Origin of the sequence: Hydrogenophaga aromaticivorans (assembly GCF_013387465.1) — a bacterium.
GTDB lineage: Bacteria > Pseudomonadota > Gammaproteobacteria > Burkholderiales > Burkholderiaceae_C > Hydrogenophaga > Hydrogenophaga aromaticivorans.
The window spans coordinates 1-337,500 of the sequence record NZ_VYGV01000028.1 but is presented as its reverse complement, the minus strand read 5'-3'; the positions used below and the strand labels follow the sequence as shown (position 1 = coordinate 337,500).

Annotated in this window: 303 protein-coding genes, 2 tRNA genes and 3 pseudogenes (1 of these 308 only partly in view); 147 read left to right on the top strand and 161 right to left on the bottom strand. The window is 67.0% G+C overall.

The window, feature by feature from the left end:
* Positions 1-1,492: the 5' portion of a SurA N-terminal domain-containing protein gene (locus tag F3K02_RS26835; protein ID WP_177139708.1), read on the bottom strand. 410 nt of this gene lie to the left of the window's left edge; 1,492 of the gene's 1,902 nt are visible here — the first part of the coding sequence; its start codon is at positions 1,490-1,492; its stop codon lies beyond the left edge, outside the window.
* Between the two features lie 721 nt (positions 1,493-2,213).
* On the opposite strand from F3K02_RS26835, the gene F3K02_RS26830 reads away from it, so the two are divergent.
* On the top strand, positions 2,214-2,615 hold the full coding sequence (locus F3K02_RS26830; RefSeq protein ID WP_177139706.1) for a GreA/GreB family elongation factor: 402 nt from the start codon (positions 2,214-2,216) through the stop codon (positions 2,613-2,615).
* A gap of 296 nt (positions 2,616-2,911) precedes the next feature.
* On the opposite strand, the gene F3K02_RS26825 is transcribed toward F3K02_RS26830, so the two are convergent.
* The 3 genes from F3K02_RS26825 to F3K02_RS26815 all read right to left on the bottom strand — a co-directional run bounded on the left by F3K02_RS26825 (position 2,912) and on the right by F3K02_RS26815 (position 5,522).
* Positions 2,912-4,348 (bottom strand): aminotransferase-like domain-containing protein, encoded by a 1,437-nt coding sequence (locus F3K02_RS26825; RefSeq protein WP_281362911.1) that lies wholly within the window; start codon positions 4,346-4,348, stop codon positions 2,912-2,914.
* 107 nt (positions 4,349-4,455) lie between these two features.
* Complete coding sequence (locus F3K02_RS26820; RefSeq protein WP_177139704.1) at positions 4,456-5,136, bottom strand: LrgB family protein; 681 nt, start codon at positions 5,134-5,136, stop codon at positions 4,456-4,458.
* On the bottom strand, positions 5,136-5,522 hold the full coding sequence (locus F3K02_RS26815; RefSeq protein WP_177139702.1) for a CidA/LrgA family protein: 387 nt from the start codon (positions 5,520-5,522) through the stop codon (positions 5,136-5,138). Before F3K02_RS26815 ends, F3K02_RS26820 begins: the two co-directional genes overlap by 1 nt.
* A 153-nt stretch (positions 5,523-5,675) precedes the next feature.
* Here F3K02_RS26815 and F3K02_RS26810 point away from each other — a divergent pair, with 153 nt between their 5' ends.
* Positions 5,676-6,335: an acyl-CoA dehydrogenase family protein gene (locus F3K02_RS26810; protein ID WP_177139700.1), complete on the top strand. Its 660-nt coding sequence runs from the start codon at positions 5,676-5,678 to the stop codon at positions 6,333-6,335.
* Positions 6,336-6,352: 17 nt separating this feature from the next.
* Positions 6,353-7,771 carry a cytochrome c oxidase accessory protein CcoG gene (gene ccoG / locus F3K02_RS26805; RefSeq protein WP_177139697.1) on the top strand — a complete coding sequence of 473 codons (1,419 nt, stop codon included), beginning with the start codon at positions 6,353-6,355 and terminating at the stop codon, positions 7,769-7,771.
* A 190-nt stretch (positions 7,772-7,961) separates the two neighbouring features.
* Here ccoG and F3K02_RS26800 read toward each other — a convergent pair whose 3' ends face one another.
* The 7 genes from F3K02_RS26800 to F3K02_RS26770 all read right to left on the bottom strand — a co-directional run bounded on the left by F3K02_RS26800 (position 7,962) and on the right by F3K02_RS26770 (position 16,315).
* Positions 7,962-9,992, bottom strand: coding sequence for a 4-oxalomesaconate tautomerase (locus tag F3K02_RS26800; RefSeq protein WP_177139695.1), 2,031 nt, complete (start codon positions 9,990-9,992; stop codon positions 7,962-7,964).
* 93 nt (positions 9,993-10,085) lie between these two features.
* Positions 10,086-11,006 (bottom strand): porin, encoded by a 921-nt coding sequence (locus F3K02_RS26795; RefSeq protein ID WP_177139694.1) that lies wholly within the window; start codon positions 11,004-11,006, stop codon positions 10,086-10,088.
* 75 nt (positions 11,007-11,081) lie between these two features.
* Positions 11,082-12,437, bottom strand: a complete 1,356-nt coding sequence (pcaB, locus tag F3K02_RS26790) for a 3-carboxy-cis,cis-muconate cycloisomerase (protein ID WP_177139692.1) — start codon at positions 12,435-12,437, stop codon at positions 11,082-11,084.
* Positions 12,438-12,463: 26 nt separating this feature from the next.
* The gene (locus tag F3K02_RS26785; RefSeq protein WP_177139690.1) at positions 12,464-13,282 is read right to left on the bottom strand and encodes an HpcH/HpaI aldolase/citrate lyase family protein; all 819 of its coding nucleotides are present in this window, start codon (positions 13,280-13,282) and stop codon (positions 12,464-12,466) included.
* Positions 13,282-14,463, bottom strand: coding sequence for a CaiB/BaiF CoA transferase family protein (locus tag F3K02_RS26780; RefSeq protein WP_177139688.1), 1,182 nt, complete (start codon positions 14,461-14,463; stop codon positions 13,282-13,284). The genes F3K02_RS26785 and F3K02_RS26780 overlap by 1 nt, the downstream gene beginning before the upstream one ends.
* 10 nt (positions 14,464-14,473) lie before the next feature.
* Positions 14,474-15,322, bottom strand: a complete 849-nt coding sequence (locus F3K02_RS26775; protein ID WP_177139686.1) for an HTD2 family dehydratase — start codon at positions 15,320-15,322, stop codon at positions 14,474-14,476.
* 33 nt (positions 15,323-15,355) lie between these two features.
* The gene (locus F3K02_RS26770; protein ID WP_177139683.1) at positions 15,356-16,315 is read right to left on the bottom strand and encodes a Bug family tripartite tricarboxylate transporter substrate binding protein; all 960 of its coding nucleotides are present in this window, start codon (positions 16,313-16,315) and stop codon (positions 15,356-15,358) included.
* Between the two features lie 164 nt (positions 16,316-16,479).
* Between F3K02_RS26770 and F3K02_RS26765 the strand changes: the two genes are divergently transcribed.
* Positions 16,480-17,397, top strand: a complete 918-nt coding sequence (locus tag F3K02_RS26765) for a LysR family transcriptional regulator (RefSeq protein ID WP_177139681.1) — start codon at positions 16,480-16,482, stop codon at positions 17,395-17,397.
* A 184-nt stretch (positions 17,398-17,581) separates the two neighbouring features.
* Here F3K02_RS26765 and F3K02_RS26760 read toward each other — a convergent pair whose 3' ends face one another.
* From F3K02_RS26760 to F3K02_RS26750, 3 genes are read right to left on the bottom strand one after another with little or no spacing between them, the layout of a single operon-like run.
* The gene (locus F3K02_RS26760) at positions 17,582-17,761 is read right to left on the bottom strand and encodes an SDR family NAD(P)-dependent oxidoreductase (protein ID WP_177139679.1); all 180 of its coding nucleotides are present in this window, start codon (positions 17,759-17,761) and stop codon (positions 17,582-17,584) included.
* Complete coding sequence (locus F3K02_RS26755) at positions 17,749-18,240, bottom strand: SDR family NAD(P)-dependent oxidoreductase (RefSeq protein ID WP_177139676.1); 492 nt, start codon at positions 18,238-18,240, stop codon at positions 17,749-17,751. Before F3K02_RS26755 ends, F3K02_RS26760 begins: the two co-directional genes overlap by 13 nt.
* 40 nt (positions 18,241-18,280) lie before the next feature.
* Positions 18,281-19,009 carry an enoyl-CoA hydratase/isomerase family protein gene (locus F3K02_RS26750; protein ID WP_425485647.1) on the bottom strand — a complete coding sequence of 243 codons (729 nt, stop codon included), beginning with the start codon at positions 19,007-19,009 and terminating at the stop codon, positions 18,281-18,283.
* Here F3K02_RS26750 and F3K02_RS26745 point away from each other — a divergent pair.
* Positions 18,978-19,670: pseudogene (locus F3K02_RS26745) on the top strand (aminotransferase class III-fold pyridoxal phosphate-dependent enzyme); the annotation flags it as partial. The gene F3K02_RS26750 and the pseudogene F3K02_RS26745 sit on opposite strands and share 32 nt — an antisense overlap.
* A 103-nt stretch (positions 19,671-19,773) precedes the next feature.
* Positions 19,774-20,268, top strand: a complete 495-nt coding sequence (locus tag F3K02_RS26740) for an Lrp/AsnC family transcriptional regulator (RefSeq protein WP_177139672.1) — start codon at positions 19,774-19,776, stop codon at positions 20,266-20,268.
* Positions 20,269-20,292: 24 nt separating this feature from the next.
* Here F3K02_RS26740 and F3K02_RS26735 read toward each other — a convergent pair whose 3' ends face one another.
* The 9 genes from F3K02_RS26735 to F3K02_RS26695 all read right to left on the bottom strand — a co-directional run bounded on the left by F3K02_RS26735 (position 20,293) and on the right by F3K02_RS26695 (position 30,977).
* Positions 20,293-21,345, bottom strand: coding sequence for an ABC transporter ATP-binding protein (locus tag F3K02_RS26735; RefSeq protein ID WP_177139669.1), 1,053 nt, complete (start codon positions 21,343-21,345; stop codon positions 20,293-20,295).
* A 35-nt stretch (positions 21,346-21,380) separates the two neighbouring features.
* The gene (locus F3K02_RS26730; protein WP_177139667.1) at positions 21,381-22,235 is read right to left on the bottom strand and encodes a carbohydrate ABC transporter permease; all 855 of its coding nucleotides are present in this window, start codon (positions 22,233-22,235) and stop codon (positions 21,381-21,383) included.
* Positions 22,228-23,163, bottom strand: coding sequence for a carbohydrate ABC transporter permease (locus tag F3K02_RS26725; RefSeq protein WP_177139665.1), 936 nt, complete (start codon positions 23,161-23,163; stop codon positions 22,228-22,230). The genes F3K02_RS26730 and F3K02_RS26725 overlap by 8 nt, the downstream gene beginning before the upstream one ends.
* Before the next feature lie 36 nt (positions 23,164-23,199).
* The gene (locus F3K02_RS26720; RefSeq protein ID WP_177139662.1) at positions 23,200-24,477 is read right to left on the bottom strand and encodes an ABC transporter substrate-binding protein; all 1,278 of its coding nucleotides are present in this window, start codon (positions 24,475-24,477) and stop codon (positions 23,200-23,202) included.
* 26 nt (positions 24,478-24,503) lie between these two features.
* Positions 24,504-25,499, bottom strand: coding sequence for a porin (locus F3K02_RS26715; RefSeq protein ID WP_177139659.1), 996 nt, complete (start codon positions 25,497-25,499; stop codon positions 24,504-24,506).
* A 148-nt stretch (positions 25,500-25,647) separates the two neighbouring features.
* Positions 25,648-27,933 carry a beta-glucosidase family protein gene (locus F3K02_RS26710; protein WP_177139657.1) on the bottom strand — a complete coding sequence of 762 codons (2,286 nt, stop codon included), beginning with the start codon at positions 27,931-27,933 and terminating at the stop codon, positions 25,648-25,650.
* A gap of 135 nt (positions 27,934-28,068) precedes the next feature.
* Positions 28,069-28,815 (bottom strand): helix-turn-helix transcriptional regulator, encoded by a 747-nt coding sequence (locus tag F3K02_RS26705; RefSeq protein WP_218179594.1) that lies wholly within the window; start codon positions 28,813-28,815, stop codon positions 28,069-28,071.
* Between the two features lie 9 nt (positions 28,816-28,824).
* Positions 28,825-29,655 carry a helix-turn-helix transcriptional regulator gene (locus F3K02_RS26700; protein WP_343067178.1) on the bottom strand — a complete coding sequence of 277 codons (831 nt, stop codon included), beginning with the start codon at positions 29,653-29,655 and terminating at the stop codon, positions 28,825-28,827.
* A 296-nt stretch (positions 29,656-29,951) separates the two neighbouring features.
* Positions 29,952-30,977, bottom strand: coding sequence for an AraC-like ligand-binding domain-containing protein (locus F3K02_RS26695; RefSeq protein ID WP_246309836.1), 1,026 nt, complete (start codon positions 30,975-30,977; stop codon positions 29,952-29,954).
* A 319-nt stretch (positions 30,978-31,296) separates the two neighbouring features.
* Here F3K02_RS26695 and F3K02_RS26690 point away from each other — a divergent pair, with 319 nt between their 5' ends.
* The 8 genes from F3K02_RS26690 to F3K02_RS26655 all read left to right on the top strand — a co-directional run bounded on the left by F3K02_RS26690 (position 31,297) and on the right by F3K02_RS26655 (position 39,011).
* Positions 31,297-32,583: an ABC transporter substrate-binding protein gene (locus tag F3K02_RS26690; RefSeq protein ID WP_177139655.1), complete on the top strand. Its 1,287-nt coding sequence runs from the start codon at positions 31,297-31,299 to the stop codon at positions 32,581-32,583.
* A 50-nt stretch (positions 32,584-32,633) separates the two neighbouring features.
* Positions 32,634-33,389: an ABC transporter ATP-binding protein gene (locus F3K02_RS26685; RefSeq protein WP_177139653.1), complete on the top strand. Its 756-nt coding sequence runs from the start codon at positions 32,634-32,636 to the stop codon at positions 33,387-33,389.
* Positions 33,376-34,077, top strand: a complete 702-nt coding sequence (locus tag F3K02_RS26680; protein WP_177139651.1) for an ABC transporter ATP-binding protein — start codon at positions 33,376-33,378, stop codon at positions 34,075-34,077. Before F3K02_RS26685 ends, F3K02_RS26680 begins: the two co-directional genes overlap by 14 nt.
* Complete coding sequence (locus tag F3K02_RS26675) at positions 34,074-34,946, top strand: branched-chain amino acid ABC transporter permease (protein WP_177139649.1); 873 nt, start codon at positions 34,074-34,076, stop codon at positions 34,944-34,946. Before F3K02_RS26680 ends, F3K02_RS26675 begins: the two co-directional genes overlap by 4 nt.
* A 13-nt stretch (positions 34,947-34,959) precedes the next feature.
* A complete protein-coding gene (locus tag F3K02_RS26670; protein ID WP_177139646.1) occupies positions 34,960-35,940 on the top strand; it encodes a branched-chain amino acid ABC transporter permease in 981 nt (326 codons plus the stop codon).
* 70 nt (positions 35,941-36,010) lie between these two features.
* Positions 36,011-36,901 (top strand): SphA family protein, encoded by an 891-nt coding sequence (locus tag F3K02_RS26665; RefSeq protein ID WP_246309834.1) that lies wholly within the window; start codon positions 36,011-36,013, stop codon positions 36,899-36,901.
* 20 nt (positions 36,902-36,921) lie between these two features.
* Complete coding sequence (locus F3K02_RS26660; RefSeq protein WP_177139645.1) at positions 36,922-37,932, top strand: carbon-nitrogen hydrolase family protein; 1,011 nt, start codon at positions 36,922-36,924, stop codon at positions 37,930-37,932.
* Positions 37,933-37,961: 29 nt separating this feature from the next.
* Positions 37,962-39,011, top strand: a complete 1,050-nt coding sequence (locus tag F3K02_RS26655) for a phenylacetaldoxime dehydratase family protein (protein ID WP_177139643.1) — start codon at positions 37,962-37,964, stop codon at positions 39,009-39,011.
* Here F3K02_RS26655 and F3K02_RS26650 read toward each other — a convergent pair.
* The 5 genes from F3K02_RS26650 to mdlC all read right to left on the bottom strand — a co-directional run bounded on the left by F3K02_RS26650 (position 38,971) and on the right by mdlC (position 45,305).
* Entirely contained in the window at positions 38,971-40,122 is a 1,152-nt protein-coding gene (locus tag F3K02_RS26650) for an alpha-hydroxy acid oxidase (RefSeq protein ID WP_177139641.1), read from the bottom strand. The genes F3K02_RS26655 and F3K02_RS26650 overlap by 41 nt on opposite strands.
* A gap of 20 nt (positions 40,123-40,142) precedes the next feature.
* A complete protein-coding gene (locus F3K02_RS26645) occupies positions 40,143-41,195 on the bottom strand; it encodes a TRAP transporter substrate-binding protein (RefSeq protein ID WP_246309832.1) in 1,053 nt (350 codons plus the stop codon).
* A gap of 70 nt (positions 41,196-41,265) precedes the next feature.
* Complete coding sequence (locus F3K02_RS26640; RefSeq protein ID WP_177139639.1) at positions 41,266-42,183, bottom strand: ketopantoate reductase family protein; 918 nt, start codon at positions 42,181-42,183, stop codon at positions 41,266-41,268.
* Between the two features lie 7 nt (positions 42,184-42,190).
* Positions 42,191-43,642, bottom strand: coding sequence for an aldehyde dehydrogenase (locus F3K02_RS26635; RefSeq protein WP_177139637.1), 1,452 nt, complete (start codon positions 43,640-43,642; stop codon positions 42,191-42,193).
* Positions 43,643-43,682: 40 nt separating this feature from the next.
* Positions 43,683-45,305, bottom strand: coding sequence for a benzoylformate decarboxylase (mdlC, locus tag F3K02_RS26630; protein WP_177139634.1), 1,623 nt, complete (start codon positions 45,303-45,305; stop codon positions 43,683-43,685).
* A gap of 77 nt (positions 45,306-45,382) precedes the next feature.
* Between mdlC and F3K02_RS26625 the strand changes: the two genes are divergently transcribed.
* Positions 45,383-46,291: a LysR family transcriptional regulator gene (locus F3K02_RS26625; protein ID WP_246309830.1), complete on the top strand. Its 909-nt coding sequence runs from the start codon at positions 45,383-45,385 to the stop codon at positions 46,289-46,291.
* A gap of 74 nt (positions 46,292-46,365) precedes the next feature.
* Here the strand turns inward: F3K02_RS26625 and F3K02_RS27830 are convergent, their stop codons facing one another.
* From F3K02_RS27830 to F3K02_RS26595, 6 genes and pseudogenes are all read right to left on the bottom strand, one after another.
* Positions 46,366-46,623, bottom strand: a complete 258-nt coding sequence (locus F3K02_RS27830; protein WP_177139630.1) for a LuxR C-terminal-related transcriptional regulator — start codon at positions 46,621-46,623, stop codon at positions 46,366-46,368.
* A 46-nt stretch (positions 46,624-46,669) separates the two neighbouring features.
* Positions 46,670-46,868: pseudogene (locus F3K02_RS26615) on the bottom strand (ATP-binding protein); the annotation flags it as partial.
* Between the two features lie 114 nt (positions 46,869-46,982).
* Positions 46,983-47,058 (bottom strand) — tRNA-Val (locus F3K02_RS26610).
* A 23-nt stretch (positions 47,059-47,081) separates the two neighbouring features.
* Positions 47,082-47,354, bottom strand: coding sequence for an HU family DNA-binding protein (locus F3K02_RS26605; RefSeq protein WP_177139628.1), 273 nt, complete (start codon positions 47,352-47,354; stop codon positions 47,082-47,084).
* 288 nt (positions 47,355-47,642) lie between these two features.
* Positions 47,643-48,737 carry a tartrate dehydrogenase gene (locus tag F3K02_RS26600; RefSeq protein WP_177139626.1) on the bottom strand — a complete coding sequence of 365 codons (1,095 nt, stop codon included), beginning with the start codon at positions 48,735-48,737 and terminating at the stop codon, positions 47,643-47,645.
* A gap of 16 nt (positions 48,738-48,753) precedes the next feature.
* Positions 48,754-49,632, bottom strand: coding sequence for an alpha/beta fold hydrolase (locus tag F3K02_RS26595; RefSeq protein ID WP_177139624.1), 879 nt, complete (start codon positions 49,630-49,632; stop codon positions 48,754-48,756).
* 65 nt (positions 49,633-49,697) lie between these two features.
* On the opposite strand from F3K02_RS26595, the gene F3K02_RS26590 reads away from it, so the two are divergent.
* Positions 49,698-50,666 (top strand): LysR family transcriptional regulator, encoded by a 969-nt coding sequence (locus tag F3K02_RS26590; protein ID WP_177139622.1) that lies wholly within the window; start codon positions 49,698-49,700, stop codon positions 50,664-50,666.
* Here F3K02_RS26590 and F3K02_RS26585 read toward each other — a convergent pair.
* On the bottom strand, positions 50,623-51,516 hold the full coding sequence (locus F3K02_RS26585) for a DMT family transporter (protein ID WP_177139620.1): 894 nt from the start codon (positions 51,514-51,516) through the stop codon (positions 50,623-50,625). The genes F3K02_RS26590 and F3K02_RS26585 overlap by 44 nt on opposite strands.
* On the bottom strand, positions 51,516-52,085 hold the full coding sequence (pgsA, locus tag F3K02_RS26580; protein WP_177139618.1) for a CDP-diacylglycerol--glycerol-3-phosphate 3-phosphatidyltransferase: 570 nt from the start codon (positions 52,083-52,085) through the stop codon (positions 51,516-51,518). Before pgsA ends, F3K02_RS26585 begins: the two co-directional genes overlap by 1 nt.
* 217 nt (positions 52,086-52,302) lie before the next feature.
* Here pgsA and F3K02_RS26575 point away from each other — a divergent pair, with 217 nt between their 5' ends.
* On the top strand, positions 52,303-54,003 hold the full coding sequence (locus tag F3K02_RS26575) for an adenylate/guanylate cyclase domain-containing protein (protein WP_177139615.1): 1,701 nt from the start codon (positions 52,303-52,305) through the stop codon (positions 54,001-54,003).
* A gap of 20 nt (positions 54,004-54,023) precedes the next feature.
* Here F3K02_RS26575 and uvrC read toward each other — a convergent pair whose 3' ends face one another.
* Positions 54,024-56,075, bottom strand: a complete 2,052-nt coding sequence (uvrC, locus tag F3K02_RS26570) for an excinuclease ABC subunit UvrC (protein ID WP_177139614.1) — start codon at positions 56,073-56,075, stop codon at positions 54,024-54,026.
* Positions 56,076-56,137: 62 nt separating this feature from the next.
* Between uvrC and earP the strand changes: the two genes are divergently transcribed.
* The 4 genes from earP (at position 56,138) to F3K02_RS26550 (ending at position 59,850) form a co-directional block, all read left to right on the top strand.
* Entirely contained in the window at positions 56,138-57,268 is a 1,131-nt protein-coding gene (gene earP / locus F3K02_RS26565; protein WP_177139612.1) for an elongation factor P maturation arginine rhamnosyltransferase EarP, read from the top strand.
* A 149-nt stretch (positions 57,269-57,417) separates the two neighbouring features.
* Complete coding sequence (gene efp / locus F3K02_RS26560; protein WP_077330302.1) at positions 57,418-57,972, top strand: elongation factor P; 555 nt, start codon at positions 57,418-57,420, stop codon at positions 57,970-57,972.
* 64 nt (positions 57,973-58,036) lie between these two features.
* Positions 58,037-58,915, top strand: coding sequence for an AEC family transporter (locus tag F3K02_RS26555; RefSeq protein WP_177139610.1), 879 nt, complete (start codon positions 58,037-58,039; stop codon positions 58,913-58,915).
* A 62-nt stretch (positions 58,916-58,977) separates the two neighbouring features.
* Positions 58,978-59,850, top strand: a complete 873-nt coding sequence (locus F3K02_RS26550; RefSeq protein ID WP_177139607.1) for an LOG family protein — start codon at positions 58,978-58,980, stop codon at positions 59,848-59,850.
* A 116-nt stretch (positions 59,851-59,966) separates the two neighbouring features.
* Here the strand turns inward: F3K02_RS26550 and F3K02_RS26545 are convergent, their stop codons facing one another.
* The 3 genes from F3K02_RS26545 to F3K02_RS26535 all read right to left on the bottom strand — a co-directional run bounded on the left by F3K02_RS26545 (position 59,967) and on the right by F3K02_RS26535 (position 65,945).
* Positions 59,967-61,355 carry an efflux transporter outer membrane subunit gene (locus F3K02_RS26545; RefSeq protein WP_281362909.1) on the bottom strand — a complete coding sequence of 463 codons (1,389 nt, stop codon included), beginning with the start codon at positions 61,353-61,355 and terminating at the stop codon, positions 59,967-59,969.
* A gap of 144 nt (positions 61,356-61,499) precedes the next feature.
* Positions 61,500-64,646, bottom strand: coding sequence for an efflux RND transporter permease subunit (locus tag F3K02_RS26540; RefSeq protein WP_177139605.1), 3,147 nt, complete (start codon positions 64,644-64,646; stop codon positions 61,500-61,502).
* A 12-nt stretch (positions 64,647-64,658) separates the two neighbouring features.
* Positions 64,659-65,945: an efflux RND transporter periplasmic adaptor subunit gene (locus F3K02_RS26535; protein ID WP_177139603.1), complete on the bottom strand. Its 1,287-nt coding sequence runs from the start codon at positions 65,943-65,945 to the stop codon at positions 64,659-64,661.
* A 179-nt stretch (positions 65,946-66,124) separates the two neighbouring features.
* On the opposite strand from F3K02_RS26535, the gene F3K02_RS26530 reads away from it, so the two are divergent.
* Positions 66,125-66,838: a TetR family transcriptional regulator gene (locus F3K02_RS26530; RefSeq protein WP_177139601.1), complete on the top strand. Its 714-nt coding sequence runs from the start codon at positions 66,125-66,127 to the stop codon at positions 66,836-66,838.
* Between the two features lie 13 nt (positions 66,839-66,851).
* On the opposite strand, the gene F3K02_RS26525 is transcribed toward F3K02_RS26530, so the two are convergent.
* Positions 66,852-68,012 (bottom strand): MFS transporter, encoded by a 1,161-nt coding sequence (locus F3K02_RS26525; RefSeq protein WP_177139903.1) that lies wholly within the window; start codon positions 68,010-68,012, stop codon positions 66,852-66,854.
* An 8-nt stretch (positions 68,013-68,020) separates the two neighbouring features.
* Positions 68,021-69,541 carry a DNA recombination protein RmuC gene (locus F3K02_RS26520; RefSeq protein WP_177139599.1) on the bottom strand — a complete coding sequence of 507 codons (1,521 nt, stop codon included), beginning with the start codon at positions 69,539-69,541 and terminating at the stop codon, positions 68,021-68,023.
* Between the two features lie 261 nt (positions 69,542-69,802).
* On the opposite strand from F3K02_RS26520, the gene F3K02_RS26515 reads away from it, so the two are divergent.
* The 11 genes from F3K02_RS26515 (at position 69,803) to F3K02_RS26465 (ending at position 77,680) form a co-directional block, all read left to right on the top strand.
* On the top strand, positions 69,803-70,279 hold the full coding sequence (locus F3K02_RS26515; protein ID WP_177139597.1) for a Na+/H+ antiporter subunit E: 477 nt from the start codon (positions 69,803-69,805) through the stop codon (positions 70,277-70,279).
* A complete protein-coding gene (locus tag F3K02_RS26510) occupies positions 70,279-70,563 on the top strand; it encodes an MrpF/PhaF family protein (RefSeq protein ID WP_177139595.1) in 285 nt (94 codons plus the stop codon). The genes F3K02_RS26515 and F3K02_RS26510 overlap by 1 nt, the downstream gene beginning before the upstream one ends.
* Positions 70,560-70,889, top strand: coding sequence for a monovalent cation/H(+) antiporter subunit G (mnhG, locus tag F3K02_RS26505; RefSeq protein ID WP_177139901.1), 330 nt, complete (start codon positions 70,560-70,562; stop codon positions 70,887-70,889). The genes F3K02_RS26510 and mnhG overlap by 4 nt, the downstream gene beginning before the upstream one ends.
* A gap of 8 nt (positions 70,890-70,897) precedes the next feature.
* Positions 70,898-71,422, top strand: a complete 525-nt coding sequence (locus tag F3K02_RS26500) for a DUF4040 domain-containing protein (RefSeq protein WP_210822186.1) — start codon at positions 70,898-70,900, stop codon at positions 71,420-71,422.
* On the top strand, positions 71,419-71,847 hold the full coding sequence (locus F3K02_RS26495) for a Na(+)/H(+) antiporter subunit B (RefSeq protein ID WP_177139593.1): 429 nt from the start codon (positions 71,419-71,421) through the stop codon (positions 71,845-71,847). Before F3K02_RS26500 ends, F3K02_RS26495 begins: the two co-directional genes overlap by 4 nt.
* Before the next feature lie 7 nt (positions 71,848-71,854).
* Positions 71,855-72,238, top strand: coding sequence for a cation:proton antiporter subunit C (locus F3K02_RS26490; protein WP_210822182.1), 384 nt, complete (start codon positions 71,855-71,857; stop codon positions 72,236-72,238).
* A complete protein-coding gene (locus F3K02_RS26485) occupies positions 72,235-73,719 on the top strand; it encodes a monovalent cation/H+ antiporter subunit D family protein (protein ID WP_210822180.1) in 1,485 nt (494 codons plus the stop codon). The genes F3K02_RS26490 and F3K02_RS26485 overlap by 4 nt, the downstream gene beginning before the upstream one ends.
* A complete protein-coding gene (locus F3K02_RS26480; RefSeq protein ID WP_177139590.1) occupies positions 73,719-75,191 on the top strand; it encodes a monovalent cation/H+ antiporter subunit D family protein in 1,473 nt (490 codons plus the stop codon). The genes F3K02_RS26485 and F3K02_RS26480 overlap by 1 nt, the downstream gene beginning before the upstream one ends.
* Positions 75,192-75,196: 5 nt before the next feature.
* Positions 75,197-75,466 carry a hypothetical protein gene (locus F3K02_RS26475; RefSeq protein WP_177139589.1) on the top strand — a complete coding sequence of 90 codons (270 nt, stop codon included), beginning with the start codon at positions 75,197-75,199 and terminating at the stop codon, positions 75,464-75,466.
* Entirely contained in the window at positions 75,459-77,144 is a 1,686-nt protein-coding gene (locus F3K02_RS26470; protein ID WP_177139587.1) for a Na(+)/H(+) antiporter subunit D, read from the top strand. The genes F3K02_RS26475 and F3K02_RS26470 overlap by 8 nt, the downstream gene beginning before the upstream one ends.
* Before the next feature lie 65 nt (positions 77,145-77,209).
* On the top strand, positions 77,210-77,680 hold the full coding sequence (locus F3K02_RS26465; protein WP_177139585.1) for a RidA family protein: 471 nt from the start codon (positions 77,210-77,212) through the stop codon (positions 77,678-77,680).
* 97 nt (positions 77,681-77,777) lie between these two features.
* On the opposite strand, the gene F3K02_RS26460 is transcribed toward F3K02_RS26465, so the two are convergent.
* From F3K02_RS26460 to F3K02_RS26435, 6 genes are all read right to left on the bottom strand, one after another.
* Positions 77,778-78,320, bottom strand: a complete 543-nt coding sequence (locus tag F3K02_RS26460) for a phasin family protein (protein ID WP_177139582.1) — start codon at positions 78,318-78,320, stop codon at positions 77,778-77,780.
* 182 nt (positions 78,321-78,502) lie between these two features.
* The gene (locus tag F3K02_RS26455) at positions 78,503-79,795 is read right to left on the bottom strand and encodes an amino acid deaminase (RefSeq protein WP_177139580.1); all 1,293 of its coding nucleotides are present in this window, start codon (positions 79,793-79,795) and stop codon (positions 78,503-78,505) included.
* Positions 79,796-79,821: 26 nt separating this feature from the next.
* Positions 79,822-80,001, bottom strand: a complete 180-nt coding sequence (locus F3K02_RS26450) for a hypothetical protein (protein ID WP_177139577.1) — start codon at positions 79,999-80,001, stop codon at positions 79,822-79,824.
* Positions 80,001-82,346, bottom strand: a complete 2,346-nt coding sequence (gene parC, locus F3K02_RS26445) for a DNA topoisomerase IV subunit A (protein WP_177139575.1) — start codon at positions 82,344-82,346, stop codon at positions 80,001-80,003. The genes F3K02_RS26450 and parC overlap by 1 nt, the downstream gene beginning before the upstream one ends.
* A gap of 18 nt (positions 82,347-82,364) precedes the next feature.
* Complete coding sequence (locus F3K02_RS26440; protein ID WP_177139573.1) at positions 82,365-83,120, bottom strand: transglycosylase SLT domain-containing protein; 756 nt, start codon at positions 83,118-83,120, stop codon at positions 82,365-82,367.
* Positions 83,117-85,087, bottom strand: coding sequence for a DNA topoisomerase IV subunit B (locus F3K02_RS26435; protein ID WP_177139571.1), 1,971 nt, complete (start codon positions 85,085-85,087; stop codon positions 83,117-83,119). The genes F3K02_RS26440 and F3K02_RS26435 overlap by 4 nt, the downstream gene beginning before the upstream one ends.
* Positions 85,088-85,253: 166 nt before the next feature.
* Here F3K02_RS26435 and F3K02_RS26430 point away from each other — a divergent pair, with 166 nt between their 5' ends.
* From F3K02_RS26430 to bamC, 5 genes are all read left to right on the top strand, one after another.
* A complete protein-coding gene (locus tag F3K02_RS26430; RefSeq protein ID WP_177139569.1) occupies positions 85,254-86,495 on the top strand; it encodes an MFS transporter in 1,242 nt (413 codons plus the stop codon).
* A complete protein-coding gene (locus F3K02_RS27825) occupies positions 86,492-86,620 on the top strand; it encodes a hypothetical protein (RefSeq protein ID WP_281362908.1) in 129 nt (42 codons plus the stop codon). The genes F3K02_RS26430 and F3K02_RS27825 overlap by 4 nt, the downstream gene beginning before the upstream one ends.
* A complete protein-coding gene (locus F3K02_RS26425; RefSeq protein WP_177139567.1) occupies positions 86,620-87,174 on the top strand; it encodes a class I SAM-dependent methyltransferase in 555 nt (184 codons plus the stop codon). The genes F3K02_RS27825 and F3K02_RS26425 overlap by 1 nt, the downstream gene beginning before the upstream one ends.
* 83 nt (positions 87,175-87,257) lie before the next feature.
* Positions 87,258-88,145 (top strand): 4-hydroxy-tetrahydrodipicolinate synthase, encoded by an 888-nt coding sequence (gene dapA, locus F3K02_RS26420; protein ID WP_177139565.1) that lies wholly within the window; start codon positions 87,258-87,260, stop codon positions 88,143-88,145.
* A gap of 140 nt (positions 88,146-88,285) precedes the next feature.
* Positions 88,286-89,332 (top strand): outer membrane protein assembly factor BamC, encoded by a 1,047-nt coding sequence (bamC, locus tag F3K02_RS26415; protein ID WP_425485648.1) that lies wholly within the window; start codon positions 88,286-88,288, stop codon positions 89,330-89,332.
* Between the two features lie 88 nt (positions 89,333-89,420).
* Here bamC and F3K02_RS26410 read toward each other — a convergent pair whose 3' ends face one another.
* From F3K02_RS26410 to F3K02_RS26400, 3 genes are all read right to left on the bottom strand, one after another.
* Complete coding sequence (locus F3K02_RS26410) at positions 89,421-89,717, bottom strand: hypothetical protein (protein ID WP_177139561.1); 297 nt, start codon at positions 89,715-89,717, stop codon at positions 89,421-89,423.
* A gap of 235 nt (positions 89,718-89,952) precedes the next feature.
* The gene (locus tag F3K02_RS26405; protein WP_177139559.1) at positions 89,953-90,474 is read right to left on the bottom strand and encodes a hypothetical protein; all 522 of its coding nucleotides are present in this window, start codon (positions 90,472-90,474) and stop codon (positions 89,953-89,955) included.
* A gap of 34 nt (positions 90,475-90,508) precedes the next feature.
* Positions 90,509-91,663, bottom strand: a complete 1,155-nt coding sequence (locus F3K02_RS26400) for a JmjC domain-containing protein (RefSeq protein WP_246309828.1) — start codon at positions 91,661-91,663, stop codon at positions 90,509-90,511.
* 26 nt (positions 91,664-91,689) lie between these two features.
* On the opposite strand from F3K02_RS26400, the gene F3K02_RS26395 reads away from it, so the two are divergent.
* A complete protein-coding gene (locus F3K02_RS26395) occupies positions 91,690-92,238 on the top strand; it encodes an FKBP-type peptidyl-prolyl cis-trans isomerase (protein WP_177139557.1) in 549 nt (182 codons plus the stop codon).
* Positions 92,239-92,323: 85 nt separating this feature from the next.
* Here the strand turns inward: F3K02_RS26395 and dut are convergent, their stop codons facing one another.
* From dut to xseB, 8 genes are all read right to left on the bottom strand, one after another.
* Positions 92,324-92,773: a dUTP diphosphatase gene (gene dut, locus F3K02_RS26390; protein WP_177139555.1), complete on the bottom strand. Its 450-nt coding sequence runs from the start codon at positions 92,771-92,773 to the stop codon at positions 92,324-92,326.
* Entirely contained in the window at positions 92,773-94,584 is a 1,812-nt protein-coding gene (locus F3K02_RS26385; RefSeq protein ID WP_177139553.1) for a TRAP transporter large permease, read from the bottom strand. The genes dut and F3K02_RS26385 overlap by 1 nt, the downstream gene beginning before the upstream one ends.
* Positions 94,581-95,183 (bottom strand): TRAP transporter small permease subunit, encoded by a 603-nt coding sequence (locus F3K02_RS26380; protein WP_177139550.1) that lies wholly within the window; start codon positions 95,181-95,183, stop codon positions 94,581-94,583. Before F3K02_RS26380 ends, F3K02_RS26385 begins: the two co-directional genes overlap by 4 nt.
* 179 nt (positions 95,184-95,362) lie before the next feature.
* Complete coding sequence (locus F3K02_RS26375) at positions 95,363-96,442, bottom strand: TRAP transporter substrate-binding protein (RefSeq protein WP_177139547.1); 1,080 nt, start codon at positions 96,440-96,442, stop codon at positions 95,363-95,365.
* Positions 96,443-96,681: 239 nt separating this feature from the next.
* Positions 96,682-97,503: a GTP cyclohydrolase FolE2 gene (folE2, locus tag F3K02_RS26370; protein WP_177139545.1), complete on the bottom strand. Its 822-nt coding sequence runs from the start codon at positions 97,501-97,503 to the stop codon at positions 96,682-96,684.
* Positions 97,503-99,398: a 1-deoxy-D-xylulose-5-phosphate synthase gene (gene dxs / locus F3K02_RS26365; protein ID WP_177139543.1), complete on the bottom strand. Its 1,896-nt coding sequence runs from the start codon at positions 99,396-99,398 to the stop codon at positions 97,503-97,505. The genes folE2 and dxs overlap by 1 nt, the downstream gene beginning before the upstream one ends.
* A gap of 36 nt (positions 99,399-99,434) precedes the next feature.
* Entirely contained in the window at positions 99,435-100,328 is an 894-nt protein-coding gene (locus F3K02_RS26360; protein ID WP_177139890.1) for a polyprenyl synthetase family protein, read from the bottom strand.
* Positions 100,329-100,336: 8 nt separating this feature from the next.
* Positions 100,337-100,606, bottom strand: coding sequence for an exodeoxyribonuclease VII small subunit (xseB, locus tag F3K02_RS26355; RefSeq protein WP_177139541.1), 270 nt, complete (start codon positions 100,604-100,606; stop codon positions 100,337-100,339).
* Between the two features lie 358 nt (positions 100,607-100,964).
* Between xseB and F3K02_RS26350 the strand changes: the two genes are divergently transcribed.
* The 5 genes from F3K02_RS26350 (at position 100,965) to F3K02_RS26330 (ending at position 109,327) form a co-directional block, all read left to right on the top strand.
* Positions 100,965-102,110 carry an aromatic ring-hydroxylating oxygenase subunit alpha gene (locus F3K02_RS26350; RefSeq protein WP_177139539.1) on the top strand — a complete coding sequence of 382 codons (1,146 nt, stop codon included), beginning with the start codon at positions 100,965-100,967 and terminating at the stop codon, positions 102,108-102,110.
* Positions 102,111-102,214: 104 nt separating this feature from the next.
* The gene (locus tag F3K02_RS26345) at positions 102,215-103,105 is read left to right on the top strand and encodes a DMT family transporter (RefSeq protein WP_177139537.1); all 891 of its coding nucleotides are present in this window, start codon (positions 102,215-102,217) and stop codon (positions 103,103-103,105) included.
* A 92-nt stretch (positions 103,106-103,197) separates the two neighbouring features.
* The gene (locus F3K02_RS26340) at positions 103,198-104,079 is read left to right on the top strand and encodes a sulfurtransferase (RefSeq protein ID WP_177139535.1); all 882 of its coding nucleotides are present in this window, start codon (positions 103,198-103,200) and stop codon (positions 104,077-104,079) included.
* A 78-nt stretch (positions 104,080-104,157) separates the two neighbouring features.
* Positions 104,158-106,743 carry a PAS domain S-box protein gene (locus F3K02_RS26335; protein WP_177139533.1) on the top strand — a complete coding sequence of 862 codons (2,586 nt, stop codon included), beginning with the start codon at positions 104,158-104,160 and terminating at the stop codon, positions 106,741-106,743.
* Positions 106,744-106,756: 13 nt separating this feature from the next.
* Entirely contained in the window at positions 106,757-109,327 is a 2,571-nt protein-coding gene (locus F3K02_RS26330) for a PAS domain-containing sensor histidine kinase (protein ID WP_177139531.1), read from the top strand.
* Positions 109,328-109,532: 205 nt separating this feature from the next.
* Here the strand turns inward: F3K02_RS26330 and F3K02_RS26325 are convergent, their stop codons facing one another.
* Positions 109,533-110,348, bottom strand: coding sequence for a ZIP family metal transporter (locus F3K02_RS26325; RefSeq protein WP_177139529.1), 816 nt, complete (start codon positions 110,346-110,348; stop codon positions 109,533-109,535).
* Positions 110,349-110,415: 67 nt separating this feature from the next.
* The gene (locus F3K02_RS26320) at positions 110,416-111,315 is read right to left on the bottom strand and encodes a dienelactone hydrolase family protein (protein WP_177139527.1); all 900 of its coding nucleotides are present in this window, start codon (positions 111,313-111,315) and stop codon (positions 110,416-110,418) included.
* A gap of 250 nt (positions 111,316-111,565) precedes the next feature.
* Between F3K02_RS26320 and F3K02_RS26315 the strand changes: the two genes are divergently transcribed.
* On the top strand, positions 111,566-113,059 hold the full coding sequence (locus F3K02_RS26315; protein WP_177139525.1) for an alkaline phosphatase D family protein: 1,494 nt from the start codon (positions 111,566-111,568) through the stop codon (positions 113,057-113,059).
* A 10-nt stretch (positions 113,060-113,069) separates the two neighbouring features.
* Here the strand turns inward: F3K02_RS26315 and polA are convergent, their stop codons facing one another.
* On the bottom strand, positions 113,070-115,901 hold the full coding sequence (gene polA / locus F3K02_RS26310; protein WP_177139523.1) for a DNA polymerase I: 2,832 nt from the start codon (positions 115,899-115,901) through the stop codon (positions 113,070-113,072).
* 70 nt (positions 115,902-115,971) lie between these two features.
* Here polA and F3K02_RS26305 point away from each other — a divergent pair, with 70 nt between their 5' ends.
* From F3K02_RS26305 to F3K02_RS26285, 5 genes are all read left to right on the top strand, one after another.
* Positions 115,972-116,325, top strand: a complete 354-nt coding sequence (locus F3K02_RS26305) for a hypothetical protein (RefSeq protein ID WP_177139521.1) — start codon at positions 115,972-115,974, stop codon at positions 116,323-116,325.
* 15 nt (positions 116,326-116,340) lie between these two features.
* Entirely contained in the window at positions 116,341-117,351 is a 1,011-nt protein-coding gene (locus F3K02_RS26300; RefSeq protein ID WP_177139519.1) for a homoserine kinase, read from the top strand.
* Between the two features lie 179 nt (positions 117,352-117,530).
* Positions 117,531-118,331 (top strand): BPSS1780 family membrane protein, encoded by an 801-nt coding sequence (locus F3K02_RS26295; RefSeq protein ID WP_177139517.1) that lies wholly within the window; start codon positions 117,531-117,533, stop codon positions 118,329-118,331.
* Positions 118,328-119,083 carry a FecR family protein gene (locus F3K02_RS26290; protein WP_177139515.1) on the top strand — a complete coding sequence of 252 codons (756 nt, stop codon included), beginning with the start codon at positions 118,328-118,330 and terminating at the stop codon, positions 119,081-119,083. The genes F3K02_RS26295 and F3K02_RS26290 overlap by 4 nt, the downstream gene beginning before the upstream one ends.
* Positions 119,084-119,185: 102 nt before the next feature.
* Positions 119,186-121,372: a PhoX family protein gene (locus tag F3K02_RS26285; protein WP_343067184.1), complete on the top strand. Its 2,187-nt coding sequence runs from the start codon at positions 119,186-119,188 to the stop codon at positions 121,370-121,372.
* A gap of 82 nt (positions 121,373-121,454) precedes the next feature.
* Here F3K02_RS26285 and F3K02_RS26280 read toward each other — a convergent pair whose 3' ends face one another.
* A complete protein-coding gene (locus F3K02_RS26280; protein ID WP_177139513.1) occupies positions 121,455-122,690 on the bottom strand; it encodes a glycosyltransferase family 4 protein in 1,236 nt (411 codons plus the stop codon).
* Positions 122,691-122,853: 163 nt separating this feature from the next.
* Here F3K02_RS26280 and F3K02_RS26275 point away from each other — a divergent pair, with 163 nt between their 5' ends.
* On the top strand, positions 122,854-123,462 hold the full coding sequence (locus F3K02_RS26275; protein ID WP_177139511.1) for a DUF962 domain-containing protein: 609 nt from the start codon (positions 122,854-122,856) through the stop codon (positions 123,460-123,462).
* A gap of 35 nt (positions 123,463-123,497) precedes the next feature.
* On the opposite strand, the gene F3K02_RS26270 is transcribed toward F3K02_RS26275, so the two are convergent.
* Positions 123,498-125,153, bottom strand: a complete 1,656-nt coding sequence (locus tag F3K02_RS26270; RefSeq protein WP_177139510.1) for an aminotransferase class III-fold pyridoxal phosphate-dependent enzyme — start codon at positions 125,151-125,153, stop codon at positions 123,498-123,500.
* Between the two features lie 59 nt (positions 125,154-125,212).
* On the opposite strand from F3K02_RS26270, the gene asd reads away from it, so the two are divergent.
* Positions 125,213-126,136 (top strand): archaetidylserine decarboxylase, encoded by a 924-nt coding sequence (gene asd / locus F3K02_RS26265; protein WP_177139509.1) that lies wholly within the window; start codon positions 125,213-125,215, stop codon positions 126,134-126,136.
* Positions 126,123-127,328 carry a glycosyltransferase gene (locus F3K02_RS26260; RefSeq protein ID WP_177139508.1) on the top strand — a complete coding sequence of 402 codons (1,206 nt, stop codon included), beginning with the start codon at positions 126,123-126,125 and terminating at the stop codon, positions 127,326-127,328. Before asd ends, F3K02_RS26260 begins: the two co-directional genes overlap by 14 nt.
* A gap of 40 nt (positions 127,329-127,368) precedes the next feature.
* Here the strand turns inward: F3K02_RS26260 and F3K02_RS26255 are convergent, their stop codons facing one another.
* Together F3K02_RS26255 and F3K02_RS26250 are read right to left on the bottom strand one after the other, a co-directional pair.
* Positions 127,369-128,631 (bottom strand): glycerophosphodiester phosphodiesterase family protein, encoded by a 1,263-nt coding sequence (locus F3K02_RS26255; RefSeq protein WP_177139507.1) that lies wholly within the window; start codon positions 128,629-128,631, stop codon positions 127,369-127,371.
* Between the two features lie 138 nt (positions 128,632-128,769).
* A complete protein-coding gene (locus F3K02_RS26250) occupies positions 128,770-128,937 on the bottom strand; it encodes a hypothetical protein (protein WP_177139506.1) in 168 nt (55 codons plus the stop codon).
* A 179-nt stretch (positions 128,938-129,116) separates the two neighbouring features.
* On the opposite strand from F3K02_RS26250, the gene F3K02_RS26245 reads away from it, so the two are divergent.
* Both F3K02_RS26245 and F3K02_RS26240 read left to right on the top strand, forming a co-directional pair.
* Positions 129,117-130,133 (top strand): M14 family zinc carboxypeptidase, encoded by a 1,017-nt coding sequence (locus F3K02_RS26245; RefSeq protein ID WP_343067175.1) that lies wholly within the window; start codon positions 129,117-129,119, stop codon positions 130,131-130,133.
* A 481-nt stretch (positions 130,134-130,614) separates the two neighbouring features.
* Complete coding sequence (locus tag F3K02_RS26240) at positions 130,615-131,376, top strand: alpha/beta fold hydrolase (RefSeq protein ID WP_177139505.1); 762 nt, start codon at positions 130,615-130,617, stop codon at positions 131,374-131,376.
* A 1-nt stretch (position 131,377) separates the two neighbouring features.
* Here F3K02_RS26240 and phnE (F3K02_RS26235) read toward each other — a convergent pair whose 3' ends face one another.
* The 3 genes from phnE (F3K02_RS26235) to F3K02_RS26225 are packed head-to-tail and all read right to left on the bottom strand — an operon-like array spanning position 131,378 to position 133,920.
* Positions 131,378-132,187, bottom strand: coding sequence for a phosphonate ABC transporter, permease protein PhnE (phnE, locus tag F3K02_RS26235; protein ID WP_177139504.1), 810 nt, complete (start codon positions 132,185-132,187; stop codon positions 131,378-131,380).
* Positions 132,180-133,004, bottom strand: coding sequence for a phosphonate ABC transporter ATP-binding protein (locus tag F3K02_RS26230; protein WP_218179592.1), 825 nt, complete (start codon positions 133,002-133,004; stop codon positions 132,180-132,182). The genes phnE (F3K02_RS26235) and F3K02_RS26230 overlap by 8 nt, the downstream gene beginning before the upstream one ends.
* Before the next feature lie 40 nt (positions 133,005-133,044).
* Entirely contained in the window at positions 133,045-133,920 is an 876-nt protein-coding gene (locus tag F3K02_RS26225; RefSeq protein WP_177139502.1) for a PhnD/SsuA/transferrin family substrate-binding protein, read from the bottom strand.
* A gap of 170 nt (positions 133,921-134,090) precedes the next feature.
* Here F3K02_RS26225 and F3K02_RS26220 point away from each other — a divergent pair, with 170 nt between their 5' ends.
* Complete coding sequence (locus F3K02_RS26220) at positions 134,091-135,293, top strand: alpha-D-ribose 1-methylphosphonate 5-triphosphate diphosphatase (RefSeq protein ID WP_177139500.1); 1,203 nt, start codon at positions 134,091-134,093, stop codon at positions 135,291-135,293.
* A 600-nt stretch (positions 135,294-135,893) separates the two neighbouring features.
* Here the strand turns inward: F3K02_RS26220 and F3K02_RS26215 are convergent.
* From F3K02_RS26215 to phnG, 12 genes are all read right to left on the bottom strand, one after another.
* On the bottom strand, positions 135,894-137,087 hold the full coding sequence (locus F3K02_RS26215; protein ID WP_177139498.1) for an MFS transporter: 1,194 nt from the start codon (positions 137,085-137,087) through the stop codon (positions 135,894-135,896).
* A 30-nt stretch (positions 137,088-137,117) separates the two neighbouring features.
* Positions 137,118-137,924: a phosphonate ABC transporter, permease protein PhnE gene (gene phnE / locus F3K02_RS26210; protein WP_177139496.1), complete on the bottom strand. Its 807-nt coding sequence runs from the start codon at positions 137,922-137,924 to the stop codon at positions 137,118-137,120.
* A gap of 116 nt (positions 137,925-138,040) precedes the next feature.
* The gene (gene phnD, locus F3K02_RS26205) at positions 138,041-138,985 is read right to left on the bottom strand and encodes a phosphonate ABC transporter substrate-binding protein (protein ID WP_177139494.1); all 945 of its coding nucleotides are present in this window, start codon (positions 138,983-138,985) and stop codon (positions 138,041-138,043) included.
* A gap of 69 nt (positions 138,986-139,054) precedes the next feature.
* A complete protein-coding gene (phnC, locus tag F3K02_RS26200) occupies positions 139,055-139,915 on the bottom strand; it encodes a phosphonate ABC transporter ATP-binding protein (RefSeq protein WP_177139491.1) in 861 nt (286 codons plus the stop codon).
* A gap of 277 nt (positions 139,916-140,192) precedes the next feature.
* A complete protein-coding gene (locus F3K02_RS26195) occupies positions 140,193-141,362 on the bottom strand; it encodes an alpha-D-ribose 1-methylphosphonate 5-triphosphate diphosphatase (protein ID WP_177139489.1) in 1,170 nt (389 codons plus the stop codon).
* Positions 141,359-142,075: a phosphonate C-P lyase system protein PhnL gene (gene phnL / locus F3K02_RS26190; RefSeq protein ID WP_177139487.1), complete on the bottom strand. Its 717-nt coding sequence runs from the start codon at positions 142,073-142,075 to the stop codon at positions 141,359-141,361. The genes F3K02_RS26195 and phnL overlap by 4 nt, the downstream gene beginning before the upstream one ends.
* The gene (phnK, locus tag F3K02_RS26185; protein ID WP_177139485.1) at positions 142,072-142,857 is read right to left on the bottom strand and encodes a phosphonate C-P lyase system protein PhnK; all 786 of its coding nucleotides are present in this window, start codon (positions 142,855-142,857) and stop codon (positions 142,072-142,074) included. Before phnK ends, phnL begins: the two co-directional genes overlap by 4 nt.
* 1 nt (position 142,858) lies before the next feature.
* The gene (locus F3K02_RS26180; RefSeq protein WP_177139483.1) at positions 142,859-143,311 is read right to left on the bottom strand and encodes a GNAT family N-acetyltransferase; all 453 of its coding nucleotides are present in this window, start codon (positions 143,309-143,311) and stop codon (positions 142,859-142,861) included.
* On the bottom strand, positions 143,308-144,210 hold the full coding sequence (locus F3K02_RS26175; protein ID WP_343067173.1) for an alpha-D-ribose 1-methylphosphonate 5-phosphate C-P-lyase PhnJ: 903 nt from the start codon (positions 144,208-144,210) through the stop codon (positions 143,308-143,310). The genes F3K02_RS26180 and F3K02_RS26175 overlap by 4 nt, the downstream gene beginning before the upstream one ends.
* The gene (locus tag F3K02_RS26170; protein WP_177139482.1) at positions 144,207-145,316 is read right to left on the bottom strand and encodes a carbon-phosphorus lyase complex subunit; all 1,110 of its coding nucleotides are present in this window, start codon (positions 145,314-145,316) and stop codon (positions 144,207-144,209) included. Before F3K02_RS26170 ends, F3K02_RS26175 begins: the two co-directional genes overlap by 4 nt.
* 2 nt (positions 145,317-145,318) lie before the next feature.
* A complete protein-coding gene (phnH, locus tag F3K02_RS26165) occupies positions 145,319-145,945 on the bottom strand; it encodes a phosphonate C-P lyase system protein PhnH (protein WP_425485646.1) in 627 nt (208 codons plus the stop codon).
* On the bottom strand, positions 145,945-146,463 hold the full coding sequence (phnG, locus tag F3K02_RS26160) for a phosphonate C-P lyase system protein PhnG (RefSeq protein WP_177139478.1): 519 nt from the start codon (positions 146,461-146,463) through the stop codon (positions 145,945-145,947). The genes phnH and phnG overlap by 1 nt, the downstream gene beginning before the upstream one ends.
* A 75-nt stretch (positions 146,464-146,538) precedes the next feature.
* Here phnG and phnF point away from each other — a divergent pair, with 75 nt between their 5' ends.
* From phnF to F3K02_RS26135, 5 genes are all read left to right on the top strand, one after another.
* Positions 146,539-147,300 (top strand): phosphonate metabolism transcriptional regulator PhnF, encoded by a 762-nt coding sequence (gene phnF / locus F3K02_RS26155; protein ID WP_177139476.1) that lies wholly within the window; start codon positions 146,539-146,541, stop codon positions 147,298-147,300.
* Positions 147,290-148,006 (top strand): DUF1045 domain-containing protein, encoded by a 717-nt coding sequence (locus F3K02_RS26150; RefSeq protein WP_177139474.1) that lies wholly within the window; start codon positions 147,290-147,292, stop codon positions 148,004-148,006. Before phnF ends, F3K02_RS26150 begins: the two co-directional genes overlap by 11 nt.
* A gap of 61 nt (positions 148,007-148,067) precedes the next feature.
* Entirely contained in the window at positions 148,068-148,622 is a 555-nt protein-coding gene (phnN, locus tag F3K02_RS26145) for a phosphonate metabolism protein/1,5-bisphosphokinase (PRPP-forming) PhnN (protein ID WP_177139472.1), read from the top strand.
* A gap of 62 nt (positions 148,623-148,684) precedes the next feature.
* Positions 148,685-149,332 carry a DapH/DapD/GlmU-related protein gene (locus F3K02_RS26140; RefSeq protein ID WP_177139470.1) on the top strand — a complete coding sequence of 216 codons (648 nt, stop codon included), beginning with the start codon at positions 148,685-148,687 and terminating at the stop codon, positions 149,330-149,332.
* A gap of 180 nt (positions 149,333-149,512) precedes the next feature.
* Positions 149,513-149,794, top strand: coding sequence for a hypothetical protein (locus F3K02_RS26135; RefSeq protein WP_177139468.1), 282 nt, complete (start codon positions 149,513-149,515; stop codon positions 149,792-149,794).
* Between the two features lie 90 nt (positions 149,795-149,884).
* Here the strand turns inward: F3K02_RS26135 and F3K02_RS26130 are convergent, their stop codons facing one another.
* Entirely contained in the window at positions 149,885-150,274 is a 390-nt protein-coding gene (locus tag F3K02_RS26130; protein WP_218179590.1) for a carboxymuconolactone decarboxylase family protein, read from the bottom strand.
* Complete coding sequence (locus F3K02_RS26125; protein ID WP_177139464.1) at positions 150,210-150,671, bottom strand: MerR family transcriptional regulator; 462 nt, start codon at positions 150,669-150,671, stop codon at positions 150,210-150,212. The genes F3K02_RS26130 and F3K02_RS26125 overlap by 65 nt, the downstream gene beginning before the upstream one ends.
* A 135-nt stretch (positions 150,672-150,806) precedes the next feature.
* Between F3K02_RS26125 and F3K02_RS26120 the strand changes: the two genes are divergently transcribed.
* Both F3K02_RS26120 and F3K02_RS26115 read left to right on the top strand, forming a co-directional pair.
* Positions 150,807-153,032 carry an esterase-like activity of phytase family protein gene (locus tag F3K02_RS26120; RefSeq protein WP_177139462.1) on the top strand — a complete coding sequence of 742 codons (2,226 nt, stop codon included), beginning with the start codon at positions 150,807-150,809 and terminating at the stop codon, positions 153,030-153,032.
* A gap of 167 nt (positions 153,033-153,199) precedes the next feature.
* Complete coding sequence (locus F3K02_RS26115) at positions 153,200-154,168, top strand: porin (protein ID WP_177139460.1); 969 nt, start codon at positions 153,200-153,202, stop codon at positions 154,166-154,168.
* A gap of 143 nt (positions 154,169-154,311) precedes the next feature.
* On the opposite strand, the gene F3K02_RS26110 is transcribed toward F3K02_RS26115, so the two are convergent.
* Complete coding sequence (locus tag F3K02_RS26110) at positions 154,312-156,747, bottom strand: UvrD-helicase domain-containing protein (RefSeq protein WP_177139458.1); 2,436 nt, start codon at positions 156,745-156,747, stop codon at positions 154,312-154,314.
* A 248-nt stretch (positions 156,748-156,995) separates the two neighbouring features.
* Between F3K02_RS26110 and F3K02_RS26105 the strand changes: the two genes are divergently transcribed.
* Positions 156,996-157,973, top strand: coding sequence for a GMP reductase (locus F3K02_RS26105; protein ID WP_177139456.1), 978 nt, complete (start codon positions 156,996-156,998; stop codon positions 157,971-157,973).
* A 32-nt stretch (positions 157,974-158,005) separates the two neighbouring features.
* Here F3K02_RS26105 and F3K02_RS26100 read toward each other — a convergent pair whose 3' ends face one another.
* Positions 158,006-158,890 (bottom strand): alpha/beta hydrolase, encoded by an 885-nt coding sequence (locus F3K02_RS26100; protein WP_177139454.1) that lies wholly within the window; start codon positions 158,888-158,890, stop codon positions 158,006-158,008.
* Positions 158,891-158,972: 82 nt separating this feature from the next.
* Between F3K02_RS26100 and F3K02_RS26095 the strand changes: the two genes are divergently transcribed.
* From F3K02_RS26095 to F3K02_RS26075, 5 genes are all read left to right on the top strand, one after another.
* Positions 158,973-159,677 (top strand): GntR family transcriptional regulator, encoded by a 705-nt coding sequence (locus F3K02_RS26095; RefSeq protein ID WP_177139452.1) that lies wholly within the window; start codon positions 158,973-158,975, stop codon positions 159,675-159,677.
* A 132-nt stretch (positions 159,678-159,809) separates the two neighbouring features.
* On the top strand, positions 159,810-160,718 hold the full coding sequence (locus F3K02_RS26090) for an NAD(P)-dependent oxidoreductase (RefSeq protein WP_177139450.1): 909 nt from the start codon (positions 159,810-159,812) through the stop codon (positions 160,716-160,718).
* Positions 160,719-160,826: 108 nt separating this feature from the next.
* Positions 160,827-161,651: a motility protein A gene (locus tag F3K02_RS26085; RefSeq protein ID WP_177139448.1), complete on the top strand. Its 825-nt coding sequence runs from the start codon at positions 160,827-160,829 to the stop codon at positions 161,649-161,651.
* Positions 161,638-162,474, top strand: a complete 837-nt coding sequence (locus F3K02_RS26080; RefSeq protein WP_177139447.1) for an OmpA/MotB family protein — start codon at positions 161,638-161,640, stop codon at positions 162,472-162,474. The genes F3K02_RS26085 and F3K02_RS26080 overlap by 14 nt, the downstream gene beginning before the upstream one ends.
* 49 nt (positions 162,475-162,523) lie before the next feature.
* Positions 162,524-162,599: transfer RNA gene (locus F3K02_RS26075), tRNA-Ala, on the top strand.
* 134 nt (positions 162,600-162,733) lie between these two features.
* On the opposite strand, the gene F3K02_RS26070 is transcribed toward F3K02_RS26075, so the two are convergent.
* The 9 genes from F3K02_RS26070 to F3K02_RS26030 all read right to left on the bottom strand — a co-directional run bounded on the left by F3K02_RS26070 (position 162,734) and on the right by F3K02_RS26030 (position 174,438).
* Positions 162,734-163,609, bottom strand: coding sequence for an alpha/beta fold hydrolase (locus tag F3K02_RS26070; RefSeq protein ID WP_177139445.1), 876 nt, complete (start codon positions 163,607-163,609; stop codon positions 162,734-162,736).
* A 7-nt stretch (positions 163,610-163,616) separates the two neighbouring features.
* The gene (locus tag F3K02_RS26065) at positions 163,617-164,810 is read right to left on the bottom strand and encodes a CaiB/BaiF CoA transferase family protein (RefSeq protein WP_177139443.1); all 1,194 of its coding nucleotides are present in this window, start codon (positions 164,808-164,810) and stop codon (positions 163,617-163,619) included.
* A 10-nt stretch (positions 164,811-164,820) separates the two neighbouring features.
* Complete coding sequence (locus F3K02_RS26060) at positions 164,821-165,807, bottom strand: tripartite tricarboxylate transporter substrate binding protein (protein WP_177139441.1); 987 nt, start codon at positions 165,805-165,807, stop codon at positions 164,821-164,823.
* Positions 165,808-165,907: 100 nt separating this feature from the next.
* Positions 165,908-167,110: a 3-oxoadipyl-CoA thiolase gene (gene pcaF / locus F3K02_RS26055; RefSeq protein ID WP_177139439.1), complete on the bottom strand. Its 1,203-nt coding sequence runs from the start codon at positions 167,108-167,110 to the stop codon at positions 165,908-165,910.
* Positions 167,111-167,121: 11 nt separating this feature from the next.
* On the bottom strand, positions 167,122-168,447 hold the full coding sequence (locus F3K02_RS26050) for an MmgE/PrpD family protein (protein WP_177139437.1): 1,326 nt from the start codon (positions 168,445-168,447) through the stop codon (positions 167,122-167,124).
* A gap of 2 nt (positions 168,448-168,449) precedes the next feature.
* Positions 168,450-170,504, bottom strand: a complete 2,055-nt coding sequence (locus F3K02_RS26045) for a 3-hydroxyacyl-CoA dehydrogenase NAD-binding domain-containing protein (RefSeq protein WP_177139435.1) — start codon at positions 170,502-170,504, stop codon at positions 168,450-168,452.
* 10 nt (positions 170,505-170,514) lie between these two features.
* Entirely contained in the window at positions 170,515-172,611 is a 2,097-nt protein-coding gene (locus F3K02_RS26040; protein ID WP_177139880.1) for an acetate--CoA ligase family protein, read from the bottom strand.
* A 29-nt stretch (positions 172,612-172,640) separates the two neighbouring features.
* Complete coding sequence (locus F3K02_RS26035; RefSeq protein WP_177139433.1) at positions 172,641-173,432, bottom strand: enoyl-CoA hydratase/isomerase family protein; 792 nt, start codon at positions 173,430-173,432, stop codon at positions 172,641-172,643.
* 31 nt (positions 173,433-173,463) lie between these two features.
* A complete protein-coding gene (locus F3K02_RS26030) occupies positions 173,464-174,438 on the bottom strand; it encodes a tripartite tricarboxylate transporter substrate binding protein (protein WP_177139431.1) in 975 nt (324 codons plus the stop codon).
* Between the two features lie 195 nt (positions 174,439-174,633).
* On the opposite strand from F3K02_RS26030, the gene F3K02_RS26025 reads away from it, so the two are divergent.
* The 3 genes from F3K02_RS26025 (at position 174,634) to F3K02_RS26015 (ending at position 177,190) form a co-directional block, all read left to right on the top strand.
* A complete protein-coding gene (locus F3K02_RS26025) occupies positions 174,634-175,416 on the top strand; it encodes an IclR family transcriptional regulator (RefSeq protein ID WP_177139429.1) in 783 nt (260 codons plus the stop codon).
* 250 nt (positions 175,417-175,666) lie between these two features.
* The gene (locus F3K02_RS26020) at positions 175,667-176,623 is read left to right on the top strand and encodes a hypothetical protein (protein ID WP_177139427.1); all 957 of its coding nucleotides are present in this window, start codon (positions 175,667-175,669) and stop codon (positions 176,621-176,623) included.
* 201 nt (positions 176,624-176,824) lie between these two features.
* The gene (locus tag F3K02_RS26015; protein WP_177139425.1) at positions 176,825-177,190 is read left to right on the top strand and encodes a hypothetical protein; all 366 of its coding nucleotides are present in this window, start codon (positions 176,825-176,827) and stop codon (positions 177,188-177,190) included.
* Here F3K02_RS26015 and F3K02_RS26010 read toward each other — a convergent pair.
* From F3K02_RS26010 to F3K02_RS26000, 3 genes are all read right to left on the bottom strand, one after another.
* On the bottom strand, positions 177,187-177,816 hold the full coding sequence (locus F3K02_RS26010) for a hypothetical protein (protein WP_343067172.1): 630 nt from the start codon (positions 177,814-177,816) through the stop codon (positions 177,187-177,189). The genes F3K02_RS26015 and F3K02_RS26010 overlap by 4 nt on opposite strands.
* 179 nt (positions 177,817-177,995) lie before the next feature.
* Positions 177,996-179,021, bottom strand: coding sequence for an MlaD family protein (locus tag F3K02_RS26005; protein WP_177139422.1), 1,026 nt, complete (start codon positions 179,019-179,021; stop codon positions 177,996-177,998).
* A 20-nt stretch (positions 179,022-179,041) separates the two neighbouring features.
* Complete coding sequence (locus tag F3K02_RS26000) at positions 179,042-179,848, bottom strand: MlaE family ABC transporter permease (RefSeq protein WP_226462484.1); 807 nt, start codon at positions 179,846-179,848, stop codon at positions 179,042-179,044.
* A 145-nt stretch (positions 179,849-179,993) separates the two neighbouring features.
* Here F3K02_RS26000 and F3K02_RS25995 point away from each other — a divergent pair, with 145 nt between their 5' ends.
* Positions 179,994-181,553, top strand: a complete 1,560-nt coding sequence (locus tag F3K02_RS25995; protein WP_343067171.1) for an acyl-CoA synthetase — start codon at positions 179,994-179,996, stop codon at positions 181,551-181,553.
* Positions 181,554-181,589: 36 nt separating this feature from the next.
* Here F3K02_RS25995 and F3K02_RS25990 read toward each other — a convergent pair whose 3' ends face one another.
* Both F3K02_RS25990 and queG read right to left on the bottom strand, forming a co-directional pair.
* Complete coding sequence (locus F3K02_RS25990) at positions 181,590-182,027, bottom strand: c-type cytochrome (protein WP_177139420.1); 438 nt, start codon at positions 182,025-182,027, stop codon at positions 181,590-181,592.
* A gap of 103 nt (positions 182,028-182,130) precedes the next feature.
* Entirely contained in the window at positions 182,131-183,255 is a 1,125-nt protein-coding gene (queG, locus tag F3K02_RS25985; protein WP_177139418.1) for a tRNA epoxyqueuosine(34) reductase QueG, read from the bottom strand.
* 66 nt (positions 183,256-183,321) lie between these two features.
* On the opposite strand from queG, the gene tsaE reads away from it, so the two are divergent.
* On the top strand, positions 183,322-183,843 hold the full coding sequence (gene tsaE / locus F3K02_RS25980) for a tRNA (adenosine(37)-N6)-threonylcarbamoyltransferase complex ATPase subunit type 1 TsaE (RefSeq protein WP_425485644.1): 522 nt from the start codon (positions 183,322-183,324) through the stop codon (positions 183,841-183,843).
* Entirely contained in the window at positions 183,840-185,261 is a 1,422-nt protein-coding gene (locus F3K02_RS25975) for an N-acetylmuramoyl-L-alanine amidase (RefSeq protein ID WP_177139416.1), read from the top strand. Before tsaE ends, F3K02_RS25975 begins: the two co-directional genes overlap by 4 nt.
* An 11-nt stretch (positions 185,262-185,272) precedes the next feature.
* On the opposite strand, the gene F3K02_RS25970 is transcribed toward F3K02_RS25975, so the two are convergent.
* On the bottom strand, positions 185,273-185,935 hold the full coding sequence (locus F3K02_RS25970) for a DedA family protein (RefSeq protein WP_177139414.1): 663 nt from the start codon (positions 185,933-185,935) through the stop codon (positions 185,273-185,275).
* 35 nt (positions 185,936-185,970) lie between these two features.
* On the opposite strand from F3K02_RS25970, the gene mutL reads away from it, so the two are divergent.
* Both mutL and F3K02_RS25960 read left to right on the top strand, forming a co-directional pair.
* On the top strand, positions 185,971-187,953 hold the full coding sequence (gene mutL / locus F3K02_RS25965; protein ID WP_177139412.1) for a DNA mismatch repair endonuclease MutL: 1,983 nt from the start codon (positions 185,971-185,973) through the stop codon (positions 187,951-187,953).
* A gap of 22 nt (positions 187,954-187,975) precedes the next feature.
* A complete protein-coding gene (locus tag F3K02_RS25960; RefSeq protein ID WP_343067169.1) occupies positions 187,976-188,650 on the top strand; it encodes a GNAT family N-acetyltransferase in 675 nt (224 codons plus the stop codon).
* A gap of 130 nt (positions 188,651-188,780) precedes the next feature.
* Here the strand turns inward: F3K02_RS25960 and F3K02_RS25955 are convergent, their stop codons facing one another.
* From F3K02_RS25955 to F3K02_RS27355, 3 genes are read right to left on the bottom strand one after another with little or no spacing between them, the layout of a single operon-like run.
* Positions 188,781-189,914, bottom strand: a complete 1,134-nt coding sequence (locus F3K02_RS25955) for an ABC transporter permease (protein WP_177139410.1) — start codon at positions 189,912-189,914, stop codon at positions 188,781-188,783.
* Complete coding sequence (locus F3K02_RS25950; RefSeq protein WP_343067168.1) at positions 189,911-190,855, bottom strand: ABC transporter ATP-binding protein; 945 nt, start codon at positions 190,853-190,855, stop codon at positions 189,911-189,913. Before F3K02_RS25950 ends, F3K02_RS25955 begins: the two co-directional genes overlap by 4 nt.
* Complete coding sequence (locus F3K02_RS27355) at positions 190,852-191,850, bottom strand: HlyD family secretion protein (protein WP_218179588.1); 999 nt, start codon at positions 191,848-191,850, stop codon at positions 190,852-190,854. Before F3K02_RS27355 ends, F3K02_RS25950 begins: the two co-directional genes overlap by 4 nt.
* A gap of 102 nt (positions 191,851-191,952) precedes the next feature.
* Here F3K02_RS27355 and F3K02_RS25945 point away from each other — a divergent pair, with 102 nt between their 5' ends.
* The 15 genes from F3K02_RS25945 (at position 191,953) to F3K02_RS25875 (ending at position 211,107) form a co-directional block, all read left to right on the top strand.
* The gene (locus F3K02_RS25945) at positions 191,953-192,795 is read left to right on the top strand and encodes an alpha/beta hydrolase (protein ID WP_177139405.1); all 843 of its coding nucleotides are present in this window, start codon (positions 191,953-191,955) and stop codon (positions 192,793-192,795) included.
* A 185-nt stretch (positions 192,796-192,980) separates the two neighbouring features.
* Positions 192,981-194,324, top strand: a complete 1,344-nt coding sequence (gene gdhA, locus F3K02_RS25940) for an NADP-specific glutamate dehydrogenase (protein ID WP_177139403.1) — start codon at positions 192,981-192,983, stop codon at positions 194,322-194,324.
* 107 nt (positions 194,325-194,431) lie between these two features.
* Positions 194,432-195,670 (top strand): Bcr/CflA family efflux MFS transporter, encoded by a 1,239-nt coding sequence (locus F3K02_RS25935; protein ID WP_343067167.1) that lies wholly within the window; start codon positions 194,432-194,434, stop codon positions 195,668-195,670.
* Complete coding sequence (gene miaA / locus F3K02_RS25930) at positions 195,667-196,734, top strand: tRNA (adenosine(37)-N6)-dimethylallyltransferase MiaA (protein WP_177139400.1); 1,068 nt, start codon at positions 195,667-195,669, stop codon at positions 196,732-196,734. The genes F3K02_RS25935 and miaA overlap by 4 nt, the downstream gene beginning before the upstream one ends.
* A 61-nt stretch (positions 196,735-196,795) precedes the next feature.
* A complete protein-coding gene (locus F3K02_RS25925) occupies positions 196,796-197,440 on the top strand; it encodes an ABC transporter ATP-binding protein (RefSeq protein ID WP_343067166.1) in 645 nt (214 codons plus the stop codon).
* 435 nt (positions 197,441-197,875) lie between these two features.
* Positions 197,876-198,793 carry a carbohydrate porin gene (locus tag F3K02_RS25920; protein WP_177139398.1) on the top strand — a complete coding sequence of 306 codons (918 nt, stop codon included), beginning with the start codon at positions 197,876-197,878 and terminating at the stop codon, positions 198,791-198,793.
* A 174-nt stretch (positions 198,794-198,967) separates the two neighbouring features.
* Positions 198,968-200,053, top strand: coding sequence for a LacI family DNA-binding transcriptional regulator (locus F3K02_RS25915; protein ID WP_246309823.1), 1,086 nt, complete (start codon positions 198,968-198,970; stop codon positions 200,051-200,053).
* Between the two features lie 540 nt (positions 200,054-200,593).
* On the top strand, positions 200,594-201,874 hold the full coding sequence (locus F3K02_RS25910) for an ABC transporter substrate-binding protein (protein WP_177139397.1): 1,281 nt from the start codon (positions 200,594-200,596) through the stop codon (positions 201,872-201,874).
* A 71-nt stretch (positions 201,875-201,945) separates the two neighbouring features.
* Positions 201,946-202,854, top strand: a complete 909-nt coding sequence (locus tag F3K02_RS25905; protein WP_177139396.1) for a carbohydrate ABC transporter permease — start codon at positions 201,946-201,948, stop codon at positions 202,852-202,854.
* Positions 202,855-202,939: 85 nt separating this feature from the next.
* On the top strand, positions 202,940-203,776 hold the full coding sequence (locus F3K02_RS25900; protein ID WP_177139395.1) for a carbohydrate ABC transporter permease: 837 nt from the start codon (positions 202,940-202,942) through the stop codon (positions 203,774-203,776).
* 33 nt (positions 203,777-203,809) lie between these two features.
* Positions 203,810-205,447: an alpha-glucosidase family protein gene (locus tag F3K02_RS25895; protein ID WP_177139393.1), complete on the top strand. Its 1,638-nt coding sequence runs from the start codon at positions 203,810-203,812 to the stop codon at positions 205,445-205,447.
* A gap of 58 nt (positions 205,448-205,505) precedes the next feature.
* Positions 205,506-206,645, top strand: coding sequence for an ABC transporter ATP-binding protein (locus F3K02_RS25890; RefSeq protein WP_177139391.1), 1,140 nt, complete (start codon positions 205,506-205,508; stop codon positions 206,643-206,645).
* Positions 206,646-206,762: 117 nt separating this feature from the next.
* Positions 206,763-208,406 (top strand): alpha-D-glucose phosphate-specific phosphoglucomutase, encoded by a 1,644-nt coding sequence (locus F3K02_RS25885; protein WP_177139390.1) that lies wholly within the window; start codon positions 206,763-206,765, stop codon positions 208,404-208,406.
* 591 nt (positions 208,407-208,997) lie between these two features.
* Complete coding sequence (locus F3K02_RS25880) at positions 208,998-210,275, top strand: AAA family ATPase (RefSeq protein WP_177139389.1); 1,278 nt, start codon at positions 208,998-209,000, stop codon at positions 210,273-210,275.
* Positions 210,268-211,107: a DUF4435 domain-containing protein gene (locus F3K02_RS25875; protein WP_177139388.1), complete on the top strand. Its 840-nt coding sequence runs from the start codon at positions 210,268-210,270 to the stop codon at positions 211,105-211,107. Before F3K02_RS25880 ends, F3K02_RS25875 begins: the two co-directional genes overlap by 8 nt.
* Before the next feature lie 449 nt (positions 211,108-211,556).
* On the opposite strand, the gene F3K02_RS25870 is transcribed toward F3K02_RS25875, so the two are convergent.
* The 8 genes from F3K02_RS25870 to F3K02_RS25835 all read right to left on the bottom strand — a co-directional run bounded on the left by F3K02_RS25870 (position 211,557) and on the right by F3K02_RS25835 (position 220,957).
* Positions 211,557-212,738 (bottom strand): IS91 family transposase, encoded by a 1,182-nt coding sequence (locus tag F3K02_RS25870; RefSeq protein ID WP_177134175.1) that lies wholly within the window; start codon positions 212,736-212,738, stop codon positions 211,557-211,559.
* Positions 212,739-212,750: 12 nt separating this feature from the next.
* Positions 212,751-213,686, bottom strand: a complete 936-nt coding sequence (locus tag F3K02_RS25865; protein ID WP_177134173.1) for a tyrosine-type recombinase/integrase — start codon at positions 213,684-213,686, stop codon at positions 212,751-212,753.
* 256 nt (positions 213,687-213,942) lie between these two features.
* Positions 213,943-216,003 (bottom strand): elongation factor G, encoded by a 2,061-nt coding sequence (gene fusA, locus F3K02_RS25860; RefSeq protein WP_177139387.1) that lies wholly within the window; start codon positions 216,001-216,003, stop codon positions 213,943-213,945.
* Positions 216,004-216,185: 182 nt separating this feature from the next.
* A complete protein-coding gene (locus F3K02_RS25855) occupies positions 216,186-217,343 on the bottom strand; it encodes an ROK family protein (RefSeq protein ID WP_177139865.1) in 1,158 nt (385 codons plus the stop codon).
* A gap of 128 nt (positions 217,344-217,471) precedes the next feature.
* On the bottom strand, positions 217,472-217,924 hold the full coding sequence (locus tag F3K02_RS25850) for an RbsD/FucU family protein (protein WP_177139386.1): 453 nt from the start codon (positions 217,922-217,924) through the stop codon (positions 217,472-217,474).
* A gap of 9 nt (positions 217,925-217,933) precedes the next feature.
* The gene (locus F3K02_RS25845) at positions 217,934-218,740 is read right to left on the bottom strand and encodes an ATP-binding cassette domain-containing protein (protein WP_177139385.1); all 807 of its coding nucleotides are present in this window, start codon (positions 218,738-218,740) and stop codon (positions 217,934-217,936) included.
* Positions 218,740-219,699: an ABC transporter permease gene (locus tag F3K02_RS25840; RefSeq protein WP_177139383.1), complete on the bottom strand. Its 960-nt coding sequence runs from the start codon at positions 219,697-219,699 to the stop codon at positions 218,740-218,742. Before F3K02_RS25840 ends, F3K02_RS25845 begins: the two co-directional genes overlap by 1 nt.
* Before the next feature lie 253 nt (positions 219,700-219,952).
* Positions 219,953-220,957: a sugar ABC transporter substrate-binding protein gene (locus F3K02_RS25835; RefSeq protein WP_177139381.1), complete on the bottom strand. Its 1,005-nt coding sequence runs from the start codon at positions 220,955-220,957 to the stop codon at positions 219,953-219,955.
* A 139-nt stretch (positions 220,958-221,096) separates the two neighbouring features.
* Between F3K02_RS25835 and F3K02_RS25830 the strand changes: the two genes are divergently transcribed.
* The 7 genes from F3K02_RS25830 (at position 221,097) to F3K02_RS25800 (ending at position 228,984) form a co-directional block, all read left to right on the top strand.
* Complete coding sequence (locus tag F3K02_RS25830) at positions 221,097-222,110, top strand: PfkB family carbohydrate kinase (RefSeq protein WP_177139379.1); 1,014 nt, start codon at positions 221,097-221,099, stop codon at positions 222,108-222,110.
* Positions 222,111-222,230: 120 nt separating this feature from the next.
* Positions 222,231-223,706 (top strand): glucose-6-phosphate dehydrogenase, encoded by a 1,476-nt coding sequence (gene zwf / locus F3K02_RS25825; RefSeq protein ID WP_177139377.1) that lies wholly within the window; start codon positions 222,231-222,233, stop codon positions 223,704-223,706.
* Positions 223,706-224,398: a 6-phosphogluconolactonase gene (gene pgl / locus F3K02_RS25820; RefSeq protein ID WP_177139375.1), complete on the top strand. Its 693-nt coding sequence runs from the start codon at positions 223,706-223,708 to the stop codon at positions 224,396-224,398. The genes zwf and pgl overlap by 1 nt, the downstream gene beginning before the upstream one ends.
* A gap of 13 nt (positions 224,399-224,411) precedes the next feature.
* Entirely contained in the window at positions 224,412-226,247 is a 1,836-nt protein-coding gene (gene edd, locus F3K02_RS25815) for a phosphogluconate dehydratase (RefSeq protein WP_177139373.1), read from the top strand.
* A 13-nt stretch (positions 226,248-226,260) separates the two neighbouring features.
* Positions 226,261-226,896 carry a bifunctional 4-hydroxy-2-oxoglutarate aldolase/2-dehydro-3-deoxy-phosphogluconate aldolase gene (locus tag F3K02_RS25810; protein WP_177139371.1) on the top strand — a complete coding sequence of 212 codons (636 nt, stop codon included), beginning with the start codon at positions 226,261-226,263 and terminating at the stop codon, positions 226,894-226,896.
* Between the two features lie 112 nt (positions 226,897-227,008).
* Positions 227,009-228,610 carry a glucose-6-phosphate isomerase gene (pgi, locus tag F3K02_RS25805; protein WP_177139369.1) on the top strand — a complete coding sequence of 534 codons (1,602 nt, stop codon included), beginning with the start codon at positions 227,009-227,011 and terminating at the stop codon, positions 228,608-228,610.
* Positions 228,607-228,984 (top strand): methylglyoxal synthase, encoded by a 378-nt coding sequence (locus F3K02_RS25800; protein WP_177139367.1) that lies wholly within the window; start codon positions 228,607-228,609, stop codon positions 228,982-228,984. Before pgi ends, F3K02_RS25800 begins: the two co-directional genes overlap by 4 nt.
* A gap of 48 nt (positions 228,985-229,032) precedes the next feature.
* Here the strand turns inward: F3K02_RS25800 and F3K02_RS25795 are convergent, their stop codons facing one another.
* The 6 genes and pseudogenes from F3K02_RS25795 to F3K02_RS25770 all read right to left on the bottom strand — a co-directional run.
* Complete coding sequence (locus tag F3K02_RS25795) at positions 229,033-229,461, bottom strand: ACT domain-containing protein (RefSeq protein ID WP_177139365.1); 429 nt, start codon at positions 229,459-229,461, stop codon at positions 229,033-229,035.
* Positions 229,462-229,482: 21 nt separating this feature from the next.
* Positions 229,483-229,770 (bottom strand): hypothetical protein, encoded by a 288-nt coding sequence (locus F3K02_RS25790; RefSeq protein WP_177139363.1) that lies wholly within the window; start codon positions 229,768-229,770, stop codon positions 229,483-229,485.
* Between the two features lie 22 nt (positions 229,771-229,792).
* On the bottom strand, positions 229,793-230,200 hold the full coding sequence (locus F3K02_RS25785) for a DUF1801 domain-containing protein (protein ID WP_177139361.1): 408 nt from the start codon (positions 230,198-230,200) through the stop codon (positions 229,793-229,795).
* 16 nt (positions 230,201-230,216) lie between these two features.
* Positions 230,217-230,768 (bottom strand): DUF4256 domain-containing protein, encoded by a 552-nt coding sequence (locus tag F3K02_RS25780; RefSeq protein WP_246309819.1) that lies wholly within the window; start codon positions 230,766-230,768, stop codon positions 230,217-230,219.
* Positions 230,769-230,979: 211 nt separating this feature from the next.
* Positions 230,980-232,077, bottom strand: coding sequence for an AI-2E family transporter (locus F3K02_RS25775; RefSeq protein ID WP_177139359.1), 1,098 nt, complete (start codon positions 232,075-232,077; stop codon positions 230,980-230,982).
* Positions 232,078-232,359: 282 nt separating this feature from the next.
* Positions 232,360-233,057, bottom strand: a pseudogene (locus tag F3K02_RS25770) (Crp/Fnr family transcriptional regulator); the annotation flags it as partial.
* A gap of 242 nt (positions 233,058-233,299) precedes the next feature.
* On the opposite strand from F3K02_RS25770, the gene F3K02_RS25765 reads away from it, so the two are divergent.
* A complete protein-coding gene (locus tag F3K02_RS25765; RefSeq protein WP_177139357.1) occupies positions 233,300-233,851 on the top strand; it encodes a hypothetical protein in 552 nt (183 codons plus the stop codon).
* A 67-nt stretch (positions 233,852-233,918) separates the two neighbouring features.
* Here the strand turns inward: F3K02_RS25765 and F3K02_RS25760 are convergent, their stop codons facing one another.
* A complete protein-coding gene (locus tag F3K02_RS25760; protein WP_177139861.1) occupies positions 233,919-234,731 on the bottom strand; it encodes a transglutaminase-like domain-containing protein in 813 nt (270 codons plus the stop codon).
* A gap of 193 nt (positions 234,732-234,924) precedes the next feature.
* Between F3K02_RS25760 and F3K02_RS25755 the strand changes: the two genes are divergently transcribed.
* Positions 234,925-235,647: a trypsin-like serine peptidase gene (locus F3K02_RS25755; RefSeq protein ID WP_177139355.1), complete on the top strand. Its 723-nt coding sequence runs from the start codon at positions 234,925-234,927 to the stop codon at positions 235,645-235,647.
* Positions 235,648-235,649: 2 nt separating this feature from the next.
* On the opposite strand, the gene F3K02_RS25750 is transcribed toward F3K02_RS25755, so the two are convergent.
* The 4 genes from F3K02_RS25750 to F3K02_RS25735 form a co-directional block, all read right to left on the bottom strand.
* On the bottom strand, positions 235,650-236,042 hold the full coding sequence (locus F3K02_RS25750; RefSeq protein WP_177139353.1) for a cupin domain-containing protein: 393 nt from the start codon (positions 236,040-236,042) through the stop codon (positions 235,650-235,652).
* Positions 236,043-236,309: 267 nt separating this feature from the next.
* The gene (locus F3K02_RS25745; RefSeq protein WP_177139352.1) at positions 236,310-237,668 is read right to left on the bottom strand and encodes an MATE family efflux transporter; all 1,359 of its coding nucleotides are present in this window, start codon (positions 237,666-237,668) and stop codon (positions 236,310-236,312) included.
* A 61-nt stretch (positions 237,669-237,729) separates the two neighbouring features.
* Positions 237,730-238,437 (bottom strand): SDR family oxidoreductase, encoded by a 708-nt coding sequence (locus F3K02_RS25740; protein ID WP_177139351.1) that lies wholly within the window; start codon positions 238,435-238,437, stop codon positions 237,730-237,732.
* A gap of 119 nt (positions 238,438-238,556) precedes the next feature.
* Positions 238,557-239,150 (bottom strand): TetR/AcrR family transcriptional regulator, encoded by a 594-nt coding sequence (locus F3K02_RS25735; RefSeq protein WP_177139350.1) that lies wholly within the window; start codon positions 239,148-239,150, stop codon positions 238,557-238,559.
* 158 nt (positions 239,151-239,308) lie between these two features.
* Here F3K02_RS25735 and F3K02_RS25730 point away from each other — a divergent pair, with 158 nt between their 5' ends.
* The 9 genes from F3K02_RS25730 (at position 239,309) to sufT (ending at position 248,493) form a co-directional block, all read left to right on the top strand.
* On the top strand, positions 239,309-239,971 hold the full coding sequence (locus tag F3K02_RS25730; RefSeq protein WP_177139349.1) for a TetR/AcrR family transcriptional regulator: 663 nt from the start codon (positions 239,309-239,311) through the stop codon (positions 239,969-239,971).
* Positions 239,968-240,945 carry a Bug family tripartite tricarboxylate transporter substrate binding protein gene (locus F3K02_RS25725; protein WP_177139348.1) on the top strand — a complete coding sequence of 326 codons (978 nt, stop codon included), beginning with the start codon at positions 239,968-239,970 and terminating at the stop codon, positions 240,943-240,945. Before F3K02_RS25730 ends, F3K02_RS25725 begins: the two co-directional genes overlap by 4 nt.
* A 4-nt stretch (positions 240,946-240,949) precedes the next feature.
* On the top strand, positions 240,950-242,464 hold the full coding sequence (locus F3K02_RS25720; RefSeq protein ID WP_177139347.1) for an amidase: 1,515 nt from the start codon (positions 240,950-240,952) through the stop codon (positions 242,462-242,464).
* A gap of 195 nt (positions 242,465-242,659) precedes the next feature.
* Positions 242,660-244,114 carry a Fe-S cluster assembly protein SufB gene (sufB, locus tag F3K02_RS25715; protein ID WP_177139346.1) on the top strand — a complete coding sequence of 485 codons (1,455 nt, stop codon included), beginning with the start codon at positions 242,660-242,662 and terminating at the stop codon, positions 244,112-244,114.
* A 34-nt stretch (positions 244,115-244,148) separates the two neighbouring features.
* Positions 244,149-244,919, top strand: coding sequence for a Fe-S cluster assembly ATPase SufC (sufC, locus tag F3K02_RS25710; RefSeq protein WP_177139345.1), 771 nt, complete (start codon positions 244,149-244,151; stop codon positions 244,917-244,919).
* 2 nt (positions 244,920-244,921) lie between these two features.
* Positions 244,922-246,232, top strand: coding sequence for a SufD family Fe-S cluster assembly protein (locus F3K02_RS25705; RefSeq protein ID WP_177139344.1), 1,311 nt, complete (start codon positions 244,922-244,924; stop codon positions 246,230-246,232).
* Positions 246,225-247,481 (top strand): aminotransferase class V-fold PLP-dependent enzyme, encoded by a 1,257-nt coding sequence (locus F3K02_RS25700; protein ID WP_177139342.1) that lies wholly within the window; start codon positions 246,225-246,227, stop codon positions 247,479-247,481. The genes F3K02_RS25705 and F3K02_RS25700 overlap by 8 nt, the downstream gene beginning before the upstream one ends.
* Positions 247,478-247,951 carry a Fe-S cluster assembly sulfur transfer protein SufU gene (gene sufU, locus F3K02_RS25695; protein WP_177139341.1) on the top strand — a complete coding sequence of 158 codons (474 nt, stop codon included), beginning with the start codon at positions 247,478-247,480 and terminating at the stop codon, positions 247,949-247,951. The genes F3K02_RS25700 and sufU overlap by 4 nt, the downstream gene beginning before the upstream one ends.
* Positions 247,948-248,493 carry a putative Fe-S cluster assembly protein SufT gene (sufT, locus tag F3K02_RS25690; protein WP_177139340.1) on the top strand — a complete coding sequence of 182 codons (546 nt, stop codon included), beginning with the start codon at positions 247,948-247,950 and terminating at the stop codon, positions 248,491-248,493. Before sufU ends, sufT begins: the two co-directional genes overlap by 4 nt.
* Before the next feature lie 43 nt (positions 248,494-248,536).
* Here sufT and fdxA read toward each other — a convergent pair whose 3' ends face one another.
* From fdxA to F3K02_RS25675, 3 genes are all read right to left on the bottom strand, one after another.
* The gene (gene fdxA, locus F3K02_RS25685; protein WP_177139339.1) at positions 248,537-248,860 is read right to left on the bottom strand and encodes a ferredoxin FdxA; all 324 of its coding nucleotides are present in this window, start codon (positions 248,858-248,860) and stop codon (positions 248,537-248,539) included.
* 15 nt (positions 248,861-248,875) lie between these two features.
* Positions 248,876-249,172, bottom strand: coding sequence for a DUF2249 domain-containing protein (locus F3K02_RS25680; RefSeq protein ID WP_177139338.1), 297 nt, complete (start codon positions 249,170-249,172; stop codon positions 248,876-248,878).
* A gap of 64 nt (positions 249,173-249,236) precedes the next feature.
* Entirely contained in the window at positions 249,237-250,454 is a 1,218-nt protein-coding gene (locus F3K02_RS25675) for an NnrS family protein (protein ID WP_177139337.1), read from the bottom strand.
* Positions 250,455-250,577: 123 nt separating this feature from the next.
* Between F3K02_RS25675 and F3K02_RS25670 the strand changes: the two genes are divergently transcribed.
* Positions 250,578-251,087 (top strand): Rrf2 family transcriptional regulator, encoded by a 510-nt coding sequence (locus F3K02_RS25670; protein ID WP_177139336.1) that lies wholly within the window; start codon positions 250,578-250,580, stop codon positions 251,085-251,087.
* A gap of 50 nt (positions 251,088-251,137) precedes the next feature.
* Complete coding sequence (locus F3K02_RS25665; RefSeq protein WP_177139334.1) at positions 251,138-251,395, top strand: DUF2249 domain-containing protein; 258 nt, start codon at positions 251,138-251,140, stop codon at positions 251,393-251,395.
* A gap of 321 nt (positions 251,396-251,716) precedes the next feature.
* On the opposite strand, the gene F3K02_RS25660 is transcribed toward F3K02_RS25665, so the two are convergent.
* A complete protein-coding gene (locus F3K02_RS25660; protein ID WP_177139332.1) occupies positions 251,717-252,355 on the bottom strand; it encodes a hypothetical protein in 639 nt (212 codons plus the stop codon).
* Positions 252,356-252,932: 577 nt separating this feature from the next.
* Between F3K02_RS25660 and F3K02_RS27350 the strand changes: the two genes are divergently transcribed.
* Complete coding sequence (locus F3K02_RS27350) at positions 252,933-253,757, top strand: DUF4145 domain-containing protein (protein WP_218179586.1); 825 nt, start codon at positions 252,933-252,935, stop codon at positions 253,755-253,757.
* A 284-nt stretch (positions 253,758-254,041) separates the two neighbouring features.
* Here the strand turns inward: F3K02_RS27350 and F3K02_RS25650 are convergent, their stop codons facing one another.
* From F3K02_RS25650 to F3K02_RS25585, 14 genes are all read right to left on the bottom strand, one after another.
* Positions 254,042-255,262: a cation:proton antiporter gene (locus F3K02_RS25650; protein WP_177139330.1), complete on the bottom strand. Its 1,221-nt coding sequence runs from the start codon at positions 255,260-255,262 to the stop codon at positions 254,042-254,044.
* Positions 255,263-255,436: 174 nt separating this feature from the next.
* Positions 255,437-256,360 (bottom strand): DUF3616 domain-containing protein, encoded by a 924-nt coding sequence (locus F3K02_RS25645; protein ID WP_177139329.1) that lies wholly within the window; start codon positions 256,358-256,360, stop codon positions 255,437-255,439.
* A gap of 55 nt (positions 256,361-256,415) precedes the next feature.
* Positions 256,416-257,195, bottom strand: a complete 780-nt coding sequence (locus F3K02_RS25640) for a hypothetical protein (RefSeq protein ID WP_177139328.1) — start codon at positions 257,193-257,195, stop codon at positions 256,416-256,418.
* Between the two features lie 72 nt (positions 257,196-257,267).
* The gene (locus tag F3K02_RS25635; RefSeq protein WP_177139326.1) at positions 257,268-258,587 is read right to left on the bottom strand and encodes an enoyl ACP reductase FabMG family protein; all 1,320 of its coding nucleotides are present in this window, start codon (positions 258,585-258,587) and stop codon (positions 257,268-257,270) included.
* A gap of 250 nt (positions 258,588-258,837) precedes the next feature.
* On the bottom strand, positions 258,838-260,217 hold the full coding sequence (gene creD, locus F3K02_RS25630; RefSeq protein ID WP_177139324.1) for a cell envelope integrity protein CreD: 1,380 nt from the start codon (positions 260,215-260,217) through the stop codon (positions 258,838-258,840).
* Between the two features lie 106 nt (positions 260,218-260,323).
* Positions 260,324-261,844, bottom strand: coding sequence for a peroxidase family protein (locus F3K02_RS25625; protein ID WP_177139322.1), 1,521 nt, complete (start codon positions 261,842-261,844; stop codon positions 260,324-260,326).
* A 388-nt stretch (positions 261,845-262,232) separates the two neighbouring features.
* Positions 262,233-263,672 carry a two-component system sensor histidine kinase CreC gene (gene creC, locus F3K02_RS25620; RefSeq protein ID WP_177139320.1) on the bottom strand — a complete coding sequence of 480 codons (1,440 nt, stop codon included), beginning with the start codon at positions 263,670-263,672 and terminating at the stop codon, positions 262,233-262,235.
* On the bottom strand, positions 263,673-264,350 hold the full coding sequence (creB, locus tag F3K02_RS25615) for a two-component system response regulator CreB (protein ID WP_177139318.1): 678 nt from the start codon (positions 264,348-264,350) through the stop codon (positions 263,673-263,675).
* A gap of 54 nt (positions 264,351-264,404) precedes the next feature.
* The gene (locus F3K02_RS25610) at positions 264,405-264,806 is read right to left on the bottom strand and encodes a hypothetical protein (protein ID WP_177139316.1); all 402 of its coding nucleotides are present in this window, start codon (positions 264,804-264,806) and stop codon (positions 264,405-264,407) included.
* Between the two features lie 9 nt (positions 264,807-264,815).
* Complete coding sequence (locus F3K02_RS25605) at positions 264,816-265,664, bottom strand: shikimate dehydrogenase family protein (protein WP_177139314.1); 849 nt, start codon at positions 265,662-265,664, stop codon at positions 264,816-264,818.
* An 86-nt stretch (positions 265,665-265,750) separates the two neighbouring features.
* Positions 265,751-266,770 carry a TRAP transporter substrate-binding protein gene (locus F3K02_RS25600; protein ID WP_177139312.1) on the bottom strand — a complete coding sequence of 340 codons (1,020 nt, stop codon included), beginning with the start codon at positions 266,768-266,770 and terminating at the stop codon, positions 265,751-265,753.
* Positions 266,771-266,814: 44 nt separating this feature from the next.
* The gene (locus tag F3K02_RS25595) at positions 266,815-268,107 is read right to left on the bottom strand and encodes a TRAP transporter large permease (protein ID WP_177139309.1); all 1,293 of its coding nucleotides are present in this window, start codon (positions 268,105-268,107) and stop codon (positions 266,815-266,817) included.
* Positions 268,108-268,111: 4 nt separating this feature from the next.
* On the bottom strand, positions 268,112-268,615 hold the full coding sequence (locus F3K02_RS25590) for a TRAP transporter small permease subunit (protein WP_177139307.1): 504 nt from the start codon (positions 268,613-268,615) through the stop codon (positions 268,112-268,114).
* Positions 268,612-269,145, bottom strand: coding sequence for a gluconokinase (locus F3K02_RS25585; protein WP_246309817.1), 534 nt, complete (start codon positions 269,143-269,145; stop codon positions 268,612-268,614). The genes F3K02_RS25590 and F3K02_RS25585 overlap by 4 nt, the downstream gene beginning before the upstream one ends.
* Positions 269,146-269,339: 194 nt before the next feature.
* Here F3K02_RS25585 and gntR point away from each other — a divergent pair, with 194 nt between their 5' ends.
* From gntR to xylB, 9 genes are all read left to right on the top strand, one after another.
* Positions 269,340-270,371: an HTH-type transcriptional regulator GntR gene (gene gntR, locus F3K02_RS25580; protein WP_177139306.1), complete on the top strand. Its 1,032-nt coding sequence runs from the start codon at positions 269,340-269,342 to the stop codon at positions 270,369-270,371.
* Positions 270,372-270,612: 241 nt separating this feature from the next.
* A complete protein-coding gene (locus tag F3K02_RS25575) occupies positions 270,613-271,869 on the top strand; it encodes an ABC transporter substrate-binding protein (protein ID WP_177139855.1) in 1,257 nt (418 codons plus the stop codon).
* A 184-nt stretch (positions 271,870-272,053) separates the two neighbouring features.
* A complete protein-coding gene (locus F3K02_RS25570; RefSeq protein ID WP_177139305.1) occupies positions 272,054-272,914 on the top strand; it encodes a carbohydrate ABC transporter permease in 861 nt (286 codons plus the stop codon).
* Between the two features lie 11 nt (positions 272,915-272,925).
* The gene (locus F3K02_RS25565) at positions 272,926-273,756 is read left to right on the top strand and encodes a carbohydrate ABC transporter permease (protein WP_177139304.1); all 831 of its coding nucleotides are present in this window, start codon (positions 272,926-272,928) and stop codon (positions 273,754-273,756) included.
* Positions 273,757-273,898: 142 nt separating this feature from the next.
* Entirely contained in the window at positions 273,899-274,942 is a 1,044-nt protein-coding gene (locus F3K02_RS25560) for an ABC transporter ATP-binding protein (RefSeq protein WP_177139303.1), read from the top strand.
* Between the two features lie 28 nt (positions 274,943-274,970).
* Positions 274,971-275,705 (top strand): SDR family oxidoreductase, encoded by a 735-nt coding sequence (locus F3K02_RS25555; RefSeq protein ID WP_177139302.1) that lies wholly within the window; start codon positions 274,971-274,973, stop codon positions 275,703-275,705.
* A 21-nt stretch (positions 275,706-275,726) separates the two neighbouring features.
* Complete coding sequence (dalD, locus tag F3K02_RS25550) at positions 275,727-277,145, top strand: D-arabinitol 4-dehydrogenase (protein WP_177139301.1); 1,419 nt, start codon at positions 275,727-275,729, stop codon at positions 277,143-277,145.
* Between the two features lie 21 nt (positions 277,146-277,166).
* A complete protein-coding gene (locus F3K02_RS25545) occupies positions 277,167-278,102 on the top strand; it encodes an AraC family transcriptional regulator (protein WP_177139299.1) in 936 nt (311 codons plus the stop codon).
* 183 nt (positions 278,103-278,285) lie between these two features.
* Positions 278,286-279,737, top strand: a complete 1,452-nt coding sequence (gene xylB, locus F3K02_RS25540) for a xylulokinase (protein WP_177139297.1) — start codon at positions 278,286-278,288, stop codon at positions 279,735-279,737.
* Between the two features lie 37 nt (positions 279,738-279,774).
* Here the strand turns inward: xylB and F3K02_RS25535 are convergent, their stop codons facing one another.
* Positions 279,775-280,653 (bottom strand): serine hydrolase domain-containing protein, encoded by an 879-nt coding sequence (locus tag F3K02_RS25535; protein ID WP_177139296.1) that lies wholly within the window; start codon positions 280,651-280,653, stop codon positions 279,775-279,777.
* Positions 280,654-280,835: 182 nt separating this feature from the next.
* Here F3K02_RS25535 and F3K02_RS25530 point away from each other — a divergent pair, with 182 nt between their 5' ends.
* Complete coding sequence (locus F3K02_RS25530; RefSeq protein WP_177139295.1) at positions 280,836-282,647, top strand: sensor domain-containing diguanylate cyclase; 1,812 nt, start codon at positions 280,836-280,838, stop codon at positions 282,645-282,647.
* On the opposite strand, the gene F3K02_RS25525 is transcribed toward F3K02_RS25530, so the two are convergent.
* Complete coding sequence (locus tag F3K02_RS25525; protein ID WP_177139294.1) at positions 282,596-285,658, bottom strand: transglycosylase domain-containing protein; 3,063 nt, start codon at positions 285,656-285,658, stop codon at positions 282,596-282,598. The genes F3K02_RS25530 and F3K02_RS25525 overlap by 52 nt on opposite strands.
* Positions 285,659-285,791: 133 nt before the next feature.
* Between F3K02_RS25525 and F3K02_RS25520 the strand changes: the two genes are divergently transcribed.
* Positions 285,792-288,101: a penicillin-binding protein 1A gene (locus F3K02_RS25520; RefSeq protein WP_177139293.1), complete on the top strand. Its 2,310-nt coding sequence runs from the start codon at positions 285,792-285,794 to the stop codon at positions 288,099-288,101.
* Between the two features lie 69 nt (positions 288,102-288,170).
* On the opposite strand, the gene F3K02_RS25515 is transcribed toward F3K02_RS25520, so the two are convergent.
* The 4 genes from F3K02_RS25515 to F3K02_RS25500 all read right to left on the bottom strand — a co-directional run bounded on the left by F3K02_RS25515 (position 288,171) and on the right by F3K02_RS25500 (position 292,832).
* Entirely contained in the window at positions 288,171-289,151 is a 981-nt protein-coding gene (locus F3K02_RS25515) for an NAD(P)H-dependent flavin oxidoreductase (RefSeq protein WP_177139292.1), read from the bottom strand.
* Positions 289,152-289,240: 89 nt separating this feature from the next.
* Positions 289,241-291,031 (bottom strand): acyl-CoA dehydrogenase, encoded by a 1,791-nt coding sequence (locus tag F3K02_RS25510; protein WP_177139291.1) that lies wholly within the window; start codon positions 291,029-291,031, stop codon positions 289,241-289,243.
* Between the two features lie 81 nt (positions 291,032-291,112).
* On the bottom strand, positions 291,113-292,045 hold the full coding sequence (locus tag F3K02_RS25505; protein WP_177139290.1) for an electron transfer flavoprotein subunit alpha/FixB family protein: 933 nt from the start codon (positions 292,043-292,045) through the stop codon (positions 291,113-291,115).
* A gap of 37 nt (positions 292,046-292,082) precedes the next feature.
* Positions 292,083-292,832, bottom strand: a complete 750-nt coding sequence (locus tag F3K02_RS25500; RefSeq protein ID WP_177139288.1) for an electron transfer flavoprotein subunit beta/FixA family protein — start codon at positions 292,830-292,832, stop codon at positions 292,083-292,085.
* 363 nt (positions 292,833-293,195) lie between these two features.
* On the opposite strand from F3K02_RS25500, the gene F3K02_RS25495 reads away from it, so the two are divergent.
* The 3 genes from F3K02_RS25495 (at position 293,196) to F3K02_RS25485 (ending at position 296,111) form a co-directional block, all read left to right on the top strand.
* Positions 293,196-294,212 (top strand): TRAP transporter substrate-binding protein, encoded by a 1,017-nt coding sequence (locus F3K02_RS25495; RefSeq protein WP_177139286.1) that lies wholly within the window; start codon positions 293,196-293,198, stop codon positions 294,210-294,212.
* 100 nt (positions 294,213-294,312) lie between these two features.
* Positions 294,313-294,822: a TRAP transporter small permease gene (locus tag F3K02_RS25490; protein WP_177139284.1), complete on the top strand. Its 510-nt coding sequence runs from the start codon at positions 294,313-294,315 to the stop codon at positions 294,820-294,822.
* Positions 294,819-296,111: a TRAP transporter large permease gene (locus tag F3K02_RS25485; protein WP_177139281.1), complete on the top strand. Its 1,293-nt coding sequence runs from the start codon at positions 294,819-294,821 to the stop codon at positions 296,109-296,111. The genes F3K02_RS25490 and F3K02_RS25485 overlap by 4 nt, the downstream gene beginning before the upstream one ends.
* A 19-nt stretch (positions 296,112-296,130) precedes the next feature.
* On the opposite strand, the gene F3K02_RS25480 is transcribed toward F3K02_RS25485, so the two are convergent.
* The 3 genes from F3K02_RS25480 to F3K02_RS25470 all read right to left on the bottom strand — a co-directional run bounded on the left by F3K02_RS25480 (position 296,131) and on the right by F3K02_RS25470 (position 299,313).
* Positions 296,131-297,432, bottom strand: coding sequence for a mechanosensitive ion channel family protein (locus F3K02_RS25480; protein ID WP_177139279.1), 1,302 nt, complete (start codon positions 297,430-297,432; stop codon positions 296,131-296,133).
* A gap of 149 nt (positions 297,433-297,581) precedes the next feature.
* On the bottom strand, positions 297,582-298,367 hold the full coding sequence (locus tag F3K02_RS25475) for an enoyl-CoA hydratase (protein ID WP_177139277.1): 786 nt from the start codon (positions 298,365-298,367) through the stop codon (positions 297,582-297,584).
* Positions 298,360-299,313 (bottom strand): histone deacetylase family protein, encoded by a 954-nt coding sequence (locus tag F3K02_RS25470; protein ID WP_177139275.1) that lies wholly within the window; start codon positions 299,311-299,313, stop codon positions 298,360-298,362. Before F3K02_RS25470 ends, F3K02_RS25475 begins: the two co-directional genes overlap by 8 nt.
* 26 nt (positions 299,314-299,339) lie before the next feature.
* Here F3K02_RS25470 and F3K02_RS25465 point away from each other — a divergent pair, with 26 nt between their 5' ends.
* The 5 genes from F3K02_RS25465 (at position 299,340) to F3K02_RS25445 (ending at position 305,388) form a co-directional block, all read left to right on the top strand.
* Positions 299,340-300,260: an AAA family ATPase gene (locus tag F3K02_RS25465; RefSeq protein ID WP_177139274.1), complete on the top strand. Its 921-nt coding sequence runs from the start codon at positions 299,340-299,342 to the stop codon at positions 300,258-300,260.
* 112 nt (positions 300,261-300,372) lie between these two features.
* Positions 300,373-301,422, top strand: a complete 1,050-nt coding sequence (locus F3K02_RS25460; RefSeq protein ID WP_177139273.1) for a DUF58 domain-containing protein — start codon at positions 300,373-300,375, stop codon at positions 301,420-301,422.
* A 126-nt stretch (positions 301,423-301,548) separates the two neighbouring features.
* On the top strand, positions 301,549-303,567 hold the full coding sequence (locus tag F3K02_RS25455; protein WP_177139272.1) for a transglutaminase TgpA family protein: 2,019 nt from the start codon (positions 301,549-301,551) through the stop codon (positions 303,565-303,567).
* A gap of 20 nt (positions 303,568-303,587) precedes the next feature.
* A complete protein-coding gene (mltB, locus tag F3K02_RS25450; RefSeq protein WP_177139271.1) occupies positions 303,588-304,694 on the top strand; it encodes a lytic murein transglycosylase B in 1,107 nt (368 codons plus the stop codon).
* A 100-nt stretch (positions 304,695-304,794) separates the two neighbouring features.
* Positions 304,795-305,388 carry a DUF2062 domain-containing protein gene (locus tag F3K02_RS25445; protein ID WP_177139270.1) on the top strand — a complete coding sequence of 198 codons (594 nt, stop codon included), beginning with the start codon at positions 304,795-304,797 and terminating at the stop codon, positions 305,386-305,388.
* On the opposite strand, the gene F3K02_RS25440 is transcribed toward F3K02_RS25445, so the two are convergent.
* The 4 genes from F3K02_RS25440 to F3K02_RS25425 all read right to left on the bottom strand — a co-directional run bounded on the left by F3K02_RS25440 (position 305,379) and on the right by F3K02_RS25425 (position 311,407).
* A complete protein-coding gene (locus tag F3K02_RS25440) occupies positions 305,379-306,245 on the bottom strand; it encodes a transglutaminase family protein (protein WP_177139269.1) in 867 nt (288 codons plus the stop codon). The genes F3K02_RS25445 and F3K02_RS25440 overlap by 10 nt on opposite strands.
* Before the next feature lie 181 nt (positions 306,246-306,426).
* The gene (locus F3K02_RS25435; protein WP_177139267.1) at positions 306,427-307,389 is read right to left on the bottom strand and encodes an alpha-E domain-containing protein; all 963 of its coding nucleotides are present in this window, start codon (positions 307,387-307,389) and stop codon (positions 306,427-306,429) included.
* 2 nt (positions 307,390-307,391) lie between these two features.
* Entirely contained in the window at positions 307,392-308,831 is a 1,440-nt protein-coding gene (locus F3K02_RS25430) for a circularly permuted type 2 ATP-grasp protein (RefSeq protein WP_177139265.1), read from the bottom strand.
* Between the two features lie 77 nt (positions 308,832-308,908).
* Positions 308,909-311,407, bottom strand: coding sequence for a DNA internalization-related competence protein ComEC/Rec2 (locus tag F3K02_RS25425; protein ID WP_177139263.1), 2,499 nt, complete (start codon positions 311,405-311,407; stop codon positions 308,909-308,911).
* Between the two features lie 144 nt (positions 311,408-311,551).
* On the opposite strand from F3K02_RS25425, the gene F3K02_RS25420 reads away from it, so the two are divergent.
* The 3 genes from F3K02_RS25420 to F3K02_RS25410 all read left to right on the top strand — a co-directional run bounded on the left by F3K02_RS25420 (position 311,552) and on the right by F3K02_RS25410 (position 318,927).
* On the top strand, positions 311,552-315,064 hold the full coding sequence (locus F3K02_RS25420; RefSeq protein WP_177139261.1) for a transglutaminase family protein: 3,513 nt from the start codon (positions 311,552-311,554) through the stop codon (positions 315,062-315,064).
* Between the two features lie 213 nt (positions 315,065-315,277).
* On the top strand, positions 315,278-317,920 hold the full coding sequence (locus F3K02_RS25415) for a circularly permuted type 2 ATP-grasp protein (protein ID WP_425485643.1): 2,643 nt from the start codon (positions 315,278-315,280) through the stop codon (positions 317,918-317,920).
* 2 nt (positions 317,921-317,922) lie between these two features.
* Complete coding sequence (locus F3K02_RS25410) at positions 317,923-318,927, top strand: transglutaminase N-terminal domain-containing protein (protein WP_177139259.1); 1,005 nt, start codon at positions 317,923-317,925, stop codon at positions 318,925-318,927.
* Between the two features lie 4 nt (positions 318,928-318,931).
* Here the strand turns inward: F3K02_RS25410 and F3K02_RS25405 are convergent, their stop codons facing one another.
* The 3 genes from F3K02_RS25405 to ylqF form a co-directional block, all read right to left on the bottom strand.
* Entirely contained in the window at positions 318,932-319,525 is a 594-nt protein-coding gene (locus F3K02_RS25405; RefSeq protein WP_177139258.1) for an NAD(P)H-dependent oxidoreductase, read from the bottom strand.
* An 85-nt stretch (positions 319,526-319,610) separates the two neighbouring features.
* Positions 319,611-320,012, bottom strand: a complete 402-nt coding sequence (locus tag F3K02_RS25400; RefSeq protein ID WP_177139257.1) for a carboxymuconolactone decarboxylase family protein — start codon at positions 320,010-320,012, stop codon at positions 319,611-319,613.
* A 31-nt stretch (positions 320,013-320,043) separates the two neighbouring features.
* Positions 320,044-321,018, bottom strand: coding sequence for a ribosome biogenesis GTPase YlqF (gene ylqF / locus F3K02_RS25395; protein ID WP_177139256.1), 975 nt, complete (start codon positions 321,016-321,018; stop codon positions 320,044-320,046).
* A 112-nt stretch (positions 321,019-321,130) separates the two neighbouring features.
* On the opposite strand from ylqF, the gene F3K02_RS25390 reads away from it, so the two are divergent.
* Positions 321,131-321,601 (top strand): SRPBCC family protein, encoded by a 471-nt coding sequence (locus F3K02_RS25390; RefSeq protein ID WP_177139255.1) that lies wholly within the window; start codon positions 321,131-321,133, stop codon positions 321,599-321,601.
* A gap of 336 nt (positions 321,602-321,937) precedes the next feature.
* Positions 321,938-322,234, top strand: coding sequence for a 2Fe-2S iron-sulfur cluster-binding protein (locus F3K02_RS25385; protein ID WP_177139253.1), 297 nt, complete (start codon positions 321,938-321,940; stop codon positions 322,232-322,234).
* A gap of 14 nt (positions 322,235-322,248) precedes the next feature.
* On the opposite strand, the gene F3K02_RS25380 is transcribed toward F3K02_RS25385, so the two are convergent.
* The 3 genes from F3K02_RS25380 to F3K02_RS25370 form a co-directional block, all read right to left on the bottom strand.
* Positions 322,249-323,142 carry a dienelactone hydrolase family protein gene (locus tag F3K02_RS25380; RefSeq protein WP_177139251.1) on the bottom strand — a complete coding sequence of 298 codons (894 nt, stop codon included), beginning with the start codon at positions 323,140-323,142 and terminating at the stop codon, positions 322,249-322,251.
* Between the two features lie 296 nt (positions 323,143-323,438).
* Positions 323,439-324,998 carry a glutamate--cysteine ligase gene (gene gshA / locus F3K02_RS25375; RefSeq protein ID WP_177139250.1) on the bottom strand — a complete coding sequence of 520 codons (1,560 nt, stop codon included), beginning with the start codon at positions 324,996-324,998 and terminating at the stop codon, positions 323,439-323,441.
* Between the two features lie 33 nt (positions 324,999-325,031).
* On the bottom strand, positions 325,032-326,072 hold the full coding sequence (locus F3K02_RS25370) for a tRNA dihydrouridine synthase (protein ID WP_177139248.1): 1,041 nt from the start codon (positions 326,070-326,072) through the stop codon (positions 325,032-325,034).
* A 158-nt stretch (positions 326,073-326,230) separates the two neighbouring features.
* Here F3K02_RS25370 and F3K02_RS25365 point away from each other — a divergent pair, with 158 nt between their 5' ends.
* The 10 genes from F3K02_RS25365 (at position 326,231) to F3K02_RS25320 (ending at position 335,141) form a co-directional block, all read left to right on the top strand.
* A complete protein-coding gene (locus F3K02_RS25365) occupies positions 326,231-326,758 on the top strand; it encodes a FecR family protein (RefSeq protein WP_177139247.1) in 528 nt (175 codons plus the stop codon).
* A 94-nt stretch (positions 326,759-326,852) separates the two neighbouring features.
* Positions 326,853-327,446, top strand: coding sequence for an OmpA family protein (locus F3K02_RS25360; RefSeq protein ID WP_177139246.1), 594 nt, complete (start codon positions 326,853-326,855; stop codon positions 327,444-327,446).
* A gap of 7 nt (positions 327,447-327,453) precedes the next feature.
* Positions 327,454-327,942 carry a HugZ family pyridoxamine 5'-phosphate oxidase gene (locus tag F3K02_RS25355; protein WP_177139245.1) on the top strand — a complete coding sequence of 163 codons (489 nt, stop codon included), beginning with the start codon at positions 327,454-327,456 and terminating at the stop codon, positions 327,940-327,942.
* Positions 327,939-328,640 (top strand): RluA family pseudouridine synthase, encoded by a 702-nt coding sequence (locus F3K02_RS25350; protein ID WP_425485642.1) that lies wholly within the window; start codon positions 327,939-327,941, stop codon positions 328,638-328,640. Before F3K02_RS25355 ends, F3K02_RS25350 begins: the two co-directional genes overlap by 4 nt.
* Positions 328,641-328,651: 11 nt before the next feature.
* On the top strand, positions 328,652-329,419 hold the full coding sequence (locus tag F3K02_RS25345) for an SDR family NAD(P)-dependent oxidoreductase (protein WP_177139244.1): 768 nt from the start codon (positions 328,652-328,654) through the stop codon (positions 329,417-329,419).
* A 32-nt stretch (positions 329,420-329,451) separates the two neighbouring features.
* On the top strand, positions 329,452-330,030 hold the full coding sequence (locus F3K02_RS25340) for a histidine phosphatase family protein (protein ID WP_246309815.1): 579 nt from the start codon (positions 329,452-329,454) through the stop codon (positions 330,028-330,030).
* A 311-nt stretch (positions 330,031-330,341) separates the two neighbouring features.
* On the top strand, positions 330,342-331,526 hold the full coding sequence (gene bktB / locus F3K02_RS25335) for a beta-ketothiolase BktB (protein ID WP_177139243.1): 1,185 nt from the start codon (positions 330,342-330,344) through the stop codon (positions 331,524-331,526).
* Positions 331,527-331,713: 187 nt separating this feature from the next.
* Complete coding sequence (locus F3K02_RS25330; protein ID WP_177139242.1) at positions 331,714-333,099, top strand: AAA family ATPase; 1,386 nt, start codon at positions 331,714-331,716, stop codon at positions 333,097-333,099.
* The gene (locus F3K02_RS25325) at positions 333,096-334,634 is read left to right on the top strand and encodes a VWA domain-containing protein (RefSeq protein ID WP_177139241.1); all 1,539 of its coding nucleotides are present in this window, start codon (positions 333,096-333,098) and stop codon (positions 334,632-334,634) included. The genes F3K02_RS25330 and F3K02_RS25325 overlap by 4 nt, the downstream gene beginning before the upstream one ends.
* Positions 334,635-334,826: 192 nt before the next feature.
* Entirely contained in the window at positions 334,827-335,141 is a 315-nt protein-coding gene (locus F3K02_RS25320) for a YkvA family protein (protein ID WP_177139239.1), read from the top strand.
* 30 nt (positions 335,142-335,171) lie between these two features.
* On the opposite strand, the gene F3K02_RS25315 is transcribed toward F3K02_RS25320, so the two are convergent.
* Together F3K02_RS25315 and F3K02_RS25310 are read right to left on the bottom strand one after the other, a co-directional pair.
* Complete coding sequence (locus F3K02_RS25315; RefSeq protein WP_177139237.1) at positions 335,172-336,635, bottom strand: NAD(P)/FAD-dependent oxidoreductase; 1,464 nt, start codon at positions 336,633-336,635, stop codon at positions 335,172-335,174.
* Positions 336,636-336,680: 45 nt separating this feature from the next.
* A partial coding sequence (locus tag F3K02_RS25310; protein ID WP_177139235.1) for a vanadium-dependent haloperoxidase occupies positions 336,681-337,500 on the bottom strand: 820 nt, incomplete at its 5' end.

Below are 337,500 nucleotides of genomic sequence, written 5' to 3'. Positions count from 1 at the left end.
CGCGCACTTCGGCCAGGGGTTTGGTGCGGGCGGGGGCGTGACTCACCACACGTGCTGCGACCAGCTGACCGGATCCGGTTTCCACCGCTTCGGTGTTGCGCTTGCTTTGCACCGCCTCGGGCGCGAAGATGGCATCGAGCAGCCGCGGATTCGCCAGCACGCCGGCGTCCGCACCGGGCTGACGCGTCAGCCCCTTGAAAGTCTTCACTTCAAGCTTCAGGCGCTCGGCCGCGGGCTGGAGGCTGTCTGCCTGCTCGTAGACCAGGTTGCCAAAGGTGTCTGCGGTTTCGGCGAACAGCTTTTGCGCCTGTTGCTGTTTCAGATCGGTTTCGATCTGCGCGCGCATTTCGTCAAAGCTGCGCGGTTTGGGCGCCTTGATATCGGTCAGCTGGATGATGTGAAAACCGAAGTCGGTCTCGACCACGTCGGAGATCGCGCCCTTTTCCAGCGCAAACACCGCGTCTTCAAAGGGCTTGACCATGGCGCCACGACCGAAATAATCCAGGTCGCCGCCATTAGCCGCAGAGCCCGGATCTTTCGACTCGGCCTTGGCCACGGCTGCGAAGGTTTGCGGGGCTTTGCGAACCTGTTCGAGCAGCGCCTGCGCACGCTGGCGCACGGCATCTTTTTCTGTCGCGGGCGCGCCCGCGGGCACGCTCAAGAGGATGTGGCTGGCACGGCGCTCTTCGTTGCCCGACAGACGGGACACGTTCTGCTCGTAGTACGAACGCACATCGGCTTCGTTGAGGGTCACAGACTGCTGCAGGGCCGCTGCGTCCAGCACCAGGTATTCCACGTCGGCCTGCTCGGGGGCCTGGAACAGAGCCGGGTTCTCCTGGTAGAAGCGCTCGATATCGGCATCGGCGGGCTGAACGCGGCTGGCCTGGTCGGCAGCGGCAAAGCGCTGCACGCGCACTTCGCGTCGTTCGAAGAAGGCATTGAGCGTCAGTTGGGCCAGATCGGCCGGTACGAAACCGGAACCCGTCACGCCCTGCCCCACCTGCTGTTTCGACAGGTCGGCCCGCACATTGGCCTCGTACATCTCGGGCGTCATGCCCTGGCGACCCACGAGCTGCTTGTAGGCCTCGACATCGAGCGTGCCGTCGGCGCGGCGCAGGGCGGCAATGGCCGGGTCTTGCTGCAGCGCACGGGCCAAGTGCTGGTCGCTGGTGTAGAGCTTGAATTTTTCGGCCGCTGTCACCAGCAGACGGTCACGCACCAGACGCTCCAGGGCAGCATAGCGAAACTCTTCACTGTCGAGCAGCTTGGCGTCGAGGGTCGGATTGGCATCGCGCAGGCGTTGCGACTCCACGCGATGAGCCTGGTCCCATTCGGCCTGGGTGATGTCCTTGCCGTCGACCGACGCCACCGCCTCACCGCCCGGGTTGGGATCAGAAAAGCCCTGGACACCGAACAGGACGAACCCGGGAACGATCAGGATCAGCAAAAAGCCCATGAGGTACTTCTTGTGATTGCGGATGGATTCGAACATGCCTTGAATTCCTGAAACAACAAACGGCAACAGACTCTGCTCTGTCTGCGCCGGCAACAAAAAAGGCGAACCCGGGTTCGCCTTTTCGATGATGGTGGGTGCTGACGGGTCAAACCGCCGACCTACGCCTTGTAAGGGGCTATAAAACCCTTAAAAATCAATAACTTACAAAAACAACCCGCTTGGCTTACCAACTCGCGAAAGGAAGTGGCCTTGAATTTTACTCGGATCACGCAAGCGAACGCTCTTCGGGCAGAAACAGCGTCCCGGACAACAGGATTCTGACGCCGTTATCTGCTCTTATCCCTGATCCCCACTCATGCAGGGGAGCACGCAATCCCGCCAGGAGCGCGGAGGTTCTGCGCAGTCTGTTCCGATCACGAAGGAGAACCCGTCAAGGACGTCGCACCCGCGCGCGGTTTGAAAGAGCACCCGGCTTCGGGATGCCATGTTGTATGACGCTGCGTCTTACAATGCCCGCATGGCTCTCCATCCAACCCACACTGCCCACCCGGCAGCTCGCCTGTGCCTCGCGGCAGGCGGCGCCGTGGCCGGTCGCAAGCTGATGGGCTCGGCGGGACTGCGCCAGCCGGCCGCACATTCTTAAGCCCGGCGATACCCCTTCCTCCTTTTTGCGCAATCCATCTATCGCCGGGCCCCAGCCCAGCGCGATAGCGGGCGTCGCCTTTTTGCGGCGCGCCTGCACCAGTTGGAGTGCAACATGCACAAGCCCCAGGATGGTGAGCGGCTGCTCACCGAGATCGATTTCGCACGCCTGAACAACCTGCACAGCGAACAACTTCCGCCCGAGCTGGTTGACACCCTCGATTCGCTCGACCTCGTCCCCTCGCGCGAGATCCCGCCCGACATCGTCACGATGTACTCGCAGGTCATTGTCGAAGACCTGGCGTCGAAGAAGCGGCAGAAGCTCACGCTGTGCTACCCGAACGACGCCGAACCGCACCAGGGTTTCATCTCCGTGCTCTCGCCGGTGGGCGCCAGCCTGCTTGGCCAGCGCGTGGGTGCCATCGCCCGCTGGCGAACCCCCAATGGGAACGGGTGCGCGGCCGAGATCGTCACGCTGCTGTTTCAGCCTGAAGCCAGCGGCGACTACACCACCTAGCGGTTCATCACCACCGATCCCACGCTCCGCGTGCCTTGTGCCGCGGGGCGGGCCTTCGTTCGTCCAGGAATTCCCATGCACTTCGACTCCATCCTCGCCGTCTCGATTTCACGGCGCTGTCCGCGCTCGCGCTGGAGCGCACAGCCCTGCTGACCAGACAACACCAGACCCCACTGCGGCTGGTCCATTTCGCCGACAGCCCGAAGACCTATCTGAACGCCCCCTCGCGCGCCTGGGTCAGCGTGCGCGCCAGCTGGCCAGGCGCCATGTGCCGAGCAGGTCCGCCGGCGGCACCATCACCGGCCCGCCTGCAGATCCACCGCCAGCCGCCCCAGCGTCCTGATCGCCCCGTCAAAACGCACATCGCCAGGATGCCCCACGTTCAACCGCAGGTGGTGGGTGAAGCGGTGATCGGCCGAGAACAGCACGCCTGGCGCGGTGCTGATGGAGCAGGCGCGCGCGCGGTGGTGCAGCGCCAGGGCGTCCACCTCGGGCGGCAGCTCCAGCCAGATGAAATACCCGCCTTCGGGACGGGTGACGCGAGTGCCGGCCGGAAAGTGCCGCTCCACCAGACGCAAGGCGTGCCGCTGCTGCGTGGCCAGGGCTTCGCGCAGCCGCCGCAGGTGCCGGTCGTAGCCGCCCAACGCCAGGTAATCGGCCACCGCGAGCTGCGGCGGGATGGCGGTGGCCAGCGAGGTCATCATCTTCAGCCGCTCGACCTGGGGTGCGTAGCGTCCTGCGGCGGCCCAGCCGACACGGTAGCCGGGCGCCAGGCATTTGGAGAACGATGAACAGTGCAACACCCCGCCCTCGCTGTCAAAGGCCTTGGCCGGGGGCGGGCGGCGCGTGCCCGCGTGCAGCTCGCCGTACACATCGTCCTCGATCAGCGGCACGCGGTGCTGCGCCAGCAGCGCCACCAGCGCCTGCCGTCGGGCCGTGGGCATGAGCGCGCCGAGCGGGTTCTGGAACGTGGGCATGAACCAGCAGGCCGCCACCTTCTGTCGGGCCAGCAGCTCGCCCAGCGCTTCGATGTCCACGCCCTCCTTCGGGTCGGTGGCCACCTCCACCGCCTTCAGGTGCAGGCGCTCCAGGGCCTGCAGCGCGGCGTAGAACGTGGGCGACTCCACCACCACCACATCACCCGGCCGGGTGACCGCCTGCAGGCACAGGTTGAGCGCCTCCATGGCGCCATTGGTGATGATGAGTTCGTTGTCGGCCAGCGGCACACCCTGCAGCGTGTAGCGTTTGCGAAGGGCCTGGCGCAGGCCTTCGTCACCCGCGGTCAGCGCACCCGTGATCTGGCTGGCCTTCAGGCGCCGCATGGCGCGCGCGCCGCTGCGCGCGAGTTCATCGAACGGGAACAGGTGCGGTGCCGGAAAGGCCGAACCCAGCGGCACCACATCGGCGTCGCGGGTGGAGCCCAGCAGGTCGAACACCAGTTCGCTGATGGCCACCGGCGTGGCTTCGCGGCGCGGTGGCGCCACCTCGGGTCCGGCCCGCACCGGCCGGCGCGTGGCGCGCACAAAAAAGCCGGAGCGGGCGCGCGCCTCGATGAGCCCGATCGATTCCAGGTGGCCATAGGCCTGGAACACGGTGGACGGGCTCACGCCGCGCTGTGCGCAGGTGGCCCGCACCGAAGGCAGGCGCTCGCCCGGGCGCAGCAGGCCGCCACGGATCGCCTCGGCCATGTCTTCGGCCAGCTGCTGGTAACGGGTCAGTCGCAAGCCGGTCATCTGATCTTCCCAGGTCCAATTTCCTGGGCATGTTACAGCGCAGACGGTCGGGCCAGCGCCCGGCAGCGCCCCCGATTCCAGCGGCCGATCCGACGGGTGCTGCGTGATCAAAGCCAGCGCGACAGCAGGGCCAGCACCAGCGCGGTGGCGATCCCGTTCAGCCCCATGGCCAGGGCCGCAAAAGCCACGCTGCCCGGGTGCGTCTGCAGGACCCGCGCGACGCCGATGGCGTGTGCCACAAGACCGAGCGTGAAGCTGCTCACGACCTCACCCTGCGGCCCCTCATCCACCCGCAGCCAGCGCAACAGCGGCCCGGCTAGCCAGGTGCCCAGCACGCCGGTGGCCACCACCGCCATGGCCGCCACGGCGGGCACACCCCCTGCGCGCTCGGCCGCCAGCATGGCCATGGGCATGGTGGCGGCCTTGGGCGCCAGCGACAGCGCAAAAGCCATCGGCGTGCCCATGAGTCCGCACAGCAGCAGGGTGCCCAGCACCGACACCAGGCAACCCGCCGCCAGCGCGACGAGCAGGGGTGCGGCCAGCCGCCGCAACAAGGCCGCCTGCCGGTACAGCGGCACGGCCAGCGCGATGATGGCCGGCCCCGTGAGCCAGCGCAGCACGCGGGTGGCCTCGGCGTACACCGGGTAGCCGCTGCCGGCCAGCGCCAGCGCGGCGAGCACCAGGGCCGTGCCGGTGAGCACTGGCAGGCACAGCAGGTGGTGGCCGCTGCGACGGTACAGCCACAGCGCGGCCAGGTAGGCCGCCAGCGTGATCACCGACCAGAGCATCAGCGCGACGACCGTCGGATCAGCCGTTGCAGCGTCCAGGCGGTGACGACCAGCATCAGGGCCGTGACAACCACCGCCACGAGCAGGAACGCTGCGGCGTGTTGTGACAGCAAGCCGGCGTACAGGCCCACGGCGGCCACCGACGGAATGAGCAGGAGCATCAGGTGGCGCAGCAACGGCGTGCTCACATCGTCCAGCGCCTGCGGCACCCCGCCCGCTGCGAACAAGGCGCCGAGCAGGAGCAGCAGGCCCACCAACGTGCCGGGAACCAGCCAGCCCCATCTGGTCACCACGGCATCGCCGAGCCACTGCAGACCCACCAGGCCGCTGGCGGCCAGCAAGGCCCGGAAGGTGCGCGGTCCGTCCGACAACAGCTTGAACAACATGGGACGAGTATCCCGCGCGAACGCCCCGCGCCACGGATCAGATTCGGGCATTTTCAGCCGGGTCAGACCGTCTGCGAAAACGCATCTGATCTGGTCACTTTTCAATAAATCTGGGCCTTGGCCATCAGATGCCTCGCGGCCACCATACGGTGCATGCACACTGAACCCCTGGCCGCCGATCCGACCGCCCCCGCCAATACCCCGCTTCCCCGAAGCGCACTGCAGCGGGTCGTGGACACCGGTCTGCTGCGCTGCGCCGTGCCACCCGCCCTAGGCGGTACGGGCGGAACCCTGCCCGACCTGGCTGCGGGAGCCCGGCACCTGCGCGAGCACGACGCCGAAGCCGCCGACATCCTGCGGGCCCAGCGTCTGGCCATCGAGGCACTGGTGCGCTCGCGCAACGTGGCCCTGCGTGAGCTGTGGCTGCCCGACTTGCTCACCGGCCTTCGCGCCGGCACGGTGGCCCTGGACGGCCCGCCGCTGAGCGGCCACGACACGGGTCGCGGCTGGCTGCTGACAGGCCGTTTCGAGCGCATCGCCAACCTGCCCTGGGAAGGTTTCTCGCTGGTGGCACCGGCTCACCTGGGCGATGGCCCGGCGAGCTGGGTGCTGCTGCGCAGCGAAGAAGACGGCCTGTCGGTCGAGGCCCCGCAGGCCGCGGCGGCCCGCGGTTCGAGCGAACGCGGCTCGGCGCTGCGCATGAACCCGGTCTTCTTTCGCGAGGACGAGTGGCTTGGCGGCCCCGAACTGCGCACCCACCTGGCCCCGGTGGCCGCGGCCCTCTCGGGCGGCCAGCCGGGTGCCCCCACCTGAACCCCTTCACCCAGACCATGGCGACCCCCACCCGCACCATCCCCATCGTGTCCGCCGCGTGCGGCCCCTCCGAAGACAAGATCCAGATGCGCTCGATCACGGGCGTGTTCACGCGCTGGCGCTGGGCCATGGTCTGGCTCACGCAAGCGCTGTTCTACGGCCTGCCCTGGCTGACGATGCACGGACGCCAGGCCGTGTTGTTCGACCTGCAGGCGGACCGCTTCTTCCTGTTCGGCGCTGTGCTGTACCCGCAGGACCTGATCTACCTGGCCGGCCTGCTGGTGATCAGCGCCCTGCTGCTGTTCTTTGCCACCACGCTGGCCGGGCGCGTCTGGTGCGGCTTCGCCTGTCCGCAGACGGTGTATACCGAGTTGTTCCAGTGGATCGAGCACCGCACGGAAGGCGACCGCCAGGCGCGCCTGCGGCTCGACCGCAGCCCCTGGAACGGCCAGAAGCTGCTGCGGCGCGGCGGCAAACACCTGGCCTGGGCGCTGCTCGCCCTGTGGACCGGCTTCACGCTGGTGGGCTACTTCACCCCCATCCGCGAACTGGCCCAGGCGGTGCCACACCAGCTCGGCCCCTGGGAAAGTTTCTGGATCGGCTTCTATGGACTGGCCACCTACGGCAACGCGGGCTTCCTGCGCGAGAGCGTGTGCCAGCACATGTGCCCGTATGGCCGCTTCCAGGGCTCGCTGATGGACGCCAGCACCCTGTACGTGGCCTACGATGAACGCCGGGGCGAGCCCCGCGCGCCGCGCCCCCGCGGCAGCGACCCGGTGCAGCGCGGCAGCGGCGCCTGTGTGGACTGCACCCTCTGCGTGCAGGTGTGCCCGGTGGGCATCGACATCCGCCAGGGCCTGCAGGCGGCCTGCATCAGCTGTGGCCTGTGCATCGACGCCTGCAACCAGGTGATGGACAAGCTGCGCGCGCCGCGGGGACTGATCCGTCTGGCGTCGGAGCGCGAGCTGTCCCACGCGGGCATGCCAGCCCTGACGCTGCGCGCGCACCTGGGGCGGCGCAGGGTCATCGTCTACGGCGGGCTGATCGTCCTGGCCTCCACACTGATGGCGCTCAGCTTCATCCACCGCCCCACCCTGCGCCTGAACGCGGTGCGCGACCGCGCGGTGCTGGCGCGCCAGGTCGAGAACGGCGCGGTCGAGAACGTGTACCGGCTGCAGCTGATGAACGCGAGCGAACGGGCGCGCGATGTGCAGGTGGACGTGGCCGGCGCCGACGGTCTGAGCCTCACCGCCCCCGCGCGCGTGCACCTCGCGGCGGCGGGCGCCCACATGCAGACGGTGACGCTGCGCTTGCCCCCCGAACAGGCCCGGGTGCTGGCCGGCCAGGTGCTGCCGATCCGCATCGGCATCGCTGGGACCGACGGCCATGCCATCGAGCACGCCGAGACATCGTCCACCTTCATGGTGCCGCGTTGAACCCACCAGAACCCCTGTTCGGCGGGTGGGGGGCAGGTCACCACCAGCTCGCACTGTGTCCCCACCAAAGCCCTGCAGTGCCAGCATACTGAAGGTCCAGAACAAGTCCCACAGGGATGTGGGTCGCAGAAGATCCGGGATATCGGTTGCGGTGCTTGCGGGCAATTCACCCGGCATGAACCTACGAGATTCAGTCAAAGCTCAAATCGGGTCGCAGACCTGCCTGTCGCACCACACCATGCCAGCGCTCGCTCTCGGTCATCAGCAGGTCGTGTAATTGACCTGGAGTGGAGGTTTGCACCTGAGCGCCATCGGCCTCCATGCGCGCCACGATCTCGGGATCCTTCAACACGCCATTGAGCGCGGTGTTCAGCTGCCGCACCACCGCAGGCGGTGTCTTGGCCGGCGCGAACAATGCGTACCACTGTGTCATCTCGACACCCGTCACGCCCGCCTCCTGTAGCGTGGGCACATCGGGCAGCGCGGGCAGGCGTGTCGGGCCGGCAACCGCCAGCGCCTTCAGACGCCCGCTTCGCAGATAGGGCTGGGCCGTGAACAGGCTGGGGAACATGACCTGTACCAGGCCATTGGCCACGTCGGCAATGGCGGGAGCGGCGCCGGAAAAATCCACCCGCTGCAACTGGGAACCGGTCTGCAGGCGAAACAGTTCGGCGGCGAAATGCGGCACCGTGCCCTCACCAGCCGAGGCATAGCTCATACGCCCGGGTGACTCGCGCAGCAGACGCACCAGGTCCTCAACGCTGTCGACCCCCAACGTGGCCGGCACCACCAGCAGCGTGGGCGAATATCCGATCAGGCCGATGGGCGCGAAATCGGCCACCGGGTCGTAGCGCAGCTTCTGCAGCGCCGGGTTGATGCCATGGGTGGCGATGTAGCCAAACATCAGCGTGTGGCCGTCGGGTTGGGCCGCAGCCACGTACTCGCAGGCGATGCTGCCATTGGCACCAGCCCGGTTGTCCACCACCACCGACTGCCCGAGCAGAGGACCGAGCTTGCGCACAAGGGTTCGCGCCATGGTGTCGTTGCCACCGCCCGCGCTGGTGGGCACGATCACGTGCACCTCGCGTTGCGGGAACTGGCGCTGTGCCATTACGCCGGGCACGGCATCGTTCGCGGCGGGCGCGGGCGGAAACACATAGCCCGGCAGGTGCAACATGCCGTGCATGATCTTGCGCGCCGTGCGCACCAGGGCTGCGCTCTGCACAGTGGCAGCGTCGCCCGAGCCATCGATTTCCACCTCCACATCGATCTGTCCGGCCGGATGCAGCACCACCAGCGGATGGCGCCCGGGCGAACGCGCCTCACCGCTGGCCACCGTACCCGGCAAGGCGAAGGCTGTCGCCACGCCAATGGCGCCGGTGACGGCGTGTGACGCGTGGCATTTGTGGGGCGTGAAATAGCGCGAGGTGATGCTGTTGGGCGTGTCACCGGCACTGACCAACACCGGTTTGGGAACCACGCTGCCCGACACGTCGCCCAGACCCATGCGCTGTCCGGCCTGCAACCGCAGCGCCTCGATGCGCGCCAGCAGCGCGACATTGGCGTCCAGCTCGGCCGGCCGCTCGCGACCAGTGAGCCCCAGGTCGGTGGCGCGCAACATCATCAGGGGCATGGCCGCGTCGATGCAGGTCACGTCGAGGCCTTCGATGGTGTCGATGCGCTGTCCCGTGGGAAAAAGTTGCCCGGTCACCGCGCCCCAGGCATCCAGAAAGTTCAGCAGCACGGGCGCCGCGGTGCCCGCCACACCGTCGATGCGCGCATCGCCTTCGTACGTCACCTTGCCACCGGGCGTGCACACGGTCACCTCGATCTGCGAGCCGGTGTTGACGTTGTGGATGCGCACGGTGGTGGTGCCATCCTGCGCCGGGATCAGCCCTTGCTCGATCGCAAACGGGGCCACGCCCGAGAGCATGTTGCCGCAGTTGGGCCGGGTGTCCACCGACTGGTGCCCCACCCCCACCTGGGCGAACAGGTAGTCGAGATCGCAATCGGTCCGGGTGGAGCGCGAAACGATGGCCACCTTGCTGTTGAGCGTGCTGCCACCACCCAGGCCGTCGAGCTGCAGCGGATCCGACGCACCGATGGCGCCGATCAGCGCCTGGTCGCGCGCCTCGTCACCTTCGGGCAGCCAGTCGCGCAGGAAGAAAGGACCACGCGAAGTACCTGCACGCATGAGAACACAGGGAATGGACAGCTTCATGGCTCACTCTACTTTTGGAACGACGTTGGCGCAAGGCGGCAAACCGAAAAAGGCCGCCCGAAAGCGGCCTGTCACCCAGGAACAGCTGATGGATCAGAAGTTGTGGCGCATGCCGATCAATGTGGCGTTGACATCGGTCTCGGCTTTGCCCTTGCCATTGCGGGCGTGAGCGGCGTACAGGAAGGTGCGTTTGGAAAGCGGGTAGCGTGCCTCCAGCAACAGATCGGTGTCCTTGTTCTCCGTGTCCCGCGCCACATCCACAATGAAGTTGACCGGACCGGCCGGGATGGAAGTACCCAGAGTGAAACCTTTGCCACGCCCGGCACCCGTCGCGTCCTGGTAGCTCGCCGCGACACGGGCCGCTCCAAAGTTGTAGGCGGCGCCCACCATGTGGTTGGCGTCCTTGTTGCTCAATTTGTTGTAGGCCAGGCTGGCCGACAGCGGACCGCCACGGTAGATGACGTTGAACTCGGTCTTGGAAACATCGTCAGCGTTGTTGCCCTTGAGCACGTGCGCGAGGGTTGCGGTCACGCCACCGAAGCTGGGCGTGGTGTAGGTGATCTGGCTGTTGTTGCGGGAGTTGACACCCACATAAGAGAACTGGCTGCTCACGGGGTTGTAGTTGGCGGCACCGGTCAACTCCCATGCGGAGACAGCGCGGAAGCCCGGGCTCAGGGTCCGCCCCAACAACACCGACCCAAAACCACCGCTGAGCGTCAGGTTGGCCGCACGACCGAAGAAGGGATCTGAGGCCGCGCCGGTTTCGGGATTGACCTGGGCTTCGAAATTGAACGAGGCATTCAGACCGCCGCCCAGATCTTCGGTTCCGCGAAAGCCGATGCGCGAGCTGCCATTGGTCAGCGGTGACGCACCTGCCAGTCGCAAAGACTGACCTGTGACCTTCGCCAGCGCCATGTCCGCAACGCCGTAGAGCGTCACGGACGACTGGGCATGCGCCACGCCTCCCAGGGTCAATGCGGACAGGGTGGCCGCGGCAAACGCTTGTTTTTTCATCTTGGTTTGTCTCCAGTGAGATACAGGTTGAGGGAACGTAAAAAAATACGGAAAGGACGCCGTCCTGGCGGACCTTCAGACAAGGGCTGCATGCGCTGCCAGCACCCGGTCCACCATCACACCGGCCTGGCCCAGGTGGTTCACCGGGTCACACAAGGATTCGAGCTGGGGGCGGGTCAGGTGCTGCTTGATCTCCGGGTGCGCTACCAGGATGTCGATCAACGGACGGTTCTCGGCCAGCGCCTGGCGGCACAGGTCGTACACGAGGTCGTGGGCGTACTCGCGGCCCAGGTACGGGCCCAAGCCCATCATGACGGCCTCGGACATGACCAGACCGTTGGTGATGTCCATGTTGGCCCGCATGCGGGTGGCGTCCACCTCCAGGCCCTGCAACACGAACTTGGTCTGTTTCAGTGCACCCGACATGAGACAGAAGATCTCGGGCAGCGACACCCATTCGATTTCCCAGGGGCCTGTGGAACGTTCGTGGTCGGCCACCATGGCGTCCATCAGGGCGGCGGCGTGCTGGCGGGCGACAGAGATGTTGGCGTGGATGTAGAGGCAGGAGATCGGGTTGCGCTTCTGCGGCATGGTGCTCGACGAGCCGCGACCGGGGGCATAAGGCTCGAACACCTCCCCCACCTCGGTCTGCATCATCAGCTTCACGTCCATGGCGATCTTGCCCAGCGAACCGCCCACCAGACCGAGAAAAGCACCGACTTCGGCGATGGTGTCGCGCACCGTGTGCCAGGAAATCAGCGGCTGGGCCAGACCCAGCTCCTCCATCAACGCGGCCTGGGTTTCCATGGCGCCGTTCTCCAGCGACGACAACGTGCCCGAGGCGCCACCAAACTCGCCCATGAGCACACGGGGCTTGAGCTGTTGCAGGCGCTCGCGATGGCGATCCATGCCGGCCAGGATGCTGGCCATCTTGTAGCCGAAGGTGATCGGTGTGGCCTGCTGCAGGTTGGAGCGTCCGATGACGGGGGTGTCGCGGTACTTCTGTGCCAGCACGGCCAGCGCATCCGAGATGTCCTTGAGGTCCTGCTCGACCAGCGCGAGGCCCTCACGCATCTGCAGCACCGCAGCGGTGTCGGTGATGTCCTGTGTGGTCGCGCCCCAGTGGCAGTACTCGCCCAGGCGATCGCGGCAGTTGGCGTTGATCTGGTTGACCACCGCGATGATGGGGTAGCCGATCTGCTCGGTCTTGGCCTTGAGCTGGTCCCAGTCGATCATGGACAGCTCACAGTGCTGGACGATTTCGTCAGCGGCTTCCTGCGGGATGATGCCGAGCTGCCCCTGGACCTTGGCCAGGGCGCGCTCGATGTCCAGGTACTTGGCGGTGCGGTTCTCGTCCGACCAGACATGGCGCATGCGGCTGTCGCTGAAGATGTCGCCGAAGATGCGGGAATCGATGATGGTGGCAGCCATGGTGTTCCTCAAAAGAAAGCTGGGGTTCAGATAGGAAGGCCCGCCAGGGCCAGAATGCGTTGGGCGCGCAGCGCCACGGGCTTGTCGACCATGCGGCCGTCGACCTGGATGGCGCCCTGGCTGCTCGCGGCCTGCCAGGCACTGTTCACGCGCGATGCCCAAGCCAGCGTCTGCTCATCGGGCCTCATGGCCTCGCGCACCACGCCCACCTGGGTGGGGTGGATGCACAGCTTGGCGCCGAAGCCAAGGCCGCGCGCGTGCAGCAGGTCGCCAGTCACGCGCCCGGCCTCAAGCTCGGGTGTGACGCCAGCCACCGGCGGCGGCAGCTCTGCGGCTCGCGAAGCCATGGCAATGGCCGTGGCGGCCGCATCGAGCGCGAAACCGGGACCGGGCAGGTCAAGGTCCAGCAGGTAGTCGATGGAGCCGAAGGCCAGGCGCGAGACCTGTGGCGCGCGGGCGATGTCGTTCAGGCCCATCACGCCGCGCACGGTCTCGATCAAGGGCAACACCCGGGCGCCGGGCGCCATCCGTGCATGAACGGCGGCGATCTGATCCGCCGACTCGCACTTGGACAACATCACCTCGCCAACAGGTTGCGCCGACAGCCAGACCAGGTCCTCGGCGTGCCAGGGACTCAGGGCGTCGTTGAGTCGCACGAGAATCGCAGCGCGCGCTGTGCTGTCCAGCGTGGCGATCCAGGCGCCGATGGCCTCGCGGGCCTGCGGCTTGTCGGCGGGTGACACCGCGTCCTCCAGATCCAGAATGACCCGATCCGCGCCACTGGCCAGCGCCTTCGCAAAACGCTCGGGACGGCTGCCCGGCACAAACAGGTAGGTGGTCGGCATCACACCGCCCCCTCTTCGCGCAAGGCCTGAAGCTGCGTGGCGCTGTAGCCGAGTCCGCTCAGGATGCTGTCGGTGTGCTGGCCCAGTGAGGGCACGGCGTCCATGCGCGGTGCACCCTGGCTCCAGGAACCCGGCGGCAACAGGGCGGGAACCGCCCCGACCGAGGTGTCCACCTGGGTCCAGCGCTGGCGCTCCTGCAACTGCGGGTGCGCCCAGACCTCGGCCATGGTGTTCACCTGGGCGTTGGCGATCTGTGCCGTTTCCAGACGCTGCACCACCTCGGCGGCGCTTAGCCCGGCGAAGGCGGTCACGATGATGTCGTAAAGCGTTGCACGTGCGGCCACGCGCAACGGGTTGCTCGCGAAGCGCTCGTCAGCGGCCAGCGCGGGCTGCAGCAGCACCTGCTCGCAGAAGGCTTTCCACTCGCGCTCGTTCTGCAAGCCCAGCATCACGGTCTTGCCGTCCCCGGCGGGGAACGGGCCGTACGGATAGATGGTGGCGTGGCTGGCGCCGGTGCGCTTCGGGGGCGCTGCGCCTTCGAAACTGTAATACAGCGGGTAGCCCATCCATTCGGTCAGGGCCTCCAGCATGGAGATGTCGATGTGCTGGCCCTCACCGGTCTGCTGGCGGTGCAGCAGCGCGGCCAGGATGTTGGTGTACGCATACATGCCGGCGGCGATGTCGGCGATGGAAGGGCCGGCCTTGGACGGCGTGTCTTCGGTCCCGGTGACCGAGACGAAACCGGCCTCGCTCTGGATCAGCAGGTCGTAGGCCTTCTTGTCGCGGTAGGGGCCGCTGTCGCCATAGCCCGAAATATCGCAGACGATGATGCCCGGCCTGGCAACCTTCAGGACCTCGTAAGAAAGGCCCAGACGAGCGGCAGCACCCGGTGCGAGGTTCTGCACCACCACGTCGGCCTCTTCTTCAATGATCCGCTTGAGAATCGCCTGCGCCTCGGGGTGTTTGACGTCCAGCGTCAGGCTTTCCTTGCTGCGGTTGGTCCAGACGAAGTGCGAGGCGATGCCCCGCACGCGGGTGTCGTAGCCGCGGGCGAAATCGCCCATGCCGGGGCGTTCGATCTTGATGACGCGCGCACCCAGGTCGGCGAGCTGGCGGGTGGCGAACGGCGCCGCGATGGCGTGTTCGAGCGTGACGACAGTGATGCCTTGAAGCGGTTGCATGGTGCGTCCTTCAGCGCAGCGTGGCCACGGCGTCCATGGTCAGCCAGCCCTCGTGGTCCTGCGCCCAGAGCTTCACCGTCTTGCCATCGGCCTGCGGCGCACCATTGACACGGAACGGGTGCAGGTCGAACGTGGGCCGCACCGCCTTGAAGCTGAAGCTCGCCACGTCGGCACCCGGCAGGTGGCGGCGGATCTGGTCCATCAGCAACGTGGCAATCAAAGGGCCGTGAACGATCAGGCCCGGGTAGCCTTCGACCTGGGTCACGTATTGGCGGTCGTAGTGGATGCGGTGGCCGTTGAAGGTGAGCGCGCTGTAGCGGAACAGCAGCACGTCGTCCGGCACGATCTCCAGCTGCCAGGGGGCCCCAGTGGGTGCGACCACCGGCGGAGGTTCCACATCGGTCGCCTGTTTGGCTTCCCGGTAGACGATGTCGTGGTACTCGACGATGGCAGGATCAGGCGCTCCGTTGCATCGCAGTTCGTGGCGCACCTTCACAAACACCAGCTTGCCCGTCCGCCCGGCCTTCTCGGTGACGTTGGCGATGGTCGAGGTGCGCTCCACTTCGTCGCCCACCAGCACTGGCGAACGGAACTCAAACTGACTGCCCGCCCACATGCGCCTGGGCAACGGGACCGGCGGTAGAAAGCCGCCCCGTTTCGCATGCCCATCAGCGCCAATCTCACTCTGCCGGTGCAGCGGCAGAAAATACAGCCAGTGCCACAGCGGGGGCAGCGGTGTCCCGGGCACCACCGCCATGGCGGGGTGGTCGAGGGTGGCGTTCAGCGCCTTCACGGGCGTGGCACCGATGGTGTCGTGCACCGATTCCTGGCGACCGATCCAGTCCGAGATGTTTTCCATGGTTCTTGACTCTTCTGAACTGGCTCTGAATGATCATTCCGCGGTGAGCTTGGCTTTCGTCACCACGTCTTTCCACTTGACCAGCTCGCTCTTGACCATGGCACCGAGCTGCTCGGGCGTGCTGGTCTCGACATCGGCGCCGTGATCTTCCATTCGCTTGATGACGTCCTTGTCCCTCAACACGTCGTTCAGTGCCTTGTTGAGCCGGTCCACCACCGCCTTGGGCGTCTTGCCGGGCGCAAACAAGGCGTACCACTGCTGCACCTCCACGCCATCCACACCGGCCTCCTTCAGGGTCGGCACATCGGGAAGCAAGGGCGAGCGCTTCGGTCCGGCCACGGCCAGCGCCTTGAGCGTGCCGCCTTTCACGTGCGGCAGCGCCGTGAACAGACTGGGAAACATGAACTGGGTCTGACCGCCGATGGTGTCGTTCACAGCCGGGGCTGCGCCCTTGTACGGCACGCCCAGCATCACGACGCCCGCATTCAGCTTGAACAGTTCGCCGGCGAAGTGAGGCGCGGTGCCATTGCCCGCTGTGGCATAGGTGTATTTGTCGGGTTTCGCCTTGAGCTGGGAAACCAGGTCCTTGACGTCCTTCACGGGCGTATTGGCATTTGCCACCATCAGCGTGGCCGAGTAGCCCACCAGGCCCACCGGCTCGAAATCGGTGACAGGGTCGTAGCGCAGCTTCTGCAAGGCCGGGTTCATGGCGTGGGTCGCGATGTAGCCCAGCATGAGGGTGTGACCATCGGGCGCAGCGCGCGCCACAAACTCACTGGCAATCGAGCCGTTGGCGCCAGCGCGGTTCTCCACCACGATGCTCTGTCCGAGCATGGGGCCCAGCTTCTGGGCAATGGTGCGAGCCATCAGGTCGTTGCCGCCACCGGCCGCCGTCGGAACCACGATGGTGATGGTCTTGGTGGGGAATGCCATGGCCAGTGGCGTGAGGGTGATGGCCGTGCCCACGATCATGGTGGCGAGCAGCTTGTTCATGTCTTGTCTCCTGTTCGGGTCGGTGTCGGTGAACCGGTGCGAAAGGCCTTGAGGGGTCCCATCCACAACCGCAAGCGAATGATGTTCCGAGTCGATGCTGCTGTGAATTGCATATTTGATATGGATTGATCCACAATTCACATCAATCAGATCCGGGGATTTTCATGGCCATCAACTTCGATCTCAACGACCTGCTGGCCTTTCGGGCCGTGGCTGAGCTGGGCAGTTTTCGCAAGGCGGCGGAGTCGGTCCACATCTCGCAGCCGGCGTTCAGCCGGCGCATCGACAAGCTGGAAAGCGCTCTGGGTACGCGCCTTTTGGAGCGCACCACGCGACGCGTCAGCCTGACTGCGGTAGGCCGGGACTTTGATCGCCAGTTGCGGCACATCCTGGACGCGCTGGACACCACCTTGCTGGGCATTCGCGGCGTGGCGGCCACCCGAATGGGAGAGGTCACGATCGCGTCGGTGCCCTCGGCCGTCAACTACTTTCTGTCGCACGTGATTGCGGTCTACCACGAGCGCTATCCCAAGATACGGGTGAAGATCATCGATGGCAGCGCGAACGACGTGCTGCTGGCCGTAGCGCGTGGCGAGGTGGACTTCGGCCTGAACTTCATCGGCTCACAGGAAGCCGATGTGGAGTTCGAGCCGTTGCTGGAAGAGCAGTTCGTTGCAGCCTGTCGGCGCGATCATCCCCTGGCGAAAAAGAAGCAGGTGCGCTGGACCGAACTGGCGCAATACGACTACATCTCGGCCGGCAAGTCCTCGGGCAACCGGCTGCTGATCGACCAGGCTCTGGCCGGCCTGCCGGGTCAACCCCAGAGCATGTACGAGACCCAGCATGGCACGACCATGATCGGCCTGGTCGAAGCGGGCCTGGGCGTGGCGGTGGTGCCCTCCATGGCGATGCCCGGATCAGACCACCCGCTGCTGATGAGCGTTCCGTTGGTAGACCCTGTTGTCAAACGCAAGATGGGGTTGATCAGGCGCCGATCGACGGTGCTGTCCCCCGCCGCTCAGCAGCTTTATGACTTGTGCTCAGAACTGCAGGTGAAATCCAAAGATAGAAGAGGTCGGTGACGTGCTCAAGACAATCGATGGCATCCCTGTACAGCAGCCCCCGCAGGTGGTCGGTCCTGGACTCGTCGACGACGACCTCGACGAAGCGGCAGACTTGTGGGGTTATGCAGCAACGCCCCCGGCAAGGCGCCGTGGCGCAGGCGGTTGCGCCGCCCCTCGCCCATCATCAGCTCCCTGAAGTCGGCTACACGCTGACCTTCGGACACAGGTCCTTCAGGCAACCCGCCTGTTCGGCAAGGCGCTCGCCGTTCATGTCGGCCACCACCACCGCCGCGCCAGCTACCCGAAATGCCTCGGTGATGGGCCGGCCGATGCCGCTGGTCGCTCCGGTCACAAACATGGTCTGGCCGGTCAGGTCGAACATGGAAGACCGTTTCGTTGAAGCTCCGGCGAAGGTTTTTTCAATGGAATGAGGCGGTCCCACCGATCGCTCGCTTCAACCATGTAGTGCACGGTGAGCACCACCCGCTGGAACACCCATCGCCCATCGATGCGGATGTATTCGTCGTCAAATCGACCAACCACGTAGTAACTTTTTCCGTCGCGTACCGGGCGGCCATCCAGGTAGCTGGTCCCCGTGCCGCGGTCGCCATCGACCTGAATGGCGTGGCTGTGCAAAAACTGCCTTGCGGCCTGGACGGGGAACGACACGAAGAACTCGCGGATGTTTTCCTGGCCGCCAGCGGCGGTGATCTCGTCGGCCACCGCTTGGGCACGTTCCTCAAACAGGTCGTTGACGACGACCCGTGCGCCTTCAGCGGCCAGTTCCAGGCAGATTTGGCGCCCGACGCCTTGACCGCCGCCTGTGACGAGTGCGACCTGTCCGTTCAATCCCAATTGCATACGATTCCTTTGATGATGTTGTTGAAAGTTGGTTTTTGATTCAGCGCCCGACGAAACGCGGTGCGCGCTTTTCGACAAAGGCGCGCATGCCTTCGACGCGGTCTTCGCTGTCGACCAGCATGGAGGCCGCATAGCGCTCGTATTCGAGCCCGGAATCCAGGTCGGTCTGCATGCCGCGGTTGATGGCGCGTTTGGCAAAGCGCACCGCCAGGGGCGGGTGTTGGGCGAGGCGCCTCGCCCATTCCATCGCGGTGGGGAAGAGCTCTTCAGCGGGCATGACGCGGCTGACCAGTCCCATGCCCAATGCGGTGGTGGCGTCGATGAGGTCGGCCATGTGGATCAGTTCCTTGGCCCGGGCTTCGCCGATCACACGCGGCAAGCGCTGCGTGCCGCCTGCGGCCGGGATCACCCCCAGCTTGATTTCGGGCAGGCCAAAACGCGCGGTGGACGCGGCCAGCCGGATGTCGCAACACAGGGCGATCTCCAGCCCGCCGCCCAGGGCCACGCCGTTGATGGCGGCGACCACGGGTTTCTCGAACTCTTCGATGTTGCGAAACAGGTCGTGGGTGGCCTTCTGGCGAACGAAGTACTCGCTGCCGCACACCACTTCACCCGCGCGTTCCTTGATGTCGGCACCGGCGCAAAACGCCCGGTCACCGCTGCCGGTGACGAGCACCGCTCGCACCTGGTCGTCGGTGCGGGCCAGTTCGAAGAAGGCGCGGGCAAGGTCGGCCTTCATCGTGCCGCCCAAAGGCTGGCTCAAGGCCATGCGCGAAGCCGCCCGCGCGCTCGACATCCTGTTCGTGGTGGACGAGGTCATCACCGGCTTCGGCCGCACCGGTCCCATGTTTGCGTGCGATGCGGAAGGTGTCGAGCCCGACCTGATGACCGTGGCCAAGGGCCTGACCTCCGGCTACGTTCCCATGGGCGCCACGCTCATGTCCGACAAGGTCTACGCAGCCATTGCCGACGGTGCACCCAAGGGAGCCCCCATTGGTCACGGCGCCACCTATTCAGCCCACCCGGTGAGCGCCGCCGTGGCGCTGGAGGTGCTGCGCCTGTACGAGGAAGGTGGCGTGCTGGCCAATGGCCAGCGCGTGGCCCGTACCTTCGGCCAGGGCCTGGACGGCTTGCTGGCCCACCCGCTGGTGGGCGACTCGCGCCACCGTGGCCTGCTCGGCGCGCTGGAACTGGTGAGCAACAAGTCCACCAAGGCCGGCTTTGACACCGCACTGGACCTGCCCAACCGCATGGCGGCCACCGCCTACCAGAACGGCATCGTCTTCCGCGCGTTCGGCGACAACATCCTGGGCTTCGCCCCGGCCCTCACCTTCACCGAGTCGGACTTCGGCCTGATGTTCGAGCGCCTGAAAAAGACGCTCGACGATGTGCTGGCCGAGCCCGATGTGCGCGCGGCATTGAAAGACTGAGCACTGGCATTCCACAGGTCGACAGGCCGCTGCACAGCTGCACAGCTGCACAGCTGCACAGCTGCAGAATATCGGGATACCCTACAGTCCACAGGACTCCGTGATGAACGACGCCACCAAGATCGACCGCCTCGACCTGCGCATCCTGGCCCAGTTGCAGAAAAACGGGCGCATGACCAATGTGGACCTGGCCGATGCCGTGGGCCTGTCGCCCAGCCCCTGCCTCATCCGGGTCAAGCGGCTGGAACAGGCGGGCTACATCGCCGGCTACGGCGCGCACCTGCGGCTGGAGAAGCTGGGCGATACGCTCACCGTGTTCACCGAAGTCACGCTGGCCGACCACCGCCGCGAGGACTTCGCCCGCTTCGAGGCGGCCATCCGAGAAGAGGACGAGGTGCTCGAATGCCACCTGGTGAGCGGCGGCTACGACTACCTGCTGCGCTTCCTGACCCGTGGGGTCATCCACTACCAGGAGGTGATTGAAGAACTACTGGAACGCAATATCGGGATTGCGAAGTACTTCAGCTACATCGTGATCAAGTCGCCGTTCATCAAGACCCACTGCCCCATCGAGCGCCTGTTTCCGCACCAGCGCTGATGCAGCAGCAAAGGCAGCGCGGCCTCAGACGCGCTGCCCGCTGGCGGGGTCGAACAGGTGCGTATGCGCACCGTCCACCGCCAGCCGGATGGTGTCGCCCGGCCGAGAGGCCACCCGCTCACGGAACACGGCCGTGATGGGCTGTCCGCCCGCGGAGGCCATGACCTGGGTCTCCGAACCGGTGGGCTCGATCACCTCGACCGTGGCCTCGAAGCCCGCATCGTCGAAGCGGAAGTGCTCGGGACGGACGCCGTAGATCAGTTCCGCACCGATGCGCGCGCCGGGCACCGACGCACAGGGCAGCACATGGCGACCATTGAGCAGCAGCCCGTCGGCCTGCAAGCGGCCCTTGAGCATGTTCATCGCCGGGCTGCCGATGAAGCCGGCGACAAACAGGTTGACCGGGTGGTCGTACACCTCCAGCGGTGTGCCCACCTGCTGGACCACACCGTCATTGAGCACCACGATCTTGTCGGCCATGGTCATCGCTTCCACCTGGTCGTGCGTCACGTAGATGATGGTGGTGCTCAACCGCTGATGCAGCGCCTTGATCTCGGTGCGCATCTGCACGCGCAGCTTGGCGTCCAGGTTGGATAGCGGCTCGTCGAACAGGAAAACCTGCGGATCGCGCACGATCGCCCGCCCCATGGCGACGCGCTGGCGCTGGCCACCCGAGAGCTGCTTGGGGTAGCGGTCCAGCAGGTGCTCCAGGTCGAGGATCTTGGCTGCCTTGTCCACCTTGGGCGCGATGTCGGCCTGGGGTGCGCCCTTCATCCTGAGCGAGAAGGCCATGTTCTCCTTGACCGTCATGTGCGGGTAGAGCGCATAGCTCTGGAAAACCATGGCAATGTCCCGGTCCTTCGGGGGCATGTCGTTGACCACCTTGGGCCCGATCCGGATCTGGCCCTCGCTGATGTCCTCCAGACCGGCCAGCATGCGCAGCAAGGTCGACTTGCCACAGCCCGATGGACCGACGAGGGTGACGAATTCGCCGTCGCGGATGTCGACGTTGACACCGCGGATGATGTGGACGCTGCCGTAGCTCTTGCGCACGTCCTGGATGGTGACCGATGCCATGTTGTCTCGCTTTCTTGTTCAATGGTTCCGTGGCCTCAGCCCTTGACCGAGCCTGATGTCAGACCGGCCACGATGTGCTTCTGGGCCGAGAAAAAGATGATCACCGCCGGCAGGATCGTCAACGCAATGAACGACAGCACCAGGTTCCAGTCGGTGGAGTACTCGCCCTGGTAAGCCATGATGCCCAGCGGCCAGGTGTAGAGCGTGTCGCGGTTGAACACCACCAGCGGCAGCAGGTAGGCGTTCCAGCTGGCCACGAAGACGATCACACCCACCGTCGCCAGGATCGGCTTGGACAGGGGCAAGATGATGTGCCAGAAGAAGCGGAAATAGCCGCAGCCGTCGATCAGGGCCGCCTCGAACAGTTCGCCCGGCAACTGCTTGAAGTAGTTGCGGAACAGCAGGATGCTGGTGGCCAGTCCGAACGCGACCTGCGGCAGTACCACGCCCCAGTAGGTGTCGAGCATGCCGAGGTCCCGGATCTTGATGAACAGCGGCAGGATGGCCGTCGCCGCAGGGAACATCAGGCCCAGCAGGATGTAGTTCAGCAGGAAGTCCGATCCGAAGAAGCGCACCTGCACGAACACGTAGGCCGCCATGGCCGACACGATCAGCGTGAGCACAACAGTCAGCAAAGCGATGATGAGCGAGTTGCCCATCAGTTGCCAGTAGCGCCCCCCGGACAGGATGTCCCAGTAGTTCTTCCATTCCCAGTCCGAGGGCAGGCCGAAGGGGTTCACGCGCAGCTCGCCCAGCGACTTGAAACCGCCGAGCACGGTGACGAGCATCGGCACCAGCACGACCAGCGCCACCAGGAGCAGCGGTGTGTAGCGCAGGATGGGCGGCATGCGGCCGGAGCCGGCCGATTCAGAAGCGTGAAGATCAGTCATGGCGCATCACCGTCCGTTTGTAGCCAAAAGCGAAAGCGACGCACATCACGAAGAGCACGACGCCCACCGCGCTGCCGAAGCCGATGTCCATCCGCGTGAGCCCGTAGCTGTAGAGGAAGCTCACCATGGTCTGGGTGCTGTCGTTGGGACCGCCACCGGTCAGCGCCATGATCAGGTCGAACTTCTGGATTGACGACAGGATGGCAAAGAAGATGGTCAGCCGAACCGTCGAGCCCAGCAGCGGCAGCGTGATGCGACTGAACACCTGCCAGCGCGAGGCGCCGTCGATGCGCGCCGCCTCGTAGAGGCTGCGGTCGATCTGCTGCAGGCCGGCGATGTACAGGATCATGTAGAAGCCGAAGTACTTCCACACCGAGACCGCCAGCACCGCGTAGATGGCCATGTCGGGCTCCGCCAGCACGTGCGGACCGACAGCACCGAACATCTCCCACAGTTTGGCGAACAGGCCGTAGTCGCCGTCGTAGACGAAGCGCCAGATCAAGCCCGTCGCCACTTCCGCCAGGATGTAGGGCAGGAAGAAGATGAGGCGAAATGTGGTGGTCAGCGGCACGCGGTCTACCAGCAGCACCGCCAGCCCGAGGGCCAACGGCAACTGGATCAGCAAGGTGGCCAGGATGACCAGCACGTTGTTGAACAGCGACAGGCGGAACACCGGGTCCTCAAACAGCAGTTCGAAGTTCAGCAGACCCACAAACTGGGAGGGCGAGCCGAAGCCGTTCCACTTGAAGACGCTGTACCAGACCGCCTCGCCCATGGGCACGACCACGAAGATCGTGAACAGCAACAGGGCGGGCGGCAGGAACAGCCACGCGACGGCGCCGTTGCCGCTGTCGCGGGCCGATCGGCGTCGCGGCGCCGACCGGGAAAGTGTGCTGGCCGCCGCTGCGCTGCCCGCGGATGTGGTCATGTCGCTCACAAGCCTTGCTCCATCAATGTGCTTGCGTCAGTTCGACGCGGCGCGACGCCATGCCTGCTGAATCGCGTTGGCGGCGTCCGCCGGCGAGGTCCTGCCCGCAGCGATGTTCGAGGCCATGTCGTTGACCACGGCACCGGCCAGGGGGCCCAGGGCCTGGTCGAAGTTGACCTGCACCAGTTGCGACTGCTTCACGCTCTGCAGCGTCTGCTGCAACAGCGGACGGCTGATGGCCTTCATGCTTTCGGTCACCGGCGGGATGTAGAGGCCCTTCTCGGCGGCCACGCGCTGGTTGTCTGCTTCTGAGAAGAAGCGCAGGAATTCCACCGTCTCCTTGGGCGAGTCCTTGGTGACGATCCAGCCGTTGAGGTTGCCCATCACGTCGCCCGGGTTGCCCTTGCCGCCCGCCACCGTCGGGAACGGCAGCCAGCCGATCTTGTCGTCGGGCAGGCCCTGCTTGTCGGCCGCGTTGTCCTTCATGACGTTGAGCACCACGTTGAGTGTGAGGATCATCGCCGCCTTGCCGTCGCCGAACTGGCCCGAGGCCTGTGCGTTGTTGGCCGCCAGGAAGCCGGGCTGAAAGGGCTTGAGATCCACCAGCTGCTTGAACAGATCCCCGCTGCGCACGAAGGGTTCGGACGCGAAGCCCTTGCCCTCCCCCCGCATGGCCGAGTCCAGCGCCGGCCTGCCGCCGGTGCGCATGGCCAGGTGCGACCAGTACAGCGACAGGGGCCACTTGTCGCCACCACCTACCACCAGCGGCGTGATGCCGGCGGCCTGCAGCTTCTTCACACCGGCGAGCAGGTCGTCCCAGGTCTTGATGGCGTTACCGTCCACCCCGGCCTTGGCGAACAGGTCCTTGTTGTAGAAGAAACCCACCACCGACATGCGCAGCGGCACGCCGTAGAGCTTGCCGTCCACGTCGTAGGCCTGCACGGCCGCGGGCAGGAAGCGGTCCTTCCACTGCGCGTTCATGGGCGCGCTCAGGTCCTGCAGCACGCCGGCCTTGACCTGCTCGCGCAGCACGCCACCGCCCCAGCTGTACAGGATGTTGGGCTTGTCGGGTGACTGCAGCAGCGTGGTCACCTTCTTCTTGAAGGATTCGTTCTCCAGCGACTGGATCTCCACCTTCACCCCTGGACGGGAGGCTTCGAAGCGCCGGGCAACGTCGTTGTAGAAGGCATTGACAGCGGGGTTCTGGTCGATGTGCAGCAACCGGACGGTCACGTCCGCGGCATGCACCCCCGTTGTGGCGAGGGTGGTGACGGCGCTGACCAGCAAGCTGGAGAGAAGGTGAGAGAGTCGCATGCGGTGTCTCCTTGGTTGTGTTTTGTTCAGAACTTGACGCGGAAGCCGATGTCGAACTGCGCCTTGCGTTGCGCCGGTGTCCAGCCATCGCCGCGGTTCAGGCCGACGTTGGTGTAGAAGCCGAGCTGGCTGTCGGCCCAGTACTCGAGTCCAGCGCCGAACCGGTTCTTCTTCTCGTCGGCCTGGTTGAGGTAGCCGAGCATGTAGGTGAACTTGCCGGCCGGGATGACCGCGCCGATGGAACGGCGGGTGATGCTCGCCGTGCCCACGCCGCTGTCGCCGCGCTCCCACTGCGCCATCAGCGTCGCCACGCCGAAGTTGTAGCTGCCGTACAGGCCCCGGGTCTCCTGCTGCTGGATGCCGCGGTCGATGGCGGCGGCCACCGAGACCGCGCCGGCTTTGTACTGCACGCCCAGGGCGCGTGGCGTCGTCGGATCGGCGATCGTGGCGTTGTTGGTGTTGCCCTCGCTGTCGCTGACGGAGAGGTGCCCCCTCAGACCGCCCAGTTCGGGGGTCTTGTAGTAGAGGGTGTTGTTCTGGCGGACCCCGCTGTTGATGCCGCCGGTGTGCACGTTGGCCACCGTGGTACCGCCCTTCCAGGGCTCGTAGCCGCCGTTGAATTCCTGCAGGGCGTTGAGCATCCGACCTACCCGCAATTCGCCCCAGCTGGCGCCTCGAAGACCCAGCCAAGAGTGGCGGTAGAGCTGCACGTCGCCCGGTGCAGACGCGTTGGCACCCGGGGCGTTGTCGCCTGTGTTGGGACGGAACCGGTGCTCCAGGTAGGCAAAGGCCTCCAGGTCCGGCGAGAAGTTCTTCTGACCCTTGAACATGACGCGGTTCAGCGGTGGGCCCGACGACGTCATCTTCCAGTCGCTGCCATCGGGCGTGCCCACGCGCTGCAGACCAAGGTCCAGCCACACGCCCAGGCTCACGCTGGAGGTCGGGTTGATTTCGTGGGTGATGTCGGCGTGCGCAAGCGTAGCGGCACCGAGTATTGCAGTCAGGAGTATCGTTTTTTTCACAGGGTGGTCCCTCATCGGTTCGGTTGTGGGCAGCGCCAGTGCTCTTGAGCAGTGCGTTGGCGCGGAGGCAATTCTTGGTTGGTGGGCACCTCATGCATGTCCCCTTCGATTAGCACGGGGAAGTGCCTATATGGGACCAGCGGGCGGATCAGGCCTCGCCGCCGAGCAGCGACTGCACGTCGCGTTCGTCGAGCGGGAAGCCGGGGAACTGGGCCAGTCCCAGCAAGGGGACGGCCAGGATCGACTGGCGCCCCACCGGATCGCTCAGCAGTTGCCCGGCCCGTCCGCGCGCGCCGCCGCGCTGCTCGAACAGCGCCTGCAGCCGGAGCCCGAGCACCGGGTGGGCCACCCACTCTTCCATCGTGGACCAGCCGGTGAGCGGTCGCTCGACCGGCGTGCGCTCCAGTTCGACGGTCTGTGTCAGCCGGATGTCGCGCGACGACGCCCCCACACGCACCTCGACCTCACCCCCGTGGAACCTCCAGCCCAGGCCTGGCAGGCGGTAGCACATGCGCTCATGCGGGATGTCGATCTCGACCCGGGTAGTCTGTCCCGGGGCCAGATCCACCTTGGCAAAACCGCGCAATTCCTGGGGCGGACACACCGCCAGACCCGAGCGGTCCTGGATGTAGACCTGCACGACCTCGCCGCCCCTGCGCGCGCCGGTGTTCGTGACCGACACCTGCACGGTGAGCGCCAGTTCGTGGCCCGCAGGATGGGGTTGAACGCCCAGATCCGCGTAGTCGAACCGTGTGTACGACAGGCCGTGGCCAAACGGGAAGTCCACCGCCATGTCCCGCGCGTCGTAGTGGCGGTAGCCGACATACAGGCCCTCGCCATAGCGGACGTGGCCGTTCTCGCCGGGGTAGTCCAGATAGGCCGGGGTGTCCTGCAGACGGCACGGTATGGTCTCGGCCAGCCGGCCGGAAGGATTGACATCGCCCAGCAGCACATCGGCCACCGCGTCGCCGTGCGCCTGGCCCGTCAGCCAGAACTCGACAATGGCGTTCGCGTGGTGGCGCCACGGTGCCGTCGTCACCACGGCGCCATGGCTCAACGCGACGACGAGGTTCGGTGCCACACCGGCCAGGGCCTCGATCAGATGGATCTGGTTGTGCGGCAGGTCGATGTGTCGCCGGTCGCGGCCTTCCGCCTCTGCGGCATCGGGCAGGCCCAGAAAGAGCAGCACCGTGCCGGCCCGGCCTGCGAGCTGGAGAGCCTCCGCCACGAGGTCCGCCTGCGGTTCATTCGAATCCAGGCGATAGCCGGGAGCAAAGGCCACGTCGGTGGATGCACCCAGGCGCTCGCGCAACGCATCCAGCGCATGGACCAGCCGATGGGCATTGACGCGCGAGCTGCCCGCGCCCTGGTAGCGCGGCGAACGGGCGAGCTCGCCGATGACGGCCAGCGTCCCAGTGTCTGAAGGTTGCAGCGGCAGGGCCTCGTGCTCGTTCTTGAGCAGCACCGCCGAGGTCGCCGCCGCGTGTCGAGCCAGGGCATGTTGTGCGGCCATGTCCACCTCGTCGCCGTCGTCAAAGGCAACCCGCCCGGCCAGGCGTTGAAGGCGATGGACGACATCGTCCAGGCGCGCCTCGGGAATGTCTCCCTGCAAAGCGGCCTGGTGGACCGTGTCGACCTCGGGCACCCCCGGCATGCGCAGGTCCAGCCCGGCCCGCACGGCTGCCACCGGGTTGTAGACCGCCCCCCAGTCGGACACCACCACACCGTCGTAGCCCCATTCGCCCTTGAGCACGTCGCTGAGCAGCCAGTGGCTCTCGTCGGTGTAGACACCGTTGAGGCGGTTGTAGGAGGTCATCACCATCCAGGGCGAGGCCTGCTTCACGACCATCTGGAATCCGCGCAGGTAGATCTCCCACAAGGGACGCTCGTCCACATCGGCGCTGATCCGGTGGCGGTCGACCTCCTGGTTGTTGGCGGCGAAGTGCTTCACGCAGGCGCCCACACCCTGGCTCTGGATGCCACGGACCTGTGCCACGGCACAGAGCCCGCTGAGCAAGGGGTCCTCGGAGAAGTACTCGAAGTTGCGCCCGCACAGGGGTGTGCGCTTGATGTTCAGGCCAGGTCCGAGAATCACCTGCACGCCCCTTGCCCGCGCCTCGCGCGCCAGCGCTGCCCCCACCCGCTCGATCAGCTCAGGGTCCCAGGACGAGGCCAGGGTGACGGCCGGCGGAAAGCAGGTGGCCGGAATGCTCGCACCGATGCCGAGGTGGTCGGGATTCGCATCGTCCTGCAGGCGCAGGCCGTGAGGGCCGTCGGACAGCCGCATGGCGGGCAGGCCGATGGACGGCGCCGCCTGCGTGAGCCAGTAGTTGGCCCCGGTGGTCAGCGACGCCTTCTGGCGCAGAGACAGACCGCTGTCTGCGGCCTCGGTGGAAGGGCGCACCGCGCCTGAGGGTTCCGATCCTGAATCCATTCGGACTCCTTCATATGATGTCGTTGGGTGGGTGCATGGGCCGTGCCCATGCGGGCCGTGGCACTGTAGAGGCCGCCCGCGCGAGAGGATGTCCCTCCGGGTTAGCACAGGGAGAGACGAAGGCGCGGTGCGCGTTCAGTCGGCGAGCCAGGACAGCTCGATGCAGTTCCTGATGCCCAGCTTGGCGTAGGCCCGCCGGCGCAGCGTGAGCACCGTCGCTGGCGAGATGCCCAGATCGGCAGCGATGCCGTCGTTGGTGATGCCGCAGGCAATGCGCGCAGCCACCTGCTGCTCGCGACCGGACAGCCTCGTTGCCCGCGCCCGCAGGAGCGTCTCGGCGCGCTGCACACGTTCGGACACCGTCGCCGAAGGCCGCGTGTAGGGGTGCTGGCAGATCACCTGCCTGAGCAACATGGCCGCCTTGGCCCAGCGCCGGAGCTCGTCGTCCGGGAAGCCCCCCAGGCCCGGCGCCCGCGACGCATGAATGGCATACACCGCCGAGGCTTCGCCGGCCACCAGGAGGCAGGCCTCGTCACCGTCGTGGGCGATGGCCACACGACAGTCGGCCGCGCCACGGCCGTGAAGCCACTGCACCAGAGGGCGGTCGATCACGGACCACCGCGAGCCCTCGCACCCCAGGGGCCAGCCCCGGGTGCCGCCGGGTGCCACATCCTCAGCAACGCCCGCGCGATCGATCAGCCGGGAGATGCCCGGGCGGTGCTCCATGATGGCCAGCCGGCGCAGCATGGCCCGGCCGGACAGCCAGTCGAACAGCCCGACCGCCAGCTGGCGCCGGCGCAGCGTGGCCAGCAGGCGCAGTGTGGCGCCTGTGGGCACCTCGATGTCCAGCGGCACCGTGCCCAGTTGCCAGGAACTCGTCATCACCGTGCTTCAGGCCGCCAGGTGGCGCAGGTCCAGCCGGTCATGGATGCCCAGCTTGGCATAGGCCCGCTTGCGCAGTGTGGCGACCGTCGAGGCGGCGATGCCCAGCTCGGCGGCAATGAATGTCGCTCTCTGGCCATCGGCGATGCGAGCGCAGATCTGACGTTCACGCCCGGACAACGATGCGGCACGAACACTGAGACGCACCTCCGCCGAGTCCACACGTTCCCCGGCGCCCAATTCGGCGGGGCTGACGATCCGGTGCGCCTCGCGCACCAGCAGCCCGCAAGGCAGCAGAGCCCGGAGGGCGTCCGAAAAAAACCCGTCTTCCGGCGTGGAGGAGAAAAAGTGCATGGCCCACGCCGTGTTCTGCGCGAGTGTGTACAGCACACTGATTCGCTCGCACAAGCCGCTCCCGCGGGGGAAGTGGCCCAGCCAGCGGGCCGGCGGTTCGACGGCGCTGCGAAGACCGAAAATGGCATCGTCAGAGACCCCTCTGGCCAGCGCCACCAGGTATCCATGCGCAGGATCGGTGATGGAGTCGGTCACCCCTTGCCCGATCTCGCCCGCCGACAGGCGGCCAAACGCTGGCGCGACGACCTGCCGTACTTTCAGCACACCGCCGTGCAGCACGTATTCGATGGCCAGGGACGGGCCGGCATCGATCGTGGAGCACAGCAAACCCAGCATGCGCTCGACCGCCTGGTGTTCCTCCGTGGCGGCGAGGAGTTCGAGCACACGGCCCAGCGGCAGAGAATGCGCCGCTGACAGCTGGTCAGGGGTCCAGCGGACCGACTCGCTCACCGGCGCCAGGCAGCGATGCACCGTGGCCTCGCTCACTGTCGACCCCTGGCACACGGCCGGAACGGGCCGCTGCAAGCCGTGTCCACGGCGTGCAGCGCGGCACAAGGAAATTCGAGCGGCTGCGATGGGCGGTTGTCGGGACTGGGCATGGTCGGCTCCGTGAAAGGTGCGCCAGTCTCGACGGGGCAACGTCATCTGACAATAGGATAGAACGACTAAGTCATATCCATAAACCTAATACTGATGACGCCCCGTGTGCGGGCTACCACAGACACAGCAGCGCACACTGAGGCGACGACCGATGGTCGCTGGACAAGGAAAGCCGGACGCCCTCAGGCCGGGTTCTGAACCGTCACGGCCTGCTGCCGCCACTCGCGTGGGGTGAGGCCGTACTGCTCCTTGAAGGAGCGACTGAAATGGGCGGCTTCGTTGAAGCCCCAGGAAAACGCGATGTCGCTGACGCTGCGGCTGGCCAGCCGCGGGTCGACGAGGTCGCGGTGGCAGGCTTCCAGCCGCCACTGCCAGATCAGCCGCGACAGGGGCAAGGGCTCGCCCCGGAACAGGCGCGCCAAGTGATCGGGCGACAGACCGGCCGCCTGGGCCACGCTCGCGACGGACAGCCCGGGGTCGCGCAGCCGCTCCTTGACGTAGGCCTTGATGCGGGTGAGGTGGTAGGCGTGCAGGCTCGATGGACGACGCGAGTTGGCCTGCGGCAGGCTGCGCAGGCCCGCCGCGATCATCTGGGTGATGGCATCTGACACACCTTGCGCAGACGCGGGGTGCAGGCGGTCGGCCTGTTTGCGCAAGGTGCTCACCATGGAGAGCAGGAGGTGCCCGGCGGCGCCGTCACCCGACACCGTGGTTGCGGTGAGTTCCTCCAGCCCCGTCACATGCTGCTCCAGGTGCGAGCGTGGCAGCCTCAACACCATGACGTGGTGCTCCTCGTCGTCGAACATCAGTTCGTAAGGCCGGGTGCAGTCGTAGAGCACAAAGTCGCCCGGGCTGACCACGGCGATCCGCCCGTCCTGACACACCACGCCTTTGCCGGCCTGCTGCAACTGCACCAGGCAATAGTCCTCGCCCGAACGCGACACATGCAGCGGCGTGCGCCGCACCCGTGGCACATTGGCGCGCAGCTCGGTCAGATCCAGACCGCCGATCCGGGAGAACTCGATCTCGCCGAACAGCGCACTTTCCTGGGGCTGGTCGCACTCCAGCTGCACATAGATGGAGCAGATCATGTCCAGCCAGTACTCGAACCGCTGGTTCTCGGGCACTTCGCCCGTGGCCATGCGATTGCGCAGCGTGCAGACATGTCCCGTCGGATGGCTTTGCGTAGATGGAGCCAGGTTTTCCATGGTGTGTTCCTTTGCGTGCGGACCTGGTTAGCAAGACCCACACCTGACGGGCACGTTACGCCTTCGGCCTGTTGAGCAGCATCGGGTTCAACCCTCAGCAGGGCCACCAGGCATCTGATCCATCACAAGCACGGCAGCACCCAGGCAATAACCAGGACGGATCCGGACAAGTGGCGTCCTCAAGTGCCACAGCACCGGGGCGCCAGTCGGATTGAACCAAGCGCTGCGCAGCACTCGTGCAAGCCCAAAGCTGTCGTCACACCTACGCTCAAGCCTCGTTCCAACTCACTCCTTCCAACCCACCTCCACGAGGCACCCCATGCAAGACGAGCAGTCCACCTCCACCGGTCACAGCACCCGCCGTCAGTTCCTGGTCCAAGGCACCGCGCTCGCAGCCGCCAGCGTCGCCGCGCCCCACGCGTTCGCCGCCGCCGACGTGATCAAGATCGGCTACCTGACGCACCGCACCGGCCCGTTCGCGCCCTTCGCCGAAGCCGACAGCTTCATCCTGGACAACGCGGCCAAGGCACTGGCCGGCGGCCTGAACATCGGCGGCAAGAAGTACCGCGTCGAGTTCATCGCCAAGGATGACCAGAGCAACCCCGACCGCCAGTCCAACCTGGCCGCCGAGCTGATCAACAAGGACGCGGTGGACCTGATGCTGGGTCAGGCCACCATCGGCCCAGGCATTGCCCAGCAGTGCGAGATCAACGGCGTGCCCTGCATCACCACCATGAGCCCGTGGCAGGCCTGGATGTTCCCCATGAAGGGCGACCCGGCCAAGGGCTTCAAGAACGTATTCCACTTCTTCTGGGGCATCGACGACATCGCCAACGTGTACCTGGACATCTGGAAGGAACTCAAGCTGCCCAAGGTGATCGGCTCGGCCTTCGAGAACACGCTGCCAGGCAACGCCATGGGCGACCTGAAGATGGGCATGCCGGCGATGTTCGCCAAGGCCGGCTACAAGATCGCGGACATCGGCAAGTTTGCGCCCGGCAGCAACGACTTCTCGGCGCAGATCCAGGCGTTCAAGAAAGAAGGTGCCGAGATCGTCACCGGCCTGTTCGCTCCGCCCGAATGGGCGAGCTTCGTCAAGCAGAGCGCTCAGATGGGCTTCAAACCCAAGGTGATGACCATCGCCAAGGCCCTGCTCTTCCCGGGCGGCGTGCAAGCGCTGGGCAAGAGCGCGCATGGCATGTCCACCGAGATCTGGTGGTCGCCGGCCTACCCGTTCAAGAGCAGCCTGACCGGTCAGACCGCGCGCCAGTTGGCCGATGCCTACACCGCCGCGACACAGAAAGAGTGGACCCAGCCCATCGGCGTGATGCATGCCCTGGTGGAAGCCGGCATCGCGGCGCTCAAGGCCAGCGGTGACCCGAAGAATCCGCAGAAGGTGGCCGATGCCATCCGCAGCCTGAAGCAGGACACGGTGATCGGTCGCCTGGACTTCGCGGGCAGCGGCATCAAGAACGTGTCGAAGATGCGTGTCGTCGGCGGGCAATGGATCGTCGACGAGAAGGGCAAGCTCGACATCGTCGTCACGCACAACGGCACCGCGCCCGAGATCCCGGTGCAGCGCAAGTTCGTGCTGCTGGGGGCTTGAAGGCCATGCAGCGCGCGGCGCACGGGAACGGTCCCGCTTCCGGAGGGCACATGACCTCCCTTCTCACACTGAGCGGTGTGCACAAGGCCTATGGCCGGACACCCGTGATCCGTGGCTTGGACCTGACGGTCGCCGATGGCGAGTTCGTCGGCGTCATCGGTCCCAACGGCGCCGGCAAGACGACCGCATTCGGCCTCATCGCCGGCCACCTGCGCTGCGACAGCGGGACCATCCAGCTGCAGGGGCACGACATCACCGCGCTGAGCGCCGACGAGCGCTGCCGCGCAGGCATCGGCCGCACCTTCCAGATTCCACAGCCCTTTGCCGGACTGAGCGTCTACGAGAACGCGCTGGTGGCCGCGACCTACGGCGCCGGCCTGGACTCTGAACCGGCTGCTGAAGCTGCCTGCGATGCCCTGCGCCGCTGCGGCCTGTCGGCACAAGGCAACCAGACGGCCGGAAGCCTGACGCTGCTGCAGCGCAAGCGGCTGGAAGTCGCTCGGGCCCTGGCCACTTCGCCCCGACTGCTGCTGCTCGACGAAGTGGGCGGCGGCCTGACCGATGCCGAGGTGCACGAACTGCTCGAACTGGTCAGCGAGATCCACGCCCAGGGTGTGACCGTGCTGTGGATCGAGCACCTCGTCCACGCGCTGGTGAAGGTGGCCCTCCGCCTGGTGGTGCTGACCGACGGCTCGCTGCTGGCCGACGGCCCGCCCGCCGAGGTGATTGCCAGCCGGCTGGTGCGCGAAACCTACCTGGGCTCCGAGCTGGAAATGGAAGCGGAGGTGGAACATGTTGCAGGTTGAACAACTCGATGCGCACTACGGCCTGTTCCAGGCGCTGTTCGGTGTGAGCCTGCGGGTGGAGCCGGGCCAGACACTGGCCCTGATCGGCTCCAACGGCGCCGGCAAGACCACGCTGCTGCGCACCCTGGCCGGTGCGCTGAGCGCCCGCCCGGACAGCATCTGCCTCGACGGCCAGGACATCAGCGTGGGACACGAGCTGGACCGCCTGCGCCAGGGCATCGCCCTGGTGCCAGAGGGACGGCGGCTGTTTCCCAGCCTCACGGTGCGCGAACACCTGGCGCTGGCGCAGCGCAACGGCCGGCCCGGAGCCTGGACACCCGAACGCGTGCTGGACGAGATGCCGGTGCTGCGCGACCTGCTGGCGCGGCCGGCCACCGCCATGTCCGGCGGCCAGCAGCAGCTGGTGGCGATTGCCCGTGCGCTGCTGTGCAACCCCCGCTACCTGCTGTGCGACGAGGTGTCGCTGGGCCTGTCCCCGCTGGCCGTGGAAGAGGTCTACCGCCTGCTGCGCCAGGCCAGCCAATCCGGCATGGCGCTGGTGCTGGTGGAACAGAACGTCCGCCGAGCCCTCAACGCTTCCGACCGCTACGTCTGCCTGCAAAAGGGGCGCGTGGTGCTGGAAGGTGAATCCCTGCAGGCCAACCACCACGACGTGGCCGCTGCGTATTTCGGAGTCGAGACGACATGAACACCCTGATGGAAGTCCTGCTCAACGGCATCCTGCTGGGCTCGCTCTACGCCATGTTCGCGCTGGGGCTGAGCCTGAGCCTGGGCGTGATGAAGATGATCAACCTGGCCCACGGCGATCTGATCGTGCTCGGTGCCTACCTGGCCATGGTGGTGATGTCCACCACCGGCTGGTCCGCCCTGGCCAGTCTGGCGCTGGTGCTGCCCGCCATGTTCTGCATCGGCTGGCTGCTGCAGACCACGCTGCTCAACCGCGTGGTGGGCGCGCACGAGCTGTCCCCGCTGCTGGTGACCTTCGGTCTGTCGGTGGTGATCCAGAACCTGCTGCAGGAGGTGTTCAGCGCCGACACGCGCAGCCTGCCGTCCCGCGACCTGACCCTGCAGGGGCTGAATCTGGGCGGCGTGTCGGTGGGCGTGTTCCCGCTGCTGATCGCCGCCGTCAGTGTGCTGATGTACGCCGGCACCCACCTGCTGGTGGCCCATACCCACTGGGGCCGCCAGGCGCGCGCCGTGTCCGACGACGCACCCACCGCGCGGCTGGTGGGCGTGGACGACAAGCGCTTCTTTGCGCTGATGGCGGGCTTCGTGATGGTGGTCACCGGACTGGCCGCGGTGCTCTACGGCATGCGCACCCCGTTCGCGCCCATGGCCGGTCCGGAACGCCTGCTGTTCGCCTTCGAGGCCGTGGTGCTGGGCGGACTGGGCAGCCTGTGGGGCAGCTTCTTCGGTGGCCTGCTGATCGGACTGGCCCAGGTGCTCGGGTCCCAGATCAACCCCGGCCTGGGCGCCTTCTTCGGGCACCTCACCTTCTTCGTGGTCCTGCTCGTGCGCCCGCAGGGTCTGTTCAGCCCCATGACCCGCAAGCACTGACAAGGACATCCCCATGCGCGCAGCCATTCACTCTCTGCTGTCTTCCTGGCGCGGTCTGGCGCTGACCCTGGCCGGTCTGGCCCTGCTGGCCACCCTGCCCTGGTTCACCGGTTTTGGCACCCAGCGCCTGCTGGTGGAGGTGTTCACCGTGTTCGCCATCGCCATGGCCTGGAACCTGCTCGCCGGTTTTGGCGGCATGGTGGTGGTGGGCCTGCATGTGTTCGTGGGCGTGGGCGCCTACGCACTGTTCTTCCTCTCCAACACCCTGGGCTGGAACCCCTGGGCCACGCTGCCGCTGGCCATGGCCGTGACCGCCCTGTTCGCAGCCGTCGTGGCCCTGCCCATGTTCCGCCTCAGCGGCGCCCACTTCGCGGTGGGCACCTGGGTGCTGGCCGAGCTGATGCGCATCCTGGTGCTCAACTCAGACACACTGGGCGCGGGCGGCGGCATGCCGCTGAGCAACCTGGGCGACTTCAACCGTGCCGAGCGCAACCTGGGCACCTACTGGGCCGCGCTGGCGGTGGCGGCGCTGGCCCTGTTCTGGGCCAGGGGTCTGCTCAAGAGCCCGCTCGGCCTGGCGCTGGCCAGCATCCGCGACAGCGAGGACGCCGCGCGCGCCAGCGGGGTGCCGGTGCGGCGCACCAAGCTGGCGCTGTGGCTGATGTGCGCCGCCCTCACCGGCCTGGCCGGCGCCGTGGCCTACATGAACACGCTGCAGGTGAGCCCGGACGCCAGTTTCGGCCTGGGCTGGACCGCCATGGCGATCTTCATCTCCGTGCTCGGCGGCATCGGTCGCATCGAAGGCCCCGTCATCGGCACGGCCATCTACTTCCTGCTGCGCGAGCTCGGCGCCGACCACGGCGTCTGGTACTTCGTGGCACTCGGTCTCATTGCCATCGCCACGATGGTCCTGTCCCCCCAAGGCACCTGGGGGCTGGTGCTGCGACGCTGGCCCTCCCTCGACCCGCTGCGCACGCGTCGCTGGATGCCTTGACCGTGCTGTTTCCCGTACCCCAGACCACACCACCGGTCTGTTCCTTCAACTCGACTGGAGCATTTTCCGCATGAAACCGATGACCCGTTCCGCCGCGTTTGCCCTGCTGGCCACCGCCGCATGCCTTGCACACGCCACCGAAGGTGGTGGCTCCACCTACCCAAGAGGGGTGGAAAACTTCCGGGTGGGCGCCGTACCGCCTCCTGGCGTGTATCTGCTGGGCTACGGCAACCACTACGCCGCCGACAAGTTCATCGACGGACAAGGCGATAACGCCGGCATCCCTGGCTTCAAGGTGCGTGCCACGGCGGCCGTGCTTCGTGGCGTCTGGTCCACCAAGACCGAAGTCATGGGCGGCAACCTGGTGTTTCATTCGATCGCACCCCTGGTGAACCTGAAGGTCAGTGCGGCCGGCAACAGCCAGAGCAAGAGCGGTCTGGGCGACATCACGGTGGGAACAGGCGTCGCTTTTCACCATTCGCCCCAGCTGCACACCGTGGTCGGCCTGGACGTTTCCTTGCCCACCGGTGACTACGACCAGAGCAACCTGGCCAACATCGGCCTCAACTACCTCTCGGTCCAGCCGCTGTTCGCCGTCAGCCGCATCGACCCGAACGGACTGAACGCCGACCTCAAGCTCACCCTCAACCTCAACCGCCGCAACAAGGACACCGACTACCGCAGCGGCAACGAGCTGTTCGCCGACTATTCCGTCGGCTGGAGGTTGGGCAACGGCTGGACGGTCGGCGTTGGCGGACACGCCTGGCAACAGCTCGCCAACGACCAGTCCGGCGGCGCCGATGTGGCCAACAGCAAGACACGAGCCTTCGCACTGGGCCCGTCCCTGAAGTACGACAACGGCAAAGGCTGGTTCTTCACCGCCAAGCTGCAGCGCGACATGGCTGTGCGCAATTCCACCCAGGGCACTGCGTTCTGGCTCAAGACATCCATTCCTTTCTAACCCGCCAACAGGAGCACACCATGGGCATTACTCACCCCAAGTACAAAGTCGCTGTTGTCCAGGCCGCCCCCGTCTGGCTGGACCTTGACGGCACCGTCGACAAATGCATCCAGCTCATCAACGAGGCCGCCGAAAAAGGCTGCAAGCTGATCGCCTTCCCCGAGACCTTCATTCCCGGCTACCCGTGGCACATCTGGATGGGCGCGCCCGCCTGGGCCATCGGCCGGGGGTTTGTGCAGCGGTACTTCGACAACTCGCTGTCCTACGACAGCCCCCAGGCCGAGAAGCTGCGCCAGGCCGTCAAAGCAGCGGGCATCACGGCATCGCTGGGCTTGTCGGAGCGTTCCGGCGGCAGCCTCTACATCGCGCAGTGGCTGATCGGACCCGACGGCGAAACGATTTCGCAGCGGCGCAAGCTGCGCCCCACGCACTCCGAGCGCACCGTCTTCGGCGACGGTGACGGCAGCGACCTGAAAGTGCATGACACACCACTGGGCCGCGTGGGCGAACTGTCCTGCTGGGAGAACATCCTGTCGTTGAACAAGTACGCCATGTACTCGCAGCACGAACAGGTGCACATCGCGGCCTGGCCGAGCTTTTCGACCTACGAGCCCTTTGCCCACGCCCTGGGCTGGGAGGTCAACAACGCCGTCAGCAAGGTGTACGCCGTGGAGGGCGGCTGCTTCGTGCTGGCGCCCTGCGCCATCATTTCCAAGGCGATGGTGGACGAGCTGTGCGACACCCCCGACAAGCACGCCCTGACCCATGTGGGTGGTGGGCACGCGGTCATCTACGGTCCCGATGGCTCGCCCCTGGCGGAGAAGCTGCCGGAAGACGCCGAAGGCCTGCTGATCGCGAAAATCGACCTCGGCATGATCGGCGTGGCCAAGAACGCCATGGACCCGGTGGGGCACTATGCCCGCCCCGACGTGCACCGCCTGCTGCTCAACCGCAAGAAGGGCTCGCCCGTGGAGCACTTCTCCTTGCCCGTCGACGCGGTCGATGCTCAAGAGAACCTGCCCGCCAACTGAGGGCGATCCGTCCTCCCACAGGAGCCCTCATGGAATCTGCTATCGCACCGCACCTGCGCTGCCCGCGCAGCCAGTCCCCGCGCCTGCCGGCCGGCTACACGCCACCCGTGCCCGCGTACACCGCCCGCTATGCACCCGGCCAGACGCACGCCGTCATGGCGTACCACGGCGTGCAGTACCACGACCCGGCCGACCGCGCGTCGGCGGTGGCCGGGCTGCAGACTTTGCGCAAGGCCGTGCACGGCGCCGACGCGCCCCGCTTCTCCGACCTGGCACAGTACCGCGACCCCGAGGGTTGGGACACGCTGGTGTGGACGGCCTACTGGTCCGACCGGGCGAGCCACCAGCGCTGGCAGCTGCACCCGGCGGTACAGGCCTTCTGGCAAAGCGATGAACGCCTGAACGGCAACACGGGATGGTTTCGTGAAGTGGCCTGCCCCGGGGTGGAGCGCTTCGAGACCCTGATGTCATCGCCCGACGGGCAGGAGGCCGTGGCCCGCCTGGCCGAGGCGGTGAGCGGCGAGATCCTGGAGCACGCCTACTGGGGCGGCGTGCGCGATCGTCTGCCGGCAACGCAGACGGATGCACTGGCCGGCTCCCATCCAGCTCGCCCAGCCCAAGCCAGACCTGGCGAGCGGGTGTTCATCGAAGGCCAGCACAACATCGCGCTGATCCGCAGCGGCCAGAACTGGGAACACACCGCCGGTGCGGAGCGCGAGCGCTACCTGGGTGATGTCGAGCCTGTGCTGCGCGAGGGCATGGCGTTCCTGGCCTCGTCAGAGGGCCTGGGGGCCGGCTGCCTGAGCAACCGCTACCTGCGCGTGCTCGACGACAACTTTGCACCCACCGACCGCAGCTACGGACTGAGCTGGTGGCAGAGCCTGGCGCACATGGAAGCCTGGGCCGAGAAGCACCCCACACACCTGAAGATCTTCGGTGCCTTCATGGGCATGCTCCAGGCCATCGCCGCACCGCCCAGCCTGCGCCTGTACCACGAGGTGTGCGTGCTGCAGGCCGGTGATGCGCATTTCGAGTACCTCAACTGCCACCCTGGCACGGGTCTGCTGGCGATCGACTGACACGCAACGCGGCGATGTCGGTCTCACCCAGCAAGATCATCGTGCGCTCCAATTCGCTGGCCAGCGTTGTCAGGACGCGCTCAATGCCGGCCTGTCCTTTGACCGCCAGTCCATACAACACGGGCCGTCCGATCAACACGGCATGTGCCCCCTGGGCCAGAGCCCGTGCCACATCCGAACCGCGACGGATGCCACTGTCCATCAACACGGGAATGGCCCCACGAACGGCATCCACCACACGTGGCAACTGATCAATGGATGTGGGCGCAACGTCCAGCTGCCGTGCCCCGTGATTGGAAACAATCAGTGCATCGACACCTTCTTGCTGCGCACGCCGCGCGTCCACGGGGTGAAGAACGCCCTTGACCAACAAGGGGCCATCCCAGTGCCGTCTCAACCAGGACAACGAGGCCCAGTCCAGACCACGGTCCATGGCGCGGGCCAACAGCGCGGCCTGGGCCTGGGCAGACATCCTGGCCTTGGTGTCTTCCACCAGGTTGACGAATTTCGGACCACCACCCATGGCCTGGCGCAGTGACCAGGCAGGATGGCGCATCAGGTCCATTGCCAGTGGAAGAGACGGTTTGAATGGCACCTTGAAACCATTGCGGATGTCTTTCTCGCGCGAGCCGCTCACAGGGACGTCCACGGTCAGCACCAGCGCCGAGAACTTCGCGGCCTTGGCACGCCGCAGCAACTGCTCGGCGACGCTGCGGTCCTCCATCACATACAGCTGCAGCCACAACTGCGCTTGAGGCGCTGCCTCGCGCACCGCTTCCAGTCGTTCGTTCGATGCCGTCGACAGGACAAATGGCACGCCCATGGTTTGTGCCGCGGCCGCACCCATGAGGTCACCGCCCGGTCGGATCAAACCGTTCAGACCCGTGGGGGCGATGGCAAAGGGCTGGGCCCAGGTCTGATCAAACAGGGAAACCGCGGGGTCGATACGGCGGGTGTCTCGCAAGATGCGCGGCGTCAGCGAGACGGCGTCCAGCGCGCTGCGGTTGCGCGCAAGACACCGCTCGTCTTCGGCCGCGCCGTCCACATACTCGTAGACAAAGCGCGGAAGGGTCCGGCGCGCCGCCGCTCTCCAGTCATTCACGTTCAACATGTCAGCAGCGCGCCGGGTGTTCACTTGCTGAACTGCTTGACCAGCGCACGCGCCTCTTCCAGCAGCTTCTTGCCGTCGGCGCCCTTGGCGGCGGCCTCCTTCAACCAGTCATCATCCACGGAGTCTGTCGCCTTGACCCAGCGCTGGTACTCCGCGGGGCTCAGGTTCACCAGGGTGCCGCCAGCGTCCTTGGCCGCCTTCTTGTAGGTCTCGACCACGGCGTCGAACCCCACCTCACCGGCCCATGCGGAAGTGGCCAGGCCGGTGTTGTTGTCGATCACCTTTTTCAGGTCGGCGGGCAGCGCGTTGTACTTCTGCTCGTTCATGCCGAACAGGAAGATGGTGTTCGAGATGCGCGGCACACCGTCCGGCACGTCCAGATGGTACTTGGCCAGTTCGGCCAGACGGATTGCGGGGGTACCTTCCCAGGGCACGGCAGCCCCATCGACCACGCTCTTGGACAGGGCCTCGGGCACCGCAGGCAGCGGCATGGCCACCGGTGTCGCCCCCAGCGCAGAAATCATGCGGGCGTTCGAGCGCGTCGCCGCCCGGATCTTCAGACCCTTGAAGTCTTCCAGGGTCTGGGGCTTCTTGTCCTTGAAGTGGAACAGCGCGCCATCGTGCACGTGCATGAAGAGTCGATGCACGCCCTTGAACTCGTCTTGGGCGTTCTTGTCGACATAGGTCCACAGCGCCTGACTGCCGGCCTTGGCGGAGCTGGCCATCCAGGGCAGCTCGAACACTTCGGACTTGGTGAAACGGCCCGCCGCATAGGTGGGCACGGTCCAGACGACGTCCACCACTCCGTCCTTGACCTGGTCGTACAGCTGGCCCGGGGCACCGCCCAGTTGCATGGACGGGAAGATCTGGCACTTCAGGCGGTCGGCCGATTCCTTGGCGATCTTGTCGCACCAGGGCTGGATGAGCTTGACGTGCGCGCTGGAGGTGGGCGGCAGGAAGTGGTGCACGCGCAGCGTCACCTGCTGGGCGGCGGCGGGCAGTGCCGCCGCGGCGGTCAGCGCCGCGAAAATTCCGGCCAGTGCGGCCTTGGGCATGAATGTCGTAGTGCTCATGTTGTCTCCTTCAGAGTGAATGAAATGGGGGGATCGGACTGAAATGGGGGGATCGGACAGGCACCCGGCGTCAGGACGCCGTCGCCTCCATCTGCTTGACCAGGGTGTGCAGGGTGGACACGCAAGGTGTGGGAACACCGAGCCGTTCGCCGTGCGCGCGGACTTGGCCGTTGATGGCGTCGACCTCGGTCGGCCGCCGGGCCAGCAGGTCCTGCAGCATCGAGGGCTTGTGGTGCACATGGTGTTCCATGGCGTGGTCGAGGTCGTGGTGCACGCCGTCGGCATCCACCAGAACACCCGCGGCCCGCGCCACGTCGATGACTTCCTGCGAGGTCCGGTGCACCAGGGCCCGGGTGTCCGGGTGCTGGCCGAGCTGGCCCACCGTGCTGCCGGTGACCGCGCAGATGCCGTTGAGCGCCGCGTTGAAGGCCACCTTGCGCCAGATGGCGGCCAGCACCTGGTCGTCCAGCTCGCAACTCAGGCCGGCCTGGTTGAAATCCGCCGCCAGCTGGACCAGCGCGGGGTTGCGCTGCCCGTCCGCCGACATGAAGCGGCTGTGGCCATTGCCGTGCGACTGCACATGACCGGGGCCCTTCATGTCGGCCGGCACCGTGGTGACCCCGATGGCAATCCGCTCGCGAGGCACGAAGGCCTGCAGCTTCTCGACATTGCCCAGCCCGTTCTGCAGGCTGAGCACACAGGTATGAGGTCCGATCAGGTGCTGCGCGGCGCGCAGGGCGCTGTCGGTGTGCAGCGTCTTGGTGAAGACGATCAGCCAGTCGGGCGGGGTTGTCCCCTGCTCGGGTCGGCAGGCCTTCACCCGCATGTTCTGGGAGCCCTGGTCCGTATCGAGGGTCAGGCCCGCACGCTGGATTTCGCCGATGTGCCGTTCGTTGACGTCCAGCAGTTCCACGGTGTGGCCCTGCGCGGCCAGCAGACCGCCGAACAGGGAGCCCATGGCCCCTGCCCCCAGGATGGTGACGTTCATGGCGCGCTCAGAACGGGTAGTGGCGCGGCGTGGTCTGCAGCGTGATCCAGCGCAGGTCGGTGAAGGCCTCGATGCCGGCCTGGCCACCGAAGCGTCCCCAGCCGCTGGCCTTGACGCCGCCAAAGGGCATCTGCGCCTCGTCGTGCACCGTGGGGCCGTTCACATGGCAGATGCCCGACTCGATGCGCTGGGCCACGCGCCAGCCGCGCGCGGTGTCGGCGGTGAAGACCGCGGCAGACAAACCGAAGGCGTTGTCGTTGGCGCAGGCAATGGCGGCCTCTTCACCGTCCACCCGCACGATGGCCTTGACCGGCGCGAAGGTCTCTTCGCTGTAGATGCGCATCTCGCGCGTCACGTGGTCCAGCAGCGTGGCCGGCATCAGCGTGTTCTCGGCCTTGCCGCCGCAGACCAGCTTGGCACCCTTGGCCACCGCATCGTCGATCAGTTCGTTGACGCGATGGACGGTGCGCATGTCGACCACCGAGCCCAGCACCACCGGGCCCTGGCGTGGGTCGCCCAGCGGCAGGGCCTGGGCCTTCGCCGCGAGCTTGCCCACAAACGCGTCGGCAATCTTGCTGTCAACGACGATGCGCTCGGTGGACATGCAGATCTGGCCCGAGTTGGCGAAGGCGCCGAAGGCGGCACCGTTGACGGCCGCATCCAGGTCGGCGTCGTCGAGCACCAGCAGGGGCGCCTTGCCGCCGAGCTCCAGCACTGACGCCTTGAGGTGGGTGGCACACTTGGTGGCGATGATGCGGCCGACGTGGGTCGAGCCGGTGAAGTTCACGCGCCGCACAGCGGGGTGGGCGATCATGGCTTCCACCACTTCGGCCGCGTCGGCCGGCGCGTTGGTCACGAAGTTGACGACACCCTTGGGCAGGCCGGCTTCCTGCAGCGCCTGGATGATCAGACCGTGGGTCGCCGGGCACAGCTCGCTGCCCTTGAGCACCACGGTGTTGCCGCAGGCCAGCGGCACAGCCACCGCACGCACGCCCAGGATCACCGGGGCGTTCCAGGGCGCCATGCCGAGCACCACGCCAGCGGCCTGCCGGGTGGCCATGGCCAGGTTGCCGGGCACGTTGGAGGGAATCACCTGGCCGTTGATCTGGGTGGTCAGCGATGCGGCCTCGACCAGCATGTCGGCGGCCAGGTGCACGTTGAAGCCAGCCCAGAGACCAGAAGCACCGATCTCGGCGGCCATCGCGGCGGTGAACTCGGCCGCCTTGGCTTCCAGCGCGTGGGCGGCCTTGAGCAGCAGGGCGCGGCGTTCACCGGGCGAGGTGGCGGCCCAGGCCGGGAAAGCCGCAGAGGCGGCCTCGACCGCAGCCACCGCATCCTGCACGGAGGCGGCAGGCGCCGTGGTGGCCACCTGGCCGTCCAGCGGGTTGGAACGGGTGAAGGTCGCGCCGCTTTGCGCCTGCACGGCTTCGCCGTTGATGAGCATGTTGATGGTGGTCATGTTTGTCTCCTGGAAGGTGATTGGTTGTAAGAGGCGGTGATCAACTGACGACCAGTTCAACGAGATAGGGCCCCTTGGCCGCCAGGGCGGTCTCCAGGCTCTTTCTCAGTTGCTCCGGTCGTTCGACCCGACTGGCCGGTACGCCCTGCCCGTTGGCCAGCGACACGAAGTCGAGGTGGGGCAGATCGGTGCCCGCGGGCTTTTCCCCCTTGGCGTAACCGAACACCGGCGCAAAGTCCTGCAGCGCGGCGTAGCGCCGGTTGTTCAGGATGACGAAGGTGATCGGCAACCCCAGTTGCGAAGCGGCGTACAGCGCCTGGATCGAATACATGCTCGATCCATCACCCATGAGTGCGATCGTGCGGCCCTTGAGCCGCTTGCGTTGGCGACCCAGCGCGACACCGACCGCCGCCGGCATGCCGTAGCCCAGGCCACCGCTGGCCATGGTGTAGAAGCTGTCCGCGCCGTTCATGGGCAGGTTCTGCTGCATCACGCCACGCGAACCGGGCGCTTCTTCGACCACCACATCCTGATCACCCCGCACTCCGTGCAGCGTCTGCAGGACGTAGGCCACGCTCATCGGCTGACCGGCCTCTTCCGGGCTGGCCCGCTGGCGCCGGGGTGGAGCCCGCCGCTTGACGGTCTTGGTGCCGTCGATCAGGGCCGCAATGGCCAGATCCAGACTCGCGACGACACTGTTGCCACCAGGCGTCCAGGCCGCCGTGTGCGGGTCGTCCACGATCTGCCACAGGGCCGTGCCCTCGGGCACATGCGGCCCCTCCCCTTCCACGTGGTAGGAGAACGCGGGCGCCCCGAGCACCAGCACCAGGTCGTACTCGGCCAGGGTCGCCACGATGCGCTCGCGCATGGCCGGCAGAAAACCACCGAACAGGTCGTGGTTCTCGGGAAAACCGCAGCGTGCACTCATGGGTGCGGTGTAGACCGCGGCCCGGTGCTGCTCGGCCAGGGTCACCAGCAGATTCACCGCGCCATCGCGGTCCACACCTGTGCCCGCCACGATGGCCGGGCGTTTGGCCTTGTCCAGGGCCTTGGCCACGGCACGGATGGCCACCGGGTCCGGCGCGATGGAGCGGGTCACGGTGCGGGGCGGCACCCAGGCGCTGGGCTTGTCCCAGTCGTCAGCCGGAATCGACACGAACACCGGTCCGCAGGGCGGTTGCATGGCCAGGTGGTAGGCCCGGGCCAGCGCCAGCGGCACGTCCTCGGCACGCGCCGGCTCACAGGCCCACTTGACGTAGGGCTTGGGCAGGTCGGTGGCCTGCGCCGCAAACAGGAACGGGTCGAACGGCAGGATCGAGCGCGCCTGCTGCCCGGCCGTGACGACCAGTGGGGTCTGGTTCTTGAAGGCGGTGAAGATGTTGCCCATCGCATGCCCCACCCCCGCCGCCGAATGCAGGTTCACCAGCGCCGCGTTGCGGGTGGTCTGGGCGTAGCCGTCGGCCATGCCCACGACGACCGATTCCTGCAGACCCAGGACATAGCGAAAGTCTTCGGGGAAGTCACGGAACATCGGCAGCTCGGTCGAACCCGGGTTGCCGAACACGGTATCGATGCCGACGTCACGCATCCACTGGTGCACGGCCTCCCGCACGGTGGGTCGCCGGGCTTGCTGGTCTGTCTCTGCTGCGGTCTTGCGCTTCATGGGCTTCCTCGTCTGAAAACGCTCGCAGTGTGTGCGCCCGGCCCCAATTCGCCAATTAGATGAGCCTACTAAGTGACATGCCTGATTCTTATAATTTGACGATGGACCTGAACCTGCTCCGTGTCTTCGACGCCATCTATGCGGCCCGCAGCATCAGCAATGCCGCTGATCGTCTGGGCATGTCCCAGCCCGCCTGCAGCCAGGCACTGAGCCGGCTGCGCATCGAACTGCGGGACCCGTTGTTCGAGCGCACGGCCGGTGGGGTGAAGCCGACCGAACGCGCGGACCGTCTGGCCCGGTCGGTACAGGGCGGGCTGGCCCTGCTTGATGAGGGCGTGCGCGAGCCCGACGCGTTTCACCCGCAGACCAGCCGGGCCGAGCTCAAGCTTCACCTCACCGACATCGGCGAGATGCGTTTCCTGCCCCGGCTGGTGCAGACACTTCAATCCCGGGCACCAGGCATCAAGGTCCTGGCCAGTCCCTGGCCTCAGAAGGACATCGCCGAAGCCCTGCACAACGGCGATCTGCACCTGGCCATCGGCTTCCTGCCGCAGACCCAGGGGACGCAGAAGATCGAATTGCTCAAGGACCGCTATGCACTGATGGTCAAGGCGGGACACCCGCTGATCCGTGGACGGGGAAGAAGCGGCCTCTCCACCCGCGCGCTGAGCCGATTCGACTTCGTCACGGTGCGTTCCCACAGCGAGACTCAACGCATCCTGAGCGTGCTGCAGCTCGAAGAGCGCATCCGGCTGCGGGTATCGAGCTTTCTGGCCTTGCCCGCGATCGTGCGCTCAACCGATCTGGCGGTGGTAATCCCCAAGGCGATTGCCCAGGAGTTCGAGCCGCGCGAGGAATTTCTCCTGCTGGACGCCGACCTGCCACAACAGGACTTCACGGTGTCACTGCACTGGGGACGGCGGCACGAGCACGACCCCTTTCTGCGCTGGGCACGGGCGCTGGTGATCGAGCTGTTCAAGCAGTAGGCGCTGCAGGCCCATGACCAGGTGCAAAGGGCCACTTCGCTCGACGTGAGTGCCCTGGCAACGGAACGCCCCGTTCAATGCACCTCGACGGTGTCCACGCACAGCCCCTGGATACGGGCCGCCAGCTGCGTTCGGTTCTCGACGTGCAGCTTCCTGAATGCATTGGAGACGTGGAAACGGACAGTCGGAAACCCCACGCCCATTTCCTTCGCAATCTGCTTGTCAGGGCACCCCATCATGACCAGAGATGCCACCTGGGCCTCACTCAGGCTCAGTGATGTCTTGCGCCTCAGAAGGTCCACCAGGTGCTCCTGCCGAGCGGGCTGGGCCACCGGCCTCAAACTCCAGCATCGCGCAGCGGCGCATGAAGCGGTCCTAGATGGTGGCTGCCATGGTGGCGTCGCCGAGGTACCGGCCCCAGTCCTGCACCACGCGGTTGGAGGTGACCACCACCGAGCGGCGCAACTTGGGCCTGCAGGACCTCAGCGGCGTGTTCACTGATGCGCCGGGCCAGGAACAGGTCGTCGAGCACCAGCAGGTCCGGCGCCACCCAGTCCTTGGGCAGCTCAGCGCGTTTTCTGGCGCGAATAGCCTGGTTGGTTGAAGCGTCTTTTGGCGTCTGTTTGGGTTGGCTTTCGGGCAAGAAAAAAGGGCTTGGATTATTCCAAGCCCTTTTCTATCTGAGTTTTTTTGGTGGGTGCTGACGGGGTCGAACCGCCGACCTACGCCGTGTAAAGGCGCCGCTCTGCCAACTGAGCTAAGCACCCCACCGGAAAACCGGGATGGCGCTTCAGTTCAGCGCGTCCTTCAATGCTTTGCCCGGACGGAACTTCGGCACCTTGGCGGACTTGATCTTGATCTCTTCGCCGGTGCGCGGGTTGCGGCCCTTGCGCGCTGGACGCTTGGTCACGGCAAACGAACCGAAGCCCACCAGCGAAACAGTGCCGCCCTTCTTCAGGGTGGTGCGGATGGCGGTGATGGTGGAGTCCAGTGCACGCGTGGCAGCCGCCTTGGAAATATCGGCGTGCTTGGCGATGTGTTCGACGAGTTCTGTTTTGTTCACAAATAGCCCCTCTTGAAGTGATTGAAATTTCTTGTGGACCGTTCAGCCGCCCTGTTCAGAAGCCTGTCTGACGACGCACTGACCGTATCGCTCGTGTTCGCAATGGCCGGGCAACGAGGTCCGACCGGTGCCCGTGGATTAGACCCATGGGTCAAGTTCCCTGTCAACACATCAGCCTGCGCGAGCGGCGGCCAGCTGAACGAAAGCGCAGATTCTATGCGCTTTGTCAGAGGTCAATCGGTTCGTTCGAGAAATTTGGCACGCATGCCGGAACGGTCACACACCGTTTCAACCGCGCAGCGCGTTTTCGATCGCTCGCCCCACATCGGCGGTGCTCGCGGAGCCCCCCAGATCGGGTGTGCGCGGCCCCCCGCTGCCGGGCTGCAACACCGCTTCAATGGCCTGCATCACCGCGTCGTGTGCCGCGCGGTAGCCCAGGTGGTCGAGCATCATGGCGCCGCACCAGATCTGTCCAATCGGGTTGGCGATTCCTTTGCCGGCGATGTCGGGCGCCGAGCCGTGCACCGGTTCGAACAGCGAAGGGTGCTGGCGCGTCGGGTTGAGGTTGGCACTGGGCGCGATGCCGATGGTGCCGGTGCAGGCCGGACCCAGATCGCTCAGGATGTCACCAAACAGGTTGCTGCCCACCACCACGTCGAAGAAGTCGGGGCGCTGCACGAAGTGCGCGGTGAGGATGTCGATGTGGAACTTGTCGACCTTCACGTCCGGGTACTGTTTGGCCATCTCGACCACGCGCTCGTCCCAGTAGGGCATGGTGATCGCGATGCCGTTGGACTTGGTCGCGCTGGTCAGGTGCTTCTTCGGCCGCGAACGCGCCACTTCGAAGGCGTGGCGCAGCACGCGGTCCACACCGATGCGGGACATCACCGTTTCCTGCACCACGATCTCGCGCTCGGTGCCGGCGTACATGCGCCCGCCAATGCTGGAGTATTCGCCCTCGGTGTTCTCGCGCACGATCACCATGTCGATCTCGCCCGGCTGGCGCGGGCTGCCGTCGCGGCGCACCACCGGCGCGGTCACGCCGGGCATCAACCGGGCGGGACGGATGTTGACATACTGGTCGAACTCGCGGCGGAACATCAGCAGCGAGCCCCAGAGCGAAACGTGGTCGGGCACCTTGTCGGGCCAGCCCACGGCGCCGAAGTAGATCGCGTCGTGACCACCGATCTGTTCCTTCCAGTCGTCGGGCAGCATCTGGCCGTGCTTCTCGAAATAGTCGCAGCTCGAAAAATCGAAGTGGTCAAACTGCAGCGGGATGTTGAATTTCGAGGCCGCGGCTTCCATCACGCGGATGCCTTCGGGCATGACTTCGTTGCCGATACCGTCGCCGGCGATGACCGCGATGCGGTGGGTGGTGCTCATGGGTGTCTCCTGAGGGTCAAGGGGTGAAAAAATCGAAGGCTTCGGCGACCACCCGCTCGGGCAGCTCCTCGGCGATGTAGTGACCGCACGGCAGGGCCCGGCCCGACACCTGGTCGGCGCGCTCGCGCCAGAGCGAGAGCACGTCGAAGCAGCGCCCCACCGTGCCGTGTTCGCCCCAGAACACGCGCAGCGGCTGCGCCAGGCGACGGCCCGCGGTCACGTCCGCGCGGTCGTGTTCCAGGTCGATGCCCGCACTGGCGCGGTAGTCCTCGCAAATCGACATGGCGGTGCCGGGCAGCGCGGCGCAGCGCTGGTATTCGGCGAGCGCCACCGGATCGAACGGCGCCAGGCCCGCGTGCCGGCTGCCCATCACGCTGCGCACGTAGCGCTCAGGGTCAGACTCGATCAGGGCTTCGGGCAACGGCGGCGGCTGGATCAGGAAGAACCAGTGCCAGTAGGCACGCGCGAAGTCCTCCGAGGTCTGCGCGTACATGGCCAGCGTGGGCGCGATGTCGAGCAGCATCAGGCGCTGCACCGCCTGCGGGTGGTCGGCCGCCAGCCGGTGGACCACGCGGGCACCGCGGTCGTGCGCCAGCACGCCGAAACGGTCGAAGCCGTGCTGCGCCATCACGGCCAGTGCGTCGAGCGCCATCTCGCGCTTGCTGTGCGCGGTGTGCGCTGGGTCAGCTGCAGGGCGGGACGAGTCGCCATAACCGCGCAGGTCCATCAGCACCACGGTGAAACGTTCGGTCAGCGCGGGCGCCACCCGGTGCCACATGGCCTGGGTCTGCGGATGGCCGTGCAGCAACAGCAGCGGTGGACCCTCGCCGGCCACGCGCGTGTGCAGGCGAACGCCTTCGCGGAGCACTGTGCGGGTCTGAAAACTTGTGAACATGGTCCCAAGCTTAGTCCGCCATGCAGCAATAATCCGGCAATTGATTAATTCTTAAAAGGAAACAATTGGACCGTCCCGATCTCGAACTGGTGCTCGCGGTGCGCCAGCACGGCAGCCTGGTGATGGCCGCGCGGGCGCTGCGGGTGGCGCCCTCGGCCGTGACCAAACGCCTGGCCGCGCTGGAGGCCCGGCTCGGTCTGCGCCTGTTCCAGCGCACCACCCGCCGCGTCAGCCCCACAGCCGAAGGCGAAACCCTGTGTGAGCGCGCCAGCGAGCTGCTGCGCGGGTTCGACGCACTGGAAGCCGAGCTGCGCGAGCGCCAGACCGAACCGGCCGGGCCGATCCGGCTCGCCGCCACTTTCGGTTTTGGCCGCCTGTGGCTGGGTCCGGCGCTGGCCGACTTCCAGGCCCGGCACCCGGCGGTGGCGGTCCAGCTGCAGCTGACCGAACAGCTGCCCGATCTGGCGGTGGACGGTTTTGATGGCGCCATCTGGCTGTGGAACGCCCCGGGGCACCGCGCGGCCGAATGGGTGTCGCGCCGGCTCGCCGCCAACCAGCGGGTGCTGGTGGCAGCCCCCGCCTACCTGCAGGCCCATGGCGAACCGCGTTCGCTGACCGACCTGGCGGCCCACGCCTGCCTGGTGGTGCGCGAAAACGGTGGTGGACCGGGACAACGTTTTGACCACTGGCGGTTGCAGCGCGAGGGCGAGCCCGAGGTGCAGCACACGCCGGTGCGCGGACCGCTCTCCAGCAACTCGGGCGAGATGGTGCGCGACTGGTGCCTGGCCGGTCACGGCATCATGCTGCGCAGTCTGTGGGACATCGCGCCGCAGCTGGAAAGCGGTGCGCTGGTGCGGGTGCTGCGCGACCACGCCATGCCCGACGCCGACATCCACTGGCTCGCGCCCTACCGCGCGCAGGTGCCGCGGCGCATCCGCTTGCTGGTGGACTTTCTCGCCGATCGGTTCAAGGACGAACCGTGGCGCAGGCTCAGCGCGCCGGCCGCACCACCAGGCTCACGCCGAAAGCGGTGAGCGCGGTGCCCGCCAGCGTCACGGCGGTGATCGGCTCGGCAAACAGCTGCCAGGCGATCAGCGCCGTGCACGGTGGCACCAGGTACATCAGGCTGGTGACCGAGGCCGCAGCACCGCGCTGGATCAGCATGTACAGCAACGAGCTGCCGCCCAGCGTCAGCCCCAGCACCGACCAGGCCATGGCACCGGCCAGTTCGGCGTTCCAGCGCATGGTCTCGGCTTCCATCAGCGCCAGCGGCAACGTGACCAGCAGCGCCGCCAACAGCTGCACGGTGTTCGCGCTGCGCACGTCGCAGGGCATCACGAATCGCTTCTGGTAGAGCGTGCCGGCGGTGATGGCGAACAGTGCCATCACGGCGAACGAGAGGTTGAGCCAGGTGGCCTGGTCGCCCGGCCCACCGGCGCCGAACTTGCGCGAGACCACCAGCACCAGTCCGGCAAAGCCCAGCAGCAGGCCGACCCACTGGCGGCGCGACACATGTTGCCCGCCCACGCTGGTGAGCCAGATCGCGGTGAGCACCGGCTGGATGCCGACGATCAGCGACGACAGGCCCGAACCCATGCCAGCCTTCACCGCGGCCCAGACGCCGCCCAGGTAGCCCGCGTGCATCAGCACACCGGTCACCGCCAGATGCAAAGCCTGGCGTCGGTCGGACGGCCACTTCACACCGGCGAGCACGATCCAGGGCAGGAAACAGAGGATGGACAGTGCGTAGCGCACCGCCAGGAATTTCATGGGCGGTGCGTGCGGCATGCCGTAGCGCGCGACGATGAAGCCCGTGCTCCAGATCAGCACAAACACCCAGGGCATGGCGCGCAGCCATGCGTTGTCTCGGGTCGCTGGCGTCATCAGCGCGAGCGGGCCCGGATTTCGGGCAAGGCCTTCTGCAGGTAATACACCATGGACCAGATCGTCAACACCGCCGAGATCCAGATCAGCCAGGTGCCCCACAGGTGGGTGTCGATCACGCCGAACAGCTGGCCGTTGAACAGCAGGAAAGGGATCGCGGTCATCTGCACCGCCGTCTTGAGTTTGCCCACCATGTGCACCGCCACGCTCTTGGTGGCGCCGATGATGGCCATCCATTCGCGCAGCGATGAAATGGCGATCTCGCGGCCGATGATGATGAGGGCCACGAACACGTCGGCGCGTTCCAGATGCACCAGCACCAGCAGGCTGGCACAGACCAGGAACTTGTCGGCCACCGGGTCGAGGAATGCGCCAAAAGCCGAGGTCTGGTTGAGCCGGCGGGCCAGGTAGCCGTCGGCCCAGTCGGTGGCGGCAAACACCACGAACATCACCGTCGCGATCAGGTTCTGTTCTTTGGCACTCATGCCTTCCAGATAGAACACCCCAATGATCAGCGGGATGGCGACGATGCGCGCCCAGGTCAGCAAGGTGGGAAGGTTGAAAAACATGGAGGGATTATGGAGGGATGTCCGGGCCGCCCGAAAAAGACCGGCTGGCCAGCGCCTGCCGTGAAGGGTCAAGGCCGGCAATGGTTACATTTGTACACTGCTTCAAACACCGGCAAAAACCAGACCACGGTTTCACCACCGCCCCCCCGATCCCGGGGACCCCGTGATCCACGCAGTTTTTCCTGCAAAAGCCTTTCCACCAGCCCACCGGTTTTCCATGAGCAGCCACGAGCCAGACCGCGTTGCGGGCCCGCGCCACTACACCCTGCGTTTCACGCTGGTGGCCGCCTTCGCCGGCGTCACGCTGCTGGTCGGGTTGATCATCAGCGCCGCCACGACCCATCTGGTGGGGGGCTTCGTGAACGACGAATTCCGGCTGCGGCTGGCCGACCTGGCGGCCGTCGCCGCCAGCCAGATCGATGTGCCGGCGCACCACCGCTTGCAGCAGGCGGCCGATCAGGACAGCCCGGCGTACACGGCGCTGCGCCAGCAATTGCGTGATATCCGCGATCGCGGCACGCACATCCGGTTTGTCTACACCATGCGCCAGCGGCCCGACGGACAGGTCGTGTTCGTGGTCGACGGCGAAGAGGACCCCGCGGCATTCAGCCCCCTGGGTGGTGTCTACACCGACGTCGCGCCGGAGCTGCTCAGTGCGTTCGCGGCCCGCCCCGGTTCACCCGCGTCTTTTGTGACGGCCCGGTTCTACACCGACGCCTGGGGCACCTGGATGTCGGCTTTTGCCCCCCTGTACCTGCCCGATGGACGCCTCGACGCGGTGCTCGGCATGGACATCTCCGCGCACCGCGTCCTGGCACACGAACGGCGGCACCAGATCGTGATCTGGGCGGTGTGCGCTGCGTTGATCCTGCTCTTCATGCCCGTGGCCTACGTCATCGCCCAGCGCCTGCGCCGCCCCTTGTCGCAGCTCGAAGCCGAGATGATGAAGGTCAAGCAGTTCGATCTCGACAGCGCGCCGACCATCCGCTCCCGCATCATTGAAATCAACGGCATGGTGCAGCAGCTGGAGAACATGAAGTCGGGCCTGCGCTCGTTCCAGAAATACGTGCCCGCCGACCTGGTGCGCCGGCTGATGGCCCGGGGTGTGGATGCCGAGCTGGGCGGCACACAACAGGACCTGACGATTTTCATGTCGGATGTGGAAGGGTTCACCGCCATGGCCGAACGCCTCGCACCGGCCGATCTGGTGCACCACCTGGGCGAGTACCTGACCGCCGTGACGGGCAGCCTGCTCGAAACCGGTGCCACGGTGGACCAGTACATCGGCGACGCGATCCTGGCGTTCTGGAACGCGCCGGAGCCCACGGCGGACCACGCGCTGCGCGCCTGCCGGGCGGCGATCGACAGCCAGACGCAGACCGCCGCGCTGAACCGGAAGTGGGCCGCCGAAGGGCGGAACGTGGCGTTCAGGACGCGCATCGGCATCAACACGGGTGAAGCGATCGTGGGCAACATCGGCTCGGTCGACCGCATGAGCTACACCATCATCGGTGATCAGGTCAATCTGGTGAGCCGGCTGGAAGCCGCGAACAAGTTCTACGGCACGTCCATCCTGCTGTCGGAAAACACCTTCCAGCAGGTCCACACCGTGTTCGCCACCCGCCTGGTGGACCAGGTGATCGCCTACGGCAAGACCGTGCCGATCCGGGTCTACGAGCTGCTCGGTGAACACGGCCAGCTGCCGGCCGGGCTGGAGGCCATCGCGCGCAGGTACGAAGCCGCGTTCGGACACTACGGCTGCCGCGAGTTCGCGCGGGCCGCAGCGCTGCTGGAAGCCAACCTGAGCGGTGACCTCGCCGACCCACCGTCCCGGGTCCTGCTCGACCGCTGCCGGCGGTTCATGATCCAGCCACCCGCGGCCGACTGGGACGGCAGTTTCGTGCTCACGAGCAAATAAAGCGCCGCCTTCGCGCAGCGTCAGTGCAGTGCGCGGTAGATCGCGTCGGCCAGTTCGGTGGAAATGCCTTCGACCGTGCAGAGGTCGTCCACGCTGGCCGAGGCCACGCCGCGCACACCGCCAAACCGTTGCAGCAGGCGCGCCCGCTTCTTCGGCCCCACGCCCGGGATGTCTTCGAGCCGGCTGCCGCCGGTGCGCACCTTGGCGCGCTGGGCGCGCATGCCGGTGATGGCGAAGCGGTGCGCCTCGTCGCGGATCTGGGCAACCAGCATCAGCGCCGCCGAATCGTGGCCCAGGTAGACCTTTTCGCGGCCGTCGGCGAACACCAGCTCTTCGAGTCCCACCTTGCGACCCTCGCCTTTTTCCACACCCACGATGAGCGACAGGTCCAGCCCGAGCTGCTGGAACACTTCGCGCGCCATGCTGACCTGGCCCTTGCCGCCATCGATCAGCACCAGGTCGGGCATGCGTGGCCCGGTGGGCAGGCCGGAGGTGGCGTCGGTGGCGCCTTCGGCTGCGGGCTCCGAAGCATCCGTCGTCTCGGCGGGCGCAGCCGTTTCTTCGGATTCCGCACGCAGCGCCTCGGCGATCTTGCCGTAGCGACGCAGCAGCACCTGCCGCATGGCGGCGTAGTCGTCGCCGGGCGTGATGCCGTCGATGTTGTAGCGCCGGTACTGCGCGTTCTGCATCTTGTGGGCCTCGAACACCACGCAAGACGCCTGGGTGGATTCACCCGCCGTGTGCGAAATGTCGAAACACTCGATGCGCAGCTCGTCCAGGTTGTCGTCCGGCAGCGCCAGCGCCTCGGCCAGCGCGCGCGTGCGGGCCTGCTGCGAGCCCTCTTCGGCGAGCAGGCGGGCGAGCGCGATGTCGGCGTTCTTCTGCGCCATCTCCAGCCAGATGCGGCGGTGCTCGCGCGGCTGGTGCACGGCGTTGATCTTGGCGCCGATCTGCTCGGTCAGCGCGTCCAGCAGCGGTTTGCCCACCGGATGGCTGGTCACCAGGGTGTGCGGCATCGCAATGCCCAGGTAGTGCTGGGCGATGAAGGCTTCGAGCACCTGCACCGCCACGCGCTCGACCGGGTCGGCGCTGTGACTGCCCTCTTCCGCCATCAGGCTGTCGATCTGGGTGGCGTCTTCCACATGGGCCGGGAAATACGGCCGGTCGCCGAGATGACGGCCACCGCGGATCATGGCCAGGTTCACGCAGGCGCGCCCGCCCTGCACTTTCACGGCGAGCACGTCCACGTCCTTGTCGGACACGTTGTCCACCGCCTGCTGGTGCAACACCTTGGACAGCGCGCTCATCTGGTTGCGGATCTCGGCCGCCTGCTCGAATTCGAGCTTTTCGGCGTGCGCCATCATGCGCGCCTCCAGCTCGTCCAGCACGGCCTGGGTTTCGCCGCGCAGGAAGCGTTCCGCCGCGGCCACATCGCGGCCATAGGCCTCGCTGTCCACCAGGTCCACGCAGGGGCCGCTGCAGCGCTTGATCTGGTACAGCAGGCAGGGCCGCGTGCGGTTGGCGAACACGGTGTCTTCGCAGGTGCGCAGGCGGAACACTTTCTGCAGCAGCGTGATCGACTCCTTCACCGCCCAGGCGCTGGGGTACGGACCGTAATAGCTGTGGCGCTTGTCCACCACGCCGCGGTAGTACGCCATGCGCGGGAACACGATGGAGGGCACCGGCCGTGCGCCCGCGGTGCGGAAGGTTTCGCGCGTGCCGGTGATCTTGAGGTAGGGATAACTCTTGTCGTCCCGGAACAGGATGTTGAACTTCGGCGCCAGCGTCTTGATGAGGTTGTTTTCCAGCAGCAGCGCCTCGGCCTCGGAGCGCACCACCGTGGTCTCCATGCGCACGATCTTGCTCACCATGTGGCCGATGCGCGTGCCGTCGTGGTTCTTCTGGAAATAGCTGCTGACGCGCTTCTTCAGGTTGCGCGCCTTGCCCACATAGAGCAACTGACCTTGGGCGTCAAAGTAGCGGTAGACCCCCGGCAGGCCCGGCAGGGCCGCGACTTCGCTCAGCAGTTGTTCGGAATGCGGTGCTTCGGATTCGGATTCGGGACGGGACATGGGCGGTATTGTGAACGGCGCACCAGCCGCCTGCAGCGCTGGTCGGTGGCAAGATCACACCCATGTCGACCAACGATCCTTCCCCACCCAATCCGGACACCCCCTTGCGCTGGGACATCTTCTGCCAGGTCATCGACAACCTCGGCGACATCGGCGTCTGCTGGCGCTTCTGCGCCGGCCTGGCCGCACGCGGGCACACCGTGCGGCTGTGGATCGACGCGCCGGAGGACCTGCGCTGGATGGTCCCCGGTGCGCTGGAAGGCCGCATCGAGGGCGTGCGGGTGCTGCCGTGGACCGAGCCGCTGGCGCCGGGCCTGCTGGGAGGGCTGGCGCCAGCCGACGTCTGGATCGAAACCTTCGGCTGCCGCCCGCCGCCCGAAGCCCTGGAACACCGGGCGGCTGCCATCGCCGCTGGTGGCCCGGCGCCGGTGTGGATCAACCTCGAATACCTGAGCGCCGAGCCCTACGTGGAGCGCTCCCACCGGCTGCCCTCGCTGGTGTCTGACGGGCCGCTGCGCGGCGTGGGCAAGTGGTTCTTCTACCCCGGTTTCACGGCCGCCACCGGCGGCCTGCTGCGGGAGCAGGACCTGCCCGAGCGGCAAGCCGCCTTCAACGCCGGCGCATGGCTCGCTGCGCACGACCTGCCCCGCACCGACCAGCCGCGCGCCAGCCTTTTCTGCTACGAACCCGCCGCCCTGCCCGCGCTGCTGCAACAGGCCGGTCAAGACGGCGCCAGCGACTGGCTGGTCACCGCCGGGCGCGCGGCCGATGCCGTGACCGCCGCCCAGGCGCAGGGGCTGGACGCGGGCCAGGCCACCCTGCACCGCCTGGCGCGCCTGACCCAGCGCGACTACGACCACCTGCTCTGGGCCTGCGACCTCAATTTCGTGCGCGGCGAGGACTCGCTGGTGCGCGCGCTGTGGGCCGGACAACCGCTGGTGTGGCACATCTACCCGCAGCACGACAACGCACACCACGCCAAGCTGGAAGCCTTCCTGGACTGGCTGCAGGCGCCCGAATCGCTGCGCGCGTTTCACCGCCTCTGGAACGGCATGACCAGCGCCCAACGCGTCTGGCCGGGCTGGCGCGAGGTGGCCAGCTGGCGCCCTTGTCTGCTGGCCGCACGCGAGCGCCTGCTGGCCCAACCCGACCTGGTCAGCCAGTTGCTCGATTTCATTGCCGAAAAGCGATAAAATTCAGGGCTTTGCAGAAAACTGGACCACCAGACCCCGGCGGCCGTTTCCTGAGCGCCATCTGCTTAGCCGCACAGATCGCCCCTATCAGCACAGTTCCCGGGTTTGCACCCATGCACGGAACACGCGGCCCAACTGTTGGAAACCTTATGAAAATCGCTCAAGAACTCCGCGCCGGCAACGTCATCATGCACGGCAAGGACCCGATGATCGTCCTGAAAACCGAATACGCCCGTGGCGGCCGCGGTGCAGCCACCGTGCGCCTGAAGCTCAAGGCCCTGTTGAACAACATGGCCACCGAAGTCGTCTGCCGCGCCGACGACAAGATGGACCAGATCATTCTGGACAAGAAGGAGTGCACCTACTCCTACTTCGCCGACCCCATGTACGTCTGCATGGACAGCGAATACAACCAGTACGAAGTCGAAGCCGAAAACATGGGCGACGCCCTGAACTACCTTGAAGATGGCATGACCGTTGAAGTGGTGTTCTACGACGGCAAGGCCATCTCGGTCGAACTGCCGACCAGCGTCGAGCGTGTGATCACCTGGACCGAACCCGCCGTCAAGGGCGACACGTCCGGCAAGGTGCTCAAGCCCGCCAAGATCGCCACCGGCTTTGAAGTCGCCGTGCCGCTGTTCGTGGCCCAGGACGACAAGATCGAGATCGACACCCGCACTGGCGAATACCGCAAGCGCGTCTGATTCTGATCTGACGACTCGTTGAAAAGGCTCCTGCGGGAGCCTTTTCGCTTTCATCAAGGCCCACATGGACCTCATCGCCCGCATCGCCGACGTCATCATCCCGGTGTTCCTGATCGTGGCCATCGGCTACGGTTACGCGCGCCGCCAGCCGCCCGACCTGACGGTGTTCAACCGCATTGCGCTGGACGTGCTGGCGCCCGTGCTGGTGTACTCGGCGCTCGCGGCCAAGGACTTTCGCCTGGCCGACCATGTGCCGCTGCTGATCGGCGGCACGGTGCTGATCCTGGGTGGCGGCCTGCTGGCCTGGCCGCTGGCCCGCGCATTCGGTGCCCAGCCGCGCACCCTGGTGCCGGTGGTGATGTTCAACAACTGCGGCAACATGGGCCTGCCGCTGGCCCTGCTGGCGTTTGGTCCGTCGAACTTCGGCGCCGCGGTGGCGCTGTTCTCGGTCAGCAACCTGTTCCACTTTTCCCTCGGTGCGCGCATCACCAGCCGCCAGGCCCGCACACGCGACCTGCTCACCAGCCCGCTGATGATCGGCACCGCGCTGGGCTTTCTGAGTGCGCTGACCGATGTGCGCCCACCCGACGTGTTGCTCTCGGGTCTCAAGCTGCTCGGGGACGCCCTGCTCCCCATGATGCTGTTCGCGCTCGGCGTGCGCCTGACCTCGCTCACCCGCGCGGGTCTGGCACTCGGTTTGCTTGGTGCGCTGGCCCGTCCGCTCATCGGCCTGGTCATCGCCATCCCGCTGGCCTGGGTGCTGGGTATCGAAGGTGCCGCGCGCGGCCAGTTGCTGCTGTTTGCGGCCTTGCCACCAGCCGTGATGCAGTTCATGCTGGCCGACCGTTACCACCAGGAACCCGAGAAGGTGGCCGCCATGATCATGCTGGGCAATGCGCTGGCCGTGGTCTTCGTGCCGCTGGCACTGGCCCTGGGCCTCTGAGCGCCGGAGCGATCAAGGCTGCAGGACACAATCACTGAAACGAACAACCGAAGGAGCCCCGCATGGAAGCCACCCAAGACCTGAACGAACGCCGCCTGGCTGACGCCTGGGCCGAGCTGCAGTCGCACTCCAACAAAGGGCGCCCGCTGAAGGCCGACGCCTACCGTCTGGCATTCGCCGACCCCGAGTTCCTGCTGCGCCGCGAAACGCGCGGCATCCGCTTCCAGCTGGAAATGCTCAAACCCGATCTCGCACAGCGAGAACTGGGCATAGAAAACACCATCGTTGTCTTTGGCAGCGCGCGCGTGCGCGAACCCGGCATTGCGCAGGAACACTTGGCCGCGGCCGAAGCCAGCGGCAACCCACAGGCGATTGCCAAGGCCCGCGCCTTGTTGCGCAACGCCCGCCACTACGTCCAGGCGCGCGAATTCGCCCGCATCGTGGCGCGCTACAGCAAGCGCTGCCCGCGCGAAGACCAGCTCTTCATCTGCACCGGTGGCGGTCCCGGCATCATGGAGGCGGCCAACCGCGGCGCGCACGACGAAGCCACGCTCAACGTGGGCCTGAACATCTCGCTGCCGCACGAGCAGTCGGGCAACCAGTACATCACGCCCGAACTCAGCTTCAAGTTCCACTACTTTGCGCTGCGCAAGATGCATTTCATGATGCGCGCCAAGGCGCTGGTGGCGTTCCCGGGCGGCTTTGGCACGCTCGACGAGCTGTTCGAGGTGATCACGCTGGTGCAGTGCAAGAAGGCCAAGCCGGTGCCGATCGTGCTGTTCGGCAGCGACTACTGGAAACGCCTGATCAACTTCGACGTGCTGGTCGAAGAAGGCATGATTTCGGCCGAAGACCTGAAGCTGTTCGAGTACGTGGACGACCCCCAGGCGGCCTGGGACTACATCATGCGTTTCTACGATTTGCCGCAAGTCTGAAGACGTCGACGGCCCAAGCGCTCAGAAGCAGCGGAGAACCATCCAGCACACACCGACCCGGCTTGGCCGGGCCACAGGTGTGGTCCCCCCACCGGGGGGAAGCGGCACAGGGGGGGTCAGTATCCGCCGCCGAGCGCCTTGTAGAGGGCGACCTGGTTCTGCTGCTGGGCCAGTCGCGTCTGCGTCAGGGCCTGCTGGGTGCTGAACAGCGAACGCTGCGCATCCAGCACGTCGAGGAAGCTGGCCACGCCGTTGCGGTAGCGCAGCTCCGCCAGGCGGAAACGCTCGGCCTCGGCCGTGGCCTGGGCCTGCTGGGCGCGCAGTTGCTCGCCCAGCGTGGCGCGTCCGGCGAGCGCATCGGCCACTTCGCGGAAAGCCGTCTGGATGGCCTTTTCGTACTGCGCCACCGCCATCTCCCGACCCACCCGGGCCGACTCCAGGCCGGCCCGGTTGCGGCCCGCATCAAAGATGGGCAGCAGGGCCTGCGGCGCCAGCGAGAAGCCCCAGGAACCGCCCTTGAACAGACCCGAGAGTTCGCTGCTGGCCGATCCCACGCTGGCGGTGAGCGAGATGCGCGGAAAAAACGCCGCGCGCGCCGCACCGATGTTGGCGTTCGCCGCGATCAGCGTCTGCTCGGCCTGGCGGATGTCCGCCCGGCGGGTGAGCAGGTCCGACGGCAGGCCGGCGGGCAGGTCGCGGAACAGCGGTTGCGTGGTCACCGCGTCCTTGGCCGGATCGGCCAGCGCGGCGGGCAGCGGTTGACCCACCAGCAGCGTAAGCGCGTTGAGGTCCAGCGCGCGCTGGCGCTGCTGCTGGGCCAGCGCGGACTCGGCCGCCGCGGTCAGCGACTCGGCCTGGCGCAGGTCCAGCGCTGACGTGGCGCCGTTGTCAAAGCGCAGCTTGGTCAGGCGCAGCGAATCCCGGCGCGTGGCGAGCGTTCGCTGCGTCAGCGCCAGCAGTTCGTCGCTGGCCTGCAGGCTCAGCCAGGTGCTGGCGACCGAGGCCACCAGGCTGGTCTGCGCCGCGTGGCGCGCTTCTTCGCTGGCCAGGTACTGGGCCAGGGCCACTTCCTTCAGGCTGGCGATCCGACCGAAAAAGTCGATCTCCCAGCCGCTCATCGCCAGCCCCGCCGTGTACAGGCTGGTGATGCTGTCGTCGGCATTGCTCTCACGGCTGCCCGTGGCGGCGAGGTTCAGCGTGGGGAACTGGTCGGCGCGGCGGATCTGGTACTGCGCACGCACCTGCTCGATGTTCAGCGTGGCGACGCGCAGGTCGCGGTTGTTCTTGATCGCCAGACCGATGAGTTCGCGCAGGCGCGCATCGCTCACGAAGTCCGCCCACGCAACCTCGGCGGCCGGCGTCGCCGCGGCCACCGGCGTCACGCCGGACCATGCTGCGGCAACCGGCGCGGCCGGACGCTCGTAGGTGGGGATGAAGGAGCAGCCGGCCAGCGTCAGGACCGCCAGGGCCAGTGCGCTGCGGCGCATATTGAGAGTAGAAATCATGTCAGTGGCTCCAGCGCGTATCGAGAAAGACACGACGCAACGAAAGAAGAAGCGCCATCCAGGGCACCGCCGGGCCGGCTTTGCCGGACGGCCAGTGCCGCCCCCTTGAGGGGGTCGCGCGCAGCGCGGCGGGGGTGTTCCATCTCAATGCACTCCATGGTGTTCGGCTTCTTCGGCTTCCCGACGGTGCTGTCGATCGCTGCCCTTGAACAAGGTGCGCACCACCACAAAAAAGATCGGCACGAACACCACCGCCAGCACAGTGCCCGTGAGCATGCCGCCGATGACGCCGGTGCCGATGGCGCGCTGGCTGGCCGAGCCCGCGCCGGTGGCCAGCGCCAGCGGCAACACACCCAGCGTGAACGCCAGCGAGGTCATGATGATCGGGCGGAACCGGATGTGGGCCGCGGCCAGCGCCGCTTCGATCACGCTCTTGCCCTGCGCCTGCAGGTCCTTGGCGAACTCGATGATCAGGATCGCGTTCTTCGCCGACAGACCGATGATGGTGATCAGGCCCACCTGGAAGTAGACGTCGTTCGAATAGCCCCGCAGCAGCGTCGACAGCAGCACACCGAGCACACCCAGCGGCACCACCAGCACCACGGCCAGCGGGATCGACCAGCTTTCGTACAAGGCGGCGAGCGCGAGGAACACCGCCAGGATGGCGAAGGCGTAGAGGATCATGGCCTGCGAACCGGCGAGCTTTTCTTCGCGCGACTGACCCGTCCATTCAAAGCCGAAGCCCTGCGGCAGCTTGCCCGCCAGCGCTTCCATCTCGGCCATGGCCTGGCCGGTGCTCACGCCCGGCGCGGCGCTGCCGCTGATGCGCATCGACGGGTAGCCGTTGTAGCGCACGGTCTGCATCGGGCCGGTGATCCAGCGCGTGGTGGCAAAGGCCGACAGCGGAACCGCCTGCGCCTTGCTGTTGAGCACGTTGATGCGCAACAGGTCTTCGGGCTGCATGCGCGCCGTGGCATCGGCCTGCACCACCACCCGCTGCAGGCGACCCGCGTTCGGGAAGTCGTTGACGTAGCTGGAACCCAGCGCGGTGCCGATGGCGCCACTGATCGCATCGAATCCGACCCCCAGGGCGTTGGCCTTCTCGCGGTCGATGTCGATCTGCAGCTGCGGCGCGTCTTCCAGACCGTCCGGGCGCACCTGCGTCAGCAGCTTGCTCTGCGAGGCCATGCCCAGCATCTGGTTGCGCGCCGACAGCAGCGCTTCACTGCCTCGGCCGGCACGGTCCTGCAGCCGGAAGCTGAAGCCCGACGAAGCCCCGAGCTCGGGAATGGGCGGCGGGCTCAGCGGGAAGATGAACGCATCGCGGATGCCCGACAGCGCACCGAAAGCCCGGCCGGCCACGGCCTGGGCCGCGCTGCCTTCGCCCGAGCGTTCGGACCAGTCCTTGAGCGTGACGAACGCGAGCGCGGCGTTCTGGCCCTGGCCCGAGAAGCTGAAGCCCAGCACGCCGACCATGCTCTGCACCTCCGGCTGCTGAAGCATGAAGCCTTCGACCTGCTTCATCACGGCCAGCGTGCGCTCCTGCGTCGCACCCGGTGGCAGCTGCACGTTGACCAGCAAGTTACCCTGGTCTTCGTTGGGCAGGAACGAGGTCGGCAGGCGCATGTAGACCACGGCCGCGGCGGCCACGATGGCGACGTAGATCAGCAGCGTGCGGCCGGCGCGCGGCAGCAGTTTCGCCACGCCACCTTCATAGCCTTTGGCGGTGCGGGAAAAACCGCGGTTGAACCAGCCGAAGAAGCCGGTCTTGGCGTGGGCATGCCCCGCCTCCACCGGCTTGAGCAACGTGGCACAGAGTGCGGGCGTGAGCGAGAGCGCCATGAAGGCCGAGAAGCCGATGGACATGCCCATCACCGCTGCGAACTGGCGGTAGATGTTGCCCACCGAACCGCTGAAAAACGCCAGCGGCACGAACACCGAGATCAGCACCACGGTCACGCCGATGATGGCGCCCGAGATCTGGCCCATGGCCTTGCGCGTCGCCTGCAACGGCGGCAGGCCTTCTTCACTCATGATGCGTTCGACGTTCTCCACCACCACGATGGCGTCGTCCACCACGATGCCGATCACCAGCACCATGCCGAACATGGTGAGCACGTTGATCGAGAAGCCCAGGGCCATCAGGCCGGCGAACGTGCCCAGCAGCGCCACCGGCACCACCAGGGTCGGAATCAGCGTGTAGCGCCAGTTCTGCAGGAACAGGAACATCACCAGGAACACCAGCGCCACCGCTTCGGCCAACGTCACGGCCACCTGCTGGATGGAGATTTTCACGAAGCGCGAGCTGTCGTAAGGGATGGCCCAGGTCATGCCCGCGGGGAAAAACTTCTCCAGTTCCGCCATCTTCTCGCGCACCGCTTCGGCCGTGGCCAGCGCGTTGCCGCTCGGCGAAAGCTGCACACCGATACCCGTAGATGGCGTGCCGTTCAGGCGCGCCGAGGTGGCGTAGGCCTGGGCACCGAGCTCGATGCGGGCCACGTCTTTCAGGCGCACGGTGGCGCCGTCGCTGCTGGCACGCAGCACGATGTTGCCGAACTGTTCCACGCTGCCAAGCTGGCCATTGACCACCACGGTGGCGGCGATGCTCTGGCCCGCGACGTTGGGCAGCGCGCCGATTTCACCGGCCGACACCTGCGCGTTCTGCGCGCGGATGGCGTTGGTCACGTCGGCCGCGCTCAGGTTGAACCCCAGCAACTTGGCCGGATCGATCCAGACGCGCATGGCGCGCTCGGTGCCGAACAGCTGGGCCTGACCCACGCCGGGCAGACGCTGCAGTTCGGGCACGATGCTGCGCGACGCGTAGTCACCCAGGGCCACCGGGTCCCAGGCCGGGTCTTTGCTGGAGAGGATCGTGAACAGCAGGAAGTTGTTGCGCGACTTGTCCACCTTCACGCCCTGCTGCGTCACCGCCGAGGGCAGGCGCGGCGTGGCCCGCGAGAGCCTGTTCTGCACGTCCACCTGCGCCAGATCGGCGTTGGTGCCGGGCTCGAAACTCAGCGTGATGCTGCCGGTGCCGTTGGCCTGCGCCACGGCTTCCATGTAGATCAGGCCGGGCGAGCCGTTCATTTCCTGCTCGATGACCGACAAGACGCTGTCTTCCAGCGTCCTGGCCGAGGCACCCGGGTAGGTGGTGTTGATGACGATGGACGGCGGTGCCACCGGTGGGTACTGCGCGATCGGCAGCTGGGTGATGGACACAGCGCCCAGCACCATGATGAAGAGCGCGATCACCCACGCAAAGATGGGCCTGTCGATGAAGAATTTCGCCATGTCGGGCGCTCCTTACTTCGACGCAGCCGGAGCCGGGGCTTCGGCCGGAGCAGCGGCAGCGGCTGGCGTGACCGGAGCAGCGCCCGGCGCCTGCCAGGGCACGGCCTTGACCGGTGTGCCCGGCGGCATCATCTGCAGCTTCTGGAAGCCGTCCACCATCACCTGCTCACCGGCCTTCAGACCGTCCAGCACCACCCATTTCCCGTTCTGCTGGCCGCCAATCTTCACCGTGCGCTTCTCGATCTTGCCGTCGGCCGCCACGACTTGGACCGAGTCGCCCTGAGCGGAACGCGTGACCGCCTGCTGCGGCAACGAGATGGCGTCGCGCGCCGTGGCCTGCTCCAGGCGCACACGCACATACAGCCCAGGCAGCAACGTGCCACCGGGGTTGGGCACCTCGGCACGCAGCGTCACCTGCCCGGTGGTGGGATCGACCGTGAGGTCCGAGAACAGCAGGCGTCCCGGCTTGGCGTATTCGCTGCCGTCTTCCAGCACCACACGAACGCTGGCCGCGCCAGCGCCGGCCCCCTTGAGCTGGCCACTGGCCAGCGCGCGCTGCAGCTTCATGGCTTCGGCGGCGGACTGGGTGAAGTTCACAAACAGCGGGTCCACCTGCTGGATCAAGGCCAGCGGTGTCGCTTCGCCCTGGCCCACCAGGGCGCCCTCGGTTACCAGGGCGCGGCCGATGCGGCCACCGATCGGCGCCGTGACATTGGCGTAACCCAGGTTGATGCCAGCCGTCTGCACCGCAGCCCTGGCCACGGCCACATCGGCCTCGGCGGCTTTCTGGGCGGCTTCGGCGTTCGCGAATTCCTGCTGGCTGATGGCGTTTTCTGCCACCAGCGGCTTGTAGCGCGCGGCCAGGGCCGACGCCTGGGCGAGGTTGGCCTCGGCCCGCGCCAGACCGGCCCGCGCGCTCTGCAACGTGGCCTGGTAGGGCGCCGCATCAATGCGGAACAGCGCCTGGCCAGCCTTCACGTCGCTGCCTTCCTTGAACAGGCGCTGCTGCAGGATGCCCGCCGCCCGAGCCCGCACCTGCGCCACACGCGAGGCCTCCAGCCGGCCCGGCAACTCCGTCTGCAAGCCCACGTCACCCGGCGCCACCGTGACCACGCCAACTTCGGGAGCCGGCATGCCGCCACCCGGCGGCGCCGCGGCGGGCGCCTCGGCCTTGCCACAGGCGACCAGCAGCACGGCCACGGAGATCACCGACAGGCGGCGGACCCACGACGCCGACCGACCGGGAGTCGCCAGCGAGGGTTTGAACAAATCGGAAGGCTGGGGACTCTGAGCAGGCATGGGAATCCTTGGAGACATGAAATCGGGGAGCCGCTTGAAAAAAAGCGGCCGGCATGGCCATCGCGGGGATAACCAACGAAGACGAAGGGTCGAAGTATACATACATCCTTGAATGTATGTATAGTCGATCAGACACAAGTCCCCATCTTCACATGGGGACATTCGACAGGAGACATGACATGGTTCGCCGCACCAAAGCCGATGCCGAGGCCACACGCCACAGCCTGCTTGACGCAGCCGAGCACCTGTTTCAGGAGCGCGGCGTTTCACGCACCTCGCTCAACGACATTGCCGTGGCCGCCGGCACAACCCGAGGCGCCATCTACTGGCACTTCAAGGACAAAGCCGATCTATTCAACGCGATGATGGAACGCGTCACTTTGCCACTGGAAGAAACCCTGGCAGGCATAGGGAAAAAGGCCTCCGCCCTCGACAACCCGCTGCAACCGCTGCGCGACGCCATTGCGCATGCGCTGCACAAGGCCGCCACCGACGAGCAGACGCGGCGCGTGTTCGAGATCGCGACCCTGCAAGTGGAATACAACGACGAAATGCACGCGGTGCGCGCGCGCCACCTTCAGGGTCGCAACGAGTGCGTGCAGCAGACCGCCAAAGTGTTGCGCTCGGCGGCAGACCACCAGGGCATGACGCTTGCCGTCCCGGTGCAGTGCGCAGCGCTGGGGCTGCACGTGATGATTGACGGCCTGATCCAGAACTGGTTGCTCGACACCCAGGCGTTCGACCTCCGGCGTTGCGGCCGGCAGTTGGTCGACACCTACCTGAGCGGTCTGGGCTTCAGTCAGTCGGGCGCCCGGGCACCACGTCGGCCGGCACCGGTGCGCGCAGCGGCCGTTTCAGGTGCCGCGCTGCCTGAGCCGGCAGAGCACCCGTGAACACCATGGCCCGCTAAGGCCTGTTCACCGCTTCGCCCGGCGTGACCTGCGTCCAGGCCAGGCGGGAACCCAGCCCCACCACCGCACCGACGGCCCAGAACACGCTGGCCATGCCGACCAGCGCCCCCACCGACCCAAACAGCAACGGCATCACCACACTGGAGCCGTTGATCGCCATGGCGCGCAAGCCCAGTGCCTCGCCATGGCGGTGGTGGGGGGTGATCTGGTGCAGCGTGCTCATGATCATGGGTTGCACCGAACCCAGCGCCACGCCCAGAAGGATCGACAGCAAGCCCATGGCCCAGGCCGCCTGAACCAGCGGATAGAGGGCAAACAGCAAGGCGGTCGACACCATGGCCGTGCCGATCACCACCGACTCGCGCAGGTGCGCGGCCAGCCAGGGCATGGCGAGCCGGACGGCCGTGGCGGCCAGTGCAAACACCCCGAGGATGGCGCCGATCACCGTGGCGCTCAGTCCCCGTTCGTGACCCATTACGGGTACCAGGAAGGTGTGCACATCCCAGCACGAGGACAACATCCAGTTGATCAGCATCAACCGACGAAACGCCCGTTCGCGCAGCAGGTTCCACGACGATCCGCTGGTGTTGCGCAGGGCCGGCGCCACCGGTTCGTGTTCCACCGTGCCCCGCACCCAGAACCAGGCCAGCGACGGCAGCAAGGCCAGCAGCAGGAAGGCCGCCCGGAAGCCCCAGGCGTCGATCAGCAGGCCCGCGGCAAAGGGTCCAAGAAAGTTGGAAATGGACGGTCCGATGGCCATCCAGCTGAACACCTGCTTGAGTTCGGTCGGGTTCGTGGCCAAGCGCCCCACGTGGCGCTGCAGCGCGATCATGGCCAGGCCCGTGGCCGCGCCGCAAGTCAGCGCCGTGACACACAACACGCCAAACACCGGGAAGGCCACGGCGAGTGCGGCGCCCGCCATGGCCACCCCCACCGCCAGCATCACCGGTTTCCTGAGACCGCGTCGGTCGGCGTAGCGCCCGGCGGGCAAGGCGAGAAACACCTGGGCCAGCGCGAACAAGGCCAGCAGCATGCCCACCGCAGCCGGGCTGTGCCCTTCGCGCAGCGCCATGAGCGGCGCGGCCATGCGAAAGCCGGTCATGCAGGCATGCAGCGAAACCTGCGCCGCGATCAGCCGCGCGAGACCACTGCGCAACGCGGGTTTCAAGCGTCTCCAGGATCGGTGGGGTCCAGCGGCAGCAACGCGCTGGCCTGTTCCTGCGGCAGGGCCTCGACCGCCTTGAGCGCCCGGCCCATGGCTCGGCTGCGCGTTTCGGCACTGTCCAGCGTGTTGAGCACGGTCTGGGTCTGGCTCTTCACCTTGGCCAGCACGTCGCCGAACTTGCCGAACTCGGTCTTGACCGCGCCCAGCACCTGCCAGACCTCGCTGCTGCGTTTTTCCAGCGCCAGCGTGCGAAAGCCCATCTGCAGCGAATTGAGCATGGCCATGAGCGTGGTCGGCCCGGCCAGCGTGACGCGGTACTCGCGCTGCAGCACCTCCATCAGCCCGGGGCGGCGCAGCACCTCGGCGTACAGGCCTTCGGTGGGCAGGAACAGGATCGCGAAGTCGGTGGTGTGCGGCGGCTCCAGGTATTTGTCGGCCATGCTTTTGGCTTCGAGCTTGATGCGCTGCTCCAGTCCGCGCGCGGCCAGCTCGGCGCCTTCCACATCGGCGCGCTGCTGCGCGTCGAGCAGGCGCTCGTAGTCTTCGTTCGGAAACTTGGCGTCGATCGGCAGCCAGCACGGCGCGCCGTCGTCGCCCCGGCCCGGCAGCTTGATCGCGAAGTCGACCACGTTGCGGCTGCCCGGGCGCGTGGCCACCTGCGTCGCGTACTGGTCGGGCGCAAACACCTGCTCCAGCAGCGCGGCCAGCTGCGCCTCGCCAAACATGCCACGCGTCTTCACGTTGGTCAGCAGGTGCTTCAGGTCGCCCACGCCCTGCGCCAGCGTCTGCATCTCGCCCAGGCCCTTGTGCACCTGTTCCAGCCGGTCGGCCACCTGTTTGAAACTCTCACCCAGACGGGCCTGCAGCGTGCTCTGCAGCTTCTCGTCCACCGTGGCGCGCATCTCGTCCAGCTTGGCGGCGTTGTTCTGCTGCAGCTGGGTGAGCTGGGCGTCCAGCGTGGTGCGGATCTCAGCCAGCCGGCGTGCGTTGCCCTCGCTCATGTCCTGCAATTGCCGCGTCAGCGTGTCGCCCAGCGTGCCGCGCAATTGCACGAGCTGCTGCGCGAAGGCGTCGATCTGCGCGTTCTGCGTGCGCGTGGCTTCGGCCGCCTGCTGCGACATGCCCAGGCTGATCGCCTGCAGCTGCAGGGTCAGCGTGTCGCCCAAGGTGCCGCGCAGCTGCAGCAACTGCTGGGCAAAGGCGTCGAGCTGCGTGTTCTGCGTGCGGGTCGCCTCGGCGTCCTGGCGCGTGAGGGTTTCCTGGAAGCTCGCCAGGGTCAGCTGGATTTCCTGCCGCCCGCCGCGCGCGTTCTCGCCGATCTCCCGACGCAGCTCGCTCTCCACCCGCTCGATGCGCTGGGTGGTCTGCAGCCCCTGGCTTTGCAGTGTGGCCAGCAACGCCTGGCGGTGCGCCAGTTCTCCGGCATCCACGGGGCGGCGCCGAAGCAGAAGCCACAGCACCAGCAGCAGGTTGACCAACAGCAACGCGGGCACGAGCCAGCCCAACCACGACTCACGCATGCGTCGCCCCCACTGAACGACAGGATCTGGCGGGGCCAGCACACATCGATCGGGTGTGCCTTCGGTACGGGAATGTCATTCTGCGGGTCTCTTCAAGCGGTGTCTGGATCGGTCAGCGTGCCCGTATGCTATCGGGATTTCATGGATAGCCAGTGCGTGGCGATTGAACCATGATGCGAGCGTTTTACCCTTGGAAACGTCCGTTTTCCATAAGTTACCGCTGGCTATAATGCCGCTCCGCTGATCACCGCTGGACCCCCCGTGTTTCATTCATTCAGCCTGTTCCTCACCCTCTACGCTTTCTGGCTGCTGTTGTCGGGCTTCTTCACGCCCTTCCTGCTGGCGGCGGGTGCCGGCAGTGCGCTGGCGGTGGTGTGGTTCGCGCGACGCATGGATGTGGTCGACCATGAAGGCCATCCCATCCAGCTGGGTGCCAGAGCCCTGGTCTACTGGATCTGGCTGTTCAAGGAAATCACGAAGTCGGCCTGGGACGTGAGCAAGATCATCCTCAACCCCAAGCTCCCGATCAGCCCGACCATGGTTCGCTTCAAACCCAGCCAGAGAACCGATGTGGGCCTGGTGCTGCACGCCAACTCCATCACCCTCACACCGGGCACCATCACCATCGAGGCCCTGCCCAACGAGTTCCTGGTGCACGGCCTCACACGCAACGGCGCCGAGGGCACGATCGACAGCGACATGGACCGCAGGGTCTCGGCCTGCGAGGGTTCCCGCTGATGTTCGCTGCCGCAGCCCTCGCGCTCCTCGTCACGCTCACCCTCGCGCTCATCCGGGCGGCCCTGGGTCCCACGGTGTTTGACCGGGTCCAGGCCGCCAACTCCATCGGCACGGTGGCCATGCTGCTGCTGGCCGTGCTCGGCTTCCTGACCGGCCGACCCGAGTTTCTGGACCTGGCCATCGTGTATGGCCTGCTCAACGTGATCGGCACCATTGCCGTGCTCAAGTACTTCCGCAGCGGCGATCTCGGCGACCCGGGCGATGCCAAGGAACCCACGCCATGAGCCTGGTGATCGACATCCTCAGCTGGGTGCTGCTGGTGGTGGGTGGTTTCTTCTGCTGTGTCGGTGCTTTGGGCCTGCTTCGCATGCCCGACTTCTACACCCGCATGCACGCCGCCAGCGTGATCGACACGCTCGGCGCCGGTCTCATCCTGATCGGTCTGGCCCTGCAGGCAGGCTGGACCCTGGTCACTGTCAAGCTGCTGATGGTCGGCCTGCTGATCTTTTTCGCCAGCCCCACCGCCACCCACGCCCTGGCTCGCGCGGCGATGACCCGTGGACTCAAGCCCCAGCTGGCGCCCCCGGAGGACGCATCATCGAAACCCTGATCATCAATGTGCTGCTGGTGCTGATGGCGGTGACCGTCTGGGTGATCGCGCGCAGCCGCAACCTGTTTGGCGTCATCGTGCTCGGCGGCATCTACAGCTTCCTGATGGCCACCGTGCTGGTGGCCATGGACGCGGTGGACGTTGCCATGACCGAAGCGTCCGTTGGCGCGGGCATTTCCACCGTGCTGTTCCTGGGAGCGCTGCATCTCTGCAAGAGCGAAGAGGCGCGCCCGGTCAACAAGCCGTGGCTGCCCCTGATCGTCTCCGTCGCCGTGGGCGCCGTGCTGGTCTACGGCACGCTGGGCCTGCCCGAGTTTTCGGATCCCAAAGCCCCGATCCACACCCACGTGGTGCCGCGCTACCTGAACGAGATCAAGCAGGAGGTGGACGTACCCAACGTGGTCACCGCGGTGCTGGCGAGCTACCGGGGCTATGACACCTTCGGTGAAACCACCGTGGTGTTCACCGCCGGGGCGGGCGTGATCGCGCTGCTGCGTCGCCGCCGCAACAAAAACAAGGGCGACAAGGCATGAGGCACGACCTGATCCTGCGGGTCATCGCCAAGCTGCTGATCCCGTTCATCCTGCTGTTCGCGCTCTACGTGCAGTTCCACGGCGACTTCGGCCCCGGCGGCGGCTTCCAGGCCGGTGTCATTCTGGCGGCGGCGGTCATCTTCTACGCGCTCATCTACGGGCTGGCCGATGCACGCAAAGTGGTGCCTGAGCCTCTGGTCGAATCGATGATGGCCATCGGCGTGCTGATCTACGGCGGCGTGGGTGTCGCCGGCCTGCTGCTGGGTGGCAACTTCCTCGACTACTTCGTGCTGGACCACGATTCGGTGCACGGACAACACCGCGGCATTTTCTGGGTGGAAGTCGGCGTGGCCACCACCGTCTCGGGCGTGATGCTGAAGATCTTCTACATGTTTGCCGCCCGCGGCAACGCCGACGACGAGTGAACGCCACATGAACACCACCATGACCCTGGGCGGCCACTTCACCTACTTCGTCACCATCTTCCTGATGGTTGCCGGGCTCTTCATCGTGATCGCCCGTGGCAACCTGATCAAGAAGCTCATCGGCCTGGGCATCTTCCAGACCTCGGTCTACCTGCTCTACATCGCACCCGGCAAGCTGGTCGGTGGCACCGCGCCGATTTTGAGCGACGCCTTCACCGTCTACTCCAGCCCGTTGCCCCATGTGCTGATCCTCACCGCCATTGTGGTGGGCGTGGCCACTCTGGCGCTGGGCCTGGCGTTGACGGTGCGCATCCGCGAAGCCTACGACAGCATCGAAGAAGATGAAATCCTGAACATGGACGCGGTGCCGAGCCGCCAGGAACAAGCATGAGTCTGGCTCAGCACCTGCCTGCCTTGCAGGTGGTCATTCCCCTGCTCGCCGCACCGCTGACGGTGCTGCTGCGTCACCGCACGCTGGCCTTCGCTGTCGCCCTGCTGGCCAGCTGGACGGCGTTTGCCATCTCGATCACGCTGTGGCTGCAGGTCGACGCCAGTGGCACCATCTCCTACGCCATCGGCAACTGGCCGCCGCCCTGGGGCATCGAATACCGGGTGGACCAACTCAGCTCGTTCATGCTGGTGCTGGTCTCGGGCATGGCCTCCGTGGTGCTGCCGTATTGCCGCAGCAGCATTGAGGACGAAGTGCCACAGCAGCAGCACTATTTGTTCTACACCATGTTCGTGCTGTGCCTGACCGGCCTGCTGGGCATTTCCATCACCGGCGATGCCTTCAACATCTTCGTGTTCCTGGAAATCTCGTCGCTGGCCACCTATGTGCTGATTGCGCTGGGCCGTGACCGGCGTGCGCTGGTGGCCTCCTACCAGTACCTGATCATGGGCACCATCGGCGCCACCTTCATCGTGATCGGTATCGGTCTGCTCTACCTGATGACCGGCACGCTGAACATCGCGGACATGGGACAACGACTCGCCGCCGTGCAAGGCACGCGGCCGGTGCTGGCCGCTCTGGCCTTCCTGACGGTCGGTATCTCGCTCAAGCTGGCGCTGTTCCCGCTGCACCAGTGGCTGCCCAACGCCTACACCTACGCGCCGTCGGCGGTCTCGGCCTTCCTGGCGGCCACCGCCACCAAGGTCGCGGTGTATGTGTTGCTGCGTTTCTATTTCTCGGTGTTCGGCCAGTCGCAGGTGTTCGGCCTGCTGCCGATGAAAGAGGCCATGCTGTTGCTGGCCCTGGCCGGCATGTTCGCCGCGTCCACCATCGCCATCTTCCAGTCCGACCTCAAGCGCCTGTTCGCCTACTCCAGCGTGGGCCAGATCGGCTACATCATCCTTGGCCTCTCGTTTGACTCCGCCTCAGGTCTGACCGCCACCATCCTGCACCTGTTCAACCACGGCATCACCAAAGGCGCCATCTTCATGTTGCTCGGGCTGGTGGCGCTGGTCATGGGTGGCACCAGCCTCTCGCGCGTTCAGGGTCTGGGCAAGCGCATGCCTCTCACCAGCTTCGGCATGGTGATCTGCGGCCTCTCGCTGATCGGTGTGCCCGGCACGGCCGGCTTCATCAGCAAGTGGTACCTGCTGCTGGCCGCACTGGAAAACGGCCAGTGGTGGCTGGTGTTCCTCATCCTGCTGTCGTCGCTGCTGGCGGTCGCCTACGTCTGGCGTTTCGTTGAAGTGGCCTACTTCCGCGAACCGCGCCAGGACGTGGACGCGAGCGCCACCGTGCCCTGGTCCATGGGTGTGCCCACGGCCCTGCTCGTGGCGGCCACGGTGTACTTCGGTCTAAGCACGGCGTTCACCGTCGGCTCGGCGAGCAAGGCCGCCACCTTCCTGATGGGAGGGCTGCTCTGATGTTCACCGCCGACGACGCCATCCTGGCCGCCCTGCTCGTGCCCGTCCTGGGCGCCATTGGCATCGCCCTGGCCCACCGCTGGCCCAACCTGCGCGAAGGCATCACGTTGACCACCGCAGTGGCGTTGCTGGCCTGCGTGCTGAACATCCTGCCCTCGGTGCTCGCCGGTGCGCGGCCCACGGCCACCCTCTTCAGCGTGCTGCCCGGGCTGGAGATCGCTTTCGAGGTCGAGCCGCTGGGCATGCTGTTTGCGCTCGTCGCCTCGGGCCTGTGGATCGTCAATTCGATCTACTCCATCGGTTACATGCGCGGCAACAACGAAGCCCACCAGACGCGCTTCTTCGTCTGCTTCGCGCTTGCGCTCACGGCCACCATGGGCATCGCCTTCTCGGGCAACCTGTTCACGCTGTTCCTGTTCTACGAAGTGCTCACGCTGATCACCTACCCGCTGGTCACGCACCACGGCACCGAGAAAGCCCGCCAGGGCGGCCGCGTCTACCTCGGCCTGCTGATGGGTACCTCGGTCCTGTTCCTGCTCCCGGCCCTGGTCTTCATCTGGTACCTGACCGGCACCACCGACTTCACAGCCGGTGGCATCCTGGCCGGCAGGCTCGGTCCCGCCGGTCTGATGGGCCTGCTCGCGCTGTGCATGTTCGGCATCGGCAAGGCCGCCCTCATGCCCTTCCACAAATGGCTGCCTGCGGCCATGGTGGCGCCCACGCCGGTGTCGGCGCTGCTGCACGCGGTCGCAGTGGTCAAGGCCGGCGTGTTCAGCGTGGTCAAGGTCATCGTCTACATCTTCGGGCTCGACACCCTGGGCGTGAACGGCACCACGGACTGGCTGATCCTGCTGGCCGGTTTCACCATCGTCTCGGCTTCGGTCGTGGCGCTCGGCGCCGACAACCTGAAGCGCCGACTCGCCTATTCCACCATCAGCCAGCTGTCGTACGTGGTCATGGCTGCGGCGTTGCTGGCGCCCTTGTCGGTGGTGGGCGCCACGCTGCACATCGCGGCCCATGCGCTGGGCAAGATCACGCTGTTCTTCGCCGCTGGCGCCATCTACACCGCTGCCCACAAGACCGAAGTGAGCCAGCTCGACGGCATCGGCCGGCGCATGCCCTGGACCATGGGCGCCTTCGCCATCGGCGCGCTGTCCATGATCGGCCTGCCCCCGGCGGCCGGTTTCGTCTCCAAGTGGTACATGCTCTCGGGCGCCATGGCGTCCGAGCAGTGGCTCGCGGTGGGCGTGATCGCCTTGAGCACGCTGCTCAACGCGGGCTACTTCCTGCCCATCATCTACCGCGCCTTCTTCGTCGCTCCAGCGCACGACGAACACGACCACCCGCACGGGGAGGCCCCGTTGCCCATGGTGATCGCGCTGACCGCGACCGCCGCCGGCACGGTGCTGCTGTTCTTCGTGCCCGACGTACCGCTGGCGCTGGCCAAACAAATGCTCGGCCTGGGAGGATGACCCACATGCAACAGCCTGCCGACCCCAAACCACACTGGCTTGACCACCCGGCCAACGTCAAGCGCCTCTACCGCGGCTTCCTCGTGGTGCTCGCGCTCACCGTGCTGGCCGAACTGCTGGTGCACCTGCACCCCCACTTCGAGGTGGACGCGCTGTTCGGTTTCAACGCCTGGTTTGGCTTCCTGGCCTGTCTGGCCATGATCGTCGTTGCCAAGGGCCTGGCCCTGGTGCTCAAGCGGCCCGACACCTATTACGACGACAAAAACGATGAATGACCTCGTCCTGCACCCCGGGCTGGTGCTGATCGTTGGCGCCCTGCTCCTGCCGTTCCTGCGCGGCACAGCGCGCTCGGTCGCCATCGTGGCGCTGCCGCTGGTGGTGCTGGGCCTGGTCTGGCAGGTGCCCGATGGCGCGGTCTGGCAACTGCGTTTTCTCGACCACACCATCACCCCGCTGCAAGGCGACAAGCTCTCGCGCCTGTTCGCCACCATCTTCGCGATCATGGCCGTGGGTGGCGGCCTGTTCGCGCTGGGTCAGAAAAGCCGGCTCGAAGTGCCTGCCGCCTTCGTCTACGCCGGTTCGGCCATCGGCGTGGCCCTGGCCGGTGACCTCATCACCGTGTTCGCGTTCTGGGAACTGATGGCCGTGGGCTCCACGCTGGTGCTGTGGAGCCAGGGCAGCGAGGCTTCGTACCGCGCCGCGCGCCGCTACGCCATGGTCCACCTGCTGGGCGGCGTGATCCTGTTCGCTGGCGTCACCGGCCACGTGGTGCAGACCGGCAGCGTCGCCTTCACGCACATGGAAGCGGACTCGATCGCGCACTGGCTGATCCTGATCGGCTTCCTGATCAACGCCGGCGCGCCGCCGCTCTCGGCCTGGCTGCCCGACGCCTACCCCGAGGCCTCCTGGAGCGGCACCGTGTTCCTCTCGGCCTTCACCACCAAGACGGCGGTGTACGTGCTGATCCGCGGCTTCGCCGGCACCGAGTTGCTGATCTGGGTCGGCCTGTTCATGGTGTTCTACGGCATCGTCTACGCGCTGCTCGAAAACGACATGCGCCGCATCCTGGCCTATTCCATCGTGAACCAGGTCGGTTTCATGATCGCGGGCATCGGCATCGGCACAGAGATGGCGCTCAACGGCGCAGCCGCCCACGCCTTCACCCACATCATCTACAAGGCCCTGCTGCTGATGTCGGCCGGGTCGGTGCTGCTGATGACCGGGCGGCGCAAGTGCTCCGAGCTCGGCGGCCTGTTCCACACCATGCCGCTCACCACCGTCTGCGGCACCATCGGCGCGCTGGCCATCTCTTCGTTCCCGCTCACCTCGGGCTTCGTCTCCAAGTCCATGGTGTCGCAATCGGCAGCCGACGGCCACCTGCTATACGTGTGGCTGGCGCTCACCGCCGCCTCGGCCGGCGTGTTCCTGCACGCAGGCATCAAATTCCCCTGGTTCGTCTTCTTCCAGAAAGACTCGGGCCTGCGCCCGGCCGAGCCGCCGGCCACCATGCGCTGGGCCATGGTCTTCTTCGCCTTCCTGTGCATCGCCATCGGCGTCTGGGCCGAGCCACTCTACGCCCTGCTGCCCTACCCCACCACCTATGAACCCTACACCTGGGCGCACGTGCTCGCGCAACTGCAGCTGCTGCTGTTCTCGGGTCTGGCCTTCTTCGTGATGCTGCCGTTCCTGAAACGCACGCTCACCATCACGCTCGACACCGACTGGCTCTGGCGCCGCGTCGGCCCGGCGCTGTACGCGCTGGTGCAGAAGCCGTACACCGCCATCCGGCGCCTGCTGGGCCGCGAACTCGACAGCACCGGCAAAGCCGCCGGCGCCCTGGTGCTGCGCCACTACGGGCAAGACGGTCGCCTCGCCCGCACGTGGTCCACCCGCAGCATGGCCTTGTGGGTATTGGTGCTGCTGATCGGCTACCTGCTGCTTTACTACATCTGAGGCTCAGCGCCTGCCACGTGGCACGGCGCCGATAGAATGCCCTGACCCCTTTCAGGAGCATCCCCATGAGCGTTTACGACAAACTTTCCCAACTCGGCATCGAACTGCCGCCCGTGGCCATCCCGGCCGCCGCCTATGTGCCCTTCGTGCAGACCGGCAATCTCATCTTCCTGAGCGGTCACATCGCCAAGAAAGACGGCAAACCCTGGGTCGGCCAGCTCGGCCTGACCACCACCACCGAAGAAGGCAAGCTCGCCGCCCGCGCCATCGCCATCGACCTCATGGGCACACTCGCCGCCGCCTGCCTGGCCGTCGGCAAGACGCTGGACGACGTGAAGCGCATCGTCAAAGTGATGAGCCTGGTCAACAGCACCGGCACCTTCACCGAGCAGCACCTGGTCACCAACGGCTGCAGCGAACTGCTGGGCGAAGTCTTCGGCCCGCAAGCCGGCGCCCACGCCCGCAGTGCGTTTGGCGTGGCGCAGATTCCGATGGGTGCCTGTGTGGAAATCGAACTGATTGCCGAACTGGGGTAGACCTCAGAGCCGTCACTCCGATGGACAAAAAAAAGAGGCTCCTTCGGGAGCCTCTTTTTTGGAGCAACGGCCCGAAGGCCGCTCACGCCGGGGTCAATCAGACCTTGGAGGCCTTCTTGGCCAGGTCGGTGGCCTGCTTGGAAGCAACGGCAAAGTTGGCCTGGGCGGTTGCAGAAGCTTTCTTGATCGTGGCCTGGGCCGACTCAACAGCTTTCTGGCTCTGGCTCAAGGCGCTCTGGAAAGCAGCCACGGCGGCTTCGGAACCGGCCGGTGCGTTCTTGACCAGCTGGTCCACGGAGGCGCCCAGCGCTTTTTGGGCTTCGGCCACCTTGGCTTCGAACTGCTTGGCGAAATCTTCGCTGCCTTCGGTTGCAATGCTTTGCACGTGCTGGAAGTAGGCGGTCGACTTTTCAGCCAGGGGCTGGAAGAAGGCGGCTTGCAGGCTCATGAATTCCTGGGGCGTCTTGACGGACATGACGGCCTTGGCGTGGTTGAAGGACTCGCCCAAGGCGGCTTTGGAAGCAGCCATGTTGAGTTCGACCAGCTTTTCCACGCCGGCGTAAGCCTTCTTGGCGGCGCCTTCGAAGGCGTCCATGTTGGCTTTGTTGGCGGCGATGATCTGTTCAGCGGGGTTGTTCATTTCGGGTTCCTTGAAGTGGAGGGTTGAAGGAGCCGCTCTTGGACATGCCCCGGATCACCGAGTTATGTTGCAGTGCAGCATGAACGCGATTCTACGGGTAATCCCGAATATGGCAAGCAATTTTGCTGCAGCGCAGCAAAATTAGAGGTGTACCCCAAACCAGGGGTGCCCAACACCCGTGTTCAGAACCAGGTCGTGACCGCGTCCACCACGCGGTAGGCGTCGTCCACCACCGGCATCCAGCGCCATTTGTCAAACGTGGTGCAAGGGTGCGAAATGCCGGAGGCCACGGTCTCGCCGAGCACGGGCCATTCTTCCTCTGGGGCCGAGGCGTCGTAGCGCAGGTAGGCGTGCTGGTCATTCAGGGCGTCGATGCGCCAGTGGGCGGGCACGCTGCGAGGCGCGCCACCTTGCCCGTCCGAACGCCAGATCGGCAAGGGCAGATCAAGGTCGTGGGACACGTCGCGCCGACCCATGCTGAGCAGGGCCAGGCCGGGCTCGGGGCGGCTCTGCACGCAGGCCAGCACCTCCAGCGCGGGCTTCAGGGTCTCCCGCAGGTTCAGGCGCTCGGCCACGCAGCAGAGGTAACGGGTGTAGCGCTGGTGGTCGTGTGTGAGGTAGCAGCCCGAACGCAGCACGCCACGCACCGGCCGGCCCAGGTCGGGTGTGAGCCGCTCGGCCACCAGATCGAAGATGGCGGAGCCACCGGCGCTGAGGATGATTTCTTCATGGGCGAACCAGCCCTGCGCGATGGCTTCGCGGGCGACGGCGTCCACCCGGTCCATCAAGTCGTGCACAGTGGTGCGGTCCCGGGTGTGGTCGCAGGTCGCGGTGGTGCCTTCGTAGCACTCGATGCCGGCGAGCCGGAGCACCGGGCTGGCAGCGATGCGCTGCGCGATCTGCCGGGCTTCGTCAGCCGTGCGGCAGCCGCTGCGCTGGCCAGCGATGCCCAGCTCCAGCAGCACCTCGAACCGGCCCTGGAAACCACGCGCCGTGGCCCATGCTTCGATGGCGTCCACCTGCCCGGTGGCGTCCACGAGGAACATCGAACGCAGCGCAGGCTGCTCGGCGTACAGCAGCGCCAGCGCGTCCAGCTCCGCGCGCTGGATCACCTGGTTCGCGATCAGCAGCACCGGCACACCGTGCCGCGCACCCACCGCCGCCTGGAACACGGTGGCGAAGCTGATGCCCCAGGCGCCCGCGTCCAGCTGCATCTGCCAGAGCTCGGGCGACATGCTGGTCTTGCCGTGCGGCGCGATGGACAGGCCGCGCTGCGCGCAGAAGTCGCGCATCCAGTGCAGGTTGTGCCGCAAGGCGCTCTGTTTGATCACCGCCAGCGGCAGGGCCAGGTCACCGCGCAGAAGCCGCCAGTCCTGTTGGGCGATCTGTTCGCGCGGGATCGGCTCCTGGCCGGTGGGGAAACCTTTGAGGTGGGGACCGAAGGGGCGCTGGCTGTGCATGGTGGAAGCTTTCATCTGAGCGGCCGTTCGGCGGGGACAAGTCAGCGCTGGTTCTTGCGTGCCTGCGCCCGCCGCACCTGACGGCTTTGCGAGGCCTGTGCCGCGGCCTCACCGCGGGCCTGGCGGCGCTTTCTCAGCACCGCCGCCATGGCCCGGGAGATGCCGAAAGCGATGGCGAAGCCGACCACGGCCACCACCACCCCGGAGACGCTGAGCTCCATCACTCCACCCGTGTGACGCGGCTGGGCTTGAAGCCCAGGTCGGCTGCCTTGCCCTTGCGGGCGCGGGCAGCACGGGCGTTGTTCAGGCTGCGGATCTCCAGCGTTTCGTCGCGATCCTTGGCGCCACGGCCGATGCCTTCGATCTTGACGCTGCGGGTGTAGGCCGCTGCGCCGGCGAGCGTGTCCTTGGCCTCGAGGTCGATCAGCATCAGGCCGCGCCCGCCCTTCTCCATCGCCTTGAGTTCGGTGATTTCAAAGGTGAGGATGCGGCCGCCGGTGGACGCGCAGGCCACGTGGGTGGCCGGCAGCAGTGGCTGGCTGCCCGAGGTGCTGGCCACGTGCGAAGGCGCGCAGATGGTCTCCCCCTCCCCCACGCTGATGAAGGCTTTGCCGGCTCGCTGGCGCGACACCAGGTTTTCCACCGTCGCCAGGAAGCCGTAGCCACCGGTGCCGCTGAGCAGCAGCGTGGCGTTGGCGGGGCCTGCAAAGTAGTGCAGCGGTTGTGTGCCCGATTCAAGCTCGATGAGCGTGGTGATGGGCTGACCATCGCCACGCGCGCCGGGCAGGCTGGCCACAGGCACCGAGTACACGCGCCCGTTGCTGCCGAAGACGATGAGCAGGTCCACCGTGCGGCACTCGAAGGTGCCGTACAGGCCATCGCCCGCCTTGAACGCAAAGCTGCCGGCCTCGTGGCCGTGGCCGGTGCGTGCGCGCACCCAGCCCTTGCTGGAGATGACGACCGTGACCGGCTCGTCCACCACCTTGATTTCGGCCACGGCCTTTTTCTCGGTCTGGATCAGCGTGCGGCGTGCGTCCGCAAAGGTCTTGGCGTCGGCCTCGATCTCCTTGACCATCAGGCGCTTCAGGCTGGCCGGGTTGCCCAGGACGTCTTCCAGCTTGCCCTGCTCCTCGCGCAGGTCCTTCAGCTCCTGTTCGATCTTGATGCCTTCGAGGCGCGCCAGCTGGCGCAGGCGGATTTCAAGAATGTCTTCGGCCTGGCGATCGCTGAGCCTGAAGGCTTCAATGAGTGCGGCCTTGGGCTCGTCGCTGTGGCGGATGATGCGGATCACCTCGTCGATGTTCAGCAGCACGAGCTGCCGACCTTCGAGGATGTGGATGCGGTCGAGCACCTTGTTCAGGCGGTGCTGCGTGCGGCGCACGATGGTGGTCTGGCGGAACTCAATCCACTCGCTCAACATGAGCCGCAGGCTCTTCTGCGTCGGCCGCCCGTCCAGGCCGATCATGGTCAGGTTGATTGGCGACGAACTTTCCAGGCTGGTGTGGGCCAGCAGCGCAGTGATGAGTTCTTGCTGCTCGATGCGGCTGCTCTTGGGCTCGAACACCAGGCGCACGGGTGCATCCTTGCTCGATTCGTCGCGCACCACGTCCAGCACCATCAGCATGCTGGCTTTGAGCTGCGTCTGCTCCTGGCTCAGCGCCTTCTTGCCGGCCTTGACCTTGGGGTTGGTGATCTCTTCGATCTCTTCCAGCACGCGCTGGGTGCTCACACCGGGCGGCAGCTCGTTCACCACCAGCTGCCACTGGCCGCGCGCGAGGTCTTCGATCTTCCAGCGCGCGCGCACTTTCAGGCTGCCGCGGCCGGTGCGGTAGGCGTCGGCGATGTCGCCGGCCGGGCTGATGATCTGGCCACCGCCGGGGTAGTCCGGGCCGGGGAGGATGGCGAAGAGTTCTTCGTCGGACAGTTTGGGCGTTTTGATCAGCGCCACGCAGGCGTCGGCCACTTCGCGCAGGTTGTGGCTCGGGATCTCGGTGGCCAGGCCCACGGCAATGCCCGAGGCGCCGTTGAGCAGGTTGAACGGCAGGCGCGCGGGCAGCTGCTTGGGTTCTTCGAACGAACCGTCGTAGGTGGGGATGAAGTCCACCGTGCCCTGGTCGATTTCGTCGAGCAGCAGGCCGGTGATCTTGGCCAGGCGGGCTTCGGTGTAGCGCATGGCGGCGGCACCGTCGCCGTCGCGGCTGCCGAAGTTGCCCTGGCCGTCGATCAGCGGGTAGCGCTGCGAGAAGTCCTGCGCCATGCGCACCAGCGCGTCGTATGCGGCACTGTCGCCGTGCGGGTGGTACTTGCCGAGCACGTCGCCGACCACGCGCGCACTCTTGACCGGCTTGGCCGCCGTGTTGCCGCTGTAGCCCAGGCCCATGCGGTCCATGGCGTAGAGGATGCGGCGCTGCACCGGCTTCTGGCCGTCGCACACATCGGGCAGGGCCCGGCCCTTGACGACGGAGAGCGCGTATTCGAGGTAGGCGCGTTGCGCGTAGGTGGCGAGGTTGTCGGCTTCAGGCTCGCCGGGCAGGCCCAGCGGGAGTTCGGGAGTGAGGATGTCCATGAAGAGGCGGGTTCAGATTCAGAGTTTGGCTGTGGGCAAAGCGCCCTGCCCCGGCATGTTGCCGGTAGAAGAGGTGGTCGTTCGCTGGCGCGACAAGGTGCGCGGCGGCAGGAGGTTCTGGTGCAGTTGCGTCACCTTGCGCACGTAGTCGCGGGTTTCGCGGTAGTTGGGGATGCGCCGGCCGGCGCGCATCACCGCGCCCTCGCCCGCGTTGTAGGCGGCGAGCGCGAGTTCGGTTTCGCCATCGAAGTACTTGAGCAGCCACGCCAGGTAGCTGGCGCCGGCGAGGATGTTGGTGCGCGGATCGGTGAGCCGCTCCTGCAGGGTTTGATGGGTATCTGCCTTGACGCCGAAGCGCCTGGCGGTGTCGGGCATGAGCTGCATCAGACCGACCGCGCCCTTGGGGCTGACCGCGTGGGCATTGAAGCCCGACTCGGTGGCGATCACGGCCTTGAGCAACTCGTATTCGAGTCCGTAAGCGGTGGCGGCTTCGCGGATCAGGTGGCGCACGGCTTTGTACGAGGTGGACACCGCGAACCGGGCCTGCAGCTGCGGTGCGTAGGCCGCACCCGGCGCCATGCCTGGCGGCTTCCTGGCCGCGCGCTGGCCACCGCGGTAAAACAGTTCGTAGCGGCGATCGACCTGGTGGTCGGCAAAGTGCGACACGCCGCGCTTGTCTACAAAACCCCAGATCTCGGCCCAGGCGGGCGCGGACAGCGAGAGCACCAGCGCGACGGCGGTGCCCTGCAGCCAGCGGCGCGCCGTGTGCTTCACACGTCCACCTCGACGGAGTCGCCGTGCAGCTCCATCAGCTCACGGCGCGAAGCGGCCTCGCCCTTGCCCATGAGCTTGGTGATGAGCGCTTCGGTGCCGGCGAAGTCCAGCGAGCCGAGGTTGACCTGCATGAGGCGGCGCGTGTCGGGGTTGAGCGTGGTGTCCCAGAGCTGCTCGGCGTTCATCTCGCCCAGGCCCTTGAAACGGCTGATCTGGCACTTGTCGCGCACCACGCCATCCTTCTCGGCCTTGTCGAGGATGGCGTGCAGCTCGCCCTCGTCGAGTGCGTACTGCTTGACGGCGGGCTTCTTGCCGCGCGCGGGCACGTCCACCCGGAACAGCGGCGGGCGCGCTACATACACATGACCAGCCTCGATGAGCTTGGGGAAATGGCGGAAGAACAGCGTGAGCAGCAGCACCTGGATGTGCGAGCCGTCGACGTCGGCGTCACTCAGGATGCAGACCTTTCCATATCGCAGGCCACTCATGTCGGGCGTGTCCAGCGGGCCGTGCGGATCGATGCCGATGGCGACGGAAATATCGTGGATCTCGTTGTTGGCGAACAGGCGGTCGCGCTCGACTTCCCAGGTGTTGAGCACCTTGCCGCGCAGCGGCAGGATGGCCTGGCTTTCCTTGTCGCGGCCCATCTTGGCGCTGCCGCCAGCCGAGTCGCCCTCGACCAGGAACACCTCGTTGTGCGCCAGGTCCTTGCTCTCGCAGTCGGTCAGCTTGCCGGGCAACACGGCCACGCCCGAACCCTTGCGCTTCTCGACCTTCTGGCCGGCCTTCTGGCGGAACTGCGCGGCCTTGATGGCGAGTTCGGCAAGCTTCTTGCCGTAGTCCACATGCTGGTTGAGCCAGAGTTCGAGCGCCGGGCGCACGAAGCTGCCGACCAGCCGTACGGCGTCGCGCGAGTTCAGCCGTTCCTTGATCTGGCCCTGGAACTGCGGATCGAGCACCTTGGCGCTCAGCACATACGAAGCGCGGGCGAACACGTCTTCGGGCAACAGCTTCACGCCTTTGGGCAAGAGCGCATGCAACTCGATGAAGCCCTTGACCGCCTGGAACAGGCCGTCGCGCAGACCGCTTTCGTGCGTGCCACCGGCGCTGGTGGGGATCAGGTTGACGTAGCTTTCGCGCACCGGCTGGCCGTCTTCGGTGAAGGCCACGCACCAAGCGGCGCCCTCGCCTTCGGCAAAGTTGTCGTCTTTGGCGTCGGCAAAACCTTCGCCTTCGAACAGCGGAATCACCGGTTCGCCGTTGAGGGTCTGCTGCAGGTAGTCGCGCAGACCGCCCTTGAAAAGCCAGGTCTGGGTGTCTCTGGTCTTCTCGTTGACCAGAGTCACCGTCACGCCCGGCATCAGCACCGCCTTGCTGCGCAGCAGGTGCGTCAGCTCGTTCATGGGCAAGACAGCGGACTCGAAATACTTCGCATCGGGCCAGGCGCGCACCGTGGTGCCCTGCTTGCGGTCGCCCTCACCTTTGGGCGTGATCACCAGCTGTTCGATCACGTCGCCGGCCGAGAACGCCAGTTTGGCCACCTGGCCTTCGCGGTAGCTGGTGACTTCCAGCCGGGTGGAGAGCGCATTGGTCACGCTCACGCCCACGCCGTGCAGACCACCCGAGAAGCTGTAGGCGCCGCCCTTGCCCTTGTCGAACTTGCCGCCCGCGTGCAGGCGGGTGAAGACGAGCTCGACCACCGGGGCCTTTTCTTCCGGGTGCAGGCCAAACGGGATGCCGCGGCCATCGTCTTCGATGCTCACCGAGCTGTCGGGGTGCAGGGTGACCTTGATTTTTTTGCCAAAGCCAGCGAGGGCTTCGTCGGCCGCGTTGTCCAGCACTTCCTGGATGATGTGCAACGGGTTGTCGGTCCGGGTGTACATGCCCGGGCGCTGTTTGACCGGCTCCAGTCCCTTGAGGACGCGGATGGAGCCTTCGGAGTATTCGTTGGGAGATTGGGTCGCCATGGGTGCGGATTGTAAGCATCCCGCGCCAAACCACTGGATGCAAATACATAGGAAACACCCGGCATCTCAACCGATTCGAGCTGCGCATCAATGGCGGCCACCGATTTCATGACCCCACGCACCGCTGCGACACCCGGCGAATGCCCGGATTCGCTACAGTCTCGGGATGACTTCGCCACTGGCCACAGCGCCTGCCCCCCGTCTCTCCGCGTTCCAGGTGCTGGCCTGCGGCGCCGCCATCGTCACCCTCTCCATGGGTGTGCGCCACGGATTTGGCCTGTGGCTGCAGCCCATCACCCAGGATCAGGGCTGGACGCGCGAGAATTTCGCTTTCGCACTGGCCATCCAGAACCTCTCCTGGGGCCTGTTCGGCATCTTTGCCGGCATGGCGGCCGACCGGTTTGGCGCCTTCCGCGTGCTGCTGGGGGGCGCCGTGCTCTACGCGCTGGGGCTGGCCGGCATGGCGCTCTCGCCAACACCGCTCACCTTTGCGCTGACCGCGGGTGTGCTGATTGGCGCGGCCCAGGCCGGCACCACCTACGCCGTGATCTACGGCGTGATCGGGCGGCAGATACCGGCCGAGAAACGCTCCTGGGCCATGGGTGTGGCGGCCGCGGCCGGCTCGTTCGGCCAGTTCCTGATGGTGCCCATTGAGGGCTGGCTCATCAGCGCGTTCGGCTGGCAGGAAGCACTGCTGATCCTCGGCGCTGCGGTGCTGCTGATCATGCCGCTGGCGCTGTTCCTGCGCGAGCCGGGGTTTGTGGGCGGCATGGCGCCCAAGCGGGACCAGACCATCGTGCAGGCGCTGCGCGAGGCCTTCAGGTACCGCAGCTTCCAGCTGCTGATGGCGGGGTATTTCGTGTGTGGTTTCCAGGTGGTGTTCATCGGCGTGCACATGCCGAGCTACCTGAAAGACAACGGGCTTTCGCCCCAGGTGGCCAGCTATGCGCTGGCGCTCATTGGCCTGTTCAACGTGATCGGCACCTACGCCGCGGGCGCGCTGGGCCAGCGTTTCCCCAAGCGCTACATCCTTTCGTTCATCTACATCGCGCGTGCGGTGGCGATCAGCGTGTTCCTGATCGTGCCGTTGTCGCCAGCCAGCGTATACGTGTTCGCGGCTGTAATGGGCGTGCTGTGGCTGTCCACCGTGCCGCCGACCAACGCGGTGGTGGCGCAGATCTTTGGCGTGGCGCATTTGTCCATGCTGGGTGGCTTCGTGTTCTTCAGCCACCAGATCGGCAGCTTCATGGGCGTGTGGCTGGGCGGCGTGCTGTACGACCAGACCGGCAGCTACGACATCGTCTGGTACATCTCGATCGCACTGGGCGTGTTCGCCGCGCTGATCAACCTGCCGGTGCGCGAATCGCCCATCACCCGCGGTCCGCAACGCATGGGAGCGGCGGCATGAAGCCTTTGGCCGTCAAGGCGCTGGTCTGGACGGTCGTGGGGTTGGCCCTGCTGGGCACGCTGGCGCTCTACAACCGGCCCGACTTCCTCGTGAATCTCGCCGACCAGCTCTGGAGCTGTTTCTGATGCACGGCACCGAATCGCCTTCGGCCTGGGTCCAGCGCTGGTCGCACCTGGTCCCCGCGAACGGCTCGGTACTGGATGTGGCCTGCGGTCATGGCCGCCACCTGCGCTGGTTCGCGCAGCGCGGCCATCCGGTGACGGGTGTGGACCGCTCGCCAGAAGCCATCGATGCGGTGTCCGGGCTGGGCCGGGCCGTGCTGGCCGACATCGAAAACGGCCCCTGGCCCTTTGCCGGCGAGACATTTGACACCGTGGTGATCACGAACTACCTCTGGCGCCCGCTGCTGCCGCAGATCGTGGCCAGCGTGGCGACCGGTGGCGTGCTGATCTACGAGACCTTCGCCGCCGGCAATGAAACCGTGGGCAAGCCCTCACGGCCCGACTTCCTGCTGCGACCCGGCGAGCTGCTGCAGGTCGCGGCCGGCTTGCACGTGGTGGCGTTTGAAGACGGCTTCACCGACCGGCCCGAGCGCTTTGTGCAACGCATCGCGGCGGTGCGAAAACCCCCGGATACATCCGCCCTGCCCGCGCGGTATCCGCTGGATGCCACTGGGTAGAATGTCAGATTCGCGCGTCCGCTGACGACAGCCTCCCCGGGAGGGCTCGCACGGCCGGCGCCCACCTCTTGAGCAACCAGCTTATGAAACCCATCACCGGCAGCATCGTGGCCTTGGTCACGCCCATGAACACCGACGGCAGCGTGGACTACCCCGCGCTGCGCAAACTGATCGACTGGCACATTGCCGAAGGCACCGATTGCATTGGCGTGGTCGGCACCACGGGCGAGTCGCCCACCGTCACCGTCGAGGAGCACTGCGAAATCATCCGCGTCTCGGTGGAGCAGGCGGCCAAACGCGTGCCCATCATGGCGGGCTGCGGAGCCAACTCCACGGCCGAAGCCATCGAGCTGGCCAAGTTCGCGCGCAGCGTCGGTGCCGACTGCCAGCTACAGGTCGTGCCCTACTACAACAAGCCCACGCAAGAGGGCCAGTACCAGCACTTCAAGGCCATCGCCGAAGCCACCGGCGACCTGCCCATCGTGCTGTACAACGTGCCCGGTCGCAGCGTGGCCGACATGTCGGTCGACACCGCCCTGCGCCTGGCGCAGGTGAAGGGCATCGTCGGCATCAAGGAAGCCACCGGCAACATCGAGCGCGCGCAATGGCTGATCCGCGAAGCGCCCGAAGGTTTCGCGATCTACTCCGGTGACGATCCGACCGCCGTGGCGCTGATGCTGTGCGGCGGTCAGGGCAACGTGAGCGTGACGGCCAACATTGCCCCTCGCCTGATGCACGAGCTCTGCGTGGCCGCCATCGCGGGCGACACCCGCAAGGCCATGGACATCCAGTTGCGCCTGATGCCGGTGCACAAGAACCTGTTCGTCGAAGCCAACCCGATCCCGCTCAAGTGGGCCATGGCCCGCATGGGCCTGTGCTCGGAAACCATGCGCCTGCCGCTCACACCCATGTCCCGCGCCCTGGAACCCCTGGTCGAAGGGGCGCTCAAAGACAGTGGCCTGATCGATTGAACCTGGTCGCCTGACCTCCCCCTTTTTTCCCGAACCCGAGTCTGCTCATGCAAGTCACTTCAAACTGCCCGACGTCCCTCACGGCAACACAACGCGCTTCGCGACCTCTGGGGCGCATTGGTGTGATCGCCGTGGCCGCCATGCTGGCGAGCGGCTGCACCATGCTGCAGGAAGACAAGATCGACTACAAGAGCGCCCAGCGCGGCAGCACGCTGGACGTGCCACCCGATCTGACACAGCTCAGCCGTGACTCGCGCTACAACGTGCCGGGCACTGCGGTCACCGCCAGTGGCCAGCAGGCGGCCCAGGCGGCGGTCACGCCCGGCATCACGGCGGTGTCTTCGGTGGGCGATGTGCGCATCGAACGTGCGGGCAACCAGCGCTGGCTGGTGGTGAACCGCCCGGCCGAACAGCTGTGGACGCCGGTCGGCGACTTCTGGAAGGAAAACGGCTTCGTGCTGGAACTGGACCAGGAAAAACTGGGCATCATGGAAACCGACTGGGCCGAAAACCGCGCCAAGATTCCACAGGACTTCATCCGTTCGACCATCGGCAAGGTTTTTGACAACCTCTACTCCACCGGCGAACGCGACAAGTTCCGCACCCGCCTCGAACGCAACGCCGCTGGCGGCACCGAAATCTTCATCAGCCACCGCGGCATGGCCGAGGTCTACACCAGCAGCCAGAAAGACCAGACCATATGGCAGCCCCGGCCTTCCGACCCGGAGCTGGAGACCGAGTTCCTGCGCCGCCTGATGGTCAAGCTTGGCGTGAGCGAGGCGCAGGCCCAGGCCGTGGCGGCCGCAACGCCCGCGCAGGCCGCCGCCAAGGTGACCCTGCTGGGCCAGCAGCCCGTGGTCCAGCTCGATGACGACTTTGACCGCGCCTGGCGCCGTGTCGGCCTGACGCTGGACCGCACGGGCTTCACCGTCGAAGACCGCGATCGCACCCAGGGTGTCTATTTCGTGCGCTACGTGCCCACAACGGCGGCCGACGCCCAGAAGCCTGGCTTCTTCGGCCGTCTCTTCTCCAGCTCAGCCCCCCAGGTCAGGCCCGCCAAATACCGGGTGAAGGTCCAGAGCACTGGCAACAGCAGCACGGTCTCGGTGCTCAACGAACAGGGGCAGCCTGAATCATCGGCCACCGCCCAGCGCATCGTTCAACTGCTCGCCGACGATCTCAAATAAGCCACCCTGTGCCGGCCCGGATGGGAGGCACCCACGAAAAAGCCGCCCGAGGGCGGCTTTTTTTCTGGACGGGCAAAACCCGATCCAATTACTGAGCTGGCTTGACTGCGGCCTTGGCGGCGTCGGCGGCAGCGGCAGCGGCGTCCTTGGTGGCGTCGGCAGCAGCAGCGGCAGCGTCCTTGGTGGCATCGGCAGCGGCAGCGGCGGCGTCGGTGGTGGCGGCTGCTGCGTCCTTGGCGGCATCGGCGGTGGCGGCAGCCGCGTCCTTGGCGGTGTCAACCACAGCGGCTGGCTCAGGGATGGTGACTGCGGCTTCTTCTTTCTTGCCGCAAGCGGTCAGGGTCAAAGCGGCAAGCAGGCTGGCGAGGAGGATGGATGTTTTCATGGTGGTATTCCTGTGGATGAAGATGAACAAACTTCGAATAGTTATGAATCAACCCAAAAAAAAACCCGAATACAGGATTCGAGCTCGGTTGACCCAGTCAGACAACCCTTAAAGACCCGGCTTCCAGACTGGAACAGAATAATAGCCGGAAAAATGCATACGTATTTACCCTTATCATCTTTTTCTTTTTCTCACAGAGATGTGTTGCTTAAGAAGCCACATCCCATACAAAAGCTCACAAACCGAGCGTGGTGGCCGGAAACGACGGGCTGCCCATGTCCCAGCACGTGTCCAGCCGCTCCTTCAAGGCCACGCGCCGTCGGGCATCCACACTGGCCACCACTGTGCAGCGCATCACATCAAGCCGCTCCATGGTCCAGCCGGGTGACCAGATGGCACTGGGCAGCTCGGTGCCCACCAGGCTGGCGCAGGCGTGGGCCTGCACCAGGTGCGACCACGTGACGCGCCATTGCACCAGGCGGGGATGCAGCTGACGCAAGGGGCTGAAGTCCCGCGCCATGAACTGGATGTGGCGCCCGCGCCCGGCCCAGGCCTGCAGGGCATCGATCACCACCCGCTCGCCCAGCGGCCAATCGGCAAAGTCCGGGTCGCTCAGGATGATGTGCGTCCAGCCCTCCCGGGCAGCGCAGACCATGGCCTGTCGCACCAGATCGGCGAAGACCTGCCGGCCTTCCAGCCGCCCCTCCGGCAACGCCTGCTCGGGTGTTCCCGAGTCTGATGCGGACTCTTGACTCATGGCTCCACCTCCGTCAACGCAAAGAACGAACGAATCAATCGGCCGCCACACGGTGCAGCCAGCCGGCTTCAAACCAGTCCTGCAGCAACGCCTGCGCATCGGTGCTGGCGCGTGCGGCCTGGCGGGCATCCAGGCGGCGCTGATCGGCCAGCGTGCGCATCAGGCGCGCATCCGCACCGCCGGCGCGGAAACTTTCCCCGTTGATGAACACGTGGCGATCGTCGTACATCATGCGCGTGCGCCGGTCCAGCGCCAAGGGGCCGGGCGCCCAGTCTGACTCGGGTTCTTCGAACCAGACGCGGGGCTTGGGTTCGGTCATCACCTCACCCAGCGCACAGGCCAGCGATTCGCGCTCGGCCAGCAAACGCTGCAGGCCATCGGCCGCAAAGGCCTCCAGCGCGGGCGGCATGGCCGCGGGCGTGGCGGTGGCGGGCTGCGTCGGATCGCGGTAGAGCGTGGCATCGTCGAACTCTTCGGCCATGCGCTGCAACAGTTCCCCCGCCAGACCACCCCGTTGCGGCACACGGAAACCGACCGAATAGGTCATGCAGTCATCGCCCACGGCCACGCCATCGTGGGCCCAGCGCGGCGGCAGGTACAACATGTCGCCGGGGTTGAGCAGGTGCTCTTCCTCGGGCTCAAAGTTGCTGAGGATCTTGAGCGGCACGTTCGGCTCCAGCGACAGGTCGCTCTGGCGACCGATGCGCCAATGGCGCTGGCCGCTGGCCTGCAGCAGGAACACGTCGTAGCTGTCAAAGTGCGGCCCGACGCCGCCGCCGTCGCTGGCCCAGGAAATCATCAGGTCGTCCAGCCGGGCGTCGGGCACGAACCGGAAGCGCTGAAGCATCTCGTGGGCCACGTCCAGATGCAGGTCCACACCCTGCACCAGCAGGGTCCAGCGTTTCTGCTTCAGCGGCGGAAAAGCGGTGCGGGCGAAAGGGCCGCGCTTGAGTTGCCAGCCGGCCGGCTTGCTCACGATCATGCGCGATTCAACCGCTTCTTCGGCGGCCATGGCAAACAGCGCCTGGCGGTTCAGGAACGGCTTGAAATCCGGAAACGCGTTGCGGATCAGCAAGGGTTTTTTCTGCCAATAGCGGCGCATGAATTGCGCGGGTGAGAGACCGCCGAGCATTTCGCGGGGCATGTCGGGGCTGAAGGTATTGGGGTTGGATGGGGTGGCTTGGGTCATGGGACAATTGTCTGATGAAAACGACGATGAAAATCACCCCTCAGTGCGTCGTCGCGCTGACGTGGACACTCAAGGACACCCTGGGCGAAGAGCTGGACGTGCTGGAAGAGCCGATCGAATTCCTGGTGGGGGGCAACGATCTGCTGGCCGGGCTCGAAGAGGCGCTGCAGGGCCATGTGGAAGGCGATACGGTGGAGCTGCAGCTCGAACCCCAGCACGCCTTCGGCGACTACGACGATCGCCTGCTCTTTCTGGAGCCGCGCCACCTGTTCCCGGACAACCTCGAAGAAGGCATGGGCTTCGAGGGACTGCCCGAGGGCTGCAACGCTGCTGCGCCGCGCGACCGCCTGTATTTCGTGAGCGACATTTACCCCGATCATGTGGTGATGGATGGCAACCACCCCCTGGCGGGCATCGCCTTGCGCATCCACCTCAAGGTGCACGCCGTGCGCGAAGCGCTGATCAGTGAAATCGGTCGTGGCACGCTGGGCGCGGGCTTCTTCCGCATGCAGGTTGACAACGGCGATGCACCGTCAGACCCGGACCAAGCTGCGGGCAAACCCACGCTTCACTGATCCTGCGAAACGGATCGCCTCCAAAAACGAGAGGGCTGCACATGCAGCCCTCTCGTTGTTTCTGGTGAAGATTCGCCGTGACCGGTCAGCCCCGGCCCGTTGAACCGTAGCCGCCCGCCCCGCGTTCGCTGGCCACGTCGAAATCGTCCACCACGTTGAAGTGCGCCTGCACCACCGGCACGATCACCATTTGCGCGATGCGCTCCATGGGTTCAATGGTGAAAGCCACGTCGCTGCGGTTCCAGGCGCTCACCATGAGCTGGCCCTGGTAGTCGCTGTCGATCAGGCCCACCAGGTTGCCGAGCACGATGCCATGCTTGTGCCCCAGCCCCGAGCGCGGCAGGATCATGGCCGCATAGCCCGGGTCGGCCAGGTGGATGGCCAGCCCGGTGGGCACCAGTTGCCAGGCGTTGGGCGCCAGCGTCAGTGGTGCATCGAGGCAGGCCCGCAGGTCCAGCCCCGCGCTGCCGGACGTGGCATAAGCGGGGAGCTGGCCCGCCATGCGCGGGTCCAGCACTTTCACATCGATCTGCATCACTCGGCTTTCTTGACGGCGTCTTCGAGTGCCTTGGCCGGGTCAACCTCTTCTTCGACTGCGGGCGGGGCTGCAGCGTCATCCGCCGGCGCTGCATCGCTGGCCGCAGGGCTCTCTTCCCCGGAAGCGTCCATGTTCGGCTCTGTGTTTTCTTCGCTCTGCAGATCCTGCATGTTGTTGAGCATGTCGTCCACCGTGGCATCGTCCACCACAGCCGCCTTGTCGAGGTTGCCGGTCACGATACCCGGGTTGAACACGATCACCGCGACCATGATGAGCTGCAGGATGATGAAGGCGATGGAGCCCTTGTAGATTTGCGCCGTGGTCACCGCCGGAATGCGCTCGCCCGTGATCACGTCGTCGTAGTCGTTGCGCGCGGCCACACTGCGCAGGTAGAACAGCGCAAAGCCAAACGGCGGCGTGAGAAACGAGGTCTGCAGGTTCATGGCCAGGATGATGCCGAACCAGATCAGGTCGATGCCCAGCTTGTCGGCCACGGGGGCCAGCAGCGGCACCACGATGAAGGCGATTTCGAAGAAATCGATGAACATGCCGAGCACGAACACCAGCGCGTTCACGAACAGCAGGAAGCCCAACTGTCCACCGGGTAACTTGGCGAACAGGTGTTCCACCCAGATGTGGCCGTCTGCCGCGTTGAAGGTGAAGCTGAACACGGTCGAGCCGATCAGGATGAACAGCACGAAGATGGCCAGCTTGGTGGTGTTCTCCAGCGCCTGCTTGAGCAGACCAAACGACAGTGTGCGGCGCGCACCCGCCATGATCAGGGCGCCGATGGCACCCATGGCACCACCTTCCGTGGGCGTCGCAACACCCAGGAAAATCGTACCGAGCACCAGGAAGATCAGCACCAGCGGCGGGATCAGCACGAAGGTCACACGCTCGGTCAGGCGCGAGAGCAGGCCGATGCCGAACAGCCTGTTGACCAGTGCCAGTGCCAGTGCAAGAAACGCGCTGACGGTCATCGACAGGATGAAGACCTCGTCACCGGGCGCGGGCATTTCACGCTCCAGCCAGGGGTTCATGATCGACTCATGCACCTGGGACCAGCCGTAGCCGGCCGCGGCACACAGCAGCAGCAAAGCCAGCAGCGACCGGTGGCCGCTGGAGCCATTGGGCTCGTTGTAGATGCGCGCTTCGGCCGGCAGCGCCGGCACCCACGAAGGTTTGACCAGCGCCACCACGACGATGAAAACCAGGTAGAGGCCCACCAGCGCCAGGCCGGGGATCAGTGCACCGGCGTACATGTCGCCCACCGAACGACCCAGTTGGTCGGCCAGCACGATCAGCACCAGCGACGGCGGCAGTGCCTGCGCCAGCGTGCCGGATGCGGTGATGGTGCCGGTGGCGATGGTGCGGTTGTAGCCGTAGCGCAGCATGATGGGCATGGCGATCAAACCCATCGAGATCACCGACGCGGCCACCACGCCGGTGGTGGCTGCGAGCAGCGCACCCACCAGCACCACGGCGATGCCCACACCCCCGCGCAGCGGACCGAACACCTGGCCCACCGTCTCCAGCAGGTCCTCGGCCATTCGGCTGCGCTCCAGGATGATGCCCATCAACGTGAAGAACGGAATCGCCAGCAGCGTGTCGTTCTGCATGATGCCGAACACCCGCAGCGGCAGGGCCTGGAACAGGTTGGAGGGAAACAGCTCCAGCTCCATGCCGATGAAGCCGAAGAACAGACCGGTCGCGGCCAGGGAGAACGAGACCGGAAATCCCATCAACAGGAAAACCAGCAGCCCGGTGAACATCATCGGGACAAAGTTGGACGTCAAAAATTCAATCATGCTGATGCTCCCGCTTGACGGGCTTTTTCCTGTTCGGCGATCTCTTGCGCCAGCAGTTCGGTTTCACTGGGGCCGGAATGGCTCAGGACATCAGGACCCTGACCGTTGAGGAAGGCAAAACGTTTGATCAGTTCGGAGATGCCCTGCACGAACAGCAGCGCAAAGCCCAGCGGAATCAGGGCGTACACCGGCCAGCGGATCAACCCCCCGGAGTTGGACGACATCTCGCCCGATTCCAGCGCGTTGATGAACAAGGGCCAGCCGAGTGTCACCATCATGTAGCACAGGGGGAACAGGAAGACCAGGATGCCGCCGATATCGATCCAGTTGCGGGTTCGGTCGGTGAATTTGCTGGATATGAAGTCGATGCGCACGTGCGCGTTGCGCAGAAAGGCGTAGCCACCACCGAGCATGAACACAGCGGCAAACAGGTACCACTGGATTTCAAGCCAGGCGTTGGAGCTGGTGCCGAAGATTTTGCGGATGAGGGCGTTGCCCGTGCTGATGAGCGTGGCGGCCAGGATGAGCCACATGGCCAGCTTGCCGATGAGCTCGCTGACGGCATCGATGAGCCGGGATATTTGGAGTAGGAACGACATGGGAATCCCCGTTTGGATGGGTTGCTCGTGGCAAGCCCGCCAGTTTAGCGAAAGCGGGGCCTCTGATCAGAGAGACTGTGCGATGAGGCGATGGATGCCATGGCCGGGTCACGGACATGAAGACCAGTCTGCACAAAAAACCCCGCAGAGCGGGGTTTTTTGCCAGGCTTGTTCGCCGATTACAGCTTGGCCGACTGCATGTAGCGGTCGAACTGGGCTTCGGTGAAGCGGAACCAGAGGTTCTGGTCCTTGCGGAAGGCCGAATAGTCGGTGTAAATCTTCTTCCAGGCCGGGTTGGTGTCGTTCAACTCGGCGTAGAGCGCCATCGCCTCCTTGTAGGCCAGGTCCATCACGGCCTTGGGGAACGGCAGCACCTTGGCACCACCGGCCACCAGGCGCTTGAGAGCGGCCGGATTGCGGGCATCGTAGCGAGCCTGCATTTCGGTGTGTGCGTAGGCGGCAGCGGCTTCGACGATGGCCTGGTTCTCTTTCGAGAGGGCGTTGAACGCCGTCTTGTTGATGTAGAAGTCGAGCTGTGCGCCGCCTTCCCACCAGCCGGGGTAATAGTAGTTCTTGGCGACCTTCTGGAAGCCCAGCTTCTCGTCGTCGTAAGGACCGACCCACTCGGTCGCGTCGATGGTGCCCTTTTCCAGCGCCTGGTAGATCTCGCCACCGGGGATGTTCTGTGGCACGCCACCCATGCGGGTGAACACCTTGCCGGCGAAACCGCCGATGCGCATCTTCAGACCCTTGATGTCGGCAACGCCCTTGATTTCCTTGCGGTACCAGCCGCCCATCTGGGCACCGGTGTTGCCGCCGGGGAAGTTCACGATGTTGTACTTGTCGTAGAACTCGCGGAACAGCTTCAGGCCGTTGCCGTCGTAGTACCAGGCGGTCAGCTGGCGGCTGTTCAGGCCGAACGGAATGGCCGTGCCCATGGCGAAGGTGTCGTCCTTGCCGAAGAAGTAATAAGGCGCCGTGTGGGCGGCTTCGACCGTACCCTGCTGCACGCCGTCCACCACGCCGAACGCGGGCATCAGCTCGCCGCCCGGGTGCACCGAGATGCTGAACTTGCCACCGGTCATGTCACCGACCTTCTTGGCGAACACATCGGCCGCACCAAAGATGGTGTCCAGCGCTTTCGGGAAGCTGGAGGCGAGTCGCCAGCGGATGGTGGCCTGGGCATGCACCGCGGGCGCGGCGCCTGCGGCCAGCACACCGGCAATGCCGGCATGCTTGATGATGGAACGACGATCCATAGTTACAACTCCATTTAGGTGATTTTTTCTCGACCAGCACGCACGGTTGTGGTGTTTGGCAAAGGCGCTTAGGCCAGTGGATTGTAAGGAACGCACAGACCCCGCCTTCACGGGTTTTCCCTCGGGAAAAGGCATCCAAGTCCGCTTTGTGACGTGCTTTTCACACGCTTGCGGGGGAAATGAAAAACACTTCAAGGTTCGCGTGAAAAATGCTCACGGAACCGCGTGCTTCGGTCGACTCAAACGGTGGTTTTTTTGTCGTGTGCGATCCGTGCATGCACATCGTGCGCGTGGATCGATTCGAAGTTGATGACGTCCACGGTGTAGGCCAGCACGCGCGGATCGTCGTTCAGCGCCAGCGCCACATCACGCACCAGGTCTTCGACGAACTTGGGGTGGGCATAAGCCCGCTCGGTGACCCACTTCTCATCGCTGCGCTTGAGCAGCCCCCAGAGCTCGCACGATGCATGGTCTTCGGCAAAACGCACCAGCTCGGCCCAGGGCACGGCCTTGCCCAACAGAACCTCCAGGCGGATGTGCGAACGCTGGTTGTGTGCACCGTCTTCGCTGACCTCTTTCGAACACGGGCACAGCGACTTCACCGGCACCGTGGCCACCATGCGCACTTCGGTGTGCCCGCCTTCGCAGCGCGCCAGCCAGCCGCCTTCGTATTCGAGCAGGCTTTGCTGACCCGATACCGGGGCCGTCTTGCGGATGAAAAACGGAAAGCTCACAGAGAGGCCTGCGCTGTCGGTCTCCAGCAGCGCCATGAGCTCGGGCATGGCCCGCTGCAGCCGATCGAAGTCAACCACCTCGCCCTCGAGCGTGAACGCATCCAGCCAGGCCAGCAGGCGCGACATGTGGGCGCCCTTCTGCTCGGCCTTCAGCCCCACATGCAGGTCCCAGAGCCCCACGCTGTGTTGCGCCCGGCCCGCCACGTCCAGCACCAGCGGGTAGCGCAGGTTTTTCACGCCCACGCGGGCAATCGGCATGGCGCGCACATCTTGCCGCCCTTGCACATCGGGCATGACGGCGCGCACGCCGCTCGACAGATCGCTCATCAGGCCACCACTTTCAGGCCCGACACGTTGTCGAGAAGGCTGGCGAAACGCGCCCGCACGGAGCGCTCGATGCCCGAGGCATCCAGCCCCTCAGCGGCCAGCAGCTTCGCCGGATCGCCGTGTTCGGTGAACACATCGGACAGTCCCAATTGCAACACCGGCATGGCAAAGCCTTCGGCCTGCAGTGCTTCCAGCACCGCGCTGCCGGCACCGCCCATGGCACAGCCTTCCTCGACCGTCACCAGCGCCTGGTGCGTCTGCGCGAGTTCACGAAGCAGCTCAATATCCAGCGGCTTGGCCCAGCGCATGTTGGCCACGCTGGCGCCCAGCTGCTCTGCCGCTTCCAGCGCCGGGTAGAGCAGCGTGCCGAACGCCAGGATGGCCACGTGGCGACCGGTGCGGCGCATCTCACCCTTGCCAAAGGGCAGGCCTTCGAGTCCGGCCGGCACCTTCGTGCCCACACCCGCGCCGCGTGGATAACGCACCGCCACCGGGTGGTTTTGCGCGTGGGCCGTGCTGAGCAGCTGCCGGCACTCGGCTTCGTCGGCCGGGCAGGCGATCGACATGTTGGGGATGCAGCGCAGAAAGGCGATGTCGTAGGCCCCCGCGTGGGTGGCGCCGTCGGCCCCCACCAGGCCAGCGCGGTCGAGCGCGAAGACCATGGGCAGGTTCTGCAACGCCACGTCGTGGATGAGCTGGTCGTAGGCGCGCTGCAGGAAGGTCGAGTAGATCGCCACCACCGGCTTCAGGCCTTCGCAGGCCAGGCCAGCGGCAAAGGTCACGGCGTGTTGCTCGGCAATGCCGACGTCGAAGTAGCGGCCGGGGAAGCGGCGCTCGAACTCGACCATGCCCGAACCTTCGCGCATCGCGGGCGTGATGCCCACCAGCTTGGGATCGGCTTCGGCCATGTCGCACAGCCACTGGCCAAACACCTGCGTGAAGGTGGGCTTGGGCGGTGTGACCGGTTTGACCAGGCCCACGGCCGGGTCGAACTTGCCCGGGCCGTGGTACGCCACCGGGTCGGCCTCGGCCAGCTTGTAGCCCTGACCCTTCTTGGTCACCACGTGCAGGAACTGCGGGCCACTGTCCTTGTCGAGCAGGTGGCGGATGTTCTCCAGCGTGGGGATCAGCGAGTCCAGGTCGTGGCCATCGATGGGGCCGATGTAGTTGAAACCGAACTTTTCGAACAGCGTGGCCGGCACCACCATGCCCTTGGCGTGTTCTTCCAGGCGCTTGGCAAGTTCGAACAGCGGCGGCGCGCCCTTGAGCACCTGCTTGCCCACGTTCTTGGCCGCGGCGTAGAACTGGCCGCTAAGCAACTGGGCCAGGTAGCGGTTGAGCGCGCCCACCGGCGGCGAGATCGACATGTCGTTGTCGTTGAGCACCACCAGCAGGCGGCCGTCGGCCACGCCCGCGTTGTTCAGCGCTTCGAAGGCCATGCCCGCGGTCATGGCGCCGTCGCCGATGATGGCCACGGAGTGGCGGCTCTCGCCCTTCATCTTGGCCGCCATCGCCATGCCGAGCGCGGCCGAGATGCTGGTGGACGAGTGCGCGGTGCCGAAGGTGTCGTATTCGCTTTCGTCGCGGCGCGGGAAACCGCTGATGCCGCCGAGCTGGCGCAGCGTGTTCATCCGGTCGCGCCGGCCGGTGAGGATCTTGTGCGGATAGGTCTGGTGGCCCACGTCCCAGACCAGGCGGTCTTCGGGGGTGTTGAAGACGTAGTGCAGCGCGACGGTGAGTTCCACCGTGCCGAGGTTGGAACTGAGGTGGCCGCCGGTGCGGGCCACGCTGTCGATCACGAAGGCCCGCAGTTCATCGGCCAGCGGATGCAGTTGGGCACGGGAGAGCTGGCGCAGGTCGGCCGGCGATTCAATGGAAGACAGAAGTGAGCTCATGACCATCGTGGAGTGCGGCGCTTGTTGTAGTGGGGCTCAGCTGACGCGCCGTCCGACCCAGTCGGCCAGTGCATGCAAAGTCTCGGTGTGGGCGAGGCCGCTGTTGCGCAGGTCCTCGTGGGCTTCGTCGAGCAGGCGATCGGCGCAGGCCTGGGCCGGCGCCAGCCCCATCAGGGAAACAAAAGTCGGCTTGTCGCAGGCGGCGTCCTTGCCGGCGGTCTTGCCCAGCGTGGCCGAGTCGGTGGTGACGTCAAGGATGTCGTCCACCACCTGAAACGCCAGGCCCAGGCGGTCGCCGTAGCGGCGCAGGCAGGCGAGCGCGTGCCCGCTCGGCTGCCCGGTGGCCGCGCCCATCATCACGCTGGCCTGCAGCAGCGCGCCGGTCTTGCAGCGGTGCATGGCTTCCAGCGCCGACCGGTCCAGCGCGCTGCCCACGCTGGCGAGGTCGATCGCCTGCCCTCCGGCCATACCCGCCGCACCGGCGGCCTGCGCGAGCTGGCGGCACAGTGTGGCCGAGAGGGCGGCGTCGGTGGATCCGTCATCGGGCACCAGCAGCTCAAAGGCCAGCGCCTGCAAGGCGTCACCCGCCAGCAAGGCCTGGGCCTCGCCAAACTGCACATGGACCGTGGGCTTGCCCCGACGCAATACGTCGTTGTCCATGCAGGGCATGTCGTCGTGCACCAGCGAGTAGGCGTGGATCAGTTCGACCGCGCAGGCGGCCCGCAGGGCGGTGCCGGCGTTCCCCTGCACCGCTTCGCAGGCGGCGAGCACCAGCAGCGGGCGCAGGCGCTTGCCGCCATCGAGCACCGCGTAGCGCATGGCCAGCCCGAGGCCCGCCGGCGCGTCGGGCGACACCCAGTCGTTCAGCGCCCGCTCAACGAGCGCCTGCTGCGCGGCGCGCCAGGTCACAAAACCCACCCCATCGGACATCGCCGCGCTCAAGAAGCGCTCCAGGGTTTGAGCTCGCCGCCTTCGAGCAGCTGGATCTGGTTTTCCACCGCTTCGAGCCGGCCGCGGCAGTAGGACAGCAGTTCGGCGCCGCGCTGGTAGCGCGTGAGCAACTGGTCCAGCGGCAGCTGGCCCGCATCCAGCTGGGACACCAGTTGCTCCAGTTCTTCCAGGGCCGCTTCGTAGCTGACGGCCACGTCAGCAGACGCGGCGGCGCGTCCCGCTGAGCGGGATGACTTGGTGGTGGTGGATGTGGTCATGCGAGCGAGAAAAGAAGCGGCTGCGGCCAGAGCTCGAATGGCCCGGACCGGGCATCCCTGAAGGCGGGCAAGCAGGACAACCGCCGACCGACGGATGCACCGCAGCAAGCGGGGATTTTATCCCCCCGCCGGACCGGGACGCCATGAGAGGCAAAGCCCCTTCAGACGGCCCGCCACCGAACGCCCACGGTGGCGACCCGGCTGAGCTCCCCGGGGTACAATCCGCCCTCCTTTTTCTCCACTGACGGGCCTCATCCGCCCGGAGGGACGCACCACTCCACCCATCCCGCGCGAATTCGTCTGACGAGCACAGCGCTTACCCTGCCCCTTCATAGGGGGAGTCTCTAGGTCAAGACACATGTCTGATTTAAGTCTTCAACTCCAGCAGGCCAGAAGCCAACTCCCGGTTTCCAGCTATTTCGACCAGGCGCTCTACCAGCGCGAACTGGAAACCCTCTTCCAGCGAGGGCCCCGCTACGTGGGGCATGCCAACGCGGTGCCCAACGTCGGGGACTACTACGCCCTGCCCCAGGAGGGCGAAGGCCGCGCTCTGGTGCGCACGTCCAACGGCGTGGAGCTGGTATCCAACGTCTGCCGGCACCGCCAGGCCGTCATGCTCAAGGGGCGCGGCAACCTGGGCGAGAACCGCAGCGGCCACGCCGGTGGCAACATCGTCTGCCCGCTGCACCGCTGGACCTACAACGGCGGCCAGAACACCAGCAACAAGCTCGGCTCACTGCTGGGCGCCCCGCACTTTGCCCAGGACCCCTGCCTGGATCTCAAGCGGTATCCGCTGCGCGAGTGGAACGGCCTGCTGTTCGAAGACAACGGCCGCGACATCGAAGCCGACCTGGCCAACATGGGGCCGCGCGCCGCGCTGAACTTCGACGGCATGGTGCTCGACCACGTGGAACTGCACACCTGCAACTACAACTGGAAGACCTTCATCGAGGTCTATCTGGAGGACTACCACGTCGTGCCCTTCCACCCCGGTCTGGGCAGCTTCGTCACCTGTGACGACCTGCGCTGGGAGTTCAAGCCCGAGTTCTCGGTGCAGACCGTGGGCGCGCAGAACCTGCTGGGCAAGGCCGGCAGCCCGGTCTACCAGCGCTGGCATGAGCAGCTCATGCAGTACCGCCAGGGCGAAGCGCCTTCGCACGGCGCGATCTGGCTGACCTACTACCCGCACATCATGGTCGAGTGGTACCCGCACGTGCTCACCGTCTCGACGCTGTACCCTCTCAGCGTGGACAAGACGCTGAACATGGTGGAGTTCTACTACCCCGAAGAAATCGCCGCCTTCGAACGCGGTTTCGTCGAGGCGCAGCGCGCCGCCTACATGGAAACCTGCATCGAGGACGACGAGATCGGCGAACGCATGGACGCCGGGCGCAAGGCCCTGCTGGCCCGCGGCGACAACGAAGTCGGCCCGTACCAGAGCCCGATGGAAGATGGCATGCAGCACTTCCACGAGTGGTACCGGACCCGGATGCGAACGGAGTGAGCATCCGGGCCGCATCGTCCCAGGGCACCGCGGAACCGGCTTTGCCCGGCCGCCTGAGGCGTCCCCCTGGGGGGGTGACGCCGCAGGCGGCGCGGGGAGGTTAAATGCAAGCCCTCTGGATGCTGCTTGCCGCGCTGTTGTTTGCGACCATGGGTGTGTGCATCAAGTTCGCCTCCACCCACTTCAACAGCTTTGAAATCGTCTGCTACCGCGGCATCGTGGGCGTGGTCTTCATCTACTTCATGACGCGGGTGCGCGGCGTGTCGTTGCGCACGCAGGTGCCGATGATGCATGTCTGGCGCAGCGTGGTTGGCGTGACCGCGCTGACCACCTGGTTCTTCGCCATCGCTGCGCTGCCCCTGGCCACCGCCATGACGCTGAACTACATGAGCAGTGTCTGGATCGCGGCCTTCCTGCTCGGCGGCGCGCTGTTGACGCAGGGCCGCAACGCACCGATCCGCCAGCAGGCGCCGCTGTTCCTGGCCGTGCTCGCTGGCTTCGGCGGCGTGGCCATGATGCTGCGCCCCACGCTCCAGCCGGACCAGGTCATGGGCGCGTTGCTGGGACTGCTCTCCGGGATCTTCTCGGCCTTCGCCTACCTGCAGGTGGCCGCGCTCTCACGCGCTGGCGAGCCCGAGAGCCGCACGGTGTTCTATTTCTCGGCCGGCGCCGTGCTGGTGGGCGCCATCGGCATGCTGTTCATCGGCGCCAACACCTGGCACTGGCCCAGCGCCCTGTGGCTGCTGCCCATCGGGCTGCTGGCCGTGCTGGGCCAGCTGTGCATGACGCGCGCCTACGCCAGCGGCGCCACCCTGGTGGTGGCCAACCTGCAGTACTCGGGCATCGTCTTTGCCGGCATCTACAGCCTCACCATTTTTGGCGACCAGTTACCGCTGATCGGCTGGCTGGGCATGGGCCTGATCGTCGTCAGTGGCATCACCGCCACGGCCCTGCGCGCACGCGCCATTCCCAACGCCCCTGCCGAAGACCACTGAACCCGGGCATCGGCTGGCGGCCACCGGCCCTGCCGGTGGCAAAAAGCGCCCTGGGATGGAGTCGGTCGGTGCAATCCCGCACAATGGATTGCATGTACACCACCCTCATCACCCCCACCGAGCTGCGTGAACTCCAGAAGCATGCGGCGGCGCTCCAGCTGTTTGACTGCAGCTTCGAGCTCTCCAACCCGGACGCCGGCGAGGCCCAGTTCAACGAGGCCCACATACCGGGTTCCCTCCACGCCCACCTGGACCACCACCTGAGCAGCCATTCCCCGGACGACCGCGCCAGCGGCGGGCGCCATCCCCTGCCCTCGCGCGAAACCTTTGCGGCCTGGCTGGACCGGATCGGTCTGACCGCCGACACACAAGCCGTCGTCTACGACCGCCAGGGCGCCAACTACAGCGGCCGCCTGTGGTGGATGCTGAAATGGTGCGGACACGAAGCCGTCGCCGTGCTCGATGGCGGCCTGCCAGCCTGGCTCGGCTCAGGCGGCGCAGCTGAAACCGGTCCCGCAGCGCCGCGCAGCCCGGCAGCCCCCGGCGGCTTCGCCCTGCGCGCCCCGCTCACCCGCCTGGTTGACACCGAGGCCATCGCCAGCCGGCTGGGTGACCCGTCGCTCACCCTCGTCGATGCCCGCTCCGCCGCCCGGTTCCAGGGCGAGGTGGAGCCCCTGGATCCGGTGGCCGGGCACATTCCGGGCGCGCTCAACCGCCCCTTTGTCGACAACATCGGTGCCGACGGCTGCTTCAAACCGGCCGAACAGTTGCGCGCCGAGTTCACGCAACTGCTGGCCGGGCGCGACCCGTCCAGCGTCGTCCACCATTGCGGCAGCGGCGTGAGCGCAATCCCCAACCTGCTGGGCATGGAGATCGCCGGGCTGGGCCGCAGCGCGCTGTACGCGGGAAGCTGGAGCGAGTGGTGCAACACGCCGGGCTTGCCTTGCGCACAAAGTCAAGTTTCCGGCGGCTGAGCCGAAGATACGGGAAGACCCGAACTGGATATGAACCCGCAGCCAGCGCCCTCTTGACGCGCCTGCACCAGCTACAACGTGAAAGAACCCGCACCACCATCCCCGGTCGAACCGGAGTCGGCCATCCGCAAGACGACGCTGAAAGCGATCGCCCTGCTGATCGGCGCGGCCGCCACCCTGCTCACGCCGCTGGTGTACCTGAGCAGCTCCAACCCACTGGAAACCTGGGCCACCGTGCTGGTGGCGGTCATCGGCTGGGGGTCCTACCTTTTGGTGCGCTTGGACTACACCACCTACATGCCGCACCTGACGGTGTACTCGGTGCTGACAGCGGCCAGTCTGTCGGTACTGGCTTTTGGGTCGGTGCGCACGGCGGCCGGTTTCCTGTTTGTGGCGGCCGTGGCTGGCGCCGGCATTCTGCTGGGCCGCGCTGCGTTGATCGGTTCGGTGGTCTACAGCGTGGTTTCCCTGGGCGCGCTGACGTTGGCCGAGGCGCGGGGCTGGCTGCACACACCCAATTTCACCGTGGGCACCAAGGTCTGGCTCACCCATTCAGCGGTGCTGGTCGTCGTGGCCATCCTGGTCTTCTACAGCCGCAAACGTGCCAACATCGCCCTGGCCCAGAAGATGGAAGAGCTGCAACTGCGCAAACGCACCGAGCACGAACGCGATCGCAGCATGGAGCGATTCGCCCGCATCTTCCGCTCCAGCCCCAGCCCGATGCTGGCGCAGTCGGCCCACAGCGGTGCCATCCTCGACGTGAATCCGGCGTTCGAACGCTGCTACGGCTACACCCGCGAACAGGTGCTCGGCCGCATGGACGCCTTCCTCTGGGCCGAACCCGAACAGCGTGCCAGCTACCTGGAGCGACTGTTTGCCCAGCGCCGCACCGATCAGGAACGTGTGACCGGTCTGCGTGCCGACGGCAGCCATTTCGAGGCCCTGATCTCCAGCGAGATGGGCGACGATCCGCAGGACCGGCTGATCATCACCACCGTGGCCGACATCACCGCGCAGAACGAAGCCATCGAGCGCCTGCGCCGCTCCGAAGAGCGGTTCGCCAAGGCGTTCAACTTCAGCCCGCTGAAGATGACGATCACGCGGCTGAGCGACGGCACGTTCCTGGAGGTGAACCAGGCGAGAGATCCGGTACAGGGTCTGCACAAAAAAGACCTCCTGGGCAAATCCACGCTGGAAACGGGCGGCTGGCTGAGTCCGGCGGATCGCCAGACCTTTGTGGAGCGCATCCAGCGGGAAGGCCACCTGAGCGGCTACGACACCCGCATGCGGCACGCCGATGGCCAGGTGATCGACGCCAGAATGTGGGCCGAGCTGATCGAGATCGACGGCGAGGCGTGCATCCTGTCCTGCTTCGTCAACACCACCGAAGAGAAGCGCCGCGAAGCCCAGTTGCTCACACTCACCCGCGGCATGGCCGGCCCCGGCGGCGACGCGCTGTTCCAGGCGCTCACCATGCACATGGCGCAGGCCATTGGGGCCGACATGGTCACCGTCGGCGAGCTGCACCCGGAACGCAGCGTGCGCACCCTGTCGGTGTGGAAAGACGGCGCCGCCAGCCAGAACTTCAGCTTCCCGCTCGATGGGGCACCTTGCGGCGATGCGATGCAGCAGACCGACCTGTGCGTGCACCTGGAAGGTGTCGCCGAGCGGTATCCGGGCGATCAGGCCCTGATCGATCAGGGTTTTCAGGCCTATGTCGGCCAGTCGCTGCGCGACGAAGACGGCACGGCCATCGGTCTGCTCAACGCACTCTGGCGCCGCCCGATCCAGCTGCGGGCCGACACCCGGGCACTGATCGCCATCTTTGCCAGCCGTGCCACGGCCGAACTCATCCGCCTGCGGCGCGACCGCGAAATCCTGCACCTGAACTCGACGCTGGAGCAGCGCGTGCGCGAGCGCACGGCCGATCTGGAAAAGCTCAACGCCGAACTCGACTCGTTCGCCTACTCGGTGTCGCACGACCTCAAGTCGCCATTGCGCGCCATCGACGGCTTCACCCGGCTGCTCACCGAGCAACTGCAAGGGCGCCTGCAGACCGACGAGCAACAGCTGTTCGAGCGCGTGCTCGCCGCCACCAGCCGCATGGGCCTGCTGATCGCCGACCTGCTGGCGCTGGCCCGGGTCAGCCAGGGCACACTGCACCGGTCACTGACCGACCTCAGCACCCTGGCCGAGACCGTGCTGCGTCTCGAACAGGAAAAACACCCCGAACGGGTGCTTCGCTGGCGCATCACGCCGGGCCTGGTCTGTCTCTGCGATGCCCGCCTGGCGCGCACCGTGCTGGGCAACCTGCTCGGAAACGCGGTGAAGTACACCCGTGACCGGGCCGACACCCTGATCGAATTCGGCCAGCACAACGCCGACGGCGACCCGCCTTTCGCCTTCTATGTCCGCGACAACGGCGTCGGCTTCAACATGCAGTACGCCGACAAGCTCTTCAAACCCTTCCAGCGCCTGCACATGCCCAGCCAGTTCGAAGGCACCGGCATTGGCCTGGCCACGGTGCGGCGTATCGTCGAGCGCCACGGCGGCAGCATCCGCGCCGAATCCGCCCCGGGCCAGGGCGCGGTGTTCCACTTCACGCTGGCCGGTTCCGGGCCCATGAACCCAGCCTTGCCCCGTTCGCCCGCTGCTGCCGCGTAGCCACTGTCCCCTCATGGACAACCCCATCCTCACCGACGATCCGCTGGCCCCGGGGCAGACGGGCGTGATCGAACGCCACCAGGAGCAGGCGGTGCGCGCGCTGCTGCTGACCCTGTGCGTGGCAGCGCCCTCGATCGCGGCGGCGGTGTTCCTGCGCGACGGTGCGACCCGGGTGGTCTTGGTGATCGCGCTGCTCTCCGTCTTTCTCTGGGCGCTGTGGCTGCCGTTTCGCCACGGCCGGATACGGCTGGTGGCCTACGCGCTGATCGGCAGCATGCTGCTGGTCACCACGCTGGCCACAGCGTTCGATGGCAGCGTTCGCAGCAGCGCGGTGATCGCCATGATGGCGACCGTGGTGCTGGCTGGCACTTTCCTGCCGCGCCCCGGCATGATCGCCGTGGGCCTTTACTGCACCCTCGTGCTGGGCCTGTTCAACTGGCTGGAGCAGCGCGGCATCTTCGTGCCCGGCTCCATGCGCATGGGCTGGGCGGTCTGGGTGGTGCACACCGCGGTGATCGTCACCATTCTGGTGAGCGTGTTCTTCGGGCGCTACCGCCTCATGAGGGCCTACAGCCGTCTGACGCACAGTCTGAAGCAGACCCTGGAGACCGAAGCCGATCTGCGTGCCAGCGAGGAGCGTTTCAGGGCCCTGTTCCGGGGCAACCCCGCCGCCTGCCTGGTGCAGTCCCTCAACAACCGCATGGTGGTCGACGTCAACGATGCGTATGCCGACATGAGCGGTTACAGCCGCGAGGAAATGCTCGGCCAGCCCCCGCCCGTGCTCTGGGCCAACCCCGCCGATGACAGAACCTTCCGCGCGGCGCTCAAGGCCCATGGCCGCGTGCGCGGCATGCGAACCCTGGGGCGGCGGCGCGATGCCAGTCTGTTCGAAGCCCTGATGTACGCCGAGGTGGTGCAAAACGGGCCCGAACGCCTTCTCTTCGTGATGGTGATCGACGTCAGCCTGGAGGAACGGGCACGCCAGGCGCTGCAGAAATCGGAAGAGCGTTTCTCCAAGGCGTTCAACTTCAGCCCGCTGGGCATGAGCATCACACGGTTATCCGATGGACGCTTCATGGAGGTCAACCCCGCCAAGGAACGTGTGCTGGGCTACAGTCAGGCCGACTGCGCGGGCAAGACCGCGACCGAGGTCGGGATCTGGCTCAGCCCGGCCGACCGCGAGGACTACATCCGTCGGCTGCGCCAGGATGGCCACCTGCTGGGCTATGAAACCCGCATGCGCCACAAGCAGGGCGAGGTGGTCGACGTGCGGGTGTGGGCCGAAACCATCGAGCTCGATGGCGAGCCCTGCGCGCTGGCCTTCACGATCAACGTGGCCGAAGAAAAGCGCCAGAAGGCCCTGCTGATGAACGTGGCCCAGGGCGTCTCGTCCGCCACCGGCGAAGCCTTCTTCCGCTCGCTGGCGGAGCGCCTGGCCCAGGCCGTCGGGGCCCATGGGGTCGTGATCGGCGAACTCAGCGCCAACCACAAGCAACTCGACACACTCGCCCTGCTGAGCGACGGCGAGCTGCGGCCTCACCAGAAGCTGAGCCTGGACCAGACCACCTACGCGCGCATCCTGCCGCACCAGGACCTGCTGGTGGAAGACACCAGCGCTCCCCCACGGCGCCAGAGCACCCCACCCTTCGACCCAGACCGGGTGCAGACCCTGGCCGGTATGGTCCTGCGCGATCCGGACGGTACCGCCATCGGCCTGCTGGTCGCCACCTGGAGCCAACGGCAGGTGCCCGGGGCGGACACACGGGCCTTGCTGACCATCTTTGGCAGCCGGTGCAACGCCGAGCTGGTGCGCCTTCGGCGCGACCGCGAAATCCAGAAGCTGCAGGACACGCTGGAGCAGCGCGTGGCGGCCCGCACCGAACAGCTGCAGTACCTCAACCGGGAGCTCGACGCCTTCGCCTACACGGTGTCGCACGACCTGAAATCACCGCTGCGCTCGATCGATGGCTTCATGCACCTGCTGCGGGAGCAGATGGCCGGGCGCCTGACCCCGGACGACGAAGACCTGCTGCAGCGCGTGGCGGGCTCGGTGGCGCGCATGAACCGGCTCATCACCGACCTGCTGGCGTTGGCGCGGGTGAGCCAGGGCACCTTGCAGCGCACCGAAGTGAACCTGAGCGAACTCGCGCGGGATGTGCTGCGCCAGGAATACCACCGCGATCCGGCGCGCGAGGTCGAGGTGGTGATAGCGCCGGGCATGGTGGCCGATTGCGACCCCCGCATGGCGCAGATCGTGCTGGAAAACCTGCTGGGCAACGCCTGGAAATACACCCGCCAGCAGGCCCGGCCGCGCATCGAGCTGTTCCAGATCAGCGCCCCGCCTGGAGAAGCGCCCGTGTTTTGCGTGCGCGACAACGGCGCCGGGTTCGAAATGACACGCTCCGAGCGCCTGTTTCAGCCGTTTACCCGGCTGCATTCGCCCAGTGAGTTCGAGGGCACAGGCATCGGCCTGGCCACGGTGCGCCGCATCATCGAGCGCCATGGTGGCCACATCCGCGGCGAAGGCGCGGTGGGCCAGGGCGCGTGCTTCTGGTTTTCTTTCGGTCGTCAGGCGGTGGACTGAACGCCAGGGCAAGATCCGCAACGCATGAAACAACCCAGCCAAGGGCACCGCCGGGCCGGCTTTGCCGGACGGCCAGTGCGCCTTGCAGGCCGCAGCCTCGCCAGAGGCGAGGCTTCTTCGGGCTGTCCAAGCCTGCGCAGGCAGGCTTGGAGCCGCGGCCCTCAGCCCCTTTGAGGGGGTCGCGCGAAGCGCGGCGGGGGTGTTTCTAGTGCGCCAGACTGCTGACCAGCGTCACCAGCCCAATGCCCGCCAGCAGCCAGGCCACCTGCGCCGCCGTCTCGCGCAGGCCCAGGCGTTTCTGCAGCTGCGGGATCAGATCGGCCAGAGCGACGTAGACAAAGCTGCTCGATGCCGCCACGAGGAAATACGGCAGGAAGTCTTCCAGTCGCGCCAGCAGGAAATAGCCCACCACACCGCCCAGCGCCGTCACCGTGCCCGCCAGCGACACCTTCACCAGCGCCGCGCGCTGCGTGCCCGAGGTGTGGCGCAGCACCACCAGATCGCCCATGTGGTGCGGCACCTCGTGCGCCAGCACCGCCACCGCCGTGACCACACCCAGCCGCATGTCGGCCATGAAGGCCGACGCGATCAGGATGCCGTCGCCAAAGGCGTGCACGCTGTCCCCGGCCAGCACCGCCCAGCCGCCGGAGCGCGGGGCATGGTGATCGTGGCCATGGCCGTGGGCGTGCCCGTGGTGGGCATGGTCGTGGCCTTCGTGACCGTCCTCGTGCCCCGCATCGTGGTGGTGCTCGTGGCCGTGGTGCCAGAGCTCGGCCTTGTCCAGCAGGAAGAAAAACACCAGCCCCGCCAGCAGCACGGCAAACAACTCCTGCGCGCCCGCCTCGCTCTCGAACGCCTCCGGCAGCAGGTGCATGAAGGCCGTGGCCATCAGCGCGCCGGCCGCCAGACTCAGCATGTGCTGGGTGAAGCGCGCCAGCATGGCGAAGCTCAGCGCGGCGGCCAGCCAGACGCTGCCCACGCCGGCAGCCACGGTTCCCAACAGGATTGCGATCAGGGTCATCTTGAATCGGAAGTCACAAAAAAAGGGCCGCAACCGCGGCCCTCTGGCTCGGAAAAGCCGGCAAGGATCAGGCCACGCCGTGCTGCTTGAACCAGGCCGTCGCGCGTTTCCAGCCATCTTCGGCCGGCTCCTTGCGGAAGCTCGGGCGGTAGTCGGCGTGAAACGCGTGCGGCGCATCGGGGTACACCACGAAAGTCGAGGCCTTGGCCGCGGCGTTGCCCGCGGCCAGAACCGTCTTCATCTTATCAATCGTGTCAAGGGGGATGCCGGTATCGGCCCCGCCATACAGGCCCAGCACCGGCCCGTGCAGCCCCGCGGCCACGTCCACCGGGTGCTTCGGGTTGAGTTCGCTGGCCTGCCCGACCAGCCGGCCGTACCAGGCCACCGCCGCCTTGACCGAAGGGTTGTGCGCCGCGTACAGCCAGACGTGGCGCCCGCCCCAGCAGAAGCCCGTCACGCCCAGCTTGCGGGTGTCGCCGCCGTTGGCCGCAGCCCACTTCACCGCCGCGTCCAGATCGCCCATCACCTGCGCATCGGGCACCTTGGACACCACCTCGGCGATCAGCTTGGCGATCTCGCCATAACTCTGCGCGTCACCCTGGCGCACAAACAGCTCGGGCGCAATCGCCAGGTAACCGGCCTGGGCAAAGCGGCGCGCGGTGTCGGCGATGTATTCGTGCACGCCAAAAATCTCCGACAGCACCAGCACCACCGGCAACCCCGTCTTGCCCGCGGGCGCGGCGCGGTAGGCCGGCATCTGGAAACCGTTGACGTCAATCATCACCTCACCCGCCGTCAGGCCGTCGGCCGGCGTCTTGATCGCCGTCTGCGCCATGATGGGCAGGGCTGCAGCGGCATAGCCCACGCCCAGGGCGGCCTTGAGTGCGGTTCGGCGCGTGGCGGTTGCGCCCACGTCGCGCGCATCGAGCAGCGCCCGACTGTCGGTGATGAGATCTGCATTCAGCATGTTGTTCTCCGGGTTGGTTTGTCTGCGGCATGACGCCCCTGCAGCGGACCGGCTGAAGGGCGCCAGTCTGCCCTGATCGTCCGCTTGGCGATTGGTTCACCAACGGTTGCAATTGGCGGTTGCCGGTTTGCGGCGCGCTGCCCACAATGCTCCCAACAAATACCGCCACAAGGCAGGGGGAGGCCACATGCTACAGCTCGGTCCGGTGTTGCAGTTTCTGGGTTGCCAGAATCACACATGGGGTATCGGTGTGCTCGTCGTCACCGATGCCGGCGACCCACCGCCGGCCCTCCATCTGCAGGCGCCGGCCCAGGTCGTCGCTCCGGTGCAGACGGCCGTGCCCGGCCTTTCGGCTTCCGCCTGGCGCTTCGATGTCGCCGTGCCACAGACCGCGGCCGCGCAGACCGTGAACTACCTGCTGGATGGCCAGGGCCACAGCTTCCACGTGCCCGGCGCCGATGCCATGCCCAGCATGGCTTATGTGTCGTGCAACGGCTTCTCGGACCCGCGCGCCAAAAAGGGCCTGCAGCAGCCCAACGCCCTCTGGTCGCGCCTGGGCCGCCTGCACAACCAGATCGACCGGGTCGACAGCACCCGATTCGGCCCGCTGCACCTGCTGCTCATGGGCGGCGACCAGATCTACAGCGACGACATGTGGGTCAAGTTGCCCGAGCTGCAGGCGTGGTCCGAACTGCCCTGGCCCCAGCGCATCACCGCCCCGTTCACCGCCAGCCTGCGCAACGCGCTGGCCGCACACTTCTCCCGCCTCTACCTGGATCGCTGGAACCAGCCCGAAGTGGCCGCCCTGCTCGCCAGTGTGCCCACCGTGATGATGTGGGACGACCACGACATCATGGACGGCTGGGGCTCGCACCCCGCCGAGCTGCACGACTGCCCGGTTTTCCAGGGCATCTTTGCCGTGGCCAGCAGCGCGTTCGAACTCTTCCAGCGGCAGATGATGGGCGCTCCGTCGCCCGCCACCCTGCCCGGCCAGACGGCCCACAGCAGCGGCTACCGCATCGGACCGGCGGGCCTGCTGGTGCTCGACATGCGCAGCGAACGCCGGCCCCGCGGTGGCGACCTGAACGCCAGCGGTGGCCTGCTGCGTGCCGAACAGGTGGTCAGCGAAGCCAGCTGGCGCGCCATCTACCGCTGGCTCGACACCCAGGCCGCCGCAGGCGACATGAAACACCTGTTCGTCATGAGCAGCATCCCCGTGGTGCACCCCAGCTTCGAACTGCTGGAAAAACTGCTCGGCATCTTCCCCGGGCAGCAGGAGCTGGAAGACGACCTGCGCGACCACTGGACCAGCCCGCCCCACAAGGCCGAGCGCCTGCGCCTCGTGCACCGCCTGCTCGGGGCCAGCGCAAGCGGCACCCGAGTGACCCTGCTGTCAGGCGATGTGCACGTGGCCGCCGTGGGCGTGATCGAATCCGACCGCGCCGACGTGCCCGCCACGGCCCGCGTGATCAACCAGCTCACCTCCAGCGGCATCGTGCACCCGCCTCCGCCGGGCGTGGTGTTGTTCTTTCTGGAACAGGCCTGCCAGATGGTGGAGACCATCGACCGCGGCATCAGCGGCGCGATGTACGAGTTCCCGACGACCCGCCACCGCATGATCGGCTGCCGCAACTTCATGACCCTGCAGCCCGACGCTCCCGGTCAGGCCAACCGCTTCTGGATCAACTGGTGGGCCGAGGGGGAGGCGCATCCTTACACGAAGGTGGTGCACCCGGTGACGTGAACGGGCTGGGTCAGTGCGCCTGGTCCCAGTTCGCCCCCACGCCCACCTCGGCCAGCAGCGGCACCTTGAGCGCGGCCACGCCGGCCATCAGGCGCGGGATCTCGGTCTTCAGCCAGTCCACTTCCGGCAAGGGCACTTCGAACACCAGTTCGTCGTGCACCTGCATGATCATCTTCGTGCCGCGCTGTTGTTCGTCCAGCGCGTGCTGCACCGCCACCATGGCCAGCTTGATGAGGTCGGCTGCGGTGCCTTGCATGGGGGCGTTGATGGCCTGGCGCTCCAGCGCGGCGAGCTTGGCGCCCTTGGCGTTGCGAATGTCGGGCAGCACCAGCTTGCGGCCGAACACGGTTTCGACGTACCCGTTCTGTTTGGCCAGGGCGCGGGTGTCGTCCATGTACTGTTTGATGCCCGAGAAGCGCGCGAAGTAGCGGTCGATGTAGGTCTTGGCCGCCGCGTTCTCGATGCCCAGCGACTTGGCCAGGCCGAAGGTGCCCATGCCGTAGATGAGGCCGAAGTTGATGGTCTTGGCGTAGCGGCGCTGTTCGTTGCTGACTTCGGCGGGCGTGATGCCGAACACCTCGGCAGCGGTGGCGCGGTGCACGTCTTCACCGGCCTGGAAGGCACGCAGCAAAGCCGCGTCGCCGCTCAGGTGGGCCATGATGCGCAGCTCGATCTGCGAGTAGTCGGCACTGGCGATGACGCTGCCAGCGGGTGCCACGAAGGCTTCGCGCACCTTGCGGCCTTCGGCGGTGCGGATGGGGATGTTCTGCAGGTTCGGGTCGTTGCTGGAGAGGCGACCGGTCACGGCCACGGCCTGCGCGTAGTGCGTGTGCACGCGGCCGGTGCGCGGGTTGGCAAGCTGGGCGAGCTTGTCGGTGTAGGTGCCCTTGAGCTTGCTGAGGCCCCGGTGTTCCAGGATTTTTGCGGGCAGCGGGTAGTCTTCGGCGAGCTTTTCCAGCACCTCTTCGTCGGTGCTGCGCGCGCCGGTGGCGGTTTTCTTGATGACGGGCAGGCCGAGTTTGTCGAAGAAGATTTCGCCGAGCTGCTTGGGGCTGGCCAGGTTGAAGGGCTGGCCAGCAATTTCATACGCCTCCTGCTCCAGCGCGAAGATGCGCTGACCGAGCTCGTGGCTCTGTTTGGCCAGCGTGGGTGCGTCGATCAGCACGCCGTTGCGCTCGATGCGGTAGAGCGTTTCGCTGCTGGCGATTTCGAGTTCGTAGATGAAGCGCAGTTTCGCATCGGCGTCCAGCTGCGGCCAGAGCGCGCGGTGCACGTCGAGCGTCTGGTCGCTGTCTTCGCACGAATATTCGGATGCCTTGGCCACGTCCACCTGGGCAAACGGGATCTGGTGCGCGCCCTTGCCGCACAGGTCTTCGTAGTTGATGCCGCTGCGGCCCAGGTGGCGCTCGGCCAGGCTGGCCAGGCCGTGCGGCTTGTGCACCTCGAGCACGTAGCTTTGCAGCATGGTGTCGTGCACATAGCCCTGCACCTCGATGCCGTGGTTGGCGAACACATGGCGGTCGTACTTGATATGCTGGCCGAGCTTGTGTTTGGTCGGGCTCTCCAGCCAGGGCTTGAGCTTCGCCAGCACCTCGTCGAACGGCAACTGCTCGGGCGCATCGGGGCCGGCGTGTTTGAGCGGGATGTAGGCGGCTTCGCCGGGTGTCACGCTGAAGCTGATGCCGACGATCTGGGCCACCATTTCGTCGAGCGAGGTGGTTTCCGTGTCCACAGCCACGAGATCGGCGGCTTCCACCTTGGCGAGCCAGGTGTTGAAGAGGTCCCAGGTGAGGATGGTGTCGTAGGCGAGGCTGCCGCTGGAAGGGGCTGCGGACGTTTCGCTGGCCTCGGCTGGCTCGGCTTCGCTGAAGAGGTCGTTGGTGGGCGCGCCCCTCACCCCGGCCCTCTCCCCAGAGGGACGTGGGGTTGAAGATGGGCGCTCGTCGCCGCCCAGCGCCTTCGCAAGGCCCTTGAAGCCGTAGGTCTCGTAGAACGCCTTGAGCGGTTCGGTCTGCGGCTGGCCGATGCGGATGGCGTCGAGCGCGGGCATGTCGGGCACCCAGCCGTTCAGGTCGCAGTCGGTCTTGATGGTCAGCAGCTGGCGGCCGGTGGGCAGCCAGTCGAGCGCCTTGCGCAGCTTCTCGCCCACCGCGCCCTTGATCTGGTCGGCCTGCGCCACCAGGGCGTCCACCGAACCGTATTCCTGCAACAGCTTCACGGCGGTCTTGGGGCCCACGCCCTGCACGCCGGGCACGTTGTCGACCTGGTCGCCCACCAGCATCTGGTAGTCCAGCATCAGGCGGGCCGGCACGCCGAATTCGGCCTCCACCCCGGCCAGATCGCGCACCTTGCCGCTCATGGTGTCGATGATGGCGATGTGTTCGTTCACCAGCTGGGCGAGGTCCTTGTCGCCACTGGAGATGATCACGTTGATGCCCTGGCGGGCCGCCGTCACGGCCAGGGTGCCGATCACGTCGTCGGCTTCGACGCCGGGCACGTCGAGCACCGGCCAGCCCATCAGGCGCACCACCTCGTGAATGGGGGCAATCTGGCTGCGCAAATCGTCGGGCATGGGGCTGCGCTGGGCCTTGTATTCGGGGTAGATGGCGTCGCGGAAGGTCGGGCCTTTGGCATCGAACACGCAGGCGCCGTAGGCGGCGGGGTGGTCTTTGAGCAGCTTCTGCATCATGTTGATCAGGATGCGGATGGCTCCGGTCTTCTGCACCGTGCCGTCGGGCAAGGTGGTGCTCATGGCGTCACCACCGGCAAAGAAGGCGCGGTAGAGGTAACTGGAACCATCGACCAGCAACAGGGTGGGGGTGGGCGTTTTTTCGTCGGACATGGGGCGATTGTGGGGGAATCTCCACAGCCCGGGCCGACGCGCGGCGCCACCCGACTGCCTACAATGGGGCATGCGCCATACCACCACCCTCCTGTCCCGCCTGTCAGTGCCGGCTCTCGCCCTGACCCTTGCCCTGCCCGCGCTCGCCCAGGCCCCTGCGCCAGCCGCCGAAGCGGCGGCGGTCGTGCCTGCCGAATCCGGCCCGCCCGCGAGCGGCGCGCGCATCGAGCGCATCACCCACGAAGACGGGCTCTCGCGCATCGACGAGCTGCGCGTGGGCGGCCAGACGCGCAGCATCGCCGTGCAGCCCAAGAACGGTGCACCCGGCTACGAGATCACGCCCTTGCCGGCCGGCGCAGACCTCACCGAGACCCAGAACAAGGGCTCCACGGGCAAGAGCCGCTGGCGCATCCTCAACTTCTGATCGCCTGTATTTTTCATGGCCGTTTACACCGAAGTCCCGTTTGACGAGGCGGCAGCGCTGCTGCGCGCGCTGAACCTGGGCGAACTCACCGAGCTGCGTGGCATCCACGGCGGCATCGAAAACACCAACTATTTCGTGACCACCGAGCGCGAGGGCCAGCACGAGACCCACGTGCTCACGGTGTTCGAGCGCCTGGGGTTCGAGCAGCTGCCGTATTACCTGCACTTCATGAAGCACCTTGCGGGCAAAGGCATCCCGGTGCCCGAACCCGCCGCCGATGCCCAGGGCGAGATCCTGCACACGCTGCAGGGCAAACCGGCCGCGGTGGTGAACAAACTGCGCGGTCACAGCGAGCTGGCACCCACGGAATCGCATTGCCGGGCGGTGGGCGACATGCTCGCGCGCCTGCACTTGGCCGGGCGCGATTTCGGCATGAGCCAGCCCAACCTGCGCGGCCTGCCGTGGTGGAATGAAACCGTGCCGGTGGTGCTGCCGCACCTGAGCGCGAGCCAGAGCGCCCTGATCCGCACCGAACTGGCCTACCAGAACCACGTGGCGGCCCTGCCGGCGTACGCCGCCTTGCCCCGCGGCCCGGTGCACGCCGACCTGTTCCGCGACAACGTGATGTTTGAAGACGGTGAACTCACCGGCTTTTTTGACTTCTATTTCGCCGGCAACGACAGCTTCCTGTTCGATCTGGCGGTCTGCCTCAACGACTGGTGCATCCGCCACAGCGCGGACGACAGCGACGGCCAGCACGACGCAGCCCTGGCGCAGGCCATGGCGTCGGCCTACCAGGCGGTGCGCCCCCTGAACGCGGCCGAGCGCAGCTTGCTGCCGGCCATGCTGCGCGCTGGCGCGCTGCGTTTCTGGCTCTCGCGCCTGTGGGACTGGCACCTGCCGCGCGACGCCAGCATGCTCAAGCCCCACGATCCCACCCACTTTGAGCGCGTGCTGCGTGAACGGGTGGGCCTGGCGCCCGACCTGCTGGCCTCGCTGCTGGAAGAACACAGCCTGGCCGCCTGAGAGGCTGAGAGGAAATCGGTCATGCCCGCCTTGACGCCCCAAACCACCGCCAGCCGCGTTGCAAATGCGCGCCGTAGCCCGAGCTACGGCTGTGCTTTGCGCCTTGCCGGCAGCGCTTTGGGACGCCCTTTCGGCCACGCCCAATTCCCTCCCAGCCTCTGAGCCCGACACAACCCCGCATGAAACTTCGCAACGTCCCCGCAGGCACCGGCCTGCAATGGGTGAAACTGGGCATCCAGACCTTTTTTCGCCAGCCCCTGGCCCTCTCGGGCCTGTTTTTCATGTTCATGGCCGCGGTGTCGGTGCTGTCGATCATCCCGATTCTGGGCACCGCCTTGTCGGCCGTGCTCACGCCAGCGGCCAACCTGGGCCTGATGGCGGCCAGCCGTGAGGCCTCGGCCGGGCGCTTCCCCATGCCATCCACGCTGGTCAGCGCGTTTCGCGGGAGCCGCGAACAGAAGCGCGCCATGCTGGTGCTGGGATCGATCTACGCCGGCTGCCTGCTGCTGGTGCTGGCCACAGCCGCGCTGCTCGGCCCCGCCGCGCCGGTGGGCGAAGTCGAAACCAGCGTCACCCCCCAAATGATGCAGGACCTGCTGGGCAGCCCGGGCCTGTGGTTTGCCCTGCTGGTGTACATCCCGGTGCTCATGATGTTCTGGCACGCGCCGGCGCTGGTGCATTGGCACGGCGTGAGCCCGGTCAAGAGCCTGTTTTTCAGCGCCCTGGCCTGCTGGCAGAACAAGGGGGCCCTGCTGGTTTTCGCCATCGGCTGGATGGGCGTGTTCCTGCTCTCCGGGCTGGTGATCAGTTTCCTGGGCTCGGTGTTGGGCGGCGCCCAGGCGCTCAATATCATCATGTACCCGGCCGTGCTGTTCGTGGCCTCGATGTTCTACGCCTCGGTCTATTTCACGTTCCGCGACAGCTTTGACACCGGCGCCGAGCCCGAACAACTGCCCTCAACCACCGGAGACCCGACATGACTCAGCACACCCTGCTTGGCCGCCATGAAGACGAGATGCTGTGGTTCCAGCGCCGCGAAGCCCTGGCCGCGGCTGGCGCCTGGCTGGCCCTCGGGGGCGCGGGCGCCGCGCAGGCCCAGGCGCGCAGCAATGTGGTCGACCTGCTGGGCGACGTGCTGCTCAACGGGCAGCGCATGTCGCGGCAGCACACGGTGCAGACCGGTGACCAGATCCAGACCGGCCCGGGCTCGCGGCTGCTGTTCGTGGTCGGCAACGCGGCCTTTCATGTGCGGCAGAACTCGCGCCTGGAGGTCGGGCGCGGCGCCACGCTCAACACCGTGAGCCTGCTGCGCCTGCTCACCGGGGCGGTGGTCAGCGTGTTCGGGCGTTCGGCCAGCCGCAGCATCGTCACGCCCACGCTCACCGCCGGCATCCGCGGCACCGGCGTCTACACCGAGGTCATGCCCGACCAGCGCAGCTATTTCTGCAACTGTTACGGCACGGTCGACGTGAGCGCCCGTGGCGACAAGACGCTCTCGGTGTCGAGCTACCACCAGTCGTTCTGGGGTGAGGTGGAGCCGAAGAACGGTCGCCTGCTCACGCCGGCCCAGGCGATCAACCACAGCGACGAGGAACTCGAGTTTCTCGGCCGCCTGCTGGGTCAGCCAACCGCCTGGCAGATCGCGGGCAAGAAGGGGGTGAAGGACGGCAAGGGCTACATGGAAGACCGGCCCGGGCAGATGCACCCGGCGGCGGGGCCGCTACCGCGTTGATAGCACGCTGAAGCGCCCAGGTGGGGCCAACTGCCACATCACTGTCACGCGGGTTTCACACAAACCGGGGATGCTAGGCCCCGTTTGTTCAACCCACGAGGCATCCCATTGAAAACCGACATCTCCCGCGCCGCCGACTTCTTCAACGAAGAAGACTCCAACCACACGGCCAACCCCCAGTTCGACCAGGTGCTTGACACCCGCCTCAGCCGCCGCGGCCTGCTGCGCGGCGCGGCCGGTGCAGCGGGTGCCGGCGTGCTGGGCGCATCGACCCTGAGCGGCTGCGCCACAGCAGGCGGTGCATCGGGCACCACCGGCCCCGCACTCACCAGCCTGGGCTTCAAGCCCGTGGCCAAGAGCCTGGCCGACAAGGTGGTCGTGCCCGAGGGCTACACCGCCCAGATCATCTACGCGCTGGGCGACCCGCTGGCCGCCGGTGTGCCGGCCTTCAAGAACGATGGCACCGACACCGCTTTCGAACAGCGTGCGGGCGATCACCACGACGGCATGGAGTGGTTTGGTCTGGACGCTTCGGGCAAACCCTCGAACAGCTTCAACAGCCGCGGCCTGCTGGCCATGAACCACGAAGCCACCACGGATGAAAAGCTCTCGTCGTTCTTCATTCACGCCAACGGCGGCACCGCCTCCCTGCCCCGCCCGGCCGCCGAAGTGGACAAGGAACTCGCGATCCACGGCCTGTCCGTGGTCGAGGTGATGTCCAACGGCAAGCAGTGGACCACCCAGTCAGGTTCCGCCTTCAACCGCCGCGTCACCTCCATGACGCCCGCCACCCTGCACGGCCCGGCTCGCGGCAGCGAGCACCTGGTGACGAAGTTCAGCACCGACGCCACGCTCTGCCGCGGCACGCTCAACAACTGCGGCACCGGCAAGACGCCCTGGGGCAGTTTCGTGAGCGGTGAAGAGAACTGGTACGGCTACTTTTTCCGCGACGCTCAGGACGACGACCGACGCAAGAAGGACAAGCAGGTCCAGGCGCTCAAGCGCTACGGCCGCAAGGCCGGCGAAGCCAGCCGCCACGGCTGGGAAAGCGCCGGGGCGCAGGACCAGTACGTGCGCTGGAACAACGGCGCCCTGGCCGCCAGCGCCAAGGACGACTACCGCAACGAGATGAACACGTTCGGCTACGTGGTGGAGATGGACCCCTACGACAAGAGCCAGCCGGTCCGCAAGCGCACCGGCCTGGGCCGCTTCGCGCACGAGAGCGTGGCCTTCGCCAAGCCGGTGGCGGGTCAGCCCATCGTGGCCTACATGGGCGACGACGCGCGCGGTGAGTACATCTACAAGTTCGTCTCCGACGCCAAATGGGACCCGAAAGACGCCAGCCCGGCCAACCGCCTGGCCGCCGGTGACAAGTACCTCGACAAGGGCACGCTGTTCGCCGCGCGCTTCAAGGGCGACGGCAGCGGCGAGTGGATGGAACTGTCGATGAACAACCCGGTGATCGCCGGCAGCTCGTACTTCGAATTCAAGTCCAACGCCGACGTGGCCATCTTCACCCGCCTGGCGGCCGATGCGGTGGGCGCCACCAAGATGGATCGCCCGGAGTGGAACGGTGTGCACCCCCGCACCGGCGAGGTCTATTTCACCCTGACCAACAACAGCAACCGCAGTGCCGCCACGGCCGATGCGGTCAACCCGCGCGCCTACGCCGACATGAAGGGCAGCAAGGAGCAGAAGGGCAACGTCAACGGCCACATCGTGCGCCTGGCCGACGCCTCGCCCGCAGGCTCGTCGTTCAAGTGGGACATCTACGTGTTCGGCGCTGAAGCCGGCGCCGACAAGTCCGCGGTGAACCTGTCGAACCTCACCGACGACAACGACATGTCGGCACCCGACGGTCTGGTGTTCAGCCCGGCCACCGGCGTGTGCTGGATCCAGACCGACGACGGCGCCTTCACCGACAAGACCAACTGCATGATGCTCGCGGCCATTCCCGGCAAGGTCGGCGATGGTGGCGCACGCACCGTGAAACACGGCGACAAGCAGGTCACCACCTACGTGGGCAAGACCCCGACGCCCGCCACGCTGGCGCGTTTCCTGGTGGGCCCCAAGGGTTGCGAGATCACCGGCTGGTGCGAGACGCCGGACGGCCGCGCGATGTTCATCAACATCCAGCACCCGGGCGAAAGCACGGCCATGGCCGATGTGAACGACCCCGCCAAGTACCAGAGCCAGTGGCCCGCCAACGCCGGCTACGGCGCCGGCAAACGCCCGCGCTCGGCCACCATCGTGATCACCAAGAACGACGGCGGCATCCTGGGCACCTGATCGGGTTCGCCCTGCTTCGAAAGCCCGGCTTCATTCGGCCGGGCTTTTTTTGGCCTCGTGAACGCCGGACCAGGCGCCCGCTTCAGAGCGCCGGCAACGGTGGCGCGGCCGGCATGGTGCGCCCGACATGGCGGGCCATGACACCCGTGAAGACCGCCTCGACCTGCGCCGCGATCTGCTGCCAGTCCAGCTGCGCGACCTGCTGCCGCGCCCGGGTGCTGGCCTGGGTGATGTGCTGGGGATGAGCCGCGAGTTCACGGGCGAGCGCGACGTAGGCGGACGCATCACCGGCCGGCGCCATCCAGCCGGTGACGCAGGGTTCCAGCCATTCGGCGGCGGCCGCTGTGTCGAAGGCCAGCACCGGCAGCCCGCTGGACAGCGCTTCCAGCGTGACATTGCCAAAGGTCTCGGTCAGGCTGGGAAACAGGCACAGGTCGGCCGAGGCGTAACACGCCGCCAGCGTGTCCTGCCGCAACTGCCCCACAAACACCGCCGGGGGACAGCGCTGCTGCAGTGCCTCGCGCTGTGGGCCGTCGCCCACGAACACGAGCCGCACATCGCGGTGCACCGCGGCCATCGCCTCGAAAGCGCGGATCGCGATCTCCAGGTTCTTCTCGGCCGCCAGCCGGCCCACCACCAGCAGCACCAGGCTGGCTTCGTCGGCGCCCCACTGGGCGCGCAGTTCGCTGCTGCGGCGCTCGGGCCGGAACAGCTGCGTGTCCACGCCGCGCGCGACCACGCGCGTGTTCTCGAAGCCGCTGGAGATCAGCTCGGCGCACAGTGCGCGCGTGGGCACCATGGTGCACTGCGTGAGGTTGTGGAACTTGCGCAGGTAGGCCACGATGGGTTTCTTCAGCCAGCCCAGGCCGTAGTGCTGGCTGTAGCTGTGGAAGTTGGTGCGGAAGTCGGAGGTCACGGGCAGCCGCAGGTGGCGCGCGGCCTGCAGCGCCGACCAGCCCAGCGGGCCCTCGGTGGCGATGTGCACGAGGTCGGGCCGCTGCAGCGCCCAGGCCGAGACCAGGGCCTTCTTGCCCGGCAGGCCGAGCTTGAGCTGCGGGTAGCGCGGGATCGGCATGCCGCGCATCAGCACCTCTTCGAACCCGGCGTCGTGCGCACCCAGGTCGGCGCGGGTCTGGCGCGGGCGCACGAGCTGCACCTGGTGGTTGCGTTCACACAGTCCCTGCACCAGCCGCGCCAGCGTGAGCGCCACGCCGTTGACTTCGGGCGGCCAGGTCTCGGTGACCACGGCCAGGCGCAGCGAAGGCCGGGCGGCCGGGAATTCCTGCACGAGGATGTTCTGTGAGGCGAGGTGGTTCATACCGCCATCTTCTGCAGCTTGCACAACAGGCATGTGACAAACCGGCCCGCGCCGATGACAGCCCTGTGCCCCTGCAATGACAAAGCGTCCCTGTCACCGGCCTTTCATCGAGTCTGCACATCATCTCGCCACCCCTTGTCCATTTCCCCAACAGGAGACCCATGTGACGACTTTCTTCGAGGCCCTCGACATCCAGCGCCAGGACGACCACCGCTACTACCACCACCACCGCATCAACCAGGCGCTGCATTTCGTCAGCGCGATCAGTTTCCTCGTGGCCTACGCGTGGTTGCTGATCGACCCGGTGGTCTCGGCGCTGATCGCCTGGCTGGTCTCCATGGCCACGCGCCAGGCGGGCCATTTCTTCTTCGAGCCCAAGGGCTACGACCACATCAACCAGGCCTCGCACGAACACAAGGAAGCCATCAAGGTGGGCTACAACCTGCAGCGCAAGATCGTGCTGATGGCCTTGTGGGCAGCCGCGCCGGTGGCGCTGCTGGTCTCGCCCGACCTGCAGGGCCTGATCGAGCCGCACAGCGACTGGACCGGCTATGCGCGCGACGTCGGCGCGGCCTGGCTGGTGATCGGGGTGGGTGGCCTGCTGTTCCGCACCGTGCACCTGTTCTTCATCCGCGATGTGCAGACCGGCCTGGTGTGGATGACCAAGATCCTGACCGACCCTTTCCACGACATCGCGCTGTACCACAAGGCCCCGCTGCATCTGATGCGCGGCGAGCTGCTCGACCCGGCCTACCACGGCCAGCGCGGCTGATCCGGCACCGGCAGCGACCACCCGCCTTGACACGCTCAGACCTGGCGCCCGAGCAGCGTGCCGAGCACCTCGCGCAGGATGCCGCGCCGGATGTCCTTGTTGCTCTGCCCGCCGCCCTGCCCCCACCAGCCCTGCGCCCGCATGTCGCGGCCGGCGAGCACGAACCTCTGCAGCACCTGCTCGAAATCGGCGTCGCTGAAGTTCAGGCTGAAGATCAGGCGCCCGGTGCCCACCCAGCTCAGGGCCAGACCGTGCCAGCGCAGGTGGTACTGCAGCAGCCAGTTGTAGCGCGAGGGCTCGGTGTAGCCGATGGTCCAGATGCTGTGCAGGTTCGTCGCGCGCATGGGCAGGCCTTCGGCGGCCATGGTGGTGTTGAAGCGCAGCGCGCGCGCGTCCCAGCGCGCCTCCTGCCCCTCGTAGACGGCCTGCACCTCGGGCGTGTTCAGGCGCCGCAAAAACGCGTTCATGCCGCCCATCACATAAGGGTGGGCGTTGAAGGTGCCACGCGCGAAACACAGGTCGGCCGGGCGCTCGGGGCGGTAGCGTTGCATCAGGTCGTGGCGTCCGCAGACCACGCCCACCGGGTAGCCACCGGCCAGCGTCTTGCCGTAGGTGACCATGTCGGCCTTCACGCCGAAGTATTCCTGCGCGCCGCCCTTCGCAAGACGAAAGCCGAGGAACACCTCGTCGAAGATCAGCACGATGCCGCGCTCGGTGCAGACCTCGCGCAGGCGCTGCAGCCAGGCGGTGTAGGCGGCCTTGTCGTAGCCGGCCTGCCGGCTGCTGTCGACCAGCGCCGAGTCGGCCGGGGCGTTGCGGTTGGGGTGCAGGGCCTGCAGCGGGTTCACCAGCACGCAGGCGATGTCCTTGCGGGTGCGCAAGACCTGCAGGCTGCGCTCGCTCAGGTCGGCCAGGGTGTGGGTCTCGCGCGGGGGCAGCGGGTTGCCCGGGCCGGGCTGCACGTCTTCCCACCAGCCGTGGTAGGCGCCGCAGAAGCGCACCAGGTGTTTGCGCCGCGTGTGATAGCGCGCCAGGCGCACGGCCTGCATCACCGCCTCGGTGCCCGACATGTGGAACGAGACCTCGTCCAGCCCGGAGATGGCGCGCAGCCGTGCGATGTTGTCGGCCACGCAGGGGTGGTAGGCGCCGAGCACCGGTCCGAGCTCCTGCGCCAGCGCCGCGCCCTCGGCCATGGTGGCCTTGTAGAAGTCCACGCCGAACACATTCACGCCGTAGGAGCCGGTCAGGTCGATGAAGCGGTTGCCGTCCAGGTCGGTCAGGCTCACGCCCTCGGCCGACCGCACGAACGCGCCCACCTTCAGCCGCTCGCTCACGATGGGGCTGAACTGGAAGGGCACGCGGTATTGGCCGGTGAACTGCAGGTCGGCCAGGCCCTCGCGCGCCTGCGCGGTGAGCGCCAGGGTCTTGGCGTAGCGCTGGGCAAAGCCGGCGCACAGCGTCTCGAAGGCCGCGCGCCGCAGCTGCGCGACCTCATCGGACACCCCGTCGCAGTTGAAGAACTTTTCCTCGTCGTAGGCGTAGCCCGGCAGCAGCCGCGCCAACCGCTTGGCCAAACGCGAATGGCCGGCGAGCGAGCGGTGCTTGGCGCGCGAGAGGTCGAGGCGGCGCTTGAGCGCGGGCAGACCCAGCGCGAGCGCGGCGGCCGGGAGGGCGTATTCGATGAAGGGCATGGCGATGACTGCTCCGTGACTGCAATCCCGCGTTTCTATTTCACCCCCATGACACCCGTATGAACCTGCGAGCCGCCGCTCAGCGCATGGTGCTGAACGAAGACCTGAATTTCCTGCTGACCAACCGCGTGCCGCGCATCGCGCTCACGCGCTTCATGGGCTGGTGGAGCCGCATCCGCAACCCCTGGGTGCGCGATGCGTCGATGGCGGTCTGGAAAACTTTTTCCGACATCGACCTGAGCGAGGCCAAACAATCCCACTTCGACAGCCTGCACGACTGCTTCACCCGCGAACTCAAGCCCGGCCTGCGCCCGCTCGATGGCCGACCCGGTGTGCTGACCAGCCCGAGCGACGGCATCGTCGGCGCCTGTGGCCGCATCGAGGCCTTGCAGTACGGCACGGACGCCCAGCTGTTCCAGGCCAAGGGCTTCCCCTACCGGCTGCTCGACCTGCTGGGCGACGACGAGCGCGGCCGGGCGCTGGCGCGCGAGCTGGCCGGCGGCAGCTTTGTCACGCTGCGCCTGACGTCGAGCATGTACCACCGCTTTCACGCGCCCTGCGACGCCACGCTCGAACACGTCACCTACATCAGTGGCGACACCTGGAACGTGAACCCGATCGCGCTCCAGCGGGTGGAGCGCCTGTTCTGCCGCAACGAACGCGCCGTGCTGCGACTGCGCCGGGCCGATGGCGGCCTGCTGGTGCTGGTGCCGGTGGCGGCCATCCTGGTGGCCAGCATGCGCCTGCGCGCGCTCGACGTGCCGCTGAACCTGCGCTACCGCGGCCCCCACCAGCTGCCCTGCTCGGCCCGCTACCGGCAGGGCGACGAACTCGGCTGGTTCGAACACGGCTCCACCATCCTGGTGCTCGCGCCGCCGGGTCTGGCGCTCGATCCCGCGCTGCACGACGGCCACCGCATCCGCATGGGCGAAGCCCTGCTGCAAACCACCCCCCTCACCCCCCAAACCCATGACCACGGTTGACCTGATCTACTTCAACGCCGGCGGCGGCCACCGCGCCTCCGCGCTCGCCCTGCAATCCGTGCTGCGCGAACTGGGCCGCCCCTGGGACGTGCGCCTGGTCAACCTGTTCGAGGTGCTCGACCCCTCGGGCCGCTTCAAGCGCCTCACCGGCAAGGCGCCGGAGGACTGGTACAACCAGCGCCTCGCGCGGGGCTGGACCCTGGGCATGGCGCACGAACTCAAGATCCTGCAGGGCCTGATCCGGCTCACCCACCCGACCCTGGTGCGCAAGCTGCGGCGCCACTGGCTACGCACGCGCCCCGACCTCGTGGTCTCGCTGATCCCGAACTTCAACCGTGCCCTGTACGAAAGCCTTATCGCCGCGCTGCCCGGCGTGCCCTACGTCACCGTGCTGACCGACCTCGCCGACCTGCCACCGCATTTCTGGATCGAGCGCGACCAGTCGCAGCACTTCGTCTGCGGCACACCGCGCGCGGTGCAGCAGGCCCTCGCGCTGGGCCACGCCGAAGACCGCGTGCACGCCACCTCGGGCATGATCCTGCGCCCCGAGTTCTACCGGCCCGCCACCCTCGACCGGGCCGCCGAACAGCGCCGCCTCGGGCTGGATCCGCAGCGCCCGACCGGGCTGGTGCTGTTCGGCGGCCACGGCTCCAAGGCCATGCTGGGCATCGCCGAGCGGCTGAGCGACACCCAGCTGATCCTGGTCTGCGGCCACAACCAGGCCCTCGCCGAACGCCTGCGTGCCCAGCCCTCGACCGCGCGGCACGTCGTGGTCGGGTTCAGCAGCGACATCCCCGCCTGGATGCGGCTGGCGGACTTCTTGATTGGCAAGCCCGGCCCGGGCAGCGTGAGCGAGGCGGTGCAACTGGGCCTGCCGGTGATCGTGGTGAACAACGCCTGGACCATGCCGCAGGAGCGCTACAACGCCGACTGGATCCGCGAGCAGCGGCTCGGCGTCGTGATCGGCAGCTTCCGCGGTGTGGACAGCGCGGTGGCGCAATTGCTGGACGAGTTGGACGCGTACCGCGCCCGCGTGGACCGGATCCAGAACCGGGCGCTGTTCGAGATCCCGGAGATCCTGGCCGCGCTCTTGCAGAGCGGGGCGCTGCACCACTCGCGAAGTGAGAAGCGATGCAACCCCAGGGGCACCGCCGGGCCGGCTTTGCCGGACGGCCAGTGCCGCCCCCCTTGAGGGGGGTGACGCGAAGCGGCGCGGGGGGTGCTTCCTTCCCTCAGCGCAGGCCGGCGCAGTTTGCGTAGAAGGTGGTGGTGGCGGGCCAATCGGAGAACACGCCCATCACCTTCACGTCGCGAGCCAGCACGTCGAGCACACGCATCACGTCGCCTTCGGTCTGGATGGCACTGTCGAACGACTGGTAATAAAAGCCGTTGTTGCCATCGGCCAGCAGGCCCGAACGCTCCAGCGACCAGGCGATGATGCCCAGCCCGGCCGCCCGGGCGTCACGCGCGTACTGAGAGGGCACGATATCGCCCGCGGCGTTGGTGCTCAGCAAGGCAAAGATGGGGGGTGCCACGATCTGGATGCCCTGGCTCTTGTAGTCCACCAGCTCATTGCGGCCGGGCAGGTCGGCCACGGTGTTGGCGTCGTCCAGGTACACCGCCTGCTTGCCGAACGCGGCCTCGTTGCGCACCCAGTACAGCACGTCGTTGATGTTGAAGGACTGCGCAAACACCTGGCGCGGCGACACGCCAGCCTGCTTGTACTCGTCGATCATCTTCTGTGCATAGGCCTCTTGCGTGAAGCCGTCAAAAGGCATCGTCACGCTCGCGCTCTTGAGTTCCGGCGTCATCTTCACGCCCAGCCGCTTGAAGAGTTCGATGCTCTCGGCGTGGGTCATCAGCGTGCCGCTCGTGAGACCCGAATACAGGTCGGTGCGGAAATTCGCCGTGCCGCCCAGGTACTCCTGCGGCGTGCGGGCCGCCGGGTTGAACGCGTCCATCTTGCCGCGCAAGGTCCGGAACTCGGCGAGCGTGATGTCGCTGGTGCGGCATTCGACCTTGGCCGGTGTGACCACCTTGCCGTCGGCGTCGAGTGTGGCCGGCACGAAGGGCGTGGTGCATTTGACGGCCAGCGGCGTGACCAGGATGTTGGTGGTGGTGTGCAGGTCGTTCTGCGCGTGGCGGCAGACCAGTTCCTTGTCCTTGGTGAAGGTCACGTCGCACTCGACGATGCCGGCCCCCATGCGCGCCGCCGCGGTGTACGACTCCACCGTGTGCTCGGGGAACTGCAACGGTGCACCCCGGTGACCGATGGAAAAATCGCGCGCGGTGAACTGGCCGCGCTGCGCACACTGCTGGAGCTTCTGCTTCAGGCGGCTGTCGGCCATGTCGTCGACGAGGAAGAACGGGCGCACACCCAGTTCCACGGAGGCCGGCTTTTCAGCGCGGTGGCCGGGCCGCTGGTCGCCCGGTGAAGCCAACGCAGCGGTGGCGGTCAGACCCAGCAGGGCCAGGACGGGAATCAGGTGACGCATGGAGTACCTCATGAAGAAGATGGTGATCGGTGGTTGAACACGACGCGGACCGCATCGCCCGGACCATGCTAGGACGCCCATGTGGCAACGGCGTGGCAGCCGCCACCGGTCAGCGCTGTCACATCGGGAGCGAGCGCTTCAGCGGTTCCAGGCCGACTGGCTGCGTTTGCGGCGGGCCTGGAAACGACAGCGCTGCAGGGCCAGCAACTCCAGAACGCCACCGACCACGCCGCAGCCGATCGCGCCCAACAGCTTGAGTGCCCGAAGCGGATCCCGCTTGCGGCGATCGCCGGCGTTGTTCATCATGCAAAGCCCTTTCTGGCCGACCCGTGATGCCGGCGAGTCACCTTAGCTTTTTCATGTGACGATTTTGCGTCAACCCCAGGCGTGCGCAAGCTTGGCCGACGGTGTGCCGAACCGGTCCCCCGGCGTTATGCTCGGCGCTGATCCAACCGTCATCACACCCCACACCACCGCCCCACACCGTGCCTGATTCCGCCCTGCCCGAGCTGCTGGCACTTGAAAAAATCATGGAGCTGGGCGCGCCCCATCTGCAGGTGCAGGAGCCGTGCCGGATCACGCTGCCATCGGGCCGCAGCTTTCCCGTGCACGCCATCACCCTGGGCAACCCCAGCCTGGATGTGCCTGCGGTGGGCTACTTCGGCGGTGTGCACGGGCTGGAACGCATCGGTGCCCAGGTGGTCATCGCCTTCCTGCAGAACATCGTCACGCGGCTGTCGTGGGACACCTCGCTGCACCGCCTGCTGGACAGCGTGCGCCTGGTGTTCATGCCCATCGTCAACCCCGGCGGCATGTGGGCCGCGACGCGGGCCAATCCGCGCGGCGTGGACCTGATGCGCAACGCCCCGGTTGAAGCGCGGGAAAAAGTGCCCTACATGCTCGGTGGCCAGCGGCTGAGCGCGGGCCTGCCCTGGTACCGCGGGCGCCTCGGTGATCCGCTGGAAGCGGAGAGCCAGGCGGTCTGCGACGTGGTGCACAGCGAACTGCTGAGCCGCCCGTTCAGCATCGCGCTGGACTGCCACTCGGGCTTCGGCATCAGCGACCGCCTCTGGTTCCCGTTTGCCCATACGCGTGAGCCCATCCCCCATCTGGCCGAGGTGCACGCGCTCAAGGCCATCTTCGAGCAGGCCCACAGCCACCACCCCTACATCATCGAACCGCAGAGCGCGCAGTACCTGACCCACGGCGACCTCTGGGACCACCTTTACCTGCAGGCCAGCACCGCACACCCGGAGCGCACCTTTTTGCCGCTGACGCTGGAGATGGGTTCGTGGCTGTGGATCAAGAAGAATCCGCGCCAGCTGTTTTCGCGCAAGGGCATCTTCAACCCGCTGATCGGCCACCGCCAGCAGCGCGTGCTGCGCCGCCACCTGGCGCTGCTGGACTTTCTCTCGCGCGCTGCGAGCAGCCACACGCGGTGGACACCTGGCGCCGAACAGCGCGTCCAGCGCCATGCGGATGCGCTGGCTGACTGGTATTGAGCTGGTTTTTCATGATGCTCTTCTGTTGTGAACTGTCAGTCTTGTTTGTTGCACCTCGCAAGCCAAGTCGTGTGCGGGCAGGCCACACACGCCTTGGCAGAAAAGATGTGGGGTCGCTAACGGTGGAGAGCCACTTCATGGCTGTGCTGCGGCAGGCGCTGCCCGGTGGGGGCGATTTCTGGGGCGGCTGTGCACGCCAGCCTGGGGCCGGGCGCGCACGTGCGCGCCTCGTTTCATGCTCGCGGCCATTGTTTGAGCGGAGAGAGCGCAGCGAACGCAGCGAGTTTGGCCGCGCCGGCCCCAGGCTGGTGGGTGCAGCGAAGTCGGCGCAAGGCGCCGACCGCCCCAGTATGAGCCCCCGCCGGGCAGCGCCTGCCGCAGCCGCGAGAAGCAAAGAGCGAGACGTGCAGCGGCAGATCCGCTCAACCCCAGTCATTCCAAAAGGAACTCACACAACAGCACGACGTGAGGAGGTTTCCCCATGAACACCTGGATTTTCCTCAGGGGCCTGACGCGCGAAGCCGCGCACTGGGGACGTTTCACCACCGTCTTCCAGCAGGCCCTGCCCCGCGCCCGCATCCTCACGCTGGACCTGCCGGGCAATGGTGAACACCGCCGCCAGACCAGCCCGCTCTCGGTGGCCGGCATGGTGGCCGCCTGCCGGGACGAACGCGTCCGCCGCGGCATCGAGACCCCGGTGTACCTGCTCGCCATGTCGCTCGGCGCCATGGTGGCGGCCGAGTGGGCGCGTGTGGCGCCCGACGAGCTGGACGGCTGCGTGCTCATCAACACCAGCATGCGGCCGTTCAGCCCCCTGCACCACCGGCTCCGGCCCGCCAACTACCCGGCCTTGTTTCGACTGGCCCTGGGCCGGGGTACGGCAGAAGCCATCGAACAGACGGTGCTGCGGCTCACCAGCAACCAGCCGGATCAACTGCGCGACGTGATCCCGGACTGGGCGGCCGTGCGCCGCCACCGCCCGGTGAGCGCCGGCAACGCCGTGCGCCAACTGCTCGCCGCGGCCCGTTACCGCGCGTCCCGGGAGGCGCCCGGCGTTCCCCTGTTGTTGCTGGCCAGCGAGCACGACCAGCTGGTGGACAGCCGCTGCTCGCAGGCCATCGCCAGCGCCTGGCACTGCCCGCTGCTGACGCACCCGGCCGCAGGCCACGACCTGCCGCTGGACGACCCGCGCTGGGTGGCGGACCAGGTGCGGCGTTGGCTGTCTGGCCAGCCCGGGGCCTGACTCACATCACCTTCTTGCGCAGCAGCGCGCTGAGCCGCTCCACCAGCACCACCAGCGCGAAGATCGCCAGGATGATGGTGGCCGCCTCGTCGTAGTTGAACAGGTCCATCGCCACCTTCAGCTCGATGCCGATGCCGCCCGCCCCCACCAGCCCGAGCACCACCGACGAGCGCGTGGCCTTTTCCAGGCTGAACAGCGAGGTGTTGATGAACGATGGCATGGCGGCCGGGAACACGGCGCACATGATCAGCGACAGGCGGCTCGCCCCCATGGCCGAGAGCGCCTCCTGCGGCCCGCGGTCCACCTCTTCCATGGCCTCGGCAAAGAACCGGCCACAGAACCCGATCTTGTCGATCACGATGGCCAGGGTGCCGGCGAACGGCCCCAGACCCACCGACACCACGAAGAGCAGCGCCCACACCAGGTCGGGCACGGTGCGGAAGAAGGCGATCAGGTTGCGCGCCGCGTGGTAGACCAGCGGATGGGGCGAGAGGTGCGGCGTGGCCAGCACGGCGATCGGCACGCTCAATAACACCCCGACCACCGTGCCCACGAAGGCCATCTGGAAGGTCTCCAGCAGCGCCCAGCCCACGGCTTCGAGCCGCGCGGTGGACGGCGGCAGCATTTCGCCCACCAGGCGTGTCATCTGCGGAATGCCGCCCCAGAGGTCACTGAACGAGACACCGGTCTTGTTGACCGACCAGGCGAAGAAGCCGAGCACGATCAGCCAGAGCATGAAGCTGGTCGTGCTGGTGCGCTCGAAGCGGTCCGGCAGGACCCGCAGGGCCGGGGTGGCGGTGTGCTCAGGCATACAGGGTTCTCAGTTCGGCGACGTCGATCTCGTGGCTCAGGGCATCGAGCACGATCTCGCCGCGCTGCAGGGCAATGACCCGGTCGGCGTATTTCACGGCGTGCACCAGGTCGTGGGAGGTGAAGACCATGGTCAGACCTTCGTCCTTCACCAGGCCAGAAAACAGCGACATGACCTCGTCGCCGGCCACCGGGTCCAGGCTGGCCGCGGGCTCATCGGCCACGATGAGGCGCGGCCGCTGCATCAGGGCGCGCGCCACCGCCACGCGCTGCGACTGACCGCCCGAGAGCTTGTCAGCGCGGCGCAGGGCGATGTGGGTCAACCCCACGCGCTCCAGACAGTGCATCGCTTCCTCGCGCAACGCCGCCGGGGCCAGGCTCTGCAGCCAGGCGCGGGCCAGCGGCGCGCGCGGCAAGGCACCGTGCAGCACGTTGGACAGGGCCGAGAGGCGCGGCACCAGGTTGTGTTTCTGGAACACGAAGCCGACCTGGGCGCGCAGCCGGCGCAACGCCTGGGCGTCCAGCCCGCCCAGCGGTGTGCCGAACAGCCGCACCTCACCCGCATCGGGCCGGAGCAGGTGCATGCAGCAGCGCAGCAGCGTGGACTTGCCTGCGCCGTTGGCGCCGATGAGCGCCACGCGCTGGCCCGTCGTCACCTGGAAGTGCACGTTGCGCAGCACCGGCGTGCCCGGCTCGAAGGACTTGCCCAGCGCGCTCACCACCAGATCGGCGACCGGGCTGGCGCTGGCCGCCGCGCCCGGGCCCATGGCGGGCGCAGCACCGGTGAACGCGGTCACGGGCGGGAAGGGATGCAACATACGAGCAGCGGGTTCGGGCCAGCGGGACACGGCGCCGCGCTCAATCACCGACGAAGGCGGCGTACTGCGCCTGGCCGATGGTGGCGTACATCTTGCGCACGTAGTTGTAGTCGGCGTCGGCGATGCTGGGGATGAACTTCATGCCCTGGAACTTCTGGTTTTCGTCCGGGCCGAGCAGCACAGCCGCGACCAGCGCTTCGGAGTTTTCGCTGAAGACCTTCTTCATCTGGGCGACCACGGCGTCGGACACATGGGTGCCGGCGAGCAGCACGTCGTTGGGCAGGTCGCGACCGCGGGCGATGACCTTGAAGACCACATCGGGGTGGCGCTTGGACAGGCCGGGCAGATCGGTGCGGTTGATGCCGATGGCGGCCACGTCGCCGCGCTTCATGGCCTCGACCGCCACGTTGCGGTTGATGTGCAGGATCTGCACGTCCTGCCCGGGCCTGAGGCCCAGGTCGGCCAGCACCTGGATCGGCGAGAGGTGGCGCGAGGTGGAACCGACGTCGCCGAGCGCAACCTTCTTGCCCTTGAGGTCTTCCACGCCGTCGATGCCCGAGCCCACCATCGTGACCACCGAGCCGTAGTACTCGGGGCGGCTGAAGCCCACCACCAGCTTGGCGTCGGTGCGCTTCTTGAACACCACGTATTCGGCCGGGCCGGTCAGCACGAGGTCGATCTTCTTCGCGTTGAGCGCTTCCACCGCGGCGGTGCGGTTGGGCACGGGGAACAGCTCGACCTTCATGCCGGACTTTTCCGACAGGATCTTCTGGAAGCCGGCGTATTCGCGCTGCAGGTTCTCCAGTCCGACGATGTCGGTGACGGCCAGGCGCAGCGTTTGCGCCTGGGCCGAGATAGCGGTGGCGGTGAGGCCGATCACCGCGGCGGCGGTGGCGAGGTGTTTGGTCCAGTTCATGAGGCAGCTCCAAGTGGTTTAGACAACTTCACGAGCGTGACGGCGTGCGATGACAAAGTTGTGTAGACGACATGAAATTTTCATGACTTGCATGACACTGCGGTTTCGTCGTGCAACTGTCACACAAATGGGGCACGCTGGACGGCTTTTGATCACCGGGGACACCAGGCATGAACACATTGGAGCGGTTTGCGATCGCAGGAGGCAGCGCCCTGCTGCCATCGGGTTTTCAGGATGACGTGGTCATCACGGTGGACCACGGCGTCATCGTGGAGATCTGCAGCGAAGCCAACGGTGCACCGGTGATGGACGCCCGTGGCCTGTGCGTGATGCCGGGCATCATCGACCTGCACGGCGACGCCTTCGAGCGCCAGATCATGCCGCGCCCGGGCGTGCATTTCGACCTGCAGCTGGCCCTGGCCGAGACCGACCGGCAGCTGGTGGCCAACGGCATTTCCACCGCCTTTCACGGCGTCACCTTCTCCTGGGAGCCCGGCCTGCGCAGCCGTGACACACTGGTCCGCCTGATGGCGGCGATGGACGCCGCCAAAGACCACCTCTCGTGCGACGCGCGCCTGCACCTGCGCCACGAAACCTTCAACCTGGACGGCGAAGACGAGGTGCTGGACTGGCTGGCCGAGGGGCGCATTGCCCTGCTCGCCTTCAACGACCACACCGCCGACATCCTGCGCAAGATCGGGCACCCGAAAGACGGCATGACGGTGCTGCAGCGCACGGGCCTGACCGCCGCAGACCTGCAGGCGCTGGCCGAGCGGGTCGCTGCACGGCGCGACGAGGTACCCGCCTCCATTCGCCGCCTGGCAGCGGCCGCCTTGGCCGCCGGCGTGCCCATGGCCTCGCACGACGACCCTTCGCCCGAGGTGCGCACGGACTACCAGTCCCTCGGCTGCAACATTTCGGAATTCCCCAAGACCCGCGAGACCGCGGTGCTGGCCCGCCAGTACGGCAACCCGGTGGTGTTTGGCGCGCCCAACGTCGTGCGTGGCGGCAGTCACATGAGCAACGCGGTGTCGGCGGCGGTCATGGCGCGCGCCGGCCTGTGCACGGTGCTCACGTCCGACTACTACTACCCGGCCATGTTGCCGGCCGCCTTCCGCCTGAGCGAAGATGGCGTCTGTGATCTCGCCAGCGCCTGGGCCATGATCTCCAGCAACGCCGCGGATGCGGCCGGGCTGTCTGATCGTGGCCGCCTCGCCGTGGGCCTGCGGGCCGACATCGTGCTGGTGCGCACGCCGGCCGGGCGGCCACCGAGCGTGGCGGCGCACGTCATCGGTGGTCACCTGGCCTTTGCGGCCAAGGGGGCTCCGCGCTTTCATGCCCCTTTGAAAGCCGTTGCCCTGGAAACGCTCTGACCTCTGAATAGATGGTTTTTGCAGGCCAAAGCCGAGGGGCTGCACCTCGCGGCTGCGGCCGGCGCTGCCCGGCGGGGGCTCATCCGGGGTGGTCGGCGCTTTGCGCCGACTTCGCTGCGCCCACCACCCTGGGGCCGGCGCGGCCAAACTCGCTGCGTTCGCTGCGCTCTCTCCGCTCAGACAGTGGCCGCGAGCATGAAACGATGCGCGCACTGGCGCGCCCGGCCCCAGACGGGCGGACACAGCCACCCCGGAACATCGCCCCCACCGGACAGCGCCTGCCGCAGCAAGAAGGGGGATTGACTCTCCACCGGTGGTGCGCCAACAGTGTGTCTGCCAAGGCGTGTGCGGGCAGGTCGCAGCGCGCCTGTGAGGCGCCGAGAAGCGCAGTGGCCGCGCGCGCAGCGCGCTTCGTCAACTGACTTGTCGCACTTGTCTGAGCGGAGAGAGCGAAGCGAACGCAGCGAGTTGTGCGACGGGCCACGGCCGCGAGCATCGCAGGGAAGTCGGCGCGCAGCACCGACCGCCACACTGAAGCACTGCGGCCTGCCCGCACACGCCTTGGCACGCGAGGTGCAACAACAACGGACCGCAACCCCTCTACCGCACCACCGAGCCACTGCGCTGCAGCCACACCAGCGCAGCCAGGCCGACCAGGCCCACCCCGGTGGACACCCAGAGCGCACTGCCCCCAAACCGGTCAATCGCCAGGCCAAAGACCAGCGGCGCAAAAGCCTGCGCCACGCGCGCCGGCACCATCAGCAAACCCTGGCGCGCCCCGTAACCCTTCGGCCCGAAGATCACCAGCGGCAAGGTGCCTTTGGCGATGGTGAGGATGCCGTTGCCCGCGCCGTGCAGCACCGTGAACAACAACGCTGCCGGACCACCCGCCACCATCAGCAGCACGGCGCCCACCGGGTGCGCGGCCGTCGCCAGCTGGGCCGACAGCAAGGGGTGCACCTTGCGCAGGAAGCCGAACTCCAGCAGCCGGGCCGCCACCTGGGCCGGCCCCACCAGGGCCGCGAGGGCCAGCGCGGCGGCCAGCGTCAGCCCGTGGGCTTGCAGCAGGCTGGGCAGGTGGGCCGCCATGGCGGTGCTGGTGAACCAGGTGATGGCGAAGACCAGCGAGAGCAGAACGGTGGGCCAGAACGTGGCGCCCGGCGCCCTCGCCACCTCTGGCACGGCGGTGGGTGACACCGCCGCCACCACCGGGCTCACGTCGGGCGCTGCCACGCTGCGCGGCAAGGACGCATTGAGCGGCAGCCCGAGCAGCAGGTGCAGGCCTGCCCAGCACAGGCAGGCGCCGCGCCAGCCGAATTCGAGCTCCAGCCAGGCCGTGAGCGGCCAACCAACGGTGCTGGCGAAACCAGCGATCAGGGTGATGCCGGTGATGCTGCTGCGCGCGTCGTGGCCATACAGGCGCACCAGGGTCGCGAAGGCGGCGTCGTACAGGCCTGCCGCCATCGCCACGCCAATCAGGCCCCAGGCCAGAAACAGCAGCGCCGGCCCTTGCGCCAATGCCAGCGCCAGCAGCCCCGCGGCGAACAGCAAGTTGGTGCCGATCAGCACCGGGCGGCCACCGTGGTGGTCGATCAACTGCCCCGCCCAGCGGCCAAACACCGCAGAGACGATGAGCGCAAACGAAAAGGCAGCAAAGACCGTCGTCACGGACACGCCAAGGTCCGCGGCCATCGCCGTGGCCAGCATGGCCGGCAGGTAGTAGGACGAGGCCCAGGCCAGGGTCTGCGCGGTGCCCAGGCGGGCCACCACCGAAGTGCGGTGCGAGATCAGCATGGTGCCGACTCTAAGCCGGCCAGCACCATCTCAGATCAGAACCTTGCGAATCCGGGAAGAGATCACGTCGATCACGCTCACCGTGACGATGATCATCAGCATCACGGCGCAGGTCTCGGCGTACTGGAAGCCGCGGATGATCTCCCACAGCACGACGCCGATGCCGCCCGCGCCCACCATGCCCACCACCGAAGCCGAGCGCACGTTGGATTCGAAGCGGTACAGCATGTAGGAAATCCACAGCGGCATGACCTGCGGGATCACGCCGTAGACGATCTCGTGCAGCGCACTGGCGCCGGTGGAACGGATGCCTTCCACCGGCTGCGGATCGATGGCCTCCACCGCTTCGGAGAACAGCTTGGCCAGCACGCCCGCGGTGTGGATCCACAGCGCCAGCACGCCGGCGAAAGGCCCGAGGCCGACCGCGACCACGAACAACATGGCGAACACCATTTCGTTGATGGCGCGGAACGCGTCCATCAGGCGGCGCACCGGCTGGTGCACCCACCAGGGCGTGATGTTGCTGGAGGCCAGCAGGCCCAGCGGGATGGCGGTGAGCACGGCCAGCGCCGTGCCCCAGAGCGCGATCTGCAGCGTGACGATGATCTCGCTCAGGTACAGCTTCCACTGCGAAAAATCGGGCGGAAAAAAGTCGGCCGCGTAGGTGGCCATGTTGCCCGAGTCGCGGATCAGGTCGAGCGGGCGCATGTCGGCGCCGTTCCACGAGCCCGCCAGCAGCAGCAAGAGCGCGGCCCAGGACAGGTACCAGGTCAGGCTGCGTTTCGGTGCGGGAACCACGGCCGGCGTCAGGCGGTGGACATTGAGCGTGGTGGACATCGTGGTGGGCGGGATATGGGAATTCGGGGGCGCGCCTCACGCGCAGACCGTCCGCAGCAGAGTGCCGCGAACGGTCCGGGTGGGCAGCGCCAGGGAGCGAACGCTGAAGAGAACGATCAGTTCAGCGCGGCCAGCAGCTTGTCGATCTCGGCCAGCTTGGCCATCTTGTCGGCTTCGCTCAGCGCGGTGTCGGACTCGATCTTGTTGCGCTTGCCGAACAGGTCAAGCTGGCGGATCGGCAGCAACTGCGCGTTGGACGACGGCTTGAAGCCCGAGAGCTTGGAGATCTTCACCAGCACTTCTTTTTCACGCGGGTCGGTCTTGCCGTAGGTGAAGAGGAAGTTCTTGATCTTGGCCTTGGTCGCCTCGGGCAGGTCCTTGCGCATGACCAGCGGGTCGAGTGCGATCAGGGGCGAAGTCCAGATCACGCGGATGTCCTTGCGCTTCTCGGGAAACTTCTGCGCGATCTTGTCGAGGTTCTCGCTGTTGTTGGTGGCCACGTCGACCTGCTGGTTGGCCACGGCCAGGGCATTCGTTTCATGGTTGGCGGAGCGCACGATCTTGAAGTGCGTGCGCGGGTCGATCTTGTTCTTGGCGAACACGTAGAAGCTGGGCACGACAAAACCGGAAGTGGAGTTGGGGTCGCCGTTGCCGAAGCTGTAGCTCTTGCCGTTCTTCAGCACATCGTCGAGCGACTTGATCGGGCTGTCCTTGTGCACGATGAGGTGCGAGTAGTAGCCGTCGGTACCGTCGGCGTTGACCATCTGGGCAAACACCTCGCCGCTGGCGCGGTCCACGGCCTCGATGGCCGACTTGTTGCCGTACCAGGCCACGTGCACCTTGTTGAAGCGCATGGCTTCGATCACACCGGCGTAGTCGGGCGCGAAGAATGCCGTGACCTTGAAGCCGGTCTGCTTGGCCATGTCGTCGAGCAGCGGCTGCCAGTCGGCCTTGAGGTTCTGCGACGACTCGGTCGAGATGATGCCGAAGTTGATGTCCTGCGCCATGGCGCCGGTGAGGGTGAGGCCGAGCGCGAGGCCGGCCAGGGTTTTCTTGAGCATGAAAGACTCCTTCAGGAAGGGTGGGAAACAGGGAACGGTGGGATGAGAACTGGGGAAAGAACGCGGCGCTCAGGCCGCTTGCGCCAGGGGCGCCGGCCAGTGGCGCTCGGGCGCCGTGGTCAAGGGAATCGGTGCGTGGGCCTGGGGCTCACCCATCAGCATTTCGTCGGCCTGCATGCCGTAGAGCTCGCGCAAGAGGGCCGGGGTGAGCGCCGACGCGGCACCATCAAAGACCACCTGGCCCTGGTGCAGCGCGATCACGCGCGGGCAGTACTTCAGGGCCATGTCCACCTGGTGCAGCGACACCACCACGGTGGAGCCGTCTTCGCGGTTGATGCGGGTGAGGATCTCCATGACCTTGCGCGAGGATTCGGGATCGAGCGAGGCGATGGGCTCGTCCGCCAGCACCACCTTGGCACCCTGCACCAGCGTGCGGGCGATGGCCGCGCGCTGCTGCTGGCCGCCCGAGAGCGTGGACGCGCGCTGGGCGTGGCATTCGGCGATGCCCACGCGGGCCAGGGCTTCGATGGCCATCGCCCGCTCCTGGGCGTTGAACCAGCGGGTCAGGCTGCGCCACAGCGGCATGCGGTGCAGGCGACCGACCAGCACGTTGGCCATCACGGGCAAGCGGTCCACCAGGTTGAACTGCTGGAACACGAAACCGATCTGCGAGCGGACCTTGCGGATGTCGCGGTGCACCCGACCACCCTGCTGCACACAGCAGCCGTCGATCTCGATCAGCGAGCCTTCGCCAGCGTCGGCCACCACCAGGCCCGCCACATGGCGCAGCAGCGTGGACTTGCCGGAGCCGGAGGCGCCGATCAGCGCCACCATCTCACCCTGGCGGATCTCCAGGTTGATGTCGCGCAGGGCGTGTTTGCCATTGGCGAAGTGTTTGTTCAGCTGGTGAATGCGCAGGGCGGTTGTCATGGGTGGGCTCCAAAGTCGTCTAGACACGCTGAGTGTGGGTTTTCGTTGTGACAGTCGTTTGACGATTCACGGAACATTTCAAGACACCCCCCCGCGCCGCCTTCGGCGTCACCCCCCAGGGGGCGATGCGAGTGGCCCGGCAAAGCCGGTTCCACCGCATCCTGGGGAAAGTCACTTCGCGCCGGAGGGGAAGTCAATCCCAGGGCACCGCGGAACCGGCTTTGCCGGGCCGCCAGTGCCGCCCCCTGGGGGGTGACGCCGCAGGCGGCGCGGGGGGTCATAAAACGCGCATGCCTTCACGCCAGACCGCACGCACGACGCCGTGGCGCAGCCCGTTGGGCATGTCCACCACGCGCACCTGGACCAGATCGGCGCGCAGGCCCGGCTCGATGGCGCCACGGTCGTGCAGGCCGGTGGCGCGGGCCGGGTTACGGCTCACGATGGCCACGGCCTCGGGCAGGCTCAGGATCTCATCGGCCACCAGCCGCAACACGGCGCTGAGCAGGCTGCCCGGCACGTAGTCGCTGGAGAGGATGTCGAGCAGGCCATGGCGCGCCAGATCGGCCGCTGCGACGTTGCCCGAATGCGAGCCGCCGCGCACCACGTTGGGACCGCCCATCACCGTCAGCAGACCGCGCTCGCGCGCGGCCCGGGCGGCCGCCATCGTGGTCGGGAATTCGGACAGGCTGGCGCCTTCGGCATGGGCCTGCTCCACATGGGCGACGGTGGTGTCGTCGTGGCTGGCCAGCGCGATGCCGTGCTCGCGGCAGTAGTCCACAAAGTAGTCGCGGTGCGGCTCGGCGTACTGGGCCTGCAGGCGCTCGGCGTGCGCCACCTGGTGCTCGAACTTTTCCTGGCTCCAGCCTTTCTTTCCGGTGTAGTAGATGCGGGCGTGTTCCAGGTTTTCCCACTGGCGCTGGCCCGGCGTGTGGTCCATCAGCGAGATCAACGACAGGCGTTCATGCCCGTGGAAGGGCTGGAACAGGTCGATGGTGTTGTGCGCCGGCAGCTCGCAGCGCACGTGCAGGTGGTGGTCGGCGCGCAGCACGTTTTCTGCCGTGCAGGCGTCCAGCGTCTGCAGCACCGCGTCCCACGCAGTGCCGCGCAGGCTTTCATGATCGGCATCGCCCACGCCCAGCGCGTCAAAGACGGTGGTGATGCCGGCGGCGGCGATCTCGGCGTCGTGCGCCAGCAGCGCGGGCATCTCGGCCCACTGCACCTTGGGGCGCGGCATCAGGTGGCGCTCGAAGTTGTCGGTGTGCACCTCGATGAAGCCGGGCATGAGGTAGTCACCCTCCAGGTCGATGGCCTGCGGCAGCGAACTGTTGCTCGCGCCGAAGCCGGCGATGCGCCCGGCCTCCACCGACAGGCTGCCGGTCTGCACTTCGTCGGGCAGCACCAGACGGGCGTTCTTGAACACGATGGGCGGGCTCACTGAGTGATTCATGCGGCGCTCCTGAAATCACCGACGTTGATGCGCCGCGTGGCCACGGCATCGCCCACATGGGCGTCGTGAAAGATGCCGACCAGCGCGGCGCCGCGCGCGGCGGCTTCCTGGATCAGCTCGATCACGGTGCCGGTGTTGGCCGCGTCGAGCGAAGCGGTGGGCTCGTCCAGCAGCATCAGCGGCCGCGGCTTGATCATGTTGCGCGCGATGTTCACGCGCTGCTGTTCGCCGCCGGAAAACGTGGCCGGCGGCAAGGCCCACAGGCGCTCGGGGATGCGCAGCCGGGTGAGCCAGGCGCGCGCCTGTTCGCGCGCGGCCTCCAGAGCAGCCGGGTCTTCGCCGCTGTCTTCCACCAGCGGCTCGGCCACCACGTCCAGCGCCGACACGCGGGGAATCACGCGCAGGAACTGGCTCACGTAGCCAATGCTCTCGCGGCGCAACCGCACCAGCTCGCGCGGCGAGGCCTCGGTCACCTCCACCGGCGCGCTGCCCGGAGGCGCCACGGTGATGCGGCCTTCGGTGGCGCGGTAGTTGGCGTAGATGAGCTTGAGCAGCGTGCTCTTGCCCATGCCGGAAGGGCCATCGAGCACCAGGCATTCGCCGGGGCGCACCTCCAGATCGACGTTGTGCAGCACCGAGAGTTCGGCGCCGTTCTGGTGGTGCAGGGTGAAGCGCTTGGCCACCCCTTTCATCTGAAGCAGGGGTGGGTTCATGGTTGCAGTACCGAAGAGACGAGGAGCTGGGTGTAGGGGTGTTGCGGGTCGTCGAGCACCTGGTCGGTGAGGCCGGCTTCGACCACGCGACCGCGCTGCATCACCATCATGCGGTGGGCCAGCAGACGGGCCACGGCGAGGTCGTGCGTGACGATGATCGCGGCGAGGTGCATCTGGCGCGTGAGCTGGCGCATCAGGTCGAGCAGGCGGGCCTGCACCGACACGTCCAGCCCCGAGGTGGGCTCGTCCATGAAGATCAGGCGCGGCTGCGTGACCAGGTTGCGCGCGATCTGCAGGCGCTGGCGCATGCCGCCGGAGAAGGTGCGCGGCGCGTCGTCGATGCGGATCGGGTCGATCTCGACGCGCTGCAGCCACTCTTCGGCGGTGCAGCGCAGCCGCCCGTAGTGGCGCTCGCCCAGGCCCATCAGGCGTTCGCCCACATTGGCACCGGCCGACACGTCCATGCGCAGGCCATCGGCCGCGTTCTGGTGCACGAAGCCCCAGTCGGTGCGCGCCAGCAGGCGTTGCTGCGCCTGCGACATGCCGTGCACGTCCTGCAGCAGACCGTCGCGGCCGAGGAATTCGACACTGCCCGCATCGGGCGCGGTGCGCGCGGCGATGGCGTTGAGCAGGGTGGTCTTGCCCGAACCGGACTCGCCCACCACGGCCAGCACCTCGCCCGGCCAGAGATCGAAGGACGCTTCGTGCAGCGCGACTTGGTCGCCGTAACGCTTGGCCACGCCGCGCACGCGCAGCAGGGGGGTTGAAGAAGAGGGTTTCATTTCAAGTCTCAATCACAAAACTCAGGCCGTGGCGCTGGAAGCCGAGGGATTCGTAGAAGGCGTGTGCGGCCTGGCGTTTGGCGTTCGACGACAGGGCCAGCTTGTAGCAACCGGCTTCGCGGGCCTGCTCGATGGCGTGCGCCATCAGCTGGCGACCGATGCCGCGGCCCTGGCGCTGCGGGTGCACGACCACGTCTTCGGCGATGGCCGAGGGTGCACCGCAGTGCGCCAGGTTGTGCATCACCAGCAAGGCGTAGGTGGCGATCACGCTGTCGGGAAATGCCGGCTCGCAGGCGACGAAAAGCCGGTAGCTGGGGTAGCGCGCAAACTGCTGGAACACCTCGCGCGCCTGCGCCACAGAGAGCACGGCGTCGTTGTCCAGGCCCGATTGCCCGTACAGCGCCAGCACGCCAGGCAGATCCGCCTCGGTGGCTTCGCGGATCAGAAGGCTCATGCCCCTGCCCCCGCAGCCGGCTGGCGCGACTGGCAATAGTCCGAGTCCGAGCACACGTGCATACGTGCGCCGGCGTCGTCGGTGATCACCTCGTCAAGGAAAGAATCGGTGGCGCCGCACAGGGCACAGGCGGCATCCCAGCGCTGCACTTCAAACGGATGGTCCTCGAAGCCCAGACTTTCGACCGACGTGTAGGGCGGCACGGCGTAGATGCGCTTCTCGCGCCCGGCGCCAAAGAGCTGCAGGGCGGGGTTCATGTGCATCTTGGGGTTGTCGAACTTCGGGATCGGCGATGGCGCCATCACGTAGCGGCCGTTGACCAGCACCGGGTAGTCGTAGGTGGTGGCGATGTGGCCGTAGCGCGCGATGTCTTCGTAGAGCTTCACGTGCATCAATCCGTATTCGGCCAGGCCGTGCAGGGTGCGGGTCTCGGTCTCGCGCGGCTCCAGGCGCTGCATGGGCTCGGGCACCGGCACCTGGTAGACCAGCACCTGGCCTTCGACCAGCGGGATTTCGGGGATGCGGTGTCGCGTCTGGATCAGCGTCGCCTCGGTGGTGCGCGTGGTGGTGGCCACGCCGGTGGTGCGCTGGAAGAAGCGCCGGATGTTGACCGCGTTGACGGTGTCGTCCGATCCCTGGTCGATGACCTTCAAGGTGTCGTCCGGCCCGATCACCGAGGCGGTGACCTGGATGCCGCCGGTGCCCCAGCCGTAGGGCAGCGGCATCTCGCGCGAACCGAACGGCACCTGGTATCCGGGAATGGCCACGGCCTTGAGGATGGCGCGGCGGATCATGCGCTTGGTGCGCTCGTCGAGGTAGGCGAAGTTGACTTCGGCAGCGCGTTCGACGGAAGGCTCGGGCAGGCGCTCCAGCGCCACGGCTTCGTAGGGTGCGTTCATGCGGCGGCCTCTTCGTTGGGGGTGGGGTGGGTGGTGGCCACGGCGCGCATCTTGCGCACCAGCTCCAGCTCGGACTGGAAGTCCACGTAGTGCGGCAGCTTCAGGTGCTGCACAAAGCCCGAGGCCTCCAGGCTGTCGCTGTGCGAGAGCACGAACTCCTGCATCTGGGCCGGCGACAACACGGCTTCGCCGAGTTCGTCGGCGCGCAGCGCGCGGTCCACCAGGCTCATGGCCATGGCCTTGCGTTCGCTGTGACCGAAGGCCAGTCCGTAGCCGCGCGTGAACTGCGGTGGCTCGGTCTTGCTGCCCGCGAACTGGTTGACCATCTCGCACTCGGTCAGCTCCATGTCGCCGATGGAAATGGCAAAGCCCAGCTCTTCGGGCACGATCTCCACCGCCACCTGCCCGAGGCGGATTTCGCCGACGAAGGGGTGCGAGTTCGCATAACCGCGCTGGGTCGAATAGGCCATGGCGAGCAGAAAGCCCTCGTCGCCGCGGGCCAGGTTCTGCAGCCGCGTGGCGCGGGCGGCGGGAAAGCGCAGCGGTTCGCGCGTCAGGTCCACCGGCGCCGGGTCGCCCGGCGGCACCGGGCGGGTTTCGATCAGACCTTCCTGGTTGAGCAGGTCCACCACGCGCGGCGTGGCCTCGGGCTGGGCGCTGCCCGCAACGCCCGCGTCACCCGCCACCACCGGCGCGCCGCTGGCCAGCAGGGTGAAGTCGAGCAGGCGCTGGGTGTAGTCGTAGGTGGGGCCGAGCACCTGGCCACCGGGCAGGTCCTTGAAGGTGGCCGAGATGCGGCGCTCCAGCGCCATGCGCGCGGTGTCCAGCGCGCAGGTGGTGCCCAGGCGCGGCAGCGTGGCGCGGTAGGCGCGCAGCAGGAAGATGGCTTCGACCAGATCGCCCGAGGCCTGCTTGATGGCCAGCGCGGCGAGCTCGGGGTCGTACACCGAACCTTCGGTCATGACGCGGTCCACCGCCAGCTTGAGCTGCTCGCGGATCTGCGCCACACCGAGCTCGGGCTGGGCCGGGTCGCCACGGCGCTGGTCGGCCAGCAGGCGGTAGCTGTTGAGGATGGCGGTTTCTCCGCCCTTGACGGCAACGTACATGGTCAGGCCTCGACGGGTGTGTGGATGCGCGTGGTGCGCGGCAGGCCCACGAGCTCATCGCGGGTGGCGAGGAACAGGTCGACACCGCGCGGGAAACCGGCGTGGTTGTTTTCCCATTGCGCGGCGAAGTCAGCGGGCAGGCCGGTCACGCCGAGCGTCGCCTGCTCGCGGATGCCGGGGCCGCTGAGCGTCCAGTGCTGCGTTTCGGCATCTGCATCGGCGGAAAGGGAACCCACATCGACCACGCAGGTGGCCGACTGGTCCGGGCATTCGTCGCTGCCCTGGCGCAGGCTCTGCAACGCGGGCAGCGGATCGCCAGCGCCCACCCAGACGAACTGGGCCTGCGCCGCGTGCTCCACCAGCTGGCAACCGGTGTGAAAGCGCAGCCACATGGCGGCGTCGCTGTCGCGCAGCGAGGGCGACAGCCAGAGGCCACAGTCGGCGTCGAGCATGGCGAGCAGGAACACCGCCGCGGCGGCATTGCCGTGGCGGGGCAGCTCGGCATCGTGTTCCACCGGGATGCAGCGGCCGGGGTGTGACAGGGCCATCAGGGCCGAGCGGAACACCGCCTGGCTGCCGAAGGCCTCGTGGGAAAAACCGGCCCCCACCGAAGACAGATCGTGAGACATCAAGCGCCCTCCTCTTCGTCATCGGCACCGCCCGACTCGCGCGCCACGGTGAAGAACTCCACCTTGGTGCTCTGCACGCGCTGCTGGCGCTGCACCTGCTCATGCGCCAGGTGTTCGCGCACCGGCTGCAGCAGCTGCGCCTCCAGCACCGGTTGTTGGTCGGGGTCCTGCAACAGGGCATCGGCCAGCGCCGCGAGCTGCGCGTGGCGGTGCGAGCGGCCCATCACATAGGCCACACCCACCGGCGCCTGCGGCGTGGCGCCGGGCAGGCGCAGCGCGCAGCGGGTCACGGTGACCTCGCCGAGGTTGAAACGCTCGCCGGTGCCGCCCGCGCGGCCCTGCACCATCATGAGCCCGGTCTCGGGGGCGCGCAGCCAGCGCGGCGCTGCCGAGCTGTGGGGCGCGAGCGCGGCTTCGAGCACCGGCATCGGTGCGCGCGCCAGCAGGGCCATCCAGTCGGGCCGGGTCAGCGGAGATTTCGGCCGGTTCGGCGCCGAACTGTCAAATGCATGAAACATGTCCGTGGTACCTTTTAAGACGTCTAGACAAATTGAATCCAGGCCCCGAGCGTAGAGCCACCAAATGTCCCTTTCATGACAAAACTTCTGACCCTTGCAACATCCGTCCCGGACGCGCCCCGCGAAAGCCAGAGCTTCTGGGCGCGCATCGCCAATGAACTCGCCGAAGCCATAGCCCGCGGTGTCTACGAGCCGGGCCAGCGCCTGCCCTCGGAGCACGTGCTCGCCGAGCAGTACGGCGTCAACCGCCACACCATCCGCCGCTCGCTGGCCAGCATGTGCCAGAAGGGGCTGGTGCGCATCACGCAGGGCAGCGGCACCTACGTCGAAGACTTCGCGGTCGACCTGATCATTGGCAAGCGCACGCGCCACCGGCAGAACATGGCGCAGGCCGGTCTGCAAGGGCGTTTCGAGGTGCAGGACGCCCAGCGCACCCGCGCCACCGCCGCGATGGCGCAGGCCCTGCAGCTGCCCGCGCGCAGCCCGGTGTTGCGCCTGCAGGTGCTGGGGGTGGGCGCTGGCCAGCCGCTGCACGTGAGCGACCGCGTGTTCCCCCTGCCCCGCTTCGAGCGGCTGGAAGCGGTGTTGCGCGAGACCGGCTCCATCACCGACGCCTTCACCGCCCACGGCGTGACCGACTACACCCGGAAAGAGAGCCGCATCACGGCGCAACTGCCGAGCCCGGAAGTCGCGGCCTTGCTCAGGCAACCGGTCAACCGGCCGGTGCTGTTCGTGACCAGCGTGAACGTCGACGGCGCGGGCGTGCCGATCGAATTCGCCAGCACCTGGTTCGCGGGCGACCGCGTCAAGCTCACGGTGACCCACGATGACCGTTGACCTCAGCAACGCCCACCGCTTCGCGGTCTACTTTGCGCCCGCGACAGACTCGGCCTGGTGGACCGCGGGCAGCCGCTGGCTCGGCCGTTGTGCGGCCACGAACGACACGCTGGCGCAGCCCACCATCGATGGCATCGCGCCCGAGCTGCAGCGGCAACTGACCGCCGATCCGCGGCGCTACGGCTGGCATGCGACGTTGAAGGCACCCTTTTCGCTCGACGAGGGTGTGGGCCTGGACGGTCTGCGCAGCGCCCTGCAGACGCTGGCCGCGACGTTCAGCCCTTTTGATCTGCCCCCGCTGCGCGTGCGCCGGCTGGGCGGCTTTCTGGCCTTGTGCGCCGACGGCGACCCGGACGCCATCAACGCCGTGGCCCGCGCCTGCGTCACCGGCCTCCAAACGCTGGCGGCGCCGCTGTCGTCGGACGAGCTGGCACGCCGTCGCCGCAAGGGCGCGCTGTCGATCCAGGAAGACGCGCTGCTGGTGCGCTGGGGCTACCCCTACGTGCTCGACCGCTACCGTTTCCACCTCTCGCTGACCGGCGATCTGAACGGCGTGGCGCTCGATACCGTGCAGCGGCTCGAACGCGCCGCGCGGGACACTTTCGAGGGCTTGCCCGCCTGCCGTTTCGACAGCCTTGCGCTGTACGCCGAACCCGCGCCGGGCGCGGATTTTGTACTGCTCGAACGCATGGGGTTTAAAGCATGAGCCGGCGCCGGGCCGTTCCCAAGCCGGTTCGCACCGCAGCCCGCAGGGCGGAGGTATTCCAGTGAGCCGGCGCCTGGTGTACGTGGTCGGGCCGTCGGGCGCCGGCAAGGACAGCGTGCTCGCCTGGCTGCGCCACCACCTTCCGCCCAGCCCGACGGTCCACTGGGCGCGGCGCACGATCACGCGGCCGGCCCGCGCCGGCGACGAGGTGCACGAAGCGGTGGACCCGCCGCAGTTCCTTGCGCTGCGCGAGCGTGGCGCCTTTGCGCTCGCCTGGCAGGCCAACGGCCTGCACTACGGCGTGCGCGCCAGCGAGCTGGCGCCCATCGAACACGGCGGCTGGGTGCTGGTCAACGGATCGCGCGCCCACCTCGACCCCACCCGCAGCCGCTTCCCCGGGCTCACCGTGGTGCACGTGACCGCCAGCCCGGACACTTTGCGCCAGCGCCTGCTGGGGCGAGGCCGTGAAAGCGCGGCCGAGGTGGAAGCGCGCATCCAGCGCACCCAGACCCTCCAGCTGCCGCACGCCCTGCAGGTGCAGAACGATGGCGCGCTTGAAGACGCCGGGCACCAGCTGCTGAACCACCTCCAAACCCTGCCCGGATGGCCTGAATGAGTGCAGCGCCGGGCCGTTTCCAAGCCAGCTCGCACCGCAGCCCACAGGGCGAAGGCAATCCCATGAACTACACCCACATACCTTCTTTCAACGTCGAGGCCCCCCGCAAGCTGTCGGAGGCGCCCAGCATCGCCCCCACCGCGGTCATCAAGGACTGCCGCTTCGGCCGTTACACCGATGTCGGCGACCATGCGCGCCTGGCCGACAGCCTGCTCGACGACTATTCGTACCTGGACCGTGGCTGCGACATCATGTCGGCCGACATCGGCAAGTTCAGCAACATCGCGTCCATGGTGCGCATCAACCCGGGCTTTCACCCCATGGAGCGCCCGACCCTGCACCACTTCACCTACCGCCGCTTCAAGTACGGCATGGCGCCCGAGGACGACGCGAGCTTCTTCGAATGGCGCCGCCGCCAGCGCGTGCACATCGGCCACGACACCTGGATCGGTCACGGCGCGGTGATCATGCCGGGCGTGACCATCGGCAACGGTGCGGTGATCGGCAGCAACACCGTGGTCACCAAAGATGTGCCGGCCTACGCCATCGTCGCCGGTGCGCCGGCCAAGGTCATCCGGCAGCGCTTCCCGGCCTCGATCGCGGCCGCCATCGAATCCACCGCCTGGTGGGACTGGGACCACGCCACACTGACCGAGCGCATGGACGATTTCTGCGACCTGCGGAGGTTTCTCGCGAAGCACGCCGCCTGACGAAGACCGCCGGTCATGTCCACGCACCGGGCACCGCTCCTGGAGACGGGCTTTCACACCGACGTCATATTTCTGTCATCAAACACGGAGCCCCCGCCGGTATGCTCGGCGACTAGGGCATACCCTGAGGCCTTTGGTATGCCAGCCGATTCACAAACCGTTGAGAGAGAGCGAGGTCCCATGATTGCCCTGAAAAAAGCCCGCAAGCTGATCGAGAACCACGCTGGCAAGCCGAAGGCAGAGATCCTGTCCCGGCTGGTGCTGGCCCTGGAATCGGAAGTGCCGTTCCTGCTGTCGGACCTGTACCGGCTGGACTACGACGACTTCAACCTCGCCATGGAGATCATGGCCGAGTGGCGCCTGGACCGTTACTACACCAGCAAGGCCGTGCTGCTGGACCTGTCGATGCAGGTGAGCCAGCAACAGGAACAAGCCAGGGAAGCGGTTCCACAGGCAGCCTGACTCCCCGGCGGGTAGCGCCGGTGCAGCAACAGCCCCCAGCCCCTGCCCGCGTTCGCCGGCAGGGGCTTTTCACACAGGCCATCGCCCATTTCATTCTCCGTCTCCCTGCGCAAACACTTCCTTGGCGACAGCGAGCCCGTTCAAGGCGGCCGGGAATCCGGCATAGACCGCCATTTGCATGATGGTCTCGACGACTTCCGTGCGGGTGACCCCCACATTGAGCGCCCCCTGGATATGCACTTTGAGTTGGGGGGCCACATGACCCAATGCGGTCAGCGCAGCGACGACCGAAATTTCCCGGCTCTTCAGGTCGAGACCCGGTCGGGAGTAGATGTCCCCAAAGGGAAACTCGATCAGGTAGCGGGCAAAGTCGGGGGCGATACCGTCCAGGCTTTCCAGCACACGGTCACCGGCTTCACCGTCTATTTCCCGCAGCTTTGCGAGTCCGCGTTCGTAGCGGTTCTGGGTATTCATCAGCATGTCCTTCAATAGAGAGTGAACCCGACGCCAGGGACTTCTCGAACGAGCGGTAGTGCTCGATCTTTGCTTGCAATGCTTGCGCAGAATGACGCATTGCCTCGATGCCTAAAAGCACATCGGTCAAATGTGCTTCCAGCATCTGGCGGCGATCCGGCACCGTCGAGTCCCCAGCGCCACGCAGTTTTGCGAACGCCTGCATCTTGCCGATGGGCATCTTCGTCGTCCGCAACCGCAGCAGGAATTCCATCCAGGTCATATCCGCAGCGGTGTAACGGCGTTGCCCACCGGCAGCACGGGCGACGGGCGCAATCAATCCGATGCGCTCGTAATACCGCAGGGTGTGGGCCGTCAGGCCTGTTCGCCTGGCGGCTTCGTCAATGCTCAGAGGGGATTCCATGGGGTGATCCTAGAAGTTGGAGCGCACTCGAAGTCAACCACTTTATAGGTCGTGGCTTGTGACGTCTTCGGGTCACGGCCATGACACATGCGAACCGTAGGCTGGCGAGGTTTTGTTCCTCGCTCACCACTTCCCATGAACACACTTCGTCTCTGCACCCTGACCGCGGCGCTGGCCGCTTCATTCGCTTTCACCTCACTCGCCCAGGCCGCGCCGCCAGCCCCTTCGGCTGGCCGCTTCACCATGGTCCACCACCTTCCGGTGGACGGCGTGGCCGAGATCGTGGCCGCCACGCCCGACGGCATGACCCTGGTCTACACCAGCGCCGACGCGGGTGTGCTGGGCATGGTGGACATCTCCAAGCCCGAACAGCCGGTGCTGCTGCCGCGTGTGAACGTGCAGCTGATGGGCCTGGGCGAACCGACCTCGGTAGCCATCAGCCCCGACGGCCGCTATGCCGTGGTGGCGGTGCGCCTGGGTGACGACGTGGCCAACGCGCGCCGTGGTCTGGTGCGCGTGTACGACATCCGCCAGCCCGCTGCCGTGAAACACGTCAAGGACATCACCGTGGGCATCGGCCCCGATTCGCTGGCGCTCGCTGGCCAGGGCCGCACGCTGCGCGCCGTGGTGGCGATCGAAGACGAAGAAACCGACGCCGAGGGCGACGCCACGCTGGGTGGCCAGCGCCCCGGCCGCATCGACGTGGTCGGACTGCAGGACCTGTATGGCGGCACCAGCAGCGGCGTGCAGTCGATCCAACTGGTGCAGGCGCTGCAGGCCGTGCCCGGCATCGTCTACCCGAACGACCCGCAGCCGGAGTTCGTGTCCATCGACTCGCGCGCCCGCAAAGCCGTGGTCTCGCTGCAGGAGAACAACGCCGTCGCCCTCATCGACCTGAGCCACCCGACGCGTGCGCGCCTGGAGCGCGTGTTCTCCACCGGCACCGTGACCCGCAACGGAAACGCCGACCTGAAGAAGGACAAGGAAGTCGCGTTCAAGGACAGCTTCACCGCGCGCCGCGAGGCCGATGCGGTGGCCTGGGTGGCACCGGGCGTGTTCGCCACGGCCAACGAAGGCGACGGCAAGAAAGACAAGAACGGTGTGATGCCCGGCGGCCGCGGCTTCACGCTGATGAACACCCGCGGCGAGGTGGTCTACGAAACCGGTGAACGCACCGAAGTGAACGCACTGTTGCATGGCCACTACCCGGACGGGCGCTCGGCGTCCAAGGGCGTGGAGATGGAAGCCGTGACGGCCGGCCGCTTCGGCGGCAAGCCCTACCTGCTGGTCGGTTCGGAGCGGGGTTCTTTCGTCGAGGTCTACCGCGTGGACGATCCGAAGCAACCGCAGTTTGTGCAACTGCTGCCCACCGGCATGTCGCCCGAGGGCCTGACCACCGTGACGAAGCGCCGCGACGGCCAGCAGCTGTTCGTCACGGCGAACGAAAAAGAAAACTCGCTCAACATCTACCGCTTCCATGCCAGGGGCGCGCCAGCCGGCGCCACCGAGCCCCAGCTGGTGGCGAAGGACGCGGGCCTGCCCTGGGGTGCACTCTCGGGCCTGAGCACCGACGGCACACACCTCTACGCCGTGCCCGACAACGCCTTCGGCCAGTCGCGCATCTTCCGCATCGATCCCTCGGATGCGGCGCAGGGACGTTTGACGCTGGACCAGGTGACCCTGCTCACCGAGGCCGACGGCAAAGCATTGAAGGTGGACCCCGAAGGCATCGCCAGGGTGGCCGACGGCTTCTGGATCGCCTCGGAAGGCAAGGCCGTCGCCGACAACGAGCTCATCAAAGTGAACATGGCCGGCGTGGTGCAGCAGCGCGTGAAGCTGCCCGCCAGCGTGCAGGCGAAGTTCGCCAGCCCCAAGACCAGCACCGGCTACGAGGGCGTGACCGCCAGCGCCGATGGCCAGACGCTCTACATGGCGGTGCAGCGTGGCTTTGACCTGAACAAACCCCAGGCCGCCATCCTGAAGCTGCACCTGCCCACCAACACCTGGACCACGGCGCTCTACCCGCTGGACCAGCACAGCAAGGACGCCCAAAAATTCTGGATGGGCTTGTCCGAAATCCAGCTCACCGAAGACGGCCGCCTGCTGCTGCTCGAACGCGACAAGGGTGGTGGCGAAGGCCAGGCCATCAACGCCGAAGTCAAACGCATCTACAGCGTGAAAGCCGCCGACGTGACCGAAGGCACCACCCTCACCAAGACCCTGGTTCGCGACCTGCGCAAGGACTTCAACTACGTGCAGGAAAAGGCCGAAGGCATGGTGGTCTTCAAGGGCGCGCTCTGGGTCGTCAACGACAACGACGGCGCCGGCTGGACGCGCTGGGTCAATGCCGGCAAGCCCTGAAAAATGTTTGTTGTTGCATTGCAACAATGAGAGCAAACCCGGCTTGTGTCACAGAGCTTTTATGGTCGTTCGATGAAATACACACACCTGCTTGCAAATGGCAACGGGTGTGGAAGCCGGCGGTCTCTCGCCGCCTTCCCATTCACCAAACCTCTGGAGAAAATTCAATGAAAAAGAGCCTCATCGCTCTGGCCGTGCTGGCCGCTTCGGGCGCCACCATGGCGCAATCTTCCGTCACCCTTTATGGCCGCGCCGATGTGGGCGTGGGCTCCGAAAAAGTCGACGGCGAAAGCAGCACCAAGATGATCAACGGTGGCCTGACCACCTCGCGCTGGGGCCTGCGTGGCACCGAAGACCTGGGCGGCGGCCTCAAGGCCCATTTCAAGTTCGAGCAGCGCCTGGACCTGACCACCGGTGAAGTGCAATCGCCTTCGTTCAAAGGCGAAGCCAGCATGGGCCTGATGGGTGGTTTCGGCAAGCTGACCCTGGGTCGCGGCTACACCGTCTACGACGACGCGCGCGCTCTGTCTGTCAGCAACTCCGTGTTCGACTCGTCCTTCACCCCTGCGGGCAACGGCGTGTTCAAGTCGGGTGGCGACTACGCGAGCCGCGCCAACAGCCAGATCCGCTACGACCTGCCGAGCATGGGCGGCGTCTACGGCGGCCTGTCCTACGCCTTCGACCAGAAGGCCGACACGGACAGCACGATCACGGCCTTGCTGCTGGGTTACAAGAACGGCCCGATGAACTTCGCGCTGGGCTACCAGAACCAGAAGGAAACCGAGGACAAGTACCTGCAACTGGCCGGTGCCTATGACCTGGGCGCAGCCGCGCTCTCGATCGGCTACAACACCCGCTCGGGCACGGATGCCAAAGGCGACGACACCGAGCTGACCCTGGGTGTGAACGTGCCCGTGGGCGCCTTCGACTTCTCGGTGGGCTACGCCACGAGCAAGACCGAAATCGGCGGCGGCACCAGCGCCAAGGCCAGCGGCCTGGGCCTGGGTGCCACCTACAAGATGTCCAAGCGCACCAAGCTGTACGCGGGCCTGCGTGACATCGAGAACAAGGATGGCGCCGGCAACAAGACGGGCGAGAACCGCCTGTACGCCGTGGGCGTGCGCCACGACTTCTGATGTGACTTGAAACGGCGTGCCTTGCGCACGCCGTGGCAGTTGCCAGGTTGCGCGGAGACATCAGTCAATCAGAGACCGCGTGATTTTTTTGGCCGCGACAGGCTGTGCCTGTCGCGGCTTTTTTGCGGCTGAGGCCGGATCGCTCAGTCGTCCACCGGCGTGAGCTTGGCCACACTCAGCGCCAGCCACTTCACGCCATGCCGCGAGAAGCTGACCTGGGCCCGCGCATCGGCGCCCGCGCCTTCCAGCGCCAGCACCTTGCCTTCGCCGAACTTGTTGTGGAACACCTTCATGCCGGCCTTGATGTCGGTGCCGCGGTCGGGCTCGGGGTTGCTCTTGCCGCCCAGGCCTTTCGGGTCGCTGCCCGAGGCCCAGCCCGGTGACCAGGCGGGTTGCAACACAGCGGGCGCACCGGCTCCGCGCGTGCCGTAGCCACCCCGGTTGCCCTGCCAGCCACCGCCACCGCCCGCTCCAGCTGCGCTCGGGTTCCAGGCCGGCTGCTGCGGCGTGAGCCACTTCAGGCAGGCCTCGGGCAGTTCTTCGAAGAAGCGGCTTTTCATGTTGTATCGGGTCTGGCCATGCAGCATGCGCGTCTGCGAGTGGCTGAGGTACAGGCGCTTGCGCGCGCGCGTGATCGCGACATACATCAGGCGGCGTTCCTCTTCCAGTCCGTCGCGGTCGCTCATGGAGTTCTCGTGCGGAAACAGGCCCTCCTCCATGCCGGTGATGAACACGCAGTCGAACTCCAGGCCCTTGGCGGCGTGCACCGTCATGAGCTGCACCGCGTCCTGCCCGGCCTGCGCCTGGTTGTCGCCGGATTCGAGCGCGGCGTGGGTGAGGAAGGCTGCGAGCGGGCTCATGGTTTCGCCGGTGTCGGCGTCGGGCGCGAGCGGTTCGTCCAGCACCGGCAGCGTCGGGTCGATGCCCTGGCTGGCCGGGCTCTGCGTCAGCGGCGAACCATCCACCGTGCGCGCCACCGCGTCGCGGCCAAAGCCTTCGATGCCCACAAAGCTCTTCGCTGCGCTCACCAGTTCTTCCAGGTTTTCCACCCGGTCCTGCCCTTCGCGCTCGGCCCGGTAGTGCTCGATCAGGCCGCTGTGATCCAGCACCAGCTCGATGATCTCGGACAGCGTCATGCCCACCGAGCGCTCGCGCAGCACGTCGAGCTTGGCCACGAAACCGCCGATGGCCGCGCCGGCGCGGCCGGTGACGGCGCTCACCGCGTCGTGCAGCGAACAGCCCGAGCTGCGCGCCACATCCTGCAACTGCTCGATGCTGCGCGCCCCGATGCCGCGCGGCGGGAAGTTCACCACGCGCAGGAAACTGGTGTCGTCGTTGGCGTTTTCCAGCAGGCGCAGGTAGGCCAGCGCGTGCTTGATTTCGGCGCGCTCGAAGAAGCGCAGACCGCCGTACACGCGGTAGGGCATGCCGGCGTTGAACAGCGCGGTTTCCACCACGCGGCTCTGCGCGTTGCTGCGGTAGAGCACAGCCATCTCGCTCTTGGGCACGTCTTCGCGCGCGAGCTGCTTCATCTCGTCCACGATCCACTGCGCTTCGGCGAAGTCGCTGGTGGCCTCGAACACCCGCACCGGCTCGCCCGCGCCCGCGTCGGTGCGCAGGTTCTTGCCCAGGCGGTTGCTGTTGTGGCTGATCAGCTGGTTGGCCGAGTCGAGGATGTTGCTGACGCTGCGGTAGTTCTGCTCCAGCTTGATCTGGTGCTTCACGCGGAACTCGCGCACGAAGTCGGCCATGTTGCCCACGCGCGCGCCGCGGAAGGCGTAGATGCTCTGGTCGTCGTCGCCCACGGCAAACACCGCGTTGCCCGAGGGCGTGAGCCCTTCGAGCGGCGGCGTGCTGAACATCTTGATCCAGGCGTACTGCAGGCGGTTGGTGTCCTGGAACTCGTCGATCAGGATGTGTTTGAAGCGGCGCTGGTAGTGCTCGCGCACCGGGTCGTTGTCGCGCAGAACTTCGTATGAGCGCAGCATCAGCTCACCGAAATCGACCACGCCTTCGCGCTGGCACTGCTCTTCGTAGAGCGCGTACAGCTCGACCTTCTTGCGCGTCTCTTCGTCACGCGCCACCACGTCGCCCGGGCGCTGACCGTCTTCCTTGCAGCCGCTGATGAAATACTGGATCTGCTTGGGCGGATAGCGCTCGTCGTCTACGTTGAACTGCTTGCACAGGCGCTTGACGGCCGAGAGCTGATCTTGGGTGTCGAGAATCTGAAAGGTCTGCGGCAGGTTGGCCAGCTTGTGGTGCGCGCGCAGGAAGCGGTTGCACAGGCCGTGGAAGGTGCCGATCCACATGCCGCGCACGTTGATGGGCAGCATGGCCGACAGCCGCGTCATCATCTCCTTGGCGGCCTTGTTGGTGAAGGTCACGGCCAGCACGCCGCCGGGCGTCACCTGCCCGGTCTGCAGCAGCCAGGCGATGCGCGTGGTGAGCACGCGGGTCTTGCCCGAGCCGGCGCCAGCGAGGATGAGCGCGTGTTCGGCGGGCAGCGTGACGGCGGCGCCCTGTTCGGCATTGAGGCCCGCGAGCAGCGGGGAGGAGGCAACGGGTTCTTCAAACAACATGGTGTCGATTGTAGGAAGCCGGTGCCCGACGATGGATCTATATGAGCAACCATATGAGCGTCATACCGCCACCAACCGGCCGGCGGTCTGGGCGAGCGGCGCCAGAGCGCCTAGAATCAATCACCGGGCCCAAGATTCTTGCGCCCGGTTTCTTTTTGGCCGGATGGATTCCCGCCGAACCGAAAGCCGGACCCAAGCCAAGCGCTCTCCCTGTTCATCTACAACAGTTTTCTGGAGCCTGGTTTCAAATGGAAATTTTTGACTACGACAATATTTTGTTGCTCCCGCGCAAGTGCCGCGTGCAGAGCCGCTCGGAATGCGACGCTGGCGTGGAGTTGGGTGGCCGCAAGTTCCGCCTGCCGGTGGTGCCCGCCAACATGAAGACCGTGGTGGATCAGAAGATCTGCCTCTGGATGGCCCAGAACGGCTACTTCTATGTGATGCACCGCTTTGATCTGGACAACGTGCAGTTCGTGCGCGACATGCACGGCGCGGGTGTCTACGCCTCGATCTCGCTGGGCGTGAAGGCGCCCGACCGCGCCACGGTGGACACCCTCGCCGCCGAAGGCCTGGTGCCCGAGTACATCACGATCGACATCGCCCACGGCCACGCCGACAGCGTGCGCGACATGATCGGCTACATCAAGGCCCGGCTCACGGGCAGCTTCGTGATCGCGGGCAACGTGGCCACGCCCGAGGCGGTGATCGATCTGGAGAACTGGGGCGCCGATGCCACCAAGGTGGGCGTGGGCCCGGGCAAGGTCTGCATCACCAAGCTCAAGACCGGTTTCGGTACCGGCGGCTGGCAGCTCTCGGCGCTCAAGTGGTGCGCCCGCGTGGCGACCAAACCGATCATTGCCGACGGCGGCATCCGCAGCCACGGCGACATCGCCAAGAGCATCCGCTTCGGCGCGTCCATGGTCATGATCGGCTCGCTGTTCGCCGGGCACGAAGAGTCACCGGGCCAGACGGTGGAAGTCGACGGCGTGCTCTACAAGGAGTACTACGGCTCGGCCAGCGACTTCAACAAGGGCGAGTACCGGCACGTCGAAGGCAAGCGCATCCTGGAGCCGATCAAGGGCAAGCTGGCCGAGACCTTGATCGAGATGGAGCAGGACGTGCAGAGCTCGATCAGCTATTCGGGCGGCACCAAGCTGCTGGACCTGAAAAAAGTGAACTACGTGATCCTGGGCGGCGAGAACGCCGGGGAGCATCTGTTCATGTAAATCCCGCCGCGCGCAGCGCGGCGGGACTGAGCCTAGACCTTCAACAACTGCTTTGCCAGCTGGTTCAACCGGTGCCGCGGCTGCACCAGCGCTTCGAGCACGCTGAAGTGGTTCAGGCCCGGCAGGGCTTCGGCCACGGGCACCACCTGCGACCCCCAGACCTGCTGGATCAGCTGGTTCTGGCGCAGGAACTCGCTGCTCTCGCTCCCACCGGCCACGCTGAACAGCGCGCCCCGGCCGTCGCGCAGCGGCGGCGCGGGCAGCAGCGCCGGGCTGGCTTTTTTCACCTGCGCCGGTGTCAGGCGCAGGGAGTCGGCAACGAAAGGCGTGTGGCGCAGCGGCTCCAGGTCGAACACGCCCGAGATCGACAACGCGTTCTTCACCAGGTCGGGCGGCAGATCGGCCGCCACCGCCGGCCACTGGCAGGCCAGCAGCATGGCGGCCAAGTGCCCGCCCGCCGAATGACCCACCACGGTGATGCGCCGCCGGTCGCCGCCGTGCACGCCTATGTGGCGGTACACCCAGGCCAGCGCCTGCACCATCTGCAGGGTGATGTCGGGAATGGTCACCGCCGGGCACAGCGCGTAGTTCGGCACCACGACGCAGGCGCCCTGCTTCACGAACGACGGCGCCAGGAAGCTGTGGTCCGCCTTGTCCAGGCTGCGCCAGTAACCGCCGTGGATGAACACCAGCACCGGCGCCAAGGGCGCGCCCGGCTTGCGCTGCGCGGGAAAGACGTCGAGCTTTTCACCCTCAGCGTGTCCGTAGGCCACATCGAGCAGCCCGCCGAGCCGTTCGCGCGCGCGCTGCGAGTCGGTTTTCCAGCGCTCGAAATGAACGCCGTGCTCGGGCACGAGGGCGCGGTTGTTGTACTGGCTGTCGAGCCAGGCGGGGTCTGGGCGGGCGGCGTTTTTCATGGTCGCGCATTGTGTCACGCAGGCGCGACGGTGACAGCTGCGGGCGAATCGTGTATTCTGAATTCAGAATTCAAATATCGCCATGACCGCCCAACTCATCCAGATCGAAACCACCCCCGACCTGACCGACCAGGTCTACCGCGCCCTGCTCGGCGCCATCAGCGACGGTTCGCTGGCGCCCGGTCAGCGCATCACCCAGGAAGAGCTGGCCGAACAGCTCGCGGTGTCGCGCCAGCCGGTCGTGCAGGCCTTGCGCCTGCTGAAGAAAGAGGGCTTTGTGCACGATGCGCCCATGGCCAGCGGCCCGGGCGGACGCAGCCGTGGTCTGCTGGTGGCGCCCCTGGACGCGGACTGGATCGCCCAGGTCTACGAAGTGCGCGGCGCGCTGGATGTGCTGGCCGCACGACGGGCCGCGGAACGGCGCACCCGCATCGACCCGGCCGTGCTGGAGCGCGGGCGCGAAGCCGTGCGGCGCGCCGACATCCAGGCCATGATCGACGCCGACCTGGCCTTCCACCGGGCGCTCTACCAGGCGGCCGACAACCCCCTGATCGAACAGAGCGCACTGCTGCACTGGCATCACATCCGTCGCGCCATGGGCGTCACGCTGCAGACCTCCAGCCTGCGTGAGCCGGTGTGGGACGAACACGAAGCCATCGCCCACGCCGTCGCGGCCGGCGATGCCGTGCTGGCCGAAACCCTGATGCGCCAGCACTGCGGTCTGGCCAGCCGCAACCTGGGCCACCACATGAACCGCACTCCCCGGGACCTGGCGACGGCCAGTTAGAACAACTCCATGGTTCTTTTGAACCATTTGCAGCGGTTTTCAGGCCCGTCCTGAAAACCGCTTTTTTTGTCTGTCGGCAGACCGCCAACCCCTACAATTTTTCCCTTTGCCCTCGTCGAAGACACCCGAAACATGCCCGGCTCCACACCCCACACCGACCCCGTCATCCCGCTGTCCATTGCCGTGCTGGGCATCGGCCTGATGGGCTTCCCCATGGCGCGCCGGCTGTGCGAGGCGGGTCACCAGGTGACCGCCTGGAACCGCTCGCGGGCGAAGGCCGAACGCCTGCAGCCCTTCGGCGCCCGTGTGGCCGACACACCGGCCCAGGCCGTGGCGCAGGCCGACTTCGTGATCACCCTGCTGGAAAATGGCGATGTGGTGGAAGACGTGCTGTTCCGCCAGGGTGTGGCCACCGCCCTGCGCCTGGGCACGCTGGTGGTGGACATGTCTTCCATCCTGCCGCGCCAGGCCCGTGATCACGCCGCGCGGCTGGCGGCGCTGGGTGCAATGCACCTCGACGCGCCGGTGTCGGGCGGCACGGTGGGCGCCGAGGCCGGCTCCCTGGCGATCATGGCGGGCGGCGAGGTGGCCGATTTCGAGCGCGCGGCCCCGGTGTTCGGCGCGCTGGGACGCGCCACCCATGTGGGCCCCCACGGCGCGGGCCAGCTCGCCAAGCTGGCCAACCAGATGATCGTCGGCATCACCATCGGCGCGGTGGCCGAGGCGCTGCTGCTGTGCGAGAAGGGCGGCGCCGACATGGCCAAGGTGCGCCAGGCGATCAGCGGCGGTTTTGCCGACAGCCGCATCCTGCAGGTGCATGGTCAGCGCATGGTCGAGCGCGACTTCGCCAAGCGCGCGGCCATCACCGTGCAGCTCAAGGACATGCGCAACGCCCTGTCCACCGCCAGCGAGCTGGGCTTTGAGGCGCCGATCACCGGCCTCTTCGAACAGCTCTTCGCCCAGGCCGCCGACCACGGCCTGGCGGACCAGGACCATTCCGCCCTGTTCGTTGAACTCGCGCAGCGCAACGGCATGACCTGAGCGGCTGAGCGTCTGAAACAAACAGCGGGGTTTTGCCCCCGCTTATGTGGCGATTGGCCAGGACGGCCACGGGAACAATCGGGAGACAACCACCCAGCGAGTCCCAGCTTGAACCCGTCCACCCTCATCGGCATGATCGCCAGCGTGCTGCTCATGGCCGTCATCGTGCTGTTTGCCGCTGACAACCCCTGGGTGTTCATCGACGGTCCGAGCATCGCCATCGTGCTGGGCGGCACGCTGGCCGCCACCTTCCTGAGCTATCCGCTGCGCGAGGTGCTGCGGGTGTTCCACCTGGTCGGCCAGGTGATGCGCCAGGAACGGCTCGATACCCGTGGCGACATCGAAGAACTCGTGGCCATCTCGCGCCTCTGGATCCAGGGAGACCTGGCCGCCGTCGAGCGGGCGCTGCTGAAGGTCAACAACCCCTTCCTGCGCACCGGCGTGCAACTCATCATCGACCGCACGCCGGAAGACGAGATCGTGGACATGCTGCAGTGGCGCATTGCGCGCCTGCGCTCGCGCGAAACCGCCGAGGCCCAGCTCTTCCGCGTCATGGCCGGCTACGCGCCCGCCTTCGGCATGCTCGGCACCCTGCTCGGCCTGGTGAACCTGATGGACCTGCTGGGCGACGGCGACATGGGCGTCATCGGCAGCCAGCTCGGGATCGCCCTCATCACCACCTTCTATGGCGTGCTGCTCGCCAACCTGCTGTTCAAACCCATCGCCGTCAAGCTGGAGCGCCGCACCGAACAGCGCCTGGTGCTCATGAACATGGTGCTGGAAGGGATTTCCATGATGTGCGCCGGCCGCAGTCCGTCCATGATGCGGGAGACCCTCAAGGCCTTCGTCGCGCAGTACGACGACGAAATCTACGACGGCGGCGGTCCCAAAGGGCCCGCCACAGGAGCAAGGACACCCCATGTCAAGCGGTGAATCGTCCCAGTTCATGACCCTCGGCGAGCTGCCCCGCATGGCCTTGCCCGAGAGCCCTCCGGCCCTCACCCGCAAGCCCAGGGCATCCGGTCGCGGCTACAGCCGCTGGCACCTTGACACGAAGGTCGAAACCGAAGAAGAAGGTTGGTTGCTGACCTACCTCGACGTCATCACGCTCATGCTGGTCATGATGGTGGTGATGCTCTCCTTTGCCGGCCCGCCCGGCGGCACCAAAGCCCCGGACAAGCAGGTGGCCAACAGCCCGACGGCAGAACCCGCCCAAGCCGCTGCCGGGAACACCATCGTGCCGCCGGTGCCGCTGCCCATCCCCCTGCCCCATTCCAGCAACCCGACCGGCAACGGCAGCGGCCAACCCGAGAACCCGGTGGCCCAGCTGAAGCTCGACACCCTGGGCAGCAACATCCAGGTGGTGAACATCGACGACGTGATCCGTTTTCGCATCAGCAGCGAACTGCTGTTTGCCTCGGCCTCTGCCGTGCTGAACCCGGCCGCGCGCCCGGTGCTGGACGAACTCGTGGCCGTGTTCAAGGCCCAGCCCGACATGCGGCTGGTGGTCGAGGGCCACACCGACAGCAGCCCGATCAACTCCGAGCGTTTCCCCTCGAACTGGGAACTCTCCAGCGCACGGGCCGCCGCCGTCGCGCGTTACCTGAGCGAACAAGGCGTGGCACCGCAACGCCTGCAGGCCAGTGGCTACGCCGACACACGCCCGATGGCCGCCCCGTGGAACCCGGTCGACCGCGCCGTCAACCGCCGCGTCGAACTCACGATGGAAACCCCCAAGGCGCAGTCCCCTACGTGAACACGTGGATCAGCGGGGCGCACGGCACTTTGATAACATCCGCACACGTGGGGACGTAGCTCAGCTGGGAGAGCGTCGCGTTCGCAATGCGAAGGTCGGGAGTTCGATCCTCCTCGTCTCCACCATTCCAAAGTCCCGGGAAGTCCCAAGACGTCCCAGGTCAAGGCCATTAAGCCGGGTGACCCCGGTCGTCACCTCAGCGATGGGGTGGTCTCTAGCTGCTGTTCGTCAAAGGTGGCTCGCCCGGCTGGCGGCTCGACTATCCGGTCGATAGCCAACCATCGAATCCGCTTTTCATCAGCGAGGCTGTCTTCGCGGGGCGTTCGTGCATGAGCCAGTGTCCCGCTCCGCCGACGATCAGCCGCTTGCGAGCGGCGCCATCTGGCGATGCGCCATCGGTCATTTCATGGGGTGCCGCGGTGACATCGTGCTCAGCCCAGATCGTCAGGACCTCACCCGGGTAACGGCTCAGCGCCGGAACCAGCGCCGCCGAGCGGGAGAACGGCTTGCTGCGAAATCGGGTGTTCAGGCAGCCACGCCACTGGATTTCCATCGCCAGCGCATCCACAGCGGCCTCGCTGTGCAGCATCTGCGCAAGCAGGTTTTGGCGCATGCGTTGTGCCCACTGGCCGGGATCACGATCGGGATCCAGATCGCGCCAGGGCAAGGACGATGTGTTCTGCCGGCGACGCCCACCATGTCCCGCGGGTCCCACCAGGACCATGCGCTCGACATGGCCTCGCTGTGCCGCCAGCAGGGCGCTGACCAGGCCACCAAAAGAGAACCCAGCGAGCCGTATCGGTGTGTCGGCGCCCAGCAGCGCGTCCAGGCTATGCCGCAACTGGGCGACAAGTTCGTCGAGGCCTCCCGTGGGGGTCAGGGTCGATTCACCGTACCCGGGCATGTCGGGCATCCACAGGCTGAAGCTGGAGGAGAGTACGGGGATCACCCGGGCCCAGTGCAGCCAGCAGCCGTGGCCCCCATGCAGGAGCACCAGGGGTGGACCGTGCCCCACCCTGCGCCAGACCATGTGCTGGCCCAGGATGGGCTGCACGATGCGTTCGCAATCCGCTTCCAGCGCAGCCATCTGCGCCAAAGCGACCGCCCGGACACCGTTCTGGACTTCGCTGGCCACGGGCGGTTCAGGAAATCACGCCCTGGGCACGCATCGCTTCGATGTCGGCGGGCGGGTAGCCCAATGCCGACAACAGGTCCTGGTTTTGCGCGCCCACGGGTTGCGGAGGCGATGTGACCTCCACCGGGCTGCGCGAAAGCTGGAAGCCGGACACCGGAACGGTCAACCCGGCCAGCGCGCCGGCCTCGTCGGCGAACCGGTGCAAGACCTTTCGACCCTGCACAATTTCGTCCGCCAGCATCGCCTCCATGCGCTGCACACGCGACACCGGCACACGGTGTCCATGCAGCAGCGCCTCCCAGTGGCCGACCGATTCGGTGGGCAAAATCTGGGTCAGGGCCTCGGCCTCTTCGGCATAGCCTTTGATCCGGTCCCGGTTGTTGTGCTTGACCAGATCGGCGCGGCCCAGCGCTTCCCACAGCCGCCGCTGCTGCCGCAGGTTGGAGGCCGAGACCATCAGCGGTGCGTCGCTGGCCGGGTAACAGCCGATGGTGGCAAACGGGTAGCGGTTGCCCTTCTGCTCCGGGTGCGCCCCGTTCCAGAGGTAGCCGGTCAGGTGCGAGCTGGCGAGGATCATCGCCACGTCCGACATCGCCACCTCGACGAACTGGCCCAGGCCGTCGTCCTGGCCGCGCTGCAGCAGTGCCGCGAGGATGGCCATAGCGGCGGTGGTGCCGGTGGCGTAGTCCACCACGGGGGCGCCGCATTTCATGGGCGCCGTGCCCGGCTCGCCGGTCATGGCCATCATGCCGGAGTAGGCCTGCACCACACCGTCGTAGGCGGTCAGCTCGCGTTTGGGGCCGGAGCTGCCAAAGGCCGAGATGGAGCAGTAGACCAGCCGAGGGTTGATCGCCGACAGGTCCGCATAGCCCAGGCCCAGCGCATCGAAGGCACCCGGACGGTAGTTCTCGATCAGCACATCGGCGGTCATCACGAGTTTGCGCAGCACCTGGCGCCCGGCCTCGGTCTTGAGGTTGAGCGCCAGGGACTTTTTGTTCGACGCCTGCGACAAAAAGGCCGTGCCCATGCCGAGGTCGTTGAGCGCGGCGTCCGAGCCCTGGTAGCGGGCCTGGTCGGGCTCTTCGGGCGACTCGATCTTGATGACCTCGGCCCCCATCACCGCCAGCTGGTAGCCCGCGAATGGACCGGCCAGCACATGGGTCAGGTCCAGCACCCGGACACCCTGGAGAACGGGCTTCATGGCAGCCGCCTCACTTGGCGAGCACATCGGCCTTGACGATCTTGGACCAGCGAACGATTTCCGCGCGCACGAAGGCGTCGAACTCGGCCGGCGTGCCGGTCTGCACGACCATGCCCTCGCTCACCACCTTGGACTTGAAGATCTCGCTGCTGGCGGCCTTGCGCGTGGCGGCGTTCAGCTTGTCGATCACGGCCGCGGGCGTGCCGGCCGGCGCGTAGAAGCCGTACCAGCCTTCGGTGGCGTAACCGGGCACACCGGCCTCGGACACGGTCGGCACACTGGGATATGCAGTGGAGCGCTCGGCCGAGGTGACGGCCAGTGCGCGCAGCTTGCCGCTGTCGATGAAGCCGCCGACCGAGCCGGAGGTGGCAAAGATCATGTCGGTCTGACCGCCGAGCAGGTCGGTGAGCGCGGGGCCCGAACCCTTGTAGGCCACGTGCTTGATCTGGACCTTGGCCATGTCGGCGAACAGCGCACCGGCCAGATGGGACGAGGTGCCGTTGCCGGGCGACGCATAGGTCAGCTTGTCCGGATCGGCCTTCGCGGCGGCGATGACGTCCTTGAGCGACTTGAAGGGGCTGTCGGCGCGCACCACCAGCACGTTGGGCGAACGCACGATCATGGACACGGGCGCAAAGTCCTTCTCGGTCGAGTAGGGCATCTTCGCCATCAGGCTGGGGTTGACCGCGTGCGCGATCGACGAAACCACCAGCGTGTAGCCATCGGGCGCACTCTTGGCCACCAGGTCGGTGCCGATGATGGTGCTGGCGCCCGGCTTGTTGTCCACCACCACGGGCTGCCCCAGCTCCTTGGCCATCTCCACCGCCAGCGTGCGGGCGATCAGGTCGGTGCCACCGGCGGGAGCGAACGGCACCACCAGCTTGATGGGTTTGTCGGGGAAGGCGTGGGCACTGGACAGGCCCACGACCAGGGCGGTGGTGAGTACCGTCGCGGCCTTGGCAAAGGCCTTGAAGCCGAGCTTGGGAAATGGGTTCATGAATGTCTCCGGTGTTTGTAGAAGGAACAGTGGTCACTCTAGAGGTCGGGCCAGATCGGCGCACCCCATCAATTCCACCCAATGGAAGAGGAAGAATCCCTCAGACCCTTTCCAGCACCACCGCAATGCCCTGCCCCACCCCGATGCACATGGTGCACAGCGCGTAGCGGCCGCCGCTGCGGTGCAGCTGGTTGACGGCGGTGGTGGCCAGGCGGGCGCCACTCGCACCCAGCGGGTGGCCCAGGGCAATGGCACCGCCGTTGGGGTTCACGCGGGCGTCGTCGTCGGTCAGGCCCAGGTCGCGCAACACGGCCAGGCCTTGGGCGGCAAAGGCCTCGTTGAGCTCGATCACGTCCATCTGCGCCAGCGTCAGGCCGGTGAGCGCCAGCACCTTGCGCGTGGCCGGTGCGGGGCCCATGCCCATGATGCGCGGCGGCACACCGGCGGTGGCCATGCCGACCACGCGGGCCCGCGGCGTGAGGCCGTGGCGGGCCACGGCGGCTTCGCTGGCGAGCAGCAGCGCGGCGGCGCCGTCGTTCACGCCCGAGGCGTTGCCGGCGGTCACGCTGCCGTCCTGCCGCACCACGCCCTTGAGCTTGGCCAGGGCATCCAGTGTGGTGGCGCGCGGGTGTTCGTCGCGGTTCACCACCAGGACCTCACCTTTCTTCTGCGGCACCTGCACCGGCACGATCTCGGCGTCGAACACGCCCGCCTGTTGCGCGGCCAGGGCCTTGGTCTGCGAGGCCAGGGCCATGCGGTCCTGGTCGGCGCGCGAGATGTTGAACTCGGTCGCCACGTTCTCCGCTGTCTCGGGCATGCTGTCCACGCCGTACTGGGCCTTCATCAACCTGTTGACAAAGCGCCAGCCGATGGTGGTGTCTTCCACGCTGTTGGCCCGCGAAAACGCGCTGGCGGCCTTGGGCATCACGAACGGTGCGCGGCTCATGCTCTCCACGCCACCGGCGATCATCAGTTGTGCCTCGCCGCTCTTGATGGCGCGCGCCGCCGTGCCCAGCGCGTCCAGGCCCGAGCCGCACAGGCGGTTCACGGTGGAGCCGGGCAGCGACACGGGCAAGCCCGCCAGCAACGCGCTCATGCGTGCCACGTTGCGGTTGTCTTCGCCGGCCTGGTTGGCACAGCCGTAGATCACGTCGGCCACCGCCTCCCAATCCAGTTGCGGGTGGCGTTCCAGCAAGGCCCGCAGAGGAACGGCGCCGAGATCGTCGGCGCGCACGCTGGAGAGGGCTCCGCCGTAGCGGCCAAAGGGTGTGCGCACAGCGTCGCAGATGAAGGCGTGGGTCATGGTGTCTCTTTTCAAGGGAGGTGGGAGCTCTGGTGCAGTTGCCAGATGCGAGCGAGCAACGCGTGGGCTTCGGCCTCGCCAACCACCGGCGTGGCCAGCTCCATGAGCTTGCCTTCCAGGTCGGCATCGGACAGCGGCAGTTCGGGGTCGCCCTTGCGGTCGGGTTGCAGCAGCGTCAGGTTCCGGCCATCGCGCAGGGTGATCGCCACGCGCGCACCGCGCCGGCCCGGGAAGGCCGCGTCCACCTCGGGGTCCAGTGCCTTGTGGATGCGTTGCATGAGCGCGCGGGTGGCCGTTTCGTTCAAGCGATCTGGTTCAAAAGCCGAGAGGCGCACGCTGCCGTGCACCAGCGCGGTGGCCACCATGTAGTGCAGGCTGAAGCGCGCCTGGTCGGCGTTCTGTGGGTCCACGTGGGGGGCGATGTCCAGCGTGGGCTGGTAGACGCCGAGCGCAACGTGTTCGATGTCGGCGTGGCTGAAGCCGTGTTGCTGCTGCAAGGCCAACGCGCCGTCGATGGCGGCAAAGGTGTGGCCGCAACCGATGTGGTTCTTAAAGGTCAAGCGGGTGATGTGGAAGTCCGTGCCCAGCGTGGCACCCACGGCGGACCAGTCGGGCCCTTCGCTCATGGCGTTCCCCAGCCCGGACTCGCCTTCGAGCACGTCGAGCGAGCTGCACATGCCGCCCGCGGCCAGCTGCGCGGCCAGCACGCCGGCTTCGGCCGCTCGGCCCGCGTGCAACGGCTTGGCCATGGCTTCCAGGCGAAATGCCTGCTGCAGCCCGGCCGTGAAGGTCGCGGCGATGGCCAGTGCGTTGGCAAAGGCGGCTTCGTCGAGTTTCAGCAGGCTCGCCGCCGCCGCAGCCGCCCCAAAGCTGCCCATGGTGCCGGTGTTGTGCCAGTACTTGTAGTGGGGGCGCCCCATCACCACGCCGATGCGGGTGGAGATTTCGTAACCCAGCACCACGGCGCGCAGGAACTCGGGGCCGCTCGCGCCCGTGGACTGGGCCACGGCCAGCGCGGCGGCGACGGTGGCCGCGCCCGGGTGGTACATCGCATCGCGAAAGCTGTCGTCCACCTCGGCGGCGTGCGCTGCGGTGCCCTGGATCAGGGCGGCTGCGCGTGTGGTGGCCTGGCGCCCCTGCACCAGTTGCGCTGCGCCCCGGTCCAGGTCTTCGGCCATGGTCTGGGTCAGCACCTGCACCGCGGGGGTGTCCAGGCCAGGGTAGATCGAGGCGTACCAGTCGATCACCGCGCGCTGGGCGTGGTGCGCCACCTCGGCGGGCAGGGGTGTCTGCGCAAAGCCAGTGGCAAAGCGCGCGAATGTTTCAACGGCGTGCATCTTCAGTTCTCCGTCGTGAGCAGATGGTGCAGGTCGCCGGCCACAAAACCCGGCCCACAGAGCCCGGCCAGCCAAAGCATGTCGTCCTGCAAGGCGGCAGCACCGCGCTCGCGCGCCCAGAACACCGGGCCGCCTTCCCAGCGCGGGAAGCCGTAGCCGTTGACCAGCACCACGTCCACATCGGTGGCGCGTTCGGCCACGCCTTCAGCCAGCAGCAGCGCGGCCTCGTTGACGATGGCGAGCAGCACGCGGCGCACGATCTCATCGTCGCTCAGGCTGCGAGGAACCACGCCCTTTTCGGCACGGCAAAACGCGATGAGCTCGTGCACCGCTTCATCCACCTGCGGGCCCTTGCTGCCTTCGGGGTAGCCGTAGTAGCCCGCGCCGGTCTTGCGGCCCAGGCGACCGGCTTCGCACAGGCGGTCGGGAATGTGCACGTAGCGGGCCTGCGGGTCGCGCGTGGCGGCCTGGGCCTGGCGCATGCGCCAGGCGATGTCCAGACCCGACAGGTCCGCCACCGCGAACGGCCCCATGGCAAAACCGAAGGCCTGCAGCGCGGCGTCCACCTGCTCGGGCCAGGCGCCCTCTTCGACCATGAACTCGCACTGGCGGCGGTAGGCCGCGTAGAGCCGGTTGCCGATGAAACCAAAGGCATTGCCGGTCAGCACCGGCAGCTTCTTCAGCCGCTTGCCCAACGCGAGGCCGGTGGCCAGCGCGTCGGGTGCAGAGGCCTGGCCGCGCACCACTTCCATCAGCTTCATGACGTTGGCCGGGCTGAAGAAGTGCAGACCGATCACGTCCTGCGGTCGTGAGGTGGCCGCCGCGATGGCGTCCAGGTCGAGGTACGAGGTGTTGGAGGCCAGCACCGCGCCCGGGCGCGCCACGGCGTCGATGCGCTGGAACACCTGCTGCTTCACGCCCAGCTCTTCAAACACGGCTTCGATGACCAGGTCGGCCTGGGCCAGTTCGGCCCAGTCCAGGCTGGTCTTCAGGCGGGCCTCGCAGGTCGCGCCAGCGCTGGCGCCGAGCTTGCCGCCCTGCACCCGCGTGGCGTAGTGCGCGTGGATGCGCTGCGCGCCGCGCTCCAGGGCAGCGGCGTCCTGCTCCAGCAGCAGCACGCGGTAGCCCGCGTCGAGCACGGCGATGGCGATGCCCGAGCCCATGGTGCCGGCGCCGATCACGGCCACGTGCTCCACCGCGCGCGGTGTGGCCTCGCCCAGCGAGGGGTGTTTGGCGCTGTCGCGTTCGGCAAAAAACTGGTGGCGCAGCGCGAAGGCCTCGCGCGAGATCCGCAGCCGCTGGAACACCGCGCGTTCGTCGGCCAAGCCGTCGTCGAAACCGACATGGGCCGTGGCCTTGATGGCGTCGATGGCCGCCTGCACCGCGGGCCGGCGCTTGCCGGCCTTGAGCGCAGCGCTCGTGGCTTCATCCACCTCCGCGCTCTGGGCCGATGGCACCACCCGTTCGCGCACCCGCTGCTTCTTTCCCTTGAGTTGCCTGGCGTGCGCCACCGCCGCAGAGCGCAGATCACCGGCGGCAATCTGGTCCACCAGGCCCGCCTCCAGCGCCGCCGCAGCGGGCACCCGTTCGCCCGAGCAGATCATGCGGATCGCGCGGGGGATGCCGACGATGCGCGGCAGCCGCTGCGTGCCGCCCGCGCCGGGGATGATGCCCAGCGTCACCTCGGGCAGACCGACCACGGTGCCCGGTGCGGCCACGCGGGCATCGCAACCGAGCGCCAGTTCAAAACCTCCTCCCAGCGCGGCGCCTTGCAGCGCCGCCACCACCGGTTTGCCGCAGGCTTCGATGGCGACAATCACCGAGGGCAGCTGCGGCTCGGTCAGCGGCTGGCCGAACTCGCGCAGGTCAGACCCGGCGATGAAGGTATTGCCCGCCCCGATGAGCACCGCGCCTTCCAGCGTGTCGTCGCTGCGCAGGGTCTCAATGGCGGCCATCAGCCCCTGCCGCACGGCGGCCGACCCGGCGTTGATGGGCGGGTTGTCGATCATGATGACGGCGATCTCGCCATCCCGTTCCAGGTGCACGCGTGGCGTCATGGCGCGTTCCTCAAGCCAGCACAACGACACCGTCGGCGGCGCTCACGCCCTGGCCTTGTGCGCGCACGAAGACCGGGTTGATCTCGGCTTCCACCAGGCGGTCCCCCAGTTGCGCCGCCATGCGGGAGAACGCCACGATGGCGTCCACCAGCGCGTCCACATCGGCCTTGGGCCGGCCCCGGAAGCCGTCGAGCAGCGGCCAGGTCTTGAGGTCTTTCGCCATGGCCAGTGCATCGGCGCGGCTCAGCGCCTGGAGGCCCTGCGCGTCCTGCGTCACCAGGCGCATGGAGGTGTCCTTGAACAGCTCGGCCGTCACGCCCCCCATGCCCAGCAGCACGGCCGTGCCCAGCGCATCGCGGTGCATGCCCAGGATCAGCTCGGTCCCGCCGCCCACCATTTCCTGCACGAGGAAACGGTCGGGGCGCACGCCGGCTTTGGCGCGCACGTCGGCGGTCATGCTGATCAGGCGTTCACCCACCGTCTCGGGTGTGAGGCCGATGGCCACGCCACCGACGTCGCTCTTGTGCGTGATCTGCGACGAGAGGATCTTCAGCACCACACGGCCACCCAGCTCGCGAGCGGCGGCCTCGGCCTCGGCCGGCGTGGTGACGATGCGCTCGGCCGCACAGGGCACGTTGAAACGCGCGAACAGCTGCTTGGCCTGGGCCTCGTCCAGCGAGCCCGAAGGCAGTTCACCCAGGTCGACGGTGCTTCCCGCATCCGCTTCTTCGACCGGTGCGACAAAGCTGCTGACCTTGTACATGGCGGCCAGCGCCGCGGTGCAGCTCTCGGCCGCGGCAAAGGCGGGCACGCCGTAGCGCGTGAGCAAGGCCCCCACCTCGGGTGCGTGCGGGCTCACATAGGCCATCACGGGCTTGTCCGAATCGGACAGGCAGTCGCGGATGGCGTTGGCCATCAGCTCGGGCATGGCCAGGCTGGACGAGCCGACGATGATCACCAGCGCGTCGTAAGTTGGGCTGGCCAGCAGCGCACGGATCGCGCCGCGCAGCAGGTCGGGCCGCAGGCCGGCCAGGGTGACGTCGATCGGGTTGCGGTCCAGCACGGCTTCGCTGCCGGTCTGCAGGGCGCGCAGCGCCTCGGCCGTGGCGGCGTCGGGCGCTGGGGTCTCGAAGCCGGCCACACCCAGGTCGTCGGACACCAGCGTGCCGGCGCCACCGGTGCTGGTGAGGATCGCCACGCGCTGGCCGCGCAGGTGGCGCCCGGTCGCCAGGGCCACGGGAATGTCCAGCAGGTCGTTGAAGGTCTGTGCGCGGATCACGCCCACCTGTTTGAACAGAGCGTCGTACATGCGGTCGGCGCCGGCCATCGCACCGGTGTGCGACACGGCGGCCTGGGCGCCCGCTTCCGAGCGGCCGATCTTGAAGGCCACCACCGGTTTTCCCTTGCGCGCGGCCTTGAGACAGGCGGCCCGGAACTTTGCTGGGTCGCGCACGGTCTCGATGTAGAGCGCGATCACCTGGGTGGCCGGGTCGTCGGCCAGGTGATCGATGAAGTCGGCCAGCTCCAGGTCCACCTCGTTGCTGGTGGAAATCAGTTTGGACAACCCGATGCCCCGCGCAGCCGCCCGCGAGAGCAGCGAACCCAGGATGCCGCCGCTTTGTGACACCACACCGATGCCACCCACCGGAAATTCGTCCATCTCCAGCGCGCCAGTGGCCGAGAGCACGATGGCGTCGGTCAGGTTCACCAGCCCGATGGTGTTAGGGCCCAGGATGCGCATGGACCCGGCCGCTTCCACCAGCTGCTTCTGGCGGCGCGCGCCGTCTTCACCGGTCTCGGTGTAACCGCTGGCCAGCACGATCGCGGCCGCACAGCCGCGCGCCGAGAGTTCCTTCACCGCGAGGTGGGCACGTTCGGCGCCCAGCAGCACGATGGCGACATCGGGCGTTTCCGGCAACGCGGCGATGTCGGCGTAACACGGCAGGTCGCCGATGCGGTCGGCCTTGGGGTTCACCGGCAGGATGCGACCGGCAAATCCGTGCTTCTGCAGGTAGGCCACCGGGCGGCCAGCGGTTTTGCCGGGATCGGCCGAGGCACCGATGATGGCCACACTGCGCGGCTGCAGCAGACGGGCGATCGCGTTCATGGGGGCGGAGGTGGTGGCATCCATGGTCTTCATTCCTTGCTGGCGGCCTTGGCCAAAAACGCTTCCACCGAGGCGCGGTGCTCGCTGCTGGTGTAGCAGATGCCTTGCGCCTGGCTGCCTTGCGCGAACACGTCGTGCGAAGTCAGCTCGAAGCTCTGGTTGAGGATGGTCTTGGTCAACGCGATGGCCGTGCTCGACGCCTGGCTCAGTTCCGCGGCCCAGGCCTGGGCGTCTGCCAGCAGCGTGTCGGCGCTGGTCTTGCGGTCCACAATGCCCAGGGCCAGCGCCTCGTCCACCTTGACCTGGCGGCCGGTGAAGATGAGTTCCTTGGCCTTGGCCAGGCCCACGCGGCGCGGCAGGAAATACATGCCACCGCCGTCCGGGATGATGCCGCGCAGCACATACGACCAGGCGAAGCTCGCCCATTCGCTGGCCATGATGAAGTCGCAGGCCAGCGCGGTGTCGGCCCCCAGGCCCGAGGCCGCGCCGTTCACGGCGGCGATCACCGGCTTGGGGCAGGTGTGCAGCAGCGACTGCGTGTGGTGCACGCGTTGCTGGCGGTGCCAGCCATTGAAGCCCACTTCGCCCGCCGGTGCGTTCATGCGCTTCTGCATGCCACTGATGTCGCCACCGGCGCAGAAGCCCTTGCCAGCGCCGGTCAGCACCAGGGCGCGGATCGCCTTGTCGGCCGTCACCGACTCCAGCGCGTGGATGAATTCCGAACGCATGCCGTCGCTCATGGCATTGCGCTTGTCGGGGCGGTTGAGGGTGAGCGTGGCAATGCCGTCGCTCACCTGCAGTTCGATAAGGTTGTAGTCCATGGTGTTGCTCGTTCGCTCAGTGTTCGGTCACTCATTCGGCCTTGATGCCGTTTTCCTTGACGATCTTCTTCCAGCGCGCCTCTTCGGCCTTCACATAGCGGTCGAACTCGGCGGGATCGGAAGCGGTGACCACCAGGCCTTCGTGCTGCACCTTCTTCACGAACTCAGGGCTTTGCGCGGCCTTCTTGACGGCGGCGTTGAGCTTGGCAATCACGGGGGCCGGTGTGCCGGCGGGTACAAAAAAGCCGTACCAGCTCTCGACCGCGTAGCCAGGTACCGTTGCGGCGACCGTGGGGACACCTTTGAACGCAGGCGATGGCTCGGGTGTCGTCACCGCGATGGCCCGCAGCTTGCCCTGATCTACCATGCCCGACACCGCTGCCGCCGTGCCAAAGAACATGTCCACCTGGCCGCCCAGAAGGTCGGTCATGGCCGGGCCTGCGCCACGGTAGGGGACGTGAAGCAGCTCGACCTTGGTCAGGTTGGTGAACATTTCACCCGCCAGGTGGGCCGAGGTGCCATTGCCTTGCGATGCGTAGGTGAGTTGCTTGCCCGACTTCACCGCGTCCAGAATGTCTTTCACGGTCTTGTACGGGCTTTCGGTGCGGACCACCAGCACGTTCGGGCCCTTCCCGATCAGACTCACAGGGGCGAACGCGGTCTCGTTGTTGTAGGGCAGTTTGGCCAGCAGGCTGGGGTTCACCGCGTGCGCCAGCGTGGCGATCACCATCGTGTAGCCATCGGGAGCGCTCTTGGCGACCAGGTCGGTTCCGATCACGGTGCCGGCACCGGGCTTGTTCTCGACGATCACCGTCTGACCCAGTTCTTTTGACATGCCCTGGCCCAGGGTGCGTGCGATCAGATCGGTTCCGCCGGCAGGAGCAAACGGCACAACGATGCGCACTGGCCTCTCCGGGTATTCGGCGTGGGCGACGCCAGCGATGGCAGCCAGGCTCAGACACAGGCCGCTGGCAAGGCCACGCAAGGAAATGGGGAACGATTTCATGGGAGGTCTCCGTAATAGAAGGTTTCAGGCGCGGCCTCCTGTGAAGTGCCGCATCGACCTGTTGGCCGAAACCAGAGCTTAGGACCGCAAGGCAGTTTTGAGACCCACCAAATTCCATTCAGTGGAATTTAAAATGAGACCCTGAAGTGACCACATCGGCAGAAAATTCCAGGGAAAACCCTCACAGGACACACCATGAACCCCCTCGAAGAAAACCCTGGCCGATCGGCCTCGAACCGCTCGTTGCTGCGCGGCGCCGACATCCTGCGTGCTTTTCGACCGGGATCGGACCTGCTGGGCAATGGCGAGATCGCGGAGCGGACCGGCCTGTCCAACTCCACGGTGAGCCGGCTCACGCAGACCCTGGTGGCCGCGGGCCTGCTGCAGCAGGACCGCGCCCGCCGCGCCTACCGGCTCGCGCCGCTGGTGCTCAGCCTCGGGCACGCCATGCGATCGGGCTCGCAGGTGCTGGCCATCGCCGCGCCGCGCATGCGTGCCCTTGCGGAGCGCGAGCGCATCAACGTCGGACTGGCCTACCCAGATCGCGATGAGATGGTCTACCTGGAATCGATCCGCTACAACCGCCGGGTTGCACTGCGCAATGTCGTGTCCGGCCAGCGCGTTCCGATGGAACTCACTTCATTGGGTCAGGCGTACCTCGCAACGGCACCGGTGGAGCGCTACCGGGTGCTTGAGCCCATTTTCAAAAGGCGCAATGGCAGGCACTGGCAAGAGGTCAAAAAAGCCATCGAGGCGTCGATCGATAGCATGAAAACAAAGGGCTATTGCTGGGCCAGCTGGCAACCCGAGGTCATCGCAGTGGCGACGGCATTCGCCAGTGCGGAGGGCATATGCGTCATCAACGTCAGCGTGTCTACGCAAGAAGAGGCCGAACGGTGGGTAGCGGCGCTTGCACCAAAGCTGATGAGCTTGAAAAGTGACATCTGCTCGGAATTGTTGAGACTGCCGGAACCATGAGTTGCCTCGTCTTTGTGGCGGGCAGGCTCACCCTTGGGCAGGCCATCTACCCGAGACCTGTATCGCAGGGAGGTTTCATGCACTACAAAGTGTGCGCGACGACCAGGCCATCACAGCGACCTGTGCTGGCCGCAACACGGAAGTCCCTAGGCCGGCTCCAGATGGGCTCAGAGAAGCTTTTGCGGCCGAGCCTTCAAAGCCGCGCAACGGGCCCGTAAACTGCGTACAGCAAAACAGTGAGGGGAGAGCTATGTCCGGATTCAGCAGGGTTCAACGAGAAACCGTGGAGGCTGCATCCAATGCGCTGGCTGCAGGCAAAACGGACAGCTGCCGAAGTTGGGCACTGAGAGCCTTGCATCGTGCGCGCGAGCAAAACGACAGCGCAGGCAAGGCAGACGCCTACCTGCTGCTGTCCCGTGCAGAGTTTATTGACTCGCGTGCGTCAAGCTCCCACGGATTGAGCGCTCTTGCATTGAGGTGCGCGGAGGCAATACATGACCCCCACCGTGCCGCCGAGTCTCTGGAGCTGCAAAGCTGCACGGCGACTTTGTTGGGCTGGACCGAACTGGCCGCCAGTTCAGCCAAAGAGAGTCTGCGTCTCCGCGGTCAACACCCCGACTTCCTGGCGTTGGCCAACAGCTACAACTATCTGGCTGTCGCAACCGCTTGGGGCGGCGACTTTGCCGATGCAGACGGTCTCTTCTCGGAATCGGCTGTGATCGCTGGCGAGTCGAGGTCACCCGACCAGCGCTTCCAACCCTTGGTCAATCAGTGTTTTTCGCAGTTGCTCAACATTCAGGCGAACCTTCGTGTGCAGCCATGCGCCGACCCCCGGGATGTGGACATGGATTTGCTGCACAGCCGGTTTGAGGACTGTCGGCAGATGCTTCTGGCAGGACAGACCGGCGTTCTCAATCAGGGAATGCAAGAGCTGGTGAGCCTTCTGCTCGTGACGCTCGGCTGCCAAGTTAGCTTGCTCATCGGGGACCTCGAAAGCGCCCACTCGTACCTGCAGGCATGTCGCTCCCGTGCCAATCGCCTTCCCAAGACCCATTGGGCGAGAGCGCTGCACTGGTGGGCCGACTTCGAGCACGCCCGTACATCGCGCGACCACCGACGCGAACGTCTGTCTCGCAACGCGATGCAGGAATCCGCCCGGACGGGCGAACATCGACCCCTGCTCTTGCTGGCCCGCACTGGCGGATGAGTTTCGCTGCGGCCCGCAAGCTGGATATCTGGTCACAAATCATCGCTCGTCACGCCGCCGCAACCGGCACACGCGGGGCCGATGCGCTCACTGAGGACGACCGGTCCCGGGTACGCTGTGACGCGAGCATAGAATCGCTCCCCGGTTGCTTGCGCATGCCGGTGGGCAGTCCTCTCCATCCACCCTCTCACAACCAGCACCATGACCCGCAAGGCCGGCACCCCTGTACCCGAACACTGGCGCTGCGACGCCGGCAGTGCATCGGTGGCGGTGCTCCACATTCCGGGCGCACTGGACCGGCGCAGGACCTTTGACATCGACGTGAGCCTCATCGTGCGCGTGCCCACCGGTTTTGACGACCCCTGGCACGAGCTCGCGGTGGAGCTCGACGGCCGGCAACAATGGCGTCGCCGCATTCCCAGCCACAGCCCTGGCCAGACCGACGGACTGGACTACCACCACCGGATCGAGCTGGAAACCGGCCGCGCACTGCGCATCCGCGCGATCGCGGGCGTCAGCGGCTCGCGCGTGCAGCAGCTCTGCATCGAGGCCAGGGAAGAAATCTAGAGGGCGGCTTTGCCCTGCACCACGTCGATGCGCCGCTGGATGCGCGCCACTTCGTCGGCAGCGCCCGCCGCCTGTGCGCGCTGCAACTGCACCTGGAGCCAGGCCAGCAACGGACGGCGCCAGCCGCGTGCGGAAGCGGTGTCGACGGCCAGCGTGATCGTGCCGGGCGTGGCCAGACCGCGCTTGAACAGCACGCCCGCCGCCACCAGTCGGGACATCGGGTCGGCGATGCCGGCGAGCGCCGCATCGGGCGCAGCCGTCGCGCCCACCAGCCCCCGGTGGGCCTCGGGCAACAACGGTGCATCGGCCGCCTGCGCAGCGCCCTTCAGGTAACGCGCATAGGCCTGCTCGGCCGGTGCGGCGTCGCTCGCGAGCGCGTCGAACGCGGTGCAGGGTTCAAAGTCGAGTGCCGCCGCCCGGGCGGCACAACGCAGCAACTCGACGCGCGCCAGCAGATCCGGCCGCGCCGTGCGCGACACCTCGGCGCGCGCCCGCGCAAACTCCGCCGCCTCCACCCGGCTGTCACCACTGAGCCAGGCTTCCGCCGCCCGGTCCGCACTGCCCTTGGCATTCATCTGCCACTCGGGCACCGGCGGGTTGTTGCCACAGGCGGCCAGCGCCAACACCGAGACAGCTACGAAACAGCGAGCGATTCCTCTCAATTGACCCACAGCGAACAATCCGACCGGAGCGAAGTGACTTAGCCCAGAAACACCGTGGAACCGGCTCCGCCGGGCCACAGGTGTTGCCCCCTTGAGGGGGGATGCGGCTACGCGCAGCGAGCAAGCAACGGGGGTGTCTCGTGTCATGGCAGCTTGATCTCCGTCTCACGCGCAAACGGCCACTTGCGGTTCAGGTCGTTGATCAGCGCGTCCACCTTGCGCAGGCTCGCGTCCACATCACTGCGCAGCGCGCCCAGATCGGCGGTCGCTTCGCGCGTGTTGCTGGCGATGCCTTGTGCATCCACCAGCAAGTTGTCCAGCTTGGTCAGGCTGCCGCGGGCTTCGCCGAGCAGGCCGTTGAGCTGCTGCACGGTGGTGCGGGCGTCGCCCACCAAGCCTCCACCGGTGGCGTTGCCAGATCCGCCCGGGTCCTGCCCGAACACCTGCCGGTCGGCATTGATCACCAGCGAATCCAGCCGCTTGACCAGGCCATCGGTGCGCGCCAGCACGGCGTTGGCGTTGCCCAGCGTCTTCGCCAGCTGCTTCGCATCGTCGTCGTTGCCCAGCAGCAGGCCCATCGCCCCCTGCGGCCCTTTGAGGCGATCGGTGGCCAACTGGAGGTTGGCCAGCGACTGCTGCAGCGGCGCGTCCTCCTTGGTCATGTTGTTGAGGTTGTCGAGCAGGTCGCGCACCTGTGCCACCAGCTTGGGGATCTCGGCCGCTGCGTCGCCGCGCAAGACCTGCCGCACCGCGCCGTCTTCCAGCGGCGGGTCGCTCAGCACACCGCTGTAGGCGCGGATCTTGGTGCCGCCCACCAGCGCCTTTTCCATGGTGAAGATGCTGGAGCTGCGCAGCCACTTGGCGTCTTTGGTGGGCACGTCCACCAGGATGCGCACATTGCCGTCCTCGGCCAACTCCAGCTGCGCCACCTTGCCGATGGCAAAGCCCGCAAACGTCATGTCCATGCCGGCGACCACGCCCTCGGAGTCGTCCGACATCAGCACCAGTCGCTGCGTGCGCTCGAAGGCACCGCGCGCGTACATCACGTACAGCGCCGAGCCCACGATCAGCGCCAGCAACAGCAGCAGCAGGAGCGCAGCCTTGACCTCCAGGTTGTTCACCGGGGGCACGGGGTCGGGCACGGGGCCCTGGGGATTCGTTGGGTTCATGGATGGGGTGCGCGGTGGCTTCAATAGTAGTTGCCCATGAGGGACACCACCTCCAGCAAAAGAATCACCGACAGCAGACGGGCAAATTCGGTGATGTCGCTGCGCCGCGCGAAGCCGCCGCCGGCGTCGGGCTGGGCGCTCGCGGCCATGGGCACGAAGGCCACCGCCAGGCTGAAGAACAGCGTCTTGAGGCCAAAGATCAGCGAGACCGCGGGTGAAAACACACTGCCCACGCTGCGGTTGTAATCGGCCAGCGCCCAGGGCGAGAAGCCATACACGTTCAGGTAGGTCAGCACCAGCGCAATGAAGCAGCTCAGCGCGGCGAGCAGCAACACCGAGAACACACCGGCCAGCGCGCGCGGCAGCATGTCCAGTCGCAGCAGTTGCTGGCGCGGGCGGCGCAGACCGCGGCGGTGCTCGTCGCTCAGCAGGCGGCGGATGCGCTGCGACTCGGGCATGGTGTAACGCACGGCCACGAAGAGCGCTGCGTACAGCGGAATGAGCTCCAGCACCAGGGTGCGCACCAGCACCTCCAGCGCGTATTGCGAGAGACCGTAGCTCAGCGCCGTGGCCACCACGATGCGGATCAGCACCAGGCTCACCAGCGCCGACAGCACCAGGAACCAGGTCAGCAGCGGTGCGCTGGCGCGGTACAGGTGCGCCATGATCGCGTGGCGCTCCTCGGGATCGTCGTAGCTGGAGGGCGACAGCGACAGCACCACGATCTCAGCGCCGATCAGCAGCACCTGCCACCAGGCGCCCCAGGCGCCCAGCACCCCCCGCCCCCAGCGCAGCAGCGTGTTGTGCATCGAAGCAAGCAGGTTCATGCGCCGGATCATAGCGGCGCGACGCGAAGGTGACAGCACAAGCCCGGAGGCTGGTGAAAACGCCCATGGCCGCGCGCGCGGTTTGTGGATTCAATGCCTCCATCATGCCCCGCAACCGCGGGCGCTGCTGTAACAGGAGGCCTCCGTGACCCCTTCCATTTCCCCCGCCGTGCGCCGCCAGACCATCGCCGACGCCCTGCACCGCACGGCTGTTCGCCTGCCCGCCAAGACCGCCATCGTCTGCGGCGACACGCAATGGACCTACGCCGGGTTCGACGCACTCGTGTCGCGGCTGGCCGCCGGCCTGCACCGCATCGGTGTCGGCGAAGGCGACAAGGTGGCCGTGCTGGCGCGCAATTCGCACGGTTTTGCCGCGCTGCGCTTTGCGCTGGCGCGCCGCGGCGCGGTGCTGGTGCCGATCAACTTCATGCTGAAGGCCGACGAGGTGGCCTACATCCTGCGCCACGCGGGTGCCCGCACGCTCGCCACCGACAGCGGCCTCGCTGGCCTGGCCCGCGAGGCTTCGGCGCTGGAAACGCAGGTCCAGCAATTCATCTGGCTGCCCAGCGAAGACCCCAGCGAGCCCACGCCCGGCATGCACCACTTCGACGATCTCGCCGCCTGCACCGATGCCCTGCCCGCGGTGCAACTGGGCAGCTTCGATCTGGCGCAGATCGTCTACACCAGCGGCACCGAGTCCACCCCCAAGGGCGCCATGCTCACGCACGACGCCGTGCTCTGGCAATACGTGAGCTGCGTCATCCACGCCGAAATCGCCGAGACCGACCGCACCCTGCACGCCCTGCCGCTGTACCACTGCGCGCAGCTCGACGTGTTCTTCGGCCCGGCCATCTACATCGGCAGCAGCAACGTCATCACCAGCAAGCCCACGCCCGACAACCTGCTCGCGCTGATCGAACAGCACCAGATCACGAGCTTCTTCGCACCACCCACGGTGTGGATCGCGCTGCTGCGTTCGCCGCTGTTCGACGCCAGCAAGCTGGGCAGCCTGGCCAAGGGCTACTACGGCGCGTCCATCATGCCGGTAGAGGTGCTCAAGGAACTGGCCGCGCGCCTGTCAAAGGTGCGGTTGTGGAACCTCTACGGCCAGACCGAAATCGCGCCGCTGGCCACCATGCTCGGCCCGGACGACCAGCTGCGCAAACCCGGCTCCTGCGGCAAGGCGGTGCTCAACGTGGAAACCCGCGTGGTCAACGACGCCATGCAGGACGTTGCCGTGGGCGAGGTCGGCGAGATCTTGCACCGCTCCCCGCACCTGATGCTCGGCTACTTCAACGACCCCGAGCGCACGGCGGCCAGCTTCGAGGGCGACTGGTTCCACAGCGGCGACCTGGCCATGATCGACAGCGAAGGTTTCATCACCGTCGTGGACCGCAAGAAAGACATGATCAAGACCGGCGGCGAAAACGTGGCCAGCCGCGAGGTGGAGGAAATGATCTACCGCCTGCCCGCGGTGAGCGAGGTGGCCGTGATCGGCCTGCCCGACCCGAAATGGGTGGAGGCGGTGACCGCGGTGATCGTGGTCAAGGCCGGGCAGACGCTGACCGAAGAAGAAGTGACGGCGCATTGCAACCAGCACATGGCGCACTTCAAATGCCCGAAACGCGTGGTGTTCACCGACAGCCTGCCCAAGAACCCGAGCGGCAAGCTGCTGAAGCGGGAGCTTCGGGGGCGACACGCGTGAAGGCCGGGCCCGCGCGTGCGCACCCGCCACGCTCGCCTATTTGCGCTGCATGCGCTCCAGGTGGTCGATCAGGTCGTCGATACGCCGCTGTGCGGCCCGCTCGGCCTGCTCCTCGGTGCCGCCCACTTTTTTGACCCGATCAAAGTAGACGCGGCCCCAGGCGGGCATTTCGCGCGTCCCGTGCAAGCCGATGTCCGCGGTACCGCGCCCGTCGATCATCGCGGCCACCCGGTCCTTCGGGAACACACCGCCATTGCGCTGGGCCAGCCGTGTCAGGTCGCTCGGCCGGGCCACCAGGTGGGGCGCCAACGGACCGTCACCACGCCCAGCCTCGCCGTGGCAGCTGGCGCAGCTGTTCTCGAAGTCCCAGCGGCCGGGATCTCCCGGGCGCTGCGTCGGGGCCTGTGCCTGCGCCGATCCCGCCAGCCACAAAACACCACCCGCCACCACCCACTTCCATGTCAACGTGCCCATGCTGCTTTCCTTTATATTGAAACCTGTTGCGAACGGGAGACACAGTACCACCCATGGCTGGAGGTGATTCGCCTGGGAAGTTCAGACGTGTTTGATTTCGCCCTCAGGACCCGGCTGAGCCTTCCCGAAACCGGTTCTCCCGCTCACCGCACTCCAGCGCCCAGGCCACGTGTTCGCGCACGAGCGCACCAGGCTGGGCGCTGCGGGTGGCCAGGGCCTGGCGCAGGGCATCCCCCTCTTCGCCCACCACCGCCGACAACGCATTCCCCATCGCCACCGCGATGTTGCGCAACCAGCGCTCGTGCCCGATGCGGCGGATCGGGCTGCCTTCGGTGCGGCGCAGGAACTCGTCTTCTGACCAGCTGAAAAGCTCGATCAGCGTGGCACCCGTGAGGCCTTCGCGCGGATCGAAGTCGGGCAGGCTGGAACGCTGCGCGAACTTGTTCCAGGGGCAGACCAGCTGGCAGTCGTCGCAGCCGTAGATGCGGTTGCCGATCAGCGGGCGCAGGTCTTCGGGGATGGGGCCGGCGTGTTCGATGGTCAGGTAGCTGATGCAGCGCCGCGCGTCCAGCCGCTGCGGGCCGAGGATGGCCTGGGTCGGGCAGACATCGATGCAGGCCGTGCAGGCGCCGCAATGCTCGCTCACCGGCTCGCTGGCGGGCAAGGCAAGGTCCACATAGATCTCGCCCAGGAAAAACATCGAGCCGCCTTCGCGGTTGAGCACCAGCGTGTGTTTGCCGCGCCAGCCCTGCCCGCTGCGGCTGGCGAGTTCGGCTTCGAGAACGGGCGCGGAGTCGGTGAACACCCGGTGGCCCAGCGGCCCCACTTCGGCAGCGATGCGCTCGGCGAGTTTCTGCAGGCGGTAACGCAGGACCTTGTGGTAATCGCGCCCCCTTGCGTAGAGCGAGACCACGGCCTCGCCCGGCCGCTGCAGCCGGCTGAATTCGATCGCCTGCCAGCCTTCGGGCGTGTCACGCGGCAGGTAGTCCATGCGCGCGGTGATCACGCTCACGGTGCCCGGCACCAGCTCGGCCGGGCGCGCGCGCTTGAGGCCGTGGCTGGCCATGTAGCCCATGTCGCCGTGAAATCCGGCCTGCAACCAGGCGTTCAAACCCGGTTCGGCCGCAGAAAGATCCACCCCGGTCACGCCGATTTGTGAAAATGCGAGCTCTTGGCCCCAGGCCTGAATCTGTGAGACGAGTTGAGCAGCAACAAAACCGGTTTTCATGTTCCGCCCATTGTAGAAACGGGCCTGGGAACGCCACACGCCCATAAAGCGGCGGCGGGTGGGGGCGTGCCCGTGCTGCAGCTTCACTGGGACAGCGAAGAGGACACGTTGGCTTTTGCCAGCCGCCTGGCCACTTGCCCGGCCCTGGCCCATGCCACCCTCACCCTGCACGGCGACCTGGGCGCGGGCAAGACCACCTTCGTGCGCCACCTGCTGCGCGCCCTGGGCGTGCGCGGGCGCATCAAGAGCCCGACCTACGCGGTGGTCGAACCGCACAGCAGCATCGACTGCCCTTTCATGCCCGACAACGAGGTCCTGCACATCTGGCATTTCGATTTCTACCGCTTCACCGACCCGCGTGAGTGGGAAGATGCGGGTTTTCGCGAACTTTTTGCCAGCCCCGGCCTCAAGCTGGTGGAATGGCCCGAGCGCGCGGCCGACACCCTGTCCACCGTGGACGCTGACATCCAGATCGAGCCCGACGCCATGAACCCCGCATTCAGCGACGACGCCGACAGCGCACGCCGCGTTCGTTTCACCGCCTACACCCCCACCGGCCAGCACCTGCTGGAAGCACTGAAGGCATGACACAGAGCAAGAACGGTCCGAACCGCCGCACCCTGCTGCAAGCCGGCTCGCTGGTGCTGCTGCTGGGCACGCAGCAGATCGCGCGCGGCGCCAGCGTGGTGGCGGTGCGCATCTGGCCCGCGCAGGACTACACGCGCGTGACCATCGAGTCCGATGGCGAACTCAAGGCGCGGCAGACCACCGTGAACGTCCCGCCGCGCCTGACGCTGGACATCGAGGGCATCGACCTCGCGGACGGCATGCGCGAGCTGGTGGGCAAGCTCAAACCGGACGACCCCAACATCGCGGGCATCCGCGTCGAGCAGCGCAAGGGCAAGCTGGTGCAGTTGCACATCGACCTCAAGCAAGCCATCCAGCCCCAGGTGTTCAACCTGCAGCCGGTGGCGGCCTACCAGCACCGCCTGGTGTTCGACCTGTACCCGGTCCACGCGCCCGACCCGCTCGAAGAACTGATTGCCCAGCGTTTGAAAGAGCTGGACGAAGCCAGCGCGCGCGCCGCGCGCCTGCTGGGGATCGAAACCGATGCCATGGACCAGAGCGCCGCCGGCGCCGACGACCCGCTGGGCGAGCTGCTCGCGCGCAACGGCCATGCGCCGCCGGACAAGCCGATACACACCCCGCCCAAAACACCCGCCGCGAACGCCGGAAAAACGCCCGCAAAAACCGCGCCGCGACCAGCCTCCGGCAGCGTCACCGAGCGCTTGATCATCGTGGCGCTCGACCCCGGCCACGGCGGCGAGGACCCCGGCGCCATCGGTCCCGGCGGCACCAGGGAAAAGGACGTCGTGCTCAAGGTGGCCCATCGCCTGCGCGACCGCATCAACGCCACCCGCGTCAACGGCAACCCGATGCGCGCTTACCTCACGCGCGACGCTGACTTCTTCGTGCCGCTGGGCACGCGGGTGCAGAAGGCGCAGCGCGTCAAGGCCGACCTGTTCATCAGCCTGCACGCCGACGCTTTCATGACCCCACAGCCCCAGGGTGCGAGTGTGTTCGCGCTCAGCAACAAGGGTGCGAGCAGCGCCGCGGCGCGCTGGATGGCCAACAAGGAAAACGCGGCCGACCTGGTGGGCGGCATCAACGTCAAGGTCAAGGACGCCACCTTGCAGCGCGCCCTGCTCGACATGAGCACCTCCGCCCAGATCAAGGACAGCCTCAAGCTCGGCAGCGCGATGCTGGGTGAAGTGAAACGTGTGGGCAAGCTGCACAAGCCACACGTGGAGCAGGCGGGGTTTGCCGTGCTCAAGGCGCCCGACATCCCGAGCGTGCTGGTCGAAACCGCCTTCATCAGCAACCCGGACGAAGAGCGTCGGCTCAACAGCGACAAATACCAGACCGACCTGGCCGATGCCCTGCTCAAGGGCATCGTCAAATACTTCAGCGCCAACCCGCCGCTGGCCAGGTCCCGGCAGTTCTGATCAGGGCCTGATCACGGCGCCGCAGCGGCCCGTGCCTTCTCCGCCCGCGCAGCCCGCCAACCGCCGAAGATCGCGATCAGCCCCGGCACGAAGATCAGCGCCCAGATGATCTTGGACAGGTTGGCCTGCACCCAGGGCAGGTTGCCGAAGAAGTAGCCGGCGGAGGTCAGGCCGATCACCCAGACCACCGCACCCACCACGTTGTAGGCGGTGAACTTGCTGCGCGTCATCTCGGCCACGCCCGCCACGAAGGGCGCAAAGGTGCGGATGAAGGGCATGAAGCGCGCCAGGATGATGGTCACACCGCCGTAGCGCTCGTAGAAGTTGTGCGCCTGGTTGAACGCGTTCTTGTTGAAGAAGCGCGAGTTCTCCCACTGGAACACCTTGGGGCCGAAATAGCGCCCGATGCTGTAGTTGGTCTGGTCGCCCAGGATGGCGGCCGCCAGCATCAGGCCTGCGGCCAGCGGATAGTCGATCAGGCCGGCACCGCAGAGCGCGCCGACGATGAACAGCAGCGAGTCGCCCGGCAGAAAGGGCATGACCACCAGGCCGGTTTCCACAAAGATGATGAGAAACAGCAGCGCGTAGACCCAGGCGCCGTAGGTTTGCACGAAGGCCTGCAGGTGCTGGTCCACGTGCAGGATGAAGTCGAGGAGAAGGGCAATGAGTTCCATGGGCAGGGATTATCCTTGCACCCTACAATTTGCCCGTGAACGCCCGCCTACCCTCCTCCGAACGCCGCCCGATCCTCGAACTCCCCGACGAACTGATCAGCCAGATCGCGGCCGGCGAGGTGGTCGAACGGCCCGCCTCGGTGGTGCGCGAGCTGGTGGACAACGCGCTCGACGCGGGCGCCACCCAGGTCACCGTGCGCCTGCAGGCCGGCGGTGTGCGGCTGATCAGCGTGGAAGACAACGGCTGGGGCATCCACCGCACCGAGCTGCCCACCGCGCTCAAGCGCCACGCCACCAGCAAGATCGCCAGCCTGGGCGACCTGGAATCGGTGCACACCATGGGTTTCCGCGGCGAAGCGCTGGCCGCCATCTGCTCGATCGCCGAAGTCTCGGTGCTCACGCGCACGGACAGCGGCGACGAAGCGCACGGCTGGCTGCTCGACGGCCGCAGCGGCGAGCTGCAGCCCACCGCGCGCGGCCCCGGCACCACGGTCGAGGTGCGGGAACTGTTTTTCGCCACGCCGGCGCGGCGCAAGTTCCTCAAGACCGACGCCACCGAGCTCGCCCACTGCATCGAAGCCGTGCGCCGCCACGCGCTGGCGCGGCCCGAGGTGGGCTTTGCGATCTGGCACGACGGCAAGCTGGTGGCGCAGTGGCGCGCCGTGGCGGCCGACCTCGCTGGCGGCGGCGCGCTGGACGCCCTGCGCCAGCGCCTGGCCGACGGGCTGGGCGAAGACTTCATCGAGCAGGCGGTGGCGGTCAACTGGCCGGCCGACGCCGTGCCGGGCGAAACGGCCCTGGCCGATGGCGTGCAGCGCCTGCGCGTCTGGGGCTTTGCCGGCGTGCCCGACGCGGCGCGCTCGCGCAGCGACTGGCAATACGCCTATGTAAACGGCCGTTTCGTGCGCGACAAGGTGATCGGCCACGCCGCGCGCAGCGCCTATGAGGACGTGCTGCACGGCCACCGCCAGCCGGTCTACGCGCTCTACGTGAGCCTGGACCCGACCCGGGTGGACGTGAACGTGCACCCGACCAAGATCGAGGTGCGTTTCCGCGACAGCCGCGAGGTGCACCAGGCCGTGCGCCACGCGGTGGACGCCGCGCTGGCCGCGCCGCGTTCGGCTGCGGCGGCCAGCGCGCAAGCTGTGTTGCCACAAGGCGAAGCTGGCGCGAGCCCGTCCCCTTCTACAGGCGCGTGGACGCCACCCGAGCGCCTGCCCTCCACGCTGGGCGGTGCGCAGAATCCGCTGCCGTTCCAGCGCTACGCGCAGCCCGACGCCATCGGCCAGCGCGTGAGCGACCTCGGGGCCTTGTGGGGCAACAGCCTTCAGGGAGCCACTCCAGGGTCCGATTCGGCGAGTACTTCGACAAGCTCGTTGCAAACAGACGGAACACGCAGCGAGCCGGCCGACAGCCCACCCCTGCCCGCCGGCGACTGGCCGCTCGGCCGCGCCATCGCGCAGCTGCAGGGCGTCTACATCCTGGCCGAAAACGCCCAGGGCCTGGTGGTGGTGGACATGCACGCCGCCCACGAGCGCATCGTCTACGAGCGCCTCAAGCAGCAGATGGACAACGAGCAGCTGGCCAGCCAGCCGCTGCTGATCCCGGCCACCTTCGCCGCCACGCCCACCGAAGTGGCGACCGCCGAAGACAGCGGCGTGGTGCTGGCCATGCTGGGGCTGGAAGTGGTGCCGTTTTCGCCCAGGACGCTGGCGGTGCGCGCCGTGCCGACCACGCTCGCGCAAGGCGACCCGGTGGAACTCGCGCGCAGCGTGCTCGCCGAGCTGAGCCAGCACGACGCCAGCACCGTGGTGCAACGCGCCCGCAACGAGCTGCTGGCCACCATGGCCTGCCACGGCGCGGTGCGCGCCAACCGCCGGCTGACGCTGGACGAAATGAACGCACTTCTGCGCCAGATGGAAATCACCGAACGCTCCGACCAGTGCAACCACGGCCGCCCAACCTGGCGCCAGGTGAACATGCGCGAGCTGGACGCGCTGTTCCTGCGCGGACGCTGAACCTCCGGGAGGCATCACCGCGGTGCATCTGCTCGACAACATCTTCTGGCACGCCCTGACCGGCCCGCAGGCGCACTGGGCCGTCGGCTCGGGCGGCGCCCGCCGCTACGCCCCGGGTTTTTCGCCCATCGTCGGCTTTGCCAACCCGCAGCGGCCCGATTTCGACGCACTGACGCCACATTGCGGACCCGACGAACATTTTTACTGTGCCGGCTGGTCGGGGCCCGCGCCCGCGGGCTGGGTCGTCGAGGCCGAGAGCACCATGCACAAGATGGTCTGGGCCGGCGAGGCCCCGGTGCAGGACGAAGCTCCCGACGTCCGGCCCATGGGCCCGGAACACCTGGACCAGGTGCTGGCCCTGGCCGATCTCACCCGCCCCGGGCCGTTTGGCCCGCGCACCATCGAGCTCGGTGAGTACTTCGGCCTGTTCGACGGCGAACGCCTCATGGCCATGGCCGGCGAACGCAGCTTCGCCGAAACCCTGCGCGAGGTCAGCGGCGTCTGCACCCACCCGGACTTTCAGGGCCGCGGACTGGCGCGGCGGCTGATGCTCAAACTCATCGCACGCCAGCTCGCGCGCGGCGAAACCCCGTTCCTGCACGTGATGAGCGACAACACCGGCGCCCTCGGCCTCTACCAGCGCATGGGCTTTCGCACCCACCGCGAATCGGTGGTGCGCGTCATCAGTAGAGCCTGAGCCCAGAGAGCCCAAAGGCATCACCGAAGCGAGATGCCTCAACCCAGAACGCGGCGGAACCGGCTTTGCCGGGCCGCACCGCGTTGCCCCCTGGAGGGGGTCGCGCGAAGCGCGGCGGGGGTGGGTCTGATCAATCCAGGGTCTGGCGGTAGCGTTTGAGCGCCACGGCGCCTGCAATCGCCAGAAACAGCAGCATGGGCCAGAGGTCGGTCCAGAGCTGCGGCGCCTGGTTGCCCTTGAGCATGATGCCGCGCACGATGCGCAGGAAGTGCGTCAGCGGCAGGCCCTCGCCGAGCCATTGCGCCCAGACCGGCATGCCGCGGAACGGGAACATGAAACCCGAGAGCAGCATGGACGGCAGGAAGAAAAAGAAGGTCATCTGCATCGCCTGCAACTGGTTGCGCGCGATGGTCGAAAAGGTGAAACCGACCGCCAGGTTGGCCACCATGAAGACGCCGATCATGGCCATCAGCAACACGAAGCTGCCCACCATGGGCACCTCGAACAGCAGCCAGGCCGCGCCTAGGATCACGCTCAGCTGCACATAGCCGATCACCACGTAGGGCAGGATCTTGCCCACCATCACTTCCAGCGGTCGCACCGGCGTGGCGAGCAGGTTTTCCATCGTGCCGCGCTCGCGTTCGCGCGTCATGGCCAGCGAGGTCAGCATCACCATGGTCATGGTGAGGATGGTGCCGATCAGGCCGGGCACGATGTTGTAGCGCGAGAGTCCCTCGGGGTTGTAGCGCCGGTGGATTCTCAGCTCGAACGGTGCCGCGCCCTTCTGCAGCGACCGCAGCGGGCCGGTGAGGTCGTGGCGCAGGGCCAGGTTCGTCATCTCGCCGAGCGCGGCGATGGCGTTGCCCGAGGCCGAAGGGTCGGTGGCGTCCACCGAGACCAGCACCGCCGGGCGTTCGCCGCGCACCACGTCGCGCGAAAACCCGGGCGGAATCACGATCATGAACTGCACCTCGCCCGTGGCGACCAGGGCGTCGGCCTCGGCTTGGCTGGTGCCCTGGTGCACCACCTTGAAGTAGCCGGTGTTCTGCAGCGAGGCCACCAGGCTGCGCGCCAGCGGGCCGGCGTCGACCGCGACCACCGCCGTGGGCAGGCCCTTGGGATCGGTGTTGATCGCGTAGCCGAACAGCACCAGCTGCATCACCGGCACGCCCACCGCCATGGCGAAGGTGAGCCGGTCGCGCAGCATCTGCTGGAACTCCTTGATGAACACGGCCCAGGTGCGCGCGGGCGAAAACCATTTCATGGCTGCCCCGCCTGGCCGTTGCCGAAGTTGTCCTGCGCCTGGTCGATCAGGCTGATGAACACGTCCTCCAGGTTGGCCCGCGTTTCGCGCAGCACCACACCGCTCTCGCCCTGGAAAGCGCCGAGCGACTGCGCCAGCAGCGCGGCGTCGCGCCCGGCCACGTGCAGCGTGTTGCCGAAAGCGACGACGTTCTGCACGCCGGGCAGTGCGCGCAGGCGTTCGCTCAGGTCCTGCGCTTCGGAGCCTTCCAGCGCCCAGACGCTCAGGCCCGCGGCGTCCACGATCTCGCGCTCGTTGCCGCGCGCGAGTACCTTGCCGTAGGCGATGTAGACCAGGTCGTGGCAGCGCGCGGCCTCGTCCATGTAGTGGGTGGACACCAGCACCGTGATGCCCTCTGCGGCCAGGCGGTGGATCTGGTCCCAGAAGTCGCGCCGCGCCTTGGGGTCCACACCGGCCGTGGGTTCGTCGAGCAGCAGCAGGCGCGGCCCGTGGATCAGGCAGGCGGCCAGCGCCAGGCGCTGTTTCCAGCCGCCCGAGAGCGTGCCCGCGAGCTGGCGCTGGCGCGCCTGCAGGCCCAACTGCTCCAGCGCCCGGTCGACCGCCGCGCGGCGGCCGGGCAGCTCGAACAGCCGGGCCACGAAGTCCAGGTTTTCGCGGATCGAAAGATCGTCGTAGAGGCCGAACTTCTGCGTCATGTAGCCCACCTGGCGCTTGATGGCGGCGGCCTCGCGGCGGAAGTCCAGCCCCAGGCACTGGCCCTCGCCCGCGTCGGGGCGCAGCAGGCCACAGAGCATGCGGATCGTCGTGGTCTTGCCGCTGCCGTTGGGCCCGAGGAAACCGCAGATGCGGCCCTGGCCCACCTGCAGGGTCACGTCGTCCACCACGGCGCGACCGTCGTAGCGCTTGGTCAGGCCGCGCACGTCGATGGCGAGGGCGTTCACTTCGGCTCCTGCGCCAACCGGGTCACGTCCAGCGGCTGGCCGGGGCGCAGCCGCGCAGCGTCGGCCGGGCGCGGCGCGGCCTCCACCAGAAACACCAGCCGCGCACGCTGGGCGTTGGAGTAGATCACCGGCGGCGTGAATTCCGGGCCGCTGGCGATGCGGGTGATGCGTGCCGGAATCGCCTCGCCACAACCGTCGCAGGCCAGGTTCACCCATTGCCCGGTGGCGAGCGCGCCGACTTCGGTCTCGGGCACATAGAACCGGGCCTTCACGCCCCCCGGAGGCAACAGCGACAGCACCGGTTGACCCGGCGCCACGGTTTCGCCGACGCGGAAAAACACCTCGGCCACCTGGGCATCGACGGGCGCGGGCTGCTGCTTCTGGGCCAGCCGCCAGGCGCTCTGGCGCAGCACCTGGCGCGCGGCTTCGGCCTGGGCCTGGGCGGCGTCGGTTTCGTCGCTGCGCGCCGGCAGGGCCGCCACACGCAAGGCCGCCTCCAGCTCGGCGACCCGGGCGTTCGCCTGGTCCAGCGCGGCCTTGGCGGCGTCCTGGCTGGCCTGCGACACAAAACCCTGGGCCACCAGATCCCGCTGGCGCGCCCAGGCGGTCTGCGCCAGCGCGCCCTGGGCCCGGGCCTGCGCCAGCTGGGCACGGGTCACCGCCACCTCGTCGCTGCGCCGGCCTTTGGTGGTGTTGGCGGCCTGGGCCTGCGCGCCGGCCAGGCGTGCCTGGGCTTCGGCCTGCGCCGCCTGTTCGGCCTGCGCGTCGAGCGCGAACAAGGTGTCGCCCTGCCGCACCCGGTCACCCGCCCGCACGGTCAGCGTGTCGAGCCGCCCACCCACCGGCGACGAAACATGCACATAGTCGCCCTCGACATAACCCGACCAGCCCGCTGACGGCGCCTCACCGCAGGCCACCAGTCCGGCAACCAGGGCCAGCACCGCGGCCCGGTCTGGTACGCGGTGGATGATGCGGTTGAACACACTGTCGGTCATGGGCTGGTCGTCCGTTGGGGTCCCGGCGGGGGAGGTAGGCGCTCCGCTGGCTTTGTTCATTCTGCCTTGAACTTTTCAGGTCGGGTCGCATCACTCCTTGCCATGAAGCGCCTCCTGATCGTCCTGTTTGCCACAGCCGCCGTGCTGACCGGCTGTGCCACCCTCGACCAGCGGCAACGCGCCTGGATCTTCCAGCCCTCGGACCGCAGCTGGTGGCGCGGGGAAGAGGCCGCGGCCGGCATGGACGATGTCTGGATCAACTTCCAGTCGCAGGAAACGGGGCAGCCGGTGAAGCTGCATGGCCTGTGGCTGGCCCACGAAAACTTCAGCACGCGAGCGGACGCCCCCGTGCTGCTCTACCTGCACGGCGCGCGGTTCAACGTCACCGGCTCGGCCTTCCGCGCGCGCCGCATGCAGGAACTGGGCTTTTCGGTGCTGGCGATCGATTACCGCGGCTTCGGCAAGAGCTCGTCCGGGCTGCCCTCGGAAACCATGGCCTACGAAGACGCCCGGGCCGCCTGGGACTGGCTGGGCCAGCAGTACCCCGACCGGCCGCGCTACATCTTCGGTCACTCGCTGGGGGGCGCCATCGCCATCGAACTCGCGGCCCAGGTGGGCGACGAAGCGGGCACACTGGTCGAAGGCGGTTTCACCTCGATCCCGGACGTGGTCAGCACCTTCAAGTGGGGCTGGCTGCCGGTGGGGCCGCTGATCACCCAGCGTTTTGAAGCGGTCAAGCGCGTGTCGGCGATCGGCTCGCCGCTGCTGGTGGTGCACGGCGGGGAGGACCGGCTGATCCAGCCCGAACTGGGGCGCCGACTGTTTGAGGCTGCCACCGGACCCAAGGCCTTCGTGCTGGTGGAAGGCGGCTCGCACCACAACACCAACTCGGTGGGCCAGCCGCAGTACCGGGTGGCGCTGACCGACCTGTTCGGGCTCCCTTAGCGCTGCACCGCCGGCCGCACAGGCCGGAACCCACGGGCCCATGTCACGGCACCAAATCAGTGCCTTCTGGCGGGTCGACCACGGCACGCACCAATACAGCGCTCAATGCACCCCATCAATGCCATATCACTGGGCGAAATACCGGTTTCGCATAATCCAATGCACATTTTTGGAGCATTTAACGCATGAAGTACGCCTCGGTCCACGACTTTTTGTCCCACGTCGCCCTGCGCAATCCCGGCCAGCCCGAGTTCCTGCAGGCCGTCACGGAAGTGATGGAAAGCCTCTGGCCCTTCATCGCCGCCCACCCGAAGTACGCTGAACAAGGCCTGCTCGACCGCCTGGTTGAACCGGAACGCATCGTGATCTTCCGCGTGTCCTGGGTGGACGATCACGGCAGCGTGCAGGTCAACAAGGGCTACCGCATCCAGCACAGCATGGCCATCGGCCCCTACAAGGGCGGCCTGCGCTTCCACCCCTCGGTCAACCTGTCGGTGTTGAAGTTCCTGGCCTTCGAGCAGACCTTCAAGAACGCGCTGACCACGCTGCCCATGGGCGGCGGCAAAGGCGGCTCGGACTTCGACCCCAAAGGCAAAAGCCCGGCCGAAGTGATGCGTTTCTGCCAGGCCTTCGCCAGCGAGCTGTTCCGCCACGTGGGCGCCGACACCGACGTGCCGGCCGGCGACATCGGCGTGGGCGGTCGTGAGGTCGGCTTCATCGCCGGCATGGTCAAGAAGCTGAGCAACCGGGCCGACTGCGTCTTCACCGGCAAGGGACTCGCTTTCGGCGGCTCGCTGGTCCGCCCGGAAGCCACCGGCTACGGCACGGTGTACTTCGCGCAGGAAATGCTCAAGACCCAGGGCAAGTCGTTTGACGGCCTGCGCGTGAGCGTCTCCGGCTCGGGCAACGTGGCCCAGTACGCGGTCCAGAAAGCCCTGGAGCTCGGTGCCCGGGTGATCACCGTGTCCGACTCCAGCGGCACCATCGTGGATGAAGCCGGCTTCACCACCGAGAAGCTCGCCGTCCTGATGGACGTGAAAAACCACCACTACGGCCGCGTGAGCGACTACGCCGAACGCACCGGCGTGAAGTTCGAAGCCGGAGTGCGGCCCTGGCATGTGCCGGTGGACGTGGCCCTGCCCTGCGCGACCCAGAACGAGCTGGACGGGAACGATGCCCGCACGCTCATCGGCAACGGCGTGCTCTGCGTGGCCGAAGGCGCCAACATGCCCTCGACCATCGAGGCCGCCAAGGCCTTCGAGGCGGCCGGTGTGCTGTACGCCCCGGGCAAGGCGAGCAACGCCGGCGGCGTGGCCACCTCCGGTCTGGAGATGAGCCAGAACGCGCTGCGCCTGTCCTGGCCACGCGAGGAGGTGGACGGTCGCCTGCTGCAGATCATGCAGGGCATTCACGCCGCCTGCCTGGCCCACGGCAAGCGCGCCGACGGCAGCGTGAGCTACATCGACGGCGCCAACATCGCCGGCTTCGTGAAGGTGGCCGACGCCATGCTGGCACAGGGCGTCATTTAGCGCGTCCCGCGGCGGGTGAAACGCCGGCCCGCCCGGGCCCCTGGCGACCGCGCTCGGCCACCATCGCTTCTGCTACTCTCGACTGGATGTCCGCCAAGCCCTCTTCCATGTCGCCCGGCCTGATCGTGCTGGTGCTCTCGCTGCTGCTGGGTCTGCAACCCGTCACCACCGACCTTTACCTGCCCGCCCTGCCCGCCATGACCCAGGGCTTTGGCGCGGCGATGTCGCAGGCCCAGCTCACGCTGACCGCGCTGCTGCTGGCTTTCGGCCTGTCGCAGATGGTGTGGGGGCCGCTGTCGGACCGCTTCGGCCGCCGGCCGGTGCTGCTGGTGGGCATGCTGCTCTACGTGGTGGCCTCGGTGGGCAGCACGTTTTCCGCTTCGATGGACCAGCTCATCGTCTGGCGCGCGCTGCAGGGCGTGGCCATGGGCGCGGGCGTGATGTGCGCGCGCGCCATCGTGCGCGATCTCTACGCCCCGGTGGACGGGGCCCGCATCATGTCCAAGGGCCTCACCGGTCTGGGCGTGATCGCCTGCGCGAGCGCGCCGCTGGGTGGCCTGCTGGCGCAATACCTGGGCTGGCGCGTGGCGCTGATGGCGCTGGCCGTGTTCGGCGCCGGCACGTTGCTGGTGGTGGCGCTGCGGTTCGAGGAAACCCTGGCGCAGAAGAACCCGCGCGCGCTGGAGCCGATCACGCTGCTGCGCACCTGGTGGACCATCCTGCAGAACCCCACCTTCTGGGCTTTCACGCTGCTGGCCACCACGTCCTACGGCGGCCTGTTCACCTTCCTCGCCGCGTCTTCGTTCGTCTTCATCCAGGTCCTGGGGCTGTCGCAGCCGGCCTACGGTCTGGCCATGTTCACCATGTCGCTGAGCTACATCCTCGGCACCTTCATCTGCCGCCGTCTGCTGCCGCGCTTCGGCGTGCGCAAGACGGTGGCGCTGGCGGGCGCCTGCACCCTCACCGCCGGCACCAGCATGGGCCTGCTCGCGCTGGCGGGCGTGCAGCACGCGGCCGCCATCATGGTGCCGTTCTACGGCTTCATGCTGGCCCACGGCGTGCACCAGCCCTGCGGCCAGAGCGGCGCCGTCGGGCCGTTCCCGCAGGCCGCGGGCGCGGCTTCGGCGCTGAGCGGTTTCATGATGATGATCGCGGCCTTCTTTATGGGCGGCTGGCTGGGCAAAAGCCTGGCGGCCATCGCCCAGGGCCAGGGCAGCGTGCTGCCGCTGACCAACGGCGTCTGGTTCTGGAGCGTGCTGATCGCGGCCACAGCCTGGACGCTGGTCCAGCAATACGGCGAAGTGAAAGCGCCACCTCAGCAAATGACCCGTGAATCCACCACATGACGACGAGTGAAGTGCCTGAGCCAGAAGCATCGCGGGACCGGCATTGCCGGGCCGCTGATGCTGCCCCCTTGAGGGGGTCGCGCGAAGCGCGGCGGGGGTGCATCGCCATTGCCGGGCCCACAGCCAGCGGCAAGAGCGCGGCTTCGCTGGCCATCGCACAGCGCTGGCCCGTGGAGATCATCAGCGTCGATTCGGCCCTGGTCTACCGCGGCATGGACATCGGCACCGCCAAGCCCACACCCGACGAGCGGGCCCAGGTGCCGCACCACCTGATCGACACCACCGACCCCCTGCAGGCCTACAGCGCGGCCGGCTTCGTGGCCGACGCCACGCGGCTGATCGGCGAGATCCAGGCGCGCGGGCGCACGCCGCTGCTGGTGGGCGGCACCATGCTGTATTTCAAGGCGCTGATGCAGGGCCTCAACCAGATGCCGCGCGCCGATGCCGCCGTGCGCCAAGCCATCGAGGCACGCGCCGCCCAGCTCGGCTGGCCCGCGCTGCACGCCGAACTCGCGAGCGTGGACCCGGTGACGGCGGCGCGCCTGTTCCCCAACGACTCGCAGCGCATCCAGCGCGCGCTCGAAGTGTTCGAGGTCTCGGGCCAGCCGATCTCGGCCTTCCAGACCGGGCCGGACGAAACCACGCCCACCAGCCCGATCGCACCCGGCGCCCTGCTCTCGCTCGAACCCCAGGACCGCGCCTGGCTGCACGCGCGCATCGCCCAGCGTTTCGACGCCATGCTGGCGGCGGGCTTCCTGGACGAGGTGCGTGCGCTGCGCGCGCGCGGCGACCTGCACCCCGACCTGCCGTCCATGCGCTGCGTCGGCTACCGCCAGGCCTGGGAGGCGCTGGACGCCCACGGTGAAACGCTGAGCGCGCCCCAGCTCGCCGAGCTGCGCGACCGCGGCATCTTCGCCACGCGCCAGCTGGCCAAGCGCCAGATCACCTGGCTGCGCTCCATGCCGGAACGGAGGGTCGTGGCCTGCGACGCGCCCGATGCGCAGGAACAGGTGCTGCAATGGGCCAGCCGCTGGCTGGACGCGCCAGCCGGGGAAGCAGCATGAGCGCCGCCCGGCCGCTCCGAAGGCGCTCAGCCCCGCAGTGCGCAGCACGGAGGGCCGTCCAGTGAGCCTCGTCATCCACAACCTGAGCAAACGCTATGGCGACACGCCCGTGTTCAGCCAGGTGAGCCTGCGCGTCGAGCCGGGCGAGTTCATCGCCATCGTCGGCGAATCCGGCGTGGGCAAATCCAGCCTGCTCAACTGCATGGCCGCGCTGGACGACTGGAGCGAGGGCACGATCACGCACGACGGCGTGGACCTGGGGCAGCTGGGCGAGGTGCAGCGAGCCCACTGGCGGCGCGAAAAGCTCGGTTTCGTTTTCCAGGCGTTTCACGTACTGCCGCACCTGGACGTGGCGCAGAACGTGGGGCTGCCGCTGCTGCTGCTGAAGCGCCCGGATCCGGCGCGCGTGGCGCAGATGCTCGAAGCGGTGGGCCTGGGCGGACTCGGCGAGCGCCTGCCGGCCCAGCTCTCCGGCGGGCAGCTGCAGCGCGTGGCGATCGCCCGCGCCCTGGTGCACCGCCCCAGCCTGCTGCTCGCCGATGAACCCACCGGCAACCTCGACCCTTCCACCGCAGCGCAGGTGATGGGCGTGCTGCAGCAGCAGGCGGCCGACAGCGGCGCGGCGCTGGTGCTGGTGACGCACTCCGAGGCGGCCGCTGCGCGGGCGCAGCGCGTGCTGCAACTCACCGCGACAGGCTGCCACTGAGGCCGACCCGGTCGCATTGACCACGTCGCGCTCAGCGACCTCACAGGCTCCCGTCCCCGCTGTCACCAGCCACCGACCCGCACGGGCACGGCGCGGCTGCCCTCGCGCTGCACGCCCCATCGGCCGGGGTTCTCCAGCGCCATGTCCCCTTCCGCGCCCCCCTCTTCACCCTATTACATCAATTGCATTGATGTACCTTTATTGCATTGCAATCCATTGCACCACTGGGGTTTACCTTGCTGTTGTGAGCACGCTTCAAATCGAGTTACGTACCTGGAACAAGCACATTTCAAGGGTTAACACCAAATTGCAAACGTTTGCACCGATGCTCGAATAACGCCACTTTCCAGTTGGGTTTTGTTCTGTTGATATGAAACTCAGATACCGGAAAGGTGTTTGTCTGTTCACCCCATTCCTACATCCGGAGCCAAGTCCATGCACAACGTTTTCAAACTGGCCGCTGTTGCCGCCCTCTGTTCCACCGCCATTGCCGCCCACGCCGAACTGACGCTGGACGCCAACCTGGAACTCGACACCACCTACACCAACGCCGTCGATGCTCCGGCCAGCAACGCCCGTGAAAGCGACCTGGGCATGGGTGGCCGCGTGGAGTTCAACGTCGGCGCCAAGGCCACCAACGGTGACGCCTTCGTGGCCGCCCGTGCCTCGCTGCTGTTGAAGAAAGACGGCGACACCGGCATGGACGACATGTGGGTGCAGTTCGGCAACGCGGGCATGGACCTCAAGCTCGGCCGCTTTGAAGCCTACGACCTGTTCCCCGTGGGCAAGGACACCGTGGTCGAATACGCCGGCTACACCCCCTACCAGGCCAACATGCTGCGCGGCCGCAAGGGCCGCGACGTCGCCCACGGCGCCCTGGGCGTGAACGCTGCGCCCGGCCTGCGCTTTGAACTGGGCCTGGTCTACAGCAAGGACGAGGGCGAAGCCCGCGGCATCCGGCCGGCCGTGGGCTACACCACCGGCCCGCTGACCCTGCGCGCCGGCGTGGAGTCGGTCAAGGTCGTGGGCAGTGACGCCAGCACGGAAAACGGCATCGGCCTCTCGGTCGGCTACGCCCTGAGCAAAGACAGCAACATCAATGTCAACTTCGCCAAGAAGGAAGACGACAAAACCATCGGCATCAACGCCATCATCGGCGCCGCCGGCATCGGCCTGATCCACGGCAAGGGCGCCACCTCGGCCGACAAGGTCACCACCGTCTACGCCGCCTACAGCCTGCCGCTGTTCGGCGTGAAGGGCGCCACCATCACCCCCGCCCTAAGCTACTCCAAGGGTGGCACCGGCACCGACGACCAGGTGGCCGTCCGCGCCCGCATCAACTACGCGTTCTGATCGGGGGGCTCCCCGTTCTTTTCCGGTGGGCCGGGCCCGGCATGGCGCCGGGTCGCCTACCGCCACCGTTCTCTCAGGCAATCAGTTCGTCCGGGCGCCGCAAGGCCTCCGGGCTTTTTTGCGCCCGGTGGTCCGGCGGGCCGGCGCTGGCGAACGCAATGGAATAATCGGTCCATGCCCACCCCGCCCCGCGCCAAGCCGCCCGCCAGCCCGCTGCCCACCGTTGCCTCCACCCCGGCGACACCCGGCGCCGACAAGGGACGCCGACGCATGCAGATGACCGACATCGCCCGCATGGCCGGCGTCTCCGCCTCCACCGTCTCGCGTGCGCTCAGCGGCAGCCCGCTGATTCCGGAAGCCACGCGCACCCGCATCACCGAACTCGCCCGCTCTCTTAACTACCGCGTCAACGCCGGGGCCGCCAGCCTGCGCAAGGGCGATGTGCAGACCATCGGGGTCGTGCTCCTGAGTGACAGCGCGCAGATGATCTCGGACCCCTTCCTGCTGGGCATCCTGGGTTCGCTCACCGACGCGGTGAACGAACAGGGCATGAACCTGCTGCTCTCGCGCCTGCACGAGGACAGCAAGGACCGCATGCGCTCCATGGTCGAGTCGGGCCAGGTGACCGGCCTGATCGTGATCGGCCAGCTGACCCTGCACGAACACCTCAACGAGCTGGCGCATCTCGGCATTCCCATGGCGGTCTGGGGGGCGGCCCTGCCCGACGCGTCCTACCCGGTGGTCGGCAGCGACAACCGGCTGGGCGGTTACCTCGCCACCCGCCACCTGATCGAACAGGGTTGCCGGCGCATCGCCTTCTTTGGCGACACCACCCACCCCGAAGCCGGCCAGCGCTTCCAGGGCCACGCCCAGGCGATGGAAGAAGCCGGTATCGAACTCGACCCGCGCCTTCGGCAGCACTTCCTGTTTGGTGACGCGCGCCTCCGCGAGTCCATCGATGGCTGGCTCAACCAGCAGCTGGATTTCGACGCCATCTTTGCCTGCAGCGACGTCACGGCCATCTCCCTCATGGGCGCGCTGCGCGAGCGCAACATCGCCGTGCCTGCGCAGGTGCGCGTGGTCGGCTACGACGACATCCTGCTCGCCTCCCACGTCCACCCGCCCTTGACCACCGTCCGCCAGCCCATCGCGCAGGCGGGCCGCGCGCTGGTCGACCTCATGTTCGAGTCCGTCGCCGGCGCCGCGCGCCGCAACATCGTCCTGCCGACCGAACTGATCGTGCGCGAGAGCAGCCTCTAGGGCCTGTTCACACTATTTTTCCAATTGCGAATGGGCTGAAAACAGCGCCAATCTAGGCGCGGGACGACGGCCAGACTGAGTGTCTTGCCCAGGAGTGCAACAACGAGTGGCGCTGTTTTCAGCCCATTCCCTTCGGGTTGCGGCCAAAAAGGCCATGCGCGGCGTTGCGAAGCCTTGCCGGGGGGCGACCCCGGCTGCGTTTCGCGCCTTGCGCAGGGCCTTTTTGATCCGCAACGCATCTTGGAAAAATAGTGTGAACAGGCCCTAAGCCTGTTTTCATCCCGCTGACACGCGGGATCGACCGACCGACACAGCCATCCTCGCCGTCCCCGGCGCCGACGGCGCCTCTGCGCGCGCCGTTCGCCCCACTGAAGACACGCTCTGTTACCGGGTTACGTACCCCACACGACGCGCTGGACTAGGGAAATCCCCATCATGCAATCGATTGCATCGATGATCCAATGACCCCACTGCCCATGAAAACATGTGAACGGCACAGCGGCAGTTCCACCGAGACACAACCATCTACGAGGCAAGCCCATGAAACTATCTTCCCGCTCCCTGACCGCCACGGCCGCTGCCCTGGCCCTGACCGCCCCGCTGTGGGTCACGGGCGCCAACGCCGCCACCGTCACCATCTCCTGCGGTTCGGTCGGCCAGGACTATGAGAACTGCAAGAAGATGACGGCCGACTGGGCCAGGAAGACCGGGCACGAGGTCAAGCTCTTCACCATCCCGAACTCCACCACCGACATCCTGGCCCTGTTCCGCCAGCTGTTCGCCGCCAAGTCGCCGGACCTGGATGTGGTCAACGTGGACGTGGTGTGGCCCGGCGTGATCAAGGACCACCTGCTGGACCTCAAGCCCTACAGCAAGGGCGTGGAGAAAGAGCACTTCCCGGCCATCGTGGCCAACAACACCGTGGACGGCAAGCTGCTGGCCATGCCCTGGTTCACCGACGCCGGCCTGCTGTTCTACCGCAAGGACCTGGTCGAGAAGTACGGCGCCAAGCCCCCGACCACCTGGGAAGAGCTGGCCGCCACGGCCAAGAAGATCCAGGACGGCGAGCGCGCCGCCGGCAACAAGGACTTCCACGGTTTCGTGTTCCAGGCCAAGGCCTATGAAGGCCTGACCTGCGACGCCGTGGAATGGGTGCACAGCCATGGCGGCGGCAACATCGTCAACGACAAGGGCGAGATCACCATCAACAACCCCAAGGCCGTGCAGGCGCTGAAGACCGCGGCCTCCTGGATCGGCACCATCGCCCCGCAAGGCGTGCTGAACTACGCCGAAGAGGAAGCCCGCGGCGTGTTCCAGAACGGAAACGCCGCCTTCATGCGCAACTGGCCCTACGCCTGGTCGCTGGGCAACGCCAAGGACTCCAAGATCTCCGGCAAGATCGGCGTGTCGGCCCTGCCCAAGGGCGGCGCGAGCGGCCAGAACGCCGCCACGCTGGGGGGCTGGCAACTCGCGGTTTCCAAGTACTCCAGGAACCCGGCGATCGCCGCCGACCTGGTGATGTTCATGACCAGCGCCGAGTCGCAGAAGTACCGCGCCATCAACGGCTCGTACAACCCGACCATCGCCGCGCTCTACAAGGACAAGGACGTGCTGGCCGCCAACCCCTTCTTCGGCAGCCTGTACGAGGTGTTCACCAGCGCTGTGCCGCGCCCGGCCACCGCCACCGGCGCCAAGTACCCCGAGGTCAGCTCAGCGTTCTGGAACGCCACGCACGACGTGCTCTCGGGCCAGGCCACGGCCGAAGACAGTCTGAAGAAGCTCGAAGGCAAGCTCAAGCAGGTCCAGCGCGGCAAGTGGTGAGGACATGCCCCCACGCGCCGCCTCCGGGCGGCGTGGGGGGACCTGAAGCGCAACCCGAGGGACCCCAACCCATGAACAGCAAGACGCGCACCGCCTGGACCTTTCTGGCTCCCATGCTGCTGGTGCTCATCCTCGTGGCCGTGTGGCCGCTGGGCCGCACCATCTGGTTCAGCTTCACCGACGCCAACATCAACGACCTGTCGGCCACGAAGTTCGTCGGTTTCGAGAACTACTTCGGCGAATACGGCCTCTTCGCCAACCCCAACTACACCGACGGCTTCTTCGCCAGCGACTGGGGCCTGTCCATCCTCAACACGCTGAAGTTCAGCGTCGTCTCCGTCACGCTGGAAACCCTGATGGGCCTGGGCGTGGCCATGCTGCTGAATCAGGACTTCAAGGGCCGCACCTTCGTGCGCACCGCGGTGCTGGTGCCCTGGGCCATCCCCACCATCGTGTCGGCCAAGATGTGGGGCTGGATGCTGCACGACCAGTTCGGCATCATCAACCAGTGGCTGGTCGACTTCGGCCTGATCGCCGACAAGATCGCCTGGACCGCCCAGCCCGAGTACGCGCTCTGGACCGTGGTCGCGGTGGACGTGTGGAAGACCACGCCCTTCATGGCCCTGCTGATCCTGGCCGCGCTGCAGACCCTGCCCAAGGACTGCTACGAGGCCGCCGAGGTGGACGGCGTGCACCCGCTGCGCGTGTTCTGGAAAGTGACGCTGCCGCTCATCCGCCCCGCGCTGATGGTGGCCGTGATCTTCCGACTGCTCGATGCGCTGCGCGTGTTCGACCTGATCTACGTGCTGACCTCGAACAACAACAGCACGATCTCCATGTCCGGCTTCGTGCGGCGAGAAATGGTCGACAACGGCTACATGGGCTACGGCTCGGCCGCCTCGACCGCGCTGTTCCTGATCATCGGTTTGTGCACGGTTCTGGCCATCAAGTTGAGCCGCATGAAACTGGGGGAAGACTGATGCCCCCACGCTCTTCACTTCGTGTAATCGCTGCCCCCCAAGGGGGCGCTGGTCGCCCTTGGGGCGGCCCTGCGGGAGACCCGTCATGAAATCCGCCTGGTACTGGCGCGTCGCGCTTTATCTTGCCGCCACGGTGGTGGTGGCCATCTCGGTGTTCCCCTTCATCTACGCGGTGTCCACCTCGTTCAAGTCGGGCTCGGCCCTGTTCGAGCCGGTGCTCTGGCCGTCGAGCGTGACGCTGGCGAACTACGTCTCGCTGTTCTCGCTGGCCGAACAGCCCTTTGGCCGCCACATCCTGAACTCGATCATGGTGTCGGTGCTGGTGGTGGCGATCTCGCTCTTCATCGGCGTGACCGCGTCCTACGCGCTGGGCCGCATCAGCTTCAAGGGCCGCGGTCTGCTGCTGACCGCCGTGCTGGCTGTGTCCATGTTCCCGCAGGTCGCGGTGCTGGCCGGCATGTTCGAGCTGATCCGCTTTCTGGGCCTCTACAACAAGGCGCTGGGCCTGGTGCTGCCCTACATGATCTTCACCCTGCCCTTCACCGTGTGGGTGCTCACCACCTTCATGAAGCAGTTGCCCAAGGAGCTGGAAGAGGCCGCGATCATGGACGGCTGCGGTCCCTGGCGCATCATCAAGGACGTGTTCATGCCGCTGCTGTGGCCCGCGCTGGTGTCCACCGGCCTGCTGGCCTTCATCGCCGCCTGGAACGAGTTCCTGTTCGCGCTGACCTTCGTGCTCGACAACAACGAACGCACCGTGCCGGTGTCGATCGCGCTGATCTCCGGCGCCAGCAAATACGACATCCCCTGGGGCAACATCATGGCCGCCTCGGTGCTGGTGACCATCCCCCTGCTGGGCCTCGTGCTCGCCTTCCAGAAAAAGATCGTTTCGGGCCTGACGGCTGGAGCCGTCAAGGGCTGACCTTTCTTTCCCTTTCTCTTCCCTCACCTTCCCATGACACAGAAAGCATCCAACAACGGCTGGTGGCGCGGCGGCGTGATCTACCAGATCTACCCACGCTCCTTTCAGGACAGCAACGGCGACGGCATCGGTGACCTGCCGGGCATCACGCAGCGCCTTGACCACATCGCGGCGCTCGGTGCCGACGCCATCTGGCTCTCGCCCTTCTTCAAGAGCCCGATGAAAGACTTTGGCTACGACGTCAGCGACTACAACGACGTCGATCCCATGTTCGGCACGCTCGACGACTTCAAGGCGCTGGTGCAGCGCGCCCACGCGCTGGGTCTGAAGGTCATGATCGACCAGGTGCTCTCGCACTGCTCCGACCAGCACCCCTGGTTCACCGAGAGCCGCGCCAGCCGCAACAACCCCAAGGCCGACTGGTTCGTCTGGGCCGATGCGCGGCACGACGGCACCCCGCCCAACAACTGGTTGTCGGTCTTTGGCGGCAGCGCCTGGCAATGGGACACGCGCCGGCGCCAGTACTACCTGCACAACTTCCTCAGCAGCCAGCCCGATCTGAATTTCCACAACCCCGCCGTGCAGGATGCGCTGCTGGACGCCGTGAAGTTCTGGCTGGAGCTGGGTGTGGACGGCTACCGCCTGGACGCCATCAACTTCTGCTTTCACGACGCGGCCCTGCGCGACAACCCGGGGCGTGGCGCGCCACTGATCGAGGACCCCACCGCCCCGTCGTCCAACCCCTACTCGTGGCAGCACCACCGGTACGACAAGAGCCAGCCCGAAGCGCTCGGCTTCCTGCGCCGCCTGCGCAGCCTGGTCGATCGATACGACGACACCACCATGGTCGGCGAAATCGGCGACGAGGCCGGCCTGACCATGGTGGCCGACTACACCGGTGGCAGCGACAAGCTGCACATGGCGTATTGCTTCACCCTGCTCGGTGGCGCCCACGACGCGCCCTTCCTCCACGCCACGATTCAGCAGTTCCAGCAGGTGGCGGGCGACGGCTGGCCTTGCTGGGCGCTGTCCAACCACGACGTCGCGCGGGTGGCCACGCGCTGGGGCGGCGAGCACCCCGACCCGCGCCTGCTGCGCCTGGCCGCGGCCTTCCAGCTGAGCCTGCGCGGCACCGTCTGCCTCTACCAGGGCGAAGAGCTGGGCCTGCCCGAAGCCACCATCGCCTTTGAAGACCTGCAGGACCCCTATGGCATCAGCATGTGGCCCGAATTCAAGGGCCGCGACGGCTGCAGAACCCCGATGCCCTGGGCTGCCGACGCGCCCCAGGCCGGCTTCTCCACCGGTGAGCGCAGCTGGCTGCCCGTGCCACCGGAGCACCGGCCCCTCGCCGTGGACCGCCAGCAGGCCGACGCCGGTTCGCTGCTCAGCGACTTCAAGCAGTTGCTCCACTGGCGCCGCGAGCAGCCCGCGCTGTTGCATGGCGAGCTGCACCTGCGGCCCGTGGATGCGCAGGTGCTGGCGTTCGAGCGCCACCACAGCGCGCAGCGCGTGCTCTGCGCCTTCAACTTCAGCGACACGCCGGCCACGCTGGCGCTGCCCGAGGGCTGGTCGCAGGCCCGCGCGCTCGACGGCAGCGGCCTGAGCGGCGCGCACGTCGAAGGCGACACCCTCGTTTTCGAACCCTGGGGCGGCCTGTTCCTTCAGGCCTAAGAGGTCAAAAGCCCTTCGCTCATGCCCGCTCACCGCCACAAAGTTGGAGACCCGCACCATGTCCCGCATCGACTTCAATAACGTCTGCAAGCGCTATGCGCCCAACGCACCGCTCACGATCAACAACGCCAACCTCACCATCGAGAACGGCGAGTTCTGCGTCTTCGTCGGTCCCTCGGGTTGCGGCAAGTCCACGCTGCTGCGCATGGTGGCCGGCCTGGAAGACATCAGCTCGGGCGACGTCTCCATCGGCGGCGAACGCGTCAACGACCTGCCGCCCGCGCGCCGCGGCGTGGCCATGGTCTTCCAGAGCTACGCGCTGTATCCGCACATGACCGTGCGCGAGAACATGGGATTCGGCCTCAAGGTCTTCGGCTCCAACGCCGCGGAGATCGACAAGAAGGTGCGCGCGGCGGCCGACATCCTGCAGCTCACCCCGCTGCTCGACCGCCTGCCCAAGGCGCTCTCGGGTGGCCAGCGCCAGCGCGTGGCCATCGGCCGCGCCATCGTGAAAGAGCCGCGCGTGTTCCTCTTCGACGAGCCGCTCTCCAACCTGGACGCTGCGCTGCGCGTGCAGACCCGGCTCGAGATCGCCAAACTGCACCACGACATCGGCACCGCCAGCATGATCTACGTGACGCACGACCAGGTCGAGGCCATGACCCTGGCCGACAAGATCGTGCTGCTGCGCGCGGGTGAAGATGTGCAGAAGAAGGGTTCCATCGCCCAGATCGGCACGCCCATGGACCTCTACCACCGGCCCAACAGCCTGTTCGTGGCCGAGTTCATCGGCTCGCCCAAGATGAACATCCTGCCCGCCACCTTCGAGTCGGCCAGCCACGGCTCGGCGCAGATCCGCGTGGCGGGCCACCGCTTCGACGTGGCGGTCAACGCCGATCAACTCAAGGCCGGCCAGGCCGCGACCATGGGCCTGCGCCCCGAGCACATGCGCCTGGCCGATTCGGATCACAGCCCCAACAGCCTGCCGGCCCGGGTGGTCCACATCGAGAAGCTCGGTGAAGCCTCGCTGCTGTACCTGGAGATCACCCCGGACACGCCGACCATCACGCTCAAGCTCGAAGGCACCACCGGCATCCGGACCGGCGAGAACATCCGCCTGCAGGTGGATGCGGCCGACCTGCACCTGTTCGACGACCAGGGCGAAGCGCTGACGCGCACCGTGTCGCTTCCGGTCTGAAGGCAGCACCCGCATCGCGGCGGGCCGCATTCTGGGCGACACTGGCGTGTGTGACCGGGGCAACACCGCCTCGGCAAAATCAGAGCTTTTGTCCCACGGAAGAACCCAGGAACCGCCATGACCCTCCAGTCCCTGCCCACCACCCCGTTTGCCGGCCAGCTGCCCGGCACCTCCGGCCTGCGCAAGAAGGTCACGGTGTTCCAGCAGCCGCGCTACCTCGAGAATTTCGTGCAGGCGCTGTTCGACGTGCTGCACGGCGAATACCAGCTGGCCACCGGCCAGACCCTGGTGCTGGGTGGCGACGGGCGCTTTCACAACCGGGCCGCCGTGCAGACCATCCTGAAGATGGCCGCGGCGCGCGGCTACGCCCGCGTGCTGCTGGGCCAGGGCGGCATCCTGTCGACACCCGCCGCGAGCGCGGTGATCCGCCGCCACAAGGCGAGCGGCGGCATCATCCTCTCGGCCAGCCACAACCCCGGCGGCCCCGACGGCGATTTCGGCATCAAGTACAACGCGGCCAATGGCGGCCCCGCGCCCGAGAAGCTGACCCAGGCGATCTACGAGCGCACCCAGGTCATCGAGCGCTACCAGATCAGCGACGCGGTCGACATCGGCATCGACATGCAGGGCACCCAGCAGATCGAGGACATGACCGTCGAGGTGATCGACCCGGTGGCAGACCACGCGGCCGTGCTGCGCAGCCTGTTCGACTTCGACGCCATCCGCGCCCTGTTCGCCCGCGGCTTCCGCCTGCGCTACGACGCCATGTGGGCGGTCGGCGGCCCCTATGCCAAGGCCATCATCGAAGGCGAACTCGGCGCGCCCGCCGGCACCGTGGTGCACGCCGAGCCGCTGGAAGACTTCGGCGGCCTGCACCCCGACCCCAACCCGGCCTACGCCGACGACCTCGTGGCCCACCTCATGGCCGCCGACGCGCCCGACATGGGGGCCGCGTCCGACGGCGACGCCGACCGCAACATGATCCTCGGCCGCGGTTTCCTGGTTTCTCCCTCCGACAGCCTGGCCGTGCTGACGGCCCACGCGACACAGGTGCCCGGCTACGCCCGGGGCCTGGCCGGCGTGGCGCGCTCCATGCCCACCTCCACCGCGGTGGACCGCGTGGCGAAAGCGCTGGACATCGCTTGCTACGAAACGCCGACCGGCTGGAAGTTTTTCGGCAACCTGCTGGACGCGGGCAAGGTCACGCTCTGCGGTGAAGAGAGCTACGGCACCGGCTCGGACCACGTGCGCGAGAAAGACGGCCTGTGGGCCGTGCTCTTCTGGCTCAACCTCGTGGCCGTGACCGGCAAATCGGTGGAAGAGCTGGTGCGTGGCCTCTGGCGCGCGCACGGCCGCTGCGTGTACTCGCGCCACGACTACGACGGCATCGCCACCGAGAAGGCCAACGCGCTGATGAGCGAATTGCGTGCCCAGCTGCCCACGCTGGGTGGCACGGCGGTGGCGGGCCAACCCGTCGCCTGGGCCGACGACTTTGCCTACACCGACCCGGTGGACGGCTCGGTGAGCCAGAAACAGGGCGTGCGCGTGGTGCTCGAAGATTCGTCGCGCGTGGTGTTCCGCCTCTCCGGCACGGGCACCGAAGGCGCCACGTTGCGCGTCTACCTGGAGCGCCACGAACCCGATGCCAGCCGCCACGACGTTCCCGCGCAAGAAGCGCTGGCGCCTCTGGTGGCGCTGGCCGAAGCCGTGGCCCACATCCGGCAACACACCGGCATGACCGCACCGACCGTCATGACCTGATACGGGTTCGCCTTCCAACGCTTAACCGCGTTGGTTAGTTGATGCAGCAGGATGCTTGAGGCTGGTAGCGGAAGCTCGGCAGGATTTTTGTCCCTGGCTTGTCTTGGTCATTGCCATGTCCTCTGTTGCTTGTTTCACCGTCGAGATTCACGAGCAACGACGCGAGTGACATCACCAGCAGCGCAACCGCAGGGCGGCTATCGAGCCGGGTCAATTGGACGGGCCGTCGCCCCAATAAGTAACTTGGAAACGCAAGGGGCACGCACACATCGAGGAGTACATGGTTTTTCCTATCGAGTGACTAAGCATTGCAATCATCAGGCTTGCATTTGTGCGCGTGGGATCAGTAAAGTTCTACAGGATGCCTTCAGCGGCGGCACGCCCGAACGCGGCTCAGCCGTCTACTTGATCGCGGAAAAAAATCCCTCGATGAACACAGACTTTGATTTAAGCTTAAGCGTGCGGACGTTCCGAAAGCGATGTGGCACGTTCTAGCCGCCTTGCGGCGGAGACTTTCATTGAAGTGTTCCTCGCGTTCAAGGCGGGAAGCCTCACTTCTCCGACGATCTATGAAAACCGACAGACGAAGAAATGTTCAAAATTAAATCAATCGAGATCTCTGGATTTTGGCAATCCAACCGAGTTGCCACCACAACATTTCGAGATGATGTCAATATCATTATTGGAAAGAACGGAACCGGCAAGACAACATTCATGAATATTGTTCATGCAGTGCTTGCCGTCGATGGTGATGCGCTGTTCGACAATCCTTTTAAAAGCGTCACTCTCACGCTAGTCGACGGGAAACGGACTCGTACTGTCAGAGCAGAACGTCACGAAACCAAAACATCTCCATACCCATTCATTGAATATCACATTTCCAACCGGAAATTTGTGGCACCGCTCGTCGGCCTTGATGACGGCCGGCCGACTGTGATTCGCAGGAGGGCAGCTGAGGACCTGCAACGAATTAAGCATGAACTCGGTTCGTTTGTTTCCGTCGCATCGTTGTCTGTCTATCGCATTGGAGGTGACGCGGATCCAGAAGTACGAGAGCGCATGGTCAGGCGGGTAGCGTCACCAGTGGATCTGCGGCTGCAAAGTTTGATGCATCGATTAACACAGTATCAGCTGGAGTTGTCCAGTGCAGCGCGAGAAGTTTCCATTAAACTTCAGCGCGACGTTCTCACTTCTTTGCTGTATGCCGAGCAGAAAGATGCTGAGAAGGGCTACCGCTTAGATTTCGATGAAGCGACAGAAAAGCAGAATTTGGTCTCCGCGTATAAGCAACTCGGAGTTGCTGGACAAGAAGTAAGCAAAAAAATCCAAGATCACATCTCAGCGGTCGGTGCAACCATCCGTCATCTGCAACAACAAACCGCAAAAACCAAGGGCAAGGACGCAGCGCCTGCGGGTCGAATCGATTTTTCAGCACTTGAGGCTTTTAGACTTACGCGGACTGTTGTTGCAAAGTCCCTTGATGCGGAGGAGAAAACCGACGAAATATTCAGTCATGTGAACCTCTTCTTAGATACCCTCAAGAAATTCATTGGTGACAAGATATTCTCATTCGTAGGAGGGGAGCTCGTCGTAAATACGGAAGGCCCTCTGCCCTTAGCAAAGCTGTCGTCTGGTGAAAAGCAACTTCTGATTCTTTTGATTGAAGCCTTGCTGCAACGGCAGCGTCCGTATATCTTTCTTGCGGACGAGCCTGAACTTTCTCTGCACATAGCTTGGCAACGAAATATTATTTCGGCTATCCGCTCTCTCAATTCCAATGCTCAAATTGTGGTCGCCACCCATTCGCCGGAAATTGCAGGGAAATTCAAAGAATGCCTATTGGATATGAGCGATATTCTTCATGTTTGATTTGTCATACTCGGATGACGCGCTGAACGTCAGAGGAGCCTTCTTTGGCGCAAAGACTATCGTCTATGTTGAAGGCGATGATGATCTCCTGTTTTGGAGAAATGTATTTGAGAAAGTAGCAGATGATCCGTTTGAGGTAGAGCCTGTCGGCGGGTCAACTACTCTAGATGAATACATAAAGAAAATTGTTGCCGGCGACCTCGATGCAATCGCGGCGCGCGATGCAGATTTTATGCTAATCACCGGAGCTGCGCCTTCACACCCAAAGATTGTTTATACACATGGCTATTCAATCGAGAATAGCTTGTATGTTGAGAGCACTATTACGCAGCTTGTACGATCTTGGGCCAAATCACCTAAAGCCACAGCTGAAGAGTGTATGGCGTGGCTAAGGGAGCTAGCGACTACGATTAGCCCGCTTGTGTATTTAGATGCAGCGAACGCATTTTCAGCAGCAGGTATCGCAACTGTAGGCGATAACTGTGCGCGCTACATGACTAGCGCCAACTCAGCGACGATTTGCCCGCAAAAAATAGCTGCAGCTGTAGGGGAAATTCAAGCCAAGATCCCGGCAATTGCTTTGCAACAAGCTCGGGCTACCGTAGGCAGCGAACCAAGCGCAGTCATTTCCAATCTTCGTGGGCACTTCTTAACCTCTGCCGTTCATCGTTATATTGTTAAGCGATCGAAGGACTTCGGACGGAAAGTGAGTATTTCTGCTGAGTCACTGTACGCTGCCGCAATCGCCCAATTTATCAACACGCTGGAAACCAACCATCCGCACAGGGAGCACTATCTTTCTTCAGCGCAGGCCGCTTGGCGAGAAATCTAGAAGTGGGGTAGCGAGACTAGGGAAAGTTCAGGCGAGGACATTGCCTGCGGCTGGAAAGCCTCATAGGACGTAGCCGGTGCAATACGCGTCGGCAAAGGTCGGCTCCCGTTAAGGCTTGTGTGACACCTGCCCAGCCGCACAAGCGGTCGAGCACCCTCACTGCTGTCGGGCAGGTGTTGCATAAGCCTCGAGGGAGGAAACCGCGGCGACCGCCACGGTAGTTGTCGAGCGCGGTGACTATGGCGATTGCTCTACGCTCGCGTCGCGAGTTGGCGGCCTACGACTGAGCATCGACACCCCATCGATGACCGCAGGCGCCCGTGCGTGTGCCACTTCGATACGGCAGCAGCTCTTTGCCGAGCCTGCGCAGACGCTGACCAAGCGACGCACGCAGCAGCCCACCGGACGCCATGTCCAGCGTCGAGTTGATCGGGAGTGCTCGAGCGTGGTCATGGTGCCGGCGGCGCCCGAATCGAGCAGTCGCGCAAGAAGACCTGCAGCACCACCATCGCGTGGCCGCAGTGCGCGCAGACGAAGGTCGGACGTGGCGAGTCCAAGCCATCTGCGGCCGCCGCCTCGGTCGGTGGCGCTGCGACCTGCAACAACTGACGCGCCAGCGCCAAGTTGTCCCGCCGGTTGCTGTTGGCCAGCAGGCCGTAGTGCCGAATCCGGTGGAAGCCGCCCGGCAGCACATGCAGCAGGAAGCGGCGCATGAACTCCTGCGGGCTCAGCGTCATCGCCTTGTGGCGCGTCTTCCCTGTGGCGCGATAGTCCTTCCAGCGGAAGGTGACACCGCGCTCGTCCATCGCCAGCAGCCGGCTGTTGGAGATGGCCACGCGGTGCGTGTATCGCGACAGGTAGGCCAGCACCGCCTGCGGCCCGGCGAATGGCCGCTTGGCATAGACCACCCACTCGCACTGGCGCAGCGGCGCAAGCCAGGCCTTGAAGGTCACGGGCTCAGCCAGCGCCGCGTGTTCACCGAAGAACCTGAGTGCGCCGCCATCGTGCAGCCGCTGCAGTTCCTCCAGGAAGCGGCGCCTGAACAGCCGCGACAGCACGCGCACCGGCAGGAAGAACCCCGGGCGGCAGGCTACCCAAGTCTTGCCGTCGGGCGCAAACCCGCCGCCTGGCACGATGCCGTGCACGTGCGGGTGGTGGGTCAGTGCCGAGCCCCAGGTGTGCAGCACCAGCGTGGCGCCAATGTGGGCGCCCAGGTGCTTGGGATCAGCTGCGATACGCAGCAGCGTCTCGGCGGCGATGTCGAACAGCAAGCCGTACAGCGCCGCCTTGTTCTGGTGTGCAATGTCGGCGATCGGCGCTGGCAGCGTGAAGACCACGTGGTAGTACTCCACCGGCAGCAGATCGGCCTGGCGCGCATCCAGCCACCGCTTGGCTGCGCTGCTCTGGCACTTCGGGCAGTGCCGGTTGCGGCACGAGTTGTAGGAGACCTCGTCTTGGCCGCAACCGTCGCAGCGCAGGACGTGGCCACCCAGTGCCGCCGTGCGGCACTGGGTGATGGCCGACATCACCTTGAGCTGCGCCAGGCTCAGGTGACCGCGCTGGGCGTCACGCCAGGCGGGTCCATGGGCACGGAAGATGTCGGCGACCTCCAGGGCGGGTCGCGCCTGCACGATGGCGTACGACTACAGGGCCGGCGGTTGCGGTGCAGGTTCGGGCGCTGGTTCGCCTGCGGGCTTGGCGGACGTGTGATCCAGCGGGCTGATGACCCGGCGCAGCAGGTCGGTGGCCACGGCGGCGTACAGGGTCGTGGTGTCCAGCCGCTTGTGCCCGAGCAGCACCTGGATGACGCGGATATCGACCTTCTGCTCCAGCAGATGGGTGGCAAAGGCATGGCGCAGGCCGTGCGGGGTGATGCGCTTGTCGATGCCGGCCGTGGCGGCGGCCAGGTGTACGGCGCGGTTGAGTTGACGCGGGGTGACGTGGTCGGTGGGGTCCAGGCCCGGGAACAGCCAACCACCGTGGCGGATCTTGCCCTGGGCATGGCCCAGTCTCCACCAGGCGCGCAGCCGCTCCAGCAGCACGGGGCTGAGCATGGCGTAGCGATCCTTGCGGCCTTTGCCCTGCTCCACGCGCAGTGTCATGCGCTCGCCGTCGATGTCGCCGACCTTGAGCGAGACGACTTCGCTGACGCGCAGGCCCGCGCCATAGGCCACCGACATGGCAGCCTGGTGCTTGAGGTTGGGCGCGGCGGCGATCAGGCGGCCGACTTCCTCGGGGCTCAGGATCACCGGCAACTTGCGCGGCACGGCCACGTTCGTCATCTTGAGCATGAGCTCCGGCCGGCCCAGCGTGATGTCGAAGAAGAACTTCAGCCCGGTGATGGTGGCGTTGATGGTGACTGGGCCGGTGCCGGTGTCCACCAGGTGCAACTGGAAGCGGCGCAGATCCTCGGCGGTGGCGGTGTGCGGCGAGCGGCCCAGGAAGGTGGAGAGCTTGCGCACGGCGCGGATGTAGCCGTCTTGCGTGTGCTCTGCGAACTGGCGCATGCGCATGTCGTCGAGCATGCGTTGGCGCAGCGGCGAGACGGCCGCGGATGGGGTCGGGGTGCAAATGTCCATGATCCTGCTCCTGCGTGACCGAGGCGGATTGCCTCGACCGCCAACATCGCAGAATCACGGGCGCAACGAAACGCCACCAACGTAGCCGGAGCGTCTACCGCGCGAGCGGTTTAGTCCATCGCTGCGTATCGGACATTTGCCACAAGGATTAGGGTGAACGCAATCGCCGGGCGAGGGAGCATTTTGATCTCACGGTACGCCCAAGTCGATTGCTCGGCAACGCGCGTGCAAGCTGAGCATCGGCACTGCGCTTTTCCTAGTCGTCTTCGCGCACCCGGTACCGCTCCATCAACGTCTGTTGGACGGCCGGCGGAACGGCCTCGTAGTGCGACAACGCGACGGTGTAGCGCCCCTGGCCGCTGGTCATCGCATTGAGCCGCGACTGGTAGTCGGCCAGCTCGGCCTCTGGCACCTGACCGCCGATGGCCACGGTGCCGGACCCCAGGCCCGATGTGCCTGTGACCAGGCCGCGCCGCAACGACAGGTCGCTCGTGACGTCGCCCACGGAATGCTCGGGCACGGCGATCTCGATCTGGACAATCGGCTCGAGCACAACCGGCCGGGCCTCGCGAATCGCCGCCATGAAGGCCTTGCGGCCGGCGGTCGCGAAGGCGATGTCCTTGCTGTCCACGCTGTGGTGCTTGCCGTCGTACACGACGACGCGCACGTCGGCCACGGGGAAGCCGGCGATCGCGCCGTACGCCAAAACCTCGCGCACGCCTTTCTCGACCGCGGGGATGAACTGGCCCGGGATAGCACCACCCCTGACTTCGTCGGCGAACTCGAAGCCCGCGCCGCGCGCGAGCGGCTCGATGCGCAGGAAGACTTCGGCGAACTGGCCGGCACCGCCGCTCTGCTTCTTGTGGCGGTAGTGGCCCTCGGCCGGCACGGTCACGGTCTCGCGGTAGGCGATGCGCGGTGGCCGAGTCTGAACATCGAAGCGGTAGACCTCGCGCAGGCGTTCGAGCACGATGCGCAGGTGCAGCTCGCCGAGCCCGTAGAGGACCGTCTCGTTGGTCGCGGCCACATGCTCGATGCGCAGGCACGGGTCCTCGGCCGCGAGCTTGCTGAGGATTTCCCAGGCGCGCTGCTCGTCGCCATGCCGCTTGGGCTCCACGGCCAAGCCGTACACCGGCACCGGGAACGGCAGCGGAGCGAGGTGCACATGGCTGTCTTCGGCCGCATCGTGCAACACGGCATCGAAATGGATCTCGTCGACCTTGGCCACCGCCACGATGTCGCCGGGCAGCGCGTGCGACACCTCGACGTGGTCTTTGCCCTGGAGCATGAACAGGTGCCCGACCTTGAACGGCTTGCGGCCGTCGCCGATGTAGAGCTGGCTGTCGCGCGTGACCGTGCCCTGGTGCACACGAAAGATGCCCATCTTGCCGACATAGGGGTCGATCGTGACCTTGAACACATGCGCCAGCACGTGCAGCGTCGAGTCGGGCTTGGCCTCCATGGGCATGGCCTCAGCGCCCTCGCCAACGATGAAGCTCGGCGGGTTGGCTTCGGTCGGATCGGGCAGGAGTTTGACGATCACGTCAAGCAACTCGGCCACGCCGGCGCCGCTGCGCGACGAGGCGAAACACACCGGGATCAGGTGGCCTTCGCGCAGCGCCTGCTCCAGCGGCGCGTGCAGCTCCGACGGGTCGACGTCGCCTTTCTCGAGGTAGCGGTCGACGAAGGCCGCGTCGACCTCGACCACCTGCTCCACCAGCGCGCGGTGCGCCGCTTCGACGGGGCCGAAGTCGGAGCGTCCGAAGCGGTTGAAGAAGCAGTCGATCACCTGCCGGTTGACCCCGTCGGGCACGTTCAGCGGGAGGCATTCGCGGCCGAAGGTGGCCTGGATGTCGGCCAGCAGACCCGACAGCGAGACGCCCTGCGCGTCGATCTTGTTGACGATGATCATGCGGGCGAGGCGTCGCGAGGCGGCGTATTCCATCATGCGAATCGCCATCGGCTCGATGCCGGTGGCGGCATTGATGACCACCGCCACCGTCTCGACCGCCTCCAGCGCCGGCAGGCTCTGGCCGAGGAAGTCGGGTCCGCCGGGCGTGTCGATGAGGTAGATGCGCGTGCCAGCATGCGTGAGGTGCATCACCGAGGCGTTGAGCGAATGCAGCATGCGGCGCTCGAGCGGGTCGTGGTCGCTAACGGTGCTGCCGCGCTCGACGCTGCCGCACGCGCCGATGGCGCCCGCCTTGTACAGCAAGGCCTCGGCCAGCGAGGTTTTGCCGGCGACTGCGGCGCCCACGAGCGCCAATGTTCGCACGGCTTTCATTTCGGCCGTGAGGCCGTTCGATCGGCTTGGCATGGTTGGACTCCTTTGCACGTCCGGAAGGCCGGCCCGGCGGCCCGCATGGGCTCGGGCGTTGCGTGTGGACGTCGGGGCAGCGTACGGGATTGACCGCGCTAACGCAAATGGATTGCGCCGCCGATTTCCAATACCTGACCGGCATGCATGCCGCGTTGACCGCCCCCTTGTTGCCTACCGCGTCAGCTCTTCAGAAAGATCTCGTGGTCCGGGGCGAAGCAGGCGTGCAGCGGCAGCAGCGCTCCGCCGAGCGCGCGCGCGTCCGATCCGATGCTGCCGATCTCCAGCCGCGGCATCTGCTGCAGGCCTTCCCAGTTGTAGGCCTTGAGCGCTTCGCCGGTGCGCGCCCAGAGTTTGCGCAGCAGGTCGGGCGCGACCACACCGTCGATCACGACCGCCTCCACGTCCAGGAACGCGGTGCCGGCCACGATGCAATGCGCCAGCGCCAATGCAGCGCGGGCGACCCACTCGCGGGTGTACGGCAGCCAGGGCGCCTCCAGCGCACGCGCGTCGTAGGCGGCCATGGGGTCGAGCGCGTGCTCGCGAAAGCGTTGCTCCAGGTCCCACAGCGAAGCCTGGCTGATCAGCTGCGGCGGCAACTCCTTCATGTCGGCCGTCGCCACCTGCAGGGGCAGCGAGGCCACGGCCCCGGCGTTGCCGTTGACGCCGCGGTGCAGGTGGGAGTTGAGCACCAGGCCACCGCCCACAAACGTGTCGAGGAACAGGTAGAGAAAACTGCGGATGTCCCGGCCTTTGCCCTGCAGCAGCTCGGCCACGCAGGCGGCCGAGGTGTCCTTGGCGAAACTGATCGGCAGGTCCGTCAGGGCCTGCACCTCGGCCACCAGATCGATCTGGTTCCAGGCCAGGGACTGGGCTTCGGTCAGGCCCAGCATGCGGTGCCAGCCCCCGAGCTGGAACGGCGCGGCCACGCCCACGCCGACCACCCGGTCGCGCAGCGGGCCCAGCCCGTCGAGCAGGCGGTTCAGGTTGGACTTGATGGCCGGCAGCAGCACCGGAATGTCGGGAAAGGCGTAGTCCAGCACCAGGCGCTCGCGCACCCGGCCGGTGAAATCCACCAGCAACCAGTCGGCGCTGCGCCGGCCGATCTTGATGCCGATGGCAAACGCGCCATCGGGGTTCAGCCCCAGCGGCACGGAAGGTTGGCCCACGCGTCCCCGCACCGGGGCGCCACGGTTCAGCAGCTGGTCTTCGTCGAGCCGGGCGGTGATCAGGCCGATGGTCTGAGCGGTCAGGCCGGTGAGGCGCGCGAGATCGGCCTTGGCCAGGCTGCCGTGCGCGCGCAGCGTCTGCAGCACCACGCGCTCGTTGAACTGGCGCATGCCCACCTGGTTGGAGCCGCGCGGGCGCAAGCGGGACGCGCCCTGGGCATCGGCTGCGGGCGCGTCGGGGGTGTCGGTTTCAGTGGTGTGGTTCACAGCCGTTGAGTGTGGCACGTTCAACACCGGTTTCAGGCTCGGAGCACCTCGCCCAGGACGCCTTTGCGCAGGATGAAGTTACCCCAGGGCTCCAGTTCACCGGTGACGACGATGGCGTAGGCCTTTTTCACGCGCTCGTAGAACGCGTAGCGCTCCACGGCCTCGGCCTGGCCGTCCTGCAGGCCCTCGGCGGCCAGCACCGCCAGCGTTTCGCGCTGCAGGGCCGAGCGGTAACCGGGCTCGGTACCGCCGACCTGCATGTAGGCCACGGGGTGCGGCACGTCGGCGGCCAGCGGCAGCACGCTGGCCACCGCCCGCACGGTGCGCGCCATGCCGACGCCGGGCAGGCGCAACACCGGTTTTCCTGCGCCCAGGCTCATGGCGGTGAAGTTGGCGTCGGCCAGCACCACCGCGTCGTCGTGCCCCATCTCGGCCAGCAGCTTGAGCAGGTCCGGACTGAGCAGGGGATCAATGCCTTTGAGCATTTCTTTCTTTCAGTGCGCCAGGGCTTCGGGTGGCAGATCGTCCACCGACTTGGCACCGGTCATCACGGCCACGGTGTCGCTCATGCTGATGTTCTTCGGGTCCACCACCGCCGCGCGTTTTCCCAGGCGGGCGATGTGGATGCGGTCGGCGATCTCGAAGACGTGCGGCATGTTGTGGCTGATCAGGATCACGGGCAGGCCCTTGTCGCGCACGCGGCGGATGAGTTCCAGCACCATGTTGCCCTCCTTCACGCCCAGCGCGGCGGTCGGTTCGTCCATGATGACCACGTGCTGCGCAAAGGCCGCGGCGCGGGCCACGGCCACGCACTGGCGCTGGCCGCCCGAGAGCGTTTCCACCGCCTGCGTCATGGAGCGGATGCCGACCTTCAGGTCGTTCATGCGCGCGATGCTTTCTTCCAGCATCTTCTTCTTGTCGATCATCTGGAACACGCTGCCGAGAAAGCCGGCGCGGCGGATTTCGCGGCCGAGGAACAGGTTCTCGGCGATCGTCATGGCCGGGGCCACGGCGAGGTCCTGGTACACGGTTTCGATGCCGGCGCGGCGTGCGTCGATGGGGCTCTTGAACTGGGCGCGCGCGCCGTCGAGGTAGATCTCGCCTTCGTCGGGGATCGTGGCACCGGCGAGGCACTTGATCAGCGAGGACTTGCCGGCGCCGTTGTCGCCGATCACGGCCAGGATTTCCCCGGCACGCAGTTCGAAGTCGGCGCCGTCGAGCGCGGTGACCTGGCCGTAGCGCTTGACGAGGCCTTTGGCCTGGATCACGAGCGGGCTTTGAGCGTTGGGTGCGGTAGACATCAACGAACTCCTTTGCGGGACATCTGGTCGGTCATCACGGCCAATATGACGAGGATGCCGGTAACGAGAATCTGGTAAACGGACGACACCCCCATGAGCGTCAGGCCGTTGCGGAACACGCCCACGATCAGCGCGCCCACCAGGGTGCCCAAAATGATGCCGCGGCCACCGAACAGGCTGGTGCCGCCCAGCACCACGGCGGTGATGGCGTCGAGGTTTTCGGTCTGCCCGGCGTTCGGGTCACCGGCGCCGATGCGCGCCACGGACAGCAGCGAGGCCAGGCCGTAGAACACGCCGGCCAGCACGTACACGCCCAGCAGCACCTTGTCGGTGGAAATGCCGGTCAGGCGGGTGGCCTCGGGGCTGTTGCCCACGGCGTAGATGTGGCGGCCCGGCGCCGTTTCGCGCAGGAACAGCCAGGTGATCAGGTACAGCGCGAGCATCAGCACCACGCCGTAAAGGATGTTGGTTTCACCGATGCGGAACGAGTTGCCGAGCCAGGTCAGGCCGTCGGACACTTCCGTGACGGTCTGCGAGCCCGAGTACAGCTGGGTGATGGCGAACGCGATGTTCAGCGTGCCCAGCGTGACGATGAAGGGCGGCAGTTTGGCCTTGGTCACGAGCAGGCCGTTGATGAGACCGAAGCCGGCCGTGGCGGCGATGCCCAGCGTGATCGCGACCGGAGCGGAGAGGCCGAAATCGGCGCCCATCTTGGTCATGACGATGGAGCCCAGCGCCATGATCATGCCGCACGACAGATCAATGCCGGCGGTCAGGATGATGAGGGTCTGGCCGATGGCGATGGTGCCCACCACCATCACCTGCTGCAGGATCAGCGAAAAGTTCTGCAGCGTCAGGAAACGCTCGTTCTGCGTGGCAAAAAACAGGCACGCAAAGATCAGGGCGATAAACGGCCCGAGCGTGCCCATGGGCGGAAGTTTGGCTTTGAGGGAATTCATGGCGGTGGCCCGTCCAATCAGAGAAACAGAGGATGCTGCATCACGCTGCATAAGCAGCAGTGGTGCAAACGGAGGCCCGTCTGACGCAGGCTCTCAAATCAAAGAAACAGCGAAGGCGCAAGTCGCCAAGCGAAGCGAGGCGATCCCCCACCAGGGGCACCAAGGGTCCGGCTCCGCCGGCCCAAGGTGCCGTCCCCCCTCCAAGCCGAAGGCGCCAGAGAGGGGGGAAGCCGCAAAGCGGCGCAGGGGGGAGTTACTTGTTCCCCCAGCACAGGTCCATGCCGGTCTTGACGTCTTTGCTCTCCACCCCCGCCACGGCTTTTCCCGCGATCAGGGTCACGCCGGTGTCGGTGTAGCCGCTCACCTTCTTGCCGGTCTTGGCGTATTCCACGCCCGCGGCCACGCCCATGGCGGCCATCTTCAGCGGGTACTGCTGGCTGGTCGCGGCGATCACGCCTGCGCCCACGTCCTTGATGCCGGCGCAGCCGCCGTCCACCGAGACGATGACCACGTCTTTTTCCTTGCCGGCGGCCTTCAGCGCCTTGAAGGCACCGGCGGCGGCGGGTTCGTTGATGGTGTAGACCAGGTTGATGCCGGGGTTCTTCTGCAGGCAGTTCTCCATGCCGGTCTGGCCCTTGGCCGCGTCACCGAAGCTGTCGGCCATACAGGCCACGCCAGCAGCAGTGCCGCCGAGGTTGTTGCTCTTGGCGTCGGGGGCGGTCAGGCCAAAGCCCTTCAGGAAGCCGTTGTGGCGCTGGGCGCCCACCGGGTGACCCGGGAACAGGTCGAGCGTGGCGATGACCGGCTTCTTGCCCGCCATGGCCACCTTGGCGTACTGACCGATCAGCACGCCGGCCTTGTAGTTGTCGGTGGCGAACAGGCCGTCCACGGCGGTGGCCGGGTCGGTCGGGCTGTCTAGCGCGATCACCTGCACGCCCTGGGCTTGCGCCTTTTTGATGGCGGGGATGATGGCCTTGGCGTCGCTGGGGGTGATCAGGATGGTCTTGGCGCCGGCGGCGATCATGTTCTCCATCGCGGTCACCTGGCCGGCGTTGTCGCCGTCGGTCTTGCCCGCGGCCGACAGCAGCTTGGCGCCGAGCTTGGTGGCTTCGGCGGTGGCGCCCTCTTTCATCTTCACGAAGAAGGGGTTGGACTCGGTCTTGGTGATCAGGCCGATGACGGGCTGCGACTGGGCGGCGGCAACGCCTACGGCCAGCGTCAGGGCGGAAAACACGAAGGCGGGTGCGAGTTTTTTCATGGATGTCTCCTCAAAGGGATGGATGATGGTCGGACGGTACACAGGCTCGGCAGTCAGTCTCTTGGGGTTTTCACGCTGTCTGCTGCGGAGTGACTGAACTATATTTCGGTTCAGGTTAATAAATCAACTGGATTTAGTTATGGTTTTCCCTAGTTCATCTGCCCCCATTCAAGTCGCCACCGCCGGCGAAGCCCTCATCGACATGATCACGGAATCCGACGGACGGTTGCGGCCCTGCGCCGGTGGCGCGGTCTACAACCTCACCCGCGCGCTCGGGCTGCAGGGCGTGGGCACGCTCTACCTCAACCCGCTCTCGCAGGACCGCTTCGGCCGCCTGATGGCCGACGCGATCCACGAGGCCCGCGTGACGCTGGCGCGCGAGACGCCGGTGCACGAACCCACCTCGCTCGCGCTGGTCGGCCTGGACGACGAAGGCAAGGCCAGCTACAGCTTCTACCGCGACGGCGTGGCCGACCGCCAGGTCAACGCCGCCGACATGACGGCGCAGTGCGCGGCCCAGCCGGGTCTGAAGGTGGCGGTCACCGGCTGCCTGGCCCTGGTCGCCGACGACAGTCCCAAATACCTCCCCTGGCTGCAGGCGCAGCGCGCTGCCGGCCGGCTCGTGGTGGTGGACGCCAACCTGCGCCCGGCCATCGTGCCCGACATGGCCGCCTACCAGGCCAGCGTGATGGCCGCGCTCGGCCAGGCGCACATCGTCAAGGTCAGCGACGACGATCTGGTCACGCTCGGCTTCACCGCGCCCGATCCGCTGGACGCCGCGCGCGAACTGCTGCAAGCCACCTCGGCCACCTGGCTGGCGCTCACCCTGGGCCCCAAGGGCGCCGTGCTGCTGCACCGCGACGGCCGCGGCTGGAAGGCTGCAGAACCGACACCGATCACCGTGGTGGACACCGTGGGCGCCGGCGACTGTTTCCTGGCCGGCCTGCTGGCGGCCCTGCTCGAACGCCCGGCCATGCAGAACGCGGCCCGCGCCGATCAGCTGGTGCTCGACAGCGACGACGTGCAACACATCCTGGGCCGTGCCGTGGCCAGCGCCAGCCTCTGCGTGATGCAGACCGGCTGCGTGCCACCCAGCCGCGACCAGGTCGTTGAACGCGTGGCCACGCTGCGACCCATGTTCCGATCGCTTTGAACCTTGTTGCCCTGGCCAGCACGAACATTGCATGGCTCCCGGGGCGCCTGGCGCAGAAAGAAACCCGCTTGTAACTTGATTACATTAAACTCCATCAAATCTCGTAACTAAGTTAGACCCATGGCCACATCCACACCCTCCCAAACCCCTGCGGCGCCGCTCGACCTGGTGATCTTTGGCGGTGTGGGCGACCTCTCGGTGCGCAAGCTGCTGCCCGCGCTGTACATGGCCCACCTGCACAACAACCTGCCCGAGTCCACGCGCATCCATGCCCTGGGACGCCAGGCCTGGGACCGTGCCGCCTTCCTGGCCTTCATCCAGGAAAAAGTGCCCGGCTTCATCGGCAGCAAGGCCTACAACGACAGCGCCTGGGGCAGCTTCGTGCGGCGCCTGACCTACGTCTGCGTGGACGCCACCGACGCCAGCGACTACCCGGGCCTGGGCGCCGAGCTGCAGGCCGGCTCCGACCGCGTCTATTACCTGGCCACCGCCCCCAGCCTGTTCACCGCCATCTGCGCACACCTCGGTGGTGCGGGCCTGATCGATGCACGCTCGCGCGTGGTGCTGGAAAAGCCGCTCGGCCACGACCTCGAATCGGCGCGCCAGATCAACATCGATGTGGGCCGCCATTTCCAGGAATCGCAGATCTTCCGCATCGACCACTACCTGGGCAAGGAAACGGTGCAGAACCTGATGGTCCTGCGCTTCGGCAACACCATCTTCGAGCCGCTCTGGCGCAGCCCCTACATCAAGAGCGTGCAGATCACGGTGGCCGAAGCCGTGGGCGTGGGCAGCCGGGCCGGCTTCTACGACGGCACCGGCGCGCTGCGCGACATGTTGCAGAACCACCTGCTGCAGCTGCTGTGCATCGTGGCCATGGAGCCGCCGGTGTCGCTCGACCCCGACGCCGTGCGCGATGAAAAGCTCAAGGTGCTGCGCTCGCTGCGCCCCATGGCGATTGGCGACGTGGCGCGCGACACCGTGCGCGGCCAGTACAGCGCCGGCGCCTCCAACGGCGACGCCGCCGTGGGCTACCTGCAGGAAGAAAACATCCCGCCCGAGAGCAGCACCGAAACCTTCGTCGCGCTCAAGGCCCACATCAACAACTGGCGCTGGGCCAACGTGCCGATCTTCCTGCGCACCGGCAAGCGCATGGCGGCGCGCCAGTCGGAGATCGTGATCGAGTTCGCCGACCTGCCCTTCACCATCTTCGGCGACTCGCCACACAAGTCGGTCAACCGCCTGATGATCCGCCTGCAGCCCGAAGAACACATCCAGCTGCAGATGATGGCCAAGGAGCCCGGCAGCGGCATGAAGCTGCGCCCGGTCAACCTCAACCTCGACCTCGAAGCCGCCTTCTCCGAACGCCGCGCCGAAGCCTACGAGCGCCTGCTGATCGACGTCATCAAGGGCCGCCTGACCCACTTCATGCGCCGCGACGAACTCGAAGCCGCCTGGACCTGGGTCGAACCCATCATCGACGGCTGGCAGCAGCTCAACGAAAAACCCAAGGCCTACACGGCGGGCAGCTGGGGGCCGGCGGCGTCTTCGGCACTCATGGCGCGTGAAGGAAGCTCCTGGGTAGAGGAATCCTGATGGCGGTGACCGAACACCCCAACGCCACCCCCGCCGCCCTCGCGGAGCACATCGCCAACGCCCTGCGCTCCGCCATCGCGGCGCGTGGTCAGGCGAGCCTCGCGGTCTCGGGCGGCAAGTCGCCCATTCCCCTGTTCGAAGCGTTGCGCGAGCAGGACCTGGACTGGTCGAAAGTGAGCGTCGTGCTGGTGGACGAGCGCGTGGTCCCGCGCGACCACGCCGACAGCAACACCGCCCTGGTGGCCCGCCACCTGCTGCAAGGCCGCGCCGCCGCGGCGCGCTTCCTGCTGTTCTTCCGCGAACTCGCGCCGACGTTCAACGCCGAGGTGCTGGACGCACTGGTGCGCGACGCCGAAGAACGCATCGCCATCCTGCCCTGGCCGCTGGACGTGGTCGTGCTCGGCATGGGCGAAGACGCCCACACCGCTTCGCTGTTCCCCGGCGCGCCCGGCTACGCCCGCGCCATCGCCACCGATCAGCGCCTCGCCTGGGTGGTGCCCGACACCGCGCCCCACGCACGCATCAGCTTCACCCTCAGCGCCCTGCTCGCCGCGCGCGAGCTGGTGCTGTCCATCACCGGCGAAAGCAAGCTCGCCGTCTACCGCCGCGCCGCCCAAAAGGCCGACGAGGCACTTCCGATCTCTCTGGTGATCAACCAGACTCAGACGCCCTTGAGCGTCTGGATGAACTGAACAGGAAAACCCCATGACCACGCCCCTGCACCCCGCCATCGAACGCGTCACGAAACGCATCACCGAACGCAGCGCCGACACGCGCGGCGCCTACCTCGCCAGCATGGCTGCGCAACGCAAGAACGGCACCCAGCGCGGCGGAATGGGCTGCGCCAACATGGCGCACACCACGGCCGCCCTGCCCGCGAGCGACAAGCTCAAGATCCACGCCGAGCGCGCGCCGCACGTGGGCGTGATCACCGCCTACAACGACATGCTCTCGGCGCACCAGCCGTATGAGCACTACCCCGAGCTGATCCGCGGCCACGCGCGCGCGCTGGGCGCCACGGCGCAGGTGGCGGGTGGCGTGCCGGCCATGTGCGACGGCGTCACACAGGGTGCGTCTGGCATGGAGCTGTCGCTGTTCTCGCGCGACGTGATCGCGCTGGCCACCGCCGTGGGTCTGTCGCACAACGTGTTCGACGCCGCGCTCATGCTCGGCATCTGCGACAAGATCGTGCCCGGCCTGTTCATCGGTTCGGTGCAGTTCGGCCACCTCAGCACCGTGTTCGTGCCCGCCGGCCCCATGACCAGCGGCCTCTCCAACGACGCCAAGGCCAAGGTGCGCCAGCAGTACGCGCAGGGCCTGGTCGGCCGCGACGCGCTGCTGGAGAGCGAGGCCCAGGCCTACCACTCGCCCGGCACCTGCACGTTTTACGGTACCGCCAACAGCAACCAGATGCTGATGGAAATCATGGGCCTGCACCTGCCCGGTGCGTCCTTCGTGAACCCGGGCACCGAGCTGCGCGAACTGCTGAGCAAGGCCGCGCTGGAGCGCGCGCTGGCCAACACCGGCAAGACCGGTGAAGCCGCCATCTGCATGGCCGACATCGTGAGCGAAAAGACCATCGTCAACGGCATCATCGGCCTGCTCGCCACCGGCGGCTCGACCAACCACACCATCCACCTCGTGGCCATGGCGCGCGCCGCCGGCGTGCTGATCGACTGGGACGACTTCGCCGAGCTCTCGGCGGTCGTGCCGCTGCTGGCCCGCGTCTACCCCAACGGCAGCGCCGACGTGAACCACTTCCACGCCGCGGGCGGCATGGGTTTCCTGATGCAGGAACTGCTGACCAACGGCCTGCTGCACGGCGACGTGACCACCGTCATGGGCCAGGGCCTGGGCGCCTACGCGAACGAGCCCTGCCTGCAGGACGGCCAGCTCGCCTGGCGCCCGGTGCCCGCGGTGAGCGGCGACACCAGCGTGCTGCGCCCGGTGAGCGAACCCTTCAGCGCCGACGGCGGCCTGCGCCTGCTGCAGGGCAACCTGGGCCGCAGCGTGGTCAAGGTTTCGGCCGTCAAGCCCGAGCACCGCGTGGTGCGCGCGCAGGCCGTGGTGGTGAGCGACCAGCAGGATTTGCTGGCCCTGTTCAACGCCGGGAAGATCAACAAGGACCTGATCGCCGTCGTGCGTTACCAGGGCCCGCGCGCCAACGGCATGCCCGAACTGCACAAGCTCACACCGCCGCTGGCCGTGCTGCAGGACAAAGGCTTCAAGGTCGCGCTCGTCACCGACGGCCGCATGAGCGGCGCCTCGGGCAAGGTGCCCGCCGCCATCCACCTGAGCCCCGAAGCGCTGGCCGACGGCCCGATCGCCCGCGTGATGGATGGCGACTGGATCACGCTCGACTGCGAGCGCGGCGTGCTGGAGCTGGAGGTGGACGCCGCCACGCTGGCCGCGCGCAGCGCCGTGCACCCCGATCTCAGCCACAACGAACATGGCACCGGCCGCGAGCTGTTTGGCCTGTTCCGCGCCCATGCGAGCACCGCTGAATCTGGCGCGTCTCCGCTCTTCGGTGACCGCCCATAAATTGGACACAGACATGACCACCACCTGCTTCACCCGTCCCGCTTTCAAATCCCGCGTCGTGCCCGTCATCGTGCTCAGCGACCCGGCCCACGCCGTGCCGCTGGCCCATGCCCTGCTCGAGGGCGGCATCGACGTGATGGAGATCACCCTGCGTTCCGACGCCGCGCTGGCGTCCATCGAAGCCGTGGCCAAGGCCGTGCCGCAGATGCACCTGGGTGCCGGCACCGTGACCCGCGTGGCCGAGGTGCAGCGCGTCATCGACGCCGGCGCCACCTTCGCCCTGTCCCCCGGCGCCACCGATGCGCTGGTCGAAGCCGTCAAGGCCGCCAGACTGCCCTTCATCCCTGGCGTGATGACGCCCGGCGAGGTCATGCACCGCCGCGAGCAGGGCTTCAGCCTCATGAAGCTGTTCCCGGCCCAGCAGGCCGGCGGCCTGGGCATGCTCAAGGCATTGGGCGCACCGCTCCCGGACGTGATGTTCTGCCCCACCGGCGGTGTCAGCCCCGAGAACCTGAAAGACTTCCTGAAGCTGCCCAACGTGGCCATGGCCGGCGGCAGCTGGCTCACGCCGGCCGAGGCGCTCGCCGCGGGCGACTGGGAACGCATCACCCAGCTGGCGCGCGGAGCGACCGAACTCGCCGCGGGGTAACCCCCCCCGCGCCGCTTCGGATCACCGCGATGCCAGCGGCCCGACGAAGCCGGTTCCGCGGCCTCCTGGCTCAACGCCTCATGCGAAACTCTGCAGTGAATTGGAAGCACCCATGAGCACTCTTTTCCCCTCCCCCACCACCCTCCCCGTCTGGCAGCAGCTCGCCACCCTGGCCGCCGCCCCGCAACCCCACCTGCGCGACCGCCTCGCCGAGCCCGGCCGAGAGCAGCAGATGCAGGCCAGCGCCGCCGGCACCGGCATCCGGATCGACTTCAGTCGCCAGGCGCTGGACGGCACCGTGTGGGACGCGCTCATGGACCTGGCCCGCCAGGCCGGCGTGGAGCGCCAGCGCGACGCCATGTTCCGCGGTGATGTGATCAACACCTCCGAACAGCGCGCCGTGTTGCACGTGGCGCTTCGCGGCACGCCCGGCGCCAGCGGCAGCGATGCGCCCTGGGGTGCGGACATCCAGCAGCAGGTGCAAACCGAGCTGGACCGTGTCTGCGCGTTCGCCGACCGCGTGCGCGCGGGCACCGTGAAAGGCAGCACCGGCCTGGCCATCACCGACGTGGTGAACATCGGCATCGGCGGCTCTGACCTCGGCCCGCGCATGGCGGCCGACGCGCTGGCACCGCTGTGCAGCGACGGCAAAAGCGGCGTGCGCGTGCACTTCGTCAGCAACCCCGACGCCTGGGCGCTGCACAGCACGCTGCGCGGCCTGGACCCGCTGACCACGCTGATCATCGTGGCCAGCAAGACCTTCACCACGCAGGAAACCATGACCAACGCCGCCTCCGCGCGGCGCTGGCTGCTGGACGCCGGCATCGAAGGCGCTGCGCAAAGCCCGCACCTGGTCGCCATCACCGCCGCACCGCAGAAGTCCGGTGCCGCCGGCTATCCGGCAGAACACACCTTCACCTTCTGGGACTGGGTCGGCGGCCGTTATTCGCTGTGGTCCGCGCTCGGCCTGCCGCTCGCGATCGCCATCGGCTCCAAGGCCTTCCGCGAGTTCCTCGCCGGCGGCCAGGCCATGGACGCGCACTTCCGCTCGGCCCCGCTGGACAAGAACCTGCCCGTCATCCTGGCCATGAGCGGCGTGTGGAACCGCAACTTCCTGCTCTGCCCCACCCAGCTGCTCTCCACCTACCCCAGCCGCCTGGTGCGCTTCGCGCCCTTCGTGCAGCAGATGGACATGGAAAGCAACGGCAAGCGCATCCGCAAGGACGGCCAGCCCTGCAACACCGACACCGGCCCCATCATCTGGGGCGGCCTCGGCATCGACGGACAACACGCCTACTTCCAGCTGCTGCACCAGGGCACACACCGCGTGCCGGTGGAATTCGTCGGCGTGCTGAACGAAGACACGCCCCTGCCCCTGGCCGCCGAACACCACCGCGTGGTCAACCTCAACCTGCGCGCGCAGGCCCAGGCCCTGGCCGTTGGCCGCGACGAAGCCTCCACCCTGCAGGCGCTCATGGCCGAAGGCATGAGCGCCGAGCAGGCCGAGGTGTTCGTGAGCCAGCGCAGCTTCAAGGGCGACGTGCCCAGCAGCACCATCTGGCTCGACGCGCTCACCCCGCACAGCCTGGGCGCGCTGATCGCGCTGTACGAACACAAGGTATTCACCCAGGCCGCTATCTGGGGCATCAACGCCTACGACCAGTGGGGCGTGGAGCTCGGCAAGACGATGGCGAAACAAATGGAAAAGCAGTGACCCCCATGCGCATCGCCCTCATCGCCCACGACAAGAAGAAAGACGCCATCGTAGCCCTGGCCAGTGAGTTCGCGGCCCTGCTGCGAGAACACACGCTCATGGGCACCGGCACCACCGGCGGGCGACTTCAATCCGAAGTGGGGCTGAACGTGGAGCGCCTGCTCAGCGGTCCGCTCGGCGGCGACCTGCAGATCGGCTCGCGCCTCGCCATGGGTGAGGTGGACTGCGTGATCTTCCTGCGCGACCCCATGACCGCCCAGCCCCACGAGCCCGACATCAGCGCGCTGCTGCGCGCCTGCGATGTGCACAACGTGCCGTGTGCGACCAACGTGGCGACGGCGCGCTTCCTGCTGGACGATCTGGCTCGGCGCTGAAGACGCTGCAGTTCGACCGCGCAAGCTCTCAACAAAAAGCGTCGGGCGTCAGCCGACCGGCGGCTCGGTGCTCGCGCTGCTGCGCCGTTGAAGCCGCAGCAGCACGGCCAGCGCTTCGTCACCCGACTCGACGGGCACAAAGAGGTGGTCGTGAAACGCCGCCGCCACGACGTTGCAGCTGATGTCGGCCTGGGCCAAAGCGGTCGCGACCGCTGCCGTGAGGCCCACGGCCTGGAGATCGGAATGCACCGTGAGCGTGATCCACGCGGCACGGAACAGGACGGGCAGCCCCGCCTTCAGCGCCCGTTCTTCCTCAACGATCAGCGTGAGGCCTTCCGCTTCCCTAAACGTGGCGATCGGCTCCAGTGAGCGGGTATCCGTGTCCGGTGAGACAGAGGCGAAGACACAGACCCCCGCGTTCAGCGCGGGCCGCAGGCTTTGAAGCAGCTCGGCAAGATTCGAAACGGAGTCGCTCATGGCGCGCGGCTTTGACTGGAACTACCGGGCAATCTTGCGTTCAATCTCGGCCACCACACCCGCCCGCAAGGTCAGGATGGTGATCGTCTGGGGATCCTGGGCGTGGGGAAAGTAGGTCCAGGTCTTCTCCTCCGGCTGCCCTTTGAAGTTCCTGACGAAAGCCTCATGGTCGGGCTTCCCGATCTTGAACAGCACCTCGCCCTCGTGCATGCCCTTGCTGATGAACTTGCGATCCCGTGCGTCGTCTGCTGCGGCGACCGCACAGGCGCTTGCCAGCAAAGCAAAGACCAGCGCATTTTTGATGGACATCGATGACTCCTTGGCAACGGGGCTATGAATCCGTGGAAGACGGGCTGGCGACCTTTGCATCGCCGGCCATGCGGCTGAGTTTAGAGGCCTCGGTGGCCAGACGGACAGCGGTCTCCTGGAGGAATGGCGTGCCCTCTTTCAGCTCCAGGGTGGCCATCTGGTACTTCCCGCCGGGCCTCAGGCGGGGCTCGATATGCCGCAGGCGCTGACCTTCCCAGAAGCCGAACAACAGGCGGGTGGGTTCCGCTCGAATGAGCAGCACCGGGCCATGGGCGAAGTAGACGATGTGGCCCCACTTCAGCCGTTCGTCCAGCTCGGGTGCGGCGTGGCGAACCACCCCGCGCAGGGCCTGCGCACAGCGTTGTTGCCAGCCGCTAAGACAGGCGATGTACCCATCGGGATCCGTCGCCGACGTCAGGACCATCTTCATCCTGTTCTCCCCGGGTTCACACCCGAAGCAGGCCCCGGAAGCCGCGGGCGGCGTAATACGACTGCACGCCGTTGTGATAGACGAACACCCGGCCATAGCGCCGGTCGCCAAAGAGCGCCCCTCCGAGCGCCCTCACCTCGGGCGGCGTCTGAAGCCAGCTGGACGTCTTCAAATCAAACTCACCGAGCGCCTGCAGCGCCCGGTACTGCTCTTCCGTCAGCAGCTCGATGCCCATCGCGGCCGCCATCTCGCCCGCGCTGCTCTCGGGCTTGTTCTCCTTTCGCGCGGCACGCGCTTCGGCGTCGTAACAGGTGCTTCTGCGCCCTGTGGGGCTTTCCGGGGAGCAGTCACAGAAGACCACTTGACCGGATTCGTTGGCATCACCCAAAACGTCCGGCTCACCGCCGCTGGCCTCCATCGCCTGCAGCGACTTCAGCGCATCGGGATGGTCTTCAAGTCGGGCGCGCACGTCCGACCATGCCGTCCCGGTGTGCCGGTGCATGTGCTTCTCGAATCGGGTCCTGAGCACCTGGAACAAGGCTTCGCGTTCTGTGGTTTTCATGGTCATGCGCTTTCATGATCAAGGGGGCTCCGACGTGTCGCTCGTGCGGCCATCGGGGAGATGGACGCCGCCATCTTCCCGCACGACCCCATGACCGCGCAACCCCAACAATCGGCCATCACCGCGCTCACGAGTGGCTGACTGAAGTCGGCCATGAGCAGCAGTTCACCGAATCACCACCAATGTCCCTGCTGCACATGTTCCCTGGGCCGTGGCTTCAGGGCTCTGATGGGCCCGACGGGGGTGTCGCGACCGACTGCGTCGTCAGGTACAGGTGCCACACCGCGAAGAACATCGCAGCGATCACGGGGCCGAGGACGAAGCCGTTGACGCCGAACACCACCATGCCACCAAGCGTCGTGATCATCACCACATAGTCGGGCATGAGGGTGGCCTTGCCCACGAGCATGGGACGCAGCAGGTTGTCCACCATGCCAATCACGAGCACGCCCCACGCTGCCAGCGCAATGCCCTGCCAGATCGCGCCCGTGACGAAAAACCAGATCGCCACCGGCAGCCACACCAGCGCGGCGCCAATGGCCGGCAACAATGACAGGAAGGCCATCATGACTGCCCACAGCAAGGCACCGCGGACCTCGAAGAACCAGAACGCGAGGCCACCGAGCGCACCCTGGGTCGCCGCGACAACCAGATTGCCCCTCACCGTCGAGCGGATCACGGTGCTGAACTTGTCGAGCAGCTCCTGCTTGTGCATGGGCGTCAGTGGCAGTGCGCGCCGCATGGCGTGCACGATGCGGTCGCCATCACGGATCAGGAAGAACGCGAGGTACGGCGTGATGAGCAGGCTGGTGGCGAACTCGAACGTGTTCTGGCCAAGGCTGAAGACCTGTGTTGCGATGAGACCGATGCCCTGCTCCAGCCTGGTGTTCAGCGAACGCTGCAAGGTGTCGAAGTCCACCAGCCCGAAGCGCTCGAGCAGCGTGGCCGCCCATCCAGGCAGCGCGTCGAACACGCCGCGAAGGTATGGCACCGGGCTGGTCTCGCCGGACTGGATACGGGCAACGAGTCCTGCCGCTTCGTGGGCAAGCGCCACGCTCAGGAGCGCGAAGGGAACGACCACAATCACGACGGCGGTCAATACCGTCAGCAGCGCCGCCAGCGTGCGCCTGTGCCTCAGCCGCAGCAGCAAGCGACGTTGCAGTGGTGCGAACAGCAGTGCGATGATGGCGCTCCACATCAGCGTACCGTAGAACGGCAGCAGGATCCAACCGAGAGAAAACGTGACGGCCACCAGCAGCAACAGCAAGGCCCGGTTCTCCGGGAAGGGAGATGCGTCTTCGTCAGGGCTGTTCATCAGGGTCCTTCGAAAAAGGTCAGCATGAGTCCAGCCATGGTATCGGCTGCCGACCGTTCGGGCGCTGGCCGTTGAGGACGAAGAGCAAGGCCTGGTGCGACCGCATCACTGCGCCGACACGCTGTCGACGGACAGCGGTCCGGCACGCGCGCCGGACCGCTGAATCGACAGATCAGTTTTCGCACGCGGTTGCGATTTCGTGCGGCGGGGGAAGGTGAATGGGGGTTGCGTCATCCCAGCCCTCCAGGCCGCGTTGGCCGGGTGTGCAGCGGGTTCCGGAGACAACAGGCGGTCATATTCTTTCTTGACGACGGCATGGCACTCGCAGGATCGTCGCTCGAGTCCTGCACGGTCAAGCACCGAGATATGGCCGCGCGTGCAGTGGATCAGCTCGGCGGCCTGCAGCCGGCCAGCGACCTCGGACACGCTCTCGCGGCGCACGCCCAGCATGCTGGCAATGAGTTGCTGCGTGACCACGACTTCGCAGTCCCGCACGCGATCCAGGCTGTACAGCAGCCAGCCGCACACCTGCTGATCGATGGCGTGATGACGGTTGCAGGCGGCGGTCTGCGCTATCTGCGTGGCCAGCGCCTGGGTGTAACGCAAGAGCAGGAGCCTCACCGAATCGGATCGCTCGAACTCGTCCCTGATCATCTGCGCCCCGATGCGAAACCCCTGGCCCGCGATCAGCACCGAGCCGTGGCTGGTCGTGGTGCCCCCACCCAGAAACAGCGACGTACCGACGACGCCTTCGTTTCCCACGACGGCGACCTCGGACGACGCACCGCTGTCCATCAAGTGGAACAGAGAGACGATCCCGCTGGTGGAAAGTACGCATAGAGCTGCGGCCGACCCGGCTCGTACAGAACCTGCCCCAACCTCAGGTCGACGCTCTCCAGGTGGCGCCGCCAGTGCTGCCAGTCGGCAGCCGGGAGTGCTGCGAGCAAGCGGTTGCTTTTCGGGTCTTCGGGACAGGCCATGACTGGACTCCAAAAGTGTGAACGAATCACGGTTTTAGGCGTTTCGCGCCGGGATCCATTGACGCCGCTCAAGGGAAGTCAATGTTTGTGTTCGGTGGCGCACGGAACTCGGCATTCATCGGGCAGACACTGAAACCGTTGCTTCTTGGGCCGTCGCTGCAATCGGATTCGATTTCCATGCGCAGCACGGTTGATCTGCTTCACCCATTCGCCCCCGGTTTCCTACCCAAAGAAAGAATGTCATGAACAAGCTCAATATCCTCAGGGCCGCTCTCCTGACCGCCAGCCTGCTGACGCTTCCGGTGGCTTACGCTGCCACCATGACCAAGGCCGACTACAAGGCCGGCAAGACCCGCATCAGTGCGGACTACAAGACGGACAAGGCGGCATGCGCATCACAGGCGGCCAATGCCAAGGACATCTGTTTGCAGGAGGCCAAGGCCAAGGAGAAGGTCGCCCTCGCTGAACTCGAGTACGGCTATACCGGCAAGGCAGCCGACCGCACCAAGGTGCTGGTGGCGAAGGCTGAATCGGCCTACGCCGTGGCCAAGGAACGGTGCGACGACCAGGCAGGCAACGCCAAGGACGTGTGCGTCAAGGAGGCCAAGGCGGTCGAGGTCAAGGCACTGGCCGACGCCAAGATGGGCCAGGAGATCGGCGAGGCGAAGAAAGACGCTGCCACCGACAAGCGCGATGCCGACTACAAGGTAGCGGTCGAAAAGTGCGACGCCCTGGCGGGCGACGCCAAGAGCAGTTGCGTTGCCGCTGCCAGGACAAAGTTTGGCCAGAACTGACGTTCGGTGATTGACCGGCTGGCCAGGCCCGCGCAGCAGCGGCCTGGCCACATGCCGGGGCAGCAGGTCATGCGGCGTCCACAACGTCGGTCCAGACCCTGAAGCCTTCCAGCTGGTTCGGACCGAAGGTGCTGGACAGCGCGACATCGCAGGCGTCCCGACCGCGCGCGATCAGCACGCGGCCGATCCGCGGCTGGTTGTTGCGCGCATCGAAGGTGTACCAACCGTCGCCGAGATAGGCCTCGAACCAGGCCGCAAAGTCCATCGGCCCGTAGGGTGGTTCGGTCCCGACATCGCCCAGGTAGCCCGTGCAATAGCGCGCCGGGATGTTCATGCAACGGCACATGGCAATGGCCAGGTGGGCGAAATCGCGGCAGACGCCGCGGCCTTCGGTGTAGGCCTCCATGGCGGTGCGCGTGCTCCGCGCGTGCGGGTAACCGAATTCAATGTGTTGGTGCACGAAGTCGCAGATGGCCTGCACCCGCGCCCAACCAGCCGGGACAGACGCGAACCGCTGCCAAGCGATGTTGGACAGCAACTCGGTTTCACAGAAGCGGCTGCCCAGCAGGTAGATCAGCGTGGATGCCGGCAGGTCTTCCACCGCGGACTGAACGGCCCCAGGCGCCACGGAGTCGGGAAGACCCGAGTCGTTCACCACGGCGTTGCTGCTCAGCACGAGCCGGCCCTGCGGCGCGACGAGCCGGCTGCACCGGTTGCCGAACAGATCAAGATAGCTGGTCACGGGTACGGCGGGATCGGTCACAAGCAGATCGGGGCGCACCAGGTCGGCAACCCGCGAAGGGTGGATGCTCAGCATCAACATCATCGGCGTCGGCTGCACACATTGGTAGACCATCTCGAACCCCACGCGCAACTGCATCATGCCCGTCCTTTTCGCTGAAACACCCATCAACCAACTGGATGAAGGGTCTGTCAATCCGACAAGTCAGTATCGCTGTCCTGGGCGCTTGTTTTCTGTTCGCCAAAGAACATACCGGGTGGTCAGGAAGCCATTACAGTGAAACCCATGGGTCCTGCGGCACCGCGGGGCTGGCCTCACACCGACGACCGCCATGATCGAGTCCCTGCTACTGACAACGGCCCGGGTGTCCACGTTCTTCGGAACGCAGGCTTTGACCGGCGCGAGCGGGTTCTTCTTTCAACGAGACGAACGCCTGTACCTCGTCACCAACCGCCATGTGCTGATCGACAGGCCGAGCGGCCACCTGCCCGACCGGATCGAGATTGAGGTGCATACCGACGTCGACAACCTGACGCATGCGGCGGTGCTATCGGTGCCGCTGTACCGCAACGCACAATCCGTCTGGCATCAAGGGCGCGACAGCGCAGGTGAAATCGATGTCGCCGCGATAGAGCTCGACCGAGGGGCCCTGTCTGCCGCGGTGATGCTGCAGGCCTTCACGCCGGCGCATCTGCAGCACCCGCTCCAGGAAGTGAAGGTGGGCACACCGCTGCTGGTGGTGGGCTATCCGCAGGGCTTTCACGACACGCTGCACCATCTGCCCGTGGTGCGGCAGGCTGCTATTGCGTCTTCATTCGGCCTGCGCTTTCAGGGCCAGGGCTTCTTCCTGACCGATGCCCGCACCCACCGCGGCACCAGCGGCGCACCCGTGGTGATGCAAGACGACACCCGTGGTGGGACGTTGCCCTGGAAGCTGCTGGGCGTGCACTCTGCGCGCCTGGAGATGTCCGGTCGCAGCCTGCCCGTCGAAGAGTCGCTGGGCCTGAACTGCGCCTGGTACGCCGACATCCTGCTCACCCTCACGGGTCGCTGAAACTACTCGGATGTCTTGCCATCAAAGTGCTCGGTGTCGGCTTCCGCGTCCGCCCGGGTGTGGTGGAGCACACCGTCGCGGTGGTTCGGTGGCGCATAGAGCGTGTACAACTTGAGGGGCTCTGTGCCCGTGTTGATGATGTTGTGTTTTGCCCCTGCTGGAACGATGACTGCGTAGCCGGCTTGCAGCGGCGTGCGGACACCGTCAAGCACCGCCTCGCCGGTGCCCTGTTCGACCCGAAAGAACTGGTCGAGCTTGTGAACTTCGGCGCCGATCTCTTCATTCGGCTTCAAGGCCATGACGACGAGCTGGCAGTTTTTGGCGGTGTAAAGCACCTGGCGGAAATCCTCGTTCTGAATGGCGATGGCTTCGATGTCCTGTACGTAACCCTTCATGGCACCTCCCGGTTGATGTTTGCAAATGCATCACTGCAACTGGGGCCGCTGTCTCGCACGACAGATGGCCAGTTCACAACAATGCAAGTGGAACGATAGGCTTGTGGTTCATGGTCGTATGTGCGAAAGCGAACAAAGGCCTGGCAACGGCGGTACGGCGAACTTCTTGCCCCTCCTGAATCCTGGCGCAAGCCGTCCCCATCAAAACCTCCCACGGCTTCATAGTTGGCCATGACCTGCCCCTGGAGGGCACGCCGGGCGCAAGCCTCAGCGCGTCCAGCTCCCCATGCGGATCGCGATGGCGAGGGTGGAACCGTAGACCACCAGGCTGAGTGCGACGACGGCAAAGAGGCCGCTCGCCGGGGTCTGGAACACGTGCACGCAGAGCCAGCCGCCGACCACCAGGATCACGAGTCGGCCCATGCTGCCGGCCAGCGGCCAGAACATGCGGCCCGCACCCTGCGACGCAAAGAACAGCGCCAGGCCGAGCCCGAAGAAGGCGTAGCAGCCGCCCACGATGTTGAGGTACGTGGCGCCCACCGCCAGCACGTCGGCATCGGTGGTGAAGAGGCCCATCCACAGCGCCGGTGCGATGGCCGTGGTCAGGCCGATGGCGCCCGTGATCGCGGCCACCAGCGCGCCGCCGGCCCAGGCCACGCGCACCGCGCGCACCGCCTGCCCCGCGCCCATGTTGGTCGCCACCATGGCTGTCAGGGCGGTGCCGAATCCGAAGGCGATCGGCACCAGGATGTATTCGAGCCGCGCCGCCACGCCGTAGCCCGCGAGCGCGGCCGTGCCGTAGCTGCCGACAAAGGCCGTGGTCACGGCGATGGAGGCGTTGCTGATCACCGGACTCAAGGACGCGGGCAGACCCACACGCAGGATGTCGCGCAGCAGCGGCAGGTGCAGGCGCCAGGGCGAAGCCCGCAGATGCACGGCGCCGTCGCGGCGCCACAGGTGGGCCGCCATCACCAGCGTGGCCACGGCGTTCACGGCCAGTGTGCTGGCGGCGGCGCCCGCCACGCCCAGGCCGGCCACCGGCCCCCAGCCAAACACCAGCAGCGGGCACAACACCAGGTGCAGCAGCGCGGTGCCCAGCAGCATCACCGAGGGCAGCACCATGTTGCCCGCGCCGCGCACCACGGCGGCCAGCACGTTGGTCAACCAGATGAGCAGCGCACCGCTGAACAGCACGTTCGAATACACGAGCGCGGCTTCGAGCGCGGCGCCGCGCCCGCCCATGGCGCCAAAGATGCCGCGCCCGAAACCGAGCATGACCAGCATGAACAGCGCGGCCAGCAAGGCCGCGAGGAGCAGCGCCTGCTGCGCCAGGCGGCTGGCGTCCTGGCTGCGCCCAGCGCCCAGGGCCCGCGCCACGGCGGCGGTGGTCGCGCCGCCGATGCCGCCCGCCGACATCTGCAGCATCAGCATCGACAGCGGGAACACCAGCGCGATGCCGGCGAGCGCGTCCGCCCCCACCCGGCCGAGGATGTAACCGTCGTAGCCGATCACGATCGTGGTCGCGAACAGGCCCATCACGTTGGGCGTGGCCAGACGCAGCAGCGTGGGCAGCAGCGGCGCGTGCAGCATCTGCTGCACGCGGGCCTGGGCGACCGCCGCGCTCATTGAATACCTCCGTGCGTCGCACTGCGGTGCGAGCTGGCTTGGGAACGGCCCGGCGCGGCGCTCATGCCCTCGCGTCCCGCAGGTAGATGCCCGGCTCGGCCGACAGGCCGCGCTTGACCTGTTGCGTGAGCTCGTCGGCCAGCACCTCGTCGGCGCCCGCCTCCAGCGCGTCGAAGGCGCGGCGCACGATCTCGTCGGGCGTCGATTTGGGCATGTCGATGCCGCGCGTGAGGTCGGTGTCGACAAAGCCCATGTGCAGGCCCAGCACCTGCGTGCCCTGCGCGCGCAGGTCGTTGCGCAGCCCGTTCGTGAGCGCCCAGGCGGCGGACTTGCTCGCGCCGTAGACCGAGAGCATGGGCGAGTTGATCCAGCTCGCGATCGACAGCACGTTCAGGATCGCGCCACCGCTGTGCGAGGCGAGCACGGGCGCAAAGGCCTGGCTCACGCGCAGCGGGCCAAAGAAGTTGGTTTCCATCTGGGCGCGCGCCGCGTCGACGCTGCCCTCGGCCAGGAAGCCGCCGAGGTTCGCGATGCCGGCGTTGTTGATCACCAGCGTCACGTCATTGCCGAGCCGGGCGGCCGCGGCCACCTGCTCGGGGTCGTTCACGTCGAGCGCGATCGGCTCCACGCCGTGCAGCGTGACGCTGGCCGGGTCACGCGCGCCGGCGTAGACCTTGCGGGCGCCGCGGGCCAGCGCCTCGCGGGCGAAAGCCAGACCGAGGCCGCGGTTGGCGCCGGTGATCAGGACGGTGGCGTTGTGAAGTTTCATGGTGTGTCAGCTCCTGGGTGGGTGGAAAAAGAAAGGCGGTTCAATTTTTATGACGATCGTCATATTTCCGATCGAACCGATAGGAATGCCCTGGCGGGCGGGTGCATGGCGGACATGGTTCAGGCCGCCGGTCGGGAAGTGTCGTAACGCGCCAGCAAGGCGCTGCGGTTGGCGGCCAGCAAGGCTTGGCCTTCGGCGTTGTCGCCCAGGGCCCGCGCGAGCTGCAGCGCGCCCACCATCTGGCTGGCGATGGCGGCGGCGCTGTCGGGTGCCGCGTCGGCGGGCAGGGTTTGTGCCACCAGCGCCACCAGGCTGCGCACGCGCTGCACGGCCGCGGCACGCACGTCGGCCGACTGGCGCGGCATCTCCGAAACCAGCGCCGCGACCGCGCAACCGTTTTCGGTGCCACTCAGGTGGCGGTCCGAGAGGTAACTGTCGATGAGCGCGCGGAACGGGCTGGCGCCACGCGCCTCGCGCTGGGCATTGCCCTGGCTCAGGCGCTCGGCGCTTTGCTGTCCGGCGTGGGCCAGGGCCTCGACCAGCAGCGCGTCGCGCGACGGGAAGTGGGCGTAGAAGCCGCCGTGGGTCAGGCCCGCCTCCTTCATGATGTCGGCCACGCCGACCCCGCTGAAGCCGCCACGCCGGATCGCCCGCGCGGCGGTGTCGACGATGCGTTCGTGGGTCAGGGCCTTGCGGCTGGGTGCGGTTGCCATGGCGGAATGGTAGCTCAAATATGACGATCGTCATATTCATCGACCCTGTTGCCCCTGGGGGTTTTGTACCGGGTCCGCATCCACCCCGTGCCCAGGGCGGCCGCCACAGCGGGGAAACCCCAATATACATTACACCTGTAATGCATATTCTGGAAAGCATGAACCTCCAGCCCGCTCCAACGAAACCAGCCACCGGCAACCGCCACGCCGAACGCAGCGAAGCCACGCGCGCACAGCTGATCCAGGCGGCGATCCAGGTGGTGCGCGACAAGGGTTACCAGGGTGCCTCGGTGTTCGAAGTGGCCAAAGCCGCCGGCCTCACGCCGGGCGCTTTCCAGCACCATTTCGGGACCAAGGCGGTGCTGATGATGCGGGTGGTGGACGAGCTGGTGGCGGCCAGTGACTACAACGCGCCCGGGTGGCCCGCGGCCGATCTGCCCCTGGCCGAGCGCGCCCGGCAGACGCTGCAGCTGCTGTGGCAACGCATCTACGAGCCCGAGCGTTTTCTGGTGGCCTGGCAGGTCTACATGGGCTGCGGCGCCGACCCCGAGATCACGCGCTACATCGCCGGCCTGCGCCAGACGCAGCAGGACCAGCTCCGCCAGCGTTTCCTCACCGTGTTTCCCGAGCTGTCGGCCTCGCCCGATACCCCGGCCCTGATCGATCTCGTGATGTCCACCCTGCGCGGCATGGGCCTGGTGCGCCTGTTCGGCCCGGCCGACGCGGCCATGGCGGCCCAGCTGGACCAGTTGGCCGCCCTGCTGGTGCAACGCTGCGAGCGCCTGGCACCCCCACCCACCCCCCGAAGGAAAGCCCCATGAAGCTGATCACGTTCACACGGCGCACCGCGCGCCTGGCCGCCGGCCTGCTGGCCCTGCCGCTGCTGGCGCACGCCGCCTACCCCGAAAAGATCATCACCCTGGTGGTGCCCTACCCGCCCGGCGGCGCCACCGACACCATCGCCCGCAAGCTCATGGAGCCGCTGGGCAAACGCCTGGGGCAAAGCGTGATCGTGGAAAACCGCCCGGGTGCGGGCACCGCCATCGGCGCCACGCTGGTGGCCAAGGCGCCGGCCGACGGCTACACGCTGCTGATCTCGTCGAACACCACGTTCACGGTGAACGCCGCCATCAAACGCCAGTTGCCCTACGACCCGCAGAAGGGTTTCGAATCCATCGGCACCATCGGCAGCTCGCCGCTGGTGCTGCTGGCCAACCCCAAGGTGGCGGCCAACAACCTGCCCGAACTGCTGGCCCTGGCCAAGCGCGAGCCCACCGGGCTGAACTTCGGCTCTTTCGGCAACGGCACCACCGCCCACCTGGCCGGCGAAATGCTCAAGGTCATGGCCGGCGCGAACCTCGTGCACGTCGCCTACAAAGGCAGCGCACCGGCCATGACCGACCTGATCGGCGGGCAGATTCCGCTCACCTTCGACACCAACGTCGCCGCCATGCCGCAGATGGCCGCGGGCAAGGTGAAGGCGCTGGCGGTCACGTCCAGGAAACGCTCGCCGCAGATGCCCACCGTGCCCACCATCGCCGAGGCCGGTTTCCCCGACTACGAAATGGTGCCGTGGATCGCCATCGTCGCGCCGCGTGGCCTGCCCGAGCCGGTGCGCGCGGCCCTGGGCAAGGCGCTGGCCGACACGGTGAACGACCCGGCCACCCGGGCCGAGCTGGAGAAGATCGGCGTGGAAGTGGCCTACGAGCCGGGCAGCGCCTACGACGCGCGCGTGGCGCGCGAACTGCCGCTGCTGCGCGCCTACGTGCACAAGGCCAACATTCCGCTGGAGTGAACGGATGTCCCTGGTCCAACTGAGCGCGGTCGAGTTGCGCCGACGCATCGGCAACAAGGACATCTCACCGGTCGAACTGCTCGAAGCCTGCATCGCGCGCATCGAAGCGGTGAACCCGGCGGTGAACGCGATCTGCGCCACCGACTACGAGCGCGCCCGCGCCGCCGCCCGCGCCGCCGAAGCGCAGGTGTTGCGCGGCGAAGCGCTAGGCCCACTGCACGGCCTGCCCCTGGGCGTGAAAGACCTGCAGGACACCGCCGGCCTGCTCACCACCAGCGGCAACGTGGGCCGGCGCGGCAACGTGCCCCAGCAGGACAACGCGCTCGTGGCCCGGCTGCGCGCGGCCGGCGCCATCGTCACCGCCAAGACCAACGTGCCCGACATGGGCGCTGGCGCCAACACGCGCAACCCGGTCTGGGGCGCCACCGGCAACCCCTTCAACCCGCTGCTCAACGCCGGCGGTTCCTCAGGCGGATCGGCCGCCGCGCTGGCCACCGACATGCTGCCCCTGTGCACCGGCTCCGACACCGGCGGCTCGCTGCGCATCCCGGCCGCGCTGTGCGGCGTGGTGGGCCTGCGACCCTCGCCCGGCGTGGTGGCCAACGACGCGCGCCCCCTGGGCTGGTCGGTCATCTCGGTGCTCGGCCCCATGGGCCGCACCGTGGCCGACACCGCGCTCATGCTCTCGGCCAGCGTGGGCCGGCACGCCATGGACCCGCTCAGCGTCTCCGGCGTCTGCCAGGGCTGGCCCGTGCGGGAGGTCGATTTGTCGAGCCTGCGCATCGGCACGGTGGAAGACTTCGGCACCTGCGCGGTGGACCCCGGCATCCGCCGCAGCTTCCGCCAGCGCGTGGCCGCGCTCGCGCGCCACACCCGTTCCTGCGAGCCGCTGGATCTGAGCCTGCCCGACGGCCACCGCTGTTTTGACATCCTGCGCGCCGAGAGCTTCGTGGCCGCCTTCGCCGACACCTACCGCCAAGATCCGCAGTCGCTCGGCCCCAACGTGCGCGCCAACGTGGAAATGGCCCACGCCATCACGCTGGGCGACCGCGCCTGGGCGCACCTGGAGCAGACGCGCATCGCACGGCGCTTTGAGCGCGCCTTCGAACACGTGGACCTGATCGTGGCCCCGGTCACGCCCGTCTCGCCCTTCCCCTGGAGCGAGCTGTACGCCGAGCGCATCGACGGCCAGGCCATGCGCAACTACTACGAGTGGCTGGGCCTGACTTACCTCGTCACGCTGGCCACCAACCCCGCGCTCTCGCTGCCCTGCGGTGTGGACGAACACGGCATGCCCTTCGGCCTGCAGCTCATCGCCCCGCTGCGCGCCGACGACCGCCTGCTCGCCATGGCCAGCGCGATCGAAGCGGCCTTCGCCACCGAGCCCGAACTGAGGCGGCCGCGCCCGCCGGAGGCCGTGCTCACGCGGGCCCAGCCGGCGCTGAAAAGTCTGGTGACACACCCGCCCCTGATGGACGGGGATGCAGGTGCACCCCGGACCGCGCACACGGCGGTGTGAACCAGGGCCCGAAACTGGGCCCCGCCCCGGTCTGGCTCAGGGCACGGGCGCTTGCCCAATGACCCTGGCAGACAAGCGGGCAACGCGGTTTTTGATGGTGCGGACCTTTAAAGAGGCATACACTGTGCATCTTTAAAAGAGGGTTCAGTTCGGTCGCGCATCGAAGCTGCACCCCATCGCCGCAGGAGCCCCGCCATGACCACCGTTGAACAAGCACCGCCGCTGACCCAGGCGTTGCAGCAGTCCTACCGACACGGGTTCGTCACCGACGTGGAGAGCGACTCGCTGCCGCCGGGGCTGGACGCCGACACCGTGCGCGCCATCTCGCGCCGCAAGCGCGAGCCCGATTTCCTGTTGCAGTGGCGCCTGGCAGCCTTCGAGCGCTGGCAGTCCATGCCGCATCCGCACTGGGGCCAGCTCCGCATCGAGCCGGTGGACTTCCAGGCCCTGAGCTATTACTCGGCGCCCAGGTCGCAGAAGGACGGCCCCAAGAGCCTGGCCGAGGTGGACCCCAAGCTGCTGGAGACCTACGAAAAACTCGGCGTGCCGCTGCACGAGCGGGCGCGCCTGGCCGGGGTGGCGGTCGACGCGGTGTTCGACTCGGTGTCCGTCGGCACCACCTTCCGCGAGCAGCTGGCCGAAGTCGGCGTGATCTTCTGTTCGTTCTCGCACGCCGTGCAACACCACCCGGAACTGATCGAGCGCTACCTGGGCACGGTGGTGCCGCCGGGCGACAACTTCTACGCCGCACTGAATTCGGCGGTGTTCTCCGACGGCTCCTTCGTCTACATCCCCAAAGGCGTGCGCTGCCCGATGGAGCTGTCGTCCTACTTCCGCATCAACGCCGCCAACACCGGCCAGTTCGAGCGCACGCTGATCATTGCCGAGGAAGGCAGCCACGTGAGCTACCTCGAAGGCTGCACGGCGCCGCAGCGCGACGAACACCAGCTGCACGCGGCGGTGGTCGAGCTGATCGCCCACGACGACGCCCACATCAAGTACTCGACGGTGCAGAACTGGTACCCCGGCGACGAACGCGGCCGTGGCGGCATCTACAACTTCGTCACCAAGCGCGGCCTGTGTGCGGGCCAGCGCTCGCACATCGCCTGGACGCAGATCGAGACCGGATCGGCCATCACCTGGAAGTACCCGAGCGTGGTGCTGCGCGGCGACGATTCGCGCGGCGAGTTCCATTCGATCGCGGTCAGCAACCACTTCCAGCAGGCCGACACCGGCACCAAGATGATCCATCTGGGCCGCAACACCAAGAGCCGCATCGTCTCCAAAGGCATCAGCGCCGGACACGCCCAGAACAGCTACCGCGGCCTGGTGCGCGTGGCCCCGACCGCGGCCGGCGCCCACAACCACACGCAGTGCGACTCGCTGCTCATCGGCCCCGACTGCGGTGCCCACACCTTCCCGTACATCGAGGCCGCGCGCGACGACGCCCTGGTGGAACACGAAGCCACCACCACCCGCATCTCCGAAGAACGCCTGTTCTATTGCCAGCAGCGCGGCATCCACCCACAGGACGCCACCGCCCTCATCGTCGGTGGCTTCTGCCAGGCGGTGCTGGACGAGCTGCCGATGGAATTCGCGCTCGAAGCCAAGGCGCTGCTGGCCGTTTCGCTCGAAGGCGCTGTCGGCTGAGCCCACCCACACGATCCATCAGGAAAGACCCGCCATGACCCATGCCGAACCCCTGTTGCAGGTGCGCGATCTGCGCGTTGACGTTGGCGGCCGCCACGTGTTGAAGTCGATCTCGCTCGATGTCCCGGCCGGTGCGCTGGTGGTGCTGATGGGCGCCAACGGCAGCGGCAAGAGCACCCTGGGCCTGACGCTGGCCGGCCATCCGCGCTACGGCGTGGTCGGTGGCCAGGCCCGCTTTGGCGGGCAGGACCTGCTGGCCATGAGCCCCGAGGCGCGCGCCCGCGCCGGGCTGTTTGTTTCCTTCCAGGCGCCACCCGAGATCCCCGGCGTGAAGAACAACCTGTTCATCCGCACGGCCCTGAACGCCGTGCGCGAGGCGCGCGGCGAAGCGCCGCTCGACGCCTTCGACTTCCTGGCCGATGCGCGGGCCGCGGCCACCCGGTTGGGCCTGCCCGAGGCGATGCTGGCGCGCCCCGTCAATGATGGTTTTTCTGGCGGGGAGCGCAAGCGCAACGAGCTGCTGCAGCTGGCCCTGCTGCGCCCGCGCCTGGCGATGCTCGATGAAATCGATTCGGGCATGGACGTGGACGGCACCCGCGCGGTGGTTGAGCTGGTGCAGTCGTTGCGTGCCCAGGGCACCGCCTTTGTGGTGGTCTCGCATTACCTGCAGCTGATCGAGTCGCTGCAGCCCGACGCGGTGCTGCGGCTCGACCAGGGCTGCATCGCCGAGACCGGCGACCTGGCGCTGGCCCAACAGATCGCGCGGACCGGCTTTGTGCGCGCGGCCGACGCGCTGGAGGCCTGAGCATGGACCACGCACGCGCCGACATCCTGGCCGCCCGCCACCGGCTGCAAGACGCGGGCTGGATCCCGCGTGACGCCGAGGCGTTTCGCCATCTGCCGCCACCGCCGGCCGCCGTCTGGCTGGGCGAAGCGCCCGAGGCCGCATCGGCCGGCTGTGACGCCCACCCACTGAGCGGCGCCGGCTGGACGCTGCACCCGCTCGGTCAGACGCCACAGGGCCGTGTGGACGCCCGCTGGCTCGATGCCGCCGACCCGGCGCAGCGCAAGGAGCTGTTCGCCGGCCTGCCGTTGCCCATCCACCCCGATGGTGCCGCCCCCGGTGACACCGCCCAGCACGATGCCGCGCCGTTTGCCTGGGTGCACCACGCGCTGTGCCGTCACGGCCTGCGGCTGCGCATCGGCGGTGAACACGACAGCGGGCGCGGGGCCGCCGAGACGGTGTGGATACAGCTGCGGCACCAGCCGCGCAGCGCGGTCGAAGCGCCGATGCTGGTGATCGATGTGCAAGCCGGCGTGCACTGCGTGCTGGTGGAAACCCACCACCGCCATCACCGGGATGGGGTGGCCTGTGAGCAGCCGGTGGTGCAGAACCTGCACTGTCACATCCGGCTCGGCGCGGGCGCCACCCTGCAGCACCTGCGCAGCGTCCAGCCCGGTGCGGCCGATCGGGTCGCCCACCACCTGCAACTGCGGCTCGGGCCGGACGCGCGCTACGAACAAGGCCTGATCGCCACCGGCAGCCGCTACCACCTGCAACGCCAGGTGGTCGAGCTGGCGGGGGACCGCGCAGAGGCCCGCAGCGCCGGCTTGCTGCTGGCGGCCGGCGCCGACATCGAACAACAGGTGCGCATGCATCACACCGGGGAGCGCACCCGCAGCCACGTCGAGGCCCTGGCGCTGGCCAGCGGCGCAGCGCGCGCGGTGGTCAACGCCCACACCCGCATCGCACCGGGCGCGGCCGACGCCGAGGTGCGGCAGCGGCTGACAGGCGTGCCCACCGGCGGCCAGCCCAGGCTGGTGTTGCGGCCGCACCTGGAGATCCACCACGACCAGGTGCAGGCGGCCCACGGCGCCACCTGGGGCGCCTTGCCCGAAGACGCGCTGTTCTATGCCCGCCAGCGCGGCCTGGACGAACGCAGCGCGCGTGGTCTGATCATCGAAGGCATGGCCAGCGCCTTGCTCGCGCGGGCCTTTGGTGATCCCCTGTTCATCGATTCGCTGGACCTCGCGGGCCTGCTACGCCAGGCGGTGGGCCAACACCTGAGCGATGACCCCACCGACCCCACCACTCCGCAGGAGGCCGCCCATGGGTGACGCCCTTTTGACCGACCGCAGCGCGCTCGATACCGTGCGCTCGCAGTTTCCGGTGCTCGCCCAGCGCATCCACGGTGCCGAGCTGGCCTACCTCGACAACGCCGCCACCACCCAGATGGCCCTGGCGGTGCAAGACGCGATGCGCGCCTTCGAGCAGCACGACCGGGCCAACATCCACCGCGGTGTGCACACGCTGAGCCAGCGCGCCACCGACGCCTTCGAGCGCGCCCGCAGCGATCTCAAGCGCTTTGTCGGCGCCGGACCCGACCACGAGCTGGTGTTCACCTCGGGCACCACCGACGCGCTGAACATGGTGGCCCATGGCCTTTCCACCGCCGGCCATCGGCCCGCCTGGCTGCAGGCCGGCGACGAGATCGTGGTGAGCGGTCTGGAGCACCACGCCAACCTCGTGCCCTGGCAACAGGCGGCGCGGCGCACCGGCGCGGTGTTGCGTGTGTTGTTGCCCGATGCCCAGGGGCGGCTGCATGCGACCGACCTGCGCCGTCTGCTCAACCCCCGCACCCGCGTGCTGGCGCTCACCGCCTGCGCCAACGCCACCGGCGAGCGCCCGCCTTACGAGGCCCTGCTCCAGCTCGCCGCCGACGCGGGCGCGCTGACCGTGCTCGACGCGGCCCAGGCCATGGCCCACGGGGTGCCCGATCTGTCGGCGCTGGCCTGCGACTTCATGGCTTTTTCGGGCCACAAGATGTTCGGGCCCATGGGCACCGGCGTGCTGGTGGGCCGGCGTGCCGCGCTGGAACGGCTGGAGCCCTTGCGCTACGGCGGCGACATGGTGGCCTGGGTCAGCGCCACCGAGGCCAGCTTTGCCGAACTGCCGGCGCGGCTGGAAGGCGGCACGCCCAACGTCGCGGGCGCGATCGGCATTGCCGCTGCGGCGGGCTTCATTCAACAGATCGGGCGCGATCGCATCGACGCCCACCTGAGCGCGCTGCGCGAACACGCCGCCGCGGGCCTGGCCGCGCTGCCCGGCATCACGGTGCTTTCGGCGCACAGCCATGCAACGGCCATCGTCTCGTTTGTCGCCGACGGCGTGCACCCGCACGACATCGGCACCTTGCTGGACCAACTCGGCATTGCGGTGCGCACCGGTCACCACTGTGCCCAGCCGCTGCTCGAACACCTCGGCCTGGGGCCCACCACGCGCGCCTCGTTCGCTCTCTACAACACGCACGCCGAGGTGGAGCGCCTGCTCGCCGGCGTGGCGCATGCCATGAAGGTGCTCAGATGACCCCCGAAACCGCCGCCGAACTCGACCTCTACCAGGACGTGGTGATGGACCACAAGCGCGCGCCGCGCCACTTCGGCACGCTGGCCGCGCCGACCCACCAGGCGCGCGGCCAGAACCCGCAATGCGGCGACGACCTGCGGGTGGCCCTGGTGGTCGACGACGGGCGGGTGCGCGACATCCGCTTCCACGGCCAGGGCTGCGCGATCTGCATCGCGTCCGCGTCCATGATGAGTGAGGCGGTGCTCGGGCAAGAGGTGGCGCTGGCGCAGGCATTGCAGGGCCGTTTCCGGGCCGTGCTCACCGGCCAGATGGAAGCCGAAGAAGCGCACCTGGGCAAGCTGATCAGCCTGGCCGGTGTGCGCCGCTACCCGGGCCGCATCAAGTGCGCGCTGCTGGGCTGGCACGCGCTGATGCACGCGCTGGGCAGCGAAACCGATCAAGCGAACAACCCGCCGGAGGCCACGCCATGAGCGCTCGACGCGAACGGGCGATGGTCACGCGCGAGGTGGCCGTGACCTGCGTGCCCGATGGTCGCCCCGCCGAACTGCCGGCCGGGACGCTGGTGCAGATCACCCAGGCGCTGGGCGCCTCGTTCACCTTGCTGGTCGACGGCCAGCTGATGCGCCTGGCCGGCGCCGATGCCGACGCCATCGGCAAGCCGGTGCCGCTCGCGCCGGTGCTGCCGGACGTGGCGGGGCCCGCCGGCCTGCGTGGTCAGGTCTGGCAAATCCTCAAGACCTGCTACGACCCGGAGATTCCGGTCGACATCGTCGAGCTCGGTCTGGTCTATGTGTGCGACGTGCTGCCGATGGACGGCGGCGAATTCAGGGTGTCGATCAAGATGACCCTGACGGCGCCCGGTTGCGGCATGGGCGACATGCTGGTGGACGAGATCCACGAGAAGTTGCTGGCCTTGCCCCGCGTGGCCGAGGTGGACCTGGAATTCGTGTTCGATCCGCCCTGGGACCGTTCGCGGATGTCCGAAGCCGCGGCGTTGTCACTGGGCCTGTGACACGGCCCGGTGGCGGCCCCGGGTGCTTGCACCCGGGATGGTTTCAGCGTTCGAGCTGGTCGCGTTTGTCCTGCACCGCGCTCCACGCGTCCGCGTCGGGCAGCGCGGGCTTGGTCCGTGTGATCGGTTTCCACACCAACGCCAGCTCGGCGTTGAGCGGCGTGAAGTCCCGCTGGTCCTTGGGCACGTCTTCCTCGGCGTAGATCGCCGAGACCGGGCACTCCGGGACACAGACCGCGCAGTCGATGCACTCGGCGGGATCGATCACCAGGAAGTTCGGTCCCTCGCGAAACGCGTCGACCGGGCAGACGTCGACGCAATCGGTGTATTTGCACCGGATGCACGATTCGGTCACCACAAAGGTCATGGCGCTGTCTCCCGTTCAGCCGCCGCAGGACCCGCAGCAGGAATCCACTCCGTGCACGGGCTGGCTATCGGCCGGTTTGGCGATCTGCACGCGCCATTGTTCGGGTCCGCTTTCCAGCGGTGTCCAGCTGAAGGCGCCGTAGAGACCGCTCTCGAACTGCCCGTGCAGCGGCTGCGGGTTGTGGTCGTTGATCAGCTCCATGGCCGCGCCGGGTGGCAAGGCCTTGAAGGTGGAGAACACCAGCGAGTGGCGTTCGCGCGGAGCGATGGTGCGCAGGTCCACGGTGGGGGCGGGAGCGGTGGTGGTGTTCATGAACGGGTCCTGAGGTGGGTGAAAAGGGATGGGTTGAAAAAGCGGAGCGGGATGAAAAAAAGCGTCAGCCGTCCTTGCCGTCGAAGCGCGTCTGGAGCAGCCAGGGGGTGTAGATGAAGAGGTAGATGGCAAACGCCACCGACCAGGCCGCTGCCGCCACCACCAGGGCCAGCGGCAGCCATTGCGGCACGGCCAGCGGCAGCAGCACACGCACCGCAGCCGCCAGCATCACGAGCACGTAGGCCGTGATCTCCGGGCGGGACACCTGCAGCGCGCGCCCGGTGTGGCCGCGGGCGGTGCGGGTCATCATGCCGATGATGAGACCGGCGGTGGCACCGATCGCCAGCGCATGCACGCCGGCTGAAACGCCGACCCAGCCGAACCGGGCCGCCGCCAGCAAGGCCAGGCCGAAGGGAATCCAGGCGTAAGACGCATGCAGGATCCACAGGATCGGGCGGTGCCGCGTCAGCGCAGGCCGCCACTGCAGCAGCCGCCCCACCTGGGCCAGCGCCGCGAGCGAAAACGCCAGGCCACCGACCATGTTCCAGCCCGCCGAGGCCGGCGCCAACACCCACAGCAGCAAGGCCAGCGCGGTGAGCGCCAGCGCGGCGCGGTCCACCGGCGCGCGCACCTGGAGCTTCAGACCCGGGGTCGCGCTCATGGTGAAGGCCGGAATCACCCGGCCAGCGATCACGCACTCGATCATCACGATCAGGGCCAGGGCGGCGTACAACGGCGTCAGCGGGGATATCTCGATGGCGCCGATCACCCCCAGGTGAAAGAAGCCGTTGGCCAGCGCGAGCAGCATCAGCATCCCCGCCAGCGGCAGGTTGCGCCGGTTGCGCGCGCGCAGCAGCACATGGGTGAGCACCGCGGCCACCAGGGGCAGCAGCGCCAGGTCCAGCACGGCGTACACCGCATAGGGCCCGGTCACGGCAGCCACCCGGGCCGCCAGCCACAACAGCGCCAGGGCACCCAGAAAGGCGCCGCGCGGCGTGACCAGCCCCGTCCAGGCTTTGACCGCGGTCAGCAAGAAACCCAGGATGACCGCGATCGCGAAGCCGAACAGCATTTCGTGCGCGTGCCACAGCAGCGGTGGCAACACCATTGTGAGGTTCCACTGGCCCAGGAACAGCGCCACCCAGAGGGGAATCGCGAGCAGCGCGAACACCGCAGCGCCCAGGTAGAAGGGCCGGAATCCCAGCCTCAGCAGCGGCCAGCCCGGGGGCTGTGGCGCGGCGGTGGGCTCGGGCGGCGAGGCGTGCAAGGTGGGGAGGGCCATGGTGTGGTGGGCGTTGCAGGGACCGTCGGTCCGCTGCGAAGACCTCATAAGAAGTATGTGAGATGAATCTTATACCCAAACTGCCTTTAAAGAAATATACTTCGTGCCTCTTTAGGGGTTTTCATGCGACTTGCCGAGTACACCGACTACACCTTGCGCGTGCTGATGTATTGCGCGGCCCGCCCGCATCAGATGGTGACCATCAGCGAACTGGCCGAACAACATGGGGTGTCCAGGAACCACCTGATGAAGATCGTCACCGACCTCGGCCGCCAGGGCGTGCTGGAAACCACGCGTGGCCGCGGCGGTGGACTGCGCCTGCTGAAAGACCCGGCCCAGCTGCGCATCGGGGACGTGGTGCGCGCCTCGGAGACCGACTTCCGCCTGGTCGAGTGTTTCGACCCGGGCTCCAACCAGTGCACGCTGTCGCCGACCTGCCGCCTGAAAGGCCTGTTCAACGCCGCGCTGGGGGCCTACTTCAAGGAACTCGACGGCATGACGCTGGCCGACATGGTCGAGCCCGCAGCGGCGCCGGCCAAGGGGCGCGCCCTGTCGCCGGGGCTGGCTCCGGTGGTGGCGCCCCGCAGCCTTCGCAAGCCCGCCAGCAAGGCCAAGCCCTCCCCCACCGCCTGACGCCTGGCGCCTTGCGCCGGGTCCCTTCACCGTCCACTCAAGGAACCGACATGTCACAAGCTCACGCACACCTGTCACCCGACGCCATCTACCCGTTCGACGCCCGCGGCGTGGCCAAACGATTCCGGCACGCCGCCATCTTCGGCGCGCTCGACAGCCTGCAGCCGGGCGAGACCATGCGATTCGCCAACGACCACGACCCCCTGCCGCTGCTGTCGCAGATGGCGCAGCGCTACGGCGACCGCATCGCCGTGGCATACCGCCAGCGCGAGCCAGGCGCGATCGTGATCGACTTCAGCGTGCTTTGAACGGTTGTGGCGGTGCGGCCCGGCCATGAGGCTCGGGACACCATGAAAAGCCATCGCCAGCGCAGAGGCCGTGGGTCGGGAACGCAGCGCGAAAAGCGCTGGGAGGCTGCTCGGTTGCGCGCCACTGTTGCCGCGCGCTGAGCGGGCGTTCTGCTGTTCCTGACTACGGACCGCCAGGGGTCGATGTGGTGATGCTGTGGCCGGCGGGTACCGGCCAAGAGCGGTCCACCGTCAAATGGGGAATCAGTCGTTCAACTCAAAGCGCAACGGCACGAGCTTGCGAGTGTTCAGCAAACGAAGTGTGCGAATTGGTGCGTATTGTTATATTGCATTTGCATACCAAGTAGCTGTTAGAATAAAAGCTATAAACAAGAGTGCTTGAAAAAAGGTCCACCGAATCTGCGACATATATGCCTTTACTGCGATGTGGAAGCCTGCTTGCCTATCTCCGGATGTCTTTTGAATTTTTCGAGATATTAGCCATTTTACCCAAAACGGGAATGGCCTTGAAAATTCGTTCATGATCCTTGAAAGGTCTATGTCTGTCTGAAGCGTGACGCCTTTTTGTTTGGCATACTCTTTAATTCTATCTTCGTCTTTTTCATGTTTATCTAGTACGGGCTTCACGAGCTCCATAAACTTAGATTGAACTTTGGTCTGAATTTCACAGCGAAGCGAATAGTACTTAGCAATGAAACCAAGCAAAGCCGAGAGAACTAATACTATTAGGCATATTTTGAATCCCGACTCCGAAAGGTAAGGCAAAACTGATTCAATTTGAGTAATCAAAAGAGCCGCTGTCGCTCCTGTGCCCGCAAGTAGCCACATGGAAAATTTTTCCACCAGCGGTGAAGTTTCAGACATGCTTTGAAATAGACCAGAGACAAAGCCATGCTCTGCGTTTTCTTTGTTTAGTCGATTCCACTCTAATAGAGGGTCACCCGGATCTGAGTCGGTCACTTATTCTCCTTCGTCATATAACATTGATGTAATCGCCGAATCTCCGGATATGCCCGGAGACAGTCGGATAACGTGGCAGCACAGAGACTGAAAAATCATTTGACATCAAGTATTTGCATAAAAATCATGGGTGTATGAATAGGTGTAACAATTCCGACAAATTCGCCTCCTCTTAAGTCCCAAGTTTTCTAGACCATGTTCGCAAGCTGATTGATTGCAAGCACTATAGCTTCAGATCGATGCGGTTTACTTGTCCTGAACACGCCATGTTCACGCGACATGGCATGGCCGTAGCCGTTTGACCGACAGCTCTTGGTCGATCATCCCTATGCTCGCTCAGCGTCGGCTCGCGATGGTCATGTTCGTCGACACCGGTCCTTCGATCCGGTTCATGACCAAGGACTGCTGTCGGGCTTGTCCTGTAACGGGCCGTCCCGGCTAGGATCAGACATTGAAATACATAGCTACGAAGCGTTCATAGATGAACAAACCGCTTGGGGCGCAGTCACAATGTGCGACACCTTTCGCGCTGCGTGGTGGGAAGGTTTTTACCGTCGATTGAAAGCATGAGGAATGTATGTCGCAATCACAAGTGCCAGCACCGTCAATCAAACTGACATCATTTGCGTGCCCGCATTGCGGTGCACACGCTTCCCAGCATTGGTTCAACACCTTCGTTGGGCGAATTTCGGGGGAGAAACCTACTCCTGCAATCCGCTCCGCAGAAGAGCTTGACCTTATCGAAAAAAATGCCAATGCCAGCCATGACCAAAAACACGTCGGCATAGCACGCAGCTATGTGCGAGATTGCCGGCGTTTGTTGCTCGGAGAGCCCTTTCTAAAAAAGAGCGAGCAAGCACCATACAGCCCCCCAAGCCTTGAAAACATTTTTGTTAGTCACTGCTACACCTGCGAAAAACCAGCGATTTGGCTCCATGATCGCCTGATCTATCCCTCAATAATGACGGGCCCATCACCTAATCCTGATCTTTCCGACGACGTGCAGCGTGACTATGAAGAAGCGCGCCGAATCCTTGATCAGTCCCCCCGCGGGGCAGCCGCTTTACTGCGATTGGCTGTCGAAAAGGTTTGCATAGAACTAGGGGCCGAGGGAGGAACCATCGACCAGCGTATCGCGTCACTCGTCTCGAAGGGCCTTCCAGAAGAAGTGCAACAGGCGTTAGATGCTGTACGCGTTATAGGTAACGAGGCTGTTCATCCCGGCCAAGTAGATATTCGCGACGACAGAGATACCGCATCCAAATTGTTCGAGTTAGTTAACTTCATTGCTTTCGATCGCTTAACCCGTCCAAAGCAAATCGCTAGCATGTACAGCATGATCCCAGAAGGTAAGCGCAAAGCCATCGATGCACGTAACGCCAAGGCTAGAAATTCCGAGTAGTGCTGGCGTTTTCGTCTCGAACAGTACACCGGATGCTGGCCGAGTCGACGCCCTTCTGCTGACAGCTTGCGTGTTTGGCTACTTCCGCAACGGGTCGCAAGCACGTCTTCACCACCGAGTGCTCCCGGACACAAACGGTCATAGAGACCATCCGAAAAGCCGACGCCCATGAACTTCCGTTCCACCGGGTGATGTCGCATCAGGTTGGCGCTGCAGGCAATGTAGGGACCTTGGCATTCCAGGCAAACCCACTGCGTTTGGGGACGGGGTGCCCGGGGATGGGTTCACAGCTGGCCGGTCTCACGGTACCGTTCTCGCATCTTTCGGTCGACAGCGGCGTTGAACGAGATGGGCGCCAGCAGGGTGGTCACCACACCCATCAGCACCAGCACCGAGAACAGACCCTGATTGATGAAGCCGCGCTCCAGCGCGATGCTGGCCACCACCAATTCCATCGCGCCTCGGCCGTTGAGGATGAAGCCCAGGCCCAGTGCCTCCCGGTTGGACATGCCGATGGCGCGTCCGCCAAGCCAGCCTGCCAGCACCTTTGACGCGATCGCTGCGATCAGCACCGAGGCGACAAAACCGAACTCGGCCAATGCCGAGATCTGGAACTCCAGCCCCAGGTAGGCAAAGAACACCGGCGCGAGGAAGCCGCCTGTGATCGAGCTGAGCGTGCGGCGCAGGTCGGCATAGCGCTCGGCCACGAACTGGCGCTTGTCCAGCAGCAAGGCCCCGAAGAACGCGCCGATGACGAAGTGGAAGCCCAGGCTCTCGCTGAGCGAACCGAAGGCCAGTACGAAGACGATGACGATGCCGAACACGGCCTCGGTGCCGAACAGCGCGGCCAGCTTCTCCGGCCCCGCCGAGACATCGATACCACGCCGATGCAGCAGGTCGAGCAGCGCATTGATACCCAGAACGGCCAGCGCCAGCACCAGCAGCTTGAGCGTCACCATACCGCCTGTGGACAGGATCGCGGCCCAGCTTGTCTGCGCCGGCAGCGCCAGCAGCACGCCCAGGATGAACAGCGCCAGGATGTCGTTGATGACCGCGGTGGACACCGAATAGCGCCCGATGGCGGTTTGCAGCAAGCCCATTTCGTCGAGCATCTTCACCGCCACGGGCATCGCCGTGATGGAAATGCACAGTCCCAGGAAGATGGTCCGCATGAGGTCCAGGTCGAAGGCCCAGGCCACAGCGGCGCCCGCGCCGAAGGGCAGGAAAAAAGCAATCATGGCGACGATGAAGCCTCGGCCGCGCATGGCTGCCTGCACATCCTGAAAGTTCATCTCTAGGCCGGCATCAAGCACTACCAGAAAAATCGCCAGAGACGCTATGCCCGACAGCGCTGGATTCGGTGCGACCAGCCCCAGCACCGCCGGCCCGAGCAGAATGCCCGCCAGCATCTCGCCGACGATGGCCGGCTGGCCCCAGCGGGTGAACAGATGCCCGAGCACCCGCGCCAGAACGATCAAAGTCAGCAAGCTCGTCAGTATCTGCATCGTGGTCCCTGAGTGACAGTTGAGGTTGATGTTCGATCGAATGTTGCGCAGACGCATATGGCCCCGCCTGCCCGCTGGACGCGAGCTGCATCGTACGATGCATGAAGCCGCGGCCGGCAACACTGCGCCCCAGGCAGACGGCTGAAATACCGGCGCGCCGGTCCCGTCAATCGATCAAGAGGCCGTCTGCAGTTGGGTCGGGTCGAGCAGAAGATAGCCAGCAAAGTGCCCGGCGTCCCGGTCGCCGTCGTCGCTGACGATGACAATCCGTTCCAGTCCGCCGACGACGGCCGGGCTCACGCCCTCGGCCTTCTCGATGCCGCCCAAGCCGGGCACCGTGACCCGGTGTGCCGGCGCACCAGGCTCGCCGCTCCAGCGCCACAGGTCAAAGCTGGCCCGTTCGCGTGAAACAGGGCCGCCAATGACCAGATACGCACCCAGGGCGGGAACATAAGACAAGCCCCGGATGCCCTGGCCGCCCAAATCCAGTTCTTCGAGCTCGGGCGCGATACGGGGTGCCTCATCCGATTCAAAGAGGGCCGTGGGGTTGACGACGCTGGCGATGAGCGCCCGGCCGTCGCGCAACGGGCTGCGGAATCCGATCAGCAGCCGCTTCTGGTCCGGGCTCATTTCAAGGGCTTCGATGTTGAGTCCACCACCGCCTTTGACGTCCCGCACCTCGGCCGCTGCCGCGAGCACAGGATGTTGCTTCACAAGGGCCTGTTTCAAGCCGTCGACGATCTTGGCGTCGGCCACCCGCGCACCCTCAACCCGGAACCGGACCAGCCTTTCACGGGACTTCTTCTTGCCGCCATCGTCATCGCGCGAGTGCGAGGTGATGGCGTAGACGAGCCCTGCCCGGTCGATGGTCAGTCCTTCGAGGTCGTCGAGTTTCCAGAATTCGCTGAACATCTGAAACAGCCCGGCAGTGAGCGCCGTGCTCTCGACACCACCGTCAGCACCCAGGGTGACCAGACTCAAAGGGCGGCTCTTCTCGTCCTCGACCACGAGAAAACGCCCGTCCGGCAGTTGAACGATCGCCGACGGCTCGAAGATGCCGGTCAACGGCTGGAAGGCGGTCGTTGGTTTGTGGGTCATGGGGGCATTGTGTGCTTGTGGTCAGGCTGTGGGCCGGCCCCTCGCCCCGCTGCAGTCAGCGCGGCGCGCCGGCAACCGGCAACAGGGCCTTGGCCGCGTCGATGCGCAGGACCAGCGCCACCGTGGGGTCGTTCATCACGTCGAGCAGGAAGCGGCGTGGGTCCTGGTAGGGGCCTTGCAGGGCGGCGTGTGCGGTCACGGCCGACGATGCCGGGAAGGACAACGCGGCGGGGGCCGCCGTGGCCACGGCGGCAACAGGCGCCACGGGCTGCAGTTGCGCCTGCGCCGCCTGCCAGGCATCCGGCGGGATGCTCGCGAGGCGGCTGAGCTGCTCGGCCTGCGCGTCGTCCACCGGCTGGAAATCGAGCGAGGGGTCGTCGCCGAACACCGCGGGCAGGTCGGGCGCCACAAAGGCGGACCAGCGACCGGTGGCGGGCTGCAGGGCGGGAATGCGCGCTGGACCTGGCGACGCCGCGGGAACGGCCGCGTCTGGCCAGAGCCGCAGGCGCGCGGGCTTCACGTCGGCCAGGTAGCGCTGGCGCAGGCCCTGCAGAAAGGCGGCCGCCTCGGCCACCGGCACCGGTTCGGCCAATGAAAACCAGAGTTCAAACGCGTCGACGCCGTTGACGGCGATGGCCGGGGCCGGCAGTTCCAGGTCGGACTGCACGCCGCGCCACAGGGGCGAGAGTGCGTCCCAGTCGGCCGGGCGGCTGAGCGCGAGCACCAGGGCCCTGACGCGGCCGTCGGCACCGATCAGGCCCAGGGCATCGGCGTTGTCTGCGCCGGCTGCGGGCGGCAGGTAGAGGCGCTGGTATTCGGTTTGCAGTCGGGTCATGCGGGCATGTTACCCGCCGACTGCGCTGTGACCGCGCTCTCCGCGGGGCGCTGCGGCCCCGCGTGGTTGCTCTCAGGCGTGCGCCTGGTTGAGCTGGCGGGCGATGATGTCGTGGTTGAGCCAGAGCACCGGGCCGCCGGGTTCCGAACATTCGCGGAACATCAGGGCGCCCGAGGCTTCGATCACGAGCGCGCTGAGCAGGTCGGTGATGAGCGCGCTGCGCTCTTTGTGCAGCGCGACCATGTCGTCAGAGGCACCGATCATCAGGTCGGCCAGGCCCTGGCTGTTGGGCATGGGCCAGGCGGCGAAGTCGCCGTAGCCCTTCATCACGTCGCTGGCGTAGAAGTCGGCAATGCGCTGCATCACCACGGCCAGGCCGGCCTCGCCGTCGTTCAGCAAACCGGCACAGGCGGCCCACTGGGCTTCGGCCCAGGCGCCGCCGTTTTCCTTGCGCAGGGCGCGCAGCAGCGAGAACAGGGGCAGCTCCACGCCGGCAAAGATGTCCGACGAGTTGGTGCGGATCTCGGGGCAGTTGAAGACGGTGGCGCGAACGCCCTGCTCCCAGGCGGCCTGGGCGATGCGCTCCAGGCGCATCTTGGCGTAGCCCTGGGTGTAGTTGCTGTAGGTCTGCCACTGGTATTGATCGCCGATGAGGATGCCGGTGCCGTGGTAGCCGTAGGCGCTGTAGCGGACCTGGCCGCCGCTGCGCTCGGCACGCTCGCGGATGGCGGCGCTGGCTTCGATGAGGTGGCCAAAGGTGTTGGCCGAGACTTCGTCGAAGTTCTGCAGGATGAGCTTGCCCAGGTCGCTGTCGAGCAGCACCTGCGAAGACTGGTGGCGCTCGCCACGGCCTTTGTAGACGCGGTTGGCGATGGCGAGGAAGACCTTGGCCTTGGGGATGCCGCCAGCCATGGTGTGGGCGAAGAAGACGTTGCGGCCGTCGGGGATCATGCCGTCGAGCGTGGTCATGACCTGGGCCAGCGAGGTCTTGAAGCGCTCGACGCCGATCTCGCGGCATTTTGCAATGTGGTCCCAGTCGAGCTTGTCTTCGGTCCAGGACTTGAGGGTGAGCTTGCCCAGCATTTCGGTGGGCGTGGGCGTGCCGGCGGGCGCGTCCATGTCAAAACCGGCCATCAGGGGCACGTTGATGATCTTGCCGCCCAGGTTGTCTTCGGCGGCGGCGAGTTCTTCGTCGTTGAGCGGGCGCAGCGTGCCGTCGGCCTCGCGGCGGCCCACGGTGATGCCGATGATGCTCATGCCCGCCTGGCGCGCTTCGTTGACGAGCCCGTTGGCATAGCCACGGCCGAAAAGCTCACCGAACAGCACGAACACGTCGCCGGCGCGAAAGATGTTTTTCTGGGGGAGTTGATTCAGAGCAATGGGGCCGTTCACGTTCAGGTACTCGCTGTGTTTGTAGGAAATCCGGCATGGGAGCCGAGTCGCGTACTCTACCGGAAGGCGGCGCACGCCTGCGAAGAACCGTCTGGCACCCCCCGGGTGCGCCAATGCCACTGGAGACGCAAGCGGAAGAGCCGGGCGGCCAGCTCGCGCTGGCGGCGCTGTTCACGCGCCCCCTGCGCTGGCTGCGACAGGGCGGCCCGACAGGCCTCGATGTCTTCCGCCAAAGCGCAGGCGGCGGGCTTCATGCGGCCCCCTGCGCTGGGGCCGGCTGCACCGGCTGGTGCATTTCACGATCCGTTACAAGCTGGGTTCCCATGGCGCCGTACCAGTCGATCTTGCGCGTGGCGACCATGATGGCGGCGAGCACGCCGAACAGCAGCAACGAACCCATCATGAGCGCGTTGTCTTCCGACACCAGGATGCCGTAGAGCACGCCGTACAGCGCCACCAGCAAGCCGCTCATGCCCAGACCGGCGCGCCAGCCGCCGAGCACATGGCGCAGGTAGTGCGCGAGCAGCGCGATGCAGGCGGCGCTGGCGATCAGGTAGGCCCAGGCGAAATCGAGGTGCTCGGAGAGCGAGAGCAGCAACAGGAAGAACAGCACCATCGCCGCGCCGATCATCAGGTATTGCATCGGGTGGATGCGCCAGCGCTTGACCATCTCCAGCACGAAGAAGGCGGCGAAGGTGAGCATGATGAACATCATGGCGTACTTGGTGGCGCGTTCGGTGAGGCGGTACACGTCCACCGGGTCTTCCAGCGCCACGGAGAACTGCTCCAGCGGCGGCCGCCGGTCGCCCTTCTGCGCGAACTGCGCCTGCGCCTGGCTGGAGAGCGAGGGCACGCGCCAGGTGGCTTCGAAGCCGCTGGCGCTGATGGCGCGCGTGCGCGGCAGGAAGTCGCCGGTGAAGTTGGGGTGCGGCCAGGGCGAGGTCAGCGTGACGCTGTTTTCATCGGCCAGGGGCACCCAGCCGATGCGGCCGGTGCCGGCCAGGTCGAGCTTCAGATCGAAGTCCAGCGTGGCGCCGGGCTGGAGCCGGGCCGGGTCCAGCCGGGCCGCCAGCGGCAGCGGTGCGCCCGCAGGGGCCTGCCCCACCGGCAGCGGGCTGCCGGCCAGGCGCAGTTGCGGCGCGGCGAGCAGGCCCCGCGCATCACTCACCCCCATCAGCAGCAGCGGCTGGCCCAGCGTGAGCTGGCCACCGCGGTGTTGGGGGGTGATCTCGGTCCACACGAAGCGGCCGGTGCCGGCGTGCTGGCTGGTGTAGACCGTGACCGGAAAGATGCCGCGCAGCCGCGTCTCGGTGTCGAGCTGGCTGCGGGTGTCCTGCGCCTTGGGGAACTGGATCGACACGCGTTCCTCGGTCACCATCTCTTCGCGCGTCTGGCCGATGGCGCCGTCCACCTTGACCGTGCGCACAAAGGTTTCGGTGTAGGGCTGCCAGATGACGGGACCGGTGAGGGTCTGCGCGCCGGCGTGGGCGCGGGCCACTTCTTCGGTGGCGTCGTGGCGGTTGGCGCTGCGCTCGGCGATCACGTCGCGCACCATCATCAGCGGGATGGCCAGCAGGACCATCAGAAAGCCGATGACCAGCAGCTTGCTCATCAGGGGGTATTTGTTCACTTCTCGCTCCGTGGGTTAAGACGGAGCGATTCTTGAAAACGGGCGTGCGGCGCACGCGCGGGCTGTGTGAAGCGGGTGTGAAAACCCGCAAGAACACCCCAGCTGTTCAGCCCAGCGGATTGATCACGCCCGCCGCGGGGATGTTGCCTTGGCCCTTCATGCTTTCGACGAACTTGAACAGGTCGGTCATGGTGAAGTGGGCTCCCGACTTGGGCAGTGCGCGCGGTGTGCCACCGTTGAGCACGCTTTCCGGATCGTCCTTGATGAGGCCCACGATCACCTCCGCGACGATGGTGCCTCCGATCGGGCCCAGGTGTTTGCCACCCTCCAGCACTTCGGCTTCTTTCAGGATGTAGAACCACAGCGGCGTCTGATGGGCCAGCTGGTGTTGCTTGACCACGGCGCCTGCGGTGCCGGTTTCCAGCTGTTCGGCTGTCAGTGGTGCGATGCCCATGCGCGCGGCCACCGCCTGGCCGGAGGGCAGTTTGTAGTGTTTGGCGCCGCGCACCAGGTTGAGTTGCGCCAGGAACGGCGAGTCGGCGGCGTTGCCGATGCGCAGGCGGTCGGTGAGCGCGGCGTCGATGGCAAAGGCCCGCTGCGCCGGGGCGCCCAGCCCATCGAACATCTGTCGCCAATCGAGCAACCAGTTGGTCGGGTAGCGCGTGCCGCCGAGAAAGCCGCCATCACCCGTGAAGGTGAAGGCCAGCCGGAAGTCCGCGAGCTGGGGTCCGGCGGCAAAGTTGAACACCTTGTTGAAGTTGTAGGCGGGGCGAACCATGCTGTGGCCGAACCGGTAGGCGGCACCCGAAAACTCCAGCGGCATGTAAGGCGAACTGGCCAGATAGCCCGGGCCGATCAGGTAGTACTTCAACGCCTGGAGCGCGTTGTTCACATTCTGGGCACCCGCCACCGCCGGCAGGAACTCGTGCAGGACGATTTGCTGGTAGTGGTGCGTCACCACCTTGCGCACATCGGCAAACGAGAGCTCGGGGAACTTCAGGCTGACCGCGTTGTGAAAGTGCAGCATGGTGCGATGAAGCTGCGCCACGATGAGGTTCTCGTCGTTGCGCTTGTCACCCAGCACGGCCGTCCTTTCAGAAAGACCGTCGGCCACACGGGGAAGGTCATAGAGCTGGCCGTCCAGTGCCTGCACCTGGGCATCACCGCCACCGGGTGCGGCCGGGGGAACGGTCTGCGCCGGACCCACCAGCATCTGCGCCGAGGCGGTGGTGGTGGCGCGCTGGTACAGGTAGGGTTGGTCGCGTGGACCCGAGCCGTACACGCTGTCCAGGTCCAGCGCCGGCGTGCGGAAATTGACGAGATCGTCCACATCCACCGCGTTCTCGCCCAGGCTGGTGGGATCGAACGTCATGTCGTGGTCGACGAACTGGCCGAAGTAGGTGAAGCCGGCGGGAATGACGCCGTCCTTGCGGTCGGCCACGTGCATGGCCGCGCCCAGTTCCCGCAGGATGACATCGTCCTGGGCCGGATTGCCGGTGGTCCAGGGCACGGCGGCGAGCTCCGGAAAAAGCAGGCCAAAGCGGCCGGGCTTTTGCAGGTTGCTGCGGGTGGGGTTGGCGTTGTCGGTGCTGTACCCGTGGCTGCGGGCGTGGTGCTTGTGGTCCATCATGAAACTCCTTGGCAAGCGCGGACCTGGTCCGCTCAGACATGGGGTGGCAGATTCACGTGGGCGACTGGCTGCGTCCCAACGACCAGTTCCCAATGCAGTGCTGCTGTCGATCGTCCGCCGTTGTGCCGGGAGCGCGCGCTGTGGCGATGTCTTCCCGGGGCGCGAATGGTATGCCCGTGCCTTGGCGCGTGAATCCTCCGTTTGGGGGACCTTTGGGCGTCCATCCCGATGCGATGGCCTGGATACCCACCGGACCACGGCCGGACCCGCACGGTACGCCTGAGCATCGGCGTCTGGAGCGACTTTTTTCCAGCTACAAACGCTCACAAAAAAGATGGGGCGGTGGCGCCAGCCCAGGCCGCTGGGCAGGCCTTTGCCGTGCGGATCAGGCCGGCAGGCGCCAGGTGGCCAGGCAGCCGCGCGGGCTTTCCACGTTCTCCACGCAGACTTCACCGCCGTGCAGGTCGCTCACCTCCTTGACGAGGCACAGCCCGAGGCCAGAGCTCTTGTCCTGCGTGTCGCTGCGCGGCAGCGAATAGAAGCGCTCGAAGATGCGGCCCATCGCGTAATCGGGCACGCCCGGGCCTTCGTCGCGCACCGACCAGTTCAGCCGATCGCCCTCCCGCTGCAGCCGCAGCGTGAGCGCGCCGCCCTGGGGGGAAAAATCGATGGCGTTGTCCAGCAGGTTCTGCAGCGCCTGCGCGATCAGGAAGCGGTTGCCCTGCACCACCCCGCCCTCCCCCAGCTCGTCGATCATGCGCAGCCCCTTGCGCCGGGTGCGCGGCTCGGCGGTGTGCATCAGCTCGCGCGTGAGTGCCGCGAGGTCCACCGGCTCCACCGCGTCCAGCCCGCGCATCTGCTCCACATCGGCCAGCGCCAACAGGCGGTCAATCAGCTGCTGCAAGCGCTCGGTCTGGCGCTCGATGTTGGCGGTGAAGCGCTCGCGCTCGGCCTCGGGCAGCGGCTCCTGCAGCAGCTCGGCCGCGCCGCGGATGGCGGCCAGCGGGCTTTTCAGCTCGTGCGTGAGCGTGTGCACGTAGTTCTCGACATAGGCCTTGTCTTCGAGCTTCAGGCGCATGCGCTCCACCGCCTGCGCCAGGTCGCTGAACTCGGTGTTGCCCGAGAGCCGCCCCATGCGCGGCAGCTCGGCACGCTCGCCGCGCGCGACGGCGTTGGCGTAGCCGCGCAGGCGCGAGAGCGAGCTGGCCATCCACCAGGTGAACAGCAGGCCAATCGCCAGCGAGAAACCGAGCAGACCCCAGGACCAGTGCAGGATGCGGTCGCGGCTGCGCTGGATGTAGGGCTCCAGCGTGTGGTTGGGCCGCGCCACGGTCAGCACGCCGATGATCCGCTCGCCATCGCGGATGGGCGCGGCCACGTGCATCACGGTCTGGTCGGTGTCGCCCGGGTTCTCACCGCTGGAGCGCGCGCCGTATTCGCCGCGCAGTGTCTTGTACACATCGTTCCAGCGCGAGTGGTCCTGGCCCAGGTCCTGCCCGCGGCTGTCGAACACCACGGTGCCGCGCGCGTCGGTGACGGTGATGCGGGTGTGAATCTGATTTTTCTGGAAGCCCCAGATGTCGGCGTCGGGTTTGAGCGACGGTAGCGCCGTCATCGCCTGCGCAAAACCACCCGTGGCGATGGTGCCGGCCTTCATGTCGGGCGCGGCCAGTTGGGCCAACGCATAGGCCGCGTCCACCAGGCTGTCTTCCATGGCCAGGCGCGTGCCTGGTTTCACCTCTTCGAGAAAGATGCGCAGCACCACGAACAGCGCCAGACCCAGCACCAGAAAGAAACCCAGCAGGAGACGCAGGCCGATGCGCATTCAGATGTGGAGGGAGTAGCCCATGTTGCGGTGCGTCTGGATCAGCTCGGCGCCGGCGCCGGCCTCGCGCAGCTTGGCGCGCAGCAGCTTCACGTGCGCGTCCACCGTGCGGTCGGCGGTGTCGGGCGCGTCGCCCCAGACCAGGTCCATCAGCTCGGCGCGCGAGAAGATGCGCTGCGGGCGTTTGAGCAGCGTGGCGAGCAGCAGGTATTCGTAGCGCGTGAGCGCGAGCGGCTGACCGCCGCAGCGGATGCGCTGGGCGGTTTCGTCCAGCTGCAGCGGCGCCGTTTCGATCGCCGGCGAGGCGGGCCGCGCGGCACTGCGCCGCAGGATGGCGCGCACCCGGGCGCAGACTTCGCGCGGCGAAAACGGTTTGCTCACGTAGTCGTCTGCACCCAGTTCCAGGCCGAGGATGCGGTCGATCTCTTCGTTGCGTGCGGTGAGGAAGACGATGGGCAGTTCGCTGGTCTTGCGGATGGCGCGGCAGACGTCGAAGCCGTTGCCGTCGGGCACACCGACGTCGAGGATGGCGAGGTCGGGTGCCTGGGCCGCGAAGGCAGACAGCGCATCGCACACCAGCCGCACGTGTTGCACCTCGAAGCCTTCGCTCGTCAGCGTGTAGAGCAGCGTGTCGGCAATCGCCTGTTCGTCTTCCAGCAGCAGGATGCGGTGCGCCATGGGGGGTCTTGGTGGGTGCGTCAGCCCGCGATCATAGGCGGGGCACCGTGCCCTTCAGCAGGCCAGCGATTCGCGGAAGCCCCCACCGCCCGGCGCGGTACAGCGGGCTTCCGTGGCGCTGATGCTCAGGTGGGCGCCGTTGCGCAGGGCCAGACTCAGGCTCACCGTGCCCTGCCATTCGCCGGGCACGGCCAGCTGACGCACGGGCAGGCCGTCCACCACCAGGTCACCCTCGCGCACCGCGCCCAGGCATTCACTCAACGCGCAGCCCGCCCCCAAGGTCAGGTGCGCTTGCATCAGGGAGATGACCACCGCTGGCAGATACCCGTCCACCGGGCGGGCATCGGCGCCCTCGCCCGCTGACCGGGCCGGTGCCACCGGAAGGCGCAGGGTGACGGTGTGGCCGTCCACCTCCACGGCGGCGAGCTGCGCGTCGGCCAGTTCGATCTGGGTCATGGTCGGGGTTCAGGCCGCGCCGAAGATGGTTTCCAGCTCGCGGCGCATCACGCCGCGGTCCACATCGACCCCGGTCCAGAGCCGGATCGCAATCGCGCCCTGGTTCACCAGCATGCCCAGGCCGTCAAGCACGGTGCAGCCGGCCGCTTCGGCGGTGCGGATCAGGTGGGTGCGCGGCGGGTTGGGAATGGCGTCGGCCACCACCATGCCGGGGCGCAGGGTGGCCCAGTCGATGTCAAGCTGGTCGTCCACGGCCGGGAACAGGCCGATGGCCGTGGCGTTGACCACGATGCCGGTGCCTGGCGGGATGGGCATGGCCGGTTGCCAGTGGGCGTATTCGGCGGTTGCGCTGGTTTTGGCGCAGACGAGGTCGGCCAGCTCCTGCCCGCGCGGGCGCGAGCGGTTGATCACGGTGATGTGCGCAGCGCCGGCCAGCGCCAGCTCCACGGCCACGGCGCGCGCCGCACCGCCGGCGCCGAAAAGCGTCACGCGCTGGCCTTCGAGCTCACACACCGGGCGCAGCGCCTCCACGAAACCCTGGCCATCGGTGTTCTCGCCGATCCACAGCCCGTCACGCATCACCACGGTGTTGACGGCGCCGATGATCTCCGCCGAGGGCGCGAGGCCGTCCAGGTGTTCGATCACCGTCAGCTTGTGTGGCAGCGAGCAGTTGAACCCGGCCCAGCCCATGGCACGCGCGCCGCGCACGGCCGCGGCCAGGTGCTCGGGCGCCACCTCGCAGTTGACGTAGCGCCATTCGAGCCCGTGGTGCCGGTAGGCGGCCTCGATCATCGCCACGGTCGGGTTCTCGGCCGCGGGCTGGGCGAAGGAGCCGGTGAGCGAGTGCAGGAAGTTCATGGCGGTTTCCTGGTGGGCGAAAGCGCCCATCAAAACAAAAAAGCCGGCCTTGGGCAAGGCCGGCTTTCTGCAACGGACAGGCGGGCTTATTTGCCGCCGCGCGCCTGGGCCACCGCGGCCTGGGTCTCTTTCCAGAGGTCCATGCCCACGTTGGAGGCGATGGACGCGTTGATCTTGGTCAGCTTGTCGCGCATGCGGGCGGTCTCGGCCGGGGTCAGCTCGTTGATCTGCATGCCCTTGCTCTTGAGGTCGGCCAGCGCCTTGGCGGCTTCGGCGCGGGTGTCCTGGCGCTCGAAGTCGCGGCTCTTCTTGGCGGCGTCCAGCAGCACCTTCTGTTCGTCCTTGGAGAGGCCGTCCCAGTACTTCTTGCTCACCGTCACGATCCAGGGGCTGTACACGTGGTTGGTGACCGACAGGTACTTCTGCACTTCGTAGAACTTGCTCGACAGGATGGTGTTGTACGGGTTCTCCTGGCCGTCCACGGTCTTGGTTTCGAGCGCGGTGAACAGCTCGGAGAAGGCCAGCGGCACGGCGTTGGCGCCGAGGATCTTGAAGCTCTCCAGGTACACGTCGTTGGGCATCACGCGCAGCTTGATGCCGTCCAGGTCTTCGAGCTTGGTGACCGGGCGCTTGGTGTTGGTGAGGTTGCGGAAGCCGTTTTCCCAGTAGACCAGGCCGACCAGGCCTTTTTCCTGCAGCTTGTCCATCACCTTCTGGCCCACCGGGCCGTCGAGCACGGCGTCGGCTTCCTTGGTGTTGCTGAACAGGAAGGGCGTGTCCCAGATCGCCATTTCCTTGCTGATGCCGACCAGCGTGGCGGTGGAGCCGACCATCATTTCCTGCGCGCCGCCGATCAGGGCCTGCTGCATCTGGTTGTCGGGGCCGAGCGCGGCGGCGCCGATGGCGCGGATCTTCATCTTGCCGCCCGAGGCCTTGGCCACTTCGTCGGCAAACACCTTGGCCGCGCGGCCCTGGTTGCTCTGCTCGTTGAGGCCGTAGCCGAAGCGGATCAGGCGCGGCTTGATGTCCTGCGCGAAGCTGGCGAAGGGGGCGGCGAAGGCGGCCGCTGCGGTGGCGGCGATGAGGGTGCGGCGGAACATGGACATGTCAGTCTCCTTGGGTTGGGGTGAAAACGGAACGGGTTGAACAATCAGCGCATCCACGCCACGGGGGCGGTGACGATCTGCGGGAAGAGCACGAACAGGGCGAGCACCAGCGTGTAGCTGAGCAGGAAGGGGTTCACGCCCTTGATCACCTGGTGCATGGGCAGGCGGCCCACGCCGGCCACCACGTTGAGCACGGTGCCCACCGGCGGCGTGATGAGGCCGATGGCGCCGTTGAGCACGAACATCAGGCCGAAGTACACCGGGTCGATGCCGGCCTTCACGGCGATGGGCAGCATCACCGGCGCGAAGATCAGGATGGTGGGCGTGAGGTCGAGCGCGGTGCCGATCAGCACCAGCACGATCATCATCACGGCCATCAGCAGGCGCGGGTTCTCCACCAGCGGGCCGAGCCAGCCGCCGAGCACGCCCGGCAGGTCGGCCAGGGTGATCATGTAGCTCGCCACCTGGGCGCCGGCACAGAGGAACATCACCACCGCGGTGGTCTTGGCGGCCCGCACCAGCACGCCGTGCAGCGCCGAGATCTTCATCTCGCGGTGGATGAACAGCGACACCACCAGCGCGTAGAACGCGGCCACGACGGCGGCTTCGGTGGGCGTGAAGACGCCGCTCTTCATGCCGCCGATGATGATCAGCGGCATGAGCAGCGCCCACACCGCCCGGCCCGTGGCGCGCAGGCGCCCGCTCATGGGTACCGGCGGGTTGTCCTGCAGGTCCATGCCCCTGAGCACGATCTTCCAGGTGACGATGAGCGCGGCGCCCATCATCAGGCCGGGCACGATGCCCGAGAGGAACAGCGCCGAGATCGAGGTGTTGGTGGTGACGCCGTAGATGATGAACGGCATGGACGGCGGGATGATGGGCGCGATGATGCCGCCCGAGGCGATCAACCCGGCCGAACGGTGCATGGGGTAACCGTGCTCGCGCATCATGGGCAGCAGGATGGTGGCGAGCGCCGCGGTGTCGGCCAGCGCCGAGCCGCTCATGCTGGCCATGAGCACCGCCGCGCCGATGGCGACGAAGCCCAGCCCGCCGCGGATGTGGCCGACCCAGGTCTGCGCCATTTCGATGATGCGCCGGCTGATGCCGCCGCTGTTCATCAGCTCGCCAGCCAGGATGAAGAAGGGCACGGCGAGCAGCGGAAAGCTGTCCACGCCGGCCACCATGTTCTGCGCCAGCAGCTGGGTGTCCCAGAAGTCCATCACCCAGGCCATGGCGGCGCCGGTGAGCAGCAGGGCAAAGGCCATGTTCATGCCGATGCCCATGAGCACCAGCATGCCGAGAACGAAAACGATGAAGGCTTGTGCTTCGAGGCTCATCAGATCACTCCACTTCCGCGCTGTGACCGAGGTCAAGCGGTTTGCGCTGCGCGATTTCCCACAGCGCGGTGGCGCCAATGGCCACGGCGCACAGCAGCGCCGGCAGCGGCAACAGGCCCACCGGGTAGCCCAGCACCACCGAGGTGCTGTCCATGCCCACCACCACCTGCTGCCAGGCACCGCGCCCCAGCAATACGCTGGCCAGCAGCACCAGCAGGCGGATCACCAGCGTGGCGACGGCAAACAGCGCCGGGCGATGGCGCAGCAGGCCGATCAGGCTGGTGAAGGCCATGTGTTCGCCCGCCGGGTAGGCCGCGGCGGCACCCAGGAACACCATCCACACGAACAGCAGGCGCGAAAGTTCTTCGCTGGCAGGGACGCTGCTGCCAAAGCCGTAGCGCAGCACCACGTTGAGGAAGACGGCGGTGGCCATCACTGCGAGGCAGGTGGCCATGAGGGTGTGGACGATGCGCTGCATCGGGTGCAGGGTGTTGTCGGGTGCGTTCATGCAGCCTCCGGGTTGTGGGGGGTGGCGGTGGCGTGGCACCAGGCGACCGCTTCGTCCACCAGCTGGGTCAGCGGGGCGGCGGCGTCCACGCGCAACACGCCGGGCTCGCCCACGGGGGACTCCAGCGTGGCGAACTGGCTGTCCACCAGCGAACTGGAGAAGAAGTGGGCCGAACGCGCCGAGACGCGCTGCTGCGCCAGCGCGGGCGTGAGGTCCAGGAACACGAAGCGCAGGCCCGGTGCCGCGGCACGCAGGCGCTCGCGGTAGGCACGGCGCAGTGCCGAGCAGGTGAGCACGGCGCCGCCCGGGTGCTGCGCCAGCAGGCCGGCCAGCGTGGTGAGCCAGCCGTCGCGGTCGGCGTCGGTGAGCGGGGTGCCCTGGCGCATCTTGTCGCGGTTGCCTGGGCTGTGGTGGTCGTCGCCTTCGATCAGCTCGAAACCGAGGCGTTCGGCCAGCGCCGCACCCAGGCTGGACTTGCCGCAGCCGGCCACGCCCATGATCACCAGCGATGCATTGATGTCGGGATTCATGCTTGAGATAGCGCTATCTTCGCGAGGTTGAAAAAACGGTCTGGCGTCCAGACCGGCGTTTGCACTCGGTGGGGGTTGAGCCCCTTTGTCCGGCCAGCCGGGCACCCGTCTACGGGTTTTCAGGGCTGGACTTGCGAATGAGATAGCGCTATCTTAGGCAACACTTCCCCCATCCGACACCCGTATTTACCCTGATGCCGACGCCCACCCCCACCGCCCGCCCCCGTGCCACCGGCCGCGTCACCCTGTCCGACGTGGCCGCGCTGGCCGGTGTCAGCCCGATCACCGTGTCGCGCGCGCTGCGCGGCGAACGCACGGTGGACCCGGCGCTCGCCGAACGCGTCAAGGAAGCCGCCAGCCAGCTGCGCTACACGCCCGACCCGGCGGCGCGCGCGCTCGCCTCGCGCCACAGTTCACACGTGGCGGTGCTCATTCCCATGCTCTCCAACGCGCTGTTTGTGGACCTGCTCGAAGCCGTGCAGCGCACGTTGCGCCCGGCGGGCTACCAGACGCTGATCGGCATCACCCACTACAACCCGGACGAAGAAGAGCAGCTGCTGCGCGAGCAGCTGCAGCACCGCCCCGCCGGCCTGCTGGTCACCGGCACCGACCACAGCGCCACCACGCGCGCGCTCATCGAGGGCAGCGGTGTGCCCTGCGTGCACGTGATGGAACTGGGCAACACGCCCGGCGTGTACTGCGTGGGCTTCTCGCAGCACGCCGCGGGCCAGGCCATCACCGAACACCTGGTGCAGCGCGGCCACAAGCGCATCGCCTTCGTCGCCGCGCAGCTCGACCCGCGCACGCTGCAGCGCGCCGAGGGCTACCGCGCCTGCCTGCGCCAACACGGCCTGTACGACGCCGGGCTGGAACTGCTCAGCCCCCTGCCCTCGTCCATGGCGCTCGGCAGCGTGCTGTTCGAGGACCTGCTGCGCGAGCACCCCGACTGCGACGCGGTCTTCTTCTGCAACGACGACCTGGCACAAGGCGGCCTGCTCGCGGCGCTGCGCCTGGGTGTGGCGGTGCCGCAGCGCGTGGCGGTGGCGGGCTTCAACGACCTCTCGGGCAGCGACCAGATGCTGCCGCCGCTGACCACGGTGCGCACGCCGCGCGAAGCCATCGGCGAGGCCAGCGCGCGCCTGCTGCTGGCCCTCATGCGCGGCGAGACGCCACCGGCGCACTCGATCGATCTGGGGTTCGAACTGATGCTGCGCGCCAGCAGCTGAATGCGGTTTTCCGGGCCAAGTCACAAACTTTGCGCCGCTGGCTAGGGTAAATCCCAGCCTTCAAATGCAAGAGAGTACAAGTCAGGCCCTTTTGCGTACAAACCGTGCCTGACATCAAACCGAGAATTCGTCCACGGTTCACCGATAGCCGTTGACCAGAAATTCCGCCCATCCACCCAGGAGACAAACCGTGAAATTCCGCCTCGCCTCTGTCCTCACCGCCGCGCTGCTGAGCGCCGGCATGGCGCACGCCGCCACCGAACTCGTGATCGCCACCGTGAACAACGGCCACATGATCGAGATGCAGAAACTCGGCAAGAACTTCGAAGCCGCCAACCCCGACATCAAGCTCAAGTGGGTGACGCTGGAAGAAGGCGTGCTGCGCCAGCGCGTGACGACCGACATCGCCACCAAGGGCGGCCAGTTCGACATCATGACCATCGGCATGTACGAAGCGCCGATCTGGGGCAAGAAGGGCTGGCTCACCGAGCTCAAGACCGACGCCGCCTACGACGTGGACGACCTGCTGCCCGCCGTGCGCGGCGGCCTGACGGTGGGGGGCAAGCTCTACGCGGCCCCGTTCTACGGCGAAAGCTCGATGCTGATGTACCGCAAGGACCTGGCCGACAAGGTCGGTGTGACCGTGCCCGAGCGCCCCACCTGGACGCAGGTCGCCGACCTGGCCAAGAAGATCCACAACCCGGCGGCCGGCGTCTACGGCATCTGCCTGCGCGGCAAGCCGGGCTGGGGCGACAACATGGCCTTTCTGTCCACGCTGGTGAACACCTTCGGCGGCCAGTGGTTCGACATGAGCTGGAAGCCGCAGCTGGAAAGCAAGCCCTGGAAAGACGCCATCACGTTCTACGTCGACCTGCTGAAGAACTACGGCCCGCCCGGCTCCAGCGCCAACAGCTTCAACGAGATCCTGGCCCTGACCAACTCGGGCAAGTGCGGCATGTGGATCGACGCCACCATCGCCGCCTCGTTCGTGAGCGATCCCAAGCAGTCGAAAGTCGCCGACCAGATGGCCTTCGCCCAGGCGCCCACGCAAGTGACGCCCAAGGGCGCGAACTGGCTGTGGTCCTGGAACCTGGCGATCCCCGCCGGTTCGAAGAAGGTGGACGCTGCACAGAAGTTCGTGAGCTGGGCCACCAGCAAGGACTACATCCAGCTGGTGGCCAAGACCAATGGCTGGGCCAACGTGCCGACCGGCACCCGCAAGAGCACCTACGCCAGCGCCGACTTCCAGAAGGCCGCGCGCTTCGCTTCGGCTGAGCTGAAGGCCATCGAATCGGCCAACCCGAACGACAGCACGCTGCCCAAGAGCCCGTACACCGGCGTGCAGTTCGCGGCCATTCCGGAGTTCCAGTCCATCGGTATCGCGGTGGGCCAGCAGATGAGCGCTGCGCTGGCCGGCAAGACCAGCGTGGATGCGGCTTTGAAGGCTGGCCAGGTGGCGGCCGAGCGGGAGATGAAGAAAGCCGGCTACTACAAGTAAGCCGGTCCGCGAAAGACCCCCTCCCCCTCTGGGGGAGGGCTGGGGTGGGGGCACGCCAGCAGCAGCCCTGTCGGCGACAACCATGGGCGCCGAACCGGCCCCCACCCCTACCCTCCCCCAGCGGGGGAGGGAGTTTTGAAGCCAAACGCCTTCCGTTCGTTTTTGTCGCCTCCAGGGTCTCCCCATGAACCGACTGCTCCCCCGACTGCTGCTCACGCCCGCCGTGGCCACGCTCTTCCTCTGGATGATCGTGCCGCTGGTGATGACGATCTACTTCTCCCTCATCCGCTACAACCTGTTGCAGCCGGATGTGACCGGGTTCGCCGGCCTGGAGAACTTCGAGTACTTCGTCACCGACCCGTCGTTCACCACCTCGGTGATCAACACGGTGCTGCTGCTGGGCAGCGTGATCCTGATCACCGTGATCATGGGCGTGCTGATCGCCCTGCTGATCAACGAACCGTTTGCCGGCCGGGGCCTGGTGCGCGTGCTGCTGATCTCGCCCTTTTTCGTCATGCCCACGGTCAACGCGCTGATGTGGAAGAACATGATGATGAACCCCATCTACGGCGTGCTGGCGCAGGTCTGGACCTTCTTCGGCGCCACGCCGGTGGACTGGCTGACCGACTTCCCGCTGCTCTCCGTGATCATCATGGTGTCGTGGCAGTGGCTGCCCTTTGCCACGTTGATCTTCATGACGGCGCTGCAGAGCATGGACCGCGAACAGCTCGAAGCCGCGCGCATGGACGGCGCCACCTATGGCCAGCAACTGCGTTACCTCTACATCCCACACCTCGGCCGCTCGGTGGCCGTGGTCGTGATGATCGAGCTGATCTTTTTGCTCAGCGTGTTCGCAGAGATCTACACCACCACCGGTGGCGGCCCGGGTGACGCGAGCACCAACGTCGCCTTCCTGATCTTCAAGCAGGCCCTGCTCAACTTCGACGCCGGCGTGGCCTCGGCCGGTGCGTTGTTCGCCGTGCTGCTGGCCAACATCGCCGCGATCTTCCTGATTCGCATGGTCGGCAAGAACCTCGACAAATAAGGCCCACCCCCATGGCACGCCAATCCACTTTCACGCCCGCCTACGCGGTGCGCACCGTCGCCGCCTGGGCCGTCGCCCTGCTGCTGTTCTTCCCGCTCGGCTGGCTGTTGCTGACGGCTTTCAAGACCGAGCTGCAGGCCATCGCGGTGCCGCCCGAGCTGTTCTTCAGCCCCACGCTGGAGAACTTCCACGAGGTGCAGGAACGCAGCGACTACCTGCACTACGCCTGGAACTCGGTGGTCACCAGCGTGGTGTCCACGCTGCTGGGCCTGGCCATCGCCGCGCCAGCCGCCTACGCCATGGCCTTCCACAAGGGCAAGCGCGACAAGGACATCCTGATGTGGATGCTGTCGACCAAGATGATGCCCTCCGTGGGCGCGCTGGTGCCCATCTACGTGCTGGCCCAGAAGAGTTCGCTGCTCGACACGCAGCTCGGCCTGATCATCGTGTTCACGCTGTCCAACCTGCCCATCATGGTGTGGATGCTGTACTCGTCGTTCAAGGAGATTCCGAACGAAATCCTGGAAGCGGCGCGCATGGACGGCGCCACGCTCTGGCAGGAGGCCGTCAAGGTGCTGCTGCCGTTGGGCATGGGCGGACTGGCCTCCACCGGCCTGCTGTGCCTGGTGCTGAGCTGGAACGAGGCCTTCTGGTCGCTCAACCTCAGCTCCGCCAAGGCCGGCACGCTGGCCACGCTGATCGCCAGCTACTCCAGCCCCGAAGGCCTGTTCTGGGCCAAGCTGTCCGCGGCCTCGCTCATGGCCATCGCCCCCATCGTCGTGTTTGGCTGGTTCAGTCAGAAGCAACTCGTCCAGGGCTTGACTTTCGGAGCCGTCAAATGACGGCACACCCCCGCCGCGCTGCGCGCGACCCCCTCCAGGGGGCGGCTGCTGGCGGCCCGGCAAAGCCGGTTCCGCGGCAGCCCTGGACTGGGCACGCGATTCGCTGCTCTGTAGGTTCAACGGATTTTTGAGGACAACCCAAATGGCTTATTTGCAACTCCAGGGCATCGAAAAGTTCTTCGGTGACCACCGCGCCATCAAAGGCATCGACCTCAACATCAACCAGGGCGAGTTCGTCGTCTTCGTCGGCCCTTCGGGCTGTGGCAAGTCCACGCTGCTGCGCCTGATCGCGGGCCTCGAACACATCGACGGCGGCAAGCTCACCCTGGACGGCAAGGACATCACGCACCTGCCGTCGAGCAAGCGCGACCTTGCGATGGTGTTCCAGAGCTACGCGCTGTACCCGCACATGAGCGTGTACGAAAACATGAGCTTCGCGCTCAAGCTGGCCAAGGTGGACCCGAAGATCGTCGAGGACAAGGTGCAGAACGCCGCGCGCATCCTGAACCTCACGCAATACCTGCAGCGCACCCCCAAGGAGCTCTCGGGCGGCCAGCGCCAGCGCGTGGCCATCGGCCGCGCCATCGTGCGCTCACCCAAGGTGTTCCTGTTCGACGAACCGTTGTCGAACCTCGACGCCGCGCTGCGCGGCCAGACCCGCGTGGAGATCGCCAAGCTGCACCGCGACCTCGGCGCAACCACCATCTACGTGACGCACGACCAGGTGGAAGCCATGACCCTGGCCGACCGCGTGGTGGTGCTGCGCGACGGCGTCATCGAACAGGTGGGCACGCCGCTGGAGCTCTACGATCACCCGGCCAACCAGTTCGTGGCCCAGTTCATCGGCACGCCGCAGATGAACGTGCTGCCGCTGCAGCAGGTGCCGCCGCTGATCCAGCAACAAGCGCCTGCGGGTGCCGTCGGCGGCGCCATCGGCCTGCGGCCCGAGAGCGTGTCCGTGCGCGCTACCGGTGTCACACCCGTGGCCGGCACGGTGGACCTGGTCGAGGCGCTGGGCGCCGAGACGTTGATCTACGTGAGCACGCCCAGCGGCGCGCAGTTCGTGGCGCGCCAGAACGACCGCACCGGCCTGCACGCCGGCGAAACCGTGAGCCTCGACATCGACGCCTCGCAGGCCCACTGGTTCGACACCGCCGGCCGCGTGATCGCCCGCGCGGCGGCCTGACCCACAGCACCCCTTGCCAGCCCCCCACATGAACACCCCCCTCCCTCTGAGCGGCCAGGTGGCCGCCGTCACCGGCGCGGCGTCGGGCATCGGTTTCGCCAGTGCCCAGGCCATGGTGCAAGCCGGCGCGATGGTCGTGCTGATCGACCGCGATGCACAAGCCCTGGCCAAGGCCTGCGCAACGCTGGGCGCCGCCGCCCTGCCGCTGGTGATCGACCTGCTGGACCCCGCTCAATGCGCCGCCATGCCCGAGCGCATCCTCGCGCTGGGCGGCCGGCTCGACGTGTTCCACGCCAACGCCGGGCTCTACGTGGGCGGCGATCTGGTGGATGCCAACGACGACGCCATCGACCGCATGCTCAACCTGAACATCAACGTGGTGATGAAGAACGTGCGCGGCGTGCTGCCGCACATGATCGCGCGCGGCCGCGGCGACATCATCGTGACCAGCTCGCTGGCGGCGCATTTCCCCACGCCCTGGGAGCCGGTCTACGCGTCCTCGAAGTGGGCCATCAACTGCTTCGTGCAGACGGTGCGCCGCCAGGTGTTCCAACACGGCATCCGCGTCGGCGCCATCTCGCCCGGCCCGGTGATCACCTCGCTGCTGGCCGACTGGCCGGCTGAAAAACTGGCCGAAGCCAAGGCCAGTGGCAGCCTGATCGAGGCCTCGGAAGTGGCCGATGTCGTGCTCTTCATGCTCACCCGCCCGCGCGGCATGACGATCCGCGACGTCGTGATGATGCCCACGAACTTCGATCTCTGACCCTGTCTTTCAGCACTCACCATGAACACCATCCTGCACCTGGGCCTGGGCTCGTTCCACCGCGCGCACCAGGCCGTCTATGTCCACCAGCTGCGTGAGCTGGGTGACACCCGCTGGAGCATCGCCGGCGGCAACCTGCGTCCCGACATGCTGGACACGATCGCCGCGCTGCAGGCGCAAGGCGGCGCCTACACGCTGGAAACCGTGACACCGCAAGGCGAGCGCAGCTACACACGCATCACGTCCATCCAGCGCGTGCTGTCCTACCAGGAGGACCTGGCCCCGCTGGTGGCGGTGGCCGCCGACCCGGCCACGCGCATCATCAGCTTCACCGTCACCGAAGCCGGGTATTACCTCGACGCCAGCAACCAGCTGGACTGGGCCAGCTTCCCCGACCTGCGCGCCGATCTGGCCGCCGTGAAAGCCGGGCAGGCCGGCCACACGCTCTACGGCGCGCTCGTCACCATGCTGCGCGCGCGCATGAACGCGGGCGCCGGCCCGGTCACGCTGATGAACTGCGACAACCTGCGCCACAACGGCGACCGCTCGCGCGGTGGCCTGCTGCAGTTCATCGATGCCGTGGGCGACACCGCCTTGAAGGACTGGGTGCAGGCCCACACCAGCAGCCCCAACGCCATGGTGGACCGCATCACGCCACGGCCCACGCCCGACGTGGCCCAGCGCGTGAAAGCGGCCACCGGCCTGGACGACCCGGCCGCCCTCATGGGCGAGAGCTTCATCCAGTGGGTGATCGAAGACCGCTTCATCGCCGGCCGCCCCGAGTGGGAACGGGTCAGTGTGGAAATGGTGGATTCGGTCGATGCCTATGAGGAGGCCAAGATCCGCCTGCTCAACGCCACGCACAGCTGCATCGCCTGGGCCGGCACGCTGATCGGCTACCGCTACATCCACGAAGGCACCCACCACGACGTGATCCGTCGGTTCGCCTACGACTACGTCACCGATGACGTGATCCCCGTGCTGGATACCCCGGAACACCCTTGCCCCATCCACCTGCCCCGGTACCGCGACGTGGTGCTCGACCGCTTTGGCAACCCGGCCATCGCCGACACCAACCAGCGCGTGGCCATGGACGGGTTCAGCAAGATCCCGGGCTTCATCGCCCCCACCATCCGCGAACGCCTCGCCCGCGGAGAACCCATTGACAGCGTGGCCCTGTTGCCCGCATTGTTTCTGGCCTACCTGCAGCGCTGGCACACCGGCCAGATTCCCTACACCTACCAGGACCAGGCGATGCAACCCGAAGCCGCCCACGCGATGTGCGAAGCGCCCGACCCGGTGGCGGCGTTCTGCGCCGACACCACGCTGTGGGGCGAACTCGCCGGCGATGCGCGGCTGGTGGACGCGGTGCGCCGGGCCAGCGAACGGGTGAGCCGTTTCGTCACCGCCCACACCGGCGTGCGCCCAGCGTCCACCTGATCTGCCAACCAGGGGACTTCCATGACCGTTCGCAGCCGCACCATCCCACGCCAGATCAAGCCCGAGCTGGAACACGAGCTGGCCCGCTCGCCGAACCTCGGCTACGAGTCATCGACCGAGGTGGGCTTCGTGCGCTGCCTGTCGCATGGTTACCCCACGCCCCTGGCTCGCTGGCACTACCACGACGAGTACGAACTGCACCTGATCACCAGCACCAGCGGCAAGCTGTTCGTGGGCGACTGGATCGGCCCGTTCCAGGCCGGCCAGCTCGTGCTCACCGGGCCGCGGCTGCCGCACAACTGGGTCAGCATGGACATGCCCGAAGGCGGCGTTCCCGTGCGCGATCTGGTGATCCAGTTCACCCATGAACCGCTGGCGCAGGCGTCGGAGACCATTCCCGAACTGCGGGAAGTGCTGCCCCTGCTGGAGCGCGCCAAGCACGGCATCGAATTCTTCGGCCTGTCCGAGTCCGCCGAACAGCACTGGCACAAGGTCAAGGGCGCGCGTGGCCTCAAGCGCTTCATCGCGTTCTGCGATTTCCTGAGCGAGCTCGCTGCCTGCACCGACTACCGGCTGCTCTCCAGCGTGCAGCTGCAAAGCGACGACGACGACGCCTCCATCGACCAGATCCACGACGTGGTCAGCCGCATCACCGACCACCTGGCCGACGAACACTCCGCCGGCGCGCTCGCCGCCGAGCTGGGGATGAGCGAGAGCAAGTTCAGCCGCTTCTTCCGCAAGGCCACGGGCAACACCTTCACCGATTTCGTCAACCGCGTGCGCATCAGCCGCGCCTGCCAGCTGCTGATGGACAGCGACCAGCAGATCTCCCACATCTGCTACGAGGTTGGCTTCAACAACGTCGCCAACTTCAACCGCCGCTTCCTCGAATCCAAGGGCATGACGCCGAGCGAGTTCCGCAAGCAGTCGCTCAACCGCTTCCGCGGCGCGGCGTAGATGAAACACCCCCCGCGCCGCTTCGCGTCACCCTCCCCCAAGGGGGCGGCACTGGCCGTCCGGCAAAGCCGGCCCGGCGGTGCCCTGGGTTGGACCTCGCGCTCCGGGCAAGTCCCCGAGAGGGCTGATCCGGCTTGTGGCGGCCCGGCGCCGGATTGATCTTCTTCTCCCACGAAACCCACCATGTACCTCGGTATCGACCTCGGCACCTCCGAACTCAAAGCCCTGCTGCTGTCCGAGCAGCACGAAGTCATCGCCACCGCCCGCGCGCCGCTCACCGTGCAGCGACCGCAAGCCCTGTGGTCCGAACAGGACCCGGCCGCCTGGTGGCAGGCGCTCGAAGCCGTGATGGACCAGCTGCAGCGCGAACAGCCGCAGGCCCTCGCCCGCCTGCGCGGCATCGGCCTCTCGGGCCAGATGCACGGCGCCACCTTGCTCGACGAACACGACAGCGTGCTGCGCCCCGCCATCCTGTGGAACGACGGCCGCAGCGGCGCGCAATGCCAGCAGCTCACGCGCGACGTGCCCGATCTCGCCGCCATCACCGGCAACCTCGCCATGCCCGGCTTCACCGCGCCCAAGCTGTTGTGGGTGCGCGAGCACGAACCCGAGGTCTTCGCCCACACCCGGCGCGTGCTGCTGCCCAAGGACTGGCTGCGCCTCATGCTCACCGGCGAAGCCGTGAGCGAGATGTCCGACGCCGCCGGCACCCTGTGGCTCGACGTGGGACAACGCGACTGGTCCGACGTGATGCTCGCCGCCACCGGCCTCGCCCGGCACCACATGCCGCGCCTGGTGGAGGGCAGCGAGGTGTCGGCCTATGTGATGCCCGAGCTGTGCGAACGCTGGGGCCTGCCCGATCCACTGCCCGTGGCCGGCGGCGCGGGCGACAACGCCGCCAGCGCGGTGGGCATGGGCCTGGTGCGCCCCGGCCAGGGCTTCGTCTCGCTCGGCACCTCAGGCGTGGTGTTCGTCAGTGGCGCGGCCTTCGAACCCAACCCGGCCCAAGCCCTGCACGCTTTCTGCCACGCCCTGCCCGGCCGCTGGCATGTGATGAGCGTGATGCTCAGCGCCGCCAGCGCCGTCACCTGGGCCACGAAGATGCTCGGCTTCGACAACGAAGCCGCCCTGATGACCGCCGCCGCCACGCTGAGCGCCGATGAACAGCAGGGCGCCCCGGTCTTCCTGCCCTACCTGAGCGGTGAACGCTCGCCGCACAACAACCCGCTGGCCAGTGGCGCGTGGACCGGCCTGCGCGCACCACACGGCCGCGAACACCTGGCCTACGCCGTGGCCGAAGGCGTGGGCTTCGGCTTGCTCGACGGCCTGCGCACCATCCCGGCCACCGAGCCGCCGCTGACCACGCTGTCGCTCGTGGGTGGCGGCTCGCGCAGCGCCTGGTGGGCCCAGCTGCTGGCCGACACCTTCGGCCTCACGCTGCAGGTGCACCAGGACTCAGAAAGCGGTGGCGCCATGGGCGCAGCCCGCCTGGCCTGGCTCGCCACAGGCGGCGATGTCGAAACGGTGTGCACCACACCGCCCGTGCTGCACCGCTTCACGCCCGATGCCGCGCGGCACGCGGCGCTGCAGGCGCGCCATGCGCGGTTCGTGGCGCTGTACCCGGAAATGGCCTGAGCCAATCGTCCCCCCGCAAAGCCAGGGGTCGCGGGCCTCAGGACCGGGCTGCAAGCAACTGCTCCACGGCCTTTGCTTCGACCAGTCCCTGATCACACCCCTCGTGAAAGACTGCACAGGTTGTTGCCGCAACGTCGTGGGCGCTGCGATAGATGGCGACAACGCTGTCGGGGCCCGCACCGGTGTGCCCGTACAACGTCATGCCACTCTCCACGGTTCCCACCATGAGCCCGAGTCCATATCCGGGAGACTCCCAGGGTCGTCCCTGAATCGGGCCGGCGACGATACGCCTCGCACGCATTTCGCGCAGCAGCGTCTCTGGCAGCAGCTGCCCCATCATCACGCGATCCAGAAAGAGCGCTGCGTCGGACAGTGGACCGACCAGCAAACCGTGATACACCCATCCAGCGTCGTAACCCGGCGCAATCCCGGTGACCACATCGTCAGAATCGGCGCGCGTCCTCGCCAGCCGAACGCGCCCCAGCCCGATCGGGGCGAATGCCCGTTCGGCAAGGGCATCCTCCAGGGAGAGATCGGTCAACTGTTCGATGAGCCTCGCGACGTACAGATAGCCAAGGTTTGAGTACCGCCAGCCTGCACCGGGCTGGTATCGCAATTTGCCTGCATCGAGGCGCCTCAGCAAGTCCTCTTCCGGCCAAGGCGTGTCATGGCGGGCCACTGCGTGGTGATAGTCCGGGAGTTCGCCGTAGTCCGCCAGCCCCGCCTCATGCCGCAACAGCTGGCGCAGTGTGAACGGCTCACCCCAGAGCGATTCATCCAGCGTCACCTGGCCGTCCCGGACCAGCGACAGAGCAGCAACGGAGAGCACCGTTTTCGTGAAGCTCCACCAGGGAACGACCGCAGGCGATTCCGCGCCGACCACCAGTGATCCGCCTGTAGCGAGAGAAAAAATCATCGGGTAGGCGCCGGGTGAAGCAGAGGGGGAATGGCACGACGGTTGTGGACGGCGCGAGGCTGGGATGAACGCACGATCCAAGCCGGCGCCCCGCAACGGATGATCCTGCCACAACGTTCAACGGCTGCTGGTGGCCGATGGAAGGCCCTGCTCCCCGACCCCATCCCGATAACATAGCGGCAATGTCCTTCCAGACCCCTTTCCTCCATGTCCTCGCGCGCTCGATGCTGCTGCTGGCGCTGGCCATGGGGTTGCTGGGAACGGCACGCGCGGCCGGGGACACGCGGGGCGCCACCGCCCAATCCCGCTTCTGGATCGACACCACCGGCCAGGCCAGCGTGGACGACGTGGTCCGGCTGCCGGTGGACCAGTTCCTGCCCATGGCGCAGCAGCGCAGCTTCACGCTCGGCGACGGCGCGCTGTGGCTGCGGCTGGAGTTGCCCGCGCTGGACCCGGCGCAGCGCTGGTTGCTCATGCTCGATGGCGCGGCCTTCACCGATCAGGCGAGCCTGTTCCAGTCCGATGCGGCCGCTGGCTGGCGGGCGCAGCACGCGGGCGACCGGCTGCCGGTGGCGCAATGGTCGATCCCCGACCGGTCGCCGGTGTTCGCGCTGAACGACACGGCAGCGCCGCGCACGGTGTGGCTGCGGCTGGCGAACAAGCCGGCACCGGTGAGCCCGCGCACCGACCTGTTGACCGCCGACGAGTTGCAGCACAAGCGCTCCTGGACCTTTCTGCTGGTGGGCGGCTACCTCGGCTTTGGCTTGCTCGTGATGTTCCTGGGCTGGGTGCACGCGCGGCTCTACGGCGACCGCGCCTTTGTGGCCTACGTGGTCTACGTGGCCTGCATGCTGGGTTTTCAGACGGCCTTCACCGGCCTGGGCGGCCTGTTCTTCTGGCCGCAGTGGGCGGCGTGGAACAACGCAGCGCCGGCGGTGTTCATGCTCTGGCTCACGGGCTCGGGGATCTGGTTTGTGCGTGAGGTGTGCTCCCTGTCGCGTTACCACCGCGGGCTCGACCGCCTGGCGCTGGCGTGGTCGGTGTTCGGCCTGCTGTACCCGGCGGCCTACCTCACGCTGCAGAGCGCGCCGGCGCTCGCCGTGCTGAACCTCTACGGCCTGCTCTCGGTGTTGCTGAGCATCGGGCTGTGCCTGTGGGCCTGGCGCCAGGGTGAACGGTATGCGGGCTGGATGGCGCTGGGTTTTCTGCCGGTGCACCTGGGTTACCCGTTTCCGGCACTGCGTGCGGCCGGCGTGTTGCCCGACAGCTGGGGCGCGCAGTACGCGGTGCTGATCGGTTCGGCGATCGAGATCCCGCTGCTGCTCTACATCCTGCACCGCCGTGCGAAGGACTTCAGCGAAAACCGGGCGCGCCTGCGTGCGCTCGATTCCACCGACCCGCTGACCGGTCTGACCATCGTGCCGGTGCTGAACCTGCGGCTGCGCGACGCGATCCGCCGCGCGCGGCGCTACGGTCACCACTGCGCCCTGCTGCTGGTGGAGCTGTCCAACCACGCCGACCTCCGCCTGCGCCTGGGGCAGGACACGGGCGACCGCGCGCTGGTGCTGGCGGCGGCGCGGCTCACGCGCGTGATGCGCGATGTCGACACGGTGTGCCGCGTGACCAACACCCGTTTTGTGATCCTGGTGGAGGGACCCCAGCGACCGGAGCACCTCAAGCTGCTGGCGCAGCACATCGTGGCCAAGGGGCTGGAGCCTGCGTCCATATTGCCGGACGACGCCACGCTGCGGTTTCGCCTGGTGTCCACCCTGCTGCCGGCCGACCGCGAGATCGCCACCGAGGAAGATGAGCGCGTGGAGGCCCGGCGCACGCTGCAGCGCCTGCACCGCGCGCTGGACGAACTGGCCGACGACCCGCGCAAGGCGGTGTTGCACCTGCCGCGCGAGCAGCCGGTGAATCCGGCGCTGGCGGAAACCCCGGGTCAGGACGACGGTGCGATCGGGCAGCCGTTGCCGGACGCCGCATCCAGATAGGGCATCAGGGTCGGCCCCAGCGACCCCAGGACCTGCACCGGCAGGCCCGAGGTGAAGCGGTAACGCGCGGCATCGGGCCCCACCACATAGGCGGTGACGCTGCCGAAATAGCGCGGACCGAGGTGAAAGACAAAGGTGGCGGTGCGGTTGAGCGCCAGCGTGGCGCGCCCGCGCACGACCACGCGGTTGTCGCCGGTGCCGGTCTTGCCGCCCGGGGACAGGTCTTCGCCACCCGGGGTGCGGAAGCTGCCGGCCAGGCGGCGCGCGGTGCCCCGCTCCACCACCTCGGACAAGGCCTGTTGCAGCGCCCGCGCCACCTCGGGCGTCATGACGCGTTCGCCCTTCACGGGCGCGTTCCCCAGGGCGGTGGACCAGGGGGTGCCGCTGGCGAAATGCACCCCCGTGAGGTGGCGGGTGGGCAGGCGCACGCCGTCGTTGAGGATGATGCCCATCAGCTCGGCGAGCGCCGCGGGCCGGTCGCCGGAGCTGCCCAGCGCCGTGGCCAGCGAGGGCACAAGGTGGGCAAACGGGTAGCCCAGCCGGGCCCAGTGCTGGTGGATGTCCAGGAAAGCCTCGACTTCCAGCAGGGTGTAGATGCGGTCGTCCTGCGCACTCTTGACGCGGGTGCGGAAGAGCCAGCCGTAGACCGCCTGGCGCTCGCTCTGGCTGGCGCTGATGGCCTCGCCCAGGGTCGCCGTCGGGTGCTGCAGGCGAAAGGCGACGAGCCAGAGTTCGAGCGGGTGCACACCGGCCACATAACCGCGGTCGGGCAGATCGAGGGCATCGGGCGCGTAGCGGCTGTAGAGGCTTTGCACGCGGGTCGCGTCGGGCGCTTTCTCGCCGATGCGCTCGCGCAGAAACTGGCCCAGCGCTTCGGGCGTTGCCGAGGGTTCAAGGTAGCGAAACACGGCGGTGAGGCGCTCGGGCGTGGGGCGCAGGCCTTCAAGCAGCACCGAACGCAGCTCGTCGGTGCTGCGCCGGTCGGTCTTGCGCCAGAAGCGGCGCAGGAAGGCCTGGCCTTCGCGGTCGGCGAAGCGGGCGAGATAGGCCTCGCGGCGCGGGTCGCTGTCGTCTTCGAGCAGCCGCGCGGTGCTGCCGGGCACCTGGTACATGGTGTGGCGCACGACTTCGCGCAGCACGCGCACGAACGGCAGGTTGATGGAGGCCTGCATGGCTTCGCGCACGGTGGGCCTGCGCGCGTCGTCGTCGTCGTTGAAGTTGTTGAAGCTGTGCACGCCGCCACCGGTGAAGAAGCGCTCGCCGGGATCGGCCGAAAAGCGGCGCTCCAGGGCGGCGAGCAGCATGGCGTCGAGGCTGCGGTCCTTGGCACTGGCGAGGTGCTGCACGGCCCAGCGGGTGAGCGTGTCCTGCCGGTCGAAAGCGGTGGCGCGCAGGGCCTTCGGCTCCAGCGGGGCCAGGCGCGCGTGCAGCCCGGCCACCAGTTCCAGGTAGGTGGCCAGCACACGCAGCTTGGCGGTGGAGCCGAGTTCGAGCTTGCTGCCTTCGTTGATGTCCAGCGGCTGTGTCGTGGTGTCGGTCTGCACGCGCACCAGATTGCCCTGGGGCGTGCGCTCCAGCAGGGTGAAGCTGTAACGCACCGCGCCCAGCGATGCGGGCTGCAGCAGGCGCTCGCCCATGAGGCCCTGCGAGCGGGCAAAGGCCGGATCGGTGAGGCGACCCAGGTAGGCGCTGACGGTGTCCTGCAGCTCGCCGTGCAGCGTGGTGTCGAGGGTGGCGTCAATCCGGTCGAGGCTGTAGAGCGAGGTGTCCAGCCACCCGGCCAGGCGGCTGCGCGCGGCGGTGCTGCCCTTGCCATGGCTGGTCGGCATCAGCGGTGGGTGGCGGACCATGTCGCGGAACACCAGCCGCTGCCGCAGGGCGGCGTCGCGCCAGCCGGTGTCGATGAGGCCTTCGGCGGCCAGCAGGCGCAGGTAGGCGTCGGTGGTTTCGTCGAGGTCCTTGCGCCCCTGGGCGAGGTACCAGGAGGGGCGGCGGTGCGCCACCATGAGGGCCACCACCTGGCGCAGGACCTGGCCACGCTCGGTCTGGTTCTCGTTCAGGCCCGGCCCGGGCGTGAGCAGGAAGCGCGCGCGGTCGAGCTCGGTCCCGAACCACACCCACAAGCCATCGGCCAGCCCGTGCACCTCGCCGTGGCGCGGCGCGGCCGACAGCGGAACGGTGTTGAGGTAGTCGAGCAGGATCTGGCGCCGCACCGGCAGCGTGTCCTGTCCCTGCTGGTAGGCGCGCACCGCGGCCGACACCATCTGGTGCAGCTTCTCGCGCTCGTTGTGGGTGATGCCCCCGGGCGAATGGCGGAATTTTTCGATCTGCGTGGCCAGGGTGCTGCCGCCGGGTGTGTCGAACTCGGCGTCGATCCGGCTGCCGAGTTGCCCGAGCACGGCGCGCGTGAAGCGCACCCAGTCAACGGCCGGGTTCATCTGCGGCCGGTCGGGATCGAGCAGGTCGCGGTTTTCGATGAACAGCAGCGCCTGCGCGACCACCGGGGGCACGCTCCCCAGGCGATCGAACTGGCGGTAGGGGTAGCTGAAGCTGTGGATCGGCGTGCGGTGGCAGTCAAGCACGGTCAGGCCGGCCTGGGCCTTCTCGGCGTACGGGGCGTACAGGCCACGGTCCTGGTACGCGAGCAGGGCCTGGTTGTGCCGGGCCTGCGCGGTGACTTCAAAACCGCGGGCCTGGAGGCTGGCGACAAAGGCGGGAATGCGGGTGTAACCCAGGCGTTCGTCGAACGGGCCTTGTTTCGGAAACCGGATGTGGTCGCTGGGCCCGGAAGCCACCTCGAAACCGAGCGGTGCGGCGTAGCGGCCCAGCACCCAGGCCTGCAGACGGGATGTGCGCGCCTCAAAGGGCAACAGCACGGCGGCCGTGGTGCCCAGCACGAGCACCGCGGCAACGCCCAGCCACCACAGGCGAAAGCGCCCACGTCGCCCGGGTTCGGGGATGTGGTCGCTGGAGGCCTTGTGGCCGTTCTCCCTCAAGGGTTTTTCGGTCATGGGGGGCTCGATCTGCTGCATTGCAGCAATTGTGGGCCGTCAAGCGAGAAACCAGTGTGTCGAAAACCATGATGGCACATTCGGTTACGCCCCGTTCATCAGCGGCATACCCGGGCACAGGATAATCCTTCCCATGTCATTGCGTCATTCGCGCCGCCTGTTTCTCAGCCTGGCGCTCATCATCCCTGCCCCGCTGCTGCTGACCGCGTCGGTGGTTCAAGCGTCCACTTTCGATCTGCCGCCGATCGACCGGATCGTCAATTACCAGCCCAAACTGCCGCTGCAGGTGTTCACCGCCGACGGCGTGGAACTGGCGCAATTCGGTGCCGAACGGCGCGAATACGTGCCGCTTTCCCGCACGCCCAAGCGGCTGCAGGACGCCGTGCTGGCGGTGGAGGACGCTCGTTTTCGCGAACACTCGGGCGTTGACCCGAAGGGCATGGCGCGTGCGGTGGTGGCGGCGCTGACCGGGGGTCGCCGGCAGGGCGCCAGCACCATCACGCAGCAGCTCGTGCGCACCATGCTGCTCACGCGCGAGTTTTCGGTCGAGCGCAAGGCCAAGGAAATCGTGCTCGCCTTCAAGGTGGAAGACGCGCTCTCGAAAGACCGCATCCTGGAGATCTACCTCAACGAGATCTTCCTGGGCCAGCGCGCCTATGGTTTCGCTGCCGCCGCACAGACCTACTTCGGCAAGTCCATGGACCAGCTCTCGCTGGCCGAAACCGCGATGCTCGCGGGCCTGCCCCAGAACCCTTATTACGCGAACCCGGTGGCGAACTTCGAGCGCGCCGTGCAGCGCCAGCGCGTGGTGCTGCAGCGCATGCTCGCCGTGGGCGCCATCACCGAGCAGCAGCTGGCCGCCGCCCGCGCCGAAAAACTGAGCTTGCGGTCGCCCGGGCAACGCAGCGTGCACGCCGCCCACGTGGCCGAAATGGCGCGCCGCGTGGTGGTGGAGCGCTTTGGCACCGAGGCCTATTCCACCGGTCTGCGGGTCACGACCTCGTTGCGTGCGGCCGACCAGCGCGCGGCGCACGACGCGGTGCAGCGCGGCGTGCTGGCGTTCGACCGGCGCGGCAGCTGGCGCGGACCGGAAGGCCAGGAAACCCTGCCGTCCGGCAACGGCGCCGAGCTGGAACGTGCCGCGGCCGAAGCGCTGAAGGACCACCACGACGACGAAACGCTGCGTGTGGCCATCGTTGTGACGGCCAGCGCGAAAGAGGTGCGTGCCCAGCTGGCCACGGGCGAGCGCATCACCCTCCAGGGCGAAGGCCTGCGCTGGGCGCAGCGCGCGCTCCAGCCCGCGGCCAAGGCCCCGCTGAAGCTGCAGCGGGGCTCGGTGGTGCGGGTGGTCAAGAACGGCAAGAACTGGGCGATCTCGCAATGGCCCGAAGCCGAGGCGGCGCTGGTGGCGCTGGACACCCGCACCGGGCGGGTGCGCGCGCTGGTCGGTGGTTTCGACTTCACGCGCCAACCCTTCAACCACGTCACCCAGGGCTGGCGCCAGCCGGGATCGGCGATCAAGCCGCTGCTGGTGTCGGCCGCGCTCGAAGAGCGCGTGATGCCCGCCACCATCGTGGACGACCTGCCCTTCACCGCAGCCAACGGCTGGAGCCCGGACAACAGCAGCGGCAACTACAGCGGCCCGATCACGCTGCGCGAAGGCCTGGCGAAATCGAGCAACCTGGTGAGCGTGCGCGTGTTGCAGCATGTGGGCACCCAGCGTGCACGCGACTGGACCACCCGCTTCGGCCTGGACGCCAACCGCCAGCCCGACAACCTGACGCTGGCGCTGGGCACCGGCCTCGTGACGCCGCTGCAGATGGCGCGGGCCTACGCCACGCTGGCCAACGGTGGCTGGCGCGTGGAACCGGTGGTGGTGGAGAAGATCACCGACGCGCACGGCAAGGTGCTGTTTGAAGCGCCACCGCCGGCAGCGCTGACCGACGAGAGCCGCGCGATCCCGCAGCGCAACGCCTTCGTGATGGGCAGCCTGCTGAACGACGTGACGCGCACCGGCACCGCGGCCCGCGCCCAGGCGCAGCTCAAGCGCAACGACGTCTACGGCAAGACCGGCACCACCGACGATGCCGTGGACGCCTGGTTCACCGGTTACCACCCCACGCTGGCCACGGCCGTGTGGATGGGCTACGACAAACCGCGCAGCCTGGGCGGCCGCGAATCGGGGGGCCGGGCCGCCCTGCCGATCTGGATGGACTACATGGGTGCGGCGCTCAAGAGCGTGCCGGAGACGGCGCCGGCCGAGACCCCGGCCGGGCTGGTGTACGAGAACGGGGACTGGCTCTACAGCGAATGGAGCAACGGCGGCTGGGCCGAACGCATCGCCGACGACACCGGCGTGCAATACGCGCAGCCACCGGGTTTGCTCGAATCGTTCCGTCCATCGTCCTTGCTGGAGCTGATCCAGAACGCGATCAAGCCCTGATCAGGTCAAGCGTTCGCTGCATGCAAAAGGCCGACTCTGCAGTCGGCCTTTTTTTTGGTGCCCCGGGGTTCAGCCCATGCAGATGCGCGCCTTGGCCTCGGCGTATTCGCGCTTGAAGCGCGCCACCAGATCGGCCGCCGGCATCACCTCGCGGATCGCACCGATGCCCTGGCCGCAACCCCAGATGTCTTTCCAGGCCTTGGCCGCGTTGGCGCCTTCGCCGGTGGAGAAGTTCATCTTGCTCGGGTCGCTCTGCGGAAGATTCTCAGGGTCCATGCCAGCGTTTTTGATGCTGCCCTTGAGGTAGTTGCCGTGGATGCCGGTGTAGAAGTTGCTGTAGACGATGTCGTCCGAGTTGCTCTCGGTGATCATCTGCTTGTAGCCGTCCACCGCGCGCGCCTCTTCGGTGGCAATGAAGGCCGAACCGATGTAGGCGAAGTCGGCGCCCATGGCCTGCGCGGCCAGGATGGCGCCGCCCGAGGCGATGGAGCCTGAGAGCGCCACCGGGCCGTCGAACCACTCGCGGATCTCCTGCACCATGGCAAACGGGCTCTTCACGCTGGCGTGGCCGCCGGCACCCGCGGCCACCGGGATCAGGCCGTCGGCGCCTTTCTCGATCGCCTTGTGCGCGAACACGTTGTTGATCACGTCGTGCAGCACCACGCCGCCCCAGCTGTGCACGGCCTGGTTCACGTCTTCGCGCGCGCCCAGGCTGGTGATGATGATCGGCACCTTGTACTTGGCGCACAGGCCCATGTCGTGCTCCAGCCGGTCGTTGCTCTTGTGCACGATCTGGTTGATGGCAAACGGTGCTGCCTTGTTGTCCGGGTTCGCTGCATCGTGCGCGGCCAGGGCCTCGGTGATCTCGGCCAGCCAGTCTTCCAGCTGCGCGGCCGGGCGCGCGTTGAGCGCGGGCATCGAGCCGACCACGCCGGCCTTGCACTGGGCAATGACGAGCTTGGGGTTGCTGATGATGAACAGCGGCGAGCCGATCACCGGGAACTGGATGTTCTTCAGCACCGGGGGCAGGTAGCGTTGACGGGTCGTCATGGTGTCTCCGTTTTGGATCGAAAAGCTGGCTGGATTCTGGGTCAGCGAGCCCGGGAGCCCTGTCGCCGCAGCAACAGGGCCGGGTGTCCTTAGAACGCGTCGACCGCCATGGCAGTGACTGCGTCGGCACCTTCACAGATGCTGTCGCGCACACCTGGAACACGGCTCAGGATGTGGTCGGCGTAGAAACGTGCGGTGGTGATCTTGGCCTGCATGAAGGCGGCGTCGGTGCCGGCGGCCAGCTGGTCTTCGGCCACCAGCAGCGCGCGCGCCAGCTGCCAGCCCGCCACCACGTTGCCCGCGAGCATGAGGTAGGGCACGCTGCCGGCGAAGGCGGCGTTGGGGTTGCTCCGGGTGTTGGCAGCGATGAACTCGACCACGTCCACGAAGGCCTGACGCGCGGCCGAGAGGCGCTTGGCCACGACCAGCGCATTCACGCTGCCGCGCTGCACCAGCTCGGCTTCGGTCTTCTGAATCTGTGCCGCGATGGCCTTGGCGTTGGTGCCGCCGTCGCGCGAGGTCTTGCGGCCCACGAGGTCGTTGGCCTGGATCGCGGTCGTGCCTTCGTAGATCGTGAGGATCTTGGCGTCGCGGTAGTACTGGGCGGCGCCGGTTTCTTCGATGAAACCCATGCCGCCGTGCACCTGCACGCCCAGCGAGGTCACTTCCAGGCTCATCTCGGTGCTGTAGCCCTTGACCAGCGGCACCAGGAATTCGTAGAAAGCGGCGTTGTCCTTGCGGGCTTCGGCATCCGGGTGGTGGTGGGCCGCGTCGTAGGCGGCGGCAGCCACGGCGGCCATGGCGCGGCAACCTTCGGTGCTGGCGCGCATGGTCATGAGCATGCGCTTCACATCGGGGTGGTGGATGATGGGCGCGGCGGCGCTCAGGGAGCCGTCGACCGGGCGGCTCTGCACGCGGTCCTTCGCATAGCCCACGGCCTTCTGGTAGGCGCGCTCGGCGATCGCGATGCCCTGCACGCCCACGGCGTAGCGCGCGGCGTTCATCATGATGAACATGTATTCAAGGCCACGGTTCTCCTGGCCCACGAGGTAGCCGACGGCGCCGCCATGGTCGCCGTACTGCAGCACGGCGGTCGGACTGGCCTTGATGCCCATCTTGTGTTCGATGCTCACGCAATGCACGTCGTTGCGCGCGCCCAGCGAGCCGTCTTTGTTCACCATGAACTTCGGCACCACGAACAGGCTGATGCCCTTCACGCCCTCGGGCGCGCCGGTCACGCGGGCCAGCACGAGGTGCACGATGTTCTCGGCCATGTCGTGCTCACCGTAGGTGATGAAGATCTTGGTGCCGAAGACCTTGTAGGTGCCGTCGGGCTGCGGCTCGGCGCGGCTGCGCACGGCGGCCAGATCGCTGCCGGCCTGCGGCTCGGTCAGGTTCATGGTGCCGGTCCATTCGCCGCTCACCAGCTTCTCCAGATAGACGGCTTTGAGCTCGTCGCTGCCCGCGGTGATCAGCGCCTCGATGGCGCCATCGGTCAGCAGCGGGCAGAGCGCGAAGCTCATGTTGGCGCTGTTGAGGATTTCACCGCAGGCCGCACCGATGGTCTTGGGCAGGCCCTGACCGCCGAAGTCCACCGGGTGCTGCAGGCCCTGCCAGCCGCCTTCGGCGTACTGTTTGAAGGCTTCCTTGAAACCGGGCGTCGTGGTGACCTTGCCGTCGTGGAAGGAAGACGGGTACTTGTCGCCCTCCCAGTTCAGCGGCGCGATCACCCCCTCGTTGAGCTTGGCGCACTCCTCCAGCACGGCCTGCGCGGTGTCCAGGCCAGCGTCTTCAAAACCGGGCAACGCGGACACCTGGTCGATGCGCGCCAGGTGTTCGATGTTGAACAGCATGTCTTTGAGGGGTGCGACGTAACTCATTCGAATGTCTCCAGAGGTTCTTCGGGAAGTACAGATACAACAAGGGCATCGCGAACGATGCCCTTGCCGGTGATGCGGTGCTTACAGCGCCTTGATCAGCTCGGGCACTGCGGTGAACAGATCGGCCTCCAGCCCGTAGTCGGCCACCGAGAAGATCGGGGCCTCGGGGTCCTTGTTGATCGCCACGATCACCTTGGAATCCTTCATGCCGGCCAGGTGCTGGATGGCGCCCGAGATGCCGCAGGCCACGTACAGCTGCGGCGCGACGATCTTGCCGGTCTGGCCGACCTGCCAGTCGTTCGGGGCGTAGCCCGCATCGACCGCGGCGCGGCTCGCGCCCAGGGCGGCACCGAGCTTGTCGGCCAACGGGGTCATGACTTCGTTGAACTTCTCGGCGCTGCCCAGCGCGCGGCCACCCGAGACGATGATCTTGGCGGCGGTGAGTTCGGGGCGGTCGCTCTTGGCGATCTCGCTGCCCAGGAAGGCGCTCTTGCCGCTGTCGGCTTGCGCTGCCTGGGTTTCCACGGCGGCGCTGCCACCGGTGGCAGCGGCCGGGTCGAAACCGGTGGTGCGCACGGTGATGACCTTGGTGGCGTCGGTGCTCTGCACGGTGGCAATCGCGTTGCCGGCGTAGATCGGGCGTTCAAACGTGTCGGCGGCGATCACCTTGGTGATGTCGCTGATCTGGCCCACGTCGAGCTGGGCGGCCACGCGCGGGGCGATGTTCTTGCCGCTGGCGGTGGCCGGGAACAGGATGTGGCTGTAGTTCGAGGCGATGGCCAGCACCTGGGCGGCCATGTTCTCGGCCAGGCCGTGGGCCAGGTACTCGGCGTCGGCGTGGATGACTTTGGACACGCCGGCGATCTGGGCGGCGGCTGCGGCGGCCGGGCCCGCGTTGTGGCCAGCGATGAGCACGTGCACTTCACCCCCGCACTGGGCGGCGGCGGCGACGGTGTTGAGCGTGGCGCCCTTGAGGCTGGCGTTGTCGTGTTCGGCAATGACGAGTGCGGTCATGTTCTGTGTTCCTCTGGATCGTTGATGTCAGCGGTCTTCAGATGACCTTGGCTTCGTTCTTGAGTTTTTCGACGAGCGTTGCGACGTCCGGCACCTTGATGCCCGCACCGCGCTTGGGCGGCTCGCTGACCTTCAGGGTCTTGAGGCGCGGGCTCACGTCCACACCGAGATCTTCGGGCTTGACGATGTCCATCTGCTTCTTCTTGGCCTTCATGATGTTGGGCAGCGTCACGTAACGCGGCTCGTTCAGGCGCAGGTCGGTGGTGACGATGGCGGGCAGCGTGAGGCTCAGGGTTTCCAGGCCGCCGTCGACTTCGCGGGTCACGTTGACCTTGCCGTCCACGACTTCGACCTTGGAGGCGAAGGTGCCTTGCGGCAGACCCGCCAGCGCGGCGAGCATCTGACCGGTCTGGTTGCAGTCGTCGTCGATCGCCTGTTTGCCCAGGATCACGAGGCCGGGCTGTTCCTTGTCCATCAGCGCCTTGAGCAGCTTGGCCACGGCCAGGGGCTGCAATTCTTCAGACGTCTCAACAAGGATGGCGCGGTCGGCGCCGATGGCCATGGCGGTGCGCAGGGTTTCCTGGCACTGCGTGACGCCGCAGGACACGGCGATGACTTCGGTGACGACACCCTTCTCTTTCAGGCGCACGGCTTCCTCGACCGCGATCTCGTCAAACGGGTTCATGCTCATCTTGACGTTGGCCAGGTCCATGCCGGACTGGTCTGCCTTGACGCGCACCTTGACGTTGTAGTCCACCACGCGTTTGACGGGGACGATGACCTTCATATTCGGTTGCTCCTGATGGTTGTGAGAACGAAAGGAAAAAAGAGATTCAAGTTGACGTATACGTCAATCAAAGGATTGTATGCCCGCCCCGCCAACGGGCCGCCCGGACGCAGAAAAGAACGCTGCACCGTCAAAAAACGAACGATCGTGCTTTTTCTGGATTATAGGCGAGCCTTCCAGCGCCGCCTACCCAAAACCCCCACAGACCGCTCGCCAGCGTCGCCCGGGCGATTAACCAACCAGACGGTCGGCTAATCCGGGTAAGTCTGGAGAAGAGAAAGCCGGGTCTTCGCCTATAGTGAATTCTGAGTGATTTACTTATATTTCGAAACCATATTCACCCACCGCCCGAGGAAACGTTTCATGAAACTTCGCCACGTGTTCGCTGCCGCCCTGTCCACCACACTGCTGTCCAGCGGCCTGGTTTCCGCCCAGACCGTGTTCACCGTGTCCAGCTGGCTGCCACCCACCCACACCCTGTCCACGGTGCAAAAGAACTGGTGCGACATGCTGGAAAAAGAAAGCACCGGCCGCATGAAGTGCAACATCCTGCCCAAGGGTGTGGTGGCGGCGCCGGGCACCTTTGATGCCGTGCGCGACGGCCTGGCCGACATTTCCTACACCGTGGACGGCTACACCCCGGGCCGCTTCATCAACACCCAGGTGGCCGAATTCCCCTTCCTGGGCGACAACGCGGTGCAGACCTCGGTGGCCTACCAGCGCATCTACAGCAAATACTTCGCCCCGCTGGGTGAACACCGCGGCGTGAAAGCCCTGGCCGTTTTCACGCACGGCCCCGGCATCATCTTCAACAGCAAGAAACCGGTCACCAGCGCCGCCGACGCGGCATCGCTGAAGTTCCGCATCGGTGGCGGCAACATCAACGAACTCTCCAAGGCCATGGGCTGGAACACCACGCTCAAGGCGGCGCCCGAGTCGTTCGAGCTGCTGTCCACCGGCGTGATGGACGGCACCTTCTTCCCCGACGAATCGGTGGCCTCGTTCAAGCTCAGCATGATCAAGCACGCCACCACCTTCCCCGGCGGCCTCTACAACACCAGTTTCGTGTTCATGATGAACGAGGGCAAATACAAGGCACTGTCGCCGCAGGACAAGGCCGTGGTCGACAAGCTCTCGGGTGAAGTGGCCGCACGCATGTTCGGCGAAGGCTGGGACAAGGTGGACGCGGCCAGCCGCGACGGCGCCCAGAAGGCCCAGGGCGTGAGCCGCATCAAGGCCGACCAGGCCTTCGTCAAGGCCGTCATGGACAAGCAGGACTACCTGGAAACAAAGTGGGCCGCGAGCGCGCAGGTCAAAGGGCTCAAAGATCCGAAGCAGGTGCTGGCCGAATTCCGTGCTGAAATCGCCAAGGTGAAGTAAATCCCGGTCAGCCGGCCGGAAATGGCCGGTCAGCCCCCGTGGGCCGATGGAACAGCTACCCTGCTGCCCATCGGCCCACTTCACATGCAGAAAGCACAACATGCACAAAACCCTCGACCGGTTGCTGTACTGGTCCACCGGCGTCATGGCAGCCATGGCGCTGTTCTCCATCATGTGGCTCACGGTGATCGACGTGATCGGTCGCAAGTTTTTCGACAACTCGGTGCCCGGCGGGCTGGAGCTCACCGAAATGCTCATGGTGGTGGTGATATTCGCTGCCATGCCGCTCGTCTCCTGGCGCGGCGAGCACGTGGTCTTTGACACGCTCGACGCGCTGATTCCGGACTGGCTGCGCTCGATACAGGCCCGCGTGATCCACCTGATCTGCGCCGGCACGTTCGCCTTTCTGGGCCGGCTCATGGTGATGCGGGCCGAGCGCTTTGCCGAATACGGCGACACCACGGTGCACCTCGCGATGTCCATCGCCCCGGTGGCCTGGCTGATGGCGGGCCTGCTCATGCTCACCGGACTGGCCCATCTGCTGCTCGTGTTCGTGCGTGCGCCCACCAGTGGTCACGTGCCGGTTGAAGCCCAAGGAGCGTCCACATGATCGAAGCGTTGCTGGGTTTTCTGGGCGTCTTTGGCCTCGCCTTCCTGCGTGTGCCGCTGGCCGTGGCGATGTCCATCGCCGGCCTCGTCGGATTGGGTCTGATGCGAGGCTGGCAGCCGGCCTACGCCAGCACCAGCCAGGTGATTTTCGAGACCGGCTTCCACTACGTGCTGTCGGTGATCCCGCTGTTTGTGTTGATGGGCAATTTCGTCGCCCGCGCCGGCATGGCCAAGGAACTGTTCACCGCCGCCAACGCCTTTGTGGGCCACAAGCGCGGTGGCCTCGCCATGGCGAGCATCATCGCCTCGGGCGGTTTCGGTTCGATCTGCGGCTCGTCCATCGCGACCGCGGCCACCATGACACGCGTGGCCTACCCGGAGATGAAGGCCCACGGCTACAAGGACACGCTGGCCACCGGCGCCATCGCCTCCGGCGGTACGCTGGGCATCCTGATTCCGCCGTCCACCATCCTCGTGATCTACGGGATCATCACCGAGACCGACATCGGCAAGCTGTTCATCGCGGGCATCCTGCCCGGCATCGTGGCCATCACCTGCCTGTGCCTGGGCGTGGTCTTCGTGACCTGGCGCGATCCCGCGGCCGGACCACCGGCCGAGCGCTTCACCTGGGCGCAACGCTTCGCGGCCATCCGCGGCATCTGGGGCGTGGCCATGCTGTTCGGCCTCGTCATCGGGGGCATCTACGGTGGTGTGTTCACCGCGACCGAAGGGGCCGGCGTGGGTGCGGCGGGTGCCTTCCTGTTCGCGCTGCTGCGCGGCACGCTGCGCCCGCGTGTGCTGCTGGACATCCTGGTGGAGAGCACCCGCACCACCGCCATGCTGTTCATGATCCTGATCGGCGCGATGATCTTCACCAACTTCATCAACTTCACCAGCATGCCGGGCGACCTGCGCGACTTCGTGCTGCAGTTCAGCCCCCACCCCATCATGGTGGTGGTGATGATGATGGGCATCTACCTGCTGCTGGGCATGGTGATGGAAGAACTGGCCATCGTGCTGCTGACGATTCCGGTGTTTTTCCCGGTGATCACGGGTCTGGGCTTCGACCCGATCTGGTTCGGCATCCTGATCGTGACCATCGTCGAGATCGGCATGATCTCGCCGCCGGTGGGCCTCAACCTCTTCGTCATCAGCTCGCTGCTGCCCAACGTCAACCTGGGCACCATGTACCGCGGTGTCTGGCCGTTTGTGGCGGCCGACATTGTCCGGCTGGGCATCCTGATCGCATTCCCGGCCATTGCGCTGTGGCTGCCGGGGTTCATGGGCTAGGAGCCTGCCGCGCAGGCGCCTAGGCTTCAGGACGGCGCTTCAGGTGCAAGACGCGTTGCGGGTACGGGATCTCGATGCCGTGCTCGCGCAGTGAACGCAGGATCGCCATGTTGACGTCCGAACGCAGATTGAGCTGACCGTTTTCGGGGTCGGCGATCCAGTAGCCCAGCGTGAACTCCAGCCCGTCGGCGCCAAAGGCCGAGAGTGCGGCACTGGGCGCCGGGTCCTGAAGCACCCGCGGCTGTGCCACCGCCGCATCCGCCAGCAGGCGCCGCACCAGCTCCACGTCGCTGTCATAGGCCACCGACACGGTGGTGGACTGCCAGACCCGGGCGTCGGCGAGGGACAGGTTCTCCACCCGGTTGGTGATCAGGATCTCGTTGGGCACGATGGACTCGCGCCCCGTCGCCGAGCGGATCAGGGTGTAGCGCGCCTTGATGTCGCTGATGCGGCCCTCGAAGTTGTCCACCTTCACGTTGTCGCCGATGCGCATGCTCTGCTCGGCCAGGATCACGAAACCGCTCACGTAGTTGGACGCCAGCTTCTGCAGACCCAGACCGATGCCCACGCCGATCGCGCCACCCAGCACCGAGAGCGCGGTGAGGTCGATGCCCACGGCCGAGAGTGCGAAGATCAGGCCGAGGAACATGAGCACGGCGCGCGTGGCGTTGCTGACGGCCTTGCGCAAGGAGAGCTGGCCGCCCACGGCCGACTTGAGCAGGCGCGCCTCGATGGCGGCCGAAATCCAGAGGGTGACGATCAGCACCGCGCCCGCGGTGAGCGCCCCTTCGATCAGCGTGCGCAGGCTCAGCGTGGATGCACCCATCTTCCAGTGGATGGCATCGAGTTCGCTCAGCACCAGGGGCAGCAGTCCGCTGACCCAGAGCACCATGGCCAGCCAGGCCAGCCAGGAAATGGTGCGCTCCAGCAAGCGCACCCAGGGCGTGCTGCCAAATGCCACCTGCAACACCTTGACGCCGACGCGGATGACCACCAGCGAGACCAGCACCGGGATCGCCACCTTGAACACCGCCAGCGGCACCACGGTCAACAACAGCGCGCGCGCGATGTACCCCAGCACGAGCAGCAGCAGCGGGAACATCGCGCCGTCGAACAGCTTGCGGCCAAACAGCACCGACGATTTTTCGTCCCGCATACCCAGGGCCCGACGCAAACCCGACGCCAGCCCCCAGGCCAGCAACACACAGAACGCCAGCGCGGCGAACTCAAACCACACCGTGGTCTGGGTGAAGCCGGCCAGCCAGGCCTGCAGGTCGTCGATGGGGGGTGGCGAGGCGGGGGGAGAGACGGTGGAAGTCATGCAATGTCACTGAAGGAGAAATGTCCGATCCCAGAACGCCGCGGAACCGATATTGCCAGGCCGCAGGCGTTACCCCGTGGTGGGCTGTGCGGCTGGGTGTATTGCCGGTTTGACGCGGCAATCCGGGGCGCAGCGAACCAGCACCGGGGCTACCAGTTCGGCGCGCGCTTCTCGATGAAAGCCTGCACGCCCTCCTGGGCCACGTCGTGCGCCATGTTGCAGGCCATGGTCTGGCCCGCGAGCTGGTAGGCCGATTCCATGCCGGTTTCGAGCTGGCGGTAGAACAGCGCCTTGCCCATGGCGATGGCCTCGCGCGGCTTGGCCACGATGCGGTCCACCAGCGCGGCCACTTCGGCGTCCAGCGCCTCGGCCGCCACCACCCGGTTCACCAGGCCACGGGTCTTCGCTTCGTCGGCTGAAATGAAATCGCCGGTGAGCAGCATTTCCATCGCCTGCTTGGGCAGCATGTTGCGCGACAGGGCCACGCTGGGCGTGGCGCAGAACAGGCCGACGTCGATGCCATTGACGCCGAACGTGGCGGCCTGCACGGCCACCGCCAGGTCGCACTGCGCCACCATCTGGCAGCCCGCCGCCGTGGCCAGGCCCTGCACCCGCGCGATCACCGGCACCTCCAGCTTGCGGATGCTCATCATCAGCTTCGAGCAGGTGGCGAACAGCGCCTGGTAATACGCCAGCTCGGGCCGGGCCTTCATTTCCTTCAGGTCGTGCCCGGCGCAGAAGGCACGGCCGTTGGCCGCGATCACCACGGCGCGCGCTTGCGGGTCGGCCGCCACCGCGTCCAGCGCGGCCTGCAGCGCGCCCATCATGGCTTCGCTCAGCACATTGAAACTGCGTGGTGCGTTCAGCGTGAGCGTGTGCACGCCACGCGCATCGCGGTGGCTCAACAGCAGATCGGTGTTCGGGGTTTCAGACATCGGCCAGCACCCTCAGATGCGCTTCCACGCTGCGCGCGAGCGCGCTCAGGTCGTAGCCGCCTTCGAGGCAGCTCACGATGCGGCCTTTGGCGTGGCGCTGCGCCACTTCCTTGATGCGCTGCGTGATCCACGCGTAGTCGTTTTCCACCAGACCGAGCTGGCCCATGTCGTCTTCGCGGTGGGCGTCAAAGCCGGCGCTGATGAAGATCATCTGCGGCTTGTGGGCGTCCAGCCGGGGCAGCCACATCATGTCGATCAGCTCGCGCACGTCCATGCCCTTGGTGTAGGCCGGCACGGGCAGGTTCACCAGGTTCGTCGCCGTCGAATGTTCGCAGGGCGGGTAGAACGGGTGCTGGTAGAAGCTGCACATGAGGATGCGTTCATCACCGGCCACGATGTCTTCGGTGCCGTTGCCGTGGTGCACGTCGAAATCGACGATGGCCACGCGCTTGAGGCCGTGGCGCTCCAGCGCGTACTTCGCCGCCACCGCCACGTTGTTCACGAAACAGAAGCCCATGGCCTGGTTGCGTGTGGCGTGGTGGCCCGGCGGGCGCACGGCGCAGAAGGCGTTGGCCAGTTCACCGGCCATCACGGCGTCGGTGGCGTCGATGGCGGCGCCCGCCGCCACCAGGATCGCATCCCAGGAGTGGATGTTGATGGACGTGTCCGGGTCCACCTGCGCATGGGTCGGGCCGCCGGCCGCGATCTCGTCGCGCAAGCCGTCGGACAGGCCGCGCAGCGACGCCAGGTGCATGCGGCCGTGGGCCAGTTCCATGTCGGCCAGCGAAGCCGCCGTGGCCTCGCGCCGCTCCAGCGCGGTGTCGAGCCCGGTGATCAGCAGACGGTCCTCGATCGCATCGAGCCGCGCCGGGCATTCGGGGTGCCCCGCGCCCATTTCGTGTCTCCAGCAATCCTTGTGGGTGAAATAACCTGTTGCCTGGCTCATCACATTTTTACGTTAAGGTTCACGGCATGCATGCCGACGAAAAAATCCACCAATTACTGAACCAGCTTAACACGGTGATCGTGGGCAAAAGCCCCCAGGTTTCCGACTGCGTGGCCTGTCTGCTGGCGGGTGGACACCTGCTGATCGAAGACGTTCCCGGCGTGGGCAAGACGACGCTGGCGCACGCGCTTTCGCGCTCCTTCGGGCTGCAGTTTTCACGCGTGCAGTTCACCGCCGACCTGATGCCGAGCGACCTGGTGGGCGTGTCCATCTACGAACGCGGCCGAGAGGGTTTTGTGTTCCACCCGGGCCCGGTGTTTGCCCAGGTGCTGCTGGCCGACGAGATCAACCGCGCCAGCCCCAAGACGCAGAGCGCCCTGCTCGAAGCCATGGAAGAAAAGCAGGTCACGGTGGAAGGCGCCACGCGCGCCCTGCCCCACCCCTTCTTCGTGATCGCCACCCAGAACCCGCACGACCAGCTCGGCACCTACGCCCTGCCCGAATCGCAGCTCGACCGTTTCCACATGCGCCTCTCGCTCGGCTACCCGGACCGCGCCGCCGAACGCGAACTGCTGCGTGGCCAGGACCGGCGCGACATGCTGGAACACCTGCAGCCGGTGCTGACCCCGGCCGACCTGGCGCGGCTGCAGCAGAACGTGGCCGACGTGCACACCGCCGAACCGGTGCTGGAGTACCTGCAGGACCTGGTGGCCGCAACCCGCTCGGGCCGCTGGTTTGCGCAAGGCCTGTCGCCGCGCGCTGCGCTGGCCGTGGTGCGCTCGGCCAAGGCCCAGGCGTATCTCAATGGCCGGGACTACGTGGCGCCCGACGACATTGCTGCCATCCTGCCGCAGACCGTGGCGCACCGCTTGATCCCGGTGAGTGATGCGGGCCGAGGTGCGGTCGAGCAGGTCCGGGCGATGGTCGAGGCTACGCCGCTTCCATGAACCACCCCCGCCGCACTGTGCGCGACCCCCTCAAGGGGGCAACACCAGCGGCCTGGCAAAGCCAGTTCCGCGGTGTTCCCGTCAACAGCCATCTCACGCCAACATGGTGGCCATGACGTCGGCTTCAGAGCGTTCCCGCGAGTCGCAACCTTCCCAAGCGTCTGTGGCCTCCAGTTGGCGCCACCCGGTGCGCCACCTGCGCGGCCGTGTCCAGCGCTGGTTCCACAGCCGCGCGCCGCGCACCGACACGCTCACCCTGACGCAACGCAACGTCTACATCCTGCCCACGCGCGCGGGCTGGATGCTGGGGCTCACCCTGCTGCTGCTGCTGGTCGGCAGCATCAACTACCAGCTCAACCTGGGCTACCTGCTCACTTTTTTGCTGGCCGGCAGCGCGGTCGTGGGCATGCACGTGTGCCACAGCAACCTGCGCGGGCTCACGCTGCACCTGGCTGCGCCCGCACCGGTGCACGCCGGCCAGGCGGTGGCGCTGGACATCCGGCTCGCCAGCGAACGATCGCGTCCGCGCTACGGCATCGGCCTGGGCGTGATCGCCGACAGCCGGCCGGGCGACGCCCACCTGGCCTGGACCGACGTGCCCGCCCGGGGCAGCGCGGTGCTGCAGGTGACCTGGGCAGCGCCCCGCCGCGGCCAGCACGAACTGCCCCCGCTGACGGCGCTCACCCTGTTCCCGCTCGGCACCTTCCGCGTCTGGACCGTCTGGCGCCCGGCCGCGCAGGTGCTGGTGTACCCGGCCACCGAGACCCATCCGCCGCCGCTGCCGCCCGGTGAACCCCAGGCCGGCAGCTCGGGCAGCGCACGCGTGCAGAGCACCGGCGAGTTCGACGGCGTGCGCGCCTACCGCCGCGGTGACCCGCAGAAAACCGTGGTCTGGAAAAAGGCCGCCCAGGCCTTCGCCGCCGGCCGCGACGACCTGGTCAGCCGCGACGCCCTGTCCACCCAGCGCCAGCAGCTCTGGCTGGACTTCGCACACACCGGCGCCAGCGACCTGGAGGCGCGTCTGTCGAGACTGGCGACCTGGGTGCTGATGGCCGACCGGCTGGGGCTTGACTACGGCTTGCGCCTGCCCGGACGCGAACTCCCGCCCGACCAGGGGCCGACCCATCGGGCACGCTGCCTGGAAGCCTTGGCACTGGCATGAAGCACCCCCTGCGCCGCTTCGCGTCGTCCCCCTCTCCTGCGGGAGGGGGACACAGCCTGTGGCCCGGCAGAGCCGGTTCCACGGCTGCCCTGGCATGCGCCCCCTCGCTCCACCATCTCCTCTGACATGGCTGCGATATCTCTGTCATCCCTGCCACGTGACACGCGCGACACGCTGTTCCTGCTGGCCGTCATCGCCTGGGTGGTGGCCATGCAGGTCGGAAACATCCCCTGGTGGTGCAGCGCGCTCGCGGCCGCCGTGCTGGCCTGGCGCACCACCTTGACCCTGCGTGGCCTGCCCCTGCCGGGCTGGATCTGGCGCGTGGGCCTGCTCGCGCTGACTTTGGGTGCGACCTGGATGACACACAGCACCCTTCTGGGGCGCGATGCGGGCGTGACGCTCATCGTGGTGTTGCTGGCGCTCAAGACCCTGGAACTGCGTGCGCGACGCGACGCCTTTGTGGTGTTCTTCCTCGCCTTCTTCACGCTGCTCACCCACTTCTTCTATTCGCAGTCGCTGCTCACCGCCGCCGGCATCCTGATCGCGCTGATGGGTCTGCTGACCGCGCTGGTCAATGCCCACATGCCCGTGGGGCGGCCTCCCCTGGCGCAGGTCGCCCGCATCGCTGCGGGCATGGCGGCACTGGGCGCCCCCATCATGCTGGTGCTGTTCCTGTTGTTCCCCCGCATGGCACCACTCTGGGGCATGCCCGGCCAGGACGAGACCGGCCGCAGCGGCCTGTCAAGCAGCATGCGGGTGGGCCAGTTCGCGGATCTGGTGCTGGACGACAGCATCGCGCTGCGCATCCGGTTCGACGAGGCACCACCGCCCCAGGCTCAGATGTATTTCCGTGGCCCGGTGCTCAGCGATTTCAACGGCATCGAATGGCGCGCGCTGCGTTCGGGCTTTCCTCCGTCCATGGCGCTGCCGACGGACCTCAGCGTCTCCGGCCCACCGGTGCGCTACGAAGTCACCATGGAACCGAATCGCCGCCCCTGGCTGTTCGTGCTGGAAGCCGCCACGCAGATCCCCGAGGTGCCCGGCACGCGCGCGCGCATGAACAGCGATCTGCAGTGGCTCACCATGCGGCCCATGGACACCCTGGTGCGTTACCGGGCCGAGAGCTACGTGAACTTCCGCCACGGCCCGCTCACCCCGGTGCTGGCCCTGCAGGACCACATCGAGCTGCCGGGCGGCTACAACCCGCGCACGCTGGCGCTGGCGCTGGCGCTGCGTCGCGAGCACGGCAGCGGACCGCGGTCCAACGCAGCGCTGGTCGATGCGGTGATGGAGCGCCTGCGCACCGGCGGCTACACCTACACCCTTGATCCCGGTGTGTACGGCCAGCACACGGCCGACGAATTCTGGTTCGACAGACGCGAAGGCTTTTGCGAGCACATCGCGTCCAGCTTCGTGATCCTGATGCGCGCTCTCGACATCCCGGCGCGCATCGTCACCGGCTACCAGGGCGGCGAGCTCAACGCCGTGGACGGTTACTGGACGGTGCGCCAGCAAGACGCCCACGCCTGGGCCGAGGTCTGGCTGCAGGGCCGGGGCTGGGTGCGGGTGGACCCGACCTCGGCGGTGTCGCCGGGCCGCATCGGCTCGTTCGAACGCCTGCGCCCGCCCGAGGGCGCCATCGCAGGGGCCATCCTCAACCTCAGCCCCACGCTCACGGCCCAGCTGCGCGCGGCGTGGGAGGCGGTGAACAACCGCTGGAACCAGTGGGTGCTCAACTACACCCAGGGCAAACAGCTCGACCTGCTGAAGAACCTGGGCTTCTCCAGCCCCAGCTGGACCGACCTGGCCTACGTGCTCATCGGCGTGGTGGTGCTGGTCAGTCTGGTGGGCGCCGGCTGGACGCTGTGGGAGCGTCAGCAACACGACCCCTGGTTGCGCCTGCTGCAGCGCAGCCGCCAGCGCCTGCGCCGCCTGGGGCTGGACAGCGGCGATCACACACCCCCACGCGAACTCGCCCAGCAGGTCGAGCGGCATTTTGGCGACACGGCATTCGCCCACAGCCTGCGCTTGTGGCTGTTGCGGCTGGAAGCCCAGCGCTACAGCCGCCAGCCCGCCGGGACGCTGGCTACACTGCAACGCGAATTCCGCCAGCTTGCCTGGCCCCAGAAAGGCTCCCCCCGTTGATCTTCAAGTCTGTTTTTTCGATGTCCGGTGGTCTCGGCCACGGTGCCCTGGCCGGGCTCGCGCTGAGCCTGCTGCTGTTGCCGTTCGGCGTGGCGGCTTCCAGCGCCGCCAAACGGCGACCGGCGTCGCTGGCCCTGGCGGCCGCACCCGTCTTTTTTTACGCCAACCATGAAGCTGCGATGGCTTTTGCCACCGACCTGGCGCAGCGGCGCAACCTCGACCCCGACTGGGTCCGGCAACAGATCGGGCAGGCGCAGCACCTGCCCCAGGCGGTGCGCCTCATGGCCCCCGCCCCGACGGGAACGCCCAAAAACTGGTCGGTCTACCGCGCCCGCTTTGTCGAACCGATCCGCATTGAGGCCGGCCGCCAGTTCTGGCTGGCCAACCGCGAGACGCTGGAGCGGGCCGAAGCCGAGTTCGGCGTGCCCGCCAGCCTGATCGTCGGCGTGATCGGTGTGGAGACGCTCTACGGCCGCCACACGGGCACCTTCCGCGTGATCGACAGCCTCACCACGCTGGCGTTCGACTTCCCGGCCAGCCACCCGCGCGCCCAGGCGCGCACCGAGTTTTTCCGCGCCGAGCTGGAGCAATTCCTCAGCCTGGCGCACCGCACCGGCATGGACCCGCAGAGCGCCCGCGGCAGCTACGCCGGTGCCATGGGCTGGCCCCAGTTCATGCCCAGCAGCTGGGTAAAATACGCCATCGACTACGACCGCGACGACCGGATCGACCTGTTCAACAGCACGAGCGACGTGATCGGTTCCGTGGCCAACTACTTTAAGACCTTCGGCTGGTTGCCCGGCATGCCCACGCACTACCCCGTCACGCTCGCGGGCCAGGGCGTCGACCTGGACACCCTGCTCGCGCCCGACATCCTGCCCAGCTTCAGCGTCGAGAGCTTCACCGCCAAGGGCGCCGTGCTCGAAGGTGCGGCGCTTGAACACACCGGCAAACTCGCGCTCGTCGAGCTGCAGAACGGCGACCCCGCCAACGGCGGTGGCCCGCCCAGCTACGTGGCGGGCACCGACAACTTCTACACCGTCACCCGCTACAACTGGAGCAGCTACTACGCCCTGGCGGTGATCGAACTGGGTGAAGCGGTGCAGGCCGGTCTGCCCTGGCGCTGACAGGGTGGTCCGGTCAGCCCGAGCGGGGACCACCGGAGCGTGAAACCATTCCGGCTTGCCCGACTCTCACCCATTCACCTGACGCCCACACCGGCCCCCCATGAAAAAGCGCCTCAAGGCCTGGCTGCCCTCCCCCGACAGCATCCGCAACAACCGCTGGTTGCGCTGGCTGGGGCCGACCCTGCACCACCCCCGCCTGTGGCACTTCAGCCGCAAGGGCATTGCCATGGGGCTGGCGCTGGGCATCTTTTTCGGGCTGCTGGTCCCGGTGGCACAGATGCCCCTGTCGGCCGCCGCCGCCGTCATCCTGCGGGCCAACCTGCCCATGGCCGTGGCCAGCACCCTGGTGACCAACCCGGTGACCTTCGGCCCGGTCTACTACGGGGCTTATCGCGTCGGCAAGGCCGTGCTCGGCGAACCGCCACTCACCGAAGCGCAAGCCAGCGCCTTGCTGGAGCGGGCCGTGAAAACACAGCAGGCCGAAGGGTGGAAAGACCGTCTGGAGGGTGCGCTGCGGCGGCTGGCGACGGTCGGCAAACCGCTGGTGGTGGGCCTGGCCATCGTGGCCACCGTGAGCGGCCTGGCGGTGTATTTCATCATCAGCGCGATCTGGACCTTGCGCGTGCGCTGGAGCCGTTCGCGCCGCCTGAAGGACCGGGTCACCCGGTTGAAGCCGTCGGCCGATCAGCCCTGAGACCGGCCCGGCTCGTCCGCGTCGGTCCAGGGCCCGATGCGGATGTCCACCGCCATGCTTTCTTCGCCACCGCCGCGGCGCAGGCCCTTGACGGGCAGGCAGGCGGTGTAGTCGGTTGCGGCGGCCAGGCGGATGTGGCGCTGATCGGTGGGGCAGCGGTGGGTCACGTCCAGGCTGATCCAGCGGCGGGTCGCGGGATCGAGACACACGTCGGCCCAGGCGTGGCTGGCCAGATCGGGCTCATTGGCCGCGTAAAAATAGCCACTCACGTAACGCGCCGGCAGGCCGATGCTGCGGCACACCGCCACCATCACATGCGCCTGGTCCTGGCACACGCCGAGTTCCCAGTCAAAGGCTTCCAGCGCGGTGGTCTCCACGTTGGTCGATCCCTTGCGGTAGCGCACCCGGTCGGCGACCGCCCCCGCGAGCGCCACCAGATCGGCCACGGCGGGCAACCGCCCGGCATCCAGTGTCGCGGTCAACGAAGGCACCACCGAGCGCGCCCAGGCCGCCAGGCGCGGGTGGGGTTCGGCCAGCGCCGTGGAGCGCAGGTAAAAGGCCGGGTGCGGCAACAACCCGGTGTCCGTGAATTCGGCCACGCCGTGGGTGGACACCGTGCCCCAGGCCACGATGCTGTTGTCCCGCAGCCCCTGCTCGGGTCGGGCGACGAGGCTGAAGCTGTGCACCCGGTTGCCCTCGGCGTCGGGCTGGCTGTGCAGTGTGCCCGGGGTGCGGATGTCCCAGAACTCCACCGTCTGGCAGACGCTGCTGACGGGCCACAAATGCAGGGTCTGCACCGTGTAGAGCAGCGGCTGGCTGTAGGTGAAGCGGGTGTTGTGGTGAATGACGAGTTTCATGCGGAAGATCCCGGGATCGGTCCGGGGAAATGCCCCCGGTCATCCCAGCGAACCGCATGGTACCTGCCGACCGCTGGGGCGGTCGGCAGGCTTTGGGAGACCGATCCGCCGCCGGGCCGCCCCAAGGCGGATCAGCCCCCTCGGGGGGCAACGACCCGCGCAGCGGTGGAGTGTGGGGGCTTCAGTGCACCGTCGGCACCAGGAAGTCCTGGCTGATCCGCCCCCCGAGTTCGTTCACGCGGTCCAGGAACTGCGTCAGGAAGGCGTGCAGGCCGGTGGAAAGGATCTCGTCGATGCGGGCATATTGCAGGTCGGCCTTGAGCTTGCCAGCACGGCGCAGGGTCTCGCCCGAGGTGTCGTTGGCCACCACAGCGAGATTGCTCACCACCTCGTTCAGGCTGGCGGCCAGACTGCGCGGCATGTCGGGGCGCAGGATCAGCAGCTCGGCGACGCGCTCGGGCGTGATCACGTCGCGGTAGACCTTGCGGTAGACCTCGAAGCCGGACACCGAGCGCAGGATCGCGCTCCAGTGGTAGAAATCGTACTCCTGATCCTGCGCGCTGGCGGCACCAAAAAAGTCGCTCTGCACGGCGTGGAACTTCACGTCGAGCAGGCGCGCCGTGTTGTCGGCCCGCTCCAGGAACGAACCCATGCGGTAGAAGTGGAAGGCCTCGTCCTGCAGCATGGTGCCCACGGCCACGCCGCGCGAAAGGTGCGAGCGGTGCTTGACCCATTCGAAGAAAGCGCCCGGATCGCGTTCGAACTCCTTGGTCTTGAGGTAACCCGCCAGTTTGAGCCAGGTGGCGTTCTGCGTTTCCCACAGCTCGGTGGTCAGCGCGCCGCGCACGGCCCGCGCGTTTTCGCGGGCCGCGCGCAGGCAGGAGCAGATGCTCGACGGGTTGGACTCGTCGCGCACCATGAAATCCATGACGTTGCGCGGCGTGATGTCCTTGCCGTACTTGGCGGTGTAGGTGGGCAGCAGCTCGCTGATGACCAGCAGCCCTTCCCAGCCCACCTGGGCCACGGCAGCCGACTGCGGCAGCAGCGAGGTCTGGTAGTTGATGTCGAGCATGCGTGCGGTGTTTTCGGCGCGCTCGGTGTAGCGGGACATCCAGAAAAGGTGGTCGGCGGTGCGTGAAAGCATGATCAGTCTTCCAGTATCCAAGTGTCTTTTGTACCGCCGCCCTGTGACGAGTTGACGACGAGCGAGCCTTCTTTCAGCGCCACGCGGGTCAGGCCGCCGGGCACCATCTGCACCTCCTTGCCACTCAGCACGAAGGGACGCAGGTCGATGTGGCGCGGCGCCACGCCGCTCTCCACATAGGTCGGGCAGGTCGAGAGGCTGAGCGTGGGTTGTGCGATGTAGCCTTCGGGCTTGGCCCTCACCACGGCGCGGAACTCTTCGACCTCGGCCTTGGTGGACGCCGGCCCCACCAGCATGCCGTAGCCGCCGGCACCGTGCACCTCTTTGACCACCAGCTCGGCCATGTTGTCAAGCATGTATTTCAGATCGTCCGGATTGCGCCCCATGAAGGTCGGCACGTTGTTCAGGATCGGCTTCTGGCCCAGGTAGAACTCGATCATCTTGGGCACGTAGGGGTAGATCGACTTGTCATCCGCAATACCGGTGCCCACCGCGTTGCAGATGGTCACGTTGCCGCTGCGGTACACGCCCAGCAGGCCGGCGCAGCCCAGCGTGGACGTGGGGCGGAACACCAGCGGATCGAGGAAGTCGTCGTCCACACGGCGGTAGATCACGTCCACGCGCTTGGGTCCCTTGGTGGTGCGCATGTAGACGAAGTTGTCCTTGACGAACAGGTCCTGGCCTTCAACCAGTTCCACGCCCATCTGCTGGGCGAGGAAGGCGTGTTCGAAGTAGGCGCTGTTGTACATGCCGGGCGTGAGCACCACCACCGTCGGCTCGGCGGTGGTGGCCGGGCTCACGGCGCGCAGCGTTTCCAGCAGCAGGTCGGGGTAGTGCGCGACCGGTGCCACACGGTTCTGGCCGAACAGGTCGGGGAAGAGCCTCATCATCATCTTGCGGTCTTCGAGCATGTAGCTCACGCCGCTGGGCACGCGCAGGTTGTCTTCGAGCACGTAGTACTCGCCCTCACCCTGCGCATTGGGCGCACGCACGATATCCACACCGGAAATGTGCGAGTACACGCCGCCGGGCACGTCCACGCCCATCATCTCGGGGCGGAACTGCGCGTTCTGGAAGATCTGGTCGGCCGGCACGATGCCCGCCTTGATGATTTCCTGGTCGTGGTAGACGTCGTGGATGAAGCGGTTGAGCGCGTTCACGCGTTGCACCAGACCTTCTTCCATGGTGCGCCACTCATGGGCGGGAATGATGCGCGGGATCAGGTCGAAGGGAATCAGGCGCTCGGTGCCCGAGCCGTCTTCGTCCTTGGCGCCGTACACCGCGAAGGTGATGCCGACGCGGCGGAAGATCATCTCAGCTTCTTCCCGTCGAGCGGCCATCACCTCCGGGGGTTGCTGCGCCAGCCAGCGAGCGTAGTTTTCATAGTGGGCCCGCACCTCGGTGGGCGTGGCGTTCATTTCGTCAAACATGGGTCGGCTCATGGGCTTTTTTCTCCTGATCACAGCATAGCAAGGACTGGGCCAGGGACACCACTTTCGGCACCAAACAGGTGCTTCTTTCAGTGCGCGGGTGCCGAACCGCGATCGCCTTCGGGCACCGGCGCCAGGACCGGTTCGGCCGGTTGGCTGGCCTCGCCGCGGTGGTGCCAGTACCGGCGTGCCGCTTCGCGCTGGCAAACCACGGTGCCGGGCACGTCGCTGCGCCAGGTGGCGGCACCACAGTCCGGCGTTGCGACCCAGCGCATGCCCCGCTCGCGGTAGCGCGCCAGCACCGCGGGCGCGGGATGGTTGAATCGGTTGCGGTAGCCCGCCTGCACCAGCGCCCACGCCGGCGCCAGCGTGTTGAGCAGCGCGGGGCTGCTGGACGTGAGGCTGCCGTGGTGCGGCGCCAGCAGCAGGGTCACCCTCAGGTCCGGTCGCGCCAGCGCCAGCCGGGTTTCGCGATCGGCGTCCAGATCGCCGCTCAGCCAGACGCTCTGGCGCGCGTGACCGACCCGCAGCACGCAGGACATGGCGTTGCTCGGCAAGCGCCCGGCGCCGTCGGGGCCGAAGTCTTCGGGGGACGGGTGGAGGATTTCGAAGTCCACCCCCTCCCAGGTCCAGCGTTGTCCTGCGGTGCAGCGCCGGGCCGGGTCGGCATCGAAGGACGACAGCCAGCGGGCTTCGGGCCATTCGGTCTGCACCGCTGCGGAGCCGCCGGCGTGGTCGCTGTCGCGGTGGCTCACCACCACCGTGTCGGGCCGCTCACCCAGCGCGCGCAGCAGCGGCACCACGATGCGCTGCCCGGCGTCGCTGGAGGGCGAATAGCGGGGCCCGGTGTCGTACAGCAGGCTGTGCCCGGACGTGCGCACCAGCACCGCGCTGCCCTGCCCCACGTCGAGCGCCATCACATCAAACTCCCCCGGCGCCGGGCGCGGCGGTTGCCAGCTCAGCACCGGCCACAACAGCACCAGTCCGGCCAGCCGGGTGGCCCAGGGCCAGCGCATCACCAGCAGGGCGCCGCCCAGCACGCCGGCCAGCGCCAGCGGCAAAGGCGGTATGGGCCGGAACACGGCGGCAGATGGCCATTGCGCGAGCCAGGCCAGCCAGCCGCCCAGCCCCTGCACCGCCAGCGCGGCCAGATCCCAGAAGGCCGGCACCGCCACCCCCAGCACTGCCAGCGGTGTGATCACCAGCGTGACCCACGGGATTGCCAGCAGGTTGGCCACCAGGCTGACGAGCGAAAACTGGCCAAACAGCAACAGCGAGAGTGGCGCCAGGGCCACCGTGACCACCGATTGTTCGCGCAGCATGCCCAGCGACGCGGCCATCAGCCGCCGGGTGCGGGTGGGCACCTCGTGCCCGTCAAACGGTGCGCTTTCGTGGCGGATGCGCCGCCCCGGGTCGGTCGCAAACAGGATCGCCACGGCCACGAAGCTGAGCCAGAAACCGGGCTGCAACAGCGCCCAGGGATCGAGCAGCAACACAGCGGCCATGGCCAACAGCCAGACCACGGGCCATGGCCACTGGCGGGCCAGCAGGCGCAGACCCACCACCACCGCCAGCATCAGAACGGTGCGCTGCGAGGGCACGCCCCAGCCCGAAAACAGGGCATACGCCGCCGCCAGCGCCACACCGCCCAAGCCCGCGGCCCAGGGCACGGGCACCGCCAGCAGGGCCTGCGGCCAGACAAACGCCAGACGGCGCCAGAGGCCACCCACCAGCCAGATCGCGAGCCAGGCGAACATGGTCACGTGCAGACCCGAGATGCTCATGAGGTGGGCCACACCCGTGGTCCGGAAGAGGTCCCAGTCAGAGCGCTCAATGGCACTCTGATCGCCCACCACGAGGGCGGCGAGCACGCCAGCGCTGCGGGGATCATCCACCCGGCCGGCGATGCGCTCGCCGACCGTCTGGCGCATGGCTTCCAACGGGTACCAGCCCTGGCCCGCCAGCCGCTGTGGGAGCGGATCGCGTGGTCCGTTGCGCACGTAGCCGGTGGCGCCGATGCCGTTTTCCCAGAGCCAGCGCTCGCGGTCGAAGCCGTGCGGATTGGCGTTGCCGTGGGGCGCGCTCAGCCGCACCGTCAAGCGCCAGTGCTCACCCGCTCGCCAGTCGGGGCCGGAGGCAGGCCCACCACCCGCGGCCACCACCCGGCTGTACCAGGCCAGCTGCAGCAATGGGGGCAAGCGCACCGGTCGGCCATGGTGGGCGGCCGACTCCACCGCCAGTTCGAAACGGGCACCTTCGGCATGGCGCCGTGGCATCGAGTCGATGCGCCCGGTGACCACGACGTCAAGGCCTTGCAGGGCCGGGTCCAGCGCCTGCGAGGCAAAGTGCGCCGCCCGCACGCCGGTCATGCCCGCGCCCGCCCACGCACCGGCGGCCATGGCCAGCACCAGAAGCCACGCGGCCTGGTGCCCACCCCTGGCGCCGCGCCAGAGCAGCCCGGCCATCAGCAGCCCGCTGGCCAGCAGCAGCGCCGCATACCCTTGCCAGGGCCAGAGGGAGGCCTGCTGCAACTGCCAGGCGACCCCGAGCACCCACCCGGGCAGCCAGGCCAGCGCCAGAACCGCCATGCTCAGGTCAGCTCTCTGGGTCCGCACACGGCGGTGCTGTCACACAGCTGTGGCGCAAGACTTGCTAGCATGGCAGCAAGCCGCGATGACAATGCGCTTGTCCGCGGTCCCATCGTTTATTCCCCCCTGTTGAAAGACACCAGCATGGCCATTCATGTTGCCCTGAGCCACATCACCCATTATCGGTACGACCGCCTGGTCAAACTCGGTCCCCAGGTGGTGCGTCTGCGCCCGGCGCCACACAGCCGCACCAAGGTGCTGTCGTACTCGCAGAAGATCGAACCGGCGGGCCACTTCATCAACTGGCAGCAGGACCCGTTTGCCAACTACCAGGCCCGCCTGGTGTTCCCCGAACCCACCACCGAGTTCAAGGTCACGATCGACCTGGTGGTCGAGATGGCGGTGCACAACCCCTTTGACTTTTTCCTGGAGCCGCGCGCCGAAGAATTCCCGTTCAGCTACGACGCCTCGCAGCTGCAGGAACTCGCGCCCTACCTGGCCACCGCGCCGCTCACCGAAGAGCTCAAGGCCTACCTCGCCCGGGTGGACATGAAGAAGCGCCGCACCATCGACTTCCTGGTCGACGTGAACCAGATGCTCCAGCGCGACATCTCGTACACCATCCGCATGGAGCCGGGCGTGCAGACGCCCGAAGAAACGCTCAAGCTCAAAAGCGGCTCCTGCCGCGACACCGGCTGGCTGCTGGTGCAGATGCTGCGCCACCTCGGTCTGGCCGCGCGCTTCGTCTCGGGCTACCTGATCCAGCTGACCCCGGACGTGAAAGCCATCGACGGCCCGAGCGGCCCCGAAAAGGACTTCACCGACCTGCACGCCTGGTGCGAGGTGTTTCTGCCCGGCGCCGGCTGGATCGGCCTGGACCCGACCTCGGGCCTGCTCGCCGGTGAAGGCCACATTCCGCTGGCCTGCACGCCGCAGCCCTCGAGCGCCGCGCCGGTGGAAGGCGCGATGGACAAGTGCGAGGTCGAGTTCGAGCACCACATGGGTGTGACGCGCGTCTACGAATCGCCGCGCGTGACCAAGCCCTATACCGAAGAACAGTGGGCGGGTGTGGTGGCGCTGGGCGAGAAGGTCGACGCCGACCTGGAGAAGCACGACGTGCGCCTGACCATGGGCGGTGAGCCGACCTACGTCGCCACGGCCGACCGCGACGCCGCCGAGTGGAACACCGACGCCCTCGGCCCCACCAAACGCGGTTACGCCACCGAGCTGCTGGGCCGGCTGCGCGAGCGCTACGGCGTGGGCGGTTTTGTGCACATGGGCCAGGGCAAGTGGTACCCGGGTGAACAGCTGCCTCGCTGGGCGCTTTCGATCTTCTGGCGCGCCGACGGCGAGCCCTGCTGGAACAACCCGGCCCTGCTGGCCGACGAACGCGACGCCGCGAAATACGACAGCGAAGACGCGAGCCGCTTCACACAGGCGCTGGCGCGCCAGCTCGGCCTGTCCACGCAATTCATCACCCCCGGCTTTGAGGACACCTGGTACTACCTCTGGCGCGAACGCCGCCTGCCGGTGAACGTGGACCCGTTCGACGCCAAGCTCGACGACGAGCTGGAGCGGGCGCGCCTGCGCCGCGTGTTCACGCAAGGACTGGACGCGACGGTGGGCTATGTGCTGCCACTGATGGCCAACGACCACATCCCGCTGTCGGGCAACGGCAAAGGGGGCGAGGGCTACCACCGCGTCTCGGGCACGGTCTGGTCCACCGGCCCCTGGTTCTTCCGCGACGAGCGCATGTACCTGGTGCCCGGCGATTCGCCCATGGGCTACCGCCTGCCGCTGGATTCGCTGCCCTGGGTCTCGGCCGCCGACTACCCGTACCACATCGAGCAGGACCCGCACACACCACGCGACCCGCTGCCCGCGGGCGCGGTGCTCAAGCACCAGGTCTCGCCGCACAGCATCGGTGGCGGTTTCGCCGAGGGCGGCACCGTGTCGCTGCAGGGCACGGACTTCGACCCGGCCGGTGGACCGGCCATGGACGGCCAGGGTGCGGGTCGATCCGGCCTGGGCCCCACACCCGCCCAGGCGCTGTCGTCCAGGTTCCCGCAGCGCAACGAGTCGGCCGCCTGGCTCACGCGCACCGCCCTGGTGGTGGAAGCCCGTGACCCGCACCGCGCCAACGGCCCCAAGGCCGAAAAGGCCGGTGGCGGCAAGAACCAACACCTCTACGTGTTCATGCCGCCGATGCAACGGCTCGAAGACTACCTGGACCTGCTCTCCGCCGTGGAAGCCACGGCCGACCAGCTGGGCATGACCATCGTGCTCGAAGGCTACCCACCCCCGCGCGACCCGCGCCTGAAGATGCTGCAGGTCACGCCCGACCCCGGCGTCATCGAGGTCAACATCCACCCCAGCAGCAGCTGGCCCGAGCTGGTCGAGCGCACCGAGTTCCTGTACGACGCGGCGTTTGAAACGCGCCTGTGCGCCGAGAAGTTCATGACCGACGGCCGCCACACCGGCACCGGCGGCGGCAACCATTTCGTGCTCGGTGGCGCCACGCCGGCCGATTCGCCCTTCCTGCGCCGCCCCGAGCTGCTGGGCAGCCTGGTGGCTTACTGGCACAACCACCCCTCGCTGTCCTACCTGTTCAGTGGCCTTTTCATCGGCCCGACCAGCCAGGCCCCGCGCGTGGACGAAGCGCGCAACGACCAGCTCTATGAGCTCGAAATCGCGCTGCAGGAAATCGAAAAGAACCGCCAGACCCACGGTCAGGACATGCCCCCCTGGCTGGTCGACCGCACGCTGCGCAACATCCTGATCGACGTCACCGGCAACACACACCGCAGCGAGTTCTGCATCGACAAGCTGTTCTCGCCCGACTCGCCCACCGGCCGCCTGGGCCTGCTGGAACTGCGCGCGTTTGAAATGCCGCCGCACGCCCGCATGAGCATCGCCCAACAGTTGCTGCTGCGCGCCATGGTCTCGCGCTTCTGGCAGAAACCCTGGAGCGGCAAGCTCACGCGCTGGGGCACCGAGCTGCACGACCGCTACCTGCTGCCCACCTTCATCCGCATGGACTTCGAAGACGTGCTGGCCGAGCTGGCCGAGTTCGGCTACCCGCTGGACATGGCCTGGTTCGAGCCGCACTTCGAGTTCCGCTTCCCACTGGTGGGCGAGGTCTCGGCGCGTGGCATCGAGCTCACGCTGCGCAGCGCGCTGGAGCCCTGGCATGTGATGGGCGAAGAAGGCGCGCCCGGAGGCACCGTGCGCTATGTCGATTCGTCGCTGGAGCGCATCGAGGTGCGCGTGAGTGGCTACAACGACAGCCGTTACGTCATCACCTGCAATGGCCGCGCCATTCCCATGCAAAGCACCGGCACCGTGGGCGAATTCGTCTCGGGCGTGCGCTACAAGGCCTGGAGCCCGCCGTCGGCGCTGCACCCGTCGATTCCCTCACACGCACCGCTCACGTTTGACATCGTGGACACCTGGATGCAGCGCTCGCTGGGCGGTTGTCAGTACCACGTGGCCCACCCCGGCGGCCGCAACTACGACACCTTCCCGATCAACGCCTACGAAGCCGAGAGCCGCCGCATGTCGCGCTTCTTCCAGATGGGCCACACGGCGGGCAAGATGGTGGTGGCGCCGGCAACGCCAAGCCGCGAGTTCCCGTTCACGCTGGATTTGCGGCATTGATCTGCAGCACCCCCGCGCCGGCTCCGCCGTCACCCGTCCAGGGGGGCGCCAGCAGCGGCCCGGCAAAGCCGGTTCCGCGCTGGCCCTGGGTTGGCGCTGCGTCGTTCGTTCCGGATCGTGCTCCGGCTGCAGCAAGCTGCGGCCTCGCACACAGGCAGGTTCACTAGCGTGAAGGACGGCACACGCCCTCCCGCGGATCGGGTTTCGCCCCAAGTGCCCGAGAAGGAAGCGAAGGCATACTCGGAACCCGTGACCCAAGAAGCCTCCGACTCCCTCTTCGACGAGCTCAGCCCGGATTCCCCCGGTGACTGGGCGCTGTCGCTTTCGGTGCCCGCCGACACCGGGCACCGGGACGAGTTGCGCGGCCCCCCAGCGCCCGGTGCCGAGAACGCCGACACGCTGGCGCCGACCTGGTCGAGCTTTTTTGAGCACGTCGGAACCGATGGCCTGGCCGACCTGAACCGCCGCAACGACAACCTGCAGCGCCAGATCCGCGACAACGGCGTCACCTACAACGTCTACGCCGAATCCTCCGGCCAGCAACGCCCCTGGGCGCTGGACCTGTTCCCGATGGTGATCGGCCCGGAAGACTGGGCCCACATCGAAACCGGCGTGCTGCAGCGCACCCGCCTGCTCAACGCCATGATGGCCGACCTGTACGGCGAGCGCGAGCTGCTCAAGCGCGCCCTGCTGCCGGCCGCGCTGGTGCAGGGCCATCCGGGTTACCTGCGCGCCATGCAGGGCGTGCAGCCCGCGGGCGGCACCTGGCTGCACATCGTGGCCTTTGATCTCGCCCACGGACCCGACGGCCGCTGGTGGGTGGTCGGCCAGCGCACGCAGGCGCCCTCGGGCCTGGGCTACCTGCTGGAAAACCGCATCGCCATCGCGCGCCAGTTCCCCAAGGCCTTCGCCGGCATGAAGGTGCAGCGCCTGGCCGCGAGCTACCGCGCGCTCATGGACGGCATCAAGGCCATGGCGCCCGAAGGCGAGAACGCGCGCATCGCCCTGCTCACGCCCGGCCCTTACAACGAAACCTATTTCGAACACGCCTACCTCGCGCGTTACCTCGGCCTCACGCTGGTGGAGGGCAACGACCTCACCGTGCGCGACCAGCGCCTGTACCTGAAAACACTCAGCGGTCTGGAACCGGTGCACGCGCTGATCAAGCGGCTGGACGACGAGTGGCTCGACCCGCTGGAGCTGCGCTCCGACTCGCGCCTCGGTGTGCCCGGCCTGCTGCAGGTGCTGCGCGCGGGCAACCTGCTGCTGGCCAACGCGCCCGGCTCGGCCCCGCTCGAATCGAGCGCGCTGCTCGGCTTCCTGCCCGCCATCAGCCGCCACCTGCTGGGAGAAGAGCTGGCCCTGCCCTCGCTCGCCACCTGGTGGTGCGGCGAAGACGCTGCGCTGCGCGAGGTGCTGCCGCTGCTCAAGGGCAGCGTGATCAAGCCCACCTACCCCAGTTCGGGCCTCGACACCGCCATGGGGCAAAGCCTCAACAAGCGGGAGCTCGACGAATGGGCCGGCCGCATGGTGCGCCACCCGGACGACTACACCGTGCAGTCCTGGCTGCCGCTGTCGCAGACCCCCACCTGGACCGGCGAGCGCCTGCTCCCGCGCTCGGCCATGCTGCGCGTGTTTGCGCTGGCCGATGGTCCGCAGTCCTGGCGCATGCTGCCCGGCGGCCTGGTTCGCCTCGCGCCGCGCGGCCAGCTCATCGCCGCCATGCAGCGCGGCGGCAGCAGCGCCGACTGCTGGGTGCTCACCAAAGGCGAGGTCGACCACACCAGCCTGTTGCAGTCGGCCCCCAGCACCATGGCGCTGGCGCACCAGACCCGCCCGGTGACCAGCCGCGCGGCCGAAAACCTGTTCTGGCTGGGCCGCTACACCGAACGCGCTGAAAACAGCATCCGGCTCGCGCAGATCGTGCTCAACCACGTGGGCGGCGAAGAGCCCAACTCGCGCCCGCTCATGGCCTGGCTCTCGGCCACCGCCCAGGAAGACTCGCTGGTGCTGTCCGGCGTGCCCGCCGCCGAACAGTCGGCGCGCGTGTTTGCGCGCTCGCTCATGGCCGGCCTCTCGCCCGTGCCCGGCACGCCGCTGGCCGAACAGTCGTACAGCGTGGGTTTCAACCTGCGCGCGCTCAAGGCCTCGGCCGCGCAGGTGCGCGAGCGCCTCTCGCAGGAACACTGGAACCTGATCGAACGCACCGAAGCCGGCTTCGCGATCGATTGCGCCAACATGGCCGCCGATGCCGAATACGCCACCACCGAAGCCCTCGCCGCGCTGCAGAACGCCAGCGAGCTGCTGGCCGCCATCACCGGTGCGCAGACCGACCGCATGGTGCGCGACAACGGCTGGCGCCTGCTGTCGATCGGCCGCCACATCGAGCGCCTGATCACGCTGTCGCGCGCGCTCACGCTCAGCCTCGAACACGGCTGCCTGCACGATCAGGCGGGCTTCGAGGCCGTGGTGGCGCTGTTCGACAGCACCATCACTTTCCACGCCCAGTACCAGCAGCGCCGCGACATGGTCGCGTTGATCGACCTGCTGGTGATGAACCGCGACAACCCGCGCTCACTCGCCTGGGTCGTGCAGACATTGAGATCGCGCCTGGCCAAGCTCTCGCAGAGCGCCACGCCGCAAGACGCCGAGCTGGCCATGGGCCTGCCCGACCCCGACACCTGGGTGCTCGCCGACCTCAGCAACTGGCAGCGCAACCCCGTGGGCGAGCGCCACTGGGGCGAGCTGGAGACCCTGCTCGACGACTGCGAAGCCGCCGCGGGTGAGCTTTCAGAAGAAATCACGCGCCTGCATTTCAGCCACGCCGACCGGCGCAACCAGACCCTGGGCGCCTGACCGTGTTGCTTCGCATCCTTCACCGCACCCGCTACCGCTACCACGGCAGCATCGACATGGCACAGCACATGGTGCACCTGTCGCCGAAGGACACCGCAACGCAACAACTGATCGAGCACAGCCTGCGCATCCAGCCCGAACCGGCGGCACGCAGCCAGACCATCGACGTGTTCGGCAACCTGCGCACCTTTTTCTCATTGCAGGCGCCACACGAAACCCTCACCGTCGAAGCCGACAGCCTGGTGCAGACCGAGGCCCCGCAGGCGCTGCCCGACAGCGCGGCGTGGCAGCTGCTGCACTGGGAAGAGGTTCGCCGGCACTTCCGCTACCGCGCCCATGCGCCCTACGATCCGGCGAGCGAATTCCTGTTTGCGTCCCCCTATGTGCCGCGCGACGACGCCTTCGCGGCCTTCGCGCGTCCGGCCTTCAAGGCGGGTCTGCCGGTGCTGGAAGCCACGCGCGCGCTGATGGAGCGCATCCACACCGAACTGACCTACGAAACAGACAGCACCGAGGTCAACACCCCGGCGCTGCAGGCGCTGGAACAGGGCAAAGGTGTGTGCCAGGACTTTGCCCACATCATGATCGGCTGTCTGCGCAGCCTGGGCCTGCCCGCGCGTTATGTGAGCGGCTACCTGCTCACCCAGCCGCCACCGGGCAAGCCCCGCCTGATCGGTGCCGACGCCTCACACGCCTGGGTGTCGGTCTACGTTCCGCCGCTGGCCGACCTCCGCAACGGTGAGGACGACGCGTCCGATGAAACGCCTGAATCGACGGAGGCCGACGACACCGCCGCACCCGGCGGCGCCTGGTTCGACTTCGACCCGACCAACAACCGCTGCGGCTGGGGCAGCCCCGGCGAAGACTACGTGACCCTGGCCACCGGACGCGACTTCTCCGATGTCTCCCCCATGCGCGGTGTGATCCAGGGCGGCGCGCGGCACAAACTCAGCGTGGCGGTCACCGTCGCGCCACCCGACGAAGTCGCGGACCAGCTCGACACCTGAGCCCTCAAGCAGCCTGCTCGCCCAGCCGCCGCAACCGGGCCCGCCACTTCGCCACACCCGCCTCGCCCAACTGCTCCACCATCCCGATCAGGGTTTGATGGACCGGGGCGATGCCGACAAACCCCAGGATGTTGCGCTCCAGCGATTTGACGCTGTGGGCGCGGAAGTACCAGCGGTAGAGCAGCGCGGGCATGCCCATGGTGACGATCACACGGGCCGAGCGACCGGTGAGCCCCTTGTGGCCAAACGGGTTGTCACCGCCCTTCTTGAAGGCGAATCCGGGCCGCGCCACCTGTTCCAGAAACCCCTTGAGCACAGCCGGCATGTCGCCCAGCCAGAGCGGAAAGAACAGCACCAGGTGCTGCGCCCAGGCGATGTCGTCCTGGGCGCTCTGCAGCGAGGGCGGCAGCGCGCCGTGTTCCCAGTCGTGCTGGCTCCGGAGCAGCGGAAAGTCGAGTGCGGCCACGTCCACCCGGCGCAGCGCATGCCCGGCCGCCTGCGCGCCTTCGGCGTAGGCTTCGATCAGCGTGTGGATCAGGTGGTGCTCCCCGGCATCGGGGTGGCCGTTGACGAGCAGGATGCGGCGCGGTTCGGTCATGGCAGGGCTCCGGTGAAATGACGCCATGCTGGCACCGCGGCGGCGCGGGCGGTTTGAGCCGCGTCAATCCCGGGCCGGGCGGGCTTCAGCCTTTGTCGAACACCGGATCCACCGGCACCTGCAGCGCGGTGGCGAGCTGGTTGGTCTTGGCCGCCAGCGCCACGATGGACAGCAGCTCGGCGTGCTGCTCGCGCGTCATGCCCTTGGCGGTGGCCGCGGCGGTGTGCGAGTGCACGCAGTAGCTGCAGCCGTTGATGATGGACGCGGTGATGTAGACCAGCTCCTTGGTGAGCGGATCGAGCGCTGACGGTGTGGCCATGATCCGCTTGACCTCGGCCCAGGTCTGCTCCAGCAGCGCCGCATCAAACGCCAGGTAACGCCACATGTTGTTGATGAAATCGGTCTTGCGCGTGGCGCGGATGTCGTCGAACACGGCTTTCACGCGCGGATCGGCTTCGGGGTTGTCGAGGGGCGCAACGGTGGACATGCGGGGTCTCCTGGGGATGGGCTCAGCGCGGTCAACGCGGTTTGGCGGGCTTGGGCGCCTTGGCTTTGCGCTCCGGGCTGATGAGGCCCTGCTCGCGCAGCGACTTCTTGCGCTCGGCGCGATCAGCGTCGGATTTCAGGCCGGCCTTCATCCAGCGGCCGAACTGCTCGGGCGTTTCCAGCGTGATGCGGCCGATGTGCAGCGCACGGAAGTCGGCGATCACCAGTTCGGCGGCCTTCTGCATGTTGACCTTGCCACCGCCCGCGAGCGCACCACGCTGGCGGCCGATGGCTTCGATCAGTTCTTCTTCGTGTGCCTGGGCGTAGGCTTCGGGCGCGCGGCCGAGCTTGTAGCGGGCTTCGAGCAGCGCCGGGTAATCGGCCTTGAGCAGGGCCAGCAGTTCGTAGGCCACTTCCTGTTCGTCGTAGGCGTTCTTGCCCACCGCGCCACTGGCGGCGAGGTTGAAGCCGCTCTCGGGCACCACGATGCGCGGCCAGAGCATGCCCGGCGTGTCGTAGAGGTAGAAGTCGTCGGCCAGCGCGATGCGCGATTCGGTGCGCGTGACGCCCGCCTCGTCCCCGGTCTTGGCGGCGCGCTTGCCCTTGAGCGTGTTGATCAGCGTGGACTTGCCCACGTTGGGAATGCCGCAGATCAGCACGCGCATGGGCTTGACCATGCCGCCGCGCCGGGGCGCGAGGTGGTGGCAGGCGTCGATGATGGCGCGCGCGGGCGCGGTGTTGCTCGCGTCCAGCGCGATGGCCTGCGTGTTGGGCTGCGCGTTGTAGTGCGCGAGCCAGAGCGCGGTGCGCGCGGGGTCGGCCATGTCCTGCTTGTTCAGCACCTTGAGCGTGGGCCGGCCGCTGGTGAGCTCGGCCATCAGCGGGTTGGCGCTGCTGCCGGGCAGGCGCGCGTCGAGCATTTCAATCACGACGTCGATTTCTTTCACGCGCTCGCCGATCGCCTTGCGAGTGAGGTGCATGTGCCCGGGGAACCACTGGATGCTCATTGTTTGTTCTTTCAGTCAGACCGGGATTGTGCGCTGGGGTGTCTTCTCTATCGGCCCGGCGGGGTGCCGTGCCACAATGGTTTTTCATTCCCCACACCCCAAGAGGAGACACATGAGCATCACCGTCAAGATCGATCTGGGTTACGAATTCGACGTCAAGGCCAAGGCCGCCGAGGTGTTCGACGTGCTCTCGGACGTGCCGACCTCGGTCAGCCATTTTCCCAAAGTCGAACAGCTCACCGACCTGGGTGATGGCGTCTACAAATGGGAGATGGAAAAGGTGGGCACGGCGCAGGTCAACATCCAGACCATCTACGCCAGCAAATACGTTTCCGACAAGGCCAAGGGCACGGTGAAGTGGACACCGGTCAAGGGCGTGGGCAACGCGCTGGTGGGCGGCCACTGGAAGATCGTGGACAACAAGAAGTCCACCGGCGTGACGCTGGCCATCCAGGGCGAGATCGAGGTGCCGCTGCCGGGCCTGATGAAGATGGTGGTGGCGCCCATCGTCGAAGGCGAGTTTGAAAAACTGGTCGAGAAGTACATCGACAACCTGATCCTGCGCTTCGGCGGCGAAGCCTGAGGTTTGCGCTGGTCTTCCCCACCCGGCGATGTTGTCCAGCGAAACACTGGATAAGTTTGTGCATAACCCAGGGTCAACCGTGTACGGGGTGCGCAAGTGCTTGTGGCCCTAGGTGCTTCTTCAATCTGCCCAGCAAACAGGCACCCGGACAACGGTGGTTATCCACTTGTCCATCAAAATCTTGGACAAGCTTGTGCATAAGTCAGGACAAGCCTTGTACGGGCAAGCTAAGTGCTTGTTTCACAATGGAGTTCTTCAGATTGCCTGTTCAGAAGGCAGTGTCTGCACAAGCCCTGCACCATCCGTTGGCGCGGCATTGCGGTTAGATTTGTGCACATGAGCGCTCCAGCTGCACCGACGGCCTTCCGCTTGCACCTGTCCGACACCGGCGAGTCCTTCTCAGCACCGGTTGACGCGACGCTGCTGCAGACCCTGCTGCGCGCGGGCGTGGCCTGGCCCGCCTCGTGCCGCAACGGCAGCTGCCGCGTCTGCATCGGCCGGCTGGTGCGGGGCCGTGTGCGCTACGCGATCGAATGGCCGGGTCTGCTGCCCGAAGAAAAGGCGGCCGGCTGCGTGCTGCCTTGCGCCGCTTATCCGCTGGAAGACCTGGAGCTGAGCGGTCCCGGCGCCTGAGGGCGGCGGGACCTTCAGCCCGCCTGCAGGTGCTGCCTGAAGAAACCGAGGGTGCGCTCCCAGGCGAGCTGGGCGGCGTTGGCGTCGTAACGCGGTGTCGTGTCGTTGTTGAAACCGTGCTGGGTACCCGGGTACAGGTGCGCGATGTGGCGCACGCCCGCGGTCTTGAGCGCGGCTTCATACGTTGGCCAGGCGGCGTTGATGCGCTCGTCGATCCCGGCGAAGTGGATCAGCAGCGGCGATTTCACCTTGGCCGCGTCTTCGGCGGGCGGGTGGTTGCCGTAGAACGGCACCGCCGCGCCCAGATCGGGCAACTGGGTGGACAGGTGGTGCGCCACGCCGCCGCCGTAACAGAAACCCACCACACCGATGCGACCGGAGCAGTCGGGCCGGCCTTTGAGCGTACCCGCGGCGGCGATGAAGTCCTGCCGGGTCTTGCCCTGGTCGAGCTGGGCAAACAAGGCCCGGGCCTTGTCTTCGTCCCCAGGGTAGCCGCCCAGCGGGGTGAGTGCATCGGGCGCCATCGCAAGGTAGCCGTCCACGGCGAGGCGGCGGGCGATGTCTTCGATGTGGGGATTGAGGCCGCGGTTCTCGTGCACCACCAGCACGCCCGGCAACTGGCCGCTGGCGCCGGCGGGTTTGGCCACATAGGCCTTGACCAAGCCGGAACCCGAGGGCGAGGCAAGCTCCACCCGCTGCGTGCTGATGCGCGGATCGCCCTGGGGCACCACCTGCGCGATGGCGAAGTCGGGGCTGAGCGCGGCCAGCAGGCCCGCTGCCGTCAAGCCGCCGACGGCGAACTTCGCGGCACGGTCCAGAAAGCCGCGACGATCGATGTCTCCGTGTACGTACGCATCAAACAGGATCAGCAGTTCCTGGTCAAAGTCCGCAGCGGTCAAACGTGCCATGGCAGCCTCCTTGAATGGGAAGCCCGCAGCTTATCGCCAGCCCGTCCGGTGGTGAATACGCCTGACGGGGGAGCGGGTTTCCAGAGGTAACGGCCGCAACACCCGCCTGCCGCAGGCACGGCGCAGCCGACGGCTCAGAGGCTGAGAGTTTTTCGGGCGTGACCGAGCAACGCGCCAGAACGTGCCCAATCAAGGCGCAAAGCACAGCCATAGCTCGGGCTATGGCGCGCATTTGCAAAGCCGAGTGGGTGCGTTCTGGCGTGGTGAGCGGGCATGAGCGAAAGACTCTCAGCCTCTCAGACGGGCGCGATCGCGGACCAGTCGGGATGCCGCCCCAGGCGCGCGGGTGAGGTGTACTCCTGCCGGTACACCTCGAACGGCATGGTGTCCGCGGCTTCGATGGCGCGCTGGGCCTCGAACGACTGGGCGGCCATGGCCTCGAACCGCGCCTGCTGCTTGGCGCTCCAGGGCAGACCCAGCAGGTGGGCATGGGTCTGCTGCGACTGCTCGCGCACAAAGCCCACGAAGGAATCGTTGTGCTCCTGCCGGATGGCAGCGAGCACACGGGCCGATGGCAGCGTCTCGGGTGCGAGCAGCGAGGCACGGGCCTGCGCCACGGCATCACGGTGGTCACTGCCACCGTGGGTCGCGTCCAGGGTCGCAGCAATGGGCGCCAGCTGATCGATCAGTTCGATGCCCCAGTGTTGCAGGCCCACGCTTTCCCCTTTGCGCCACAGACAGAGGCCAGGCTCGCGTCCGCGCGCGGCGGTGAGGTGCTGGTTGTACTTGAGCTCGTGGATTTCGTCCGGCGTGTCGGGCGGGCTGTCGCTGAGCAGGCAGTGCATCAGGAACACGTCGAGAAAGCGCAAGGTGGGTGCGCCGATGCCGATGGGCTCGAACGGGTCAAGGTCCATCAGCCGCACCTCGACGTATTCCACGCCGCGTTCGCGCAGCGCGTGCAGCGGGCGTTCGCCGGGGTAGATCACGCGCTTGGGCCGGATCGTGCCGTAGAACTCGTTTTCGATCTGCAGCAAGGTGGTGGCAAGCTGGTTGTAGTCGCCACCCGGGTTGCGGATGCCCACCGCTTCGTAGGCCGGCCAGGGCCGGGTGAGTGCATCGTGCAGTGAGGCGGCATAACCTTCGAGCCCGTTGTAGCTCACGTCCAGCGTGGCCTGCGCCTCGCTCTGGTAGCCCAGGCGACCCATGCGCAGCGAGGTGCCGTAGGGCATGTGCAGGCTGCCGCTGCTGCCCAGCGGCAGCAACTCGTGCTGGCGGCCTTCGACGAAGCTGGAACACAGGGCGGGCGAGGCCCCGAACAGCGCGAGCAGCAAAAAGGCGTGGCGGCGGAAGTTGCGGATGAGCGCGAAATACCCATCGTTGTCCACGCCCGGCAGCGACCAGTTGTAGTGGATGCCCGAGATCGTCTGCATGCGCCGGCCGTAGCGGTGGCCCAGGCCCATGCGGTAGACGCTCTTGGCGCGCCCGACGTTGGACGACCCATAACGGCCCAGCGGAATGGTCTCGTCGGTCGGCAGGCCGCAGGGCATGCTGGAGGCCCAGAGCATTTCGTCCCCGGCCGCCTTCAGGCTGCGCACCGTGTACTGGTGGATTTCGGTGAGCTGTTGCAGACAGGTTTCGACGCTGTCGTGCACCCCCGTGATCAGCTCCAGCTGCGACTCGCTGTAGTCCGTGGTGATGTGCGGGTGCGTGAGCGCGCTGCCCAGCGCCACCGGGTGTGGCGTGAGGGCCAGCTTGCCGTCGGGCTGGGCGCGCAGGCTCTCTTTTTCAAGACCGCGGCGCATGCCACGCAGGCGCTCGGTGCCAAGCGCTTGCAGCCGTTGTTCCAGTGAAGTCATACAGGGGGTGGTTATCGGGTCCGGGGCCGGAACTTAACACGGCTGGGCCATTTCCGCTGGCGGCACGGGCATGCGGTTCTCGGGTAGGAAACGGCGCGCCACCGGCGCGACGGGGGTCTCCCGCGCCGCGGCCAGCCCCGTGCTGGCGTGCAACCAGGCATCGATCTGCGGCGGCTCGTTGCAGCAGCGCAGCTCGTCGAACGCGGTCTGGGCCTCGGGATAACGCTTGCGCAGGTAGTTGAGCCACTGCTTCAGGCGCCCGGCGCGGTGGCGGCGCTCGACACGGCCGCTCACCTGCTGCCAGAACACCGCCAGCAGAGGCGCCACCTCGCCCCAGGGCACGCCGCCCTGCCCCTTGATGGCCAGCGCCAGGCCCGGATCGGTCACCATGCCGCGGCCGATCATGAGCGCATCACACCCGCTCACTTCGCGGCAGCGCAGCGCTTCGGCAACGCTCCAGATTTCGCCGTTGGCGATCACCTGCATGGCCCCCGAGGGCAGCGATTCCTGCACCTGGGCGATGCGCTCCCAGTAAGCCGGGGGCCGGTAGCCATGGGCCTTGGTGCGGGCGTGGATCACCAGTTCGTCGGCACCGGCTTCGGCGATCGCCTGCGCACAATCCTCGGCGCGCTGGTCGTCGTTGAAGCCCAGGCGCATCTTGGCCGACACCGGCACGTGGGCCGGCACGGCCCGGCGCACCGCAGACACGATGCGGCCGATCAGTTCGGGTTCGTCCAGCAACACCGCGCCGCCGCGGCTCTGGTTCACCGTCTTGGCCGGGCAGCCGAAATTGAGGTCCACCCCGAACGGGCTCAGCCCGGCGAGCCGGGCGGCGTTGTCGGCCAGGCAGACCGGATCGGAACCCAGCAGCTGCGGCCGCACCGGCACCCCTGAGCGTGTGCGCCCCCCGTTGAGCAGCTCGGGCACCACCCGCACGAAGGCGCGCTCGGGCAGCAGCGTGTTGGTCACGCGGATGAATTCGCTCACACAGCGGTCGATACCGCCCGTGCGCGTCAGCACATCGCGCAGCGTCGCGTCGAGCAAGCCTTCCATGGGCGCGAGCAAAAGGGTCATCTGGGGGGAGGAAAAAGGCCACAACAAAGGCCGCGCCCGGCAAGCAGGCAGGGCCTGCATTTTACCGGCCGGCCCCGTCCGGCGGCGGCTTGTGGCCCCCGTGGGGGTCCGATAGCATGTTTTGTTCACCCGCTTTCACCGCGTTCCCGGAGACGACCATGTACCTGTTTTCCCGTGTTTCCCTGGTCGCTGCACTGGCCCTGACCACGTCACTCGCCATCGGGCAGACCACGACCACCAACGCCACCGGCAGCGCTCGCATCGGCACCTTCAAACACGTCGAGGGGGACACCCGGATCGGCCGGGCCGACGCGACGCGCACCCCCGCACCGGGCGAAGGCGTGCGCGAGACCGACCGCATCCGCACCGGCCGCAACGGCGCAGCCAGCCTCACGCTCAAGGATGGCACCGTGCTCGTGATGGGGCCCGACACCACGGTGGATCTGACGCGCTTCCAGTTCGACACGACCACCCAGAAAGGCCACTTCGCGCTCGATCTGCTGCAGGGTTCCGTGCGGGTCATCACCGGTCTGCTGGCGAAGATCAACCCCGACCTCTTCAAGGTGTCCACGCCCACTTCGGTGGTCGGCGTGCGCGGCACCGACTTCATCGTGGAGGCCGCTCCACCCCCTCAGGTGCCACCTCCGCGCACAAGGAACGGCCCGCTCAAGGCACCGGCCACCTGAGCTCAGACTGTTAAAGTGGCGCCTCATCCCCGTGCAATTTCGCACGGGGATGGGTCTTTCTTCTTTCCCCGCTTTCATGAAACAGAAGACCGCATTGAACACCCCCATCCGGGCCGCAGGCCTGGTGCTGACCGCCCTGCTCGGCGCCTGTGCTCCCGCCACCCGGGTCATCCTGCTGCCGCAGGCCCATGGCGCACCGAGCGCGGTGGACGTGCGCACCGCCCGGCAGACGCAACCGCTGAACCAGCCCTATCAGGTCGCCGATGTCGACCGCAGCGGCGCCATCACACCCGGCACCACCACCGCAGACCAGGTGCGCAAGGACCACCCGCGGCTGCTCGCGCTCGAACAGCAGCCCCTGGAAAAGTTCGCGCTGGAGTTCGAGCCTGGCACCTCGGTGCTGACCAGCACTTCGGCGGCCCAGCTGCCCGCCATCATCGAACGCGCCAGCGCGCGCCCGGGCGGTGAAATCGTGGTCACGGGCCACACCGATCGACAGGGCGCCGACGATGCCAACGACAGGCTCTCGCTGGAACGTGCTCAGGCGGTGCGCGCGTTGCTGGTCGAGCGGGGCTTCAACGCTGACCGGATCGAGGCCGTGGGCCGCGGTGAACGCGAGCCCCTGGTGCCCACCGACGACGACGTGGTCGAACCGCGCAACCGGCGCGCCGACATCGAGGTGCGCTGACCCGACCATGGCGCACGAACCCCGCCTCACCGCCGCGCTGCGCGAACTGCTCGCCTCGCAGCGCGTCGCCGCGCTCGGCACGCTCGACGAGACCGGCGCACCCTTCGTGTCCATGGTGCCGTTCGCCGTGTTGCCGCTGGCCGGCGAACTGGTGATCCACGTCAGCGGCCTGGCCGCACACACGCGCAACCTGCAGCGCCAGCCACGCGCCTCGCTCATGGTCTGCCAGGCCGAAGTCGCGGGCGAACCGGTGCATGCGCTGCCCCGCGTGACGCTGGACGTGAACGCCCTGCCCTGCGAGCCCGGCAGCGCTGCGCACGGGGCCGCACGAGAGGCCTACCTGACGCGCTTTCCCGAGGCCGAACCCATGACGGCACTGGGCGATTTCCGCTTCCTGCGCCTGGTGCCGGGCGGCGCGCGCCAGGTGGCCGGTTTCGGCGCCGCGCGCAGCATCGACGCCGACGAGTTGCGCCAGGCGCTTGGCCCCGCGCCGTGAGCGACACCGCCACCGCGCAGCCACCCGGCCCGCAAGCCACGCCGGCGGCGATCCCGGCCGGGCTGCAGGTGCTGTACGCCGACGAGGCCCTGCTGGTGCTGAACAAGCCCGCCGGGCTGCTGGCCGTTCCCGGGCGCGGCGAAGACAAGCAGGACTGCCTGAGCGCGCGCGCGCAGGCCGCCTACCCCGACGCGCTGGTGGTGCACCGGCTGGACATGGCCACCTCCGGCCTCGTGGTCATGGGGCGGGGCATCGAAGCCCAGCGCGCCCTCAGCCTGGCGTTCGAGCAACGGCGCGTGCACAAGCGCTACATGGCCGTGGTCAACGGCCTGCTGGCCAACCCCCAACCGGACAACGGCTGGAACACGATCGACCTGCCGCTGCTGCTGGACTGGCTCAACCGCCCGCGCAGCGCGGTCAACCATCAACTCGGCAAACCCAGCGTGACGCACTGGCGCCTCGCCACCGAGCCGGCACCCCTGCCGGGCACCACCCGACTCGACCTGGAGCCCGTCACCGGCCGCTCGCACCAGCTGCGCGTGCACCTGCAGGCGATTGACCACCCCATCGTCGGCGACCCGCTCTACGCTGCGCCCACCGGGGCGGTGGATCGCATGCTGCTGCACGCGCAGGCACTGCGCATCCCGCACCCGGTCACCGGCGCCGAGATGCGTTTCCAATCCACCTGCCCCTTTTGAGGCGCCTTGCCATGCACGACCTCTTCATCCTCACCGGCGCCTCGCGCGGCATGGGCCTGGCCATGGCCCGACAACTCATCGCACCGGGTCGGGTGCTGCTGTGCCTGTCGCGCCAGTCCAGCGCCGAACTCACCGAACTCGCGGGCCAGCGCGGCGCCACGCTGCTGCAATGGCGCATCGACCTGGCCGACACCCTGGCCGCGGCCGAGCGCCTGCAAAACTGGCTGGCGCAGCTCGACGCGCCCAGCCTGGCCAGCGCCACGCTGATCAACAACGCCGGCGTCATCCCGCCCATCGGGCCGCTGGACGCCTGCCCGCCCGATCAACTGGCCAATGCGCTGCGCGTCGGGCTCGAAGCCCCCATGCAACTCACCGCGGCCTTCCTGCGCGCCACCGGCGCCTGGGTCGAAGGCGGCTGGCGCGGCCCGCGCAAGGTGCTCAACATCTCGTCCGGCCTGGGCCGCCGCCCCATGGCCGCGCAGGCGCCGTATTGCGCCGCCAAGGCCGGGCTGGACCACTTCACCCGCTGCAGCGCGCTCGACGAAGCGCAGCGCGAACACGGCGCGAAACTGGTCTCGCTGGCGCCCGGCGTGATCGACACCGACATGCAGGTGCAGCTGCGCGCCGGTGACCCCGCCGCCTTCCCCGACCTGCAGCGCTTCGTGGAACTCCAGCGCCAGGGCCAGCTCTCAAGTCCACCGGACGCCGCCCGCCAGGTCCTGGCCTGGCTCCAGCGGCCCGACTTCGGAGACCAACCGGTGGCCGACGTGCGGGACTGACTCCCCCAGCGGCCGCCCTGCCGGGAGCCCCCATGGCCCATTTGTCACGTCGCCAGTTCACCGGCTCACTGCTCAGCTTGGGCGCCGCCAGCTTGCCGATGGGGGCCGCCGCACAAGGCAGCGGCGACTTCTGGGCCCTGCTGCGCCGCGGTGGTTGCGTGGTGCTCATGCGCCACGCACTCACCGAACCCGGCATCGGCGACCCGCCGGGCTTCCGACTCGACCAGTGCAACACCCAGCGAAACCTGAGTGAAGCCGGCCGCGAGCAGGCGCGCCGGATCGGCGCGGCGTTCACCCGCGAAAGCGTGCCAATCGACGAAGTGCGCTCCAGCGCCTGGTGCCGTTGCACCGAAACCGCCGAACTCGCCTTTGGCCGCCACACGGTCTGGGCGCCGATCAATTCCTTTTTCAACGACGCCACCGGCCCGGCACAGACCCTCGAGGTGTTGCGCGCGGTTCGCGGGCTGGCGGCACCGAAGAACCTCATGCTGGTGACGCACCAGGTCAACATCTCGGCACTCACGGGAGCGACTCTGGCCATGGGCGAGGTCTTCGTCACCCGGCCCGCTGCCGGCGACCGCCTGCCGGTGCTGGCACGCCAGGTGTTCTGAGAGGCTGAGAGTCTTTCGCTCATGCTCGCTCACCACGCCAGAACGCACCCACTCGGCGTTGCAAATGCGCGCCATAGCCAAAGCTATGGCTGTGCTTTGCGCCTTGATTGGGCACGTTCTGGCGCGTTACTCGGTCACGCCCGAAAAGCTCTCAGCCTCTGAGCGCTCGCAACGGGCGGTGCGCCCGAGTTGACAGCCGACAAGCCCGGTGTAAGCCTGCCGCGCATACCATGTGTTGTTGATCCGGCGATCACCGCCCTCACGGCGCGGGTCACCACCCATCACACCCCCACCACAATCAGGAGATGAACATGAGCCGAGAAGTTGTTGTCGTCAGCGCCGCCCGAACCGCCATTGGTACCTACGGCGGCAGCCTCAAGGACACGCCGCCCACCGAACTGGCAGCCCTGGTCGTCAAGGAAACGCTGGCGCGTGCCGGCGTGGACGGCAAGGACGTCGGCCATGTGGTGTTCGGCCACGTGGTCAACACCGAACCCAAGGACATGTACCTCTCCCGCGTCGCCGCGGTCAACGGCGGTTGCGCCGAAGGCACGCCCGCGTTCAACGTCAACCGCCTGTGCGGCTCGGGCCTGCAGGCCATCATTTCGGCCAGCCAGGCGATCATGCTCGGTGACTGCGACATCGCCATCGGCGGCGGTGCCGAGAACATGAGCCGAGGCCCTTACGCCAGCCTCTCGGCCCGCTGGGGCGCCCGCATGGGCGACACCAAGATGGTCGACATGGTGGTCGGCGCGCTGCACGACCCCTTCCACACCATCCACATGGGCGTGACGGCCGAAAACGTGGCCGCAAAATTCGGCATCACGCGCGAGATGCAGGACGCGCTGGCCGTCGAGAGCCACAACCGCGCCCAGCGCGCCACCGAAGCCGGGTACTTCAAGGACCAGATCGTGCCGGTCATGCTCAAGAGCAAGAAGGGTGAGGTGGCCTACGCCACCGACGAGCACTTCCGCCCCAACTGCAAGCTCGAAGACATGGCCAAGCTCAAGCCCGTGTTCGTGAAGGAAAACGGCACCGTGACCGCCGGCAACGCCTCGGGCATCAACGACGCCGCCGCGGCCGTGGTGCTGATGGAAGCCGGTGTGGCCAAGGCGCGTGGCGCGAAGCCGTTGGCGCGCCTGGTCGGCTACGCCCACACCGGCGTGGACCCCAAGATCATGGGCATCGGCCCGGTGTCGGCCTCGCGCCTGGCGCTGCAGAAAGCCGGCCTCACCGTCAACGACATGGACGTGATCGAAGCCAACGAAGCCTTTGCCGCCCAGGCCTGCGCCGTGACGAAAGAGCTCGGCCTGGACCCGGCCAAGGTCAACCCCAACGGCTCGGGCATTTCGCTCGGCCACCCCATCGGTGCCACCGGTGCGCTGATCACGGTGAAGGCGCTGTACGAGCTGGAGCGCATCAACGGCCGCTACGCGCTGGTCACGATGTGCATCGGCGGCGGCCAGGGCATCGCCGCGGTATTCGAAAAAATGTGACCCCCCGCGCCGCCTTCGGCGTCACCCCCCAGGGGGCAACGCGGTGCGGCCCGGCAAAGCCGGTTCCGCCGCGTTCTGGGTGGGGCCCGCGCTCCGGAGACTGTTTGCTCTCCCTTGTGTGTCTTGACTGGGGCGCTGGTGCCGTCAACACTGGTGCCCTTTGTATTTCCAATTTCTGCCGCACCCCATGACGCGTGAACACACCACTGGCGCCACCTGGGCGCCCATGCTGGCCGAACTGGAGCGCGGCCTGCTGCAGCGCGACGTGGCCGCCCGTGCGCTGCTGCTGGCGGCGCTCGCGGGCGAGCACGTGCTGCTGCTCGGCCCGCCCGGCACGGCCAAGAGCGAACTCGCGCGCCGCCTGCAGCGCCTGCTGCCCGGTGCGCACTATTTCGAGCGCCTGCTCACCCGCTTCACCGTGCCCGAAGAGCTGTTCGGTCCGCTCTCGCTGCGCGCGCTGGAAGACGACCGCTACGAGCGCCTGACCGAGGGCTACCTGCCCAGCGCCGAAGTGGCGTTTCTCGACGAGGTGTTCAAGGCCAACTCCGCCATCCTCAACACCCTGCTCGGCCTGCTGCACGAACGCCAGTTCGACAACGGCAGCCAACGCCTGCCGGTGCCGCTGGTGTGCCTCGTCGGCGCCAGCAACGAACAGCCGCAGGACGACAGCCTGCTCGCCTTCTACGACCGTTTCCTGCTGCGCGTGCCGGTGCAGCCGGTGGACGACCAACACTTCACGGCCCTGCTGCTGACCGACGCGACAGCCGCGGGCGACACCCCGGCCGACGCGCTGATCGACCCGGCCGGGGTGCAGGCCCTGCGCGAGCGCGCGCCGCATGTCCCGCTGGGTGAACCCGCGCTGGCGCTGCTGCTGCAGGCCCGGCAGCACGCGAGCCAGACCGCACAGACCGTGTCGGACCGCCGCTGGCGCCAGCTCGTGGCCTTGCTGCAGCTGCAGGCCGCCAGCCGCGGGGCCGTCGAGGTCAGCCCCTGGGACCTCTGGCTGCTGCCCTGTGCGCTGGCCGCCGACCCGGCACAGGTGCCAGCCTGGACCACACTGTTCCTGCACCGGGTCGCCCAGACCGCACCACTGCCGATCGACGGGCTGGAGCGCGCGGTGCAGGCCTTTGAGTCGCAGCTCGACACCGAGCGCCGCGCTCCGCCCGACGCGCAGGACGACAGCGCCGGCAAGCTGGCGCTGGCGCGCGCCATCACCCGCCCGGGCGAAGAAAGCGAGATGGTGCGCATCACCAGCGCGCGCGCCCAGCGTCACTACAGCCCCGTGCACATCGCTGCCCGCGTGGCGCAATGTGATGAGTTGCTGGAGCGGCTGCTGGCGCTGCACGGCGAGTGGCTGGCGGTGGCGCACGCGGTGCTGGCCGAAGCCCGGTCGCACGACTGGCTGCCCCCGAGCTGGCTGCTGCAGATCGAAGCCGCGCACGCCGAACGCTGCGGTCAGCTGGCGGGCCTGTGCGCGCAGCACCAGTCCACGCGCAACGGTTTTGCAGACCTGCCGGTGGACGCAAAGGCCACTGACAACGCACCGGCGCCGGTGCACTGGGAATCCCCATGAAGGCGTCGACAGGCTCGGCCCGGACGGGCGGGTCGGTCGACACCGCGCCAACGGCCACCGTTCCCCTTGAGCCCGTCGAAGGGCTGAGCTTGCCCGACCGGCCCTACCACCACCTGAACGCCCTGCCACGCGAACTCTGGCGCTGGGCCGTGGTGTGCAGCAGCGGCCCGGCTACGCGCCGTCTGCCCGAACTGGCGCACTGGGTGCGTGCGCTCATGGTGGGCACCCTGCCCGACCCGGCGCACGACTTCGGCGACGCCGCCGCCACGCAGGCGCTGCGTCCGCTGCTCGCCGAGCTGGACCTGCTCACCCTCACACGCCAGAGTGCGCCGCTCACCCGACAGGTGCTGCAGAGCCTGCTGTGGCACCTGGACAGCCTGATCGACCGCCCGGCCGATGAACCGCGCGCGCAGGCGGTGGCCCGCATGCAGGCCAGCTTCCGCGACAGCTGGGACGTGCAGCGCCAGGGCTGGGACGAGGTGCTGGCGCTGCTGCAGTCGCTCGGCGACCTGGCGCACCTGCGCTGGGACGACCTCGCCGGCCAGCTCAACCGGCGCGAGTGGCAGGAGGCGCGGCGCATCGGCCAGCTGCTGCAGCGCCTGCCGGCGCTGGCCAGCTTCATCGACGGCGTGGGCCGCCGCGACACCGACCGGCAACGCCCGCCGGCGCGCACCGTCCGACCCGATCCGGCGCCCGATGCGCAGGCCGCGCAACGCCAGGCCGACGAAGAAGAACGACGCCCCGAGCCCACCGCGGTGGACGGCGTGCGCCGCTCGCGCAACCTCGCGCGCATGGCCGGCAGCGAGAGCCTGAACCTGACCCACCCGGTGCTGCACCGACTCTGGCGCGCGCGCTTCGCCGAAGCGCAACTGCTGACCTACGACGACCGCGCCCGCGAAACTTCGCGGCGGCCGCTGCCGTTGCCCGAACACCGGCCCCACCGGCAGGCGCCCACCCACGCCGGGCGCGGCCCGCTGATCATCTGCCTCGACACCTCGGGCTCCATGCGCGGCGCGCCGGAAAGCGTGGCCAAGGCCTGCGTGCTGCAGGCGCTGCGCAGCGCCCACGCCGGCCAGCGCCGCTGCCGGCTGCTGGCTTTTGGCGGCCCCAGCGAGTTGCTGGAGCGCGACCTGACGCTCGACGCCACCGGGCTGGAGCACCTGCTCGACCTGATGGGCCAGAGTTTCGACGGCGGCACCGACGTGCAGACGCCGATCGAGCGCGCCATCGCCCTCGTGCAGACCGCCGGCTGGCACGAGGCCGACCTGCTGGTGGTGAGCGACGGCGAGTTCGGCGTCACCCCCGCCACGTTGCAGCAGCTGCGCGAGGCCAAGGAGCGCCTGGCCCTGCGCGCGCACGGCATCCTGATCGGCGACCGCGAGACCATCGGCCTGCTGGAGGTCTGCGACCACCTGTACTGGGTGCGCGAGTGGCGCCGCTACGGCAGTGGCGCCAGCGCGGTGGCCGACGACTTTTCGCCGGTGCACAGCCGCAGCCTGACGGCCCTGTATTTCCCCAACGCAATCAGAAGGTGAGGCCCCCCTGCGCCGCTGCGCGGCTTCCCCCCGGCGGGGGGACCACGCCCTGTGGCCCGGCAAAGCCGGTTCCACGGCGTGTGCTGGGTTCACGCGCCACCGCTTCCTGTTTGGCATCTGCTCTTGGCTCGCAGAGAACTTTGGGAGATTTCCGGTGTCAGAAACACTCGGACAACCCAAGGAGAAGCTTCGATGTGGAAACGACTCTCGGTGATCTGGCTCGCTGTGCGCGGTGATGCGAAACGGCTCTGGTATGCGCTGGGCCATCCCGAATCGCCGGGCTGGCTCAAGGCCGGTGCGGCGGCGCTGGTGCTCTACCTCGTTTCGCCGATCGACTTCATTCCCGACATGCTGCCGGTGATCGGCGTGCTGGACGACCTGGTCATCGTGCCGCTGGCGCTGCGCTGGCTGCTCGCGCGCCTGCCCGCCCACATCCGCACCTACGCCGAACAGCGCGCCGGCGGCGCGCGCCCGACCGACGGCTGGACCGGCCGCACCGTGCGCTGAGCGCGGACCACGCGTGGCGAGGGCCCGTGTTCACGGGACAGCCCGGTCCGGGCATGCCAGCCGTCCGGCGCTGACCTCGCGGGTTGCTGGAGGCGGCTGCAGGCTGGTCAGAAGCCGGTTCAGGTTCGGCACCGCCGCCTGGGCCTTGGCACCACTGGCCCGCAACAGCGCCAGATGGGCCGGGTCGTCCGACCGCGCACCGTCCAGCAGCACCGCCGCGGTGTTGAGCCGGCTCGCTTTCAGCCAGGTCTCGACGGTTGGGCTCTGCCGCCAGCGCTGGGCGTTTGCCAGTGTCACGGCCCACCCGCTCAGCCAGTCGATGGGCCGCTCGGGCACCGGCACCGGTTCACACAGGCGGTTCATCTCGGCTTCGTTGCTCAGGGTGGATTCGATGTGCGCGATCAGGGCCGCGCTGAACAGCGGCCGGCACCAGCTGACCATCAGCAGGTTGATCCGGTCGCCATCGAACACCGGCACCGGTGGGGCGGGGTGCAGGGCCGCGGCGCTGCAGTCGATGTACAGCGTGTCCGCATGGGCGCCGATCACGCCCTGGTCCAGCACCAGGTGCGAGCGCTCGACCGAACGCAGCCGCCCGAGCCGCACCACGTCGGCGATGCGCCGCAGCCGGGCCAGCTCTTCGCGCGAGGCGATGGCGCAGCGGTAGGTGCTGGGCTCCACAGCCCGGTCCAGACGCATCAGCACGCCACGCTGCTCCAGGCGCGCAAACAGGTCGGGCACCGAGCTGGCTTCGGCGATCGCCTCGAACTGGTCGATGGTGCGGCGCACGCTGTGGGCGAAGTGCTCTGCGCCGGTCAGGATGTTGGCGCGGTCCTGCACCCAGGCGTCGCGCGGCATGATCCAGCGGATGCGCGAGGCCGGCACCCCAGCGTCCAGCAACCACAGGCAGCTGTCCATGCCCGTCTTGCCCGATCCGACCACGGTGTGGTGGGCGTAAGACCGCTGCAGCTGCGGCAGTTGGCCCGGCGCGATGCAGTCCACACCGTTTTCAAGCGCGTAGGCGGGCCGGCGGACCGACGGCACCTCGGTGCGGGCGTGGGTGGCATCCACCCGCTTGCGGCGCACCGTCACCACCTGTTCCGCCCCGGTAGCGAGGCACACCAGGCGGTGCGAGCCGTCGTCCCCCAGGCGGTAGGCGTGGCCCGGGAACCAGCGCACCCGGCCGGTCGGCAGGAAGCGCTCGCGCATCAGCCGCCCGAAATAGGCCAGCACCTCGGCGCCGGTGGCGCCGCGACCGTAGCCGGACGGGTCGGGCACCGCCTCGTCCACCGGGGTCGAAGCGACGCCGTACCAGGCCGAGGGCTGGTGCAACCGAACGAACGGGTAGGCGTCGTTCCAGTGGCCACCGGGCTGCGGGTGCGGGTCCACCATCAGCACGGTGGCGTCGGATTGATCGATCAGGGTGTCGACAAAGGCCATGCCCATGGCGCCCGCGCCCACGACGAGGTAATCGGTCTCGATGGTGTGGTGGTGCATGTCAGCGCTCCTCGGGTGAAGACGGGTTCACGAACAGCCGGTTCATCACGGCGCCTCCCGCAGCAATTGTTCGACCGCCAGCCGGCCCACCTGGCGGCCCAGGGCCTCGCCGGCATCGGTGGAGAAGCGGTAGTGCAGACCGCCGTGGATGCGGGCTTCCGAGACCTCGCGAATGAAATCGTCGGTGCGCTTCCATTGCCGCACCGCGCCCTTGGCGCTCGGGCTGGTGGTGCTCAGAACGGGCAACGTACCGGCACCGAACTCGGCGTCGAGCACCGTGCCGACCGCGCTGGCGAGGCTGCTGTGGGCACTCGGGTACTCGGGGTGCATCGGTGTGTCGATGAGCGACGTCCAGGCGGCCACGCGCTCGGTTGCCGCGTGGCCGTCCGTATCGCCATTGCGGATCGCGGTGACGGGGCGCCAGAAATGGTGGTGGTACTTGGCGTCGATCACGCCGATCACGGCGTCGTCCATGGCCTGCGCGACCGCGGCGAACAGGCGGGCATTGCGGGCCGGATCGCGCCCGGGCTGGTCGGCGGCCGACCGCACGACACCGTGGTAGATCGCAGGCATCGAATAGGCCCAGAAGCGCGCGGCCTCGGTCTGCTCGGCGCTGCGCCGGCCGCCCGAGCGCTCGCCCAGCGACTTCACCTCGTTGTAGTCACGCGCCCATTGATCGCTGGTCAGCGCCGGCGGCGGCCCGGGGCGGAACTGCGCCGCGCCCGACATCAGCCAGGGTTTTCGCTGCGCCCACTGGGGCACGGCCGGCAAGGCGGTCGGCACATAGGCGCCCGCGGCGGCATGCGGCCGGTAGCTTTCGGGCGCACCCGCACCATCGCCGGCGCGGGCGGCCAGCACGGCGGTC

Excerpts from the sequence above, each read along its gene's own strand:
- F3K02_RS25600 (WP_177139312.1), bottom strand. The coding sequence starts at position 266,770 with ATGTCCATGTTCCGCCGCACCCTCATCGCCGCCACCGCAGCGGCCGCC.
- sufC (WP_177139345.1), top strand. The coding sequence starts at position 244,149 with ATGACCCATGCCGAACCCCTGTTGCAGGTGCGCGATCTGCGCGTTGAC.
- F3K02_RS26340 (WP_177139535.1), top strand. The coding sequence starts at position 103,198 with ATGTACACCACCCTCATCACCCCCACCGAGCTGCGTGAACTCCAGAAG.
- F3K02_RS25520 (WP_177139293.1), top strand. The coding sequence starts at position 285,792 with ATGTCATTGCGTCATTCGCGCCGCCTGTTTCTCAGCCTGGCGCTCATC.
- F3K02_RS26460 (WP_177139582.1), bottom strand. The coding sequence starts at position 78,320 with ATGAACAACCCCGCTGAACAGATCATCGCCGCCAACAAAGCCAACATG.
- F3K02_RS25535 (WP_177139296.1), bottom strand. The coding sequence starts at position 280,653 with ATGATTTTTTCTCTCGCTACAGGCGGATCACTGGTGGTCGGCGCGGAA.
- F3K02_RS26255 (WP_177139507.1), bottom strand. The coding sequence starts at position 128,631 with ATGCGTCACCTGATTCCCGTCCTGGCCCTGCTGGGTCTGACCGCCACC.
- F3K02_RS26220 (WP_177139500.1), top strand. The coding sequence starts at position 134,091 with ATGAACACATTGGAGCGGTTTGCGATCGCAGGAGGCAGCGCCCTGCTG.
- dut (WP_177139555.1), bottom strand. The coding sequence starts at position 92,773 with ATGCAGATCGATGTGAAAGTGCTGGACCCGCGCATGGCGGGCCAGCTC.
- F3K02_RS25460 (WP_177139273.1), top strand. The coding sequence starts at position 300,373 with ATGACGTCGGCTTCAGAGCGTTCCCGCGAGTCGCAACCTTCCCAAGCG.
- F3K02_RS25585 (WP_246309817.1), bottom strand. The coding sequence starts at position 269,145 with ATGAATCCCGACATCAATGCATCGCTGGTGATCATGGGCGTGGCCGGC.
- F3K02_RS26100 (WP_177139454.1), bottom strand. The coding sequence starts at position 158,890 with ATGAAAAACGCCGCCCGCCCAGACCCCGCCTGGCTCGACAGCCAGTAC.
- polA (WP_177139523.1), bottom strand. The coding sequence starts at position 115,901 with ATGTCCGACGAAAAAACGCCCACCCCCACCCTGTTGCTGGTCGATGGT.
- phnE (WP_177139496.1), bottom strand. The coding sequence starts at position 137,924 with ATGTCCACCACGCTCAATGTCCACCGCCTGACGCCGGCCGTGGTTCCC.
- F3K02_RS25405 (WP_177139258.1), bottom strand. The coding sequence starts at position 319,525 with ATGACCGAACCGCGCCGCATCCTGCTCGTCAACGGCCACCCCGATGCC.
- phnK (WP_177139485.1), bottom strand. The coding sequence starts at position 142,857 with ATGAAACCCTCTTCTTCAACCCCCCTGCTGCGCGTGCGCGGCGTGGCC.
- miaA (WP_177139400.1), top strand. The coding sequence starts at position 195,667 with ATGACGACGAGTGAAGTGCCTGAGCCAGAAGCATCGCGGGACCGGCAT.
- F3K02_RS25935 (WP_343067167.1), top strand. The coding sequence starts at position 194,432 with ATGTCGCCCGGCCTGATCGTGCTGGTGCTCTCGCTGCTGCTGGGTCTG.
- F3K02_RS25740 (WP_177139351.1), bottom strand. The coding sequence starts at position 238,437 with ATGAAACTTCACAACGCCACCGTCCTGATCACCGGCGCCAACCGCGGC.
- F3K02_RS25785 (WP_177139361.1), bottom strand. The coding sequence starts at position 230,200 with ATGAAGATGGTCCTGACGTCGGCGACGGATCCCGATGGGTACATCGCC.
- F3K02_RS25675 (WP_177139337.1), bottom strand. The coding sequence starts at position 250,454 with ATGGCCCTCCCCACCTTGCACGCCTCGCCGCCCGAGCCCACCGCCGCG.
- F3K02_RS26025 (WP_177139429.1), top strand. The coding sequence starts at position 174,634 with ATGAACCCCCTCGAAGAAAACCCTGGCCGATCGGCCTCGAACCGCTCG.
- F3K02_RS26640 (WP_177139639.1), bottom strand. The coding sequence starts at position 42,183 with ATGAACGTCACCATCCTGGGGGCAGGGGCCATGGGCTCCCTGTTCGGC.
- F3K02_RS26435 (WP_177139571.1), bottom strand. The coding sequence starts at position 85,087 with ATGGCGACCCAATCTCCCAACGAATACTCCGAAGGCTCCATCCGCGTC.
- F3K02_RS25855 (WP_177139865.1), bottom strand. The coding sequence starts at position 217,343 with ATGCGCCAGTTCAACGAGCGCGTGGTGCTGCAGACGCTGCGCGCGCAC.
- F3K02_RS25605 (WP_177139314.1), bottom strand. The coding sequence starts at position 265,664 with ATGAACTTCCTGCACTCGCTCACCGGCTCCTTCGCCCAGCCCGCGGCC.
- F3K02_RS25445 (WP_177139270.1), top strand. The coding sequence starts at position 304,795 with ATGAAAAAGCGCCTCAAGGCCTGGCTGCCCTCCCCCGACAGCATCCGC.
- bktB (WP_177139243.1), top strand. The coding sequence starts at position 330,342 with ATGAGCCGAGAAGTTGTTGTCGTCAGCGCCGCCCGAACCGCCATTGGT.
- F3K02_RS25830 (WP_177139379.1), top strand. The coding sequence starts at position 221,097 with ATGGTTTTCCCTAGTTCATCTGCCCCCATTCAAGTCGCCACCGCCGGC.
- pcaB (WP_177139692.1), bottom strand. The coding sequence starts at position 12,437 with ATGGCTGCCACCATCATCGATTCCCGCATCTTCGGCGACATCTTCAGC.
- F3K02_RS26150 (WP_177139474.1), top strand. The coding sequence starts at position 147,290 with ATGACCGTTGACCTCAGCAACGCCCACCGCTTCGCGGTCTACTTTGCG.
- pgsA (WP_177139618.1), bottom strand. The coding sequence starts at position 52,085 with ATGTTTTTCAACCTTCCCACCTTGCTGACCTGGGCGCGCATCGTCGCC.
- F3K02_RS26000 (WP_226462484.1), bottom strand. The coding sequence starts at position 179,848 with ATGAACCTGCTTGCTTCGATGCACAACACGCTGCTGCGCTGGGGGCGG.
- pgi (WP_177139369.1), top strand. The coding sequence starts at position 227,009 with ATGAGCACTCTTTTCCCCTCCCCCACCACCCTCCCCGTCTGGCAGCAG.
- F3K02_RS26480 (WP_177139590.1), top strand. The coding sequence starts at position 73,719 with ATGTTCACCGCCGACGACGCCATCCTGGCCGCCCTGCTCGTGCCCGTC.
- F3K02_RS26530 (WP_177139601.1), top strand. The coding sequence starts at position 66,125 with ATGGTTCGCCGCACCAAAGCCGATGCCGAGGCCACACGCCACAGCCTG.
- F3K02_RS25330 (WP_177139242.1), top strand. The coding sequence starts at position 331,714 with ATGACGCGTGAACACACCACTGGCGCCACCTGGGCGCCCATGCTGGCC.
- F3K02_RS26650 (WP_177139641.1), bottom strand. The coding sequence starts at position 40,122 with ATGTTGAACGTGAATGACTGGAGAGCGGCGGCGCGCCGGACCCTTCCG.
- gdhA (WP_177139403.1), top strand. The coding sequence starts at position 192,981 with ATGAAGTACGCCTCGGTCCACGACTTTTTGTCCCACGTCGCCCTGCGC.
- F3K02_RS26705 (WP_218179594.1), bottom strand. The coding sequence starts at position 28,815 with ATGACGAGTTCCTGGCAACTGGGCACGGTGCCGCTGGACATCGAGGTG.
- F3K02_RS25760 (WP_177139861.1), bottom strand. The coding sequence starts at position 234,731 with ATGCAGTTGCGCGTGGGGTTCGAGATGGTCTACCAATGTGTGCAGCCG.
- F3K02_RS26060 (WP_177139441.1), bottom strand. The coding sequence starts at position 165,807 with ATGAACCCATTTCCCAAGCTCGGCTTCAAGGCCTTTGCCAAGGCCGCG.
- phnL (WP_177139487.1), bottom strand. The coding sequence starts at position 142,075 with ATGAACCCACCCCTGCTTCAGATGAAAGGGGTGGCCAAGCGCTTCACC.
- phnH (WP_425485646.1), bottom strand. The coding sequence starts at position 145,945 with ATGTCTCACGATCTGTCTTCGGTGGGGGCCGGTTTTTCCCACGAGGCC.
- F3K02_RS26645 (WP_246309832.1), bottom strand. The coding sequence starts at position 41,195 with ATGAGCACTACGACATTCATGCCCAAGGCCGCACTGGCCGGAATTTTC.
- xseB (WP_177139541.1), bottom strand. The coding sequence starts at position 100,606 with ATGACCACATCCACCACCACCAAGTCATCCCGCTCAGCGGGACGCGCC.
- F3K02_RS25315 (WP_177139237.1), bottom strand. The coding sequence starts at position 336,635 with ATGCACCACCACACCATCGAGACCGATTACCTCGTCGTGGGCGCGGGC.
- uvrC (WP_177139614.1), bottom strand. The coding sequence starts at position 56,075 with ATGTCCCGTCCCGAATCCGAATCCGAAGCACCGCATTCCGAACAACTG.
- F3K02_RS25910 (WP_177139397.1), top strand. The coding sequence starts at position 200,594 with ATGAAACTATCTTCCCGCTCCCTGACCGCCACGGCCGCTGCCCTGGCC.
- asd (WP_177139509.1), top strand. The coding sequence starts at position 125,213 with ATGAACCTGCGAGCCGCCGCTCAGCGCATGGTGCTGAACGAAGACCTG.
- F3K02_RS26665 (WP_246309834.1), top strand. The coding sequence starts at position 36,011 with ATGAAACCGATGACCCGTTCCGCCGCGTTTGCCCTGCTGGCCACCGCC.
- F3K02_RS26130 (WP_218179590.1), bottom strand. The coding sequence starts at position 150,274 with ATGCTGATGAATACCCAGAACCGCTACGAACGCGGACTCGCAAAGCTG.
- F3K02_RS26485 (WP_210822180.1), top strand. The coding sequence starts at position 72,235 with ATGAGTCTGGCTCAGCACCTGCCTGCCTTGCAGGTGGTCATTCCCCTG.
- zwf (WP_177139377.1), top strand. The coding sequence starts at position 222,231 with ATGGCCACATCCACACCCTCCCAAACCCCTGCGGCGCCGCTCGACCTG.
- F3K02_RS26120 (WP_177139462.1), top strand. The coding sequence starts at position 150,807 with ATGAACACACTTCGTCTCTGCACCCTGACCGCGGCGCTGGCCGCTTCA.
- F3K02_RS25495 (WP_177139286.1), top strand. The coding sequence starts at position 293,196 with ATGAAACTTCGCCACGTGTTCGCTGCCGCCCTGTCCACCACACTGCTG.
- F3K02_RS25530 (WP_177139295.1), top strand. The coding sequence starts at position 280,836 with ATGTCCTTCCAGACCCCTTTCCTCCATGTCCTCGCGCGCTCGATGCTG.
- F3K02_RS25705 (WP_177139344.1), top strand. The coding sequence starts at position 244,922 with ATGGACCACGCACGCGCCGACATCCTGGCCGCCCGCCACCGGCTGCAA.
- F3K02_RS25325 (WP_177139241.1), top strand. The coding sequence starts at position 333,096 with ATGAAGGCGTCGACAGGCTCGGCCCGGACGGGCGGGTCGGTCGACACC.
- F3K02_RS26810 (WP_177139700.1), top strand. The coding sequence starts at position 5,676 with ATGCACACTGAACCCCTGGCCGCCGATCCGACCGCCCCCGCCAATACC.
- F3K02_RS26095 (WP_177139452.1), top strand. The coding sequence starts at position 158,973 with ATGACCGCCCAACTCATCCAGATCGAAACCACCCCCGACCTGACCGAC.
- F3K02_RS25455 (WP_177139272.1), top strand. The coding sequence starts at position 301,549 with ATGGCTGCGATATCTCTGTCATCCCTGCCACGTGACACGCGCGACACG.
- F3K02_RS25565 (WP_177139304.1), top strand. The coding sequence starts at position 272,926 with ATGGCACGCCAATCCACTTTCACGCCCGCCTACGCGGTGCGCACCGTC.
- F3K02_RS26385 (WP_177139553.1), bottom strand. The coding sequence starts at position 94,584 with ATGATTGAATTTTTGACGTCCAACTTTGTCCCGATGATGTTCACCGGG.
- F3K02_RS26015 (WP_177139425.1), top strand. The coding sequence starts at position 176,825 with ATGACCCGCAAGGCCGGCACCCCTGTACCCGAACACTGGCGCTGCGAC.
- phnD (WP_177139494.1), bottom strand. The coding sequence starts at position 138,985 with ATGCTCAAGAAAACCCTGGCCGGCCTCGCGCTCGGCCTCACCCTCACC.
- F3K02_RS26550 (WP_177139607.1), top strand. The coding sequence starts at position 58,978 with ATGGAAGCCACCCAAGACCTGAACGAACGCCGCCTGGCTGACGCCTGG.
- F3K02_RS26270 (WP_177139510.1), bottom strand. The coding sequence starts at position 125,153 with ATGCCCTTCATCGAATACGCCCTCCCGGCCGCCGCGCTCGCGCTGGGT.
- mdlC (WP_177139634.1), bottom strand. The coding sequence starts at position 45,305 with ATGAAGCGCAAGACCGCAGCAGAGACAGACCAGCAAGCCCGGCGACCC.
- F3K02_RS25490 (WP_177139284.1), top strand. The coding sequence starts at position 294,313 with ATGCACAAAACCCTCGACCGGTTGCTGTACTGGTCCACCGGCGTCATG.
- F3K02_RS25625 (WP_177139322.1), bottom strand. The coding sequence starts at position 261,844 with ATGGACCACAAGCACCACGCCCGCAGCCACGGGTACAGCACCGACAAC.
- folE2 (WP_177139545.1), bottom strand. The coding sequence starts at position 97,503 with ATGAGCGATCTGTCGAGCGGCGTGCGCGCCGTCATGCCCGATGTGCAA.
- F3K02_RS26410 (WP_177139561.1), bottom strand. The coding sequence starts at position 89,717 with ATGAAAACATCCATCCTCCTCGCCAGCCTGCTTGCCGCTTTGACCCTG.
- F3K02_RS26330 (WP_177139531.1), top strand. The coding sequence starts at position 106,757 with ATGGACAACCCCATCCTCACCGACGATCCGCTGGCCCCGGGGCAGACG.
- F3K02_RS25510 (WP_177139291.1), bottom strand. The coding sequence starts at position 291,031 with ATGAGTTACGTCGCACCCCTCAAAGACATGCTGTTCAACATCGAACAC.
- F3K02_RS25440 (WP_177139269.1), bottom strand. The coding sequence starts at position 306,245 with ATGAAACTCGTCATTCACCACAACACCCGCTTCACCTACAGCCAGCCG.
- F3K02_RS27350 (WP_218179586.1), top strand. The coding sequence starts at position 252,933 with ATGTCGCAATCACAAGTGCCAGCACCGTCAATCAAACTGACATCATTT.
- F3K02_RS25730 (WP_177139349.1), top strand. The coding sequence starts at position 239,309 with ATGAACCTCCAGCCCGCTCCAACGAAACCAGCCACCGGCAACCGCCAC.
- F3K02_RS25515 (WP_177139292.1), bottom strand. The coding sequence starts at position 289,151 with ATGACGACCCGTCAACGCTACCTGCCCCCGGTGCTGAAGAACATCCAG.
- gntR (WP_177139306.1), top strand. The coding sequence starts at position 269,340 with ATGCCGACGCCCACCCCCACCGCCCGCCCCCGTGCCACCGGCCGCGTC.
- F3K02_RS25390 (WP_177139255.1), top strand. The coding sequence starts at position 321,131 with ATGAGCATCACCGTCAAGATCGATCTGGGTTACGAATTCGACGTCAAG.
- sufU (WP_177139341.1), top strand. The coding sequence starts at position 247,478 with ATGACCCCCGAAACCGCCGCCGAACTCGACCTCTACCAGGACGTGGTG.
- F3K02_RS26725 (WP_177139665.1), bottom strand. The coding sequence starts at position 23,163 with ATGACCACATCCGCGGGCAGCGCAGCGGCGGCCAGCACACTTTCCCGG.
- F3K02_RS25610 (WP_177139316.1), bottom strand. The coding sequence starts at position 264,806 with ATGACCCAGATCGAACTGGCCGACGCGCAGCTCGCCGCCGTGGAGGTG.
- F3K02_RS25590 (WP_177139307.1), bottom strand. The coding sequence starts at position 268,615 with ATGAACGCACCCGACAACACCCTGCACCCGATGCAGCGCATCGTCCAC.
- F3K02_RS25345 (WP_177139244.1), top strand. The coding sequence starts at position 328,652 with ATGCACGACCTCTTCATCCTCACCGGCGCCTCGCGCGGCATGGGCCTG.
- F3K02_RS27355 (WP_218179588.1), bottom strand. The coding sequence starts at position 191,850 with ATGACCGACAGTGTGTTCAACCGCATCATCCACCGCGTACCAGACCGG.
- F3K02_RS26045 (WP_177139435.1), bottom strand. The coding sequence starts at position 170,504 with ATGACGCCACGCGTGCACCTGGAACGGGATGGCGAGATCGCCGTCATC.
- F3K02_RS26490 (WP_210822182.1), top strand. The coding sequence starts at position 71,855 with ATGAACACCACCATGACCCTGGGCGGCCACTTCACCTACTTCGTCACC.
- F3K02_RS25720 (WP_177139347.1), top strand. The coding sequence starts at position 240,950 with ATGTCCCTGGTCCAACTGAGCGCGGTCGAGTTGCGCCGACGCATCGGC.
- F3K02_RS26250 (WP_177139506.1), bottom strand. The coding sequence starts at position 128,937 with ATGATGAACAACGCCGGCGATCGCCGCAAGCGGGATCCGCTTCGGGCA.
- F3K02_RS25900 (WP_177139395.1), top strand. The coding sequence starts at position 202,940 with ATGAAATCCGCCTGGTACTGGCGCGTCGCGCTTTATCTTGCCGCCACG.
- F3K02_RS26195 (WP_177139489.1), bottom strand. The coding sequence starts at position 141,362 with ATGAATCACTCAGTGAGCCCGCCCATCGTGTTCAAGAACGCCCGTCTG.
- F3K02_RS25380 (WP_177139251.1), bottom strand. The coding sequence starts at position 323,142 with ATGGCACGTTTGACCGCTGCGGACTTTGACCAGGAACTGCTGATCCTG.
- F3K02_RS26655 (WP_177139643.1), top strand. The coding sequence starts at position 37,962 with ATGGAATCTGCTATCGCACCGCACCTGCGCTGCCCGCGCAGCCAGTCC.
- F3K02_RS26785 (WP_177139690.1), bottom strand. The coding sequence starts at position 13,282 with ATGCCGACCACCTACCTGTTTGTGCCGGGCAGCCGTCCCGAGCGTTTT.
- xylB (WP_177139297.1), top strand. The coding sequence starts at position 278,286 with ATGTACCTCGGTATCGACCTCGGCACCTCCGAACTCAAAGCCCTGCTG.
- F3K02_RS25765 (WP_177139357.1), top strand. The coding sequence starts at position 233,300 with ATGAACAAGCTCAATATCCTCAGGGCCGCTCTCCTGACCGCCAGCCTG.
- F3K02_RS26540 (WP_177139605.1), bottom strand. The coding sequence starts at position 64,646 with ATGGCGAAATTCTTCATCGACAGGCCCATCTTTGCGTGGGTGATCGCG.
- F3K02_RS26720 (WP_177139662.1), bottom strand. The coding sequence starts at position 24,477 with ATGCGACTCTCTCACCTTCTCTCCAGCTTGCTGGTCAGCGCCGTCACC.
- F3K02_RS26430 (WP_177139569.1), top strand. The coding sequence starts at position 85,254 with ATGACTTCGCCACTGGCCACAGCGCCTGCCCCCCGTCTCTCCGCGTTC.
- F3K02_RS25840 (WP_177139383.1), bottom strand. The coding sequence starts at position 219,699 with ATGAATTCCCTCAAAGCCAAACTTCCGCCCATGGGCACGCTCGGGCCG.
- F3K02_RS26680 (WP_177139651.1), top strand. The coding sequence starts at position 33,376 with ATGTTGCAGGTTGAACAACTCGATGCGCACTACGGCCTGTTCCAGGCG.
- F3K02_RS25485 (WP_177139281.1), top strand. The coding sequence starts at position 294,819 with ATGATCGAAGCGTTGCTGGGTTTTCTGGGCGTCTTTGGCCTCGCCTTC.
- F3K02_RS26795 (WP_177139694.1), bottom strand. The coding sequence starts at position 11,006 with ATGAAAAAACAAGCGTTTGCCGCGGCCACCCTGTCCGCATTGACCCTG.
- F3K02_RS26710 (WP_177139657.1), bottom strand. The coding sequence starts at position 27,933 with ATGGATTCAGGATCGGAACCCTCAGGCGCGGTGCGCCCTTCCACCGAG.
- F3K02_RS26325 (WP_177139529.1), bottom strand. The coding sequence starts at position 110,348 with ATGACCCTGATCGCAATCCTGTTGGGAACCGTGGCTGCCGGCGTGGGC.
- F3K02_RS25850 (WP_177139386.1), bottom strand. The coding sequence starts at position 217,924 with ATGCTCAAAGGCATTGATCCCCTGCTCAGTCCGGACCTGCTCAAGCTG.
- F3K02_RS27825 (WP_281362908.1), top strand. The coding sequence starts at position 86,492 with ATGAAGCCTTTGGCCGTCAAGGCGCTGGTCTGGACGGTCGTGGGGTTG.
- F3K02_RS25990 (WP_177139420.1), bottom strand. The coding sequence starts at position 182,027 with ATGGGCACGTTGACATGGAAGTGGGTGGTGGCGGGTGGTGTTTTGTGG.
- F3K02_RS26670 (WP_177139646.1), top strand. The coding sequence starts at position 34,960 with ATGCGCGCAGCCATTCACTCTCTGCTGTCTTCCTGGCGCGGTCTGGCG.
- mnhG (WP_177139901.1), top strand. The coding sequence starts at position 70,560 with ATGAGCCTGGTGATCGACATCCTCAGCTGGGTGCTGCTGGTGGTGGGT.
- F3K02_RS25790 (WP_177139363.1), bottom strand. The coding sequence starts at position 229,770 with ATGTCCATCAAAAATGCGCTGGTCTTTGCTTTGCTGGCAAGCGCCTGT.
- F3K02_RS26030 (WP_177139431.1), bottom strand. The coding sequence starts at position 174,438 with ATGAAATCGTTCCCCATTTCCTTGCGTGGCCTTGCCAGCGGCCTGTGT.
- F3K02_RS26475 (WP_177139589.1), top strand. The coding sequence starts at position 75,197 with ATGCAACAGCCTGCCGACCCCAAACCACACTGGCTTGACCACCCGGCC.
- F3K02_RS26065 (WP_177139443.1), bottom strand. The coding sequence starts at position 164,810 with ATGAAGCCCGTTCTCCAGGGTGTCCGGGTGCTGGACCTGACCCATGTG.
- F3K02_RS25525 (WP_177139294.1), bottom strand. The coding sequence starts at position 285,658 with ATGACCGAAAAACCCTTGAGGGAGAACGGCCACAAGGCCTCCAGCGAC.
- F3K02_RS26455 (WP_177139580.1), bottom strand. The coding sequence starts at position 79,795 with ATGAAAGCTTCCACCATGCACAGCCAGCGCCCCTTCGGTCCCCACCTC.
- F3K02_RS25955 (WP_177139410.1), bottom strand. The coding sequence starts at position 189,914 with ATGAAATGGTTTTCGCCCGCGCGCACCTGGGCCGTGTTCATCAAGGAG.
- F3K02_RS25915 (WP_246309823.1), top strand. The coding sequence starts at position 198,968 with ATGCCCACCCCGCCCCGCGCCAAGCCGCCCGCCAGCCCGCTGCCCACC.
- F3K02_RS26380 (WP_177139550.1), bottom strand. The coding sequence starts at position 95,183 with ATGTCGTTCCTACTCCAAATATCCCGGCTCATCGATGCCGTCAGCGAG.
- F3K02_RS25365 (WP_177139247.1), top strand. The coding sequence starts at position 326,231 with ATGTACCTGTTTTCCCGTGTTTCCCTGGTCGCTGCACTGGCCCTGACC.
- F3K02_RS26585 (WP_177139620.1), bottom strand. The coding sequence starts at position 51,516 with ATGACGCCAGCGACCCGAGACAACGCATGGCTGCGCGCCATGCCCTGG.
- phnF (WP_177139476.1), top strand. The coding sequence starts at position 146,539 with ATGACAAAACTTCTGACCCTTGCAACATCCGTCCCGGACGCGCCCCGC.
- pcaF (WP_177139439.1), bottom strand. The coding sequence starts at position 167,110 with ATGACCCACGCCTTCATCTGCGACGCTGTGCGCACACCCTTTGGCCGC.
- F3K02_RS26735 (WP_177139669.1), bottom strand. The coding sequence starts at position 21,345 with ATGGCATCGGTCACCATCCAGGACGTGCGCAAGAGCTACGGCAGCGTC.
- F3K02_RS25670 (WP_177139336.1), top strand. The coding sequence starts at position 250,578 with ATGCGACTTGCCGAGTACACCGACTACACCTTGCGCGTGCTGATGTAT.
- F3K02_RS26395 (WP_177139557.1), top strand. The coding sequence starts at position 91,690 with ATGAAAATCACCCCTCAGTGCGTCGTCGCGCTGACGTGGACACTCAAG.
- F3K02_RS25680 (WP_177139338.1), bottom strand. The coding sequence starts at position 249,172 with ATGAACACCACCACCGCTCCCGCCCCCACCGTGGACCTGCGCACCATC.
- F3K02_RS25750 (WP_177139353.1), bottom strand. The coding sequence starts at position 236,042 with ATGAAGGGTTACGTACAGGACATCGAAGCCATCGCCATTCAGAACGAG.
- F3K02_RS26815 (WP_177139702.1), bottom strand. The coding sequence starts at position 5,522 with ATGTTGTTCAAGCTGTTGTCGGACGGACCGCGCACCTTCCGGGCCTTG.
- F3K02_RS26690 (WP_177139655.1), top strand. The coding sequence starts at position 31,297 with ATGCAAGACGAGCAGTCCACCTCCACCGGTCACAGCACCCGCCGTCAG.
- F3K02_RS26405 (WP_177139559.1), bottom strand. The coding sequence starts at position 90,474 with ATGAGTCAAGAGTCCGCATCAGACTCGGGAACACCCGAGCAGGCGTTG.
- F3K02_RS26780 (WP_177139688.1), bottom strand. The coding sequence starts at position 14,463 with ATGCAACCGCTTCAAGGCATCACTGTCGTCACGCTCGAACACGCCATC.
- F3K02_RS26050 (WP_177139437.1), bottom strand. The coding sequence starts at position 168,447 with ATGCACGCCGTTGAAACATTCGCGCGCTTTGCCACTGGCTTTGCGCAG.
- F3K02_RS26450 (WP_177139577.1), bottom strand. The coding sequence starts at position 80,001 with ATGGAGCTCAGCGTCTCCGGGGTGGTGGTGGCCGTGGTCGGCTTCGCC.
- F3K02_RS25880 (WP_177139389.1), top strand. The coding sequence starts at position 208,998 with ATGTTCAAAATTAAATCAATCGAGATCTCTGGATTTTGGCAATCCAAC.
- F3K02_RS26545 (WP_281362909.1), bottom strand. The coding sequence starts at position 61,355 with ATGATTTCTACTCTCAATATGCGCCGCAGCGCACTGGCCCTGGCGGTC.
- F3K02_RS25505 (WP_177139290.1), bottom strand. The coding sequence starts at position 292,045 with ATGACCGCACTCGTCATTGCCGAACACGACAACGCCAGCCTCAAGGGC.
- F3K02_RS25425 (WP_177139263.1), bottom strand. The coding sequence starts at position 311,407 with ATGGCGGTTCTGGCGCTGGCCTGGCTGCCCGGGTGGGTGCTCGGGGTC.
- F3K02_RS26305 (WP_177139521.1), top strand. The coding sequence starts at position 115,972 with ATGCGCCATACCACCACCCTCCTGTCCCGCCTGTCAGTGCCGGCTCTC.
- F3K02_RS25420 (WP_177139261.1), top strand. The coding sequence starts at position 311,552 with ATGGCCATTCATGTTGCCCTGAGCCACATCACCCATTATCGGTACGAC.
- F3K02_RS25545 (WP_177139299.1), top strand. The coding sequence starts at position 277,167 with ATGACCGTTCGCAGCCGCACCATCCCACGCCAGATCAAGCCCGAGCTG.
- F3K02_RS26510 (WP_177139595.1), top strand. The coding sequence starts at position 70,279 with ATGTTCGCTGCCGCAGCCCTCGCGCTCCTCGTCACGCTCACCCTCGCG.
- F3K02_RS25835 (WP_177139381.1), bottom strand. The coding sequence starts at position 220,957 with ATGAAAAAACTCGCACCCGCCTTCGTGTTTTCCGCCCTGACGCTGGCC.
- fusA (WP_177139387.1), bottom strand. The coding sequence starts at position 216,003 with ATGCCAAGCCGATCGAACGGCCTCACGGCCGAAATGAAAGCCGTGCGA.
- F3K02_RS26575 (WP_177139615.1), top strand. The coding sequence starts at position 52,303 with ATGAGCAGCCACGAGCCAGACCGCGTTGCGGGCCCGCGCCACTACACC.
- F3K02_RS25645 (WP_177139329.1), bottom strand. The coding sequence starts at position 256,360 with ATGACCCACAAACCAACGACCGCCTTCCAGCCGTTGACCGGCATCTTC.
- F3K02_RS26400 (WP_246309828.1), bottom strand. The coding sequence starts at position 91,663 with ATGACCCAAGCCACCCCATCCAACCCCAATACCTTCAGCCCCGACATG.
- F3K02_RS25865 (WP_177134173.1), bottom strand. The coding sequence starts at position 213,686 with ATGGACATTTGCACCCCGACCCCATCCGCGGCCGTCTCGCCGCTGCGC.
- F3K02_RS26730 (WP_177139667.1), bottom strand. The coding sequence starts at position 22,235 with ATGACTGATCTTCACGCTTCTGAATCGGCCGGCTCCGGCCGCATGCCG.
- F3K02_RS26695 (WP_246309836.1), bottom strand. The coding sequence starts at position 30,977 with ATGGAAAACCTGGCTCCATCTACGCAAAGCCATCCGACGGGACATGTC.
- F3K02_RS25755 (WP_177139355.1), top strand. The coding sequence starts at position 234,925 with ATGATCGAGTCCCTGCTACTGACAACGGCCCGGGTGTCCACGTTCTTC.
- F3K02_RS26090 (WP_177139450.1), top strand. The coding sequence starts at position 159,810 with ATGCCCGGCTCCACACCCCACACCGACCCCGTCATCCCGCTGTCCATT.
- F3K02_RS26110 (WP_177139458.1), bottom strand. The coding sequence starts at position 156,747 with ATGTTGTTTGAAGAACCCGTTGCCTCCTCCCCGCTGCTCGCGGGCCTC.
- F3K02_RS25500 (WP_177139288.1), bottom strand. The coding sequence starts at position 292,832 with ATGAAGGTCATCGTCCCCGTCAAACGCGTGGTGGACTACAACGTCAAG.
- gshA (WP_177139250.1), bottom strand. The coding sequence starts at position 324,998 with ATGACTTCACTGGAACAACGGCTGCAAGCGCTTGGCACCGAGCGCCTG.
- F3K02_RS26755 (WP_177139676.1), bottom strand. The coding sequence starts at position 18,240 with ATGCAATTGGGATTGAACGGACAGGTCGCACTCGTCACAGGCGGCGGT.
- F3K02_RS26660 (WP_177139645.1), top strand. The coding sequence starts at position 36,922 with ATGGGCATTACTCACCCCAAGTACAAAGTCGCTGTTGTCCAGGCCGCC.
- F3K02_RS25875 (WP_177139388.1), top strand. The coding sequence starts at position 210,268 with ATGTTTGATTTGTCATACTCGGATGACGCGCTGAACGTCAGAGGAGCC.
- F3K02_RS25575 (WP_177139855.1), top strand. The coding sequence starts at position 270,613 with ATGGCGCACGCCGCCACCGAACTCGTGATCGCCACCGTGAACAACGGC.
- F3K02_RS25340 (WP_246309815.1), top strand. The coding sequence starts at position 329,452 with ATGGCCCATTTGTCACGTCGCCAGTTCACCGGCTCACTGCTCAGCTTG.
- dalD (WP_177139301.1), top strand. The coding sequence starts at position 275,727 with ATGAACACCATCCTGCACCTGGGCCTGGGCTCGTTCCACCGCGCGCAC.
- F3K02_RS26770 (WP_177139683.1), bottom strand. The coding sequence starts at position 16,315 with ATGAACAAGCTGCTCGCCACCATGATCGTGGGCACGGCCATCACCCTC.
- sufB (WP_177139346.1), top strand. The coding sequence starts at position 242,660 with ATGACCACCGTTGAACAAGCACCGCCGCTGACCCAGGCGTTGCAGCAG.
- F3K02_RS26080 (WP_177139447.1), top strand. The coding sequence starts at position 161,638 with ATGTCAAGCGGTGAATCGTCCCAGTTCATGACCCTCGGCGAGCTGCCC.
- phnE (WP_177139504.1), bottom strand. The coding sequence starts at position 132,187 with ATGCCTGAGCACACCGCCACCCCGGCCCTGCGGGTCCTGCCGGACCGC.
- F3K02_RS26350 (WP_177139539.1), top strand. The coding sequence starts at position 100,965 with ATGTCTGATTTAAGTCTTCAACTCCAGCAGGCCAGAAGCCAACTCCCG.
- F3K02_RS26375 (WP_177139547.1), bottom strand. The coding sequence starts at position 96,442 with ATGGATCGTCGTTCCATCATCAAGCATGCCGGCATTGCCGGTGTGCTG.
- F3K02_RS26740 (WP_177139672.1), top strand. The coding sequence starts at position 19,774 with ATGAACGACGCCACCAAGATCGACCGCCTCGACCTGCGCATCCTGGCC.
- F3K02_RS26825 (WP_281362911.1), bottom strand. The coding sequence starts at position 4,348 with ATGACCGGCTTGCGACTGACCCGTTACCAGCAGCTGGCCGAAGACATG.
- parC (WP_177139575.1), bottom strand. The coding sequence starts at position 82,346 with ATGGACATCCTCACTCCCGAACTCCCGCTGGGCCTGCCCGGCGAGCCT.
- F3K02_RS26180 (WP_177139483.1), bottom strand. The coding sequence starts at position 143,311 with ATGAGCCTTCTGATCCGCGAAGCCACCGAGGCGGATCTGCCTGGCGTG.
- F3K02_RS25890 (WP_177139391.1), top strand. The coding sequence starts at position 205,506 with ATGTCCCGCATCGACTTCAATAACGTCTGCAAGCGCTATGCGCCCAAC.
- F3K02_RS25385 (WP_177139253.1), top strand. The coding sequence starts at position 321,938 with ATGAGCGCTCCAGCTGCACCGACGGCCTTCCGCTTGCACCTGTCCGAC.
- F3K02_RS25430 (WP_177139265.1), bottom strand. The coding sequence starts at position 308,831 with ATGAGCCGACCCATGTTTGACGAAATGAACGCCACGCCCACCGAGGTG.
- F3K02_RS25780 (WP_246309819.1), bottom strand. The coding sequence starts at position 230,768 with ATGACCATGAAAACCACAGAACGCGAAGCCTTGTTCCAGGTGCTCAGG.
- F3K02_RS25370 (WP_177139248.1), bottom strand. The coding sequence starts at position 326,072 with ATGACCCTTTTGCTCGCGCCCATGGAAGGCTTGCTCGACGCGACGCTG.
- F3K02_RS26290 (WP_177139515.1), top strand. The coding sequence starts at position 118,328 with ATGACTCAGCACACCCTGCTTGGCCGCCATGAAGACGAGATGCTGTGG.
- F3K02_RS26520 (WP_177139599.1), bottom strand. The coding sequence starts at position 69,541 with ATGCGTGAGTCGTGGTTGGGCTGGCTCGTGCCCGCGTTGCTGTTGGTC.
- F3K02_RS25920 (WP_177139398.1), top strand. The coding sequence starts at position 197,876 with ATGCACAACGTTTTCAAACTGGCCGCTGTTGCCGCCCTCTGTTCCACC.
- edd (WP_177139373.1), top strand. The coding sequence starts at position 224,412 with ATGACCACGCCCCTGCACCCCGCCATCGAACGCGTCACGAAACGCATC.
- F3K02_RS26170 (WP_177139482.1), bottom strand. The coding sequence starts at position 145,316 with ATGTACGTTGCCGTCAAGGGCGGAGAAACCGCCATCCTCAACAGCTAC.
- sufT (WP_177139340.1), top strand. The coding sequence starts at position 247,948 with ATGAGCGCTCGACGCGAACGGGCGATGGTCACGCGCGAGGTGGCCGTG.
- F3K02_RS26035 (WP_177139433.1), bottom strand. The coding sequence starts at position 173,432 with ATGGACTACAACCTTATCGAACTGCAGGTGAGCGACGGCATTGCCACG.
- F3K02_RS26345 (WP_177139537.1), top strand. The coding sequence starts at position 102,215 with ATGCAAGCCCTCTGGATGCTGCTTGCCGCGCTGTTGTTTGCGACCATG.
- F3K02_RS26765 (WP_177139681.1), top strand. The coding sequence starts at position 16,480 with ATGGCCATCAACTTCGATCTCAACGACCTGCTGGCCTTTCGGGCCGTG.
- F3K02_RS25595 (WP_177139309.1), bottom strand. The coding sequence starts at position 268,107 with ATGAGCCTCGAAGCACAAGCCTTCATCGTTTTCGTTCTCGGCATGCTG.
- F3K02_RS26820 (WP_177139704.1), bottom strand. The coding sequence starts at position 5,136 with ATGCTCTGGTCGGTGATCACGCTGGCGGCCTACCTGGCCGCGCTGTGG.
- F3K02_RS26750 (WP_425485647.1), bottom strand. The coding sequence starts at position 19,009 with ATGGCCTTGAGCCAGCCTTTGGGCGGCACGATGAAGGCCGACCTTGCC.
- F3K02_RS26225 (WP_177139502.1), bottom strand. The coding sequence starts at position 133,920 with ATGAACTGGACCAAACACCTCGCCACCGCCGCCGCGGTGATCGGCCTC.
- F3K02_RS25795 (WP_177139365.1), bottom strand. The coding sequence starts at position 229,461 with ATGAGCGACTCCGTTTCGAATCTTGCCGAGCTGCTTCAAAGCCTGCGG.
- F3K02_RS25355 (WP_177139245.1), top strand. The coding sequence starts at position 327,454 with ATGGCGCACGAACCCCGCCTCACCGCCGCGCTGCGCGAACTGCTCGCC.
- F3K02_RS26230 (WP_218179592.1), bottom strand. The coding sequence starts at position 133,004 with ATGTTGCATCCCTTCCCGCCCGTGACCGCGTTCACCGGTGCTGCGCCC.
- F3K02_RS26625 (WP_246309830.1), top strand. The coding sequence starts at position 45,383 with ATGCCTGATTCTTATAATTTGACGATGGACCTGAACCTGCTCCGTGTC.
- F3K02_RS25560 (WP_177139303.1), top strand. The coding sequence starts at position 273,899 with ATGGCTTATTTGCAACTCCAGGGCATCGAAAAGTTCTTCGGTGACCAC.
- F3K02_RS26320 (WP_177139527.1), bottom strand. The coding sequence starts at position 111,315 with ATGCTGAATGCAGATCTCATCACCGACAGTCGGGCGCTGCTCGATGCG.
- F3K02_RS25725 (WP_177139348.1), top strand. The coding sequence starts at position 239,968 with ATGAAGCTGATCACGTTCACACGGCGCACCGCGCGCCTGGCCGCCGGC.
- F3K02_RS26295 (WP_177139517.1), top strand. The coding sequence starts at position 117,531 with ATGAAACTTCGCAACGTCCCCGCAGGCACCGGCCTGCAATGGGTGAAA.
- dapA (WP_177139565.1), top strand. The coding sequence starts at position 87,258 with ATGAAACCCATCACCGGCAGCATCGTGGCCTTGGTCACGCCCATGAAC.
- F3K02_RS25435 (WP_177139267.1), bottom strand. The coding sequence starts at position 307,389 with ATGCTTTCACGCACCGCCGACCACCTTTTCTGGATGTCCCGCTACACC.
- creB (WP_177139318.1), bottom strand. The coding sequence starts at position 264,350 with ATGGCGCACCGCATCCTGCTGCTGGAAGACGAACAGGCGATTGCCGAC.
- F3K02_RS25570 (WP_177139305.1), top strand. The coding sequence starts at position 272,054 with ATGAACCGACTGCTCCCCCGACTGCTGCTCACGCCCGCCGTGGCCACG.
- F3K02_RS26555 (WP_177139610.1), top strand. The coding sequence starts at position 58,037 with ATGGACCTCATCGCCCGCATCGCCGACGTCATCATCCCGGTGTTCCTG.
- F3K02_RS26495 (WP_177139593.1), top strand. The coding sequence starts at position 71,419 with ATGAGGCACGACCTGATCCTGCGGGTCATCGCCAAGCTGCTGATCCCG.
- F3K02_RS26775 (WP_177139686.1), bottom strand. The coding sequence starts at position 15,322 with ATGGAAAACATCTCGGACTGGATCGGTCGCCAGGAATCGGTGCACGAC.
- fdxA (WP_177139339.1), bottom strand. The coding sequence starts at position 248,860 with ATGACCTTTGTGGTGACCGAATCGTGCATCCGGTGCAAATACACCGAT.
- phnG (WP_177139478.1), bottom strand. The coding sequence starts at position 146,463 with ATGTTTCATGCATTTGACAGTTCGGCGCCGAACCGGCCGAAATCTCCG.
- F3K02_RS25970 (WP_177139414.1), bottom strand. The coding sequence starts at position 185,935 with ATGGAACTCATTGCCCTTCTCCTCGACTTCATCCTGCACGTGGACCAG.
- F3K02_RS25905 (WP_177139396.1), top strand. The coding sequence starts at position 201,946 with ATGAACAGCAAGACGCGCACCGCCTGGACCTTTCTGGCTCCCATGCTG.
- F3K02_RS26300 (WP_177139519.1), top strand. The coding sequence starts at position 116,341 with ATGGCCGTTTACACCGAAGTCCCGTTTGACGAGGCGGCAGCGCTGCTG.
- F3K02_RS26280 (WP_177139513.1), bottom strand. The coding sequence starts at position 122,690 with ATGAACCACCTCGCCTCACAGAACATCCTCGTGCAGGAATTCCCGGCC.
- F3K02_RS26470 (WP_177139587.1), top strand. The coding sequence starts at position 75,459 with ATGAATGACCTCGTCCTGCACCCCGGGCTGGTGCTGATCGTTGGCGCC.
- F3K02_RS26135 (WP_177139468.1), top strand. The coding sequence starts at position 149,513 with ATGATTGCCCTGAAAAAAGCCCGCAAGCTGATCGAGAACCACGCTGGC.
- F3K02_RS26800 (WP_177139695.1), bottom strand. The coding sequence starts at position 9,992 with ATGAAGCTGTCCATTCCCTGTGTTCTCATGCGTGCAGGTACTTCGCGT.
- ylqF (WP_177139256.1), bottom strand. The coding sequence starts at position 321,018 with ATGAGCATCCAGTGGTTCCCCGGGCACATGCACCTCACTCGCAAGGCG.
- F3K02_RS26600 (WP_177139626.1), bottom strand. The coding sequence starts at position 48,737 with ATGAGCACCACCCACCGCATCGCGGTCATCGCCGGCGACGGTATCGGC.
- F3K02_RS26175 (WP_343067173.1), bottom strand. The coding sequence starts at position 144,210 with ATGAACGCACCCTACGAAGCCGTGGCGCTGGAGCGCCTGCCCGAGCCT.
- F3K02_RS25810 (WP_177139371.1), top strand. The coding sequence starts at position 226,261 with ATGACCACCACCTGCTTCACCCGTCCCGCTTTCAAATCCCGCGTCGTG.
- F3K02_RS26535 (WP_177139603.1), bottom strand. The coding sequence starts at position 65,945 with ATGCCTGCTCAGAGTCCCCAGCCTTCCGATTTGTTCAAACCCTCGCTG.
- F3K02_RS25975 (WP_177139416.1), top strand. The coding sequence starts at position 183,840 with ATGACACAGAGCAAGAACGGTCCGAACCGCCGCACCCTGCTGCAAGCC.
- F3K02_RS25555 (WP_177139302.1), top strand. The coding sequence starts at position 274,971 with ATGAACACCCCCCTCCCTCTGAGCGGCCAGGTGGCCGCCGTCACCGGC.
- F3K02_RS26040 (WP_177139880.1), bottom strand. The coding sequence starts at position 172,611 with ATGAACGCGATCGCCCGTCTGCTGCAGCCGCGCAGTGTGGCCATCATC.
- F3K02_RS26240 (WP_177139505.1), top strand. The coding sequence starts at position 130,615 with ATGAACACCTGGATTTTCCTCAGGGGCCTGACGCGCGAAGCCGCGCAC.
- ccoG (WP_177139697.1), top strand. The coding sequence starts at position 6,353 with ATGGCGACCCCCACCCGCACCATCCCCATCGTGTCCGCCGCGTGCGGC.
- F3K02_RS25650 (WP_177139330.1), bottom strand. The coding sequence starts at position 255,262 with ATGCAGATACTGACGAGCTTGCTGACTTTGATCGTTCTGGCGCGGGTG.
- F3K02_RS26215 (WP_177139498.1), bottom strand. The coding sequence starts at position 137,087 with ATGCTGATCTCGCACCGCACTTCGGTGGTGGCCCGCCTGGGCACCGCG.
- F3K02_RS25665 (WP_177139334.1), top strand. The coding sequence starts at position 251,138 with ATGTCACAAGCTCACGCACACCTGTCACCCGACGCCATCTACCCGTTC.
- F3K02_RS25700 (WP_177139342.1), top strand. The coding sequence starts at position 246,225 with ATGGGTGACGCCCTTTTGACCGACCGCAGCGCGCTCGATACCGTGCGC.
- F3K02_RS26830 (WP_177139706.1), top strand. The coding sequence starts at position 2,214 with ATGCACAAGCCCCAGGATGGTGAGCGGCTGCTCACCGAGATCGATTTC.
- F3K02_RS25845 (WP_177139385.1), bottom strand. The coding sequence starts at position 218,740 with ATGTCTACCGCACCCAACGCTCAAAGCCCGCTCGTGATCCAGGCCAAA.
- F3K02_RS25640 (WP_177139328.1), bottom strand. The coding sequence starts at position 257,195 with ATGACCCGACTGCAAACCGAATACCAGCGCCTCTACCTGCCGCCCGCA.
- F3K02_RS25775 (WP_177139359.1), bottom strand. The coding sequence starts at position 232,077 with ATGAACAGCCCTGACGAAGACGCATCTCCCTTCCCGGAGAACCGGGCC.
- F3K02_RS26425 (WP_177139567.1), top strand. The coding sequence starts at position 86,620 with ATGCACGGCACCGAATCGCCTTCGGCCTGGGTCCAGCGCTGGTCGCAC.
- F3K02_RS25885 (WP_177139390.1), top strand. The coding sequence starts at position 206,763 with ATGACCCTCCAGTCCCTGCCCACCACCCCGTTTGCCGGCCAGCTGCCC.
- F3K02_RS26005 (WP_177139422.1), bottom strand. The coding sequence starts at position 179,021 with ATGAACCCAACGAATCCCCAGGGCCCCGTGCCCGACCCCGTGCCCCCG.
- dxs (WP_177139543.1), bottom strand. The coding sequence starts at position 99,398 with ATGAGCTCACTTCTGTCTTCCATTGAATCGCCGGCCGACCTGCGCCAG.
- phnC (WP_177139491.1), bottom strand. The coding sequence starts at position 139,915 with ATGACAACCGCCCTGCGCATTCACCAGCTGAACAAACACTTCGCCAAT.
- F3K02_RS25895 (WP_177139393.1), top strand. The coding sequence starts at position 203,810 with ATGACACAGAAAGCATCCAACAACGGCTGGTGGCGCGGCGGCGTGATC.
- queG (WP_177139418.1), bottom strand. The coding sequence starts at position 183,255 with ATGAAAACCGGTTTTGTTGCTGCTCAACTCGTCTCACAGATTCAGGCC.
- pgl (WP_177139375.1), top strand. The coding sequence starts at position 223,706 with ATGGCGGTGACCGAACACCCCAACGCCACCCCCGCCGCCCTCGCGGAG.
- F3K02_RS25470 (WP_177139275.1), bottom strand. The coding sequence starts at position 299,313 with ATGAGCCAGGCAACAGGTTATTTCACCCACAAGGATTGCTGGAGACAC.
- creC (WP_177139320.1), bottom strand. The coding sequence starts at position 263,672 with ATGCGCATCGGCCTGCGTCTCCTGCTGGGTTTCTTTCTGGTGCTGGGT.
- F3K02_RS25320 (WP_177139239.1), top strand. The coding sequence starts at position 334,827 with ATGTGGAAACGACTCTCGGTGATCTGGCTCGCTGTGCGCGGTGATGCG.
- F3K02_RS26360 (WP_177139890.1), bottom strand. The coding sequence starts at position 100,328 with ATGTCCGATGGGGTGGGTTTTGTGACCTGGCGCGCCGCGCAGCAGGCG.
- F3K02_RS26105 (WP_177139456.1), top strand. The coding sequence starts at position 156,996 with ATGGAAATTTTTGACTACGACAATATTTTGTTGCTCCCGCGCAAGTGC.
- efp (WP_077330302.1), top strand. The coding sequence starts at position 57,418 with ATGAAAATCGCTCAAGAACTCCGCGCCGGCAACGTCATCATGCACGGC.
- F3K02_RS26595 (WP_177139624.1), bottom strand. The coding sequence starts at position 49,632 with ATGTTCACAAGTTTTCAGACCCGCACAGTGCTCCGCGAAGGCGTTCGC.
- F3K02_RS25945 (WP_177139405.1), top strand. The coding sequence starts at position 191,953 with ATGAAGCGCCTCCTGATCGTCCTGTTTGCCACAGCCGCCGTGCTGACC.
- F3K02_RS26685 (WP_177139653.1), top strand. The coding sequence starts at position 32,634 with ATGACCTCCCTTCTCACACTGAGCGGTGTGCACAAGGCCTATGGCCGG.
- mltB (WP_177139271.1), top strand. The coding sequence starts at position 303,588 with ATGTCCGGTGGTCTCGGCCACGGTGCCCTGGCCGGGCTCGCGCTGAGC.
- F3K02_RS25400 (WP_177139257.1), bottom strand. The coding sequence starts at position 320,012 with ATGTCCACCGTTGCGCCCCTCGACAACCCCGAAGCCGATCCGCGCGTG.
- F3K02_RS26140 (WP_177139470.1), top strand. The coding sequence starts at position 148,685 with ATGAACTACACCCACATACCTTCTTTCAACGTCGAGGCCCCCCGCAAG.
- F3K02_RS25465 (WP_177139274.1), top strand. The coding sequence starts at position 299,340 with ATGCATGCCGACGAAAAAATCCACCAATTACTGAACCAGCTTAACACG.
- earP (WP_177139612.1), top strand. The coding sequence starts at position 56,138 with ATGTCGACCAACGATCCTTCCCCACCCAATCCGGACACCCCCTTGCGC.
- F3K02_RS25475 (WP_177139277.1), bottom strand. The coding sequence starts at position 298,367 with ATGTCTGAAACCCCGAACACCGATCTGCTGTTGAGCCACCGCGATGCG.
- F3K02_RS26020 (WP_177139427.1), top strand. The coding sequence starts at position 175,667 with ATGTCCGGATTCAGCAGGGTTCAACGAGAAACCGTGGAGGCTGCATCC.
- F3K02_RS26125 (WP_177139464.1), bottom strand. The coding sequence starts at position 150,671 with ATGGAATCCCCTCTGAGCATTGACGAAGCCGCCAGGCGAACAGGCCTG.
- F3K02_RS26635 (WP_177139637.1), bottom strand. The coding sequence starts at position 43,642 with ATGACCACCATCAACATGCTCATCAACGGCGAAGCCGTGCAGGCGCAA.
- F3K02_RS25745 (WP_177139352.1), bottom strand. The coding sequence starts at position 237,668 with ATGAGCGCGGCGGTCGCCCAGGCCCGCGTGCAGCAGATGCTGCACGCG.
- F3K02_RS26760 (WP_177139679.1), bottom strand. The coding sequence starts at position 17,761 with ATGTTCGACCTGACCGGCCAGACCATGTTTGTGACCGGAGCGACCAGC.
- F3K02_RS25735 (WP_177139350.1), bottom strand. The coding sequence starts at position 239,150 with ATGGCAACCGCACCCAGCCGCAAGGCCCTGACCCACGAACGCATCGTC.
- F3K02_RS26260 (WP_177139508.1), top strand. The coding sequence starts at position 126,123 with ATGACCACGGTTGACCTGATCTACTTCAACGCCGGCGGCGGCCACCGC.
- F3K02_RS26465 (WP_177139585.1), top strand. The coding sequence starts at position 77,210 with ATGAGCGTTTACGACAAACTTTCCCAACTCGGCATCGAACTGCCGCCC.
- bamC (WP_425485648.1), top strand. The coding sequence starts at position 88,286 with ATGCTGGCGAGCGGCTGCACCATGCTGCAGGAAGACAAGATCGACTAC.
- F3K02_RS25480 (WP_177139279.1), bottom strand. The coding sequence starts at position 297,432 with ATGACTTCCACCGTCTCTCCCCCCGCCTCGCCACCCCCCATCGACGAC.
- F3K02_RS26115 (WP_177139460.1), top strand. The coding sequence starts at position 153,200 with ATGAAAAAGAGCCTCATCGCTCTGGCCGTGCTGGCCGCTTCGGGCGCC.
- F3K02_RS26675 (WP_177139649.1), top strand. The coding sequence starts at position 34,074 with ATGAACACCCTGATGGAAGTCCTGCTCAACGGCATCCTGCTGGGCTCG.